The following is a 461,373-nucleotide window of genomic DNA, read 5'->3' as shown; positions in this document are numbered from 1 at the left end:
TGCATCTACCGTAGTACCTGTTGAAATAATCGTGTCCAGCCTACCAATAACCCTTATTTTATTAGAAGAAACTCCTAATTCCTCTGCAGTTTCTCTTATTGCTGTTTCTTCAAAGTCCGCATCTTTATCCGGGTCAAATTTTCCTCCCGGGAAACAAATCTCTCCGGCTTGCCTTATAGTCGCTGATCTCTTTTGAAAGACAAAATGGTATTCTTCGTTGAGAAACATCATCAATACTATTACAGCAGAATTAAAATATTCATCTTTGCCATCTATTCCAGGTACCAATGGTAGTTTTCTTGTTAAATCTTTCAGCTCAGATTTATCCATATCATCACTTCACTCGTCCTCTCGTATAACTCCTGTTTACTTGATCATAAGCATCTCCGCCGAATAAGTGTGAGTAAGTTACTCTATACTATTATTTAACTAAATAAATTTCTCTATTTTTTTGTAAAAACCTTCTCTATTCAGGAATATAGTAGAGGAAATCGACATTTTAGTGTACAATTTAGTTGCTCAGCTATTAAGCTTGAACAAGGATGTTCCGGTTGGTGCATCGCCAGGGATAAGTAGATGCCGTGATGAGGAAAATGATCCTTCAGGCGAAAAGGAATCGCCTTAGTCGCACTTATACTTAGAAAGTATAACGATGAGTTTATGCTTTCTTATTCTACGAACTACTTAGATATACTTAGATATACTTAGATTAAGCAAGGGAGTAATATTAATGAATGAGATTGCCCAAAACTTAAATCATCAGATACAACAAGAGAATCCCTATGTTTATGAATTATTATCAAAACTCGGAAAAAACCTGTTCTATCCGAAGGGGATCTTAACTCAAACTGCTGAGGCTAAGCAGAAAGCTTATCGTTTTAACGCCACAATAGGAATTGCGACTGAGAAAGAGCAACCGATGTTCTTGCCGGTAATCCAGGATACATTGACCAATTACGATCCTAAAGACCTTTATCCTTACGCCCCCCCTGCGGGGAAACCTGAGCTGATTAAGGTTTGGCGGGAAAAGATGCTGCAGGAAAACCCATCCTTGAACGATAAATCCTTTAGTGATCCCATTGTCACTAATGCTTTAACCCATGGTCTTAGTATTGTCTCCGATTTATTCATTGACGAAAACGACCCTTTGGTTCTGCCTGACAAATTATGGGGTAATTATAACTTTATCTTTGGAGTCCGTAGAGGAGCAAAAAATGTTACCTTCCCTTTCTATACCGAGGAAGGGTCCTTTAACACGAGAGGCATGAAAGAAGCCTTGCTTAGTAAGAAAGACCATGGAAAAGCAGTTTTGCTGCTCAATTTCCCAAATAACCCCACAGGATATACTCCAACAGAACAAGAAGCGGCAGAGATCGTTGAAGCTCTAAGAGAAGTCGCCGAACAAGGAATGAACTTGGCAGTAGTCAGCGATGACGCCTATTTCGGATTATTCTATGAGAACTCTATTAAGGAGTCAATGTTTGGCCGAATCGCTAATATTCATCCGAGAATATTAGCCATTAAAGTGGATGGGGCGACAAAAGAGGAATATATGTGGGGCTTTCGTGTCGGGTTTATTACCTATGGGTCAGACTCTCCCGCTGTATTGGATGCCTTACAACAAAAGACGATGGGCATCCTTCGCGGAACGATTTCCAGTGCTTCTCATCCCTCGCAAACCTTTGTTTTAAATGCTCTGAAATCTACTGCTTTCCAGATCCAAAAACAAGAGAAATTCGAGGTTTTGAAAGCCCGTGCTTGTAAGGTTAAACAAATCCTTGATCATGGGGAGTATAAAGATGCTTGGGACTACTATCCATTTAATTCAGGATACTTCATGTGTCTTAGACTCAAAGAAGTCGATGCAGAAACCTTGCGCCTTCATCTCCTTGAACATTATGGTGTAGGAGTCATCGCACTGGGAGAAAGCGATATTCGAGTAGCCTTCTCCTGCGTTGAGGAACGAGGGATTAAAGACCTTTTTGATCTTATTTATCAAGGCTGTAAAGACTTATCGAAGTAAAGCTCTTTAGATAATGGTAAACGAGTCGTTAAGCCTGACCTTCGAATCCAAATAATAAAATAATCTAAGGATTTTTGCCCTATAGAGTAGACACTAGAAAGTTTATTCTGTAGGGTATTTTTTTATTATGAAGATCAGACGAATTCATCAGTAATTATTGTGTATGTATTTCAATAGGTTATAAAAGAACGAAAGGAGGATTAGATGAGGAAAAAAATGCTTATTATTTTAACTATAATCTCGATTATTACAATACTTGTATTTCTAAGCTTTTCATACAGAGGCTCAGTGAAAACTATAAAACATGGCTATTTCCCAGTACAGAGTGATGAAACTACGATAACTAATTACAAACCTCTGCGATGTGATATAGACGACTATAATATAATGTTAGTAGTTCCGGCTGCTACAGAGATCTATGGTAGTTCTGACAAAGGAAATGAGATGCGATTTAGTATCTATCTGGTAAATAAGGATTTGGCATTTCGAGGATATCTACAAATATGGGAAATTAAGGATCTAGAGCGTTTCCTTAGTTATAGTAAATCCTTAAGTCCCTTTGATTTTAAATCTTATAAGGTTAGTAATATCGAAAAAAGTGAATATCAAGGATTCATAACCGAATGGACCGCCGAATTTGGAGAAGGATTGATCAGCGGAAAAGAGTATTGGTTGAAAATCAACAATACTAAGGAAGTGGTCAGACTATCAATTTTGACAGATACCGCTGATTTCCCAAATATGTTGGAAGAGGTTATACAACAGATATTAGATTCATTACAAATAGACATAAAGTCTTTGATCTGACAGAAAGAGATGATTTCTGTTTATTTAGCCCATAAACTTATAGACTATCTGACCGATTGCTCCATTTTGGGCCACACCGGTTTTTTTCAGCCTAAAGGCTCTTCCCCTCCAAACCCACAATAATGGTCACACAGCTACTTTCGCATTTTCTCTGATTTACCCATGTATACATATTGTTCTCAAGCCGAATTCATGTAAAGCAAAAAAAGGCCCTAAAGCCTTAATATTCATGGAAAGTTAGGTCAAAAAGATGCTACCCGAACATGTTTGGATTTTTGGTTTTTAATAATCAATAGCTTTCGTTGAAAGGCAGAGAATGCCTTTTAAAATTAGCCCCAATCAGGGGACAAGAGAAAGTCGCGGATGTTTCTGTGCTTGATACCGTTGCGGCTCATGTCCAACTCGTCAAGTGATATGACATACTTGGGGAAGTTATCTCGGATGCTATTATATACACCGAACTCACGCTCAATGGTTTCTTCTGATGCAAGCAAATAGGATACCTGAACATACAGTTTTTGTCCTTGCTTCTCGCAGACAAAATCAATCTCTTTTGCAGCGGTTTTTCCTACTGTAACCTTGTACCCGCGTCGCAGTAGCTCCATAAAAACAATGTTTTCGAGGATCAGGTTAATGTCCTTCATATTTCCGCCAAAAACGGCTTCACGTATTCCGTGATCGGCAATGAAATATTTCTCATTTATTGTGAGGATCCTTTTTCCCTGTAAATCCTGCCTCTTGACGCGATAAAACAGGAACGCTTCCTCACATGCCTTCACATAGTTCAAGATTGTCTCCGGCGCAACAGTCCGGCTTTCACTCTTAAGATACTTTGAAATCGACGTTGCGGAGAAGGCAGTTCCTACGTTTGCCGTAATATAGGCAATAATTCGCTCAAGCAGATCAACATCCCTTATATTGTTCCGCTTGACTATATCCTTGAGGACAACGGAATTATAAAGGTCCTGCAAGTATTGTTGGCTCGGCTGATCTGCATACCGGAGATTGCTCAGATACGGCATACCGCCGATAGTAAGATATTTTGAAAAAATGTCGTTTCGAGAAGTCTTCGGAAAGATTGTTTGGTACAACTCGATTAATTCGCCAAATGAGAAAGGATAAATGATGAATTCAACATAACGTCCGGCAAGATAGGTGGCAAGCTCCCCCGAAAGCAACTTGGCGTTTGAACCCGTGATATAAATATCGCAGTCAAACTCAACCCGGAAGGAATTAACGCACTTCTCCCACCCGTCAACCTCCTGAATCTCATCAAAGAAGAGATAGGCCTTTCCAGTAATTGCGGATACCTGTTTCTGAATCTCATCACGCAGTGCCTCGGCAGTACACAGTCGAGCGTTTCTCATATTCTCAAAGTTAAGGGATATAAACTGCTTGTCGGAAATACCAGATGCAATCAGCTCTTCGCGGATCAAATCCAGCATGACAGACTTTCCGCTGCGGCGAAGGCCTGTCAAAACCTTAATAAGCTCGCTTCCGATGAAAGGACGGATACGGCTCATGTATAATTCCCGTTTAATCATTAAGGTAATGACCTCCTCTCCATATTAGAATTATACCAAAGATATATCGAAAATTCAACAAATAAAACCGATTTTATAAGTTACAACTTGTTAAATTAAAAACTTCTAAGCGTTTAGCAGGCATAACTAATGTTATAGTAGAAAAATTCAACATCGCACAGCCTATTGAGATGTACTAGGCGCAGGACACACACAGAATTCCATTAGCACAAGATTGTAAGGTCCCTTTGCCGGTTTTATTAGGAAGTAAGTTCATCGACAAATAAATCAAACCCCGACGGGGTCAAAAAAGATGCCATCGTGTGTTTTCGGAGGTATTGACGCCGTTTAGGACAAGATAGCCCTTCAGATACTTTTCAGCGGACTGCTGGCAGTGATAACAGATGATTTCGATGGAACAGGCTTCATGTTGGTTAAGTATTCGGCGCTTCACATATCCATCACCGCAAGGTTATGTCAATGCTTTTTTTATTTAAAAGGGCGCATATTCATGGAACAGCGCCCTTTCTCATGAAGTTTATTGGTAAATCCAGCTTACCTCCAGCCTCCCCCGTTCATTATCCTGACACTGCCCGCTTACCCTTGCGGGGGATCATAAAGGTCATTGGTCTTTGTCTCGATGACCTTTATATCCCTTACACCTGTAAGGGTGCCGTGCGCCGTAAGGAATATCCCGCTGGCGATCAGAGAATCCATGACGTTCATGGCTTCAGCCAACTGAATATCCTCCCGGGGCTGGGGAAAGGTTATCGAAAACGTATTCCCTCCGCTGGTTGTGAAGGATAGCCTTCCTGTTCTGTTCGTAGTTACAGCCAACTTAAGCACATCCCCCTTCCCTTGAATTTACCCGAGTTTACTCCTCGTTGATCAATTCCTCCGTTTTACGGAAATAGACATCGAGAAGAGTATACTCCGACAGGCTGAAGATGGCGTAAGCCGCATCATAAACAGCTTGTTCCGAGGCATTGAAGACAATATTGTTCAGGGTTCTCTGCCTGGTGATCGGAGCACCGGTGTCGCTGATACCGGTCTGATAAACCAATACCAGAGCAGCGCTGTATGGCGTTGCCACAACAGGCATTAAATCACCTCCTTTTGGCCAATGTGACAGGCTAGGCTGTCCTACAACCATCCTATGGCCTTGTCCACCGAAAGGTTCCAAAGTCAGTGAATTACTTTAAGAGGTTTTTTAGGGGGCGGCCACTCCTTAATCGTCTCAGCTATGGTCTCAAGCAGTTTCTGGGTTTCTTTTCTTTTTTCCTCCTTCAGCTTCGCATCAAGATGCGTCAGATTGGTCAGGGCTGTCGTCAGCTCGAAAAAGGCCGTGCTGATGGTCTTACAGCAGGTATTGCAGCGCTCCACATACTTGGCGGCAGCGCCCGGGTCAATTTCCGTTTGGAGGTTGTGCGTCGGTAAAGAAGTATTGCTTGACGGAGGGGCATTGCTGACTGAGGAGCTTGCGCCGGCAGCAGAAGCGTCCCTTGGGACATTTTGCAGATAATCAGGCTGGACCAAAGCTTTGGCTTGTTCCTTTTTTAATTCTGAGATGGTTCTGTGAATCCGTTCCAGTTCTTGTTTGAGGACTTCCTTTTCCTGAAGAGCTTGCGCCTTCTCCTGCTTGGCTTGGTCCCTGTCTTTCAGAGCCTGCTGCAGCTCTTGTTTCGTCATGCCGGCCACATCGTTTTGAGCCAGGAATTCCTCCCTCTCCTCTGCCGGTAAACCCAGCAAGAGGAGGGCTTGGGTGTATGTCAAATTCGACACTGGTGACGAATTTGAACTGCTCTGTCCATCGGGGAAGCTGGACTCATACTCTTCATAGAGCCTCATCAGTCTTTCTGCAGTTCTCTGGGTATAGCTTACGGACTCTTCCAGCCACTTTCCCCATTCCCCGTGCTTGACTAGGCTCTTCGCTTCTTTCAGCCGGCAGCCGATTTCAACGGCACTGGCCAGCAGGATCTTTTTGGTCTGGTGGGTAATCATATTGATTTCAGCCGCAATCACAAGCGGTGTCCGTTCGGCTGCTAAATCATTCACTCCATCTGCCCGCCCTTTCCTTAATTCGTCTAATGCAGAATATGCCGGCAGGTACTGGATAGTGAAGTTCATAGCCAAAGCAGAAGGCTCAATCCCGCTCTAAGATTCTCAAGGCCGGAGCTTACTCCTTGTATCTCAACTCAAGGGCTGCAGCCTTGATAAAATAATAAAAGTGCGGATTATGAAGACAAAGACAAAAACCAAAGTCCTAATCATACTAGTATTGGGATTATATTTCTTTACACGAACAGGCTAGAAATTATTATTTAGGTTGCTCTCTCATCTTGCCAATGATTCTTCTGAGTATCGTTAGGCCTTTTAAGCTTATTGTTACTTGAAAGAGTAAGGTAACATAATCCATAACCTAAAACGGAGAAACAAATGGATGTTACCAAAAAATCCAGCCCTTCCATATGGACTCCTCCCCTCAATTTAATTTCTACCTGAAAAACACCCTGAAAAAGAACGTAAACAATTATAAACGAGTTCATTACACAACTACATTTCGATATTTATTATTATATAATATTTATTATAAATTGCAAGAGATTGTGAAACTTGTTTTATGAATGCCTGTTACTGTTTCATGACCTTGATATTTTAAAATAGATTCAAAGCCAAAGATGAGCGCCTTCTCCTGGTTTTGTACCAATGATTAACTGAAAAACCGACTGCCGGCAGCTAAGACGCTGCCGGCAGTTCCCTCTTCACTATAAAGGGTCCCGATGCTGATAATTTATAGTTACTTCTTTGTCCTCAACACATACCCTCATCCTCAGCAATTTTTAGTATATCTCACCTGCGCCTTTTAAGCAGCTCCCTGCTAACCTCTGCAATCCCAACCCCGCGATCTTCAAGCATCACTAAGACATGATAGAACAAGTCCGAAACTTCACACCTTATCTCTTCCGGATCGGCATTCTTAGCAGCGATAATCACTTCCGCGCTTTCTTCCCCAACCTTTTTGAGAATCTTGTCAATGCCCTTCTCGAAAAGATAAGTCGTATAAGCTCCTTCAGGCCGTTCCAGGTTCCTGGAATGGATCACCTCTGTCAATAGCTCCAGGGTCCTTCCCAGGGTAGGCTCAGGTCTTAGGTTTGCTTCTCCAATCCCCTTGAAGCCTTGGCTGGTCAGATCATAGTGAAAACATGAGAAATAGTTTTCATGGCAAGCCATACCGGTCTGCTTCACAGTCAGGAGCAAAGCGTCCTGATCACAGTCAAACTTGATATCAACCATCTCCTGGAAATGTCCTGAGGTTTCCCCTTTCAACCAAAGGGATTGCCGGCTTCGGCTAAAATAACAAGCCTTCCCTTCAAGTAAAGTCCGCCGTAAAGACTCTTCATTCATATAGGCCAGCATTAAAACTTCCTTAGTCTCTACATCCTGGACAATTGCGGGAATAAGCCCTTGCGTATCCCAGCGGATCTTTGATAAGTCTAAGGCTTGTAGTTCATTTGCATCCATATGTATCTCTACCTTTCTTTACCATCATCTAGCGTTCATCTAAAGCGTAATTCGAAGGGAGCTTTGAAAGGTTAGTTTGCTCTGCCTCATAGAACTGAGAGCTGTGTCACACAAGTCCCCGTACTAGTATTCCCCTCTGCGCTAAATACCGTTTAGCTTCCTCAATGCTATACTCCTTATAATGAAAGATCGAAGCGGCCAGGACAGCGTCTGCTTCCCCAACAGTTAGCCCTTCCGCGAGATGTTCTAAGGTTCCTACCCCACCGCTCGCTATGACGGGCAGGGATACGGCTCGACTCACAGCCCTGGTCAATTCTAATTCGTAGCCAATCTTGGTCCCGTCGCGATCCATGGAAGTTAAAAGAATCTCTCCCGCGCCGAGAGCTTCCACTTCCGCGGCCCATTCTAAAACATCCTTGCCGGTCGCCGTTCTTCCACCATGAATATACACTTCCCATTGACCCGCTGCCGTACTTCGCGCATCAATAGCTACTACAATACATTGACTTCCAAAGGCATGTGCTCCTTCCTGAATAAGCCTGGGAGTCTGAACCGCCGACGTGTTCAGCGCAATTTTATCCGCTCCCGCTCTGAGCATGCGGCGGATATCCTCAATAGTCCGCAATCCGCCTCCGATTGTGAAAGGAATAAAAACCTGCTCAGCGGTTCGGCGCACTACGTCAACCATAGTTTCCCGGTTATCAGATGAAGCGGTTATATCCAGGAAAATTAACTCATCCGCGCCTTCTTGGTCGTAGAGGGCCGCGAGTTCCACTGGGTCTCCCGCGTCACGTAACTGCACAAAATTGGTTCCCTTGACCACACGCCCATCATGGACATCTAAACAGGGAATGATCCGCTTACTTAACATGTCTCATTCCCTCCTTAACCTTCTTTTGCTTCTGAGATTAACGCTTTTCCACGAGCAGCCTCCAAGGCTTCCCCCAGGGTAAAGGCCCCGCTATAGAGCGCTTTTCCGGTAATAGCGCCTTCAATAGCAACTCCTTTAAGCACTTCGGCCTGCAGGTTTCTCAGATCAGCTAACGTAGAAATCCCGCCTGAGGCGATCACAGACAGGCCGGTTTCCTGAGCCATCTGTACGGTACTCTCCAGATTAGGTCCCTGGAGCATTCCGTCGCGTGAGATATCTGTGAAGACCACACTTTGAATTCCCACGGCTTTCATAGCCTTTCCTAAATCGACAGCCCGCATTTCTGTCGTTTCAGCCCATCCTTGAACGGCGACCAAGCCGTCCTTGGCATCAATCCCCACGATGACTCGTTTCCCATATCGGCGTGCCGCCTCGGCAACCAATTCCGGATTTTTAACGGCGATCGTGCCTAGAATAACCCGTTCAACCCCTAACTCTAATAACTCTGTAATCTGCTCCATCGTGCGGATTCCACCGCCTACCTGAATTTTCAGCGAAACACTGCCGACAATCCTCCGTATGGCTTCATCGTTCATAGGCTTTCCGGAAAAGGCGCCATTCAGATCAACCATATGTAAATACTCGGCTCCTTGTTTCTCAAAGTCTTGAGCAACTTCAACAGGGTTATCTGCGTAAACCGTAGAATCCTCCATCCTCCCCTGTAAAAGGCGCACCGCTTTCCCCTCTTTTAGATCAATGGCCGGAAAGAGCAGCATTTTCATTCACCCACTTTCCAAAATTCGTCAGAAGTTTGAGACCCCAGGGACTTGATTTTTCCGGATGAAATTGCGCCCCCCAGACATTGTCCTTGCTTACAACCGCGGGGAAAACAACCCCATAGTCACTGGTCGCGGCGACATCCCTCTTCTCGCCAGGCTCCGCATAATAGGAATGAACAAAATAAAAGTAGGACTCATTAGGAATCCCTTCCAATAAATACGAAGGCTGCTCCAGCTGCAAACTATTCCAGCCCATATGCGGAACCTTTCTGCCCGGTGGAAATTTGACCACCCGACCGGCTAACAGTCCTAATCCGGCGTGCTCGCCGTGTTCTTCTCCAACTTCAAAGAGAATCTGCATCCCTAAACAGATTCCCAAAAAGGGCCGCCCTGAGCGAGCGAAACGGATGAGCGGCTCAATCCATCCCCCTTGTCTTAAGGCCTGCATCGCATCGGCAAACGCCCCAACTCCTGGGAGTATAAGTCCATTCACTAAGTTCAGTTCCGTTGGGGATGCCATAATCGTTGCTTCAAAACCGACCTTTTCCAAAGCCTTTTCCACACTTCTCAAGTTTCCCCGTCCATAATCGACAATTCCTATCATTTATAAAACTCCTTTGGTTGAAAGGATGCCACTATACCGAGTGTTCCGGCGCAGAGCCAGACCAAGGGCTCTCCCCACTCCTTTAAAGGCAGCTTCCAGAATATGATGTCGGTTTTTTCCTGAAAATTTTCTCACATGCAGGGTAAGCCCGCTCTGTACTGCTAACGCCCTGAAAAACTCCTCCGCCATCTCCACTGGAAACCCGCCAACCATACCATCCGGACACTCCACATCCCAAACCAGATAAGGACGATTTGATATATCCAGAGCCACTTGCACTAGAGCCTCGTCCATAGGAACCAGAGCCTCCCCAATTCGTTCAATCCCTGCTTTATCCCCGCAAGCTTCCCGCACTGCTTGCCCCATTACGATCCCACAATCCTCAATCGTATGGTGGGCATCCACCTCCAGATCCCCACTGGCCTCAAGGATGAGATCAAGATAGGCAAAGCGGGCAAACGCTGTCAGCATATGATCAAAGAACCCAAGCCCGGTCTTAACTTGAGCCTCTCCTGTTCCATCCAGGTTCAAGCGTACACGGATTTCTGTTTCCTTAGTTTTCCGTTCAATATAGGCTTCTCTCATAATTTTCTCCTCTCGACTTCCTCATAGGCTAAGTGCAGCTGCGCTAATCTCTCGAACGGCTCGAATAAACCCTTCATTTTCCTCCGGCAGCCCCGCACTGATACGCAGGCATTTGCCAAGCGCAGGAAGCACGCCCATGTTCCGAACCAGAAAACCCCGCCTTAACAATTCCGACGCCCACCGGTCGGGGTCTTCCGGTTTAAAGAGGATAAAATTCGCCCGCGTCGGGTAAACCCTTAGATTTGGCACCCCATTTAAGGCAGCCTGCAGCTTTTGGGTTTCTGCCTTAATCTGCTGAATTTGCTCTTGGTATTCATTTAAATAATCCAAGGCCAGGATTCCCGCTCTCTGGCTGAACGAGTTGACATTGAAGGGGGGCCGTACTCGATTGATTAAGGAGATAGTTCCCGGTTGCCCCAGCAAATACCCTACGCGAAGGCCGGCCATTCCAAAGGCCTTAGAAAATGTCCGCATAATCACCAGGTTAGGATAATTTTTGATCTCAGGAATCAGCGTTTCTCCTGAAAATTCAGCATAGGCCTCATCTACCACGACAATTTTGCCGCTTTCCCCCACGAGCCGGAGAATCTCCTCCCTCGGAAACAGCGATCCGGTGGGATTGTTGGGATTGCAAATAATGACCAGCTGAGCCTCCGGAGCTTGAGATGCCCTTAACATTTGCTCCGTGTCCAGGTCAAGGCCATTTAACAAGGGCACCTCCACAACTGTAGTTTCCGTCAATTGAGCATAGATCTGATACATGCCAAATGTCGGAGGATGGATAATCAAGGATTTTCCCGCACCGCCGAACGTAAGTAAGATCATTTGGATCAACTCATCCGATCCGTTGCCGATCAGAATTCCTTCCGGAGAGGTTGCCGTATACTTAGCAATCCGCGTCTTAAGGTCCTGTCCCATTCCATCCGGATAGCGGTTAAATGCCAGTTTTTCGGCAACCAGGGTTTCCCTCATTTTTGCGGGCCACGGAAAAGGGTTTTCATTGGCATCCAGCTTAATGCACTCAGGCATATATTTTGTTTCGTAAGGAACCAGCTGACGGACTGCAGGACGAACCAATCCTTCAGGATTAGCCGATTTTCTTTCCATAATAACTACATCTCCCTTGTGTGACCTTGGATTAAATCTTCTTTGCCTCTTCTCTGCCCCTAAACCGTACTTCCACAGCGCGGGCATGTGCTTCTAAACCCTCACTGCGGGCGAGTAAAGCGATCTGCCGGGCATCTCTTTTCAGAGCTGCTTCCGAATAACCGATGACACTAACCTTTTTCATGAACATATCCACATTAAGGGGGGAATAAAAACGTGCCGATCCTCCGGTAGGTAAGACATGATTCGGCCCGGCAAAATAATCTCCGACCGGTTCGGGAGAATACCGCCCCAGAAAGACTGCACCGACATTGCGGACTTGCCCCAACCAGGAATACGGGTCTTGCACGACGAGTTCAAAATGCTCCGGGGCAATTTGGTTGGCCAAATCCATTCCCTCTTGGAGATCTGAGACAAGGATCGCTGCCCCATAGGTTTCCCAGGACGCTCTGGCAATCTCGGCACGGGGCAAATCCGCAAGCTGCCTCTCCACAGCAACCATGGTCTGTTCAAGGAGTTCCTGAGAGGGTGAGACCAGGATCGCTGAGGCTAAACGATCGTGCTCGGCCTGAGAGAGTAAATCCGCCGCCAACTCTTCCGGATCTCCGCTCTCATCCACTAAGATTAGAATTTCACTCGGTCCGGCCAGCATATCAATATCTACCGTTCCAAAAACTTGCTTTTTGGCTAAGGTCACGTAAATATTTCCCGGTCCGGTTATCTTATCCACCTGGACGATAGTTTCCGTCCCATAGGCTAAGGCCGCAATCCCCTGAGCCCCTCCTACTTTATACACTTCACTCACCCCGGCTTCAGCCGCCGCCACCAAAACCTCCGGCAGAAGCGTGCCATCCATTCCAGGGGGACTGACCATCACGATTTCTTTGACTCCGGCTACAACCGCAGGTAAGGCGTTCATCAATACCGAGGATGGATACGATGCTGTTCCGCCAGGAACATAAATCCCCACGCGCTTGAGCGGAAGCAGCAGTTGTCCCAGCAGGCTCCCATCCGCATCCGGTTCCAGCCATGAGGTTCGTTTCTGCTTCTCATGATACCTTAAAATATTTGCTTTAGCAGTCCGCAAAGCCTGCAAGAAATCCTCACTTACCTCTTGATAGGCCTCTTGAATCTCCTCATCTGTGACACGCAAGCCGCTTTGACGCAGGTTAACGTGATCAAATTCCTCGGTTAATTGATAGATTGCTTCTTCTCCATCCTCCTGAACACGCTTGAGTATTTCCGTAACACGTTGTTCTAAAATTTGATCGTCTCCATAGGATTTCCGGGTAAGACGTTTTAAATCAAGCTCTTTTAGCTTCTCAACCTTCATAAATCCTTCATCCTCCAATTTGTTCCTCAATATCCGGGGGTAATCGTACTAATTTGCCGAAGCCTCTGCTCGTGAATGTTCGCGCAGGCCTTCAACTAAATCCCGTATCCGTTCGTATTTCATGCGGTAGGCTACACGATTTGCAATTAAACGGGTAGTGGCTTCGAGAATGGGAGCTACCTCGACCAAATGGTTTTCTCTCAGCGTTTTTCCGGTAGAAACAATATCGACAATCATTTCTGCCAGGTTGACACAGGGAGCCAGCTCCATATTTCCATGCAGCTTAATAGGTGTAACCTGCATTCCAATTCCGCTAAAAAAGCGCTCAGTCACCCGGGGAAACTTCGTAGCTACCCGTTGATGGTTCAGCCCGCTTAAGTCGTACTCTCCACTGGGAAGTTTAGGAGGAACACTCGCTTCCAACATCGCCACCACAAAACGGCAATACCCAAATTTGAGGTCCAGCAATTCAGCCACATCCTTGTTTTCTTCCAGCAAGGTGTCCTTCCCCACAAATCCCAGATCTGCAGCCCCATATTCTACATAAGTCGGAATATCTGTCGGCCGGCAAATAATAATTTTTGCCTTACTATTCGGAAGATCATAGAAGAGCTTCCGCGAATCTTCATTAACATGACTGCATTCTATCCCCACTCGGCCCAACAATTGAATCGAGTCAGTCAACAACTTTCCCTTAGGCAACGCAATCGTTAAAAAATCTTTATCCACCCGGGCATCCCCTCTCTACTATCCCAAGAACTAAGAACTAAGAACTCAATCGTTTATTTATTTAGTACTTTAGTTAATTAAAGTGCTAATATATTAATTATATCAATGTCCTTTTACTCTGGCAACCCTTTAAGGCAAATTAAAATTAGTTTTAATCCTCAGACTTTTCAAATAACCATTTATCTTAGTTTCCCCATAAAAAAAACTGCTGCCGAACTTAGAAAAATTCGCAGCAGCTCTTTATTATTTTCTACCCTACACATTCCAGGCAATTTTCATTAAATTATAGATGCGCTCCATAATGTTGATTCATCACTGTCGATGAATACTTCTGGAGCTTCCATTCCGGAACCTTACATATGGGACAGACACTTATAAACCATTTATTCCTCATCCAGCGGGCAGCTCGGCCGTGCCTCGAATTATAGATAATAAAACGCCGGTTGCAGTGGGTTACAATCTCCGCCATATCCCCTCTTCGAGTCAAAGACTTGATTCCATGCAATTTGCCGCTGCGAGAGGGCCATAGTTTAATTTTCTCTACTAAATTACAGAAATCTACATTTTTGCGATAATACCGCTTCTTTTCTTTAAGGGCTGCTTGAGACACTTGATCCCCACCTCCTTAAAATACTATATAGAATTCGATAAGTTCCTTTTAGCCTCTATTCGATTTAAAAGCTCATAAAGCATAGTCGCTACTCCCAATTGAAGCGGATCATGAATCAAACGTGAGGAGATTTGGTCTAGGGCATCGGAATGGACACCTAAGGGTACTCCCGGGGCTGAAATAAAAGTATCAGAATAAAGATAGTCCCGGGTTATAAACTCCGCTTCGGGGCATGCATCCACGATTGCCCGATGACTTTTTATAGCCGAATCAAAGTCCTTCTCAAGGTGAACATATTGTCCGCTCTGACTTAAAATGTCCTGAGCCAGTTTTTCACTGACTTTTGAGTCCTTGTCATAAACAGCGATTTTTCCTCCGAAGCCGAGAACAGAAACGGCTGCAGAGCGTCCCACCGGACCCGCGCCCAATATCAGCACACTCCGGTCCTTAAGCCCTCCTGTCAAGTAATCGAGAGCTGCTGCATATCCCTTCCCGGTTGCCCGGCTATTATCTGAGCAATACCCTGTCTTCAGGTGCGCTGCGATAAAGCGGTCATCATCAGCCATAAAGACGATTTCTGCCTTACGCTCCAAGGTTTCAGCAAAACCTTTAACATCCGGGAAGGCAGGAACAAAGGTACTCATTCCAAGGAAACTTAATATCCCTGCGACAGTTTCAGAAAACCCGCCGATCACTCCCTGTCCGCAGGTCATGGGCAACACCGCAACAGGCCCTGGATTAGGAACGTCTGTATAGTGCATACCAATAGCATGCGCGGCGATTTCGGAAAGTGTATGACCGGTCTTTCTCACCAACTCTTCGTTGTACTCTTTTATTTGCTGTGCGATTAAATCGATGTCCCTCTCCTTTAGGCGAGTCATAGCAATTCAGCTCCTTATGTAAGCTCTGAGGATAGGGATTTCTTTCTCCGGAGGAATACTGTGGGTTTTACGGACGTTCACCCAGGCTTGATATTCTTCAGTTGTTGCAGCTTCTAACCTGTTGGCCTTCAGAACAGGGAGCACCTTCTCGATCGACCGGTTTCCGTCATCGATATCCAGAGTACTTTGAGATACTCCGGCCATACCTGCTGAAGGTGGAATAATTGATGTGATGACGTTGGCTCCGGAATTCAGCCGCTGTTCCAACCCCTTTAAACCATCCACATCCAGAGACGCGGGAATCAAACGCTCGGGCATGACCAAACGCATGACAGCAATGATCAACAACTCCCGAAAGTGAGAATTGGTTTTCCAATTTGCCAGGGGTGTATTTTCCTGAGGAACAAAGCTCATGACCCGAACTTGGTCCGCTCCGATGCTTGCCATAGTCAGAATAGAGTCTGCGATATCTTCATTGGTATCACCGACTCCGGTTAGCAATCCTTCTTCGATTAAGTATCCCATTTCTTTTGCCAGGATCTTCCGATTCATCCGTTCCTCATAACTCTGCTCGATGCGTAATTGATTATAAAGCGTCTTATTGTGGGTTTCCTGGTAACATGCATACCAGTCGGCACCGGCTTCTTTGAATTTCCAAAGAACTTCCGGAGAAACGATCCCAGGTGAAATCATTATCGGGGTTTGGGTTTCTCCTTTTAGCACTTTAACCATTTTTAAAAGATCATTGAATCCATGGATTGAATGATAATACAGGGGGTCCTCGCCCATGGTCAGGTCTAAAAGATGCACTCCGGAATTCACCAAACAGTGAGCGGTCGTCATAATTTCTTCACTGTTTTTTCTATAACGAGGATAATTTCGGTTGGATTTTCGGTAGAGACAAAAGGTGCAATCGTTACGACAGTATGTCGAAAAATATACGAAGCCATAAAGAAATACTTTATTCTGAAAATATCGTCCGCGAAGCTCCCTTGCAGCTTGTGAAACTTCCCCTAATTCCTTTTCTGAGGTTATATCTAATAATCTCAGAATTTCCTCACGGCTAAGGGAATTTTCTTGTCTCGCCTTGTCGAGAATCCCGTCTATTTTAAGATCCTGCATATAGCTGCCCCCTTGCTTCGTCTGATGGATTATACTCATTATGTTTTTGTCTCATTTACTTTCGAGATCGGTGACGACTTTTTGTTTAATTCTAATATGAACCAACAAAGGAACGATCAACGTTCCTTTGTTGGTTTTCTAGGGTTTTACTCATCTCAGCCTTTTGGGCTTGAGTGAACTGTTTGTCTTTTTAGAATTCAAACAATTGTGAACGGTAGGCGTTAAGATAGTTCATACAGAAGTTGTCACGTCCAAATAAGGTTTCGGCCGTGACGAGACCTGCCAGCATTCTTTTATCTAACGGATTGATAATTAATCCATCCAGACCTTTAGCAATGGCCATAATTGCAAAGGCTTGATTGATAAATTTACGGTTCGGTAATCCATAGGAAATGTTTGATAATCCGCACATAGTGTGAACACCCTTGAATTGCTTGGAAATGGCCTCAATGGCATTGAGAAATTCTATGCCAAAATCCTTATTGGTCGCGACAGGCTGCACCAGAGGATCGACGTAAATATTATCGATTGGGACATTGTTTTGCACTAATCCATTGATCAGACGATCAGCAATTTTGAGTCGTTGGTCGGTGGTCTCGGGCATCCCTTCATCACTCATGCAAAGGGCAATAACCTTGAGATCAGTCCCGGCTACGACAGGAACCAAGGAATCAAACCGGCTCTTTTCCAAAGATATGGAGTTAATCATGGCCGTCCCTTTATGTACCGATAGCGCCGCATGGATCGCATTTGGATCCGGACTATCGATGCAACAAGGCGCGTCCGTAGCCTCTTGAACCGTTTTTACCAGCCACTGGAGGTATTCCGCTTCTTTCCCCACGAAGATTCCAGCATTCACATCAATAAAGTTGGCACCTGCTTCTCGTTGGTCAACTGCGACTTTTTTAACTGCCTCTGCATCTTGTGCCCGAATAGCTTCACCAATTGCCTTTCTGCTCGCATTAATGAGTTCTCCTACAATTATCATCTCATTCGCCCCCTAAATATTTATCCCCACTGTCCCACTTCCCATATCCTCTACAAGATCGACTTTCTTCTTTTTTCTTTTCGACTTGTGCAATCTTTTACCATTAATCAAATTTCGACGTAAATATTGAGTATTCTCCTCCTTTTCATTTAACTTTAATCATTTATTGAAATAACTGGCAAAAGAGTCGAAACTACGCTGAATAATCGGAATATTTAGTCTTGTTCAAATGTCGAAATCAATATATAATTTAATAAGCAAGTTTTATGCCAATTTATAGAATGACATTAAAAACTATACTAGACTAGAGATTTCAATATCGTTTTAATATGAACAAAACAAATTTAACCCATAACTGTAACAGTTTATTTACAATTGGTTAATATTTACCTCTACAGTAGATGTAATCTAATTTTTCTATGAAAAAAATAATTACAGTTCAGATCTGCCAGACTCCGCCTCTGCGAGAAAAGCGGCCATCTCAAAACTTTTGCTTTGGAGGATTTTTCAATGAATAAGACAGTTGATATCATGATCGAAGAACTTCAAAAGGAAAATGAAGAATTAAAGAAAGAGAACGAATTGCTCAAAACTGTTATTGATAGGATTCATGAATCTGTCTATGTAGTTAATGAAAAAGATGAAATCATTCTGTATAATACCGAATCAGAAAAAATGGAGGGTCTTGATAGAAAAGATCTTTTAGGGAGAAAGGAAGAGGATGTCTTTGCACAGCCCTACTACTTTTCGGAGGAAGTAACCAAGAAAATTCTAAAAACGGGGAAACCTTTGATTGACCAACCTTATTGGTATAACTTAAATGATGGAAGAAAAACCAATATGATTTTTAGTGCATATCCCTTTTATTACAAGGGGCAAATCACAGCAGTTTACGTTATCTTTCGCAATATGAATCAGATCGGTGACTTTATCGCAATTACTTTAGAGATGCAGAAAAAATTCATCAAAGAAGAACTTAGTCATCACGATGGAGCAATGTATCTGCTCGACGATATAATAGGCATAAACAGCAAGATGAAACGGATTACGGCAGACGCACGCAGGATAGCTTGCCGCAACTCCCCAGTATTAATCGTGGGGGAAACCGGCACGGGCAAAGAACTATTTGCTCAGGGGATTCATAATGCCAGTTTGTATTCGGAAGGTCCCTTTATCCCTGTAAATTGTGCGGCTATTCCAGATACACTTTTAGAAAGCCTGCTCTTCGGAACGGTTAAAGGCGCTTTTACTGGTGCTACAGATACGCCCGGCCTATTTGAACAAGCAGAAGAAGGAACTATTTTCTTAGATGAAATTAATTCCATGTCCTTTTCCCTGCAGTCCAAACTGCTAAGAGTACTCCAGGAAAAATCAGTACGGAGGCTCGGAAGCAAAGTCCAGATGCCACTTCATTGCAGAGTCATAAGTGCTACAAATATAGACCCGGTTGAGGCCGTTAAAGAGCAAATTATTCGATCCGACTTATACTTCCGTTTGGCTACCATTACTCTGAATATTCCTCCCCTGAGGGAAAGAAAAGAAGATATTGAGGTTTTGGCCAGGCATTTTATCAGAAAATGCAATCATGAATTCGGGCTGTTTGTTAATGATATTTCTGAGGAATTGATTCGTTTCTTTGAACAATATGACTGGCCAGGTAATGTTCGGGAATTAGAAAACTTTGTTGAAGGTGCTATGAATTTTGTTCATAACAAAGAGAAGATGTTAAAGCTGCACCATGTACCTGAATATTTTGGCGAAAGACTTTTTCTTCTTAATAAAGATCTTCAAAACACGGATAACTTTCAAGGTCAACATACGGCAATTCATAATGGAACACTTCAGGATGCTTTGTTGGAAACCGAAAAAAATATCATCAAAAGCACCCTTATGCGTAATAAAGGGAATATAAGCAGATCAGCCAAAGTATTGGGTATATCCAGGCAAAACTTACACTATAAACTTAAAGCCCTGGGAATTACGAACAAATAATTACAGTCCTGGACTGTATTCCTTTTTATTTCCCGTATTGGACTTTTCTTTATGTTCTTCGGCAAGTTTGATGGCTTGGGGGACTGATAACTTATCAGCTATAAAAATGCCCATAATCCCCCCACATAATTGCCCGGTGAAAACAGGCACGATTAAGGTTGGCTGGAAATTAGCGGTGAAGGACAAATAATCTCCCAAAAGATAACCTGCACAAACGCTGTAGGCAATGCACTTAACCTTATCCTGGGGAGGCATATCTTTAATTGTGGCAAACATCGCTAAAACGTTGGCAGAGGCAGCTAAGAGTCCGGCACTGCCGGAGAAAGTCAGCCCTAATTTTGTCCCTATTTTTGTTAAAGGCGTCTGCAAATACTTTTTCAGCAGATAGACCATGGGAAATGCTCCCGCCAGCATAATTCCGATAATACCCGTGATTTCCAAGGCCCTGAAGGTTTCTTCCTCATCCGCAATAAATGGATCAAAACCCCATCCGCCTAAAACCTTGGAAAATACTCCGGTGAAATATTCTATGATCGCAAAAGCTACTACCAGTTTTAAGGCTGACATTAGTATCTTTCCATAGATCATAAAGCCTTTAATCATCTTTTTAGGTATCAGCTTCAGCCCCAAAGCGAATAAGACACAGATGATAATTAAAGGCAGAAGGTTAATAAAAATAGTAACTAATCCAAAGGTCAATACATACGTAGCATCTGCATTCGTGGAAATAGCTTCCCGAACCGGAGTATGGGAAAAAAAGAGGATCATACAAGTGACAAGAACCCCAAAAGGAACTGCCAGCATTCCGGACATCATACCTAAAGCTAAATATTGGTGATCCTCTTTTTCTAACATGGCTAAGCCAATGGGAATATTATACAAAATTGTTGGCGCGGCCATAATGCCTACCACCATGGCCATGATCCAAGTTTCAGGTGATTGGGCGAGAACCTCGGCCAAAACATATCCCCCTATATCACTGGGGATAAAAGTCGTTGCCGCTATAGCCAGATCCGCACCGATAAAACTATAGATCGAACCAAAAACCTTCTCAATAAAGATGGTTAAATAGGGAATCGAGATCATAATTCCCGCAATAGGCAGAAAAATAGTCCCTATGGTTTCTAGGCCATTGATAAATGACTGCCCTAATTCAGAATCCTCTTTGACAGCTGACGCAACAGCTCCCGCTAAACAACAGGCCATGATAATAAAAATCATTACTTTACCGAATATAACCATTAAATATCTCCTCCTGACAAACGTTTTTAGAAACCCATCTGACAACAGACCATTAAAAGACGATTAAAACGGAGGAAATGCACCTACATCTCCTCCGTTTTCTCTGGCAGTGTTTTATTACTAAACAAGATGGCACCTACCACTTATCCAGTAAACCAATCACTGTTTCTCTTTCGAAAATGCCTCACATTGGGGTTTTATGAGGTTTTAATAACGATTATTTTTCTAGCTCTTCGATGATATTTCTGAGTTTTTGCTGTACTTCCTTATCCAACGGTTCGGGTTTGTATTCGTTCAGAATTTCCCGTGCCCTTTCAGCGGCGCGCTCTCCGGCATCTTTGCCCCCGGTCTCTGCTTCCCAAATTTGGCGCATTTTCCGGTCAAACAGATTTGCTCTGGATTGCTCTTTCTTAACATACTCCATAGTATGTTTTTCCAACAAGTAGTGTTTACCACTACCTCCGCCTACTCGCTTGATCAGATCAACCGCCAAGGTTTCATCGTTAATTTCCACACCACGAACCACTCGTTTTACCATCTCTGCTATTTCGTTATCGATGAGTAGTTGGGCATAGCTGAAGGTTACCCCTAACTCCAGCATTCCCATTCCATAAATCAGGTTAACTCCTGCCAAGGCCGGCAACAGAGCCGTCATGGTTTTTTCATATCCTGCCTGGGCATCGGATAATTTGCTGTCTGCCTATGTCCCCGCTGTGAAGCTGGGAAGTAAGTAGAACTGAGCCAGAGCCGCCACACCCGCGCTGCACATTCCAAGCTCCGGCGAACCCACTGGAGCTGTAGCATATTGCAGGTCAAAGGTCGTAGTAGAACTACCATACATTACCGGCGCACCCTTGCAGGCGAGCTGGGATAAGGTAATCCCTGCGAGAACTTCGGCATTGTGCACAACCAGGGTACCGGCAATGGTTACCGGTGTGGTAGCTCCGGACATAGCCATTGACAATATATTGCACGGTACACCTGCCCGGGCAAATTCCATGATAATGTCACAGCACTCTTTATGAAGCTGGAGCGGACTTTGCGGGCAGGTTAGAGCTGATAAAACAGGCCGCTTCCTGAGATTATCCCAACCGCCGGCAATAATTGCACCCATTTCAAGATATTTTTTGGCATGATCGCCTGAGGTAAGGTCAATGTGCATAGCATGTTTACTTGTATTGCTCAAAAAAGCTTCTGCTTCATGTAAATCGACGGATACTTTAGGGCAGTCTCTGGCTGAAACCGCATGTGAATAAACGTCGACTCCATCCAGATAATCGGCAACTAAGGCTGTTCCGGCAACGTCAGCCTTGGTTGTGTTTCTTAAAACGCCTGTTACGGGGTCAACAATTTTTACTCCGGCACCAAAGGTGGTGAAGCTTACCCGGCTGCCCTCCAATACACAATCGTTCTTTGGATTACGACCGGCAAGGGTAATGGTGCTCGGAGCAGACCTGATGGCATCTTCTACCAGGTGTGCAGGAATACGTACAACAGATTCACTGCGGTCTACCATAGCTCCGGCATCCTGGAAAAGATCCAGGGCCTCTTTAGAAGTGATATGCACCCCTTCCTGCCAGAGGACTTCCAGCGTTGAATAGTGAATTTGTCTTAATTCATTATCTGTGAACATACTTAGACTAAAGCCATGCTTTTGAGGATTATTAGACCAAGGATTTCTTATGGTCACCGTTTACTCCACCTTTCTTAGATTATTTATTTTTACACCAAGTCCTGATTGAATAGATAATTACTTAGCAAGCAGGCCTTTAGCAAGATCGCAGGCAGTAGCGGCATCAGGTGCAAAACCATCGGCACCAATTTCATCCGCATATTCCTGAGAAATCGGAGCTCCCCCAATAATAATGCGCACCTTATCCCTTATACCCTCTTCTTTAAATAGTTCTATGGTGTCTCTCATTGATACCATAGTAGTGGTCAGCAGTGCGGACATAGCGATCATATCAGCTTTTTGTTCCTTTGCGGCTTCTACAAACTGTTCCGGTGAAATATCGACGCCTAAATTAACGACTGTAAAGCCGGCACCCTCCATCATCATAGCTAACAGGTTCTTTCCGATATCATGAAGGTCACCTTTAACTGTGCCAACCAGCACTTTACCTATTGTAGGGATATCCGTTTCAGCCATAAGGGGTTTAACTAAATTAATACCTTCTGACATCGCTCTAGCTGCCATGAGTACTTCGGGAACGAACATTTCCCCCTTTTTAAAGCGTGCTCCAACTATGTCCATCCCAGCAATCAGACCCTGATTGATAATTTCCAAAAGATCGTTTCCGCTATCAATTAAACTTTTAGTTAGAGATTTTACCTGATCATCATCACCCTTTAATACTGCTTTCGATAAATCTTCATAGCCGGCCATAAACTATTACCTCCTTGTCGTTTGCTTTTAACCCTGTAGTTTTTCTGACTTAATAGAAAGTGCTTTTATTCCTCCTTCTTCTTTTACACTTTGATCACACTGTTAAGAATGTGCAAGTTTAATGCCAAGTTCATAAAAATTCAGAAAAACCAGATATCTGAAGGGATTTCTATGTTTAGCTGCGATTAAAATAAGAGGCCATCCCCTGAACTGTAAATTCATGGTGACAGTTCGGGGGATAGCCTCTTATAAAATAGGTGTAACTGTTTTTTTCACAGAAAAAAACAGTTACACCGTAAATTTACATAATTAACAAAGCTATGACTTTCACTGATGTAGTCATAGCTTTCGTTTTAATCATATGAAACTAACTTAGGATTTTCCCGCAGTTATTTTATATTTAACCTAACCCCATCCAGATAGGTTAAGCTTCTGGCCATGCTCTGAACATTCTGTGTACCTTCCCGAATCATAAGAAGCCTTTCCAGTCCAAAACCTATGCCGACCCAAGGATCAAAAATCCCCCACTTCTCGTCCAAAAAATGAGGCCCCATAGCACCTGATCCCAGCTCGAGCTCACCTTTCATTACATCTACAGTATCTCCATAGACCACAGAGGATTCGGTAAGAAGCCCATACCCTTCAATTCCTGCTGCCTCCATAACCCAGCGGGCCATTTCTTCCAGCCGTTGATGCCGCTCTTCAAGGGGAGTACCTAGTTCTGTCAGGTTAAGCATCGTAAATTCATTCAGATGCTGCGCACCCTGTGACTCTTTCCGATAGCAGGTTCCGATTTCAAATATACGAATCGGTTTATCCCAAAGGCGTGCGAGATCTCTCCACAGAGTATAAAGATTCGGTGCCAGCATCGGCCGCAGGCAGCGTTTGGCATCTAACCAAAAGACTTGTGAGAATAGCGGGTGATCGTCTGAAATCGTCATTTTCGCTAATGAAGTCTTGGAAATAATTGTCGGTGTAACCACCTGAACGAATCCTTGCCGGCGTAATGCCTCCGCCAATCCGTCTTCAAGCTCAAGTAAGGCCGGCCGGCGCTTCTCATCACGTAATTTTTTAAGCTGTGATTTCCCATGCTTAACTAAGCTATGTTCGACATCTTGGAATGCGCGGTCGCGGCTTGATGTTTCAGTAAAGTTCATATCCAGTTGTTCAGAAGATGCGTTAAGTTCTTTTAAGCGTTGCAATTGAACCGTCGACCATGAAATACTCAAGAGATGAACCTCCTGTCAAAACACTTAGACATAAAAATGGCGAGGAGTACGGGAGTTTCACCCGTCTGCACGAATTTAGAGTCCGTGTGATCTATTCGATCTACCCCCCATGTCGTTTTTAGATTACCACTAATTCCAATTTTGTGCAAGCTTGTGTTATGAAACCAGCTTGATCAGCAGTTCTCCATAGTTTTAGAAGCCTAAGTGATCATCCGTCAACACCAATTCTTCAAAACGCTTGATTAATTCTGCCAGATCTGCATTAGTAATGTACATTTCGCCTGTTTCTGAGGTCTTATTAAAATCAATAGTTTTTAAGACTCCCAGGCAACCCCGATTCTTATCGTCAATCTCTGCAAAAGCCTTCGTTAAGTAAGCCCTTAAATCTTGATTTTCCTGTTTTATTATGTCCCACCGTGCCATCTTCGGTACAAACAAACGATAAGATTCTCTTTTTTCCAAATCCTCTTCTATTTCATTTTGAGATAAGCCCTTGGCCATAAGTTTATTGCGCCGAACCTCTCGTTCCATATTAAATCGGTCGTTCAAACGTTTTAAAAAAACGATGGCTATCACATACTCCTTAAATCCCACAGCCTCCCGGTCTCCACGTAAAGCGTCGCAAGTCTCATCAAGGAAACTCTCAAACTCCGCTGCAGATAATTTGCCCTCCATCGTTCAAGCCTCCCTATCCTTTTTAGAACTAATCGCCAAACTCCATGCCAAGAGTGCGCGCCGCTAACAACAACGGATCATTCAAGGGCACAAGTTTAATTTGATCAACCGCTTCACGAAGAGGGACCCGTACAATCTCTCTGCCCTGAAGAGCGACCATGATTCCGAATTCCTCCTCAAGTGCAGCGTCAACTGCCGACGTTCCGTAACGTGTAGAAAGTACACGATCATAGGCATTGGGGGAACCACCCCGTTGAAGATGTCCGAGCACCGTCACCCGAGTTTCCATCCCATGATGTTCTTCAAGATCACGACCTATTTTGGCGCCAATCCCCCCCAGTTTAATCGGGTCAACTCGCCCCTCCATCATGCGCTCGACAACCATTTCCCCGCCCAGTGGTTTCGCTCCCTCTGCCGCGACAATAATGCTGAATTTCTTTCCTTGTCTGGCCCGTTGTTGAATGCACAGCGCAACCCGGTTTAGATTATAAGGAATTTCGGGAATCAGGATAACATCCGCTCCTCCTGCTACCCCGGCATACAAAGCAATCCAGCCCGCATAGCGCCCCATGACTTCAAGAATCATAACCCGGTGATGGGATTCCGCGGTGGTATGTAAACGGTCTAAGGCTTCTTGGGCCGTAGCTACCGCCGTTTGGAAACCAAAGGTTTGATCCGTAGCCATTAAATCATTGTCAATCGTCTTGGGAATTCCGATCACTTTAAGCCCTTTATTGGCAAACTCAAGGGCGATCTTCAGACTTCCGTCTCCCCCAATTGCCAGCAAGGCATCCACACCCTGCTCTTGTAAATTCCGGATGACATCATCTGAGCGATCCACCGGTTGAGTTACCCCATTTAGTTTTGTTTGATAAGCAAAAGGGTTATCTCGATTCGTTGTTCCTAAAATCGTGCCGCCACGTGGTAAAATACCCGAAACCTCCCGCAGAGAAAGGGGCACAAAATCCCCTTCTACCGCTCCACGAAAACCATCTCTGATTCCAAGCACTTCGAGTCCATATCCATGTGCACTCTTAGCAATTGCCCGAATCACCGCATTGAGCCCCGGACAATCTCCCCCGCCTGTAAGTACCGCAAGTTTACGCAATTTTTACACCCCTTATCCAGATGTATCTCCAATATGTCATTATATAATATTCCAGCCTAAAAAAGTGCTGAACTCATCCAATTATTTCAAATTATTTGTCTTCACAAACTTTCTCCATCAACACATAAAACCTGAGCAATATTCTTTTGCCGCGCTATTTTCCCTGCCTCATCATTGCCTAAAACTCCGAGAGACATCTCTACCCGTTTCCCCAAGGCCCTCAAAGCCTGGCTCCGGCGAATGACCTGCTTCGCATCGGATCCATAAACTAAGACATCTGCTCCCTCGACATTTGGCAGCGGAAATTGTTCCAAGAGATTGCCTAAATGTATCGCAAACCCGGTTGCCGGCTGAGGGATACCAAAGTCGGCATATAAGGCATCATAACGTCCGCCCTCAACGACCGGAAAACCTATTCCCGGAACATACCCTTCAAAAATCACCCCAGTATAATATGAAAAACCCCGAAGTATTCCCAGATCTAAGGACACATTCTCCTGAACACCAAAATCATTTAAATACTGATAAATTCTCCTTAGACTTTCGACTGCTGCCCGAATTGCGGGTCTCTCACTCCAACCGAGGACTTCATCCAGAATTTCCTCTCCCCCGTGAAAATGGGGTAACCGAAGCAGTAGCTCCTGAACCCGTCCCGGTAATCCACTTTGTCTGACACAGCTTTCCACGCCCACCATGTCCTTACGAGCTAATACTTCTTCTAATTTGGCCTGTATCCCCTCATCCACTCCGGCTTCCAGCATGAGTCCCGAAAAAATCCCCATATGTCCCAGATTAAATTGATAATTTTCCAGGCCCAAACCTGCGATAGCTTCTACAGCAAGGGCAATCACTTCAGCGTCTGCCAGTTCCTGGTCAGAACCCACCAGTTCTACACCCAATTGTCGGAACTCTCTGTGCCTGACATTGGTATTTCGATAGACATCTGCACCATAACATAAGCGCAGGGGAAATTCTCCCCCCCTCATACGTGTACCGACAAGACGGGCGATCGGTATCGTCAGTTCGGGGCGTAAGGTTAATATATGCCCTTCACGGTCAAAAAACTTGTACAGCAAATCGTCCTGGTCAACATCCGGCTGAACACAAGCCGAATATTCCAAGGTTGGAGTCAATACTTTCTGATAAGACCACTGCCGGAAAAGGGCCAGAACTTTTTCCTCTAACTCCTCTTGAACAGCGATTTCCTCAGGTAATAGATCCCGCATGCCCTTTGGTATACGCAACCCTAAATTCGTTCTCAACATTTATGCTTCTCCTTCATGACCGTCATTTTTCTGTGCGTTCTGCTCCTTTAAACGCCGTAAGATAAGCTGATAACCATCTGCTCCGAAATTCAAGCAGCGCTTCACACGACTGATCGTTGCAGTACTTACTCCGGTTCTTTCCGTAATTGCGGTATAGGTCTCGTTCCTTTGCAGCATCTTAGCGACTTCCAAACGCTGAGCCAAAGCCTTGATTTCAGCAACTGTCGCGATATCTTCAAAGAACCGATAACACTCTTCTTTGCTCTTAAGCAATAAAACGGCTTCTACTAGGGCATCATTTAAGGGATTTTGTAAACGCTCATCGCTTGACATGGCTTTCCCCTCCCAAATAATTGAACAAGGTCACTGTCTCCCTTTAATCTATTAAAGTGTTGTGTTATTGTCAAGCTTTTTTAGTTCAAGTATAAATTAAACCCGTATAAATTTTATCTCTTGCCAACCCTATCTTCCCTATGCTAAACTATGGATAGCTTTAGTAATTCTTAGACACAGTAAAACCTCATAGTAGACTCTTATTCAGAGTAGGTGGAGGGACTGGCCCGATGAAGCCCGGCAACCGGCATTTTTGCACGGTGCTAACTCCTGCAGAGAAATCTGGGAGATAAGAGGAAAACCGAATGGTACTCCGCGGGTTTTCTTCGCGGAGTTTTGTTGTGTATAAAACCGCTGGGCATAAATTAATTATGCAAAGGAGCAATAACCTTTGATTCAGATTAAACAATTAGTAAAGCAATATTCTTCTCGTCAAGGGAACGTCATTGCCCTTGATAATGTATCCTTGAACATTTCGCAGGGGTCCATCTACGGGATTATTGGATTGAGCGGTGCAGGAAAAAGCACATTAGTGCGCTGCTTAAACCTTCTCGAGAAACCAACGAGTGGTCACATCATTGTCGCCGGCCAAGACCTGACACAGCTTTCCGGCAAGGAACTGCGTCATGCGCGTCAGAATATTGGCATGATCTTTCAACATTTTTATCTTCTTCTATCACGGACCGTAGAGGAAAACATTGCCTTCCCCCTGGAAATCGCCGGAGTGTCTAAGAAGGAAATCTCGGTACGGGTCAAAGAATTACTCCATTTAGTTGGTCTCGAAGATAAAGCGTCTGTTTATCCTGCGCAATTAAGCGGCGGCCAAAAACAACGGGTTGGAATTGCCCGGGCACTCGCCACCAAGCCACAAGTCCTCTTATGTGACGAAGCCACCTCAGCCTTAGATCCGCAGACCACCCTTTCTATTCTCAATCTTTTGCGGGATATCAACCAGAAACTTGGTTTAACGATTGTGATGATTACCCATGAAATGAAAGTAGTCAAAGAAATCTGCACGGATGTTGCGGTTATTCATGCCGCACACATTGTTGAAAACGGTCCTGTCGAATCTGTTTTTATTAAACCTCAGTCAGATATCGCCCGCCAGTTTATCTCAACTGTTTTTCCGAACGAACTTCCAGCCGACCTTTTACAGGAGCTTGCAACTCACAAAGATTCGGAAATTGTTCGCATACAATTTCTCGGTTCACGGGCCTCAGATCCAATCATCACTGACTTACTGCGTTCTTGCGATGTCCGGGCCAATATTCTCTATGGAAGCATCGACCACTTGAGGTCCACATTATTTGGTACACTTACCATCGAACTTCTCGGAAACCCCGAACAAATCAAAACAGCCCATCGCTACTTGGAATCTCGCAAATTAAATGTGGAGGTGATTCATCGTGGGCTTTGATTCATCCCTGCTTTTTCAGGCGACTTTTTGGATTGATTCATTCCGGCTTGTCATACCGGCAACCGGCGAAACCCTCTATATGGTACTCGCTTCCACGGTACTGGCTTACCTGCTGGGACTTCCTTTAGGCATTATTTTGGTCATTACTTCTCCCGGGCACATCATGCCCAATCCATGGGTCGAGCGGACTTTAGGCACCGTCATCAACATCTTGCGTTCCGCTCCGTTCATCATCCTATTGGTAGCCTTAATCCCATTCACTAAATCCATTATTGGCTCATCGATCGGTACAACTGCAGCTATTGTTCCTCTCGTCATCTCAGCTGCTCCCTTTGTGGCCAGAGTCGTGGAAAGTTCTCTCAAAGAAGTTCCTTACGGCGTCATTGAAGCGGCTTTATCAATGGGAGCTTCCCCCCAACAAATCATCCAAAAAGTTCTTCTTCCTGAAGCAAAAGCTTCACTGATTCTAGGCGTTGCCATCACGACAATCAGTGTCATCGGCTACACCGCTATGGCCGGTGCTGTTGGCGGGGGTGGGTTAGGAGACTTGGCCATCCAATATGGTTACAACCGTTTCCGAACCGATATTATGATCATCACCGTCGTCATTCTTGTCGTGATTGTTCAGATCATACAATCTCTGGGAACCACACTGGCACGCAAGCTTACTCATTAAATCCTCAGTTATGAACCCGTCCCACGCTTTACCTGCATCCTAGAAAAGGCAACCCTGTCCAAAAGAAATGAAACAAATAGGAGGAAGAAATTATGTCAAGAATCAAGAATCATCGCTGTTTTGCCCTTTTGCTCACTGTTTTCGTCTCTCTTTCCCTCGTGCTTTCCGGCTGTGGCTCCGACAAGTCCTCTGGCACCGTACTTAAAGTTGGGGCAACCCCAATCCCTCATGCTGAAATCCTGGAACACATTAAACCTGCTCTTCTCAAAGAAGGCGTTGACCTTCAAATCGTGAATTACACTGATTACGTCCGCCCAAACTTGGACTTGGATACAGGTGATATCGACGCTAACTTCTTCCAACATACTCCTTACCTGGACTCCTTTAACCAAGATCACTCCCTGAAGAATGTTTCCATTGCTAATGTCCACATCGAACCAATGGGGGTTTACTCTAAAAAAATCACGAAACTGGAAGACCTCAAAAATGGAGATACCATAGTCATTCCCAATGATCCTTCTAACAGCGGCCGCGCCCTTGCCCTCCTGGCCAAAGCCGGCGTCATTCAATTAAACGATGGAGTAGGCATCAAAGGAACCGTTAATGATATTAAGACTAACCTCAAGCAACTTAAAATTACTCCCCTCGACGCTCCTCAGCTTCCAAGAGTGCTTGAAGATCCTAAAGTTAATGCCGCAGTAATCAATACAAATTTCGCCATTGAAGGCGGACTTAACCCAATCAATGATTCCATTATTATGGAAGACAAAGACTCTCCTTATGCTAATATTCTAGTTGTCAAGGACACTCGTAAAGACGATCCCGCTCTACAAAAGCTAGCTAAAGCTCTAACTTCACCAGAGGTTAAAACGTTCATCGAAGAAAAATATCAAGGCTCGATTGTTCCGGCATTCTAAAAATAAATTAGAACGTGACAAAAGGACGGGGTTCATGATAGCATTGAAATGCTATCATGAACCCCGTTCCCTTGTCATCCTGGCCATGCTGGACTGGCCTTCAACCATAAAGTCCTCGAAAGCCGTGCAATTGCTGGATTTTTCACAAGGAACCCCAATGCAGTGCGTCTATTAAATAAAACCAAAGGGTAAATTATCATGCAAATTATAGATTCTCACTCGACGGAAACCTAACTGTAACTGTTGTCCCTGTATGATCTGAGTCAAAACTAATTGACGCTTTATGGCGTGCAACAATACTCTGGCATATTGCGATCCCTAATCCGGTCCCTCGTTCTTTGGTTGTTAGAAACGGAGTCCCTAGATTTTCGAGTATATCCGGATCAACTCCTCTGCCTTGATCACAGACTTCAAGAATTATATCGTTTCTCAAGGCATAAGTTCGAATGGTTAAAGCCGCACCCGCTTGCATCGCTTCAAATCCATTTCTCGCCAAGTTCAAAATCAACTGTCGAAGCTCATTTCCATTCCCACGTATATCAGCAACTTCATCAAACTCAAACGCTATTTTTTTATCTTGATTGATTGCATCAGCCGTTAAAAGCGGAGTTAACGATGTGACTATTCTTGTAATATTGATCAATTTAAAATCAATGGATTTATCTTTCGCTAAACTCAGGAAGTCTGATAGGATCAGATTAGCTCGATCTAATTCATCCGTCATCAATTGATAAAAGTCATGATAAGCCACAGTCTCGACCTTGGATTGGAGCAATTGAAGAAACCCCCGAACTGCCGTCAGTGGATTCCTTACCTCGTGAGCGATACCCGCCGCCATTTCGCCTATCATATTAAGTCTCTCTAAACGCGCCAATTCGCGATCAGCACGCCTTCTGTCAGTAATATCAATAAGTACCTTGAAAACTAACTTTGATCCATCGGCATCAATGAAAGGCTGAGAATATACCTCATAAATACGATTGTCAAAAACCATCTCTTTCCATACGGCTGTAAGACTCCTAAGAACCATTGAAGACATGCAATCAGGGCACGGCATTGGTAACCCTGCTATCACTTCATGGCAGAGTTGATCTATACATGGACCAAACTTTGCTTGAAAGCTATTGTTCGCGAAACGTATTCTATTGTTTTCTTCTTGGAGATAGATTAGACCAGGAAAGCTATTAAATAACGAATATAAACGATGATGCTCTTCCTCCACCGCCTTTTCGATTTTCTTCCTTTCCTCGATATTTCGAAGAAAAATCGAAATTCCGCTCTCTGTTGGATAAATACTGACTTCCACCCACTGCTCCATAATTAGGGCGTAGGTCTCGAACCGCACCGGCACACCATCATGCATAACTTTAAGACAAGCATCATTAATCGTCTTACTCCCTAGTTTATAAGTCTCCCGATAATCAGACCCTACTATATTTCCATCCAAACCATTTGCTTCGAGCGCCTTGACCATGGCCCTATTGGCATACGTTATAATCCATTGGGTATTTACAGCTTCAAAGCAATCCCCCATACCTTCAAGGGTATCAATCATTTCTTGATTTGCTTTGGCTAATTCGTTTTCGATAGATTCCTTTTGGAGGATCTCACTTCGTAGCCGCTCATTTGTTTTTTCCAGCTCATCCGTGCGAAATTTAACCAATTGCTCTAAACTCTCCCGATACTGGGTCAATTCCTTTTCTTTAAGTTCAACCTCTGTAATATCCCATGTAGAGACAATACGCAGGCGCCGTTCCTTCACAGTTATTTCATGATTATTAATACGTACAGGAAAACGACTTCCATCTTTTCTTACATGCACTGAATTATATTCATAACGATCATTCCGTATTTTAGGACTATTTTTGCAGCAATCGTTCCGATGTCCCGAAGCACAAAGCACATCATACATTGATTTTCCTATCAGCTCGTACGGTTCATAACCGTGCATTTTTGCATAGTAGGGATTGACTTTCAGCAATTTACCGCTCATCGCATCAGCAACTGCCATACCCCAACTATTTTCAAGAAAAATCGTTTCCCATATTTCGTTATCCTCGCGAACATCTGCTAAAGTTGCTTCCAGAAAAGCAACTCTATGTTTTAATTCCATGATTTCTGTTTTCGACATTTTTCATACCACTCTTCTATTTTATTCAGGGCATGTCCATGGAACTGATCTATTATATATATTGTAACACAATTCACTAACTCATGATACGCTTACATTCGACAAATATCTCTTTTATTCCTTCCTAAAGTTAATAATTATAAATAATAAATTGGATTAGCTTCATCTATTAAGCTATATTCTCAAAATCTTTGATTAATACCCGGATTTTTTACCTGTCATGGTATTTATTTTCAACTTGAAGAGAGTTACCTCCTCTAGTGCTGCGTCATTAGGAAAGGTTATATTATCTGAATATTGCTGTAGGATATGTTTCATTCCCTCACGTTTTTCTGCCAAGCCATTGATGAATTCAACCTCTCCAAAACCAACTACACTCTGATAGCGCATTGTCCAATTACATCCCTGCTCACTGGGAACCAATTGTGTATCAATCTCAACTTCAAAACTTGCCTGAGGATTTTCTCGAAGGATCAAGAGTTTAAGGCCCTCTTGGGCAGAATGAAAATACAATACCCGATCGGCGTAACCAAAATTCATAGGAATAATATAGGGCATATCTCTATAGGAAACAGCCAATCGGCACACCTGAGCCTTCTTTAGGATCTCCTCCATCAAATTCTGATCAGTGATCTCTTTATCCACTCTGCGCATACGTTTACCTCTTTTCATTAAAATTTCTTAACCTTAAATCATAATTCAGTTATCCTTGGATAATAGCACCAAGTCAACGGGCTCTCTTTATACATTCTTAAGAAATATATCAACAAGACAATCAATATCTCGAAAATAACCAAGGCCTTAAGCTAAAATTATCTACCTATAGTTCCTTTTAAATAAAAGGGTTAGCATTCGCTAACCCTTTATATTTACTGGGGTGTCCAAACTGTTTTGGCTGTTGCAAGTTCATGATGAAAACTATTATCTTCCAGTATAGCATGTCTACATACTGAAGTCTTTACCCTTTGATTAGGAAAAACGCATTTTGATAAAATACTTGATCCATACGTAACCGCTTTCTTGTAGGTAATTTCTAAGGCGGCAAGGTGATAATTAAGGTAGATATCCTCAGGAACGACTTCTAACATCCACTGCAGATAGTTGGCATTATTGACATGCCCGTTGGTATCAATGTCGCTGCGCCTGACTGTAAATAGTTGTTCATTCTCTCCTTTTTGGTCTCCTTCTTCCAGCTGGCATTTACTCAAAGGTTCATTGAGCGCCCGTCTCAGATCTATTCCATACACTTCCAGAAAATCCGCTGGAATTCTTGAAGGACGTTTACGTTCCGTATTATAAAAGATCCAGACAGAGGTTGCTCGGCCGATAACCTTGTCATTCTTGTCTATAATTAAGAAATCCCTAGTGCCATAAAACCGATCAAACCCGGCAGACCAGGTTTCGATCATGACCTTTTCCCCCAATACAGGGTAACGGTCCATCTGCAGGTTCCACTCATTCAGAATCCAGGCTTGCTTTTGCGCTTTTAATCGTTCAATCCCTTGTCCCACTGACTCCGAATGAGAAATTGCGGCATCCTCTAAGTAATGAAGTATGGTCAAGGGCGTAGCTCTCTCAGAGGGGTCTACTTCATGATAATGAACTTCAAATCCTATTTTGTACTTCCGATTTTCCATGTTTAAATCCACCTTCTTTACTTCCCTTTGAACTGTGTATCATAGATTTGTCGATAAAGGCCCTCTTTCTTGAGCAATTCCTTATGGGTCCCGGATTCGGCTACTGTTCCATTTTTAATAACAAAAATTCGATCCGCAGCTAAAACGGTTGCCAATCTGTGGGCTATGACAAAACTTGTCCTACCTTTTAACAACGGTACCATCGCCTTTTGAATATACATTTCCGATACGGAATCTAAAGAGGATGTGGCCTCATCCAGAATAATAATTCTCGGACCTTTCAAGATGACCCGGGCAATCGACACTCTTTGTTTTTCTCCGCCTGATAACTTGATACCTCTATTTCCTACGATGGTTTTATAGTTATCAGGCAGTGTCATAATGAAATCATGGATATAGGCTGCTTTACAAGCCTCAATCATCTCTTGTTCTGTTGCATGTTTCTTTCCGTATTTTAGGTTTTCTTCGATGGTATCATTAAAAAGATAAGGTTCTTGCATAACGATTCCAATTTGATTCCTCAGTGAGGCCAAGGTTACATCCCTAATATCTCTATCATCGATTTTGATGCTCCCTTTGTTCACCTCATACAATCTTGGAATCAGATTGGTAATCGTCGTCTTTCCTACGCCGCTCGATCCAACCAAGGCGACCATCATACCTGGGTTCACAGAAAAACTTATATCTTCTAAGACTTTAACCTTGCTGTTATATGAGAAATACACCTTTTCAAAAGAAACTTTACCCTTGATTACTTCCAAACTGGTAGCGTCAGGTGTATCTTTTATCTCCTGCTTCTGATCTAAGTACTCAAAAATTCTCTGAAATAAAGCCAAGGATCTAATGACATCTATATGGATATTGGATAGTTGTGAAACAGGTAAATAAAGCCTTCCCAACAAGGCTACAAAGGCAATTATGCTCCCAATGGATATTTCACCCTTGATGAATAAATACCCTCCATAAAAGTAAATAAGCATCGGACCAATAGCAATAAATGTGGTTATCGTCATTCTAAACCATCGGCCGACAAGGGATTCCTTAATTTGCAGACTAATAACCTCATGATTGGTTTGTTCAAATTTAGCCAATTCATCCTTTTCCTTAGTGAATATCTTGGTGAGCAGCACTCCGCTAATGCTAAAGCTTTCTTGGATAATCTGGTTAAGGTCGCTGATTTTCTCTTGACTCCGGGTTGCGATTTTCCATCTTAGCTTGCCTACTTTTCTGGTAGGGATAATAAAGGTTGGGAGTATAATCATGCCGACAATAGCCAGCTTCCAGTTCATTGATATTAATACAATGGCAGTGGAGATAAGCACAACAACACTTGTTAAGGCATTCACTAATGTGGTATTGAATATATCTTGAATTCCATCGATATCACTCGTTATTCTGGTGATGATTTCGCCAGGCTTAGCGGCAGTATAGAAATTCAAGGACATATTCTGTAAATGAGCATACATCTGATTTTTCATGTTCAAAATGATATGCTTAGAAATCCAAATACTAAGATAGGACTGTGCCACCTGCAAAAGCCCTAATATCACCGTGGTTCCAATGGAAACTAAGATCAACCAGCTTAAAAGAACCATATCCTTTTGTGGTAAAGCATTGTCGATAATATTTTTGATAAGTATCGGGGGTACAAGCCCCAAGATCGCGATGACAACAATTATCCCCATGACCAAAAGCATTTTCATCCGCTCGGGCCAAAAATAGCTCATGATTCTTGCAAGCATCTTTTTGGTCACTTTAGGCATCTGAATCTCTTCATTTGCGAATCTCAACCGGCCGATCCCTTGCCTGCTGATCCCTTGTTTCATAGTATCAACTCCTAAGCTTTGCCCAGCTAACCCCTTTATTATATCATAGTTACTTTCATCAGGAATTAAGGCCCCAAGATGCAAGGGACGTCCCTTGCATCTTGGGGCTTTTAAAAAGTACGAGCCTGATGGGAACAAAAAAAACTCCTCTACATAATCTATTCAAAATAAACTTTCACTAAAAGTTAGCCGCGGCTAACCTATGGAATTAGAAAACAGTTAGCCTGCAACGAAAAGGGGGTACATAATTTGAGGGGTGCAGAAAGAATCGATTCTTTAACCGACTTATCTCCGGGTTCTGTCTGTCAGATAGTTTCCTTGGAATTAAGCGGACTTTTACGGCGCCGAATTCTCGACTTGGGAATCGTCCCTGGAACATTAATTCGATGTATTCGACGAGGTCCTTCCGGTGATCCGACCGCTTATCTGGTTAGGGAAACACTTATTGCCTTGAGAAATGAAGATGCTACCCAAATTCTCGTGAGAAAGATATCGAATGGAGAGGAATGTGTATGATTCTGTCTGCAGAGAAAAAAAGTATATTGTGGCAAAACTATTTTGGCATTTCTTTGGCAAACGATCAATTAAGTATAGCTTTGGCCGGGAATCCAAATGTAGGAAAAAGCACAATATTTAATGCTCTAACCGGGCTACATCAACATACTGGCAATTGGCCCGGCAAAACGGTTGATAACGCCCAAGGGAGCTTTCGATATCAACAAAAATCCTTTTTAATAGTTGACTTGCCGGGTACTTATTCACTATTAGCAAAAAGTGTAGAGGAACAAATCGCCAGAGATTTTCTGTGTTTTGCCAACCCTGATGTAACTGTCGTTGTCTTAGATGCAACTTGTTTAGAAAGAAATCTTAACTTGGCTTTACAAGTTTTTGAAATAACCCCGAAAGTCGTTGTCTGCCTGAATCTCATGGATGAAGCCGGCAAAAAAAACTTAGTGATTGATATTCCCTCATTAGAGCGGGAGTTAGGTGTACCGGTTATCGCCGCTGCCGCCCGTCAAGGCGAAGGGCTTACTGAACTTCGCAGGAAAATATTTGAAGTTGCAACCGGGTCCTTAAAAACTAATCCCCGTCAAATCATCTACTCCAAGGATGTCGAAACTGCCATAAACGAACTGCTGCCTTTAGTAGAAGACATCGCCATAAACAATGCCTTACCTCCCCGCTGGATTGCCCTAAGGCTGTTGGATGGAGATGGCAGCTTTTTAAAGAGTTTAAACGGTTTTCTAGCGAATGACCAACCTTCAGTCCATAGTTGGGAGGAATCTAAATGTGCTCTATGATTCCGCCGAGAAGTTTAAGTGACATTTGCGGTGAGGCTGAATGCGTAAAGGGTTCCACTCTCAACTCCTTAAGTGATCAAATCGTCGCCGATATCTTTGGTAACGCAGAGCAGATTACTAAACAAGTCATTTTAAAGAAAGCGAACAACCGCATAAACTTCGATCAAAAACTTGACGACCTTGTCACTTCACAGTGGTTTGGCTATCCGCTCATGTTACTTTTATTAGCGGTCATCTTTTGGATAACGATAGAAGGGGCTAATATACCTTCCCAATTCCTGGCCTCACAGCTTTTTATCTTCCAAGATCAATTGACTCTCTGGTTCCAATGGTCCGGTGCACCGGATTGGGTCCACGGAGTTCTTGTCCTTGGGGTTTATCGTACATTAGCTTGGGTTGTCTCAGTAATGTTACCTCCTATGGCTATCTTCTTTCCTTTATTTACTCTCTTAGAAGACTCAGGATTTCTTCCCCGTATTGCCTTTAATATGGATCATATTTTCAAAAGGGCTAAAGCTTGCGGCAAACAGAGTTTAACAATGTGTATGGGATTTGGGTGTAATGCAGCAGGCGTAACTTCCTGCCGCATTATCGACTCTCCCCGCGAACGCTTAATTGCAATTTTAACCAATAATTTTGTTCCCTGCAACGGCCGCTTTCCAACGTTAATTATTGTGACATCGATTTTTATCGGTGGAGCCATAGCTTCTTATTCAGGATTAATCAACGCCTTGGTCATCACCGGGCTAATTCTGCTGGGGATCACAGTCACCTTGCTTATTTCTTTTCTTTTGTCAAACACCCTGTTAAAAGGCGAACCTTCCTCTATGGTTTTAGAATTGCCCTCTTATCGCCGCCCTCAGATTGGAGCAGTTATTTATCGGTCTATCATTGACCGGACCATCTTTGTTCTGAGACGGGCAATTATAATGGCCGCCCCGGCCGGCGCCGTGATCTGGATTCTCGCTAACGTCCCTATTGGAGATCAAAACATTCTGACCACTGTAGCTCAGACCCTGAATCCCTTTGCGCAGTTAATTGGCCTGGATGGGTTTATCTTGATGGCTTTCATTCTGGGTCTGCCAGCCAACGAAATTGTCTTACCGATTCTCATAATGAGTTATCTCGCTACAGGCAATCTGCAAGACTTTGCTAGTGTAGAAGAGTTGAGAACTATTTTGGTAAATAACGGCTGGACTTGGCTGACCGCGATCAACGTTATGCTGTTTTCTCTGCTTCATTGGCCCTGCGCTACCACCTTACTTACCACTTATAAAGAAACGGGCAGCAAGAAATGGACCTTTCTCTCTTTCCTGATTCCGACTCTGGTTGGATTTAGCGCTTGTTTTATTCTCACTCAAGCAGTTCGCCTCTTAGGCCTGGTTTAATCTATAAGCAGATTACACATCGGTTTTGCTGGAAGACGCAATGTGTTCCAGTAAAACCTTATGCCATTCCGGGTTTTGGTTGAGGAATGTGACAATAGCTTGGATCGAGCGGATAGTAGCTTCCGAAAGGTAATGTTCCATCGCCTCAGCCTCGGCTGCAATATCACAGTCGGTATTAATAAGCATCAGAAATTCCTGTAATAGCTGGTTGCGTTTAACCAGGAAATCCCCAAGCTTCTTCCCTTTGTCTGTGAGAGTAATCTCCCCATAGCGTTGATAGTAAATATACTGACCGCTTTTTAGTTTGCGCAGAGCTTTCGTTACCGATGGCAAAGAGACCCCAAGTTTAATACTGAGGTCAGTTACCCGCACGGTATCTGCGGATAGAGAAAAACGATATAGCTCTTCCAGATAATCTTCTAAACTGGGGGTGAGTATTCCCATCGCTACTCCTTTTCAACGCTTTGTCTTATATTTATGCGACAGGTCTCAGAACTTTCCAACTTAATCACCAAGTTTAGGGAAACGGGGAGACAGTGTACCTGTAAATTTAGAGGATAGAACCAAATAAATAACATAAACTAACAAGACAGACAGAATTAAGGATTTAAGCTGCGGAGGAGGCACCTTCGATGAGTCACTCAGATAAAAAAAATGCGTCAATTGCAATCCACCCCGGACTGCGACACATCTTACTTGCTAATCCAACTCAGGAGTCAGTGAGCAAAATTATTGAATACCAACTTTTTGAGCAACCCAATCCGCCCCTGGCAGACGACATCCTTTATTTATTACCCTCTTGGGAACAACAAGCTTTAGAAGGTAATGAGGCACTCGGTTCCCTCATCCAATATATTTCCCAGCATTCCCTTTTTATGAAAAACGAAAAAATAATTCACTCTAACCTCTTGCGCATCCGTATTTTGGCCTCAACCCCTGGAATTGTCTCTTTTCCGGCTCTTGAAATTCAAGAACACCTCGTACGATTCCTGCAAACATCTGATAGTTTGGCAGATCTTCCCGAATTAGAGGTGGTCTCCTTTTCCGAGAGCGAAATTAAGCCCCTCTCCTTTGATTTGACTCGTTTTCGCCTAACTCCACACAGCCGCCGCTATATCCAAAACTTGTTTCGCCCCGAACGGCGAGAAGCCATCCTATCTGTTCTTGCCTATATCACTAAAAATTATCCTCTAATTTCGACTTGCCGCCAAGCCTATGCCCTTATGTTGTCTCTCGATAACCCGGACATTTGGGGAAACCATCCCTTTTGTGTTCGACTAGTCGCTAATCGTTTTTGGGATAGTAAATTAAAGAAGACGTTATAATCATGAGGAAATTACACATGGAAATAAACCATTCCGGGAATATTGAACACCACCCACTTACAAAAGTGGGTGGTTTAATGATCCTGGGAAAAACCGGAGGTTAATATGGAATTAATTAAGGAACTTCTCATTGTCACTGGCAGAATCTTCACGATTATACCCTTATTATTGGTAGTCACCTTATACATGGGAAAGCGTGCCATAGGCGAGCTTCCTGTTTTCGACTTTTTGATCATAATTACCTTAGGAGCAATAACAGGAGCAGATCTTGCTGATCCAAAAATTTCTCACATACATACCGGAGTTGCAATCATTATCATCGGATTGTTTCAAAAAGTTATTACTAAATTGATGCTTAAGCACCGTAAATTCGGACATTTAATTACCTTCGATCCGACTATTGTTATTCAGGATGGACAATTTATCGTTAATAATCTTAAGAGAATTCGTTATTCCATTGACAATGTTCTTCACATGTTACGAGAAAAGGATATCTTTGACATTAAAGAAGTACGGCTAGGAATAGTTGAGGCGAATGGCAGACTATCTGTCTTAAGGCAGGATAGTAAAACCTCCGTTACTCTAGAGGATATGAATTTAATCAAAAAAAGTACTTCCTTATCTTATCCTGTCATAGTCGATGGGGAGATCTATGGAAATGTGCTAATGAAACTCGATCTATCAAAGGATTGGCTCTTGCAGCAGTTATCAAATCATAATATTAAAACTGTCGAAGATGTTTTCTTTGCCTCCATAAATGCCAAGCAGGAACTCCATATTTCTTTAAAGAGTTATATGGAAAATAAACAAACTATTATTCCTCTTTCAAACTGAGAATTCTATTCCCCCAATCCCTTGCAACCAAAATCAGAAATGTTAGAATAAGGTTAAATGTGTAACGTTGAGGAGGTGAATCCACCGTTGGAGCCAAACCTTGAAAAAATGATGACTATGAATATAAACATTACACAGAAGGCAATGAACTTCCTCCAGAAAGCCAAAAAAAATAAGCTTTACATAAAACGCGTGGTAGTCACACAATGCTGTATCCCTCTCTCTACTCCACCGGCTGTGCGCAAAGGAAGCCCACGTAAACTTGAAAATTTTTATGAATTTAATGTTGAAGGAATAACGGTCTATTATGATCGTGATTTGATCCGGAAATCCGAATTAACTATTGATACTCAAAAGCAAGGTTTTTCCGAACGCTTAATGATTTCTGATTGGATAATTCGATACTAAAGTCGGCCATTTCGGCCGACTTTTTTTAATACTACCAGAAAGTATAAAATTTCGTTATTATACTGCAAGAAGGTTTAACCCGTGCGAAGACAGTGTCTTCGGGCGCCAGCCAAGTTTTCTTTATATCAATAAATTTTTCGAAACAAGGTTCAGCGACTGCTTATGCATAATTACTTTAATACCTGCAAACTCATTTTATAGTCGTAAATTAACTCATTAAATTCCTCAGGTGAACCATTTTCACGAATTAGCCTCTGGGCCTTTTTCAACAAGCGTTTATGTACTTCTCCCCTATTAATCAGAAACTTAATCATTTTCTTCATGTTTAGGTCATTGGTCATTTCTAAATGCTTCTGGTACAAACGGCCTACTCTGGTTTCCGCTTGAATATCAACCTGGAGCATATTAATAACGTCAAGACTCTGGTCAATATGATTGATACTCCATGGAGTACCTTGCCCATTGTCAAGGGTTAGCGGTGGCCCCCCCAGTTTTTTGATCGCTACTGAAATTAATTCCATGTGCCCTAATTCTTCCGCAGCGATTATCCCCAGTAATTCCCGAACATGCCGATTTGAGATATTTGACCGCTGGTTAAGGTACTGTATTGCTGAGAATAACTCACTGTCGGTCCCGGTATAATGGTCTATCAACACGTGGGCGAACGCTGGATCTTGACGTTCAACATGGATTGGATAAAACAAACGCTTGTGGTAGTTAAACACTATTCATCCCACCCTCTATTTAAAGAATCCTGCCTTTATTATATGGCGGCAGAATCCATGAGGTCACAACCTTAATTAAACTAAAGTCAGGAGATACTTCACCGAAACGCTGCACGGGTGTTGTAACACTTCTCTCCTATTGTTCATAGACTACCTCTGGAGGAAGTGAAAGAATAGTGTTATTGTGTTGTCCCAACTGCCAGAGCATGGATCACTTAAGCAAGTGGATTCAGTACACAGCTCAAACCTTAAAGCTCAATATAATCCCGGCTGCTAAGAGTCCTGTTTATGTCTGTCCCAGATGTCTGAATACCGCTCCCAGCAAAATACTACCCCGTGTTGACCATTAGGGATTGACTCCTAAAAGCAAGAACGAGGGGCATAGCGAAACTAACGTTCGTTATGCCCCTCGTTCTTTATCCTATAAATTTTCAAAAACTCGCGGTTCAGAGGGATTTCCGTAAGAAACGATGGGACAAAAAATCCCCTCCCTATACAAGGAGGGGCAAAGAGAAGGGGAAGAAAAATAAGAAGAAGTATTTATATTAACCGCTAAAATAACGGGTAATTATTTATTAAACTCATTATAGAGTATCTCTGTTACATTCCCATGAACTTTGTGTGAAGAATATGTTAAACCTTATAGTGGTAATTTTGGCTCCTCAAGTCCTTTTATTCCAATATCCCGGCGAAAATGGGCCTTAGGAAAATCGATTTTATTGACGAGAGCATAAGCCCTTTCCCTAGCTTCTTGAAGAGAGCGTCCTTCAGCGGTTATCCCTAATACCCGACCGCCGGTGCTGAGAAGCTGCCCCTCGCTAAATCCCGTTCCGGCATGGAAGATGACCGCATTATTATCCGTCTCCACTGGCAATCGGATCGGGACCCCTTTTGTGTAAGCCGATGGATAACCTTGAGCAGCCATCACAACACAAACTGCGACCTCCTCTTTCCAATCCAAATGGCTCTGATCCAGACTTCCCTCAGTGCAGGCCCAAAGAATTGGCAAGAGATCCGATTTCAGCCGTTTCATCACTACTTGTGTTTCGGGATCGCCAAACCGAACATTGTATTCCAGAAGTTTAGGACCCCGTTCGGTTAACATTAAGCCCAGAAAAAGCACTCCTACAAAGGGAGTTCCTCTTGCTTTCATAACCTGCAAGGTTGGACTGACGAAGTCACGCATGACGGTTGCTTCAAGTTCAGTCGTCCAAATCGGAGGCGGGCTATAAGTACCCATTCCTCCAGTGTTGAGCCCCTGGTCCCCATCTAAGGCCCGTTTATGGTCCTGAACCGGAACCATCGGCAAAGCTGTTTCTCCATCCGAAAAACACAGCAAACTAACTTCTTGACCTTCCAGAAATTCTTCAATAAGCAGCTTTTTACCCGCGGAACCAAAACCACCTTCCATGATTTCATCGACTGCCTGGAGGGCGGTTTCCAAGTCCATCGCCACGATAACACCCTTACCCGCGGCTAGACCATCAGCCTTTAAAACACAGGGTGCTCCAATGGTATTAATATACTCTTTCGCCTGATTCGGATTCTCAAAGACTTGGCACTCTGCTGTTGGAATCCTTGCACTTTCCATAATCGTTTTAGCAAAGGATTTACTTCCTTCCAATTGAGCTGCCGCCTGAGCAGGCCCGAAGATCCGCAGACCGGCCTCCTGAAAAACATCGACAATTCCTAAACTCAAGGGGTCTTCCGGCCCGACAAGAGTCAGATCGATTTTTTCTTTGAGCGCAAACTCCACTAATCCAGCGATGTCCCGACCAGGAATCGGGACATTCCACAGCGCAGTCCCTGCATTCCCGGGGGCCACAAATAAACGTTCAAGTTCCGGGCTTTGGGCCAGCTTCCAGGCCAAAGCGTGTTCCCGCCCGCCGCTGCCTACGATTAACACCCGATGTTTACCCACTGTCTCACCTCATCTCTCAATTATATAGACCTCCACACACCCAATGACACTCCAATTCAAGCTCTTAATGCTGGAAGTGCCGGCGATGCGTAAAGACCATAATAATATTTAAGCGATTAGCTGCTTCGATGACCGCAGGATCTTTGAGAGATCCTCCCGGCTGAACGATGGCTCGAATTCCCGCCTTTGCAGCTTCTTCAATTGAATCTGGGAAGGGAAAGAAAGCATCTGAAGCTAAATATGCCCCTTTAGCATGATCGCCGGCCTGATCCAGGGCTATCTTTACGGAACCTACCCGATTCATTTGCCCTGCTCCGACACCCAGTGTACGTCTATGATCTGTTACCACGATAGCGTTTGATTTAACATGCTTCACAATTCGCCAAGCAAAATCAAGGGCAGCCAGATCCTCTTCCGTAGGTTTTTGTTCGGTCACAACCTCCCATGCGCTGACAGGGGTTGTCCCTTGATCCACCTCTTGAACAAGATATCCGCCTTCAACACTCCTGGTGACATACCCGAGTTTTGTTTTTCCGGCATCCCCTCTGCCAACCACAAAAAGCCGGAGATTAGCTTTAGCACTAAGAATCTCCCGAGCCTCGGGACTAAATTCCGGTGCAGCAATAACCTCATAAAAGCGATCTTTAAGGGCTTCGGCACATGCCGTATCTACTACACGGTTAAAAGCAATAATTCCCCCGAAAGCAGAAACGGGATCTGCATTGAAGGCAGTTTCATAGGCCTCAAGCGGAGTCGTACCTTTAGCCACTCCACAAGGATTGGTATGCTTGATGATCACCGCTGCACAGGATTCAAACTCACGCACAAGCTTCCAAGCCGCATTCATATCAATCCAATTATTGTACGATAATTCCTTCCCTTGGAGTTGCTTGCCATTAGCAAGAGTTCCTGCTCCAGCGTCGGCATTGATATAGAAGGCTGCCTTCTGTTGTGGATTCTCACCATAACGCAGCTCTTGGACTTTGCGGGCCGAAATACGAAGTGTCTCCGGGAATTCATCGGACGGTCCAATCTGCCGTTCTAAATAACCCGCAATCAGGCGGTCATATTCTGCAGTATGAGCAAAGGCTTCAGCTGCCAGCCGCTTACGCATACCCGCAGGAACATTACCCATTTCGCGCAGCACGCTTAATACTTCTTCATAGGATTCCGGGTTCACCAATACCGTAACCCGCCCGTGATTTTTGGCTGCGGCGCGAACCATTGTGGGGCCGCCAACGTCAATATTTTCTATGGCTTCTTCAAAGCTCACTCCAGGCTTGGCTATGGTCTCCCGGAACGGATAAAGGTTGACCACAACCAAGTCAATATAGAGAATTCCGTTTTGCTCCATTTGCTGCAAATGATCCACACTGTCCCTCGCTAAAATTCCGCCATGAATTAATGGGTGAAGCGTTTTCACCCGGCCATCTAAAACCTCGGGAAATCCCGTAACCTCACTTACATATTTCACTGAAATATTGGCTTCATCCAGTACTTTGTATGTGCCCCCGGTGGAAATTAATTCAAAGCCCAAATCAACCAGCTCACGAGCAAAAGCAACAATTCCCGTTTTGTCTGAAACGCTTATTATAGCTCTTCGTTTCATCCTAATTCCTCCTATTGCAAAATCTGTACTCGACGCCCAATACGGTTTACCTTCCCTAAAGCTACCAGGCGTACGGCCTCTGTATAAAGACGATGTTCCACCGCTAAAATTCTTTGAGACAAACCCTCTTCCGTATCCTCCGCTAAAACAGGTACCGCTTCCTGTAAAATAATCGGGCCGCTATCCAAGCCTTCATCAACAAAATGGACCGTGCATCCACTTATTTTGACCCCATACTCAAGGGCCTGACGCTGAGCATGGAGACCGGGAAAAGCAGGCAGCAGTGAGGGATGGATATTGAGAATCGGAAACCAAGCTTGACGCATAAACTGGGAACCTAAAACCCTCATATACCCTGCTAAGAGTAACAGCTCTACTTGATTCTCTCTCATCCAAATCAAGATATCTTGCTCCTGGGCCTGGCGATCCGGATAATCGCTGATATGAAAAACCCGGGTTGGAATTCCTGCCTCCTTCGCCCGCTTGAGTGCACCGGCACCGAACTGATCCGATCCTGCAGCCACGATTTCAATTGGGAGCTTGGCACTTCGCTGAGCTTCTATCAAGGCTTGAAGATTACTTCCACGACCCGATGCCAGAATTGCCGTCCTCATAAGCCACCCCTTCTCCCGTTACAACACTCCCCATAATATAGCTTCGCTCACCCAAATCATCGAGTTTTTGGCACACAGAATCCTTATCCTCCGGGTGAACAATAAGGACAAATCCAATTCCCATGTTAAAGGTTCGATACATTTCTGACCAGGCCACATCTCCCAGACGTTGGAGCAAAGCGAAAATTGGAGGGCGTTCCCAGCTGGATGTATCAATCCGTATTCCCAAACCCTTGGGTAATACCCGGGGGATGTTATCGGTTAATCCTCCCCCGGTGATATGGGCCATCCCGAGAATCTCCCCTCCGGGAAGAAGCGACAGGATCGGCTTGACATAAATGCGCGTCGGGCGAAGCAATGCCTCCCCGAGCGGTTCACCTAATTCCGGGAACTGCTCATCCAAGGAATAGGTTTCAAAGACTTTGCGGGCTAAGGAATATCCATTACTATGGAGTCCCGATGAGGGCAAGCCAATCAGGATATCTCCAGCTTGAATCTTTGAGCCATCAATCAGCCGATCTTCATTGACAACTCCCACCGAAAATCCTGCAATATCGTACTCATCTTCTGCATAAAATCCCGGCATCTCTGCTGTCTCGCCTCCGATGAGAGCACAGCCTGCCATTTCACACCCTCTGGCAACCCCACCTACGACCTCCGCCAGCCGTTTTGGCTCTACCTTGCCAACCGCCAGGTAATCGAGAAAATACAAAGGTTCCGCCCCTTGTACTAAGATATCATTGACACACATAGCTACGGCATCCTGTCCGATGCTATCGTGACGATTCATTTGAAAAGCCAGGCGCAGCTTAGTTCCAACCCCATCTGTTCCGGAAACAAGAACAGGGTTTGGATATTTGCTCAAATCCAATTTAAATAGTCCGCCAAACCCTCCAAGTCCGCCGAGCACCTCTGGCCGAAGAGTCCGAGCTACAGCCGGCTTGATACGTTCCACCACTTCATTCCCTGCTTGAATGTCAACACCCGCATCCCGGTATGAGTATCCCAACGTTGTTTTCCTCCTCACAGTTCTATCCATCCGGATTATTCTTGAAAATCCGCTCTACCTTCTCAATAAATAACTGCCCCAAAACCTATCCGCAAGAATTATGAGATTCAAAATTATTCTTACCCCGGTTTAAGTCTGAAACTGAGATAGGGTAAGCCCCATTAAAGCAAGCCAGGCAAACCTCTTCGGTACCCAGTGCCCGAAGCAATCCCTCTTCAGAGATATAGTGCAATGAGTCTGCCCCCACATACTCCCGAATTCCCTCGGCATCCAATTGATTAGCAATAAGTTTCTCCCGTTCAGCGGTATCAATTCCATAGAAACATGGATAGGCGACGGGAGGAGAACTAATTAAGAAATGTACTTCCTTGGCGCCTGCTTTCTTGACCATATCAACCAGCTTGGAACTCGTCGTTCCTCGAACGATCGAATCATCAATCATCACGACCCGTTTACCTTTCAGAACACTGGCATTGGCATTGAGCTTAAGACGAACCGCGACTTCTCTCATGGCTTGAGTGGGTTGAATAAAGGTTCTTCCAACATAACGATTTTTAATAAGCCCTTCTCCAAAGGGTATTCCCAAGGTAGTCGCATATCCTAAGGCCGAAGCAGTCCCGGAGTCAGGGACTGCAATTACAAGATCGGCATCAATCGGACATTCATGGGCCAGTTCAACCCCCATCTTGCGCCGGCTCTCAGCTATATTCAGCTGATCCATGGTACTATCCGGGCGCGCAAAATAGATATATTCAAAGGCACAGGCGGCACGCTTAGTTTTGCTTAATCCCCGTCGGGAATGCAGTCCTTCTTCATCGATGACCACAATTTCGCCCGGTTCCACATCTCTTACGAACTCTGCTCCGATAGTATCCAAAGCACAACTTTCTGAAGCCAGACAATAATAACGACCTATCTTGCCAATACATAAGGGACGGACACCATGGGGATCCCTTATTCCAAAAAGCTTATCCTCCGCCAAGATAACCAAGGCATACGCACCACGAAGATCCATCATAGTTTTAACCAAAGCATCTTCGAAGGAATCCCGGCGATACCGGGAAATCAGGTTAATAATTGCTTCGGTATCAACCGTTGTTTGAAAGACAGCTCCTTTTTTCCCCAATTCCTCTCGAAGGTCAGCAGCATTTGTCAAGTTTCCATTATGAGCTAAGGCCATCATGCCTGTTTGATAGTGTACCACCAAAGGCTGGGCATTTGCGAGCAGGCTTGATCCGGTTGTAGAATAACGAACATGCCCAATGGCCATTTTCCCCTTCAACCCTTGCATAATACTATCTGAAAATACTTCTGATACTAATCCCATTCCTTTATGCAAGGTAATGCTTCGACCATCCGATGCCGCGATCCCGGCACTTTCCTGCCCACGGTGCTGTAAAGCGTAAAGTCCGTAGTAAGTTAGACGGGCGACCTCCTGATCGGGAGCATAAATTCCAAAGACGCCGCATTCCTCTTTTGGTTTGTCATCTCCGTATTCGAACATATTCGGTCCCTCTTTCTCCCTTAGTTCCGAGCTTGCGGCAATGTACATTCGCGTGCGTTCAGGCAAGTAACGGTACTTCACCGCAATGTTTAAGCTGAGTGAATAAACTATTTTCTATGGTGACTGAAATCACTTGCTTAGGCCTGGGATAAGACTGCCTTTACTCTGCGATAGACTTCTTGATAAGCTTCTTCAACCCCGCCTAGATCCCGGCGAAAGCGATCTTTGTCCAGCTTTTCGCGAGTTTCAATATCCCAATAGCGGCAAGTATCCGGAGAAATTTCATCTCCTAAATAAACCTTTCCGTCAAGTATTCCAAACTCTAATTTGAAGTCAATTAACTCAATACCAGCCTTTACCAAGATGGTTTGTAATACTGAATTAACTTTTAAGCCTAAGGCTTGTATTTCACGGACAGCATCCATATTCGCCCAGCCCATTGCCTCAACATGAGATTCATTAACCAACGGGTCGCCCAGGGCATCGTCTTTGTAATACAATTCCACTACCGGCCGGGGGAGCACAAAGCCTTCTTCCACTCCCAGTCGTTTGGACAGACTTCCAGCTACAATGTTGCGCACAACCACTTCAAGGGGAATCATGTCCAGACGGTGCACAAGCATATCCCGATCACTTAACAGTCGGACAAAGTGAGTCGGGATACCCGTTTTTTCCAGTTCCTCAAAGAAAAGTGCCGACAGCTGGTTATTGACCTGTCCCTTATCCACAATTTGTCCCTTTTTCTCGCCATTAAAGGCGGTAGCATCATCTTTATAAGCTACCCAGAAATACTCTTTTTGATCAGTGTCATATACTCTCTTAGCTTTTCCCTCATAGCGTAACTCTAATTTTTCCATCAGTTTTTTCCCCTTTCAATTCAGTCTAAATTCATTACTATCACAAAACTCATTTCTGCCTTTAATTGATTTTTAGAGTAGCCCTCCATGCTGCTGCCACGGCACCATCAAAGGATGAAAATGTGAGTGCTTCCGGGTCGGGCAGCTTCGTCCACATCCGTTCACCGCAGCATTCCGAGGCTCGCCCACTCGCCGGTGCGGGACTCCGCCAAACCTCAGGGTAATACCTGATGTGAACCCGTGGCTCCGTCTCCCCGCACCGGCTTGTGGGCTTTTATCGCCTCTCCATGCAATGGGTTCGCTTCTGTGGACGAAGCTGCCCTGCTTACGGGTCTGGGGATTCTTCTGCATGTCTTTAGGGTCTTTAATTTTTCAGGGTAGCCTGCCATGCCGCTGTCGCAGCACCAGCAGATGATGAAAACAGGAGTGCGTTTGGGTCGGGCAGGTCTACAGATTCTTTGAATGTTTTCGAGGTGTTTTTCAGACTAGTCCTAAACGCTTAAAAATATCTTCTACGTGCTTCGTATGATAAGCATAATCAAAGAGATCACTGATTTCTTTTTCATCTAAATGGTCTCGAATACTGGAATCTCTGGTTATCAGGTTCTGAAATTGCTCTTTTGTATTCCAAGCCTCCATGGCATTGCGCTGCACTAAGGCATAAGCAGTTTCTCGGCTGACACCTTTATCGACAAGAGCCAGCATAACGCGCTGAGAAAAAATCAAACCGAATCCCTTGTCGATGTTCAGCTTCATTTGCTCCGGGAACACTTCCAGACGGTCTATGAGCTGAATCATCTTATGTAGTATGTAATCTAAAGCTATGGTACTATCCGGCAAGATCATTCGTTCCGCAGAAGAATGTGAGATATCCCGCTCGTGCCATAAAACAACATTTTCCAGTGCTACTTGAGCATTCGCTCGAATCACCCGGGCCATTCCACAAATACGTTCCGGTGTAATAGGGTTCTTCTTATGCGGCATTGCTGAAGATCCCTTCTGACCCTTAGCAAAGGCCTCTTCCACCTCATGCACATCCGTTCGCTGTAAGTTGCGAAGCTCAGTTGCCATTTTATCCAGCGAACTGGCAATCCCCGCCAGAGTCGTCATAAAGAAGGCATGGCGGTCTCGTTGAAGTATCTGAGTTGAAATCAGAGCCGGCTGTAAGTCAAGCACTTGGCAAACATGGGCTTCAACTTGGGGGTCTACATTGGCAAAGGTCCCCACTGCACCGGAAATTTTTCCAACCCTTATCTCCTCACGAGCGAAGTCTAAGCGCTTCTTCTGGCGTCTGATTTCATCGAACCACAAAGCAAACTTGAGCCCTAAGGTGATTGGTTCAGCGTGAATCCCATGGGTTCGCCCCATCATCAGGGTATCCTTATGTTCAAGTGCTCTGCGGCCCAGGACCGCTGCCAATCCCTCCAATTTAGTCAGCAGGATATCAGAGGCTTCAACCAACTGCAGGGATAGGGCTGTATCAAGAATATCGGACGAAGTAAGGCCAAGATGAATATGCTTTGCTTCATCTCCCACATTCTCTGCAACATTGGTTAAGAAAGCTAATACATCATGTTGAGTCACTTGTTCGATCTCTTGTACCCTTTCCCATGAAAAAGAAGCCTTCTTCCGAATGACATCAACAGCCTCATTCGGAATCTTTCCGAGCTTGGCCCATCCCTCGCAAGCCGCAATTTCAATTTTCAGCCATAAGGCAAGGCGATGTTCATCGGTCCAAATTCCTCCCATTTCGGGAAGGGTATAGCGTTCAATCATGTCCGGGTCCCCTCTTCTCTTATTCTTACTTGCAATGCTTCATCCTTGGCTTCGAGATCTTTCAGCATTTGGGCACGATAGTTTTTAACCTTATCACTTAAAGCTTGATCCTGAATGGCCAGAATCTGGACCGCAAGCAAAGCTGCATTACGGGCCGCTCCAATGCCTACGGTCGCTACTGGGATTCCCGGGGGCATTTGCACGATGGAGTAAAGAGCGTCAACCCCTTCTAAAGCCCCACTATGCATCGGTACGCCAATTACTGGTAACGTTGTAGCACCTGCCACTACACCTGGCAAGTGGGCCGCCAACCCTGCTGCAGCAATAATGAGCTTACCACCTTGGGCCTCAAATCCCTTTACCCAGTCTACAGTTCGTTCCAATGCTCTATGAGCGGAAGAAATTTTCACGTCGTAATCAAGGTCAAATTGACGAAGGATCTTGATTGCGTCCTCCATAACCTTTAAATCCGAATCACTACCCATAATAACTCCAATTTGGCTCAAAAATATTCGCCTCTCTTTCATATTAACTCAGCGGGAAAGCTGCAGGCGCAGGCGGCCTCTTTAGTTTCACCTATACTTAGATGAAGACACTGTCTTCGCACGGGTTAAAGCTTCTTGCAGCATATAACGCAAGCTTATACGTTCGACAGTATAAGAAAACCCAGGCCTGGGCAGAATTCACTCCCCTTAAAAAACAGAGTGAAACCTACCCGCCTGGGCTTTTATCCCTTCGGTGTAATTTGATCTCGCAATCAAACCTGTACCACTCGGACAAAGAAAACTTGGCCGGAGCCAAGCCGTAGGCGGCCGCCTTAACTGTACTTGTGCTTAGAAAGTATAACGCAAATTTATACTTTCTAAGCACAAGTGCCAAGAAACTTAGCCGGCACCGGTCTTCTGCCAACGGCCATAGACGGCCGGGTGTCCCTGTCAGCCAAGGACGGCGAGAGAAGGGACCGGCGGCGATTCGCCTTAGTTGCCCTAGGTACACTTTCGCTCATAGTCAGACCATTTACGGCAGTCTGGTAGAAACTCGCGGACCATATCTCCGCAGTTATATGAACTCCTTATGAATTTATCCGATAGCTTATTTTACAAGAAGGTGCTTTCCAGGTCAATAGAAAATCGAACATTAATAAATATTATTATAAAAACGTTCGACTATAAACAAGCTATCAGGAGTTCACTGCGAGGCGGGCTATATTCTTATAACAAAATACTGTCTATCTCTTTTTCATTGCTTTTAAGCAAAGTCTCTATTTGTTCTTCCGTAAACCTTCCCCCAACTTCCAACATCTCTAAAGTACTCTCAAATAGGTTGACCAACAAACCATTGATCGTTGCATATCGTTCCTGAGCATTTTCAGGTTCCGGAACCTTCCCACCCCATATCCCATTCATCCGGTCGAAAAGGAAGTTCGTAATTCTCCTCATGATCAGGGCTAAAACCTCAACTTTAGGATCCGTCAAAGCGACGGTGCTTTCATAAGCCGAGCCTTGAACCTTCAGACGCCCAGCCTCCTGGAGATCCCGGTGAGCTTTCGTTCCCTTTAAAACAATCAGGTGATGATAGAGCAGGTTAGCAGTAATCGCCAGATTCTTCAGCAAGTCATTGCGCTTCAGAAATTCAAAATTGACCCGAATATCCTCTAACGATGAGTCCGGCTCAAACATAATAAACCCAACATTAGGTTCGATCCCGTATTGCCGAAGGGTCCGGATAGCCCTCTCATTCTGAGCAACCGTCGTCATCTTATTGATCCGCTTCAAGGAACGGTCACTGCCGCTCTCCAGCCCTATGAGAATATGGCGCAGCCCTGCTGCAACAAGCGCACTTATGGTTTCGTCATGAATATCGTTAACCCGGGCCTCGATGCCAAACCTAAGGTTCCTGGATTTAAGAAGAGCAGCCAAGCGCATGGCTCGTTGCTGACCTCTTTCACCCGGACCGAAAAAGTTCGGATCAGTAAAATAGAAATCCTTTATTCTATGTTTAGCCATTAAGTCATCGATCTCCGCGATGATATTTTCCGGACTTCGCCCACGCCATTTAGACCCTTGACCGTAAAACGGATTAATGTAGCAAAAAGTACATCCTCCATAGCATCCCCTACTCCCCTGCAGGTTTACCTCGGGCAATCGGAACAATGCTTCCGTTCGCACAGGAAACGGAAGCGCGTCCAGATCAGCCACCAGTTCGCTGCGTTGGAAAACGATCTCTCCCCACTTATCCCTCCGGGCGAGACCGGGAAGATTTTCAAGGCTGGCTTGGTTCGTTACAGCGTTGGCAACCTTAGCAAAGGTGAGCTCCGGTTCGCCCAGGATCACTGAATCAATATCCTGACACTGCTTTAAGATCTCTGCAAAGTCGGTGGTCGGATAATATCCGTAAGCCGTAATATAGGAGGATAGTTGCTCAACTTTAACCATGTGCAGAAAATCGTACAAGGCCGTGTCCGTCTGCCAATGGTAGACCATATGAACTCCCAGGATGTCCGGTTTCTGAGCTTTCACCCTGCGTTCTATTGCTTGGTAATCCAGCCCATCCAGGAAACCTTCAATAATTTCAACGTTATGCCCTTCACTTCTGAGCATACCGGCGGCATATCCTGAATGAAGACAAGAGGCCAGGGGAGTGTTGGCGATATCATTACATCGCTCCTGACAAACCTTTCGTGGATGCTCTAATAATAGAATCTTCATTTTACCTTCACCTCCTGCCACATAAATACATTTCTGCACTGCTGAAGTGTTTCCAACTTATATCTTAAGGTATTAAACGGCTTCGGGTTGTAATAGGTCGGATAGAGCAGATCCGTTTCAGCGTCAATGACCCCTTGTGTCCTGGCCATCCTTTCGATCGCTGTGCCTGGCAGAATACGAATATTATTTAAAATGATGGTTCCCAAATTCCTTTTCCGGCTGTGCAATTCGTAAAGCCGTTCGACAAACCGCAGACTTTTTTCACAGGTCTTTTCCGTCTCCCCAGGCACATTGACCATAAAATGATAGACGCTTACCGTGTCTGTTTGGGCAACAAGGCTTGCCGCTTTCAAAATCTGAGCCTCACTAAGGTTTTTATTTAGACTATCCAAGGATTCCTGACATAAACCGTCGGGGGAAAAGGAAAAACATTCACACCCAGCCCGTTCAAACAAAGCGACATTTTTTTCATTAAGCTGGTCTTCCCGCATAAATCCGTCCCAGCGAATCCTGAGTTTTCTGCGCAGTATCTCCTCACAGATTCCCTCCAGGTGACCCTGGGGAATGTTCAGGACAGGATCGGTAAAATGGAAGCTTTTTATCCCATAATCCTTGTGCAGAACTTCTATTTCATCCACGACAGCCCCGGCCGGCCGGCACCGCAATCTCCTCCCTTGAAGCCGGGGATAGACACAATAAGCACAGTTAAGCGCACATCCTCGTTTGGCTTCTATTCCAATTGTGGGAACGTAATTATTAATCCCTTGGTAGAGCACAGGATCCAGTAACAGCCTATTCGCGGGAACATAGTCCGACATATCAAAATCAGCCCCAGGCGGTGAAACATGCACCTTCAGGCCCTCTCGCCGGCATAGCCCGGGCAAAGACGGCGGATTGTCCAGTGAGCGGAGAAGCGCAGGAAATGTCATCTCTGCTTCTCCCACGATTCCGTAATCTAACTCAGGTATCTCCATCATCAGCCGTTCCGGAAAGAGAGAAAAGCCGGTTCCGCCCGCAATCAACCACGCTTGAGGCAGAACGGCAGCAATCAACTGAACCGTAACAATAAAGGGCGAAACAAGTGAGCTGGTTTTATTGCCCAAAGGGTCAATATTACGTAGGGATAAACCAATCCCCTCCGGTTGAAATGTCAGCAGCTTCTCCTTCAGCGCTCCATAAGGATCTCTCTCCAGGTTCATATCCAAGATACTGACTTCATGATCATACCCTTGAAGGCGACTGGCCAGAAGGACAATCCCGATCGGATAGACTCTTTCCTGAGAAAAATCTTCGACGGAAGGGGTTTGGATCATCAAGATACGCACATTAATTCACTCCAATAGCAACAGGGCAAAATACCTGACAAACTGGCCCTTGTCGCGCAAAATCCGAAGTTCAAGTCCCGCCCGCCGGACGGTCTCATAGACATCGATGCCCGCTCCCTCCATAGAGGGCCTGGCATCCCGTGTATTGCGGCATTCCCCATCAGCAGCACTTACAGCGCAAGAGACACATAGAGCGCACGGCCCCGCCCAATAGGCAAAGGCTTTGTGATATCCCGCCAAAAACGCCTCTCTTTCAGCTTCCAAAACCTTTCTCTGAAACCTTTCACCTAAAGGTTCTCCCTCTAATAACAGTGCATAAGAAAAACCCTTGAGAACCTCCCTGGTTTTTTGTGGAGTAGGACTATTGGGCGGGCAATGTCCCTGTCCATATCTCTCGCAGCCATACTGACAGCGTAAATCCGTCCAGTCTGCCACATGAATAGTTTCTGTATTTATAGGACGAACCCGGGCAAATCCCATTGCTTTAATGCCGGCCATTAAACGAGTTAATCCATCCAGTCGGAGACTGGCCAGCGTCTTCTCCTCTTTCGCTGCGAAGATAAGAGCCGTATCAGATTCCAGAGGAATCAGCTCGGTTGTGTACAGTTTTGACATGGACAATTGTTGCCTGACCCAAGTCTCGGAAAAGGTTCTGCCATTGTAGGTATTGATAAACATATTCAAATCAAGCAATGCAGCTTTAGCCGAAAAGTGTTCGGGAAAGAAATCATGAACAACCAAAACCCCTCCTGGTTTAAGACAATTTGCTGCCCGGTCGAGGAGCAGCGGAATTTCCTCTTCTGAGTAAGCGTGAATAATATTTGAGAGAATAACTAAGTCAAACCCTTCCCGGACGACAGTCCAGGGTTCCAAAATATTAGCGGGTATGTAGGAAACCCGTCCCTCAAGCCCCTTCCCGGCCATCAGTTCCCGGGTATAGTCGAGCACTTGCTTAAGATCCATTAAAGTGGCTGTCAGAGATGGAAAACGCTCCAGAAAGCCGCCGGCAATCGACCCGGAACCTGTTCCTACATCAAGTATTTTTCCCTGCAGATCAAGTCCCTCAAAAAAAGGCAGAATCTCCTCTACTTTCGTTCTTGCCACATTATCCATAGCCTTAATGTAGCGGCGAATCCGCTGTGCTGATCGCTCCGGACTCTCGTCCTCAAGGGGGAAATCAACTCTGCCGCCCGCCTTCAGACATTTGCTAAGGTCCTGCCACCCTGACCTCAGTCTTTTGCGCCAAAGAATAGATTCGCCTTGGTAGCCGCCCTTACCAGCTACAAGATAGTCACTGGCAAGTCTGGTATTAAAATAATAGTCCGCATCCCTAACCACTAGCCCCAGGGCCCCGAGGGCCTGAAGAAAACGGTCCAGACCGGAATGATCCATATCCAGGGCTTCAGCGATTTCAAGAGCTGTCCTGCCTTCAGAATCAATCAGATTAAAAACCTTCAGCTCAACCGCCGCAAACAACACCTCAGAAAACCAGTACCCAGTCGCCATATTTTCCAAATACTGAGGCCCTGCCTCCTGAGGATTATACTGAAATAACTGTGAACAAGTCATTGGGCTCTCACCACAAAAGAACCTTTGCAATTCCATCTTGTTCCTCTCCCTACAGACTATTTAGATGACTGGTCAGGCACAATCCCCTTCACTTAACTGCTTTTGCAGCGCTTCGTCTTTCGCCTCAATATCCTGCAGCATTGTCGTCCGATAGTCTTTCAGCCTGAAACTCAAAGCACTATCCTGACTCATCAGAATCTGTACTGCAAGCAAGGCTGCATTTCTGGCGGCACCGATGCCAACGGTCGCTACAGGAATTCCCGGGGGCATTTGAACGATGGAGTAAAGGGCGTCGATTCCTTCCAAGGCACCGCTCTTCATCGGAACACCAATCACAGGTAAAATCGTGGCCCCTGCTACAACTCCCGGCAGATGAGCAGCTAAACCGGCTGCCGCGATAATGAGTTTTCCGCCCTGGGTTTCAAACCCTTTCACCCAATCGACCGTTCGTTTCAGTGCCCTTTGGGGGGAAGAAATGATAACTTCAAAAGAAACTTCATATTGACTAAGAACTTCCAAGGCTTCCTCCATCACGTCATAATCAGAATCACTTCCCATGATAACCCCAACTTGGTTCACATGCCTCAACCTCCTTGAAAAGAGCCGGCTCGGCCCGCGAATGTCTTATTAACCTCCTGACCCGGCCGGCATTACGTTTATTTGTAAACAAAAGCTTTGATTTTATATTGCTAGCAGCATCCACCCGTTTTTCCAAGGTGTTCTCCGACCAATTTCATGGCACAAAAACCACCACACATAGAACAGGCTTCTGCCCCCTCCTCGTTACGCTCTCCTCGAATTCTCCGGGCTGTTGGAGGGTCGATTGACAGCTCAATCTGTTTATCCCAATCTAAGGCTTTACGGGCCTTAGCCATGGCTAAATCCCATTCCCGGGCACCCTTAACACCTTTAACTATATCTGCCGCATGGGTGGCCAGGCGCGTAGCAATGACTCCCGCGTGCACATCTTCAGCCGTTGGCAGTCTAAGATGTTCAGCAGGTGTGACATAGCATATGAAGTCTGCCCCTGCAATGGCCGCGGCATTAGCCCCGATAGCTCCTGTAATATGGTCATATCCCGGCGCGATATCCGTGACCAAATTTCCGAGGATATAATAAGGGACATGATGACAGAGTTGTTTTTGGAGTAAGATGGTTGCCGGGATTTGATCCACCGGCACATGCCCCGGACCTTCGACCATCACCTGAACCCCTGCATCCAGGGCCCGTTTCACTAGTTCCCCAGCCACAACCACTCCTTGAACTTGGGCGCGGTCCAGAGAATCTTCGATACAACCAGGGCGAATAGCATCGCCAATACTAAGGGTTACATCATATTTTTTGCAAATCTCAAGTACACGATCAAATTGAGCATAGAGGGGATTTTCTTGCCCATGGTGGAACATCCAGCCCGTTAAAAAAGCTCCGCCGCGACTTACAATATCTGTGATTCGTCCTTGATTTTTTAATCGTTCAACAATGGACATATTTAAGGCAGCATGAATCGCCATAAAATCAATGCCGCGCTCGGCCTGACGTTCAATCATCTCGAACATATCCTCTACCTTCATATCCACGACGCTTCCGTATTTAGCAATGCTTTCCATTCCTGTTTGGTAGGTTGGCACGGAGCCAATCGGTAATGTGAAGGTATTCAGCACCTGACGGTGAAAGGCATCCACATCCCCGCCAATGCTTAATTCCATGATGGCATCCGCACCAGCCGCTATAGCAACCTTTATTTTATGAAGCTCATCTGAAAAGTCCACACAATCAGGCGACGTTCCGACGTTAGCATTTACTTTGGTGCGAAGTCCTTCTCCGATCGCGATTGCAACCGAGTTCTTTCGTTGCTTGTTCTTTAAAATCACGACTCGGCCTTGAGCGACCTTCTCACCTAACTCATCCGCCCTAAGCCCTTCAACCTTTGCTAATCTCTCCACCTCAGGGGTAATAATTCCTTGTCTCGCTTTAATAAGTTGGGTCATTTCAATCTCTCCATTCTTAATTAAATTTTATCGCGTTAAGATTCCACGTCTCTCCATGGCTGTTCCCTATGTCTGCTTCGCCGAAACCCCTTTCCAAGCAGAGAATACTTAGCGGCGAAGGAATAGACTTCCCTAAGACACGAGTCCGGCTTCAACTGAACGAATTCGCTTGGGCACGATGCATCCTGCCCCTATATCGAACTTCGAACCTCGCGCTAACACTCCCACGGCAGTTCTTGAAAGAACTCGCCGGCCACAGCCATAGCACAGTCCTTTTCACATTTATGGCAGAAAGGTTTTTCACTTGAGTGGAAATCTGTAAGCCTTTCCTGATCTAAAGCTAAGGTTTTCTGGGCCTCTACATTCTGATCCCGCCGTGCTTGACTCATTTTAAGGTCCCAATCTTCAGCTCCCGGGTACCCTTTAGCGAGATCAGCGACGTGAGCAGCAATACGTGAAGCCACCACCCCCCGGTAGACATCCTGAGCATCCGGATAACCTATATGTTCTGCAGGTGTGACATAGCAGAGAATGTCCGCTCCGGCAGCTCCAGCCATAGCCCCCCCAATAGCTGCGGTAATTTCGTCATATCCTGGAGCAATATCTGTCGATACCGGACCGAACACAAAATACGGAGCACCTTGACAAACTTGTTTTTCTAATTTAACGGTTGCCGCAATTTGATTCGGTGGAGTGTGACCGGGCCCCTTAATCATGATTTGCACCCCTGCCTCCCTGCTGCGCTTTACCAACTCACCTAAAATGACGAGTTCTTCGGCTTGGGAACGGCATAATGAATCGGCACCTGCACCCGGTCTCATGGCATCTGCTAAACTTAAGGTCACTTCGTACTTTTTAGCAATTTCCAGTATGCGGTCGAACATCGTATACAAAAAATTTTCCTGATCATGATAAAGCATCCAGCCCATCAGCAAGGACCCTCCCCGGCTCACCAGATTAAGGACTCTCTGATCATTCTTAGCCGTTTTCAATAAACCGGAATGAAGAGCACTATGCAAAGCCATAAAATCTACTCCATCAGCCGCTTGGCGTTCCATAACCCTGAAAAAATCCTCCGGCACAAGCGCTAAGGCTGAACCCTTAGCCTGAACCGCTTCAGCAAAGGCCTGATAAACCGGCAGTGTGCCTAAAGGCAATGGTACTCTTTTGATAATTTCCCGCCTTGCCTTGTCCATATCTCCGGCTGTACTTAAATCCATAATCGCATTCGTTCCCGCCCTGATGGCCTCATCCACTTTAATTAGTTCTTCCTCCAGACTATCCTCGTCAGAAGCCAGGCCGATGCTGGCACTAACCTTAGTACTTAATCCATGTCCGAACCCTTGAGGATGTGCGGGCTCGTGATGACGGTTATAAGGAATAACAATCTGTCCCTTAGCAACCCGTTCCATCAATAGTTGCACATTCATTCGTTCATTTTGAGCTATCAAGAAAAACAGTGGAATTTCTTCACCCCTTTGGGCCATTTCCATTAACGTCACTTCATTAACTTCTCCTTTCTTATTTGGTTTTTGTTACCTTGCCAAGTCATTCTGAAAAATTGATAAAATAAAAAAGCCTCTAATCACACAGTGACTAGAGACTTTTCCATAATCTCATCCACGCTACTCTTGGTTCTTCGACAAGGTAGACTCAGCTTAACTACAGGCAGGTCTCCTGGCTTACGGATCAACACGATAAAGCACCTTCCGGGAATTACCCCGTGGTTATACTTACTTCTTGCTCCCCGTTTACAGTGGCGGGACCGCATCGGACTTACACCGACTTCCCTATTCTCCTCATAATGAGGCACCTGCAGTTATCAAATTTTTAAAACTTTCTAAGTATAGTATAAAGAATCGACGTTTATTTGACAAGGATTATTTTGTCAAAATTAACATTAACGAAGGTTGTTATAAAAATTCTTTAATATGAGATTTTATGAATCGACTGCAGTTTCGGCTTTATATATAGAATTCTTCGATACAATCGAATACTCTCCATTAGTGTTAGTAATCCTCGACATATGTCGTATAGGAAGGTTACAACTGTCACAGTATCCCTGCGCAAAATATTTTTTTACCTTAGTAACTTCCTTCGTTTTTTGTAAAACTCTGCCGCATTGCGGACATGTGATATTCACTTTATCTAATAAGGCTTTCAGCTCTTTAACCTTTTCTTCGCTTTCCATCTGTAACTTTTCCCAATTGATGATCACCTGCTCAGAAAAATCATAGATTTTCTTGAAGATTTCCGCTGTATAAAAGGCATCACTTAAGGCATGGTGAAAGGGCAATGTTTTTTCGATTTCCAGGGCTTCCACTGCGCTTTCTAAACTCGGTTGTTTGTTTAGACCCCTAAATTTCATATAAATTTGCTGAATATTAATAAACTTATTAAAGGATAATGACTGCATACCAAAAAACCGGCTATTGTCCCTTAAACCTAAAATATCATCATGTCCCCAAGAGCATAATACAGAGTCCTCTCCTACCCATGAATTGAAGCTCTCGATTGTTTGAACGAAAGGGGTTCCTTGTTTGACCTGCTTAGTATTAATTGTCGTTTTCTTCTTAACATAGGGATTAATCCTCTTATAAATTACGGGCTTAATAAGGGCATTGAACTCGCCAATGCTCTCTAAACGCTCGTTTAGTTTGACAGCACCAATCTGAATAATTTCGCTTTTCAGGGCGGGATTAGCATAATCCCATTCATTGAATTTAAAAAACATATTAAATTCCAAATCAAATACTATATAAGTCATTGCATCCTCCTCTGCCACTCGTTTATTATAATCCTTCCGAACAATAAACGCACTTATTTGCTTGATATTCTTTTGTATGACGATCATAGTATTTTGCAGGAATCAGGTCATATAATATGATAAAGGATCTAAGTAACAAGGGATTTCGGTGAATGTCGCGCAAATCCTTAATTAAATAGGTCTTTTTTTTTATTTTCTGCGAATACTTAATCAAGAGGTGATATTAATGTGGTTCAATCAAAGTACCGAAGATGTCCTAAAAGAATTGGAAGTGAATTCAAGCACCGGTTTGTCCGAGAATGACGTCATAAAGAGACGAGAAACCTACGGTTTAAACGAGTTAGTAACTAAAAAGCCTAAAACCTTAATTCGAATTTTTCTTTCCCAATTAAACAATATCATGATTTACATTCTAATCGGTGCTGCCCTCATCTCGGGATTTATCGGAGAAATAAGCGATGCTGTAATTATTGGAATTGTGATTCTTATAAATGCTATCGTCGGAGTCATCCAAGAATCTAAGGCGGAAAAAGCTCTCGATGCCTTGAAAAAACTCTCAACACCAAAGGCTTTAATCAAAAGGGATGGAATCTCCAAAGAAATTCCATCTCAAGAAGTCGTTCCTGGAGATGTGGTGATCATCGATGCCGGAAGATATATCCCCTGTGACCTTCGTCTTATTGAAACGGCTAATCTGCAAATTGAGGAATCCGCACTGACCGGGGAATCAGTTCCCGCAGACAAACAAGCCGATCTCGTCATTGACGCTGAAGATACCCCTCTGGGGGATCAGAAAAATATGGCCTTTAAATCTACCTTAGCAACTTATGGTCGCGGAATTGGTATTGCCGTAGCCACAGGCATGGATACTCAGATTGGAAAAATTGCCACCATGCTTGAGGAGTCTGCCGATGAGCAAACTCCTCTGCAGAAGAAGATTGAGGAATTAGGTAAGATCTTAGGCTTTGCTGCCATAGGGATTTGTGTCCTTATGTTCTTAGTAGGGGTTTTACAAGATCGGGATCTTTACGAAATGTTTTTAATAGCTCTTAGTTTAGCTGTTGCAGCAATTCCCGAAGGATTACCCGCTATTGTTACGATTGTCCTTGCTATGGGTGTGCAGCGCTTAATCAAAGAGCATGCCATCGTTAGAAAACTGCCTGCCGTAGAAACCTTAGGTTCTGTTTCAATTATTTGTTCTGACAAAACCGGAACTTTAACCCAAAATAAAATGACCGTCACGAACTTCTGGGCTGACAATGGATCAGGAGAGATCGCCTCCTTAGATCTGACCCAAAATGCTCATAGACTCCTTCTTGAGAATTTGGTCTTATGTAACGATTCTACCTACTCGGAATCCACTAAAACAGGAGATCCGACGGAAATAGCCCTTTTAGACGCAGGTCATAAACTTAAGATCACTAAAGAGACTTTAGAAAAAACTTATCCTAGGGTTTACGAAATTCCCTTCGATTCGGATCGAAAATTAATGACCACTGTCCATGAACATGACAATCGGTTCATAGCCATGACCAAAGGTGCCTTAGACAGTTTGCTGAAAATCTCAACGACTGCTTACTTAAAGGGAGAAACGGTTCCCTTAACCGAAGAACTTAAAAACAAAATTATGGAAGCCTCCAACTCCATGTCCGATGGTGCCTTAAGAGTCTTAGGCGCTGCCTATAAGCCGCTGGATGCTATCCCTTCAAATAATGATTCTGTTGAAGAGAATCTAACCTTTATTGGTTTGGTAGGAATGATTGATCCGCCTAGACTAGAAGTTAAAGACTCCATAGCCCTTTGTAAAAAAGCCGGTATAAAAACTGTGATGATCACAGGAGATCATAAAAACACTGCTTTTGCCATAGCTAAAGAACTAGGTATCGCTAAAAACATCGAAGAAGTTATCTCAGGCGCAGAATTAGATAAACTGACTCAAGATCAATTAAATGATAAAATCCAGGATTTATCGGTCTTTGCCCGGGTTTCTCCGGAGCACAAGGTAACTATTGTAAAAGCGATCCGATCTAAGGGTAACATAGTTTCTATGACAGGAGACGGGGTAAACGACGCACCCTCTTTAAAAGCTGCGGATATAGGCGTGGCCATGGGAATCACGGGAACCGATGTCGCTAAGGGCGCCGCCGACATTGTTTTAACGGATGATAACTTTTCAACCATTGTTTCTGCGATTAAAGAAGGCCGTAACATCTTCAACAATATTAAAAAATCAATCATCTTTTTATTATCTTGTAATTTAGGTGAAGTTATCGCCCTCTTCCTGGCAATCTTGTTAGGCTGGGCTGCACCTTTAAGACCGATTCATATTCTATGGGTCAATTTAGTGACAGATACCCTCCCTGCCCTTTCCTTAGGTGTCGATTCCGGTGATCCCACAGTCATGGAGAAAAAACCCCGCGATCCAAAAGCAACCCTTTTTGCTGAAGGTGCCGGTATAAGGCTGATATTAAACGGTGCTTTAATTGGAATTTTAACCTTAGCCGCCTTTGCCATAGGCAATAGGATATACCCTGATTCCTTAATGCATGCCCAAACAATGGCCTTCGTAGTCTTGAGCATCTCACAGCTATTTCATTCTTTGAATATGAGACACCCTGATAAGTCGATTTTTCAACTAGGGTTGTTTACCAATAAAAAGTTGATTTATTCCATCTTACTAGGGATCTTACTCCAAGTCATTGTCATTACGATACCTGCCTTAGCTTCCGTCTTTAAAGTTTATCCATTAACTCTAAACGATTGGGTCTTCGTTTTAGCTCTTTCTGTTATGCCTTTATTGATTAATGAAATTGTCAAAGCAATCCGCAGAACTTCACACAAGGCCTAAATTTTAAACCCTGCTTGGCTGGTGCCAATGTACAAAAAATAGAGACACCTAACAAGAAATCCTTCTTGAGGTATCTCTATTACATATTTCGCAAATTACCAAAAGCTTAACTGCTGATGGCTGCTGATCTTTTGATATTGGTTAAGTAACTTGTCTAATTGCTGACTTACTTCAACAACTTCGCTATCAACAAGGCTACGATTTGAGGCAAATTTATTCAATCTCCTGCGTAGTACCTCAATTCTTTTCAAAAGTTTCTTTTCCAATTGGATTCCTCCTGAAATGTCATTCTCTAGGAGAATTTTATTGCTTTCATGATGAAATGGCAAGAATAAATTATCCATTATTAGGTAATCATTTGTCGCAATATGGAATATTTAACATTTGTAATTATACCCGCAGCGAATAAAGCGAGAACGTCTTCTTAAAGTATAAATTCTTGGCCCTTTTGGGAAAGTATGAGAATTTCACCGGGGTATTCTTTTACCTTTTCTTTAAACTGCTTAGTGATTTCGAGGCTATCTGCAAAATGCATCGGAACGAAAACCCGGGGATTAAGCTCCTGAATGAAGTACTCTGCTCCTGCACCATAATTCTGCTCTAGTCTAGGATCGACAGGAAAGAAAGCAATATCAATACTTTCCCCTTTGATCTTTTGAACTTCGTCCTTAAAGTCCTTTTCGGCCATCGCCATTCCTTCCGGTGTATCATTATTCCAGTACCACCAGTTTAAATCCCCGGCATGAAATAGTCTGATTCCTTCATCTTCGACTAGAAATGATACACCCAAGTCTGTTGAATTATAGGCCTTTATTTTCAAGTTGCTTATTCTAAGGCTCTCGTATGGAGACAGATAGTTGATGTTTTCAACCGTTTGTGGAACACTAATATCACGGCTAAAGATGTATTGAATATCAGCCCTATCCTTTTGCCATTCCAGGATTATTGGATTAAAATGATCCGCATGACTGTGCGAACAAAAGATAAAAATATTTTTGGGACTCTCTTTAACTAAGCGTTCTATCGTGCCTTGATAATAATCAAAAAGGAGCAGGTTTTTACCGGTTTCTACCACAAACCCACTGTGATACAAATATCTTAGTTTGATGTTTGGATTTCTCATGGTTGTTATCACCTCATTATGATTATACAATATTTTCAGGCAACTTCGGATAAAAATAATTGCGGCATAATGAAAGGAGCACGAGAGCTTATGAAATTTCGATTTGACCATAACAATATCAATGTCTTAAACCTTCAGAAGAGCCTTGAATTCTATAAGGAAGCTCTGGGATTAGTTGAGGTTAAAAGAACTGAACGGCCAGAATTTACCCTCGTTTATCTTGGAGACGGTTCTACTCAACACAGCTTGGAACTGACTTGGCTGAATGGGCGAACTGAGCCTTATGACTTAGGAGAAAACGAATTCCATGTTGCGTTTAGAGTTGACAATTTTGAAGCCGCTTATGAGCATCACAAACAAATGGGGTGTGTCTGTTACGAGAATAAAGAAATGGGCATATATTTCATTAATGATCCGGATAACTATTGGTTAGAAATTATCCCAAGGGGACTTTAAATCACGCTCTCACGAAGGCCCCAGCTGAGGCCGACATAAAACGCATCCGAGTGCACTGCCTCCCTCAATATTAGAACAGGTGGCCGATGACCTAAGGAGATATGCCATGGCCACTACCGAAAAAGATAAAAGAGAAGGCCCCCCGATACAAAAAGCCTAGAAGCCGCATGAACAGCTTCTAGGCTTTTTCGCTTTATTCCCACTCAATGGTTCCGGGGGGCTTGGAGGTAATATCATAAACCACACGATTGACGCCCTTGACTTCGTTGACGACCCTGGAGGAAATGTTATGCAGAAGGTCATAAGGGAGTCTGGCCCAATCTGCCGTCATAGCATCTTCGCTGGTGACCGCTCTTAAAATAATGGGATACTCATAGGTCCGACCATCTCCCATGACACCAACACTCTTAATGCTGGGAAGTACAGCAAAACTTTGCCACAATTCACGATACATTCCTGAACGACGAATTTCATCTATAATAATGGCATCGGCTTCCCGCAGGATATCTAACTTCTCACGGGTTATTTCGCCCAGAATGCGGATGGCCAGACCGGGTCCAGGGAATGGTTGACGCCAGACAATCTCTTCACTCATGCCCAGTTCAGTTCCCAATTCACGGACTTCGTCTTTAAACAGCATACGCAACGGCTCAACAAGTTCAAATTGCATGTCCTCCGGCAAGCCCCCGACATTATGATGACTCTTAATGGTTTCTGCAGTTTCTGTGCCGCTTTCCACAATATCAGGATAAAGTGTTCCTTGAACCAGGAAATCAACTTGCCCTAACTTTGAGGCCTCTGTTTCAAAGACACGAATAAACTCGTTACCGATGGCTTTGCGCTTGGTTTCAGGGTCAGAGACCCCTTCAATCTTTTTCATGAAACGCTCACGAGCGTCTACAAATACCAAATTGAGCTGAAACTGTTCTGTAAATACTTTTTTGACTTGTTCTGCTTCATTTTTACGCATAAAGCCATGATCAACAAAGACACAGGTCAATTGATCCCCAACGGCTTTGTGTACTAAAGCTGCAGCTACGGAAGAATCTACTCCGCCGCTCAAGGCACAGAGGACACGCCCACTTCCAACCTTAGACCGTATCTCAGCAACCTGTAACTCAATAAAGGACTCCATCGTCCAGTCTCCAACACAATGACAAATATCATAAAGAAACTTCTCTAACATCTTCTGCCCATCTGGAGTGTGCTTTACTTCCGGATGAAACTGGACACCATAAAAATGCCGTTTTTCATCCATCATTGCGGCAACAGGGGTATGTCCTGTATGGGCCGCTACTGCAAAGCCCTCTGGCAACCTCTGAACTGAATCGCCATGACTCATCCAACATGGGCGCTCTCCCCCCAAGTCCTTCCAGAGATCAGTTGCTTTATCGACCGTGAGCATCGCTTTTCCATACTCACTGGCCTCGGGATGTTCGACACTCCCGCCTAACTGGACTGTCATCAACTGCATTCCATAGCATATCCCCAAAATCGGAATCCCTAAGTTATAGATTTCAGGGTCTACTTTAGGAGCATTAGCCTGATTAACACTTGCCGGACCACCTGAGAAGATAATTCCCTTAGGGTTGCGGGCCTTAATTTCCTCAACTGAAGTCTTATAGGAAATCATTTCAGAATACACATGTGCCTCACGTACACGTCGAGCGATAAGTTGATTATACTGTCCCCCAAAATCCAAAACCAAAACGACTTCCTGTGTCACTTTAATTCACCATCATTCCATATAAAATTAAATAGATTTATAAGCTTCCGGTTTTAATACACCTATATAAGGCAAATTGCGGTATTCCTCATTAAAGTCCAGCCCATACCCAACCACAAATTCATCCGGAATTGAAAAGCAATTATAATCCGGAGAGACTTCAACCTTTCTTCGTCCAGCTTTGTCGAGAAGCGTAGCGACCTTTACACTAAGAGGGTTGCGAGCCTTTAGGTTTGCTATTAGATAGTTTAATGTTAATCCGGTATCCACAATATCCTCAGTAATCAAAATGTGAACATCTTCGACGCTCCGCTCTAAATCTTTAAGTATCCTGACTACTCCGGAAGACTGAGTTGACGCTCCATAGCTGGATAAGGCCATAAAGTCATAAGCCAGAGGCAGTCTAATCTCTCGAATGAGGTCCGACATAAAAGGTACTGCTCCTTTTAAAATCCCAAGAACTAAAAGATTCTTTCCAGCATAATCTCTGGTTATTTCTGCCCCTAATTCAGCCACGCGTTTTGCCAGTTCTTCTCGTGATATTAATACTTTTGCAATATATTCTTCCATTAAGGACACCTCCGCTATACTATGTAATTCTGGAAAACTCATGCCAAAACTATACCAGAGGCTAGTCCATTGTGCAAACCCTTTTAAGATATAAATAAATATTATTCGAAAAAAAAGTATCAGTATACCTTATTAGGTATACTGATTCCTCAAACCTGATGGAACTCCGTGGTCAAATGTCAGGTGCTTGAATATCGATTTTTTTCCCAATATCTTTAAACTCGAGTGTCATTGTCATGGGGTCGGACTTAGCTTTATTTTTCGCTTCTATAGCCGCTTTAACAAGTGTTTTATCCGACTTTCGAATATAAAGTGTATACTCGAAATCTGTCCAGAATACCTCCATCATTTGATTCTGTACACTAGGTTTTAATTGGCATACCCAGGCTTTTTCTCCGTTTACTTTCTCTTGACCGCTAAGCATCACCTCTCCAAGCTCTTTCATTTGAAGCGAAGATAGGGGATTGAGCTCCGCCAGAAAGACTTCCTGGGTTGCAGGAGCGTTAGCAAACCGAATCCACTTTTTACTAAACGGATCTTTACTATACGTAGAATCACCAATTTTGATCATCTCTACTTCGCTCCCGACTAGCTGGCCCACGACTCGAGTATTCCCACCGTCCTTTTCTCCTAGAATCTGAGTGAGTACGCGATCTTTTCCCTCAACCCATTGATGCTGGGTTAAACTGTAGCGAAAAGAGGTCGCAGCGTTCAGTCGTTCTAAGCCGTGCGTGACTAAATCAGTGGGCTCTGGCTGCCAAAAAAAGCGTCCTAGAAATACCCCTATCAGCACGATGCTGATTCCGATGAGTAACCATACTCCTCTTTTCTTCATCTCATGCCCCCCTGGCGGAGTTCCTACCCTACTTATATGTGTACTTAGCTTGCCCTATTCCACCAGAAATTCGGGAGGCCTGGCGTTAATATTAAGTTTCGAATTCTTTTCCTAAAGTTTGAATTTGACAGCAGCATTCAACAGACGATCTCCAAGTTGAGCCAAAGCTTCAGCAGATTTACTTACTGATACCATTGTGGCAGCTTGTTCCTCTGAAGCGGCGGCAACCTCTTGCGTACTGGCAGCAGACTGCTGAGCGATTACACCAATATTTTCGGCAGAAGTAACCGCCGAAGATGTTCCAATAGCCATTTGTTGTGTAGCTTCGGTAATCTGTTTAATTTGCTTAACGACATTATTAACCTCTTCTACAATGGTTTTGAAGGAATTTCCTGCTAGATTAACCGCTTCGACTCCGGCGACTACTTCAATCTTTCCATTCTCCATTACTCCGACAGCGCGTTCCGCCTCTTGCTGAATATTTCCAATTAAAGCCGCGATCTGAACTGTAGCAGTAGATGACTGTTCAGCAAGCTTACGTACCTCTTCTGCGACAACTGCAAATCCCCGGCCTTGATCGCCTGCTCTTGCGGCCTCAATCGCTGCATTTAGAGCTAATAAATTAGTTTGGTCGGCAATCCCTTTGATCACATCAACAATTTGTCCAATCTGTTTAGATTGATCCCCTAACCGGGAAATAACTTCAGCTGATTGGGCTGAATTTTCCCGAACTACTTCAATTTTATTTATAGCATTTTCTGCCTGAAGAGCCCCTGAATTAGCGGCCTGTGCTGCTTTTTCACTGCTTTGCCCAACAAGCTCAGCATTTGCTGCCACCATTTGGGCATTTGCGGACAACTGTTCAATGACACTAACCGTATCTCCTATCAATATTGCTGAATTCGAAGAACCATCGGCAATTTGACCCATAGTCTCGGAAATCTGCTCACTTGATGCAGTTGCTTGCTCTGAAGCCGCGGATAATTCCTGACTGGTTGCTGCCACACTTTCGGACTGAGTTAATACTTCACCAATGACTATCCGAAGTGAATTCAGCATCTCGCTGACTGCTTGAGATAGAACACCAATTTCATCTCGATTTTTAATATCCGGCATTTTAACAGATAAGTCCCCATTTGCTATAGCCTGAGCCACCTTAGTCACTGAGGAAAGCGGCCGGCTAATATGCAGCGCTAATAGAGTTGCCAAAGCTATCCCTATAATCATTGAAAGGGTAACAAAAATTATAAGAAGTCTTATTACAGAAATCTCCATATCATTAGCATGGTTAGTTGCTTCGGCTCCGCCTTCGGCCATAAACTCCATCTGAACTTCCATATCCTTAAGCAACTGGTCAAAACTCTCTTTGCTTTTTTCTGTTAATATAGGCCTAGCCTCAACATCCTTGCCTTCTTCTGTTAATTTCCAGACTTGTTCGGCATCTTCTATATACATATAAAAGGATTCCTTCATCATCTCATAATTTGCTTTTCCCTCAGCAGAGGTTGCATATTGACCATACTCGGCAAAATCTTGCTCCCATTTAACTTTTATACTGTCGAACTGAGCTTTATGCTCTTGAAAAGCTTGCCTATCTGAACGCATCAGAAATCCCGCCAATAGATAACGTCGGGTATCTTCTGTATCCTCAACCACTTTTGACAGGGAATTTGTCGCTTTCAACCAGTGTCCGCCAATGTCTTCCGCCTCCAGATTGATCTTATAAACTCCGTAATAACCCACTCCCCCGACGAGCAAGGTTAGGAGCAGGAGCACCAAAAATCCTAACAGTAGTTTAATCCGAATTCCATAGTTGATAGCAGAATCTGATATTTTAGGCGTATTCTCCATGAATTGCACTCCCTCTTATTCTGTATTTCAACTAGAATTCAACAAAAAAATATACTATCCTCTTTTTCGCAAATAAAAAATAGCAGGAGATTCTGAAAAAGCAAAAAGCCCCCTCCAATCAAGGAGAGGGCCTCGTCATATCTAGGATTGTATTGTTTGCGCTGCAGGATCACTATCAGCCTGCATGCATATAGCTACATTGCAACACGAGTTCCGCTTATATCAGGGCTTTACACGGCTGACTTACATCATGCCGCCCATTCCGCCCATGCCACCCATTCCGCCTGGCATAGCACCTGCTCCGCCATCTTTAGCCGGCAAGTCAGAAACCAAGCATTCCGTGGTGAGGAGCATAGCAGCAATGGAGCCTGCATTTTGCAGAGCAGAACGAGTAACTTTTGCTGGGTCAACAATACCGGCAGCAATCATGTCTTCATAGACTTCGGTTACGGCATTAAAGCCAATCCCTCTTGTACCGGATTCACGAACCTTTCCAACGACTACGGAACCTTCATATCCGGCATTGTTGGCGATTTGACGAAGTGGTTCTTCGAGAGCACGACGAACAATATTGACACCCGTTGCCTCGTCACCTGTCAAATCCAGCTTATCTAAAGCCTGAATGGCATCAATCAGAGTAGCACCTCCGCCAGACACGATTCCTTCTTCAACAGCGGCACGAGTAGCAGCTAAAGCATCTTCAATGCGAAGCTTTTTCTCTTTCATTTCAGTTTCGGTAGCTGCACCAACTTGAATGACCGCAACTCCGCCCGCTAATTTCGCTAAACGCTCTTGGAGTTTTTCACGATCAAAGTCAGAGGTGGTTTCATCTATTTGACGTTTAATGGCTTCAACGCGCTGTTTAATATCTTCGTTGTTGCCAGATCCTTCGACAATAGTGGTTTCTTCTTTGGTGACGCGAACTTGACGTGAACGACCGAGCATTTCAAGAGTCGTGTTTTCTAACTTGAGTCCCAAGTCTTCAGTGATAACTGTTCCACCTGTTAGAACTGCAATGTCTTCCAGCATTGCCTTGCGGCGATCTCCAAAGCCAGGGGCTTTAACACCAACGCAAGTAAAGGTTCCACGTAATTTGTTGAGAACGAGCGTAGGAAGAGCTTCCCCGTCGACATCTTCAGCAATGATTAAAAGTTGGCGACCAGCTTGCACTACTTTTTCTAAGACTGGTAAAACATCTTGAATCGCACTGATCTTTTTATCAGTAATTAAAATGAAAGGATCATTGAGTACCGCTTCCATTTTCTCAGTATCCGTAATCATATAAGCGGAAATATAGCCGCGATCAAATTGCATTCCTTCAACCACTTGAAGTTCGGTTGTCATGCCTTTTGCTTCTTCAACAGTAATGACACCGTCTTTTCCGACTTTTTCCATCGCTTGCGCAATCAGATCACCAATGTTTTTGTCGCTGGCAGAGATAGTAGCAACTTGAGCGATAGCTTCGCTGGTCTCTACGAGTTTGGCATTCGCTTTAATGTCTGCAACCACAACTTCCACAGCCTGCTCAATTCCACGTTTAATGCCCATTGGATTAGCACCGGCAGCAACATTCTTGAGGCCTTCACGAATAATGGCTTGTGCTAAAACGGTAGCCGTCGTTGTACCGTCACCAGCTACATCATTGGTTTTAGTAGCAACCTCTTTAACAAGCTGGGCACCCATATTTTCGAAAGGATCTTCCAATTCGATATCACGAGCAATCGTAACACCATCGTTTGTAATTAGCGGAGATCCAAATTTCTTGTCGAGAACGACATTACGTCCTTTAGGTCCTAAGGTTACGCGTACAGCCTCAGCCAGAGCATTAACACCGCGTTCTAATGCATGACGAGCGTCTTGATTAAAAATAATTTGCTTTGCCAACGTATATTCACTCCTCAAAAGTTAGTCTTATCAATTAGCCAACAATTGCTAAAATATCGGTTTCTTTCAGAATTAAGTATTCTTGACCGTCATACTTGACTTCAGTTCCTGCATATTTGGAATACATTACACGGTCACCCACTTTTACTTCAAGAGCAATGCGTTCACCTTTTTCCACTTTTCCAGGACCTGCGGCGACGATTTCACCTTCTTGTGGTTTTTCTTTTGCGGTATCCGGCATAATAATACCGCTCTTTGTTTTTTCTTCCATCGGGAGTGGTTTGATGATTACCCGATCAGCGAGAGGTTTAATGTTCATGAAGAAAAGTCCCTCCTATTGTTTATGTTTTTATTTAATATTGTTAGCACTCGACTCTATTGAGTGCTAACAATATATCTATAATATATTGCAAGGGGCTGCAGGAAAGCAACCCCCCTAATTAAGCGAAATCCGGGGTTTATTCATCATTTACTTTTTAAATCTTTAATTTTCTCCCAATTTCATGCGCTCTTTAATTTAAAAACTCTATACCCCTCTCCCCATGCGCATCTCCCTATTGTCTACCCACTATAATTGCCAGATTATGATCCCTCTATTCATGATTTTAGTCCAAAATTAATTTAATTTGCCGCTGTAATACTTCTTCATAAAGGCTTCCTAAAGCATCTTGAACCTTAGTATTCTTTAGATTAAGAAGGTATATTTTAGTCTTGCCAATCTTCAGATTTGGATCGGGATGCTCCTTTTCAGTAAGAATATTTTCTTTTAACAAGTAGCGAATAAACTCTTTTACTTGTAAGATCGAACGCCCTAGAAATTCTGTTAATGTGGCTCTGGCTTTTGTTGATGCAACATAAGGCAATCGAATTTGGAGTGTTCCGAGAATCTGAATTCCTCGTTCCAAATCATGCTCTGGATAATACTCTATCTCATGTTTTTGATTGAGGATCCACTGTAAAAGATTGTCTTCCTCACAAAAAGGCTGCAAAGTATGATGAACACTTCCTGCGACCCCGATCACTTTAACAACCTTCCCCCAGGCTCGTATTTTTCTTAATAAGGAAAGAAAATCTCCATCCCCTGTCAGCAATAAAAACATATCAAATGTGGATGCTCTTGTCAGCAATATCTCTTGGGCCTCAAGCATTAACTCCAGATCGGCAGCATTGCGGCGAAGTTGCGTACTAGCATAATTGTTTTTTCCAAATACATGACGAGTAAAAACATTCGTGCTTTCAAACGTCGTTTGCGTTCGCCAAAACTCTTCCCGGTCAAAATTGGCGTAGAGATAGATGGCTAATAATTCTACATTAGTGCGCTCGGCATATTGATGCAAAAATGTTACCAATTGTTTCGGCGTCAATTCACAACTGCGCTCTAATAAACTGGCCCAAATATTTTCATAATCGACAAATGCTATGGCTTTCAAATTATTCACCTCACAAGCCACTAATCTACCATATTCTACGTGTCATTTTGGACAAACGTGACAAGCTTCAGCTCTTAACTTATTGATTAAGCAGCAATTTTGAACATAATTATTACAACCTGCAGGAGAATCGGCATAACCAACTATTAGAAGTTTACCTTATAATGACATGATGTTTGGAAAAAGAGTTTTATAAAGCACATAATCCTTCCTGAGCATCCTGTGTGCAAAATGCTCTTTTGCGAGGCACGTTAAATTTTAGTGCTTGAACCATCCCATCTAAGGACTTTCATACATTAAATTCCGAAAGATAAGCTGGGCTAATTGGCCAAGTTTTGACCAGGTAAAAGATTAACGACTTTTACTTGATATTATTTATGAAGAAACAGGGGGACAGGTGCGTTGTTTTAGTTTTAAAACAACGCACCTGTCCCCCTGTTTCCAAAGAACTGTTAATCTCGTTTAAATTAAAAACTATTAATAGTTAAATTAGGATTAAAAAGTTTTGATGTATTTCATCCCATTACTGCTGAATTGTTGACCCACATTCACTTGCTTCTCCTTTGAGAATCTGAATTCCATGGGGAATTGCAGGCGCAATCGCTGCGAAGCATTCGCGAACTGCTTTAACACTGCCTGGCATATTAATAATCAGGGTTCGCTTTCTAAGAACTGCAATTGCTCTGCTTAACATTGCCTTTGGAGTCACTTTAAGACTCTCCATCCGCATGACTTCGGCAATACCCGGGACCATTCGATCTGCGACAGCCAGAGTCGCCTCTGGTGTGACATCCCGCATTGAAAACCCCGTACCCCCGGTCGTTAAGATCAAATCCAGGCCAAGTTCATCTGCCCAATGGCGCATGGTTTTCTCCAGCAACACCTGGTCATCAGGAAGCACTACATACTCCACAACCTCTCCATCGATTTCCTGAACAAGCTTAGCAAGGGCAGGTCCGGAAAGGTCTTCCCTTTCCCCACGTGACCCCTTGTCACTAGCCGTTATAACTCCCACGCGAAGCATCAATTGATCACCTCAATGCTATCTCCGACTCGAACAACTCCGCCCTCCAATAACCGAATAAAAATTCCTTCTTTCGGCATCACACAATCTCCAGCTTGATGGTAGATGGCGCATTTTGTGTGGCATTCCTTACCAATTTGTGTTACCTCTCCAATGCTTGTATCTCCAATTTTTATTTTTGTTCCAATCGGCAGAGTAAATAATTCAATACCTTCTGTTGTTAAATTCTCTGCGAAATCCCCTGGGCCTACCTTCAACCCTTTATCTTGCATGGACTTAATACTCTCCATCGCCAGTAAACTGACCATCCGGTGCCAGTCTCCGCCATGAGCATCGCCTTCAAGCCCAAAGCCCACTTTTAAGATGCCTTCACCCACATTCTTTTTGCGCATCCCTTTTCGTTCACTTGTACAAACAGCTACTATTTTTCCCATAATAATATGCCTCTCCTTCATGCTCAATTATTAGTCCATACGGCAGTTAGTCAAACTTATGCAAGACTTAGTGCCACTTACTTTCTGCTTATAATGTTTAGTGGCAGTTAGTCTCGTATATAGGAGACTACATTTCTGAAGCCCCGCTTCAGAAATGTCTAGTCGAACTTATGCAGGGACTTACTGCCACTTACTTTCCGCCTAAAATGTTTAGTGGCAGTTAGTCCCGTACAAAATGCCCGCTTTTTCCCCCCAGCTTTTCTGCCAGAAAAATTCCCTGGATCGTCATCGTCTTATCGATTGCTTTGCACATGTCATAAATGGTCAAGGCAGCAATACTAACTGCTGTTAATGCTTCCATTTCCACACCGGTTTTTCCGTGGACTTTCACGCTAGCTTCGATATCTATCTCACCAGGTTCCACCAGTTTAAAACTTAATTTAGCACCGGTAATCGCTAAGGGATGGCACATTGGAATCAGTTGTGAGGTCTGCTTTGCCGCCATAATCCCCGCAACTTGGGCCACTGCTAAGACGTCTCCTTTAGCAATCTGCCCTGAGCGAATTCTTTCCAGGGTTTCTGGTTTCATCAGTATCTTACCTTGGGCAACAGCAACCCTAGCAGTTTCTGCCTTGTCACTGACATCCACCATCCGTGCGCGTCCTTCTTCATCAAAATGTGTTAATTCCATTGCTTACCCTCCGATCTGAGACATTACACGTGTATCTTGCCAAGCTTCATTGTTCATATGATGTTCTGCTGGTTTATGCCAAACCGCCTGTGCAAATACCTTCAGAATATCCTGATCCGAACTGCCCGAACGCAGGACCTCTCTTAAATCAACTTCATGTTTACTATGCAAACACGGTCTTAATTTACCGTCTGCCGTCAAACGCACACGATTGCACGTGCTGCAAAAATGACGACTCAGGGCGCTGATAAAGCCGATACTTCCTTTATAACCGCTTGGCTGAAAATATTCAGCAGGGCCTCCGCCGGCAATCACTTTAGTTGGAGCATCTTCATTGAGCCCTAGTAGTTCTTTCATTTCTTTAATTGAGACAAAATCACTCCGATGCTCCGAGCTGACACCAATCGGCATGAGTTCAATAAATCGAACATGAAGCGGATATTGTTTAGCCAGCTTTAGAAAGCTGGGCAGTTCTTCCGTATTAAATCCGCGCACAACGACAACATTAACTTTGACCGGATTAAGGCCGGCCTCCAGCGAACGAAAGATTCCCTGAATCACTTTTGAGACATCCCCTCCGCGAGTATTCTCAAAAAAGCGGGTTTTATCCATCGTATCCAAGCTAATATTAACTCGGTGAACTCCTGCAGCCTTTAAATCAAAAGCCATTTCCGGAAGTAATAATCCGTTCGTTGTGAGCATGAGATCTTCAACTCCAGGAAGTTGAGCCCCCTCGCGCAGGAATTCCAAAATGTCCTTGCGCACAAGAGGTTCTCCGCCTGTAATACGAAATCTCCGAAAACCTAATTGCGTGCTTATCCTCATCAATCTAAGTATTTCTTCGAAAGTAAGAATCAAATCATGCGGCATCCATTGTATCCCTTCTTCAGGCATACAATATTTGCAACGCAGATTACAACGATCCGTCACTGAAATTCTGAGATAATCAATTCGCCTAAGAAATTGATCTTGCATTATGTCTCCTCTTTCTGGATTAGATTTTAAAACAAAAAACCCCACGGTCTGTAAACAACCGGGGGAATATAATCCACCTGTCAACAGACTCCTTTCCAGCAGGAGATATCACAGTTTCCCATAATACCCGAGTGCCTAAGACACTAGTCTGGTCACCATAGCATTGCTTTAGGCAATCCAGCTTCGGAGCGAAACGATTCAATTTAACCTTCACTTTAACCTTTAAGAAATAATTCGTGATAAAGTCGAAAATTCCTTTTATTAATATATTACATTTTGTCTTTTTAATAGAAACTGATTCAGATTCTTGAAAAATTAGTGTACACTATAAAAAAAAGGTCCAAGGAGGTTAAAATGCCAAACGAAACGGTTACCCTTTCCATTCTTAAAGCCGATGGAGCATTAATAGAAGGAAGAGAAGATACAGTTGTCCGAGAGGTTCCATTAACTATTCACTATAATCGAGATGAGATCGCCACCCTATTGTGTTCACCTTCCCAGACTGTGGAACTTACTCTTGGGTTTTTATTCAACGAAGGGTTCATCCGGGTTCCTGAGGACGTGTACGAAATTCGCCAAGATTCTTCAGACCACATGGTTTGGGTTGAGGGTAAACCTTGTGTTTTACAGAAAGAACTTATGAGCAAACGATTTGTATCTGCCTGCTGCGGTAAAAGCAGAGCTTCGTTTTGTTTTGCCAATGATGCACTTATGGTTAAACCTCTTGTCTCAACTTATAGCATCCCACTTCAGGAAGCTTATAATTATGCTAAATTTTTACAATCCTATCTTCCTCTCTTTCAGGAGACGGGTGGGGTACACAGCGGCGGAGTTGGCAATAAAGGCGATATACTCCTAACCAGCTATGATATTGGCAGGCACAATGTCTTTGATAAGCTCAGCGGTGAAGCCTTTCGCACTAAGTTGAGCCTTGAAAACCATGTTATCTTCTTTAGCGGCAGAGTTTCCTCCGAAATCCTGCTTAAGGTTGCCAAAATGAATGTTCCCATCCTCATTGCCCGTGGCGCGCCGACAGATATGGCCCTTTCTCAAGCAACTGCTTTGAACATTACGATTGTGGGGTTTGCAAGGGAACAACGCTTAAATATTTACACCTGCCCGGAACGAATTATTTTCTGAACATTAAAAATAAGATTTTAGCTCAGTTTTCGAAGAGTAGATTTATCATTTATGGATAGCTGCCCAGTCTTCGGGTGTATTCACGTTGCAAAAGACGTTTATCGAATCCGAAACCCCCTCCAGTTCCTGTTCTTCCACATACTTCACGGAACAGGCAGGATAGAGATCTATGATCTTGAGGCACCCTGCCTCAAGATTCTTTTTTATTATGGGAAGGCAACAGCGATGATAATAGGCGTGTAACGGATGGAGGCCTGACTTAAGCTTTGGAACGACAACATCATAGTCTGAAATCCATTTTGCCAAGCTGCGGATAATGTCTGCTTTTAAAAATGGCATATCACAGGCGACAAAAAAAACCTCATCATATGCGGCCGCTGTTAAACCCTGATATAGCCCTTCCAGCGGGCCTCGGCCGAGAACTTCATCCTGAATAATAGGTACCCCAAAGTGGGCAAAACGTTCTGGAGTGTTGCTGCTAATGATTACTTCCGAAAATACGTTTCGCAAAACCTCTAAACTCCGTTCTGCCAGAGACCTTCCGTCTATTTCGAGAAAAGCCTTTTCTTTTTTCATACGCGAGCTTTTTCCGCCTGCTAATAAAACTCCAGTCGCCTTCAATTTCGGAAGTTGTTTTTCGAAGTCTCGTAGTAGTTTAGTAATTTCTGAAGACCTCCTCATATTCAGTAGACGAAAAGCGGGTTAGAATCCGTTTCCCTACAATGGTTACCGGAACTCCGATGGCATCAGTTACTTTTCTTAATTCTTTGAAATTCTTAGGAATGAAAATATTTTTCTCTGTAAACATAATCCCTCTCCCCGAAAGGAATCGCTTAGCGCGTGCGCAGTAAGGGCAAAGAGGTAGAGTATACATAATTACTTCTTGATTCACAATTTTTCACTCCTCAACTCGTTTGAAGTTGATAGTTCTATCTTCAATGTACCATATTTATTCTTCTATGTCACGGCGAGGACTGGATGATCGCGTGTAACGGGAACAGTCCTTTGGACACACCGTTAAGTGTGCCAAAAGGACCGTCTCTACCCAGCAGAAAAAGGGACCCTTTTAAAGGGTCCCTTCGATCTTTAGTCTCAACTGATCTTTGAGATCTTCACGCCGCAAACTTTATACTCATAGGTTTTAGTGACTTTATCATACGCCCCATTGGTTAAGACATTGGTGGGGGAATCAAAGTAGTGGAGGGTCATGAAGACCACGCCTTCAGGCACTCGATTTGTAACCTTGATTTTAGTTTTCAGTTCACCCCGACGGGATGCCACCTTGACTTGTTCACCGTCTTCGATTCCAAGCCGTTCAGCATCTGACGGATTGACCTCTGCCAATTCTTCAGGAGAATGTTCTTCCAAAGATGGCGAGTGTTGTGTGAAGACATTATAATGAGAAAGTTTACGCCCGGTACTGAGTAAGAGCGGATACTCCTCATCCGGTAATTCAGCAGGCAGTTGATTCTCGATCGCCACAAACTGTCCTTTGCCCCGAGTGAACTTGCCTTCGTGCAAGAACTTGGTGCCTGGGTGTTCTGCATGAGGTACCGGCCATTGCAACCCTTGGGTCCCTAGTCGCTCATGGGTGATCCCAGCAAAAGAAGGAGCAAGGCTGGCGACTTCCTGCATAACTTCAGCGGAAGATTTATATTCGAAAGGATATCCCATACGAGTAGCTAGTTCACAAATAATCTGTCCATCTGTCTTAGCATTACCGATAGGCTTAATGGCTTGATTCACCATTTGCACCCGACGCTCAGTATTCGTGAATGTACCTGTTTTCTCGGCAAAACTGGCCCCAGGTAAGACAACGTCTGCTAACTTAGCGGTTTCGGACAAGAAGATTTCTTGGACTATGAGGAAATCAAGGGACTGCAGGCCTTTGCGTACATGATTGGCATCCGCATCCGTAATCACCGGATCTTCACCTAAAACATACAAAGCCCGCAAATTTTTACTAACCGCCGCTTCGAACATGTCTGGGATCATAAAGCCCGGATTGGGGTCTAGCGGTACTCCCCAAGCCGCCTCGAATTTCGCTTGTACTTCCGGATTCGCAACCTGTTGGTAACCAGGGTAAACATTAGGCAGTGCACCCATATCGCAAGCACCCTGAACATTATTTTGCCCGCGCATTGGGTTAACCCCTGTGCTTTCTCTGCCGATATTGCCTGTAAGCATTGCCAGGTTTGCTAAACTCATGACATTATCCGTACCATAGGTGTGCTCAGTAATTCCCAAGGTATAGAAGATCTGGGCCTTTTCCGCAGTAGCATAGATTTTAGCGGCTTCTTCCAATTTCTCAACCGGAACTCCCGTTACCTTACTCACTACCTCAGGAGTATAGGCTTTAACAGCTTCACGCAGTTTTTCGAAACCTTCCGTACGTTCTTCAATAAACGCTTTGTCTTCCCATCCGTTAGCCAGAATAATGTTCATGATCCCATTGATCAAGGCAATATCTGTTCCCGGTTGGAGTCTCAGCCAAACATCTGAATGTTCGGCAAGATCGATGCAGCGAGGATCTGCTACAATCAATTTTGCACCCTTAGCGAGTGCTTGCTTCATTTTCGTCCCAATGACTGGGTGAGCTTCTGTTGCGTTTGACCCAATGACAAACATGACATTGGTATCTGGAATTTCATTGATGGAGTTGGTCATCGCTCCGGATCCAAATGAGGTGGCCAGACCGGCCACAGTGGGAGCGTGTCAAGTCCTGGCGCAGTGATCGACATTGTTTGTACCGATCACCGCGCGCATAAATTTTTGCATTAAATAATTTTCTTCATTGGTGCAATGAGCTGAGCTTAAGGCAGCAATAGAGTTCGGGCCATAGGTCTTTTTGATCTCGCCTAACTTGCTGGCGACTAAATCTAAAGCCTCATCCCAATCCGCTGGAACCAGTTCCCCATTTTTTCTGATCAGAGGAGTTGTCAGACGATTATCACTATAAATCATGTCCATCCCAAAGCGGCCTTTGACACACAAAGCTTTGCCATTAACCGGTGCATTCTCATTCGAGGTCACCCCAATGACTTTTCCATCTTTGACATTTAAGTCAAAGTTACATCCAGTGCCGCAAAATGGGCATGTCGTTTGAACTTTGGATACTTCCCAAGGACGTGCTTTACCAGCCATTTGTTTTTCGGTCAGGGCTCCTACCGGACAGACTGAAAGGCAGGAACCGCAGAAATCACAATCCGACTCGTGATAAGGTAAATTGAAAGCCGGACCTACCTGAGTATCAAATCCTCTAAAGGAAAAGTCCAGAATACTTTTTCCCTGGATCTCAGAGCAAGCCCTAATGCATTTACCACATAGAATACATTTGTTAGGATCTCTTAAGATAAACGGATTACCATTGTCAATCGGGAGATCGCGTTTTTCACCTTGATAAACTTCACCGGTTACACCATATTCATAGGCATACTCTGCCAAGGAACAATCCCCCATTTTCTGACAGGTCATGCAGTCTAGGGGATGATTTGCCACCAAAAGTTCTAAGATCGTTTTACGAGCATTGCGGACTTTGGGATTTTGCGTCTCCACTTTCATGCCTTGTGCTACTTGTGTGACGCATGAGGGCGGAAGATTGCGCATTCCCTCGATTTGAACAACGCACAAGCGACACGCACCCGCAGAGGTAAGCTCCGGAGCATGACACAAGGTAGGAATCGGAATATCATTCATACGACAGGCATCAAGTACGGTCGTTCCCTTGGGAACGCTGACTTCACGTCCATCAATTGTTAGCGTGTACCATTCCAAGATGTTACTCTCCTCTCACTTTAGATTTATATCTCTTCTCAGACAACTAATCGGCTCAAGCAAGCGAGACTACAATAAAGAAAGCGGTCCTTCCCAATATTATCGATAGAAGGACTCGCTATTAATTATTTGCTTGTTACTGCCCTTCTAGCATGTTAATTTTATCCACAATGTTGCCAAGTCCTAAAAATTCTGACCAAGTCACTTGGACAAACTCTCCATTTTGATTAACAAAGGGCTTTTCCAGGCGCTCAGGGTTATACTTGAAATCAGACCCAAGACGCCCTTTAAGGCAAAGTGGTCGCCCGCTAGCGGCGGATTTCGCTGTAACTCCCACAATTTTACCTTTCTTGTAGTTAATATTAAACTTACACCCTGCTTCACAAAACGTACAAGTAACTTCTTCTTTCGTAAACTCCCAAGCTCGTCCTTTGCCCAACGTATTTTTGTCGACTAAGGCTCCAACTGGACAGATTGCCACACAGCGGTTGCAATAGACACAACTCGAATCTTTTAGGTCAGTGTCCATAAACGTGGATACTTTAGTCTTAAATCCCCGAAAAGCGAAACCAATGACACTACGTTCCGGTACTGCCTCACATGTGGCAATACATTTGCCGCATAAAATACACTTATTGAGGTCCCTTAAAATATAAGGATTATCGTTGTCGATAGGATAATCACGTTTTTCCCCTTGATACATTTTACCGGTAACGCCGTATTCATAGGCATAGTCCGCTAGAGAACAATCTCCAAATTTTTGACAGGTCATACAATCTAAGGGATGGTTAGCTACCAACAATTCCAAAATTGTTTTACGTGCATTTCGGACTTTAGCGTTCTGTGTTTCAACTTTCATGCCCTGGGCTGCTTGAGTAACGCAAGACGGCGGCAGATTCCTCATTCCTTCAATTTGGACGACGCATAAACGACAGGCACCCGACGATGTAAGCTCAGGGGCATGACATAACGTCGGAATAGGAATATCATTCATCCGACAGGCATCAAGCACAGTCGTTCCTTTGGGAACGCTGACTTCACACCCATCAATTGTTAGTGTGAGCCACTCCAAAGTGTTCACTCCTCTCAGTTTGTCAATCCTGGGTAAGCCGGTTACTCAGTTAAGCTCGACTAACTGCACCAAATTTACATTTGTCCATACAAGTTCCGCATTTGATGCACTTCTCTTCATCAATGACATACGGAGTATTGGTCTTTTTATCTCCTGAAATGCAATTTGTCGGACAGTTTTTAGCACAGAGACTGCACATTTTGCATTTCTCCGTATCAATGGTATAGCTCAGTAAAGCCGAGCAATTATGGGCTGGACACTTATGGTCACGGATATGCGCCTCATACTCATGCCTGAAATATTTAATGGTTGCGAGAATCGGGCTTGGCGCGAATTGACCTAATCCACAAAGAGAGGTTTCCTTAATGGTTAAGGCAAGATTCTCTAAGGTATCGATATCTTCCTCTTTTCCTTCTCCTTTGGTGATTCTATCCAGAATTTCGTACATTCGGGTAGTTCCCTCACGACAGGGAGTACATTTCCCACAAGACTCTTTCTTAGAAAAGTTCAAGAAATAACGGGCGATGTCAACCATACAAGTAGTCTCATCCATGATGACAAGTCCACCTGAGCCAACCATTGCTCCAGCTTGCGTCAAAGTATCATAATCCACAGCAAGATCCAGCATGTCCTCAGGCAAGCACCCTCCGGAGGGACCGCCAATTTGAACCGCTTTAAATTTCTTACCGCCCTGAATACCTCCGCCAATTTCAAAGATGATCTCCCTTAGAGTTGTGCCCATAGGAACTTCTACTAGGCCGGTATTGTTTACCTTACCGGTCAAAGCAAAGATCTTTGTACCTTTACTTTTTTCAGTCCCGAATTGGGAATACCATTCAGCTCCGTTACGCAAAATATGGGGAATATTGGACCAGGTTTCAACGTTATTGATATTGGTTGGTTTACCCCAAAGCCCACTAACAGCAGGAAAAGGCGGGCGAACTCTCGGCATTCCGCGCTTCCCTTCGATAGAAGCCATCAATGCGGTTTCTTCTCCGCATACAAAGGCTCCAGCCCCTTCAAACACTTTCAGATGAAAATTAAAGCCTGAGCCTAGAATGTTATCTCCCAGGTAACCTGCTTCCTCCGCTTGCTTGATCGCAATTCCCAAGTGCTTAATGGCTAATGGGTATTCTGCACGACAGTAAACATATCCTTCATCTGCTCCGATGGCATAAGCCCCAATAAGCATTCCTTCGATGACAGAATGCGGATCTCCTTCAAGCACGCTGCGGTCCATGAAGGCACCCGGATCACCTTCGTCCGCGTTACAAATAATATATTTTTTATCACTTGGAGTTGAACGACAGAAACCCCATTTTACCCCTGTAGGGAACCCCGCGCCGCCTCGGCCGCGAAGTCCGGATTGCTTAACTTCTTCCATGACCTCTTCGGGCGACATCCCTTTTAAGGCTTTTTCAATGCCCTTATAACCATCCCGTGCCGTGTAATCTTCAATCTTCTTCGGATCAATCACACCGCAGTTATGAAGAACAATTCGATGCTGCTTCGAAAAAAACGTGATGTCTTCCATTGAACTTACCGGTTTTTGAGTCGTTTGATCGACAAGAAGGAGTCGTTCAACTCGTTCCCCTTTGATAAGCTCCTGCTCGATAATTTCCGCCACATCTTCCCCTGTAACCCGAGTATACAAGATCTGCTGCGGTTCAATGACGAGGGTTGGACCCTTTTCACAAAACCCCTGACATCCTGTCCCAACGACGCTTACGGTTTCTTCAAGTCCTCGTCGTTTGATCTCATCATTTAAAATATCGATGATCGGCAGTGCTCCCGAAGAGGCACATCCCGTCCCTGCACAAACTAGAATCCGTTGGTTCTCAGCCATCCCTTTATCCTCCTACTCGTATTTAGCCAATATCCCGGCAATTTTGTCCGGTGATAATCGTCCATGCACCTCATTATTAATAGATATCACCGGCGCCAGACCACACGCTCCAATACATGCCACGACTTCCAAGGTAAAACGGCCATCTTCGGTCGTAGCACCATCTTTAATCTTTAACTCTTTCTCGATCGTTTCAACGACTTTGGCGCCTCCACGAACATGGCAAGCAGTTCCTAAACAGATATTAATGAGATTTCGACCTACTGGCGTCAGACGAAACTGAGCATAAAACGTTACCACTCCATAAATCCTTGCCACTGGAATACGAATTCCTTTGCTGATGTGTTTAATGACATGAGCGGGTAAATACCCATACACCTCTTGGGCTCCTTGCAAAATGGGAATGAGAGGCCCATTCTCATTTTTATGCTTGTTAATAATTTCATCCAACTTAATTTGCTTAGGATCTACTAAATCCTTACATGCAGTGCTCAAAAAAATCCCCCCCTATTAGATCGCTACTGATTAAAATCGTAAACTGTTTTTTCCGTGATTAATTTAGTCATTTTAGCGTCGTGCTTGTCCACGGGTACTTCTTTAATAATCTGACATTCAAAAGCAAGGGCAACTCTTGGTGTTGAGGGTTTCAGCCGCATAAAAAAGCGATCATAGAAGCCGCCCCCATAACCTAAACGATTCCCTTGCAGATCAAAACCGGCCCCAGGTACAACGACTAAATCAATCTCTAAAGGATTTACTTCTTCTTTTGTCAGTTTAGGTTCACGAATTCCCCAAGCTCCCGGCTCAAGATCTGCTGCCAGATCGCTGACTTCAAGCGGCAGAAGTATGCCTTTAGGTGCACAACGAGGTAATACCAGCTTTTTCTTACACGCTATCGTCGCCTCCGCCAAGTCCGTCGTTTCTACTTCATCACGAAAGTTAAGAAATAACATCACAGTATCAGCCTTTTGGAAATCTGGTAAATCCTTAAGTTTTTGCTGAATAATTAAACTTTTGGTCTTTCTCTCTTCCTCTCTTAACGCGGCTCGCTGAGTCAAACACGATTTGCGCACTTCAGCCTTTATAGTTATCTTTTCCTCATTCATGTGGAGTATCCTTTCGGTAAAATCTCGTGCATTTAAAAATATTCGATTAATATAGGCAAAATCCTTCTATAGATTAATGAAAAATTTGCTAATATTCTCAATATCCAAACATACTGTCTCCTATTCATATTATTTAATAAGTCAGTCTTTATTTCAACCCACAAAGTTATCCACTTATGGAATTAAAGTATTTGGCCTTGTATCTAGGTTATCCACATTATCCACAGGACTTGTGGATAATACTTTCCCAAATTCATAATTTTTGCGCAGAACTCCAAAACCGCTATAATAACTTATCTACAGACTTATCCACATTGTCCACAGCTCACCTTATCCACAGAACATATGATTCTCATCCGTTCCTCAGCTTTTGCATAGGACGAAGTGGGACACAAGTACGACATCTTTTACGTAAGCAAACTAATAAACTAACCGTTTAAGCTCCTCTTAACAAGAGCTTAAACGGTTAGTTTTCCTGGCTTCGTAAGATCGTGCCTGTATCACGCAAATCCCAATCCCGGAACCGCGTTAAGTGTCCAGGGGGCGAAGTCCCCTTCTAAGTAATGGTAATACCCGGCCGCCGCAATCATGGCTCCGTTGTCTGTGCAGAAAATCGGTGAAGGGTAAACCAAACGGACACCCCGCTCTGCCAATGTCCGGTCTAAGGTTTCACGCAGTAACTTATTGGCCGCAACTCCGCCTGCCAAGAGCAAGGTCTTGACTCTGGTTCTATTAATAGCCATCAATGTTTTGTGAACCAAAACATCCACCACCGCTTGCTGAAAAGAAGCGGCAATATCTGGAACACTAAGCGTTTCTCCACGCATTCGGGCAGAATTCAGGGTGTTCAAGACCGCGGATTTCATACCACTGAAACTGAAATCCAAACTATCCGCTTCTAACATAGCGCGCGGGAACTTAAATGCTTGTGCATCTCCCTCCTGAGCCACTCTTTGAATTTGGGGGCCGCCCGGATAAGCTAAACCAAGAGTTCTAGCCACTTTATCCAGAGCTTCTCCGGCCGCATCATCCCGAGTATGACCTAAAACCTTATACCTCCCATGAGCTTCAAACAAAATGAGATGAGTGTGTCCACCTGAAACTAACAAAGCCAAAAGTGGAAATTCTAAATCCTGATGCTCAAGAAAGTTCGCATAAACGTGTGCTTCCAAGTGATTAATACCAATCAGTGGGACCCCGGCCGCATACGCCATTGCTTTTGCACCGGAAACCCCAACCAATAATGATCCGACCAACCCCGGTCCATAGGTCACCGCAATAGCCGACAAATCCTTGAACGTCAGCTCAGCTTCATCTAAAGCCTGTTGTACAACCGGCTGAAAGTGGAGGCTGTGTTCACGTGAGGCAATTTCCGGCACAACTCCTCCATACTTTTGATGCGTCTTTATTTGTGACGAAATAATATGACTGCGTAAATCCGATCCGTTCAGCAATACCGCAGCTGAAGTCTCATCACAACTTGTTTCTATCCCTAAAATTACAATCTTGCTCTCTTGGCTCTCTGTCATGACTTATTCACTTCCATTCCTAATTCCACCCACATAATTAAAGCATCCTCTCCAGTATCCGCATAATATCCTTTGCGAACGCCGGCTGTAACAAAACCTAACCGGCTATATAAGGATTGGGCGGGACTATTCGATGCCCGAACTTCGAGGGTCATCCGCTCCATACCCTCATTCGACATTTTCGACATGACGGATCGCATAAGAAACTCCCCCCATTTTTGCCCCCGATAGTTTGGAGCAATAGCCACATTCGTAATATGGCCCTCATCCAGGATAAACCATAACCCCATGTAGCCGATGACCTTACCCTCCAGCTCTAGGCAAACATAACGTGCATACTCATTATCTTTAAGCTCCGCTTTAAAAGCCTGCATAGACCAAGGGGTAGAAAAAGAGGCCATCTCGATATCTAAGATCGCCTCGAGATCATCCAAGCGCATGGGACGTACAATCCCGTTATTCATTCCCGCTGCTCCTCCGCGCTTTCTCTTTCTTTGCCCAATTGACTTCCGCCTCAGAAAAGCGAATGTAGTAGGGTTCAACCTGTTCCCCCCGGCCTGTTTCCTGCCATTTCTGCCAAACTGCCCTTACCGCATAAGCACCACGGGGTAAACTTATATACTCTGGTAAAATCACTGCCCTTTCACCCAGAACTTCCTCTATACGCTTCTTAGCTTTAACTGCCGCATCTCCGACAAAACAAATGGAACGGTCTAACCCCCACAAATATTCCAACCATTGACCTGTGGACATAGCTTGCGGCATGGTCAAACACTCGGGCTTCTCCATCCCCGGCATCCAGTGATAACGCGCCGTGTACCATTCATTTTTACGTGCATCCAAAATAGGAACAACATCTTCCATTCTTTCCTTACCCGCCCATGCCAAGGCATCTAATGATACTACAGAAATAAGCGGAATATTCAAAACCTGTGCCAATCCCTGCGCTGTCGCGATTCCGATCCGAATTCCAGTGAATGAACCCGGTCCGCACACCACGCCTATCATATCTAATTCCTGAAGTGTCCAAGCCGCCGCTGTGATCAGTTGCTCAAGCATTGGAATAATACGCTCTGAATGCGTCTTTGTGGTATGTAAAAAGCCCTCGCCGATCAATTTTCCGTCTTCCGCTAAGGCTACGGCTGTCACTTTTGTTGTTGTATCTATAGTTAAGTATTTCATTAGATCCTCCGAGTCTGCTCATTTTTACGTGTCACTGGCGTGTCACGGGAACGATCCTTTTGACACGCCGAAGTCTCAATATCATTTTTAAGCAAATTGATTTAGGATAGAAAGGTTAATCGTTGCTTCCAACTTGAATCTAACGCCCTAAAGATAATCTCACGGGGCATGTCTCCACTTCCTTGAATCTCAACACTTAAACGATCATCCGGCAGATAATCCTTTGCAATTTCCGGCCATTCAATTAAACAAACCGCATCATCCACAAAAGCATCTTCGATCCCAATGATTTCCGCTTCTTCCGGATGTCGTAATCTATAAAGATCCATATGAATTAAACGGATTTGAGACTCATCAGCATAACCTTTATACTCATGGATCAATGTGAAGGTAGGACTGGTCATAGGGCCAGCGACACCTAATCCCTCACCAATCCCTTGAGCAAAGGCTGTTTTCCCGGCACCTAAATCCCCTATCAGGGCGACGACATCTCCGCCACGTAAACACTCACCCAACCGTTTCCCCAGTTCTCGGGTTTGTTCGACCGTTAAACTTGTAACTTCATAGTCCATTCTTTGTTCCTCCTAAGGATGGCGGGAAAAGGCCCTCCAATCATTCGTAAATTCCGCCTTCTCTGGATTCAGGTTTTACAATCCTTCCATCAATGATCACGTAGAGCGGCCTAGCCGTAATTGTCAATGGATCTTCCGACCAAATGACAATATCTGCATCTTTTCCGACTTCTAGTGACCCTATACGATCAGACACACCTAAAATTTCTGCGGAATTGATGGTGATGGCCCGTAAAGCATCCTCTTTGTCCATCCCGGCTTTGCAGGCTAAGGCCGCACAAAGCGGAAGTTGTTCAATTGGAGTAACTGAATGGTCGGTCATGATCGCCACTTTTACTCCTGCATTGGCTAAAACACCAGGAGTTTTAAAGGATTTATCTTTAAGCTCCACCTTAGCCCGGTTTGTCAACAATGGCCCTACCACAGCTGGATATCCCAGCTCTGCGAGTTCCTCTGCGATTTTATGTCCTTCGGTACAATGTTCAATAACTAAATCCACATCAAATTCCCGGGCAATACGAATTGCGGTCATAATATCATCTGCACGATGCGCATGAGCCCTAAGAGGAATTTCACGATTGATTACTCTTACAAGGACTTCTAACCCTAAATCCCGCTCCGGGAGTTTATCGGGATCAGTTTTACCCTGTTCTAATTTATCTTTATACGTCTGAGCATCCACTAAGGTTTGACGAAGAAGTGCGGCAGTTCCCATCCGAGTCATAGGCATTTTCTTTTGTTCACCGTAAACCATCTTGGGATTTTCCCCGAACGCTACTTTCACACCGGCCGGATCGCGTACAATCATTTTATCCACGATCTTTCCGGCGGTCTTCATCACGACTCCAGTTCCTCCAATTACATTGGCACTCCCTGGAACAGTGAACACAGCAGTCACCCCACCCAGACGGGCATCACGGAATCCTTCGTCTTCCGGGTTAATTCCATCAATTGCCCGCATATCCGGCGTAACAGGATCCGTCATTTCGTTAAAGTCTTCTCCTTCCCAGCGATAGATCTCTTCTCCAATTCCGACATGACAATGGGCATCAATAAATCCCGGCAGTACAAGACACCCAAGGGCATCGATCACCTCAGCATCTGCCGGCAGGTCATCCAGTGTTTCAAAGAGTGCGGTTATTTTAGTCCCCTCTATCATAATATTTCCCAAGAATTCACGTCCGGCCATCGTTTTAATCTGACCGTTCTTTATCACAAGCTTTTTCATTCCTTTGCTCACAGTCCTGCCTCCATTAATAGAATTAGATTTCTCCCCAACCTGAACTTTTCTACAACCAATCGATCATCATGATCGCCATTGGATTATTATAACACATGTCATTATCTCAGTACGAGGTTGAAAACCCGACTTTTACAGTTTGAAGAATGCAAAAAGCCCGTAGTTGTTGAAACTGTGGGCTTTTTCTTGATATGAGTGTATCTAAATTTTGTTATGCTAAGGCAATAGTTTTCAAAAACTTATTAAACGCCTCTTGCCGAAAATAGATGTTGTAGCAATCTGTACCATAGGTATCCTGAATTAACTTGTAATCTAGCGCGATTTCATCTTCGTCTGAAAAGGCCAGCGCATCCACAAGGTTGCCTTTCTTGTTACGGATCGTTTGAAACGCGATCGCACCGCCGACATCGTCAAGGTGAATGATGCCGCCCTTCAAAACCCGACATGTTGCGGCATCCAGCGCTCTTGCTATGCGCTCGGCTGACAATGCCTTTTCTCCCATACGGTGCTGAATGATTCGGAGGACGAGGAGTGCGACGAAACAGATCAGGAAATGGGCACGGATATGCTCATTCTTACGGACGAACACAGGTCTGGCATCAAAATCCGTTTTCATCATCCTAAACGACTGCTCTATCCGCCAAAGACCGCCATACACCTGACGCATTTTTCGCTCATCATAGTCAAGTTCGCTGGTAATGATACAAAAATAGCCGTCATATCTCGCATCGTTCTCCGCCTTTTCCAAATCCACGCTGCGCAGCTTTTTCGTAGTTTCCAGAACCTCACCGGTCTTCTTGTCAACGAGGGTTTCTTTGGTATATTCGTCGACGCCCTTTTTAATGCCATAGGCATTGTTCTTGACGGAGCGCGCGGCCTTTTCAAGCTTTTCCTCCCGCTTGCGCCTCGCCCTGTCAGCTTCGGCCTTGCGCCAATACAGAAGCACGTTCCTCGTCCGGCGTTCTTTTTTTCCGTCCTTGTCTTTTCCCTCATAGTCTTCCGTGAACAGCTTATATCGGTAGGTACCGCTCTCGTTCGACGTCCACCCGTTTTTATCAAACAGTTTTTCATTGTAGCGCTGTCCCTTTTTCCCTTTTAGTATCTGTGAGAAAACGAAACCGTCGCCCTGGTTTAGGATCACGTCAATATTCTTCGACGAATTGAGCCCTTTGTCGGCGACCACAACCAGCCTGCCAAGCCCGTAGGATTCCTTGACGTCCTTCATGGTCGGCTGAAGCGTGAGGGAATCGCTTGTGTTGCCAGGGAAAATCGACATGCTGACCGGAAGTCCGTTCGAATCCATGAAAAGACCCATCGCGACAATCGGGTCGGTGCGGTGCTCTTTCGATACACCCCTTTTCCGCAGGTCGTCCTCGCCATCGGGACAGTCTATTTCGAAGAAATAGTTGGTCACGTCATAGAATGCGTAGGAAAGGTCACGACCAATGGTTTCCTTGACACGCTTATTCAAATGTCGCTGCAACTCTACCCCGAACTCTTCGAAATAGTCAAGCGATCGGTAGACATCCGGCAGCGTGAAGTCCGTACGCATTCCATAGAAACCGTTCTTCATCTGGCAGGAGGCGCGCTTGGAATCCGGGCGGAGAATTCTTAACAACACCAGAAATTTAAAAATGTCGCTGGGCGAATACTCCCCTCGGAACTTGTGGGATGCCTCATAGCCCTTGATAAATGACTTGATTTCAAGCAGATCATAGACGGCCTCCAGAAATTTATATCCGTAGTTCTGCCGTCGGTTTTCCTCGCAGTACATCCTTGCAGTTCCAGGTGCCTCTATTCGAAGCGGAACGTTTTCTGCTCTGTAATTGGCGTTAAATTCCTTGACTTTGGCCATGAAAACTTCGGGGTCACTTTGGTCTTCAAGGTAACCGAAGTCTCGGATCGTTCGTTGTTTGGTTGGCATTCCTGGGCCGGGACGATACCCCTCGACCACTCGCACCTGTGTCCGAGGTGTTCCATCCGCCGTCGTTCTTTTGTCTATTTTGACCATGTTACAATCACCCTACACATATAGTAGCACATCGTTAGCATAACATCAATTATGTCTGCAAAAAAACGCGGAAATCTGCGTCAATGGGGAACTTTTTTAGTTGTTCCTTACTAATTTACTATGTTAACTGTAAAAGTCGGGTTATAACACATGTCATTATCTCAGTACGAGGTTGAAAAATCCAGTTATAGGCAGCCTGTATATTATTGCATATCGGGGAAAATTGCTAATGGGTTTTGTGAAACATATTAACTGAATTCTTTAATTATATTGCCAATTCAAGTGTAATTGTTCACCAAACGTGAACTAAATCTTGTGAAATGTATTTTTTTTATGTAATATATTGAATTATTTTAAAATATGCATTAATATGAATCCAACGCCACCCGTTGTTCGGTTTATTAGCTGACTATAACAGTAATCTTAGTTGTGAAAACTTTAATGGGGCAATCAATAATGAAACAACATGGTTACTGAAACAATGAAAATAATGAAACAATGCCCAGCTTAAACAGACAGTAAGTATTCTTAACAAGTTACAATCTGTCTTTGTTTAAATCTTTCCAAGGAAATCTGAGGACGTAAAGGGGGGGATGCCCGGAAGTTATAAATGGTTTAGCTCATGGTCTTATTATTTTTTTAAAGCCCTAATCTTGGAAGGAGGCCTATTAATTTGACGTACTTGCAAAATTATAATCCAACAGGCAACTTTTGGTTTTCCGTCTTCCTTGCATCGGTACCTATTTTAACCCTGCTTTATTTCTTAGCACTTCACCCTCATAAAGCCAAAAATGGCGAGAAAATCTTAGGTATTTATGCTCCGTATGCTGCAGCTATTGCAGTCGCCGTGACCTTTGTAATTTGTATCTTTGTTATGGGGATGCCCGCATCTTCGGCTGCGGCAGCCTTTGGATATGGTGTCATAAGCGGTTTATTCCCAATCGGCTGGATTGTCTTCGGTGCAATTTTCCTTTACACGATGACAGTTGTTACCGGTAGGTTCGAAATTGTTAAAGACTCGATCGCCGGAATCACCGCGGATCGACGCTTGCAAGCCCTGCTCGTTTCCTTCAGCTTTGGAGCCTTTATCGAAGGGGCATCAGGTTTTGGTACTCCTGTCGCCGTGGCCGGTGCAATCATGGTCGGTCTGGGTTTCCGTCCCTTAACCGCTGCTGTCGTTTGCTTGATCGCTAATACAGCACCTGTTGCCTGGGGAGCAATCGGAACTCCGGTTCTGACCCTTGCCAAAGTCACTGGTATTCCAGATGGCATGATCACTATGATGGCTGGCAGACAATTGCCATTCTTCTCGATCCTCATCCCCTTTTGGTTGGTCGCTACTATGACCGTAATGGAAAAAGGGAAATTGAAGGAAATCTTTGAAGTATGGCCGGCAATCCTTGTTACAGGTGCCTCCTTCGCTGTTACCCAGTTCTTAATGGCTGAAGCTCAAATGACGATGCTCGTCGATATCGGATCAGGTATCATGAGTATTGTTATCACCGCAATCTTCTTGAAACTATGGAAACCTAAAAATATCATTACGAACGAAATGGTTTATGCTAAATTAGAAGGAAGAGATCCCGGGAAACCAAAAGCTATTCCCAAACATCCTCTTCCGGTTCTCTTACAAGCATGGATGCCTTGGGTCTTCTTGGCAATCTTTGTTGGACTATGGGGAGTTCCAAGCATCAAGGCCTGGTTGAATTCTCTCTTTAATCCGAGTTTCCAAGTTCCCTTCCTCCATGGTTTAGTTTTCAAAACAGCACCTGTAACGGCTGAAGCTGTTGCAAAAACAGGAGAAGCAGCTATATTCAGCTTCAATCTTCTTACTATGGCAGGAACCGGGATCCTTATTGCTGCGTTCATCACCGGTATTCTGTTCCTCAGAGTTACTGCTGCCCAGTGGAAAGAAATTCTCGTTACTACAATCGTTCGTCTGAAAATTCCTCTTTCCGTTATCTCTTTAGTTATCGGTTTAAGCTACATGACAAAATATGCTGGAACTGACGTTGTCATGGCATTAGCCTTCGCTAAAACCGGTGCACTCTATCCCTTCTTTGCAGTTATGATTGGATGGTTGGGTGTATTCCTGACAGGTAGTGACACCGCTTCAAACTCACTGTTTGGTAACCTTCAGTTAGTAACCGCTCAACAGCTGAATCTAGACCCGCTCTTAATGGTTACTGCCAACAGTACCGGTGGGGTTATGGGTAAAATGATTGACGCTCAGAGTATTACAGTTGCGACAGCCGCGTGTTATGCAGATGCCGACGAAGGGGTCAGAAATATCGGAGTTATCTTCCGTAAGGTCTTCTGGCACAGCGTTGTGCTGGCCATGCTGATGGGTATCCTCGTCTGGCTGCAAGCTTATGTCTTCCCCTGGATGATTCCTACTATGAAATAATCCTTTTCTTAGCTGACCTAATGATTAAATTAGGTCAGCTATTTCTTTAGATAGTTTTTTACTATAAAGCGAAAGAGAAAACAGTCTAAAAAAGAGGCATGCCCTTCTTTAGACTGTTTTCTTTGTACCTATATTAAGCGAACTAAAAATAGTATCTAACTCAAGGTTATAAACTGTCAATTTTACATCTAAATACTCTTTTAGCCTAAAGCTCTAATGTCAAGATCTTATATTATACAGCGGAAGCGTTCGGCGTAAGATCCCGCATAGATAGACTGACCCGCTCTCTCGCTTTATCAATTCCAATCACTCGTATTTTGACAATATCCCCCACAGCCACCGCTTCCATGGGATGTTTGATGAATTTATCGCTTAACTGAGAAATATGAACCAGACCATCATGTTTAACCCCGATATCTACAAAGGCTCCAAAATCCACAACATTACGCACAGTACCTTCCAGGATCATTCCTTCGCTAAGATCCTCCAAATGAGTGACATCTCTGCGGAGTAATGGCCGCGGCAAATCTTCCCGGGGATCCCGGCCTGGTCTTTGCAAAGCATCTAAGATATCGCGGACTGTCGGAACGCCTGCGCCAAACTCGTCCGCAAGCTCTTTAGGATCCAGCACGACCAGTTTATTGCGGATTTCGGTGATGCGGTCCCGCAAATCCCCGGTGGTATGCCCAATCCCTTTCAAGATGTTTTCAGCAAGCTGATAAGATTCCGGGTGAACGGGCGTATTTTCCAGGGGATTAGCCCCATCAGGCAAACGGATAAACCCGGCACACTGTACATAGGTTTGGGCACCGAGACGGGGTATTTTCTTAAGCTGGTCACGATTACTAAATTTCCCATGTTCATCCCGCCAAGCAACGATATTCTTAGCTACCGCCGGCTTCAAACCTGCCACGTATTGAAGCAGAGAGGCAGAAGCGGTATTTAGATCAACTCCTACCACATTAACACAAGACTCTACTACTCCATGCAGGGATTCTTCCAACCGTTTAGGCTGCACATCATGCTGATATTGTCCTACCCCAACCGCTTTTGGTTCAATCTTTACCAGTTCTGCCAAGGGATCTTGCAGCCTTCTGGCGATAGATACTGCGCTCCGCAAGGAAAGATCAAAATCCGGGAATTCCTCGCCTGCTAACTTCGAAGCCGAATACACGGAAGCCCCTGCCTCACTTACCAGGGTAAATTCGACGGGAATTCCATCTTCCTGAATCAGTTCCGCTACGACCTCCTCTGTTTCCCTGGAGGCCGTACCATTGCCAATCGCAATAATATTGACATCATACTCCCGGATCGCTTTCCGTAAAATTGCTTTAGCTTCTTCTCGTTTGCCCTTTCCGGTATGCGGATAGATTACACCTACTTGATGCAGCTTTCCTGTCTCATCTACAATCGCCCACTTACATCCTGTTCGGAATCCCGGATCAAGCCCCAGAACCATTTTCCCACGAACTGGAGGCTGTAATAAAAGTTGACGAAGATTAGCTGCAAAGACTTTAATGGCTTGTTCTTCCGCTTGAGCTGAAAGTTCTGCCCGTACTTCCCGTTCTATGGAAGGCTCAATCAATCGCTTATACCCATCATGTGCTGCTTTTTGTACCAGCGGAGCACACGGTCCCGCTTTGACATAGCGCATTTCAATGATTCTCTGCAAATTTTCCAGCGGTACATCAATCTTTACAGATAAAAATTCTTCCTTCTCCCCGCGATTCAGGGCCAGTACCCTGTGAGGCGGGATCTTTCGTACAGGTTCACGGTAATCATAGTACATCTCAAAGGGGGATCGTTCTGTGGCCTTCTTAGCTGCGGCGACCGCTACAACATCTGCAGTTCTTATGGTTTGTTCCCTAATCCGTTTACGGAGGGCTGCATCATCCGCTATGGTTTCCGCTATAATATCCATCGCCCCAGCTAACGCTTCCTCTGTTGAATTCACCTCAAACTCTGCATTTAAGTACTTTTCTGCCTCTGCTTGAGGGTCTCCTCTGGTATATTGAACCAATAACCAGTCCGCTAAAGGTTCAAGCCCCTTCTCCTTGGCAATCGTTGCCCGCGTACGACGTTTTTGCTTATAAGGCCTGTAGAGATCTTCGACGTCTTGAAGCACCGCAGCTGCCGCGATTTGAGATGACAGTTCTTCCGTAAGCTTTCCTTGTTCGTCTATTAGGCGCAGGACCTCGGTTTTCCGCTGTTCTAAACGCCGCAGGTAATCCAAACGTTCTACAATATCACGTAATACATTTTCATCGAGTTCCCCGGTTACTTCTTTACGATAGCGGGCAATAAAAGGAATCGTGTTTCCCCCATCCAGCAAATTAACAGCCTCTTTAACCTGGTTTAACTTAAGACCAAGTTCCCTGGCAATAACCTCATTGAAATCCAATGATTAATCCTCCCTAAAACCGATTGTATAACTTGATAAACGTATACATCTAATTATAACATTCTTCGCTAAGCGAAGGAAACTCCGCCAACTTCAGACGTGAGGCTTCTAAATTAAATGAAAAGCTATGAGAAGGTCTTAGGTACCTTTCCATAGCTTTCCTGATCAGCAAATTAACGTTGAATACTTACCCCGCTATAGTTTAAACATCGTCACACTGCCTTGGAAATCTGCTGCCATTTGGGCAAGGGAGGCTGCCGACCTGCGAATTTCCTCCATAGAAGCACTCTGTTCTTCTGTCCCGGCAACCACATTTTCAAGACTGCCGGCAATATCCTTCGGAATGCAAGCTACCTCCATGATTGAGGAAACGATTGTCTCAGTACTTGCTCCAACCTTCCCGACTACCTCAGCAACAGCTTGTGCCTGCTTTGAAAAGTCGTTAACACCCTGCAAGATATCCCGGAACGCTTCACCTGCCGAATTAACCATGGTAATCCCGTCTTGGACCGCAACAGTTCCATCGTTCATAGTCTTAACCGCTTTCGTGGTTTCTTTTTGAATCTCACCAACTAACCCACTGATTTTTCCAGCTGCATCACTGGACTGTTCGGCAAGTTTACGAACTTCATCTGCAACAACTGCAAACCCTCTTCCCTGCTCTCCCGCCCTTGCAGCTTCGATCGCTGCATTTAGAGCAAGGAGATTGGTTTGAGCTGCAATGTTGGTTATTAATGCCACTATTTCACCAATTTCCCCTGATTTTACCCCTAGGCTATTTACAACATCTGCCGCCTCTGTGACCTTACTGCTAATCGCTTGCATCTCGTCAACAGCTTTTCTGACAACACTATTCCCTATAGCGGCTTTTTCTGATGTGGAAAGCGAGCCAGCCGTAACCAAATGAATATCTTGAGTTATCGAATTCATATGCTCAGAAACTAATTGGGCGGATTGTGCCGTAGCATCAACCCCCGTGAGTTTTTGACTAACCCCTTCAGATACTTCCTGAATGGAGTAAACAATTTGTTCCGTTGTTCTGCTGCCTTCGTCTGCACTGGCCGTCAATTCTTCTGCTGAGGCCGCTAATTGCTGAGAACTGTTAACGATCCCTTCAATAATGCCCTTAAAATTCTTGATCATCAGGTTAAGATTGTCTGTCATTTGTCCGAACTCATCTTTTGAACGAACCACAATAGTTTGGCTCAGATCTCCTTGAACAATAGCTGCTGCAAATTGGTTGACCTGTTTTATATTTTTAACAATATATCGGCTATACAAGATGAGTACTGTGCCGGTTATGGCAACGGCCAGCACAATCAGGATTAACATCCGATTTAATAAATCCTTTAAAGGAGCCAGCAAATCAGTCTCCTCAACATCAATGGCTAAAATCCAGCCAAACTGAGGAACTTCCGCATAGTAAACTTGCCTTGCAGCACTCTTGTCATTGTAGGGAAACGTACCGGTTTTTTCAGTCAGCATCTTTTCTGCCGCTTCCTTTAAACTGGAATTTTCTTCTTCGGTAATCTTGATATTCATGATCTTGTCCGGGTTTGGATTCGCCAGGTACTTCCCTTCCTTATTCAAAAGATATATATCTGCTTTAATATCTAATTGGATATTACTAATTAAGGTTTGCAGAGTTATGAAATCAATTCCACCTGTAATTGTACCCTTGAAATTTCCGCTCTTATCATAAAACGGGACGTTATCCGTTAATATGGTAGCGTTCGTGCCCTCATCATAATAGGGATCCGTCCATATTGATTTTTCTGAGATGCCTTTGCTTATTGTATACCAGCCTTGGCTGGGATAATCATATTTAGGGTCAGCAAATTCATTGGTAAATACTACGTTGCCTTCTTTATCCTTGTAGACATAGGGGCCAAAGTATTGGGTGTCACTGTTATAGGCATATGGCTCATACCACACACCTGCTCCGAATGTAACACTATTAGCTGTAATGATTTCTGTTAGTAAACCCGCATACTCCTCAGCATTTACGCCATTTCCGACAGATTCTACAGTACGTGCTAAGCCTTGAAGCAACGTATCATGGGCCGTTAATTGTTTCTCAATATCTTTGATCGTCCCATTCAGTTGAGCGGTCATTTTATTTTGGATCTCGCTTTTTAGTACAGTTTCCGAATATTTGTAGCTAACCAGGGACATTGCCGCCAGGGTTAATAATACTAAGGGTAATATAGTTGCCATTGTCTTACCACTGATACTAGAACCATTAAATAATCTCTTAAACATAATTTCAGCTCCATTCATATGTCAACGATCAGTTACGTGCTGATACGGCTTAGCAGCCTATAGGTCAAACTTGATTTCAGTTAAACTATCCCCCCTATTCGTCTAAAAACAAAAAAGCCTAACTACCGAACTTTCAGCAGATAGACATTTTGAATGTACACTTCCGCAGCCCGGCTATCCTGATTGTAGTAGTACTATCCTTAGACCCGTGGCTTTGCGTCCTTACCATGTGACATGTTTGCAAATAAATAAGTTCAGAAAAATCAGTGTTACCGTTTATTCGACAAAAAATTCTATTTTCCTCCTGCCTTAGGTTTTCTTATTTTTATACCCCCTATAATTAAAACCTGATCCCTCTCCAAAAAGAAAACCTACGAAACACAAATAAGTGTTCCGTAGGTCTCACTAAATCATTGCCCGGCGTTTTCATTGGTTCATTTCTTCATTAAATGAGTTGTGACATCTCTCTTTATAAGAACTGCTGAATTCGCTGCACCGCTTCCCGCAGCACGCTTTCATTCTGAACCATAGCTATCCTGACGAATCCCTCTCCATACTCTCCAAAGGCCATCCCCGGCACTACGATGACACCTGCCTCACGAGCCAAGTCCATCGCAAAGGATACTGAGTCCTGCTCATTCGGAACAGGCGCCCAAATAAACATGGAACCCTGGGGAATCGGCATTTTCCAACCGGCTTTAGCACACCCCTCGATCAAGATGTCCCGTCGCCTCTGATAAGCGCTCTTATTCTCTTCAATTGAATCTTGTGCATTGCGAAGTGCGTAAGCTCCGGCGGCTAAGACTGGAGCGAAGACACCATAATCGATATTTGATTTAAGTTGAGAAAGAGTTCCAATGACATCAGCGTTCCCGACGACAAAGCCTAATCTCGCTCCGGCTAAATTGTAGGTCTTGGATACGGAATGGAATTCAATTCCGACCTCTTTTGCCCCTCGTGCCTGCAAGAAACTCACAGGTCTGAAGCCCTCAAAGGCCAGTTCGGAATAAGCAGCATCATGACAGATAAGAAGATCATATTCTTTAGCGAACTCGACAACCTCGTCAAAAAAGGAGAGGCTGGCAACTGCTGCAGTGGGGTTGTTGGGATAATTTAAAAACATAAGCTTTGCCTTGCGGGCGATATCAGGCTCAATTTGTTTCAGGTCAGGCAGAAACTCATTCTCTTTCAACAAAGGCATCGCAATTTTTTCTCCGCCGGCAAGCATTAAACCAGCCGAATAGATGGGGTATCCCGGGTCGGGAATTAAAGCCAGATCACCAGAATCAATGTAGGCCAGAAAAATATGAGCCAGCCCATCCTGGGAACCCATTAATGGCAGAACCTCAGTTTCCGGATTTAAAGTGACTCCAAACCGTTCCTGGTACCATTTTGCACAAACCCTGCGAAATTCTTCTGTTCCCCGGGTTAGGGTATAACCATATTGGTTATCATCCAGAACTCCTTGACTAAGAACCTTACGAATTTCAAGATCCGGAGCACGGTCAGGACTTCCAATACTAAGATTAATAAGGCTCTTTCCCGCCCTTTCCAATTCCCTCTTCAAATTATCCATTTCTGTAAAAACGGACGCTCCTAACCCTTCCAAACGTATCGATGGTATTTGCATTGTTTACACTCCAATTCTGTCCTGTGGGTGTCAAGGGGCTGTCAAAGGGATTGTCCATTGATATCCCCTTTTGACACACCTTTAATTCTTATTTTACCACGCAAATTATGCAGTTATAAAGCAAAATTAATATTTTAACTCAACCCAATTGCAGAAAAACGGTCTATAAAGTAAAATGTGCTATAATTATAGAAATTGTTTAATAAGAGAATACTTAATTTAGGCAATGGAGTTAAGAAGGGGGACTCATAAATTTATGGCACTGATGAATGAGAATTATCTAAGGTTACCTGGGAGTTATCTGTTTTCAGAAATTGCCCGCAGGGTTAGTCAATTTAAAAATGAGAACCCCGCTGCGGATATTATTCGCTTAGGAATAGGGGATGTAACCCGTCCGCTTCCTCCTGCGGTTATTGAAGCAATGAAAACAGCCGTCGATGAAATGGGGAGAGCTGAAACCTTTAGAGGGTATGGCCCTGAGCAAGGGTATGACTTCCTAATCGAAAAAATCATTGAAAATGATTACAAACCCCGAGGAGTCGAACTTGATTTAGACGAAGTCTATATCAGCGACGGAGCGAAGAGTGATACAGCCAACTTTCAAGAAATCTTTGGTGTCAATAATATCATGGCAGTCACCGACCCCGTCTATCCGGTTTACGTGGATAGTAACGTGATGGCAGGACGTACCGGAAACTTCGATGCGGAGAAAGGTCAGTATGAGAGTATTGTTTATCTTCCGTGTACTGAAGAAAACGGAATGAAACCCAGCTTTCCTGCAACTCATGTAGATATGATCTATCTTTGTTTCCCGAACAATCCGACCGGAATGACCTTAACCAAAGCAGAGCTTAAGCAATGGGTGGACTACGCAAGGGAAAACAAATCGATTATCCTATACGATTCTGCTTATGAAGCATACATACGCGAAGAAGAAGTCCCTCGCACAATCTATGAGGTTGAAGGTGCTCGTGAGGTTGCTGTAGAGTTCCGCAGCTTTTCTAAGACAGCAGGCTTTACCGGAACGCGTTGCGCCTATACGGTTGTCCCAAAGGAAGTTATGGTCTATGATTCTGAGGGCAATGCTCATAACCTAAATAAGCTTTGGCTGAGAAGACAGACCACAAAGTTTAATGGTGTCTCTTATCCGGTGCAAGCTGCTGCAGCAGCGATTTACACTGAAGAAGGAAAAAAGCAGGTTAAAGAAACTATCGACTACTATATGGGAAATGCCCGTATCATCCGGGAAGGTCTGACGAAGGCAGGCTATGAAGTATTTGGTGGAATTAATGCCCCCTATATCTGGATGAAAACTCCCAATAATATGGGATCTTGGGAGTTTTTCGATAAACTCATGAAAGAAGCCAATGTTGTTGGTACCCCAGGAGCAGGCTTTGGTGCTAATGGCGAAGGGTACTTCCGCTTAACAGCCTTTGGAACCCGGGAGAATACGGAAAAAGCCATCGAGCGAATTAAAACAAAAATGGGTAGTTAACTATGTAAAACCTGTCGTTAGGGTCTGCCTAACGACAGGTTTTTATCTTTGGTAATAAATTTACTTTCATACCTTATTTTTTTATTACCTCCGGTTCAGAATACTCTTCCCCTAAGGTGTCAACGGTTACACTTTTCATGACCTGATCTTGATTGGGTTTATCCTCATCATCTCTCGGACTATTTACAATTTTGTCTACAGTCTCCATACCACTGATAACTTTACCAAAGGCAGCATAATCTTTATCCAAGTTTGGGACATTACTTACCATGATGAAAAATTGGGAGCCGGCAGAATTAAGATCATATGGAGTTCTGCCCATGGAGATCACACCACGTTCATGCTTTAAATTATTTACAAAGCCATTGTTCGTAAACTCTCCTTTAATGCTATAACCGGGACCACCAGTGCCATTTCCGTTGGGATCCCCGCCTTGAATCATAAATCCCGGAATCACTCTGTGAAAGATCAACCCGTTATAGAACCCCTTTTTAGCCAAGGCCACAAAGCTTTTTACTGTATTGGGAGCTATATTAGGGTAAAGCTCCACTTTAATCTGTTCCCCACTGGCCATGGTAATTGTGACAATCGGATTATTTTTGACGGTGGATGTCAGGTTGTTTTTTGGTTGTGTATTGTCCGCAGCCGGTTGTGGGCTGGCCGAATTAGGGGCCTGGGATCCGCAGCCTATGCTTGCCAGGATCACGGCTAACGTCAAGAATAAGAGACCTAGTTTAAATCTCTTCATGATTTACTCCTTCCATAATCCTTTAACTGCAATAGTCAATACATTTGACCGAGTAACGATTATTCTTATAATCTACTGATAATTAGCCCAATAATAAACTACATATACCCAACTCATTAAACCATGGATAATAGCCCAGGGAATTGACTTCCATGCAGTATATGAAATAATCATAGCTAAACAAGAACCAAACGATATTCCCTTTTTGATTGATGATTTAATAGCATCATTATTATTTTTGCCTTTTTGTTCGGTACCATAAACTTCTTCATTCAAGTTGCTTTCACCTCCTCTTTCAATCAATCTCCCCCATTCTATAATTATCTCACGCGATATTCGTTAAAGTCCATCAAAATTCCGCCCCGAGTGGGGCGGAACAACATCACACCCCTAATCCAAGTTCTTCTTAAACTTCTTAGCTGCGATTCCGACCAAGACAATAGCAAAAGCACAGAGGATGAGGGTATCCTGCCAAAGATACTCCATCCCTACCCCTTTAAGAAAGATTCCCCGTACAATTTCCAGAAAATATGTCAAGGGAAATAGCCCACCGAGAATTTTTAAGAACGTCGGCATGGTTTCCCGGGGAAAGATAAAGCCTGACAATAGGATTGAAGGCAATATCAAAATGAACGTCATTTGCATTGCTTGGAGCTGTGTCTTTGCGACGCTGGAAATTAAAAGTCCAATGGCTAGAATCGTAAACAAAAAGATGGTGGATAAGAGCACCAAAAGGGGAATACTTCCTGCCGGCATGACTCCAAACCAAAAAATCCCGGTAGCTAGAATTAAGGACAGGGAGACAAAACCAATAAATACAAAGGGCAGAAGCTTTCCCAACAGCAACTCAAGAGAGCGGATCGGGGTTACGACGACTTGTTCCATGGTGCCGCGTTCTTTTTCGCGCACAATCGAGAAGGAGGTTAACATGGCTATCACGTTCTGTAAGATCAGACCGATTAAGGCCGGAATGTTAAAGACCATCGACTTCATGTCCGGGTTGTACCAAACTCTGGTCTCAATATTCAGAGGCATGTTTGTACCCGCCGATGCGCCTTTAGCTGCTAAGCGAACCCCTTGAATTTCTAAGGATTTATTAAGACCAAGCATCTGAACCGCGGACATAGCTGCCCGGGCAACCGTGGGATCGGATCCATCAACTAAAACCTGTATGTCAGCCTGCCCATTATCCCTCTGCAACTCCTTGCCAAACTCAGGCGGGATAATGACTGCTGCCCGGGCCTTACCGCTGTCCAGATAGCTTTCGATCTGATGATATCCTTGGACATAATCATCAGGATCTAAATATTGGGTATTACGTATTGAGGTAATAAACTCCCGGCTATCAGAAGTCTGAGATTGATCCCAAACCACAGTAGGCAGGTGGTCTACATCCGTATTGACGGCATAACCAAACAAAAGGAGCATACCGATCGGCATGACAATAGCCATAATTAAACTGGCACGGTCTCGTCTTATATGGAGGAATTCCTTTCTCAAGACGGCTAAAAAGCGCACCCAGGAAAACTTCCCCATCAGCCCCGCCCCCCTTTCTTCAGGGCAAGATTACGCGGATCATCCGGGGCTTCATGTTCAACATAATGGATGAAGAGATCATCTAAACTATCTTTAGCCTCTCTTTTTTTCATATCGTCCGGAGAACCAAAGGCGATTAAGCGCCCATAGAATACAAAACCCAAATAATCACAGGTTGCCGCTTCATCCATGTAATGAGTACTGACAAGAATCGTCATTCCTTCTTTAGCTAACTGATGGATCAACTCTAAAAAAACCCGTCGTGAAACCGGATCTACACCAGCTGTCGGTTCATCAAGAATGAGCAAGCGGGGGCTATGCAGCAAAGCACAGGCTAAAGCCACTCTTTGCTTCCAGCCGCCTGAAAGGGAAGAAACTAACTGAGTAGTTCGTTCAGCCAAGCCAATTCGTTCTATGACCCGAGCTTTCTGCTCTTGGGCCATTTTCCCATGCAAACTATAAACCCCTGCATAAAAGTCCAGATTCTCCTTGACCGTCAGGTCTTCATAAAGACTAAACTTTTGGGACATATAGCCAATACGCTGTTTGATTTCCTCCGGCTGAGTTGAAACATCGTAGCCAAGCACAGTGGCCTGTCCTTCCGTCGGCACCAGAACACCGCAGAGCATGCGGATCAGCGTTGTCTTGCCCGCGCCGTTCGGTCCCACGAAACCCATAATTGCCCCGGCAGGCAGTTGGAAGCTTACCCCGCGAACCGCTGTATACATGCCAAAGCGTTTAACTAAACCCTGGCAATCAATTGCTAAATTCATTTCAGCCCACTCCTTTACTCCAGGGTCACATCTGCTGGCATACCGGCTTTTAACTGATCTTTACCTTCTGTAATACTTATTTTAACAGCGTAAACCGTTTTAGTTCGTTCTTCCTTAGTTTGAACGTTCTTCGGAGTAAATTCCGCTTGAGTACTGATATATTGAATCTGTCCTTTAAATGACTTATCCGGGTATGCATCCGCCGCAATAGAAACTTCTCCCCCCATTTTCACCTGACCCAGCTTAGCACCCGGAATATAGATTTTGATCCATAAATCATCGGGATTCAGAATCGTTGCCAGGGTTGTACCGGGATTAACAACTTGACCTGACTCAACATTTTGATAGAGCACTTGGCCACTGGCAGGGCTCTTTATGGTATGTTTGCTCAAACCTAACTCTGCCGTTTTGACAGACTGAACGGCAATATCGACTGCCGCTTTCTGAGCCTGAATAGTCGGCTGAGTAAAGCCGGCCTGAGCCTGATCCAAACTGGCCTGTGCCGCATCTGCGCTCGCTTGAGCACCCTGATACTGGGCTTTTAATGTATCAAGTTTATTTTGCTGAGCATCTAAAGCTTGTTTACTAAGGGCACCACTCTCATAGAGTTTCTGATTAGCGGCTAAAGTTTCTTCCTCGAACTTAAGGGTTGGCTCCAGTGCCGATAGATTGGCCTTGGCCTGATTGACTAAGTGCTCGAGCCGTCGAAGTTCTTCCGCCCGCACTCCGCCTAAAAGGTCGTTAAGTTTGGCCTGAGCCTGGATTTGCTGGCTTTTAGCAATATCCAAGGAAATTTTAGCCTGGCTGTCGTCTAATTTTGCTATAATATCCCCCGTTTTTATCATCTGACCTTCTTGAATTAGCAACTCAACAACTCTGCCGCCCAGTTCCGGCTGGACGGGAAGCTCAGTTCCTTCGATGGTTCCGGAATATAGGTTTGTTTCTGCAGAGCGATTCAAATACCGATCTCCTAAGACCGTTAAGGCAATGAACATCAGGACAATGACAAGGACTCCGGCTTTTTTTCTCATGGTTTCTCCTCCCGCTCATAAACTTAGGCTATTGGTGCTCCTCTTACCTTACCATCAACCCATGCAGAAAAAGCTCTAGCATTTGATCAGCCGCCTCCTCAATGGTTTTTTCCGGAGACAGCTCCGGTATAACGTGGTTGAATATCCCATAAAACAAAGCCATCCCCATAAAACTGCGCATGACAAATAGAAATGGAACAGGTTTGAAAACTCCCTGTTCGACACCCTTTTCAAACCAAGGCTTCACGATCCTTATGCCCTGCCCTAAAATCCCATTAAACAAGGCCTCTCTGACTTCAGCATGAAACTGCGCTTCGGCAAACATAAAGCGGACAAGACCATCATTTTCGTTAATGATCTCCAGGCGGTTCCTAAAAAAACACCGGAAAAATTCTACGGGATCATTGTGCTCCTTATCGAGGGAAATGATTCCGTCAAGAATTTTCGGTTCCAAGATTGCGATCAGTAATTCCTTTTTGGTTGCAAAATGACGAAAAATCGTTCCTTCGGCGACACCCGCTGCCCGGGCAATTTCCGCCGTCGTTGAGCCATTATAGCCTTTTTGAATAAAAATGTTTAAGGCCGCTTCAAGAATATCCCGGCGCCGCTCTTCCGCTGTTTTCTTTTTACGGGTTTCCCGTTGTTCGCTTTCATTCAAGTTCATGGGCTCCTCCTAACAAAGCACCTTTTGGGCGTTGTAATCAAATGAGTGATTACTCACTTACAATTATTTTATCAAGACTTAGACGTTTGTCAATTAAATTTTAAATTAAATCATGTTTCCTACCCTCTTAAACTTTTTCCCCCATACGTACTTATTATGTGAGTTTGAAGTATCTTACATTACGATAGGGGACGTTTCAAGTCATAAAGGAGGTAACACAATTGAGGGAACAAAAATTCAGAGTATGGGACAGAATTCAGGAAAAAATGCTAAAACCTCAGGCCTTAAGTTTTGATATGCAAAGTTCAGCTCCTTTTGCGGTGAGTGTACCTGGCCGATCATGGGAACCCATCGGAAAATACATATTGATGCAATGGACCGGCTTTTCTGATTCAAATGGAATCGAAGTGTATGAAGGAGATTTAGTCAGAATCTCCTCAATCATTTACAAAGTCGTATGGAATAAAACGCTGGCAACCTTCGAGCTTCTTGAATTGGGAAGCTTTTCAAAATGCGAAATCAGTACTGTTGAATGCAGTGTTGTTATCGGTAATGAATTTCAAAAATCTAATCTTTCACAAGAGAAACTTCGATATACATTATTTTAAGGCCAATATTTGGAATTCAGCTTCCATTAAGACCCTGTTCCGTCATATAGTAGGTTTCTTATATCAAATAATGGCGCACGTTCAAGTATTGAACATGCGCCATTATCTTTTTCAAAAATTGTTCCGGCAAGTTCCATTTCGATTATTGTAGCTCATATGACTTACTTATGTTAAACTATTAACAAGCAAATATAGTTTAAGTTTAAACTCAATAATAAAGGATTGTGATTATTATGTTTCGCTCAAAGATGTTATTCCTTCTTATTTTAGTAACCTTTACTCTCATTGGCTGCACACCTTCCCAACCGTCCAATCAACCCCTGCCGGAAAAGCCTGAAACTATAAATGCTTCTTACGTTTCCCGGCCTATTAACGTCCCTTCAATTGTCGCTCAGGAAAAAAAGATGTTCGAAAACGAGTTTCAGAAGGATGGTATCGCCTTTAAGTGGCATGATATCCCGGTTCCCAGCAACCAACTTGAAGCATTAGCTGCAAAATCCCTGGATATTTCCAATAGTCTTAATTACGTTTCAGCTATCTTAGCTAAAGCCAATGGCAATGACATCAAAATCGTATCCTCCTATTCCCGCTTTCCTAAAGGAATAAGTCTGGTTGTTAAAACTGACGGATCAGTAAACACAGTCGCTGACCTCAAAGGAAAGAAGATCGCCTTGCAAAAAGGAACCATGCTGCATGAGATGTTAATCCGTGCTTTAGCGGAGGTTAATCTGACCACTCAAGACCTTGAACTGATTAATATGGACTCAACCGCCGCGACCGCCGCTATTTCTGCAGGACATGTTGATGCCACAATTCTGCCGGAACCTTTGCTTTCTAAAGCAGTTGCAACCGGCAAGATAAAACCTTTGCGTTCAGCGGACGGCTTAATACCCGGCTTATCCGTGATTGCTGTTCGCAGTGACTTTGCACAGACTCATCCCGAATTAGTAAAACGCTACTTAGACATACATAGGACTTCTATCGAGTGGAGCGAAGCAAACCTGGAGGAAGCCTTAACTATGACCGCACAAAAAAATCAAATGGACATAAACGGGGTTAAAGCCCTTTATCCCATATTTAACTTTGAAATGAGCCTTGATGAGGTTAAGAGTGATTTACTCAAATCCGCCTCCTTTTTGCAAAAAGAAGGCATGATCCGTCCTGATGTTGACATCAATAACGTCGTGGAAGAGTTAGTCGATCCCAGTTACCTGCCCACAACCTAATTTAGGGAGGATTTTATGAAGGCTTTCGCGAGCGAACGAAAGAAGCCGCTGACGTTAAAGGAGAAATCTTATCAACCAACTAAGCCATTGATGATCCTAAGATTATTGCAAGGATTAGCTCTCCCTGTTTTTATTCTTGTTCTATGGGAGGTCTTAAGTGGCTTGGGCTGGTTAAATGACTATCTTCTTCCTCCTCCCTCGCAGATTTGGGAACGTTTTTCGACGATTGCCGGTAACGGACAACTAACAAGACATATTGGAGCCAGTCTGTACCGCGTAGTTTTCGGGTTCGGCCTGGCTCTGTGTCTGGCTCTTCCTTTGGGTTTCTTACTCGGTTTATTACCGGGTATCCGTAATTATTTGTCTCCCAGCTTGAGCTTTCTGCAGCAAATTCCCGCCATTGCCTGGATTCCTATGTTCATTCTCTGGTTGGGTATTGACGAAGCATCCAAGATTGCTATCATTGTTTATTCTGCCTTTTTCCCCCTCTTTCTTAACACATTACATGGCATCGCCAGCACGGACCCTCAGCTGAAAGAAGTAGCCTACACTTATGGTCTTTCCCGCTGGGGTCTGATGAGCCGGGTCTATCTTCCATCGGCTGCTCCCTCTGTCTTTGTCGGTATGAGACTCGGTCTAAGCTTTAGTTGGCGCTCCTTAGTGGCGGCAGAATTACTCGGGGCTTCCAAGGGGATCGGCTACCTCATTCAGGAGGGCCGTGAAATGGCACAGCCTGATTTGATGCTTGTAGGGGTGTTCGTTATTGGCCTCGTCGGCCTTATCTTAGATTTTATTTTCAGCCGTCTGGAAAAGAAGTTATTACCCTGGCAAACAAAGGTTGATACTAAAGAGGTGCCAAAGTGGCAGATTTCTTAGAAATTAATAACATTACAAAATCCTTTAACCTCGGCAAGGGTCAGGTTCTCGCTCTCGATAATCTTCACTTTAAGGTTGCCTCAGGCGAGTTAATTTGCTTACTCGGTCCGAGCGGGTGCGGAAAGACAACCTTACTTAGGATTATCGCTGGTTTGGAAAAGCAGACATCCGGGCAAATCCTGTTTAAGGGCCGGCTCATTGAATCTACAGGTCGGGAAAGAGGGATGGTTTTTCAAGAACCCCGCCTTTTTCCGTGGTTGACAGTGGCAGAGAATATCGCCTTCGGAATAAAGGGACGAGTGGAAAAAAACCTTCTGCGCAAGATCGTCCACGACTTATTAAAAATGGTCGGGTTAAGCGATTTTGCCAAGGCCATGCCTAACCAACTATCCGGCGGCATGGCGCAAAGAGCCGCTATCGCCCGTGCTCTGGCAGCGGATCCCCAAATCTTGTTGCTGGACGAGCCGTTTGCTGCTCTTGACACCCAAACACGAACCAAATTACAATCCGATTTATTAAACTTATGGCAGTCTACGCACAAAACTTGCATCCATGTCACTCATGACATGGATGAGGCCTTAATTCTTGGTCAGAGAATCATTGTCATGCACCCTTCACCAGGAAGCATTCGAAAAATCATTCAAGTCCCGTTTTCATATCCCCGTTGCCCGGATCACCCTGATTTTATGGCATTGAAGAAAGATCTCCAAAACTTGTTTTAAAGGATTAGAAAAGAATAGGGACAGTAACTTATACGTTCGCCGGGCAGAACGAAGACCGCCTTTTTGTAATTGATGAACAAAAAGGCGGTCTTCAAACTATTTAGGAACAATGACTTATACCAATCGGCGTATAAGCGATGGATTTGGCTGATAAAACCCGTCCATACGTTAGATCCAAATCAGGATTAGATCTTCTTACGCGGCACATAGCTGGTATGCAGCAGCTTATGGGCTCTTTCTCCATAGGGTTCGCCCAGATAATCCTTATAAAGACCTATAATGGCCGGATTTTCGTGCGACTTCCGCAAAGGCTTAGCGCGGTCTTCGCGGTATAAGGCTCCCGCTCGATCTGCAAGAATATCCAGGTTTCCATGATGATAGGGCTGTCCGCCTCCACCGATACAACCTCCGGGGCAAGCCATAATCTCGATTACGTCATAATTGCTTTCCCCTGCTTGTATTTTCTCAAGAACCTTACGAGCATTACCTAAACCATGGATAACCGCAGCTCGATAATCTTGTCCAGCGATTGGGATTACAGCTTCTTTAAGCCCATCCATTCCCCGGAGGGCTTCAAACTCCACTTTTTCTAAGGTTTCGCCAGTGATCACCTCATAAGCTGTCCGCAAGGCGGCTTCGAGCACTCCACCGGTTGCTCCAAAAATAACGGAAGCACCGGTTGATTCCCCTAAGGGGTGATCAAATTCCTGGTCTTTGAGGTGATCAAAATGAATGCTGGCTTCCCGAATCATGCGAGCAAGTTCACGAGTAGTGATGACGATGTCCACATCCGCAGTTTCCGCGCCTTGCGAAAGTTCAGGACGAGCTGCTTCGTATTTTTTAGCAACACAAGGCATGACGGAAACAACCGTAATAGTTTTGGGGTCAATCCCCAGCGTTCTCGCATAGTAACTTTTGATTAAAACCCCTAACATTTCATGAGGAGATTTGCAGGTTGAAGGAATGTCTAAGAGATCTGGAAATTGATGTTCAAAGAATTTAACCCAGGCAGGACAACAACTTGTGAGAAGAGGCAAACGTCCACCATGTTTTATGCGGTGCACAAGCTCTGTTGCTTCCTCCATAATTGTCAGGTCAGCAGCAAAATCCGTATCAAAGACTCGGTCAAAACCAAGTCGTCGAAGAGCGGCGACCATCTTACCGGTCACAATCGTCCCAGGTTCTAAGTCGAATTCCTCCCCTAGCGCGACCCGTACGGCTGGCGCGGTTTGGACAACGACAAATTGATTAGGATCGTTGAGAGCTTTCCAAACTTTATCGACCTGATCCAGTTCGGTCAATGCACCAGTTGGACATACTGCGATACATTGTCCGCAAAACGTGCAAGCGGTTTGACTAAGGGGCAGGTCAAAGGCTGTTTTAATTACCGTCTCAAAACCACGTCCTACAGCGGAGTAAACGCCAACCGTCTGTACCTCGTTGCACATGGTTTCGCAACGACGGCAACGAATACATTTGTTAGGATCCCGAACAATGGAAGAACTTGACCGGTCGATTTCAAACTCGGATTCTTCCCCTTCATAAGAGATATGGCGTACCCCTAATTCCGAGGCTAAGGATTGAAGGTCACAATCTTGGTTTTTTGCACAGGTCAGACAAGATTTAGGGTGGTCAGAGAGGAGAAGTTCAACCATAGCTCGTCTGGCCTGAATAGCACGCAGCGAATCCGTTCTGACCACCATGCCATTTGCTACGGGAGTTGAGCAGGAGGAAGCCAGATTGCGGCGGCCCTCTATTTCGACAACACAAACTCGACAGGAAGCGATGTTATTATTGTAGTGCATTTCATTAAGCTTTAAGTAGCATAAGGTTGGAATATCTATGTTTACGGTCCGGGCGGCGTCTAAAATGGACGTTCCTTCTGGTACTTTAAGCACTATATCGTTAATCGTTAGTTGAATATCCATATGGAGTCCTCCTTCAGGGATACCTTAATGGCAGATGATGGCGCCAACGACGCGGCATTGTTCCATACATGCCCCACATTTCAGGCAGCGTTCTTGGTCGATGATGTGGCGCTTCTTGGTGGTGCCGGTGATGCAATGCATAGGACATTTCTTTACGCACAGGCCGCACCCTACGCACTTTTCTGTGATTTCGTATTTTAGCAAGCTCTTACAAACGCCGGCCGGACAGGTTTTATCGACGACATGCGCAATGTATTCTTCGCGGAAATATTTTAAAGTAGACAGGATCGGATTGGGCGCACTCTGCCCTAATCCGCACAGTGCTGTGTCCTTAATGATATGACACAATTTCTCCAAATTATCTAAATCCTCCAGAGTCCCTTTGCCTTCCGTAATCTTAGTCAAGATTTCATAAAGGCGTTTGGTTCCCACCCGACAGGCCGTGCATCGGCCACAGGACTCATCCATCGTAAACTCCTGGAAGAACTTGGCTATATTGACCATGCAATCATCTTCATCCATGACAATGAGTCCTCCGGAACCCATCATCGAGCCAATTGCTGCTAAGGATTCATAATCAATGGGGGAATCTAAATACCTGGTTGGAATACATCCGCCGGAGGGCCCTCCGGTTTGTGCCGCCTTAAAGGTCTTGCGCTGCTTAATTCCTCCGCCAATGTCGAAAATAATTTGCCGGAGGGTTGTTCCCATTGGAACTTCCACCAGTCCGACATTATTTACTTTGCCAGCTAAAGCAAACACTTTTGTGCCTTTACTCTTTTCCGTGCCAATTGCCGAAAACCAACCTGCTCCCTTTAAAATAATTGGGGGGATATTGGCTAAGGTTTCCACATTGTTGACACTGGTTGGTTTTCCCCACAATCCTTGTTGGGCGGGAAAAGGCGGTTTGACGGAAGGTTCTCCTCTGGCGCCTTCAATGGAATGGATCAGTGCCGTTTCCTCACCGCAGACAAAGGCGCCGGCTCCGAGTTTAAGCTCAATATCAAAGCAAAAATCGCTGCCTAAAATATCTTTGCCAAGTAAACCGTATTCTCTTGCCTGGGCAATGGCAACTTGTAAACTGTGAATCGCAGCAGGATATTCAGCCCGGACATAAATATAACCTTCAGAAGCTCCAATGGCTACACCCGCGATCATCATAGCCTCTAAAACGCTATGAGGATCGCCTTCCAGGACGGAGCGGTCCATGAAAGCACCTGGGTCCCCCTCATCAGCGTTGCATATGATATAACGCTGATCAGCCGGGCTTTTACGAGTCAGTTCCCATTTCAGGCCGGTAGGAAAACCTGCGCCGCCCCGTCCCCGCAGTCCACTGTCTTTCAGGACGCCAATGACCTCCAAAGGAGTCATCTGAAAAAGAACTTTGCCTAAAGCCTGATAACCGTCAGCGGCAATATACTCAAGAATATTTTCCGGGGCAATGTAACCAACGTTGCGCAGCGCTATGCGAAGCTGTCCTTTGTAAAAAGGAATATCAGCGGCAAACCGTTCTTTGGTGTTTGGGTCCGTAAAAAGAAGGTGTTCTACAATATTACCTTTTACAAAGTGCTCTTCGATGATGGTCGTTACGTCATCTGCCGAAACCTCACAATAAGTGACATTATCGGGGAAAATCTGAATCATCGGGCCCTTTTCACAAAAACCAAAACATCCTGGTTGAAAGACTTTAATCTGTTCAGACAGCCCAAATCCCTTGAGCTCCTCTTCCAGCCGTTTGGCTATATTGGGACTGCCCGAGGAGTGACAACCAGGACCTCCACAGACCATAACATGCCTTACTAAAGCTTGGGTGTTTTCTGTGCTAATCGAATCGACAGCCTGCCGGGATTCAAGAAGTTTGAGATTGTCGGCTCGTAATGCATTTAATGCATCGATATTTAAGAGTTTCATATGGCTTTTCCCTTCCTTCGGTGACCTTCTTTGGTCGTGACTCCTGTGTCAAGGGGACGGTCCCCTTGACACTCTTGGCACGCTTCTTAACTCTCTGGGCGATATTTTGCCAGAACCTCATTAATGTCTTGGGGATTTTGCATGCGTCCATGCACTTCACCGTCGACGATCATGACTGGAGCGAGGCCGCAGGCTCCAACGCAGCGCAAAGTTTCTAAAGTAAAGAGATTATCCGGAGTGGTTTCTCCAGCTTTAATCTTAAGCTGATTTTCGAGCTCATTTTTTAATTTTTCGGCCCCTCGTACAAAACAAGCGGTCCCTGTACATACGTTAACAACGTGTTCCCCTCTCGGTACCATCGTAAAAAACGAGTAGAAGCTCACAACACCATAGACTGTCGCGGAGGGTATATCAAGCTTCTGGGCAATATGCCACTGTACATTATCAGGTAAGTATCCGTATATTTCTTGAGCATAATGCAGGACCCCAATAAGATTCTCCTTTTTGTGGGTCAAACTGTCGATATAGTCATCTAGCTTTTTGACAAATGGATTCGGCGAAGCCGCGTCACACATAAGAATCCTCCTTTATTACGAACATACTTCTATTTAGTTACACCTCTCTTCTATATAATGTCTTCTATTAAGGTAATGGAATCAAGAATAATGTCTATGCCATAAGTTTAACGTTCTTCTCTCTGCCTGTCGTGTTTATGTACTTTAAATAAGCGTTTTGTGAGTAAAGAAAATTTTATTAATTATGAAAAAGTGAATTTGTTGCCTAATCAGTCAATTTAGACAACAATTCTCATCATAATAAAAAACGGCCCTCATCGAGGGCCGTTTTTTACAACGGTATAAATAGCTTAACAGGCCGGCCAACTGTGCCGTATTTCTGTTCAGATCTTAATGCCCCGCTATGTTCTAAAAACTCGAGGTAACGACGTACAGTTACCCTTGTCAGCTTAACTCCTTCGGCAACTTCCTCAGCAGAGAGAGGACGCCGGTTGGCTTGCAAAAATTGAGTTATTTGCCCTAAAGTGGCTTGATGCAAACCCTTAGGCAACCCCGCTTCTCCGATTCTTCCAACAATATTTGGGATGGGTATTGGCGGACATTCCGCAGTCAGCAAATTTTTGGTTTCTATTGGTTCATTCTCCGGGCTGTTGCAGGTCATACGGCTAATTTCCTCTGTCAGAGATTGAATCTGCTCCACCATTTGGTTGAAGGCATCCTCAAGCTCTCCAATTTCCTTGGCTCCGGAAACCTTTACTTTCTCGGTAATGTGACCGGTTGCTACGTCCCGGGTTGCTAACATGATATTGTGCAGAGGATAAACGATAGCTCTCTGAAGGAAAAACCACGTAAGAAGAGCTACCAAACAGGTTAAGACTAACCCAATCCCAGCCGTTTTAATTAAGGATTGAGTGAAAATCTCCTGCTCATAGGCGTGCGAAATGCCGACGTAAAAAATCCCGATGATGTTCCCGTTTTCTGTGCGCAATGGAATGTAACCCGTTTGGTACCATTCGCCTACGACATTAGCCTCTCCTACATATGTCTGACCATCCTGAAGTACTGTCTGGGCCACATTGGGAGCAACCTTAGTCCCAATCGCCCGTTCCCCGTTTGAGCCGCGGACCGTGGTAGCGATTCGCGTGTCTCCTAGAAATATGGTTACTGTGTCCCCTGTAAGATTTGCCAAATGGTCTACTATATCATTATTAAGGCTAATTTTTATGGAGCCTTTATACAGATTTCCGGCTTGCTCCGACCATGGGCCGGGATATGTCTTATCCAGGATTTCCTCACAGGTTGCCAAATCTGTTTTAACTTTGATGATAGCCGTGGCTACAGCCCGGTCTTTCATATAGAACCCCATGACAACAAGAAAGCTGGATGCCAATAGTATAAGCGACCCCAACAAAAATATAAGAATTTGATGTTTTAGCGAACGCACATAGTTCACCTCTTTCGGCTTAATATCTATTAATTCAAACAAAATATTTAGAGTAACTTCGATAATAATATTAATAAAACCTCTATTTAGACAATATTTATTGAAAAAAATAAATATTTATGATTTCATCCATTCTTTCAACCATGCTTTTTAGACTAATTATAACACAACCTGACACAAACTATTTTCCATAAATTTCATGCAAATTCTGTTTATATATAAGCATTAACCGTTTAATTTCTAAGCAAACTAAGAGCACAATGAAAGCAAATGTTTAAAGCTTTGGTCAACACAATATCATATCACCTAATGGATAGATTAAAGGAGGAACGACTCAATGAACTGGAAAAAGCCTTTCTTAGCCTCAATTATCTCCCTTACATTCTTGACGGCATTGGCTATGGGATGTAACAAGGCAGATGAAACCCCAACTCCTCAGCCGACTGGGCCTCAACTAACTGAAACACCAAAGGTATCTTATGTAGGGGAGGATTCATGTAAAGCCTGTCACAGCGAGACCTATGAAAGTGTCACTCATACGAAACATCACGTAGCCTTTAAGCCTCTTGCTGATTTTCCTCTGGATAAACCTTTAGAGCCAATTACCATCTTTGATTCAGCTAATAAAGACAAACCAACCTCCACAACTCTTGACTTATCTAAAGCAAAAGTTTACGGAGTCATGATGGACCATTATATTGTTGCTGAAATACCTAAAGAAGCCGGATTTAAAGAGCAATATTATCGTGTGGGATCTCTTACGAAAACAAATGATAAATGGACGGTCGAATCCCCAAAGCAAGCCGATGTCGATAAGGATGGCAAAAATGATTGGACTGCTGAAAGTTATACCTGCGGAAAATGCCATTCTCCTGGTGTCGAAACCGGATCTCCCAGCTATGGCATATCTTGCGAGTCCTGTCACGGCCCTGGTGAAAATCACGTAAGTGCTACCGATAAGAAGGGAACAATGAGTCCTGATATGGCAAGAAAATCATGCAATACCTGTCATGAAAGCAATCCATCCAAAGATGCCCAAGGCAACTTTATCGCTAATACCCACTATGGTACCCGCAATTACTTTGCAAGCAAACATGCTCAGAGTTTACAACTGAATCAATGCCAGACTTGCCATACCACTCATAAAGCGAATGCTAATGGTTCTCTCCTTCCATCGGACAAACCAACCGATAACTGCGCTAAATGTCACGCTGGAAAAACCTTCGATCTGGATAAACTAATGTGGAAAAACCCAACGGATGAACGCGGACACTTCACAAGAGATCATAGTTTCGGGGCAATGAAATATGAAGATCTTCAGGATGATCCGGCAACAAAGCCGATTGAGATAAAAAATCCTACATTAATCGAACTGATTAAGAAACAGCTGCCTGCACTGGCTAAGTAGTCTCACCTTTCAAATAAGGCAAGGGTAGTTGATGCATTGACAATGCACCAACTACCCTACTTTTATAGTATAAACCATTAATTTTCAATTGATGAAACGCTTTGGTTTCAAAGTTGCTTATCAGTAATATTACAGAGATTTAATTAATCTAAGACCAACAGGGCAAACTTTTCTTAGACTGCTTTCCACTTTGTAATTTCTTTAAAATATTTCTCTCGTAATGCAGGATTATTGTTCAGGAACGTAGAAATTGATTATTTTAAGGAGAGGAACCTGGCCAGGGGGAATAATACCTATGACGATCCGTTCCCTATCTAAATTAACACGCGCCTATGTTACCGCTTTAAGTTTGATTGCCTTATTGACCCTTGCAACGTTCATAACCATGTATTTAAGTATCTTGACACAAAGGGATAGTGCGCTGCTCGTGAATTTAAGCGGCAGTCAGCGCTGGTTGTCTCAGAAAGCAGCTCTTCTGAGTGTTGAGCTGGTTTACATTGCAGATTCAACCGAGCGTGATCGAACTCGAAAGCAACTGCGGAGTATTATCGATCAGGTAAAGACAAATCACCTGGCATTAGTCAAAGGTAATCCTAATCTGACCGCATCCCACAACTTATCTCCTCAGATGCAGGAAGTGTATTTCAGCCCGCCTATAAATATGAACTCACAAATAAATCAATATCTATCTGAGGCTCTGGCTTTAGCTGATGAACCTGAACACTTACTTAATTCTGATAATCCCCACCTTGCTTATCTGCTTCATAACAGTGAAAACCTCTTGGAATCTCTCGATCAAATTGTATCCATGTATCAGCGGGAAAGTGAGGCCAAGGTTCAGCATCTTCGGATGGTTGAGATCAGCAGCGGCTTGACCATTCTTCTCACCCTTGTGTTTCTGGGTTTGTATATTTTCCGGCCATTAGCAAACACTTTATTCAGAGAAAGGTCTCAATTAGAGAAAGCAAATCAGGAACTAAGTCTTCTTTCCTCAGTCGATGGTTTAACAGGTATCGCCAACCGCCGTCATTTTAACCAGTTTTTTGAACAGCTATGGCTGCAGGCGACCTATACTCGCGAGCCTATCGCACTCATATTATGCGATATTGATTTTTTTAAAGCCTATAATGATACTTATGGTCACTTGCAAGGGGATGAATGCCTTAAGAAAGTGGCGGCTTCTTTAAAGAGCTCTCTCAAACGGCAAGGGGATTTTGTGGCTCGTTATGGCGGGGAAGAATTTATAGCCGTCCTCTCCAACACGGACGTCGAAGGTGCCTTGAAAATTGCTGAAACTCTGCGTGTTAATGTGGAAGGCCTTGAAATACCTCATCTCCTTTCCTCGATTACTCCAAAGGTTACGATTAGTCTGGGAGTGGCAATTGGGTATGCTGATCCCGCAAAGCAACCGGAGACATTAATTGAAGCTGCGGATAATGCTCTTTATCAGGCAAAACAGGGGGGGCGCAACCGTTATAAATTAGCTGACTTATCCGGTTAACAGTTCTCTAAGGTAGTCCAAGTGAACTTGTTCAACTGACGTTGAAGATTAGGTTTCGAAATAGACCCTCAGGCCGCTGTCGCGGCACCAGCAGAGGATGAAAACGGGAGTGCTCTCGGGTCGGTCAGCTTCTCGCACATCCGTTCACTCAGTACTCCGAGGCTCGCCCACTCGCCGGTGCGGGACTACCTTCAGCGGATAAGTATTCTTTGGAGATAGCCGCTTCGGCGAAACTGTCCACCGGACACTTTCGTGCCAAACCTCAGGGTAATACCTGATGTGAACCCGTGGCTCCGTATCCCCGCACCGTCTTGTGGGCTTTTACCGCCTCTCCATGCAATGGGTTCGCTTCTGTGGACGAAGCTGCCCTGCTTGCGGGCCAAGGGATTCTTCTGCATGTCTTTAGGTTCTTCTTTCAGGGTAGGGCGCGTTAGGACTTAAAGATGAACAAGACCCTGCTCCCAACTGGGAAAGCGGGGTCCTGCGCTTAAATAAACTTTAGGAGGTTGTATTATGAGTTTTGAAATTAACAAATGTGTAAAATGGGTTGGCAAAATAGACTGGGAACTGCAAAAGTTCCATGGTGACGAATACTCCACACATCGGGGTTCCAGCTATAACTCATACCTTGTCCGTGATGAAAAAACAGCTCTTATCGATACTGTTTGGACTCCTTTTGCCAAGGAATTCGTCTCTAAACTAAAGCAGGAAATTGATCTGAATTCGATTGATTACATTATTGCCAATCATGGCGAACCTGATCATAGTGGGGCTTTACCTGAGTTGATGAGGGAAATTCCAGATACTCCTATCTACTGTACCGCTAATGCCATTAAATCCTTAAAAGGCCAGTATCACCAGGATTGGAATTTCATCCCCGTTAAAACAGGCGATAAACTCAGCCTTGGCTCAAAGGAGTTTATTTTTGTGGAGGCCAGAATGCTTCATTGGCCTGACACGATGTTTACTTATATGACCGGGGATAATATTCTTTTCAGCAATGACGGATTTGGTCAGCATTTAGCGTCAGAGCATATGTTTAATGACTTAGTTGACCAAGCCGAGTTATATCAGGAAGCCCTTAAATACTATGCTAATATCCTGACTCCCTTCAGTAAAATGGTGGAGAATAAAATCAACGAGATCTTAAGCTTTAACCTGCCCGTCGATTTGATTTGTCCGAGTCATGGTGTTATCTGGCGTAATAATCCCCTGCAAATTGTTAATAAATATATGGACTGGGCGAAGGATTACCAGGAAAATCAAATTACGATTATCTACGATACAATGTGGAACAGCACCAAGCAAATGGCTGAAAAGATTGCTGCCGGGATCAAGCAAAGTGACAGCTCGGTCACCGTCAAGCTGTTTAATTGCAATTCCACTCATACGGATAAAAATGATATTATTTCCGAAGTCTTTAAATCAAAAGCTATTCTGGTAGGTTCGCCTACTATCAATAAAGGTATCCTTTTCTCAGTTGCCGGGATTCTGGAAATGATTAAAGGCTTAGGGTTTAAAAATAAAAAAGCGGCCGCCTTCGGCAGTTATGGCTGGAGCGGTGAAAATACTAAACTTATATCGTCTGAGTTAAGCAAAGGCGGATTTGAACTTATTAATGAAGGCTTGCGAGTAACTTGGAATCCGGATAGTGATGCGGAAGCCAGTTGTCTGGAACTTGGCCGGAGTATCGGGGAAGCACTTAAGTAAGTTGTCTACCCTGTAACTATCAAGAATGAATGGGAGCGTTATACAACGCTCCCATTCATTCTTGGTTCCCTATAGACGCCCTTATTTTGAGATCCCAGCCATCCGGCCCGCCATTTTTTCAACAGTTTTTCAGTGGCTTCCACGGCCAAAGGGTCGAATTGTATACCTTTGTTCAGGAGTATTTCGTCCCAGCATTCCTCCCAGGATAAAGCCTTGCGATACGGCCGGGCCGAAGTGATTGCGTCGATAGAATCGGCAACCCCAATAATTCTTGAACCCAGTGGTATTTCATTCTCTCGCAAGCCACTAGGATATCCTTTTCCGTCCCATCTTTCATGATGGTGAAGCACGATTTCAGCGATTTCTTTGAGCCCTTTTGATTTAGCTAGAATTTTATAGCCAATCTCCGGATGGGTTTGGATTTGAGCCCATTCATGAGGCAGAAGTCTATCTCTTTTGTTTAAAATGGTTTCTGAAATACCCATCTTGCCAATATCATGAAGATGTGCAGCTATATGAATGTTTTCCAGTTCCAAACCTTTAAGCCCCATGGCACGTCCCAAGTCATAGGACATATCTCCGACCCTGGAAGAATGACCGCTTGTATACAAATCCTTCGCTTCCAGAGCAGTTGCTAAACACTCAATGATATCGTGGAAGTGTTGCTGTCGTAAAAATCGTTGTATGAATTGAAACATTGATGTTTCCTCCGCCTGATCGTCGATAACAGCTTATGCCCCTTGATTCTACACGATCTTATCTTCAAGTTCGTCCAGCAGTCTATCCAAGGAAGCACCACTGCTGCTATGACTTCTGAATACCGGTATTTTCTTCCTCTTCGCTTCTTTAACTGCCGTGTGAATCATTTTATGGGAGACCGTCGAAGTGAATAAAACAATTCCATCAGGCGATCCGATTACCTTATCAAACTTAGTAGGCATCTGGGTATAGACTTTTACATTATGTCCGCGCTTAGAGCAAATTCCCATGTATTCGCTATGCATTCTGTCGTGACCACCAACTAATACGATACTCATTATCTTACCGCCTCCTACGATTTTTTTACTACCTGCCTGCATTCACTTTGATCGTTTATTGAATAGTAATAATACTTGCTTTGCTTGCAAATTTCTTTGACGCTGGCCAGGATGCTCTTATTATGTATTTCCGAAAGCTATGATGGGCTTCTCCATCGCAGCCGCTGTTTAAGCACCCTTTATGCACCTTTTTGTTGATAACCATTCTCATCTTTAATTTTAAAAAAAATTCCTTCAGAATCCCTATCTTCGGAAAATAACCTCTAAAAAATAGTTCAGCATAAAGTGATACGTATTATGCTTCAAAGTATTGTGGTTCAAAGTATTATGTTAGGTTTGTATTATTCCTATCCGTAAGGTTTATGTTGGTATTGATAATCATTATCAATCTTCTTTAGGGTTATAATATCATCAATGTCCCCTTCCGTCAACCATAAGTTTTCGTCTAAAATCAACACGCTTTGCCTCCTCAAGCCTCAAAACAAAACTAAAAATTCTTCCTAATTAGAAGGAGTACACCGATAAAAACAAGAATAACTTAGATTATGACAGGTATATTATGGAGGTGGCCGGCAATGACCAATAATCATTTCGAAGGCGGGTATGCTCCTGCATTTATGAAAAGCAGAGAAAATCTGTGCAGATTGATGCCGCAGACTATTATGGAACGTTCCCTTTGTGATTTTTCAAACGAATGCTTCAGTATCGAGAGCTTCGGTCAGACGATCTTAATATCCTATCCGGAAGGGCAAATTATTTCAGAAACCTCCCATTCACTGGACAAACGATTACTCCTGCTTAATTATTTATCCTACGCTAAAACGATCCCTCTTTCCGGTCAATGGATATCCTACCGTGATTTACCCAGTGGAAATGTCTTCTATCCACATATTAAAAAGTATGCAATCGAAGCCTTAGGGGATTTTTTCTCCGGTTGTGACAAAGCTATATTGCGCCGCAGTTTAAGAGAAGGGGGGTTTGAATTGATAAACGGCAAGGCTGATCTAAGCGCCAAAGGTTTCTTTGCTCCCAGAATTCCGATTCTTCTGCACTTCTGGGAAGGAGAAGAGGATATACCTTCAGCCAGTCAAATTCTCTTTGATAGTACAATATCAGAACAAATGCATATCGAAGACAGTGCTGCGCTATGCACCATTATCAAAAACCAGGTTGTAAATTCATATAGGCTTGCCTTAAAAGAAGCTAAAACGGACTATGTATTGTAAATAGCCCGTGAGCGGTATGACAAACGTCTAGGGAATCCCTAGACGTTTGTTGCGGTATTCGATTACATAGTTTTTGCCAAATACAAATGATCTTTTCGTACAAGTTTAGATTCCTCAGAGAGGTCGGCGCAAAAATGATCGATAAACTCTTGAGGCAGTTTCTTGATTAACAGCACTGGTATATGGGACTTGTTCAGAACGCTATGAGCCAGACTGCCATACATTAGCCCTTTCAAACTACTTGGTCCTCGCGTACCCATGATGATTAATTCAAAATTCTTTTTAGTGGCGTATTCGATGATGGCCTCAACGGTATCAGGGATCGTTGGATTAGCGAAGATAACCTCTTGAGTAATGCTCAATCCCTTCCCCCAAAAAACTTCGTTAAGTTTAGTAAATAGTTTAGAACACAAGTCTAATTGATCCGATTCTTCCTTTTCTAATAAAGCATTTTTCCATTCCAAGTTAGGGCCGGCCGACCATAGTTCCATCAAATTATAATCCTCTGGCCTGGCCCCTTTGATAGTTTCTTGAACATGCAAAATCGTTAAACTCATGTTAGATAGCCTATTGAACAGGTTGGCCGTATACACGGCCGCAGACAATGAATACCGTGAGCCATCAAAATACAACAGCACCTTATATAAATCCTCATTCATCCTAAATAATCACCTCATATTTTATTAAATAAGTTTAGTGCCTTACTTAGCTGAACTTTGTTTTAGGGTACTTTGTGCCGAACATTGAATATCTGTCTTCTTATCCTTCTTAAACCGGATAATATAGCGAATGATCATTAATACTCCGAGAATAGCACCACCATACAGTGTAACCGTAGCTGCAAAATCAAGAACCGTGGCAACTCCTTGAGAAAAATTCGCTATTTTGAGATCCACCAAATAGCTCGGAATTGCAAAGGCTCTGCTGAGAGCAGACATACCGATAACTACCGCCATTACTAGTTTTATTTGAAATTCAGAAACCATTTTAGTGGCATTTGCACCGATGTGTAAGCCCAACAGCGAACCTAAATAAAGCAGTAAAACCAAACGAATATCCACAAAACCGCTCAGCGCATACTGAAAGGCACCAGAGGCCCCGGAGAATATCGCCAAAAATAACTCAGTACCTGCCGCCACCATCGTCGGAATACCTAGGACGTAAATCATTGCCGGAACTCCAATAAACCCACCAACGCCAACAGTACCCGCCAACCACCCCGTTGCCAGGGCAATTAAGGCGACGAACCATAGGGATACACGAACATCCGCAACTTTAAAATAAATCATCGGGGGAATGTTGATTTGACTCAGTTTTTCAGCTAATCCTTTAGGTTTATCACCCTTTTTATGGTCAGGATTTAAAATATCCCTGAGAATAAATACCGAAAGAGCGGATAAAAGAATAACGAATACCATACTGATATACAAGTTTGAACCTGCTTTACCCATGCTGTTAAAGATAAATTCATTGAGGTAAACTGCTAAATTAACCCCTAGCAATAGGAAAATAACCATGCAAATCCCCAGCTTAACATCCACATTTCCCATTTTGGAATGTTTTCTTGCCCCAACGATTGCCTTGCCAAATTTGTGGGCAAGGTTTGAGCTTACTGCAGCAATGCCTGGCACTCCCAGGGCCATCATACCCGGAGTCATAACAAAGGCGCCCCCACTCCCAATAAAACCACTTAACATACCACCTAAAAATCCCAATCCTGCCATGGAAAATGCTGTTTTTGGTGTAATATCAATAAATCTCATAACTTCTCCGACTAGACTTACTGCTTCGCCTGCCATTGTTTAACCCCCTTTCTAATGAGTGCTTTCTAAGCCGAGTTTGCTTAAAACATGAGATACCGCTGTCCCATAGAGAAAAGCGATGCCAATGACTGTACCCAATAGACAAAGCGCGGGAATCACTGACTTACTTAGAAAGAAATGATTCAGGTGATCGATATTCATGAAAATCAAAAGGTAAGCACAAACAGATAAAACCAAGAAAATGATAGTCTCTAAAGAGCTCGATTCAGATGCCTTACTCATATCCATCTCTCCTTTATTTCTGATTGCCCAAGGTATTTATAAAGAAATATCCCCCCTTATCAAATTTGTGATATAATTCTCTATATAGCAATTGCCGTGCCAATACGAATAGCCCAGTATTCTCTGCATTTATTGTCACCATTAAAAAAAGAAGTGTAGCATATGCTATACTTCTACTGCTTAAACCCTGAAATTGACATCCCTATAATTTAGGCACTTTATTATCCCTTTTAGGTTTTGACTTGTTTTCCTGAGAATAACGGATATGTATCTTTTGCTACACTCAAATGCATTATATGATTCAAATTCATGAATCCCCCGATAGTAGGAGGCGGATATGATTTGAAGGTCCATAAAAAATTGCTATTATCTTTCAAAGAAAAGAGTCTTGCCAATCAGTTAGTTACTATCTTCGCCATTATTATGCTTGTGCCTTTGTTGGCCTTGATGTACGATATTTTCTTCGCTTCGCAGACAGATCAGGTTATCTTCTTCGATAAAGAACAGAGATTAGCAGCCCTGGTTAATAGTACAAATCAAGAGCTGACGCTAAAGCTGGAGTCTTTGGGAATTGAGCCGGAAGATACCTCATCGACGCTTCTGCACAACGAATTTACAAAGGTTGTGGAACCTTACATCCCGTCAAATTCAGGTATTCGTTTCGGATTATACGTTCCCCAGGCAGAAAAGATTACTGTATTAGGATTCTTACATAATTATCGGAACCTCTCCCCGGCAGAAGAAACTCAAAGGGAGAAGGACATATTTGCCAATACTAAATCAAGCCTTGTGGCAGCTGAGATGGGTAATGAGCCCCTCGTTCGAATTTCCGGGTCTTTAAACGACCAAGTCGTTGAATACATTTCTCCTGTGGTTTTAAAAGGCAAGGTTGTTGCTGTGATGTGGGCGGGGGAGCGGCTCAACCCCTTCTTTTATGAAAGCAGTTTCTACCGGAAATTGCTTCGTTATTTCACCTTAGGCGTACTGGCATTGGTTATGTTTGCTGCTCTGCGGACCATTCGTACGATCACAACCGGAGTAGACCGCTTAAAGCGCGGCTTGCATCGTATGGAGTATGATATGCATCACCTTTTGCCGGAAATGTCGGGTGAACTGGGTCAAGTCGCCCAGGCGGTTAACCGGATGGCGGAAAGCCTGTCCGAAAAGGAACGGCTGGAAGATCAGCTGAGACAATCTGAACACCTTATTGCACTTGGGCGTTTAGCTACCGGAGTAGCCCATGAATTACGTAATCCCATTGGGATTATTAAGACCTTAGTCGATCTTATGAAGCAGGAGTATTCCCAAATGAGCGGCATTGAGGAATACACACGAGCCATTGATGAGCAAGTGGACAGACAGGATATGGTGATTCAAGAACTGCTTGACTTCGGACGTCCCACCAAAGTGGCTATTAAAGAGTGTTCTATCAATGACCTAATAATGGGAGTTTTATCATTTTCAGCAGCGATGTTGAGAAAGCAAAAAGTAAAGGTTCAATTGGAGTTGGATGATAATCTTCCCAAGATCCTTGCCGATACCGAAAAGCTAAAACAGGTATTTGTAAATATTATTGTAAACGCTGCTGAAGCCATGCCCTTTGGTGGTAATTTAGATATTAAAACAAGTCAATCCGATGATTTAATGATTGTTAGTTTAACTGATACCGGGGAGGGAATATCAGAAGAGGAACTACACAGAATATTTGACCCTTTCTACACTACTAAAGACGCTGGAACCGGTCTTGGACTATCAATCTCTTATCAAAGTATTAAATTACATGGTGGCATGATCGAAGTGGACAGCGCCCCCAATAGTGGCACAACCTTTATCATTAAGCTTCCTATCTCGCCATAATGTTCGAAGGAGAGTGATCTTCTTGATACCTAGAATTCTGGTCATTGACGATGAAGAGAGAATGTGTTGGGCATTAGAAAGAGCTCTAAGTAATGAAGGATACCAGGTAGTAACAGCAACAAAAGGTTTGCAGGGCATTGAAATGGCTCTTGAAACTGAACCTTCTACCGTGATATTGGATTTGAAGATGCCTGATATTGATGGTATTGAGGTGTTAAAAAGGCTAAAAGGTATTAATCCAAAAATCCCTGTCATTATGATTACCGCTCACGGGACCATTGAAACTGCGATTGAAGCCATGAAAATCGGAGCAAGCGATTATATTACCAAGCCCTTTAAACTTGATGAATTAAAAGTACAAGTAAAACAGGCCCTTCATTTAGGTAATTTAGAGAATGAAGTTAATTATTTGCGTCTGGAATTAGGTAAAAAATATGGAAAAATGATTGGTCAGAGTGAGGCTATGAAAGAGGTTGCCCTTCTAATTCAGCAGGTTGCCAAAACAAATGCCACTGTTTTGATCACGGGGGAAAGCGGAACTGGTAAAGAAGTCGCAGCTGTAGAAATACATAAGGCCAGTAACCGTGCTCACATGCCCTTTGTAGCGGTCAACTGTGCGGCACTGCCTGAACAACTGTTAGAAAGTGAACTGTTCGGCCACGAAAAGGGAGCCTTCACCGGTGCAACCAACAAGAAAAAGGGCCGCTTTGAGTTAGCTGATAAAGGGACTATTTTATTAGACGAAATTGGTGATATGCCAATTAATATGCAGGTAAAATTACTGCGTGTTTTGCAGGAAAGGTGCTTTGAGAGAGTTGGAGGCACTGAAACCATTCAGATAGATGTCAGGGTCATTGCCACCACTAATACAGAGCTTTCTACAGCCATCTCCAAGGGAACCTTCCGGGAGGACCTGTATTATCGCTTAAATGTTATGCAGATCAATATGCCCCCGCTCAGATTACGAAAGGACGATATTCCTCTGCTGGTTAATCATTTCCTGGGAAAATTTGATCCTTCCCGCACTAAGAAAATTTCCCCTGAAGCTATGAAGATTTTGACTTGTTATGACTGGCCCGGCAACATAAGAGAGCTGCAAAACGCCATTGAAAGACCTCTTATTGTTTGCCAGAGCAATGAGATTCAGCCGGTACACCTGCCCAAGGAGTTATTGGAAAGTACAAAGCAGACTTCAGATCTGATCATCAATCTCCCCGAGGCTGGTTTCTCGTTGGAGGAGTTGGAAAAACGTCTTATCATTAAAGCCTTAGAAAAGCATAACTATAACCAGACGAAGACCGCGAAATATCTGGGGATTTCCCGTCCAACCCTTCTATACCGCATAAATAAACATGGCCTGAAGCTGTAGTTTACCGGTTCTTTCTGGAGAAGCGCTCACGGGCAAGCAGATAAAAAAGACTAGCCCATCCTTAAACAAGAGCGGGCTAGTCATTTTATATAAATTCTTTGATATAATCTCCAGCTATTTAATAGAGACCATGTGCCTTATTGATATCAATAACAAAGAGTATCCCATTTCCAGGATCATCAATTTTCATAGTAGTTCTAATTGAAGAAACAATAGCTTCAGTAATGGTTTTTTCAGACAATATCATAACGATTTCCTTTTCCGGCTCGATAGCCATTGCCAATAACTTACTGTATTCATGAATACCGGCACCTCGGGCATTGATAATCGTGCCGCCTTTGGAACCGCCCAAAACTGCTGCATCAATAACCGATTCTGCCATACCCTTATCTACAATTGTGAAGATAGCATTATACATAATATCTTCTACACCTCTGCTTTCAGTATCTTTAGAATAGCTGCAATTTCTAGCTCCCAATAAGTTCGCAATAGAAGTAGAAAAGACTATGCCGTGATTTGGTTTTTCAAACTTAAATTTTTTATTAAGTTCTGTGAACGCACGATCAGAACAATCCGCCTCGCATATCAACAAAATTATTTCTTTTTTAACTTCATTGAGACCCAGCAAGTCTAACAGATGATTCTGTACGGTTCCTTTTCCCAGCAAAGCTGTAAATCCGGTTATTCCAAGTTCTTTCGAAGCTTTAATGACCTTTTTGCCTGCCCCATAATTTACAACAACACAAAGCAAATCAAATTGTTTTATATCACAAATGGTTTCCACCCGCATCTAATCCTCCCTTTTTAGTCTTAATTTGAAAGATTAAACCTAAAACTTGCAAAGCAATCAGCGGAGTTAAAGCTACCAGAGCAATTACTCCAAATCCATCAATTAAGACATTGGCACCTTCAATGGCTTCTGCCGCACCATGTGCAAAAGCTAAGATAAACGTTGCCGTCATAGGACCAGAAGCAACACCTCCAGAGTCAAACGCTATGCCAACGAATAGGTTCGGCACAAAGTAGGTCAATAGAACGGATATTAAATAGCCCGGTAAAAGATAATGCCACAATTGAATCTCCGGTATAACAATTCTTAGCATTGACAAAGCCACAGCAAAGGCAACTCCAATGGAGAGTGCAAGCATTACTATACCTTTTTTGATATGCCCACTTGTTACAGTTTCTATTTGATTGGTAAGAATATATACAGCAGGCTCAGCTAAAATTACAACCAGCCCAAGTATAAAACCAATAAGGACAAGAATCCAATCATTATCAAGAGAAGCAACCCTGTAGCCTACAACCGAGCCAATCTCCATAAAGCCGGCATTGACTCCTGTTAAAAAGACCACCAAGCCAATATATGAATATAATAGCCCTTTGAGTATTTTTGAAAATGCTTTTTTTAATAGTTTAAATGAAACCTTGTTAAAAATCAGAAATAGTATCAACAAGGGTAATAAGGCAAAAAAAACCTCAAACATCATGGTGGGCAACTTTTCAACAAATGGTCCTATAACAGAGGTCGATTCTAACTTAGCAGAGTCTATCCCTCCAGTAATCTTATCCGTTTTAGAAATAATACTCATGATCATGACGGCTATAATCGCACCTGCCGATGCTATTGCAACCAGACCAAAACTATCCTCTTCTGAGGCTTTACCCCCTTTTTTCAACGAAGATACCCCTAAGGAAAGAGCTAATATAAAGGGTACCGTCATTGCCCCGGTCGTAGCTCCTGATGCGTCAAATGATATTGCTAAAAATTCAGACGATGTAAATAATGCTAAGCCAAAGATGAGCAAATATAGTACAGTTAACACTTTACGTAATAACTGATTGTAAACGATTCTCAATAAACCCAGCGATACCATCACTGCAATTCCGATGGAGACAACAACGACAATAGAAACTTTAGATATCATACCTGATGTTACATTACTAACCTGACCGGCAAGAATATGCAGATCGGGCTCTGCAATTGAAATAAAAAAGCCCAGCAATAAACCAGCAATTCCGATAACCCACATTTTATTGCTCTTAACAAGAGATCTTCCCATTAAAGTACCTATCGGTGTTACACCAAGCTCTACACCCATTAAAAAAATTGAAAGGCCGATAATGATTAAGGAAGCGCCGAGTAAAAACCTGAAGATTACATGGGATTCAAGGGGAGTAATTGTGAAATTTAGTAGTAATACTATGAGGGTAATTGGAACAACTGCAATAATGACCTCTTTAAACTTTTCACTTAGAACACTCAAATATTAGTCCCTTCCTTTCCTTAAGTCAATATAAAACTAGCTGACGTTTATAATTGACTATAGCTTTATTCTATGGTTAGTTTTCGCTTTCTTTTACTACGCAGAAAGTCAATGAAATCGCGTACCTCTTCGATCTCTTGATCGGTTAAATCGTCAATATCTGTTATGCGTGATGTAACTGGGCAAGGAGGACTACTCTCCATATATCCTGAGGCATGCATTATCTCCTCAAACGTCACTCCAAGGGGAATTGCAATGGCCTTTAGCACAAGAGGGGAGGGCTTTTTTCGTTCTCCATGTTCAAGGCGATGTATCTCTGTATGGCTTATATTTGCTAGCTCAGCTAGTTTACGGCTGGAAAGGTTTTTTGCGGTTCGATGTTCTAAGATAAATTTTCCCAGATCACTCATGATCATCCTTCTTCCTCGAGAAAGTTGAGTTTTCCTTATTACAATAAGTATACCACAGTTGTAACCTAAAGGGGACGTTTTTTCAAATTTAATTGACAATAGGTTCCGCTAGTCAAGGACCTCTCGGCTGTTTCTAGCCGAGAGGTCTCTCATCGTTTAAAGCTATTGTAACAATTATCCTGACTTTTCATGCACGGGAAAAACAAGGGGACAGGTACACTGTCTGATACTAAATCAGGCATGAAAAATTAGATGTTAATGGGTATAAGATCCAGCAGCGATTTATCACTTTGCAGCAAACATGTAATAAGTTATTGGCATCTTAGTATCAGATACTCAGAAGAAACAAGGCGGAACATAAGATAAGACCTCTCGCGCATTTGCCCGGAGGTCTATGTCCCTTACATTTTTTATTGCTTTCTTTAGACTATAATCAATCGCCCCTGTTATCATCTTTCATGAAATCTCTGCCGCATCTAAGTCCGCGGCAACCGCCGCAACCGCAGGATTTTTCATGTCCTTCACACAGCTTGTAATCTCCGCCTTCTATTCTCAGCACTTTCCCATTGACCAGAGACTGAGCAAGTTTTTTTCGAGCATCCGTATAAATACGCTGAACAGTTGTTCGGGCAATATTCATATGGTCGGCACACTCTTCCTGCGTAAACTCCTCTAAATCAATGAGTCGAATTGTCTCGTACTCATCTACAGTCATAACAATATATTGCTCGGGTTTTATTGTAACATTAAGCGGCCCAAATCGGTTACTTTCCGGCAAACAACATACTTTCCTGCATTTTCTGGGTCTCGGCATAATTTATTCACCTCAATCTTACGATATCTAAACTTGTGTGGCACCGACTCTGACGCTTTCAGACAGGCGAACTAACACTAATATACCAAAATTTATAAGTTTATTCAAAAAGGCTTTTTCATTTTTTCTTATACCCAATCGTTTATAATTGATAAATACTATAATCAGTATTACTATGTTTAACAGGGGCTGTCTCATTGAGATAGCCTCTTGTCCGCATCTGATTCGGAGCTTACTTTTTATGCTGCAGTGATAAAAAACGAAACAATGCTACTAAGTCAGCAAAGGCTTAATTTATATTTGCCAAAGAATTTCCACAGGTATAACATATATCATGTAAACTACAAGGAGGGTGGATTTATGTCCTATTTACTTAAACCGTTACAAGCCGGACCATTAACACTGACTAATCGTTTGGTAATGCCGCCGATGGCTACCGCAAAAGCAGATCCTGATGGGAAAGTAAACCAGTCTATTCTCGACTACTATGCAGAAAAATCTGAAGGCGGCTACCTTTCGCTCATTATAATAGAGCACAGTTTCATCCAGTTGGATGGAAAAGCAAGTGATCTGCAGCTTTCCGTTTCCGACGACAGCGTGGTGGAAGGCCTAAACAAATTGGCGGAGGTCATTCACCGTAATGGCTCAAAAACCGTGATGCAAATAAATCACGCCGGAAGCAATACGACTTCAGAGGTTACCGGAAGCACTCCTTTAGCCCCTTCAGTTGTCCCCCATCCCCGCAGAAAGGTTTTACCGGATGAACTTACCCGGGAGGACATGGCGACGATTATTCAAGCCTTTCAAAATGCGGCCAGACGTACTAAGGAAGCTGGTTTTGATGGGGTTGAAATTCATGCCGCCCATGGCTATCTTCTCCATCAATTCTTCTCTCCTCTAACCAACAAACGTACCGATGAATACGGTGGAAATGTCCATAATCGTATTCGCCTTCACCTGCAAGTTATAGAAGGAATACGTGCCGCAGTTGGCGACGATTTCCCTATTCTTTTAAGATTGGGAACCTCAGATTATCAGGAAGGGGGACTTACTATTGATGATAGTATAGTCGCCGCCCAAGAATTTGAAAAGGCCGGCGTGAACATTCTCGACATTTCCGGCGGTTTCTGTGGATATATTGTGCCAGGCCTCAGCGGACAAGGCTTTTTCGCGCCACTCAGCGAAGCTATTAAAAAGGTGGTATCCATACCAGTGATTCTCACCGGTGGGATTACCGAAATCCTGGCTGCTGAACAATTGCTGGCTGAAGATAAAGCAGACCTCATAGGAGTAGGAAGAGCGGTACTTAATAATTCCAAATGGGCGGAGCACGCTGTCAAAAGCCTTCGTTAAACAAAGGTTTATGAAAAATGTCAATAAGACGAGGGGGTATAGGCTTATTAATTTAGCTTATACCCCCTTTGTCTTATTGACATTTTTGATGAATGACGGGATTCATGATTTGTATGGTTTCGGCATGAATTTGCTAAAAAGAGAAACTATAGTTATTGGAGGGTTTCTTTTTTAACGTTTCATTCAAATCAGGCAAAGGAGAACACGGTTATGCGTGAACTATTCAAATTAAGCTTATTGGAAACTATAGTCTTTGTTGGTTTATCCATTTTTACGTATCTTCTGGTTTTTGTTAACATAGTTCAGCTAAACCAATTTTTCTTAAGTAAAACCGTAATTTCTACTCTCTGTCTTCTGTGCACTGTGATTGGAATCGCCTTTGTGTACGAAGCAGCCATATCTCATGTCTTAAGTATTTTTGGTTTGAATAGCGATAATAAAGGAGATGTGAATTAATGGAATCCGAAACCGCGACTGTCGTTGGTGAGGTTATGAGCCTGATAGCTATTTCCCCTAAAATTGCCTTTTCAATTGCCGGACTTGGATTTTTAGGCGGTATGTTAAGTGGTTTTATTGGCAGCGGGGGCGCCTTTATTATGACACCAGGTATGATGGCTCTGGGAGTTCCAGGCCTCGTCGCAGTAAGCTCAAACCTTGCCCATAAATTAGGCAAGGCAATCGTTGGAGCTAGGAAACACTCTAAAATGGGCAATGTTGATTTCAGATTAGGCATTTGCATAAGTATTTTTCTTTTACTGGGGGTTAATTTAGCCGTCTTCTTGAATGAGCATATCTTCAATTATATGGGCAAGGCAGGTTCAGACCTGTATATTAATTTAACCTTTGTCGTTCTTTTATCCGGCGTTTCACTCATTATTTTCAAAGATTGTTTCAGATCTAAGCCGGCAAACAAAACAGATAAGACCATAGGATTGGCTGAAAAGATCGCTAAAATCAACATTCCGCCAATGATTAATTTTAATATTGCCAAGGTTCGCGTATCCCTTTGGTTCGTAGCAATAATAGGATTATCAACCGGATGGCTCGCAGGTACTGTCGGTGTCGGGGGGTTTATTGGGGTTCCTGCCATGATCTATGTCTTGGGAGTCCCGGCAATGGTGGCTGCGGGTACAGAATTATTCCTGGCGATTTTCTCCGGCGGTTTTGGCTCCTTTCAGTATGGCTTAAGAGGTTTTGTGGATATTCGTCTGGTTTTGCTCCTATACCTGGGTTCAATCCTGGGCTTATCCATAGGAGCTATCGCAACAAAAATGGTTTCGGAATTAGAAATCAAACGGGTAATGGCTATGGTTATTGGTATGTCTGCTTTAAGCAGAGCCATGGCCATCCCTAAAAATTTAGTGGACCTCCATTTTAAAACGTTTCCTGCCGCAATGGTTAGTGGGTTAGATATAGTATCTACACTTACTCTATATGGGGGTGCTATCATCGGAGTGGTGATGATTATTCGCTATATTATTCGCTTTAAACAGGCTTCAGGCTAGATACTCAATACGCCGCAGCGGCGTATCCCTGGCTATTTCAGGTTTGCGTGCCGGCTAACTGCACTCATTTGAAAATCAAAGAAACGAATACCTAATTACTTGGGCATTCGTTTCTACGTTGCTATTTTAACATTCTTTCTGATTGGTTTTAGACTCATATTCATTGTCTCCGACGTATAACGGTTCCAACCCAACGTCAGCCAGAATGGTCTCAATAATATTCTTTTCCTGAGCTGTCATACTTCATCCCTCCGAACTAATTAACTTTTCTGAATATTCCATATTTAAGTTGATTATTCTATTGTACCCTAAAGAGGGTTACAGATAAAGCGAAAAGATTGTCGTAATTTATATAAAAATGTTGAATTCGCGGACGATGAGCAAACTTTCTGAATTAGGCTATAGGACAACATGCACAATATCGCTATGTAGATTATGACACGGCTGAATATTGCAGTGATTTTCCTTCTAGTATATTCTTCTAATCTGGTATTGCTACTATGAAAAATTAAAGGCCCGAAAGACATGCAGAAAAGTCCCCAGACCCGTAAGCAGGGCAGCTTCGTCCACAGGATGTGGCGAAGCTGCCCGACCCAAGCGACCCCAAAAGCATTACCCAAAAACCAAATCGCCAGAGGTGAAACCTCAGAGAGCTTATCACAATGACAAACTTCGCCATCCGGGCTGATCTGGTAAGTCACTCCTTCTGAATAAGGTCATATTATATACAATAGTAATTCCTATGCTAAGTCTTAGTGGACATTTCGCATAACTATCTGACCATTTATGAAGGAGGATTTAATATAATATGGAACGAATCAAGGAAATTGTTTATACCTTTGCTTTTAAGAGAGGGTTGCTTTATGCCGAAAAAAATAACCTTCAGGGACTGAATGCCATATTAAATTTACTCGGTAAAGTTGCCCGTGATAAAGATCATATTACTGCTATAAACTATTTACAAACCTATTTAGCAGATTCTTCAAGCAGTTTTAATAAACTATTTCAAAACGTATTTACGCAGCTTGCTCCTAATGTCCGCAATACCTTCCTGACCAACTTCTTTGTGAAAGCTACTCTGCTGGGGCGGCAAAAAGCACTCAAAACTGCCGAAAATCAGAATTGTAATGTGCCCTGGACTATTTTGATGGATCCTACTTCGTCATGTAATCTGAACTGTACCGGATGTTGGGCAAGTGAATATGATCACCAAACCTCATTATCCTTTGCTGAACTGGACAATATCATTAAGCAAGGTAAAAAATTAGGCATATTTATGTATATCTACTCTGGCGGAGAACCTCTGATGAGGAAACATGATTTAATTGCTTTAGCCGAGAAACATCAAGACTGTGCTTTCTTGGCTTTTACAAATGGCACTTTGGTTGATAGGAATTTTGCTCAAGAGTTAGTTCGGGTTGGAAATTTTGTACTAGCTTTTAGCATTGAAGGCATAGGAGCAGCCACTGATAACCGCCGGGGCACCGGCACTTATGATAAAGTCATTAAGTCCATGGACTTAATGAGGGAAGCAGGTGCAGGCTTTGGCTATTCCTCCTGTTATCACAGCCAAAATATTGATGCTGTTGCTTCTGATGAGTTCGTGGACTTAATGATTGAAAAAGGATGCCTTTTCGCTTGGTATTTTACCTATGTACCAGTTGGAAAAAAGGCTGCGCTTGAATTAATTGCCCTGCCTCATCAACGAGAGCATATGTATCATAGAATCAGAGAGATAAGGAACACCAAGCCGATCTTTGCTTTAGATTTTTGGAATGACGGGGAATCCATTCAAGGCTGCATAGCTGGAGGACGCAACTATTTTCATATTAATGCCCATGGAGATGTTGAACCTTGTGCCTTCATTCATTATTCAAATGTCAACATTAGAGACTGCACTCTATTAGACGCTTTAAAATCCCCTTTATTTGCTCAATATCGTGAAAATCAGCCTTTTAATCATAATCATTTACGCCCCTGTCCTCTTATGGACAATCCAGATAAATTAAGAATGATGGTCAATAAATCCGGCGCTCATTCCACTCAAGTTCTTGATATGGAAACTGTGGAGGAATTAACCGAAAAACTTCAGGATGTTTCATCAGCCTGGGGGAAAGTAGCCGATAATATCTGGGAGCAAGCTCATACCTCAAAGCAAGAATGCGGGGATGATTAACTATAACGGAAGCGGCCTCAGTCTTAAAGTGTCTCGCAAAACAGGCGAAGAACTATCCTCTGACGAGGCAGTTCTTCGCCTGTTTACCTGGTGCAAGGTCACAATTTAGATGGCACTTTGCATAAAGAAATATATGGCTACAATAATTCCTAATCCAATTCTATACCAACCGAAGGCTTTGAAATCGTTGGTTTTGATATATCCCACTAAAAACTTTATTGCCAGTAACGATACTACAAAAGCGACAACCATTCCTATTATTAAAATGATTAGCTCTGAACTAGTGAAGACAAGGCCAAATTTCAAGATTTTTATAAGGCTTGCCCCAAACATAACCGGAATTGCTAAGAAAAACGTGAATTCCGCTGCAACAGTTCTTGATGTACCTATTAAAATAGCACCAAGGATGGTTGCTCCTGAGCGGGATGTCCCGGGAATCAATGATAAAACCTGAAATAATCCTATGATCATTGCCGTTTTATAAGTAATTTGTGATAGATTATTAATCCTGGGCCTTAAATTTCTATTTCGGTTTTCAATAATGATAAACAGTACACCATACAAAATTAAAGTAACTGCTACGGTCTGATAATTATAAAACTGTGCATCAATTTGATCATCAAACGCCAGGCCAATGATTGCCGCTGGGACACAGGCTGTTAAGATTTTAAACCAAAGTGACATTGTCTCGTTATTGATTGCCAACTTCCCTTTGGAAGACAGTGGCAATAACTTCTCCCAGTACAACACGACAACTGCAGCGATTGCACCAAGCTGAATAACGACAAAAAACATTTCTTTAAACGCTTCACTCATATTGAGTTTTATAAATTCATCAACTAAAATCATATGCCCCGTACTGCTAATTGGCAGCCATTCGGTAATGCCTTCGACAATGCCAAGAATAATTGCCTTGATTATTTCGATCACTAACATTTTCTCTAATCTCTCCTTATTAAACTCCTGATTCTAAAAATCAGGTATTTTACGCTTCCGGATACCATGGTTCAGACTGAAAAACCAGTTTTTATCAACCCCTTTAGCAGAAACCCACTATGGAACCTTCAAAGATCTCTCCCTATATTCTAGCCTAATATTATTAATTATCTCTAAACAGTTTATTAACAAATAGCTTAACTATTCCAAAGGAAGAACCCGGGCCCCTCACTATACTACTCCATATCAGATTTGTAATGCAACTTAATGATTAAGAAATATTGAACTCAGCAAGGAAACCTGCTTTGGCCTGCCGTACCCTGCTGCATCATAAACATTTTGTGATAAAGCCCTTCTTTAACCAAAAGCTCTGCATGAGTGCCCCGTTCTACGATCATTCCATTGTGCAGGACCAAAATAAGGTCGGCATCTTGAATGGTCGAAAGCCGATGAGCAATCGCTATGGTCGTACGGCCTTTGCGCATTTTTTCTAACGCTGTTTGAATCCCCTCTTCAGTTTCCGTATCGACACTGGCTGTGGCTTCATCCAAAACGAGAATTTTGGGATTGCCTGCCATTGTTCGGGCAAAGCATAGAAGTTGACGCTGACCACTCGATAAAGTAGCCCCCCGCTCCCCGATCGGTTCTGCGAAACCTTGGGGGAGTTTGCGCAGAAATCCATCAGCTTGAACAAATGAAGCAGCATCCTCCACATCCTGTTTAGAGACAGTTGGCCTGGAAAGGGCAATATTTTGGGTTATATCACCGACAAATAGGAATGGATCTTGGGCCACTAATCCGACTCTCGATCGTAACTCATCCTCGGAAAACTCGGATAGAGATACCCCATCAATCAGGATTTCTCCGCTTGTCACCGGGTAGAAGCGCATAAGGAGATTGGCGACAGTGCTTTTTCCACTTCCGGTGTGCCCTACCAAAGCCACGGTCTGTCCTGGATAAGCGATAAAACTAATCTTTTTCAGGACATCTGATCCTCCATCCGCTGAACCGTCGTATGAAAAAGTTACCTCTTTGAATTCAATCCGCCCTTCGACAATCGAAGGTGACGGAGCAGCACTGACCGTCACCGGCGTGGTGCGGTCATCATCCAAAATCTCAAAAACCCGTTCAGCTGCAACTAAGGATTGCTGAATTTGAGAGAGCTTTTGCATCATCATATTGACAGGTTCGAAGAAGCGATCCAGATAATTTATAAAAGCATAGAGTACTCCAATTTGAATCGGACCTTTTAGCGACTGAAAGCCAAAGAAATCTAAAACAAGAATTAAAGCAAAGGTGTAAATCAAATCAACTGCCGGCCGAACAAACAAACTTTCTAAACGGATGTTGTTGATGGCCGCCCGATAATAGGCGGTATTAATAACATTGAACTCTTTACGGAAGCGCTCTTCTTGGCGCATGGCCTGTACAAGATTCATTCCTTGAATGGATTCATTCAGTTTGGCATTAAGAAGACTCAGCTCTTTGCGCATAACCCGATAAACCTTTGTGCTCAACCTGCGGTACATATACATCAGGCCGAGAAGGACCGGAAGCAAGACCAGGCAAAACCCAGCCAATCGAGCATCCATACTAAACATAGCTATAAAAATGCCGATAAGAAAGACAACATTCTGCACTAACGTCGCCAAAACACTCACGAATAACTCTTTTATGGCTTCCGTATCATTCGTAATTCGGGAAACCAAAGCGCCAGCCGGGGTTTTGTCAAAAACCACCAGTCTGAGACGCTGCACATGGCTAAAGATGTCAACTCGTAATTGTTGAATCACTTTCAGGGCAATCTGATTGAAGCTTACGAGCTGATAATAGTTTAGTCCCACTGAAAGCAGATGAAGTCCTAAATATCCGCTTCCCAAGAGTAATAAATCCTGAGAATTGAAGGAACGAGGCATTAAATGACGATCGAGAAAGACTTTAACCAGGATTGGCCCGACGACATCGGCAAAGGTGGCCAGAAATAAAACCACTAAGGCGACACCTAACGCCTTGTAGTGCGGTCTTAAATAGTTAAGCAACCGCCGGATCACCATCTCATGCACCCCCTCCCTCAATCAGTGACTCTAATTGCTGACTTCGGTAAGTAGCAGCATACCATCCTTCGCTAGCCATGAGTTCGGCATGAGAACCACGTTCGGTAATTTGTCCGTCTTTAAACACAATGATTAGGTCCGCGTGTTCAATGGCACTCAAACGATGTGAGGAAATCAACGTTGTCTTTTGGGCCCTTTTTTCCTTTAAGGCCTGTAAAATGGCCTTTTCTGTTTTAGCGTCCACCGCTGATAAAGAGTCATCCAAAATGAGGATTTCCGGTTGAAGCAAGAGAGCTCGCGCAATCGATATTCGCTGTTTTTGTCCTCCCGAAAGGGTTACACCCCGGTCCCCAACCAAAGTGCCATAGTTATGGGGAAATTGCAGGATATCCTCATGAATGGCGGCAATCTCTGCCACCCCTTGGATTTCCTCCAAGGTTGCTTCCGGTTTGCCAAAGGCAATATTTTCCGCTATGGTCGTTGAAAATAGAAAATGATCCTGGGGAACATAGCCCATCGCCTTTCGCAAAGCTCCGAGCTTTAAATGATAAATTGAGATCCCATCGATCATAATGTCACCCTCAGAAAGGTCAAACTCCCGCAACAGAAGACGGAAAAAGGTCGTCTTCCCACTTCCCGTTTTTCCGACGATTCCCAAGGTTTGCCCCTGAGCGATCTCAACATCAATCTTTTTAAGAACCGGGGTCTGTGTCCCCGGATAAACAAATGAGGCCTTCTTGTACGCCACGTGTCCGCTGAGGACCCGGTCTATTGCCCTCTCTTGTTCCCGGATTTCCTGTTCTACCTTAAGTAACGCGCTTACCCGGTCATAGGAGGCACGCCCGCGTTCAAGGATGTTAAAGAGCCAGCCGAAGGCTAACATCGGCCAAATAAACTGTCCCAGATAAATCGTAAACTGGGTCAGTTGTCCAAAACTCAGTCTCCCATCCACAACATCTTTCGCGCCAAAGGCAATCGCCAGGAAAAATGAAATTCCAATAATCAATTGGATGGTGGGATCAAAGAGCGCATCGACTTTCGCTACGGCAATATTCTTCTCTGCAACATCAGCCGATAAGGTTCGAAAAGCCTCTTTTTCCGTTTCTTCTCTCCCGAACGCTTTAACCACTCTGACCCCGGAAATGTTCTCCAGAACCTTATTATTAAGATCTGAAAAAGCTGCCTGAGCCTTATGGAACCTCTTATGCAGCATGGTGCCATAAGCGCTGGTCGCCCAAGCCATAAACGGCATTGGCAGTAAGGTAATGAGAGTAAGTTTCCAACTGATAAAAAAAGCCATCGAGAAAACGACCAAGCTCCCCGTCGTCAGAGAATCAACAAATGTCAAAACCCCCATCCCGGCCGTCATTTCGATCGCCTGAACGTCATTGGTAGCATGGGCCATTAAATCCCCGGTTCGGTGCTTCTGATAAAACTGAGGCGACAAGCGGGTAAAATGGTCGAAAAGTTGCTTCCTGAGCAACCGGCCAAGTCGGCTCGCTGCTCCAAAAATCAGCAAACGCCAGATATATCTTAAACCGTAAGCCAACAACCCTACACCTAAAAGAAGCAAAGACCACTTAATTAAATCCTCTTGGTTCAGATTTCCTTGACTGGCACCGTCCACGATTACCCGAACTGCATAAGGAGGAAACAGATTGATCAAGGCTACCCCGACTAAAACGAATATGCCGGTACCGTAGCTCTTCTTTTCTTGCTTAAAGAACCACATCAACTCTTTAAAAAGTAACATACACTTTCCCCTCAAATCTGCTGAAACAAAACACCTCTATTATAACACCTCACTCAGGCAAATTGTCACTTTACTTGCTACCACAAACCAATAAGTTTCCAGTACCCTAAACCGATTGTAAGATAGAGGACAGTTGCCAGTGCAGTTACTGTAAAGCCTATCTTCCACCAAATTATCTTTTCAACATAACCTGTTCCCATCAGCAAAGGCCCCAATCCATTCCCATAATGGGTAAGTGTTGATGAAATTACCATCAGAAAGGCAACTAAAAACGCCGCGGGATACTTTGGAGCCCCGGTGACTGCAACAAAGCTGAAGATCACCGGGGCAAAGGCAGCGACATAACCAAGGAGCGACGGAAAAACATAGTGTGGAATGATTGCCAACAGGGCAATGATTACAAACGTGGTAAAGGTTCCGATCCCTTGTGGCAGAGCCTCTTTCATTACGGCAGTTAACCACCTGAAGAATCCAAGTTTGTCGAGGGCTGATGACAAGCCAATAATTCCTCCAAACCAGATCAGAATTCCCCAGGTCTCCTTCGAATCAGCAATATCCTGCCATTGGATTATGTTGGTTAGAAGCATAATTGTGACCCCGAGGAACGCAACAAGTGTGGTATCAATTTGGGTTAGGCTGCTGGTTGCCCAAAGAATCAAACATAACAAAAAGATTACCCCGCCAATAATTTCTTGTCTCGTGACTGAACCTAAGGTTTCAAGCTGTTTACGAGCCATTTCCCGAACCTCGTTAACCGATGTTAATTCAGGTGGATACATTCGATAAACGATATAAGGGATAAGTATAAACAGAAGAAAGCCAGGGACAGCTGCAATGACCCACAAATCCCAGCTTACTCTGACTCCCAGAATCTGCGAAGCGAATTTCATGGAAAGGAGGTTAGGACCCATACCCGTCATAAACAAACTTCCCGCAACCATATCCGTCATATATAGGAGAACCGTCAGATAGGCACCTAACCGGCGAGGATTCTCGTATGGCCTGGAACCGACAGCCTCAAACATTCCTTGAGCTAAGGGGTATACCAAACCTCCCCCACGGGCCGGAGCTCCCGGGATAGTCGTCGCCAGCATCAGATCGGTAACCCCAAGAACATAACCCAGTCTGAGACTGCTTTTGCCAAATGCCTTGATTAGTATAAGACCAATCCGCCTAGCCAGGCCACTTTTTCTGAATCCCAGACTCATCATGATAGCAACTACGATCAGCCATACAGTAGTATCTGTATAGCCCACTAAAACATCCTTAATAGGGACGACCAAGAGACCGGCAGCCGATACACCTACAAAAATAGCGCTTGCTTCCGGAAGTCCTTGAAGCATGAGCATAAGAATAGTACCGGCAAAGATTCCAAATAACTTCCAAGCCTCTGCTTCTAAGCCCTTTGGTGCCGGAATCATAAAACAGAGCGCGGCAAAGAAAATCGGGATGAGGATTCTAAGTGTCCGCCCATTCAGTAGGCCTTGAGTTATCGAAGCCTTGACAATCTGAATCATCTAATCACTCACCCTTTTAATCATTTTCCATGGCTGTAACCATATTATCAAAATATTCTCTATAGTTTCACTCATACCTGCAACAATTCATTTTCATATCAAAAAAGGTACTGGGCCTGACTCCATTAATGATGTTCCCGCCCTAGGAGCCTGATAAGCTCTTTCTTTAGGTTGTCTAAGGTAATAGGATATGGTTCGATTGGGACTTGTGTAAATTCATAAAATTCCAGTATGTCCATATCGTCAACAGGCCTACCCAAATCAAGCAGAAGTATCTTATCGTAAAATCCAAAATTTTGCCTTCCGTCAATACTGTCCCAACCAAGTCCGGTAATAAAAATCTCCTTCCATTTTTCTAACCACCCCACAGTGGTATAGAAAATATTTGCCTCTCTGTTTAATTTATTCATCGTTTCTTTGCCGAGAAGTAACTCTAAGCAATTACTGCTTGCAGAGATTTGTCCGTCGTATTCTTTTACTATGTTATCGATATTAGGATGACATCTATTGCCCACTAAAACGATTGGCTTTCCTACCCGATTAACTTCATCAAGCTTTTTACGTAAGGTTTGTTCTAATCGATCTAAATTAACGTGCGACCCTGCATCTATGAAAACTATCTTGTTTTGCAAGCCTAATTCATCCAGTGCTTGTTTAATTTCAGTCTCAAGCACTGAGCAACCAATAAATATACAGCGTTTCAACCTAATCCCCCCTCTATAAAGGATAACCATAAACCTCTACTGAAATTAATGAGTCAAGTATCATTCTCAATTTATTGAGGTCAGCCGATCCATCCTCCCACAAAACAGGGGGGCAGGTCCTTGTTTCGTAAAAAGCAAGGAACCTGTCCCCCTGTTTTACATCGACGAAAATCCTAATGCGTGGATCGAACAGGTGGAACACCGATCTTATACCGCATTGCAAAATCGGGTAGGAGACTACCCGTTATTTAAGTAGCCGGCCTCCCACAGCCCGTACGTACCGTTCAGTATACGGCGCTTCCAAAGTTTACACGTTACCTCGCCGAATATCTTTGACTAAAGCTGAGATATCCGACCCTTTTAAAGCGCTTGTTGGATAAGACTTGATTCAAGAGGATAATCACCTGGGGGGTTCAAATTCGGAATCGATTCCGAATTTGAGCCGTTCTGGACAGCGGTCAGCTTGTCCCCATACTCTGCAAAGAGGCGCGTCAGCTTGTTGGCCGTGCCTTGGAAATAACTCGCCGAGTTCTCCAGCCACTTTCCCCATTCTCCATAATCGACCATGATTTGCCCTCCGTCAGGTGCCGTTCAATCCCGACTGAGCTGTAAAGCAGCCTTCTGGCGGTCTGATCTTTAATATTATTAATTTCGACCGCGATAATCTGCGGCGTCCGCTCAGTTATTCCGTTCGCCATGATTTTTGAGTTCCTCTTCTTATTCATAAGCTTTTCCGGAGGAAAAGCTCCCATAAGGCAAGACGGATTTGAGCAACCTTACTCATAGCCTATGTGTTCAAGCCCTCATTTGTGACAAAAATAAGGACAAGACCGTAAAGGAGCCTATCATATCACACTTTGCGGTCTTGCCCTTATTTTGTCTCCAAGTATCCCTAGACAAGGGTAACCCCTGCCGGACAAGATGCATAAGATAACAAGACCGACCAAAGCTTGGTCAGTCAACATCCAAAACAAGAGGAAATTTTTAATGGCTATCATTTCGTCAGGGGCGGAAACCGGGATGGTTGTCCGTTATCAGATTGGTATGGTCAACGGTACCCAGCTATCCCGGCGAAAAAGCGTTTCCGTACTGAAGATGGACGTGTCTGATCAGGATCTTTATAAAGCAGCAGCCACGCTATTCGATTTGCCGGAATATCCGTTGGTATCCGTGACCCGAAATAAAACCCGGCCCGGCTCAACCATGGCAGTTCAAATTCGGAATCGATTCCGAATTTGAACAGAAACCAGACGGCGATCCTCCCTCCTGAGATAATGCTTAAACTGCTCTGATGCTTCTGTCCAGGTGGATATCAATTGACAGCTAACCAATTCCATTTTCTGTAGGGTACTATCATTGAACACAAAAAGACCATCTCATTAGAGATGATCTTTCGCTTGTTACCTGGCGATGACCTGCTTTCCCAGGAGCTATGCTCCAAGTATCCTTGGCCCTGGAGGTCTTAACTTCCGTGTTCGGTATGGGAACGGGTGGAACCCCTCCGGCATAATCACCAGATCTCTGAGATAGTCGCTTTCTTTCGAACGCTGTTCTCTCAAAACTGCACAGAGTCGTTTATCTAGTATCGTCTTAGAATTTGAGCCACTCACCTAGCGTCCTCGATTTAGGTCAAGCCCTCGACCGATTAGTACCAGTCAGCTCCACACGTCACCGTGCTTCCACACCTGGCCTATCTACCTGATCTTCCTTCAGGGGTCTTACCAGCTTTTGCTGTGGGAAATCTCATCTTGAGGCCGGTTTCGCGCTTAGATGCTTTCAGCGCTTATCCGCTCCGAATATAGCTACCCAGCTGTGCCTCTGGCGAGACAACTGGTACACCAGGGATTCGTCCATCCCGGTCCTCTCGTACTAGGGACAGATCCTCTCAAATTTCCTGCGCCTGCGACGGATAGGGACCGAACTGTCTCACGACGTTCTGAACCCAGCTCACGTACCGCTTTAATGGGCGAACAGCCCAACCCTTGGGACCTACTACAGCCCCAGGATGCGATGAGCCGACATCGAGGTGCCAAACCTCCCCGTCGATATGGACTCTTGGGGGAGATAAGCCTGTTATCCCCAGGGTAGCTTTTATCCGTTGAGCGATGGCCCTTCCACTCGGTACCACCGGATCACTAAGCCCTACTTTCGTACCTGCCCGACTTGTTGGTCTCGCAGTCAAGCTCCCTTTTGCCTTTACACTCTTCGCGCGATTTCCAACCGCGCTGAGGGAACCTTTGGGCGCCTCCGTTACTCTTTAGGAGGCGACCGCCCCAGTCAAACTGCCCACCTGATACTGTCCCCAACCCCGCTTCAGGGGCCCAGGTTAGAACTTCAGTACAAAAAGAGTGGTATCCCACCGTTGACTCCACCAAGGCTGGCGCCCTAGCTTCTCCGTCTCCCACCTATCCTGTACATTTTATACCAAAATCCAATGTCAAGCTGCAGTAAAGCTCCATGGGGTCTTTCTGTCCTGTCGCAGGTAACCCGCATCTTCACGGGTATTACAATTTCGCCGAGTCCCTCGTTGAGACAGTGTCCAGATCGTTACACCTTTCGTGCGGGTCAGAACTTACCTGACAAGGAATTTCGCTACCTTAGGACCGTTATAGTTACGGCCGCCGTTTACTGGGGCTTCAATTCAAAGCTTCGGGTTGCCCCTAACCTCTCCTCTTAACCTTCCAGCACCGGGCAGGTGTCAGCCCCTATACTTCTCCTTTCGGATTCGCAGGGACCTGTGTTTTTGTTAAACAGTCGCCTGGACCATTTCTCTGCGGCTCACTCTTCAGTGAGCGCCCCTTCTCCCGAAGTTACGGGGCTATTTTGCCGAGTTCCTTAACGAGGGTTTTCTCGCGCGCCTTAGGATTCTCACCCCATCTACCTGTGTCGGTTTACGGTACGGGCACCTGGTCACTCACTAGAGGTTTTTCTTGACAGCCTGGAGTCGGTTACTTCGCTACTTATGTTCGCTCCCCATCACGTCTCAGAGTCTCGCAGGGCGGATTTGCCTACCCTACCTCCTACTCGCTTGGGCGTGCTCGACCAACGGCACGCTTAACCTATCCTTCTGTGTCACCCCATTGCTCAACCATTTCCAGGTGGTACTGGAATTTCAGCCAGTTGTCCATCACCTACGCCTTTCGGCCTCGGCTTAGGTCCCGACTTACCCTGGGCGGACGAGCCTTCCCCAGGAAACCTTAGATTTTCGGCGGGAAGGATTCTCACCTTCCTTTTCGCATACTCATACCGGCATTCTCACTTCTATCCACTCCACCAAACCTTACAGTTTGACTTCTCTGCTGATAGAACGCTCCCCTACCCCTGCGCATCAAGCGCAAGCCATAGCTTCGGTGATACACTTGAGCCCCGTTACATTTTCGGCGCAGAACCACTCGACCAGTGAGCTATTACGCACTCTTTAAATGGTGGCTGCTTCTGAGCCAACATCCTGGTTGTCTGTGCAATTCCACATCCTTTCCCACTTAGTGTATACTTGGGGACCTTAGCTGATGGTCTGGGCTGTTTCCCTTTCGACTATGAAGCTTATCCCCCACAGTCTGACTCCCAATCTAAATCCAATGGCATTCGGAGTTTGATAAGGTTCGGTAACCTGGTAAGGCCCCTAGCCTATTCAGTGCTCTACCGCCATCGCTCATCGATTGAGGCTAGCCCTAAAGCTATTTCGGGGAGAACCAGCTATCTCCGTGTTCGATTGGCATTTCACCCCTACCCACAGCTCATCCCCTGCCTTTTCAACGACAGTGAGTTCGGGCCTCCAGTGGGTTTTACCCCACCTTCACCCTGGCCATGGGTAGATCACACGGTTTCGGGTCTACAGCATGCAACTTTCGCCCTCTTCAGACTCGCTTTCGCTTCGGCTCCGGCTTCCCGCCTTAACCTCGCTGCATACCGTAACTCGCCGGTTCATTCTACAAAAGGCACGCCACTACACCATAACGGTGCTGTGACTGCTTGTAAGCGCACGGTTTCAGGTTCTTTTTCACTCCTCTTCCGAGGTGCTTTTCACCTTTCCCTCACGGTACTGGTTCGCTATCGGTCGCTAAGTAGTATTTAGCCTTGGGAGGTGGTCCTCCCTGCTTCCCACGGGGTTTCACGTGTCCCGCGGTACTCAGGATTCCCTCACAGTTTGGTTTCTTTCGTCTACAGGGGTGTTACCTTCTCTGCCCGGACGTTCCAGTCCTGTTCAGCTAAGGAACCATTCCTAAAAGAGGGTCCTACAACCCCGAATCCCGAAGGATTCGGTTTGGGCTCTTCCCGTTTCGCTCGCCGCTACGTCAGGGAATCGATGATTCTTTCTTTTCCTCCGGGTACTTAGATGTTTCAGTTCCCCGGGTTGTCTTCTTTAACCTATGGATTCAGCTAAAGATAACCGGACATGACTCCGGTTGGGTTGCCCCATTCGGGTATCCACGGATCAAGACCTGCTTACGATTCCCCGTGGCATTTCGCTGTTAACCGCGCCCTTCTTCGACTCTTAGCGCCTAGGCATCCACCGTACGCCCTTAGTAGCTTGACCTATTGATCATCTACGTCTAGGTTTACTCAAAACTTGCGTTTTGATGTGAATTCTTTGACTTTACTAGTTTTCTTCTCTATGCAGTTTTCAAAGAACAGTCTGGTTTAGGCTGCGTTAGAACTAAGTTCCGCAGTGCTTCACCAGTCAAAAATATTAGGACCGTCAGTCAAGCATGTCTGCTTTTCCTACTCAATCCTTTGTGAGTGAGTTTCCATATAACCAACTTCGTTTACCCGGTTTCCCCTATCCTTTCGGACGTCGGGCATCGGATTTCAGACCTCGATTACCTGGTCTCTCAAAACTAAACAACAGCTCTCTCCAATGAGTTGCCGATCCCTCGGCTTGAGTCTTGCGACTCGTATTGATCTCTCGTCAAACTTAGTTTCTCAACCTTGCTCTCCGAAAGAACCGACCAATAGGATGTTCGTCTAAAGCCTTAGCTCTAAACCGTTCTCCTTAGAAAGGAGGTGATCCAGCCGCACCTTCCGATACGGCTACCTTGTTACGACTTCACCCCAATTATCGGCCCCACCTTCGACGGCTAGCTCCCTTTCGGGTTACCTCACCGGCTTCGGGTGTTGCAGACTTTCGTGGTGTGACGGGCGGTGTGTACAAGGCCCGGGAACGTATTCACCGCAGTATGCTGACCTGCGATTACTAGCGATTCCGACTTCATGCAGGCGAGTTGCAGCCTGCAATCCGAACTGAGACCGGCTTTCTCGGATTGGCTTCACCTCGCGGCTTCGCTTCCGTCTGTACCGGCCATTGTAGCACGTGTGTAGCCCAAGACATAAGGGGCATGATGATTTGACGTCATCCCCACCTTCCTCCGGTTTATCACCGGCAGTCTATCTAGAGTGCTCAACTTCACTTGTTAGCAACTAAATACAGGGGTTGCGCTCGTTGCGGGACTTAACCCAACATCTCACGACACGAGCTGACGACAACCATGCACCACCTGTCTCTCTGCTCCCCGAAGGGCACCCCCATGTTTCCACAGGGTTCAGAGGATGTCAAGCCTTGGTAAGGTTCTTCGCGTTGCGTCGAATTAAACCACATGCTCCACCGCTTGTGCGGGCCCCCGTCAATTCCTTTGAGTTTCAACCTTGCGGCCGTACTCCCCAGGCGGAGTGCTTATTGTGTTAACTGCGGCACAGAAGGGGTCGATACCCTCTACACCTAGCACTCATCGTTTACGGCGTGGACTACCAGGGTATCTAATCCTGTTTGCTCCCCACGCTTTCGCGCCTCAGCGTCAGTTACAGTCCAGAAAGTCGCCTTCGCCACTGGTGTTCCTCCACATATCTACGCATTTCACCGCTACACGTGGAATTCCACTTTCCTCTCCTGTCCTCAAGATCTCCAGTTTCCGATGCACTCTCAGGGTTGAGCCCTGATCTTTCACACCAGACTTAAAAATCCGCCTACGCGCCCTTTACGCCCAATAATTCCGGACAACGCTTGCCCCCTACGTATTACCGCGGCTGCTGGCACGTAGTTAGCCGGGGCTTCCTCCTTGGGTACCGTCATGTGAAATCAATCTTTTCAACCTCACCGTTCTTCCCCAAAGACAGTACTTTACAATCCGAAGACCTTCATCATACACGCGGCGTTGCTCCGTCAGACTTTCGTCCATTGCGGAAGATTCCCCACTGCTGCCTCCCGTAGGAGTCTGGGCCGTGTCTCAGTCCCAGTGTGGCCGTTCACCCTCTCAGGCCGGCTACTGATCGTCGCCTTGGTAGGCCTTTACCCCACCAACCAGCTAATCAGACGCGGGTCCATCCATAATCGATAGCATATAAAGAGGCCATCTTTCCTTAAGTCGTGATGCCACGTCTTAAGATTATCCGGTATTAGCCCTCGTTTCCAAGGGTTGTCCCGGCTTTATGGGTAGGTTACCCACGCGTTACTCACCCGTCCGCCACTATCTAATACTTAACACTCAACATTCAGCTTCCTATATGTGCGTTGACACTTATTAAATGCCCGGAGCGCTCATTCTTTGCGCTCTCGCTGTCCTCAACGCTACTGAACACTCAGTGTTAAGCATTAGACCGTTCGACTTGCATGTGTTAGGCACGCCGCCAGCGTTCGTCCTGAGCCAGGATCAAACTCTCCAAAAAAAGTTATTCAAACTTCTCACTTGAAGAAGATGATTGACTCATGATTTCTTTTGAAACTCTTGCGAGTCTCTCTCATTGGCTGTCCTTGTTGTTTAGTTTTCAAAGACCATTTATTTTCCTTGCCCCCAGGGCCGGAATTACATATTAGCATTTTCAACTATCGTTGTCAATAGCTAATTTGTTTTTCCTAAATCGATAAGCTACGGTACTGACTAACCTCTCGCTTATTCGATCTGCGCTCATTTGGGGCGCTCAGTTATAATACCTCTTTTATCATGTGCAGTCAATGGTATTTATATACATATTGCAAAAATAAACCCCAAACTCTTAAATTATCCTCAATAAATATCTCTTTACACACCTTGTTATTCTAGAAAGCGGTCTGAAAATCCAATCTTTCTTGATAGATCGTATCTTAAATGAACAAACTAACAACATACTGCCACAACTGATACTCCAAACAATATTTTTAAAAGGAAGGATGCCTAACTATGGACATTTCTCTAGATGACGTTATGAAAGCAAAAACAACACTCCAAGGAGTTTCCTATAAAACGGCATTGCTCTACAATCCCACTATAAGTGATCTGAGTAGTAATCAAGTTTATGTAAAGATGGAAAATCTCCAGCGCACCGGCTCTTTTAAACTAAGAGGAGCTTACAATAAAATCTCTCATTTAACTGACAAGGAAAAGCAATGCGGCGTGATTGCGTCCTCCGCCGGTAACCACGCCCAAGGTGTCGCTGTGGCGGCTAGCATCTATGGTATCAAGTCAACAATTGTTATGCCTATGCATGCCCCCCTTTCTAAGGTAACGGCAACACGCAAATATGGCGCGGAGGTTGTCCTTTATGGGGAAGTGTACGATGACGCTTACAATGAAGCTCAGCGCATACAATTAGAAACCAAAGCGACCTTTATTCATCCCTTTAATGACCCCATGGTAATTGCGGGTCAGGGAACCATTGCTCTGGAAATTCTTGACGATCTGCCGGACGTGGAAGTCGTCGTATTACCCATCGGCGGAGGCGGATTAATTTCAGGTGTTGCCTTAGCACTAAAGGCCTTAAATCCCAAAATAAAAGTGATCGGTGTGCAAAGTAAAAACAACCCATCAATGCAGGATTCAATATCACAGCAACACATAATAACCATTAATGGAGCACCTAGCATTGCCGATGGAATAGCAGTCAAAACACCCGGTGACCTGACGTTTAAACTTGTAAACAACTATGTCGACGAAATCGTAACCGTAGACGAGGATGAAATAGCCAGTACAATGCTTTTTTTCTTAGAAAATGCTAAAGTTGTTGCCGAAGGTGCGGGAGCGACAGCCGCGGCTGCTATTCTACATAGTTTGCCACATTATAAAAACCGCAAGATGGTTGCAGTGATCAGCGGCGGAAATGTTGATGTCAACATACTTGCCCGGACGATCGACAAGGGACTTGTTAAAAATGGGCGCAAGTGTTTCCTGACTACAATTATAAGCGATCGTCCGGGAGCTCTTGCACAACTCTTACAGTTGATTGCAAGCAAGGGTGCAAACGTACTTGCAGTTACCCATCGTCGGGAAACCTTAGATATAGCAATTAGTTATGCCAAAGTAGAGCTCGAGTTAGAGACTATCGATACAGTCCAAGTACAAACACTCAAAAATCTCCTCGAAGAAAATTATTACCGAGTTATAATTCAGTAATCGTTTATTTCAAGTTAAAACAGAGATAACCACGGGATCTACTCACAACTGTCTTTACTGCGATAACATAACAATTGACAGGCTGCCCTATCGTCTGTGGCGACAATAATAACAAGATTGCCAACGATCTCTTCCTCGATATTTTCTCATAGAACGTGCCCCAGTTTCATGGTGTTAAGCTATAGCGATATTAATTTAAGCCTAAAACCTTGACTCTTACCTTAGAGGAGAGCTTATGATGATCTTCGAGGTGAAGAATTTATGCTATACACGGTCAAAGAAGTTGCAGAATTAGCGGGAGTTACTATCAAAACACTTCATCATTATCACAAAAAAGGTCTTCTGCAACCCAGTAAGATAACTAATTCCGGCTATCGACTCTATGGGAGAACGGAACTCGAACGTTTGCAACAGATATTGTTCTACCGAGAGCTTGATTTTTCCCTCAACGATATCAAAAAGGCATTGGAGGATGAGCCAAGTCGATTAGCATGTTTATCTAAACAACAAGAACTGCTTATTGCGCGCAAGCAGCGATTAGATTGTTTGCTGAACACAATAAACGAGTCGGTTGTCCTTAGTAGGAAAGGAGCAGTTATGGACAAATCATCAATGTTTCAGGGGCTTAACAAGGAAGAGTGGAAGGATGCACTTTCGGAACAACGTCAATATCTTGAGGATAAATACGGATATAACATTCCGGAGGTTGAAGAAGATCAAGTGTATAGTATGAACGAACAAGCGATGGAAGCGCAGCAGTTTATTGGTTGTCTGAAAGACGCACTAAATAGTGGGCGTAAGGCTAATGACGTGAGTATTCAAGAGCTATTGAAAAATCATATCGCATTTCTAAATAGCCACGGCCATAATATCGATGCCAAGTCCTTTGCATCCCAAACAAGGTTTTTTATAGATGATGATTTTCATCGGAGTATTTTTGAAAATCAACAGATTGGACTCAGCTATTACCTTTGTATAGCTGCAGATATGTATGCAGCTTCAAATCAGTAAAAGTTTACTAACTTATCGGGTAATGTGATTCAATTGACTTTTTTCCAGCAGATAAATAATAAATTACTTGGTGCCGCCTTTCATGGCGGCCTTTGAATTCGTCCCTTCCCGGGAGACCACTTTATAAGTCTTTCAAAAATTGATTTGTTCTCCCCATTTTATAAGCAAGTTTAATCATCTCTTGTTCTTCTTCAGTTATTTTTCGGGCATACATTTTTTCGAATTGCTGAAGAAGTTTAGCAATGTCTATCACTCTTTTTTGGTGTTTTGGTCTCATTGTCCTGCAGGATGGCTCGTAAACTTCTGGTCGAATCGATGAGTTATATACCTTTTTAAATATTTCGGCCGTATAAAAAGCATCTTGAAGTGCGTTGTGAAATGGATAGGTTATCGGGATATGGAGTAACTCAACCGCATGCTGAAGACGTAATAAGTTTTTTTGAGAAAGATTGAACTGCCTGGAAACATAGGGTTGTAAGTTAATAACCCTTTTCGATAAAAACCGGTGGCTTAATTGATGGTCTTCGATATTTCTTAATAGTTCTGTTATATCAGACATGCCCCAAGTACAAAATATAGAATCGGTCTCGGCGATAAACATTGTATACGCCTTATAAATCTCAGGAAAGGGTTCTTCTGTTAGAAGCTGCTCTGTCGTAATACCCGTCAATTCTGTGACAAATGGATTAATTCTAGTGTAGAAGGTTGGCTTAACATAACGGTTAAAAGTGCCTACAGTGTTAAATTCCAAATCTAATTTGACGGCACCAATTTGAATGATTTCAAAAGGACAGGGAGATCGTTCTCTATCAAAATTCTGTAAAGAAGAAATGTCTTGATTAAATTCTAAATCAAATATAATGAAGGACATAGTAAACTCCTTAAACCACCCGATTTCTTTTAGTTTGAGCTGGAAATAAGGATGCTATCCGCACCCGTTTACAAGGTCTTCCGGAAAGTGATCAAATGAAAAAACCAGTGTCATCTCCCGTTTCATCCCATGAACTACTGGTTATGTTTTATAATTAATTGCATAATACCTTATCTGAAACTATAGACGATAAAATTTAAAAAATCATATAATTTATATGTAGGAAAATACTTAATAAATGAAGAATGCCGATTCCCCTGAATGGAAATCAGCATTCTTCATTTTAACGCTTTGTCAGACTAGTACTTTTAGCTCTTACAGTCGAATATCTATTCGTTCTTTTTTATGTTCTTTGATATAGGATGATAGCGGTTATCCCCTACCTCCGTAAAGACTTTTTAATTCTTCTTCCTTCATCGTGAAACTGTGCCGGTCTTCAGGAAAAAGTCCATCTCTCACTTCGTTTGCATACGCCTGTAGGCCATCAATAATTTGCTTATTTACATTGGCATATGGTTTAACGAACTTCGAGACGCGTTCTACTCCGTAAGTGAGAATGTCATGGTATACAAGCACTTGCCCATCCGTATGGACACCTGCTCCAATCCCTATCGTAGGAATAGAAAGTACCGATGAAATTTCCTCAGCAAGCTGTTTGGGAACACATTCAAGTACAATTGCAAATGCTCCAACTTCCTGGCATCGTTTTGCATCCTCGACTATTTTCCTGGCAGCTTCAGCATCTTTCCCCTGAACTTTGAACCCGCCAAGAACTCCCGCTGATTGCGGTGTCAGACCTAGATGAGATACGACAGGGATACCTGCTTTTACAAGCGCTTCAATATGGGAGAGCACTCCATCAGCCCCTTCCACTTTTACGGCATGAGCACCAGTTTCCTGAATAAGCCTTGCTCCGTTTAAAAGTGTATCCCTAACTGACAGATGGCAGCTCATAAATGGCATATCTACTACTATGAAAGTGTTGCAAGCCCCACGTTTAACCGCCTTGGCGTGATGAATCATATCTTCCATCGTCACATAAATGGTTGAATCATAGCCAAGTACAACATTACCAAGAGAATCACCAACAAGAATGATGTCCACATCAGCTTGCTCAGCTTGCTTGGCCGACGGATAATCGTAGGCCGTTACCATAACAATTTTTTTTCTGTGACTTTTCATTTCTAAGAAGTCTTTTGTTGATTTCATAACTTTCTCCTCCTCTTTTCAGGAGAGGTGAACAAAACAATTAGTATTAAAAAAAGTTCCTTTAGTCAGAAGGAACTTTTCAAACATAACTGTTTTATCCCTCTGTCCCGGTCCATAACGGATACAGGCAGTACCATTTAAATTCCTGGAATGAAAGGTGCAGTTCTAATGATACTGCCCATACTGAGTATATCAGGTAAGCATTCGTATGTAAATTCCCTGTGTTCTAACGTGAATTTGGTTTTACAGTTTTACACCGTAGATTGTCAATCTATAAAACGGGTGAAACCCCAGACCCCAGTGCTTTCATTATGCAATACCACTATCACTAAACACAAAGAGACCATCTCGTTTGAGATAGTCTCTCGCTTATTACCTGGCGATGACCTGCTTTCCCAGGAGCTATGCTCCAAGTATCCTTGGCCCTGGAGGTCTTAACTTCCGTGTTCGGTATGGGAACGGGTGGAACCCCTCCGGCATAATCACCAGATCTCTGAGATATCCGCTTTCTTTCGAACGCTGTTCTCTCAAAACTGCACAGAGTCGTTTATCTAGTATTGTCTTAGAATTTGAGCCACTCACCTAGTTGTTCGCAATCTCAGAGTCCTCCATCGTTGCCGTCCGTCATTTCTGACCTCTGGCTTCCGACCTCCGACCTCTGTGACCTTAGGTCAAGCCCTCGACCGATTAGTACCAGTCAGCTCCACACGTCACCGTGCTTCCACACCTGGCCTATCTACCTGATCTTCCTTCAGGGGTCTTACCAGCTTTTGCTGTGGGAAATCTCATCTTGAGGCCGGTTTCGCGCTTAGATGCTTTCAGCGCTTATCCGCTCCGAATATAGCTACCCAGCTGTGCCTCTGGCGAGACAACTGGTACACCAGGGATTCGTCCATCCCGGTCCTCTCGTACTAGGGACAGATCCTCTCAAATTTCCTGCGCCTGCGACGGATAGGGACCGAACTGTCTCACGACGTTCTGAACCCAGCTCACGTACCGCTTTAATGGGCGAACAGCCCAACCCTTGGGACCTACTACAGCCCCAGGATGCGATGAGCCGACATCGAGGTGCCAAACCTCCCCGTCGATATGGACTCTTGGGGGAGATAAGCCTGTTATCCCCAGGGTAGCTTTTATCCGTTGAGCGATGGCCCTTCCACTCGGTACCACCGGATCACTAAGCCCTACTTTCGTACCTGCCCGACTTGTTGGTCTCGCAGTCAAGCTCCCTTTGCCTTACACTCTTCGCGCGATTTCCAACCGCGCTGAGGGAACCTTTGGGCGCCTCCGTTACTCTTTAGGAGGCGACCGCCCCAGTCAAACTGCCCACCTGATACTGTCCCCAACCCCGCTTCAGGGGCCCAGGTTAGAACTTCAGTACAAAAAGAGTGGTATCCCACCGTTGACTCCACCAAGGCTGGCGCCCTAGCTTCTCCGTCTCCCACCTATCCTGTACATTTTATACCAAAATCCAATGTCAAGCTGCAGTAAAGCTCCATGGGGTCTTTCTGTCCTGTCGCAGGTAACCCGCATCTTCACGGGTATTACAATTTCGCCGAGTCCCTCGTTGAGACAGTGTCCAGATCGTTACACCTTTCGTGCGGGTCAGAACTTACCTGACAAGGAATTTCGCTACCTTAGGACCGTTATAGTTACGGCCGCCGTTTACTGGGGCTTCAATTCAAAGCTTCGGGTTGCCCCTAACCTCTCCTCTTAACCTTCCAGCACCGGGCAGGTGTCAGCCCCTATACTTCTCCTTTCGGATTCGCAGGGACCTGTGTTTTGTTAAACAGTCGCCTGGACCATTTCTCTGCGGCTCACTCTTCAGTGAGCGCCCCTTCTCCCGAAGTTACGGGGCTATTTTGCCGAGTTCCTTAACGAGGGTTTTCTCGCGCGCCTTAGGATTCTCACCCCATCTACCTGTGTCGGTTTACGGTACGGGCACCTGGTCACTCACTAGAGGTTTTTCTTGACAGCCTGGAGTCGGTTACTTCGCTACTTATGTTCGCTCCCCATCACGTCTCAGAGTCTCGCAGGGCGGATTTGCCTACCCTACCTCCTACTCGCTTGGGCGTGCTCGACCAACGGCACGCTTAACCTATCCTTCTGTGTCACCCCATTGCTCAACCATTTCCAGGTGGTACTGGAATTTCAGCCAGTTGTCCATCACCTACGCCTTTCGGCCTCGGCTTAGGTCCCGACTTACCCTGGGCGGACGAGCCTTCCCCAGGAAACCTTAGATTTTCGGCGGGAAGGATTCTCACCTTCCTTTTCGCATACTCATACCGGCATTCTCACTTCTATCCACTCCACCAAACCTTACAGTTTGACTTCTCTGCTGATAGAACGCTCCCCTACCCCTGCGCATGAAGCGCAAGCCATAGCTTCGGTGATACACTTGAGCCCCGTTACATTTTCGGCGCAGAACCACTCGACCAGTGAGCTATTACGCACTCTTTAAATGGTGGCTGCTTCTGAGCCAACATCCTGGTTGTCTGTGCAATTCCACATCCTTTCCCACTTAGTGTATACTTGGGGACCTTAGCTGATGGTCTGGGCTGTTTCCCTTTCGACTATGAAGCTTATCCCCCACAGTCTGACTCCCAATCTAAATCCAATGGCATTCGGAGTTTGATAAGGTTCGGTAACCTGGTAAGGCCCCTAGCCTATTCAGTGCTCTACCGCCATCGCTCATCGATTGAGGCTAGCCCTAAAGCTATTTCGGGGAGAACCAGCTATCTCCGTGTTCGATTGGCATTTCACCCCTACCCACAGCTCATCCCCTGCCTTTTCAACGACAGTGAGTTCGGGCCTCCAGTGGGTTTTACCCCACCTTCACCCTGGCCATGGGTAGATCACACGGTTTCGGGTCTACAGCATGCAACTTTCGCCCTCTTCAGACTCGCTTTCGCTTCGGCTCCGGCTTCCCGCCTTAACCTCGCTGCATACCGTAACTCGCCGGTTCATTCTACAAAAGGCACGCCACTACACCATAAAGGTGCTGTGACTGCTTGTAAGCGCACGGTTTCAGGTTCTTTTTCACTCCTCTTCCGAGGTGCTTTTCACCTTTCCCTCACGGTACTGGTTCGCTATCGGTCGCTAAGTAGTATTTAGCCTTGGGAGGTGGTCCTCCCTGCTTCCCACGGGGTTTCACGTGTCCCGCGGTACTCAGGATTCCCTCACAGTTTGGTTTTCTTTCGTCTACAGGAGTGTTACCTTCTTTGCTCGACCTTTCCAGATCGGTTCGACTAGAAATCCATTCTTAAAAGAGGGTCCTACAACCCCCGAATCCCGAAGGATTCGGTTTGGGCTCTTCCCGTTTCGCTCGCCGCTACTCAGGGAATCGATGATTCTTCTTTCCTCCGGGTACTTAGATGTTTCAGTTCCCCGGGTTGTCTTCTTTAACCTATGGATTCAGCTAAAGATAACCGGACATGACTCCGGTTGGGTTGCCCCATTCGGGTATCCACGGATCAAGACCTGCTTACGATTCCCCGTGGCATTTCGCTGTTAACCGCGCCCTTCTTCGACTCTTAGCGCCTAGGCATCCACCGTACGCCCTTAGTAGCTTGACCTATTGATCATCTACGTCTAGGTTTACTCAAAACTTGCGTCTTGATGTGAATTCTTTGACTTTACTAGTTTTCTTCTCTATGCAGTTTTCAAAGAACAGTCTGGTTTAGGCTGCGTTAGAACTAGGTTCCGCAGTGCTTCACCAGTCAAAAATATTAGGACCGTCAGTCAAGCATGTCTGCTTTTCCTACTCAATCCTTTGTGAGTGAGTTTCCATATAACCAACTTCGTTTACCCGGTTTCCCCTATCCTTTCGGACGTCGGGCATCGGATTTCAGACCTCGATTACCTGGTCTCTCAAAACTAAACAACAGCTCTCTCCAATGAGTTGCCGATCCCTCGGCTTGAGTCTTGCGACTCGTATTGATCTCTCGTCAAACTTAGTTTCTCAACCTTGCTCTCCGAAAGAACCGACCAATAGGATGTTCGTCTAAAGCCTTAGCTCTAAACCGTTCTCCTTAGAAAGGAGGTGATCCAGCCGCACCTTCCGATACGGCTACCTTGTTACGACTTCACCCCAATTATCGGCCCCACCTTCGACGGCTAGCTCCCTTTCGGGTTACCTCACCGGCTTCGGGTGTTGCAGACTTTCGTGGTGTGACGGGCGGTGTGTACAAGGCCCGGGAACGTATTCACCGCAGTATGCTGACCTGCGATTACTAGCGATTCCGACTTCATGCAGGCGAGTTGCAGCCTGCAATCCGAACTGAGACCGGCTTTCTCGGATTGGCTTCACCTCGCGGCTTCGCTTCCGTCTGTACCGGCCATTGTAGCACGTGTGTAGCCCAAGACATAAGGGGCATGATGATTTGACGTCATCCCCACCTTCCTCCGGTTTATCACCGGCAGTCTATCTAGAGTGCTCAACTTCACTTGTTAGCAACTAAATACAGGGGTTGCGCTCGTTGCGGGACTTAACCCAACATCTCACGACACGAGCTGACGACAACCATGCACCACCTGTCTCTCTGCTCCCCGAAGGGCACCCCCATGTTTCCACAGGGTTCAGAGGATGTCCAAGCCTTGGTAAGGTTCTTCGCGTTGCGTCGAATTAAACCACATGCTCCACCGCCTGTGCGGGCCCCCGTCAATTCCTTTGAGTTTCAACCTTGCGGCCGTACTCCCCAGGCGGAGTGCTTATTGTGTTAACTGCGGCACAGAAGGGGTCGATACCCTCTACACCTAGCACTCATCGTTTACGGCGTGGACTACCAGGGTATCTAATCCTGTTTGCTCCCCACGCTTTCGCGCCTCAGCGTCAGTTACAGTCCAGAAAGTCGCCTTCGCCACTGGTGTTCCTCCACATATCTACGCATTTCACCGCTACACGTGGAATTCCACTTTCCTCTCCTGTCCTCAAGATCTCCAGTTTCCGATGCACTCTCAGGGTTGAGCCCTGATCTTTCACACCAGACTTAAAAATCCGCCTACGCGCCCTTTACGCCCAATAATTCCGGACAACGCTTGCCCCCTACGTATTACCGCGGCTGCTGGCACGTAGTTAGCCGGGGCTTCCTCCTTGGGTACCGTCATGTGAAATCAATCTTTTCAACCTCACCGTTCTTCCCCAAAGACAGTACTTTACAATCCGAAGACCTTCATCATACACGCGGCGTTGCTCCGTCAGACTTTCGTCCATTGCGGAAGATTCCCCACTGCTGCCTCCCGTAGGAGTCTGGGCCGTGTCTCAGTCCCAGTGTGGCCGTTCACCCTCTCAGGCCGGCTACTGATCGTCGCCTTGGTAGGCCTTTACCCCACCAACCAGCTAATCAGACGCGGGTCCATCCATAATCGATAGCATTTTCAGAGGCCATCTTTCCTTAAGTCGTGATGCCACATCTTAAGATTATCCGGTATTAGCCCTCGTTTCCAAGGGTTGTCCCGGCTTTATGGGTAGGTTACCCACGCGTTACTCACCCGTCCGCCACTATCTAATACTTAACACTCAACATTCAGCTTCCTCTACCTGTGTTGGCACTTATGAAGTGCGCGGAGCGCTCATTCTTTGCGCTCTCGCTGTCCCCAACTCTACTGAACACTCAGTGTTAAGCATTAGACCGTTCGACTTGCATGTGTTAGGCACGCCGCCAGCGTTCGTCCTGAGCCAGGATCAAACTCTCCAAAAAAAGTTATTTCACTTCTTCTAGAAGAAGATGATTGACTCATGATTTATTTTGAAACTCTTGCGAGTCTCTCTCATTGGCTGTCCTTGTTGTTTAGTTTTCAAAGACCATTTATTTTCCTTGCCTCCAGGGCCGGAATTACATATTAGCATTTTCAACTTTCGTTGTCAATACCCCTTTTGCCTCCGGCTTGGAAGCTAACTCCTTGTATCTTTTCTGATCAAGGCGATTCTCTTCGCTTTGGCCGGAACCACATCTTAGCATCTTCAACTCACATTGTCAATGACTAATTTGCTTTCGCCCTACCTAAAAGGTTTTAGGTTAACACCTTTAGCTTTTTAGTAAGCTGACCGGATTTTTGGCGCTCAATTAGAATACATCATTTAACCCCTTTTGTCTAGTTATTTTTATCCAGTTCGGAATACTCTATGGACCTTTATAAATCAATCACCTGCGTTTAGGTTTCGGCCTTTTCTAGTGGTGATATCCAGTATTAGCGAGTTATGAACCTTCAAACAAAATAGACTTCTCTTTGACCTTCAGTTGACTATTTGAGACAAACTTTTTCAATGCAAATTAGTTCAGGCGGATTATTGACCTGATTTGCGAAGCTAATTCTAACAACATTGTATTCTTTTTGGCTAAGCGTTGACGTAAATGTTTCTAAAACCTCTTTTTCCAATCTGCCATTCTCATGCCCCGGATAGATAATCAGCAAGATAATACCATTGTGCTCTAATATACCTAAACATTTCTCTACAGCCTTAATGGTAGTTTCTTTTTTTGTCGTAATATTATGGTCCCCTTTAGGCAGATACCCGAGATTAAATATGATTAACCTGACATTTTCTTTAATATACTTATCGATATTTTCATGCCCGTCAAGAATTAGTTGCGCCCGTTCATGAAACTTTAATTCTTGAAGTCTTTTACGGGTATTCCGTATAGCGTCATCTTGGATATCAAAAGCGTAAACTCTCCCATTATCTCCAACTAAATCGCATAAAAATGCTGTATCATTGCCATTTCCCATAGTACAATCTACAGCTGTATCCCCATGGTTTAATTTCGATTTACATATTCCTTTTGATATTTCAACAGCATTAATAAAGATATTCTTTTCACGAAACACCACTCTTTTAAACCCCATTCATATTATTTCTAACTATTAGACCCTAAAGGGCATCCTCGCGCAAATCGGTCAGGATGAAATGGACTTACGTCCATCCACTTGGTTCCGCCCTTTAGAACCAAGTCAGCCATGATTCGTCCAGCCGCGGGAGCATGCATAAAGCCGTTGCCGCTGAACCCATTAGCAAAAAATAATCCTTTTAATCCTGATGCCTCTCCGATAATCGGGTGAAAGTCAGGCGTTTGTTCACAAATCCCTGTATATGTGCGCAGCCATTTAATATCGATGGCAGAGGGAATTGTCTCCATTGCCGCCTCAAAGAAACCCTCAGCTACAGATTTATCCACCACTTCTTCCAAGCCGGGCCATGTGTCTTGATCCGTCCCCCCCAACAAGACCGTCTTGCCGCTTGCCTCCTGATGTAAATAAAACCCGGAGGCCAGATCGATGATCGAAGGACTATTTTTCGGCACATCTTTAGGATTAGTGCAGACATAAACCTGACGTCGGAAGGGTTGTACAGGCAGTGTCACCCCTCCCATTGCTGCGAATCGAGCTGCATATGGACCAGCTGCATTGACTATGAGAGGACTCCAAATGGTCCCTTGCGTGGTTTCAACACCTTTAATAGTATCTCCCTTAATGATGATTTTGAGTGCTTCCCGGTCAAAATGGATATCAACCCCTTGGCGGCGTACCGCTGCATAAAGCGCAGCCAAAACGGCATAGGGGTCTGCGTAGGCATCCCATGGGCAAAATGTTCCTCCCCGGAAACGATCTTTATTGAGAAATGGGTAATTTCGCAATAGCTCATCCTGGTTCAAGAGTCTCATAGGTATGCCCTCTGCCTCGGCTTGGCCATTTGTCACTTGTAGCTGGTTCCACAAAGCTTCATTTGAAGCCAGCATTAAATAACCCTTTTCCCGATACCAAATTGGAACATCAAAAACTGATTCGAAATTATGAAAAAACTCTCTACTTAGAAAACTCAGACGCCGAAGCAGAGGACTGCTCAATTGGTAGCGAATACCTCCGGTGCACTTGCCAGTGGAGCCAAGACCCAGTATTTTCTCCTTTTCCAATACGGTGATCGATAATTTAGGCTCGATCTCCAAAAGATGATAAGCAATACTTAATCCAATAATACCTGCCCCAATAATTATGATATCTGATTTAGCTTGTTGTTCAATACTTACATTCATCAACTTCTACCTGCCTTTAGTGAAGCTATAAAGAGTTTGACCTGACAAGAAATCCTCTGTGATCCGCAGCTCAGAAAGCTTATCTTTACACTTCAACATGTTTCCTGATTATTCCTTCTTAATGTTAAAGCAAGGTTTCTATATTCTCCTCAACGTGAACGAAGTTATAACAAACTCGCCACAAATCCAGTATCCGAACAAGTTACTGTTAATGAATTTAAGGTTACTGGCTTAAAAGATAGGAATCTCAAGCACTTCATAATAATCTTCGGAGTAGGCCATCCTTTGGACATCCATCACTAAATCATTCCCCGTGCCTAAAAAACGCAGCGTTCTAGTATGAATGATGCTGCCATCCTGGAGCTTATCGTAATTGTTTTCAATGGTTTCTTCCAGAGAAACTTTCTTTCCATCAATTATCAAATACACCTGACTTAAGATAAGGGTTTCTGCGCTGCTAATGGTAATATGCGTTTCTCCCTGAAAGGTTTCAATTTTGTTGATCTCTACTATTTGCCCTAGAATATCTAACCCCTGTTTTTTATCATCGTCAGCTTTGTTTAACCTATACCGTTGATTTACATCGTGATCAGCTCCAAATCTCACCAGTTCGAGTTGGAGTTGCTTTAAATCCGGAGGTAAAGGATCATAATCACTGTGAAACGTAATCCCATTTAAGTCTGTACTCATACCGCTTCCTTGTACCGGAACTTCCTTTCCATTAGCAATAAGCTTTAATGTAAAATCCTTTGGCCGAATCCTCTCTCCACTAAGCTGATCTTTCACTAACTCGAAAAGGCTCTGGATGGACCCTTCGATCACAGTTTTTGTAGGAGATGCAAGAATCGACTCAATCTTTATTTGAGCTTTACCAACTTCAATCTTTGCATTCAGACTCTTTTTCAAAGTGTGTCCCATGGCTGTCGTTCTATTTAAAGTAAAGTTAATCTCTGCAGGCACCTCTCTTCCTTGATCTGTCTGCGAAAAGTTTAAGGTTAAGCTTTTCTCAAAAGGCTTTGGCGGCTCAAAACTGGAGAGATATTTAATTTCCGTTTTTTCCTCATTAATAATTCCTTGGGAATTCTGATGATGGTACTCTCCCCAAAAGGCTGTTAAGTACATAAAAGGAGAAATTTTGTTCTCATCAACGTGTCCTGAGGGATCTTTAATGCTATAAAACAACAAAAGCTGGTTATCATCTAACATTACGTAATCCACTGTCACTGTGACGCCATTATCAAATGTAAAGCTCTGACCTACGGGTTGTCCTTTGCCAAGTTCACTTAATTGCCTTAGTGAACCATTCATGACCTGATCATACCCTAATAGTTGTTTACTATAATAGGCAATCACCTCATAGTTAAACGATAATAGCATGGCAACTATGGCAGCGGCAGCTCCATATACTCTGAATCTTCTTCCCCTTGTAACGTGTTTTTTCTTGTTTAAAGCATTGCGAAGCCGTCCTTCCAACTCTTCCGGAACTTCAATTTGATCAATTCGTGTTTTTTTCACTCTTAGAATATCCTCTATATCGTTCATCCGTTACTCACTCCCATGCTTTGCTTTAATTTTTGCAGCCCAGCGTGAATTCGTGATTTTACGGTACCTAAGGGGATCTTTAAGATTGCAGCTATAGATGCATAATCCATATCAAGGTAATATCTCAATTTTAGGACTTCCTGGTATTTTTGATTGAGGCTTCCCCAGTGTTTTTCAATATATAACTGTTCATCCGTTATATGAAATATATCTTCATAAGAGCCTTCAGGAATATTCCTCATTAAGATGACCCTCTTTCTCCTCTTTAAGTTATTCCTGCAACAATTTACTAGGATCGACTTGCTCCAGCTATAAAAAGCGTTATCATCTTTCAGCTTTTTAAGATTCTCATAGACTTTAAGAATCATATCTTCCATGACATCTAATGCATCATCATTATCCTTCATGAAAATATAAGCGAGACGATAATAATCTTGTTTCTCACGCATAATGAGTTCAATTAATGCCTCTTTGTCCCCCAGTTTTGCTCGTTTTATCAACTGAATAGATTCGTTTTCCAAAGCTCTTCACCCCCCTTACTATGATTCTTATCCTAGCTAATAAGTTCATTTTTTAGCTATTTTTAATCGTAATTGACACTAGTCTATTTCTAATAGTTAAAACAAGAGCACTCCTTCAATTGAGTGCTCTTATCTCACCTTTAATGTTTAGTTGCTAATAGTTCAAAACGGTACGCTGTTATGTAATCATCTCCAAAAGGATAGCCTGTCTTACTCTCTGCGGATAAATTGTTGAGGATTTGAACGATCACTTCTCTATTATGCAGGTCAGTCCCCATTCTGTCATACCACTCTGGTAATTCATACTGATCTTTTATCAGGGAAGCCTGATCTATGGTCAAGGGCAGTTCCTTTAACAGCTGCTGCCATAAACGTGGCGAATAAGAATACTGGTGTGAACTATCTCTCAGTAACTCAATACGATTGATTTCCCTCTCCGGCTCCTCCCCATCAAGAACTGAACAATCCAGAATATAAAGCTTCCCTCCAGGCTTTAATACCCTGCACATTTCTTGAAGAGCAATTTTTACATCGTCAAAATGATGAATAGCAAATCTTGAGGCAACGATATCAAATTGATGATCTGCAAAGGTTAAATTATGTACATTTTCCGCCTTAAAGGTTAGGTTGCTAAGCCCTTCCTGATCTGACGCTATCTTCGCCTCCGCTAACATTTCCGGAGTAACATCAATGGCCGCCACCTGTTTCACGGATTTAGCCAAGGCAATAGCCGTATGCCCTCCTCCTGTGGCAACATCTAAGGCAATATTGTCTGCCGAAGGCTTTAGCAATTTAATCATTCTATCCAGATCCGATGGATTTGAGTGAGTGGAACTTAATCTATAATCCAAAGCTCTTTGTCCAAAGTTCTTTCTGATTTCCTTCACATTGCTCATTAACTTCCCTCCTATAAATCAAGCATTAAAAACCTCATACCCCCACTACATCATGATTCGGCCCGGATCAGCTCATGTCCTTCAAACACATCAAGTAATTCGTTCACAATTAACAAGCAGGTAATTTATCTAAACAAAACACCAAACTCTTGACGTTCTCTAAGTTATTATTGTTATCCAAGAAATATTGTTATTAAATAATATTGTATAAGAGATATCATCCAATCATAAGGCCTCAGCGCATATATTCACAGTAATCCCTAAATTTTGATATAATGTCCCCATAACTAACTAAAAGAGGAGAGTCATTATGATAAGAACAATTCTGTGGTTTACATACTTTTGGCTATACCTTATAGCCATTCAGCCGAAACTCATACGAGTTAAACGATTAGAAAAGATGGGCAAAACCAGCGAACACGACGAACTCACTAACCAAACGGCCAAGAAATGGGCCCGGTCTCTTGTTAAGCTTGCCGGAGTTAAGGTTGTGACTAAAGGGGAAGAGCATATCCCTGCCGGACCAATTCTTTTTGTAAGCAACCACCAGGGAAATTTTGATATCCCTATTCTTATCGGTTATATCGACAAGCCAAAGGCCTTTATTGCCAAAATTGAGCTGCAAAAATTACCGATCATTCAAACTTGGATGACTCATTTGAAATGTGTTTTTATGGACCGTTCTGATATTCGCCAATCTCTTAAAGTCATTAACCAAGCAGCGGATCATCTGAAGAATGGTTATTCCATGGTCATTTTCCCTGAGGGTACCCGAAGCAAAGGTAAGGCTCTGGGGGAATTTAAACCTGGAAGCCTGAAGTTGGCATTAAAGGCCGGAGTCCCGATTGTTCCGGTTGCAATTCAAGGTTCTTACAGGATAATGGAAGAAAACGGTTTTAGGATTAAGCCAGCTCATGTCGAGATTTCAATTTTTGACCCCATCCCAACTGCCGGGTTATCTAAGGAACAAGCGGCGGAATTACCCGAACGAGTGAGAAGAATTATTGAACAGGGTTTATCGGGGTGAAGCTGGCATATATTTCCCGAAAATAATTAGAGGAGATTTGCATATTATGTCGAATACTTTATGTCGATATAATAACAACGGCTTAATCTAGTCAACTAGAGCGGGGGAGCTTTTTATTGGGGTGAATCGCATTCTAAGCGTAGGGCTTACACCTTTTTGCCCGAATCCGTCAACTAACCTCGTAAGCTGAGAAAGGTGATAATAAGAATATGCAGTTGTCTCCAATCCTGTCCAATCTCAACCAGTCCTTTCGTAGCACTCTTCAGAAAGTTTCATGGAAGTCTCCCCGAGTTATCGCGGGCTTATCTATAACCATTATCTTAACTGGAGGATTGACCCATTATTTTACGACAACAACTTCTGCGGCGGAAGTTATCGTTAACGGTCAGCAAATTGGTTTAGTTCAAAATGTTAATTCAGGCAAAAACCTTGTGGAAACCATTTTAAAGGAGCAAGGTGAACCCTTTGGACTTACAGCCGAAACCCATGACGAAATCACGTACAAACGTATCCGGGTAAAAGACGATGTCTATCTTGAATCCAGTTTGAACGAAGACGAGCTAAAAGGCAAATTAACCTTTTATTTTGAAGGTTATAAGGTAGAGGCCGATGGCTCGATTATTGCGTATTTACCCAGCAAAGAAGATTCCGATAAGCTTCTTAAAGACTACGAAGAGTATTTCGTAAAACCCAGTGATGAAAACAAGGTGACTTCCGTTAATTTTGCCGAAAAGGTCAATGTTGAATTGGCAGAAGTCCCGCCGGAACAAATGAAAAAACCGGATGAAGCCTATAAAATGTTAATAGATGGTAAAATAACCACCAAGGATTATACCGTCCAAGCTAATGATTCATGGTGGCTTATTGCCCGTAAAAATGATATGTTGACAGACGAAGTATTAGCCGGCAATCCAGGAACAAATAAAGATACAAAATTGCAGCCAGACCAAATAATTAAGCTTGTCTCGACGACACCCTATCTTACAGTTGTGAGTGAGGGTACCTATTCGGGTACTGAAACCATTCCTTATGATGTGGTCACAAAAACTGATACCAGTCTGAAGGCCGGGCAAACAAAGGTTGTTGAACAAGGCAGCAACGGTTCAAAACTGGTTACCTATTCCTATGTACAAAAGAATGGAATCGACGTTACTAAGCAGGTACTAGATGAAAAAGTCGTTCAAGCTCCTGTCAATCAAGTCATTGCTAAAGGCCCCAATAACAAGCCGGTCACTGTAGCTTCAGCCGTCTCCCGCGGAAGCAGCGGCACGTCTTCTTCAGGCCTCGTCAATCGAGCACTCAGCCTACAGGGCACGTCCTATGTTTTTGGCGGAACATCTCAAAAAGGCTTTGACTGTTCAGGGTTTACCAAGTATGTTTATGCGAGTTCAGGGATATCCCTTCCCCGTACATCCTATGCACAATTCGCCTCCGGTAGCGCAGTCAGTAAAAACAACCTCCAATCCGGTGATTTAGTCTTTTTCTCAACCTATGCTAAGGGGGCATCCCATGTAGGAATTTATATTGGCGGAGGACGTTTTGTTCACGCTAGTAATCCCAGCAGTGGTGTTAAAACCTCCAGCCTCAGTGATAGTTTTTATTCCTCCCGCTATCTCGGAGCACGCAGATATTAATAAGAGAATAGATCTTGTTAGAGCAACAGCAGATGCTGTTGCTCTTTGCTTTTCAACTAACCGATAACTTTACCGGAAATATTAGCGGGACCAGTAATGGTTATCGTCCCCTGCTCAGGCTGAGTGTTACGAGCAAATAATTGATAAACATGATGACCAACAGGTACATCGGTAAGAACAGCTTGGAACGTAGTTACCATCTCCAGATCTTCATCGGCTCCATCTTCGATAGATTCTTGGTTGGCTGTTGCGACAACTGCACCATCTTGCAGAATCGAGATGGCGATCGTAGGTTGATCTGGTTCCACTATACTAACGCCCGTCACTTCCCAACCAATCGTTGACAGCAATTCAATAAAGTTTACTCCTTGGGGAACAAACAACCCAAATTGTAAAATTAGTTGATCATCACCAGTGAGCACAATCCCAAAACTATCCGCTACGTTTGTCACAATACTTCTGTTATAGTTTAAAAGTGCCAATTTCCTTCCTCCTCTAAATTTTAAATTTTAATGTGGGTTTACTGAGGCTTGCCTCTATTTATTCTATGTAAGAGAAATAGAATGGGACAGGATTTAGGGCTTAATGACTATATTTCATTATTTAATTTTTACATAACTAAAAGACAGCCTCATGCATTAATGAGACTGTCTTTTGGTTATGTAGCCCTTTTTCATTCCTCGTTGGTTTTCACCGTTTCATTGTCCACTCCTGTGAGTTGTATTTGCCAACTAACTGCTCTGCTCTAAGGTTCTCTTTCTCGGTCAGAACAGACCTAACCAGGTCTATACCCATAATTTCTTTAAATCCTGAACATATTTCTCCTTCCAGTTCGTCTATTGTCACTGGTCTTGTCCACACTTCATCCAGGGCACAGGCCTTAGCCTTAAAGTTCTTTAACAGCCTCCGGCGGACTTCTTCGTTTGGAAGTTTTAAGAGTTTGAAGAGAAGTTCCGAATCAAAATGTAGAATAATCGAACCGTGCTGCAAGATCATTCCCTCTCTGCGCATCTGAGCACTTCCCACAAGCTTCTTTCCTTCTACAACAAGTTCATACCACGAAGGAGCATCAAAACAGGCTGCTGTTCCGGGGTGCAGGGAATTTGCCTGGGCAACGATTTCGGCCGGTACTCCCACCGCATTCAGTCCTTTTAACAGGGCCTGACTTATTGTTAGATAGGATTCAATGATTGTTCCCTTAACATGCTCTTCAGACTCCGGCACAATGACACTATAGGTTAGTTCATACTGATGCAACACAGCTCTGCCGCCCGTAGGCCTCCGTACAACATCAATATTGGCTTGAAGGCAGGCCTCCGCATCCACTTCTTTGGCATAACTTTGAGCATAACCCAGGGACAGAGCGGCAGGCTGCCAACCATAAAAACGCAGAACTGGTTCACTATTTTTGGTTTCTTTCATAATCTCCATAATAGCTTCATCGATCGCCATATTCTCAGCGCCGGTAAAAACTGAATAAGGTAAATACCTCCATGTTTTCATTTCTTTCACCTACTTATCTAAGCTAGCAACGAGTTCCTGCCAGCATCGTTTTACTTCTTCAGGGGTAAGCGGTCTCGGGTAGTTATAGAGTTCCTCCCGGGGAGATTCATTATAATAGGGCCGGTTGCATCCTGAACAACCTGAGGTTTGGAACGCCTCACCCTTTGAGAGATAATCCCAAAGCTGATCGAAAGGCAGGCCAAAGCTCACAAGTTTGCCTGTACGAAAAACGAACTCATCTGATCGTGCATAGTTTTGGCGGATCAGGTAATGAGCAGCCTGTACGCGGCGATAATGGTCCAAATCCGGTTTCTTTGCTTTTTCCATACGAGTCCCTTTGACAGGTGTAAATGCAAACAAGGCTACAGTGATTCCTTTGTCATACATATCTTGTATGATTTTGACCATGTCTTCTTCCGTTTCTCCCAGCCCAACGATCAGATGGGTGCCGATATGCCCGGGGAACTTACCCGCGGCTTCTAATAGCAATCGATAGCGACTTTCCCATGATCCATCTTTAGCCTGGGCAAAAACCTGGGGAGTAGCAGCGTCAAGTGCTAAACTTACACGGTCAACGCCATGCTTAAGCAAATCTTCAATCTCAGCGAGGCTTCGCGGCCCTGCAGAAACACAAATCGGCATATCAGGGCTCTCATTCTTGATCGTTTTAACGAAGCTTTTAGCCTCCTCTAAGGCCTTGCCGTCCTGGACAACCTGAAAGCAAACCCTCTGCAAGCCCCTTTGGGCTTCAGGTATCTGCAAACCCTGCAGAACCTCATGTTCATGGAATTCCGGCCAAACCACTCTGGAAAGCAAGTCAGTCCTCGACTTGCTCTGGCGGGCTTGTGCACAAAAAGCACAATTGAACTTACAATGTTCTCCCACCATCAGGTAGGCCGTTGTTGGCAAAGCATCCGTTTTTATGTTATTTAGACCCAATACTTTAGCGGTTCCTGCTGAACAACGAATCATAGAGCACAACATTCCTCTCCTCGTTTGATAGTCAATCCTTTTTCTTCGACTAATTGCCGGGCTCTGGGAGTAGGTATCACAATTCTGTTAATTCCCAACGCTACCGCAGCCTCATCAAGCTTTTGGCGGTAACTCCCTTTAGGGCGCATACAGCCCAATGCCAGAGGAGTTTTTGGCAAGCGCACCCTCGCTTTGGCAAGAAAGAGGATGACCTCTTCTAAATCCGGGGGGGTCCGGTCAGAGTAACGAGTGCCTGGGGTTGGAATAAACACATTAAATACCAGCCCATCCAAGCCAATAGTCTCAAGCATAGCCAAGGCCTTTTCCTCTCCGCTCCAAATTCCTCCCTTTAACCCAATCGTTAAATGGGGAATAAGCTTCACATGCTTACGCAAATCCCGGTAAACTCGAATATAATCCTCTAATGTATGTTTGAGACCGTATACTTCACGAATCGTATCTTCATCTCCAATAAAATCAAACGAAACCACATCTGCCAGCCCTTTTAGAAGTTGAGACTCCTGCTCGTCAATAAGCCCTACGTGAAAATTTAACCGCACCTTCCTATTCTTCAGTTCATGTAAAAGGTCTAAGCGGTTCCAAAAAGGAACCTTGCCATCCACTGTACATCCGCCGCTGATTAAAGCGCTGGAAAAGGCAAGCTCCGTATCTGATTGGGGGTTCAGCTCTTTTATATCGGTCATTCCTTTAAGATAATGACCGCCGCAATGGGCGCAATTAAGAGAACAAGACGTACCAGTCAAACTTACGCTTTCTGTTTTGGTCGGATAATCAAAGTATATCTCAGGCGGGAAATTATTTGTGCGTATTTCCCAGCCCCTTTTAATCCAGTCATTTGTCTCCAATGAATAAGCATTCTGCTCCAAATCAACCATCCTTTACATTTATAGACTTAATTTTAATCAGTATGCCCCTTTATGAAAATTGCGATAATATACAATCACAACGATGAGACCCTCTAGACGATGTTGACGAGGGCATTTAAAAATAAGATAATCGAGCCTGCTAACATAGCATGCCCGATTTGAACGTGCTTCTGAATTTTATGGATTAAGAAGCTGATTTCTGATAAAAATCATATTACTCACTATAAACCTAATATTTAATTTTTTCAAATTTATTTTTTCACTTACCCTATAACATATTCTGTCATAAATTAGCCTAAAGAATTTGCTATAGGGGCTGTCTTATCTTTTATAGCCAAATTCCCCCAAAACTTAGCTTAATGCAATCGTAACTCCCACGCTCAAGGGTTTTTAAACCAAAGGCAGCAGAATTTTCACCTGAACCCCTCTCTCGCTGCCATTCATGATGGATATCTTTCCCCCGTGCAGATCAATGATGCGGTGTACAACGGATAACCCTAACCCAGTCCCCCTTTCCTTCGTCGTAAAAAACGGGTCATAAATGTAGGGCATGGCCTCCGGCGGAATACCGGGTCCCTCATCACTTACAGCGAAGCCTGCAAAGCCATCTTGCTGAATTCCCTTAAGCCTAATCACACCGCCTTGTCCTTGGGCATCGATAGCATTCAATAAGATATTAAGTATAACCTGCTTAAGTTTGTCCGGGTCCACGTCAACTTCTTGCAAGTCAGCCTGGCTTGGCACTTGCTCTAACTTAATCTGATTTTGAAGCAGGGCAGGCTGAATTAAAGAAACTCCTTCAGCCAAGAGTTTTCCCAACTCAATCCGTTCCGGCATCAGTTCTTTTGGCCGGGCAAAGGAAAGAAACTCACTCAATAACCGGTTTAATCGTTCACATTCTTCCAGAAGTACCCGGCAATATTCCGAAACGACTCCATCATCACATTTCTCCTGGGCCAGCATTTGGATACTCACTTTCATTATTCCCAAGGGATTGCGTATTTCATGAGCCAAACCGGCACTCATATGCCCTAGTGCGGTTATCCGTTCGGTTTGCCGAATCTCCCCTTCTAATCGTTCACGTTCCTGTCCTTCTCTCTTTAACTTCTCCACTAATTCCTTTTGTACCGTTAAAGCGAGCAGGTATTTGCGTTTCGCCTTCCGCTCCTCTTCTGTTAAAAATCCTGTTAACCAGCCGATTACGTTAATTAAGCCGACTTCTACCCACTGTGTGTATTTAGCCGCCGGTGTCAAAGCCTCCTGAAAATGCGTCATGAGCGGTATGAAAAGCAGCGTGATCACAAAGCTCGAAAGGATTCCTCCTGCAGGTCCAAAACGCATGGCGGCATAAATCACCGGGAGATAATAGGCGAATTGCAGGAGAATATGATAATCCACACTATAATGATAATTCGTATAGTGTATGATCGTCAAACCCGCCACAGCCAGCCCAATTACCATAAGATCAAAGAGAGCCCTGGCATGATTTTGCGCCGGGGATTCATTATTCAGCAATTCAAATCACCCTATCCTATCCCCCAGTGAGGGTCAATTCCGTACTTTTCCAAACGATATAAAAAGGCATGCCTGGAAAGCCCTAATCGTTTTGCCGCCTGACTTTGGTTCCCTCCCGTTTGTTCCATGGCCTGCTGAAGAAAGGATTTCTCGACTTCTTCGAGGGAAATCCCCTCCGAAGGCAGCACAAAGGGTAAGGGACTCTTCTCCTCTTTGGAAGAGGGGTTAAAAATAGGCAAGCCATCCAAGCCAATCACTGTCCCTTGGGAAATAATAACCATACGTTCCACCACATTTTCTAGTTCACGCACGTTTCCCGGCCAGTCATAAGCCATGAGCTGAGTAAGAGCTCCCGGGCTTATAGTCTTGTTGGGTCCATAATTTCTAAGTTTCTTTAAAAAATGGCCGGTCAGGTTAGGGATATCCTCCTGACGTTCCCGTAAAGGAGGTATCGCTATCGGAAAGACACTCAGCCGGTAATATAGATCCTCACGAAAACGCCCTTCCTGGGACTCTTTCAGTAAATCCCGGTTCGTCGCCGCAATAATCCGCACGTCCACTTTAATGGTTTTCTCACCGCCGACTCGCTCAAACGTCCGCTCTTGAAGAACCCTTAACAACTTAGCCTGAACATTAAAGGAAAGTTCGCCGATCTCATCGAGAAAGAGCGTACCGCCATCGGCTAACTCGAAACGACCGGATTTCCGGGCATGTGCCCCTGTAAACGCTCCTTTTTCATGTCCGAATAATTCGCTTTCCAGCAAGGTCTCCGTCAAGGCAGCACAATTTACACGAATAAACGGCCCGTCAACACGGGGGCTCAAGGTATGTATAGCGTGGGCCACCAATTCTTTTCCGGTACCCGATTCTCCTTGGATAAGCACCGTAGCAGGGGTCAGGGCAACTCTCTCAACTAAGTGTTTAACCCTTTGCATTGCTTCACTATCCCCCACCAGCTGCCATCCGCCGCTTTGGACCTCTCCCTTTAAATAATCCACCTGTTCACGCAGACTTTCAACTTCAAAAGCCTTAGCGACTGTAATAAGAAGTTCTTCAATATCAAAGGGTTTCATCAAATAATCATGAGCTCCGGCCTTCATAGCCTCGACCGCTGTAGCAGTACTTCCGTGAGCAGTCATGATGACAATCATTAAATCCGGATAATGCTCTTTCAGTATCCTTAAAACACTTAACCCATCCAGCTTCGGCATTTTCAAATCCGCCAGGACAAGATCCGGACGTTCAGCCAGGGCTCGATCTAAGGCGAGTTGTCCGTCCTCCACTGTCTCAACATCATAACCCGCTTTGCTTAAGGCCCGTTCTAAAACCCAGCGCATATTTGCTTCATCATCCGCGATTAATACCCTTCGCAAGTTTTGCCCTCCTTACCTGCGGGATTTCCCACACTATAGTGTAGGAAATCCCGCAATATTTTAGCCCTAAAGTATCAGAACCTTTAACCTTACCTCCCCAAACAAGGGGAATGGAACCAAGACATTCATATCATTAGCACCTAAATCACCGTAAAATAGTAACTTTCCTAAGTTTAAACCTCTTAAGAAGTTTTTGCAAAGTTCGCTGAGACTTGGCACGGAAATTGCTATTTGATAGTGAATGACCGAATTAAAAGGAGTGAGAAAAACGTATGCCTAATAGGATCTCATTAAAAAAAGGATTATCCATTGGAATCATAGGTATCAGCCTATTATTAAGCTCTGTCAGCATTGGCTTGGCCGGCGAAGGCGATAGTTCAGGCGGGCATGGAGGAATGAACATGGGGGGGAGTGCGGCAACCCATGTTGAACCTAAATCAAATGAAACCCCTCAAGAAATGACAAATCTGCACCCTGAACCCGATCATTCCGGCTCGGAGCCAGGGCATGAAGCAACACCAGACATGGACCCTAACCAGCCTGGACATGACGCAGTAAATGGTGAAGCCGAACAAAGCAGCAGTGGCAGCCATGGTGAAACCAGCGGTGGGCACGGTGAAGGAGCTTCTGACCCGGAAGGGGTTAATCGGCCGGTAGTTTGGGGATTCGCAGGAATCAACGCCTTAGTGGTGGGGATAGCCGGGATTCTTAAATTTATGAATAACAATAAGCCATCAACAGTAGAGGAGTGAAACTATAGATGTCAGCAGCAAAGAAGATAAATCCTGATACGCCCAAAGAATCTCAAACGAAAAACTTACTCGAAAATAAAGCTATAAAAGGCATTCTTAAAAGCCGTTGGTTTCCAGGAATCATTCAGTTACCGGTTTTAGCTATTTTTGCACTTATTGTTTTCGAATTGATGGCTGGGCCCGGTTCAGCTCATGATAATTTCGGAACGGCTGGAACCTGGGTTTTATGGTGGCCTCTTATTCCTATCATTTTCCTATTGCTTGGCCGTTTCTGGTGTGCGATTTGTCCTTTTGCAACCGTAAGTGACTGGATTCAGAAAGTCGTAGGAAACAATCGTCCCGTTCCCAGGTTTTTAAAGAAATATGGCATATGGCTGATCGATGCCTTTTTTATCTTAATCACCTGGGCTGATCATACCTTTGGTATCATTGAAAGCCCAAGGGGTTCGGGTATTTTACTCTTAATCATTACAACAGGAGTCATTATTAGCGGGTCCTTCTTTGAGCGCAGAACATGGTGCCGTTATTTGTGCTTCCTGGGCGGGTTATCAGGGAATTACGCCAGGTCCGGTTCTCTGGAGTTAAGAGCTACTCCTGAAACCTGTGCAAAATGCAAAACCCAGTCTTGTTATAAAGGTAACCAAAGCACACCAGGCTGTCCGATGTTTGAATTCCCACGAACGATGGAAAGTATGGCGAGTTGTAATCTGTGCGCCAATTGTATTAAGACCTGTCCCAATGACTCGATTCAATTAACAACCCGGATTCCATCCAAAGGCTTGTGGTCTATCAGAAAACCAAAATTCGAGGAATCCTTCCTAGCCATTATCATCATGGGGATCGTCTTTGTACAGAACATTACCATGCTTGAAGTATGGCAGGAAATGCTTGCGAAGCTTGAAGTTTTTGTAGGTACAACGAATTACTTTGTAACCTTTACCATTACCTTCATTATTGCTATGGCAATTCCAGTCTTAGCTTTGTTCGCCAGCAGCTACTTTGCAAAATTAGCTAATAAAAAGAGCACTATACAGAATTTTGCCATCTTCGGATATGCTTTAATTCCTTTAGACTTAGCAGGTCACATCGCTCACAATCTGTTCCACTTATTAGCTGAGGGCAAATCTGTCATTTACACCTTTGCGGCATTATTCGGGGTTGATACCCATGGTGCATCCGCTGCTATTCTAAGCAATTCTACCATTCAACTGCTTCAGTTTGGTCTTATTGCCCTGGGAACCTTTGGTTCTATCTATACAGCTTATAGAATCTCGAAGAATAACTTCGGCGCTGAAGGAAAAACACTATCCAGCTTTATGCCCTTTGCAGTTTTAAGCTTGATATTAGGGATTATTAACATCTATCTATTTATTCTCCCAATGGCTATGCGCATGTAGGTCCAAAATTTTCATCTTTATAAATATGCCGAAAAATTCTATAATGGCTTATTGCTTTCTTTTGTGAATTTTGACTTAACCAAACCATTCAAGGAGGATATACAATGACTAATGACCGTGCCGGGAAAAACCAGAAATTCACCCAACCCTCGAAAAATAATGCCTTACTATACAGTATCGTAGGTATAATAACCGTTGTAATTATGATTGGCACCTATTTCGTAGTTGCCGGCAGAAATAAACCTGACGCTTCTGTCGCCGCGGCTGCCCATATCGGACAAACAATAACTTATAGTCCTACCGAAAAATTAGAACAAACGAAGGTGGAAAGCAAACTTGAAAATGGGAAGGTCGTCGTTGCAACTCTTAGTACTGTGAAAGAAAAAAAGTTTATCTGGACAGAGTATAAAGCAAACGGTCAACGGATTCCTTTAACAGCCTTTGCCCAGCCCGATGGAAAGGTCATGGTGGCTGTCAGCTTTTGTGAACCCTGTAGGGGCGAAACCTTTCACATCATTGCTGACCAAATAGTCTGCAACGTTTGCGGAACCACCTGGGACCTGCAGACATTCAATGGCCTTAGCGGCGGTTGCCAGGCCTATCCGCCCGAAGCCCTCACCTACTCTTTAAATGGCGATAACCTTGAGATTCCACAATCTGTACTTGACGCCTGGGAACCCAGAGTTTAGTACTGGAAAGACACTTCTATTCATTAAATTGTTTGGCAGGCGCACTCGTTCTTACGGGTGCGTTCACTCTAACCAAGACTAAAAGTAACTTCAAGCATTTTAGGAGGAAACGGCTAAATGTCTTTGATAAACGTGAGCGACGTCAGTAAGTCCTATGAAGGCGGAGACGGGGTTGTTGAAGCCTTAACAGCGATTAATCTGGAGATTGCTGAAGGAGAGTTTTTGGCTTTAATGGGCCCTTCCGGTTCCGGTAAAAGCACTTTACTTAGCATTCTGGGAGGACTAAACCCGCCTACCTCCGGCAAACTCATAGTCGATGGTATTGATGTCTATTCTCTAACATCCGAACGATTAGCGGATTTTCGTCATGAATACGTGGGATTTGTTTTTCAGCAATATCAACTGATTTCCTATCTCACCGCCTTGGAAAATGTCATGCTCCCTCTGACCATAACCTCACGTCCGGGAAAAGAACAACGGGATATGGCTCAGACCGTTCTGGACAAGGTCGGTCTGGGTTCGAAATCACTTCGCCTCCCCAATCAATTATCCGGCGGGGAACAAAACCGGGTGGCCATTGCTCGGGCCATCGTTAACCGCCCTTCTATAATTTTCGCGGATGAACCTACTGGAAGCCTGGATTCAAAAACGGCAAAGGAACTGTTAGAATTGTTCCAAGCCCTTAACCAGGATGGTTTAACAATTATTATGGTGACACATAATGAAGAAAATCTGGCCTGGGTCACCCGTGCTGTTTACATCCGGGATGGAGTTCTATCCCAAATTCCTTGAGATCTCTAAGGGGGACATTAAATGCGTCTGACAACTATCGCATTGCAAAACATACGCCGCCGCCAAATGCGCTCTGCACTATTAATGCTTAGCGTTATGATCGGAGTAGCTTCAATCATCTTCCTCTATACCACAACCCAAGCCATGGAAGAAGATGTCGCTAATAAGCTCGATCAATTCGGTTCAAATATTCTCATCCTTCCTGACACAGGGCAATCATTAACCTTTGGCGGTATAACGGTTGAGGCTCCGACTCAGATCAAAGAACTGGATATCTCCCTCATACCACTGATGCAAACCATCAAGAATAAAGAAAGTCTGGCTGTTATTGCTCCTAAACTTTTAACAAACACTACCCTCAAGGGTCGGGAAGTGTTGTTGCTGGGCGTGGATTTCCCTCAGGAATTTAACTTAAAAAAATGGTGGAAAGTCGATGGTCTTGCCAAAAACCAACTTCCCCAGGCGGGGGAAGTCATCCTGGGGAGTGAAATTGCCCTTTCCCTTGGCCTTCTTCCTCATCAAACTGTCAGTATCAAAGGACAGAACTTCCTGATTGCCGGAGTCATTCAGCCTACAGGTTCTGCGGAGAATGATCAGGCTGTGTTTATGAATTTGGCCGTACTGCAGAAATTAGCCAATCGGCCCGGCGCCATTAGCCTTATCGAGACCGCTGCATTGTGTTATACCTGTCCGATCGAAGAGATCACCCAACAATTAAGTGACAAACTGCCTGGCACTAAGGTTACCGCCCTAATGTCTACCTTAGAATCCCGGGATGATACCGTCAATAAATTCAACTTGCTTGCCCGGAGCATATCCCTGATTCTCTTGCTGGCCAGCGGTTTGGTGATCACGCTGACTATGAAATCGTCTGTTGAAGAACGCACCCGGGAAATTGGTATCTTTCGAGCGATTGGTTTTCGGAAACGTCATATTATTCAAATCATCCTAACGGAAGCAGGCTCCTTAAGTCTGCTAGGCGGGTTTTTAGGTTACATTTTTGGCATGAGCATGGCCGTAAGCTTTGGATCAGAGCTAATGAAGGCCCAAGTGCAGATTCCCTGGCACCCTGATTTGCTGATCTATGCCGTAACGGCCTCTCTGCTAATCGGGCTGACAGCAAGTCTATATCCCGCGTGGAAAGCAGCAAGGCTCGACCCGTCTGAATCCTTGCGCTATTTGTGATGCCGCTGTCTCAGTTCCCACACCGCCATTTTCCTGTTTTCAAAATCATGCTGAAACTTAAACATCAAATATATTCTAATCAGTATTTTCATATACCCACTTAAAATTATGTTAAAAGAAAAAAGGGGACACTAAACCTGTCCCCCCGTCCCACAAGGAGGGAAACATGACACTGACAGACATTGCTATCCAAAATTTGCGCCGGCGAAAAGGGAGGACTCTCTTTTTACTGCTTACATTTATATTAGTGGTAGGAATAACTGTTGCCTTAAATTCATTGGCTAAAGGCATGCAAGATGATTTACAAAAAAGTTTAGCCCAATATGGAGCCAACCTTGTGATTACTCCCAAGTCTGAACATTTTACGCTCAGCTATGGAGGTCTTTCCGTTCCCGGAGTTAATTATGAACTTAACCATTTAGATTATGACAGTGTCGCTAAACTGAACAATAACCCTGAGCTTATGCTCAACGGAATTGCCCCCAAACTTATTGGATCCGCCGCAGGAACGACTGATCCTTATCTGATCATCGGAGTGGATTTCACCAGTGAACTTAAAATGAAACCTTGGTGGCATATAGATGGCAATCTGCCTGGTGAGAACGAAGTCATTATCGGTTCGGGCCTCGCCCGAAAAGAAAACTTAGTGATTGGGAATACTCTGGAACTCAATTACCGGAGTTATTCTATTGTTGGGGTCATGCAAGAAACCGGGGGCTCAGAGGACAATGGCGTATTTACTAAATTTGAGACTGCCCGATCAATTACGGGAATAGATTCCTGGTCCATGATCGAACTCAATACGGCTCAACCCACTAAAGCCGCGGCCCTCTTGACTGAACTCCTGCCCGGGGCCAAAGTTTCCGAACTATCCCAGCTTGTTCAAGGTTCTAAAGAGAGTGTGGATCGCTTTTCAAACGTTTCCTTAATAACCTCTATTTTGTTGGGACTAATCGGTGCTTTGATCGTCTTTGTTACAATGACAGGCAGCATTAATGATCGGACTACGGAAATTGGCATCTTTCGAGCCATCGGTTTTCGCCGTCAGCATATCCTTTCTATTTTGATTCGCGAGGCCTTTTTCGTAAGCCTCTGCGGGGGATTTTTCGGATATCTTCTGGGGGGCTTAGCTCCCGCTTTCCTTGCTCCAATCACTTTCCAGAAATCAATGAGCTTTGAATTCCACCCTTTGATTGCTTTGACCGTAATCAGTGCTTCTGTCATAATAGGAGTTGTCTCCACTCTTCTTCCGGCTCGGCGTGCTATACATTTAGATCCTTTAGAAGCACTTTCTTCTATCTAAAATTAATCCCCAACCCACACTGCGAAACGTGTTAGTTGAGGTTTTCTTGCCAATGTTAAAACCAATCAGCCAATGACTGCTTTCCAAGAAGCTCAGAAATCCGGCAAACCAATTTTCTTAGAGTTTTATGCTGAATGGTGACCCAGCTGTAGGAGCATGGAGCCCGTGGAGACCATTCCTCAGGCTGCCCTTGATTCTTGCAGGCACCTTTACTGCGGTATTAAAAAGTCTGCCTCACTTGCAAAAATGGGGTCACTATATTACATTTCTTAGCGGTATCTTACTTATTGTGTTGGGTTTATACTTCTTCACACAAACAGGTTAGTCATTATTAAACGCTGCATTCTCATCTCTCCAATGATTCTTTTGGGTTATCGTTATGCCTTTTGAGTTGATGATTACTTGAAAGAGTAATGTAGCATAATGCGTAACCCAGAATAGAAAAGCAAATGGAGGTTATCAATAAATCTAGCCCTTCCATTACAGACTCCCCCTCAAATTAATTTTCACCTCTAAGAACCTTTTAGATATTAAAACTATCCATCGGTTAGAATATTCTTTCAATTCTTTGTTTTAAATTATACTAAACTTTTATCTAATTTATCGTGACTTGGATCACATTAGCCAATCCAGATTTTGCTTATCCGAGAGGAGGAGTCTTCCATAAGGATCTTACTAGTTGATGATGAGAAAAAGATAACGAACGTGCTTAAAGCTTACTTACAACAGGAAGGTTTTCAAGTCAGCACCGCTGTTAACGGTCTTATCGCTCTAACCATGTTTAAAGAAAACCCTTTTGACTTAATCATCCTGGATTTAATGCTCCCCGGCATGACAGGGACGGAGATTTGCCGCGAGATTCGCAAACTATCCTCCGTACCTATTATCATGCTCACTGCTAAAGTCGAAGAAGAGGACCGCATCCAAGGATTAAGTATGGGTGCCGATGATTATATAACCAAACCCTTCAGCCCTCGTGAAGTGGTCGCCCGTGTCCGGGCTGTATTACGACGGGCTAACAATGAAGCTGCACCCCTTGCGGACATCATTTCCTATGACAACGGTCTCACCATTGATAATATACAGCATGAAATTCGCCTTCATGATCGGGAAATCTTATTAACCCCTACCGAATTTAAGATTCTCGGTGCCTTGGCCAAACACCCCGGACGAGTGCTGTCCCGAAGTCAATTAGTTGAAATTGTCCAAGGGCACGATTTTGGCGGAGATGACCGTGTGATTGATGCCCATATTAAGAAAATCCGCCAAAAGATAGAAGCAACCCCCGGCGACCCTCAACTTATCCTGACAGTTTACGGTATTGGCTACAAGTTTAATCCGAATGCGAGGGGATAAGAATGCGTACTAAATTATTTCTTTCCACCCTGATCATCGCGTTAACAACCTTAGCTTTTAGTATGCTGTCCGTGAACTTTGTCTTTAAACAACAATTTAGTGATTACTTAACTGAGGTGAACGAAGCGACCTTGGAACAGTTACCCTCTCGTCTGAGTTCGCTTTATCAAACCAGAGGCACTTGGGATCCTGTGTCTCTGAATGAATTGAGCCATTCCCTTCCGATGGGTACCGTTGTTACTCTGCAGGATCCCAGCGGCAAGCTCATTGCCACATTAAGTAACCCAATGGACAATATGATGCACGGTAAAGGCGAAATGGGTATGGGTATGAATATGGGGATGCCGTCCTACTCCCCTGCAAGCTGGAAAACAAAGACGTTCACAGTGTCAGGACCCCTTGGCACTTTAGCCACCGCAGAGGTCCGCTACCCTGCAACCTCAAAGATTCTCAATCCCCAAGATATCCGCTTTCAATCAGCAGTCTTTCGCTCTCTGCTTTTCGCCGGGGGATTAGCACTGGTTTTTGGGATTCTTCTCAGTTATTTCACAAGCCGCCAACTCGTGGCTCCGCTCAGACGATTGACGCAAGCTGCCGATCGTATTGGTCATGGCCACCTTGACGAACGTGTTTCCATTCGTTCTCAAGATGAGGTAGGACAACTAGCAAACGCTTTTAACGCCATGGCTGATAATTTAGATCGGCAGGAAACTCTGCGCAAACAGTTTACCGCGGATATCGCCCACGAACTGCGGACTCCCTTGACCTCGATTAAAAGCTATATCGAAGCCTTCCAAGACAACGTTCTGCCGGCTAATCAAGAAAATCTCGCATCCATTCATGAGGAAATTGACCGTTTAGTTGACTTGTCCAGCGATCTTAAAGACCTAAATGTGGCTGAAATAGGCGGATTATGCCTGAGCCTTAACTATGTCGATTTAAAGCTTCTGCTTGAAAAAATCATTCACAGTCTTAATCCCCTTATCCAGGAAAAAGAATTAACTCTAAATTGGAACGTTCCCCAAGAACCTGTGATTACCTCCGGGGACGAGCACCTTCTGACCCGGCTCTTCTACAATTTGCTCCATAATGCCTATCGATACTCAAACACAGGCGGTAAGATAACAGTTACTCTTACCCAAACCCTGGATTCTACCGAGGTAAAAATCTGGAACACTGGTCCGGGCATTTCAGAAGAAGAGCTCCCCTTAATATTCGAGCGTTTTTACCGTGCCGATAAATCACGGACCCGTGAATCAGGGGGAACCGGAATTGGTCTGGCACTAGTGCGCCAGATTGCGACTCTTCATCAAGGCACCATCACCGTACAGAGTAAAGTCGGGCTTGAGACCGAATTTATGGTTCACCTTCCTAAAGAAGTAAACGTATCACCGAAATAATCAATGGCCTACAATTAGTTAATAACTCGTAGGGAAGTTAATGAAACCCGGCTCTCAGTACTTAATTGAGAGCCGGGTCGATCTTTCTTAATGTCTAAATTTGCAGCGGAGTAATTATTGACTCTCCAGATCCCGTTTCCGGACTTGATATTCCTCTGAATCCATCTCCCCGCGTGCATATCGTTCGCGCAGGATATCCATGGCGGGATTCTTCCCTGGTACCGTGTTATGAATATGCGAGGTATTGCGGCGAAATAAATAGATTCCCAGTAAAATGACCGCAATTCCCAAAATGAGATTCATTCCAATTCCCGCCATACCCATCATTCCATAGCCGCCATATCCCCAGCCACCCATCATATTCCCCCAACCGCCCATCATATAAAATCCTCCTTCGACCCATTTCTGCTAAATTACATCGTTAGATAACCTTTTCATCCAAAAATTAAGGCCGGTTATCCTTTTATCACTGATATAAGCTGCTTTTGTCCTGACAACTCTTGTTTCCGTTTGAGATATTCCTCTCTATCAATCTCACTACGTGCATAACGTTCATTTAATATATCCAGTGGAGTGTTGGTCTGAGCTTGATAGTCCAGGCATGACTCTTTGCAGCTAGATGAATTAAACATGTAACAAGCGATAAAGGCTAAAAGTATTAAACCAAACATCATAGGCTCTCTCCCTTTTAATTATTAAATTGAGATCCCATCGCATTTCTGATTCCATGCGAACCTCCCCTGCCGCCACTGTTGGACATCATGCTCCCTCCGAAATTACTCATTAATTCGTTCATTCTATCTAAGTTGTCCTGCCCCATTTGAGCTTTAACCGCCGGATCTGAATTCATGAGTTCTTGCATCTTTTTGACATCCCCTGTTTGCATTGCCTTTTGCATTTCCTGAGAATTATGAAGATCTTGCATTTCTCTCGAATTCATAAGCGCTTGGTGTTGTTCCGGTGAAAAGTTTTTCTGCATGTATCCATGCATTTCGCTAAACCATGCGCTCCCTTGCCGGGTTGTTTCGGCTATGGCCGGCAAAGCCATAATCCCCACCGCTAAGGCTGCTGTTCCTAGGATTGCCATAATTCTCTTGCTGGATCGTTTCATGATATATTCCTCCTTCATTCACTAAAACTTTTAATCTTGCCGGTTCTTCATGTCCTTAGTCTAACTCTCTGATACGATTAACTCATGAAAAAGTTGTGAATTTCTCATGAATAAGGGACCCTGATTACTTCAAATCAGGATCCCTTTAAACAAAACTTTTTCTAGTTCATTTCTAAGTGTCAGGAAGTATTTCTGTTATTAATCAATATTATAAGAATCCTTGGAATCGCCAGGTTCTACTGGCTTTCCAAGGATTCTTGGCCGCTATATCTAATTGATAATTTGCGACTTCTGTTGCGGGTCTATTTATTGTAAGTCCTGACCAGAAACTTATCGACCTTACCATCGATATCAATGCAGGTCCACTCAATTTCCTTTTCTCTTACCTGGGGAATAAGTCTGGCTGGATAGTACCCCAATTGATAAGGAATTCGGGTTTCAAGGGCCCCGAACCGGCAGGCTTTTACGCACGCCATACAGTCCCAACAATCTCTTTTCGCCCGGCAAAACGCTTTCTTATCCTCATTTAATTCCATTAAATCCCCCGGACATATCTCTTCACATTTTCCGCACCCTTGGCATTTATCTTGATAGACTACTGGTGGCATCTCTTCAACCTCCTATCTTAAGCTTTTAAACGGTCACCTGGAATAATCTGTTCATAGGGTCGGGTAAACATTTCTACCTCTCTGGTTTCCGGGTTATAACGAGAGTTTACAAAACAATCAAATTGCTGATCGTTCTTTTCCGGGAAATCAACACGGGTTTGCCAGCCCGCCCATCTGGTTTCTTCACGGTACATCAAATGGTGCACCAGCACCTCAGCAACGTCTAAGCGATCAATGACTTCATGAGCATCCATCAACTCATGCAGATCGGTGGCGATTAGGTATTTGACCTGATCCTTCAAAATCTTGATGTTGCGCAGGGCATATTCCAAACCTTCTTTGTTCATTCTGAAAAACTGGTGCACTCCCCCGGCATATTCATCCATCAGCCGTTGCAGCCTTTCTTCCATTTCCCGGGGTGTAACACCGTCACCCACGACACTATGGCGGAAACCGGGTGCAAAAATTCTATCTTTCTCCCGGGAAATTTGCTCCTCGTTAAGGTTACCCTGCTTTGCACCGGCCACATAGTCAACGGCGGCCCTGGCAGACAAGAGCCCTTCAGCAGCACAACCGCCCACAAATTTATTAGGTGTGCCGCCCGCCACATCACCACAGGCATACAATCCGGGTAAGGTGGTCGCTCTTTTTACATCCACCCAGTAACCGCTCGCGGTGTGACCACCCACAATGTAAGGGTCAGAGCCATAAATTTCGATAGGTTCCTTACTTAAATTCTGCGCACGGCTGGCTAAAAATAAGACGTAGCTGGGGCGCTCATTCAGATAATCGTATTTCATGTCATGGATTTGGTCGGGGGTCATGTGGGTAGTATCCACATAGCAGGGACCACGGCCCTCACGCCATTCATCCATGGGCGCGTTAGCCCGGATATAACGGGGAGCGGCATCCCCTCCTAAGTGGGCGTAACGGGTTTTTAGAATTTGCTCGCCCTTACAGTTAATCATGGGGGTTTTATAACCCACTGAAATAGTATCGATAGGGCCATTAAAATCTTTTGTCCGAGTCGCACACCAGCGCATTTCAAAGGTTGTCATTTCAGCACCCTGACGGATTCCGATCGCAAAACCGGTACCTACGTTAAAAGGAGCATACCAAAGCTGATGATGGCTGTCGTTACCATCGTTCTGATAGGGTTTATACAAACCGGCTGCACCGCCGGTAGCAATGATGGTAGCCTTGGCCCGGATAATATACACTTTGCCGTCCCTCACCCCAAAACCAATAGCACCAATGACTTTATTGCCCTCCATCAAGTAGTTGGTTGCAACTACCCGGTTAATAATCTCGCAGCCCGTTTCGCGGGTTTTTTCCGCCAAAATGACTTTCATTTCCGAGCCGCTGATTGTGATATCCCATTTACCTCTGGTTTTATATTCATCCCCATCTTCTTCATATTTAATAGGCATACCCCACTCTTCCCATTCTTCAATAGGCTTGTTTAAAACCTCCGCCATTGAAATGGTCAAATCTTCACGAAGCAGACCGCCGGCCTGAGAACGGCTCCACCGCACGAAATCTTCTATGGTACGACCCTTTTTAATATAAGTGTTAATCGCATCCATCCCGCCGGCCAGACATCCGCTCCGGTCGATGTGCGCTTTCTCCATTAAGGTTACGTTCAAATCAGGGTTGAGCCGCTTGGCTTCGATGGCCGCAAAACAACCGGCATTTCCTGCTCCGATAATCAGAATATCCGTATCAATACGCACCTCTTCAATTTTAGCAACGGATTGCGGCAAACATGCTCTTGCCATTTAAATCTTCCTCCTTTAGTGGTTAATGAGTGGGCACCCAGATGGGATAACCGGTGAAAGCATACCAAGGTAACATGATAATGACCATATAGATAATCACCATTAAGGTGAAAGGAGCACCTACTTTAACAAATTCTCCGAAGGTAAATTCCTCGGTCCCATAAGCAATTAAACAAGCCGTTACCGAGATAGGCAGCACAAAGGCGTAACTATCCACATTTAAAACCATCATCGTAAAGGCCACAGTGTTCAGCTCAAGCATGGGGGCCATGGCCGCTATTATAGGAGCCAATAAGGTTACAGCAGCAACATTGCTCACAATACCTAAGCGGCTAATCTGGATAACGATGCAGATAAAAATACTAACACCCATCCAGCCCCAAGCCGGTGCTATACCGACTAAGTGAGAAGCAATCCACTTATCCACTCCTGTCTTCTCAAAGGCGGATACCAGGGACAGAGAACCGCAGAGCAGCAGCCAGGTACCAAAGATCGTATTCGACTGCACCTTTTTCCAGGAAAAGTTTGTAAGTCCCGGGATAAAAAGCACCATCACGGCTATCAGGGCAACCAGGGCCATTTTATAACCATGAATTTGTTCGGTCGCCCATAAAGAAATGGCAATGCCAAAGGTGATCAGGACGATCCATTCAGTAGCCGTCATTTTACCCATGGCATCTTTTTGGCGCTTGATTTCAGTGATACCGCCGGGGACTTCAATATTCTTGGATTTCATGATCCAATTGACCCAGTAATACATGATTACTAAAATACCGAGCAGTGGCCAATTCATCCAAGCCCAAGTGCCCCAAGTGATTATGTCCTTTTTCATTGCCTGATTAATGGTTTGGGCCACAATGACATTGGACATATGGCTGTGCATCAAAATAGTCCCGCTGGCCAGGGAGGCAAAACCAATACCGACCATAGTAAAGACCTTTCTCGCTCTGGCGCCTTCGCCGGCCTTATCAAACAAATTGTTCAGGCCTTGGATAATAGGCAGGAAAAGTGCTCCTCTGGCATTCGTCGCAGGAACGAGTACTGCAGTCACCAGGTGAGCCCCGATAATGCCTTTTAGTACACTCCCCACTGTGGGCTTAACTCTTGAAACAATACTAAGGGCAATCCTCTTGTCCAAGCCAGTCGTCTGCATGACAGCAGCCAGAATAAAACAGCCCAGAATAAGGAACGTGACATTACTGGTAAAACCGCTAAAAGCGTCAGGCAGCTTTTCAGCTGCGCCGGTTAAGGACAATAAAACGGGTATCATTAAACCGGAAACCGCTAAAGGCAATCCATTGCTTAACCAAATTATTGTGGCCCAGCCCATCACAGCCAAGGCTGCCCGGCCACCCCCGGTAAGACTCTCCGAAGTAGGAACCAGGGTTAGGATTGCCGCAAAAACTACCCATGCAAGAATAAATCCAGAGAACTCTTTTTTAAGATTCTTAATATCTGTACTTAGTGTTTTTGCTTGAAAAGCAGGTGCTGACATTTATCCCCCTCATTTCTTTGATGATCTTCCTTGATTCAATTGTTCAGCTTTGGGCCGCTGAGTTTTGCCCGTATACCTGTTATCTCTCCCTTCTGCCCTTCATTCTTATGTGAAGATATTAACAATAACAATAGTTGCTTAAAACCAGCCAGGAGACATTTATTTGTCGTATTTATGACAAAAGAAATGCAGCCGACAAAATTAAGGAATCTTAGGCGACCTTAATTTTGTCGGCTGCATTACAATAGTTTAATGTTTTTATTAAATTATTACTCTTCAATCCATTTCTTCATTTTTTTGGGGTTTACACCAACTATCTCTCTGCCTTCATATTGGATACTCCCGTCTTCTTTAAACAGGTTAAGCAGTGACGAAATAGTCTGGCGTGCCGAACCTATAACACAAGCAAGTTCCTCTTGAGTAACCCGCAAACGCACATGAATCATGCCGTCTTCGCCCTTAGTCCCTGCACGTTCCGCCATATTTAACAGAAAAATAGCCAGCCTCCCTTGAGTGGGATTCATAATAAAATCATAGATTGTATTTTGCGCTTCCCTTAAACGATCACTCATCAGCTTGATTAACCTCTCAGAAAACTCAGGCATCTCAACAAGCATCTTTTTAAAGCTATCCTTCCAGATAATCAAAATCGAGACATTATCCATAGCCTCGGCACTATACTCTCTCTCATTAATATTGCTGAGTACTTCCGCCAAACCAATGAAATCACCCGGATATCGGAGCGCAACCGACACCTGCCGGCCATCTGAGGTTGTACGATAAATTTTAACTAAACCACTGATAATATAATAGACCTCATTGGTTTTCTGACTGGCAGAAAAAATAATCTGTCCTTTGGGATAGTTTATTTCTGAAGCTATTTCGTTTAAATACGCCCGTTCTTTGTCGGTGATCTGAAACATTATCTTCCCCCTCATAACATGTTCGCTTAAGCGTATTATACCATTTTCCACTCTCCATAATCACATCGAACCACCTTTGTAAGCTGGCTTCAATCGGGTGCAAAGTTTACCGCACCTGTTGCATGAACCAAGGTTGTATCAAATAACGGCACAGTTGAGACGCTTCACCGCCAGCTTTAGATTTCGTCGTTATGATCAAGATTCCTTCCTTATCTGTCATACATTAATACTATTACCTTTTTTATTACTATCCATTTTACGACTATAACGGTTAACACCCACAAAAAGGCGACCCCATTCGGGTCGCCTTAAACCATTATACGCTAGCGTCAGACTGACTACTCCATTAATTATTGTCAATAGTCAAAAACTCTGATGCACCATTTTAAATTGTTGTCGGCGGGCAATAATTGAAAGGGAATAATTCAATACGAAATACGTTGAAGCGATCATTCCAAAAATCGCAAAGAACTGACTCGTTGAGCCGTATTGTCCTAAGATAATCATACCTTTACCCGTTAGATCTTCCACACCCACAACCCATACAAAGGATGTGTCCTTAATAACCGTTATAAATTGAGATACTAACGGCGGAATCATCTTATGCATAGCTTGAGGAAGAATAATATGCCTCAAGGTTTGACGATAGGAAAAGCCCTGTGATTTAGCGGCTTCCCACTGTCCATTATCAATAGAGGTTAACCCCCCTCGGACAATTTCAGCAATAATGGCCGAAGTGAAAACTGCAATTGCGACAATTCCGGAATTAATCGGTTTCATAGTAGTCATAAAACGAAAAACTAAAATAAATAGGAGCATGGGAATGTTACGAACACATTCAATATAGATTGCGGCGATTCTGCCCAAAATAGGTTGTTTGGAGTAACGGGCAATGCCCAGGACCGTTCCAAAGACAAAACTAAGCAGAATAGCCATGACTGCAATATACAGCGTCGTCATAAGCCCCTGACCCAGAAAGCGAATCAGTTCAGGTTTGAAGACCTCTTGAATCATGCAGACACCCCCGTTTTACCTTCTAAGCGGCGTGTCAAAGTCGCTAACGGTAAACAAAGGAGAAGATAGAGCAGACCGACAGCAACATACGCCGGTCCGTAGTAGATATTCTCGCTTGACCAGGAGTCCGCACGATACATTAGATCACCGCCGGCGACCATCGCCAGGACGGATGTGTTTTTTATCAGGTTAACCGCTTGATTAGTGAGGGGCGGCAAAACGACTCGGGATGCCTGCGGCAGGATAACATGCCGCATAGCTCCCCAAAAACTAAATCCTTGAGATAAAGCCGCTTCCATTTGTCCCTTGTGTATCGAGTCGATTCCGGCTCTGACTACTTCAGCAATATAAGCGCCATGATATACGCCGACACCTAAAACCCCAACCGTGAAGACCGGCAGCATAATGCCCATATGCGGCATCCCATGATATAGGAAGTATACTTGAATTACCAGTGGTGTGTTTTGGATGAATTCGACATAGATGCGACTCACTAGCCTGGCTAGTGTCCACTGAGAAGTCCCTAGCACCCCAAACACTATTCCAAGGATAAGGGCTAATGTAAGGGAAAGGACGGCTACCATGATTGTCGTTTTAAACCCCTCAGCAAATACCGTCCAATCACTGAAAAGTGCTTCCCATTTAAACCAAGCAAAGGGACTAACCACTATTTAAGCCCCCACTTTTGAATCATTTTATCGTGTTCTCCGGATGTTTTCAGCTTAGCAACCGTTTCATTAACTAATTTAGCTAATCCCTCATTTCCTTTTTTAGAGGCGACTCCATAATCCTGAGGAGCAAAACTATCATCTAAGATGATCGTTGAATCATCTAAATATCCAAATAGGATAGATCCATCCACTGAAAAACAATCAACCCGACCAGAAACTAAGGCTGCCTTAATTTCCGGATAGGTACTGTACTCCAGGAAGCTGACTTTTGCTCCAAGCTTATCTGCAGCCTCTTGAATGGCCTTCTTACTGGTCGCACTTTGAGCTACGCCAATCTTTTTGCCGTCTAAATCTTTCAGACTTTTTATACCGGCATCCTTCTTAACCATTAATTTTACCCCATCGGTGAAATATGAATCTGAGAAGTTGTAACTCAGTTTACGCTCTTCTGTAACAGTAAATGTTGCGATAACCAGATCTACGTCCCCGCTATCTAACAAAGGTCCGCGGGTTTTTGCTGTGACGGCCGTGGTTTCGATTTTCTCTTCTCCCAAGATCTCTTTGGCGATAACTTTGGCTAAATCGATTTCAAATCCGTCGACTACCTCGGTCTTAGGATCCTTATACCCAAACTTAGGTACATCCACTTTAACGCCTACTTTCAGAACACCCCGGTCTTTGATAGCCTGGATATCTGTAGGCACTCCGCTGCTGCTTTTGTCCGGGGTCGCCGGAGTGGACCCGCATCCGGTTACCAAACCGGCTACTAACAATAGACTTGTCAAAATCATCCCGATCTTCTTCATAATTAATCCCCCTCTTCGAATCCTTTAGTCGCAGACTACCTGCGCTTTCCATATGGAATTACCGGAATAAGTACCGCATATGAGCAGACCGAATTCAAAGATTAGCGCAAAATTCGGCTTAAGAATGACTTGGTACGTTCATGTGCAGGGTTTTCAAAAAATAGTTTGGGAGAATTCTCTTCCACGATTTGTCCATCATCCATGAAGATAACGCGATCAGCGACTGTTTTGGCAAAACCCATTTCATGGGTGACAACAACCATGGTAATTCCTTCATGAGCTAAATCGACCATAACATCAAGAACTTCCTGGATCATCTCCGGATCTAAAGCGGATGTTGGCTCATCAAAGAGCATGATTTTGGGGCGCATTGCCAAGGCCCGGGCAATGGCCACACGTTGTTGCTGCCCACCGGAGAGCTGCGACGGATAGACTTCCGCTTTTTCTTTTAATCCTACACGTTCCAGAAAAGCCATACCATCTTTCGCGGCTTCCGCCTGAGATACTCCTTTAATCAGCGTAGGTGCAAGTGTTAAATTTTCCAGTACCGTTTTATGGGGATAGAGGTTAAATTGTTGGAAGACCATAGCAACGGATTGACGAACTTTAGCGACTGATGCTTTATGAGCAGTAATTTCTACCCCATCCACTGTTACCTTTCCGGAACTCGGCTTTTCTAAAAGATTCATACACCGAATTAATGTACTCTTGCCTGATCCACTAGGGCCAATGACTACCAATTTTTCTCCTGACTTAACCGTTAGATTAATATCTTTCAAGACATGCAAATGACCAAAATGTTTATTTACCCCTTCTAATTGAATCAAGCGGCTTCTCCTTCCATAACTTCTGTTTTCTCCCAAAAATATTCCCTAGAGTCTGCCAGTTATGTATTATTTATTCTCTCTTTTCTGAAAAATTCCTCTATTTTGATAATAAAAAATACCCTATAGATTAGCGAGGGTTGACAAAATCCTGAACTTGTTCTACACTAAATGGCGAGCTGACATTGAGATCGCGCATTGGCGCGACACCAAATCGGAGACATCATCTGCTATGGAACTCACGTTTGTAAACGTTGATCGTTAGCGGGCGTGTGTGCAGATGAATCCGTAAAAGAGAGAGACTACAATCGTTGTCTCTCTCTTTTTTGACCAAATAAAGAAAACCCGGCTTCGCCGAGCCTTAAACGCATGCTCTCGATTGAGGCGAACCGTTGGTTGCCCTTATGCTTAGACGAAGACACTGTCTTCGCACGGGTTAAACCTTCTTGCAGTATATAACGCAAGTTTATACTTTCAGATAGTACAAAAAAACAGCGTCGGCTATCCTCTTCCGCTACGCTGCCTCTCCGAAACTATATAGTAAATTAGATATCCGCAAGCCCTAGGCTGATTTCGATGGCTTGATCCACCCTCAACATGACTTCTTCATCCAAAACAGCTACTTTTTCCTTAAGCCGACTTTTATCAATCGTCCGAATCTGCTCCGTAAGGATGACTGAATCCCGTTCCAACCCGCTTCGTTTGGCTCTTACTTCTACATGAGTCGGTAATTTCGCCTTCGCAATCTGTGAAGTGATCGCGGCAATAATCGTCGTCGGGCTAAACTGATTCCCTATGTCGTTTTGAATGACGAGGACGGGACGAGTCCCTCCCTGTTCTGAGCCGACGACGGGGTTAAGCTCTGCATAATAGATTTCCCCGCGTTTTATCATCATCTCTGATATGCCACCATCGTTTCTTCATAATACTCTAATACCTCTTGTTCCGTTGAAAACAACTCCCTGGCTATGGATAAATTCAGTTGCGCCATCTCCAGGTATCCCTTACGCATCTGCTCATGGATTCCTTTTTTCCGGCGCTCGTGAAGGATGCTATTCAATGCTTCTCGAATAAATTCGCTGCGATTACGCTTTTCAACTGTAACGATCCCATCTACCTCCGCAAGCAAACTTTCAGGCAAACTAATCATAATTCGCTTACTTTCTGCCACATTAGCACCCCCAAGTCATTTAGCTAAAGCTATACTCTATTATAGACAGTAATCCAAAAAAGTGTCAACGAATTCAATAGGTAAATAAACCTAAACCCCCTGAAAACAAGGTCATTTCATCATGTAAATTATGGCAAGAAGTTATTGTGACGACAAATTCAATGAAAGCATCCTTCATTAATGATAGTATATCAGTATATCACTCATGATATACTGATTTTTATTCCAGCATAATTATCGCCTAGATTTTAGGCTTGCTTTAATAATCGTTTGACCATGGCCTTATGGGCTGCTTCTTCCAAGTGATCGTCAAGTTTCAGCAAACAAGTATCTGCGCCGCGTCGTTGCATAGCTAATTCTAATAATAAATCGGCAAAATGCGGATTCTTAGGCAGCAGCGGTCCGTGCAAATAGGTTCCGAAGACGTTAAGATAACGCACCCCTTCTCCGCCGTCCCCGCCATTGTTGCCATGACCGAATAAGACGTTACCCAAAGGGCTGACCCCTTCACCCAAATGAGTTTGGCCCGAATGATTCTCAAAACCAACCAATGTCTTGAACTTACTGGAATCAATACCTGATAATCTCTCATCAAGCTGCACAACCACATTGCCAATCAGACGCTCAACTCCGGCAATCGTCCAAACATCTAAAATTCCTAACCCATTAATTCTTTCTCCATTAGCCATTTGATAATATTTCCCTAACATTTGATAACCGCCGCAAATCAAAAGCACGACAAGCCCATTCTCAATGGCCGTCCTAAGTTCATTTTCCCGGCGCATCAGATCCTGAACCAGCAGACCTTGCTCCCGGTCAGAACCACCGCCGATAAATAGAATATCCATACCCATAAAATCCAAGTCTTCACCCAAGGAGGCTTGTTTAATCACCGGTTCAATTCCCCGCCACCGGCAGCGGGCTGCCAGGGCTATAATATTGCCTCTATCTCCATAAAGGTCGAGTAAATCCGGATACAAATGGCAAATAGTCAGTTTCATGCCCTTGCCTCCTCTCCACGATCCCTTGCTGCCCTAGTTGACAACCCCGCACTCCTTTGCCGGTCTTCCAGGATCTCTCGAAACGGGAAAAGTAAAGTATAAGTCGGCAACATAAACCAAACCTCATCCTCTGCCTTATTGGCTTGCAAACGATCAACAGCCCCGGCCAAACTATGCTCTAAAACAAGCTTCTCAACCGGAACTCCGGCATACTTAAGCCTTAAAGCCATGTCCTCTGCCCGCAAACCTGTGCAAACCACTTTCTGTATTTGGGCCTCACAGGCCCCTAATCGTTCAAAATTTACATCCCAAAGCCAGGAGATGTCCCTTCCATCCGCGGCCAGATCATTAATTCCGATTAAAATTCCTAAGGGCTTATCAAGGCCAATCATGGTCTGAATGACTTGATTAAACCCTGTGGGATTTTTGACTAAGGTTAAGGTAATTTCCCCTTCCCGCAAACGAAAACGTTCCATGCGGCCGGCTTGGGGGATAAACATCCGGAGTCCTTTGCCAATGACCTCTTCATTCACATCCAGGGCGCGGGCTGCTGTGAAAGCTGCCAGGGCATTATACAGATTATAGTATCCTTGCAGAGCTATGCTAAAGGGACCCCCGTCAACCTGAAACAGAAGCAATCCTTCGCTGGGCCGGACATCTGTCGCCAATAGTTTAGGCTCAGGGCGATGAAACCCACACCCCGGACACTTGAAAATCCCCAATTGACCATAATGAAACAAGGAATAATCCAGAGCCGTACCACATTCAGGGCAAAATCTGGCTTCCCGTGTTTCCTGACTCTCCTCCCGGCTGTCCGGAGTACGCTCGACCCCATAATAAATGGTTTGCATATGATTGGTGCCGAATTGAGCAACCAAAGGATCATCCGCATTTAACACGAGGACGGTTTCCGGCGGAAGGGATTCTTTAACCATCCGAACGGTTGTATCTAATTCTCCATACCGGTCAAGCTGATCACGAAAAAAATTAGTGACAATGGCTAAACCGGGAGATACTTGTTCGCAAAACTTGGGAACTGTCGCTTCATCCACTTCCAGCAAAGCTAACCTCGCCCGCGCTAAACCGTTCCAGCCCGTATTCTGAATCAAGGCTCCTGTAATTCCAGTCACCAGATTCGCCCCGGCCTGATTAAAGGCAAAGTTTTTCCCGGCTTGACGTAAAATACTTGCCAGTAAATTTGCGGTTGTCGTCTTCCCATTAGTCCCGGTGACCATAATAATTCCTTCATTATAAGCCCTGCTCAAGCGGCGCATGATCTGGGGATCAATCCACTGAGCAATCTTTCCCGGTAAGGTCGTCCCTTTTTTCCCGGTCACTAACAGCCCCACAGTTATTATCTTACTCACCCATAAGGCTAGCCAAAAACGCCATGTTCGCTTCATATTTACTCCTTTAATCGTTGTCTCATCCATTGTAGCATTCTTATATGTATTATCAACCAAAAATCCTATAAAACAAACTTATCTTAATAAAAACCCTCCGGAAACCGAAGAAAACTTATCATCAAATCAGAAAAGCCTTTACGAGACAAACTACCCGTAAAGGCTTTTTCTATTTGATTTATAGTCTATCAAAACGCCTTGAAGCCATTAATGCTTTTATTAACCACCAAATCAAGGATTGGCCCAATCACAAAACTTAAGAAAAGACGAAATCCCTCGGCTAATACCAGCGTAACACCTATTCGGAGCAGCAAACGTCCCCAACGGGATGTGGAACGATGCAGAATACCCTCATAATCAAGGGCTCCGGCAGCACCCCAACCAAGCACCAAGCACAGTATAAAAAAAGCATAACTTATCCAAGTGGTCAGATCAAACATAGCCATGGCACTCCCCCCTTGCCACTATTTATGTGGCAGCCGGGGGTTTTATGCCTCCTTGGCCTCAATATAGACACGAGGAACTCTATTGGAAATCCCACAAACCACTTCATAGTTAATGGTTCCCAGCCAATCAGCCATTTCACTCGCCGTCAACCGTTCCCCTCCATCTTTTCCCAAAATGGTTACAACATCCCCAACCTTTACTCCGGGGATCTTGGTCACTTCAAGCATGGTCTGGTCCATACAGATCCGGCCGATGATCGTCGAACGTCTTCCGCGGATCAGCATTTCACCCTGATTGGACAGAATTCTGCGCAGTCCATCCGCATAACCCACCGGAACAGTGGCGACTTGGGTAGGGTAGGCCGCTTGAAACGTCCGTCCATAACTTACGGTTTCCCCTGTACCGATCGTTTTCACATGGGACACTTTCGCTTTCCAGGACATAACCGGCTCTAAACCCACATTCCCGCCAACTTGGGAAGACGGAGTAAGTCCATAGAGACTGATTCCCAGACGAACCAGCTCAAAATGAGATTCCGGAAATTGGAGGATCGCAGCACTGTTAGCCACATGGCGAATCGGAATAGTCAGCCCCATCATCTTCAGCTTTTCGTAGATATCTTCAAAACACTTCAGCTGCTTTCGGGCAAAGGCCAGATCTCTCTGGTCCGCCGTGGCGAAGTGTGTAAAAATACCTTCAATATACAGATTTGGCAACTGGGAAATTCGGAGAATTTCGGAAATGTCAGTTTCACGATATCCGATTCGTCCCATCCCTGTATCCACTTTTATATGAATTTTTGCTGTCCGGTTGAGTCTCACAGCCGTCTCGGAGAGCGCCTGAGCCTGAGCTAATTGGAAAACCGCGGGAATAATTTCTTCATTAACTAAGGTATCGGAATCTTCCGTCCCGGTAGCCCCAATAACCATGACTGTAACCTCAGGAAATACTGCTTTAATTTCCAGAGCTTCCTGCAAGAGAGCAACACCAAAGCGCTGAGCACCACAGGCAATGAGGGTTCTTACCACTGGAATCACCCCATGACCGTAAGCATCGGCTTTAACGATCGGCATTATTTCGCTTTGGGTATAAGTCTGATGCTTGAAGAAATTCTCTCTTAGGGTTTGAAGATTTACTTCAGCCCAAACCTGTCTCATCCCCATAGTCTCCCCCTCCTTTATCTCTAACCTCTTACTTCTATGGTACGCCGAACCTTAGGCAGCTGATCGGCGACTTCTGCAGCCGTAAATCCGGACCACCCAAACTCAGCCGCCAACTCATCCGCAGCTTTCCCATGCAGGTATACACCTAAACACGCCGCTTCAAGGGGCGGGACTCCTTGAGCCAGCCAAGCAAGAATACTTCCCGTAAGAACATCCCCTGTTCCCCCTGTACCCAGTCCGGGATTTCCGGTTGGGTTAAAAAAGGCCCGGCCGTCCGGTGACGCAATAATGGTTACCGCGCCCTTTAAAACAACCACTGCTTCCCACTCCACTGCTTTTGCCACAGCCATGTCCAACCGATTACCTTCGATAGTCTCGACACTGCATTGACAAAGCCGGGCCATTTCACCCGGATGGGGAGTAAGAATGAGCGGACCCCGGCCATTTCTTAAGCTTAGCAAACTTGGTTCCGATCCTGCTAAATTCAGGGCATCCGCATCCAAAACCACCGGGCAGCTGAGATTTTTTAGTATCTCTGCTAAGACAGCCCTGAATTGTGAATTCTGGGATAAGCCCGGACCCACGGCAACCGCTTGAGCCTTCTCAGCTTGCCTTAAAATCACAGGCCAAGCTTCTTCATTCAGGCTATCCTCTCCTGGAGCGGACCAAACAGTCGCCTCAATGACGCTTTTATCAACCCCTTCAGCGATCCCCTCAGGAGTAACAATTTGTAAAAGTCCAATCCCGCTTCGCAATGCTCCCCGGCCCGCCAATGCTGCTGCCCCGCTCATCCCTTTAGATCCTGCCACAAGAATTCCTTTGCCATGGGTTCCCTTATGCCCTTTAAGATGACGAACAGGAAGCAGCCCGCGCACATCATCATCCATTAATACAAACGTGGAAATTCCTTCATCCATTAAGTAAGATTCCGGAATCGAAATCGGGTCCACGACGACCCGTCCGCAATATTCCGGTCCTTCACCAAGAAAAAGACCCCATTTAGGAAGACCGAAAGTTACTGTTGTCTGAGCGCAAACGGCGGTTCGGTAAACTTTCCCGGTATTCGCCTCAACACCACTAGGTATATCAATGGCCACCACCCAGCCCGGAGTACGGTTGACTTCATCTACATACTCTTCAACCAAACCCGGCAAAGCACCCCGCATCCCTATTCCAAAAAGTGCATCGACAACAACGTCTGCCTGAGCTAAGGCCAGACGGGTTAAACGCCGTTGTTTTTCCCCTTTAATGACAAACAATTTACCCATAGTTCCTTGAAACAGCCGTAAATTTAAAGCTGCGTCACCTTTTAACTCCTCAAGGGGAGCAAATACTAAGACCGTAACATCCATCCCTTGAAATACTAAATGCCGGGCAACAGCCAGGCCATCTCCGCCGTTATTTCCTTTTCCAACCAGGATTACTGCTTTACGGCCGCTTAACCCTTCCTTCCCTATCTTGGGGAGACAACGCCGGATTTCTTCGACAACTGCCCAGGCTGCATTTTCCATAAGGAGCAAACTGGGAATACCATAATCATGAATGGCTTTTTCTTCAATCTGCCGCATCTGTTCTGCGTTGACCACACGCATTTTCCCCACCTCGATTTATCCACAAAATTCAACTTAAAATTGCAAAGGCCATCGCTTGAGTCCGATTGTGGGATAAACTTACTCGAACATGAGATCCGCCTCTGGCCTGGACTTGTTCCATAGCTCTGGAGCTAAGATAAACAAGCGGCTCACCCTTTGGATTACTTAGGATTTCTATATCATGCCAGGCTAACCCCTGTAAACCTACCCCCAAGGTTTTTAGAACGGCCTCTTTAGCGGCGAACCGTGCTGCATAACTTTGGATACCCTTGCCAATCAGAGCTTCCCGTTCCCGTATCGTGAAAAGACGCTCAAATAATTTAGGCTGACGTTTGAAGGCCTGCTCCACTCGTTCTATTTCAATAATATCAATCCCAGGATACATTTTGCTTACCCCATCTAAATCACAGAATAGACCTTAACTTCTCTTGGCCCTCCGCAGAGCCGGCCACCAGGAGGACATCTTCCCCGCGCAGGACCAGGCTTGCGTCCGGAGAAAACTGTTCAAAACCGTCTCTAACCACTGCAACAATCGTTGTTCCTGTGCGCTCACGAACTTTTAACTCCCTCAACGTCTTGCCAATAGCAGGAGAGGTTTTTCCTATTTCAATCTCCCCCACATCCATCCATCGGGACATCAAGCGCTCAGTATAACCAAGGAATTTATTAAGATGGCTCTCAATCTTTAAATCCGTTTCGCGCCTTTGATCCATGAGCTTTTTCAGATCTTCAACGAAGACCTGAATTTCTCCTTTTTGATCAAAGGATTTAACAAATTTCTCGGCCATAGCCTTTGAGGTTACGGTAATACCTACGCCCTGACTTACTACAACCACACCGACATTCTGCAGAACTGCAATGGCCCGGCGAATAGTTTCCGGAGAAACATTATACCGCCCTGCTAACGTCGAACGACCATGAATTTTAACCCCCTCGTGATACTCTCCCATCATGATAGCGTGAGCAATATCAATGGCAATTTCCTGATACCGAGCTTTTTCCAATGTGTTCAACCCCTAATCTATATTCGCTAGTATTAATAAACCTTCTTGATCGTAAAAAATCTATTCTATTATAACATAGCCAAATCCCTGTGACATCATGCTCTTGACAAGTAACAACCCTGGTGGTATTATAAGGTTGTCAGTCGTAAGTGATTATTATGCTTAGCTGAATTTCCTAAAGGAAAACGGGGGAACCACTTTGGGGGTGAATCGCCAACTGGCGTAGAGCAGTTTTCAGCTCGAATCCGACAGCTAACCTCGTAAGCGTTGAAACACGTTAGCGTGATATTTTACGTTTATTCTTTAGGAACCGATTCATTTGTTTTGATAGGTTCTTTTTGTTTTCAAAAATTATTCAACATACTTTACAATTCAAGAGAAGAACAGCCATCAAGCGGAATTCTCTTTGAAAACAAAGGAGGAGGATATATGGCAGTAGAAATCCAAGAACGTGCGGATACCTTCCGGCAATATGCCTTGAAGCGAGCAGTTGATCTTAAAAAACTGGTTGCCCCATATTTACAAGCCTCTAAAACAATTCCGACAGGATTGTCACTCTCGGAGGTCTACCGATCCCGTCGTACAAGTATTCTAAACTATTTTAATGCAACACTTGAAGACTGGGAAAATTGGCATTGGCAAATGACCCATAGAATCACAGACCCTCATGTCTTAATTGATCTGCTCCCCGGATTAACCCCCGATCAATGTGAAGAAATTAATCGTGTCGGCAAAACCTTTCGTTGGGCTGTATCCCCTTATTATCTAAGTTTAATGAGTGATACGGATTCTCTGGACCCAATTCGGCTGCAAGGCTTGCCAACACTGGCTGAACTGGCCGATGACTTTGGAGAAGATGACCCAATGGGAGAAAAAATCACGTCCCCTGCTCCCGGCATTACCCGCAGATATCCGGACCGCCTGATCATCAACGTCACCAACATGTGCGCTATGTACTGCCGGCACTGCCAGCGAAGACGCAATATTGGTGAAACCGATACCCACTCGCCGCGAACTCAGCTTAAAGCTGCACTGGATTATATTCGGGCAAACCCTGAAATTCGTGACGTTTTAATAACCGGAGGAGACGCCTTACTGCTCAGCGATCTAACCTTAGATTGGCTGCTGAGTGAACTTCATGCTATTCCTCACGTAGAAATTAAGCGGCTTGGCACCAGAGCTCCTGTGACTCTGCCCATGCGCGTGACAGATGAATTATGTTCAGTACTGGCCAAATATCCGCCCATTTATATTAACACCCAGTTCAACCACCCCAAAGAGGTCACTGAAGACGCTAAAAAAGCGGCTGATAAACTTATTTCAGCCGGGGTAGTCTTAGGCAATCAAGCGGTTCTGCTCAAAGGAATAAATCATCAGCCTGAGGTTATGAAGAAACTTAATCAGGAACTTCTTAAAATCAGGGTTCGCCCTTACTATATTTTTCATGCTAAGAACGTCAAAGGAACACGCCATTTTGTTCCCCGGGTCCAAGAAGGACTTGCCGTTATGGAACAGTTACGCGGGCATACTTCCGGACTTGCGGTGCCTACCTATATTATAAATGCCCCTAAAGGCGGAGGCAAGACACCCATTTTACCTCAATACCTTATGTCCCTGGATGAAAACAAAGCCATTTTGCGTACTTGGGAAGGAAAGCTTGTCCAGTACGAGACTCCCTGACAGAAGTTCTTAAAAAGGAGGAGAGTGTAACATGCAGGAACGCCTTAATAACGAACAAATAGCACAAAGGATTATTCAAACAAATTCAGATATTAAGCGTTACTTGGATTTATCACCCGGCCTTAAACTTCCGGCGGCTCAGCCAAAACCTAAAACCAACTATTATTCATCCATGTCTCACACACTGTCCCCACGGCCTATTTTTAGGCCATAACTACTTCTCCTTCTCCATTTTGCGATCCTTCGGGGTCGCTATTTTTTTACCCTTTTTCCTTGCCAGGTATCCCGGCTTTCTAACTCAGCGTCAATGGCATTGAGAACCTCCCACTTTTTGCGGCTCCAAAGGGGGCCAATAAGATCTTCCGGCGGGCCATCTCCAGTCAAACGATGAATCACCACCTCTGGTGGTAAAATCTCCAGAATATCGGCAACAAGGGCAACATAGTCTTCCTTCGTCATAAGCTCAAAGGGTTCCTGCCTGTAAATTTCCTCCAAAGGAGTTCCCCTTAACACATGCAGCAAGTGAAGTTTAATCCCTTGAATCGGCAAATCAGCGACTGCCTGCGCAGTTTCCATCATCTCTGCTCTTGATTCTCCCGGCAGCCCTAAAATTATATGAACGCAAACTTGTATTCCTCTGGAGCGCAATTGCTTAAGACCCTGAAGAAACCTGGCATAATCATGCCCTCGTCCGATCCATTCCATCGTTCGGTCATGGCTGCTTTGCAAGCCCAGCTCTACCCATAAATAGGTTCGCTGATTCAATTCCTCAAGGTAATCCAGCACATCTTCGGGCAAGCAATCCGGCCTGGTTGAAATGGACAATCCAATAACATTCTCCTCTGCCAGAGCTTCTTCATAAACCTCACGCAGCCTTTCCACTGAGGCATAAGTATTAGTATAGGCTTGGAAATAAGCAAGATACTTTGCGCTGGGCCATTTTTTCTTCATCCGTTCCGCCACTTCAACAAACTGATCATGAAGGGATAACTTCTGGTCTCCGGCGAAATCACCAGATCCCCGCTCGCTGCAATAAACGCAACCGCTCCGGCCGAGAGTCCCATCCCGGTTTGGGCAGGTAAAACCGGCGTCCAAGGAGACTTTAAAGACTTTCTCCCCAAACTGATTACGCAAGTGTTCATTAAAGGTATGATATCGTTTTTTTGACATAGTTTGCTTCCATTCTTTAAGACATTACAGGATAATATTACCACACAGGTCAGGAATTGCAAGGCTGATTCCATTTTTGACAATCCCTGGTTCACCCTTGATATAGCTCAAGTTTTTCTCCGTTCGGACCTCTGAAAAAGAAATTATACCGTCCCTCCCCTAATGACATGGGCTCAGACGCCGTCAATTCTACATGATGATTTTTTAAGTGCTCAATCGCTTTGAAAATATCGGACACCCGGATCGCCAAGTGATTGACAACCCCATCCTCAAAGGTTTGACCATCGGCTACTTCCACCAGCTCAACGACGGTTCCCTCTAATTCCAGGAAAACCAATTCTACCTCTCCCGGTTTAATTCGATGTAAAAACTTAAAGCCAAGAACCTCTGTATAAAACTGAACAGCCTTTTCCATTTCCAAGGCTTTAATACCAATATGCTCTACTCCTGTAAAAAGGGATTTCGTTTCCATTTATATCGCTCACTTTCGTTCATAATTTATCAAACTTTCCCCGAATTAAGCCATTATACCATATGCAAATCCTAACTATGCAAATATCCAGACCACATTCAGTGATCTGGATTCAGAAATAACTGAGAGAAAGAATTTTTACTGACTGTTTTCCTTTAAGCCCAAACCTTCCAACTCTAAAAGTCTCTGTTTTATATCCAAACCGCCGGCATACCCTGTCAAACTGCCGCTTTTGCCAATGACCCGATGACAAGGAACCACAATCCCAATGGGATTGCGATTGTTGGCCATGCCTACTGCTCTCTGTCCCTTCGGATTGCCCACACTCATGGCAATATCCCCATAACTGCGTGTCTGCCCATAAGGTATGCGCAGCAGTTCCTCCCATACTTTAAGCTGAAAAGGGGTTCCGATCTGATGGAGGGGGAGCGTGAACTCCTGGCGTTTGCCGTTGACATACTCCTGCAGCTGGCGAATAACCTCTTGATTGGGCTCGCGCTTGCGAATTAAAAAAGATTTAGGAAATTGACGTGACACCCAGGTCTGCAAAGCTTGCTCTTCCTCAGCTGACGGACCAAGCCCCAACCAACACAGCCCTGCCGAAGTTGAGGCGACCGTAACCTCAACCTCTAGGTCTTTGATCATAATAGGTTCTGTCCAAAAGCTTAGGCTTTGTGCTGTCCAAAGTTCACCAACAGAATACCTGACCAGGTCTCCCGCCTGGTACACTTCGATTATCTCATGATCATTTTTAAGTCGCTGATCAAGCTCAATTGAGACACTCCATTTCGGACCATTTTCCCGATAGAGCGGAAACTCATCCTCAGAAATCCGCATCAGTGCATAGATCAGAGCTGCTAAACCACGAGCAAAGGGCTCCTCTGACTCCAGGAAAGGCCTGATCCGTTCTTCAAGGGGGTCCACTAATTGAGGAGCTTTTTGGGCGAGCTGAGCTAATCCCCACAATGCACCATCCCTTAAGCTTTCATCAATTAACAATCCGGAGAGCATCCAATTAAAATGTCCGCATGTTTTTGGACAATAAGCCAGAAGACTTCCAATAGCCTGAGAGGCATTCCACGCCGTCCCTCCTGATTCGTCGTTAAGCATCCAAAAATAGCGGCGCACCAAATTCACAGCAAAATTCTTATCATACTGGTCCATTTCCCGGGCAAAGACCCCCAAGGCTTCCACGGATCTCCAGAATTCAAGGCCGTCGTTAACATATATTCTTGTCATAAATTGGCGATAGACATTCTTATGTTCTTTTTCTTTAGCCCAGGTGCCCAGTTTTCCCCAATCCCGTTTCTCTAAAACCGTTTTTACCTCTTTTTTCGCAGGCATTGGACCCACCTTCTCTCCTCTTTTACTCTTCATCATAGTTTCTGGTATCAGAGTCTTTATCTAATTTTTATTTGTTCTTTATTAGGAATTATCTTATCACAATTTTATACAAATTTGTATACTAAAAAGCGACCCTGTAAAGGTCGCCTAAGTAACATTATAGTAAATAACCTGATCCTTAATCTCTCTCTTTATACTTCTCCCAATAAGCCGTTTCAGTTAAGACTTCCCCGCCGATACCCATATTGCTATATTCGTGCTCGTCTAAGGTTACGGTAAAGGCGGCCATAGGAATTCCTAAAGCTTGAGAAGCAGCCTGACTCATTCCATGAATCAAACTTCTTTTTTGATCGATTGTTAAGACAGGTCCATCAAAGTTAATGGTTGGCATACAAAGCACCTCCGCAAAATTCATTTGTAAAATTCTCTTATATAAATTCCCCCTTAAACAAAAAAACATGTAACCAGTCAAATAATTTCTTTTACCTGATTTTCAAGAAATCTCCTTAAAAAGCACGGATACCATTTTTCCTCCAGGGCAAAGTTAAACACCCCAAAAGAAATTGAGTATTTCTATCCCCTATCCAACATAGTCATATTAAGGATGGGGGTGGGCAGGTGCCGTTTAATCTATACCAGTTGTTCTTTTTCACCTTTGTAATTCATATGATAGATACATTTGCTTACTCTGTACGGCTTAACTTCATTAAAAGCAAGCAATTCGCCTTATCGATGACACTTTTTAACCTATTCTACTTAATATCTCTGATTGCACATACCTTGCAGGCACCTTTAATTGGCGGTTTGATGGATAGTTCAATTAGTCAGAGCCTGGATCCTCTGCTTAGCATCCGTAAAGTCATTTTGGCAGCAACCGCAGGGACATTTTTCGGCATAATACTAACGCCTACTTTTTTAAGAAGCTTCAGCAGAGCAGTCAATAAACTTGAACGGACAGGATCAGTGCCATCCGTTGTGATCTATGCTTTGAAATTCCGCAGCTTCCGGAGCTTTAAAGAAAGTCTTACCTTGCCTTCAAGAAAAATGGTAAATCATCTGCCCTATACTAAAATTCCTACGAATTTGATACTTCTCAATACTCTTGTCACTGGGATTTATACCATTGGGGTAATGTCCGCCTATTATGCCACTTTGTTTGTTCCTCCCCAGCACCACCTGGCAACTTCAGCCTCAGCAGGAATCATCACCACTGTTGCCAACATTATCTTTATGCTTTTTATCGATCCCAAATCATCGATTATTACAGACCAGGCTTTGAGGGGACATCGCCCTTATGAAGATGTCAAAGCTCTTGTGGTTATGCTGATGAGTGCTAAGCTGATAGGAACTCTTATGGGACAAGTGCTCCTCATCCCCCTTGCTAAAGTCATTGCCGATATTTATAAGTAAGGCCAAGGGGCATTTCAACTATTATTTTTTGCTCCCGCAGACAGGACAGTTCTGCAAGGCCAAGGGCACTTCCAGGCCGCAGGCATCCATTAGTTCCGCATTCACCAGGATTTCTGACGTAACCCCATCCGCCGCAATTTCCCCTTTTTTAATGACAATGGTCCTGTCACACATCTCATAAATCATATCTAAATCATGACTGGTGACAATTTTTGTATGACTAAAACTCCTAAGCAACTCCATAACTCTGCGTCTGGATTTTGGATCAAGAGCCGCGGTAGGTTCATCCATTATCAATATGTCCGGCTGCATCGAAAGTACTGAGGCAATTGCTGCGGCTCGCTTTTCTCCGCCTGATAACTTGAAAGGGGCGCGATCTTTTAAATGAGGGATTCCAACCACCTCCAAAGCATGAAGAACGCGCTTTTCCACTTCTTTTTCGTCTAATTTATAGTTCCGCGGCCCAAAGGCTACATCATCATAGACCGTATTCATAAATAACTGATCATCCGGATCCTGAAAAACCATTCCTAACCTTTGACGAATCATCGGAAGTGTCTTTTTAGTGACATGGATATCTCCCACACAAACTTCTCCCTGGCTTGGAAAAAGTACTCCCATCAACAACATTAACAGCGTGGATTTTCCTGCTCCGTTCGCTCCAATGATACCTACAGACTCTCCATGATGGATACAAAAGGACATCCCTTTAACCGCCTCATGATTGTCCGGGTAACTAAAACGCAGATCCTTAACCTCTAATTTATGATGACTCATTTTATCACTCCCGTTAGCAATGAACCGATTAACATAGGGATATTGTAAATCCTCGCGATAGCGAAGAAAAGCACCCACCCTGCTAAATAAGCCAAATCCCAAACTTTAAGTTCTTTGAAGCTTCCCGTATTGTACTCCCCTGCGAAGCCCCTTAAGCACATTGCTTCATAAATACGCTGGGCTCTGTCAAACGTCCTGAGGATCAACTGCCCTGCTAATGATCCCCAAGCGCTGCGGTGAACCCCTTTTTGTTCCGGCGCCCTCAGGGAATACGCCCTTAAAGTCCGTGCTACCTCCTCCATTAATACGGAAATATACCGGTAGGTTAAGAGGAGTTGAACCACAAAGATACGGGGAATTTTCAACATTCTTAACGCTCCGCCCAGCCGGTCCATTCCCGTGGTAGCAATCAGCAGCAGGGCGGCGGTTACGGTCAGCCCGCCTTTTAACATAATAGCCAAAAACGTGATCCACCCTCTGGAGATTTCCCGTCCAGCCAACCTAAATATTTGATCGTCAAAGAAAGGGTTTAATATTCCTATGCCAATTATGAACGGAGAAACAAGCAAGATCCTTAAAAGGATTGGCTTGATTGGAAGTTCCGCCAAACTAAAGACCATCACCGGGTATAAGAACAAAGGAAGCAAGCCGCCAATATCATATCTATTAAAGGAGACAACCACAGTCAAAAAACCAACTGTGGTTAATAGTTTTATGAGTGGATGCAGTCTGTGTATCACGGTTTCCTGCCGGGCCAGATCATCAAGAAGCCGCATATTATACATTGAATTCATGATGTTTGACATATCAACCATCCAATCCAAATCTTAATGTTATAGGCAATCGCCTTATTTCTTTCGTTTCTTTAACATATTGATACCCAACCCCACGATAACAGCCAGGACAAGGGTCATTCCACCGCCAACTAATCCGGCTGTCGTCGTACCTCCACTTACGGCCGGCCATGCTTCCCCGCCTTCTCCAGCCTCTTGCTCTATTTCATTTTCAGATGCCTTAAAGGAATAATCCGGCAAAAAGGAGGTTTTAGTCTGTATGTCCGATAATTGCTGGTGCAGAGTACCTGTCGCCTCCAATTCGGCTGTACCGGCTGTCTTGATCATGGCCCATTCCAAACCATCCGGATTAGAAGAGGCAAACCAAGATAACCCTGCCCCTGTGATCAACGCAAGGACGACCATTCCAGCAGCAACCTTTTTTATCGAGACATTACCAATAGCTTCTCCTGTGGCAGCCTTTTCGATAATTTCCGGCCTTGAGTTCCAAATATAAGTTACTACCGCGGCTGTGACAAGCCCTTCTACTGCACCAATTGCCAGATGAATTGGCTGCATTAATAAAACAAAGGTCCCAAAGGGCAGCTCGGTCTTACCAGAAAAGAGGGTTTCCAGCACAACCCCGAAGGCACCCATCTGAAGACCGATCACCGCCGTGAGTACAGAAGCAAAGACAATCCGCCTCGTGGAATAGCCCTTTTTCATGAGCACTTTATAGATCAATGGGTAGGCAATAAAACAGGTGAAAAAGCCCATGTTGAAAATATTACTTCCTAAGGCCAGCAGACCTCCATCGGCAAAAAACAGGGCTTGTATCGTAAGGACCGATGCCATGGTCAAGAAGCCGGCATACGGTCCAAGCAATACGGCAAGAATTAATCCGCCGCCCAGATGGCCGCTGGAGCCTGTTCCCGGTATGGTGAAATTGATCATCTGGGATGCAAAGATAAAAGCTCCCATCACACCCATCAAAGGAATCTTCTTTTCATCCATCTCTGTTTGTATTTTCTTAATTGAATACGCCGCAATACCTGAGGTTGCAACCCACATGGTTCCCCCCACTACAGGCGAAATCAAAGCATCTGCCATATGCATAAGTATCTCCTCCTATTATAGCATTTCATAACATTATCTATTTTGGAGCTGTCATTTCTCTAAAAATAGGTTACTCACTCCCTTCCTCACAACAAAAAAAACCACAAAGTTGACCCTCATGAGTCAAACCTCCATGGTTTATGCAAATACCTTCATGGTCTTGCTTTATAATATACGTATTATTCCAACTATAATTAACTATTCTATAGGCGTTGATTATTTTCCTGCAAACCTAAGAAATTTATTTAGATAAATTAGTCACAAACTACCTGCCTTCCTTTCTAAACAATTGAGAAATTTTTTTAATTTAGAGAAGGAATATTCAGCTTTATGTAGAATACTTAATTTAACTATAAATGATCTTAAAGATAAAGACCATGGAGGTCTTGACCTGACAATGTTGGGGCATTACTTCCATGGTCCTTTTATTTACAAAAGGAGGTGCGTAACGGTATCTTTGCCTGTCGGATGATTTAATTTGAACGTACTGAATTCGGCGTTCAAAAATCCCTTCAAAATCACTTTCAGACCCAATGATGTTCTGATCTGACCGTCAGGATATCATTGGGTCTGTCCGATTAAAATGAGTTTATCTTATTTGTCTCAAAGGTACCTCTATCACTGTTCCGTTACTCCTTCGGCGCGGAAAGCACATTGAATCGTTCCTTAACTTCGTTCACCAGGGCCTCAATCTGATGGGGCAGAGGGATACGCGGGACTCCCACAAGATGAATGTTTCCACGCTGTATCGGAATAAGTATTTTTTCTGCTTTACTGGCGGAAACAGCCGTTGCTATTGCTGAAGTTATTTCCCCCAGCAATCCATAGACCATCATAACAGAAATCGCTCCAACAATAATATCTACCCGATTTACATTATGACAAATCGCCGACTCCCCCGAGGCACCTTCTGTCGCCCCGGCACGCATCATTGCTCCGGTAGCGAGCGCATTGGTTCCCAGTGCCAGGATATCTAATTCAGGTATTTGTTTGCGTAACTGCTCTACAATATGTTTGCCAATGCCGCCGCCCTGTCCATCTATAACTGCTATCCGCATCAATACCTCCTCATTCCTTTGTAAATTAACCTGCCTGGACAACTATGTCCGCGAAACTCTATAAACCCTCCCAGTTCATTTAAACTTGTTTCTCCATCTTTACACCCGCTCCCTCAATCTCATTAAAAAAAAGAGACCACGAAGCTGGCTTCGTATTGAAGCCAGACCTCCATGGTCTAATCTTTACATTATTTCTTAATTTGCTACTTCTACATGAACTTTATAATTCCTTCTTTTTCTGCTTCGTTTAAATACAGTTTGCATTTTTAATATTCTTTGGCTTAAATCTATGGGAAGGTCTGACAGATGGGTGTACAATTCTTACCCTTTCTTAAAATCATTGCAGGGATTATATAGTTTATGTAGAATATACACCATAATCTATTATTTCATAATGTAAAAAGGACCATGGAGGTCTTGACGTGACATTTAAGTCGGGTCAGGTTTTTCATGATCTTTTTCATTTTAAGAGGAGGATTCGTATAATGTGTGAGTCTAATGTTTACCTCAAAGATGGTGAAAATGAAGTAATGATCATGGAATCCGTTGATACTATCGTGCCCTGTGAAAACGGCCTGAATCTTATGGATATAATGGGCAGGCAACTGTTCGTCCCAGCCAAAATTAAAGGTATGACTTTGCTCAATCATCGTATTATTCTTGAGAAACTGACTTAGAATCTCCATGAGAGGATGAAAAGGGGGTCGCTCTGGTCGGGCAGCTTCGCCACATCCGTGCAAGATTAGTTAATTCGTGCGAAGACAGTGTCTTCGCACCGCAGCATTCCGAGGCTCGCCCACTCGCCGGTGCGGGAGCTACCTTCAGCGGATAAGTCTTCTTTAGAGATAGCCGCTTCGGCGAAACTGTCCACCGGACACTTTCGTGCCAAACCTCCGGGTAATACCTGATGTGAACCCGTGGCTCCGTTTCCCCGCACCGGCTTGTGGGCTTTTACCGCCTCTCCATGCAATGGGTTCGCTTCTGTGGCCGAAGCTGCCCTGCTTGCGGGTCTGGGGATTCTTCTGCATGTCTTTTAGGGTCTTTAATCTTTCAGAGAAGCCGCCCATGCCGTTGCCGCGGCACCAGCAGAGGATGAAAAAGGAGGCACCCTTACATCATTGATCCTGTAGTCAGCAACGCGAACACTAAAAAACCTTCTCCAATGATTAACTCATCGGAGAAGGTTTTGGGCTGTTATTGCTGGTGATTATCGGAGCATCCAGAGCATCCGCTGCATCCGGTGCACTTTACGCCCCTTTTTTTATCCTTGACGATTTTATATACAGCAAGGGCAACCAGCCCGGCTACTACACCAATAACTATAAAATCGACTGTACTCATGCTTTCACCGACTGCATTCCGGCAGATATTTGTCTGCCTTTACTGCCCTTTCTCATCAGATAACCGATATAAGTTACTATTAGAGCTACGGCAATTAATCCCCCTATAAATCCTGAACCTAATGAACCGGTCGTTATTAGCGTACCTATCTGATAGACAAAGAACGCCAATGTATAACCCATACCTAACTGAAAACTTACAGCTCCGAAAAGCCATTTGCGTGATTCCATTTCAGAGTTCATGGCACCTATTGCCGCAAAGCATGGTGGTGTAAAAAGGTTGAATACCAGATACGAAAGTCCGGCTACTGCAGTAATACCAAAGATCGTACTTACTTCTGCACCGCCGCCGACAAGTGATAATTCTTCGACATCGATAAAGTTCGTGATACTAAAGCAAACAGCTAGGGTTCCGACGACATTTTCCTTGGCAATAAATCCTGTTACGGCTGCTGCTGCGAACTGCCACAGACCAAAACCAAGTGGGATAAATAATACCGCTAAGGGTGAAGCAATGCTGGCTAAGATACTTGTCTCCGGCGCATTCTCCGCAACAACTTGGAATTGCCAGTTGAAGGTTTGTAAGATTTGTACTGCGGCGTTACAAAGGAGAATAATTGTACCAGCTTTAATAATGAATGCTTTTGCTCTCATTAACATGGAGATGGCTGCTCTCTTGATACTCGGAATTCTGTATTCAGGAAGTTCCATGATGAAATAGGATCTGGAAAAGTCTCCTGTGATTTGCCTGATAATCAAGGCGCTTATAATGATTACAATAATTCCCAGAAAATACATTGATGTTCCGACCCAGGCATTGTCACCGAAGAAAACACCCGCGAAAAGGGCAATGATGGGAAGCTTTGCACCGCAAGGCATAAATGGGGTTAGCATCGCTGTGGTACGTCTTTGTCGTTCATTTTTAATAGTTCTTGTTGACATAATCCCGGGGATCCCACAACCGGTACCAACAATCATCGGTATAATCGATTTGCCGGATAAGCCGACTTTCTTAAAGAATCTGTCCATAACAACAGCAACACGAGCCATATATCCGCAGTCTTCCAATAGTGCCAGGCAGAAAAACAGTACCATGATCAGTGGCAGGAATCCAATGACTGCACCCACACCGCCGATGATGCCATCAAGAAGCAAGGTACCAATAACCGGATTCACGTCTTCGCCTAACAGTGAGGCTACATTTTCATAAAACAAGTCTATCCATCCGACGAAGGTATCTGCCAGCCACGGTCCAACCCAGGACTGGGAGATTGAAAACACCAGCCAGATTATTAGCGCGAAAATCGGAATCCCCAGCCATTTGTGAGCTATTACCCTATCAACCTTGTCCTGCAGGGTTTGCTTTTCCGAGCTTATTTTTCTTCTCTCAACTTCCGTAACAACATTATTTACAAAGGCATATCGTTTCTTATCCGCTTTTTCAAATTCTTCCTTGGTTGAGGCTTTCTTGGCACCGCTAATATTCGGAGGGATTTGCTTTTTGTTTGACTTACCAAGGGTTATTACAGCATCTATCAGCTGAAGCAGGCCGTTACCTGATGATTTTGTCGCTGCAGTCAGAACAACAGGGCACTTAAGTGCATCACTCAACGCCGGAACATCAATAATGTTTCCCTTTTTGTCCGTCAAATCACTCTTATTGAGGGCGACAACAACAGGTATACCCAGTTCTAATAATTGTGTAGTAAAGAACAAGCTTCTGCTTAAATTGGTCGAGTCGACAATATTGATGATAACATCAGGATTTTCGTTTTGCACGAAGTCTCTGGTTATGGACTCTTCACTGGTGTACGGCGACATGGAGTACGCGCCGGGTAAGTCTACTACAACCAGATCTTCGTTCCTTGGGTTAAGGTTCTGTCTAACACTACCTTCCTTTTTCTCCACGGTAACCCCGGCCCAGTTTCCTACATGTTCGGTTTTACCTGTGATAGCATTAAACAATGTTGTTTTCCCACTATTGGGGTTTCCCGCTAATGCAATTTTCATATGCTCCTCCTTTAAAAAAGTTAGCTTGGCCTAACTTTTTGATTAACGTTTCTCTCTATAAGTAGTGCCAGTGAACTTTGTCAACTAACACTAACATCAAGTCTCCAGCAACACCTATCGCTGGAGCCATGATTTTTAAGTAGTCTTATGAACTCCCACTCCCGGTTGCAGAAGTGGGAGCCTCACGCTTAAGTTTATACCATAATTGCGTTTGCTAAATCCTCGTCTATACTGTACCTTGCATCTTTGATGTTAACAATATAGTTAGAGGCCAATTTTGAAATAATCGTTATCTTTTCCCCAGGATAACATCCAAGCGTAAACAAGAATTCACGAATATCATCATAATCAGTCTTAACACTATTCACAGTATAGGTGGTATTTAACCGTGCTTTTGATAATGCCATCATATTGACCTCCTTATGTTATATTTAGAGCAATTCTGATGTTCACCAAACTGGAATTAACTTAATGTCTTAATCAGCAAATTGTCCGATTTTAATAATCGTTATCAGTTATTCTTTTTAAACGACCCCCGGTTTAGATCTACGATCTCTTTGTCAAACTCTTTCCACCCTATAGTTTATTATCCTTGTTAAGCAAGTCCTTTTTGATTAAAGATATCCTCAATCCTATAACACATCGTCAATACCACTCTTTTGATGATCTGCTTTAATTCTAACCTTATTGATAATGAATGTCAATACGATTTAACAGTTTCGTACATAGTTTTTGGAATCATTTTTTGGAGTCAATGGCTTCCTGAGTCTTAACAATAAATTCTGCCATTCTTTTCATGGTAACCGGACTTACCACATGTTCCATCAAACATGCATCTTTATCCGCTGTCTGATAATCAACTCCCAGCACTTCTACTAAGAACTTTCTAAGTACCCGGTGACGATTTTTCACGTCTACAGCACATAGCTTACCGGCCCGGGTCAGTAGGATGGGCCCATAGCTCTCCTGAGTAACCAGCCCTAAACCCTTTAATTTATTAAGTGTGATAGTAACCGTCGATTTAGCAATATTCAACTTTTCAGCAACATCGGTTACCCTGATTTCATTTTCGGTTTCATCTAACTCCAAGATCACTTCAAGATAATCTTCTAAGGCAGGCGTTAATATTATTGTATCTTTCGTCACCGGTTTCACCTTTCTATAAAAACAGACTATAGTTTACCATTCTAACTTATATGTAAAATATACTCAGATGAGCTATATGTCAATACTCAGCTTTTCATCCGAAACCATGACAAACAAAAAACCATGAAGTTGACCCTCCGAATCAACCTCATGGTTTTTAAGAACCGCACGAAAAATTTAAGCTGGAATCACCTTATTAACATCTCTGTTTCTTTTTAAAAAAGTACTTTTCTCGTCTTCTTCTAAGTTGTCTGACCCAATTGCCATTATCTTCATACATATCGCCTCCAAGGGTTCTGATCATACGTGAACCATTCACCGTCATAGCCTCGGGAACCCCGAAGAACGAATTTGTGATCTGAGTGAGAATCGTAACTACACGATTTTTTCTGACGATCAGTACGACTTGATTACCCTCTTGTGCCGGATCCGGTGCTAAGTAATACTTGGTGGCTCGTTTCTTTTTGTTTAATATACAAGCTATTTCATTAGCTTCTTCGAAAGAGACCTCGTGGGCAGTCAGCAACCACTGATCCATAAAACAACTTACCTTAAGCGGGTCTAACCCCAGTCTGGAAACAACACTTTCTAAGCTATGAGCAGTGGCAGTAATCATGACGATCCCTCCTACACTAATTTATTCAAGCTGCATTTAAAAACAACTCCCCTGACACCTCAAAGTGACATTATGTCCGGGCGGTCACTATGGAGCGGCGGATAGCTGCTCCCAATCCCGGCAGGCTGGTCATTGCCCGAAACCCCAAAGCCTCGCAAAGATAACATCGAATTTCTGTTAAAGCATAGAGTTAATCTTCTGAAATTCTGCTTATTCTTCGCTGCTTTTCTAAGTTCCGTGCTTCTGCAACTCTGCACAACATAATTAGAAGCAATCTCAAAATCCGAGATAATACTGGATATATCCTCCACCTCTAGTTCAGGGCAAAGTGTTGTTCTGAATTCATAAGCAAGTCCGCTATGTTTAATGATTTCCACACTTTCTATAATTGACGATAACTTAAGCCCTTTTGTCCTTGTAATTCTTTCATAGTTGCTAAGGGGAGCCTTTAAGTCCAGAGCGATAAAATCCAGCAGATTATCCGCCAGCAGCCTTCTCAAACTATCCGGATTCGTTCCGTTCGTATCAAGCTTGACAAGCAAATCCATTGCTTTCAAGCCTTCGATAAAACCATAAAGATCCTTTTGCAGCGTCGGCTCCCCGCCACTTACAACCACTGCATCAATCATTCCTATTCGTTTAGAAAGCCATTGGAATAGTTCTTCGGTCGGAATGCCCTTGGCAGTGTAATCCGTATCAAGCAGACTAAGGTTGTGACAATAACCACATCTTAAATTACAGCCCTGAGTAAACACCACAGATGCTATCTTCCCTGGATAGTCAACGAATGACGTCTTCACAAATCCTGCAATATTCATCACACCGCCTCCGAAATCACAAATTGTTTCCTCTGCGTGTACTCCTCCTGCTTGCCAAGATTATAGTTCTTAACCGGTCTAAGATATCCTGTCACCCTGGACCAGACTTCAGTTTCGGCGCTACATTCGGGGCAGCTGAAATGTTCCCCGCTGATGTATCCGTGAGATTCGCAAATACTGAAGGTCGGAGTAATTGAGATGTAGGGGATTTTAAATTGGGTGAATGTCTTTTGAATGAGCCGCTTACAAACATTAATGTCCTCAACTGCCTCTCCCAGATAAAGGTGTTGAACTGTTCCCCCGGTGTATAGAGACTGCAGTTCATCCTGGAGTTCCAAAACTTCGAAAATATCTTCCGTATAACCCACCGGGAGTTGGGTAGAGTTGGAATAATACGGAACCTTATCACCCGCTGTAATGATTGAGTCGTATTTTTTGGTATCCAGCATAGCCAGACGGTAGGAGGTTCCCTCTGCCGGTGTCGCCTCTAAATTGTAGACGTTTCCCGTCTCCTGTTGAAAATTAAGCAGCAGCTCTCTTAAATAATTCATGACACTCAGCGAAAACTCCCGGCCTTCTTCAGTTTCAATTCCTTTTCCCATGAAATTCAGTAATGCCTCATTCATTCCGACGATCCCGATCGTACTGAAATGATTATGCCAATACCTCCCGGTCCGCTCCTTGGCATGCCTCAGATAATGGCATGAATAAGGATACAAGCCCTTATCTGACTGCTGCTCAATAATTTTTCGTTTGATTTCCAAGGCTGTGCGCCCGATTTCTGCCATGTGCTTGAGACGTTCCTTGAATTCCTGTTTTGTTTTAGACAGATAGCCTAATCTGGGGAGGTTTATGGTAAATACACCAATCGATCCGGTCAGAGGATTGCTCCCAAACAAGCCCCCGCCTCTTTTCCTAAGCTCGCCGGTATCCAGCCTTAAGCGGCAGCACATGGATACGGCATCTTCGGGCGACAAATCCGAGTTGACATAATTCGCGAAATACGGAATGCCATACTTGCACGTAATTTTCATAAAGGCATCTGTTACAGGACTTCCCCACTCAAAGTCTTCGGTGACATTAAGGGTTGGGATTGGGAAGGTAAACACTCTTCCCTTAGAATCTCCTTCCAGCATCACTTCACAGAACGCCAAGTTAAACATATCCAGCTCTTCCTGAAAATCTCCATATTTATCCTCTGTATAGTTCCCGCCGATAATAACATTTTCATCTTTCAAGGTTGAAGGCACCCGGATGTCAAAGGTAAGGTTGGAAAAGGGGCACTGAAACCCGACTCGCGTGGGAACATTGATGTTAAACACAAATTCCTGCAAACACTGTTTGACTTGGGTAAAGGTCAGCCTGTCCTTCCGTATAAATGGCGCACAGAAGGTGTCAAAGCTTGACCAAGCCTGGGCCCCGGCGGTTTCCCCTTGGGTTGTAAAGGTAGAATTGACGATTTGTCCAAGAAAGGATCGCAAATGCCTGGCCGGCCCGCTTTCCACCTTGCCCGGCACTCCTCCGAATCCATCCAGCAGGAGCTGTCTCAAATCCCAGCCTGCACAATAAGGTCCGAAAAAACCCAGGTCATGGATGTGACAATCCCCGCTTTCATGCGCCTCCCGGACTTCCTGAGGATAGATTTCGTAAAGCCAATACTTTTTCGTGAAAATTTCCCGTATATAATTGTTTAAACCATTAATACTCTTTTGCGCATTGGCATTCTCACTTATTTGCCAGTCCCTGTCTCCTAAGTAGTCGGAAAACATGCCGATGGTCGCTCCAATCAGAGCATCCATCTCACGGGAGTTTTTCCTTTTCTGACGATAAAGGATGAAGGCTTTCGCCGTTTTGGCATGTCCGTTTTCGATAAGCACCTTTTCAACAAGGTCTTGGATTGACTCTACATCCGGTTGCTTGTCCCCATAACTTCTTTGTAAAGCCTCGACAACCTGTCTGCCTATTTCCTCAGCACGCTCATAATCCGATCCTCCGCAAGCCGTGGCAGCTTTAAAAATGGCATGCACTATCTTCTCAGAATTAAACCGTTCAAGCCTTCCGTCTCTTTTAATAATTTCCGTGATCATCCGTTACGGCCTCCCTTTTTGCCAATTAAAAAACCCCTTGACGATGAGCGCCAAGAGGTCGTGTATATCCCTGAATACAACTTAGTAATGAACCCCCCTATCGCTCGTAGAGTTATTGGTTCCCCGAATAAAGGCAGGTCTTCTGACTTTGGTTCACTAATGCTTCACGCCTTCCCGGTATGGACCAGTGGCCTGATATGAAACATCTCCCCATTACAGTGGCGGGACCGTGCAGGACTTTTACCTGCTTCCCTTTTAAGCTGTACCGTAGTACTCGCACCTTTATCCCATTATTTAGTTAGTTTAATGTTATCGTATCTTATCTTAGCCAAGTATGTCAACCATAAAGTTTTGCGCGTGTCTTACCTCAATCTTAATTTCATGATAAAGGTCAGCGCGAAAAATCCTGATGTAACCAATACGATCGTTGCCCCGGTGGCTGTTCCCCAAAAGTAGGATAAGATTAAGCCTGACAGCCCGGAAATAAGGGCTATTAAGACTGAGTAAACATGATATTGCCTCATATTTTTAGCGATATTCCGCGAAGCGGCGGCAGGTATGATCAGCAGCGAACTAATAATCAATATTCCTACCCATTGTATGGAAATTGTTACGATGACCGCCATCATTAACGTAAATAGATATTCATACAGTTTAACCTTGATCCCTCTGCTGCGAGCCAAAGACGGGTTCATACTGGACAGCAAAAGCTTATTGAACATTACGACCCATAATAAGATAACCAGTATGAATACTATGCCAAGTGTCAGTAAATCCGTCGAACTAATACTTAACAAATCCCCGATCAGATACCCTGAGTATTTATTAAAACCGCCATTATGGGAAAGTATGACCAGGCCCAGGGCCACAGCGGTTGAAGAAAAGACGCCAATGATCGTATCCGTCGAAGCCGTGTTGGCCTCTTTAACCACTAAAATGGCAATAGTAATCAAGACAGAGAAGAAAAGTATGGACCAGACGGGATTTTTAATACCTAAGATAACCCCGATGGCGATTCCGGTCAAAGCTGAGTGACCTAATGAATCAGAAAAGAAAGCCATCTTGTTATTGACAATCATGGTTCCCAGCAAGCCGAAAATCGGAGTTACCAACAAAACGCCCAATAAGGCATTCTTCATAAAGCCATGCTGTAACCAGCCAAAAGGAAGCAATATATCGACCAAGCTATACCATAAGTGCATTATCCACCCTATCCTTTTCATCCCGCCGGAAACGATTAGACCAATCTAAACCGAATGTTTGAATTACTTTGGTATTGGTAAAGACCTCCTGCGGAGTCCCGCAGCATTCGATTGTCTTATTATTGACAAAGGCTATCCGGTCTGCATACTCCGCAACTAAACTGAGATCATGGGAAACTAAGATAATCGACAAATCATAGTTCTTTCGCAAGGTCGAAACTGTTTCATAGAACAATTCCAATCCTTTCTGATCAATGCCCGATACGGGTTCATCCAGCAGCAAAAGATGGGGAATTGGATCCAGGGCAAGTGCTAATAATACTCTCTGTAACTCACCGCCCGATAATTCCCCCAGCCGTTTATTGATCAGATGCTCCCCTTGAGTGCGCGCCAGGCTTTCCCGGACACGTTCGCGCATCTTTTGAGGGTAGGAAAACCAGATTGGCATATTGGTATGTGCCGCAGCGAATAAATCCAGGACACTCGTAGGGGAACTGGAATCCAAATCGAGCTTTTGGGGAACATATCCTATGGACGGTCTTGTTGTCCCATTATTTTGGGCATCAAGAAATTGGAGTTCACCTGTATGGGAGATTTCCCCTAAAATAGCCTTAAGAAGCGTGCTTTTCCCCGCTCCGTTAGGTCCGATAATAGCCGTCAAATCTCCACAATGAATGTGGAGATTGACATTTTTTAATATATCTATGCCGCTGCGTTTTACCCCGAAATTATTGATTTTTGTACAACATAAACCGCATTCGCAGGTTTTGCATTCAGAATTGGCGCATTTATGATGTTTTCTCATCTTAAAGCCTCTTGCAGGGTTAGGAGATTACTTTCCATAAGATTAAGATAGGCGTCTGCCTCCATTGGCCCCGTTACGATTGGATCAAGAGTATATACTTTCGCCCCCGTCTCGCCGGCAATCGTCTCAGCAGCTTTAACAGGATATTGTGGTTCTGCAAAAAGAGCTGTAATTTTCAAGTCCTTAATCTTCTCGATAGTTTCTCCCAATTCTTTAGCATTGGGGGCAGAGCCCGGTTCACGTTCAATAACTCCTGCAATGTTCAAGTTGAATTCTTTAGCGAAATAGGGGAAGGCCTCATGGAAAGTAACGATATTACGCTGTTGAACGCCATCTAGCGTCTGATGCATTTTTGTTCTTAAGGCCGCGAGTTTTTCAATATAGGTTTGGGTATTTTCCTGATATTTGAGGGCATTATCCGGATCAAGGACCGCGAGTTGATCTCCGATGGTCTGTACTTGAGTAATGGCATCCGTTATACTCAACCAAACATGAGGGTTATCTCCTTCATCCCCGTCTCCTTTGATTAACTCTATTCCTTTGCTGGACTCAAGGATTTTCAGATCCGGCATTTGACTCGTAATTTTATCCATAAAGGATTCCATTCCCGCGCCATTAATAACCAGGATTTGAGCACCCTCTAAATTCTTCATATCGTCAGGTGTAGGGGCATAGTCATGCAGGCATCCGGTGGTTGGCTTTGTCAAGTTCACAACATTAACGTTAGGGATATCCTTGGCAATATTTAAGGTGAAAATATACATCGGGTAGAAGGAAGTGGCTATATTGACGGTCCGTCCGGTCTGGGAATCTGCGGCCTGACTAACAGTGGTCTTAGACTCGTTGTTTGCTCCGCAGCCGGTTAATATCAGCAAACTAAATAACATCAAGCAAAGAACCTTTAATGACTTTGAACGCATAGAACTATCCCCTTTTCTAATTGCAACTGCCTTGCATTTGCATCTTATGTAAATTATACTCGTTTATTACTAATTGTAAACCATTAATTTACTTCTTAATCCCTCAAAAAAGGCTTGCTTTAGATACCTTTTTTGAGAGAAAGCACAACAAATAAGCACCCTGAAATATTGCTAAAATATTAAAAAGGATTAAAATGAACATAATCAGGATATTAAAGAATTAAGGAATGATCTTGTTGGAAAAAACTATAAACTATAAAGAACTGCTTAAAAGAGAAGGTATAAAGAATACTAAGCACAGGACCGCTATTCTCGAAATCCTCGAAGAGTCCGACTCACCAAAAACAGCGGAACAAATATTTATGTCCTTAAAAGATAAAACTTCTTCAATAGATATGTCTACTGTCTATCGGACTCTTGATACCTTTGCCTCAAAGAACTTAGTCATTAAATCCAATCGAGTCGATGATGGCAAAGCTCTATATGAATTCAACCACCACGAGCATAAGCACCATCTTTTATGCGTAGGCTGCCACAAGTTAATATTGATTGAAGACTGTCCTATTGGCGAGCTGCAGCAAATGCTTAAACGAAAAATAGATTTTGATATTACAGGACATAAGCTTGAGATCTATGGTTATTGCCATGATTGCAAAAACTTTAAAATGGCATCTGCTCATGATGGTGAAGATGTCTAATGTTTTTTTCAACTATGCAGGAAAACTTTTTCGGGTGTCGAATAACTAACTATCCTATCTATAGATTTAGGGTTAGCAGTGATTTTTCCAAAATAATAGTGCATAAAAAGGCCATGGAGGTCTACCCCGAAAAAATAAGGGTATCTCTATGGCCTTTTTCAGTACAATAAAGAAGGAGCAAACTATATGTGTGAAGCAAATGCCTATCTAAGAGAGGGAGAAACCGAAGAAATGTTCATGGAGTCAGTTGATATCATTGAACCTTATGAAAACGGCCTGAAGCTCATTGATATTTTTGGAATGCAGAAATTTATTCAAGCTAAGATCAAAGACATGACTCTTCTCAATCACCGTATTGTCTTGGAAAAAATCCATAAGTAACTGTACGAAGGGGGCTATTATATGTCTATTACGTTTCAATCAATCGGAACAATCCACACACCCTATTTTGACTTAAATACCCCTCATCAACCGATACCTAATGCGCCTGGTGACTTTTGGATTACATTGGATTCTGAGTATGCAGGTGCTCTGGAAACCTTAAACACCTTCAACTATATTTATGTCCTTTATCATTTGAGTGAAGTGACCCAGCCAATAGAACTTCTTACAAGATCTCCCTGGGCTCCTGAAAAGGAAATCGGGCTCTTTGCCAGCCGTTCTTCTAAAAGGCCCAACCCCATTGGCCTTAGTATTGTTCAGATTAAAGAAATCCGCGGCAATGAACTTGTCATTTCAGGAATTGATGCCTATAATGGGACTCCCTTACTTGACATAAAGCCCTATATGCATTTCCTCGACAGCAAAGAGGACGCTAATAATGGCTGGTTAGACGCTCTTCCTGAAAGTAAACATATAGTGGCCCATGCCCTTGGGCTTCCCCACGACCACGACCATGGCCACAACCATCACCACCATACTTCTCATGATGATAATCAGACCAGCCATGATCATGATCATGCCCATAGACATACCAGGCACTTGCATAGTCATAACGATTAGATTAGATTCCTTCATGACCGCTCGATGCACATTAACAAATTGCTTAAGCTGAACATCAGGACTTCGGTGACGGAGGTCTAAAGCGGGGTCCGCTCTCACTCGAAGGAGTGAGTATCAGACAAATGGATCATGTAATTACAATAAACCCTCTACTAATAAAGAGATAGAGACTGATGCGATATTATTTACGCAGCAGTCTCTATCTCTTTATTATAAACCTTTGGCAATTAGTTAGTGTTGGTTGGGAGTAGAACCTGGCGTTGGTTGTGGCTGCGGCTGTGAATACTGTGGATTGTTTCGTGTATGGTCATTATATCCTGGTTGTACCTCCCTGGCACCTGCGGGTTGAGGATCTTTGCCATACTGTGCAGGCCCGCCATACTTTTCGTTGGGGTTTTCCTCATAGGTGAACCCATTTCCCTGGTTCCAAGGCCCCCTGCTATCTCCCTGACCTGTGGACATATTCATGTATTTCTTAGAGAAGTCCGAATCACGGAAGTCTTTATTGACTCCGCTGCCCTGGAGAGTATTAATGGCTTGCATAAAGGAGAAGTTATGTGATTCTTCACGACTGAGGAGGAAACGAATCATGTCTTTGACCCCGGCATCATCCGTTTGTTGGAGAAGCCGCTCATAAATCAGCTTAGCCCGAAGTTCTGCTCCGGCATTGGAGGAAAGATCCGTATATAAGTCTCCGGTTGAATTTACGTAGTTGGCAGTCCAAGGCTCTCCACCAGAATTAATTAAAAGTGGTCCGCCCCCGAGCAGAGCCATATGATTGGCAGCGAAGTCTTTAGGAATGCTATCGACCGGACCAATCAGCATACCGAGACACTCTCCCACCATTTCTAAATGGCTTAACTCTTCGGCTGCAATGTCTTGCAATAAATCTCTAATCCTCGGATCATTACATCCTAAACTTTGAGAGAAATATTGCATGGCTGCTTTAAGTTCACCATTACCGCCGCCAAATTGTTCCAGTAAGAGAACAGCAAATCGGGGATCCGGCTGATCAACATGAACAGTATATTCCATATCTTTAATATGTTTAAACACTCTAAAACCTCCTATTATTTATATAGTAGTAAAATGAGTTTAAAACACACTTTCAAACGCTATTATCTGATTAATAATTACTTTTTATCCACCATAATAAGTTTTTTTAATTAAGAAAATTTTGTTATCGTAACAATTTCATTAAATACTATCAATTATACTTGACGATTTTACCCCTAATTGATATACTACCAATGATTTCGAGTGAGTTTTCTAATTGAGTAAGAATTTAAATAACTCAAGTTCGGTTGGTGTAAACTTTGTAAAAGCAAAGGGCGCTAAAGTCATGGGTCTAAGGCTATTGGAAGCTGTCAACGCACTTCGAATTTGCTATGATCGCCAGGCTACAAGCAAAGAACTTCTCAGGGGAGAGCAGTCTTTTTAGGTTACTCTCTTTTTGTTTTGGGAAGGATATTAAAATTAAATTGTCGGAGGTGTATTAATACAAATCTGGTTTTCTATCGGCATCTTTCTAATTAACTTAGTTATTTCTTCATATTAGGGAGAAATTTTCCCGCGCATTGATTACAGTTTACGGCACATCACTATTACTTATCTTAGAAGTTCTTGATCAAGAAACTGCCATTCATCAAATTAGAACACTCTTGGACATCTTGATCAGGCTGATGGTCACCGTGGATCTAAAACTGACCTGCGGACTTATTCTTACATTGCGTAGTAGCTGCTCTTGCGGAGCAGGATTGTTGTCTTTACTGGTGGTTACTCATTAGGAACCATCAATCGACACTTTTAGTTTTAATCCAAACAAGTTTTTCCGGCTACGCTCGCCTGGAGCGTACGCAGGTTTAAGTAACAGTACTTGAATACAACAATGGCAACGCGGCAGAATGCTACAGTAAGCGACTGACCTGTGACTATTCACAATGTTGTTAAGCAACAATAAAATTTCTCATTCTGGAGGGGTGTTTATGAAACAGACGGGTACCGGACAAGTGAAACAGATAGGCATCGGACAGGCATTCAGAGCAAATTTTTTGGGCCAGGCTCCCAACTGGTACAAAACAACCATTCTTGCTTTTCTGGTGTTGAACCCTATTTTGATGTTGACTCTCGGTAAGTACGTTACCGGGTGGGTTCTGATTGTCGAATTTATTTTTACCCTGGCCATGGCGCTGAAATGTTATCCGCTCCCTGCAGGCGGACTTTTGGCGATCGAAGCCGTTGTGATCGGGCTTACTAACCCGCATTCGATCTATCACGAAGTTGAACTGAACCTGCCGGTTATTCTGCTTCTGATGTTCATGGTTGCCGGGATTTATTTTATGAAAGAAGGTCTTGTGTACCTGTTTACCAAGATCCTTACCAAAGTACGCTCTAAAGTCGCCCTTGCCTTCCTGTTCTCTATACTGGGGGCGGTTCTCTCCGCTTTTCTGGATGCGCTGACCGTAACGGCAGTGATTATTGCCGTGGCCTATGGATTCTATAACATTTTCCACAAATTTGCTTCCAGCGAAAAAGTATACGAAACCTATGACATCAATCACGACCATATTGTTGATGACATATATCAGGAAGATCTCAATCAGTTTCGTGGCTTTCTGCGCAATCTTATGATGCATGGTGCCGTGGGTACCGCCCTGGGCGGAGCAACAACACTGGTTGGTGAGCCTCAGAACCTGCTGATCGGCTCTATTATGAAATGGGACTTCGTTGATTTCTTTTTAAACAGCGCACCTGTGTCTATCCCGGTGCTGATCGCCGGTCTTCTGACCGCCATCACCCTTGAAGTCACCAAGTTTTGGGGGTACGGCTATCAGCTTCCTGATTCTGTTCGAAAGGTCATGGAAGACGACACCAAAGCCAAAGATGCCGCGCTGGATACTCGCGGACGTATACGCCTGATTATTATGGCTGTATGCGGCGTTCTGCTGATCTTTTCCCTGGCGTTGCACCTGGCGGAAGTCGGTATTATTGGTCTGATGATTATCATCCTGCTTACCTCTTTCAACGGGGTTATTGAAGAAGGGCGCATCGGTCATGCCTTTGAAGAAGCAATGCCGTTTACCGCACTGCTTATCGTATTTTTCTCCATCGTTGCGGTTATTCATGACCAGCATCTGTTCACTCCGATTGTTCATTGGGTATTACAGCTGGAAGGACAGGATCAGCTTGTGGCTTTTTTTGCGGCAAACGGTGTCCTTTCCGCAATCAGTGACAACGTATTTGTGGCTACCGTATATATGACCGAAACCCAGAAAGCCTTTGAAGCCGGAGGCATTGCGCTGGAGCATTACAACAAGATGGCAGTTGCAATCAACATGGGTACAAACATCCCTTCCGTTGCTACACCAAACGGTCAGGCAGCATTCCTGTTCCTGCTGACCTCCGCGCTTGCTCCGCTGATTCGCCTGTCTTACCTGGAAATGGTGAAACTGGCTCTGCCTTATACCATCGTTATGTCTCTTACAGGTGTGCTGGCTACAATGTACCTGTTGTAAGCCTGAATAGTATTGTACAACTAAATACTCTTAAAATCGGTTGGGGTAAACTTCGCGAAAGCGAAGGACGCTAAAATCATGGGTCTAAGGCTGCTAATTCATATTGGAATTAGGCTAGGATCGCCAGATTACAAGCAGGAACTTCTCAGGGAGAGTAGTCATCTTAAGACTGCTCTCCCTTTATTTTGGGAATGTTAAACTATCATATGGAGGTGTATTAAATGCTTATTGTCTTAGCCGTTATCTTTTCATTCAGCTATTTTCTTTTATCATCACAGAGAAAATCCCTAGGTCAATCATTGCAGTCTTGGTAACGTCACGACCGTTTTATTAATTGTTCCTATAATCATCCCCATTGCCGGTCAACTGGCAACCCGGCAGAATGCTACAGTAAGCGACTGACCTGTGACTATTCGCAATGTTGTTAAGCAACAATAAAATTTCTAATTTGGAGGAGTGTCATATGAAACAGACGGGTACCGGACAAGTGAAACAGATGGGCATCGGACAGGCATTCAGAGCAAATTTCCTGGGCCACGCTCCCAACTGGTACAAAACAACCATTCTTGCCTTCCTGGTGTTGAACCCTATTTTGATGTTGACTCTCGGTAAGTACGTTACCGGGTGGGTTCTGATTGTCGAATTTATTTTTACCCTGGCCATGGCGCTGAAATGTTATCCGCTCCCTGCAGGCGGACTTTTGGCGATCGAAGCCGTTGTGATCGGGCTTACTAACCCGCATTCGATCTATCACGAAGTTGAACTGAACCTGCCGGTTATTCTGCTTCTGATGTTCATGGTTGCCGGGATTTATTTTATGAAAGAAGGTCTTGTGTACCTGTTTACCAAGATCCTTACCAAAGTACGCTCTAAAGTCGCCCTTGCCTTCCTGTTCTCTATACTGGGGGCGGTTCTCTCCGCTTTTCTGGATGCGCTGACCGTAACGGCAGTGATTATTGCCGTGGCCTATGGATTCTATAACATTTTCCACAAATTTGCTTCCAGCGAAAAAGTATACGAAACCTATGACATCAATCACGACCATATTGTTGATGACATATATCAGGAGGATTTAAATCAGTTTCGTGGCTTTCTGCGCAATCTTATGATGCATGGTGCCGTGGGTACCGCCCTGGGCGGAGCAACAACACTGGTTGGTGAGCCTCAGAACCTGCTGATCGGCTCTATTATGAAATGGGACTTCGTTGATTTCTTTTTAAACAGCGCACCTGTGTCTATCCCGGTACTGATCGCCGGTCTTCTGACCGCCATCACCCTTGAAGTCACCAAGTTTTGGGGATACGGCTATCAGCTTCCTGATTCTGTTCGAAAAGTCATGGAAGACGACACCAAAGCCAAAGATGCTGCGCTGGATACTCGCGGGCGTGTACGCCTGATTATTATGGCTGTATGCGGCGTTCTGCTGATCTTCTCCCTGGCGTTGCACCTGGCGGAAGTCGGTATTATTGGTCTGATGATTATCATCCTGCTTACCTCTTTCAACGGGGTTATTGAAGAAGGGCGCATCGGTCATGCCTTTGAAGAGGCACTGCCGTTTACTGCACTGCTTATCGTATTTTTCGCCATCGTCGCGGTTATTCATGACCAGCACCTGTTCACGCCGATCATTCAATGGGTACTGCGCCTGGAAGGCCAGAATCAGCTTGTGGCTTTCTTTGCGGCAAACGGTGTCCTTTCTGCAATCAGTGACAATGTATTTGTGGCTACCGTATATATGTCCGAAACCCAGAAAGCCTTTGAAGCCGGAGGCATTGCGCTGGAGCATTACAACAAGATGGCAGTTGCAATCAACATGGGGACAAACGCTCCTTCCGTTGCTACACCAAACGGTCAGGCGGCGTTCCTGTTCCTGCTGACCTCCGCGCTTGCTCCGCTGATTCGCCTGTCTTACCTGGAAATGGTGAAACTGGCTCTGCCTTATACCATTGTTATGTCTCTTACAGGTGTGCTGGCTACAATGTACTTGTTGTAATCTTTCTCATCCCAACACCGAAAATACCCTCTCCGCATTTAGGGCAGCACCCTTGGTCCAGGCGGTTAACCAGGACAGGTTCACGTTCAATCACCGCTGCACCGCACTGAGGACAAAAGGTTGTACTTCCACCCCTGACATTCCCTAAATACACGTAGGGCAAATACTCTTTGGCTATATCCCAAGCCCGTTCCAACGTCTTTCGCTCCGTAGGCGGAACGGCAAGCCGATAAGCCGGATGATAGGCACTCAAATGCCAGGCCAGCGGAACATTAAGCTGCCGTAACCAGCGCGCCAGCTCCGTAATCTCTTGGGGATCATCATTAACCCCTTGAATAACAAGGGTCGTCACTTCCAGATGAACCCGCCCTGCCAAACGCTCCACACTATCTAAAACCCAAGCCAGTTTGCTTCCGCAGTAGTGTTGATAAAATTCCTCCGAGAAGGCTTTAATATCAATATTGACCGCATCCAGCCACGGAATCAGCTCCTCAAGAAAGTGGGGTGAAATCGTTCCGTTACTCACTAAAACCACCTGCCCCCCTTGAGCTCGCACAAGAGGAGCAGTATCTCGGATCATCTCAAACCACACACTCGGCTCTGAATAGGTAAAACACAGCCCAATGGATTCCTGCTCACGCCCGGCAAGCTTTCCAAGCTCGGCGGGCGTGACTTTTCTTCCGACTTGATGTTGCTGGGATATCTCATAATTTTGACAAAAAGAACAGCTAAGATTGCAGCCAAAGCCTCCCACGGAGAATATCCAAGAGCCGGGATAGAAATGATACAAAGGCTTCTTCTCGATTGGGTCTATATTCCAAGCCGCCGCTTCACCATAGGTTCGGGATACAACCTCTCCCTCACGGTTTTCCCGGGCCTGACACCGACCTGCCTGCCCATGCCGCAATTGACAATGTTGGGGACAAAGTAAACAACTGGCCATATAGGACTTTTCAGACAAAAGAACCGTCCCCCATCTATTCATAGTGTCTCTTAACCTCAAAACGCCAAAGTTCTGTTTCGCCCTCGAAGATACCTGCCTTTTGTTTTGCGATGCTGATTTGTTCCGCTACGGTATCCACCCCTTCCAGATGAGGGAGTAAAAGTCCGCTTCTTCCCCTTTGCCGAACCACAACCCCATACCGCCAAGGATCCAGCTCTTCAGGTCCGGAAATCTTCTCGAGTTCCCCAAGGACATCCACCGTGAAGCTTATAGAATCTAATTCCTCGGCACGAACCGGGCGAAAACGTGGATCCTGTGTTCCTGCCGCAATCGCATTATGCCGGATTTCCAAGGCTAAATTATCCTGCCAGGGTTCGGTTGTTCCTATACACCCGCGTAAATTCCCATCTTGTTTTAGGGTGACAAAACATCCCCTCCGCACGGCGAATTCAGAGGCAGACATGGCAGGCAGATCCAGCAAACCCCGCTCTCCCTTTTCTAAATAGGTTGTCAGGCATCGCCGCGCCCACTGGGGCAAGGGTGAGGAATGGTATAAATCCGCTACCAGGTAGCCTACGCCAAATGGCCCTTCATAGGAAAGCACTTCAGGTGCTCCCTCTTTAGCCGCCAGCGCCAGGCGAAGACTTCGGTACCCGCATTCCCCTGCTTTTTCGACAAGGTCAGCCGGCAAATCCGAGATTCTTTTTGTATCCCTCTGCAGGGTTTTCACCACAAATTGATCAAATTCCGGTCCTGCAGAATCGAAGCCATACGGTCCGTCCTCCTTCAGGCGATGGGAGAGATCTCCGCTGGCCACAAGGGCATAGCGTCCAGGTAAATCTTCAAGAATCTGTCCTAAACTCTCTCCATAATCCTCAGGACGCTCCAGGGGCATCCCTAATAGAACAACCTTGCCTTTCCACCCTGCTTTTTGCAAAAAATAGAGGGGTACAAAGGCACCATGATCGATAGAGCCCTGTATCGTAACAATCCCCGAGAGATTTTGAAATTGTGCGATAACCACAGGATCACTTTCAAAGGACAAATTAACCTGAGGCGCTCTAAACTGAGCAAAGTTTCCTTGAAGAGTGTTATCCACTGCAAGAGTCATGCCCTTCTTGATGAGAGGCGCATGAGGCGAAACCAAGATGACCGTTTCAACCTGTGCTTGAGCTATTCTCCGTGCAACTTCCCCATAAGCATCTGCACTCGCTTGACATTTCCGCTCCTCTCCCCTGCCTACCTCCGGAATTAGCAGGGGCGGATGGGGAACAAATATGGAATAAACCAAACCCATGATATACACTTCCTTTTGGCCTGATTAAGTCTTATATGATAATTGATTATTGCTTAATATGCTAAAATAGCACCTCTTAACTTATCCCAATATAATTATAAACCAAACGGGTCCGATATAAAGATAGTGACCTCATAAAAACCCCCCGGGTCTTTGACACTTGCCTTTAATATAGAAAATTCTACAAGCCTTGAAAACAGGGCTTTTTTCATTGAAAAAATGTCAAATTCCCCCCAATAGGTAGTGAGTAATTTATCGTAATGTGTTATAATATAAGGGATTGGAGGAGATCGTACTATGCGACTTAGTATATCCAAGTCTAAAAATGCTACTTCATTTTATGTCATACAATCTGTTTTCGAGAATGGCAGGCGTTCCACAAAAGTTGTTGAAAAGTTAGGAACGCTTGCTGAATTACAACAAAAATTAAATGGGCGTGACCCTATTGAATGGGCTAAATCATACATAGAAGAACTTAACCAAAAAGAGAAAGAGCAATCACGTGAAGTCATCCTTAAATATTCGCCATCCAAAGTCATTTCCAAAGATCAACAACGTTTCTTTAACGGCGGTTATCTTTTTCTTCAGCAAATCTATCACGATCTTAACCTTCATAAGGTTTCCGCTGATATATCGAAAAAATATAAGTTCTCTTTTGACCTGAATGCTATACTGTCTCGGCTCCTTTACGGACGGATCCTTTTTCCTTCCTCCAAACTCGCTACCTACAAGCATTCTTCAAAGTTCATTGAACAAACTGACTTTGAATTGCAGCATGTGTACAGAGCACTAGAAGTTATTTCCAAAGAAATGGACTTCATCCAGTCTTCTCTTTATACTAACAGCCTCAAAATTTCAAAGAGAAACACGGGTATTCTTTATTATGACTGCACCAATTATTTCTTTGAAATCGAACAAGAAGACGGCCTTAAACAGTATGGCGCTTCAAAAGAGCATCGACCGAACCCTATCATCCAAATGGGGCTGTTCATGGATGGAGACGGCATTCCTCTTGCTTTTAACCTCAACAGTGGCAACACGAATGAACAGATTACACTTAAACCCTTAGAGCAAAAAATACTTTCCGATTTTAAACTTTCCAAGTTTGTTGTCTGTACAGATGCCGGTCTGGCTTCTGAAAAGAACAGAAAGTTTAACAACGAAGGTGAACGCGCATTTATCACGACCCAATCGATTAAAAAACTAAAAAAGCATTTAAAAGAATGGTCTCTTGACTCAAAAGGCTGGCATCTTGCAGATCATGATAAAACTTATGATATCACCAAGCTTGACGAGGAAACTTATAAAGACAAATGCTTCTTCAAAGAACGCTGGATTAAAGAAAACGGCCTGGAACAAAAACTTATTGTCACTTACTCCATCAAGTACAAAAATTATCAACGCCAAATTCGTCATTCACAAATCGAACGTGCTCAGAAATTACTCGATTCGAATCCGACGAAACTTTCAAAAAGCCATCAGAACGACTATAAACGTTTTATTAAGAAAACCAGCTGTACGTCTGATGGCGAAATAGCTGAAAATGAACTCTATGCCTTAAATAACGAAACCATCGTTGCCGAACAAGCCTATGACGGATTTTATGCCGTTTGTACGAACCTCGAAGGTAGTGCTCAGGAAATCATCCGGATTAACCAGCGGCGCTGGGAGATTGAAGAATGTTTCCGGATCATGAAAAGTGAGTTTAAAGCGCGACCGGTATATTTAAGTCGCGAGGATAGAATTAAAGCACATTTTACTACCTGCTTTATGTCCCTTATCATTTATCGATTATTGGAAAAGAAACTAGGGAATAAGTTTACATGCAGTGAAGTCATCAACGGATTGAGAGAAATGAATTTCTATGAGATCAAGGGTGAGGGATATATACCGACCTACACAAGAACTGATTTTACAGATGCGCTGCATGAGACTTTTGGTTTTCGAACAGATTACGAGATTATTAAGAGAACACAAATGAAAAAAATTTTTAACATGACTAAGAAATAAAAGATTACTCACTTTTTTAGAATGCCAAAAAGCTTGAACACCTTGCAAATACAGGACTTTCAAGCTTTTTATATTTTTCAACTGTCAAAAAGGAGATTATAAACCAAACGGGTCCGATATAAAGATAGTGACCTCATAAAAACCCCCGCAAAATCCTCTCAAATCTTTGAGTCAAGAATTAGGATTCACCTTTTATAGACCTAAAATACTGGTAAAATCCTTAAGCAATTGATAAAAACTGCTTAATCAGAGCAGAATAATCTTGTACGCTCGTACGCCGAATTCCAATATCTTGCTTGGTTTATTTAAGCTAAATCAGGTATACTTAAGTTTAGTTTTGTCATGGCAGCGTAATACCAGCGCCAATGCATAACAATTCGAGGAGGTAATCTCATGAGTAAACAAACGATCAGTACCCAAAATGCACCTGCGGCCATTGGACCTTATTCCCAAGGGGTTAAAGTAGGAAACCTAATTTTCACGTCAGGACAGCTTCCCATCAACACTCAAAGTGGAGAATTAGCTGCCGACATCGAAGGAGCTACCAAGCAATCCTTGGATAACGTTAAAGCAATCCTGGAATCTGCGGGTTCTTCTATAGACAAAGTCGTTAAAACCGTGGTTTTTCTGAGAGACATGAATGACTTTGCGGCAATGAATGCGGTCTACGCCACATATTTCTCAAGTAATCCGCCAGCCCGTTCGGCTGTACAAGTTGCGCGTTTGCCTAAAGATGCTATTATCGAAATTGAAGCAATTGCTCTCGCCGAATAATCGAACATACTCTTAAGACATCAATAAAAGGTTCTTAAAATCGCCAAGATTTTAAGAACCTTTTATTTGAATTAGAGGATCTACACTATGTACTCTGCTTTTTTAACCATAAAACTCAAAAAGTTAATTATATCCATTATCTTAAGAGGGATTTCAATTTGCACGCCGAATAGACATTATATTACAATATTTCTGAGATAACCCCCAAGCAGAGCGGGCAATTTGTTTATCGTTGGAGAAAGGTCGCGAATGAGATGACTTTAACAGAACGCTTAGAAACATTACCGGTATCCAAATTCCATTATCTATTGCTGATGTCAGCCGGATTAGGTTGGATGTTTGACTCCATGGACACTGGTATTATTTCCTTTGTTCTTCCTGTATTAATGAAGGCTTGGAACCTCAGTCCGGAACAAGTCGGCACCATAGGAAGTATCGGGCTTGTCGGCATGGCGCTGGGAGCCATTCTCTCAGGGACTATCGCGGACCTTATCGGCCGCAAAAAGGTTTTTGCCTCGACACTCATTATTTATAGTTTGTCCACCGGGTTGTGTGGCCTGTCTTGGAGCTTTGAATCTCTCTTAGTCTTTCGTTTTTTAGTTGGCTTCGGTTTAGGCGGTCAGCTTCCTGTTGCCGTAACGCTGGTAAGTGAGTTTTCTCCGGCCAAACACCGCGGCAAATTTCTCGTTCTTTTGGAAAGCTTTTGGGCTATTGGCTGGCTATTGGCTGCTCTGGTCTCGTATCTCGTCATTCCCTGGTTAGGATGGCAATCTGCCTTCTACATAGGTGCTCTTCCTGCCCTCTATGTATTTTATCTATGGAAAGCTATTCCGGAATCACCTCGTTATTTAGCCTCAAAAGGCCAATCAGCTCAAGCAGAAGCGATTGTCCGTAATATTGAACTTCAGTCAGGTGTCCAACCTGCCGCTGACAAGCAAGGCTCGCAGCCGGCTTTGGAATCTCCGTCTAAAATAGCGGTAACGGAACTCTTTTCAAGCAAATTTATCAAAAGAACGGTTTTTCTCTGGCTCCTCTGGTTCGGTATAGTTTTCTCCTATTATGGAATCTTCACTTGGCTTCCTTCTCTATTAGCTCTGAAGGGATTTACTTTAACTAAGAGCTTTCAGTATGTTATGACCATGACGCTAGCTCAAATCCCCGGATATTTTAGTGCGGCATATTTAGTTGACAAGATTGGCCGAAAGCCGACGCTGGCTGTCTATCTTATGGGCACAGCAATTTCCGCGTATTTCTTCGGACAAAGCACGGATGTTCAGAGCATCTTAGTATTAGGTTCTCTAATGTCTTTCTTTAACCTTGGTGCTTGGGGTCTTGTCTATACTTATACCCCTGAACTTTATCCAACACATGCCCGGGCCACCGGATCCGGTTGGGCTGCCGGATTTGGAAGGATCGGCGGTATTCTGGCCCCAGTCGTTGTCGGGGTGATGATAGGGACTTATCAGTTATCCTCTCAAGCTGTTTTCCTTATGTTTGCATCTGTATTAGTCCTGACAAGCCTAAATGTGATCATCCTTGGCGAAGAAACAAAAGGCAGACCAATGGATTAATGTTATTTATATCCTTATGTGGAACATTAATCCATATGGTGCATACCGTGTATTATGAACCAATGATACTCACATTTATATAAGGGGGCTTGCCCATGAAATCGTTGATGGGACAACGGGGTTACTCCCCGACTCAATATAACAGGTTCTCGCCAATTCAGCGCCAGGAAACTAAACCTGTACGGCAACAGCAACATTCCGGACCGGCTTCTCAATCAATGCCTAAGCCGGTAGTTCAGCCTATAGCTCAACCTATAGCCCAACCGGTAAATCAGCCCGCATCGTCTAATCAGCAGCAAACTGCTTTACCTCAACTTCCACCCTCTTCTGTAAAGACAGTGCCTCCTAATCCCTGGCAGCAACAAGCTGAACTTCTCATAAAACAATACGGTCCTTCTCTCATGAATCAATTTGGACCTCTCCTGGCCCGCAAAGTAGGGCTTCCTATTGCGCAACAAGTTGGCCCTCCTTTGGCCCGCAAAGTAGGAATTCCTCTCGCCCGGCGTGTTGGTCTGCCGCTGGCACGCAAAGTACTTCTTCCTCTCGCGAAACGAGCAGGGTTTGCCCTGATTCGAAGAATAGGCCTTCCGTTTTAGCGCTGGTACAGCACCAGCAGAGGATGAAAACGGAGCCGTTCGGGTCGGACAGCTTCGCCACATCCGTGCAAGATTAGTTAATTCGTGCGAAGACAGTGTCTGCGAGAAGGGTAATCCGTGCGAAGACAGTGTCTTCGTGTACCGCAGCATTCCGAGCCTCGCCCACTCGCCGGTGCGGGAGCTACCTTCAGCGGATAAGTCTTCTTTGGAGATGGCCGCTTCGGCGAAACTGTCCACCGGACACTTTCGTGCCAAACCTCCGGGTAATACCTGATGTGAACCCGTGGCTCCGTTTCCCCGCACCGTCTTGTGGGCTTTTACCGCCTCTCCATGCAATGGGTTCGCTTCTGTGGACGAAGCTGCCCTGCTTGCGGGTCTTTTTTCAGGGTAGCCGCCCATGCCGCTGACGCAGCACCATCAGAAGATGAAAAAGATTCCACGAAGCCTTACCAGCCCCCCCCCAAAGTTCTGCTTACATTCCCAACAAACTGGCTGAAGGAGCGCTTGTCTGCTAAGCGGATGCGTCAGTGGAGCCGCGCTAAGGCGAGCGCAGACGGTTCGCGTCCCCGTAGCGCGCCGCAGGTTCACATGCAGAAATACCCAGAGGTTCGGACGCGCTCGCGAACCGTCCAGCGAGCCAGCGGCGGAACTCGCAGACGCGTGCAGACAAGCGCTCCGCCCCAGAGCCAGGCAGTAGAACCGACCTCCTGTCTAACCCAGAAGGCTTTTTCATAGTAGAGTAGCCTTTCATGCCGCTGCCGCAGCACCAGCAGAGGATGAAACGGAAGTCTTCTTTTTCAGGGTGGCAATACAACGAAATGGCTGTTGAACATTTTGTTCAACAGCCATTTCTGCGTTTAGCTAAATTATTTTGCTCACTTCACGATAAGCACGGGGCACTTTGCTTTGCGAAGGACTCGCTGGCTCACACTGCCCAACACTGCTCCAGCTATTGGCCCGTAGCCATGACTTCCCATGACCACTAAATCAATATTCTCATTAATAATTTCTTCTAAAATTACGGTCGATGGGTGTCCCTGCATGATTTTTCTCTCTAAGGGGACATCTTTAACATCGATTCCTTTTAGGGTTTGTTCTAACGTAAGCTGCCCTCTTTCTTCAATTTGTTCTAAGGTAACTTCTATTGTATAAGCTGAGTTATAGCCCCAATACGCATCCGGAGTATATGCAACAAACAAAAGTTCAATTTTAGCTTGAAACTTCCGGGCCAGGTCTAAAGCAGTTTCTAACGCTCGACGTGAGTACTCCGAAGCATCCGTTGCCACTAATATCTTTTTAAACATGCTTCACCCTCCTCTACTTTTTCAGATCATTGGACTCCTATAGTCTGTCTGCCGGTGAGTTTCGCTGCCTTAGAAAATCCGCCGGCGAATGATTGTAAAAATTGGTTATAACTGCCTATGGCTGAAGATTAGCATTTTACCTTTATGAAGTCAATTCATATCTAAATTGTTACTATTAATTTTATCTATTCAAGGTCTATTTCACTTCACGATAAGAACAGGGCACTTCGCCCGCTGAACGACGCGCTGACTCACACTTCCCAGCACTGAACCGGCGATAGGCCCGTAACCATGGCTCCCCATGACAACTAAATCTATGTTTTCCTTATCAATTACTTCTAAAATCACACTTGCAGGATATCCCTGTTCCTTTTTCTTGGTCAAGGAAATACCACTTAAATCGATTCCCTCAAGTGTCGCTTCTAAGGCGAGTTCTCCGGCTTCATCAATTTGTTCCTGAGGAACTAAAATACCATACACAGCATTATAGCCCCAATATGCTTCCCTTAAATACGTAACGAATAGAAGTTCCACCTCAGCATTAAATGTCCGTGCTATTTCTAAAGCGGTTCTTAGTGCTCGACGAGAATACTCCGAGGCGTCTGTTGCTACCAAAATTTTTTTAAACATAAACTCAACTCCCATCAGATTACTTCTCAATCTATAATTTCATATATTCTCCGCCCTCTTATTTGAATCCTTCTTTATTTATAAATACTTTTTAAAAGTTCTTATTAAACTCTTTTAATAATTCTGAAGCCATGGCTTCGTGGAGCCAAACCTTATCTCAATAGGCAGTTTAGTCTCCTGTATTCAACTCCTCCCTTTGCAATATCCATCTCGTTGAGCCTGCTATATAAAGAACGGCTCCACAAGAGAGTGGGGCCGTCATCTAATACAGGACAAACCATGGCGACCGCCTCCTTTTCAAAAGGTGAAGGCGTGCCATTTCCGGACATACTTTGAGGCATTTAAAGGCCTTGGCCAATCAACTGTGAATTGCTCCGGCAGTATACCAAAGCTGTCGTATGAGCTTCGTTGGACATCATTTAAAAGGCGGAATTCGGTTGATCCAAAATCCACCTTTGAAATTTTTCGGCTCATAGGAGACAACAAAAGCCTTTGGACAAAGCTTATTAAGGATGTCATTTAACTTACGTTCATTACTCCTCTTAGCCAAAACCTGCATCATTAGGCGCGGCCCATCTTTACCATCGGCTAACCAGGAAGTGACACCATACCCATAACCACGTAGTTTGGAAGGCAATTCTTTTTCGACACAATCCACAGTCACTTGAACCGTTACATAACCTAAAGCTAAATATTCCTCAATTCGACTACCGATATACACCCCTAAGCCATAACCGATGCAATATGCTGCGACATTCCAGGGGTTATCGAGATTTTTCAAAACAATTCCCAATCCTATAATGTAAATAAGCACTTCACCTAAAGAAAGGATCGCTGCCAAAATTCTCTGGCCTTTTATGACCAGAATCATACGCAAAGTATACAGAGACACATAGACTACATTGATTCCGATGATGATAAGAATAAGCTCCATGACTTCCTCCAGTTCTGCTAGCTTGAATTGCTCCCTATATTCTACCTCTTTAATTCCATATTGTCACCGAATTACCAAGATTTCTAAATAATCATTTTTTGGCTTTAGGCTTTTCAGTCATTACAATGCATATAAATGACTCCCGTCCCTTTTCGGGAATTCCCAGGAAGATAATCACCTGGGTGTAGCTCAAATTCGGAATCGATTCCGAATTTGAACCGCCCTGGGCGACGGTCAGCTTGTCCAGCCGCTTTCCCCATTCTCCATGATTGACCATGGATTTAGCCTCCGTCAGACTCCGTCCCGTCTCGACTGAGCTGTAAAGCAGCCTTCCGCCGGTCTGATCTTTAATACTGTTAATTTGGCCTCGATAATCTGCGGCCTCCGCTCAGTTAATCCGTTGGCCATGATTTTCGAGCTCCTCTGTTTATTCATAAGCTTTTCCGGAGGAAAAGCTCCCATAAAACAAGACGGATTTGAACAATCTTACTCATAGCCTATGTGTTCAAGCCCTCACTTGTGACAAAATAAGGGTAAGACCGTAAAGAGCATCAGACAGAGCATAGGCACTTCGCAGCCTTGCCCTTATTTTGTCACAAGTATCCCGAATAAGGGTAACCCCTGCCGGACAAGATGCATAAGATACAAAGACCGGCCAAGGCTTGGCCAGTCAAAATCCAGCCAAAATCCAAACCAAGGGAAAATTATGAATGGCTATCATTTCGTCAGGGGACGGTGAATTGATCGGATTCAACAACCACCGATTTATATGATCCGCGCCCTGTATTAAAGCCCGCCGGACGGGAAATGCCCCGCCCGCCGATGGCCGTTGATTTTTTGCGGCCCGGCCCCAACCACGGCAGTTCAAATTCGGAATCGATTCCGAATTTGAACAGAAACCAGACGGCGGCCTCCCCTCCTGAGATAATGCTTAAACTATTCTTATCCTTTTCTCCGGGCAGGCAGAGACAGCAAACTACAATTCCCGGCCACGGACCAGGAATTATACCCGCTAAAATCTCTGTTTCGCAATAAATGATGGACGGCTACACATACACAGCCAACAGTGATATGATTTCTCATATACAAATCACATAATTTAAGGAGGAACTCGCAGTGATTCAAGCCGCTATTCCAGGCCGCGGAATTATGAACCTTGAAGTGCTGGTCCTAGATTACAACGGAACCTTAGCCTTAGACGGGCAACTGCTTGAACCTGTTAAGGATCATATCAAGCGTTTATCTCCTTTTCTGGAAATCCATATTCTTACTGCCGATACTTACGGCAGCGTGGTAAAGCAATGTGAAGGCTTACCCGTTAAGGTACATGTATTAGAAAGCACAGACCATGTTAAGGAAAAAACAGATTATATTTTACAGTTCGGAACTCAAGACGTTGCAGCTATAGGAAACGGAGCAAATGATCAATTAATGCTTCAGCATGCGCGCTTAGGCATTGCAGTCATCGGCTCCGAGGGTGCCTCCACCCAAGCTCTTCTATCCGCTGATCTAGTTGTTCATAAGATAGAAGATGCCTTCGGTTTACTCCTGGAGACCAAACGTCTCCAGGCCACCTTAAGACTCTGAAGGTCAGATGAATACATAAAGAGCCGCGCCAGATACTAGATAGCGCGGCTCTTTATGTCTCTCGTTCTAGCCTGAAATAGATCGCCATTGCCTATGATAACCAATGACTTAGTCTACGCAATACATATCCTTAAAATAACGGTAAATTATATAAATAGTCATTAGTAAACCCAAAGGGAGGTCTTTTATGAAATCCGATCATAAAACGGATACTTTAGCCAATATGGATCCATCTATGCAAAGAGTAGCTGTTGGCATCCACGGTATACCTGAATTAAAGCGCGACGAAAAAATCAACTATCTTGGAGAATTCCGCGAACGCATAATCCGGCGTTTAACCAAAAAACAAGTTGCTGAGAAATCCATCTATCCCGAAATAGAAAAAGCCTTAAGTCATAGGGAAAGCTCAAGAATGCTTATAAATGGCAGCTTAAGCCCTCAGTTTACCGATAAGTACCTTAAACTCGCCCGAAAAATGAAAAAATCCTACACGGTAATTCATGATCCTGAGCTCACAGGGGAGACGGGATTAGTGGTAATAAGTAATGATGCTGTTGATATACAAGATATTGATGTTTAAATAATTCTAGTGGGGATCATGGATAAACTGTTATTCCTCTTCCCCACAAACAGTCTCCCTTTCACAAGACAAGTTACAACGGTTGGTTAACTCCAGCTACTAAATTGCGATTCCCTTTTTGCTCAGCTTTCTCCATGTAGCAGACTCCAAGGTTAAGAGTTGTTCCGTAAAAACTTCCCTGGCCTCGGACGTTTCCTGGTTTTTCGGTCCTATTAAGTAAAAAGAACGCGTAAGGGGATTTCCCTTAATTCTGATCGTCTTAAATTCTTTCGCATTGAGCTCCTTTCGTACAATCCAACGTGAGACAAGGGCAATTCCTAACCCAGCCGTAACAGCCTGCTTAATGGCTTGGCCACTTCCAAAGATATAAGACTTTCTGACATGAATACCCCATTCTTTGAAAAGCTTGTCACTAAACGCACGAGTTCCGGAACCGCTTTCTCTGAGAATCCATACTTGGTCTTGAAGGTGCTCAGACGTAACAATCGGAAGTCTTGCTAAAGGATGTTGATTTGGTACTAATAAAATAATTTCATCCTCCATTAAAGGGCGGACAAGGATGTCCGAATGATCAACTTCTCCTTCCACAAGGGCAATGTCTAAGTGATTAGCCTGTACCCCTCGAATTATCTCTCTCGTATTAGCAATCGAGGTTTCAATTTCCACTTTCGGATATTGAGCAGCAAATTCGGCCACTACAAAGGGCAAAATGTATTCTCCAATTGTATAGCTGGCCCCCACTCTCAAATTTCCTGTGACCACATTTGAGATTCTCTTAATTTCCTGTTTAGCCTTATCTTGCAATTGCAAAATTTGCTTAGCGTATTCATAATATATCTCACCCGATTGGGTGAGCTCCAAATGGTTTGACGAGTTATCAATCAACTTTGTGCCAAGTTCTTCTTCTAAGCCTTGGATTTGTAAACTGACATCAGGATGGGATAGGTAAAGTTCCTCTGCAGCATCAGAAGAATTCTTATTTTCAACAATGGTAACAAAGATTTTTAAAGGATCATTTATAATCACAGATTACACCTCATTTAGGATCTCTTAACAAACATAGTTTGTATAATGATACTGCTTTTCCTGGGATTCTACAACGTCCTATTCCTTACAATCTTCCCCATTTTTCCAGACAATATCCTTATCAGCATCATTGTAGGGTTTTCCTGGGGTATATTCAGCTCATTTACTCTAAATTTCGCCCCCTGTCACACCCAGAATTTAGCAGGAATTTCACGTTGACATCGATAGAAATTTGTTTTATAGTAAGCTATATTCCAAGTAAAACAATAGAATATCAAATTTTCTCTTATCAAGAGCGGCGGAGGGACTGGCCCTATGATGCCCGGCAACCGATAGCGTAAGCTATGAGGTGCTAATTCCAGCAGAACCCCAGGTTCTGAGAGATGAGAGTAGCGCGTTAAATAACATGACGACTGCTTCTCTTGAAGCAGTCGTTTTTATTTAAACCTTTTTCATCCTTGATCCGGCTCATCGGTTTTCCCAAGCAGTATCTCAACTAAAAAAAACTAGGAGGATTTATCATGACTAACACACGACAACCAGGTATCGAAACTATTTCCCTGCATGGAGGGCAAAGCCCGGATCTCGCCACAAATTCACGCGCCGTTCCCATCTACCAGACATCCTCCTTCGTCTTCAACGACACAGATCATGCTGCCAATTTATTCGGCTTAAAAGAACCAGGCAATATCTACACCCGGATCATGAATCCTACCCAAGACGTTTTTGAGCAGCGTATCGCCCTGCTCGAAGGGGGGATCGGAGCACTTGCCACTGCCTCCGGCCAAGCCGCCATAACCTATGCTCTTTTAAACATCGCCCAAGCCGGGGATGAAATTGTGGCTTCCAGCTCTCTTTACGGCGGCACTTTCACATTATTCGCCTATACATTCGCTAAGCTTGGCATCAAAGTCCACTTCGTTGATGTTGATAAACCGGAAGAATTCCGTTCTAAAATCACGGAAAATACCAAAGCTTTATACACAGAAACCATCGGAAATCCACTCATCAATGTTGCCGACCTGGAGGAAATTGCCCGTATTGCTCACGAAAACGGTCTTCCGCTTATTGTTGACAATACTTTCGCTTCCCCCTATTTATGCCGGCCTATTGAGTTCGGAGCGGACATCGTAGTGCATTCTGCTACTAAATTCATTGGCGGACACGGTACTTCCATTGGAGGAGTAATTGTTGACTCAGGAAAATTCGACTGGAACAACGGCAAGTTCCCCGGACTCAGTCAGCCGGACCCCAGCTACCATGGTATTGTCTTTACAGAAGCCTGTGGTAATGCTGCCTATATCACCAAAGCCAGAGTCTCTCTTCTCCGCGACACCGGGGCTTGCCTTTCCCCGTTTAACTCGTTCTTGCTCTTGCAAGGATTGGAAACCCTCCCCTTACGCATGGAACGCCATGTTGAAAACGCCAAAAAGGTGGCAGAGTTTCTCGATCAGCATGACTTAGTCACTTGGGTTAACTACCCGGGTCTTGAAAAAAACCCGTATCATGCACTGGCTCAGAAATACCTGCCTAAAGGGCCTGGCGCAATCTTCACCTTTGGCCTTAAAGGCGGTCTGAATGAGGGAAAACGATTTATTAACAGCCTTAAGCTATTTTCTCATTTAGCCAACGTCGGGGATGCCAAATCCTTGGTTATTCATCCAGCAAGCACCACCCATCAACAGCTTGATGAAGAAGCCCAACGCGGCGCAGGAGTCTCCCCGGATATGATCCGCGTATCCATCGGAATCGAAACCATTGACGACCTGCTCTATGATTTAGACCAAGCTTTAGCGGCAAGCCAGCAAGCATAATCTCAAGCTCAAACGAGACTTAATTCATCTGTCCTGCATCGAGCCTCACACCTGGAAAGGAGTTTTGCCAGTGCCCATTAAAATACCTGAAAATCTGCCCGCTCTGGATATACTGCATCAAGAAAACATTTTTGTGATGGGGGAAGAACGCGCCTTTCACCAGGACATTCGTCCTTTAAAAATCGTTATTCTCAATCTCATGCCCGTCAAAGAAACCACGGAAACACAGCTTTTAAGACTGCTCGGCAATTCCCCCTTGCAAGTTGATATTGTGCTTTTGCGCATAGACACACATACATCTAAAAATACAACCCAAGAACACCTAGATTCCTTTTATAAAAGGTTCAGTGATATCGAAAACCAAAAGTTTGACGGTATGATTATAACCGGAGCACCGGTTGAACACTTGGAATTTGAGGAAGTCACCTATTGGGAAGAGTTTAAAAGCATCTTAGCTTGGACAAAAACCCACGTAACCTCCACACTTCACATTTGCTGGGGAGCACAAGCAGGTCTTTATCATCATTATGGGATTCCTAAATACCCTCTCCCTGAGAAAATGTTTGGTATCTTCAAACACAATGTTAATAAGAGCGGTTTAAATGGGATGCAGCTTCTCAGAGGGTTTGACGATGAATTTTATGTTCCCCATTCCCGCCACACGGAAATTAAGCACTCCGACCTTGAAAAACACCCTGAATTAGAGATTTTATCAGAGTCGGACGAAGCCGGCATTTACATTGTCGTATCCAAGGATGGACGACAAGTCTTTGTAACAGGACATTCTGAATACGATACATTAACCTTGAAAGAAGAATATGACCGGGACATCTCTAAAGGGCTTTCCATTGCTCTTCCCAAAAGCTATTTCCCAAATGATGATCCAACCCGAAGACCCATTCACAACTGGCGCTCCCATACTAATCTTCTTTTTCAAAACTGGCTGAATTACTACGTCTATCAAGAAACTCCCTATGACCTGGGTGCCCGCTGAATAACAAGTTTATCAAGCTTTAAAAACAAAGTTGTCCGGACATCGGACAACTTTGTTTCTTTTTATGCACCTTTTCGCAGTTCTGCTTAGAACAATCCCGTGATTCTTCCTTCTGCATCAATATCCATTCTCGTTGCTGCAGGCCGTTTCGGCAGTCCCGGCATGGTCATAATTGCACCGGTAATTGCAACCAGGAATCCCGCTCCGGCCGAAAGACGAACTTCCCGGACGGTGATCGTGAAATCCGTCGGCCGCCCTAATCGAGCGGCATCGTCTGTGAGAGAGTATTGTGTTTTGGCCATGCAGATTGGCAAATTGCCATACCCCAACTCGACATATTTCTTTATGGAAGCTTGAGCCGTTTTATCAAAGTTAACTCCGTCCGCCCCATAAATTTCTTTAGCTATTCTGCCGATTTTCTCCTCAATGGACAGCTCTAATTCATAAAGAACCCTGAAGTTGGATACTTTGCGTTCCAGTGTGGAAAGTACGGTTTCAGCAAGCTCCACGCCGCCTTCTCCGCCCCGCGTAAATACTTCGGAAAGCGCTACCTCCGCGCCTAATTGCTGACACCTGTCCCGCACCAGGTTCAACTCCGCTTCTGTATCCGTTGGGAACCGGTTAATCGCGACAACTGCCGGAACCCCAAATTTGGCCATGTTTTCGATATGTTTCTCCAGGTTGACCACACCCCGTGCCAAAGCCTCTAAGTCTTCATTTCCCAATTGATCTTTGGCTACCCCGCCGTTCATTTTTAAGGCCCGAACCGTTGCCACAATCACCACAGCCTCCGGTTTCAAGCCACCGAAGCGGCACTTCAGATCAAAGAATTTTTCTGCTCCAAGGTCGGCGCCAAAGCCGGCTTCTGTAACTAAATAATCCGCTAGCTTGAGGCCCAGTTTCGTTGCCATAATGCTGTTGCAGCCATGGGCAATATTCGCAAATGGGCCGCCATGAATAAATACCGGCGTATTTTCCAAGGTTTGAACCAGATTTGGTTTAATGGCGTCTTTCATTAGAAGTGCCATTGCCCCTTCAGCTTCTAAATCATGGGCGGTTACAGGCTTTCCTTCATAAGTATAAGCTACCACAATCCTGCCAAAACGTTCTTTGAGATCCATTAGATCACTGGCCAAACACAGGATTGCCATGACTTCAGAGGCTACAGTAATATCATAGCCATTTTGGCGGGGAACTCCTTCCATCTTGCCGCCCAAACCTATAACAATATTGCGCAGGGCCCGATCATTCATATCTACCACGCGACGGAAAACAACTTGACGGGGATCGATATTCAGAGGGTTTCCCTGCTGAATACTATTATCCAACATCGCGGCTAAAAGACTATGAGCTGACGTAATTGCATGGAAATCCCCGGTAAAGTGAAGATTAATATCTTCCATGGGCACAACTTGAGCATACCCGCCTCCGGCCGCTCCGCCCTTAACTCCGAAACAAGGTCCAAGGGATGGTTCGCGTACCGCAATCATAGCCTTTTTGCCCATTTTGGAAAGCGCTTGCCCTAATCCCACCGTTGTTGTGGTTTTACCTTCTCCTGCAGGAGTCGGATTGATAGCCGTTACTAAAATCAGCTTGCCATTAGGCTTATCCTTTAAGCGGTTCCAAACACTCAAATTCACCTTGGCTTTGTACTTGCCATATAACTCCACTTCATCTTCTTGCAAATCAAGGGTTTTAGCAATCTCTAAGATTGGCTTCATAACTGCTGCCTGGGCGATTTCGATATCAGTTTTCATGCTCTTAACTTCCCTTCTGGTTTCTTTTTTGCAGGTAACTCCTAACTGCTGTTAAAGTCTCTTTCATAGTTTGTGTACTTTTTGCACCAATAATCCTTACTTTAGCCTCTAGTTCAGATAGAGAAATAACTGAACTTGGAAAGCATAGATGACGACGAACTAAGAGAGATGAGCTAATCATCTCCCTTAGTTCGATATTCTTGTTCACCTTGCTGCTTGGTTCGTGCTTAGACCGAGCCCTTTTCGTTTAGCCATAATATGGGCTTCAATATTATTGGCTACTTCAACGGGATCATCTCCCAGAGCGACCTTCCCTCCGGTCAGCCCTTCGACATCTTGAGTCAATAACTTGACCAGTTGAGGTGCACCCGTTACGAAGGGAGTCGGAGATAAGTGTGTATATGCTCCATAGGCCACGGCAAACACACCGTCAATCGTCGCTTTCTGCTCCATCCATTCCGGAGCAGTTACTGCAATCGGTAATTGAGGCACATCAACGTCCAGATGGTCGGCAAGTGCTGTCACAAGCATGGATATTCTTCCGGTATCAGTACACGTTCCAAAGCTTAAGACCGGAGGAATTTTCAAAGCGCCGCATATTTCACTTAGCCCTTTGCCCGCCATTTTAACGGCATCCATGTTGCACATTCCCGCAACTTCCAAGGCATGATTTCCGCAGCCCGCGGAAACCACCAAAATATCTCTTTTAATAAGTTCTTTGGCCAGATTTACCGTGTTCCAATCCTGCGGGCCATTCCTAATAGTTGAGCAGCTCACTAAGGCGACGACCCCTTGAATCTTTCCTGCGGAGATGACATCGACGAGTGGGTCCAGCTTGTTGCCAAGAGCCTCCAGAACTGCTTCAGTGGAGAATCCTGCCATTGCCTTTTGGGTAATTTGAGGGACCTTTGGAGTTATCTTCCCTTTTCTCTTCTTAAAGTTTTCAATACCCAGCTCAATAAGCCGGTCTGCCATAGCATCCGTTTCAGCCGGATGATAGGGAATCTTATGCTGAAGTCCCGGCAGACCAATGATTGTGCTGACTGCAACCAGAGTTATTTGGTATTGCTCAGCGTACATATCGATAGCGGGCGGCGAACAGTTCTCATCCATAGCCAGGACATCCACCGCTCCGGTCGCCAGCAAAGGCTCAATGGTCAGCCAGTTCCCCATTAAACCTACAAAAACATCATCAACGGGAAATCTCTGAACCAATTCTTGTCCCGTTTCAATAGAACCGACAATTCTCAGCCCTTTCGCCCCAGCCGCTTTGGCCCGCTCTTGGACTTCAGCGATTTTAGCTTTTTGAATGGTTGCAACGCCAGGCCAGGGTTGGTGACCATTAAACACGATATTAATATAATCCGGGTCCAAGATCCCCAGATCCACATTGACTTCATGTGGCTTAGGCGTGCCAAATAAAATATCCTGAGTCATTTCCAAGCCAATTTGGGCATTATAGATGGTAGACAGTCCTAAGCGCAAGGCTTTAAGAGCCAAGGAGACATAATCTCCATCCACATTGGTTAAGCAGCTCGCTACAGCGTTTTGCTCTTCATGAACAGCTCCTGCCGGATAAATATGTAGATCCTTCCAGACCTTTTTTCGTTTCTTCGGAGCAAAGGCTTCTACCATGAGGTTCGGTTCTTCTACGCCAATGTTCATTTGAGCATTCAGCAGATCCGCTAATTGTATGGCCATCTGGTTAGTATCCTGATTCGTATCGAGTCCAAGTTTTTCACACATCCATTTAAGTTTATTGACATCCGTAATTTTAAATGGAGTTTTTCCTTCTCCAGTCGCTTTAAGGGTTCTGAAGGCTTCATAAGCATGATGGCTATAGGTTCCTGCTCCCATAATATTTTGCAGAAGCAGCTTTCTCATAGCCATAGCATCAGGTCCGATTCCGCAAACCCCTTTATCCTGCCCGCTCTTCTCACTAATTCGGCAAGGACCTTGAGCACACTGTTGACAAGTTAACCCTTGAAGACAAAACTTACAGCGAATCTTCTCCTGCTCAGTCCAACGGTCAAAGGAATTGGACATCCCGTCTTCCCTGATTCTTCCTAACATTTCTTCTACAGAGTCATGATAACTTACTCGACCTTCTGTCTTTTCCAGTATGGTTTCAGACATTTCCATCCCCCTTTAGTAATTACTATAAGAAAGTTTGCTCATCTGCAATGAGAAATATGTACATACCGTTCCGGCTTCACTCTAAGGTTTTAGACTAAATCACCTATGAAAAATCTCCCGCCGAATATCCGATGTTCGGCACTAATTTTGGGAAGGATTAATCGGAAACCAACTTATGATCGACTTAAGCTGTAATAGTTCGTTATGAAATTTGGAAAGATAACTTAAAATTCAGTTATGGAGGGATTTCAATGAACGAAATTACGGATCCAAAAACTCACCAGCAAACGTTGAAAGCAAAGAATATTGTTTACTATATTTTGGGTGTTTTAGAAGTATTATTGGCCTTCCGTCTTGTGTTCAAACTTCTGGGCGCCAATCCTCAAAGCCCCTTTGTGTCCTTCATCTATTCTGTCTCACAAGCATTTTTAGCTCCTTTTAACGGCATTTTTCGAGCGGCTGTCACAAAAGGGATTGAAGCCCAGTCAGTTTTAGAGCCGACAACCATTATTGCTATGATTGTATATGCCGTTCTGGCTTGGGGTATCGTTAAGTTAATTGAAATCAGCAGGCCCCATCAGACAACAGGAATTCATTAGACCATAGGATTTTGCCTCTTTGAACCGTACCTTATGAGACTGAATATTGCTTAAAGAAGCCCGTGACGGAAGACCTGTTACGGGCTTCAACCTTACACATGTTTCTCAGCTTTTAGCTCTGGAAAAATACGTTGATAATTTTTAGTTTGTATAAAAATCGCATAATCTAAAGGAATTACAGATCTTATATCGAAATAATAAATAAAACTAAATATTCTATGTTTTATTTTCGAATACTATTACATTTAACTACAAATTGAGGAGACCACTATGTCTAAAGAAACTATTGAAAAATTCCTCGATCCTAAATACTTGGAAGAAATACTCGCTAGTTTCTCTAAGGCTACAGGCTTACGGATTGAAGCCGTCAATAGAAAGGGAGAAACACTGACCATATTGGGTAACCAAAGCAGAAGCGATTTTTGTCAGTTCATCCGCAGTAATAGCAAAGAGGAAAAGAAGTGTATCGAATCTTATAAAGAAGCAACCTTAGAAGCCGCCAAATGGAATGAACCCTATTTCTTCCGTTGCCATGCCGGAGTTGTGATCTGGGCTGTTCCTATTATTATAGATAATGTATTTTTAGGGAGTATTATTTGCGGGCAAGTGTTATTATGGAAACCGGATGAGTTTTTTCTTCGCCAGTTAAAAAAGAGCCATTCTAATCTGGATTTTGATACATTAAAGCAAAAAGTGAACAGCCTTTCCATCACCTCTCCTGAACAATCTCAAGCTGCGGCAGATATGCTCTTTGTTGTTGTAAATCATCTGGTAAAAAGAAACCTTCATATTATGGAGGAGGAAAATGCCTATCATTTACAACGTCTGCAAATAAAAGCTGATCTCGAAAACAGAAAAAAGAAAAACCTCACCGAGTTTACAGACTATGCAACCTATCTTAAGAATGAACGGCGTTTTTTAAGCTATATACGGCTTGGTGATAAAACCAGGGCCGAGAGTACTTTGAAAAACCTACTGACTGACCTCTTAACTAAAACTGCCGGGGATAAAACTACTATAAAAAGCCGCGTGCTTGAATTAGCTGCACTCTCATCGAGAGCGGCCGTCGAAGGGGGAGCTGATGCCGAACAGGCTATGGTTAAACTTCAGGATTTTAACAATGAGGTTAACCGCATCGAACGCATAGAAGAATTCTTTTTTAAAGTCCATAAACTCATAGAAGAGTTCCTCGATGGAATTTTCAAACTCGCTGACAAAAAGCATCTTAGTTTGGTCAATAACGCCCGAAACTTCATTATGGAAAATTACCACAAACCGCTGACACTAAAAGCAACCGCCGATCATCTGTTTATTAGTCCCTCCCACCTGTCCCGTCTATTCCGATTGGAATTAGATTGCACCTTTAACGACTACCTAACCAGAGTTCGTGTTGAAAAAGCGGTAGAACTGATGAAAAAGCCGGAATTTAGCGTCGAACAAGTATCTAAAGCAGTAGGCTTTAAAAACCAAAGTTATTTCGCTGAAATCTTCCGAAAATATATCGGTGTAACTCCTTTGGTCTACAAAAATAGCTTATTTTAGGGGCGATTCAATTGATATTTGACGATATTATCCAATCCATAGCTGAAGGTGAATCTGAGGATACAATCGATTTATGTAAACAAGCTTTAGCTCAAGGATATTCTGCGACTTCCATTCTTGAAAAAGGACTGATTACCGGTATAAATTTCATTGCTGATAAATACCGCTCCGAAAAAGTTAATGTTCCGGAGGTTCTGATGGCAACTCATTCAATGCATGCAGGCCTTTCTGTCATTGAGCCAATTCTAACTGCACCGGCCAAAAAAGGGCTGGGCAAAATAGTGTTGGGGACAGTTGCCGGGGACTTACACGATATTGGACTGGGTATTGTCAAAACCATGGCCATGTCGACGGGGGCCAAAGTTATTGATCTTGGGGTAAATGTTACCCCTAAGAAATTTGCCAGTGCCGTCCGCAAGGAAAAACCTAATATTTTAATGATCTCGGCCTTATTAACCACAACCATGTCGGTTATGAAAGATGTGATTGCCGAATTGGAAGCTCAAGGATTGCGCAGCGGGATTAAAATAATCGTCGGCGGAGCGCCGATAACGGATGCTTTTGCCAAGGAAATTGGAGCAGACTATACCTTTGAAGATGCTTTTGAATTTTACGGATTTTTAAAGGAGAACTTAACCAAATTATTGGGGTCAAAACGGATCGGCTCATAAATAAGCTTTTTTCGGAGTAGACACCCATGCCACTGCCGCAGCACCAGTAGAGGATGAAAATGGGGTCGCTCGGGTCGGTCAGCTTCGCCCACATCCGCTTACCGCAGCACTCCGAGGCTCGCCTACTCGCCGGTGCGGGACTTCGCCAAACCTCCGGGTAATACCTGATGTGAACCCGTGGCTCCGTCTCCCCGCACCGTCTTGTGGGCTTTTACCGCCTCTCCATGCAATGGGTTCGCTTCTGTGGACGAATCTGCCCTGCTTGCGGGTTTGGGGATTTTTCTGCATGTCTTTGAGGTTTTTCAGGGTAGCCGCCTATGCTGCTGCCGCAGCACCATCAGAAGATGAAAAAGATTCCACGAAGCCTTACCAGCCTCCCCCCAAAGTTCTGCTTACATTCCCAACAAACTGGCTGAAGGAGCGCTTGTCTGCTAAGCGGATGCGTCAGTGGAGCCGCGCTAAGGCGAGCGCAGACGGTTCGCGTCCCCGTAGCGCGCCGCAGGTTCACATGCGACGGAACACGATGTTCCTAGTGCCGCATGCGCCATGGATGGCATAGCATGCGGCCAGAAATACCCAGGAGGTTCGGACGCGCTCGCGAACCGTCCAGCGAGCCAGCGGCGGAACTCGCAGACGCGTGCAGACCGAAGACACCGTCTTCGCACGGGTTAACACATCTGAAAAGCGCTCCGCCCCAGAGCCAGGCAGTAGAACCGACCTCCTGTCTAACCCAGGAGGCTTTTTTCAGAGTAAGCCTGCCATGCCGCTACTGCGGCACCAGCAGAGGATAAAAATGAGAGTCTTCTTCTTCAAAATAGATATAAGATTGTATTCTTATTAACCAAAAAGAACTACTCTTCCCGCGAGAGTAGTTCTTTCTATACTCTTTAATCCCTTTTTTAATCTTTCTTTGTCAGGGAATTCAAATAGCTTTGAGCTGCATCCTTAATACTTGTTCCTTTATTTATTTCCCATAATGCCTTATTTACGGCCGTCATATCCAGTTTGAAATCCTTAATCAGCTGATATAATTCCATGTTTTCTTCTTTTAACCCTTGTTTAACTAAGGTAGCACAATGATCTTCACTGCCAAATACCTTTTTGGGGTCTTGAAGATATTTCAAATCATATACACTAAACATATAATGGGGCTGCCAGCCTGTAATTATAATCCATTCTTTCTTCGCTATAGCTTTATGCAAGGCTTCCAACATGATATTTTCCTCATCATATTCTATGGTATAGCCATATATTTCGTAAGATTCCAGGGCCTCTCCGGCCATTCGCCCCAGATTTGTACGCCTTTGAAGGGAATATATCTTGTTTTTGAATCTAGGCGCACTGCCTTTCATTTCGCTTATACTATTAATCTCAACATATGATGGAACGATTAAACCCAATTTACACCCATCCAAGTTAGAACCTAAGTTCTCCAACCGGCCCCTATACTCTATTTCTAAGCCCTCACAGGAAGGCAGCATTGGTGCAGTGGAAAAATCCGCTTTGCCTTCAGCCACCATTCTGAATATTTCCTGGTTATTCACCAGTATCCCTTCGGCGGCTAAGCCAAGTTTTTGTTTTATCATTTCTTTTAGCACTTCTAGTTGGAAGTTTGATTCCAAGTACTCATTGTAAGCGATCTTAACATATTTGTATTTTTCTAGTTGATCAGAAATCACCTCTATTTTCTTTGTTAATTCACTGAATCTTTCCGTTATATTACCCATGGAATTAGCATTATCAAGCATAGTTGCACTAATCTCTTCCGAACTGGCGGCCGATTCTTCACATACTGACGATATGCTTTCTATATCTGTACTTACACTTTCTGTAAAGACAGTAAGTTCGTTGATTTTAGCAAATATTTCATGTATCTCTCCCTCAACAGTATTCATGGCTGTATTAATATTCTCAAAGGCACTTTCCGTATTTTTTAAATGTATTTCTTGCTCTGTTACGGCAATATTATTGATATTTATCACTTCTACGGATTTATCAATGCCAATGGTTACATTTTGAATTAACCCTCTTACTTTTGTGGCAGCGCTATTAGATTCTTCGGCCAGTTTTTTTACTTCACTTGCAACTACAGTAAAGCCTCTGCCAGCTTCACCTGCACGTGCTGCTTCAATAGCGGCATTTAACGCAAGCAGGTTTATCTGGCTTGATATATTGGAAATAGTATCAACAATTGAATTGATCTCAAAGGCCATCTTTTTCAGGTCGCTGATAACACTGCCAGCCTTCTTAAAGGATTCGATAGTTTCAATTAAGGTTTGGCCTTGTATTTTTAAAGCATTATTCCCCTCGTCAACTGTATGCATTGTCGTCTTTGAGCTTTCGTTTATTAAGTCTATCTGATCTTTCAGGCCTGCCACATAGTGATATATCTTTGTCATGTTTTCGGAGGCCTTCACTACTGAATTTGCAACTTCAGAATTCCCCTGTGCCATATAATTTACGGTACTCGCAATATTATCGGTAGCTTGGGATATATTATTAATATCTTTGGTTAAGTAAATTCCTGTACTACTGGCAATTCTTGCAACACCATATATTTCTGATATCACACGTCTTATATCACTCAGGTATTCAGCCAGTTTCCTTTCAAGTTCACCCTCATTGATAGTCCGTTCAGCATTTGCAAGATTTCCGTTTATCAAATCATCGATAACTTTTAGGCCGTTATCGGTTTTATTATGCCTAAATGATGTTCCATATCCAACAACTATTGTAATCACAATCAGAAGTTGTGTAACTACAAATATTAGAAGGCTAAGATCCTGATACGTTCTTATTAAGGAAAAGAATATCAAGTTTAGTATGATGCATACCAGCGAAATAAATGTTAATCTTCTTGCCTTCATAATTCTCACTCCCCGAAGCATCGCCCCTCATGGGCTAAATTTCCTACTGTCTTAATTTTTTCTGATCAATATCAGGAACCAGCCTATTTTTAAGCTACTATGGGCTTTCAGCTTAGGAAGCAAAGATCTCCGCCCGCCTTCACCTTTTAACAACTCGATTTGGGTTAATCGTTGTTTTTCTGCCGTCCTCCGGCTAATAGTTCTAAAGTAATTACTTGCCCTGCCTCGATATAGATGGATTCCGGTACCTTAATTCCTCTGACAACTGAGCTGAGAAGACTTATATCCCCCTCGATTTCTCCAACCTCCCAGCCAAAGAAATCCGCAATTTCCCGAACTTTCTTTTGATATCGTTCAGGGTCGTTAATGCCAGGTGTTTTTATAAAGACAGCCTTTTGATATCTTCCATACAACATCTTGATCAGTTTACGCGCTTTCTTCTCCCCAAACTGTGTCTCATATTCGTAGTACTCTGCCAAAGGAGTACGCCCATAGTCCAACCATCCCTGGCTGAAATAATAGGTAAGAGAATTCTCCTTAAATAATTCCATATGCCTGGTTGTCGAACCTAACATAAGGCCTATACAGTCGTGTGTCGCCGGAAATAAGAGCGGCACATGGGGAGAGAGCAAACCAACCATGGAATTGGAACACCGTCCGTAGGTCAGAATGATTAAATCATAAGCTTGACTTTCATTGATTATCTCCTGGAGTTTAGCATGTAACTTCTCAGGCTGAGCATGAAAACTGTAATCTAAGAATTCACAATCAATCCCTTGACCGGACACTTGAGCACGGACTTCATTCATGGTCGAATGGCAGCCAATTAACTTAATCTTCATCTGTATCATCCTCCATAACACTTGAAAACCCTATGATTTTTAAGTCTCCGGAAAAAAGGCCTTTCTGCTTTGGTAGGTCTCTTTAAGATCATCGCTTTGGGAGTTCTGAAGTACAGTCACCATGTTGCACTGTCTGTTAAGAATTGCCTCTACAAATTTAAGATCCCCTTTTTCCTCGGAATATATTTTACCGTATTTTTCACATGCTTCATGCACATGCAGACGATATTTGTCAAGTTCGTAGCAGCCATTATCAATCAAGGTAAAATGAGTATAGTTTTTATACATCAGCTTAGAAACCTTCCAGCCCTTCTTCTCTCCATACATTTCAATGTATTTCTTACTGGAATTCAAAGGATCTTCCCCGGCATCAATCCAGTTTTTGTTGAGATAAAACGTTCCTATTCTTTCCGCCTGAATGGCCTTATACCTTTCCATAGATCCTAAAATCACCGGGATGCAATCATCGACATTGGGATAGATAAGCGTCAGGGTTTGAGAAGAGATCCCTTTTAGAGCCCCTCCACAGTTCCCCAGGAATAAGAGGACCATATCCCCAGGATTCAAATAGGTCTCGGCATCCTGAATCTTTTCCAGAACTTTTTCATGCAGCGTATCCGGGAGGTTATGCAAAGCTTGCTCAATCCATAAAATATCGACTGTAATGGAATCTTTAAAGGCTTCCAGCTCACCTTTGAAGGCCTCACAAGCAATAATAAGTTTTATATCTTTATCCACCAAATCCTACCTCCCCGGCACTGTTTATTCAAATTGTATGAAAGAACACCCAAGTCTTTTTAACTTGGGCGTTCTTTTTTAGGTCTTAGTGTTGTCTTAGTATTGATTATTCGTGAAGTAGATCCCATGCCACTGTTGCAGCACCAGCAGAGGGTGAAAACGAGAGTGCTCTCGGGTCAGGCAGCTTCACCACATCCGCTCACGCAGCATTCCGAGGCTCGCCCACTCGCCGGTGCGGGAGCTGCCTTCAGCGGATAAGCATTCTTTGGAGATAGCCGCTTCGGCGAAACTGTCCACCGGACACTTTCGTGCCAAACCTCCGGGTAGTACATGATGTGAACCCGTGGCTCCGTCTCCCCGCACCGTCTTGTGGGCTTTTACCGCCTCTCCATGCCATGGGTTCGCTTCTGTGGACGAAGCTGCCCTGCTTACGGGTCTTTTTTCAGAGTAACCGTCCATGCCGCTGCCGCGGCACCAGTAGAGGATAAAAACAGGAGTCTTCTTTTTCAGAGTGACCACCCATGTCCTGGATGTTTCAGCTTTTAGTTGAACAAGTTTACTTTAGCCTAAAGGCTTTTCCTGTACAAGTGCTTTATAAATGCTGAAGCACATGGCTATCATGATCAGCATGAAGGGGAAGGCCGCGACAATCGAAACTGTCTGCAAGACGGCTAATGCTGCTGTACCTCCGCCGACCAGAATCAGAATGATGGTGAAAGCACCTTGGATAACACCCCAGAAACTACGCAGTTTCTTGCCGGGGTCCATGTCGCCGTTGGAAGTCAGCATGGCCAGAACATAGGTTGCGGAATTGGCTGCACCTACGAAGCAGGCAACGATGAGAAGAATTGCTAAAGGAGCGGTGATTGAATATAAGGGTAACTGTTGCAGCATCGCGAATAAAGCAGTTGTATAGTCCGTTTTAACGGCTTCTTGGATGGCCCCATTAGAAAGCTTATCCAGGTTGAAAGCCGCGCTGCCGTATATTGATAGCCAAACCATGGAAAATCCCGATGGCAGCAAGGTTACTGCCAAAACAAATTCCCGGATGGAACGGCCCTTAGAAACACGGGCAACGAATTGTCCGACGAAGGGAGCCCAGGCGATCCACCATGCCCAGTAGAAGACAGTCCAGCCATTGAGCCATTCAATATTGCCCATCCAGAAGGTCTGTCCGACAAAGTTCTGCAAGTAGGCACCTAAAGTATCTGTGAAGTTGTTCAGAATTAAAACCGTGCCGCCAAACAAGAAGATAAATACCATGAAACCGATGGAAAGCCATATCTTGATATCAGCGGCGATCTGCATAGCCTTATGCAGACCGGAGATCGTAGCAAGAGTGAAGAGCAGAGTCATTACGGCGATAACAATTGAGACGGTTGTGGGCGTCGCCGGAATCCCCCAGATATATTGCAGCCCTGTGGCGATTTGATTAGAGCCCAGACCCAAGCTGGTGGCTACACCAAACACTGTAGCAAATACGGCCAAGATGTCAATGGCTTTACCAATCGGGCCGTAAATCCGATCCCCTATCAGCGGATAGAAAGCAGAACTGACCAGGAAGGGCAGATCTTTGCGGAATTGGAAGTAAGCCAGAGCTAAGCCGCCGATGGCGAAAATTACCCAAGGGTGAATACCCCAGTGAAAAAACATAATACGCATGGCTGTACGCATGGCCTCAGGAGTACCCGCCTCGCTCATCGGCGGGGTAAGGTAATGCATCATGGGTTCGGCGACCGACCAGAATACAAGCCCGATACCCATACCTCCTCCGAATAACATAGAAAACCACTGAAAGTTAGTAAACTCAGGCTTGTCGCCCTCTTTTCCCAACTTGATCAAACCAAAGCGGCTAAAGGCGATCCCGTAAACAAAAACCGTGAAAAAGGCCACCGCTAATAAATATAGCCATCCAAAGTCCGTGGTTAAAAATGCGAAGCTGGCATTAGCTACTTTTCCCATTTCTTTAGGTAAGAACATTCCGAAAATTACGAACAAAACTATGATGGCAGAGGAAATATACATAACGCTACGGTTCTGAGTAGATCCCTTAGGATTTGACATGAATAGCATTCTCCTCTCATAACAAATTTAATGGGTTCTTAAAACACTCCCTACTACCCTCCTTTGAAAAGCTCATTTAATGATGGTGCATTGAAGGATGAGCATCCGACTAGGTATAAAGAACTTCTAGGGACTTTAAGCATTGCATATTATAAGGTCCCTAGAAGTTAATTCCGCCGTTAAAATTTCATTCAATCCTGAGACTTCTAATCATTTAATCAGGAGAAACCTCAGAAACTTATTTAGCCAGCAAACGGTCCGCCAGTTCGACTGCCTGATCTGCCGATTCAGCCCAGCCATCAGCACCGATTTCATCCGCAAAAACCTGGCTGGTAGGGCCGCCGCCGATGAATACTTTAAACTGATCTCTGAGATTATGCTCTTTCAAATAATCAATAATTTCTTTTTGGGCATTCATCGTCGTAGTCAACAGAGCACTGGCTCCAATAATGTCCGCTCCAACTTCTTGAGCTTTTGCGACAAAATCTGCTGCTTTAATATCTGTGCCGACATCAAACACTTTATAGCCTGCTGCTGTAAACATAGCGCCTGTGATATTTTTTCCGATATCATGAATATCACCTTCGACGGTTCCTAACACGATCTTGCCTTTAGCTTCACCTTGGCTCATACCTAATTTAGCAATTTCAGGTTCGAGAAGACCCAGCCCTACTTTCATTGCCTCAGCCGACATCATGACATCCGGCAAAAAGACTTCTCCGGCTTTCCATAACTCTCCGACAACTTCAATTCCTTTGATCAGCCCCAGCTGCACAGCGTCAACAGGGTTAATGGATTCCTCAAGTACCTGGTTGGAAAGTTCTTCAACGATATCCTCGTCACCATCGATAACGGCTTGCTTTAATCCTGCAAAAACTGCTTCACTCATTTTCTATTCCTCCAATTTTAATTAAGATGGGTAGCCATTTCTATTACAATAGAAAGCATTCACGTCTAACCACGTTTGGCGATGAATTCTAATAGTTTTTGATCAATACTTTCATCAAGAGCTGGGGGTACATAATTAGCCAATACTTCTTGCCATTGTTTATGGGCTCTTTGATTTGTATCCAGGCCTTCTCTGGACCAAGCCTCGTAAGCAGAGCGATCACTCAATTGAGGAGTACGGAACTCTTTCTTATGATTCTTGCGAGTATGCTTTTGGGTGAGGAAGTGTCCGCCCGGTCCTACATTAGCAATGGCATCATAAGCCAAACCGTCCTCATCAAAGTTGAAGCCCTTCATATAATGCAAGAGCATGCCGGCCATTTCATCGTCCATCATAAACTTTTCATAAGAAATTGCCATGAAATATTGCAAAATCCCTGCCGTATGCAGAACAAAATTGATTCCGGTGACACTGGCTGCCATCAATGTCATCATTGACTCATAACCGGCTTGAGCATCGACAATCTTGGCATCGTTCAAGCCGCCGCCGGACCGGCTGGGAATCCCATAGTAGCGGGCAATTTGAGCGCTGGCCGAAATAAACAGAGCACACTCCGGGCTGCCGATGGAGAGGCTGCCATTACGCATATCGCTGAGAGCAGAGGTCGAGCCGTAAACAACGGGTGTCCCGGGATTAATACTTTGGGCCAGAGCAATCCCTGCTAAAACTTCGGCATTCTGCAGGGCTAAGGTACCGACTAAGGCCGCAGGTCCGGTAGAACCGGCCATGACCAACGAAGCAATAACCACGGCTTGTCCTGCTTCAGCATAAGCCATCAGGGCTCCCAGCATTCTCTCGTCATATTTCAAAGGAGTCAGGGAGTTAATCAGGGAAATGAGAACCGGCTTTTCCTTAATAACATCTCTGCCGCCGAAAAGGAGTGACACCATTTCGATTGAGTCTTCTGCCCGTTCCCGGCCTTCAGCACTGCCCATAAAACACTTATCCGAGTTTTTAATGGAGCTGTAAATCATTTTCAGATGCCGGATTTCATCCGGGATATCCTGAGGTTCTGCTACCGTTCCGCCGGTCATATGCAAGTTTTTGCTGGCTCCGGCTAATTTAACGATATTATCATAGTCCTGCATGGTGCTTTTACGGCGGGACCCGTCAGCTAATTGGATAAAGGGTGCCCCGTAACCAGGCATATAAATAATGTTTTCACCGCCGCAGACCAGATTGTGTTCCGGATTGCGCGCATGCAAGGTGAATTCCGAAGGTGCCAGCTTGACTTTTCCCTCAATAAATTCTCTCGTAAAATGCACCCGGTTTCCCTCTACCTTAAGTCCTTGTGCCCTAAAAACTTCCAGAGCTGGTTCATATTCAAAGTCCATACCGATTTCTTCAAGGATTTTGATGGATTCATTATGAATAATCTCTACTTGTTCTTGGGTCAGAACATTATACTTTGGCAACATGACTTGACACCCCTTTAACATTTTTTAGTAGTCCCTTTTAGAGTAGCTCTTATGCCGCTGAGGCGGCACCAGCTGATGATGAAAATGAGGTCGCTCTGGTCGGGCAGCTTCGCCCACATCCGCTTACCGCAGCATTCCGAGGCTCACCCACTCGCCGATGCGGGACTTCGCCAAACCTCCGGGTAATACCTGATGTGAACCCGTGGCTCCGTCTTCCCGCACCGTCTTGTGGGCTTTTACCGCCTCTTCATGCAATGGGTTCGCTTCTGTGGACGAAGCTGCCCTGCTTGCGGGATCTGGGGATTGTTCTGCAGGTCTTTATGGTCTTTTTTCAGTGTAGATCCGACTGAAGTCTCCATGTTCAAGACTTTGCTGAACCGTTCTTAGAAGATCTTTACTAGCGGATAATCAGGTGTTCCTGACTTGACGCCGGTAAGTTTATTATTATAAGCCATCATGGCGTCTGTGGTGGCAACTGCCCTATATACCCAAGGAGCATTTACCATAGGACCGTAGAGAATGAAGGCTGCACCCTGAGTTATGGGATAAGTGAATACGGAAGCCCCAGCCACTTCGAAGAACGGAGTTCCTTTCGAACGCATCTTCTTCCAAAGATAAACGGCATTTGAGGGAGCGCATCCTCCTGGATAACCAAATTCTTCATTGACCACATTGATAGCTTCACTTGTCCAGCTGGCACTAGGTACATCCAAGACACCCGGGTCAACCAGGAACTGTTCAATGCCTGCCCGCTTAGCGGCGTCGATTAATCCCTCTTTCTCCCCGTCTCCTTTCAAGAGCTTAATTCTGGCCTTGGGTTTTAACGCTTTGTTGCTAAAGGCCAATATAACCGCTGTTTTAATTCCGCTTTCTTTAATTGTTTCTAACTCTTCTTCAGAATAATGCTCCTCAATGGAATTATAGATCAGTCTTTTACGTACTTCAGGATCTTTGCCAAGTTCTTTTAAAGCACCTATGCGTACAGCAGGGCTAATGCTGTCCAGTAAAAAAGGAGCCTTCGAGTTTTTCATGACGAATTCTACATAACGAGTTAAGGCCTCTACGGATTCACCTAAGACATCCAGAATAAATGGATTGCCTGTTTCCGCACTCAATTCAGCTTCTTGATCCAGAAGAGCTTTCGCGGCAGCTTCATCGAAAATACCCTTCATTCCATCTTGAACAATTTTGTGACCACGATAGAAGATGCTTCCGATAAGCACAGTAGGGTATTGTCCGGGCTGTCCGCCTACCTTAACTCCGTTGATATCATAAACTTGTTGTTCTGTCGTATACTTTAGCATTATAAACTCCCCCATTTATATTATTTGGAACCCCTTCAAGGTTTTGCCTGCAATTATTAATATCTTGGCCAAGAATTCCCTTCGCTATCAAACCTTTTTACATAGGGAACATTACTCATTTACCAATACGCTGCCGCAATACTAAGCAGTTCACCCCCTAAATACTGATGACGGATACAATTTCTTAACGGCTTTTCCATGTATCCATCATAACACCATAGTTCTTGGGTATTAACACTACAGTTATGCTCGTTTTGCTACATTCGGAGCCAAAAATGAAAATTCCGATTATTCCTTTTTTGATATTATTTTCACATTTTCTCAACTACTTTTCAAAAAATGACCGAATTAAACAAATAAAGACCTCATACTACAAAGTATGAGGTCTCCTGTGAAATCGGGTAATTTTACTTAAATTCCCCCCTGAATGCCTTAATAATCGATACAGTCATAGCAAACATGACGATCATAAATGGAAATGCCGAAGCAATTGAGGCGGTCTGCAAAGCACTTAGCCCTCCGGCGATCAACAAGGCAATAGCTACAGCACCCTCGATCACTCCCCAGGTAATCTTCAGCCCTGCATTAGGGTTTAGATCACCGCCCGAAGTAAACATTGCCATAACAAACGTTGCAGAATCAGCCGATGTAATAAAGAAAACCGCTATGATCAAGGTCGTCAGAACTGTCAGGATGCCATTGAGCGGATAGTACTGGAACATAGCGAAAACAGCGGTACTTATATCTTTAGCTACTTGAGCGGCAATTCCTCCATTTTGTAAAACATCAATATACAGCGCACTGTTGCCCATAACTCCCATCCACAAAAAACTCATTAAAGTAGGAGCAATAAGCACGCCCACAACAAACTCTCTTACTGACCGGCCCCTGGATATACGGGCAATAAACGAACCAACAAAAGGACCCCAGGCAACCCACCATGCCCAGTAGAAAATGGTCCACCCCCCTACCCAACCAGGATTCATATTAAACGTATCTGCCCAAAAGCTCATTTGAACAAGGTTTTGCAAATAAACCCCTATGGTTTCAGTAACCCCATTAAGGATAAACCTGGTCGGACCAATAATTAGCATGAAAGCTAGAATAGAGAAGAGCAGCAGCATATTGGCGTTGCTTAAGAACTTAATTCCCCGTTCAATTCCAGTTACTGCGGAGGTTACAAATAATGCCGTAATCACAACGATAATAATAACCGTCGTCGTTGTACCGGTGGGAAGTCCATAGGCGTAATTCAAGCCGGTACTGATCTGCAAAGCACCTAATCCCAGGGAAGTAGCAACTCCAAATATGGTTGCAAATACAGCTAAGATATCAACTGCCTTGCCAATCCAGCCGCTTATGCCCTTTTCCCCCAACAACGGATAAAGAGTGGAGCTTACTAAGGCCGGCAGACCTTTGCGGAACTGAAAATAAGCCATAGACAGCCCTACAATGCTATAAACGCCCCAAGGATGTAGGCCCCAATGAAAAAAGGTATAGCGCATAGCCGTTTGGGCAGATTCTATGGTCGAGGGCTGACCGAAGGGAGGATTAGCATAATGCGTCATCGGTTCAGCGACTCCCCAGAAGACAAGTCCAATGCCCATACCAGCCGCAAAAAGCATGGCAAACCAGCTCCAAGTGCTGTACTCCGGCTTATCCCCATCTTTACCCAAGGTAATATTGCCATATTTGCTTAAGGCCACAAAAAAAGCAAAAAACAAAAAGAAACTAACACCAATTAAGTAACTCCAGCCAAAATTGTCCGTAATAAATTTCTGTACTGCGCTGAATGTGTTGCCTGCCTCTTTAGGCTGGAGAAGTGTCCAGAAGACAAACAGCAGCATAATCAACGCAGATATTGAGAAGATGGGACGATCAATTTTGCCGAAAAAACTGCGTTTTTCAGTCATTCTTAGTTCCCCCTCCTAAATTAAATGTTGGTTCGAAGTAAAATACCTTGACTAAGGATTGATACCGTCCTTTGATTTACTTCTAATACACCGTATTTATGACATATCATATCATCTTCTTAATTTTCTAAAATACCATAATCATGCTCATTTTGCTACATTTATGATTTATTCCAAAGACTTTCGCTAAATATTCTCAATCTTCTATATTCATCCCCAGGATAGTAATTCTCATTTGATCAGAACTCAAAAGGGCCTCCCGCATGATTTCAAGCCCCTTGATTAACAACAATGTTACTTTTGCCGTATTATGGAGTCTAACTTTGCCTCAACCTCAAGGCCGTTCTCATGACCTGTGTCTCTATGACAGTTATTACAGCCAACGCCGTTCTTGATTAATCCCGCATGGCCCTTAGGCAATAAGGGGGCATTAGTTTCCGGTTTAAAAATACCCAAGTGGCAATTAATACAATTAGTATCGTAAACTACAGCTCGCATTGGAAAAGAGTACCGCCCTTTTAAATGGATTACAATATCTCTTACTCCACGAACAGTCGTATCAAGTCTGCTAAACGGCCCTCTGGTTTCGTGACAGTCCCGGCAGTCTATATTACTGTGAGGGGATTTTTCCCAGGATGCAGCATACGGTTCAATTTCATGGCATCTTATACACGCAGAGGAATGAGTAAACCAAGCATAGGAAAATCTATGTGCACCATATATAACTAAAAAAATTAATCCCAATATAATGAAGCCCTTCTTATAAAATTGCATTTAAATCACCTATTTTCTAAAACCTTTCATATTATAGAATTCTCAGTTCTCTTTTAATAATTCATGAAACCCAATAAGAAACAAAACAAGGGGACAGGTTCACTGTTTTAAAAACAGTGAACCTGTCCCCTTGTTTCGGGAGACTATTTGTGCGACTTAAACCGTACGAAAAAGGTTGTGCCGGATTCTCCCGTGTCAATCTCTATATTTGCGTTATGCCTGGCAGCAATGCTGTGACAAGTAGCCAGCCCCAGACCGGTACCATCCTCTTTAGTGGTGAAAAAAGGGGTCCCAACCTTCTCGATGATCCCGGCCTTGATGCCGGTCCCCTCGTCTTGTACAGACAGAACGACCTCCCCGCCATCCGAAAATGTTCTTATGGTCAGCGTTCCGCTGCCTGGCATTGCCTCCATTCCATTTCGGACTAAATTTAAGATCAGCTGGCGAATCTCTTTTTCATCCAGGTACAAGACTTCAATATCCTGTAGCTCTATGATAATGTTTTTGTCACTGAGCATTGCCCCCGCTTGAATCAGTGGGAACAAGTTTTCAATCAGACTGTTCAGACTCAAGGGTTTCAAATCGACGGTCTTGTTTTTGGCCAGGCTCAGGAATTCTGAGATAATAGAATTTGCTCTATCAAGCTCCTCAATCATCAGTTCAAAATAACCCTTACACTGTTTTAATTCTTCTTTTGCCCCTAATAGCTGAAGGAACCCTCGAATGGTCGTCATTGGATTTCTGACTTCGTGACCTATTCCCGCCGCCATTTGTCCTACAAGGTTAAGGCGATCCAAGCGTGCCATTTCCTTTTCAAACATCCTGCGTTCGGAAATATCCTGGCAATAGACAGACAAGCCTTCCTCAGACGGATAGACATGCACTTCATAGGGTGCATTAGAATGTTGTGCCTTAAACTCAAAATGTACGGCTTCTCTCGTGTTCATGGACCTTTGCAGAAAAGGTTGGAACTTGGGGATCAGCTCAGGGAAAACCTCCCAAATAATTCGTCCGATCAACTCTTTCCGGTCCTTCTGCCAATATTTCTCCGCCACTTTGTTAACAATAATAAACCGCCACTCAAAATCCAAGGCAAAGAAGATATCTGTTATGCTTTCAAGAATATTAGTAATCCTCAGGTTTGTCTCAATTAGTTTTTTCCCTACTTTGTTGCGTTGTAATATCTCTTCCCGAAGCTTTTCATTCGTCTGGAAGAGTTCACAAGTGCGTTCCTGAACAAGCCTTTCAAGGGTTTTACAGCGGTCTCCGCGCTCCTTTTCCAATTGTTTCCGCTCAGTGATGTCCCTAATGGACCAGACAATAATCTGCTGCCCTTCAATACTCGACCTTCCGATCTGAATCTCTACAGGAAACGTCATCCCATTTTTGTGTATTGCTACAGCGTCTTGGATTTTTCTGCGTTTACTCATAACAAGAGCATTCTCATTCAGAAAGTCAACGTAATCTTTCGGAAAAAGAATTGAAACATGCTGTCCCTGTAATTCCTCTTGTTCATATCCGAACATCGCAGTTATTGCAGGATTAGATCTTATAACACTACCTGAAGCATCCATGGTGATCACAGAATCTATAGATGTTTCTCCAATCACGCGGGCAAGGGCCTCAGCCTTACGCAGATCCGAAGTGGTCTGCTCTAAGCTTTCATTTAACGCTTCCAGTTTAATGGCATGCTGCTGAAGGAGTTCATTCTGAAGCTTGATTTGCTTCTTATTAAAATGCAGCTTTACAAAGGCTTCGATCTTAAATTTTAACATCTCGGGATTAAACGGTTTAAACAAATAGTCGATTGCGCCTAGGGAATACCCTTGCTTAATATTTTCTGCGGATTGATAAATTGCTGTAATAAAAATAATGGGCGTGCCTTCATGCCGTTTCCTTGCTCTAATCAGTCTGGCAGTTTCAAAGCCATCCATGCCCGGCATCTGAACATCCAGTATAATCACAGCAAAATCGTCTTTCAATAAGCACCTTAAAGCCTCCTCTCCAGAACTGGCAAACATCAATTGATAATCTGGTGATGTAAGAACAGCTTCTAAGGCCAGTAAATTTTCCTTGCGGTCATCCACAATCAATATTTTCATTTTTTCCTCTCTCCCGGTACCCTCAGATCCTTTATTTCTGTCATAATGATTAAACTTCCATGGTATTTAGCTACTTTATCTTCCGATAGATTTTTTGTTCCGAGTTAAATGATTCATAATAATGAGAATAATTGTTAAAGGCGATGTCCTCTTTTCCGCCCAACCCCAAAAATCCCGGCTCGCAAAGGCTCTCATAGAACAACCTATGTACACGGTTTTGCAAGACCTTATCAAAATAGATCATGACATTCCTGCAGATTATTACGTGAAATTCATTAAAGGAATAGTCTGTAGCTAAGTTATGTTGGGCGAACACCAAGTTTCGGCTTATAAAAGGATGGAAAATTGCTTTATCCGGGCAGACCAAAAAATACTCTGTAAATTCGTTTATTCCCCCGGCTTTCAGGTAATTGTCTTTGTATGTCTGGATTTTATCTAAAGGATAAATCCCTTCTTTGGCCGTTCTTAACAAATCCTCATTCATATCTGTAGCGTAAATCTTTGTTTTATGGTATAAACCTTCCTCATGCAGAATAATGGCCATGGAGTAAACTTCTTCCCCTGTGGAACATCCGGCGTGCCAAATCCGCACAAAGGGAAGTTCTTTAAGAATCGGTACAACATCCGTTCGAAACGACTTAAAAAAATTAGGATCCCTAAACATCTCAGATACGTGAATTGAAAAATCCGAGAGCAGCCTTGCCATGGCGCTGCAGTCATGAAGCACCTTTTCCTGCAGCCTGGATACACTTTTTAACCCTTCAGACCGGATGCGGTACCAAATTCTTCGCCTAATAGAAGCAAACACATAATTTCTAAAGTCAAAGCCATAGTAGCGATAAATACCTTCCAAGAGCAATTGTATTTCAATTTTTTCTAATTCGTCCCGGCTTTCCGCTTCCGAACACTTTTCAATATTATCTGAACTCACCCTATCTATCATCCCTATCTAAATAACCAGATCTTGATTAATGTAAACAGCTGTTCAAGATTAACTGGTTTACTAATGTAATCCGATGCACCCGCTTCGATACATTTTTCCCTGTCTTGTTTCATAGCCTTGGCAGTCAGCGCAATAATTGGCAAGTTCACATACTCAGGCATTTGGCGAATGCATTGTAAAGCTTCATATCCATCCATCTCAGGCATCATGATGTCCATAAGTACTAAGTCAATATCCGAGTTTTTCTGCAAAACCTCAATGCCCTCTCTGCCATTTTCAGCAAACACGGTTTGGATATTTCGATTTTCAAGAGCTGTCGTAAGTGCAAACACATTCCGCATATCGTCGTCCACAACCAGGATCTTTTTACCTTCTAAGCGCCCATTCCCATTCTCTAATATTTGCAGGTTGTCCGCTTCCCAGTTCTCGTCTGAAACGCTTGTGATTGAATCAACGTCTTGAGCTGAAAAGCTTTCTGCGCTTGCAGCGATTTCTTCGCAGGAACTATCTGAAACTTCTTTGCCCGGAAGATAAAGGGTAAAAGTACTCCCCTTTCCTTCGACACTGTCGATATCTATAAACCCGCCTAACAAGTTAGCGAGCTTCTGACTAATGGTTAAGCCCAGACCTGTACCCCCGTACTTCCTGGAGGTTGTGCCATTGGCTTGCTGAAAGGCCTCAAAGACCATACTCTGCTTAAATTTCGGAATTCCAATACCGGTATCCGTCACGGAAAAGGCCAGAACCCACTCCGACTCCTTAAAAACGTCATTATTTTCGATCACTTGATCTTCTGCCCTTCTAACCTTCAGGGATATACTGCCTCTTTCCGTAAATTTAAAGGCATTTGATAATAAATTCTTCAGGATTTGTAAAAGCCTATATTCATCGACATGAGCAGTATCAGGCAGATCTTCATCTATTTCAATTATGAAATCTAATTCTTTTTGCCGAGCGACAGGAGCAAAAAACTCTTTAAGATAGTCCATCATATCAGCTAATCTCAAAACCTCGGGATGTATTGTTACCTTCCCCGCTTCAATCTTAGAAAGGTCTAATATATCATTAATCAAAGTCAATAGTTCATTACCGGAGGAAAAAATAGTTTTCACATACTCAATTTGATCGGGAGTCAAGTTCCCTTCCTTGTTTTCGGTCAACATTTGAGAAAGGATCAATAAGCTATTCAGCGGCGTCCGTAACTCATGAGACATGTTGGACAAAAACTCCGTTTTATAATTGGAACTCTCTTCAAGTTCCCTGGCCTTCTCTTCAAGAGCAGCCTTTAAGGCTTCGAGTTCAGTTGCCCTCCTTTCTGAATTCTTATACTGCTCCTCAAGATTTTCGTTAAAGATTTTGAGTTCCTCCTGCTGCACCTGTAGTTCTTCTGATTGAGACTGAAGCTCTTCAGTCAGGACCTGCGATTCCTTCAAGAGGCTTCCAATTTTCATATGAGCTTGAACCCGGTTAATGGTAATTCCAATATTTTTAGAGATCTGTTCCAGCAGCTCCTGTTGAAGATCTGTGAAAGGCCGAAGAGATGCCATCTCAATAACAGCCACTACCTGACCCTCAAAGGCCACCGGAAGTATAATAATAGTTTGAGGTAACGTCTCACCTAAGCCGGAGGAAATCTTTATATAATCCTCTGGGACCCTATCCATCAGAATCGTTTTATTTTCTAAGGCACATTGCCCAACCAAGCCTTCCCCCAGAAGAAAAATCTCTCGCGCTGAGGCCAGCGAATAAGGTGCATAAACAGCATACCGTTTGATGCACTGTTTTTTTCCAAACTCCTCCAGTATATAAAATATGCCATAACTGGCTTCGACCATGGGAATTATCCTGGTGATCAAAAGATTAGCCAGAGTTTGAAGGTCCTCTACCCCCTGACACAAGGCAGTAATTTCTGCCGTCCCGGACTTTAACCAGTTTTGAGCTTCTATTTTATTGATAAATTCTTTCTCATTCATGGCGTGTTCTTCCAAGGAACGTGCCATTTCATTAAAAGACTCCCCAATTTCTCCAATCTCATCATTTGTATGGACTTCAATACGCGGTAAATCAGAATGATCCCGAATCCACGAAAAACGGTTCATTACGTTAGTGATGTTGCGTATATCCCCTGTAATCCTTCGTGTAATCAAGAGAGTTATTCCTACTCCTGCAAGCAATGTTAACATTAGAGAAATGAAGAAGAACAAGATTGCCCGATTATAGGCCGCAGAAGAGGATTTCATCAAATCGTTCATAGCCTCATCTTCCAAAGCATTTAATTCCTCAACGTACTTGAATATCTGACCTCGTTCCACTGCTCCCTCTTTTATTGCCCGCTCGTAGTCCTCTTTATTCTCTAAAGAAGCTAAGGCGATACAATTCTCTTGCAGTTCTATGTAAATAAGATTTTCGGCTCTTATCTGACGAAGCAAGGTTTTTACAGAATCGCGAATCGCCGTAATCTGAAGGGCATGCAGCGCCGACTCTACCTCCGCCCTGGAATCACGGATCAAACCAATGGTCACTTCGAAATCATAACCGCTGTCCATAAAAGCCAGGTCCCTTAGGTATCTGCTGATATTATTAAGTTCATTTTCAACGGTTTTAGAATATTTGATTTTTTGATAGCGTTCCTGTTGATTTTTTTCTACGCTTTTATTGGCCCGATCCAAAGAATAGATTGAGATTCCAAAGAATACAGCCATCATAAACAAAAGTGTTGTAAATCCTAGGAATAACCTCGCTTTAAGCCTCATGTTGCACTTCCTTTCTGCAAGATGTGAACGTTAACACTTTAATGTCTTGTAGTGATTCAATATTTGATTAACAATCTCCTTTGGCAAATATGTCGATGCATGTCATATGCTTAGGCTTTATAACAAATGCTGAAAAAAAGCACCAAACAATTTTAATGCTTGGTGCTTTTCAAAGATACTTAAATAATTAATAACATTTTTGTCTTAAAGAAGCCGGTAAAAGCCATTTAAAGAGCAATAGCCCCTTTTTATTTGGAGCTTATTGCTCTTTTTGTTTCACATATCCCGGATTTAGCAATCATCCTTCCTTTTCTGCCCCTCCTGACAAGGGCATCTCTTTATAGCGCTCTCGTACTGCCGACAGCTCCTTTCTGCGGGATATAAACTCTTGTACTTTACCGTTTAACCACTCCTGAAAATGATGTTTCAACGGTTCTTTGCCAAACATATTACTCCGCTCATTATAAACCCATTTAATCTCATTTTCGCCTGATGCCAGGTAAGCTGTCTGACCACAGATAGAACAAACCGCAGTTCCGGCCTGGGGGAATTTCCAAATATCCGACCAGCAAGTTGGACACTCGCCGTTTCCAGGCTGACGAGCCTGCCCGAATAATGCTTGCCCCATCTCTCTTGCTCTATGTAAGGCTCCCTCTCCTGATATCCCTTCTCCAGGTAAAGCTCCCATAAACATATGGCTGTCTTTAAGATCAAAGCCCATAAACCGAGCTACAGTATTCATAGCAGATGAAGTATACCCTTCCCAGCCTTTGATGCCTGCAGTAGTAATAACTACACAGGGCTTCCCCCAAAAATCGTCGATCATTTGGGCAAGTGCAATAATTCGATCACCCAATACTTTAGCCACGGCGGCAGGGCCCAGAGCATAACAAGGAGCAGAAAGAATAATTCCATCTGCAGCTTTAATTTTTTCGACCAGAAGATAAAGATCGTCATCTAGGGGGCATTGCTTACCTGGTTTCAAGCAGGCATAACAGCCACGGCACAGCTCTAACTTTAAATCGGCCAATCTTAATAATTCCAGCTCGCAATCCTTTCCCGCCGCAGCAGCCACTTCTTTTGTAAGAATCTCACCATTGGCCAGTTTACGCTGAGAAGCTGCCAACCCTAAAATTCTCTTCATTATTAACTCCTCCTCCACTAACTTTCAGGAAATGAATCCTTCTTATTTAATTTAAAATCAACTGCCATGATACACCTATTTTATTACGTCGTTTCTTACCCATTTTATCTTATCATATTTTTCCATTACACATCCCCTCTCATTTAGGTCTATGTCCTAAAGACCGATCCGCATAAAAAACACAGGCTGGTTTACCTGTGCTTTGATAAAGGGTAATGCCAAACAAAAAAAGATGAGTAAACAAAATATGAGGGTATCCCCAAAGTGTAATAAAATTACCTTTCGGGATACCCTCTAGTTAGACTACCTAAATCAAACTTAATTTCTTAGGTTAGATTCTTAGATGTCCTTTTTATTCTCATAAGCTTCTTTGAGTGCTCCGATGAAATCCCCATGATCATCTTTCAAGCTGATCGAAGCGCCGGAAGTTACATCAGCAAGCGCTTCCTTTTCTGCATCTGAAAGCTTGGCAAACTTCGCTTTATCTGCATCACTGGTTGCTTCCTCTGTTAAAGGTTTTCCGTTGGCATCTGACGTATTTTTAGCGTACCATGCTTCTATTTCCGCAACCGTCTTACCTTTAAAGAACTCTTGGTAAAGGTCAACTTGCTCTGACCAATTCATTCCATAGGCAGCATCACCGCGCTCACGCTTTGTCTGCCAGTTCGCAACATCTTTTTTCACGTTGTCGCTAACGATCGTTCCGCCAGGCCATCCCGGGAATACAGTCGAACCCTCTTTTTTGGCTTCCGGAACAATCTCTAAAGTATCAAATAAAACACTGACAACCTTGCCGTCTTGATCAAAAACTGCGCTTGCAGTTACTGTACTCGTACTGTATGATTCTTTTTTCGTTGCCGCATCTACTTTTACACGGAAAACTGAAGTTTGACCCATTCCTTGGGATAATTTAACGTCTGCTCCGGAAGCCTTATCATTTGCCGCAGGAGTACTGGCACCGCATCCTCCTAAAACGAGCAACGCTGCTGTCAGAGTTAAGCCAACTGTGATTGTTTTAATGTTTTTCATATGAATAGTCTCCTTTTTAATTATATTTTTTTACTATAAGTTCAAGTTCAGGAAACTTTAAGTTTTATTTCTGACCCTAACCCTCCTTTTCATTTAGTGGGTTATTTACTCCTGATTCTGATATCTTGAAATCAGTAAGTACCTAGTTTTTTAACATCTTTCGACTTGATAGCCAGCCACTTTTAGGAGCATGAATTCGCTTGCTATAGAAGTCAATAATTAGCCAAGTTCTTGTACTTCTCTTAACAATCTTCAGCTCCCTATGAGAATAGCAAATACTATATCATTTTGTCAATAAACAGTGTATAAATAATAATTATGTCGAATAGTGTAGTTTAGATAATTATTTGTAATATTTTGTGCGAAATTTGTGGTAGTTTGGACCATAGAATCCACAAAGTAGCAGGGTGATAATAACTACCCCTAGCCAGAACGAATTTTAAAGCAAAATCACGGATACAAAAAACCCCCGGGCTTTGGATCTTAATGATTCCAGGCAACGGGAGTTTTAAAGTATTTAATATTCAAATGGACACTTACCCCTTTTCAATCATCAAAACTACCGCTGTCAGCGCAATAAAGCTTAGTACTCCAATCAGATCGTTTTTAGATAGTTTAAACCTGTAATTATATAAATCCTCCGGATTGACCTTTTCAACCAAGTGCTCTATCTTATCCAATTTATCAAAGGAATTAACAATCAAAGAAACGATAATTTGGGATATCCCCTTGATATTTATTTTAAACCTTTTCTTGCCCTCCCCCGTGACTGAACGCATACGTTCTCCTAAACCCTTGGTCACTTCAGCTCCCGTCTCTTTGAGTTCTAAAACAATACACATAACTACGTTTAAATAGTCTTTAACTGGAATACCCACTAACTTCAACGGGGTAAAAAGTTTATCCACCAACCCAAGCACCGTTTTCATCGGGGTTGTATGAAAATACAGGATACTGACATACCAGATGACTAACAATCTAAACAGTCTTATTAATATTTCGTACGACCCTTGATCTGAGAATTGAATATCAGCGAAGGTGTATAAAAGGCTGTTCATTAATAGTCCAAAAAGGTAAGGAATCAAAACAATAATTCCATATGAGGCAGCACTGATAATTAAGATTCGTAATTTAATTTTAGAGACTAAGGTCACTATCAATAAATAGACTGCCAGAATTCCAAAACTCATCCGCTCATGAACTATAAACGGCATAATAGAAAGAACCATAGCTAAGATAAACTTAATAAGCCCATCCATGTCCCAGGATTCAGCGTCTTTTTGAGGTTTTGAACTGCTTAACGTTGAATTGTTCAACATAGCTCACATAACTCTCTCCGCGAATTATCCATCCTCGAAAACCCCTTTTTTTCTGACTTCATTGATCGATAGTTCAGCAATGCTTCCCGTGATTAAACCCGTTACTACGGAGGAGACTAAGAGAATAGGCAAATAAAGCAAAACGACAGTCTGCCCTAAGATCATCGCTGCAACCACGACTTGTGCCGTACTATGAACGATTGCTCCGGCAATGCTTATACCCTTGATACTAAAGAAGCTTGAGAACTTTTTATAGAGCAGCCACATGATCACAGCGCTCAAAATGCCGCCTGTTAAACTAAAGGCCAGCATCATAACTCCCCTCGTCAGGACCGCTACAACAAAACTGCGCACAATCACAATAAAAAGGACATCTTTAAAACCGAGAAAAGCAATCCCAATCATGGTGATTATATTTCCTAATCCCAGCTTAACACCTGGTATAGGAATCGGTATAGGAATAAAGGATTCCAAAAATGAGATTATAATGGCATTGGTGACTAGAATTATGATCAAGGCATACTTTCTATTTTTATTCATTACTCAGTACCTTCGCCTTCAATTGTCACGATTGTTTTACTAGGCAGGCAAACCGCTTTATCGCCCCGCTTAGTCAATAATCCGGTTTTGATACATATTTTATCGGGACAATCAGCTTCTAAAAACTTTATCTGTCCCTTTTCCGCTAAAATAGTAACCTTAAGACCGTCTTCGAACTTAATATATTGAGGCTCCTCTACCTTATTGAGGTCAATTTCCTTCACACGCTTTCCGTCCCGGCTGATCACTGCTATCAGCTCATCGCCTGGCTTGCCTCCGTCAGCGAGAAAGGTCGATAACAGAGGGATTAAGGCTATAATTCCAATGAATAACACCAGAACTATGTCACCCTTTTTGAATCCACGTTTTGCCTTCATCTTAGGAATCCTGCCTCCTTTTTTCTGTTATAGCTCTACTCAATATACTCAAATTGCTTGCTTTCATCATGAAACTCAAAGTTCCCTTTCAACCCTTCAGTAACATAGATCTTTTTATCCGTCGTAATAAAAACAGCCTCAACACCCCCATACTGACGGAGAAGTTCCTTACCTTTCTCCAACCCTAAGATAAAGACCGCTGTATCAAGAGCATCTGCCTCCAACGAAGAATCTGTGACCAAAGTAACGCTCATCAAATCCGATTTGGCCGGATACCCTGTCTTTGGGTCAAGAATATGATGATAGCGTTGACCATCTTTTTCAAAGTATCTTTGTTCATCCCCTGCAGTTACCACCGCTTTATCAGTTACCTTAACAATCCCCACGACTTGTCCGCTCTGTTGCCCTACAGGCCGCGGATTACGAATGCCTGCCTTCCAAGGACTTCCATCGGGCTTATTTCCTACGGTTACGACATTCCCGCCCAGGTTAATATACGCGGAATGGATACCTTTCTCTTTATAAATCTCCTTAGCAACATCTCCTGCATAGCCTTTGGCAATACCCCCAAGATCAACCATTTGCCCGGCCCTTTTCAGTCCGACGGATGATTCATTTATATAAATATCCTGGTAATTAACTAAGGAGAGTAATTTTTGCAATTCTTCATTGCCCGGAATATGTTCTTGCTCGGTTCCTATTCCCCAGCTTTTAACCACCGGCCCTATGGTGACATCAAAAGCCCCGTTGCTCAGTTCAGATACTTGTTGAGCCTTTTTTATTATCTTGACAGTTTCAGGATTCAATTCCACATTCTTTATTCCTGCATTTTGGTTCAGATTGAATATGTCCCCTTCCGGGGCATTAAAGGTTAAGAGTCCGTCCAGATAGTTTATCTTTTCCATAACCTCATCCATTACAGCTTGTCCTTTTACTCCATAAACCTTTTGGGAAATGACCGTCCCCATAGCAAAGCCGTCAGCTTCAAACGATTCATTCTTGTCCGAGTTGCAAGCTGTTAATATTCCTGCCGCCAGGATCACCAGCACTATAGCAGCCCAACCTTTTCTATTCCGGTTTTTAAACTTCAACAACATTTCATTCCCTTCTCAATAATTAGCATTTATATACTGAAGCTCACGCAGTTAGCGTAAGCTCTTCGATTGCTTCACCCTGTCATCTTTAAAATATAGCACACAATTAGATATAATAAAACGATTATTGTCGAAATATGTAAGACGATACACTCCAACTGGCGAAACACAGGGACAGGTTCACAACTCCAATTTTTAGTTCCGACTACAGTCAATATAGTCAGTCGGACTGTATATGTCAACACAAAAACCGGTCAAGGTGATATCAATTCACCTCAACCGGTTTCGTTAAATGCAGCCAACTAAACTATAATTTCTTGATAACCTTAAGTTAAGCCTCCAATGCTTCTTTTGCCATTTGCTTATATTCATACTAGGCAATATTGATGATATCGTTCATAATCGGCTTCCTTGCACTCCATAGAAATCAATACCCCATTGCTTTCATACACGGTTGATTTAATCGTGGCATTATCATTAAAATAGGATACAACCTTTCCTTTGTCATAGGGAATCAGCATTTCGCAGCAAACATAATGTGCGAAAGCCTTTTCCCTGATTGCCCCGACTAAATCATCAATCCCCGTTTTTCTCTTAGCTGAAAGGTATACATTATCTTCAGCACCCTTTGGAATTTCAACCTCTGCTAAATCAGTTTTGTTATAAGCATAAATCACAGGGATATTATCTGCTCCAAGCTCCTTTAAGGTCTCCTTCGTAACCTCAATCTGTTCCTTATAAAAAGGATTTGAGTAATCAACGACATGAATCAGAAGATCAGCTTCCGCAACTTCTTCTAACGTTGAGCGAAAGGCCTTTACCAGATGGTGAGGCAATTTACTAATAAACCCTACGGTATCAGTTAACAAAAAGGTCTTATTATCCGGTAATTCAATACTCCTCACCGAGGTTTCTAAGGTGGCAAACAACATATTTTTTTCAAACACCTGCTTTTCGCTTGTTGGATTAAACAGATCCAGCATGACATTCATAATCGTTGACTTGCCTGTATTCGTATATCCTACTAAGGCAATCACAGGTATTTCTTTCTTCTTACGTCGTTTCCGTTGGTTTTGACGTTGAGCTACAAGTATCTCTAATTCTTTGTTCAAGCTGCTGATTCTTTCTTCAATCTTTCTGCGATCAAGCTCTAGTTTAGTCTCTCCTGAGCCTCTGTTTTTAAGGCCGGCTCCTCCCCCCTGACGGCCCAACGATTCTCCGGAGCCAATCAGCCGCGGAAGCATATATTGAAGTTTGGCTACCTCTACCTGTAGTTGAGCTTCTCTGGTTCTAGCCCTCTGAGCAAAAATGTCCAAAATCAGTACCGTACGGTCTATTACCTTACATTTTAGCGTGGCCTCCAGGTTGCGGATTTGTGAAGGAGACAGTTCATCATTGAAAATCACCATATCAGCCTTCTTCTCTTGGATTAGCGCCAATACTTCTTGTAGTTTTCCTTTACCTATATAATAAGCTTTTATCACACTATTCAAGTTTTGGCTCTTTTCGCCAACTACCTCTATCTCACAAGCCTCAGCCAGGTTAGATAATTCCTTCATTGAGTTTGTAAAGTCCTGCTGGTTGTTAAGGTTAACTCCCACGAGAATCGCTTTTTGCTTTTGTCGCATATCTATACCCCCATTTGTGATAACAAAAATACACAGGCTGATTACCTGTGCATTGAGTAAACGGGAGATGCCGAATAAAAGACGAAAGAACCCCTTAGTAATATAGAAAAACAAGCATTTTTACCAATTATATAGATCTTCTCAGAAAGATGTTGCGGAACGTTTCAAGAACCAGACTCTTTAAGAAGATTATATTCATTAGCAAGATACACAAAAAGAGGGTATATTTATCCCTCCCTCTTTAACGAACTTCCATATATCGTTAATAAGGCGTCTTAAAAATAGGCATACCAATCCCGATTACCCTACACATAGGCAGAGCCTTTAAGCACTATTCAATTAGTTGCATAAAGTAGCAAATCGAAATCTAATATACCAAATACCCATTTTAAGACAACCCTCCATTCAATAACATTACTTTAAGTATAACACGCCAAACTTCATTTTGATACCCATATCAGCTGCTATCCCTTAATTTAACCGTCGCAGCAAACTAGTGGTTCAATTGATCACGCATAAATTGAGGTAGTGAAAAGCATCTCTCAATGATCTGTTTATTGACATAATGTGTATCATTTTCATTTAGCTTTTCCGGATTTGGAGCGGCAGAACGCTTTAATCCCAGGGTAAAACTCCATAATCCGCCGGGATAAGTAGGGACAACGGCCGTATATAATTTTACGTCAGCAAAAAGACTCCTGATCCGTTGGAACGTTTGCTTCATGACTTCAGCATGGAAAATCGGAGACTGGCTTTGACAAACCATTAAGCCGTCCTTTTTTAAAGCCTTGTGTAAGCTTTGATAGAAACTTTTTTCAAAAAGACTCTTTGCCGGTCCGATAGGGTCGGATGAATCAACGATAATTACATCGTATTCATTTACTTTGTTCAAGACAAATTTTACCCCATCATCAAAAATGAACTGAACTCGTGGATCAGACAAACGCCCTGATACTTCCGGCAAATGTTTCAGGCAGGCTTCAACCACCAGTTTATCAATTTCAGCCATATCAATCCGTTCAACAGAACGATACTTACATACTTCTCTGGCCACCCCACAATCTCCGCCACCTATAATTAGCACTCGTCTTGGATCAGGATGGATGGATAGGGGTATATGAGAAATCATCTCGTTATAGATGTACCCATCTAAAGAAGTGGTCTGGACAATACCATCTAAAACGAGCATACGTCCAAAGCTATAGGAATCCAGGATCATAACATGTTGAAACTCAGATTGTTCTTCATAAAGAATTTCTTTAATTCGGTAACTTATTTTCAAATCCTCACGTTCGTCTTCAGTTAACCATAAGTCATGACCTTTCTTGGAAAAATAGGCCGGTAATTTGATATTCATTATTAACACCTTTCATTACATGATAATCCTTGCCGATTTGTTATTTTATTCCCAAGCGATCTGTTTTATTTCTAACCTATCTGTCTTCTTATGCTCTATCTTCTTATGTTGTCAACGCCCAAGAATATCGATCAAACAACTTTATTATAACACCAAAGTTGTTTGTCGCAAAACTTCTGGTCTAAATTTAGTCCTTTTAAGATTGCCGGGACTTCATGTCTTATGATATGCTATTCTTAGCAAGATACAACTTCAGCTTGGGTCCGTCTCATTTACTTTCCTTGCTAAAGGAGGCAACGAAATTGGAGACAACAGCTCTAATCTTATCGATCATTCTATTTATAGCCGGTCTGCTGGGGACTATACTCCCTATTCTGCCTGGTGCCGTTCTAATTTACGGCGGAATGCTTCTGTACGGCTTCATGACTAAGTTCGCATCACTCGATGTCAATTTCTTTCTCTTGCAAGCACTCGTGCTGATCTTAATTTTTTCCATAGATTTTCTGGCCTCTGCTGCCGGCACACGGCGTTCCAATGGCAGTAAACAGGCAGCCTGGGGGGCAGTCATCGGCACAATCTTTGGTATAATTTCCTTCGGTCCTTTAGGTATCGTCATTGGTCCCTTCTTAGGTGCTGTTATAGCTGAATTAGTGCGAGGAATAGAACTCAATCAAGCAATCCGGGTTGGATTTGGCACTCTTATTGGTATCCTCGGTGGAACGGTCTTAAAACTATGTGCTGAAATCTTAATGATTGTCTATTTCTTTATGCGCATTTAACACAGTAAGATTCTTGATTTATGGGATGCTTTTAAATATCACTAAAACTATTTACTCCTGTTGCTGATTACAAACCTTAATCCGCAACAGGAGTTTTCTTGCTTTTTGTTCAGTTCGTTGGTTCCCATTTGCATCTTACAGGAGAAGTAATTGAATTGTCCTTTTTTAATTCTTTAAATGCTTTATCAATTTCTTTTCGGTCAAGTCCCGTTAATTTCTCAATTTCTCCCGCGCTTACCGGTTTTCCTGCATCTCTCATTGCATTTAACACATCTTCTTTAAGACTCATATTAATCATCCCTTTCAAGGTATTTAGTTTATTCTTCCCGTTATTGTACCAAAAATCAGCAAGAATTTCATTTCATAGATTGTTCTTTTGGCGGGCAATATAAATAGTGAACTTCAAAGGGATAAAACAAGGAGGTATTAATATAATTATGGGAATCTTAAATGATATTTTTGGAAATGGAAATGCTGACGAAATACAAGGAGAGACTCGGGAAGAGATTAAAGATCAAACGAATACTGCTGTTGATGATGCAAAACTGCTTCTCCGCAAAGAGGAACTCAATATCGAAAAAGACAGAGTACAAACAGGTGAAGTAGAACTTAGTAAGGAAATCATTGAGGAACAAAGAACGGTTGATATTCCTGTAATGCGTGAAGAAATCGTTATTGAAAGAAGAGTTTTAAATAACGAAGCGACGGATTCACCTATTACTAACGAAGAAACCATACGGATTCCCGTTAGTCAGGAAACGGTTACTGTGGATAAATATACCGTTGTAACAGGAGAGGTTTTAGCTCACAAGAATATTGTAGAAGATACTAAGCATATCGATGAAACTCTTAGACATGAAGAGGCCAGGGTTAATAAATATGGTAATCCCGATGTAATCGAGAATGTAACAGATCAGCAATTACAATAACAACTAAAACCACCTCACCCATCGTACCCATGATTGGTGAGGTGGTTCTCTAAATGGGGGGACAAAAGTGGAAGACAAGTCATCATTGGAAACGGACTCACCATTTCAAGGCAGTTGCTCGAATGAAGATGCAGCCCTTCAGATTAAAGCAGAACAGCTCAAGATAATCAAAAAGTGGCTACAAACGGGAGAGGTGAAAATTTATAGAGAAACTTACACTCAGGAAAAGAATTTCACTGTGCCGGTTAAGCGCGAAGAACTCGTAATCGAAAAAAAAGACCTTTTTTCTGCAGCCCCTGCCAACCTGGCTGCACCAGAGATTATTCGCATACTTTTAGGGGAAGAACAGGTAGCATTTACCAAACACTGGGTTGATTTAGAAGATGTTTCCGTCTATAAACGTCAGATAGAGGATATAAACCATATCGAATTGACATTAAAGCATGAAGTACCAACTATTAAATTCACTGACATTTAATGACTTTAGACGAACCACCTGATTTGAATCGGCCAACTAAATTTCCTTCTAGGCAAAAATTCCTTACCCAAAATAATTTACATTCCCTTAAATGACAAATTTCTCAATTAGCCTTTGTAGATTTCCGGCCAGACTTTTTAACTCTGTTGAATATCTAGTAATTTGTTCAATAGCAGCCGCTTGTTCGTCCATAGAGGCGGAAACTTCCTCAGTGCTGGCGGCGGTTTCTTCAGATACGGCCGAAATGTTATCTATGGAACTAATAAGCATATCCTTTTTTTCTTCCATCTGCCTATTTTGTTCCTTTACTTCTGCGACTTTTATATCTAATACTCCTATTCCGTTTTCGGTTTCACGGAAAATCTCTTCAGTCTCATTGACGGAGTTCTCTTGTTCATTGGTGAAGTTAATCAATTTCTTCGTTGCCAAAACAACATCTTTCGTTTGATTCTGAAGGTTTCCGATTAGCTTATTAATATCCTTTGTAGCATTTCCGGATTCCTCAGCAAGCTTCCTTACTTCTTCAGCTACAACTGCAAATCCCCTTCCATGCTCTCCGGCACGAGCCGCTTCGATAGCCGCATTTAGAGCCAGGAGATTAGTTTGCTCGGCAATTTGACGAATAGTTTCCGTTATGGCACTGATTTCCCCCGACATCTTATCCATTCCAAGTACTAAATCATTCACTTGTTGAGCCGACTCTTTTGTAGCCACTGATTTATCGATCAGTGATTTCATAATATTTAAACCCTTTAAATTCAGCCCGCTTGTTTGTGAGGATATTTTCCCCATTTCCTCAACAGATTTACTAACGATTTCTATGCGCTCAGCTAATTCATTGGTTTTTGAGGAACTAATCTCCAACTCCCTGGCCTGTTCAGCAGCTGCAAGGGCTATCTGTCGGACGGCCCCTACAACTTCCTTGGTAGCGTCGTCTGTATGCGTAGTCATGTCTGTCAGAAAATTTGAGGTATTCCTTACCATACCTGAAGAATCTTTAACTTGTTTTATCAAATTTCCTATGTCATGACACATATCCTTTACAGCCTTTCCCAAAACTCCTATTTCATCCTTCCTGCGCAAGAGATTTTCAGGAAATTCCTTGCTGAAATCACCCGTTTTCATCGTATCCAAATATGAAGCCGTTACAGCTATAGGTTTGGCAATTTTTTTAGAAATAATAAACGCAGCCAACAAACCTGCAGCAACAAAAATAAGGGCCAAAATGACAATCGTTTTCTGAATCTGACTGGCACTTGCCATCGCTTCCACTTCCGGGATTATCGCAACAAATTTCCAATTTGTTTCAGGAGACGTATATACATTGACAATATTCCTTTGCTTATCAATATTGGCATAGAAGTAATCGGAATTAATTTCTGTAATTTTATTTAATTCATGGATGTCTAACTCCGAAATCTTCTTAAAATTGTACTCAGGTTTATTAGGATTGGCAATAATTGTCCCATCACTATCCACTAACATTAGATAACCGGTTTTTCCAACTTTAATAGTTTTAATCTCTTCTGTGATCCTATTTAAGCTTATACTAAGTACTTGGACCCCCATAATTTCTCCTGAATTATTGGAAATAGTCTTTACGGTATCAACATACGTTGAATTATCCGTCTCATAGTAATAAGGAGCAGTCCTGACTACCTTGCCTTTATTATTCATAGCGGTTTTATACCAGAGCCGTTCTCTTGGGTCATAATTATCCGCAACTTTACTTTCAGGCCATTGAATATATCCTCCATGGGTTGTCCCCATGTATAAATAAGCGGTATTAGGGTGCGTTTGTGCATACCTTAAAAAACTATTATATATTTCTTGTTCAATGCCTCCGTTTTGGGACGGTGTCATTTTAGTTCCGTCACCTTTTTTATTTATATATGTGGTAATCGTTTGATCTGCCTTTTCAACAGCAGCATCATTGGCCAGCAAATCACAGTTATCGCTTACTGAGGCAAAAAAGGTATTAATCATATTGTTTACCTGAGTAATTTCTTTGGTTGTTGAAATGACAAAGTTATCCAGAACCTGATTTTTAACATAACTATTTACTCCATAGCTGATAAAAGCGATCGGCACAATAACTAAGATTAAAAAAATCATCATTAATTTAGTCCTCATGCCTGAAAAACCTAGATCACTTGTCTTCATAAGGATCCCCCTCTATAGCTTCGCGTCCCCGTCTTTCGGCGGATTTGCCATTATCGATCGTTTAATTCTCTATGTGCACCCTTTTCCGGAAATTCGAAAAAACTATTCCGATCAACACGAATAAGCCACCCAGTGTTTGGTTCCAGGTTGGCAGTTCCCCTAACAAAATTCCGCTTAATATATACGCCAAAGGCAACTCTAAGGTGCTAAGAATAGATGCTTTACTAGAACCAATTCTTGCAATACCATACAAGATCAAATAAAACGGCAAAATGGAACAAATAAAAGCCATTGCTGCCCCTATAAGCCATAGACTGGGATTACCCCAAGGTATTTTAGTAACCTCTTTTCCCAGATATCCCAAAAGTCCCAGTGCTGAAAACCATTGGGTATAAAACATCACCGCCAGAGGAGAGATTTTGCCGAGAAATACTTCGCCCAAAATATTGTAGATGGTATAGCAGAAAGCCGCTCCTAAAGCTATAAAAACACCTATGAGTGACATAGACTCTGCATTAAACATAATTCCGCTTGCTAAGAAGGCACCCATCAAAACTATTAATGAAGCTATTCCCTCCACAAGGTTCGTCTTCTTTTTAAGAAAAATTATCCTTGAAGCTATGACAAAAACCACATAGAGGTAGAGTAGCAAAGTAGCTAAGGATGCTGGCAAATACTGAAGAGAGGAAGCGAATAAAATGTTCGTACCAAGCTTTCCTAATAATCCGGCAATGGCCATAGCCCCAAGTATACTCCAATTCAAACGCAGGATATTACGCTGAAATAAGATTACATATACTGTAAGTAATCCCGAAGCAATCCATGTGTGGGCAGCAAGAACCTGAGCAGGGGTTAGTTCAGCACGAAAGGCTATTTTATATAAAATTGATGACAAGGCAAAGCTGGCAGCTGATAATAAAACAGCTGCAGCACCTTTCCATCGCTTGTTTAACATAATAGAATCGTTCAAGTCTGTTGCTTCCTTCATAATAGAATCATTGTTATAACTATATCTTCAGCCTGATGGTACGCACAGTGCGGGAGGTCGGCCAATCAACTAAAGGCTGCCCTTCCTCCCCGCTCACTTTTTCTTAAACAATTCCTTGTGCCAACATGGCTTCGGCAACTTTCAGGAAGCCAGCGATATTGGCACCGGCAACGAGATTTCCTTCATATCCGAATTCTTTAGCAGCTTCATTCGAGTTTTTAAAGATATTGGCCATAATAGTTTGAAGTTTAGTATCGACTTCTTCAAAGGTCCAGGAATAGCGCATGCTGTTTTGAGACATTTCCAGAGCAGATACGGCGACACCGCCTGCGTTAGCTGCTTTACTGGGTGCAAACAGGACATTTTTGCTTTGAATATATTCAATGGCTTCGAGAGTCGAGGACATATTCGAGCCTTCACCGACAGCATAGCAGCCGCCGGCAATAAGGCTTCTGGCAGCCTCCTCAGTCACTTCATTTTGGGTAGCGCAAGGGAGGGCAATGTCACAAGCAATCGTCCATATACCTGAACATCCTTCATGGAACTCGGCGGTTGGGTGAATATTGGCATATTCACTGATGCGTTTCCGTTCAACTTCTTTGAGTTGTTTAATGGTGCCGATATTGATACCCTTCGGATCATAAATGTATCCGTCAGAGTCGCTCATAGCAACGACTTTGGCGCCTAATTGCTGAGCTTTCTCTACAGCGTAGATAGCGACATTTCCGGAACCCGATACGACCGTGGTTGCACCGGCAAAGGATTTGCCTTGGGCCTTTAAGGCTTGATCCATAAAATAGATGACTCCATAACCCGTTGCTTCCGTTCTCGTTAAACTTCCGCCAAAGGTGAGACCTTTTCCGGTAAGTACACCCGTAAATTTATTGGCAAGTTTTTTATACTGACCGAACATATAGCCAACTTCCCGGCCACCTACTCCGATATCTCCGGCAGGCACGTCAGTGTCTGCATCAATATGACGATAAATTTCATTCATGAAGCTTTGGCAAAATACCATGACTTCCCGCTCTGACTTACCTTTAGGGTCAAAGTCGCTGCCGCCTTTACCCCCGCCAATAGGAAGACCGGTTAAGGAGTTTTTAAAGATTTGTTCAAAGCCAAGGAATTTCATGATGCCTAAATTAACGGATGGATGAAAGCGCAGTCCCCCTTTGTAAGGTCCGATTGCACTATTGAATTGTACTCTGAAACCACGGTTAACTTGTAAATTGCCCTGATCGTCAACCCAGGGAACTCGGAAAATGATTTGCCTTTCCGGTTCAACTAACCTTTCAAGTATTCCGGTTTTTACGTATTGGGGACGCTTTGAAAAAACTGGTTCGAGAGAAGTAAGTACTTCCTTAAGTGTTTGATGAAATTCAACTTCATTTGGATTGCGTTTGATTGCTTCTTCAAGGACACCTTGAACGTAGGACATTAATAGTTCCTCCCTCAATTTCACTGAAATGTTCATTATCGTAGAAATTAGCATCTTAAATTATTACTAAAACACAAGGCCGTACTAAATTTGCCTCAGCAACTAGGTAAGAAAATAAGACTATCAAATAAGGCCCCTTGGATAGGGGGAAATACTTGATAATACCCTATCGGGGCCGGATCGGATAAGCAGATCGGGATATCCTTACCCCGATCTGCTTAATAATTTTTGTTAAACCATTTTAATTCGCATAATATTTTGATTCCGCCGTTTCAAGAGCTCCATAAAACTCGTCCAGAACATTTTCGTCCGTTGGTTTCGTTACTAAGCTGATTCCGACAAAAAGGACCAGTGAAATCAGCATACCAAAGACTCCATACCAGCTATCCCCATATCCAAACTTATACGTAAGCAATACACCGATAACCCCAACGGCCGAAGCAATAGTGGCTGCGGGGGCTGTTGCTCTTCTCCAGTAGAGTGCCCCGACAAGGACGGGAAACATCGGCATAACCACTGCAATAGCAAACATAATCAAGGTCCAAATTAATTCGGGCGGCTTGAGTGCGAGCCCTAGAGCGGCTAAGCCCAGAAGTGCTACGGAACAACGCGCAATCGTCGTATGAACACTCGGCTTAACTTTCAACTTGAATGTGTTCGCTAAAATATCTTCAGAAATGATCGAGCCTGCCACGAGAAGGTGAGATGTTGCCGCTGATAACCCTTTTGCTAAAGCACCCCATACGAAAATTCCCATTAAAAGTGCGGCACCGCCAATCGTATGTGGAGAGATGACTTTTTCAATCAATAAAGGAATTACGAGTTCTGTCTCACTGCCTTTTAACCCCGGGAGTAAAGCAATAGCTACAAATCCGATAAACATGGTTCCCGACCAAACGATAATCTGAAGAATCGGTTGATAGGCCATCAGTTTTCTTTGGGCTCCAAGATCTTTACCCATGTAGCCCGCTCGAATAAAGACATCCGGCAACATAATCGTCCAACCGATTGCACAAGCTAACGGATAGCCAAACCGGGCGGAATACGGAACCCAATTGTCCGGGCCGGGATAAGAAAACCATGAACTCACATTATTCCATACGTTCGAAATAGCAGCTGGAAGATTGCCGCCATACCCATATTTCAATCCTGCTATGCCGATTACCCACAACGCAACCATGAAAATCCAACCTTGAACTGTCGCTGCAAAGGCTACAGATTTTACGCCGCCGAAAGGAATAAATAACAACGCCGTCAATCCGACAAATATAACCACTGCATTATAGGAAACCGCTCCACCACTGGCGATTTGTGCAGCCTGACCACAGGCAATATAAATTGCCGCAGCATACGGTAAGGATACGCTAAAGAATACTAGAGCTAAAATCAACCTTAAAACAGGACTCCGAAAACGATCATAGTAAATATCCGCCGGAGTTGTATAGTTTCTTTGAGTGTTTAACAGCCATACCTTGTTCATGACAAAATACGTCAGAACGGGGAACAAAGGCATATAACTGAGCTCTGACATAAAATACCCGAACCCGCCCCGATAGTAACCTCCTGGCCCTGAGAAAAATACCCAGGTACTCATTAGTGCAGCAATATAGGTCATACAAAGAACGAACCAATGAATCTGGTTGTTTGCTGTATAATACTCATTGGCGGATGCATTTCGATTACGCCACCACATATAAATTCCGAAGCCAACGAGGGCACCCATATAAATAACATATAATGCCCAGGTAGTTACAACGCTTAGCATGCTGCACCCTCCTTATTTTTAGCCGAGTTATCATCACTTTTAGCCCCAACGGCTTCGGTCGTATTTTTCAGCTTTCTTTGCTTATTGACGACAACCAATCCAACATAAGTAACAATCCAAAGCGGTATAATTGTCAGTGCCCCGTGAATAAGTGCGGCCTTTGGATCATGATAATTGGGAACCCCAGGTAAATTGTATAGGGCATAGAAAAAGATTACTGAGCCTAACCACCATTTTTCGGTTCTTTTATAAGCTTCCTGCTTTTTAGCCATCGTGTATCCTCCCTTACATCTTAAACATCTTCATTTACAGAAGCCTTACTAAAGGGTTTTTACGGATGTTTTGTGTCGCTCACTCCTTTATGATCATCTTCTTAAATCATTCCTTAAATTTCCCTTGCATAGAATACTGATAATTTAAGGTATTTATAGTATTTGCAATTTTCATGCCAATTTGTATCGAATATTTCGATAATAATCCTGCATTTTCTAGGCTTTTTGGGCTCAGTATAACAATTTTTTTACCCACTCAACAGGATTATAGTTCACAAATGAAATGATTTGAGAATATCCTGGGTTTTAGAGGGTTCCATTTAAGATGTTTATTTCATATTTGAAATAAACATCTTAAATATGAAAAGGATTAAGGTATTCCTTTTTCTTTAATCTTGTTTCCGCTAAGTACAATGTCCTAACCCAGGAATACCAACACTCTGGCCCTAAATCCCGTCCTGAATTTTTTAGCAAAAAAGAGGAATGCCCTTCCTGTACGAGAATTGGTAGGTAACTAAACACGCCAATCGAAAGGAAGGGATCCCTCCAAAATGATGGTAACACAAGTCCTACAAAGCTTTCGACAAAGCCAAGTTAATCTAATATATATTTTGACTCCAATTGACGTATTTCTGCTAAGCCAATAAATTGATTAAATTCCTCAAATGGAATCATTTGACCCACTAGATCCTTAGTTGTTCCCTTGTCCCTGATTTCCTCCATCAAGTTTTTCATTGCCTGGGCTGTAATATAGGTGGAAGCCGTCGGGAAAATCACCAGGTTAAAACCCAGCTCCTCAAGCTCTTTGGACGAAAGAAGCGGGGTCCGCCCACCCTCAACCATATTGGCAAGTACAGGTATATCAAAACTTGATGTTATTGCTTTCATTTCTTCAACCGATTCCGGCGACTCAATGAACAAGACATCAGCACCGGCTTCTTGATAAGCTTTCCCTCTTTGAATGGCTTCTTCAATTCCATGAACGGTTCGGGAGTCTGTACGGGCAATAATAACGAAGTCCGGATTCTCACGTGCCTCAACTGCAGCCTTGATTTTACCCACCATTTCCTCCTTGGAAATAACCTGCCGCCCTATCATATGTCCACATCGTTTCGGTGCTACCTGATCTTCCAATTGAATTGCTGCTGCACCGGCCATTTCATATTGTCTGACCGTACGCATCACATTAACAGCGTTGCCAAACCCTGTATCTCCATCAGCAATAACGGGTATCTTTACCGCACTGGCAAAGTTATTAGCTCTGGAAAGCATTTCTGTCATGCTCAATAAGCCAACATCGGGCATTCCTAAGTGACTGGCAGCCTGACCATAACCGGTCATATAAACGGCATTAAAACCGCTCTTTTCAATAATTTTCGCAGTCAAGGCATCATGTGCTCCCGGTGCAACGAGGATCTCCTTTGCTGCGATCAGTTCTCTTAATACTTTCCCTTTACTCATTTCAAACTCCCCTTAATTCTCTTATTAGTTAAAAAAATCCAGCGCTAACGCTAAAGCATCGTTGGCGTGGTCCTGGGCGATAGCCCCTACCGTGTAAAGAAGATAGTTCTTATCGACGATAATCGCGGGATCATGGGGCAATAACGAAATTCCCGGATTGGCGAGAGCCTTTTTGACGATTTCCCGGCTTTGTTCTTCCGAAGCATGGGCGAAAATTCCGCCCACAATAATCACTCGTTCAACCCTTCGCAAATCCCGCCCGACCGGGGAGCCCGGAATAATGCCCATTACCGGATCAAAACCCTGGGCCAAATACCCTGCATGCCGTTTTAAAGCCAGTTCAATCGCCGTAATTGCCAGTGCCTTATCAAAAATGTGCTCCTGATCGCCGCTGCTTAGATGCTCAGGTTCACTTTCTAAAAAATGTACATAATTTATTAGTTCTTTGCTTAACTCTTCACCCTCTAAGCCAACTTTAGCTAAAACCCCGCTCGCGCCGGCAGTTTCGACGATTCCCGTCGCACTCACTCTTAAACCTAAGTTTCCTTCGACCGTACGATAAGAAACCTGCTTTTCATTGGAAATCACAAGGCCCTTTTCTTCATTGCTTAATTTCGCTAAGCTCGGAAGTACGGAGTGAACATCCGTGGTAGCCCCCCCAAGGTCAATAACTAAGAGCCCGTCTAAACCATCCTGCTCCGGAGTGCCCATCGCCAAAAGTTCCGCGGCCATCAAAACCGCGCCAGGGGTAGGAATTACTTTGCGGTTGGATACCTTCTCTAAGAGCGCCCCTAACCCTTTTGCCCGGGTAATTTGACGGATAAACTCCTGATGAATCGCCTCACGGGCGGGTTTGACCTTTAGTTCATGAATGGTGGGCATGACATTAGGGACACGTTGCGTCCGAATGCCGCCGGACTCAAGGATTTCCTCAACCTTTGCCTGAGCTTCATTATTCCCCGCGATGATCACGACCCCGGAGGATTCCGCTTGAACAATCACTTTTGCATTCTCAAAAAGGGATTCCTGGTCCCCTCCATCGGTGCCGCCTGCCAGCAAAATAATATCGGGTTTGATTTCTTTGAGAATTTGTAAGCGAAAATCAACCGGCGTTTCAAAAGAAATTATCTCTAAAACTCTGGCTCCGGCACTCATTGCGACTTCTTTGGCCGCCTTCGCAGTCACACGCGGCATGTATCCCATCGCCACCATTCGCAGGCCCCCTGCTGCCGAACTTGTGGCCAGAGTAAACCGGGCCGAAATTGGACCTGAGCCCAAAACCTTCTCGAGATTACTTCTTGCGTTATTTAAGCCGATTTCTATATTTTGTACAGTCGTCGGTGCTTGAGAACGCCCAACAAACTCTAACAAATTTCCATTTCGATTAAAGGCGGATAGTTTGGTATAGGTGCTCCCAACATCATAAACAAGAAAGCTTACCTCGATCATGTTGTTCTCTCCTATTCTAAGATGTAGACATATCCATCCATAATGCGCCGCGCCGTCCGACCGAAAGCAGCTCTTTTGACCTGTAGTTCAGCGGCCTTCGCTTCAACTTCGACCTCGATCTCAATGACTCCCGCAGGGTGACCGATACGAACTTCCGAGGATTTTGCCTGACAGACTTCATAGGCAATTGTCCCCGGAATTTTCGCCGCTGCACCGGTACAGGTCGTTCCTGTCCCTGCGTAGGTCTTGTGCATGACTTGCATATACATCAGCCGGGATACGAAATCGACTTGATCCGCACGAATCATCCTTCCCGTCGTAAAATCGGCGTAATCCTGAGGTTCACTCACGAAAGCAATCATCGGGAAAGCGGGACTGTGCTTCAAGGCATCCGCTTCATCTTTAGCCATACCAATCATGGTTGCCGCCTTGCCGCGAATTTTCTCTAAGAGACCCAACATTTCTTGGTTGCCATTAATTTCTGCAGGTGTTTCAATTCCCGTTAATCCCAGATCTTTCGCTCTGACAAAAACCATTGGGTTGGCAACATCTACGATCGAGGCCTCTAATTGCCCGAACCCTTCAATATTCAAGGTATCTCTGGCTTTACCCGTGGGTAATACCTTATCGGTGGCCGAGCCCGCTGTGCCGGCAAAGTCCAACATGATTTTAGCCCCGCTGCCCGGAACCCCGGCAATTTGATAATCTCCCGCTACTTGAGCCTTTCCATTTCTCACAGGGACCTCAGCAACTAAAATCTTTCCCGTATTTGTATTGTGAATGCGCACGGTCGTAATTGGTTCTACTGCCCAGATCAGGCCTTCATCAATAGCAAAGGGACCCACCCCGGAAGAAATATTGCCGCAGTTCCCGGAATAATCCACGAAGGTATCCGTGAAACTCACTTGACCGAACGTATAGTTGACGTCGGCATCGGGGCGTGTGGAGGGAGCAATAATGGCAAGCTTGCTTGTTAAAGGATCCGCTCCTCCTAATCCATTGATTTGTCTTACGTCAGGGCTTCCGAAAATCGCGAGAATTTCTTGATCCCGTTTTTGAGAATCCGTTGCCAAATCATTCTCCATGAGAAAAATCCCTTTACTTGTGCCACAGCGCAAAATTGTGCAGCGGATCCGACGTTGTTCACTCATTTTATTTTCGTCTCCCTTCCACTCTTTCCTGAACCCAAATAATAGCTTCCCGGGGATCAGTACCCGGTCCGAAGAATCCGTCTACACCGAGGAAACGGGTGCCTTCGTTTTTAATCTTCTCTTGGACCTGAGCATGTTCTTCTTCTTTCTCCGCGATTCGGCCACCACCCATTAAAATGACCTCATCCCGGATCCCCAGTTCTTTAAGTCGTTGTTCCACGCGATTAAAGAGGATTTGCCCCAAGCCCAACAGGTTGCTGACTCCCACGACATCAACTTTTGCCTCTGCAGCGACCTCAGCTACGGTCTCCGGCAAATTCATTCCGCGCAGATAGATCACTTCATATCCTGCTTGTTCAAATGCCTCACGAATCATGTTAATCCCTACAACGTGAGCATCAGCTCCCACTGTCGCTAAAAGAACCTTTTCTTTTTGAGTTATTACCGGTTTCCCCTTGACTCTTATCGACTCTTGGGTAAACGCTAATTTATCCTGAGGGATTCCAACGGGTCCATAACCAGGCACATACCGCTTGATGCCATCTTTATCCCGATGGGTCTTTACGCCTCGTTTTAAATCCCATCCCCCGGCATTAGGAGCATCAAGGATTCCCTTTTTACCGGCCGCTACAATGAGATCGACCAGCTCCATATCCCCATACTTTAACCAGAACTCCGGCCTGATCTCTTCAGGATGAAGCTCCTTAAGTCCGAAAACCCTTGCTAATACAGCCATTGCCTCATCAAGTATCTCAGCTTCACGGCGATCGATTTCCGGATCATTAATCGTAATAGAGGCCGTGTTTTCAAATACGTTTTGAGTTGCCCAGATGGCCTTGGCCATTGATGCACCGGTCGGAATCCCCACATTTTCTGCTGCTTTAGGCCGGTAGAAGTTCGCACCGCCAAGTTTGGCGCTTAAGGCCATGCGGGCAAAGTGGGCCTGCTCAGCAATAAGATCAGCCGGCGGGTTTTGGAAGGTTTCTGGTACAACAATTAGGAATTCACTCCACATCACCTTTTTAAAGGCCCTCATCACCGCTAAATCGGCCAGAAGATTAATCCCGCCGACATTCATTTGAATTGCGCTTAGCCCCCTGGGCAGACCCGCATGAATAGCCAATCCTTCGGCAAGTAAACACATTGCTAAAGCCATGCCATCGGTTCCGCCAATATTATTAAGGTGCTTATGGGAGTCTGTTTGCACAAAAATATTGTTTTCAGCGCAAATCTGTAAGGCTTTATAGCCATTAATAACTTTTGTCTTATAATCGTGAATCCCGCGACCTCCGAAGTGGACATGGATAACCGGGCCGATGTCCGTCCCATCAAATCCTGCCATTAAAGAATTGATAATCGATAAATGAGGCGTATCTCCCGTGGCATTGATGCGCAAGGGGTGTTTCGATCCGCCGCCCGCAGCCACAAATTCACGTTCCCCAAGCGGAGTAATTCCGCCCTTACCCCTTGATTGCTCAATCAGCTCCGCCCCATTTAAGGGATCAATATGTCGTGTTGCCTCGGAATGCACAAATTGAAATAGGGTTATCCCCAACTCCTCAGCAACCTTGTACATTTCCAAGGACTCTTTATAGGTTTCTTCCGCAGTGTTTCTGCCTAGAATCGGGTTTTGGACGGGTATCCCCGACTGAGCGGCAAGCCGCCCTAATTCAGCGATGCGGTAACCACTTCGTTCAACCCCATTGACAACCCGGGGAAAGGGCTCCGGCAAACCACTAATAGAACCATCCTCGAGAACCTTGGGCATTTCTACTCCGAAAACCCGTTCATAAGCTTGTACCCGTTCATAGTCTTCGCGGATAATTTGCTTTGTCCGCTCCTGCATTTAGTACGCCTCCTCTTAACCAAATCAATCGACAAGAACAATCCCCAGACGTTGGGCAGCTTTGTAAGCCTCTTCCAAAGAAGGGGTTGCTTTTTTAAGTGCGAGGCGCGCCCCCCCACGATTAAGGGCTTCAACCATGGACCCCTGTTTTGTCGCTTCGATTGTTACGCGCTGTAATTGAGATTCATTCACTTGGTTAATTTCAACCTTAATCTTTTTCTCACGCACCTGGCGTATAATATCTTTATAAGCCTTGCCATTATCCGTGCTTGCTCCTAAGACAGCTCCCATGAGAATACCGGGGACATTGATCCCCCGGCGGGCAAAAAGTTCGGGATACAAGTCGATCTTAACGCCCTTAATCTCACCTTTTGTCAAAGCATGAGCAATCCGTGCCGTATTAGTCGGTGAACCCACCGCTTGACTGCTTCCGCCAACGACGGCTTCGCCAAAGGGCTTAATAATAGAATTCGCTTTCGCCGCTAAAGCTTGGGCCTCATTTAAAGCAAGGGTCATGGTTTCCTGAATCACGTTCCGCTCTTCGTCCTTAATACCCTCATCGACAAAATATTCCACATCCAGATTGGTTTTAAAAAAGGGCTGCATATACTTAATCACAACAGGCACAATTTGTTTCGCTGATACAGGATGAACGGCAGCCGCCATAGCAATCATAACATCCACCGGTACATTGACGGGAATATTGGTCTTAAGGGCCAGATTGGCCGCGAGATTCCCGATAACTACTCCCCCGCCGATATGAGTTGCACAGAGTCCCGCAACCATCACCCGTGGCGTACAGGGATTCCCTATGGTTGGTGACAAGGCCAGTACAACAGCCTTGGCCATTGCTTCCGGAGTGCCTTGATAAAACTCGACAAGCGTAGCTGCTGTCGCAGCGGCGCCGGCTCCGAACCCTTCCATATTGCATCCGGTTGAAGTTTTGCCCGCGCGGAAGATGGTTCCTACTTTAAGCATCACGGCGACTATCCTGGCTAATTCTTCTTTATCCTCAATAACGTCTTTAAGAGCCCGATAGAGTCCCGTATAAGTACAAGAATCACCCGTCCCTGCACAAGGCTGCAACCCGCAGGTATGATTTCCCACTTGCGCACCTAAGGTATAAACAACTATTTTATTAACCAAATCATCATCGGTTAACCGCTTGGCAAAATCACGTTCCGCCAGTTCCTGCGGAACTTCACCAAGTAGGAAACTCGATCCGGTCGTAATGCCCGAGTTTAAAGCGTAAAGATTATGGGCGAAGGAATTTAAGACCGCATCCATGACCTCTTCCTTTGTCATATAATTCTCAAACATGGCTTCGGCTATTACGACATCACTTACCCGGAGTCCGGACTCTGCAGCAATCTCGACCGTCTGGCCCAAGGACAAACTGCCGAATTGAAATCCTTTCGCTTTTACCATTTCTTGAATCTTCTCCATAAAAATCCCCCAGCTCATGTTTAGTCCTTATAGGCCTTAATCTAGGCTTTAACTTCAATATCCAACATTTCTTCCAATAATTTAATGACGGCCGAAATATCCTCACGGCCTAAACCTTTAGCCCTTGCTTGTTCAAAAACTTGTTGAGCAATGTTGGTCAGCATTAAAGGGACGTTTAGTTCTTTGGCCGTTTGGGTGGCCAGTTCCAAATCCTTATACTGTAAATCAACGGCAAACCCCGGTGCAAAATTCCTCTTGAATACAAAGTTCGGCATTTTAGCCGTTAGCGCATAACTGTTTCCCGAGCTCACACTGATAACATCGAGTAAAACCTGTGGGGCAATCCCTAGTTTTGTGCCCAAAGCAAACGCCTCGGCCGCCGCTGTCATATTAATCCCCAATAATAAGTTATTGACGATCTTAACAGAATCCCCGGCACCTACTTCACCAACATGATATAGTTTCTTGCCCATAACCTCGAGTAAAGGACGATACTTGGCAACCAGTTCCGCATTCCCTCCAAGCATAATTGTCAGAGTGCCTTCTGCGGCTCCTTTAACACCACCGCTCACAGGCGCATCTAAGTAGCCTATCTCTCTTTCTTCAGCAAGCTTAGCCATCTTGCGGGTAAAACCCGGCGAAACGCTGGACATATCAATAATGGCAAATCCCGGCTTAGCTCCGGCAAAAACTCCCTGTGCCCCTAATAGAATCTGTTCCACAATCCCTCCATTCGGCAGCATCGTAATCACCACATCCACCGACCGGGCTAATTCTTGCGGAGTCGCTGCACTGTCGGCACCGAGGGAGACTAATTCTTTCACGGCTTCGGCATTAACATCATTGACAACTAATCCATAGCCAGCCTTTAAAATATTGGCCGCCATAGGCTTCCCCATCGCACCAATACCGATAAATCCTACACGCACATTATTTTCCTCCAATTATCTTAGTCCATCTTCCCCTTTGATCTCTTCACGCTGTAACCCACCAATGCGTGGATGCGGGCGACCGGAATCTGTTACAACCAGTGCTACCAAAATCTCATCTGCATGGGGAGCATCGGGTACCCTGACTTCCATCGCGTCATAGTGAGTCCGGACGAAAGCGGCATCCTTATAGTGAACCGGTACATCTAAAGCGGTGCCTATACCACCCATCTTTTTAGCGGAAGGGATAATAGCTTTACCTCCGCCGAGCTGCTCCCGGAAAGGCTTGCCTAAGCGGGGATGAAGGATTGCCGCGGCATGCTCCAATTCGCCCTGTTCCCCAACAATAGCCCCCTTGCCATAGCTGTGTGCTTCTCCACCGGATAGTCCCAAAGCTTGGACCGCCCGTGCCGCCAACAACTCGCCCAATTGTTCTCCGACTTCCATTAACTCCGTTAAATCTTCCGCATATTGGCCGGCAAATGGATTTTTGATCACAGCCACTGCCGCAGCTTTACGGGTTGCTTTATCAAGGGCTTTAACACCATCTTTATGAGTTTCCTCGACAACCGTAACAATCTTACGAATTTCCACTTTTATCCCTCCATAACGTTCTTTTTAGTCCCATTTCTATTTAAATCCAACTTATATTGCTTGACACAATCCTTCAGGATGCATTGCAACAAGTGACCCAATACAGATAACTGCCCCTTGAATAATTCCTTTATTATAAAGTTCGCGTACTTTTAACAGCCCGCTATTCATAGCCAGGGACGGAGTCTCCGGTCTTAGTTCTTCAATGCCTACCGTTACAGGGAGACCAGGAATATCGGTGTTGGGATCTAAGGTTTCTGCGGATACACGGATTATACCCGGATCTTCAACAAAACAATGATTGCCGATTAAGGTCGCACAAGCATCGGCCACCCGGGATGTCCTCGCCAGGACTGTTACCGAACTGGCAATTCCTTGTGTAAAACTTCGTCCACCGAACCCGCTCGTCGCAACTCCGCCGATTTTATGGGATGCCTCTAAACTAAGGACATGGGTAAATGATGGAGCCTCAATACTCGGGGTGAGTCCGATTTTTGTTCGTTCCTTTTCCAGCAAACGAACCGCGATATCCCCTCCGTTATTGATCAAAACTTTGGTAGCCCCTTTAGCAACTAACCAATCAGCGAGAAGATCGGAAAATGTCCCGGCCACTGCAGCCATCGGTGTTAGGGTCTGATCCTTTGTAACCGACACAGCCTCAAGCATCAAACGGAGGGGCAACGGAAGATTCTCTGGATGCGGATAGCCTAACGTCCGCTTATCCTTCGCCAGGGGAAGAACCCCTGCCAATTCTTTCAGCATCTCAATTCCATAGGTTGCCGCTTCTTGCAACTCCGTTGTCATGCCTTGTCCGAAGCGGTCCGCCTTAAGATGGATCTGCATCGGCCCATAATCAAGAAATACCCTGTCCTCAGCTAAAACCTCAATCATTGCCTGTTCTCAGCTCTTTAAGTTTTTTAATATATTCAATATGTCCGCCTATTTCTTCATATTTTGCGCGGGACATAGTATATTCGACTGGTGCAATCGTCGCAGGTGTCGGAACCCATGTGAACGCTTGGGGTACCATTTTTTCAACATCAACCATAAAATTAATGCCGCCACCAGGTAAGACATAGGTCTCAGCGCCGCCAATGGTTAATTTAGCATCCCCACTATGAACAGCCTGGGTTATTTTAATAGGATTTACAGTTACCCCGGCCCGGGCGCTGCCCCCAGTACCTCCCACATAAATTCCTGAAACTCTTGAACTCTCGCAGTTACTCGAAATGAAATCAACCGCATTTTGAACCTCAGGGATCATCGGAATTTCTTTAGGCGAGCCATCAGCTTGTACTTCAAATAAGGCAGCTTGCCGGCCGGTTGTTTCAGTCACGAGAATTTTCATACCTGCTTTGGCATGAGTCATATCAATGGATTGAATCGCATCACTCGGTTTTTCGATGGTAGTTCCACCCCAGCCGTGTCCGAGTTCTCCAAAATAACGCCCTCGTGTGCTCTTTCTCGCATTTGGAACAACTCCGCTCCAGGTCATCCCTACGTCTTCCCCGGCTAAATGCTCAGAAAGCAAGCCGACCACATGGTAATCCAAAACAATCGCCTCATCGACAACGTCTTTTAACTGATTTGCGAACATACCGACGGTTGCACTTCCACAACCAACCCGCATTTTATTGTCTTCTAAACCATTAATGATCGGAGGATGCCCGACTTGAAGTTCTAACGTTGTGTTATCCCCTTCAACCTTCAGGGTAACCCGCTCACCGTTTGCGATTTCGACGATGGTCCGGGCGACGATGAAACCATCCTTACCCGTGAGCAAATTCGCACCGCCAATCGAAAGCATTTTCGAACCGTATTCTTCCGTATCAACCATCCCGATAACTTTACCGTTACGTTTTACTTTAGCCCCTTCTTCACCAATGTGCCTATTCGTATCAATCTTGACCTTGATCCCGCTATAGCTTAAAGGAGCTTCTGTAACAACCGTCACCATTTCAATTCCATCCACCGTATCCTGAACAATGTGAGGGGCCGGACGGCAGCAAGGATAGTTCGTTCCGGCACCGACTGCGGTAAGGAGCGGACCCTTTTTCCCAATTTCCGTCACCAGTTTTCGGTTACGTACAAGCTTACCTGCTTCATTGCGATAACGCTGACAGGCCCCTAAAAAACCCTCGATAATCTCACACTGAACGGGACAAGAAGCGCATTTAACCGCGCTTTGTCTTATTTCTGACGTTCTACGTGCGGCCTTAAACGTACAAACCCGGGTGCAAATCCCGCAGCTTGAACAGTTTTCCTGAATCACTGCTTTTTTATTTTCTATGAGGATTGCTTTGTTCGGACACTCTTTAGCGCATATCCCACAACCCTTACAAACCTCAAGATCTATAACGATCACTTAATCGCCCCCAGTTCAAAATCTATTTTATTTTGCAGCTGCGACTTGAGGGTGGTGTATTGCGGCTTTTATTGACTCGGATTGTGCCATCAACCAATACCATGACAACTGCCGGCAGATCACCCGCCGCTAAAGCCTCTAGGGCATCTTCACCGACTGAGCCCATAGGAGCATCCATTACCACTAAATCAGCTTCTTTTCCTTCAGCAATTATCCCGGTATTTAAGCCAAACGTACTTGCTGTATTGCCGCTGGCCATAGCGATCGCTTTTTCCGGTGCCACATCCGACATGGAGGAGATAGAGCAAACCGTTCTTAATATACCTAAAGGAATAATTCCGGTACCAGAAGGGGAATCATTTCCGATAATTACCCGGTTTAATTGATCCTTCTCGGTTAGCTTGCGGACCGTAAAATCGGCGATTTTGGGATTTCCGCATTGAACAATCTCTAACGCCAGATCCGTCTCATTGATCAGTTTTTCTACTTCGGAAGGGGCGATCGCTGTCGGGCCGCCGTTAATATGGGACACAACCGTGGGTTGAACGGCGGCTACATCGGCTGCAGAGACTGTTGAACTGCCGGGGATAGAGGTTCCTCCGGTATGCATAGCGATTTTCATCCCGTTTTCTTTTGCCCATTTCACCATGGGGATGGCGTCTTCTGGTTTTTTTACACTTCCCAAACCGATTTCGCCAACCAGCCAGACCCCTTCTTTAGCCATTTCAGCAAAATCCCCCTCAGTCAGTCCCTTTTCCAGAATGACGGCTCCGCCATGAACTTTCAGTCCGGTTGAACGTAAGTTAGCATAGGCTTTATGAGCAAGGATAGCTAATGCTTTCGTACCGGCAGGATCTTTTGGACGGCCCGGCGTATGGCATTCTCCGGCTGAGATAAATGTGGTTACACCACCATGAACCGAGCCATCGAGATAGTCCTGAGTTTTTTGCCGCGGTGAATAATCACCGAGGGTAGTGTGTACATGTGAGTCGATCAGACCCGGAGTTACTGTCATACCGTTAACATCGATTACTTTTTCGACGGTGTAATCTTGAAGAATATCTGAATTACCCATCTTAGCGATTAATCCGTCCTGAAGGACAATCGTAGTTTCCTCACCCAGAGGTTTTTGAATATTGCCGGTGACGAGCTTTCCGATATTTGTAAGTGCAATTACAGACATTCGTCTAACCTCCTCTAAGTTTCATAGCAATGACTACTTCTGAGCCGCCTTGATCGTGGCTACGACCCGCTCAGGCGTCATTGGCAGATCGTAGATGCGAACACCTAAAGCATCGCTGACCGCATTGGCAATAGCCGCGGCCGTCGGTACTAAGGCTGGTTCCCCTACCCCCTTTGCGCCATAAGGGCCGCTTGCTTCTAATTCTTCAATAATGATCGGATAGATTTCCGGAACATCCATTGACGTAGGGACAAGGTAAGTAGACATCTCGGGGTTTTTAATGACTCCGTCTTTTAGGATGACTTCCTCTACTAAGGCATAACCCAAGCCCATGGCACAACCGCCTTCAATTTGCCCTTCCACACTTTGGGGGTTTATGGCTCTTCCCACATCGTGGGCCGCTACGATTTTGGTAACCTCGACTACCCCTGTTTCCGTATCGACGATGACTTCCGCAACCTGAGTCGCAAAAGCATACGTAGCAAAGGGTTTCCCGTGTCCGGTTTCCGGATCGAGTTTCGTCGTTGCAGGGTTAAAGTAACCATGACCAAGGGTCAATACTCCTTCACCGCGGCACTGAGCAAGCATTTCTTTGACGGTTAAGCTCGTTTGTTCCTCTCCATTCCATACTCGACCGCTCTTCAGGCTCACCGAATCGATCGTTGTATTTAACATCTGAGCCGCTTTAGCTATGATTTGCTCACGTGCCTTTTCGGCTGCCAAACGGACCGCATTTCCCGAAATGTAAGTCTGCCGCGAGGCAGATGAGGCCCCTGCGTCCGGGGAAACTCCCGTATCCCCTGAAACAACCACAACATCTTCAACCCTTACCCCAACAGTCTCAGCGGCTATCTGGGCTAAAGCCGTCGTTGAGCCCTGGCCCATATCGGCACACCCCGTTAAAACAATCACTGTGCCATCATCTAAAATATCAACAAAGGCACCGGATGGATTATTGGCCGCCGTATTTCCTATTCCATACCACATGTTAGCCATACCGTAACCGCGCTTTTTCATTACTTTCGTCCCTCCAGGCCAGGCATAACCTGGAGAGCCTTATCCCAGGCAGCCTCTAACGTCTTACTGATTCCGATACTTCCTTCGAGCTTCTGTCCTGTTGCCGTAATCGAACCTTCATGGACTATATTGCGGCGGCGGATTTCAATCGGACTTATATTTAAAGCACGGGCAACAATGTCTAACTGACTTTCGCTTGCAAAAGCCAATTGGGGAGTACCAAAACCCCTCATTGCCCCACTGAACGGATTATTGGTGTACACACAAGCCCCTTCAATATCCACATTAGGCACTTCATAAGGCCCTGTCGCATGGACGGCTGCCCGAATTAACGTAGCAGGTCCATAGGAAGCATAGGCACCGGTATCCCCCACAATTCTGACTTTGACTGCCAGGAGTTTTCCTTCTTTATCTGCCGCCGTCGTGTAATCAATAAAAAACGGATGACGTTTACCGCTGGCGATGAAGGACTCATGACGGTCATAGGTCATTCTTACGGGACGTCTCAGTTTCAGGGCAGCCAAGCCCAGAAAACACTGGATCGTAATATCAAGTTTCCCCCCGAAGCCGCCCCCGGTAGCCGTTTGGATGACCCTGACCTTGTTCATTGGAATACCTAACACACGAGCGACATCACGCCGGTCATAATGGGGATTCTGTGTACAAACTTTTATGACGAGACTATCTCCGTCCATATAAGCGACACCGGCTTCGGTTTCGATGTAGCAATGTTCTATCCTCTGAGTTGTATAGTTTCTCGAAATAATAACTGCAGCCTGATTAAGGGCGGATTCCACATCTCCCTTTTTAATCTTACTTACTGTAAGAATGTTGCCGTTTTCGTGAATCGCCGGCGCTGCATCATTCATGGCGCTCCAAACGTCATAAACCGCCGGCAGCTCTTCTAATTCCACTTTTATCAGTCTAAGAGCTTCTTTAGCGCTTGCTTCATTTTCAGCTGCTACTAAGGCCAGAGCATCCCCTTTAAAACGAACTTTATTTGTTAAGGCGGGCTGATCTTTAACAATAATCCCGTAACTGTTAATTCCGTCAATATCCTTATGGGTGAATATTCCGACAACTCCAGGTACTTGGAGAGCCTCATCCACATCGATCGTCTTAATATGAGCATGGGCAACGTTACTCCGCAGTACTTTAAGACAAAGTGCTCCCGGAAGATCAAGGTCCGCCGCAAACTGAGTTGCTCCGGTCACCTTTTCCTGACCATCAAGTCGTTGCACCGATTTACCGATAACACTGAATTCAGGCACGGGCAGCACCCTCCTTCGCCTCTTTACTCGCTGCGGCTAATTCAACTCCTTGCACCATCTTGGTATAACCTGTACAGCGGCAAATATTACCCGATATAGCCTTCAAAATTTCCTGACGCGTAGGATGGGGATTACGGTCAAGTAAAACTTTTGCAGCAAGAATCATTCCCGGGGTGCAATATCCACATTGGACAGCGCCCGCATCTAAAAAAGCTTGTTGCAGATAATCTAATTCCCCATTCCGCGCCACCCCTTCAATGGTTATAACTTCCCGGCCTGAGGCCTGAGGAGCAAAAACTAAACAGGAGTCCACTAATTCACCATCCAGAATAACAGAACAAGCGCCACATTCGCCTTCACTGCAGCCTTCTTTAGTCCCCGTTAAATGTAAGCAATCACGTAAAACATCCAGCAAACGAAGTCCCGGATCGATATCGAGAGCGACTGAATTTCCATTGACCGTCATTTCGAGATGATACTGTGCCATATTAAATCACCACCTGCTCATTACCTAAGAACAATCGGCTGGATAAATCCCGAACAATACCCTTAACCGCCTCACATTTATAAGCGGCTGATGCCCGTGAACCGAGCATTCGCGAAACTTCTTCACCTGCAAACCGCGCAAAACTATCGATTAGTGACTCTGAAGGCTTTTGCCCAATCAGAAATTCCTCCAGACTGGTATTCCGACTCGGATTAGGGCCGACTGCACCTAAACTTACACGGGCAAAATCAATAAGCCCGTCATGTTCTGTTATAATTATGGCTAGATTCATCCGGGCAATCGCTAAAGCTTTCCGACGCCCTAACTTAATAAAGCCTGATTGACTATTTTCGGAAGGTATTTGAAACCTTATTTCTGCGATTATTTCATCTCGGGAAATATTGGTTTTGCCAACCCCACATAATAACTCACTGACAGGAACACTTCGCGTTCCCCGCGTTGACTCCAGCCTTGCCTTGGCATCTAAAGCCACAAATGCTGTAACCGTATCAGCCGCAGGCGAAGCATTGGCAATATTTCCGCCAATGGTCCCCAAACTACGTATTTGCGGTGAACCGACTGCACCTGCGGCCTGCGCTAGAAGCGGCACCTGGGTTTGAATCAAAAGGGATTTTTCAATCTGCGCAAACGTGCACAAACTTCCTAGTTTAAGTTCATTATCATCTATATTAATTTCTCGAAGGCCTGGAATCTTTGATAAGTCAACTAATCCATCGACGTTCATTTCGCCCTTTCGCATAGCTGGGACAATATCTGTTCCGCCTGCTAAGGGTTTTAACCTTTTATCAGCGCTTGCCAAATACTTCACGGCATCTGAGATAGATTCTGGTTGGTAATATACACTGCATTCTGGCATAGTAACCCACCCTATAAAGTAGTGACTCTTAATGTGTTCCATAGCCTATTTTTAAGTTTTTAGGAAGAACACATTAAGAGCCTTGTATGGTTAATACTTACTTACGACCAAGTTCGCGGTCAGCGCGTGCGACAATAGCATCCAAAGCATCGGCTACTTCTTTCGTCAGTGTAACGGGCTCATAGTTTTCTTTGATGATCTGATATTGTTCTTTGGCCCGTGCAGCAAGATCCTTGCAGCCCTTTTCAGCCCAGGTCGTTCTGGAATCACGAGTAAAGGTTTTTGCCCGATAGCCATCCCTGAAATGATTAAAGGTATGCATCTTATCCACAAAGCTATCTTGGTAGGTCATGGCTTGAATGTCATCCCAGGCAATCGTTTCTTCATTCACTTCAAGACCGGCTTTAAGTTGTTTAACCATGCCAAAGACATCATTATCGATAATTAATTGAAGCGGGCTAATTGTTTTAGCTGTCTCGACTTGTCCGGCTCCGCCAAGAACAGAACCACCGGACAAAGCCACCATATGACTTAAGGAAGCTGCCTCAAATCCCGCCTGGGCGTCTAATGTAGAACTATCCGTTCCTGTAGCATAGGTGTGAACAGGGATACCATATCCTTCTTTAAAGAGCTGCATAGCTATCATGCGGCCCATTGTCGTGGACATGGTGGCTTGAGTCGTATTGGTTGTCAGCATATCCATTTCAAAGAGTAATGGGGTTGCAACACAAGGATGTCCGGGAGCAATAATCTGAGCCATAACGATCATCGCCACAACATCTGCGGCGGCCATCAAAGCTAAACCTGATGGAGTAATCGGTACATTAGCCCCTGCAGCAGGCAATGCACAAGGTTGGAGAGGAACGCCGGCCTTACAGCACTCATAAATAATGTTCATATCCATATATTTGTAGGTCAAACGGGGTACTGAACAGCAGATCGCACTGATGATAGGACGTTTGCGAAGTTCTTCCTTTCCCCCAACGACCGCGGCTGCCATTTCAATCAAATATTTGATGTTTTCGGCTTCATAAGGTTGCACCCATCCGTGTTTTGTGGTATTCCTTAAGACTGTATTCAGGGTATGAATGTCAATCGTCTCAGCCGGGAAATCGACAGGATCCGTTGATGGCAACGACCAATAGTTAACATTGGGCAATGCATTAGCGAGCCGGGTAAATTCCGCAACATCATCAAGAACGATGTTGCGATACTCGCCCTCTTCAGTTAGATAATACATACCACCGGTGTTGGTTCTGACATAAAACGATCCTTCCGGATGAGGGAATTTCATATCATTTTTCGGATCGATACCGGCAAGCGTAAACTCACGCGGCGCTGCTTTTAATGCTTCTTCATAAAGAGCCTTAGGGAATTTTACAGAACCTGTTTCTTCCGATACAATAGCTCCTGCTTTTTTCAATATCTCCATGACCTCAGGATGCTCAATATGAATGCCTTTAGTTTCAAGCAAGACCTGGATTTTCTCTTTTAGAAATTCAACTTCTTCAGCACTTAGAATTCGAGCGCTTAAATTGCGAGCCATTTTTTTACCCCCATCAACTTCTATTTTGTTTCGTATAGACCGTTACGGTGAGCGACTAAATATTCCATGCAGTAAGCGTCTTTGCCGAGCAATGCCTTTGATGCATGTACAAAACCCATCATGGTCTTATCGAGCGGATCAAGAATATATCCATCCATTCCCATAGTCATGGTTTGGATCATGAAAGCATGATTAAGAACCTTGCGATTCGGTAATCCATAGGAGACATTACTCAAGCCACAAATCCCATGGACCTTTGGATATTTTTGTTTAACTCCATAAATCGTTTCGAGGACTTCCATTCCCGCAGTATCCCCAGTACTTACAGGCTTTACTAAGGGGTCAATATAAATATCGTCTTCAGGTACCCCGGCTGCTGCCAAATCACCAATTAATTTAAAAGCGATCTTTAAGCGCTGCTCAGCAGTCTCTGGCATACCGGTATCATCCATACAAAGTGCTACGACTTTAGGTTTATACTTAAGTATCAAAGGAAGAATAGTCTCATAGCGTTCCTTTTCACCCGTAATTGAATTAATCATTGGCTGTCCATTTTTGGCTAAGGAAAGCCCAGCTTCAAGTGCCTTTGGATTCGGACTGTCAATACATAAGGGGGCCGTCACTTTTTGCTGAATCGTTTCCACTAACCAGGCCATAGTCTCCTCTTCGTTATAAACCATGGTCCCGCAATTAACATCAACATAGTTCGCTCCCGCGTCTACTTGTTGCTGAGCAATACTCTGAATATAGGCGGCGTCCCGACTCTCAACAGCAGGCTTAATCGCCTTTCGACTGGTATTAATCAATTCTCCAACAATAAGCATTTTTTTATCTCCTATTTCGCAATTAATTCTTTGCACAGATCAGCAGCAGAAGCAGCATCAGGGGCAAAGCCATCAGCACCAATGGAATCCGCAAATTCCTTAGAAACAGGAGCTCCGCCAACGATAATCTTAATTTTGTCTCTTAATCCATTTTCCGTTAATACCTCAATCGTATCCTTCATATTTGCCATGGTCGTTGTCAATAAGGCAGAGAGTGCAACCACATCAGGGTTATGTTCTTTAACCGCCGCTACAAATGTGTCTGCTGAAATATCCACTCCCAGATTAACGACCTCCAAACCGCTGCTTTCAACCATCATTCCTACAAGATTCTTGCCAATATCATGTAAGTCGCCTTTAACAGTGCCAATAATTACTTTACCCTGACTTTTCATGTCTCCATCAGCAATTAACGGTTTTACAATCTCAACCCCTGCAGCCATACTCCGTGCCGACATGAGAACTTCCGGAACAAACATATCTCCCGCTTTAAAGCGAGGACCCACAATATTCATCCCCGCAATTAATCCTTCGTTGATAATTTCCATAGGGTTATTGCCCGCTGCCACGAGGGCATTAACTTGTTCTTTTACTTGACCTTCATTGCCTTTTACTACGCTTTGCGCTAATTCTGAATAACTTGCCATCTTCTTTACCTCCACTATTTTCTACTTAGATAAAATCCACGTAAACTTATGCCGCCGACATCTAACTATATAAGCAATTATCATGCCAATATAAACTAAGCATCAAACCTATAATAACCATGTTTAAACTGCTAAATTCGACTCAATTTCCTATAATATGGTTATTTACTCCAGTCGTTCACATTATGCATATTTCAATGTCGAAACGTTCATAAAATTCATTGTAATTTCAAGGGCGTTTAGTCCTTCAAATAAGAAATAAACCATTTCATTGGTGAAAGGTTTATTTCTTGCCCCTTTCTGGGATACCACGTATCCGCGAAAAAAACACGAATTTTATTTACTTGATTCCAAAAAATTTGACCATTTCATTCGTGAGCAGGTCAATCTTGGAAAATACAGTTTGATTACTCCTTATCAAGACCGTATTCAGTCATTTTTCTCCATAAAGTAGGGGTACTTATTCCTAACAAACCAGCCGCCTTTGTTCGTTTATACCTAGCCATTTCCAATGCCTTCCGGATAATGGCTTTTTCTGTTTCAGCCAATGCTTCTTTTAAATTCACCCCGCTTGACCCGATCTCAACAACCACAGACTCCTTAACATTCTTAGGACTATGCCTTAGATACATTGGCAAATGTTTGGGCATAAGCCGAAACTCTTCCTGTTCGACCATGTTCATAGCCGATTCAATACAATTTTGGAGTTCACGAACATTTCCCGGCCATGTGTGTTGTTGAAGAATCTTTAATGTTTCTAAATCAATTTCTTCAATATATTTGCCTAACAAGGTATTATATCTCTGCAGAAAATATCTGCTCAATAACTCCACATCTGATGACCGCTCACGAAGAGCCGGTACTTTAATCTGAACGACATTCAGGCGATAGAAAAGATCCTGGCGAAACTTTCCATTGGCGATTAACGTGTTTAGGTCTTTATTCGTCGAAGATATGACCCTGACGTTAACTTTAATCGGCTTGAATCCGCCAATGCGAACAACTTCACGTTCCTGTAATACCCGCAAAAGCTTCGTTTGCAACCCGATTTCCATTTCGCTAATCTCGTCAAGAAAAATAGTTCCATTATTAGCTTGTTCAAAGGCGCCCGGACTTCCCCCTTTTTTAGCACCAGTGAAAGCCCCCTCCTCATATCCAAACAAATTACTTTCAATGAGTGAACCAGGCAGTGCTCCGCAGTTCAAAGCTACAAAAGGCTTCTTATAACGTTCACTTGCATTGTGAATGGATTGGGCAAATAATTCTTTACCCGTGCCCGTTTCACCGCTTATAAGGATCGTCGACACACCATTAGCTACGAACTTTGCCATACTCTTTATTTTCATCAATTCCTGACTACCGCCAATGATATCGTCAAACGTATAATTCGTATGTTGAAGCCTTTTAATCTCTTCATAAAGAACTTGCTGCTGCCGGGTTATATCCTGATTATTAAAACCAAATCCGAATTCTTTAGTCATCGGAATACGTACAGCAGTTGCCCCGTTAATTGAAAAGGACTTCCCAACTACCGGTTCTTGCTTCTCAATCGCAATTTTCGCCGGACCGCTGACTTTGCCTTTATATTGTTTTCTTTCAGTCCCATCGCTATTAAAACTGATGATCCGTTCTCCAGCACCATTAAACAAAACGGCTTCTCCACCGGCTACTTGTGCAATCATTGGTAAAGCTCTGAGCAAGGATTCTTTCAAATGATGTTCTCGTTTTACTCTTTCAGCGTTACTAGAAATTAAGACATATTTACCTATGGGCAAGGCCCAAGCGTTAGCCCCTTCACATGACTTCGGGGCTCCAATTTGCGAATAACCTAACTCTCCTGCTTTTCTGGCTAATTCAAGTATATCTCCTTCTAATTCCGATACAGCTTTACCATTACAGTCCAATGCCATCGCCAGCGATCCATTTAAATCCGCAATAGCGGCATAACCACCGGTGGTCTTCGCTAAAATTGGGAGAATATGAACAAGATTTTCAAACTCTGGATCCCACACAAGCATCCACCTCTCAAAGCGATCAAATATAAAGGAGATTCGGGTAATATATTGTCTATTCATAATACGGAATTTTCAACGTTTTTTAAACAACTATATAATGCCAATCCTACATACTTTTCCCACACCAAGTGAATCGGCCATAATTAGGGTTTGCTAACTAAACCTCTTTTTTCTCTTAGGCCACCAGAATCTTAGGATTTTTTCACACCAATATCCAACTCAGACATTGGGCGATCCCGATAGCGGGAGGCTTGCCCTAGGCTTGTACCAAGAATCTTACGCGCGTAAGATTCTTGGTACAAGCCTGGTCGAGTCTGACGTTAACATTTGTTTACACTATATCGATTTTAACTCCACGTGCACGGTTTTTGACGCCAAAAGCTGTTTTTCCATGCACATAGATTACGCAAAACCACCCTTAAACCCTTGGAGAATCTAGAGTTTTTGATAAATTAGCAAGCCCTAATTATAGGTTCCAATTGATTTCACAAGAAAGAAAAATTTACCCATTAGGATAATTTACCCATTAAAAGTAAGCGGCCTAGCTCCGATTGATTTCGGAACCAAGCCGTTAAATGTTGCTTAAGGCTTTTGCTTACGCGATAAATAATAGGTTAATACATTAATAGTTTTTATCCGCGTAACCTACCCAGCCGCCTTCTTTAACAAGCGTCTTGTCAAACTCGCCGACGTTGAAATCAATCTCTTCTGATTGGTCTGTAGAAACGACGATAATCTTATCGTTTTCAATGTCAATAGTTAGCGAAGTATCTTTCCCCGCGTAGTTCTCAAAAAGATAGTCGATCTTTTCTGTTGGCAATTCTATGGCGAACATACCGCAATTGTACATATTCTGTCTGAATATTCTCGCGAAGCTTTCAGCTATCACTACGTTGATTCCATTGACTTCTAACGCCCAGGGAGCATGCTCTCTGGAAGAACCACAACCAAAATTAGCTCTTGTCACAAGCACAGCTTTATCCTTTATATCGTCTTTATTGTTAAATCCGGTCAGAGACAAATCCTCCAATAAATAAGGTTTCAAAGCTTCTTTGGTGATTTCAGTAAGATACTTTGCCGGAATGATTTCATCGGTATTAATATCACTTCTATCTAAGAATAAGACTTTTCCGCTAAATTCTTTCATTTTTACCTCCGATACTTACACTTTATACAATTCTGAATTGGCTATTTTTCCTTCAATCGCTGAAGCTGCTGCAGTAGCCGGACTCATCAGATGAACGGTACCGCCCTTTCCCATTCTGCCATTAAAATTGCGGTTTGTCGTAGAAGCACAGGTTTCACCATCAGCAAGAACCCCATTACTCATGCCGAGACAAGCTCCGCAGGTAGGGTTGGTAACGCAAAAACCAGCGTTCTGAAAGACCTCAATGAGTCCTTCTTTTAAGGCCATGGAATAGATATCCGGGGTTGCAGGACTGACAATAGCACGCAGGTCATCACTTATTTTTTTGTCCTTAAGGATGCTTGCAGCAATTCTCAAATCTTCTATGCGGCCATTGGTACAGCTTCCAATATAAACCTGATCAATTTTTGTACCCGACATTTCATGGACGGTTTTAACCTGGTCAGGTTTGAACCCGAACGTAACCATTGGTTCTAAATTCGTAACATCATATTCATAGACTTTTTCATAGGAAGCATCCGCATCCGAAACCCATTTTGAGTATTCTTTCAAAGCGTCTTCTTTTGTGTTAAATTCGTCTTTAATGAATTCCCACAGGTATTCCACGGTTGTCATATCCGGGTAGCATATTCCACAAGTCCCTCCGGCTTCAATGGCCATATTGCACAAAGTCATACGGGATTCCATGGACATGGCATCGACCACCGGTCCGGTAAATTCTATAACCATGTTTGTGGCACCGTTTACAGTCAGTTCTTTAATAATAAAAAGGATCAGGTCTTTGGCATAAACGCCCGGTTTTAAGGTGCCATTAAGCACCATTTTAATGGTTTTCGGGAAGTGGAAGGCACATACACCCTTAAGTATCCCTACTTCAAGGTCAGTGGTTCCAACCCCTGCAGCAAACGCTCCAAACGCTCCATGGGTACATGTATGGGAATCCCCCATGATCACTGTATAACCCGGTCTTACGAATCCTTTTTCCGGGAAAATCGCATGACAAACACCATTTCTTCCAACGTCAAAAAAATCCTTAATACCATGTCTTTTAGCCCAATCCCGCAGTATCTTTCCCTGTTCGGCAGTTTTAGAATCTTTGGCAGGTGTTACATGGTCTATGACAGCTTTGATTTTCGTAGGATCAAAGACTCTGTCCATGTCTCTAGCTATAAGATCCGTGATGGCAATCGGAGTGGTAATTTCATGACAGAAAACCCTATCCAATTTTAAAACATGCGTATCAGGAAACGGCATATTTACCCTGTGTGCATCAAATAATTTCTCAGCTATTGTTTTTCCCATTGTATTCTCCTTTATATTGTTATCGAAATCTCTAAAGTGGTTCTGCAACAATAACAGGAACTGCTAACCTGTTGCCAACCTGTGCCAGTTGCACAGCCCAAGTAGGATACATTTCTGGAGAGTAAGTATAATTACACCCCATTCACCTGTCTTAAAGAAGGACATTAAACAACCTTGCTAAAATAATAAGCAAGATTTGTGCCAAACCCCATTACTCTACCTCAAAGATAATAAGGCTTCCAATCTCTTCTAGAAAAAGCATTAATCTATATCCTTAATCCCAATTGAAAATTCGTTTCAGAGAAACCATTCAATACTGAAATAGTTTCTCTACGTTGTTCTCTGTGCTTAAGCTAAGATAACAACTTAAGTGAAACGAACCATTTCATGATTGAAATGGTTCTATTTCCGAATTCAATTCGAGCCATATTTTAAATAGTTTTCTCGTTAAAGTTATCACAAATCTTATCTCTTCATAGACTAAATCACTTTGTCCCAATTGTCAATTGATAACCGGTGTAGTTCCAGACGAAATGCCGTATGTACCATTCTATATTTCTCACAACCTCTTTTGGGATATCCCGATCAGCTACAATTCACACAGAATTCAAGGCGCAAGGCGATGGAACCCTTGCTCTCGATTAATGGTTAGCAACTACAAGTCCCTTAGTGGATTTTCGCCATCAAGTAAATCGCCATGCGTGGCGCACTAAAACAAAAGAGATGTAAAACATATTTGACATCCCCTTCGGCTTATATTAGCCTAAAGGTGTCAAGAGTCTTTTAAACCTTGCAATGTGGAGGCATATGGAATGGAAAATAAAATTAAGGAGTATAGAGAAAAAAACAGTCTTTCCCAAGTTAAGTTAGCAGAATTATGCAATGTAAGCAGACAAACGATTAATGCCATCGAAAATAATAAATACGACCCAAGTTTACAGTTGGCATTTGATATTGCAAGGGTATTAGGGACTGCTATGGAGGATTTATTTATTAATTCAAAGAATGGTGTGAAAAGAAATGGGTAAGCCGAAAATCATAGGTGTTTTTGTCTTTATTGTTTTTATGATTGTCGCAGGTTTTTCCTTATACAAGTGGATAAGATTTGGAGCTATAGATGGAGGCTCTATATTTTTTAGTTTTCTTTCCTTATCCTACTTTTTCAACTGGATTACTTGGGGCCAACATGAAGGAGGGGGAGAAAAAGACGAATTAGACAGGCATATTGAAACTCGAAGTGCTAAGATTGGTTATTTTGTTTTAATGGTTCTATCAGCGTTAATTTTGTTTATTTCTGAAGGTGTGTCTAATTTAAATGACATTAAAAATTATCCTTTACTTATTGTAGTTGGTCTTACATTTATTACACTACCAATTACCGAATTTATATATTCAAGGAAGTTTAAGTGAAATTACACATAAAGGAAGTGTAAACTTCTAACCAATGATGTTTTAATAGATTGTGAGATTATCAAAAAACGCTCTGAGCATTTTGCACAGAGCGTTTTTTCCCTTTCCATAATAGCAATAGCGTTATTTTCACACTAACCACAACTGTCCGGGTTATTCCCACCTACTCCACCGTAACACTCTTAGCCAAATTCCTTGGCTTATCAACGTCACACCCTCTGGCAACCGATACATAGTACGATAGAAGTTGCAGCGGTATAACCGTCAGAATCGGCGAAAGCTCATCCAATGTCTCCGGGATATAAATCACATGATCAACTGACTTAGCCATGCTGGTATTCCCCTCATAGGTCAATCCGATCACTTTGGCATCCCGGGCTTTTACCTCTTTGACATTAGAAATCGTCTTTTCATAGACATCTCTCTGGGTTGCTAACGCAACGACAGGCGTAGCTTCTGTGATCAAAGCCAAGGTGCCGTGTTTCAACTCGCCTGCTGCATAAGCTTCAGCATGAATATAGGAAATCTCTTTCAGTTTCAGAGACCCTTCCATGGCAACCGCCCAATCTAAGGAACGGCCGATAAAGAAGGTATTCTCAACCTTAGCAAACGACTCTGCAACCTCTTTAATTAGACCGGACTGGTCTAAAAGCTCCTGGACTTGAGCCGGAATCTGTTTCAAGGCAGTAATAATCTCCCCTATTTTTTCAGAGGGCAATGTCCCCTTGACCTGTGCGAGATAGAGTCCCAGCAGAACCATTCCTTCCAGCTGAGTTGTATAAGCTTTTGTCGAAGCTACGGCGATCTCGGGGCCGGCCCAGGTAAAGATCACATCATGAGCTTCCCGGGATACCGTGCTCCCAACGACATTCGTAACCGCAACCACACGTGCACCTCGTTTTTTAGCTTCGCGCAGAGCAGCTAACGTATCCGCTGTTTCGCCGGACTGGCTTACTACTACAACCAAAGTATGCTCATCCACAAGGGGAGAGCGATAGCGGAATTCCGAGGCAATATCTACTTCAACAGGTAGATGTGCCCATCGTTCAATCAGGGTCTTACCGACCAATCCGGCATGCCAGGCTGTACCACAAGCGACAATATAGACCTTATGAATTTGCGCTAATTCTTCAAGAGTTAAGTCCACTTCCTGAAGGACAACCTTCGTTTCCTCCAAGCGTCCCAACATCGTATCTTTCAGCGCCTTAGGCTGTTCGTTGATTTCCTTGAGCATAAAATGCTCATATCCGCCCTTCTCCGCAGCCACCGCATCCCACTTGACGTCATAAACTTCTTTCGTACGGGGATTGCCTCCGAAGTCTGAGACCTTAACTCCATCTTCGGTAATAACGACCATTTCACCATCATCTAAAATATAGACTCTGCGAGTATAGTTTAAAATTGCGGTGATATCGCTAGCCACAAAAAACTCCCCGTCTCCAAGACCAACCACCATCGGACTGTCTTTACGGGCCGCAACAATCTTGTCAGGGTCCTGACGTCTTAAGACAACAATGGCATAGGAACCGCGAATCCTCTTTAGAACATTTCGTACAGCTCCCTCGAGATCTCCCTCATAGTAATCCTCGAGCAAGTGAGCCAAAACCTCTGTATCCGTTTCCGAAACAAATCTGTGCCCTTTTTCAAGGAGCATATCCTTTAATTCCAGATAGTTTTCGATGATTCCATTATGCACCACAACAAAATCATGGTTGCAGTCGCAATGCGGATGAGCATTAACCTCGGAAGGTCGTCCATGGGTCGCCCATCGGGTGTGTCCAATCCCGATGCAAGACTGTGAATAGCCCTGGCCAAGTTCTTCTTCCAAAGCAATTAACTTACCCACGCTTTTCGAAACCACGATTTTCTCATTATCCAAGACAGCGACGCCTGCGGAATCATACCCTCTATACTCTAATTTTTTTAAGCCATCTACCAAAATGGGAATAGCTGCACGTTTTCCGATATATCCGACGATACCACACATACATGTATCTCCTTTCAAATTAAACGGGTTGGGGTCATTCCAACCAAGATTTTTAATAATTAATTTTTCTTAATCCTATGTGCGTACTAAACGATTTTCGGGAAATAATAAAGCCGCCCTAATATGGACGACTTTGTTGATTCAAATTAAAGGCAACACAAGCAAGGAGGATCAAAATAAACATAGTTTCCCCTTGTCTTGTCAGCTTCACCTTTGTCCCGAAAATTACTCTTCGGTTTTAAGTAAGCTTTACGGTGACAAGCCACCGAGAGGGACCCGCCGAATCCTTCGATAACCCTCTTCCTCGTCGACCTCAGAGATTAACTGCTAAGGTCCTGGCGCTTTATATGATTGCCTAACTGATTCAACCGTCCATCAAATATATTTTACATTACGATTTACGTATAAGCATCACCTCTTTCGATATGGTTCTAAATATGACTTAGATTTAGTTTCCGAATTAGGTTCATGTGCCCTTTTCCACAAAATACTTAGTACTTAAGGCACATGAACCATTATAACCAAATCTAAAGAGTTATCAATAGTATTTTATTCATCACATTGAATAATTGTGTCAATAACTTCTTGGGCCAGCTCTTTTAATGTTTGCTGATCCGGCCCCTCAACCATAACTCGGATCAACGATTCTGTCCCGGATGGACGTACCAGCACTCTGCCTTTGCCATTAAGGATTTCTTCAGCTTCATGTACTTTTGCGAGTACTCTGGCATCCGTCATCAATCGTTCCTTATGTTGAACCTTGGCATTAAGGAGAACTTGAGGTAGGCGCCGCATTTGAGAAGCGAGCTTTGACAGCGGAACTTGTCGTTCCTTAACCACGGATAACAACTGAAGGGCCGTCAATAGTCCATCCCCTGTTGTGTTGCTGTCGAGGAAAATAATATGTCCGGACTGCTCTCCGCCAAGCTGAGCCCTCGTTCGGATTAATTCTTCCATGACATAGCGATCCCCAACTTGTGTCTCGTAAATCTTGATTCCAGCCTCTTTTAGGGCCAGGTGTAACCCTAAATTACTCATGACGGTTACAACAACAGCGTCTTGAGCTAATTTTCCCTTAGCTTTTTGAGCTAAGGCACAAATAAGTATGATGAAGTCCCCATCCAAGATAGTTCCTTGTTCATCGACTACAATAAGGCGGTCAGCATCTCCATCCATAGCTAGTCCCAGATCTGCACCGTGTTCTAAAACTGCGCTCCGTAATCTTTCCGGATGGGTTGACCCACAGTCAGCATTAATATTTACACCATCCGGCGTATTACAGATAGAGATTACCTCAACCCCTGCCTCCTGCAATACTTTAGGTCCCACAAAGGATGCTGCTCCATTGGCACAATCTAAAACAACTTTAATCCCATCCAAGCGTCCAACCGTCATCTTAAGAAAATCTTTATAACGAGACTCGGCATCAGGTACGTCAATCACCCGTCCCACTTCCCCGCCAATCGGGACATCCCAAGGTTTTTCTTTACTTACTACGATTCTTTCAATCTCATCTTCAATAGCATCCGGCAATTTATAGCCTGTTGAACTAAAAAACTTAATTCCGTTATCTTGAATAGGGTTATGTGAGGCGGAAATTACAACACCAGCACTGACATCAAGGGTTCGTGTTAAAAAAGCGATTCCAGGCGTCGGTAAAACTCCAACCCTTAATACATCCGCTCCAACAGAACAAATCCCAGCGATCAGTGCCGATTCAAGCATATCTCCAGAAATTCGGGTATCTTTACCGATGACGATTCGGGGATGTGGATGCTCCTTGCTAAGTATATAAGCACCTGCTTGCCCAAGGCAAAAAGCGAGATCAGGGGTTAGCTGGCTGTTAGCCACACCACGCACCCCATCTGTTCCAAAGAGTCGACCCAAATCGATCCCTCCCTTCCTATCTAGTGTATTACGTCTTTAGCTAAATGTTCTTAATCTTCAGTATTGTTATTTTTAATGATACTAGTTAACTTACACTAGTTTACTCTATAGGAGCAAATTGCGCCATAAGAAATTCAGCAATTCTTATCCCATCGACAGCAGCACTGGTAATTCCTCCGGCATATCCCGCTCCTTCACCGGCCGGATAAAGCCCTGTTAAGTCTAAAGATTCTCCCTGAGTATTTCGTACAATGCGAATTGGAGAGCTTGTCCGTGTCTCAATCCCTGTCAGAGTTGCCTTCTCCCCGGCAAATCCTTTGATTTTCCTATCGAAATCTCGAAGTGCCCGTTCTAAAACCTCTCCTACCGCAGCCGGAAGCACCTCATGTAATTCATAAGGCACAATCCCCGGCGAGTAGGTAGGCGACAAGTCAAAACGATTCGTTACACGTCTCTCTAAAAAGTCAACAACACGTTGAGCCGGAGCTCTATAATTTGACCCGCCTGCTCTAAACGCCTTATGTTCCCATTCCCTTTGGAACTCCAAGCCAGCAAGGGGGTGCACCGTCGGAAAATCGTCCGCTCCAACGGTCACAACAATTGCACTGTTAGCGATCTTCGTATCCCGAGCATATTCGCTCATTCCGTTCGTGGCAACTCCTCCCTCTTCCGAAGCCGCTGCCACAACCTTACCTCCTGGACACATACAAAAAGCATAGGCCCCGCGTCCAGTTCGTGCATCTTTATACGTCAACTGATAATCCGCTGGTCCAACGTGAGGGTGTTCCTCGACTCCATACTGGGATTTATTAATAAGCGCCTGCGGGTGTTCGACTCGCAGACCAATGGCAAATGATTTCTTTTCAAGGGTCAGATTCATGTCAAATAGGTATCTATAGACATCCCGGGCACTATGCCCAACAGCGAGTATCGCTGCATCGGCAGGGATTTCCTCTTCACCGTTGACGATAACCTTTTTCAGACGGTCACCAGAAGCCTTCAATCCCGTTACTTTAGCCCGGAAACGAACTTCGCCGCCTAAAGACTCAATTTCCTGACGAATTCTTTTCACGACATCTTTAAGTATGTCTGTTCCTATATGGGGTTTTGCCAGATATTGAATCTCAGCAGGAGCTCCATGTTTGACAAACGTCTCCAAGACATCCGAAATCCGTCGATCTTGAATTCGAGTCGTTAGCTTGCCATCCGAAAATGTCCCAGCCCCACCTTCCCCAAATTGTACATTACTCTCCGTGTCTAACTTGCCTGTATCCCAAAATTCCCGAACCTTTTGGGTGCGGTCCTCAACAGAGTCACCCCGCTCAAGTACAAGCGGAGTATACCCTCTTCTGGCTAAGGCTAACGCAGCAAAATACCCTGACGGTCCCGCACCAATTACTACGGGACGATGGGTCAGGGTTTTGCTTGGTTTAGGCCATAAGATGGGAATCTCTAACGGCACTTCCTTAAGCCCGGGAACTCGAGCCAGAAGACGATTCCCCTCAGTTCTAGGCACATCAAGGGAGAATTGGAGCGAATAAACGAAGGCAAGATGAGGTTTTTTACGGGCATCCAAAGAACGCCGCAGAAAACGGAGATTGTTTATACTTTGCTCAGGTACTTTTAACTTGTGAGCCATCGTAGTCGTTAAGAAAACATCCTCTTCAACAGGAATTCTCAAATTTGACCATAGTAAGTCCACGTATTACTCTGCTCCTTTATCCACTTGAGCTTTAAGACTATAGTTCACTTGCGGTGTCGTAATCATGGTTACTCCCGGCGGGAGCTGCCAATAAACTTTTACATTAGTATAATTTCCAGCCTCTTGACCGGTGGCATCAACCCAAAGTTGGATTTGTTCAGCTATTACATTTTTCATGACGTCAGAGAGACCTTCAAGAACAATATCAACCGGCGGAATTGGCTGATCTATCTCTAGATCTTTCCCGATATTCCTGATTTGAATCGGTACCTTCGAAAGATTCTTTTGAATCGGTCCAGGACCAATCTGGGCAATAACACTCAAGGTTGTCCCATTCAGAAAGGAAACCCCTGACGGCAATGATACTTGCTCGATAGGAATCTGAAAGGTTTTGTTCTCTGTCAAGTTCGAAATATCAACCGGACCTAGGTTCACGAAGTCAAAACCTTTTAAAGCCTCAAGAGGACCTTGAACCTGCGCACTGGCCGGAGAAGGAACTAATGAGCGAAGTTCCATTCCTGGGGCGGGTACCCCTTTGCTGGTGACTCTCAAAGGGACCATCTTCGACGCAAGATCCTTCGCTATGACTGGAGCGATGGCATCCACACTGCTTGGGTAAGCACTTAGAATACTCAAAGTTGGGTCAGGTCCAAAAATGGGCTTGCCTTCTTTGTCACGAAAGCTTACAGGTCTGGAAACCTGAATTGTTTCATTAGCTCCTGTTACACTTACCTCTACAATCACTTTGTCTAGGTCATCTAGCGTGGAACTGGGACCTCGTACATTCACAGCTGAAGGTTTAATAATAAGACTTCCTACTTGATAACCATTCGCCGGGCTTCCCGAGATAACTGCCTGCACGGGAACCATCTTTTCTTCAACTGTATCTAAAGTTAATTTGATGCTAGCAGGTTGACGATCTAATACATTGGTTCCAGGGGGTGTATTTATTTTAATGCTATAGGTGTTTTCCCCTGGCATTCCAGAGGAGAGATCTACTACTGCATAAATATCTTTAATATTGCCACTGGGATTAATCGATTGAAAACGAACAAGAACTGAAGGCAGTTGGGTCATAACGACCATATTTGGATTTAATCCACTGGCTACCAGAGGAATGGTTAATGTCTGCTCACGAACCAACTTATCAGATGTCCCTTGATTCAGAACAAAAAGCCAAAAGAGAATAGCAAATAAGAACGAAACCACCTTAACTCCTAAGTTTCGCCGAAACATCTCAATCATGGCTACCACCTCCAAAAGGGAATGACTGATGAGGAGACACTTTTAACATCAAGTTCCTTCAGTAATAATTCCCGTAACGTTTTCTCATCTGTAAAGCGAGTCAATACTCCATCGATTCCAATTGATATAGCCCCGGTTTCCTCCGAGACAACAAGGACCAAGGCATCCGTAATTTCAGTTAATCCGATAGCTGCTCTGTGGCGTGTTCCCAATTCCTTTTTTATCGTAGGATTCTCGGATAACGGGAGAAAACACCCTGCAGCTGCCACACGATCCTGCCGGATAATCACCGCTCCGTCATGAAGCGGCGTATTCGGAATAAAAATATTTACTAAAAATTCGGAGGACACCATTCCATCAATCTTAATTCCTGTTTCTACAAAATCTTGAACCCCTGTTTTTCGTTCGATTACAATCAGTGCTCCAATCCGATTCTTGGAAAGAACTTGAGTACAACGCACTAATTCTTCTATGACCTGTTCTAAAGTATCTAAAGCAGGTGCTGACGGGTGACGAGTGAAAAAACGCCCTCTGCCCAGTTGCTCCAGAGCCTTTCTGAGTTCAGGCTGAAAAACAACAGGTATAGCGATTACAAACATCTCCAGAAGCTTGCTCAATAACCAACTGATGCTTGTTAATTGAAAAAAATTGGCAAGAAGAGAGACCGCTAAAAGAACCATGACTCCCTTAACTAATTGTACTGCACGGGTACGTTTAATAAGCATATAGAACTGGTAGAAGACCACTGCCACCACAATAATATCAATAGCGCTCCGCAGTCCAAAATTTTGAAATTGTGATAAAAATTCGGTCATGGTCCCCCCCCGTTTCTGACACACTCTAATCTAATTCAAAAGAGTTAAAATCACTCTGTTTAAATTCTCCATTTATGTAAAAAATCCTTGCCATTCTAAATATTTTTTACCCCTCTATCTGATACCCATACCCGCTAATATTCCGAAACATCCTGTTAACATCATATCTCCATAGGGAGCTGCTTCATACCAGTTAAGAGATTTTACCATACTTCTTCGGGGTCCGGTAACTACGACAAAATCCCAGCCTGGACGCATTTCTGGGTGTAGGGTTGCGCCATGCCCCCCTTGCTCGTAGATTTCAGCATTGATTAATTCGGCGTTCTGAAATCGTCGAATAAGATTGGCCAGGGAATCTACATTCACCATACTGGTGTGGTGCTCGAATAGTCCATAGACCCGCTCACCTCGTATAGCTGCAACAAGTGTATGTGAATTTCCGATATTGACGGCCAGAATTCCTTCATTCAAGCGGGGCTTAACATAGTGATCCGCCATGATTCCTAGGAGTGCCGCTGTCCCGGTATCTGTCAGGACTGCATCTGGTATTATCTCACGGACTGCACGCATTCTTGTGTACACTTCTGGAATATCCTGTTTGAACACGAGACTTCGCAGGTCTCCTCCCTGCAAGACAAACTCTTCCCAGAGCCGAAAGCGAAGTGTTCGATTGCTTTCAGTAACACTGAATCCATGATCCTGAACCGCAACGGCTGTTTTTAAAGGGTAATCAAGGCTAAACGCTTCAAACGCTTGTTTCAGTGAAAACGTATCCACATCTCCCATCCAAATAGGGATCGCTGATTCTGGTGCTTCTTCACACAACATGATTCCCATTCCCTCTACTTGAGAAAGGTTGTCATTGAACGTTACAGCAGCTTGAGACGTTGCATAGGCTCTGAGACCTGTACCAATATGCTTTTTGAGTGCTGCGGCACACGCCCCACCGCCCATCAAATGACCATGCAGAAAGATTTCCTTTCCCTGAACTGTGGCTTTTCGAATCTGTGCCGCTACAATCTGAGTCCGACTAGGAACAATGAACTTGGGACAGTTCTCCAGATTCCTCTCTGGCTGATAGAGAAGAATATCTTGGGTGCCAGACCCAACGTCAATCACTATTACACTTTCTGCCATAGATAACACCCGCTTTCTCGAAACAGCAATCCAATTACCCCTTACGAGCAATTCATGAATTACCTCTACTTATAATTGCCCTACTTTATAAATTTTCTCCCTAACCAAGGCTTACAGAGCTTCACTGCGTGATGCGGACAAAGCTCCTGGCAGCAAAAACAGCGAATACAAGCCTGCAAATCGACAAGCGGCCGTTGATTCTCATTCATCGCCACTGCTTTTGGCGGACAATTATTGACACAGTCACTGCACCCTACACACATCTCGTGCTCAAACTTTGGATAAGGACGTACACGATTTAGCACAAAATTCTTTACGCTCTCCGGCAGAGGAACCATGTCTAAGAAATTCGTAGATACTGCTTTTGGAATTATGTAATTTTGAATCCTCCAAAGAGAACGTGCGTCCCCTTTCAATTCTATTTCATTAAGGTGGCTTGTCAGACCTCGGGCACGCGCCGCCATTATGGTTGGGACCTTTTTAGGTATTAAACCAATTAAATCTGTGGCAACCACATCTAGAGCGAAAGGATCCGTACTCATAATAAGCGCTCCAATATTTCGTGGTTTACCTGCTGACGGTCCGTCCCCCTCCATCCCCACGACCCCATCCATAATACTCAGGGCTGGTTTTACCCAAGCAGCAATATCCACCAAAAGATCTGCAAAATCCGAGATTTTAAACATCTTTAAATGATACTCTGCTTTTAAGAGACCCGGGATAACCCCGAACAAAATCTTGACCGCCCCCGTGAAGGTCATCATGCCATGGGTTTTTAGCTTTGAGATAGGGATCACGACATCTGCATTTAATACACAATTCGTGACGGTTAAGCTCTTAATGATTTTCCCTTCGGGATATTGTAATGTAGTTTGTCCGACATCTTCGTTTAGAATTGCTCCAGTCCGCTCCGCAACTTCTCGTAGGCCCGACTTTGAATAGATCGCCTGAAGGGCTCCCACTGTATAGGGACCACCTGGGCTGTCGCCAATGATGGGTATCCCTCCGGCTTCCTGAACAAGCCGGACAACGGCCTCAACAACGCTAGGGTGAGTCGTAACTGCTTCCTCTGGCCGCTTTTTCATGAGAAGATTTACTTTAAGCAAAACCTTCTGTCCAGGCTTCACGAATGTGGGCATGCCGCCCCATTCAGCTAAACCTTCCCTTAAACTCTTTTCCACATCCGCTGTATAGTCCGGGCAAAATTTCAGTACTACTTTGGCCTGCACCAGAATCCACCCTCTCTAAATCCGCAAAAAGATCAGTACCTCGCTCAGGAAAGACACTTAACTCAGCATCAAATTGAAATACTCTTCACCAAATTAATATCTGTTTTATTATAGCGCTTTTTATTGCTTGAGGGAAATTTATAACTCATTAAAGGGTACCAACTAATCCTTCTATAATATACCAGTTTCAGGAGACAACTTGTCATGGTATACTGCAGTTGTCTCGAGAATACAATCTAGGAGGACTTTACAAGTGAAAAAAGTAGCAAAGTTATTAATGGGCATTCAAATGGGCGTTTTATTGACAGGAATCGCCTTGCCGGTTCAAGCAGGCATGCTTGTAGGCGCTCCTCTTAAGTTATCAGGTTCTGTTGTTACTCTGCGGTCTTCCGCTCCTGCAACAACTCCGGTAACTTCTACTCCTGCTCCTATTCAAGGAAATCCAACGACTGTCTCCACACCAAACACTTCATATGTAAATATTGGATCGTCACCATCTAATCAGAGCGGAAATGTTGTTTCCTTAAAAAACTATAATAAAATTAACACTATCCCTGTTGCTCCAACGCCTGCTCCTGCTCCTGCCCCAACACCTTCACCTGACCAAACAGTCAACTTAATTCCTCCTGTGTCAGCACTAACGGCTGACGAACAACTCATGGTGGACATGATCAATCAGGAACGACTTGCCGCCGGCCTGAATCCGGTAATAGCTGACCTGCGCCTGGCTGCAGTGGGACGCGCCAAGGCTAACGATATGAAAGTAAACAACTACTTCAGTCACACCTCTCCGACTTACGGCAGCCCCTGGGCTATGATGCAGCAAGCAGGCATTACAGTGCGCTGGGCTGGAGAAAACATTTCCGGGAACAAATCCGTCCCGTCCTCAATGGCGGCACTTATGCAAAGCCCAGGACATAGGGCAAACATTTTAGATCCTCGCTTCACACATGTGGGCGTAGGGATAGCTTATGGAAGCACTTATGGAAACCTTTATGTCCAAGAATTCTTGCAACAGTAATTAAGTACGGAACCAGCTTACACTTAAGTTGTATATTTTTATATATGAAATAGTTTACTCCTCGATTACTAGTCTTTTTATTGGAAGGCCGTCTCCTCATAAAATTAATTCTATGAGAAGACGGCTTCATATTCAAGGAAAATGTCATTGATTAATTATTTAGCCGCTCAGAAGAATTTTCAGCACCTTTCCACTTACATTTTGTACCCTATACTCTAAAGGCGGTTCCCAGTCGCATCCTTGACTTATAACCGTTTTCACTGCTCGCGAGATGGCTACAGGTTCACAACCGGCAATTAGATTACTTCCAGCCTCTACTGTTTCCGGTCTTTCTGTCACATCCCTTAATGTTACATTTGGAATTTTATATAGACTGCATTCCTCTTGAACCGTTCCGCTATCACTGAGAACACAGAACGCATTTTGCTCTAAACAAACGAAATCAAAAAGCCCTAAGGGGGGTACGATCTGAATGCCAGCCCCTGCAAAAGTCTTGCTTTGTTTCTCCAATTGAGAGCGAGTGCGGGGATGCAGGCTGCAAATAAGTGGTATTTCGTATTCAGCATATAATCTATGCAAAGCAGTTATAAATTTGCTCAGACGTTCCTCATCATCGACGTTTTCAGCCCGGTGTAAGGTTACGAGGAAATAGCCTTTAGATTCTACCTCCATCGTTTGCAGAATTTTGCTTTGTTCAATTTCCGCTGAATAATAGCTTAGAACTTCCCCTATGGGATTACCAGTAACATAAATGCGATTTCCGTCAATCCCTTCCTTCAGCAAATTAGCTCGGCTTCGTTCCGTATAGGGCATTAAAATATCACTACAATGATCAATTACTCGACGGTTGATTTCCTCTGGAACCCGGTCATCATAACAGCGATTACCCGCCTCCATATGGTAAACGGGAATACCCAGCCGTTTGGCTGCCATCGCCGCTAATGCGCTGTTTGTATCACCTAAAATAAGCAGGCGGTCAGGTTTTTGTTGGAGCATTACCTGTTCGCACTTATGAAGTATTTCTCCAATTTGCCCCATCAGGCTTAACGCCTGGCAGTCTAGGGTGTAATCCGGAGATCGTAATTTTAAGTCATTAAAAAATAGTTCGTTTAACCTATAATCGAAATTCTGACCGGTATGCACAAAGATATGCTCACAAAGTTCATCTAAACGAGGAATAATCCGGCTTAAGCGAATGATTTCCGGACGTGTACCTAAAATAGTCATAATCTTCATCGCAAGATTCCCTTTCAATATAAACAATGCATTACATATACGAGCATTACTGCCCTTCAGCCAATCTATGCTTGAGCTCTTAATTTTAGTTCACTAAATTTACGATAGCTATGACCGAATTAGTGCTTCCGTCGATGACTGAAACATTATTGCTGCTATGATTTGTAATATAGATGAGGTTTGTCGTCGGATTCACATTCACTCCTTCCGGAGATGCATCTACCATGATAGTTGCTATAACAACATGGGTGAATCCATCAATAACTGAAACACTACGACTGCCCCAGTTCGTTACATATATCTTGTTAGTCGTAGGATTAATCCCTAATCCTACTGGATTGGACCCCACAGTAATAGTGGTCACGACCCTATTAGAGCTCCCGTCAATGACTGAGACATTGTTGCTGCCAAAGTTTGCTACATAAATACGGTTCGTTATCTGATTTGCTCCTATGCCAAAGGGTCCCGAACCAACTATTACGTTTCCTATAAAGGTATTGGAAGTTCCGTCGATGACTGAGATATTGTTGCTGCCAGAGTTTAGAACATAAATTCGGTTAAGGGCGTTGGGAATCGTCATTTTCGCTGCTTCTGATGCCGTTCTTTCCATACCGATTGGAGAAAGTTGGGCCGGCATCACATTATAAACGGCAGTCGAGTTTCCAGCATCATCCTTCCCAAAAACTGAGATTTCTATGGCATCTGAGCTGGTAATAAATTGAAATTCAAAAATGTCAAACTGTGCGTAATAGTTATTATTTGAAACTTCTCCAGGTGTCACAGTTAATAAATCTAAAACGTACTCTTTTTTAGTCGTTCCAACCCAATAATATCCGCTTATTCGAATAGTAGCATTTATCAAGTCGGTATTAAGGACTCTTACCATAATCGTCGAACAAGGTCGCAGACCGGAAACTCCGGTATTCTCAATCAATCCGGTTGTTAACGAAGCCATTATATGCCTCCTTACTATTGTTGATAATCCTAGGATATAGTTGTTAAACCGATTATCCTCTTCAATTAAATTGTATAGATTTTAATGCAAATAAGTCTGTAATAAATAGGAATAAGATTCATTACAGACCTATAATAAATCTGAAATGCAATAAGCTTAATTTGACTCCGAAAATATTAACTTAACCACTCGGGAAATGACCTTTTCGCTCTTTCTTGAACAATTGATATACATTCATTAATGGGATTTCTACTCATATTTTTACCGTGCCAGCGGTAAGCCAAAAGAGGCTCTGCCAGAAATCCGCAATTGTAATGCCGAAGAAATCGAAACCACAAATCATAATCATGAGCTTGGGGCAAGCCTTCGTCGAAATTTCCTACTGTCTTTAACGAAGAGCTTCTCATCATCACGGAAGACCCGTTTATAAAACAGCCTTCCATAAGCTTCGTCACCATTTCCTGTTTGTTAGGATAATACGGCGAATTGACATCATATTGCTTTGTGCCATTAGCATCAATAACTATAAAGCTCGTGTAGCTAAAGCCCAAGCTGGGATCGCTTTCCATCAGTCCGACTTGTTTAGAAATCTTGTCTTCTATCAATGCGTCATCAGCACTTAACCAACAAATATACTTGCCTGTTGCCAGCGATAAACCATAATTTAAAGCATTGGGGGTTCCTCCATTGGCCTTATAGATATAGTTAATCCTTGAGAAATAGGGCTTCACTACTTCGGATGTCCCATCTGTGGACCCATCGTCTATTACTATGACCTCAAGATTTGCATAACTCTGATTAAGGACGCTATCCAGCGCATAGAGCAGATAACGAGCGTGATTATATGTGGGGATGACGACACTAACTTTAGGCGTTGGCATTGGCGTACTCCCTCCTTGTAATAATAAAACTTACTTCAGATGGAGTTTCATACTCCATCTGAAGTTTGGCTGAACATTCCCAGCCTAATATCAGTTAGGATATATCGCTTTCATCCACTCTACGGTTTTAGGCAGTCCTTCTTCAAGAAGCACCTTAGGTTCGTGGACCAGATCCTCCTTCGCTTTGCTGATATCCGGCCGTTTACTAACCGTATTGTGCTTATCTTCTGGAAGATATTTGACCAGCTTCGGATTGCCCCCTGTATATTTAAGCACTAAATCACTTAAATCTTTGACACTGCGGTATTCCGTACCCCCAATATTATAGACTTCACCTGGTTTAAAGTTATGAGCTGCGTTAGCTATGGTCGGAATTAGGTCATCTACATACATAAAGACTCGATAGTAACCTTCATAAACTTCGTAAGGAATAGCCTTTAAGGCCCGATAAATAAAGAGGCAAACAACACTGCGATAGGAATGGTAATATTCTCCGGGACCATAAGCATTGAATAGGCGCAATCTAACAATCGGAGATTCGTATTTCTTTTCAAAGTTGATCACTTGCACCTCATTTGCCCACTTAGTTAAAGCATAATCATTATGCTGAATGATCGTCTTTTTCAGGGGCAAATCTTCCGTTAATAAAGGCTCCGTTGCTTCTCCATAGATTTCAGAGGAACTTGTAAAGATTAATTTAAAACCCTTCTTCAACTGCCATTCTAAGATGTTTCTTGTTCCGATCACATTTGTTTTCCAGAGAGTGTCGTAATAATGCTCTCCATTAATGCGACCAAATTCAGCGGCTAAATGAAAGACATAATCATAGTCCTGTTCAAATACCCGTTCTAGCTGACGATATTCAGAGATATCCGCCCTAATATATTTCTCCCCAAGATAATGCTGCAAATCAACTTCCCAAACATCATGTCCTCTATATTTGAGTACTTCTACCAATCGTGTTCCTAACGTGCCTCTACTGCCTGTCACTAAAATCTTAGCCATCATATTGCTCCTTTTCCACTTATTTATTGTCATAAGCATTCCTACTGTCAAAAACTTCCGTCCTTTATTCCCTGTTCAAGACCACCCGTTTCTATATGAGTGGTAGTCCCTTAGCTTCTAAGGCTTTATGCCGATCTAATATTACTCTGGCTGCATCTACTTTAGGGTCTTGAGAATTGAGTTCTTGCTGATCAATTGGATTAAAGCCGGCTTCATTTAGCTCATCCGGAGAAAATAAGGGATCATCCACTTTTACAGTGTTGCCGGCTGCTTCTAAAGCTCTAACCAAATCAACCCCTCTGCTATGATTAAGATCCTTGACTCCTGTTTTATAACTTATACCCCTAACCCAGACTTCTTTGTCTGAACCTACCTGTACCTGGATGCTATCTCTATAGTTCTTATCCGCTAGTTCAGCTCCCTCTAACAAAGCTGAGGAACAAACCGTCCTTAAAAAGTTCATATCCTTCGGCAGACACTCCCCGCCAATTCCCCAATCCGTTGCCAGAAGTTCTACATTGTTTTTACTATTGACAGCCGTTCTTAGTTCTTCATAACTTATGCCCTTCGAGACACAAAATCCATAGATTTCCTGGGCAAAGGCTACATCAACATAGCGTTTTACATTTTCCACAACCTTAGATAATTCCGCCACTCTGACATCCCCAACCTCTACCAAAAGAGGGACTAATGGGTTATAAAACTCACGTCCCTTTTTTAAACATTCTTTCGTAAAGGCCCCCATCACTCTTGGAGTATCACAAACGGTTTTATCCACTCCAAACATAACTCTGTGAGGAACATGAATTAAGAAAAGATCCGTCCCTAATTTGAATCCTCTTTTCTCTAAGAATTCACGAATTCGAACCATTGTGCCTGGAGGTAATGTCGATTCAATGGAGATTAAAGAGCCCGGACAGATAATCATATGCTCTAAGGCTGAAAAAAGATTCTGACCTTGGTTACCGGTAGAAGGTGCCATTAGCCATACATCTATCCCTGTTAACGCTCTATAATCTGCGGTCACTCTATATCCTTGGCGTCGCAGTTCTTTTACTCGGCCCTCATTCACATCGACTCCAATGACCTCTCCAGGGAATTTCTGATCCAGATAAACGAACAGATTAAACCCAATATTCCCCAACCCAACGACACAGATTTTCATTATTGGAACCATCCTCCTCCAATATCATCACTATAGGTTATGGCAGTCCACTCCTTGTTGACACAAACAAAGGAATATATCTGCTAGAAATAATTCCTTCAATAGCGGATTTGCTCTAATATCTTGCAACCTTGTTAATCGATATAACATACACTGAAAAGACAATAACTTTTTGGAGGACAAAACATGAAAATAGTCATTCCTGTTATAAGCCTGGAAACTGGGGGAACACGCTTTATTTATCAACTGGCCAACGAGATGGTGGATAAAGGACACAATGTAGAGATAGTGCTTCCAGAACAAGCTGCAATTGCTTGGCCACTGCGTGCTCAGATAACCAGAGTTCAAGAGCTCACTCCTGATAGAATCCCTTCAGCAGATTTCATACTTCCAAATTTTTATCCCACTGTTTTTCCTGCCTGGGAATCGAAAAAAGGCCAAGTCGTACGACTAAGCCTAGGTTATGAGCCCTTATGGGTTGCAGAAAAAGAAAAAGCACTAGCTTCTTACCAAATCGATGCTCCGATTATTTCCATATCCGAATGGCATCGCCAAGTAATTCTGCAAGAAACCGGGAAGAACAGTACCGTTATTCCCGGAGGGGTAGACACCTCTGTTTTTTTACCCAGTCCTAAAAGATCTCTTTCTACAGGACGATTAACCATTGCCTATATTCTTCGTTCCAGGGAGCATGGCTATACTTGGAAAGGCTCAGAAGATTTTTGGGAAGCTTGTAAGAGTTTAGCACAATTGGTTCCAGATTTTGATATACAAGTTGTAGCTCCGGAAGGAGCAAACTACCAGGCCCCTCTTCCTTATGAGATTGTAAAAGCCCAAGCTGACATTGATATGGCCCGCTTCTATGCACAAGCAGATATTTTTGTTTCAACGTCTTACTTCGAGGCCTTTTCTATGCCTCCCTTAGAGGCCATGGCTTGTGGGACTGCGGTAGTGACTACTGATAATGGCGGTAACCGGGATTATACAAAAAATGGAGGGAACTGTTTTCTCGTTCCCCCCAGTGATATTCATCAGCTAACCCTCATACTAGCTCATCTATTAACTCAGGAAACCGTACGAAATCGAGTTGCCCTTGCTGGTTTGCAGTTTGCTCAGTCTTGGACATGGCGAAACGCTGCCAATAAGTTAGAAGCCTTGCTTTATCAGTTAGCTCAATCCTAGGTTAAAATTTTTTACTTCCAATCTTCACCTTCCGATACCAGACAATTATTCCGACATCTCCTTCCAAGCCAAAAGGGCATCGACAGGTTTAGCATTTTCGCCATAAACCTCCAAAAAAGCCTTATTACTCTGATCATGGAACTGGCTAAAAATTGTAATACTGTACCCAAGCTTTTCAAGATCTTCAACCTCCCATCCTGATCGATGCCGTTGGAAGCTTTCTCCCCCTAAATTATAATGATCGACGTCAAGCTGTCGGAAAAACCCTCTGGGTGTAAAAATAATGACTCTTTTAGCCGCAATTTCCTCTACTTGCTGCAAGACATCCCAAGCGACCTCTTTTTCAAAATGCTCGATAACATCAATCAAGGTCACAGTATCTATCGAATTCGGCAAAAATAATTCTTTAAGGCACTCTGCCCTGAAATTAATCTTTAAAAAATGTTCGCCCGACTTAGCATTCTCTAAATAGGGCCGATGAGCATCGACTCCGATTTTTATCGGACAGCTGAATTTTTCGAGGGTTTCTCCTACTCCACAGCCCACATCTAGGACTGTATCAGAATCTGAAAGTAGTTCATTAATCGAAATGAGGAATTCCTTATGATTTACGACGTTGACTGTCACAGGCTGAACATCCTTCCATCCAAAATTTCGTTTCTTCATTATCCTATTCAAAATTTCTGTTAACGTACCATCTGACACACAAATACCCTATATGAAAGCATAGTATGTAGTACCGGAAAACAAAGGGAGGACAAGTATAACTATGAAGATTGTATTTCCTGTTCTTAGTTTAGAAATGGGCGGGGGAGCCCGTTTTATTTATCATCTTGCCAATGCCCTTTTTGATAAAGGACATGATGTTGAAGTTGTAATGCCGGAAAAAGGACTCCAAGTATGGCCGCTGCGTACCAAATTAAGACGGGTGAAAGAACTAACCCCTGCCTCCATCCCTTCAGCCGATTTTATACTTCCAAACTTCTATTTGACAGTCAAACCTGCCTGGGAATCAAGAAAAGGGCGTGTGGTTCGTTTAAGTCTGGGGTATGAACCCCTTTGGGTTCCCGAGTCGCAAATAGCAAAACAGACTTATCTAATCGGTGCCCCTATCATGTCGATATCTCAGTGGCACCGCCATCTTCTCCTCCAGGAAACTGGTTTGCAAAGCACGGTTATTTCGGGAGGAGTAGACACTTCGACATTCCGCCCTTATCCTAAACTCTCTGCACAAACGGGTCGCAAGAACATTTTTTACATCATGCGCGACCCTACTTCAGGGTATACCTGGAAAGGCGGCTCAGAGTTTTTACAAGCTGTCACTCATTTGAGAGAAAAGATTAATTTTGAGTTAACCGTATCTATCCCAGAAAGTGCCCAATTTGCAAGCCCTGTACCTTGTCGAATCAAGACCTCGACAACAGACCAAGAGCTTGCGCAACTTTATGCGGAAGCAGACCTCTTCGTTTATACCTCTTACTTCGAAGCCTTCGGCTTACCACCTCTTGAAGCAATGGCTTGTGGTACAGCTGTAGTGACCACCGATTGTGGGGGAAATCGCGATTATGTTAGCAACGGTGAAAACTGTTTGTTAGTTCCCCCTAGCGACATTGATCAGCTTAGCTCAGCGATTTATCATCTCTTGACACAGGATACTGAACGTCATCGTTTAGCATCCTCAGGACATCACTTTGCCCAAGCCTGGACATGGCGGCGCACCGCTGACCAAGTAGAAACTTTTTTGCTAAGCCTTAAATAACTTAAAAGAGCAGCAAAAGACTATTAATCTTAAGTCTTCGCTGCTCTTTCAAATTAAAGCCTGGTTCTATTTCTTTTAATCTACATGGGTCAAATGGAATTTTACAAGTTCTTTTTTTACTTTAATAAATAAATGGTCGGGTAAACCTCAATTAACCCCAAAGTTGTTATACAGCAAAACTGTACAAACTAGATTTATCAAAGGCCGTCCAGTAGTGAACTGCAACGGCCCTTGAGTCAGCACTGTTTATCTAGCCGTCAAGATCCCACCTATATACTTATCACTTTATAGTTTTTCTTGCCAAGACAATTGAACCTGACGCTTTCTGCAAATCGTTAAACCAGGTGAAATCGGAATCGTCATCAGCTCATACGCCGATCCAGATTCCTTTAATAACTCTTCTGCCGCCAGATAGGCAGTACCGCACCACTCTGGTTGTATCATTTGCTCATTTCCAGGATGGGTATCATGCAATAATATCAATCCGTGTGGGGCTACAAATGGGAAAAAATCTTTGAAGTCTTGTGCTACTGCCTCTTTTGAATGATCGGCATCAATGAATAACATATCAATTTGAAAGGGATTGCTCTCTACTTCCCTGGCAAACTCCTGAGTTGTTCCCTTGAAAAAGCGTGTTTTCGAAGATTGTTGCATATAGTTGCCGGCTTCCATGCTAATATCCACTCCAACTAATTGTTCAGCGAAAGGAATTATGCGATTGAAAAGCGCACAATGGTATAGGCCAAGTTCCACGTAAACCTTTGGCCGAACAAGGCTTGCCAAGTGTACAATAAAATCTTCATGCCAGTTTAATACCACCACATTACTCAACCTCTTCCTCTTAATTATTGTTCAATACATAGGTTATTGCTTAGCCTTTATCTTTCCTAAAACACCCTCCAAATAAGTTTTGTTGTAGATAACCTGAGTATTTTCAGGGCGATATCTTCTAGCAATTTCATTATGCTCATAGGCCAACTCATGTTTACCTAAACGATCATAGCAAACACATAACTGTAAATGCGGCAACCATGTCCAGCAAGCTTCAATCATTGGTCCCCAGCTATCAATAGGCTTTTCCAATTGAGTAGCCAGTTTATACCAGAAAATCCCTTGTTCATATTGCTTAGCGCTTAAAAAGTGAAAGCCTAAACGACAACAAAACTCTGCTCTTGGGGAGGCATATTCAAATGATTTAAAGATATACTGAAGCTGTTCATCATTCCTCTCTAATTTCTGGTAACAGTCAGCCAATTTTCCGCAAGCAGAAATATTATCCTCGACCCATCCTTGTCCAGTCTTTAAAAATTCCTGGTAAAATTCGATGGCCTGATTATAGAGTCGGTGATCAAGCAGTTCATTTGCATAGTAATATAAATCCCGTGGGGAAAACGCTTCGCCTTTGGCCTTACGCTTCTCATATATTTTGAGGTTGCGGTCAGAATCATTCCCTCCCGTCCCCTTGTGTGTTACACAAATATCAGAATTTAAAACATGCCCATACACTTCTAAATATTCGTGTACTGCCCCAATCCAACGAAAGTTCTTACTTCGTTTAACCAAGCGATTTCTACGCAAGCTAAAAGTAGCTGCGCCAAACTGGTCAAATGCTAAAAGATAGGGCATATTGACAACGTCCACCAGGGGATCAAAATCTCCCTTCAGCTTCAAAAACTTCTCACGGTCACATTCTGTAAAGACATCATCTGCATCTAACCACAGGACATATTCCATGGTTGCCTTGCCAAAAGCAAAATTGCGAGCGGCTGCAAAATCATCAATCCAAATAAAATCAAAAATCTTATCCGTGAACTCTGTGACAATCTCTTTTGTACAATCTGAAGACCCTGTATCAACAATTACAATTTCATCCGGAATGCCTTTAACAGAATCAAGACATCTTGCAATTGTAGCTTCTTCATTGCGAACTATCATACATAGACTAATTCTTATTTTCTGACCCTCCATTTTCCCTCTCCTTCTAAAACCATGATTACTGTATGATATTCAAAATAAATTAATTGTGAAATTCTATCTTGAAAGAAAACAAAATTTTAGTCCCTTGGCGCACCAAGAGACTAAAATTTAAATTAACCGCAGTATAGCCACTCAATTACTTATAAAGTTACGGTTTCTGGTACTCCGGTCTATCTCATTATACTCCTGCGGCTCCTGTAGCTCCTGTCTCACCTGTCGCTCCCGTTGCTCCTGTCTCACCCGTCGCTCCCGTGGCTCCTGTAGCTCCGGCATCGCCTGTCGCTCCCGTAGCTCCTGTAGCTCCGGCATCTCCTGTCGCTCCCGTAGCTCCTGTAGCTCCGGCATCTCCTGTCGCTCCCGTGGCTCCTGTAGCTCCGGCATCGCCCGTCGCTCCCGTGGCTCCTGTAGCTCCGGCATCTCCTGTCGCTCCCGTGGCCCCTGTAGCTCCGGCATCTCCTGTCGCTCCCGTAGCTCCTGTAGCTCCGGCATCTCCTGTCGCTCCCGTGGCCCCTGTAGCTCCGGCATCTCCTGTCGCTCCCGTGGCTCCTGTAGCTCCGGCATCTCCTGTCGCTCCCGTGGCTCCTGTAGCTCCGGCATCTCCTGTAGCTCCCGTGGCCCCTGTAGCTCCTGCATCGCCTGTCGCTCCCGTGGCCCCTGTAGCTCCTGCATCACCTGTCGCTCCCGTGGCCCCTGTAGCTCCGGCATCGCCCGTCGCTCCCGTGGCTCCTGTAGCTCCGGCATCTCCTGTCGCTCCCGTAGCTCCTGTAGCTCCGGCATCTCCTGTCGCTCCCGTGGCCCCTGTCGCTCCTGCATCGCCTGTCGCTCCCGTGGCCCCTGTAGCTCCTGCATCACCTGTCGCTCCCGTGGCCCCTGTAGCTCCGGCATCGCCTGTCGCTCCCGTGGCTCCTGTGGCTCCTGTAGCTCCGGCATCTCCTGTCGCTCCGGCATCTCCTGTCGCTCCCGTGGCTCCTGTAGCTCCTGTCTCACCTGTCGCTCCCGTGGCCCCTGTGGCTCCGGCATCACCCGTCGCTCCGGCATCACCCGTCGCTCCCGTGACTCCTGTAGCTCCGGCATCGCCTGTCGCTCCCGTGGCTCCTGTAGCTCCGGCATCGCCTGTCGCTCCCGTGGCCCCTGTCGCTCCTGCATCGCCCGTCGCTCCCGTGGCCCCTGTCGCTCCTGCATCGCCTGTCGCTCCCGTGGCCCCTGTCGCTCCTGCAGTTCCTGTCGCTCCCGTGGCTCCTGTAGCTCCTGCAGTTCCTGTCGCTCCTGTCGCTCCTGCAGTTCCTGTCGCTCCTGTGGCTCCTGTCACTCCTGCAGTTCCTGTCGCTCCCGTGGCTCCTGTCACTCCTGCAGTCCCTGTCGCTCCTGTGGCTCCTGTTATGCCTATCGAACCAAGTATATCGAGTTCCGCTGGCAATACACGATGAGCCGGTACCAAATTTCCAGTGGCATCTTTTCCCCACGCAGATATTTCCACTCTATCCGAGTTTGTTATGAACTGAAATTCAAAAGCGTCAAACTGTGCAAAATATTCTCTGGTTTCAACATCTCCCACTGCTAAATCAAATAATTCTTGGACATACAATGTCTTTATGGTTCCTGTTACGAAAAAACCTAAAATTTCAAGGTCAGCAGCACTTGTATCATCATTAGTGATTCTTACCGTAAAAGATGAAGTTGGTCTTACACCGCCGACCGGAGTATTTTCGATTAATCCGGTGGTTAATTCTGGCATTCTCTCGTCCCCTTCACATAATTTGTAATATCTTTTTGTCGAACTAATTAATTCCTACCTTGAAGCTGGGCATAGTTCTAAGAACAGTTTAAAAACCTTCCACATTATGGTTTTATATTATTTTATGTACATGATCCATTTCTGTTACTCTATTCAATAATTGTTAGAACAGATCAACCTTCCACTTGGCTACATATATATTCTATTTTGTGATTTTTCCCCTTTACAGCGAAAAACCGCCTGAAACTTAATGTTTCAGACGGTTCTTACCTGCTGTTTTTTTAGCCTAGCCTCTTTTATCAAAATAAATAATTTTAATCTGATGATTTCCAACAAGTCAATGTGTTTATGATATCGCAACACCCGCACTGGCATACCCTGCTACAATATTAATTAGTGACAGACCTGCAGCTTCTGCAGAAAATACCATTAATAATCTCGTCTCAGCCGTTACTGGTATCGCTAATCCAGTTACAATACCATTACTTATATCGCCCACGGAAACTACTCCTGTCAGAGCCGGCGCTAAAGTTACCGCAGTACCCGCAATTGGAGAAAAAATATTATCTGGGGTAGTTGAGCTGTATAACTGAGCTGTAATGGTAACTGTTGAGCCAGCTAAAGCTAATGCTGCCGTAACACTAAAGAAAGCGGCTATCGAAGTTATAGTTCCATCCCGGGGAACCGAATAAGCAAAATTCAGAAGTCCACCAACACCGGTCAAGTCAATAGTTGCCCCAAGAGCAGTAAGACCCTGGACGGAGTTTCCGAACCCAACAAAACTAGGAAGACCTACTAATCCAAGGGCAATCGTGGTTATCGAAATAGGCTCCCCTGATGCATACGGAATGATAGCCCCAACTCCCGCTACTCCTGTAGCACCTGTGGCTCCTGTGGCCCCTGCCCCAGTTGCACCCGTGGCTCCTGTCGCTCCTGCATCTCCTGTCGCTCCCGTGGCTCCTGTTGCTCCTGCATCGCCCGTCGCTCCCGTGGCCCCTGTCACTCCTGCAGTTCCCGTCGCTCCCGTGGCTCCTGTTGCTCCTGCATCGCCCGTCGCTCCCGTGGCCCCTGTCGCTCCTGCAGTTCCCGTCGCTCCCGTGGCTCCTGTTGCTCCTGCATCGCCCGTCGCTCCCGTGGCCCCTGTCGCTCCTGCATCGCCCGTCGCTCCCGTGGCTCCTGTTGCTCCTGCATCGCCCGTCGCTCCCGTGGCCCCTGTCGCTCCTGCATCGCCCGTCGCTCCCGTGGCTCCTGTTGCTCCTGCATCGCCCGTCGCTCCCGTGGCGCCTGTTGCTCCTGCATCGCCCGTCGCTCCCGTGGCGCCTGTCGCTCCTGCATCGCCCGTCGCTCCCGTGGCGCCTGTCGCTCCTGCATCGCCCGTCGCTCCCGTGGCGCCTGTCGCTCCTGCATCGCCCGTCGCTCCCGTGGCGCCTGTCGCTCCTGCATCGCCCGTCGCTCCCGTGGCGCCTGTCGCTCCTGCATCGCCCGTCGCTCCCGTGGCGCCTGTCGCTCCTGCAGCTCCCGTCGCTCCCGTAATACCACTAGGTCCTATCAGATCAAGTTCTGCAGCTACCAAGCGATGAGCTGCGACCAAATTCCCAGCAGCATCTTTTCCCCAAGCAGAGATCTCAACCGCATCCGAACTGGTAAGGAACTGAAATTCGAACTCGTCGAACTGCGCGTAGTAAACTCTTTCTGCTACCTCTCCAGGTGCCATAACAAATAACTCCAACACATACAGAGTTTTCGTAATCCCTGTCACGTAAAACCCTTCAAGAAAAACGGTAGCATCAATCGTATCATCATTGGTGATTTTTACTGTAAACGTTGTCGTTGGTCTTACTTCATTGACGGGGGTATTTTCGATCAATCCCGTAGTTAACTGAGCCATGCTCTCGTCTCCTCACATTATTAATTATTTCTTGTTAAAATGGGTCAACCTCTTGAGCAACCACCCGGTGAGCTGTCGTCAGATTTCCCGCCGCGTCTTTCCCCCAAGCAGTGACTGCAACAGCCTCTGTACTAACCGTGAATTGAAATTCAAAGGCATCAAATTGGGCGTAATAGCTTCTCAGTGCCACACTACCTGCAGTAAGAGTAAACAACTCCTGTACATACATCACCTTTGCTGTTCCACTTTGGAAAAATCCTTCAATTTGAACATCTGCACTAACCGTGTCATCATTCGATATATTCACCGAGAGTGTTGAACTGGGTCTGACACCTCCAACCGGAGTGTTCTCTAACAAACCTGTTGTTAACTTAGGCATATTTTTCCAACCTCCTTATCTAGGGATTTATACATTGTATTGTACTTGTCCGTTTTCTGTTACCTACCAATTTTATTAAATCCGCAACTCATAAAAATTTAGATCTGTCCCTCTGCGACTTCCTGTTCAGCGCTTGCTTCGACCATGACCAAATGAGTGGAAGTAAGCTTTCCTGTAACGTCTTTACTCCATACAGAGATTTCTACAGCCTGCGAGCTAACAAAGAATACAAATTCAAAAGCTTTAAAGGGAACGAAGTAATTTTTTAAGACTACTGTTCCCGCTGTAAGGGTGAAAAACTCTTCTACATATTTCACTTTTGTCGGTCCACTTTGAAAAAATCCCTCAATTTGAATTGCTACTGTAGAGATATCACCATTCAAGATATTTACCGAAAGCGTTGAACTCTGTTCATCACCGCCCAGTGCATTGTCCAATAAACCCGTGGTCAAATAAGGCATATATTTCCCAACCTCCTAAATTATGGGTTTACTCATTGTATGGTTCATGTCCCAAATTTGTTACCTTTCAACTGTAATTGATGCTGGAACAATTCCTTTCGTGGGACATATCCTATTTATATAAAAGGATAACCTTCTTGGATGTTAGGTTTTTGTATAAAGAAATCAGCTTATGCCCTATTTAATATTAGAGAGGAAGAGGAAAATTGTCTCATCAGAAGAATTGCTCTCATCAATGGACTCAACATGCTCCTTTTATCCCTAATTGGGTTCGGGGGACTCCCTCCCCCAAAGTATGCCCTCAGCCTATTCCGCCGGTCTCTCCAAATCCGACGTTTCCAAGTAATGCAATACTGCAAATGTGCACTCCTCTGCAATTTGAGAAATCAGGTCCCAATTCAGTCGTAGTAACGGTATCGATCCCTGCGGAGTCGGTTATCACTTTACCCACAAAGGCTTTAGAAATTAAATTGATTAAAAAAAATCTAAAAATAACTCAGAGTCACTTCCTTAATTGCGTCCCCTCAGAACCTGGAATACCCCACGATACTCCCAAATTGTTTCTCGAAGGTTTTGTACGCAAGGATATTCAATATTCAGAAGCAGTGCATCAAACTTCCACCACGGTATCAGGCGTAATGAAAGATTTCCTTGTGGATATACCCATTTCATGTGTCATTGACCTAGGCAAGCATCTCATATTTCCACCTATCTATTATGATCAACAGAAGGAATACGGTTTTGCTAACTCGATAACGCTTCCTTCAGGGTGTTTATCCAACAACCTTCCAGAGTTTAACCTTTTGAGCCGTCAATTTTATAACCAATCACCCGCCTGCCAACTGCTTTTCAGTCAAATCAACGAAATGGACCATGCACTCGACCGCCTGCCGCTGCAAGGTGGTCCCCTTGAAGAATGTACTTTTACAACCCTGCAAGAGAAGATGATCATTTTGATCCAACTCCGACTCACCTTTCCAACCCAGATCAATTATCCGGACGATCCGTGCAGCTGTCATCCTAAAAAAGATAAATGTAGCGATTTGAACCTATTGTTTAATAAAATAAGTACCATACTAGCGAAGCTTAATCGAATAATAAAAGGGCCACATGTGGCCCTTTTATTATTACAAAACAAGCACTTCTTATAGTTTTCCCCACTCCCTGCCTTCATTTCTGACGATTTGACCAATCCTGGAAAAGAACAGATTTTTATTATAGTCCCATTCCGGAGGACCCCCGCCCTCATAATAGCCGTCTGCTCTGGGATGGTACAAATGTACCGTCATCGCGTCCGTCTGACAGTATTGACAACCGTTTTTCAGTAATCTATCCATAAAATCCCGATCATCATAAGCAATCCCTATAAAATCTTCATCATAACCACCAATCTCCATAAACTGACTGCGATGTAAGGCAATCAGAAAGGGCATTGTTGTCGTTAGATCTACACAATTATTGAACGTAGGCAGATCAAAAATTCCGTTATTCTTATTGATACACTCCAGAAGGGCCCCAGTACGATCATCCTTTCCAATTGGTATACCCATCAATTTAGGGTTATCCAAGATAGGCTTGGTAAGCCTATCTATAGTTTGGTTAACATGGAGCATTTCGGCGCAACACATGACTAAAATATCCCCAGAGGATTGCTTGACTCCAATATTAATAGCAAACCCAGGTACCCGCCAAATCGATTTACCGTTAAGATTTCTTTGCCCGGTAAAAATATACTTCAAGTTGAGTTTTTCCTTAAATTCATTGCAAATCTCTTCTGTTTCATCCGGTAAGCCATCATTAACAACGATTGTTTCAAACTCAAATGGCATGGTCTGCAAGGATAATGAATAAAGTCCCCACCTTAATAAATGAGTTCGCTGAAAGGTTGTTATGATAATGGATACTTTGTGTCGTTTGACCTCTTTTTTATCCTTGAATTTGGCAATCATAAGCTCCTTAAAGGCACTCATCAGCAATCGATGCCATTTTTGTTTAGCTTCCTGATCCGCGCCTGTAGGAATTATCTCAAAATCATACTCCGGATAAGACTGTGCCGTTTGAATAGAATTTGCAACAAGCTTATTGGCCCTACGCAAATTTTCCTCGTGCTGGTTATTTGGCTTGCCCATGGCTCGAAGATTGTCTTGTAAGAACCCAATCGTATAGCGTGATTCGTCGACAGTATTAACATAGGTCGCATGTTGAAGGATTACTTCTACTTCGGGGCAATGTCCTCGGATATAGTTTCGGGCCTTTGTGGCATAGTCTCCCTCAGCCCCGACAATATGCCTATCTATACTCACTGACGCAGGTAAAGATTCCAGATGAAAATTCCGCAATACCTCTTCTCCCATTGATCCTGTGAGAAAATCATTGCATACCGCAACTTTCATTTTCCCCGGTACAGCTGCCAAGGTTTCCGAACTATCAAGTTCACCCCACTGAAAATGATAGGCTAGACTGTCAAACGCCGTTTGATGCTTTATACCTATGGTTTTAAGCTTTAGCATTAAGACGGTATCTCCGGATATACAGGCCTCTCCCCTTTTAGCAATAACCGGATGGTCAAAATCACTTCCTAAGAGAACCTGCCCTTCCGGATAGCCTCCCACTTGTTCAAAATGCTTCTTACGAATTAAGAGAGGCATAAATAAGCCTCCATCCAACAATTTAGGTTCTGCCAAATCGCGAGCAAACTCTTGAAATTCCTTTTCTTGATAGGACGAATAATCCCGGCCGAAGTCCCTTTCCACACCATATTGACCACTGCGCAGCTTCCCAGACTCCACTAATCGAGATGTCACACAGTTTTCTCCATTATAAGCCCGCCACAGGCTATCCATCCAACCTGGCGTAAAGGCCATATCTGAATTAATGAAGATGACAAAATCCCCCTGAGCTTTGCTGACCGCAAAATTGTAAGCACGATAAACATTATTGACATACCATTCCTTTTGCTGTTCAGGAGTATTCTCAAAAACATAATGCGGAATATAATTATCCCTTAAATAACTGAGCACTGCGGGGTTCGCATCATTCGCTACAAAGAAAAACTCTTTATCTGACATATCCGTATATTTAAAGACCTGCTCATAAACAAATTTTAACCACGCCACACTTTTATAGACTAAACAAACAATAGAGAATCTTGGTTTAAACACTTCTGCCCGGTATTCTTCAACATAGGTTAAGGACTCCAAAAAGGTCATTGATTTAGGCTCATCGTCATCAAGCCAGAGACCTTCCGGAAAAAGTTCTCGGGGAACTTTTGCTACAACGAGCTTTTCCTCACTGATTAAACGATCAAGCATATCATAACCGCGTTGCCCGTGAGACTTGTAAACCAGATACTTATAAGCCAAACGCTGCTGCGAGGAAAAACCATAGTGTAATACTTGAACATCAAGAGTCCACATCACATTCCGAATCGTCGACGGAAACAGTGGTTGGTGAAGTCCAGGTTTTGTATCCTTAAAGCAAATGCCGGGAACAACTCGCCAGAGGCGGCAGAACCACCCCTTATCATAGAGGCTGTCTAAGCGCTGCCAAGAATGACTGCGCCAAATGTTTATCTCATGCATGTTCACCGCATCATACTGATCTTCTTCACATTTGGCACACAATTCCTGAAGCTTTTCAGCGGCATTGGCAGTTAAGACCTCATCGGCATCCAACCACAAGATAAAATCCGGATTTAGCTTCAAAGCTTCTTGGAGCATAAGTTGCTTATGGCTTCGCTCGTTGACAAAATCATTTTTAGTTCCCCTGAGTACATGGGGTGTTTGTTTGAGCATATATTCATAGCTGCCATCTGTACTGCCGTCATCATAGACAACCAAATTATCTATAGCTGGCAGAACATATTTTACAAACCGTTCTAGGTTGTCTTTGCACAGTTCATTATAGATTTGGCAAATACAAGTAATACGATATTTTTTTTTCATCTTAAAAATTCACCTGTTTCTCGATTTTCTTGACCTATCAAGAGCCGATGCTTCTGCAATAAAGCTACCGTCTCTTCGAAGGTCATCAGGAAATCACCCGAACTATATTCTTTGGACAATGCCTGCAAGCCGGGTTCCGGCTTCAGCAGTTCTGGAAGCATAGGCTTAATCGCATAATAATCACCACGATCATAGGTCCTCCAACCCTCTTCTTCAGAAATCATAATTTCATGAACTTTTTCGCCCGGACGAATTCCTGTATACTTTATGGCGATCTTTCGATCTCCCATCAAAGCCTTCGCGACATCTTCTATAAGCGCCGCAGGAATTTTAGGGATGAATATTTCCCCGGGCCGAGCGCCCTGCAGAACCGCAAAAATGGTGTCCACCGCACTCTCTAGAGGCAATAAAAACCTAGTCATCTCCTTAGTCGTAATAGTAACCGGGCCGCCATGCTTAATTTGTTCATGGAACAAAGGAATTACAGACCCTCTGGAGGCCAGTACATTACCATAACGCACACAAATAAATCTGGTCTGGGGAAGTGTCACATTCGCTGCTATAAAGATTCGCTCTTGTAAAGCTTTAGATATCCCCATGGCATTCACCGGTTTGCAAGCCTTATCCGTAGAGACTCCAACTACAGTTTCAATTTTAAGATTATTTTCACGAATAGCACGGATGATATTTTCCGGACCAATCACATTAGTTTGCACCGCTTCAAACGGGAAATACTCGCAAGAAGGAACCTGTTTAAGGGCTGCGGCATTGACCACTATATCCGCTTCCCTTAATACAGCGCAGACGGAATGATAATCACGGATATCTCCTATTCTAAACTCTATGAGTCGAGCAAAATTGTCATAGATCACTTCATCAGTAACACTGCACTTATGCTGATATTCAACTCTCATAGCATGTTGTTTAGCCTCATCACGCGAAAAGATGATGATTTTTTTAGGGGAGCCAAGCTCCTTATTTAAAAGCCGGCGAGTTAATACCTTACCCAATGAACCTGTGCCGCCGGTAATGACAATTACTTTGTTATCGAATATCTTCATTTCTATCCCCCTTGGCTTTGCCGGTTTGATAGGGGCCCTGCAAATAATCCTGATGCATTCCGCGTACTAAGTCGGGCCATGAAGGTGGATTATAGCCTGTTAAAGAGCGGAAGCGTGTTGAATCCAATGACCGATCGAGTCTGATACTATCCTCTGGTTCGATTTCAATGTTCTTATCGTACTGAACATTGATAAGTTTCAGCAGCTCATATTTAGAAATTGGATCAGAAGATACGTGGTAAAGTCCCTTCATTTTTGAATTAGGGATCACGTAATCGGCAATAATTCGCGCCAATTCGCTGGTTGGAAGACCGGAATAAATGGCTCGCCGGAACCCACGAACCCTTGCCTTTTGACTTAAAAACCATTCCACTAAACCATAGTTTCCTTTCAATTCATGTCCAATAATCGATGTGCGCAGGGTAATACAATGGGGATAGGCTACTTCACCGAGGAATTTTGTCCTGCCATAAAGATCATGGGCATTAGAAACATCCCCTTCCAGATATCCGCCTTTCTCTCCATCAAAGACACAATCTGTGCTGACATGAATTAAGCGCGAACCTACAGCACGGCAAAGCAAAGCAATTCTGTGAGGCAACAGTGCGTTAGTCGTAATCGTTGCGAGTGGGTCTTGAGCCTTTGGTATTTGCTTAATTACTCCGATACAATTCACTACAAGGTCTGGCGATACATCCGTGAAAACCTTGGTCAGGCTATCTGAATTCAGAGCATCAACATTTTTGAGCACCTTTTTCCGCCAATCCGTTGACAGCCAATCGGAAAGATCCTCAGCGGAGCGGACTGTAGCATAGACATCCAGCCTTATATCCTGCGCCAGATGACGAAACAAGGTATGCCCCAGCATTCCCGACCCTCCCAAAATCAATACCTTTCTCATTCCCTATTCACACCTTTCAGGGAAAGGTTCCCTTGCACGGGAGCTCTAGCTCCCTAAAACCTCTTTCGCCTTTTCGAGATCTGCCGGTGTCCCAATGTCAAACCAAAGGTCATCGCTTTCATAGCTCACTACCTGGGCATGCTGCGAAAGGAGAGTCTGAACGAGATCGGGCATATCATAGCGTTCATTATCAGGAATCAAGGAAAGAATCCGCTTATTAACGACGTAAATGCCCATACTCGCCCAATAGTTAAGAGTTGGTTTTTCCGAATAGGCAGTCACCTGGCCATCTTTAACTTCTAAAACCCCAAACGCTGAATAAACGGCCTTCTTGTGTACCGCCACCGTCATGTCTGCTTTCATCGCAATATGATGCTCATACAGCGCTCGGAAATCTAGGGTCGTCAATTCATCTCCATTGACGACAAGAAAATCCTCTTCCAAATTGTTGACAATTTTCAAGGGACCCGCCGTGCCAAGAGGAACTGTTTCCGTAGAATAGCGAATTTTTAGACCAAAGTCACTGCCATCTTTAAAGTAAAGCTTGATGAAATCTGCGAGATATCCTAAACACATAATTATCTCAGTAAAATCCGCATGCTTTAGTTGATTGACAAGAATATGGGCAATTGGTTTATCCCCAATGGGAAAAAGGGGCTTTGGCAAAATTCGGGTATACGGGTCTAGTCGTGACCCTCTCCCTCCTGCTAAAATGATTGTTTGCATAATATCCCCCTTACCTTTTAAATTTGGTATTTCCCAATTTGAAAACGATTCATATGGCTGGCAATCCATACAACCGTTCTTCTAACTCCTTCTTCCAGTGACACCTGAGGTTCCCACCCAATTGTTTCCTTAGCCAAGCGATTATCGGCTAAAAGTCGATTTACTTCGCTTCTGCTCGGGCGAACTCGCTCCTCATCTACCACAATTTTTGCTTTGCTCTGAATGGTACTTGTGATAACCTGCGCTAGCTGTCCAATCGATATTTCTTTTCCTGAACCAATATTAATGACCTTTCCAAGCCCTGCTGAGCTCTGAGCAGCTTTTATAAATCCCTCAGCTGTATCTGTTACGAAGGTAAAATCACGAAGTGTATCTGTATTTCCAAGACGTATTTCCTGACAAGCAAGTGCTTGAGTAATAAGCGTCGGTATGACGGCCCGGGCGGATTGTCTCGGTCCATAGCAATTGAACGGTCTTACTGTTACGACGGGTAGATCAAAAGAGGCATAAAAACTTTCAGCCAACTTATCCGCGCCAATTTTACTGGCTGAATACGGAGACTGACCCTGGAGAGGATGAGACTCGTCAATCGGGACATATCGTGCTGAACCATATACTTCACTGGTTGAAGTGTGAACAATACGCTCGACACCATGATCCCGGGCCGCAGTTAGAACATTAAAGGTTCCTAAAATATTTGTTTCTACAACTTCACGAGGATTTTTATAGGAATACGGAATTCCCACTAAAGCCCCTAGGTGAAAAACTGCGTCACATCCTTTAACAGATCTCTCGATTACATCTGCATCACGTAGGTCTCCCGCAATCATTTCGATCTGTTCAAGCAACCTTGGCTCTAAATCTTCTAGGTTCCCCCGACCATCTCTGGAATTATATCGAATAAAAACACGAACTTTGGCCCCTGCTTTAACCAAGGCCTCAGTCAAGTGACTGCCAATAAATCCACCAGCTCCTGTAATCAAAACCTGTTTGTGCTCCCAAGTCATACTTCTCCATCCCCTCTTATTCCCGTAATTCATATATCTTATGTCAGTTTTTGTCTATCTGACACCTCTGACACAAGTGTATGAGAAATGTCAGGGGGACGGTTCTTTTTGACATACTTATGTGTCAAAAAGGACCGTCCCTTTAACACGCTTTTGACAAGCTTAACTCTCCAAGAGTGCTAAATAGTTTGGTGCAAGCTTAGACCACTCGAATCTTAAAGCATTCTGACACCCTTTGATTGAGAGTGATTTTTGAAGTAAGGGATTATCCAGTATGCTTGCTAGAGCTTCTGATAACTGTGCAACATTCCCTGCCTCAAAAGTTATAGCGCAGGTATTGGGCACAACTTCTGCTAGCCCCCCAGCATTTGAAGCTATGACCGGTGTTCCGATTGCCATTCCCTCTAAGGCCACTAATCCATAGGCTTCACGGAGACTGGGTATAACAAGGGCAGTGGAGCGCGCCATCCATCGCCATACTTCTGAGCTGGATACTCTGCCCTGAAAATGAACATAAGCTTCTAGTTGCAAAGACTGAACAAGCTGTTTCAAAAACCCCTCATAAGAATCTGTTCCCTTTCCGACAACATTTAAGTGGATTCGCCGACCACTCTGATGTCTAATTGACACTGCGCGGATCAAGTCCTCGATCCCTTTATAATCCAACAATCTTCCCACATACAGAAACTGATTCGTGTTGCCCTGTATCCAACGTTCCGATGGTATGGTGATACCAAGTGGTATAACTTTTGTTTTTGGAAGGTAATCCGGAAAACGGCTTGCTAAATACTGTCTTTCGCTTTGACTTATGAGCTGGATGCGTTGACAACGCATGAGAAGCTCTTCCTGTATCTTGAATTGAGCTTGTAAGTCCGGCTCTGGCCGGTCTCCTAATTCTTTACGTAAGAATGAATAGACAGAGTATACAATTGGAATAACTCCTTGGGACAAGGTATACGCCAAAGGGGTAAAATTAATGGCATGGCAATGAATAACATCCCACCCCTGGCAAATTTCAGGGAACTCCTTACATATAACGTCAGCTTTGATCATCCCGAGATAACCAAAATAGTGACTGTTTCGAGGTATCCCTAAGACTTTGATTTGTTGTCCTCGTAAAATCCAGCTCGGTACATTCCAATCACTACGCGGTACTATTACGGTTTCTTGAACACCCCTGCGATCAAGCATATGCACGATTCCTGTGACAGCTGTTCCCGCACCGCCGAAACTTTCATCTTCAAATTCATTGGTTAATGATAAGATCTTCAGAGAATCACCCCCTATAAATTAACTATCAGACCATTGCCAAGAGTGATTGAACATCTGTAATACTACTTTATGCACAAGCTTTTAAACATGTTAGAAAGACAAGGGGACGGTTCTCCTGTCTAACTAGTTAGACAGGAGAACCGTCCCCTTGTCTGGTCTCCGCGTCTGCCTTTATAGTTTCCAGAGGAGATTGACGATTGCAGCAAAAGCTCCTGCCAGGGTTATCATAAAACCGGACCACCAACGACGGGTGCTTTCCATTCCCTTTTTGAACTCTTCAAAGTCCTGTCTCGTGATATAGTTACCGGCCAGCAACACTCGCATATCGTTTACGACAACTGATACGTCCTTAACAGACTCCTTAATTTCGGCAATATCTTCTTTAAGCGTTCGAGCCTCCTCTTCGCCCATAAACTCACTCCTCCTGCCTGAAAAACAGACATCTCTCTATATTGTATGAGCATATTGAATAAATGGTACTAGCCCTTCCATTCCCCCCTAAACCTTTTCGACATATCCTAATACTATGTACGACAATTATCGGTAAACGGCTAATAAGGAGGTTACAAATGCCTACAATTATCTATCCTCCTTCCATCCCTTGGAGTTGGATGTTTCAACGCCCACAACAGTTACTAGGCCGATTTTCTGCATCCGGCCAAACTGTTCTTTATGAGGACCTCGGCAACTTTTCAAACCCTGGAATCAGCCCGTTGTCTCCCTCTCTTCTTCTCTGCCAAGGAACTTCAGCGCTGACTGTTCCACATCTGCGACCACGTATTCTTTGGTTGACAGTACCCTCTCATATTAATTTAATTGAGAATTATGACCCTGATCTGGTTGTTTATGATGCAGTTGATGAACCTAAAGAGGAGTTTGCCAGTTGGGCCCCCTATTATCCTACAATCCTAGAGAAAGCGGATCTAATCATCTGTAGCAGCGGAAGCATTTACGACTATTTTATTACCCGCCATCCCCATGTTCATCTAATACCGAACGGTGTGGATTACGTTCATTTTTCACCCTCTCCTCCATACCGCCCAACAGACCTTCCTACGGGGAAACCCATCGCAGGATATAGTGGAGCAATTGCCCCCTGGATTGATTGGGAGTTACTCAAAGTTGTCATTCAGGAGAATCCGGGAATTAATTTTGTTTTCCTGGGGGCTCTTTTTCAACTTAATAAGTTCCCCTTGCAATTCAAGAATGCTTTCTATTTAGGACTTAAATCTTATCGAGAACTTCCAACGTATCTTCATCACTTTGATGTTGGTCTGATACCCTTTCTTCAAACAGAAATGACGAAAGGATGCAATCCTATCAAACTTTATGAATATTATGCAGCGGGAATTCGAGTTCTTGGGACACCACTCCCTGAACTGCTTACCATTCCTAAAATTAATCTTGAAATCAACCCTCAATTATTCTCCCTGCGCCTACGCCATTTATTAGAAGAAAAAGATTTGCATAAAGCGGAAAGAATGGCTTACGCTCAGGCAAACGATTGGAGCGAAAGGGCCGGTCGGATACTTCAGCATATTTCTAAGAGGGCTAATACAAATAGGAATAGCGTGTAACACCCTACTCAACGAGCGAATAGTATACGTTGAAAGCTACTAAGTCTACTTGTTTCTTGAATCAAAAAAGGGGGGAATACACACATGCTATTTGAAACCCACGCTTGGGTAACACTCGACAATGCCGTCGCCATATATAATGTTTACAGCGATGTGCTAGTCGCTACCATTCCTGTGGGGATCGCACCAGCTTTCCCAAAACGCACACCGGATGGCACCAAGGTTTTAGTTCCTAATTTCGGCAGCAACACTGTTTCAGTCATCTGCACCGCCGGAAATCTCGTCTTAGCAACGATCCCAGTGGGTCTTGCACCAACCTCAGTCGCGATCGACCCTACTAGTACTACAGCATATGTGACAAACTCTGGAAGTGGAACTGTTTCCGTTATTAGCATTCCAACTCATACCGTCGTAAGTACAATTACAGTTGGAACAGGGCCAACCGATGTTACTATTGCTCGTGATGGCAGCCGTGTCTACGTAAGTAATAGCGACAGCAATACAGTCTCTGTCATCAATCCTGTAACCAATACCGTTATCGCTACAATCCCAGTAGGAACTTCACCCAATGGTTTGGCTGTTAGCTTAGACAACACGAGGCTCTTTGTTGTCAACAGCGGCAGCAACAATGTCAGTGTCATTAACACTGCAACGAATGCTCTTATCAGCCTCATCCCAGTCGGCTCAAACCCACAAAAAATTGCTGCAAACCCTGTTAATCCTGTCTTCATGTATGTAAGCAACTTCGGATCAAACAGCGTAAGCGTAATTTCGACTACGGGACTCAACGTAATAACAACTGTTCCTGTCGGAATAAATCCTCTCGGTCTAGATGTTACTGGCGATGGCACCCAATTATGGGTTGCCAACGAAGGTGACAGCTCAATCAGCATCATTAACACATTGACAAATACCATTGCCGCTGCACTACCAACGTCCTTCCCACCACGTGGGGTTACCGTTGGAAGAGTAGGATCAGCCTTATCACCTAGTGACCCAATCGATTTGACAGACCCTTATCAACTTGAAGAAATAACTGAATCCGTTTGTATTATTGTTGAAAAAGTTTATGCTAGCTGTCTGCAAAGAGAATGCTTCCCAGCCTTTATTGTCACCTTACCCACAGGCGGTGTTCCTCCGTTCACCTTTGTAAGTATGACCTTTTCTACTGGCGTGATTGTTCCTGGCAGTGTTGTCATTACGCCAATACCAGCTCGCCCCAATTTCTCAAGAGTCCAATTCACCATTCAAATCCCTTATACCTTAGTTTTAAGAGATGCAACCGGAGTCTTGTTTACACTCACGGGCAACCTACCTGATATCAATAAAGACATTGTGATGTACTTCCCACCAACACGACCAGAATTCGACTTCAACCTCCGCGTTGAAACAAGAACAGAAGTATTGACAAGCCCAGTATTAACAAGCACTACGATTCAAATTGCTATTGGCAGCTTTGTTATCACAAAAGTTACAGGCCAAGTTCAGCTCCTCGTTCCAGCCTTCGGATTCTGCCCAGAACCTCCGCTCTGTGAAGAATTCCCCGATATTCCAGAAAATCCGTGTATCAATTTCTTTGATACCACTCTCACTCCATTCCCAAGCGATTTCTTCCCGCCACAGCTGGATAGTTGCCAATAACCACTGTCATGTGTTATTCACCCTCTAATTTTTATAAATGTAGTTGCCCTTTTAGAGAAAGGGCCGTCAGCAAACGGCCCTTTCTTGTACTACCGGAAAGTATAAACTTTGCGTTATATATTTTCTAAAGTCCCTTCTCGCCGTCCATAACCAGCGCATAGTGCAACTAAGGCGACAGCCTGCGCCTATGGCTTCTCGGCTGAGTTAAGTACGTGCAAAGACAGTGTCTTCGCACACTAGCCAAGTTTTCTATATACGGATTAAAGATCTTAAATTAACTGAAGAAGGAAGTGATTATATTGGCTTTCCTGAGTCGGAATACTTTAAGTCCTCTCCTTTTAACCTGCCAAAATGAGTCTTCATACTTACATATCGACTCTCAGGGATGTTCGCTGTTTTTTGACAACAGCCATGAACCCTCATATCGAATTCAAGAGCCTCTGCTCTTAGCTCATGGGATTATGACTAATTCTAAAACTGTTCATCTTGTCGTACTTAAATCCAGCGGAGATCTTTGTTACACTCTGATCCCTGGAACTGGCACACCTCAAACAACCTTAATTGCTAAACTGGACGTACGAGGCACACGATACCGCAGACTCTTTTTATTTCCACAAGGTAAGATAATACATATCTTTTATGCTTCTACTCACCAATCCATTCCAGAACTTTGGCGCATTGAACATCGTTTTTGGAACGGAGCTTCGTGGAAAAGTACACACATGGGGGAGGTTGTTCACCCGCGAGAACCCCTTTATCATGTTAACTTAGATAATCAAGGCAACCTTCATCTTTGCACCATAACCTTCCAAGGACGGCACTCACTTCTCTTTACGAACCGTTTTAACGGAACATTTCACCTCTGGGGATCTCCAACCGAAACACTGAAAATACCTGGAGAAGTCGTGGATATGGCTGCACTGATGACGACAGACAATGTTCATCATCTCTTTTGGGTTGTGAAAACTCCAACAGGACAGTTTGAGGTCCGTTCAGCGCAACAAATAGATGCCCATGTATTATCCAGCACTTGGAATCCGTCAATAGCTCCGATCAAAACGTTTAACTCTCCCTGTAAAAAAATTGGAGCTTTAGAAATAGGCGGGGTACTTTGGCTGCTTGTCAATACAGGGGAAGAGGTCCTCATGCAAAATGACGGCAAAGGGTGGAAAATGCTCACCTCACAAACCTCTCTTCATCAGCCTTTAAAATGGATTCACAGAGATAGAAAGTATTTTCATCAGACTTACTGGTTAGCCGATAAAACTGTGAGGCATGCTCCAGCCTATTACCGAGAATTGGGGTTCACCGTTAAAATTCAAACTCCTGTACCTTCATCCCGCCAATCCTTTCTTAACCAGACTAGCGCCTCTATTCCTCCGATTGCTCCTCATACACCCACGCCTCCACCTGTCCCGGCATACTATCCCGAGCAATCCTCTCCTCGTTGCGACCCTCTACCCGTAGTTTCCATCTCGGAAAATATAGGTCCTGAAATCCCAGCCCAAATAAACTTGCGTGAATTAAACTCGCCAGACCTTCTTAATAAAGCCCCTATACCGAACCTAAATGAAAGTGCAGAGGCTGCTGAAAAGACCGAAGTAACTGAAGAACTAAAGGAATCAGAAGTAACTGAACTAACCGTAACCCCTGGAATAGATGATCCACTCAAAAAAACTCTAGTTCCAGAAGACTCTGAAGTCCCTAGCGTCCCTGATGCACTAAAAGTTCCCGAAGTCTCTCGAAGACCTGAAGAGATCAAAGAAACTCAAGGCCCAGAGAACCCTAAAGAGGAGGCCCTTCAGTCTATGTCAATTAAAGAAAACGAGCAACTCCAGTCTCTAATCAAAACAGTGGCTCATCTTGAACAAGAAAACACTCTGCTCAACCATGCGATTCACAACATGCTCTCTAAGTTTGACCAGATATTAGAAGTGATCTCAGAAAATACTCTTCAGGCTAAACAGGGACCAGATCCAGCGCCTATCGATGAACTTGAACCCGTCAAAGAAGCTATGGCAAATCTTGAAAAAGAAACCCAGAGTCTCTCACAAGTTCTCCGAGTCATACTGGACAAACAAGAAGAGAGTGACTCCTCACTTGAAAAACTTGAAACACAGATTTCCCAAATCCAATCAGAAAAAGTTGACGCTAAAGTTAAAGGGGGTTTTTGGAACAAATGGATTACCTAGATTTAAGCACCAATATTGCGGACATTCTATGCAAATACCCTCAGACAGCCAAAACGTTTCGCAAATTCGGGATTCTCACCTCCGGCTGAGGGGCAAAACAATTGCTCGATATGAGCATTGAGCAGGCTGCTCAGAAATACCGAATTAACTCCGCAACCCTAATTAAAACCTTAGAAGTTGCTATTGACCAGTCAAAGCACCAATGGAGACATTATTAAAATGAATGTTCTATTTTTGAATGATTCCTCTTTGTTGCGTTATGGATTAGCTTCAGGTTTTTCCCCCTCAGATGAGATTCGTTATATTCCGGTGCATCAATCCGGTTGGGAAGGCAGTTTAACCGCGCTGCTTCGGACGTGGAAACCCAGTTTTGCTTTAGCAGAGGGTGTTTCGATTTCAACGGTGGCTCGAAAACTATTTCCTCTTTTACGCCGTCATAAACTTCCACTCGTCTATTGGGCTATCGATGATCCCCCAGATTGGCTTCGTATGTCCCGTCCTTTGGCACGCGGAGCCAGTCTGGTCCTTACTCCCGCCCAAGAGTGTCTTTCCCTTTATAAACGGGAAAAAATGCGCGCACGTTATTTTCACTTTGCCTGTAATCCAGCCTTCCACCGTCCAGTCACACCATCAGCAGAGTATTCTTGCGACTTACTTCTCGTTGCTAATTATTACACCTCGTATCCTCAAAGGAAAATAGGACTGGAAACAATCCTTACTCCCTTACGCTCTAAAGAGTTTCAATTAAAAGTTTTCGGTAACGAACACTGGTTAGTAAATACGGACCGTTATACGTTAGAACCCAATGTATATCAAGGATATCTGCCTTACGACCGATTACCCAGCGCTTATTCCTCAGCGAAGATCGTTCTAGGCTTACACTCTGTTATAGACTCTCTTACAATGATGAGCATGAGGACTTTTGAGACCTTAGGTTGTGGAGCCTTTTTCCTAACACACTGGACGCCAGCCCTTGAAAACTATTTTAAAAACCATGTCCATCTCGTCTGGAGCCGTCATCCAGATGAAACCTTAGAACTTGTGCGTTTTTACCTAAACCGCGAAGACCTCCGTCAAAAGATTGCTCGCCAGGGACAGGAAGAAGTGTACCGCAATCATACCTATCAGCACCGAATCCAGTCCGTTTACGAGTATCTTCAAAAGTTATAGCCTAAGTTATTAATTCCGCTGAATAGGCTAGATCCTAACTCCCTTTACCAGTCGGTAAACAAGTTCTCTATGGGGAGGATTTTGTATGAAAATACTTTTCCAGGCTCGTCCGGACTTTATGAAAAACCCTGCCGGAGATACCGTCCAAATAGTTTCGACCGGGCAAGCACTTAAAAACCTTGGCATTGAAGTGCATCTATCCGCCGATCCAAATGTCGAGCTTTCTTCTTATGACCTTGTTCATATTTTCAATATTACTCGTATTAAAGAGAGTTATATGTTTTTTCTAAATGCTCAAAAACAAGCAAAAAAAATTATTATATCTCCTATTTACTGGCCGCCTAACGCTTACCTTAAACGCGAAGGTGCCAATTCTAACGCACTAGCGGTTTGGAAACATATGCAGCCCATGCGATCACGTCTTTTAGGAGAATGTGATCTCCTACTACCAAATAGTCAGATCGAAATGGAGGTTCTTCGACAAGACTTTCTCAGACACGCGCCCTATCAGGTGACACCTAATGGATTTCCAGATTCATTTATGGGGGCCACTCCTGAGTTATTCCGAAAACAATTTCCTGATCTGCCGAAAGAATTTATCCTCTGCGCAGCACGAATATCTCCACGTAAAAATCAGCATTGGTTAGCAAAAATATGTGAGGAATTGGATCTCCCTCTTGTTCTCTTAGGACCCATTAATGACCAAAATTATTACAAGAATGTAAAAGACTTTTCAAACGTCACTCATATCGGTACTCTCCAAGGCGAACTTCTTGCTTCTGCTTATTCGGCAGCTAAAGTTCATGCCTTACCTAGTTGGTTTGAAACCCCAGGCTTATCCAGCTTAGAAGCCAGTGCCTGCGGAACAGTTGTCATCTCTACAGACCAAGGAAGTCCTAAGGAATATTTTCAGGATATGGCCCTTTATGTACGTCCACTCGATGACATGAGTTTACGTACTGCTCTAGAACAATCCTTTAATGCATCTCCAACACCTTTGATGCAGCACGTCCAGAAGCAGTATCCTTGGTCGAGAGTCGCTGAGATAACCTTAGAAGCCTATCATAAAGTCCTTGACCAAGGTCCTTAAATGTAACAGTGGGACTTTCGTGACAGATCTGACAAGGTTGACAAGGGGACGGGGTTATTGACAACATTAAGTTGTCAATAACCCCGTCCCCTTGTCAACCTATTAATTTTCTTTAATATGATTCAATGCCTTTTCTGCTAAGATTCTTAGATCATTTTTCATACGTTCTGCTTTTACACTAACATTTAAGAAATCAAGCACACCAACTACGGATCCACAACTGGTGCATTGTACGAAGAGTACAGCTCGAGTCGTTCCTTCAAGATTATTGGCGTGGACAACTTCAAATCGGTTGTTTCCACATTTTATGCAGCTGGATTGCGCCATATTAGCCCCTCCCTTTTAGATTACCCTTCTAGCATAATATTCTATGTCTATTAAAGGGTAATTGCTTCATCTTCATTTATGGTATCGATGGAGATAGTAATAATCCCCCATTCATTGTTGGGGGGTTACCTCTTGAAAGCAAGGAAGACCAGAATTTCTGGCCTTCCTTGCTTCGCTCTCTACAATTCACCCTGAAAAAAAACGTTTAGTGTAACTGCGCTCGCTGCATTCACTGCACTATAGTATACCCTTGCATACTTAAGAAATATTGAAGATACCAATGTGGTTAAAGAGTTTTGGTTAATAGTAACCGGACCAGCTTCGTCTAACCAATTTGTCCCATCCGGGCTGATCTGCATTGTTACCAGTGCTTGGGCGTTTTCTGCTAATGAGGCGTTGACTACTGCGAATGTCCAGGTTTCAACGCCTAGCACATTGTACGTTGTGTCCCCGCTTCCTGCTGTATCCGTAATATTTGCAAGAGTTGCAGATACATCAGTTGTAGCGCTGATAATGGAAAGTCCTGCGGAGGTAACAAGCAAACCGCCGGTCGGTGGGGTGATCGCCAAACCGGTTGACGTGATCGCTAAACCGTCTGTTGGTGGAGTAATCGCCAAACCACCTGTCGGTGGGGTAATCGCTAGTCCTTCTGCCGCTGCTGTTACTGTCAGGCCATTCGTCGGCGCAGTAATCGCTAACCCTGTTGACGTAATGGCTAGGCCGTCTGTCGGTGGAGTAATCGCCAAACCACCTGTCGGTGGGGTAATCGCCAGTCCTTCTGCCGCTGCCGTTACTGTCAGGCCATTCGTCGGCGCAGTAATCGCTAACCCTGTTGACGTAATGGCTAAGCCATTTGTCGGCGGAGTAATCGCCAAACCACCCGTCGGTGGGGTAATCGCCAGTCCTTCTGCCGCTGCGGTCACCGTCAGGCCATTCGTCGGTGCAGTAATCGCTAACCCTGTTGACGTAATGGCTAGACCGTCTGTCGGTGGAGTAATCGCCAAACCAGTCGAAGTGATCGTTAGGTTACCCGAAGAGTCTGTGTTTAATGCCTGATTATTACCCCCAAATATCTTGACCTTTGCCTGATCGGGGTTGTCTTGGAAAATTTTAAAATTCGCCATCCCTTTACTGTTCCCTTCCTTTCGCTGTAATCCATATTTATCCAGATTACATACTACAGCTTATTCTCTTTCTTGACGTAAAGTTTCAGTTTTTGTATGCATATATTATTAAAACGAGAAAGAGATGTGAGGCAAATAAGATATGGCGAAAAAGATCAGCTTGTGCATGATTGTAAAAAATGAAGGGGCAGCCCTAGGTCGGTGCTTAAATAGCGTATTTGGCATCGTTGATGAGATCATTGTCGTCGATACAGGGTCTACCGATTCTACGTGTAAAATCGCTCGCCAATATGGCGCTGTCATACATCATTTCCTTTGGAACGATAATTTCAGTGATGCTCGAAATGCCTCCTTGGCGCTCGCTCAGGGAGATTGGATTTTATTTTTAGATGCTGATGAAGAGTTATCGTCCGATAGTCGGAAAATCTTAACCCGCTTGATTCAAAACAACACGGCTGAAGGATACTTTGTCAAAATTGTTAATTACCTGGGAAAAGAGGGGTGGATTGAGTCTGTTCCTGACCTTGTGTTTCGGCTCTTCCGCAATAAAAAGGACTATCATTTCCGTGGTGCGATTCACGAACAGATCGCCGATGTCATTTTAGAGAAAAACCCCCGGGCTTGTTATCAGATAGCAGAAGATTTTGTGATCATCCATCACGGTTATTTAGATGAAGTTATAACAGAGAAGGATAAGAAACACCGCAACCTGATGTTAATAGAGAAAGAACTTGAGCAAAATCCTACAAATCGCTTGCTCCAATATCATTATGGCGTTGAACTATTTCGGGCTGAACGATATGCCGAAGCAGCCGGGGTCCTAATCCAGTCTGCAACCGACATTGATCCGAATACAATCTACTTTCCCAAACTCATACGCTATATTGTCATAGCCCAACAGTCTTCCGGTCAACTGCAAGAAGCACTTAATACTGCTAATCTAGGCCTCAAGTTCTTCCCTAACTATGCGGATCTTTACTACTATACCGGACTTATCTTGTTTGACTTAAAGCACTATTCTCAGGCACAAAATGCTTTTCTCCAGGCTCTGTCTATGCCTGAACAACCACCACAATACGCCTCCTTTGGCGGAGTCAGAGGTTTTAGATCCTATTATTATCTGGCCCAAATCGCTGAGATCTTTTTAGATGAAGAGGAGGCTCTTAAGTACTACCTCTATAGCCTTCGTGACAACACACGATTTACTCATGCTTTGGAACATCTTGTTCGTATTCTGAAGCCAGCTAAAGAACCTCTTTATACGATGGAATGCCTAGAAAAAGTCTGCGATTTCTGCACTTCGGAAGCTAATCTCCTTATGGGGGACATCTATTTTAGGTATGGAGCCTATGGGCTAGCCCTCCACTATTTAGATCAAGTTGAAGATGGCTTCCCTGCTTCATCCGATATTAAGCTTAGAAAAGGGATTTGTCTCATTCAGGAACGACGCTTCTTTGAATCCTTAAGACTTCTTGAAGATTTCCCTCTGGAAAGCCCCGAATATCCTATAGCCGCCGTTAATAGACTATTTTGCTTCTGGATTCAAAACAAATCCCAGAAAGTCCGCACCCTATGGCAAGCGCTTCATAACCTTGGCTTAGCACAAGATACGGAAAATGTAATTTCCCTCTTTTTAACTTATTCAGAAGAATCAGCACCTTCTTCAAACTTAGTTTTAGGACCAGAGGGGATGTTGCTATTGCTTGATATTGTCCAGCGTTTGGTCGCTCTGCAAGAAATCAAGCGCGCAATGTATTTCCTACAGGTTCTTCACCCCAATGCGTTAACAGAATATTGCATGAAGGTTGCTGGAATCTTTATAAACTATAGCGAGGAAAGCAGAGCTATTCCATTTTTACAAACAGCTATTGAAGCAAATCCATCCGTTGAAGCTCATTTCCAGCTTGCTGAGATATATTATCACCTGGGAAGGCATTCTGAAGCTGAACAACATTATAAACATGCTCTCCGATTGGACCCAGATACTCCCCGCTGTTATGTTCGTCTTATAGAACTCTACACCGCTTGGCGACAAACCATTTTAAATGAAGCCCTTGAAAAATACCCTGATAATAAGATTTTTAAGGAACTATCAGAGGAGGTTGCATCCAGCCATGAAGCGACGGATTAGCCTCACTATGATCGTAAAAAATGAATCCTTTCATCTGGTCAGCTGTCTGGAAAGTGTCAAAAACGACGTTGACGAAATAGTTATTGTCGATACAGGATCAACGGATGATACCGTCAACATTGCTCAGCGGTATACCTCAAAGGTATACTCCTTTCCTTGGCACAACGATTTCAGTGCCGCTAGAAACTTTGCTATTGAACAAGCTTCGGGGGATTGGATCTTAGCTCTGGATGCCGACGAAGAAGTTGAGTATCAAGATCAGAACAACCTTCATACCTTGCTGCAGAGAGAACAAGATAAAGAGGCATTCTTGCTTCCTCTTCTTAACCCCGTTTCAGATTCTACAGAAGAATATAATACGTTTTACGTGCTCAGGTTGTTTAGAAATAACGAGAGTTATAGGTATGTCGGTAAAATTCATGAACAGGTCTCCCTTCCAAATCAACAAAATGTTGGACTTGCCACAAGTCCTATCTTAAAGCATAAATCTCTGCCTCTGAAAGTACGTCATCAAAAAAGAAACCGGAACCTGGCCCTTCTAAAAAAAGCCGCTTATGAAGACCCCGATAACCTCTTTTTACATTATTATTTAGGGGTCGAGTGGCTCATGCTGGGTAAAGCAGGCTATGCTCTGCCTTTTCTAAAAAAAGCCTACAACAATCTAAGCGATGCTCACCTGCTTTTTCGTACTCCTGCACTAAAATATCTTCTCCTATCTCTTAAAGAGTTAGGTCAGCTCGACGAAGCTCTCTCCCTTTGCCTGGAAACGAGCTTACAATACCCGGACTTTACAGATCTTTTTTATCTGGGCGGACTTCTGTTGGAAGAAAAAGAAGAATACTATATTGCGCTGAAGTGGTTTGATAAAGCAATTACTTGTGGTACTCCCCCGGCATTGCTTAGCCATTCCACAGGCACAGAAAGTTTTTTAGCTTACTATCATTTAGGCTTCTGTTATGACAGAATCGGAAAGATTCCCGAAGCCAGAAATGCTTATGAGACTGCCCTTAAGCTCAACCCGAAATATCATTTCCCTCTCTATTCACTCTTTTTAAATTTGCTTAATGAAAAAGGTCCCACTTTTTGTTATCAACACTTAGACGCTCTTGGATTGCTAGAAATTCCCCTTAACTGCCTTACCTCGGCTGAGCTTTTTTTCCGCTCCAACCATGCAGATAAGGCCTTTTGCTGTTTAGAAACCTACAAAAATATTTTTCTAGATGATGAGGATTTCCCATTTTTTTATGGAAAGTACTGTATATATTCCGGCAGGCTTCAGACCGGCTTTAACTCCTTACTTCAGATTACGAAAAATAGCCCTTATTACAACTCTGCCCAAACCCTCTTAATAGTTTCATTAATTCTGCTCGGTAATTTATCAAAAGCTAAAACCTTAGCGATTAAGCTTTGGAAACATCCTGCGACTCGAGGAGAGGCTCACATTTTTCTATGGTTAATCCGATTTATGCAAAATCAAACTCTTCCCCCATCTCCACTAAAAATTCGCGAGAAGGAACTGCTTCCATGGGTTACTGAACTATTCCTAGATTATAAGCGTTATCAATCTCCGAAATTCTTTTCCAAATCCCTGATTGCCGCTTATGGCCTAGGCCTTGAAGCACTCATAAAAGCTACTGAAAAGGGGTTCCAGTGGCTTCTCAACGATTATGATCAACGTTTACAAGATGTCAAACTCAAATTTACTGCTAAATATGGAGATAGACGGTTGTTGGTCGAGTCATGAAGACTAAAGAAACTGTTAGCTTATGTATGATCGTCAAAAATGAAGAAGATTGTGTTTTAGCTGCAATCCGAAGCGTTCGAAATTTGACGGATGAACTCATCATTGTCGATACGGGAAGTACCGATAATACTAGAGAATTAGTTCTTGCCGCAGGAGTAAAGCTATTTCACCTGGAATGGACAAAAGACTTCTCTGCCGCCAGAAACTTCGCTCTAGAACAAGCTGCTTCGAATTGGATTATTGTCCTTGATGCTGACGAAGTTCTTGAAACAATCGACCCTCAGGCTTTCTATGAACTCTTAACCGACAGCCAAGTTGAAGGATATTTTCTGCGTATCAAAAATTATCTTGATTCGACAATAAGCGAATCCTGTGATCAGGTTGTACGCTTATTTCGAAATAGACTTGATTATCGATTTGAGGGAGCCATTCATGAACAAGTAGCCCCTTCGATTCTTAAAGCTAATAATGGCGGCGGTTTAGCCTCAGTTCCAATCACAATTCATCACTACGGTTATCTTAGAGATTGTTTAAATTCTAAAGAAAAATTTTCTCGAAACAGCGAAATCATTACGCAGGAACTCAAACTGAATCCAGACAATCCTTTCCTGCTCTACTGCCTGGGGCTGGAATATTATCAACAAGACTCTATCCTTGAGGGCTTAAATCACTTAAAAAAGGCCTTAACACGTATGTCAGGGAATGAAGGGTACTTTGAAGACGCTCTTCTGAGTATCGCTCTTGGCTATCTCCGACTTGAAAAAAGCGACCTATTAATTGATTTTTTAGGTAAGGCTTTAAGTATGTACCCAGGTCAAGCGGATTTCTTTTGTCTCCGTGGATTTGCTTACTTTCAACAATCAAACTACTGTCAAGCGGTTGCGGACTTCGAACGGGCACTGGGTATCGGAACCATTCAATTAACGACCGTTTACCAGGTAAATTGTCTCCTTGGCGACGCCTACCAAGCTTCCGGCAATTATCCCCAAGCTCAAGATGCTTACACCAGAGCCCTCGCATACACGCCCTTTTCTGCTTATCCTTTACATCAGTTGATAAGCCTGATTCGAAAAGGCTATCCCATAGAATGTTTATTAGAACGTGCATTGTTTGGCGAGAGCTGGCCGAACTCCGAATCCTGGCAAGAAATGCTTACTAGTTTAAAAAGTATCAACTTAGAACTCTACCTTGTTATACTCGTATTGGCCCTCTATCGAACGTTCAATACCAGTTCTTTTTGTGATCAGGAGCTCCTAGAAACTATCAGCCATTTTCTCAAGGTTTTGGAGAGAAGGATAACGGAATCCGATGATATGACCCAAAACATCGCCTGTCAATGCTTGACACTAGCGCTTAAAGAAATTCGGTTATGTAGTATGGCCTTGATGAAAGACATGGAAAACGCTCATTTCGTTATCAAACATCGAGTTAATCGCACACTTAAAAATACATTTTCTATTCTTTGTCACTTAGTAGATCAGAGTGAACTTGTTCAAATAAAGTTGAATATCTAGTCCTTGGTGTGGGAGCCTACCTCTTCGCCGCTAAGGGTCCAATTAGGAAAGACAGCTTCAGCAAAGCTCTCCACAGGAGAATTTGGTACCAGAGACTATCGTCACTGAAGCAAGAAGGCCGGGTATTACTTGAGTCAAATTAATTTTCATGGAAGGGGCTAACAAATCATGAGTTGTCGTGTTCTCTTGGCCAGTCCTGTCAAACAACATGAAAGAATCCTTGCTGAATTCCTGGATTCACTTATTCGCTTAGAAACAAACCAAGTGAAGCTTGATTTTAGCTTTATAGATGATCATAATGACCATACTCTGCTCTCTCGCTTTGCCCTTGAGCATCCTAATGTCCGAGTTTTTTCAGGTGAGGGTAAGGCAGATTACCTTTGTGACGAGACAACCCACTATTGGCGAGAGGATCTAATCTGGAAAGTAGCTCGTTATAAGGATGATTTTATTAAACTGGCCCTCGATGAAGGGTACGATTATCTTTTTCTCGTGGACTCAGATCTCTACCTAGATCCTAAAACTCTGATCCATCTACTTTCACTTAAAAAAGATATCGTATCTGAAGTCTTTTGGACGCAATGGAAACCTGAGCTTATTCCACTACCCCAAGTGTGGATGGAGGATCAATATACTCTTTATAAATCGAGAAGAGAGCTCCTGGATGAAACCGAAATAACTAAAAAAACCCAAGAATTTCTTCAAATGCTCTCTCAACCAGGGACCTATAAAGTCGGCGGATTAGGGGCCTGTACCCTTATTAGTCGGCAATCTCTAAGACGAGGAGTATCTTTTGAAGAAATATATAACCTGGGATTTACTGGAGAAGACCGCCATTTCTGTATACGAGCTGCGGCATTGGGGCTAGAGCTTTATGCCGATACTCATTACCCACCTTTTCATATCTATCGAGAATCGGAGCTTGATAAACTGCGAGAGTACAAAGAAAACCTGACTTATACCAAAGGAAACATTTCACTTGAACAATCTGACTTACCCCTTTTTGATCGATCTCAAATACACTCTAAACCGAGCCTGATTCCAGGCAGAATTACCCTTGCGATGTTAGTCCATAATGAATCCGGCCGCTACCTGGAGCGGGTTTTAACACAGGCCGTTGAGTATATTGACGAAGCTGTTATATTAGACGATGCCAGCGAGGACAATACTATAGAGTTATGCCAAGAAATCCTAAAAGGACTCCCCTTAACACTCCACGCCAACCATGAACCCCAGTTTCATAACGAAATACTCCTTCGTAAACATCTCTGGGAAATGGCCACAAATACCTCTTCGGAATGGATTATAATTTTAGACGCTGATGAGATGTTCGAAGACGATGGTCCTAAACAACTACGTGAGTTATTTACTCACGCTTCAGATATTGATTACATTAGTTTTCGTCTTTTTGATTTATGGACAGAAAGGCTCTACCGAGAGGATTCCTATTGGCAAGCCCACAAATGGTATCGTCCCTTTATCGTCCGCAATATTCCTGGCTTTCAAGCTAAATGGCAAGAAACCCCCCAACACTGCGGGAGGTTTCCTAAAAATATTACTGACCTGCGCGGAGGGACCAGTCCTCTTAGAATCAAACATCTTGGCTGGCTCAGCCCCCAAGACCGCTTGGAGAAGTATTACCGATATAAACGGCTTGATCCCAACGGCATCTATGGCAGTTTGGAACAATATCACTCGATCTTGGACCCTAGCCCGAACTTAATGGAATGGGAATGACTATAAAGCGCCTATGCTAGACCCGTGGTCCTGAAAAAGAGACACTACCCTAACGTCTTTTTACTCTTGCTAAAAGAATGAAAAAAATCATGAGCAAAATTTGCTCCCTTTCCTATTACAAGTCCTGTGATTACTATCCCTATCGAAGGATTGGAAATCTTAACATCCAGAAGTTCTAAGGCATTAATGCCGCTCTGAAATGCGAGGATTATTCCACACGCTAAGCTCAATACTTCTAAAGTAAGTGGCCTAAACTTATCGGGGAAAACCGGAATTGCATACACAATATCTTTAAAGATCTCAACGACCTTCTCAACTACTACTGCTAATAAAAAGATCAAAGCAAGCCCGTCCATGCCAACCTCCCCTTTGCAGATCAAACTTTTCCTTTATTATTCCAATATATTCCATACGCAAGGGGACGGTTCTCTTGTTTCCTTTAAGCCCAGGTAACTAGGAACTTTTTTTGTCACTCGCATAGTTCCTACCCCTGACCTTGAAACCAAACAATGAGAGAGTTAGGCGATTGTGATCGATATATCAAGCGTACATAACGTAGAAAGCGATTCGGAGTAAAAACTGCTAGATTTCCGGGGAATATCACACATTCTAAATCATCCGCTGTCCAGATTGCTCCGTCCGGGCTAATTTGTAATTGAACCACGACTTCTTCTGCTCCAGTATTATGAACTGCATAGGAGTAGGCACTTACCTCTGAAACATCTTTAGGAATGGTTGCAACAGCTACATTTGACGAAGTCACTGATTCAACACTTTGCACATACTTTCTTCCTGCCATCTTAACTTGTATTAAACCATCTAAGGTTGACTCAATGGAATTCCCATTACTACCGTAAATTTTTATACCATCACGGGTGGGAGTTAAATCTCGCAAATTTGTTTCAGTTGAAGTTCTTACATCAACAGGTATCGGAATTGGACTAACAAGTCTTACCGAAACTGGTGCTTGTATCTTTCCTATGGAATCGATATGCCGAACATATAGCTGTCCTTTTTCATCAAGCCGTAATTCTCGCCTAGGGTAGAGCCTCCGTCCTTGAATTTCGTGAATAGTTATAACTCCCTCGCCGAGAATCCCAATCTCAACCCGAATTCCAGTTACACCGGTCGGTGTGGAAAAAACCCGAATATATTCCTCTGGTTCTGAGCCTGGTCGCACGGTAAATAAATACTGGCTTACGGCACCTAGATATATTCGAATATAGCAAAGAATCTCCGTTGGTTCCGCTTGAAGGACCACTCGAAATTCCCATCGTTGTCCCTCTCCGGCAGGCACCACAACATCATTTTCAAGAATAATCCCCGCTCTCGGTCCCGATGGATGCATGATTCTAATAGCTCTGGGACCATCCGGCAAGCCGATCCACTCCCACTTCGTTGCTTTATCTCCTCCAACAGTAGCCCATCCATCCGGAAAGTCTGGATTACCTTCCTGCCACAAAAGGAAATGACTATTATAGACTTGATTTATATCAGTCATTTCCAACCCACCTTAAAAACGTTTTTAGTTGTCAATTAAATCTATGCATATGATATATTATGTTAATAGCATCAATTTTGAGCTTGAACCCAAATTCGTAATCTAGTCGAATTCTCTGACCAGAAGCTTAATCTTGTGTAACGTAAAAATTTAGTTGGGGTAATAAGAATTAATTTCCCTAGATTAACATCATGTGTAGTTCCCTCTTCTGCCCAGTGAACGCCATCAGGGCTAAGCTCTGCTTGTGCGTATGCAGGTTGGCTGCCGACATTTAAAACCGCAAAGGAACAACGAGTAAGCCCCGAAATGTCGCGGGTAATCGTTGAGGCTATAGTTTCACTAGCCGTAACATCTTCAAGACTTTCATAAAACCCATGCCCGCTAATTTCCATTTGCACTCGACCACATACTGAAGTCGCTATGGGAACTTGATGACTTCCAAATATCTGTACTTTGTCTCGAATCGGCGTCAGATTTCGAACATCAGCATTTACATTTGCTTGAACGTTTACCGGTATCTTAAGGGGAATTGGGTCAGCAAGCTGAATTGGCTTAATTATTTCTCCAATTGTCTGTATAGAATTAATACGGCAGGGCTTTTGTTTAACCTTTTTCACACGCCTTTTCATACAGTTCGGAAACAATGAATATCCTATTATCTTGTATATATCCAAAGATCCTGGTCCAATAATTCCAGTTTCTAAACGCAAGAAATCCACATCAGATCCGGCACTAATGACCTGCTTTATCTGTTCTCGCTCTAACCCTAGTCCAAAGCAATATTCCCAAGGCTTGGATACTTCTCCTTTTGAAGAAATTGGGTAAATACGTAAATAAGCCTGAATGTTAGCCCTATCACCTCTTAGGGTAGTTTTAATGAGCCATTCCCTGACATTTCCAACGTTGAGAGCCGCCTCAGGCACCTGGATAATTCCCGCTCGTAGGGCAGTTGTATTACTAATCTCCAGAAATGGGCCTTCCCGAGGTTCCTGCTTAAAACTCCAACTAGATTGTTTATTTCCCCCGATTTCGCACCAGGCGTCTGGAAAACTTTCCTGAAAGTTGCTTTTTCTTAGAAAATCGCCGTTAGGTACTCTATTGAATGTGCCCTTTATAGTTTTTTTCATCTTAAGGTCCCTCCCACACTTGGACAGTTAATAAAGTACATTCAACTTATCCTATCTGTCAACACCTAAAAATATCACTAACTAGACAACCTTATAAAGACAAAAATCTTAACCCTCCGACAAATTGGAGATTGAATGGAAAAACAAAGTTCTTCAATAACAATGAGTCTTAAATATTTAGGGAAATGTCATTTCTTTCTTTTTATTTTCTATAAACGGCTATCTTCTTCTTATTTTTAGAATTTATTTAAAAAGGGGAATTATTTCGCTCTAAGTTGAGTGGTATTAATGAATTAACTGCTTTTATTAAAAATTCCTAAAAACTGGGCATTGATTCCTCCCTCAATTCGTGCTAAATTTGTATCATACAAGTTATATAAAAGAAATTTAAGACATTAGCGCAAAAACTTAAACCTCCCGACGGGGAGGTTTCTTTTTTTACTTTTATAAAGGAAAAGGAAGAGACTAAATCTTGATATATCTCTTCCTTTTAAAGCCTATTATTTTATAGGTTAAGCATTATCTTCAAACTTCATATCGTTTTTAAATATTGGTAGACTGCCACATTAATATACTCATTAAGCATTAATCGGCAGTAGTTTCACACTTCCCCAAACCGCTAGTCGGTCGTCCTTGATAACCAGAATCCCTGTGACTCCGTTAATCTGAGAAGCAAATTCAATGGCTCCTTCTAAATCTTCCACTGTCTGAACAAGGTTCCCAGTTGCTGTGGCTACTGCATCCGCTAAGGGGACCGAGGAGGAGAGTATAACTACAGCGTCCGCTTTTCCAAAACTCAAAGAATGACCCACTTTGCCAGAAGAAGTACAAATTCCAAGGGGAGTCTGATTCGGTCTGACCTCAATTGCCACACGATTTGATAGTGGTGATTCTCCTGCAAAAATCCCAACCTTGCGAATCCGAGTTGTACGCACAAAGATATCCCCACCGTTTTCCACGATTACATCTCGCGAACGCTTGGCGACAGATTTTCCAACCCACTCTGCTACCGCCCCAGCAACCGCTGCCATTGGCCCAACTCCAGCCAGACGCCCAGCTTCCGCCATAGTCTGGACAATTCCAGGAGCATCTGGTAACACGGGGTAGGGGGTTAAAGCGGTTAAAAAAGCCTGATCCTTTTGAATATAGTCTTCCAGGGGTTTACGACAGGCCTGAATCGTCTCGGCTACCCACTCAACCAATTCAGGGGAGAATCGTTCTTTCCGAACCCCAATATCCAGATCTGTTTCCTTCACAACAAGCTGAAAATGAACTAAATCCTCTTGGCGATGATTCTGCCGATAACTCCGTTCTATATAATCCAATTACAGACGAACCTCCATAGCCCACATTGGGCAGACCTTCACACAAAGCTGGCAAAATACACACTGGTCTCCATCAAAACCTACTTCCATAGATGGGCGTTTCATATATAAAGCACCGGTTGGGCAAGCCCCTGTGCACGCTCCACACATGACACATTTATCTTCATTGCGAACGATTTCTTGATTAAGGGCCTGAACTGATACTCCTAGATCTCGCAAATAGTTTAGCCCATTTTCACTTTGATCTCCGGTAACCTCTAAGATCATTGTACCTTCTTTTTGAGGGTTGACGTCCGCTTTCACGATATTAACCACTAGATCGTAATCTTTAACCAAGCGATAAACTATAGGCTTAACCGAGATGTCTGTCCCAAAACGCAAAACAATTCTTTTCGGCGACACTTTAATCAATCCTCCTTTATACTGTGAGCGATAAAACCATCAGCAGGTGAAGGAAGAGTTTTAACCGGTTCTGTCAACTGAAACTCTCCTTTTTGAATCCACCCTTTTAAGGTAGCGGCAACCTCCCGGGCCCGCGGCAAACTCGACAATGGAGCCGTGGGCACTTCCTTACCATTGACGGCAATCTTCCCGCTCCTGAGATCTGCATAACTGACATATCCCAGATTCCCCGGTGTAAACGAAGGATATGCTTCGCCATAGTCGACGATAGGGGCAAACAGCTCTTCATCCTTCTTAGCAGCATAGCGAGCGATTTCCTCATTTAGAATGGGGATAGGTATGCCAATTCCAACACTGAGCGTTGCACCATATCCCAGATAGCTGGTACCAACAAGCCAGCGAGGGCTCATTTGTTTTAAGTCCCCTGTGAGGGCAAGTGTCCCCCCTGCACTGCCGAGTTCTTTGCCCTCTACATCAATCATAGATGGGAAATGCTGGGTTCCGTTCCAGGCAACATAGCCAATCCCACCGCCAAGGAATATTTTGGTTCCCACTCCGATTGTTTTAAAGTGCGGATCTTTTAAAAGCGGGCTCAGCTGCCCTGCCGTGGAAAAATTGGCATTTCCTAAATGAGGTTTAATCATTCCCATATACGTATATATCGTGCGATTGGTCAGATTTACGGCACAATTGTAATTTTGATAGGCATTGCGAGGATTAAAGAGAATTGCCTCATTGATCTCATCTAACGTAATGGTCGTTTCAAGGCTTCGACGGGGATAACAGTCTGTACCATAGCCTAACGCTTTGAGTTTAACCGGTTTGCGTGCGACGAGGTCAGAAATGACATGCCCGCCCCCATATCTGAATTCACCCGGATAATTGCTGTTTAACGGATCATCTTCATGCATCTCAGTCGCACCGATATAGGCATCAACTGCTGCTATTCCTGTATAAGCAGCGACCCCGTTCAGCCAAACTTTCTGCATTTTCATCCGCGGCTTTGTATGACCAAAACTCAAAAAGGCACCTGAAGAACACATTGGCGCGAACGTGCCTGTCGTAACCACATCAACCTCTTGGGCTGCTTTGGAGAGACCTTTTTCCTCCACAATAGCAATAAGCTCTTCGGCTGTCACAACAACTGCTTTACCAGCTTTGATCTTAGAATTAATTTCCGCATACGTCTTTTCTACACTCATGACTCCACCTCCAGATTTGTTACACCTTCTGCACCTAAATTCCGCCAAGAATTAACCTGTCTCATATCCAAGGTCCAATATGAACTTTGATTAGCTTCAACTAGACTTCAGAGGTAAAATAAAAAAATAATAAATAGAAAAGACCCCTTCTATGATAGAAGAGGCCAAAATCTCATTATTCGACACTCCTCTTATCTGCCAGGAAAATCTCTCCTGCAAGAATTAGCACCATGCTTCGTCCACACCATGGACATGTCGTAGTTTAAAAGCTGGTTGCCGGGCTTCATAGGGCTAGTCCCTCCACCACTCCGGATAAGAGCCTATTAATTCAATTTATTATGCTGAGTCTAACATCTAGCTTATGTTATGTCAATATGGTTTTTTAGATGTTTTTAGAAGTTAATGGTATAGTCTAATTTAATAGATGTAAAAAATTTCATATATAAAACATAATATAATCGACATATTCCTCCATATAATAGTGGTAAGTTTTTTTCATTTTCTTCATGTAGTTAGTCCTCTTCTTTGATCTCCTTAAACTCTAAGGAGATCCTTTTTTATGTCTTTGATAACGCACTTTGTCCTACTTTAACCTTACTCTAACGTGTCATAACTCCTTTGTCCGGGGGTACCCGCATACTGGCAGCCTGGAATGACTGGAATCTTAAAGGATTTTAAATTTGCGGGTAAAGGTCTAATTTAAACATAATTAAGCAACTATTGGGTATTCTAAACGTATTCCAATGTAAAGGGAGGATTACTATGAATCAGCCCAAGCAAGCTAAAAAACCATTTCCTAAGCGCGAAGACCTACCCTTTAACCACCAAGCCGATCAGGACGGGCGCACGGATTATGGCCGGGATGGACAAATAACGTACAATCCTAGCTAATTACAGGGGAGGTATCTAGATGTCAAATAAAGCAACAGATAAAGCTCAAACTGGAAAACCAGATCGAGGTAAAAATTCTCCATTTAAGAAAAAAACTCCTCAAAGCCGGGCATAAGCCCGGCTCTTCACATGAAAAGACTATTGCTCCCCCAAAGACGTCTTAACATGAACATACAAATAAAGATAAGGCATTCTCATGAAAAATGCCTTACCCACAGGAACAACTTGGCAGAAAAAATCATGCTCTCAACTGAAATCAACGGTCAACTTAGCTCTATGACATCCGTAACAGAATCAGCGAGATGTTATTTGCCTTTATAGTAATCGGATATAAGTTCATAGACCTTCCTCAAAATGGACATTTCACTATCGTTATCGGATACCACTTCTTTGTCCATCAGATTATAAATTCTGACTACATCCTCGCCATACCCTTTCCCCGGAACTGCCCAATGTCCATTTAAATCTTCCCAGTTCGGACAACTTCCTCTCTTAATCAAATCAAAACGGGGGTCTACCTTTGGAACTCCTGCCGGCAAAGGATCCGCTGTTGCATAGGCAAATAAGTGCTCTAAGTGAGCCAACACTCCTTCCTCCTTTGTAGAAAATGTCGCGCCTTGAGCTCCGCCTCCTGTAGCCCCAATTCCAGCAAAATTGTTTTGCTCAGCTTTGACGGCCCCATTGAATTTGAGGAAACCGGTTTCCTTTATCATTTGGGCCACCGCATACCCCCATCTAATGTCTAACATTTCCCCATTCTTCTTGTATAGGGGGATAATATCTGGTGCATTAGGATTATACTTCAATAGATACTGCTTACACTGCTCAATAGTGACCGTTTCTTTACCCATTATAGGAGTTTTTAAGACTATTTGGTTTGTCAAATACTCGAAAATATTCACACCGTCTGACGTCCGCTGTACAATCCCCTTTGATGCCTGGCCGCTATCAATGGCTTTTTTCACCTCAGTGATCGCATGGTCCCGAGAACTTAAAGCCATGATCTGCTTACCATCTAATATGACTCGATACATACTATTAGGGTTGGGCAGTGAAGATGTTGATTCTTTGTATTGAATGCCAAAATAATCACAGATCCCTTTAGCGTGAGCTACAGCAAGTGCTTGACGAAAATTAGGTTCCCTTAACTTTTCTGCATCTGCTGTCTTATCGATAAACCCATTCTCAGTCAAAATTGCAGGCATGCTTGTTTCCCTAAGCACCATAATATTCTGGGTTTTTATTCCGCGATTTGTCCATCCTCCAGTTTGAACGAGAAACGGCAATACCTTTTTAGCAGCGATTTCGGCCTTTCCTCCGAGTCCTATGATCAGCACCTCTACCCCTGTACCCCCACCGGCATTTATATGGACAGAAACAAACAGGTCTGCTTTCGCTGATTCTGCTCTCTCGACTCGAGCCCGTAATTCTCCATTTAGGTCATTTTCAAGATGCCCAACAGCGTGATCTCCTTCACGAGTCAGTATTACACTTATCCCATTGAACTCAAGCAATGGCTTGAGCCTGAAGCAAATATCCAGGGTTAGGTCCTTCTCTTTTAATCCATTCCCAACAGCCCCCGGATCATAACCACCATGCCCTGGATCAACACATACTTTCACGTCAAACCCTCCCTTTTCATTCTATTCAAGGAGCTTGGAATGCGTTCAGTCTTAAACACCTTTCAATTTTGAGAATAAATTCTTGCCTGGAGTTGCAAATCTCAAGTACCGCTATCCGCCAAAAAATAGATTGTTACCTCTTAGTCCGCCATCAATTGTTCTGTGATATATATGTTTTACCATTTAGAATAAACAAAGCTTTTTTAAAAATATACATAAGCTCAAATCCGATTCACTTTCCTGCAGATTCTAATGTATGGAAAAAAACTGCTGAATAGGTATAACAGTCTTACGCCTCTTGACTTCGTTTATCACCTTTACTATTTGATTATATATGTAATCTGACATAAGCTTATATCCTTTGTCATTGGGATGAAGCCCATCCAGCAAATATTCAACCAAGTCAACTTGATTTTGTGGAAATGTACTCCACACGTCTAACAAGTTTGATCCGGTATTCGCAGACACATCGATAATAGCTGTTCTGATGCCTAAAAATAACGATTCGTCTGAAGAAATCATAGGCGGTTCTACGATACAAAATATATCCGCGTTAGGTGCTCTGCTTTTAATATCATTGATTAATTGAGCATATTTTTTTCCGAACTGATCTGGTGTGTCGAAATTTCTATCGATTCTTCCTGAGCAAATAAATACAGCATCCGTAGTACTAACTATCTCTGTTGCTCTCTGTAAGGAATAATCAATAAGATGTCCTGCTGAAGCTTTGTTATCCCACACTATATTATTAGCATACTTGTTGAATAAAGATGTTTTAAGTTCCGAATTCCATCCCGTTGTTAAGGGATCTGAAGCACCTTGACTAACGGCAATTGAGTCCCCGAGGATTACAGCGTTAACTGTTCCGTTTCTTAGTTTAGTGATACCCGTTAGATTCTGGTCCTTGGCAAATGTTGCCACGACCATAGCTGATCCCAGTAATACTATCAATAAAACTATAATAATCTTCTTCATTGTTCCTACTCTCTTTCTGATAGGGATACTTTTACTACTTTGTTTTTAAGCTTCCCACATAACAATATTCGAATTCTTATTACCTAATTATGGGCTAATTGTTTTTTAATATAGTATAATCTATTCTCTTGATCATCTTTATTTTTTTAAAATGAATTTGGTCAGTACAGAGATAGACATAGTGATAACTATTGTTAGCTAATCGCTAATAATGGAAATAATCAAATAGGGCATATTAAGCTTTGATTTTATACGAAGATTTCAACATCCTCTTTAAATATGCTTTAGTAACAGGTTTTTTTCCTTTTGTGTCGAATTTAGTAAGTCGTTTGATAAACTAATTCTTTGTATTTTAAGGAGATGATAGTTAATGAGTTATCTAATTGAAGGTGCCGTGGTTAAGGAGCAGGGTATTACTTTTGCGATTGTTGTAGTTAAGCATACCATTACTAAAAATAGTAAAGAAAATCTAGAAGCTACAAATGCTTATAGGCATGTTTTCCCAAATATGCCTATAATCCTAATGGGCAAAGACTCACAAGGAAAATCTACTTACTTTGGGCAACAAGATATAGTGAAGTTCCTGGCGAAAATAGATCCTCATAGAATTCCTTGGAGACGTTATATCATTAAATAAATTAATCGTAAAAGGATAGTAATGCTGTTCTATAGGATCTGGTCAAAGATTTAATACTAATAAGGACGCTTAGGATTTTAAGCGTCCTTATTAGTATTACCCCAAAATGTTAATCTCCAATTCGACAGTCTGTAGGCACGTGAAGTGCCTTAAATCCTTGATTGCAGATTTTTATTGGTAAATTATCAATTCATTTAGGCAAAAGAAAAGACTATTCCTAGTCCTTACTTTGCCATCTATAATTCGTCTGCTCTATCCAAAAAGTGGATTAATACTATTGTAGTATTTCTCTTCCATATTCGTCATAATGTCTTTCTTCTACTGGTGTATGTGGCCGTTCAATAATTTGTCTTTTCGGCATCTGAGGAAACACTCTAATGCCCATTTTATGTTTGTTTTTTGTTTTCATAACTTCTCCAGTGGACAACTCAATATGTCTTAATTGAGATCGACGAATTGGAAAACCCCTTTGATCTACCTGATCTGATTCAGCTAGCACGGGATCGACAATTCCCATATCTATGTCACTATTTTCTTCAGGTATTCCACCTTTTCTAAAAGCTTTATCCTAGGTAACTGAAACCCGTAACGGAACTGCCTGATACTATTATTTTCCCTTTTCTTGACACTTGAGCGATTCGTCTTGTTTTATCTCTAAAATCCTGATAGCTATGAAACCCTCTTGGATAATCTACGCCTTCCCGATGAATTGGTACTATTGGTTTCGGTACTATGAGTTGTTGCTCTATTGGCTTCGGTACTATTGGCCGTTGCTCTGTTGGTTCCAGTTTATCACTTGGAGTTGCAAATCTTTCGCCCCACTTTAACACATAGTCATCATCAACTGTTTTCCGTTGTCCCGTTCTTTGTTCAATAACATATTTGACCATTTGTATTGGTAGGTTATTATTTCAAATAATTGGTTCTAAAACCTTATCATTGCACAAGGATATTCTGTCATTTTCCTGTTGGTTAGGCGTATAGTTAAGGTAAGTACCACTTTTTAACTTTTCACCCATAATATCAGCTTCATGTTCAAAGGCTTCAGTCTCGTTTACACCTAAGCCCTTCATATGCATCGTCGGTCTTACTCTACCCTGTGCTTGTTGTACGACATGCCATGCCTCATGGGGTAAATGTTTTTCCTGTCCCGGCCCCACATGTATATCAGTACCCTTAGCATACGCCCACGCACCTACCTGCGATGGTTTATCTGAGTTATAATGCACCCTAACATTATCCATTGATAAACCCGAAATATTTTCTACTGCGGTCCTAAGTTTATCAGGCATTCCTGTAGCATTATCATGCCGTTCCACTTCCGGGGCATTCATTTTCTGTATTTGGCTACGAAACTGACCCGGTATTCTAAACCGTTCAGCCATATCATTCAATGATGTATTTCCAATCTCTTTCCGTTGCATGGGCAACCCATCTGGCCGCTGGGTGAACTGAGATTGTAAGATCTGCAGAACTTTACCATTCCCAATCATATGCCCAAATTGCATTAGGTTTTGTGGAGATGCTGAAAAGCTAGGAGTACTTAGAATTCCTTGTTCTTTTTCCGAATTTACAGATACAGCTCTTTTTCCGTTAGAATCTATTTTTTTCGATGACTGAGTAAACATATATACCCCCATCTATTAACGATAATCCAAATTTTCATTTGAGATAAAATGATAAGCTAATTATCTCATAACTTCTTCGCAAAAATAGGAGAAACTTGTCTCCTGGATATGAAATATCCCCCATTTTTTACAGAAACAGTATTGAACATACATTAAAACGAATAAAAATATGAAAGCTTAACACAAAAGCCTTCCCTCGAAACTAAGCGAGAGAGGGCTAAATAAGTGGGGCAATTTTAGCGATACAATTGTAAGCTTGTATCCTATAAAGAACCGGTTAAACTCGCATTATCACTAAGATTTATTTAAACTGGCCATAATAATGGTATCATATCCAAATAAAATGAGGTGCTAGCCTTGGCGAAAAGAAAGAGGTCGAATGAAGAAATCGAGAACTATAGAATGTTACTCCGCATCACCCAATCCCGAACATTTTATGGACATGCCGAATAGTATAAATCAAGAAACCTCTCAATCTTATAGGAATCTAAGATAAAGGGGTGAAAGTATATGATTTGTGTAGCGCTAATAATAATTATTATTTTACTGCTTATAATTATTGGGCAATTACGAAGGCTTCAGAGACCGATCTTACCACCACCACCACAACCTTGTCGCTGCAGATTATTATTTTAACAAGTTTAGCCTAGGTGTTTGCCTAGGCCTTTTTCTTTGTAACTATTACATTGTGCCCCATATCCCCTTATTCGTCCGCATCATCCGATCAAACGCTTTAAACCTCAGACTCTCCTCATACAGCTCTTGTATCACCTCATTTTTACACCTTAGTCAACTACATTCACCAACCTCATTAACCACAATTTTTCTATACACCCTAAAATTTTCAAATACAAACGTATGAGGTTATAAGAGAAACTATACTATTATAGGCTTAAAGGCATTGTGCATACCTTCGGACGCGGAGGTTCCTTTTTATTAGCGCAACTATAATCGGTAGGAGGCCACCCATTATTTGAGTGGCCGAAAGGATTCCTAGTGATTTAAGTATTTTAAACTTTGTCCTCACTAATTGCGATAAGTAGGGGATTAATCTTACATCCAACGAAAAGGCCGATTAGTTAGGAAGTTTATCGCTCTCACACCCTCTCCTCCCGCTATCAACCTGCCAGCTGCTCGAAGAAAACTAAAAGAAAATCCGCTTCAAAAATTGATAGTCACTTGAGGAAAAAGAAACTTGCTAAAGTGAATAAAAATCGGGTTGCAACGATTCAGGCAAAATGGTCTATCTTCACAAAAACAAAAACACCGCAATCGCTTGCGGTGTCTACGTTTCCAGTGGAGCCAATGGTCGGAATCGAACCGACGACCTGCTCATTACGAGTGAGCTGCTCTACCCCTGAGCCACATTGGCACAATAAAAGCCTTGATCTGACTTATTCAAATAACAACAGTACATGCCCTGTTAAATAGGCCAGTTCATTCGACTTAGACAGTATAACATAAGTCGATTAGTTTGTTAAGAAAAATTTAATAAAAATTACAAGAAACTATTAGAAAAACTGGTGTTTATTTTCGTCTTTTTGGAAATAATACCCTCCCAAGGGGGATTAACCATGCTAAGCCGACGTGACTTTTTGAAATTAGTCGTCAAAGGAGCCGTTTTAGGCAATCTTTCTCAACTTATCTCCCCTCCTCTGGCAGAAGCAGTATCAGCAGGTGAGGTTAGGAAACTTCCTGTGATCATGATTGAGACTGGTACTTGTACTGGTGACAGCATTTCCTTGGATAATATTTGGACACCAACCTTTTCTGATATTTTTACTAACATCGTCGATTGGCGCTATGACTGGATCATGAATCAAGCTCAAGGCGATGCTCTCTATGGCATTCTTCGCGAGACCTATGAAAAGCTGCCCAACGAATATATTCTTATTGTCCAAGGAGCTATGGTTCAACGTGATGAGGGCAATTATAACCATGTGGCTTATGATTATGATAATAATAAGTTAATTACGGGAATTGATTTTGTCCGCCATATGGGGCTCAAAGCAAAATACGTTGTTGCTATAGGCAGCTGTGCAGCTTATGGAGGACCGGCCGCCGGTTATCCTAATCCTTCCCAAGCAACCGGAGTCCAAAACATCCTGCCTGAACGCAGAGTTATTAATGTTTCCGGCTGTCCCGCTCATCCTGATTGGATCATGGGCACTTTACTCCATCTGGCCTTATATGGCGAACCTGAACTTGAAAAATTCGGACGGCCAAAGCTATTTTATGGTGAAACTGTGCATAACCGCTGCCCTCGCAGACGTGATTATGACCAAGGAATTTTTGCTACAGATATCGGACAAAAAGAATGCCTATTTCGTGTAGGCTGTAAAGGACCCGTGACCTATGCCGACTGCCCGATTCGCCGTTGGAATGACCGCTTCAATTGGCCGATTGGCTGTAATACACCATGTATCGGGTGTACGGAACCCGGATATCCTGATTTGATGTCCCCATTTACGGTTCATTTGCCCGACATTCCCTTCCCCGGTGGGACCAAAGTTAACACAGACTCGATTGGGCTCGGGGTTTTAGGATTAACCTCCGTAGCTATTACCGGACATATTGTGACATCGCTCTATAAGGGACGCCTCCAAAAGAATTTACTGAGATCCTCTGTCAAGTCTCAACATCGACCAGCTATAAAAAAGGTCAAGGCATTTCATCAGTATCGACTCAAGAAAAATAAGAATCAGGAGTGACCAAACTGGAGAAAAAAACCATCTTTCCTTTGACTCGAATCCATAATCCTATGTTATTGGAGGCCTACCTTGATAACGGAGAAATCAAGGATGCCTATATTTCTGATACACTTTATCGCGGATTCGAACAAATCCTAATTGGACGCTCTGCAATGGATATGCCGTATTACACTCAACGCATCTGTGGCATTTGTTCGTCTGCCCATGCCATTACTGCGGCACTGGCGGTAGAACAGGCTTTAGGCATGCAAGTCCCCCCTAATGGATTGTTACTGCGCAATCTTATTCTGGCCAGCGATTTTATCCAGAACCATATCCGTCATCTTTACCTATATACCATGCCCGATTATTTTCGCGGCCCAGATCTTGCTCCCTTTATTCCCCATTCAGAATCGGACTTGCGTTTATCAAGCAAAGAATCTATAAGTATGACTGAACACTATTTTAAGGCTATAGAAATTTCTCGAGAAGCCCACGCTGCCTTTGCTGTATTCGGAGGCAAGGCCCCCCATGGCCATGGGATTGTTCCTGGAGGCGCTAGTATGGAAGTTGATGCAGATAAAGTAAACCGTTATCGTGGGTATATGATGATGATTCTCGGCTTTATCGACGACATACTTCTTCCAGATGTTAAGTTGATAATTGAGCGGTATCCTGAGTACGCTGACCTTGGAAAAGGGGTTGGAAACTATATGTCGGTGGGCGGTTTCCCCAGTCCGGAGGGAAGCACACTTTTCCCGGAAGGAGTCATTCTTCAGGGTAAACTAGAAAGCTTTAATGAAAAATATGTTACGGAAGATGTCACGAACGCTTGGTATAAACCTCACGGTCCCCTCCATCCAATGGATGAGGTCACGGTTCCTGACCGGGGTCAAGCCAAAGGATATACTTGGGTCAAATCTCCTCGTTACCGCGGTCAGCCCGTAGAAACCGGTCCCCTGGCACGTGCCATTATCAATAAGGAAGAGGTCATCGGTACTGGTTGTCTCGGCCGGACCTGGGCACGAACACTTGAACTTAAGAAAATCGCGAAAACGGCTCTGAAGTGGCTAAATCGTCTTGAACCCGGAGCCGAAACCTTGGACCGAAAAATAGGGCAGGATTCCGGAGTAGGGATCGGGCTTCATGAAGCTATGCGCGGCACCTTAGGGCATTGGATAGCTGTTGAAAACATACGGGTAAAACACTATCAAATCGTGACCCCTTCAGCACTAAACTTTGGTGCCCGTGATGGGGCCGGAACACGCAGTGTTGGGGAAACATCCTTACTCGGGTTAAAAATCCAATCCGAAGATCTAAAGGAGGCAGGTCGTGTCATTCGCTCTTTCGATCCTTGCTTTTCCTGCAGCGTACATATCATAGATAGAGAGAATGTCCGCGCCCTAGAAATTCAAGTCTGACACAAAGTTTTCGGAGACATTGGATATACAGTATTGAAAACTTCATGTCTCCTAACATTAAATCTCATCGGGAGTTTATTTAAATGCTAAAGTGCTATATAAAGGCAAGGAGCAACATGAAACATCATGTCAAACTAAGAAAACCTCTCATGAAACAACTTAAGAAGGGAAACGTGAAGGGAATATTTGTACACTCTCAGCCGATTTGGGTCAGGATTTTTCATTGGGGATTCGCTTTAAGTCTAACTGGAGTAATATTTTCCGGCCTTCAATTACATAAACCTGCAAGCTTTTTGGCTCTTAATTTCAGCAAAGTTTTAACCACTCATTTAGTCTTTTGCTGGTTAGCTATGGGTTTTTTGGCGATACGCATCACAGACGCTCTTCTTCGAAGAGACGATTCTTTGATTCCTAGAATTCAGGATCTTAAACATTTCCCACAGCTTATGGCCTATTATTTCTTTCTACGTTCTTCTCCCCCTCCGAGTAGAAAATATAATAGCGGGCAATTAATAATTTATACCTCTTGGCTCCTCCTTTTTCTGGTATCAAGTCTTCTCGGGCTAGCCTCCTACTGGCAAGGTGAACATCTTATTTGGGTGTGGAAGGCAGTGGGAGGTTTTCAAGTTATTCGCTGGATCAAGTTTATCGCCAGTATTTATTTTTTAACGACAATTCCTCTCCATATCTATCTGAGTGTAACTGAGGATATTAGTCGTCTTCAGGCCATGGTCACTGGATATGAACGAAAACCCTCTCCAAACAATCGTTAGTAAAAATTTTCCTTGAATAATATGATACTTTTTGCTTCAAGTTTGGGTATAATGAGGGGTAGAGTTTTATACATGAAAGGGACGATTCGCTTTGGCATTACATATTCATTTTGTGGGAATCAAAGGTACTGGAATGAGCGCTTTAGCCCAGATTAGCGCGCAAATTGAAGGGGCTACTATATCCGGATCTGATGTTGAGGAGAGCTTTTATACAGACAGTGTCTTAAAACGTGCCAATATTCCCGTTCTGAACTTTTCTCCAAGCAACGTAGAAAACGCAGATTTAGTGGTTACCTCTGCTGCCTATACTAATCAGCATCCGGAAATCGCCCGAGCCCTAGAGTTAAATATCCCCGTATTAAGCTACCCTCAATATCTCGGACGTTTGCTTGCTAAAAAAAGGGGCATTTGCGTAACTGGAACTCATGGTAAAACTACGACAACCGCTATGATGGGCCTCGTCCTGCTCGAAGCTGGATTAGATCCTACTATCGTTGTTGGCAGCGATGTCCCTAGCATCGGGGGAAATGCACATTCGGGAACAGGAAATTTCTTCTTAGCAGAATCATGTGAATATCGACGTCATTTCCTTAATTACACACCAGAACACCTGATTATTACCAACATAGAATTTGATCATCCCGATTATTTTAAGGACCTGGATGATGTTATCTCTGCATTCGCTGAACTAGCTCAAAAAGTACCTGCGAACGGTCACATTTACGTCTGGGATGAAGATCCAAATCGGAAATCTCTTAAATCAGTTGCACCCATCACAACCTTTGGACTCTCAGAATCCGCGGATATTCGAGCAACAGAAATTCTTTTTAAAGATGAGAAGAGTTCCATGAAAATCATGGTCAAAGGACAGTATGTCGGGGATCTAAATCTGCATGTCACAGGAAAACATAATATTATAAATGCCTTAGCAACGATTTCTTTATGTCATGAAATCGGTATTCCTATTGAAGAAATTTTATCTAGTCTTGGCAAGTTCAATGGGACAAAACGTCGTTTTGAACATATTGGCAGTAACCCAAATGGAGCCTTAATTGTTGACGACTATGCCCATCATCCGACAGAGATCCGCACGACATTAGAAGGAGCTCGTCTTTCTTTCCCTGATCGCCGCATTCGAGCCATTTTTCAGCCCCATACCTTTAGCCGAACTGAAAAACTCTTACTTGAATTTTCACAAGCTTTTCAAGGAGCTGACGAAGTCGTTATCGCCGACATCTTCGCCTCAGCCCGGGAGCTTGAGCATCACACCGTTTCTGCGCCAAATTTAGCCGAGATGATCCTGCAGCAAGGCATACAAGCGCGCTACATTGGAACATTGGACGATATTAAAATTTATCTTAACCAAACTCTCGCACCTGAAGATCTTGTACTTACTTTAGGAGCCGGAGATATCTATAAGGTTGGGCTAGAAATTGTTAGTTAATTCTAATCTGAAATCTTAAAATCCTTAATCATAAACAAGAGCCTTTCATACTCTGATATGCTCCTCTGTAGGTACAAAGGTTAAATCATTTAAAACCTACCTACCGGAAGGGACGCATATCTTTGTGTGAAAGGCTCTTAATTACTACCTTGGTTTGTCATTTTACCGGGTCCATATTGATTTATTAAGTATTGACTTATTGACTGACTACGGGTTTACGTTTATTAACTAATTCTTAGGGTTTATTATGGCAAATCGCCTGTATACCTGTTATTATCTCATCCCAACTGTGGCATCGAATAATACCCGGGGGGAGTTCTTCTTGGTTATAACTTGCATTGAGCAGAAAAACGGGCACCCCGCATTCCGCTATTAACTTAGCATTAACTTGGTAATCTTCAATAAACGCCTCAATTCCCCACTCTTTAACAACATCTGCCTTGCTGCCAAACCCAGTACACAGCACATGTTCATGATGAATCTCTCTTAACGAAAACCATCGCACAGTGAGATCTTTTTGCTCAGGTGTTCGTGCTGTAACATAGATTATTTCATGTCCATCCTGCAGAAGGGTTTCAATTCCTTCCTTTGCACCAGGTATTGGCTCAGGCATCATTAACAAACGTTCGACATTCGTCTCAAAAAATTCGTTCATATCGTCACTCGTAACCCCAAAAGCCACATGCATATTGTAATCGACGATATCGGGTATATTTTTACCGTAGTGCCGATTTAACTCCTGTAACCAAAGGGGATAGCTATCGGAAATGACTCCGTCAATATCTACTCCAATTCGCACGTTAATCTAACCCCTCAAGTTTAGGAAGCTCAAGACTTGGGGGCATTTGGCGTTTATGTTCACTCTGACGGTGGAGGGACTCAATACGTTCTTTTACCTCTGGAGGAACTTCTTCCCCAAGTAAGTACCGATCTATTTGATCATACGTAACTCCCAGATCCGCCTCATCTGTCTGACCTGGCCACAGTCCTGCGGTCGGAACACGGGTAGCAATTCTCATGGGAAGCCCAAATATCCTCGCCCATTCGCGTACTTCTGCTTTTGTAAGTGAACTAATCGGTAAAAGATCAACACCACCGTCACCATATTTCGTGAAATATCCGGTATAGCTTTCAGGAGCATTATCCGTCCCTACGACCAGATAGTTCAAAGCATTTGCCACAGCATAGAGTGTCGACATGCGCAAACGAGCCTTCAAATTTCCTTGACTCATTTTTTCTCCGACTAAATTGCACCCTATACTTTCTAAGTTTTTCTTAACTTGTCCCATGACCTGTGTGTGGGCACCACTTAGGTTTACCTCTATTGTTTTTATTTCGAAGCCCTCTGCAATCCATAAGGCATCCTCAACATCTTCCGGATCAGAATGGCTAGGCATAATTAAGCCAATGCAATTCTCCGGAAATGCTCGGCTACAAAGCCCCGCGACCACTGCTGAGTCGACTCCTCCGGAGATTCCTACCACGACACCCTTTGCGTTAGCTTCCGTGACTTTTGTGCGCAACCAGTTTATGGTTTGATCAATACGAGCCGCCAGTTGTTCATTTGTCCACATTCTTACTCCACTCCTTGTTTAGCTTTTATATCATTGTGAATCGTCAAAAGTAATTGTTGTTTTAGGCCAAAGAGATTATTCGATAAATCGACGATATACCGGTGCGGATTTGTCAATCGCTTCACTTCATCCCAGAAAGTGTCTAGTTCCTTTTGTGCGTAGGTTTGGATTTCTTTAAGCTTCGGTAAGTCATACACTCGTTTTCCGCCCCTAAACACAGGAGTTAAGAGTTCCCTCGTCTTGAAATTCGTTAAGGTCTTTCTTTTCCAAGTTTGAATCGGATCAAAAATAGTCAGAGGTTTACTCTCATCAAAGACCTCATCGTCCAGAGCAATGAGATCCGCCATAGCTTTCCCCGCTCTGTCGTAAAAACGCACAACTTTTTTAATTCCAGGATTCGTGATCTTGGAAATGTTTTCTGAGACCTTCAATTTAGGATGAAAAATTCCCTGCTCACCTTCAGCCGCCAGCTTATAAACCCCTCCCAGAGATGGATTATCCTTAGATGTAATAAGATGGGTGCCGACACCCCAGGTATCAATCCTTGCCCCTTGAGCTCGAATGGCAAAGATAGTTTCCTCATCTAAATCGTTGGAAGCCACGATGATGGCCTCCTTAAGACCTGCTTCATCCAACATACGGCGGGCTTCCTTTGACAAATACGTTAAGTCACCACTATCCAGCCGAATTCCTAAGAAATGATGTCCCTCTGCTTCCAGCTCAAGCCCAACTTTAATCGCGTTAGGCACTCCTGATTCGAGGACATTATAAGTATCTACCAGCAGCAAGCAGAGATCCGGAAACGTATGGGCATAGGCCCGAAAGGCTTCCAGTTCTGTTGGAAAGCATTGAATCCAACTATGTGCCTGAGTTCCTGACACGGGGATGCCGTAACGCTTTCCCGCTAAAACGTTGGAGGTTGATCGACATCCTCCTATAAAGGCTGCCCGGGCTCCTAAGATCCCGGCGTCCGGTCCTTGCGCTCTTCGTAATCCAAACTCCATGACCGGGCCCCCGTTGGCGGCTGTAACGACACGAGACGCTTTAGTTGCTATAAGAGTCTCAAAATTAACCAAGTTAAGTATCGTCGTCTCCAGAAGCTGTGTTTCAAAAATACGTCCTTTTACTCGGATCAAAGGTTCATACGGAAAGACTGCTGTCCCTTCCGGAATCGCATCAATGTCTCCCGTGAAATGGAAGTTACTTAATTCCTCAATGAACTCGTCATTAAATAGGTTAAGGCTTCGCAAATACGTCAAATCCTCTTCCTCAAAGGTAAGGTTTTCAATGTATTCGACAACTTGTTCAAGCCCTGCCGCCAGAGCATATCCTCCCTCAAATGGTAACGATCGAAAGTAAACATCGAATACCGCTTCCTTATTTTGATAACCGTTTACTAAATAACCCTGCATCATGGTTAGCTGATATAGATCCGTTAGCATTGTTCGATTTTCCATTAATTATGCCTCGCTTTAGTATGATCACTGCGCAGTTCCATTTTGAATGTAACTATAGGATGTTATATCTTTTATAAAATCATGCGTGAGAATTTCGACCCCTATGCAGGATTTTCCTGCTTTAGACTCAAAATAAAAAACCTAAAGGCATTCCTTTAGGCTTTTTGAGTGATAATGTTAAATTTTCACGACAAAGAAAGAAAAATTATCCACAGGTTTGTTATGATTGTCCACCATTCAGCCTAAGCTTATCCACCTTACAATACGACCTATTTAGACTTTATCCACAGATTTATCCACACTATGCACAGCTCTTGTTCACATTCTGTTGCAAACTAAGGTCATACACCCTTAATGAGACAGGGTACAACCTTTCCTAGAAACTTGTGTACAGGTATCAATACCCTTTTTAAATACACAATTCCAAGTTAAACTCCCTTTTCCATTCATATCCTCTAAAGACGACATCCACGCACATTTATTCGACAAAATCAAATCAATGAGAGTATTTTATCCTCCACTTTCTAGTTCTACCAAAGTATCTTTTTCAGAGCGTTACGGCTAAGCTTGATTGCCGCAGCAACCGTTTCCGGAGAGGGACCTCCTGTTATCTTTCGCGCTTGAACACAGTATTGAATCCCAATCGATTTAAACAGGTCATCTCCAAATATTGGGGAAACTTCCTGATACTCAACTAAACTCATATCTTCTAATCCAATGCCTTTTTTGCTGCACTGTAAAACGATACGTCCCACTAATTCATGCGCCTCTCTGAAGGGGACCCCTTTCTTGGCCAAGTAATCCGCCAAATCTGTAGCATTGGTAAATCCACCTTTTGCCCCAAACGCCATGACATCCCGATGCACCTGCATAGTTCTTAACATTGGTTCTACAACCAACAAACACTTTTGAATCGTATCCACTGCATCAAAGACCTGTTCTTTATCCTCTTGCATATCTTTGTTATAAGCGAGAGGAAGTCCTTTCATGACGGTTAATAGACCCACCAAGTCACCATACACGCGCCCGGTTTTTCCCCTTACTAATTCTGCCACATCAGGGTTCTTCTTTTGAGGCATAATACTGGAACCAGTTGAATACCCATCATCCATTGAGATAAACTGAAATTCACCGCTGGACCAAAGAACGAGTTCCTCGCATAATCGGCTTAAATGCATCATGAGAATGGATGCGTTTGCTAAGAATTCCAGGGCAAAATCCCGATCACTTACCCCATCTAAGCTGTTTAAGGTAACTCCATCTAAGCCGAGTTCCCTAGCCACTTGCTCCCGGTCAAGGGGAAATGTCGTTCCGGCCATAGCTCCAGAACCAAGGGGAGAAATATTTAATCGTTTTCGTGTATCCTTAAGCCGGCCAAGATCACGTAAAAACATTTGCACGTAGGCCATTAGATGATGGGCCAGCGTAATTGGCTGTGCCTTTTGCAAATGCGTATAGCCTGGCATCCATGTTTCCAGATGCCCTTCGGCCAAATGTAGAAGGGTTTGAATAAGCTGGTCCACTAAGGACTTGGTTTGGTCAATCTCATTTTTCAAAAAGAGTCTTAGATCTAAGGCGACCTGGTCATTTCGGCTGCGTCCAGTATGCAGTTTTTTCCCCACAGGTCCGATCCGCTCAGTTAAAAGCTTCTCAATATTCATGTGAATGTCTTCTGCACCGATCTCAAATTCTATCTTTCCTGCTTGAATATCTCCAAGGATCTCAGATAATCCCTGAATCAAATGGCTGGCTTCCGACTCAGAGATCACTCCAACACTACCGAGCATTCTAGCATGAGCAATACTCCCTTGAATATCCTGTTTATACAGGCGTTGATCAAATCGGATTGAGGAATGGAAATCTTCGACCAACCCCTCGGTACTTTTTTCAAAACGTCCGCCCCAAAGCTTCACGTTACATCTCCCTTTCATTAATTAAGAAAGCGCCGGGTTGCCGGCGCCACTCTTTACTCTTATTTACGCAGCCCTGATTCTTTCTCCATTAAAGCTCTTACTTTGAGAGGCAAACCGAAAAGATTAATAAATCCACTGGCATCCTTTTGATTATACACACCATCGTCACCAAAGGTGGCATATGCTTCATTATAGAGAGAATACGGGGATTTTACGCCTGCTAAAGTACAATTTCCTTTATACAATTTCACCCGAACCGTACCGGTAGCGTTTTTCTGAGTCACATTAACAAAGGCATCTAAGGCTTCCCGCAACGGAGTATACCATGTTCCATCATAGACAATTTCAGCATACTTTAAAGCAATTTGTTCTTTGTAATGTAAGGTTAAGCGGTCAAGGGTAAGACGATCTAAGGCTTGGTGAGCTATATAGAGAATTGTTCCCCCAGGTGTCTCATAGACCCCACGTGATTTCATCCCTACAAGTCGGTTTTCAACCATATCCACAATCCCGACCCCGTTTTTTCCACCTAATTCATTGAGCGTTTCCAATAAAGCGACAGGAGGAATTTTCTGACCATTCAACGATGTAGGAACCCCTTGTTCAAATCCAAGTTCGATGTAGGTTGCTTCATCTGGTGCATCCTCGGGAGAAACACCGAGTAAATATAAATCATTTTTTGGTTCGTTCCAGGGATTTTCCAGGTCTCCGCCTTCATGACTTAAGTGCCAAAGGTTACGGTCCATGCTGTAAGGACGATCCTTGGTGACAGGTACAGGAATTCCACGAGCTTGAGCATAGTCAATACAATCTTCTCGGGACTTAAGATCCCAAATCCGCCAAGGTGCTATGATCTCCAAGTCTGGATTTAATGCTTTGACACTTAGCTCAAATCGGACTTGGTCATTTCCTTTACCAGTTGCGCCGTGTGCGACCGCAACCGCACCTTCCTTCTCCGCAATTTCCACTAGACGACGAGCAATCAATGGACGAGCAAAGGAGGTGCCCAAAAGGTAGCTACCTTCATAAACTGCCCCAGCCTTAAGGGTTGGAAAAATAAATTCTGTGAGGAATTCTTCTCTCAGATCCTCAATATACAGTTTGCTCGCACCACTTTTAATTGCTTTTTCCTGAAGAGGAGCCAACTCTTCCCCTTGACCGAGATCTGCCGCCATAGCAATAACTTCGTACCCATAAGTCTCTTTAAGCCAAGGTATAATAATGGAGGTGTCTAACCCACCAGAATAAGCTAATACAACTTTTTTCATGTCTAATCTCCCTCTTAATTAGTTTTCTGGTCTCTCACTTCTATTACGGAAAAATAGATTCTTGTAATCTTTAGCTTCAATAATAGATTCCTCATGAGTTTCTAAAATGAGTATTTAATTTGGTATAGTATACTACTATAGTTTTAAATTTACACGCAAGGTCAGCATCGAATTACCGGCTAATTAATGATTATATAACTAAAGCCATAATCGCTTTCTGAGCGTGAAGACGGTTTTCTGACTCATCAAAAACCACGGACTGAGGCCCTTCGATCACATCTTCTGTGATTTCTTCTCCACGGTGAGCGGGCAGACAATGCAGGACAATAGCTGATTGATTCGCCAATTTAAGCGAGTTAGAATTTATCTGATACCCCTTAAAAGCTGCCATGCGCTCGTTTGCCTCTGCTTCTTGACCCATACTTGCCCAAACATCTGTGTAAAGCACATCGGCACCTTTGACCGCTTCTGAGGGGTCATCTACGATTTCTACTAAGCCGCCATTTTGCTTGGCGTCGGCTTGAGCTGCAGCGACAATCAATGGATCTGGTTTATAACCCTGCGGAGAAGCAATGACGACATGTAATCCCATCTTTGCACCCCCATACATCAAAGAATGCGCCATATTATTTCCATCTCCTACGTAAGCAAGCTTTAAGCCCTCTAAGCGTCCTTTATGCTCTTGAATCGTCATCAGGTCGGCAAGAACTTGGCAGGGATGAAGTAAGTCTGTCAGGCCATTAATAATTGGAATCGTAGCGAACTCAGCCAGCTCTAAAACTTCTTGATGGCTGAACGTTCTAATCATGATTCCGTCAACCATCCGGGATAGAACTCGTGCGGTATCAGAAATGGGCTCTCCCCTACCCAATTGGATATCTCGTCCGCTTAAAAATAGCGCATGTCCCCCAAGTTGATACATCCCTACCTCAAAAGAAACTCGAGTTCGGGTAGATGACTTTGTAAAAACCATTCCTAACGTCTTTCCCTGAAGAATAGGATGCGGACGTCCAGCTTTTTGCTCCGCTTTAAGATCTTTAGCAACATCTAAGATGTAACTTAATTCATCTTGGTTATAATCATGAAGAGAAATGAAATCCCGTCCTTTAAATAATGAATTATCAATTGTTTTCATTCGTACTCACTCCTTCGATATGAATTATTATACACATAATTGCATAATAATTCAATAGTAAACCTTTATTTTCCCTTGTCCTATGTAATTAGTAAAACTCCTACTGAGAGTGAACTCCAGCAGGAGCTTTTAACAATAAACCCATTATACTATAGTATTTGTAGCTTTTGCATACTTATAACTACTTCTTCGGGAATAAAGAGTGAAGATATAGAGAATGACAGCCAAAATTTTCATTATCATAAAGCCGCTTTATGGTATAATCATCCATATTTTAGTTAGTTTGATATGTTAAAGCTTGACTGGAGCACAAGAAATTTTATAGTCTACTACTGGCGATAATGGATTAATACTTATATAATAAAACGATAGTGATAGTAAGCGACCTAAATCCGAAAACAACCTCTTTTATACTTTTATAAATAACACTTTCTCTTTTTTTAAGGAACTTTATTATATTGTTGCGCCTTGCGCACAGCGAAAGGAATGAATTTTAAAATGAAACAGATAAAAGAAACAGATTTACCAGGTATTGGCAAAAAATTTCAACTCCAAGCCCGCAGCGGTGAAAAGATAGTCATAGTGGTACATGATGACGGGCGAAGAGAAATTTATCATTTTTATCGTGAGGACCCTGATGATTCTATCTCCATGGTTACTTTGGATGACGAAGAATCTCGTTGTATAGCTGCTATACTCGGAGGGATGACTTATCGTCCCAAGGCACTAGAGACCGTGGATGTTGCCTTAGGTGATATGCTCATAGAATGGTATAAAATCGAACCTGATGCGTATGCCATCGGCAAATCCATTAAGGATCTATGTATTCGGCAAGTTACGGGAGGTACCATTATTGCGATAGTAGAACAGGATCAGAGTAAAACCGTCAATCCTGGTCCCGAGGCGACATTCCGAAATGGCGCTACCGTTGTAATTCTTGGTGAAAAGAAACAAGTTAAGGCCTGTAAACACCTATTATTCCATGGGAGTGTACAATAATGGAGCACTTAATACTGGAGATAGGGCTTGCGTTAGCTTTAATTGCCGGGGCAGGACTTCTGTCCGGCAAACTCCGGATTTCTATTGTGCCGATTCTAATTGTAACAGGAATGATCGTCGGTCCGCAGGCACCTCACTTAGGTCCCTTAGACTTTAGATTTATTCAGAGTGCTCCCTTAATCGAGTTTATGGGACGTTTGGGGGTTCTGTTTCTCTTGTTTTCCCTAGGGTTGGAATTTTCAATAAAACGTCTTTTAACGGCAGGTCCATCGATCATCAGAAGCGGAACAATTTATATGGTTATTAACCTGTCCATAGCTATTATATTTCCTTTGCTTCTAGGTTGGCCAATTAAGGAAATACTTGTTGTAGCAGGTATTATGACAATATCGTCCAGTGCAATCGTAGCAAAAGTTATTGTTGATTTAAAGAGGGCAGCTAATGATGAAACGGAAATCATTTTAGGATTAATGATGTTTCAAGATGTCTTTGTGGCTATTTATTTTTCTGTTGTTTCCGGCCTGGTTCTTGCTGGTTCCACTTCCATCACAGATATAATACTTAGTGCAGTTATGGTCCTTACATTTATTGGTGGTTTCTTGTTTTTAGGGCACAAGCTGGTTCCAAAGCTTGACCATTGGTTAGACATTCCTTCAGACGAAACATTTATGCTCGTAGTTTTCTCCATCTTACTTTTGGTAGCCGGTTTTTCTGAGACTCTGCACATTGCTGAAGCCATAGGGGCTTTACTAATTGGTCTGGTGCTGGCAGAAACAGAACATTCCGAACGCATAGAGCATTTAATTGTTTCTTTTCGCGATTTCTTTGGAGCCCTATTCTTCTTTAGTTTTGGTCTAAGTATCGACCCCTTTGCCTTGGGCGGAGCTGTTTGGTCAGCCATAATTGCTGTTATCTTAACCATTTTAGGCAATGTTGTATCGGGCGTTTGGGCTGGCAGGAAAGCTAGTCTCTCCCATAGGGCGTCACTGAATATTGGTTTGTCGATTATTTCCCGAGGTGAATTTTCCATCATTTTAGCCACCCTTGCAAAAACGGGTGGATTATTGGCTATATTGCAACCATTTTCCGCACTATATGTTCTCATTCTCGCCATTCTAGGACCCTTGTTGACGAAGGAATCACGTTGGGTCTATAATCGGTTAAGACCATTACTGAAATGGCCACAAATTCCAGAAAGAAGAAAAAAGTTAAGAAATATAGAAAACCTGGCTAGCAGTAAGCCTTAGACGACAACTATGGATAGCCAACCTTACCTATAACCATGGATAGATGGAAAGTAATACTTCCCAAATAGTAAAAATAAAGATCCCTGAGTAAATAACTCAGGGACTTTTATTTTTGCTGAAACATATCAATCCTATGCTCAACAATATCGTCAATACATTGAATCCAGACAAGGGGAGATGCTTTGCGGCTGTTAACCCTTTTAAGCGGAAAGCCGCTTGATAATCTCTCGCTTATATCCGATAAATGCATCGGATACTAAGAATTCATCTCCCCGGGGGCGAGGCGTATCGATAACAATCTCATGGGCAATCACCCCTGGGGGTCCTGTCATGACGTAGACCCTATCCGAAAGCAAAATTGCTTCATCTATATCATGGGTGATGAATAGCGCAGACATGTTAATGCGCTCCATTAAGGCAAGATACCATCGGTGCATGGCAGTTTTCGTAATGGCGTCCAGAGCTGAAAATGGCTCATCGAAAAGCGCAACATCCTGAGAAAATAAATACGTTCTCAAAAGGGCCGCTCGTTGCCGCATCCCTCCTGAAAGCTGGATGGGATACTTCTTTTGGGTGCCCTCCAGCCCAAACTCCCGGAAATGGCTTAATGCCTGGGCTCTTGCCTGCCGCTTGTTCACTCCGCGTATGAAAAGCGGCAAGGAAATATTATCCAGAACAGTCATGTGGGGCTGCATCAAATCTTTTTGCTGCATATAACTTACTTTGCCTGCCTGTCCGGTGATATCCTCACCATTTAGGAACACCTGACCTGTATCAGGAGCAAGCACACCTGCAATCACATTGAAAAGTGTACTTTTACCGATACCGCTTACACCCAGTAAGCTTACCAACTCGTTTTCTCCAAGTCTTATATTGATATCCTTTATAACTAATTCACCCGCAAAACGTTTGGAGATATTCTGAGCCTCAAGTTTAATTAATTTCATCGTTACTCCTATAGATCTTTTGTCTCTGATTTACAAGACCTCACTTCTATAAAGTGGGGTTAGTTCTCAGCCAACTTAATTCACTTAGGCAGATAAACGTTTGTAAAGCCTGTCTGAGAATCAAGTTTCCTGGAAATCAGCTTATTTTCATACATCCATGTATAGAAATTGTCCCATCGTTTTTCGTCGATATATCCCCATTGCTTGGCTTCAGCCTTATATTGATCTGCTAGATACTTTTGACTGGCCGTTGCAATATCCAGATCAACCTCAGGTGCATTCTTCACAAGAATTTTCGCTGCTTCTTCAGGATTTGCAATGGCATATTCATACCCTTTTGCCACTGCTGCCAAAAACTTTTTGGCCGTATCTCCGTTTTGATTTAGGTATGTCTGACTGGCCGCAATAACCGGGGTATAAAAATCCAGTACTGGATCAATGTCTTTAAAGGCAAAAAAGTTTGTATCCAGCCCCTTTACTTTGGTGGCCACTCCATCCCAACCGTAGAAAATCCAAACAGCATCAACATTACTTTGCAGCGCTGAAATGATATCTGTTACGGTATTCGGAATCATTTTTACGTTATCGTAGTTCCCACCATCTTTGGTGATAACTTGCTTTAAAATAGCTTTTTCAACAGGAGTATCCCAAGTAGCATATACTTTGTTTTCCATGTCCTTAGGACTTAGAATATCATCCTTCTTTAAGGAAATAATTCCGGATGTATTGTGTTGCAAAATCGTGCCCACGGCAATGACATCCAACGGATTATTCGATGTAATAGCAGCCGCAATTTCCTCCTGGAAGCTCACTGTAAACTCTGCCTTTCCTGCCGCTACCAGGGGCAAAGCTCCGCCTTCCGGCGGTTGAATGATATCAACCTCCAGACCTGCATCCTGAAAATATCCCAGTTCCTTTGCTGCATATACTCCCGTATGGTTGGTATTGGGAGTCCAATCCAGCACAAAGGTGATCTTTTCAACTGCCTGATCTGTCGGTTTATCAGTACCCGTTTGGGCACAACCGGTTAACCCCAGTATCATTAAAATGCCAACCACCATCACGATAAACTTTTTCTTCATGTGCCTTCTCTACCCCTCTACTAATTCTTTAACCTTTTATGATTCTCCCACTTGATTAGAATTGTAATCCCGATCAGTTCTTAACTTCCTTTTCCTCCTCGGCATGTCTCCAGGGCATTGCTCTTCGTTCTATCACTCCAACGCATTTCATAAGCAGCAAACTCAAAATGATGATCAGAAAAATGACTGCGAACATCTTATCAAAAGCGAAAGATTTCCGCACACGCGTCATATATACTCCTAGTCCACTGTTTCCTCCCAGCCATTCCGCTATGACAGCACCAACAATAGCATAGGATACTGATATTTTGAGACCTGAAAAGAAACCTGGCAAGGCGTTAGGAAGCTTTATGTACCGATATATTTGCCACCTTCTGGCACCTATCGCGCGCATTAAATTCATGGCATCATCATCGGAAGATTTGAAGCCCCCTAAAAGCGCAATAGTCATCGGGAAAAAGCAGGTTAATACGACCAGCATAATCTTAGGTGCCATATCATACCCTAACCACAATACCAATAAGGGAGCAAGCGCAACGGTCGGTATCGTCTGCGTAACGACCAGAAGGGGATGCACTGCCTTATATAAAACTTCAAACCGGTCCATCAGAAGCGCTATGCAAAAAGCCAAAATAATACTGATACCCAGGCCCGCAAATGCTTCTGTCAGAGAAACTGCAGCATGCTGCATCAGTTCGGAAAACGAACTGATAAAGGCTCGAATCACATCGATAGGCGAAGGCAGCATAAACTTAGGCACAAGTCCGGATTCAGTCACCATCTGCCATATCAGCAGCAAAAATAGCAACAGGGCTGTCGGGTAAAGCTTATTGGTGATGTTTTGTAACTTTTTCATCAATCGTCCAAATTCCACCACCTGGTTTATAGCTTATTTTTACGTAGGACATCACACTAGGCGCACCTTCCTCAATACAAATCAGCTGACAGCGTTTTACAATATCCATAAGCTGTTCAAACTCTCCTTCAATAGTGGTTTCAAACGGGCCCACAAACATATTAAGTCCGGTAGATTTCAAGTACGCAATAACTTTGTCCACCACGCGCAGGATTTCTTCACCCTCCACAGCCGGTAATACTTGGATTGCAACGCTCGCATTAATCATTTGCTTCTTCTCTCCTTCAATATAATCATAAAAATAAAAAACCTCCAAAAGTAGAAGGTTTTTGCTCATGCAATACACGGGCACACGATGCATGCACTTTATTCCCTCCGCTAGCATTACCTAGTTCAGGTCAAAGGGTCGGAACTCATATTTCCCTCTCAGCCGACAGCTCAGCTCCCCTAGTATTCTATTGTCATTATCATAGCATTCCACTTGTGCTTGTGTCAACCAACTTATGATACCACTGACTTATAATCCCAGCCTATCTCTGATTATCCAATGACCCCGATAGCACCAAACTAATACTAAAATGCAGAGCAAATTTGCCAAAACTTTGCTATACATCAGGTGCGCAACACAATTTGTCACGCCTCTGATGTACATTATTTATCCGCGTCTTAGGCCTGCATTACCAAATACTCCTGCAACGAGAGTACCTGTGGCGTAGTATGACTTCGTATCTCCTGAAACGCCCGGACAACTGCTTTCGCTGTATCCATGGATGTGAAACAAGGTACCCCATGTTCCGCTGCTAATCTTCTTAACAGATATCCTGTTCTCTCAGAGGTCCCTTGGTTGGAAGTGCTGAGGAGAAAGGAAAATTCTTGTTGCCGAATAGCTTCTTTAAGGGTCTCACTCGATTCACTCACTTCCTCAACCTCTACCCCGCATAGGGCTAATGCCTTGGCAGTATCTCCGGTTCCTTTGACCCCAAACCCTAACTGAGCCAATTGCCGAGCCAAAGTGATAGCTTCCGGACGATCTTTCTCTGCTACAGACACTAAAATATTCCCATCCTCAGGCAGCGGAATCCGGGAGGCCGCAAAGGCCTTCGCTAGCGCATGCCCAAATTGGGTGTCCATCCCTAAGACCTCACCTGTCGATTTCATTTCAGGTCCCAGAGAAGTTTCAACTTTAGTCAGCTTCTCGAAGGAAAAGACGGGGGCCTTAACCACAACGAACGGTACCTCAGGAGCAAGACCATGGGCATAGCCCATCTCCTTTAAGGCTTTACCTAGAGAAACCTGAACCGCCAGGTTTACTAAGGGAATTCCTGTGACTTTAGAAAGAATCGGTACCGTACGGCTTGCTCTAGGGTTCACTTCCAAAACATACACCTTGCCTCGCACGACAACGAATTGAATATTAATAAGTCCTCTTATTCCGATTCCTTCGGCTAAACGACAGGTGAAATCTTCGATTTGTTCAATTTCAGAGGGGGTTAAGCTCTGAGGCGGATAAACGGCCAGACTATCTCCAGAATGGACCCCGGCTCGTTCGATATGCTCCATGATACCTGCCACTACAGTTATCTCCCCATCTGAAACCGCGTCAACTTCAACTTCTTTCCCATCCAAATACCTATCCACTAAAATGGGATGTTCTGGAGAAAGGTGAATTGCCCGTCTTAAATAATTTTTAAGTTCATCTAGGTTCTCTACCACTTGCATAGCACGCCCCCCAATGACATAAGAAGGACGAACGATCACTGGAAATTCCAGTTCCTCAGCAATTCTTTGGGCCTGATCGATCGAAGTAACACTTCGTCCTTCAGATTGTGGGATTCCTAACTTACTGAGCAGCTCAGCAAACCGCTCCCGATCCTCAGCCATATCAATCGCATCAACTGGGGTACCTAAAATTTTAACTCCGGCAAGTTTCAGACGGCCAGCCAAATTTATGGCCGTCTGTCCTCCAAACTGGACTAAAACTCCATCCGCTTTTTCTTTATTTAAGACATGAAGCACATCTTCAATGGTCAATGGCTCAAAGTACAATTTATCTGCTATATCAAAATCTGTCGATACTGTTTCAGGATTATTATTGATCATAATGGCTTCTACGCCAGCTTCCTGCAAAGCTGTAAGAGCGTGAACGGAGCAATAATCAAACTCAATCCCTTGCCCAATTCGAATAGGTCCCGAACCTAAAACTACAACTTTAGGGCCGGTGCTCACCTTTCCCTCATCCTCTTCCTCATAGCTGGAGTAGTAATAAGGAGTTGCCGAAGCAAACTCTGCGGCACAGGTGTCAACCGTCTTATAAACCGGAATAATCCCAAACTCTGTGCGCAAAGCGCGAACCGTTTCTTCTGAGCTGCCCGTAAGTTTAGCGATCGCTAAATCAGAAAACCCCAGGACTTTTGCCAAGCGCAGCAACTCAGTCGTTAACGGCTCATTTTGCAAACGCTGTTCGAGTAAAACCAATTCCTTAATCTTATACAAATAGAACGGATCAATCTGCGTAAGCATTTGAACCTCCAGGATGGTCCAATCCCGGCGAAAGGCTTCAGGAATGGCAAAGAAACGTTCGTGATCCGCAGAATTGAGTTTGTCTTCAATCTCCATTTCTGTCCAGCCCCCGGAATCCTTAATCCGAAGACCAACCGTACCAACTTCTAAAGAGCGGGTCGCTTTTAAAAGAGCCGCTTCCAACGTCCGCTCCATCGCCATTACCTCTCCGGTCGCTTTCATTTGCGTACCCAACCGATGATCCGCTGCCGGGAATTTATCAAAAGGCCAACGAGGGAATTTGACAACCACATAGTCAAGAGCCGGCTCAAAGCAGGCACTGGTATGCCCAGTTACTGGGTTTGTCAATTCTGGAAGGGTAAATCCAACTGACAAAAGAGCCGCCATTTTGGCAATCGGATATCCGGTCGCTTTAGAGGCAAGAGCACTTGAGCGACTGACCCGAGGATTTACTTCAATCACAACATACTCCCGACTAACCGGATTCAAGGCAAATTGAACATTACACCCGCCGTTTACACCAAGGGCTCGGATAATCTTTAAAGATGATGCCCTCAGCATCTGATATTCGACATCACTCAAGGTCTGCGAGGGGGCAACCACAATACTATCTCCCGTATGTATTCCTACCGGGTCGATATTTTCCATATTGCAAATTGTTATACAGTTGTCCGCCGCATCTCGCATGACTTCATACTCAATTTCCTTCCAGCCCGCCACACTCCGCTCGACAAGACATTGCCCAATGGGACTGGCTTGGAGGCCTTTATTTAAGATTTCCTCTAATTGTTTAGCGTTTTTGACAATCCCGCCGCCCGTCCCGCCAAGGGTATATGCCGGGCGAACAATCAGCGGAAACCCATGTCGTTTGGCGAACTCCTCTCCTTCTTCCAAAGAGGTTACAATCACACTCTCAGCCACCGGTTCTCCCAGCGAGAGCATAGTTTCCTTAAAGGCATCACGATCTTCTGCTTTATAGATCGTCTCTGAGTTACAGCCAATGAGGTCCACGCCATAACATTTTAGAAGCCCGCCCCGCTCCAATTCCATTGCCAGGTTAAGCCCAGTTTGCCCGCCTAATGTAGGCAGAAGCGCATCAGGGCATTCTTTGCCAATAATCCGTTCTAATACTTCAGGCAACAGAGGTTCGATATAGGTGATATCTGCCGTTTGCACATCCGTCATGATGGTTGCTGGATTGCTGTTAACCAATACGACTTCCAATCCCACTTCACGGAGAGCTCTGCACGCTTGGGTCCCGGCATAATCAAATTCTGCGGCTTGCCCGATCACTATCGGCCCGGACCCTATGACAAGGACCTTCTTCCACGCCGGGTTAAGAGGCATAACCAGCCCTCCATTCCTGCATTAATTGCGCAAACTCATCAAAAAGATACAGAGATTCACTCGGTCCCGGCCCTGCTTCCGGATGATATTGAACTGAAAAAACAGGTAAATCCCGATGCTTTACTCCCTCGATACTTTGATCATTAAGATTGCGATGGGTTACGTAAAGAGGAGTCTGCTCCAGACTTTTCTCTGAAATGGCATAGCCATGGTTTTGTGAAGTAATCGTCACTCGTTTGGTCTCTAGATCTTGTACGGGCTGATTACCTCCCCGATGCCCAAACTTCATCTTATAGGTATCCCCTCCTAAGGCAAGGGATAATAGTTGATGTCCTAAGCAAATTCCAAAAATAGGACGTTTCCCCATTAACCTTTTAATCGTTTCTATCCCAACCGCTACCTCTTTAGGGTCTCCCGGTCCATTGGATAGAAAGACCCCATCAGGTTGCAGATTCAGTATCTTTTCTGCAGATGTAGTATGAGGAACGACTGTCAAGCTAAACCCATTTTCTTGCATAGCCTGTAAAATATTTTTCTTAATTCCGAAATCCAAGACCACGACATGGAAAGAATCTCTTTCAGATTGAACAGCGGGCAAGGTGTAGAGCTTCGGAGTACTGACCTGAGCCACAACATCGGCTGGAACAGACCTTGTTTTCACTCGGGTAACCCATTCTTCCAAATTCTCTGCTTCGGTGGTGATCACGCCCCGCAGTACACCATGTTCCCTAATAATCCGGGTTAAGGAGCGGGTATCAATCCCCTTTATTCCTACAACTCCGGATTGTGCCAAGGTCCTGGAAAGGTTTTTTTCCATCTGCCAATGACTAGGATTACGTGCGGCTTCTTTCACAATAAACCCCTGGACCTGAGGCTTCTCCGATTGGTCATCTACTCTGTTGATCCCGTAGTTCCCAATGAGAGGATAGGTCATACACACCATTTGTCCAGCATACGACGGATCGGTCAACACTTCCTGATAACCAGTCATTCCCGTGTTAAAGACAACTTCTCCAAAAGCCTCTCCCGTCGCCCCAAAAGATTCCCCTAATAGAATTTTCCCGGTCTCAAGTATGAGTGCTGCTTTCATTCCCATCCTCCTCGGAACAATCTCTCATCTATTATTATTTAAATCCTCTGCCTGGATATCAGTATCCTATTTCTGCTTCAGCCCCCAGACTCCCCATATCCTCTTTAACCGGCGGACTCCGGCTTTCATTCCCTTCCTCCTGAATTACCTCCAGATTCTTGAGAGAACTTCATCTAAAATTCCCAAGGCTTTATCTATTTCTGTCTTCTCAACCGTAAGCGGGGGGAGGAAGCGTAAAATCTTGCCTCCAACACAGTTAATCAGAAGCCCATTTTGCAGGCAAGCCTCAACTATTTCAGGACCTAGTTTAGAAACGGGCCATCCTACTATAAATCCTTTTCCCCGGACAGACTCACCTGTCCGGTATTTCTGGACCAACGTTTCTAGTCCCTGTTGAAAATAGGCTGCGCGCTCTTGGACCCCTTCTAAGAATCCCTCTTCAAGCATAATGTCTAAAACCGCACATCCTGCCGCAGTGGCTAATGGATTTCCTCCAAAAGTTGAAGCATGATCTCCGGGCTGAAAAGCTCCAGCCACTTCATCCGTGGCGAGCATGGCTCCAATCGGTACACCACCGCCTAAGGCTTTCGCTAAAGTCATAATATCCGGAACTACACCGCTCCACTCATAGGCAAAGAGCTTCCCTGTCCGACCAACACCGCACTGCACTTCATCAAAAATCAACAGGGCCCCGTACTGGTCACAAAGCGCTCGTGCTTCCCTGAGAAACTCTATCGAGGCAGGAATTACCCCGCCCTCTCCTTGAATAGGCTCAATAAAGACTGCCGCAGTATCATTGCTGACCTTCGCTCTTAGAGCATCGATATCATTCAAAGCAGCATACGTGAAGCCCAAAGGAAGCGGATCAAAGCCCTGCTGGTATTTTGTCTGTCCAGTGAGAGTAAGGGTAGCTAAGGTTCGTCCATGAAAGGAATTCTCAAGGGAGACCACTTCATATTTGTGCACCCCAAACTTTTTCTTAGCATACTTGCGAGCAAGCTTAAAAGCCGCTTCATTAGCCTCCGCTCCGCTGTTGCAAAAGAATACTTTATCGGCGAAAGAATGCTTCACCAAGCGCTCTGCTAAAGCCACTTGATTCGGTATCCAGTAAATATTTGAGGTGTGCAGAATTTCCTTGGCCTGTTCTTGAATCGCACGAACAATCGCAGGATGGCCATGCCCCAGAGAATTCACTGCAAGCCCAGTTACGAAATCTAAATATTGCCTTCCGTCTGAATCCCAAACCCATGCCCCGTCCCCTTTGACCATGGTCATTCCTAAGCGGCCATAGGTATTCATTACTACATTTTTTCCCCGTTCAATAATTGCTCCGGTTGTTAAGCCTTCTAACATTTCAATCAACCCCTTAACTCGATATTCGGCGTTCGTTATCGTTCAATCTATTAAAATAACAATTCTATCTTCAGCTCAGGTCAGCGTCTTTTGCGAATAGGTGATCAGCTATCCCCTTTAAACATAGTGCCAATACCACCATCTGTGAACAACTCCAATAGGATTGCATGGCTTAGCCGACCATCAAGGATATGTACACTGCCAACACCACTGTCTAAAGCAGAGACCGCACACTCTACTTTGGGAAGCATTCCGCCGGTTAATATCCCTTGTTTCTTGAGGACCTCCACTTCCCCTCTGGAAATCGTGGAGATAAGCGATCCTTGATCCGCAACATCTCTCAATATTCCGCGTACATCCGTCAATAGCAGCAACTTATCCGCTTTCAGTGCCTCGGCTATTTTCCCCGCGGCAGTATCAGCATTGACATTAAACGTTTCTCCTTCTTCTCCACTGGCAACTGGAGAAATAACAGGTATATATCCTTGATCCAACAACGTATTCAAAATGTCTGGAGTAACACTTTGGATTTCGCCCACAAGCCCTAAATCAACATCTTCCATTTTGCCCAGACTATTGGGCAACTGCATCGGTTTCTTCATTGCCATTAGGAGCTTAGCATCCTTCCCGGATAATCCGACACTCTTACCTCCAAAGCGATTGAGAAGAGATACCATCTCTGTGTTCAACTTGCCTAATAAAACCATTTGGGCAATCTCCATGGTTTGCGCATCCGTAACTCTTAAACCTTGCACAAAATGACTTTCAATTCCAACCTTCTTGAGCATGGCATTAATCTCGGGCCCTCCACCGTGAACGAGCACCGGACGAATTCCCACAGAATGCAAAAGCAGAATATCTAACATTACCGATTCCTTTAAAACTGGATCAACCATGGCGTGCCCTCCATACTTAATCACCACAGTTTTACCTGAAAACTTTTGAATATACGGTAGGGCTTCTACTAAAACCCGAGCTTTCCCTAATCCCTCTTCCATAGGGGTCATCTCAAACACCTCCAACTTCAGCCGTAAACATCTTTACGTTTCAACTCACTTCTACTTTACAAAATTCTCAAATGATAAGTTCTTAACCTTGCCTGCCAATTACGTCAATGATCTCAATAGTACGCAGCTCTCAGCTTAAAACTTAAGTTCTGTAACTTCCATTGATCGTGACGTACTCATGGGTTAAATCACAGCCCCAAGCAGTCGCGTTTTCTTCCCCGTCGTGCAGGTTCAAGAGAATATGGACCTCCTTAAATCCGAGGATTTCTTTAGCCCTCTCTTCCGAAAACATCACTCCTCTTCCCGCCTGGGCAACCATCAGCTCTCCTAAAAAGACATCGACCTTATCAGGATTAAACTCCGCTCCCGAATATCCTGCTGCCGTCAAAATACGACCCCAATTAGCATCCTCTCCAAAGAGTGCAGCCTTGACTAAACTAGAGCCACAAATGCTCCTGGCGATTTTACGGGCGTCTTCCATTGTTTTTGCTCCGGAAACTGACACTTCCATTAACTTACTGGCGCCCTCACCATCCCGAGCAATCTCTTTAGCCAGCTCAATACACATGGACTTAACCATTCTTTCAAAGTTTATCCTGTCTTCCCCTTCCGGAGTGATCCCCGAGGACCCATTTGCCAGTAAGAGAGCCATGTCATTCGTACTCATATCACCATCAACGGTAACCATATTGAAGCTTTCTTCGACTGCCTCACTCAGAATACGCTGCAAGTCTGCCGAAGGTATGTCCGCATCGGTTGTTAAAAACCCCAGCATGGTACCCATATTGGGGTGAATCATCCCGGATCCCTTAGCAATCGCTCCAATATGAATAACACCTCCCTGAGAACAGGGCAGTTCATAGGCATATTCTTTTACCGTAGTATCTGTCGTCATAATTGCCAGGGCCGCCCGATGTGCACCTTCATCAGCCATTTCCTTATGCCCTCGAATTCCTTTGACCACATCATCAAGGAGTTCCGAACTTGCTACCCGAATACCATTCAAAACTCGGTCAAGGGGCATTTCGACACCAATTACACCTGTTGAAGCCACTAAAACGTCCTGAGGTTCTATTCCCAAATACATGCCAGCTACTTCGGCCATGGCAAAAGCAGCCTGGTCACCAAATTCTCCAACACAAGCATTGGCATTCCCGCTATTCACGACAATAGCTCTGGCCAATCCGTTCTTCAAATGACGCTGTGTTAAATGGAGAGGGTGAGCCTTGACTATATTACGAGTGTATACTCCCGCTGCCTGAGCTTGAACATCTGAAAAAATCAGTGCCACATCATACTTATCCTTGTATTTAATACCTGCTTGGACACCAGCAGCATAAAACCCCTTAGGAGCAGCTATGCCTCCGCCAATTGCCTTCCAAGCCTTTTCAGTGTTATTCACTTATTTACACACTCCTTCACATTCGCCCTAATGAATTAAAGATGCAAGTCGAGAACCGCCCCAGCTCGTACGATGGTTTATGGCCAAAGAGCTGTCCCCTTAAGCCCTCGAGCTTCGGGCCACCCCATAGCAAGATTCATATTCTGGATAGCCTGGCCAGCTGCACCTTTCAGCAAATTATCTATGGTAGAGATGACGATTGCATTACCAGTTCTTTCATCCAATGTTAATTGCAAAAAGGCATGATTGCTTCCACTCGAGAATTTTGTCTGTGGCCAGGTTCCTGGCGGTAAAAGATGAATAAATTCCTCTTTCTCATATTGGTCTAACCAACAGCTTCTCAAGTCTTCTTCACTAATCCCTTCAGAAACCTTAGCATAAATCGTCGCCAGCATTCCCCGGGTCATAGGAACTAAATGTGGTGTAAAGTTTACGGTTAGAGGTATCCCTGCTGCCCGAGAGAGTTCTTGTTCTATTTCCGGGGTATGACGATGGCTTGCCACCCCATAGGCCTTAAAGTTTTCGTTTATCTCGCTGTAGTGTGTATTTAATGAAGCCCCTCGGCCTGCTCCGGATACACCCGATTTGGCATCAATCACTAAATAGTTCGTTTGGAGCAATCGTTTACGAAGCAAGGGAACCAGTGCCAGCAAGGTTGCCGTTGGATAGCAACCTGGGTTAGCGATTAAAGATTTGCCCCGAATTTGCTCACGGTAAAGCTCCGGCAACCCATAAACCGCGTCTTTGAGCAAATCCGTTGCGGGATGTTTAATTTTGTACCATTCTTCGTAAATCTCCCCTGAATTCAAGCGAAAATCGGCCCCTAAATCAATAACCTTCATCTTACGAGCTAAGAAACCGCCCGTTCTTTCTGCCGTCAACCCATGAGGGAGAGCGCAAAAAAGAACATCCACATCTGGTATGTCTTCATCTTGCAAGATCCCCACGTTTTGCCCTTCCCAATGGGGATAAACCGTTTCATAATTCTCTCCGGCAACACTGGATGATGAGAGATACAACTCTTTCACCTCTTCATGACGATGTAACAGCCGTACTAATTCTTGCCCTGCGTATCCTGTCGCTCCAAGAACACCAACCTTCATATCTTAAACCTTCTCTCTAAGCATTCATTTTTAATAATTATACATATAGTTGCATAAACATTCAACCGTTATCGCAAAAAAGAAAGGGTTTCCCCCTTCCTTAATGTGCAGAGTTCGTGTCCAATATTTGAACTTGACTTATAATTCCACAATCTTAAGCTATTTATGCTTTCACCGTTACTTTATTGATTGAAACTCCTGCTTTATTTTCTTCAAAAGCTTTTTATCACTTAAGATATCCCAACCTGTTAAGGCAAGCGCCTGCATAGCTAACAAAACCAGGCTTTCTCCCTTACGTGAAACGCACACCTGAGTAAATTCCAGAGTATGAGGGATTTCTGTACCCGTTCCCAACATTAAATAGGGATGAATTGCGGGTACAACTCGACTCACATTTCCCATATCTACCGAGCCCATAGCCGTTTGGGGAGGAGCTATATGAATGATACCCAGCTCCTCAAGATTTTTACTAAAGCAATCTGCCAAGGCTAGATTAGTACGCATCTCATCGTAGGAATACTCAAAGTTATGCCATGTCATTCTCGCAGAAACCATGGCGGCTGCTCCCTCGGCGCAACGTATTACTTGCTCGCGTAACTCATCTAAGTCTTTACGTTTCCGGGCCCGCAAATAAAACCGTGCTACAGCACGTTCTGGGATAACATTAGGAGCGTTGCCTCCCTCTGTAATAATCCCATTAATTTTCAGTTCCCGTGAAATCTGCTTTTTTAGCGCATTGATTCCCACAAAAAAATTAATTACGGCATCTAAGGCATTAACCCCGAAAGAAGCCGCTGCCACAGAATGGGCGGCACGCCCATGAAATGTAAATTCTATAGCATCCAAAGCAAGGCTCGAAATAATGGGAACATTTTGGCTGCCTGGATGAAACATCATCGCTGCATCTATGTCCTTAAAGATCCCCTTCTCAACTAACGTCACTTTCCCTCCGCTGGTCTCTTCTGCTGGAGTACCAACAACTATGATCTCACCGGCAAGTTCCAGACTCTTACTCAAAATTACAGCCGCACCCGCGCTTGCTGCTCCAATTAAATTGTGTCCGCAAGCATGCCCAATAACAGGCAGGGCATCATATTCTGCTAAAAAAGCGATTTTAGGTCCTGGACGTCTGCCCGGAAATCTTGCCAAAAAGGCTGTTTCCATCCCTGCTATTCCAAGTTCCACTTTGAATCCATGCTTCTTCAGAAAGTCGCTTAAGCAATTCGACGCAAAGTATTCCTCGTAACCTAACTCAGGATGTTCCCCTATCAGGCGAGCAACTTCCCACACTTCTTCGCGTAAATACTGTGCTTGAACTCTGAAAAACGCCTTAATTCCATCCATGGGTATCCCATCTCTCTTCTCATATTATTTATCTACCCTACCCTAAAAAAACCATCCTGAAAACTTAAAGACCTCAAAAAGCAAGGCAGCTTTTCGCACAGGAGTGAACTCATTGTACGTAGAGGCGGTAAGGCGCACAAAACTTTCGTGGGAAACCCAGCCACGGGTTCACAAGGTACTACCCGGAGGTTTGGCGGAGCTCCCACGAAAGCGCGTGGACAAGAAGCACTCAATTTATTTTAACCCATAATCCATTTTGGCTCAATAAAAATTCCGAAAACATTGTATATTACGACATATCAATCATTGATTAATCCTAATTTAGAAAATTCGTTCTCCAAAAGCGGAGGAGATTAACCCAACAGCTAATTTAGCGGTTTTATTATGAGTATCCAAGATCGGGTTCACCTCTACGACATCCATACTTGTAATAAGTCCTGAATCTGCTAAAAGTTCCATCGCTAAATGTGCCTCACGATATGTAATTCCTCCCGGGACCGGAGTTCCAACCCCTGGAGCTTCTTCGGGGTCAATCACATCCAAATCAAAACTAACATGGATTCCATCCGTCCCCTGGGAAGCGATTTTAATTCCTTGGTTGACCACTTCCGTCATTCCCATTTGATCGATATCTCGCATTGTAAAAACCTTAATTTTAGATTTGCGCAGCATTTCCTTCTCTTCAGTATCCATTTCACGTGCCCCAATGATTACGGTATTTTCTTCTCGCAATTTCTTCTGTACTCCACCGATAGAGGTTAATTCCTGAGCACCTATACCATTTGCAACGGCCAAGGGCATACCGTGAATGTTGCCGCTTGAGGTCGTATCGAGAGAATTATAATCTCCATGTGTATCAAACCAGATTAATCCAAATGAACGTTCATTTAAAGCTAACCCTGCTAGAGTTCCGATTCCTAAACTGTGATCTCCGCCAAGAATTAAGGGAATTACCCCTTCCTTGATTGCCTCTGATACTATGAGATGAAGATGCTCATTAATCGCAACAATTTCTTCCAAATACTTAAGCCTCTTATCCTTAATCACACGTGTCTCAGGAACCGGAACCTCCAAATTTCCATAATCCTCCACATCCCAACCTATACGCTTTAATCTTGCATTTAACCCTGCATAGCGAATAGCACTTGGCCCCATGTCTACTCCACGACGGTCAGCACCTAAATCAATGGGTACTCCAATAATCCTAATAACTTTTTTCCGCATAGTCACACTCTCCTAATCTACTACTATCAGTAGTTATACTCAAATTCTTTAGCCTCTAAGGCGACTATTCATATGTCAATTTCTCGATACATATTAATGTGCCCTCAAAATAAAAAAGCTTGCAGATAATTTGCAAGCATAGATTTAAAGTCCAGATCATACCTGTTCACTCCTGAGACGAGTGTCACACAAGTCCCCTACTTCAACAACCGATGAATTAATTCTTCCTCGGTAAGACCTAATGACAAACTAAACGTTCCTGCTCTAAATTGTCTTTCTGCCCTCATTTGATGAGTTAACTGCAAAAAGGCTGCTTTATCCTTAATAAAGCCTTGATCAAACAATAGTTCCGCTATCCGTTCCGCGCTGGCTCCTTTTGGCACAACAAAATCCAGAATAACTTGGGTAGGGGTTTGCTCCTCAGTCGGCAAATTCTCTTTTAAAGCTGGTTCGTTTGCTTGAACTGGTGAAGGAACATCAGCCTGATTCACCTGCTCAGTCATCGAGATCTCTGATTGTGAATTATCCATGGATTGGACATCTGAGATTTTCTGCTGAGGAGCGAAGACTAGAGTCAACATGGCACTTAAAATAAGTCCCGAACCTAACCCAAACCAATAGGAACGGGTTACTTTCATCGCTTGTTCCCCCCATCGGGCTGCATTCGTAATATCATCCTAACCGCATCTTGGCTTAGAAGTAAGCGATGAGCAATTTCTGGAATATGTTGACCATTTGCAGCTAGTTCTAATACCTCTTTGTATTTAGGGGAGAGAGGGGAATAGGGGTCGACACTTTGAGGAGGCTCGATTTGCTTGAATTCAGGTTCCACTTTATCCATTTCTTTCAATTTATTTTCTTTAGACTTAGTTAAGCTTTGTTTATTTAATTGTAAATCTGATTCCTTATATTCCAATAGTTTACTTTCCACTTCATGAATCTGGTCTTGAACCCGAATAATTTCCCTTTTTAAATATGCAAGTCCTTTCAAGGCAGTCAATGCTTCTTCATTAGGTGGATTCTGCCCACGCCAGCCTATAAATATGAAGGCAATTCCAAGAATAAATAACAAGATCGGCAATAAATCCACAATGCTTCCTCATTTCCTAGACGTCTTTAATTATGTCTTTAACTATAATATTCATTCGCGAAAGAAAATAGTTTCCCTGCAAACTTTAACAATATTCAACAAAGTTTCCGGTGATTTCAACATTTAAATTTCTTAGATTCTAGATTCTGTCCATGTTCTTAATGGATGCATAGTGTAATATTATCTCCTATTTTCGACTTGTTTACTTAAATAAACACTTAACCCTTGGAAAATAGCAATTGCTAACATTTGTTGATATTCAGGGGTAGTCAATAGCTGTTCTTCTTCTTGATTGGAAAGAAAGCCAAGTTCTATCGTCACAGCCGCCTGATTTGCCTTTTTTAGCACGTAAATATCTTGGTTACCCTTAGCCACACGTTTTCCATTTGTCATATTATTGAGTTCTTGCTGAATTGATTGAGCCAATAACTTTCCTTCAGGCGAATCTGCATGATAAAAGGTTTGTGCCCCGGTCAGTTTTGGATCTGGAAAACTATTTGCGTGAATGCTTAGATATACTTCAGCTTGCGAATCCATAGCCAGTTGAATGCGTTGTGCCAGGTCTTCTCTTTTCCGCTTCAAAAGACCCTGTGAGGCTCCTAAGTCCCGGTCATCCTCACGAACCATGATTGCCCTTGCTCCACTTTGCTGAACCAGAACCTGCAAACGTTTGGATACACCCAAAGTAATGTCTTTTTCTAACACCTGACTGACACCCACAGCCCCAGGGTCCACACCACCATGACCAGCATCGATCACCACAACCCGATTCCCCAGGGTCCAACTCCATATTTCTCTATCCCGTCCATTAATAACCGCAACCAGAGCTAACGTCAAGAATAACGTAAATACAATTCCCCAAAATACCTTACGCCGTTTTATACTTACAATCCAAATCGGTTTCATACCTATCCCTCCCCTAGTCTATTCCGTCTTACCTTATGGGAGAGATTATCAGAATATGCGTTTGGCTTGGCTCAAAACATCCAAAATATCCCGCAATGCCAGAGTGGAGTGACAGGGTGGTTGCTTACTCTGCTCAAACTCTAGATATGAAAACAGTCGGGACGTTGACAGCTGTCTGACGGCGGGTAACGTCAGCATAAATCGAGTTCCTGAGATACTGTTTCCTCCGCCAGTTCTCTATGATTTATGGTTTTACAAAGGCCAATCATAAGTTATAATTAACTATCAAATTGTAAAAAGGAATGGATACCATGAGATGGATAAACGATAATATTGGATTTTTTATAAATAAGAAGCCCAATATTAGTTATAGAGATTTCGAAGACTATAATAATCTATTAATGCTGAATAGAATAAGAATTATCTCCATAGCTGTCATTTCTATGGCTCCGTTTTTCTTATATTTTGATTTATTAATAATAAGAGACGGAGTAGATAAGATCTTTAAGTTAACTATAATCTCTATTCATTTAACAGGCGTATTCTTATCAATTATATATTTAATTTTCTATAAAAAGATTGTAGCAAAGAGCAGTTCGAATAGATATAATTTAATATCAATGATCCCCAAAATATACATTTTCCTTTATGTTTTTGTTGGCGCACTTTCTTCTATAAACAGTCAAAGGTTTACCGGAAACATTTATGCTTATATAGTTATGATACTTGTCGCTGCTGTGGCACTTACTATAAAACCTACCTACATGTTTTTTGCATTGGGAATAAATCATATAATTTTTTTGATAGGTATATCCATTTTAAATAATGATAAATATGTGCTTATAGCCAAACAGATAAATTCTACATCTGTGTTTGTAATAGCCTTGCTGCTCTCCTTCTCATTTTATAAATTTGGCATGAATGATTTCGTTAATAAGAAAATGCTGCAAGAAAGTGAAGAGAACTTCAAACGACTCTTTCATATAAACCCGTTTCCGGTGTTTATTACTAAGGTGAAGGATGGCAACATTATCGGAGCAAGTGAAAAAGCTTGCAGCTTTATGGGACTTAATGAAGAAGATTTACATAATTTTAATGTTAACGATGTATACGTAAGAAAAGAAAACAGAGTTTCTCTTATTAAGGAGCTAGAAGCGAAAAGCAGTGCCTATAACCGCATTGTTGAGTACAAGATAAAGGGAGAAAATAGATGGGTATTGGGAAATTATGAATTAATTGATTATCAAGGAGAAAAATGCATATTAACTGGAGTAATGGACATCACGGAAATAAGAAAAGTAGAAGAAGAGCTTTCAAAACATGCCTCTACAGATATGCTTACAGGCATACTTAATAGAAGAATGGGTTTGAAAATTATACAAGAGCTGATAGATGAATCAAAAACTATCTATAGGGAATTCGTTCTATGTTTCCTTGATATAAATGGTTTGAAAAATGTTAACGATACCTATGGTCACGGAGAAGGAGACAACTATATCAGAACCTTTTGCAACATAATAAAGCGGGAAATACAACAGAACGATATGTTTTTTCGAATGGGGGGAGACGAATTTATACTAATATTCATGAACAAAACTGTGTCTGAAGTTGAAACTCTTTGGGAAAAGCTTTTACAAAGCTTTAGCCGAATAAATGAGCTAAGCAGCAAACCTTACTCTATAACAGCGAGTCATGGCTTGTTTCACTTTCAATCAGGTATGGAGTTTGATTTGGAACAAATTATTGGACATGCCGATAAACAGATGTATAAAGAGAAGCTTTTGTATAAAGAAAAGAACCGATAATTAGGTCTCCACATTCCGCGGGTGCGCCAACACTATTTGTTTTTATTGTTCCAGTGAATAATATGTCAAGTTTCAAGTTTTAAAGATACAGAAAAGGAAGGGATATATCCCTTCCTTTGATTTAGATAATTCGTATAATATAACCAAACACAAATTAACGCTTGGAAAATTGTGGTGCCTTACGAGCTTTCTTCAAGCCGTATTTACGACGTTCTTTCATACGTGGGTCGCGTGTCAAGAAACCAGCTCTCTTGAGACTTGGACGCAGGCTAGCATCCGCCTTCAGCAAGGCACGAGCAATACCTAAGCGAATCGCGCCGGCTTGGCCGGTAGTGCCACCTCCATGAGCAAGAGCAATAACATCATACTTAGCAAGTGTATCTGTAATGGTAAATGGTTGTTGTACAATCATTTCCAGTGTTTTTTTGCCAAAATACTCCGCTAACTCCCGTTTGTTGATGATGAATTTCCCTTCACCTGGAATAAGACGAACACGGGCAATTGCATTTTTGCGCCGTCCGGTCCCTGCATATTGTAATTGAGTTGCCATGTTTTACTTCCTCCTTCCTACTGAATTGTCCAAATTTCAGGTTGTTGAGCTTGATGAGGATGTGTATCCCCTTTGTACACTTTCAGCTTCGTGTACATTTGAGCGCCCAACTTGTTATGAGGAAGCATTCCCTTCACGGCATGTTCCATAGCTCGTTCAGGCATAGTTTGCATTAACTTTTTGTAAGGAACCTCTTTCAACCCGCCAGGATATCCAGAGTGACGACGATACATTTTATCGTTTAGTTTGTTACCTGTTAAGACCAATTTTGCAGCATTAATAATAATGACATGATCTCCTGTATCAACATTAGGTGTGTATGTCGGTTTATGTTTACCTCTCAGGAGGCGTGCTGCTTCGGTAGCAATACGACCTAAGGAGATTCCTTCTGCGTCGATAATATACCATTTACGTTCCTGGTCCTGTGCCTTCGCAAAAAACGTGGACATGACTTTCCCTCCAAATTTGAAGATTACTGTTTTTTCTCACTCGCATGGGGCTCAATCATGCTTGCGGTATGCCAGGGGCATGGGGCTCAATCACATCCAAGGCATAAAAACTCATGTTTATATTGTATTTAAATACTACCTTGATGTCAAGTTATTTTTTAAATTGTAATTCTTGACAGTGAGTAGTTGCCAGCTGTATTTGCTAAAGATCTTTAAAAACCTCAAATGGACTTTCATCCGAGTAATTCACATGAACAAGTGTTAAGCCCTGCGCAGGCGCAATCACGCGAGCACGTTTCCGCTCTTGACTAGCTATGATTTCAGGAATCTCTCCTGGAAGAATACGACCCTTACCAACATCCATAAGCGTTCCAACGATAATACGGACCATATGATACAAAAATCCGTCCCCCACGCAGGATACTCTGATCAGTTGATTTTCCAACTCACTAACTTGGCATCTATATATAGTGCGCTCAAACCTTTTACTATCTCCTCCAGAAGCAGCGAACGTTTTAAAGTTATGCCGTCCTTCTAAAAACCGGGCTGCCTGCTGCATTAGCGTAATATTTAACGGAATGGGCTCATGGGCCGCATAAAGACGCTTAAATAGATCTGGTATGGGCTTATTGTCCAATAAGTAATCATACCGTTTCCATTTTGCTGACCAACGGGCATTAAAATCGTCAGACACACATTCTGCCTGATGGATGCGAATATCCCTTGGGAGCAAACTGTTAAATGCCTTAGGAATTTTATCTTCGGGAATTCTGGCCGAGGTCATGAAATTGACGATTTGGCCCAAGGCATGCACACCAGCATCCGTCCGGCCTGCCATTGCTAGGGTTACCTCTTCGTCAACCAGCTTTGCCCATACGGATTCCAAGGTACCCTGAATCGTAGGGCCAACAGATTCAACCTGTCGTTGAAACCCATGATAGTTTGTTCCATCATAGGCTAGTTTTAGCCGAATATTTCGCATAATACGCTTTGCCCCTCCGCAGCTTACTAAGAGCACAAAGGCCAGGTATGCTTATCAATGGTAAGCAACCCGGCCTTTAAGTACCGCATTATACGAGCTCGATGATTACCATTGTGGCAGCATCTCCCCGACGTAAGCCGAGTCTCATGATTCGAGTATAGCCGCCTTGACGGTCAGCATATTTCGGCGCGATAGTATCAAATAATTTCTTTACAACATCTTCATCCATGAGATAAGCCATTGTTGAACGACGTGCAGCCAGATCTCCTTGCTTGCCAAGTGTTATCATCTTTTCAGCAATAGCACTTAGTTCCTTAGCGCGTGCTTCTGTCGTTTCAATACGCTCATGTTTTAACAGGGAAGTGACAATGTTACGCAACATTGCCCCGCGATGCCCAGAGTTTTTTCCTAACTTGCGGTAAGCCAATTACATTCCCCTCCTTTTGCACCGAATTAGTCTTCAGCAGGTCGGAACGATAAACCTAAGTCTTTCAGTTTAAATTCCACTTCTTCCAAAGACTTGCGACCAAGGTTACGTACTTTAATCATGTCTTCTTCCGTTTTTTGGGTCAACTCTTCGACAGAGTTAATCCCTGCCCGCTTCAGGCAGTTGTAAGAACGAACAGACAGATCTAATTCCTCAATCGTCATTTCGAGGATTTTATCTTTGGCTTCCTCTTCTTTTTCCACTAACACCTCAACACTGTTGAGTTTATCAGTGAGTCCCATGAAAAGGCGCAGGTGATCACTTAAGATTTTGGCTGCCGAACTGGTAGCCTCTTCCGGTGAGATACTGCCATTAGACCATGCTTCAAGGGTTAACTTGTCATAGTCTGTGATTTGACCAACCCGGGTATCCTCTACCGTGTAGTTGACCTTGTAAATTGGGGCAAAAATGGAGTCAATAGGGATAACTCCGATGACATGATCCGGCTTTTTATTTTTGTCGGCAGGTACGTAGCCACGACCACGTTCTACTGTCATTTCCATAAACAGCCGGCCATCCTTGTCTAATGTAGCAATCTTCAAATCACTGTTCAAAATCTCAATATCTGGGTCAGTAATTATATCCCCAGCTGTGACGACTCCTTCGCCCTGTGCCTCAATACGAATAACTCTAGGTTCATCCGTATAGCCCTTAAGAGCCAGAGACTTCAAATTGAGAATAATGTCTGTAACGTCTTCCAAAACACCCGGAATCGTTGAGAACTCATGTAGTACTCCTTCGATTTTGACTGATGTTACCGCTGATCCCTCGAGTGAGGACAGGAGAATTCGCCTCAATGAATTGCCTAAGGTGATCCCATATCCTCGCTCAAGAGGTTCAACAATGAATTTTGCATAGGAGTTATCTTCAGAACGCTCGATACACTCGATTCTGGGCTTCTCGATTTCTAACATCGGAATGCACCTTCTTTCTCGAGAACTTGATATACAAACCATCCGACCCAAACGGGTTGAACGTCAACATTAACGGGAGTATTTCTCCACGATGAGGTGTTCTTGGATGGGCAGTTGAATATCTTCACGAGTAGGTAGTGCGACAACAGTTCCAGCAGCAGCATTGGCATCCAAGCTCAACCAACTGGGAACTGAACGCGAACCCAGGTTTTCGAGGAGTTGTTTGATACGTGGTGAACTCTTACTGCCTTCTTTAACAGCAATAACTTCACCAGTACGAACCGAGTAGGATGGAATATTTACTTTTTTACCATTAACGGCGAAATGTCCGTGACTAACAAGTTGACGGGCTTCTGGGCGCGATGAGGCAAAACCTAATTGGAAAACGACATTATCCAATCTGCGCTCTAAAAGAGATAGCAGGTTCTCACCAGTAACCCCTTTGCGGCGAGCAGCTTCGTCAAAATAACTACGGAATTGTTTTTCCATGACACCGTATAAGCGGCGTGCTTTTTGTTTTTCACGCAACTGAAGACCAAAATCCGTAGGCTTCTTAGCTCGGGCTTGACCGTGTTGTCCAGGAGCGTAAGCACGACGGTCAATCGCACACTTACCTGTATAACAACGTTCTCCTTTAAGGAATAATTTCATTCCTTCACGTCGACATAAGCGACAGACTGGTCCAGTATATCTAGCCATGATTACACACCTCCTATACCCTTCTGCGTTTCGGTGGCCGACAGCCATTGTGTGGAATCGGTGTCACGTCTTTGATTAAATTAACTTCTAAACCTGCTGCTTGCAGGGCGCGAATAGCAGCTTCACGTCCAGCCCCAGGTCCTTTTACATAGCATTCAACATCTTTTAAACCATGTTCCATAGCGACTTTAGCACAAGTTTCTGCAGCCATCTGCGCTGCAAAAGGCGTGCTTTTACGAGACCCTTTAAAGCCAAGCGAACCTGCACTAGACCAGGAGAGTGCGTTCCCGCTGGTATCCGTAATGGTCACCATGGTATTGTTGAAAGTAGATTTAATGTGGGCAATTCCACTTTCAATATTCTTACGTTCCCGGCGTTTTGTCCGGACAACTTTACGTGCCATCTCGGTTATCCCCCCTTATTACTTTTTACGTTTTGCTCCAACAGTCTTAGCCGGCCCTTTACGGGTTCGGGCATTGGTTTTCGTGCGCTGACCTCGTACTGGAAGTCCACGACGATGTCGCAGGCCACGATAGGAACCAATTTCCATAAGACGCTTGATATTGAGGGAAACTTCGCGACGCAAGTCGCCTTCAATTTTATACTCTTTATCAATAACTTCCCGAAGCTTGCTGACTTCATCTTCTGATAAGTCACGCACTCGGACATCTGGGCTTACACCCGTTTTGGCGAGAATCTTATGTGAAGTCGGCAGCCCTATCCCATAGATATAGGTTAGAGCTATCTCTAAGCGTTTCTCGCGCGGTAAGTCAACTCCAGCGATACGTGCCATCTAAAATTTACACCTCCAACTATTTCAGTTCTGGAAACAATATAAAATCGGTGCATTGGAGAGTTACTCCAATCAGCCGCGCAACCGAAACTTGACTAGCCTTGTCTTTGCTTGTGTTTCGGATTTTCACAAATGATCATGACTTTACCATGGCGACGAATAATTTTACATTTTTCACAGATCTTTTTAACAGAAGGCTTTACTTTCACTGTAATCCCTCCCTTTGGTCATTACTTGAACCTGTATGTGATTCGTCCTCGGGAAAGGTCATAAGGAGAAAGCTCCACTGTGACCCGATCTCCCGGAAGAATCCTAATGAAATTCATGCGTATCTTTCCAGAGACGTGCGCCAAAACCTTGTGTCCATTTGCTAATTCAACTTGGAACATGGCATTCGGCAACGGCTCCAGGACTTTACCTTCTACTTCAATAACGTCTTCTTTTGACATGCTAATTCCCCCCTCCTCGGCATTCCATACGCCTTGCACCTAACATCGAGTTAGAATCTCTAGGCCATTTTCCGTAATTGCAACCGTGTGTTCGAAATGGGCCGATGGCCGGTTATCTTTCGTAACCACTGTCCAGCGATCCTTTAGCGTCTTCACTTCATACGTACCCATGTTCACCATGGGCTCAATAGCCAAGGCCATACCAATCTCGAGTCGTGGCCCCCGGCCGGGTTTGCCAAAATTAGGGATCTGGGGATCCTCATGCATGGCTTTTCCAATCCCGTGCCCAACATAATCGCGCACTACTGAAAACCCATTTGCTTCAACGTGCGTCTGAACCGCGTTTGAGACGTCATAAAGGCGATTGCCTACTTTCGCTTGTGCTATACCCAGCATAAGGGATTCTTCAGTCACTCTTAGAAGCTTCTGGACATCTTCACTGACTTCTCCAATCGGTAAAGTTACAGCGGCATCTCCAAAATATCCTTCTTTGAGCGCTCCGCAGTCTATACTGATAATATCCCCAGATTCTAGACTCCTTAAACCGGGTATCCCATGAACTACTTGTTCATTTACAGAGGTACACAACGTTGCAGGGAATCCATTATATCCTTTAAACGCCGGTATGGCACCCTGTGCACGAATATATTTTTCAGCTATGCGGTCGAGTTCAAGGGTCGTAACACCGGGCTTAGCGTGTTCACGAAGAAGAGCAAGCGTTTCTGCCACGATTCGCCCCGCATTACGCATCCGAACTAACTGGCTCGCATTTTTCAGCACAATCATGCTGATTAGCCCAAAGCTTTCAGAATATCCTGAAATACTTGGTCAATTGGTTGGTCTCCGTTAATTCGCTTCAAGAGACCTTTTTCTTCGTAGAACGCAATCAAAGGCTCTGTTTGCGAATTATAGACATTCAGGCGATTTTTAGCTGTTTCAACAGTGTCATCCGATCGCTGATATAGCTCTCCCCCACATTGACCACAAACCTCCTCTTGCTGCGGCGGGTTAAAGATCATGTGATAGGAAGATCCGCACTTCCGGCAGACACGTCGCCCGGTAAGTCTAGGAATCAACACCTCTTCGTCAACTTCAATGTTGATAACACCATCGAGTTTCATTCCAAGTCTGTCTAAAATATCGGCTAAAGCACTACCTTGGGCTAGTGTCCGTGGAAATCCATCAAGAAGAAATCCATCCGCACAATCAGGCAGTGCTAAGCGTTCCTCAACAATCCCAATCGTCACTTCGTCGGGGACTAAGCCGCCGGCATCCATATAGGATTTAGCCTTTAGACCTAAGGCCGTACCTTCTTTAATAGCTGCTCTAAACATGTCACCCGTCGAAATGTGTGGAAACTTGAATTTCTCAACTAAGGGATTTGCCTGTGTTCCTTTACCAGCACCTGGTCCACCCATTAATATTATCTTCATTTTTCCTCTTCCTCCTCTATTTCATAAACCCTTGATAATGCCTCGACATAAGTTGGGATTCAATCTGTTTCATCGTATCCAGCGCGACCCCAACTACGATCAGAAGGGATGTTCCGCCAAAATAGATGTTCTTGAGTCCGGTAAGACCAATAACTAGTGTCGGAAGGACTGCAATCAAAGCTAGAAATAAACCACCTGCGAGAGTTATACGGTTCAATACTTTTGATAAATATTCTGCCGTTGGTCGCCCAGGTCGGAGTCCAGGGATAAATCCCCCATACTTCTTCAAATTGTCCGCTACATCAACCGGGTTAAATGTAATCGACGTATAGAAGTAGGTAAAGAATAATATGAGCGCACCGTAAAGCAACAAATAAGGGATTGAGGTAATGCTTCCATTCATGCTGAACCAGGTATTAACAAATCTAGCGAAACCGGATGTTGGCGTCCAAGAGGCAATAGTCTGCGGGAAAGCGAGCAGGGACATTGCGAAAATAACTGGTATAACCCCTGCTTGGTTTACTTTCAGGGGAATATGGCTGCTTTGCCCTCCATATACCCGTCGCCCCACGACTCTCTTTGCATATTGAACTGTTACACGGCGCTGCCCTTCCTGAACGTATATAACACCTGCTGTGATAAAGGCAACGATGAGTATCAACCCAATAATTGAGAGAATATTGATCTCCCCTACTCTTAGCATATCCCATAAGGATCTGATGGCTGATGGAACCCTGGAAACAATTCCTGCAAAAATGATAAGAGATATTCCATTTCCAATCCCTTTTTCGGTGATTGCCTCCCCGATCCACATTAGAAAGGCTGTACCAGCTGTTAAGACAAGTGCTATCAGCAGGTATGTCGGCCATTGCATTGCTGGGCTGGAGATATTAACAGCAGCTCTTATCCCATAGGTCAATCCCAGAGCTTGGATGAAGCCAAGACCTACTGTACTATATCGCGTATATTGTGTAATCTTCTTACGCCCATAATCACCCTCTTTAGACAATCGTTCAAGCGTAGGAATGACAATCGTCAGAAGCTGAAGAATAATGGAAGCTGTAATATAGGGAGTAATACTCAACGCAAAAACAGATAGGCTTTTGAATGAACCTCCGGAAATCGTGTCCATGAAATTCATCATGGCTCCCGATCCAAACATTTGATTCAAGGTGTCACGATCAATAAAAGGGGTTGGAATATGCGCTCCGATACGAAAAATCAGGAACATCAGCAGAGTGTAACCGATTTTCTTCCTGAGATCTGATACGTTCCAGGCATTCTTCAGGGAATCGACAGCCATCCTATTCCACCTCTACTTTTCCACCCGCTGCAACTATCTTCTTTGCCGCTGCTGGGCTGACTTTGTCAATTTTGACGGTCAGTGCTTTGGTCAAGTCCCCTGTTGCTAGAATCTTAACGCCATCTTTAACAGCTTTAATTAAACCGATTTCGAATAGGCTTTCAATGGTGACTTCAGCCCCATCCTCAAAACGTTCGAGGTCCCGAACATTTATGGCCACGATTTCTTTTCTGGAAATATTATTAAAACCGCGTTTTGGCGTTCTGCGAAACAGTGGATTTTGCCCGCCTTCAAAGCCAGGACGTACTCCACCACCAGCTCGCGAATTTTGACCTTTGTGTCCCTTACCGGAAGTTTTTCCATGTCCGGAACCAATGCCGCGACCCAATCGCTTAGGTGCATGTGTTGATCCTTCAGCAGGCTTTAGTTCATGCAGTTTCATGCTCGCCCACACCTCCTTCTATTGAGATAGTGTTTCTACTGTAACCAAGTGCATGCATTTATGAACCATTCCCAGAATTCCAGGACTGTCTTCATGAATTGCACTTGATCCAACTTTTCCTAAGCCAAGTGCTTGTAACACTTTGTGCTGGGATTTTGAATATCCGATCGGGCTCTTTGTCAGTGTCACTTTAATTTTCATGACCGACCCTCCTTAACCTAGAACTTCTGCTACTGTCTTGCCTCGGAGTTTGGCAATCTCTTCCGGACGCTTGAGAGATTTTAAGGCAGCCATCGTTGCATTAACCATATTATGCGCGTTTGCCGAGCCTAATGACTTCGTTAGAATATCATGGACTCCTGCCACTTCGAGAACCGCACGTACTGCGCCGCCGGCAATAACCCCAGTCCCTTTAGAGGCTGGCTTTAACAATACTTGACCTGCGCCAAAGATTCCGATAATGGGATGAGTAATTGTGGTTCCGTGCATAGGAACACTTACAAGGTTCTTCTTGGCATCTTCGATGCCTTTACGAATTGCCTCAGGCACTTCTCCAGCTTTTCCAAGGCCAGCGCCAACACGACCGTTGCCGTCACCGACCACAACGAGCGCGCTAAAGCTAAAGCGGCGTCCACCTTTTACAACCTTGGCCACACGGGCAATATGAACAACTTTTTCAATCATGTCCGATTTAGTAGCTTCGTACTTCGCCAATTTGAAATTTCCTCCTTTACCCGAGTTTAGAAGCTGAGTCCAGCTTCACGCGCTGACTCTGCCAATGCTGAGATTCGGCCGTGATAGACATTTCCCCCACGATCGAATACTACTTGCGTAATTCCTTTTTCGAGGGCTTTCTTCGCAACCAGTTCGCCTACTTTTTGAGCGCCAGCGGTGTTTCCGCCTGACAGTTCTGCGGCTTTGAACTCTGGATCAAGAGAAGAAGCAGCTACAAGTGTTACGCCAAGTTCATCATTGATGACTTGAGCGTAAATATGATTTAAGCTTCGAAACACTGCTAAGCGAGGGCGCTCCGCAACTCCAACAACTCTCTTGCGGATACTCTTATGCTTATTCGTGCGAATAGCTTTTCGATCAATGCGCTTAATCAAAGGGAACACACTCCTTTCATTAATGGCAAGAGATTTTGCCCTTGCCTAATTTTGTATTACTTCTTGCCGCCTTTTTTACCACCGGTCTTACCTACTTTACGACGGATGACTTCTCCTTCGTATTTGATTCCTTTGCCTTTATAAGGTTCAGGCAGACGCTCTGACCGAACAACAGCTGCAAAGTCTCCAACAAGTTCCTTATCCATCCCTTTAATTAAAATCTTGTTTGGTGCCGGAACATCAAATTCAACTCCGTCAAAAGGGATAAGTTCAACAGGATGGGACTTACCCACAGTTAAAACCAGCTTATTTCCTTGTTTGGCGGCACGGTAGCCTACCCCGACCATATCCAGTCCTTTGGTAAATCCGTTCGTAACACCTTCCACCATGTTGGCAATCAGTGTACGGGTCAAGCCATGTAAGGAGCGGCTCAGTGGTTCATCATTTGGCCGAGTGACGATAATTTGAGCATTATCTACCGTAATGTTCATCAATGAATGCAATTGTTTCGTTAAGGTTCCTTTCGGCCCCTTAACAGTAACGAAATTATTCTCTATTTTGAAGTCCACACCACTGGGGATACCAATGGGGCGCTTGCCAATTCTGGACATTCACTGCACCTCCGTTGAAATTACCAAATGTAGGAGATTACTTCTCCACCAAGACCCTCTTTTCGGGCTTTTCGATCCGTCATTATCCCCTTAGATGTTGAAATCACTGCGATTCCTAATCCACCAAGAACCTTCGGAATTTCATCCTTCTTCGCGTAAACACGTAGTCCCGGACGGCTTATCCGCTTTAGCCCGGTAATAACACGCTCACGGTTTGGACCGTATTTCAAATACATCCGAATTACGCCTTGTTTATCGTCGGCAATATATTCTACATCCTTAATGTAACCTTCTGCTTTAAGAAGTTCCGCAAGCTCTCTTTTGATACGAGATGCCGGAACCTCAACTTTATCATGGTAAACCATTCCGGCGTTGCGGATACGAGTTAAAAAATCTGCTATCGGATCTGACATTGACACTTCAGTCGTCCCCCTTCCTTACAATGTTTTACCAACTGGCCTTCGTGATTCCAGGAAGTTCCCCTTTGTGAGCCAACTCCCGGAAGCAAATCCGGCATATTCCAAATTTCCGCATGTAAGCATGGGGACGTCCACAAAGCTTGCATCGGTTATGCGAACGCACTGCGAATTTTTGTCCGCGATTTTGTCGGACAATCATTGATGTCTTAGCCACGTTCTTGGACCTCCTTTTCTCTAATCACGGTACGGCATTCCGAAGCCACGAAGCAACTCTCGTGCTTCTTCGTCGGATTTTGCCGTTGTTACAAAGACTACATCCATTCCGCGGAGCTTGTCGATCTTATCGTACTCAATTTCAGGGAAGATCAGTTGCTCCTTGATTCCCAACGTGTAATTTCCACGTCCGTCAAACGCCTTTGCTGAAATACCGCGGAAGTCACGAACACGAGGCAGCGCCACGTTTAAGAGACGATCCATAAATTCATACATACGTTGACCACGTAAAGTTACTTTGCATCCAATAGGCATTCCTGCGCGAAGCTTGAAAGCCGCAATGGATTTTTTAGCTCGCGTGACAATCGGCTTTTGACCGGAGATTTTCATAAGATCTCCGACAGCGGAATCAATCGCTTTAGAATTTTGTACCGCTTCGCCGATGCCCATGTTGATAACAATTTTATCAACCTTTGGAATTTGCATTACGTTTTTATAAGCAAACTTCTGCTGTAAGGCAGGAGCGATTTCGTTTAGATATCTATCATGCAGACGAGCCACTAAGGTCCCTCCTTTCGCGATTAGTGTTTATCCGGTAGATTTACACCGCACTTTTTACAAACGCGGAACTTACCATCTTCCGTTACCTTAAAACTGACACGAGTCACGGATTTACACTCTTGGCAATATAACATTACATTCGAGCTGGCCATTGGGGCCTCTTTTTGAACAATGCCGCCTTGAGGCATGCTTTGAGAAGGTTTCGTATGACGCTTTATCATGTTGGCCTTCTCAACCACAACACGGCCCTTCTTACGAATCACATCGATGACTTTGCCCTTTTTACCAGCATCTTTGCCGCTGATGACCATGACGTAGTCGCCTTTTTTTACGTGTATCTTATTAGGTTGTACCTTATGCTTAGTAGCAGCCACTTTCTTCACCTCCACCCATCATGGGTCTTAGATAACTTCCGGTGCTAAGGAAATAATTTTCATGTAGTTATCACGCAGCTCGCGAGCAACTGGTCCGAAGATACGAGTACCGCGTGGACTTTTGTCGTCTTTAATCAGGACTGCTGCGTTTTCGCTAAACCGTATATAGGATCCGTCAGACCGGCGAATTTCTTTCTTGGTCCGCACAACTACAGCCTTCACGACGTCTCCCTTTTTAACAACGCCCCCTGGCGTTGCTTGTTTAACAGAAGCAATAATAATATCTCCAATTGTTGCATATCGACGCATTGAACCGCCCATGACGCGAATACACATCAACTCTTTAGCGCCTGAATTGTCACCAACTCTAAGCCTAGTTTGTACTTGGATCATTCCATTGACCCCCTTCCGAACTAAATATCAAAGATTAGAGAGCAATTGATCTCTCAGTTATCTCAACTAAGCGCCAGCACTTATCCTTACTCAAGTGACGAGTTTCCATGATTGTAACCGTATCCCCGATGCGGGCATCATTGTTCTCGTCATGAGCCTTATAATTTTTCGTGCGAGTAATCGACTTTTTATAGATCGGGTGACTCTCCGTGATCTCAACTGCTACAACGACCGTTTTATTCATCTTGTCGCTGATAACTTTGCCGGACCGAATTTTTCGTTGGGCTCTTTCCACGTTAAAATGCCTCCTTTCTCATCTTAGGCACGTTCAATCTTTAGCTCACGTTCACGAAGAATTGTTTTACCGCGCGCAATTCCTTTACGGACTTCACGAATTCGCATCGGGTTATCTAGTTGTCCCGTTGCCAACTGGAAACGCAAATTAAACAGTTCTGTTTTGAACTCGTCGATTTCCTTTAGCACTTCTTCATCTGTCAGGTCTCGGAAATCTTTAGTTTTCATTTGCGTCACCTCCTTCTTGATCTGCACGGGAAACGAACTTGCACTTTACAGGAAGCTTATGCATGGCAAGACGTAAAGCCTCACGAGCTTGTTCCTCCGTTACGCCGTTTAATTCAAACATTACACGGCCTGGTTTTACCACTGCTACCCAATATTCCGGAGAACCTTTACCACTACCCATACGTGTTTCAGCAGGTTTAGCCGTAATAGGCTTATCCGGGAAAATCTTAATCCAAACTTGACCACCACGTTTAATATAACGGGTCATAGCAATACGAGCTGCCTCAATTTGACGATTTGTAATCCAGCCTGCTTCTAATGCCATAAGACCAAATTCACCAAACGTAATTTTATTTCCACGTGTAGCCTTACCTGTTAAGCGGCCACGATGTTGTTTACGATGTTTCACTCTGGCTGGGACTAACATCTAGTTTCCTCCTTCCACCTGAGCGACGGCCTTTTTGGCGGGAAGAACCTCACCTTTATAGATCCAAACCTTAATACCAATTTTTCCGTACGTGGTATTGGCTTCGGCAAATCCGTACTCAATATCTGCACGCAAGGTGTGAAGGGGTACTTTTCCTTCATGATACCATTCGGTTCGGGCAATTTCGGCTCCAGCCAAACGACCGCTGCATTGTATTTTGATACCTAGAGCGCCTTGTCTCATTGTCCTGCCCACGGTTTGCTTCATGGCCCGACGGAAGGAGACACGCTTTTCGAGTTGTAGTGCAATATTTTCTGAGACTAATTGAGCGTCGAGTTCAGGTTTTTTAATTTCTACGATATTTACAGCTACTTGCTTGCCGGTTATGGCTTCAAGTTGTTTGCGTAAGTTTTCAACTTCTGCCCCACCACGTCCGATAACAATGCCGGGTTTCGCAGCATAAACAGATACTTTAACACGACTAGCCGCCCGCTCGATTTCAACTTTCGGACATCCAGCTTGTTTTAGTTTATTTTTAACGAACTCACGAATCTTCAAATCCTCGTGAAGAAGTTCCATGTAGTTCTTGTCTGCATACCAACGGCTTTCCCAGTCCCGGATGATTCCGACGCGGAGGCCTTTGGGATTAACCTTTTGACCCACAGTTTAGCCCTCCTTCTTCTCGCCTACAACTACAGTAATGTGACTTGTCCGTTTCCGGATTTGGTCAGCACGTCCCATAGCCCGAGGCTTGATGCGTTTTAAAGTCGGTCCTTGATCCACACATATTTCAGTAATATACAGCTCGTCAGCATTCATATCATAATTATGCCCTGCATTTGCGACCGCAGACTTCAGCACCTTGGTCACATCATCAGTGGAACCATTAGGTGTAAACTGAAGGATTGCGAAAGCATCACTGACCTTTTTACCTCGGATCAAGTTGACAACTTGGCGCACCTTACGAGGAGAGATACGTACATATTTTGCCACTGCTTTTGCTTGCATGTGCCTTAACCTCCTCTCGAATTATCGTAAGCCGCTGGATTTTTCGCTGCCAGCATGGCCCTTATAGGTGCGAGTAGGCGAAAACTCTCCAAGTTTATGCCCAACCATGTCTTCTGTAACATAAATCGGAACATGTTTTCGTCCATCGTGAACTGCAATGGTTAGTCCGACCATTTGCGGGAAAATTGTTGAGCGTCTGGACCAAGTCTTAATGACACGTTTGTCACCAGTTTCGTTCATCGCTTCTACACGTTTGAGTAAACGAGATTCGACGAAAGGTCCTTTTTTCAGAGATCTGCTCATTCATGGGCCTCCTTTCGACTACTTACTGCGCCGCTTCACAATAAAGCGATTCGACGGATTTTTCTTCTTGCGGGTTTTTGCTCCCAGTGCAGGTTTTCCCCAAGGAGTAACTGGGTTACGACCGATTGAGTTACGACCTTCACCACCACCGTGTGGATGGTCACAAGGGTTCATTACCGAACCACGAACAGTAGGACGAACACCCATCCAGCGCGATCTTCCAGCCTTACCGATGTTAATATTCTCATGATCAAGATTTCCCACTTCACCGATGGTTGCACGGCACTCAATACGGATCATGCGCATTTCGCCCGAGGGAAGTCTTAGAGTTGCATAGGAACCCTCTTTAGCCATCAATTGAGCTGATCCACCGGCTGAGCGAACCATCTGAGCTCCCTTGCCAGGTTTCATCTCAATATTGTGTAACAAAGTACCGACCGGAATATTCTGGAGCGGCAATGCGTTACCGACTTTGATATCAGCATCCGGACCGGAAACCACCATTTGATCAACCTTTAATCCATTTGGGGCTAAGATATAGGTTTTCAGACCATCTTGGTAGTATAGTAACGCGATATTTGCAGAGCGGTTAGGATCGTACTCAATACTCGCTACACGAGCAGGAATTCCATCCTTATTACGCTTGAAGTCAATGACGCGATACTTTCGTTTATGACCGCCACCTTTATGGCGCACACTCAACCGACCGTCGTTATTACGGCCTGCTTTTTTAGTTAATGATTTAACTAAAGAGCGTTCAGGTTCAGTTCTCGTAATCTCTTCAAATGCCGAAACTGTCATATTCCGACGACTTGGAGAGGTTGGTTTAAACGTCTTTATTGCCATAGGTCTTCTTTATCCTCCTTTGCTTCAAGCTGCTTACAGGCCTGCGAAGTTTTCAATCTTATCTCCAGCTTTAAGCGTAGCGATCGCTTTTTTGCGGTTCGGTGTCTTACCAAGGTATTTTCCAACCCGTTTCATTTTTCCTCTAACGGATAATGTACGGATTTCAACCACTGATACTTTAAACATCTTTTCTACCGCAGCTTTAATTTCAATTTTGTTCGCAGCAGGATCTACCCAGAAGGTGTATTTATTTTCTTCAACAAGTCCTACGGATTTCTCTGAGATCACCGGACTTTTGAGGACATCACGTGCGTCGCGCATTACGCTAACACCTCCTCTGTTTTTGTTACGGCATCTTTGGTCATCACAAGAATATCGTGATGCAATAAGTCGTAAACATTCATTCCAGCAACATCTATTGCCTTTACACCCTCGATATTACGCGCGGAACGAAGCACTGCCTCATCTGCATTATCCATCACAATCATGGCCTTCTTGTCAATATTAAGAGCTTTGAGAACTTTTACGATCTCCCGAGTTTTTGCCTCACTAATACTTAAAGCATCAAGGACAATCAGTTGTTGCTCCATAACTTTCGAAGAGAGTGCCGAGTACAACGCCAATCGACGGACTTTCTTGGGTAATTTAAAACCATATTTACGTGGCTTAGGTGCAAAGATTATACCGCCGCCCCTCCACAATGGAGAGCGCGTGCTACCAGAACGTGCACGACCTGTTCCTTTTTGACGCCAGGGTTTGCGTCCACCTCCGCGCACTTCACCGCGCAACAAAGCAGACTGAGTTCCTCGTCTTTCTCCCGCTAATTGCGAGACAACTGCTGAGTGAAGAACGTGGACATTCGGAGTAATTCCAAACACATTTTCACTGAGTTCAATTTCTCCGACAGCTGCGCCTTGCATATTTAATACTTGAACCTTCGGCATTGCTTATTCCTCCTTTCTCAGTGTTACTTCGCCTTGACAGAAGGCTTCAGAATGAGCAACGACTTTTTCGCTCCAGGGACAGCACCTTTAATCAAGATCAAGTTTTTATCCGCATCAACCCGGATCACTTCCAGGTTTTGTACAGTAATTCGGTCACCGCCCATACGTCCCGGCAGGACACGCCCTTTGAAAACTCGAGCCGGGCCTTTCGCGCCAAGGGAACCCGAACGACGATGATACTTGGAACCATGTGCCATCGGTCCACGACTTGCGTTATGAAGTTTAATCATACCCGCAAACCCTTTCCCTTTAGAAGTACCTACAACATCAACCTTGTCTCCAGCTGCGAACAAATCCGCCTTAACTTCTTGTCCAATTTCATAGCTATCGACATCGTCAACCCGAAACTCACGAACATATCGCATTGGCTTAAGGGAAGCCTTTTGGAAATGCCCCTTTCGCGGCTTATTACTCAAGCCATCTCGAAGGATAGAAAAGCCCACTTGGATAGCGTTGTAGCCATCTGTTGCAATCGTTTTCTTCTGTACTACCGGGCAAGGACCCGCTTCGACGACAGTAACCGGAACCACACGTCCTTCAGCTGTAAAAACCTGAGTCATACCAATTTTTTTACCTAAAATTCCTTTTGACACGAATGCCACCTCCTGAACGCTTTGAAGTGCACTAGATTTCTCTAGAGCACGAGAGCGTTATTTTATTTACAATGTTGGGGTCCGCTCGGAAGCAACTCCACGCTCCCGGGTGTTTCGCCCAACAAACATAACGATAGTATATCACAAAACAAAACGTTTTGCTACCCCAATTATAGCTAATTACAACTTAATTTCGATATCCACACCCGCTGGTAAATCTAACCGCATAAGTGCATCCACTGTTTTAGGGGTTGGTTCGAGAATGTCAATCAGTCGTTTATGAGTTCGCATCTCAAATTGTTCCCGTGAATCTTTATTGACATGGGGAGAACGCAAAATGGTGTAAATGCTTTTCTCAGTAGGCAGGGGGATTGGTCCACTGACCTGAGCGCCCGTTCTTTTAGCTGTTTCAACGATACGTTCTGCTGATTGGTCAAGTGTCTTGTGATCAAATGCTTTAAGCCGAATTCTAATCTTTTGGCTCATTTAATATTGCCTCCTTATATTCCCGTTCTACGGGTTTCGGTCGCAAAAATTCCCTGGCCAAGCGGAGTCACTTGCCCAGCAACCTTTTACGCCATTCCGGAAATTAGATAGCATGACCCTAGAAACCATGTGCCTATAAACTAATTAAGTCCATAATCTGGTTGCTGCCAGCCACCCATTAATGACGAGAGGAAGATCTTCCTCTCGTCATAATTAAGTCAATAAGCCTAAATTATTTTGCGATTTTTGCAACGATACCTGAACCAACGGTACGGCCACCCTCACGAATAGCAAAACGGAGTCCTTCTTCCATAGCGATTGGAGTAATAAGTTCAACTTCAATCGTTACACGGTCTCCAGGCATAACCATTTCAGTGCCTTCCGGAAGAGTGATAACACCAGTTACGTCCGTTGTACGGAAGTAGAATTGTGGGCGATAGTTATGGAAGAAAGGAGTATGGCGGCCACCTTCTTCTTTAGTTAGAACATATACTTCCCCAGTAAACTTGGTAAACGGTTTAATCGAGCCAGCCTTAGCTAAAACTTGTCCGCGTTCAATGTCTTTACGCTCAACACCACGTAAAAGTGCGCCAATGTTGTCCCCTGCTTGAGCTTGGTCAAGAAGTTTGCGGAACATTTCGACGCCGGTTACGACGGTTTTGCGAGCAGTATCGGACAAACCAACGATTTCAACTTCATCTCCAACTTTAACGACTCCACGCTCAACACGACCTGTAGCAACAGTACCACGACCGGTAATTGTGAAAACGTCCTCGACGGGCATTAAGAAAGGCTTGTCAGTATCACGCGCTGGGGTAGGAATATAAGCATCTACAGCATCCATGAGGTTCCAAATCTTACCGCACCACTCACAGTCACGGCTGCCGCACCCACATTGAAGTGCCTTTAATCCGGAACCAGGAATGATAGGAGTATTGTCACCATCATACTCTTGAGCAGTCAAAAGCTCACGAAGTTCCATCTCAACAAGTTCGATTAACTCAGCGTCATCAACCATATCTACTTTGTTAAGCCAGACAACGATACTTGGAACACCTACTTGACGAGCCAAAAGAATGTGTTCACGGGTTTGCGGCATGGGGCCGTCAGCTGCTGAAACACAGAGAATCGCACCGTCCATTTGAGCTGCACCAGTGATCATGTTTTTAACATAGTCAGCGTGTCCCGGGCAGTCCACGTGAGCATAGTGACGATTTTCGGTCTCATACTCCACGTGTGCTGTGGAAATGGTAATTCCACGCTCACGCTCTTCAGGAGCCTTGTCGATTTGGTCAAACGCTGTAGCAACAGCGCCACCAACTTTAGAAAGGACACTAGTGATTGCTGCTGTGGTAGTGGTTTTACCATGGTCAACGTGACCAATGGTTCCTACGTTAACATGAGGTTTTGTACGTTCGTATTTAGCTTTTCCCATTTTTTTCACTCCTTTAATATACTTTAAAACTGATATAATTCAGGGAGGTTACGAAGCAAGGATTTCCAAAATTCGTGCCTCGCGCCTCGAACCTCTCCTATGACCCTTGGCGCTTGGCAATAATGCCATCCGCAATGGCTTTGGGAACCTCTTCATAGTGGTCGAACTGCATCACATAGACTCCACGTCCTTGAGTTGCTGAACGCAGGTCAGTTGCATAGCCGAACATTTCGGACAGCGGAACATATCCGCGCACAACCTGAGTATTGCCTCGTGCTTCCATTCCTTCAATTCGTCCGCGGCGTGAGCTAATATCTCCAATGACGTCACCCATATATTCCTCAGGAACAGTTACTTCAATTTTCTCAATCGGCTCGATGATCGCAGGATCAGCTTTTAGCGCTCCTGCTTTAAAGGCCATCGATCCGGCAATCTTAAAGGCCATTTCTGAAGAGTCTACATCATGGTATGAGCCATCATAGACCGTTGCACGCATATCGAGAACCGGATATCCAGCCAGAATACCATTTTGCATGGCCTCTTCAATGCCGGCACCAATCGGATTAATGTATTCTTTCGGAATAACACCTCCGACCACTTTGTTGACGAACTCAAAACCGCTGCCGGCTTCAAGAGGTTCCAACTCAACCCAGCAATGACCGTATTGACCACGGCCACCAGATTGACGTACGAACTTTCCTTCTGCTTTAACCGAGCGCCGAATGGTTTCTTTATAAGCAACCTGCGGACGTCCTACATCACATTGCACTTTGAATTCGCGCTGCAAGCGGTCAACGATAATCTCGAGGTGAAGTTCACCCATTCCTTCGATGATTGTCTGACCAGTTTCAGTGTCCGTGTGCATTCTAAAGGTCGGATCTTCTTCAGCCAAACGACCGAGAGCTCCACCCATTTTTTCTTGGTCTGCTTTCGTCTTAGGTTCAATCGATACCGAGATAACAGGTTCTGGGAACACCATCTTTTCCAGGATGATTGGAGACTTCTCGTCACACAGTGTATCTCCTGTGGAGGTATCCTTCAGTCCGACTGCAGCAGCGATATCACCCGAACGCACCTCTGTGATTTCCTCACGATGGTTAGCGTGCATCTGAAGTATACGTCCAATGCGCTCCCGTTTGCCTTTAGTTGAGTTGAAGACATACGAACCTGCACTTAATACTCCAGAATAGACCCGGAAAAAAGCGAGTTTTCCTACGAAGGGGTCTGCCATAATTTTAAAGGCTAATGCGGAGAACGGCTCTCCATCTGATGCTGTCCGGTGATCTTCTGCTCCGCTATCCGGATGTACTCCATTAATCGGCGGTACATCCAAGGGCGACGGCATATAATCAACAACAGCGTCAAGTAACGGCTGTACTCCTTTGTTCTTGAATGAAGAACCACAAATAACCGGAATAAATTTGTTCCCGATAACCCCACGGCGTATACCGTCGCGGATTTCTTGTTCTGTGGGTTCTTCCCCTTCCAGATACTTCATCATGAGTTCTTCGCTGGTTTCAGCCACTGCTTCAATCAGTTTCTCACGATACTCGTTAGCTAGTTCGACTAAGTCTTCAGGGATCGCATTGTGTTCTGCTGTAGTGCCTAAATCATCTGTATAAACCACAGCTGACATAGTCACCAAATCAACAATTCCCTTAAAGCTATCCTCAACCCCAATCGGTATTTGGAGCGGAACTGGGTTCGCACCCAACCGATCAGAGATCATAGAAACTCCACGGAAGAAATCGGCGCCCAGTCGGTCCATTTTGTTAATAAATGCGATCCTCGGGACTTTGTATTTATCCGCTTGACGCCAAACAGTCTCTGATTGGGGCTCAACGCCACCGACCGAACAAAATACAGCTACAGCACCGTCAAGTACACGCAGAGAACGTTCCACTTCTACAGTAAAGTCCACGTGCCCTGGTGTGTCAATGATATTGATACGATTGTTTCTCCACTGACAGGTGGTAGCAGCAGACGTAATGGTTATACCACGCTCTTGCTCCTGAACCATCCAGTCCATTGTCGCAGCGCCATCATGAACTTCACCAATTTTGTGCACACGTCCGGTATAAAAAAGGATACGCTCTGTAGTTGTTGTTTTACCTGCGTCAATATGAGCCATGATTCCAATATTACGTGTATTCTCTAGTGAAAATTGTCTTGCCATTGAGAATCCCCCTTTCTGTCAAAATCAGTGTGTCTCAAATTACCATTTGTAATGCGCAAAAGCTTTATTCGCTTCAGCCATTTTATGCATATCGTCTTTTTTCTTGACAGAACCTCCAGTATTGTTAGAGGCATCAAGTAATTCTCCGGCAATTCTCTCTTCCATGGTCTTTTCGCCGCGCTTACGCGCCATGGCAACAAGCCAGCGCAGAGCTAGGGTTGTACGGCGTTCTGCACGTACTTCAATAGGAACTTGATAATTCGCTCCACCAACACGGCGAGCCTTTACTTCCAATACCGGCATAACATTCTTTAGCGCAGTACTGAAAACTTCAAGAGGGTCTTTACCAGACTTTTCCTGAATCATATTAAATGCGCCGTAGCAAATAGCTTCTGCCGTTCCCTTTTTACCATCCAACATAATTTGATTGATGAACTTAGTCAGAGTTTGATTCTTGTAAATCGGATCTGGCAGAACATCGCGTTTCGCAACATATCCTTTACGTGGCATTTGGCAACCTCCTTTGTGTCATATTTTAAAAATCCGAAGGCCTGTCTTAGGCTTTCTTGGGACGTTTTGCACCATATTTTGAACGCCCTTGCGCGCGTTTTTGTACTGCGGTAGTATCTAATGCGCCACGAATAACGTGATAACGCACACCCGGGATGTCTTTAACACGACCTCCACGGATGAGAACCACAGAGTGTTCTTGCAAGTTGTGTCCGATTCCGGGGATATAGGTGGTTACCTCAAGTCCATTAGTCAAACGCACACGAGCAACTTTTCGAAGTGCCGAGTTAGGCTTCTTCGGTGTTGTTGTATATACCCTAGTACAAACTCCTCGTTTTTGCGGAGAACCTCCTGAGGGATATTGCTTACGTTTAAGTGAGTTGTATCCCCACTGCAAAGCCGGAGCTGTAGATTTTTGTTCTAGTGTCGCACGTCCCTTACGGATCAGTTGATTAATTGTCGGCATGTCTCTGCCTCCTTTCTAATGAAATCAATATACAAGGAATTGCTTGCTGCAGCATCTAACAAGCAATTCCAAAACCTGCCATATGAGTATCCAGCCTGTCAACGGTTTATTCGTTTAAGAGGGCCGCTACTGCTGTGCCAACTTCAATCCCGCACGCTTTCCCCAGTTCCTTCATGGTCGGAACTTCAATGCACTCCACATTATGGCTGTCACACCATTCAAGAACGGGGCGGCGAACATGTATTTCAGCATCTTTGGCTATAAAAACGCGCCGAACGCGCCCTTTTTCAAGGGCTCGTTGGGTCTGCTTCAACCCAACTGTTTTTTGTTTGGCGTGTTTGAAGGTTTCATCAAGCACCAAAATGCTTTCCCCCTTAATCACACTATAGTAGTTTAGCATTTGAGTTCTATCGTGTCAATAATTCGGTCTCATTTGTCTCCAAAGATTTTACATTTTGATACCTTAACATTCCCGTTCCAGCTGGAATTAATTTTCCGATAATGACATTCTCTTTTAAGCCAAGCAAAGGATCTACCTTTCCTTTAATAGCTGCTTCCGTAAGAACACGAGTGGTTTCTTGGAAAGAAGCGGCTGATAAGAAAGAGTCTGTAGCCAATGAAGCCTTTGTAATTCCCAAAAGTACCGGGTGAGCTACAGCAGGTTCTCCACCTTGAGCAATAGCTTTTGCGTTCTCGTCTTGGAAATCAAAAATGTCTATGAGACCGCCAGGCAGCAGGCTTGTATCCCCGGCATCGTCAATTTTTACCTTGCGTAACATTTGCCGAACCATCACTTCGATGTGCTTATCATTAATGTCTACCCCCTGCAGTCGGTAAACCCGTTGAACTTCACCTAATAGATAGACCTGAACCCCGCGCTGACCTTTTACTTTCAGCATATCATGAGGGTTAATGCTTCCTTCAGTTAATTCATCCCCTGCTTCAACCATTTGTCCTTCTTTAACACAGAGACGGGAACCATAGGGAATTGAATAAACTATGTGTTCATCAGCTTCGGTTAAAAGATCAACTTCACGTCGTCCTTTAACTTCACTGATTGACACTTTTCCTACTGCTTCAGAGATGATTGCCTGCCCTTTTGGTTTACGTGCTTCGAATAACTCCTCTACCCTCGGAAGACCTTGGGTAATGTCATCACCTGCGACACCCCCAGTATGGAACGTACGCATGGTTAGCTGAGTTCCAGGCTCTCCGATGGATTGAGCCGCAATAATTCCTACTGCCTCTCCCATTTCTACCGGCCGACCTGTTGCAAGGTTTCGACCATAGCATCGTTTGCAGACACCGAAACGAGATCTGCAGGTAAGAACTGAACGGATAATGGCGGAATCAAAGTGTTTCGCAATTTCTGCAGCCTGTTCTTCCGTCATTTCAGTATCAGGTGAAGCAAGAACTTCTCCCGTCTCAGGATGGTGTATTTCCTCTAACACGAATCGTCCGACAAGACGTTCTACCAAAGGTTCAATAATCTCCGGTCCGTCTTTAATGTCTTCAACCATGATACCATTTTGGGTTCCACAGTCTTCTTCGCGTACAATCACATCTTGAGAGACATCGACTAATCGACGGGTTAGATAACCAGAGTCAGCCGTTCTCAGAGCAGTATCCGCTAAGCCTTTACGCGCACCATGAGATGAAATGAAGTACTCTAAAACAGTGAGTCCTTCCCGGAAATTAGCCTTAATAGGCAACTCGATGGTCCGCCCGGATGGGTCTGCCATGAGTCCCCTCATCCCAGCTAATTGTCTCAGCTGTTGAATATTACCCCGAGCACCTGACGTTGCCATCATGTACACCGGATTAAATACATCAAGCGAATCCATTAAAGCTTGTGTTACAGTTTTAGTTGCTTTGGCCCATGTATCAATAACCAGGTTATAACGTTCTTCATTCGTAATCAAACCACGCCGATACTGTAACTCAGTTTTTGCAACTGAGGCATCTGCATTGGAGAGAATCTCTGTTTTCTCTTTAGGAACAGTGATATCGGTCAAACCAACCGTCATTCCTGCTCGAGTTGAAAACTTAAATCCTTGGCTCTTGAGTCCATCCAACAAGCTGGCAGTTGCTTCATAACCTGCCTTACGATAGGTTTTAGCAACAATCTCCGCCAGTCCCTTTTTGCCGACGACTTCATTGAAATAACCAATTTTCGAAGGAATAACAGAATTGAAAATCAAACGTCCCACGGTCGTTTGCAAGAGTTCCCCATTGCGACGGACTTTAATGCTGGCCTGCAAGTGAACTTCTTTAGATTCATAAGCCAAAACAGCTTCGTCATAGTCCTTAAATATCTTTCCTTCTCCAAAGGCACCCGGGCGCTCCATCGTCAAGTAATAGGATCCTAATACCATATCCTGAGTAGGAGTAGCTACTGGGCGTCCGTCTTTGGGGTTGAGAATATTATGCGCTGATAGCATAAGCAATCTTGCTTCAGCCTGGGCCTCTGCCGATAGAGGAACGTGTACCGCCATTTGGTCGCCATCGAAGTCAGCATTATACGCTGTACATACCAAGGGATGGATCTGTAAAGCCCGACCTTCGACAAGGATTGGCTCAAAAGCCTGAATTCCCAGACGGTGAAGGGTTGGAGCACGGTTAAGGAGGACCGGGTGATCTGTGATAACTTCTTCGAGGACATCCCAAACCTCGGGGCGTACTCGTTCAACCATGCGTTTAGCACTTTTAATATTATGGGCATGACCCTCATTGACAAGTTTCTTCATTACAAATGGCTTGAAAAGCTCCAAAGCCATTTCTTTAGGAAGGCCACACTGATGAAGTTTAAGGTTTGGACCAACAACGATAACCGAACGTCCGGAATAGTCAACCCGTTTTCCTAATAGATTTTGACGGAAACGGCCTTGCTTTCCTTTTAACATATCACTAAGAGATTTAAGCGGTCGATTTCCCGGCCCCGTCACCGGACGCCCACGACGGCCATTGTCAATCAAGGCGTCGACCGCTTCCTGGAGCATCCGTTTCTCGTTTCTCACGATAATATCTGGTGCCCCGAGATCCAGGAGACGCTTTAAACGATTGTTTCTATTAATGACTCTTCGATAAAGATCATTAAGATCAGACGTTGCAAATCGTCCCCCATCCAATTGGACCATCGGTCTCAATTCGGGTGGAATCACAGGCACAACATCCATGATCATCCAATCAGGGTTATTTCCCGAAGATTTAAAGGCCTCAACAACTTCAAGGCGACGAATCGCTCGAATTTTACGCTGTCCAGATACCTCTTTTAATTCTAAGCGCAGTTCCTCATTTAATTTGTCTAAATCCATCTCAGCGAGCAGCTCTTTAACCGCTTCTGCTCCCATGCTGGCTTTGAAGCGATCGCCGTACTTATCGCGGTATTCTCTATACTCCGTTTCTGTAAGAAGCTGTTTCTTCATTAACGATGTATCGCCAGCATCTGTCACAATGTAAGAAACGAAGTATAGAACCTTTTCCAAAGCACGAGGAGACATATCTAAGAGCAATCCCATACGGCTCGGAATTCCTTTAAAGTACCAGATATGGGATACCGGAGCGGCCAATACAATGTGTCCCATCCGCTCACGGCGAACTTTAGAACGGGTTACTTCGACACCGCATCGATCACAGACAATCCCTTTATAACGGACCCGTTTGTACTTTCCGCAGTGACACTCCCAGTCTCGAGTAGGACCAAAAATCTTTTCACAAAACAAACCTTCACGTTCCGGCTTTAAGGTCCGATAGTTAATAGTTTCAGGCTTCTTTACTTCCCCAAAAGACCACTCACGAATCATATCCGGGGAAGCTAAACCGATACGCATACGGTCGAAGTTATTGACGTCTAGCAATCCTTATCGCTCCTTTCGTCCGGGGACTATTTGAGATCGCCAAGATCTATATCTTCTTCCTCTAGGACTTCAACATTCAATTCATCGAGAGGATCTTCCTCGTCGCTCATGTTGTCTTCCTCATCATCGTTCTCACTCGCTGCCCGAGTCGTTGGAAGCGGAAGTTCTTCATGTAAATCAATGCCAAGTTCCTTTGCGGTTTCCGTTATATCCTCATCGGTATCATGAATCTCAATTTCCCTATCATCTGATGCTAAGACTCTAACGTCAAGTCCTAAACTCTGCATCTCTTTAATTAAAACTTTAAAGGATTCTGGGATTCCAGGTTCAGGAATATTCTCTCCTTTAACGATCGCTTCGTAGGTCTTCACACGACCGACGACATCATCTGACTTAACCGTTAAAATTTCTTGTAGAGTATACGATGCTCCATAAGCTTCCAGCGCCCACACTTCCATTTCTCCAAAGCGTTGCCCACCAAACTGAGCTTTACCACCTAAAGGCTGCTGGGTTACGAGGGAGTATGGACCTGTCGAGCGGGCATGAATCTTATCGTCAACTAAATGGTGAAGTTTAAGAACATACATATAGCCTACCGTGATTTTACTATCAAAAGGATCTCCGGTACGTCCATCATATAAGATAGTCTTTCCATCACTCGAAAGCCCCGCTTTCTCTAATGTCTCAAAAATATCATCCTCAGTAGCTCCATCAAAGACAGGGGTCGCGATCCGAATTCCCAAAGCTTTAGCCGCCCTGCCTAAGTGAGTTTCAAGAACCTGCCCGATATTCATACGGGAAGGAACACCTAATGGGTTAAGCACTACTTCAATCGGCGTACCATCCGGCATAAAGGGCATATCTTCTTGACGCATGATGCGCGAAATAACCCCTTTATTTCCATGACGGCCGGCTACTTTGTCACCAACTGAAATCTTCCGCTTTTGAGCGATGTAAACTCGAACAAGTTGATTAACCCCTGGAGATAATTCATCCCCGTTTTCACGGGTAAATACCTTAACATCAACAATTTTCCCTGCTTCTCCGTGAGGCACACGCAAGGACGTATCTCGAACCTCACGGGCCTTTTCTCCAAAAATAGCGCGAAGCAAGCGTTCTTCTGCTGTAAGTTCCGTCTCTCCCTTAGGAGTTACTTTTCCGACTAAGATATCCCCAGGGCGAACCTCAGCCCCAATACGAATAATTCCACGTTCATCAAGATCCTTCAGAACATCTTCTCCAACGTTCGGAATATCGCGGGTAATCTCTTCCGGCCCAAGCTTCGTATCCCGAGCATCGGATTCGTATTCTTCGATATGAATCGATGTATAATAATCTTCCCTAACAAGTTTTTCGCTTATCAGGATCGCATCCTCGTAGTTATACCCTTCCCAGGTCATGAAGGCCACTAACACGTTTCGGCCTAAGGCCAGTTCTCCATGATCCGTTGATGGGCCATCAGCAATGATTTGATCCGCTTCTACGATTTCACCCTTTTTAACAATAGGACGTTGGTTAATGCAAGTTCCTTGGTTGGAACGAGAATATTTAAGCAGTTTATGCTTTTCTGTAGTCCCGTCATCTCCCAGGATAATAATCTCATCGGCTGTCGACCGCTGTACAACTCCAGCTCGTTTGGTGATTGCACAAACACCCGAGTCTTTAGCAGTCTTGTATTCCATTCCCGTTCCAACATAAGGTGAATCTGTACGCAAAAGAGGTACAGCCTGACGTTGCATGTTTGAACCCATCAACGCTCTGTTTGCATCATCATGCTCCAAGAAGGGAATAAGCGCCGTAGCAATAGATACCATTTGCTTAGGAGAAACATCCATGTAATCAACCTGATTTGGTGAGACATGAACAAAGTCCGGACCGTGCCGGCCATCAATCTTCTCTCCTAAAAACTTACCATTCTCATCGAGGGGTGCATTTGCCTGTGCCACGACATATTTTTCTTCTTCGTCAGCCGTTAGATAGTGGATCTCATCAGTAACCCTGCCGTTCTCCTTATCTGCTTTACGGTAAGGAGCTTCAATAAAGCCGTAAGGATTAATACGTCCAAAGGTACTTAATGATCCAATCAAGCCAATGTTCGGGCCTTCCGGCGTCTCTACCGGACACATTCTTCCATAGTGGGAATGATGAACGTCACGCACTTCAAATCCGGCACGTTCCCTGCTCAACCCCCCGGGGCCTAAAGCACTTAAGCGTCTCTTATGGGTTAACTCAGCCAACGGATTTGTTTGATCCATAAACTGAGACAACTGGCTGCTGCCAAAGAATTCCTTAATTGCCGCTACGACCGGTCGAATATTAATTAATACCTGCGGAGTAATGACTTCTACATCTTGAATCGTCATTCTTTCACGAACGACACGTTCCATTCTGGATAGTCCAATTCGGAATTGATTTTGCAGAAGTTCACCGACTGAGCGCAGTCTGCGATTTCCTAGATGGTCAATATCATCTTTATGTCCTTCTCCATTCATCAAATCCAACATGCGCTGAACGCTGGCCACAATATCCCCGCGGGTTAAATGCCGTACATCCATCGGGATATCTAACCCGAGTTTCTTATTAAGCTTATACCGGCCAACCTTGGCCAAATCATAGCGTTTGGCGTCAAAGAACAACGCCTCTAATAATGAACGCGCACTATCAACGGTTGGCGGTTCACCTGGTCTTAACCTCTTATAGATTTCAACCAATGCCTCTTCTGTCGACTCAGAGTTATCTCTCTCCAAGGTGGCTCGGATATATTCATTATCGTTAAATAGCTCCAAAATTTGACCGTTGCTTGCATATCCTAAAGCACGAATAAGCACAGTGCCGGGCAGCTTCCGCGTTCGGTCAACCCTTACAAAAATATTATCATTAACATCCGTTTCGAATTCTAACCAGGCTCCACGATTTGGAATAACTGTAGCCCCATAGAGCTTTTTCCCACTCGGATCAATCTGTTCAGCGTAGTAGACTCCTGGCGAACGAACAAGTTGACTGACGATAACACGTTCGGCACCATTAATAATAAAGGTCCCTTTGTCCGTCATTAACGGGAAATCCCCCATAAAGACTTCCTGTTCTTTCACTTCCCCAGTTTCCTTGTTAATCAGGCGGACTTTTACCCGGAGAGGCGCGGCATATGTAACATCGCGTTCCTTGCACTCCTCCACCTGATATTTAGCATCTCCCAGGCTGTAGTCTACAAATTCCAGAACGAGATTGCCTGTGAAATCTTGAATGGGCGAAATATCGCGAAACATATCGCGCAACCCTTCATCAAGAAACCAACGATAGGAGTTCTGCTGAATTTCAATTAAATTTGGCATGTCGAGAACTTCACGGATTCTGGAGTAGCTCCAGCGTTCCCGTGTCCCAACCTTAACAGGATAGAACATTTACGTTTCACCCCTCAGTGTGGTTTACTCTCATTGAGGCATAAGAATATATTGACATATACAGCCAAAAGCAAGGCCTTTAAAAAGAACCTCGCTTAACTGTTTATGATGTTCCGCTATCATCCGACAATTTCAAAGATAATATCTCCTTATTATCTAATGCTTTTAAGTTATTACCATAGTATAAATAAATTAAGTAATAAATTCCATTTACTTATGGTAACATTTATAGAGTATAACAAAATGTAGGTCCACTGTCAAGTTTTTTTTCGTATTTGTAGTTGATCTATGATATTATCGCCGAACCATTCTAAGCCGGCTCTAAGCTGAGTAGGTTATTATACTCGCCTGTAACCATTTCCCAAATTCTCAAACATAAAGAAGGTACCCTCTAGAAGAGAGTACCTTCCGCCTAAGAAGTTCTTACTTAACTTCGACAGTAGCGCCAGCTTCAGTTAATTTAGCTTTAATAGCCTCAGCTTCGTCTTTTGAGACTTTCTCTTTAATCGGTTTTGGTGCATTGTCAACGAGATCTTTCGCTTCCTTAAGACCTAGTCCGGTAGCTTCACGAACAACTTTGATAACCCCGATTTTAGAAGCTCCACAGTTCATAAGAATAACATCAAACTCTGTTTTTTCTTCAGCTGCTTCAGCTGCCGGAGCTGATGCTGCTGCGCCTGCAACTGCTACTGGAGCTGCAGCACTTACACCAAATTCTTCTTCAAAAGCTTTTACGAGTTCTGATAATTCGAGGACGGTTAAGCCTTTAACGGCTTCGAGAATTTCATTAATTTTGGACATTTTAAATTTCCCCCTTAATATTATAAAACATTTTTATTATCTCGGTAATCGTACTATTGAGCAGCCTTAAGTTTACGAACTTCTTCCAAAGCATATCCCATTTTACGGATCGGTCCTTGAAGAACATTAGCCATACCAGCAAGAGGTGCTTGCATACCTCGCAGAACCATAGCGAGTAAGACTTCACGTGAAGGTAGATCCGCAAGAGCTTTAACTCCCTCTGCTTCAATGACCTTTCCCTCAAGTACTCCGGCTTTAATTTTAAATGTCTTTATTTTATTTACTTTGGCAAAGTTTATTAATATCTTGGCCGGAGCGACAGGATCTGCACTAAAGGCAAGTGCGGTCGGTCCTTCAAGATAAGAATCAAGCCCTTTTACCCCTAACTCATCAGCTGCACGACGTACGAGAGTGTTTTTCAAAACCCGGTACTCGACTCCAGCTTTACGTAATTCAGCACGCAATTGCGTTACTTGGGCAACTGTCAAACCGCGGTAGTCAGCTAAAACTACGCCAGAAGACTTTTCAAATTTTTCCTTAATCTCAGAGACTATTTTACTTTTTTCTTCAATATTAGGCATTCTGTTACCTCCTTCCCTTAGATAAACTCAGCAAAAAACCTCCGCGCATGCAGAGGTTAAGAATGCCAAATAGATATCAATCGGCGTAATCTTCCAACCTCGGCAGGACATTAAGCCTTGTGGCACCTGCTTTCTACAGCGGACGTATTTAATTCCTGATAAGTTTATCCCATTTGTAGAACACTGTCAAGCATATCTTTATTTAGATTGCTTTTGCAGGGTTAATGCGCACTCCAGGTCCCATCGTTGAGGACACTGTAACACTCCGCATATATTGACCCTTAGCAGCAGCAGGCTTCGCTTTAAGCAAAGTCTCACCTAGTACACGATAGTTTTCGAATAGTTGTTCAACACTGAATGAGGCTTTGCCAATTGGCGCATGTATAATGCCAGCCTTATCCGCACGGTATTCAATCTTACCAGCCTTGATCTCTTTGATCGCACGAGTTACATCAAGAGTAACTGTCCCAGTTTTCGGGTTAGGCATAAGTCCTTTAGGCCCAAGAACCCTACCCAGTTTACCAACCATACCCATCATGTCTGGTGTAGCAACAACCACTTCAAAACCAAACCAGCCTTGCTCGATCTTGGCGATCATGTCTTCTGCTCCAACAAAGTCTGCTCCCGCTAACTCTGCTTCTTTAGCTTTCTCCCCTTTAGCAAAAACCAATACAGACCGGGTTTTGCCCGTCCCATTCGGGAGCACAATAGCACCACGGATTTGTTGGTCCGCATGACGGGTGTCAATGCCTAATTTAAAAGCAACTTCCACAGTTTCATCAAACTTAGCTTTAGCATTGTTTTTTACAATAGTCAAAGCTTCTGTCGGTTCATAGAGTGCAATACGATCAAATGATTTTACAGCCTCTTGATACTTCTTACCTACTTTAGCCATTCCTTTAACCTCCTTGTGGTAATACGGGCTTAGCCCTCCCACAAAATTTTGTTTCTTAACCCTCGACGACGTCGATTCCCATACTCCGCGCAGTTCCTTCGATCATACGCATTGCTGCTTCGATGCTCGCTGCATTTAGGTCCTTCATCTTGGTATCTGCGATTTCGCGAATCTTTGATTTAGGAACAGCCGCAACCTTCTTACGATTCGGTTCAGATGATCCCGAATTAATATTGGCAGCTTTCTTGAGCAGCACTGCTGCCGGTGGAGTTTTGGTGATAAAGGTAAATGAACGATCTTCATAAACAGTGATCTCAACCGGAATGATCAGCCCTGCTTGATCCTTTGTACGCTCATTGTACTCTTTGCAAAAACCCATAATATTAACCCCGTGCTGACCCAGAGCCGGACCAACCGGAGGTGCCGGTGTTGCCTTCCCTGCATTGATCGCTAATTTTACCAAGCCAATTACTTTCTTTGCCATTGTCATTACACCTCCTTATTAAGATAAACCTTTTATCAATCTAGTTTTTGAACCTGTGCGAACTCAAGTTCAACGGGAGTCTCTCTTCCAAACATGGATACCTCGACCCGTAACTTGCCTTTATCGGCTAGTATTTCCCGGACAACTCCAACGAAATCCTTGAAAGGACCGGCAATTACTTGTACGCTTTGATTTATCTCAAAATCAATTCGAGTTTGTATTTCGTCCAATCCCATTTGTTTCAGGATCGTGACAACTTCGTCGTCGAGTAACGGAATGGGCTTAGTACCAGTGCCAACAAACCCAGTTACTCCAGGTGTATTGCGCACAACATACCATGAATTATCCGTCATTTCCATTTCAACGAGCACATAACCTGGATAGACCTTGCGCTTGGTAATTTTTTGTTTTCCGTTTTTGAACTCAATTTCGTCTTCCATGGGAACAAGCACCCGAAAAATCTTCTCTTCCATATTCATGGATTCGACACGTTTTTCGAGGTTCATCTTTACTTTGTTCTCATAGCCAGAATAGGTATGAATTACAAACCAATCTTTTGCCATTTCTCAGGGACCTCCTCAGACACTGCCATTGAAAGTCATATGTTAGGGCAGTAGCTTGGTCAAGGCCATGCTTAAACCGCTATCAACGATCCACATCAGAATGGATACAATCGCCACTGCAACGAACACAACTCCTGTGTAGGCCAGCAACTGTCTCCGGGTTGGCCAATGGACTTTTTTGAGTTCGCCCAAAACCCCGCGAAAATACTCCATCGCCTTTTCTTTCTGCCGCTGAGTATTGGCCGGTTTTTTCAACTCGCCCATCACTTCACATCCTTACAGACATCCACTTTATCGACTCTGTGACAACGCCCCCTGGCGTACGTCTAAACCTTTACAAAAAAAAAAAAAATTACTTTGTTTCCTTATGCAGAGTGTGGCTCTTGCAGAACTTGCAAAACTTTTGAGTTTCCAAGCGATCTGGGTTATTTTTTTTATTCTTCATCGTTGCGTAGTTACGGTGCTTACACTCCGTACACGCTAAAATAATGCCAACACGCATTCATGAACACCTCCCGGCCAACGGTAGGACGCCGTATTTTTCCATTACTCAAAATACTTTATCACAAGATAATTTCACTGTCAAGAAAAACCTCTTGATAGAAAACTTGGCTGACGCTGAAAGCGACAGCCAAGTTGCACTACGCGCTGCAGCTCACGCAGGGCAAGAAGAGATCCCATCCGAAATCAATATTATTCATCAGTTTAATAAAAAAGACAGCAGAGCTGTCTAATCTTACTTGGTTGCGGGGGCCGGATTTGAACCGACGACCTTCGGGTTATGAGCCCGACGAGCTACCACTGCTCCACCCCGCGATGTCATTTGTTCAGTTGTCCTAATGATCGGCCAAGCACTTATCCACCTGCTAATTCGAGGTATACCATGCAACGCCCAAACATTTAGTTTTAGAACTAATTCTGCGATCGTTAGTAAAATGGAGCCGACGATGGGACTCGAACCCGCAACCTGCTGATTACAAATCAGCTGCTCTGCCAATTGAGCTACGTCGGCTTATTCTCGTGTGCTATACTCATTTCCCTGAGGCACTTACGTAGTTTACCACTTCTTTTTTTAAAATGCAAGCCTTTTCATAAAAGAATTCTATGTAAAATTATCCATCCCGTCGTTCGAGATATCGTTCAAGTTTTCTTTTAACTCGTTGCAACGCGTTATCGATAGATTTCACATGTCTTCTCAAGTCTATGGCAATTTCCTGGTAAGACTTCCCTTCTAGATAGGACATTAGCACTTTCCATTCTAAGGAACTAAGAATTTCACCCATTTTTTCTTCGATATCGTCAAATTCTTCCCGGCAAATGATTAGTTCCTCTGGATCCGTTATTCGGGTTCCTGATATTACATCAAGAAGTGTTCTATCAGAGTCTTCATCATAAATAGGCTTATTCAAAGAAACATATGAGTTTAGCGGAATGTGTTTCTGTCTAGTGGCAGTTTTAATCGCTGTGATAATCTGACGTGTAATACACAATTCAGCAAATGCTCTAAAGGAAGAGAGTTTGTCTCCACGAAAATCTCGAATTGCCTTATAGAGTCCAATCATGCCCTCCTGGATAATATCTTCACGATCAGCGCCAATAAGAAAGTATGAACGTGCTTTAGCTCTAACAAAGTTTTTATATTTGTTGATTAAATACTCCAGTGCTGCAGCGTCGCCTTCCTTGGCAAGCTCAACCACCTCTTCATCCACGATAACGTCGATGATTTCGCACTCTGGTAGTTCTGGTTGGGCTTGAAGAGTCAAGTTGATCCCCCCTACAATGTCGTCACGAAGAAGACGCAATCTCGGCTAGCCCTCGTCCACGAGAACATCCTCATTATACTCGACCCTAAAGAAAAGCGTCAAGGCGAAGTTTTGGTTGTTCTGTCGCTTACGCGAGGCAATTGCGATGTTCTATGCTCTATATGCGAAGTTCGAGTCCTAGAGCTGTCCAAAAACAGAGTTTTTAGACAAGTCCAAGATGAGTTGTTTGAATGCTAACGTTATCAAGACAGTGCACTTTCGTATTATCGCATGATCTACTGCCTATCAATCGCTCATCACATGTCATGCATCGTTCTCTGTCTGAGAACTTCATAAAGCATGACCGATCCTGCTACACTTGCGTTTAAGGACGTTACCTTCCCCTTCATTGGCAAACTTACAATCTCGTCACAATTCTCTCTGAGTAAACGACTGATTCCTTTTCCTTCACTGCCAATTACGATGACCCGTGAGCCAGTGAGATCTGCTTCAAAAGCATTTTTTCCTCCTGCTTCCGCCCCAGATACCCAACACCCTTTATTCTTCAGCTCCTTTAAAGTTTGAACCAAATTACTTACTCGCGCAACCAGCACATGCTCAGCAGCCCCCGCTGACGTTTTGACTACTGTCCCTGTCAGCGCTACACTTCGCCTTTTAGGGATAATGACCCCATGGGCTCCAACAGCGTCTACAGTCCTCAATAAGGCACCTAAGTTATGGGGGTCTTCAATCTCATCCAGCATCAAAATAAAGAGGGCCTCCTGCCGCTCCTCAGCTAAGGCAAGAATATCCTCTATACTAGCATATTCCCTCGCTGCAACATAAGCAAGCATTCCCTGGTGTCGCTCGCGATTAGTTAAGCGGTCAAGAGTTTGACGATCCACAAATTGGTAGGGTATGTTTCGTGCATGCAATAGCAAAATGATCTCTTGATTTCGAACCCCTTGTCCTTCCGAGATAAGAAGAACTTTATTAACCGGCTTTCCGCTTTTCAGAAGCTCCAAAACCGGATTTTTTCCATAGACCATTTCATCGTTCAAGTAGTTCACTTCTTTCCTCCGAGGGTTTTCAATCTTCCGCAACTATAGCCACCTTGACGGCAGACTCCCTGAGTTATACAGGTTGGACCCGCGCCAATGAATAGATTAGGAGCTACGTCCCGTACTAATTCCAACATTTTCTCAGCTAAATATCTAATCTCCCACTGTGCTCTAAAGCAGGTACGATGTTCAAAGAAATTTAATAATGACCGAGCATTAAACGTCGCCATCAAAGAGGTTGTACAGGCATTTGGCAAGACATAACGAGCATCCTCTGCCGGCACACAATCTAAAAGTTCCTTATAGGCATCCTGCAAGCGAGCCATAATCGTTTCAAACCTCTCTAATGTCTCCTGGTTCCGCATAATACTTGGCGGGATGACAAACTCGAACCCTTCCTCTTTGACATAGCGCTGAGAACGCTGAGAATAGCTTGCAATTCGGTGACGGACAAGTTGATGGGACAAAGCCCTTGAAACACCATCGATCGAAAACTGAAAACTCACATGTTCAAAGGGGGAAAGATGGCCCATCTCCCGAAGTTTTTGAACGAAGCTTGCAACCTTCTTATCATCTAATCGCTCGCACAAATCCGGCACTGAGTCCGGTGAATAGCATAGACGCGCAGCTGCAGCCACTACCTTTTCCGGATCCGGCGTGTGCTGAATAAGTTCCACTCTCATTACAAAAACTCCCTTTTCCAATTTTCCCCTCTTAGCCCCTATTATTTAGTCACTTAGGCGATTCGATCCTTCATGTAATAGCATTTCATCCACTTTATCGAACGCCCACTTCATGCGATCCGTTTGTCCACTTAATTGCCAATAACCCACTAGACTCTCAAACCCTGTCGCATGTCGGTATGTCACAACATCAATATTTTTTGGATGCCCCCCCTTAGTATTCCGCCCGCGCATGACAATCTGTTGCTCAGTCTCATCAAGCTCTGGTAAAAGCGCATGTAAAACCTGGGCTTGGGTACTGGCCCGAACATAGCTAACCGCTTGTTTATGGAGTTCTTTAACCTTCTCATGTCCCAGTTCAAGCAGATGCGTACGAACCCACAGCTCATACACAGCATCGCCCAAATACGCCAGGGTTAAGGCATTCATTTCCTGCCAATTTCGCATATGGTCACCTTTACTTTTTTATTTGCCACCTTGCGCCTTGCGGAGTATCCTCGATAATAATCCCTTTCTCTTTAAGCATATCTCGGATAAAGTCTGCCATTTCCCAATCTTTTTTCTGACGTGATTTGGAACGAATCTGCAAGACAACTTCCATAACCTGATTCAGTATTTCGTCATTTTCAACGTGAACTTGAGCCGGATGAAGCAGGTCAAAGCCTAAAACATCTCCAAGCTCTACTAAAGTCCTTTGGGCTTCGGCCAACCCTTCAGAAGACAGCGGATTCTCTTGAACATAACCATTCATGGTTTTAGCTAGTTCGAAAAGTGCGGCATAAGCTAATGCCGAATTAAAATCGTCATCCATAGCCCTTTCAAAGGCTTCACGTGCTTCTTTAGACGCCTTAAATAACTCCGTGCCCCTTTGCCCGTTTTGAGAGGACTCGCTTCTTTCTAATGCCTCCTGAGCCAAACGGACACTTGTCTGCAGCCTTTCTAATCCCTTTTGGGCCATAATCAAATTCTGATCATTAAAATCCAAAGGACTGCGATAATGAGTTCCAAGCAAATAAAAACGAATAACTTCACCTGGGCTATTTACCAGCAATTCACGAATTGTAAAAAAGTTCCCCAAGGATTTAGACATCTTTTCTTGATTAATGGTTAGAAACGCATTGTGCATCCAATAATGAGCAAACGTCCGCCCTTTCAGGTATCCTTCTGTTTGAGCTATCTCATTTTCATGGTGAGGGAACGCGAGGTCTTCTCCTCCACCATGAATATCAAATCCCGCTCCCAAATATTTCAGCGACATAGCCGTACACTCAATATGCCAGCCCGGACGCCCCTCACCCCAGGGACTCTGCCAAGCTGGTTCTCCGGGCTTAGCTTTTTTCCAGAGCGCAAAGTCCATAGGATGTCGTTTGCGCTCATCCACTTCCACCCTTGCTCCGGCCTTCATATCTTCAAGGGTTCTGCCGGATAATTTCCCGTAATCAGGAAACCTGTCCACCGCAAAGTAAACATCCCCCTCTACCTCATACCCTAATCCCGAGTCGATAAGACCTTGAATAATCTCAATCATTTCAGGAATATGCTCCGTAGCCTTCGGATGAATCGTCGCTGGTAATAAGTTTAAGGCTTTGGCGTCTTTAAAATATTCCTCGATGTATTTTTGACCTAAAGCCAAAGGGTCCATCCCTTCAACATGCCCTCGTTGAATGATTTTGTCATCGACATCCGTAAAATTTTGAACGTATCGGACATCAAGTCCTTTATAGATAAAATAACGCCGAATCATATCAAAAACAACAAACATTCGAGCATTTCCTGCGTGAAAGTAATTATAAGTCGTCGGACCGCATACGTACATCGCAACTTTCCCGTTCTCTCTTGGGTGAAACTCTTCTTTTTGACGTGTCATGGTGTTGAATAATTTCAAAGACATTGTATCGACTCTCCTCTTCCTTTAATCGTTCTTCCAAATATTCCACACGCTGCATTAGACATTTTAACATTTCGTTCACCGGATCCGGAAGGTCATCGTGTCTCAAATCAGGATCTTTAATCGGCACACCATGATGAAGCACAATCCGCCCTGGCACGCCTACCACCGTCGTGTCACTAGGGACAGGCTTATTAACAACTGACCCTGCCCCTATTTTTACATTATCCCCAACTTTAAATGAACCTAATACTCTTGCCCCTGCCCCAATAACCACATTGTTCCCAATGGTCGGATGCCTCTTGCCCTTTTCTTTGCCTGTTCCGCCTAAGGTAACCCCTTGGTATAGGGTAACATTGTCTCCGACCTCCGTAGTCTCACCAATGACTACACCTGTACCATGGTCAATGAAAAGACCTTGCCCAATCTTCGCACCCGGATGAATTTCAATCCCCGTCAGAAAGCGTGAGAGCTGAGAGATCATGCGCGGTAAGAGGACTAGATCATGAAGGTACAACCAATGAGCCATACGATGAAAAATCACTGCATGAAATCCCGGATAACAGAATATGACCTCCCAGATACTTTTTGCTGCAGGATCTCGTTCGAAAATAACTTGGATATCACGCTTCATCTGTCCGAACATCTTAGCTTCACCCTTTCTCACTTCAGACGTTTTATAGTTATATTATTAAACAAACTTTAAGCAACAAAAAGCGGAACTATCGTCCAGAGACGAAAAGTTCCGCGGTCCCACTCTGTTTGAACGGCTATACCGTTCCAGCTTAAAACTTTAACGCAGTCAATACGGATTGGAATACTTCTGAATTCTTCCAATCAACTCCGAGACGCACTTCCAAAAACTCCTTGCAAATGGCTTCCACTATCCCATTTTCGCTGGTCGCAAACCCTCTTTGTACTCTTTCTCATCATCGCCTTAGATTATATTACGTTTTTTCGTATGGGAAAACAATAGTATTTCTTTATTATAGGGTAGCCATGAATCCCTGTCAATCAGCTCGTTCGCATCATTTTAGACTAACGTAAATAACGGGCTTCCGTAACCGCAATCCGCCCTAAAACATTCTCAAGCCCCAACAGCGGGATAATATCATAAAGCTCCGGTCCATGCATCTGCCCAGTCAAGGCCACTCGAACCGGCATGTATACAAATTTGCCTCCGAGCTTTAGTTCCTTCGTCATTTGTTTTAAAAGGGCTTTCACAGTTTCACCAGAAAGAATCTCTGCGCCCTGTACTTTCTCCTTAAATAATGCCAAAACCCCTGGCACCTGTTCTCCCTTCAGCACCTCCAGGGCTTCTCCTTCCGGCTCAAGCGGAACATTACCATGAAAATAATGGACGTAGTCCTTCACCTCAGCCATATAAGATATTTTCTCTGAGATGGCCTTGATAAAGCTAATTAGCCATTGTTGTTGCTCGTCCGACCGCTCCCCAGCTTGACGAATGCTCAATTCCTCCAGATGAGGTAACGCCAGTTCTACTAACCGTTCTGCAGAAGATTTCTTAATGTAATGTGTGTTAATATAATCCAATTTATGTCGATCAAATACCGCAGGACTTTTGGAAACCCGGTCTAAAGAAAAGGCATCTGCCAATTCATCTAAAGTATAAAACTCTTCTTCACCTGATGGCGACCAGCCAAGAAGAGCAATAAAGTTAACAATGGCTTCCGGGAGATACCCTTTCTTCTGATAGTCGATGACTGCAGTATCCCCATCCCGTTTACTCATCTTTCCTCCTTCTGTATTAAGAATAAGAGAAATATGCGCAAATTCAGGCACCGGAGCCCCCAGAGCTTGATAGATCAGAACTTGACGGGGAGTGTTCGATAAATGTTCTTCCCCCCGGATCACATGAGTAATTGACATGGAAATATCATCGATGACAACCGCAAAATTATAGGTGGGAATCCCATCCGATTTCACTATAACGTAATCCCCAATCCCATCACTTTCGAACACAACATCTCCACGAACTCGATCGGAAATATGGATTGCCTGTCCTTCCGGTACACGGAAACGCACTACGGGCCTTCGACCTTCACGTTCGTAAGCTAACCGTTGTTCTCGAGTCAAGTGACGGCACTTCCCTAAATACCGCGGTGTTTCCCCTTTGGCAAGCAGAGCCTCTCTTTCTTGTTCTAGTTCTTCCTCCGAACAGTAACAATAGTAAGCATGTCCGCCGGTAATTAGCTTCTCGGTATACTCCTCGTAAAGCCCTAAGCGATCTGTCTGTCGATAAGGCCCATTCTCCCCACCAACCTCGATGCCCTCATTCCATTGAATATTCAGCCACCGAAGGGCTTCCAAAATATTATGTTCGGATTCTCTGCTGGAACGTTCTAAGTCAGTGTCTTCGCTCCGGACAATAAACGTCCCCTTATTTTTGCGGGCCCATAAATAATTAAACAAAGCCGATCTTGCCCCTCCGATGTGAAGCGGACCTGTAGGACTGGGTGCAAATCGAACACGAATTTCCATCATTCATCCTCCAACCTTTTTAAGCTAACAATCGCCTGAGCACCAATGCCTTCTTCTCTTCCCACAAACCCCAGCCGCTCTGTTGTTGTCGCTTTTACTGATACACATGACTCTTTCACATTCATAGCCTGCGAAAGATTTGAACGCATTTTTGCAATAAATGGAGCAAGCTTTGGACGTTCTGCCATAATAACGCTATCCAAATTCCCTACGCGATACCCTTTTGATTCGATGAGTCCCATGATATGCTTCAATAAAGAAAGACTTGAAATACCGCGATATCTTGGATCATGATCCGGAAAATGCCCTCCGATATCCCCTAAAGCCAAAGCACCTAAAAGCGCGTCCATAATCGCATGAACTAGCACATCCGCATCCGAATGCCCTAGTAAACCACGTTCATGCGGAATTTTTACTCCTCCAAGAATCAACGACCGTTCCGCCACCAGCGCATGTACATCATAACCAATTCCTACTTTAATTTTCAACCCCCCTGTCTGCCGGACTTCAAGACTCACGCATCGCCAGTATCCGTTCAGCTAACCACAAATCTTCCGGTGTGGTCACCTTGATATTCTCCTGCATTCCCTCTACCATTTGCACAGGATACCCCATCCATTCTAACAAAGAGGCATCATCTGTGCCATAGTATCCTGCAGAAACTGCTTGATAATGTGCTACCTCTAGTATCCCACGGTCAAAAACCTGGGGGGTTTGGACAGACCGCAAATCTTCACGAGGTAGAGTCTCAAGCACGTTTCCAGCCAGGTTGACTCTCTTTACAGTATCCTTTATAGACACTCCCATAATTGCAGCAGGATACTCTTGGGTTTCTTCAAGAAATTGATTAAATGCTTGCAACGTCAAAAGGGGCCTCGCCCCATCATGCACCACTATCCGTTGGATAGCGGGACTTAGAGCTCGAACCCCAGCACGAACGGAATCTTGACGCAGCACGCCACCTTTGCAGACTGCTGCAACTTTCTGAAAGCCCTGATGATAAACCAGTTCTTTTATGACAGAGATATCACCTTCCGCCCCTACAATAACTATTTCAGAAACAAAGTTCGATTCTTCAAACACTCTTATCGTATGAGCCAAAATTGGTTGCCCCATCAATACTAAGAATTGCTTGTTACATCCGGCCCTCATCCGCTTGCCTTGACCTGCTGCCGGAATAACGATCCCGATATTAGCCAATCGCATTCACCTCATCCGTCGGATGAAGGCCCATCGGCTTTTTTTCCAGGGAAGATTTCGGCTTGGCAAAAATCATACGCCCGGCTGCCGTTTGAAGAACACTTGTCACTAAAACAACAATATTTTGTCCCATGTACCTTCGTCCCATATCTACAACAATCATGGTTCCATCATCGAGATAAGCAACACCTTGCCCCGGCTCTTTTCCCTCTTTCATAACCTGAACCAACATTTCTTCTCCAGGCAAAACAATGGGCTTCAGAGCATTAGCTAATTCGTTGATATTTAAAACCTTTACTCCTTGAAGTTCAGCGACTTTGTTGAGATTATAATCATTCGTCAATAAGGGTGCCCCCAAAATTTGTCCTAACCGCACCAATTTACTGTCAACTTCATTAATATCCTCAAAATCTTGTTCATGAATATGAACTTGAATGACTGTTTCCTTAGAAATTTGATTCAAGATATCAAGCCCTCTGCGCCCGCGATTTCGTTTAAGCAAGTCCGAAGAATCCGCAATGTGTCGCAACTCCTCCAGAACAAAACTAGGTATAAGCAGTGTTCCTTCTAAAAATCCGGTCTTAACGATATCTGCAATCCGGCCATCGATAATCACACTCGTATCGAGAATTTTATAACTCACTGAATCGCGAGGACGATTGGCTTTGCCCTCCTTAGCCTCTTTGTTTTTATCCGTCTTATCTGCTTTGTCTCCACGATCGCGAAATTTGGGAAAGAAGTTAAGAAAGCCCAGGACATCCTCTTTACGTTTCATTCCAATTGTCAGTCCCAAATAACCTAAAAAGAGACTTATCATGACTGCTAAAAGCGGGCCGAAGAAATTAACACTAACAAACGAATTACTGAATAAACTTGCAATAATAAGTCCAATGATTCCTCCGATGGCCCCACCCATAAGATCGTTTGTGGGAACTCTGGTTAATCGCGAATCCATCCAACGCATTAAAGCAATAAAAGAGCGAATACTAAACGGAGCAACTAAAAATCCTATAATGCCAAATAAAATACTCATTATAGCGTATGTCCAGATAGGTGACCCATTCCATCCAAGGGTTTTCAAAAAGTCAAGACTTATAAGGATATAATTAAGATAAAATCCAACAGCCCCCATTAATAGGGTGATGATCCCGCGTATTAAATTGCGAATCATCGTTTCACCTCCTTTTTAACCTATTTTGACTAAAAGTCTTTCCAATTATACTGTGGATTTCATTATTTTTCAACCAAAGGTAATTTAATCCTTTTTGAGGTTTTTTTATTATTATAACCCTCAGCAATATATTGTCCTGCTAATACTTGCGGAGGTTTCAAACCTCAACCGTCTGTTTGAGTCATGGCAATTTTCATTACAAAATATCCTTGTATTCATTGGTTTCCCAGACTCGAACCTTCCAGTTCGGGTTGTTTTCAGCGCTAAATGAGATGGGATTTTGTCAGCCATGACCTCAATATAAGACGATGTAATCAAACACAAAGAATTCTAAGCTAACTTCAAAGCGGATGAAAGCCATTGCCTGACTGCTTCTTCTTCAGATCCCTCAGTCAAAACAAGTTCACTAATCAAAATCTGGCAGGCATTTTCGTACATCTTCTTCTCACCCGTAGAAAGGCCTTTTTCATTGTCCCTTTGAGCAAGGCTCCGAACGACATTTGCAACTTCGAAAATATTACCGCTTTTGATTTTCTCTAAGTTCGCGCGATAACGCCGATTCCAAGCTAAGGTAGCTGCCGTATCTTTAGTTTTCAGCACCTCTAAAACATCTTTAACCATGGTGGGAGAAATCACTTGTCTCAAGCCAAGGTTTTCAACGTTGTTCAAGGGAATAAATAATTTCATATTCCCAACTGGTAAATGCATGACATAATATTGGCTCTTTTCTCCAAGAACTTCGCGTTCTTCGATTGACTCAATAATTCCTGCACCGTGCATTGGATAGACAACTTTGTCACCAACCTTAAACATTCGGCCACCCCCTTATCTATATATTATAGCAAGGAACACAGCCCGGGTCAAAATTTTAAAATTATATCATACATGTCTTTAGCCTGTCAATTTGACTTTTTCAACCTTAAAACTGTTGAAAATTGACAACTGCCTAACCTCCTCGGTATAATAGAGATGGCAGAAAGGAGTGAGGATAGCACACATGGAGCAACTCACTGACCAATTCCAAGACACGGTAAAATCTCTGTTAATCCGACATCAAAGCATTTTGGATATCTTGTCCAAAGGGCAAGAAACTTCAGCGCGTGTTAACCGAGCCGTCGTCAAATCTGTGACTAGTTGTGGTTGCCACGCGGTGAATGCGCACAAGAAACCTATTCCCCCTGATTCAAGCGTCGCTGATTTGAAAGAACTCTTGGACAGCCAACTTGAAGGATATGTTTGCGATAACTGCCGTGACATCATAGAGGCGGAGTTGGGCAAGCAACTCTTTTATATAGCCGCTCTGTCCAACGCCTTGGACATCTCCTTAAGCGATGTCCTCCACCAAGAACTCACAAAACTCCAGACGCTGACGATTTTCAACTTGACCTAGACCTTAGCCAGATTTACGTAATTTCAGTTTTAGTAATTTAGCTCCTGCATTGCAGGAGCTTTTATATTTTTTAAAAAGACCATGATCGTCCTTACTCTATTATGGAGAAAATAGCCTTTTGTCATCTACCCAGACGATCTACAGGATGATACTTGGTTGATATTTGGTTTAAAGATTATAGCAGGCCCCCGAATTCTCGGCGTTACTTAAAAAGTTGATTATAGAGGGGGACCTGAAGCTCGCCCGCGCAAGCAGATCGTTTTCTGACGATAACACAGTAGTCGCCAAGGAACTTGGACAGGTTCCTTAGCGACTATTTGACGGTATCTCTAATTCGCCTCTACTTTAATCAAGTGTATTATAGCCTTGAATAAATCTCCATCAATTTCAATATTAAACGTTCCTTTTTGAATTTCTATCAAACTTTTAGCAATGGATAATCCCAAGCCACTGCCTTGACTGCTTCTGGATTCATCGCCCCTTTTGAAACGCTCCATTAACTCATCTGAAGAAATATTCAATTCATAGGCAGAGATGTTTTTAAAGACCAACGTCAGCCCACTGTCTGACTCTAAGATGTCAATATATACTCTTGACCCTTCAAGGGCATATTTGAATATATTTGATAACAAATTCTCAATAGCTCTCCATAGTAGTCTTCCGTCGGCTTTAATATAGACTTTATCGTTCGAATGGCTGATCTTGAATTCTAACTTACGTTCTTGTATTTTGTCATCAAGTTCGCCCAACCCCTGAGTTATTAACGATATAATATCTATCGTTTCATAGTTTACCGGAATATTGCCGCTAGAAGCTTTAGCTGCTTCAAACAAATCGTCCGTTAGTATTTTTAAGCGCTGAGACTTCTGGTCGATTATTTCTAAGTATTCTTTTACCTTTACCTGATTCGTTTCATTTTTCAGTAAATCAACATAGGTGATAATCGAAGTTAAGGGTGTTCTGATGTCGTGAGATACATTGGTGATCAATTCAGCTTTCAACCGCTCACTTTTGATCTCATTTTCGACAGCTTTATTTAAACCATCCGTAATACTATTTAAGTCGGAAGCCAGTCTGCTGAATTCCCCTTTTCCTGATACATTGATGGTATGGTGGAAATCTCCTCCTTTTACCTTCTTTACCCCTTCTTTTATGGCATCAAACTCCCTTACCTTCTTCAAAGCTATCCACGCTGCGCCTCCTAAGGTTATCGGGAACATAAAGAATGTTAACGCCACTGCAATCGGATAGCCTATTACGATTAAGACAACCCTTACTCCAACACTTCCGCTGTCATAGATATCCTTAAAAAATTTAAAGAATTTATAAAACAAGGTATAAGTCAAAGTATGCTTTACGAATGATTTATTTTTGAGATGTTTTACTAACGAAAGAACAACTATTAATCCAATCGCAGCGATTAACAGCGTCATTAGAACTATAAGTCCATTGGCCTTAAACTGCTGCATATAAGCTATGACTGCAATCCATAGGACTATCAAAAAAAAGCAGATTACAATCTTAAAATCATTATAAATTCTATCGATAACGTTTAATGGGCTTGCAGGGGTCTCCTTGGTCCTTCTGCCGATGACCAGGAGTAAATAAATAAACGCTAAAGCCAATCCTGCTGAAAAACCTGCTATTTGATATAAACTCTTCGTAACGGTTACCTTATTTTCGTTCCATTCTTCAATTCTAGGATTTAAAAATTCTTTGCTAAAGGCAATATACATCACGTCTTGGTAACCTAATTGATTAGTGTCCGCGGTAAGCCAATGATAACGATGGTTTTGTTGAATTTCCTCGGGAAAAACGTTTAGCTCCGATCCATCAAATACCATATAGGAGGGTAAGGATTTGAAATAATCCTTTGTTTTCTCAGGGCTATTCGTAAATTCGGTTTCACCATCTTTAGCATAGTAAATAAGACCAGGATATTTGTCTAATCTTCTTAACACAGAATAATAGTTTTGAAGTTCTTCTGTGATTAATTTATCTCTCAACTTTGCTAGTTCTGCAGCATAGACTTCTTCGAAAATCGGATAATTTTCTTCCATCGTTAAATTAGGATTATAACTTTTTGATTTGTTGGCAAAATCCCAAAACAGGTTTTCCTCTCTCCATTTATTATCTGCTTCCGTCAGAGTACCACCCTGGATAATGTGATCCTCACTTTTATATTTACCTGTTATATCTCTTAAGCTGGTAAAGATATCACTACTGTCTCTCATAAAATCTGACCCAAGATAATAGCTCTCTTCAAAAGCAATATCAAAATCGGCATGCTTAAAAACTACTACATCCGCAATTATTGTTAGGGCACCAGTAAAACAAACTATGGTAATCATGAATCCGATAATCTTGGCTATCATGGAATGGCTATAATCTCTCCACTTTGTATCCAATCCCCCACACCACCTTCAAATATTTTGGTTCTTTAGGATTTATTTCAATTTTTTCTCTAATCTTTCTGATATGAACTGCGACTGTATTTTCTGCACTAAACGCTGTTTCCTGCCATACTTTTTCATATATTTCATCAATGGAATAGACTCTCCCCGCATTGGCAATCAAAAGCTTGAGGATTTTATATTGTACAGGCGTAAGTTTTACTTCATCGCCGTCAACCGTTACAATTTTACACTCATCATCAATAATAAGTCCGCCTGTTTTATAGACATTACATTTGGTTTCCAGGCTTCCTAGTGATGTATACCTTCTTAACTGGGACTTTACTCTTGCAATTAATTCCAACGGATTAAAAGGTTTTGTTATATAATCGTCCGCTCCCATATTTAAGCCCATGATTTTGTCTGTGTCCTCAGATTTTGCCGAAAGCATAATAACCGGTATATTTTTATCCTCTCTAATCTTCATAGTTGCTCTTATGCCATCCATTTGAGGCATCATAATATCCATAATAACCAGGTGAATTAAAGTTTCTTCAACAATTTTAAGAGCCTCTATTCCATTGGCAGCTTTAAATACCTTATAGCCTTCGTTTTCCAAATAGATTCTAATAGCGTCTAATATTTCTTTATCATCATCACAAACCAATATATTCATGATGTATCACTCCCCCATCTCGATTTATACAATCATATCACACCCTCTATTGTTTACTTTAAGGTAATGATATCAGTCAAATCTTACGATAATCTCAACCAAATTCTTAAGAACTTCTTAAATCTTCTAATCTTAGAAGCTATCGACCTTCATTGAAAAAGCAGCCGGCTTCTGCCGACTGCTTTGGTTATAACGTTTTCTCTCTTAAACCGGTTTGAACATCTTCTTACCGGCACCACATAACGGACATCTCCAATCATCCGGCAACTCTTCAAAAGGAACATCTTTAGGTATTTTACTTTTCTTACACCCTTTTTCTGAATTATAAATATATCCACAACTTTGCATTTGGCACTGCCACATTTTACTTCCTTCACTCATCTCTACACTCTCCTTCTATAGTTATAGTTTATCATTAAGTTGCATTGTTTGCTATGCTTACTTAATTCATATAACTCTTATCTGATGATGACAATGGATTGTGCATAGCACTTATTTCCTTCAATAAATACCTCAAGAACCTTTGCCTTGACAAATTATCATTATAAGAGACAACTACCACTGCAAGATTGAGTGGTAGTTGTCTCTTATAATGATAACGATTTCTAAAAGCCTGTTAGAAATACTATTTCCATGAGTCGGTATTGCATGTTCACTATATAATACCGACTCAGTATTTTATATGGTGAGATTAACTTTCAGCTTTCGATTAGCAACTTCCACCGCAACCTCCGCAGCAACCACTGTCACATCCACCACTACTAGGCATCTTGGCCATACGTATTTCAAAACCGCCGCCGTTATCTGACTCAATATAATCAATCACGGCTCCTTCTAAATACATCGATAGTTTTGTTTCAACAACAATTGAAACACCGTGTTCTTGATCAAGAACATCGTCCTCTGTTTTTGATTCATCTAGAGTCATGCCGAAATTCGGACCGCCGCAACCCATTCCTACAAGATAGAGACGAAGAAGTGCATTTTCCTTATTCTGAGCTTTTAACACTTCTTTCACTTTTTGGGCTGCGAGTTCGGTAATCTTTACCATTAAATCTTCACTCCTTTTAAATTTAAGATATATTTTTGGGATTGTTAATGAAGTATTTTTGCTGACTCTTCATAGTGCGACCTCGTTGTACACACTATCATGCAAATTTTTCGAAACTTGATAAACAGCAGACACAACTATGTTGTTCTCCTTCAAAAGTGTATTTGACGCAATATAATCGACTACCCGAAGCGCGATACCACATCCGGCTTTGATGCCGGAAGGCAATGGCATCACCCCTGCCGGATATCCTGCCTGCAACAGCGCTTTTTCGGCAAGAATAGCCGCATGTGTGTTGGCAAACGTAAGAACGTAAGACACAAAAACCTCCTAAATATTGATAAGCCGCTTGGCACCCGCCATAACTGTAACAATACCGTACATATTGGCGACCTCACCAACTCCCAGCTTCTCCGTAATTTCATAATAATTGGTACAGGTGCCACAAGTCATGATAACGGTTCCCGCCGCTTCCAGAGCGCGCAGGTCTTCCAAGCTGTTAGAATCACTACTGGTAAGATATGCCCCCGAATTGAAAAACAAGATATGCGAGGGGGGCGGCGCGAGCTCCCTCAGGGCATAGATGAAACCTTTGATCAGTATTTGGCCCAGCTCTTGACTACCTTCACCCATGGTATCCCTACCGATGGCGACAACGAGTCCCGAATCTTCACTTGTCGCGCAGTTGTCAACAACACAGCCTTCGCCTGCAACGATGGTCACCTCAACGATGCCGTTTTCTTTTTGCACATATTCGCTCTGATAACCCAGTCCGGTCGCCATCTTTTGAAGATTTTGACGCGCAATGTCATTGTCTACTAAAACAGCAACTACGCCACCCGCTTCTCCCATCTCTTCCAACGCTTTTTTGGCTTTTATGACGGGTATGGGGCAGACCTGCCCTGTGGCATCAATTTGTGTCATATTTATGTTCCTCCTTATCGTAATAGTATCGGTAAATTTTGCGGCAGGAGCACTTCTCCTACTATTCTAGCCTGGGATTCCACTTCCTGAATGGCACTTAACAGCTCTTGCGCACAGGATTTCGGAACACTTAGAAACAACCCTCCTGAGGTCTGCGGATCCAGCATCAGTTCCTGCAAGGCAAACGGCGTATCGCCAAACTCCACGAAGCCCTGCATGTGATTTCGGTTGCGCTGTGCAGCCGCAGTTACTAAATAATCTCCGGCATACGTATATGCCTGAGGGATATACGGCAACTCCGAACGATATAATACCAATGACGCAGCTTCCCCTGCCATCTCCTTTGCATGGGCTAACAGTCCGAAACCAGTGATATCTGTACAGGCACTGATCGGAAAGCCGTGCATTCTCTCCGCCGCGTATTTGTTAAGCCGCTGCATGGAAGAAAGCGCCATGTGCACCGCCTGTTCATCCGCTATTTCCCCGCGCATCGCCGCCATGACAATGCCAATGCCAAGCGGCTTTGTGAGAATCAGCTGATCCCCCGGTAGCGGTGTATTATTGCGCCAGATTCGATTCGGGTCCAGACGCCCGGTGACCGCCAGTCCGTATTTTGGCTCTTTGTCATAGATGGAATGGCCGCCGCAAAGTACTGCCCCCGCCTCTTGGATCTTTTCCGCTCCGCCTGCTAATATTTCGCCCAAGGCGTCTAATTCCATGCTCTCAGGATAACAAACAAGATTCAGGGCAAAAAGTGGCGTACCACCCATGGCGTATACATCGCTTAATGCATTAGCCGCTGCGATGCGACCAAACGAGCGGGCATCATTCACCATCGGCGAAAAAAAATCCACAGTAGAAACAATGGCAGTGTCCGGATCTATCTGATAAACGGCAGCATCATCCGATGCATCAAAGCCAACCAGCAACTTAGGGTCACCAAAAACGGGCATCCGGGATAATACCTTGGATAACTCGCCCGGTCCAATTTTGGCTCCGCAGCCGCCCGACGTACAGTTTGACAATAAACTCATCATGGGAATCACTTCCTTAACACAGATATTTGCATTA

At 43.9% G+C, this 461,373-nt stretch carries 427 protein-coding genes, 3 tRNA genes, 6 rRNA genes, 3 pseudogenes, 13 riboswitches and 2 other annotated features (1 of these 454 running past the window's edge); of the genes and pseudogenes, 94 read left to right on the top strand and 345 right to left on the bottom strand.

The window, feature by feature from the left end; all coding sequences use genetic code 11:
* A protein-coding gene (locus tag DESYODRAFT_RS03305; RefSeq protein ID WP_007779382.1) for an NUDIX hydrolase crosses the window boundary here: on the bottom strand, positions 1-330 show its 5' portion. It extends 330 nt beyond the left edge of the window; 330 of the gene's 660 nt are visible here — the first part of the coding sequence; its start codon is at positions 328-330; its stop codon lies off the left edge, out of view.
* A 400-nt stretch (positions 331-730) separates the two neighbouring features.
* Here DESYODRAFT_RS03305 and DESYODRAFT_RS03300 point away from each other — a divergent pair, with 400 nt between their 5' ends.
* Positions 731-2,023: an aminotransferase class I/II-fold pyridoxal phosphate-dependent enzyme gene (locus DESYODRAFT_RS03300; protein ID WP_007779378.1), complete on the top strand. Its 1,293-nt coding sequence runs from the start codon at positions 731-733 to the stop codon at positions 2,021-2,023.
* Between the two features lie 204 nt (positions 2,024-2,227).
* Positions 2,228-2,830: a hypothetical protein gene (locus DESYODRAFT_RS03295; RefSeq protein ID WP_007779375.1), complete on the top strand. Its 603-nt coding sequence runs from the start codon at positions 2,228-2,230 to the stop codon at positions 2,828-2,830.
* 329 nt (positions 2,831-3,159) lie between these two features.
* Here DESYODRAFT_RS03295 and DESYODRAFT_RS03290 read toward each other — a convergent pair whose 3' ends face one another.
* From DESYODRAFT_RS03290 to DESYODRAFT_RS03215, 17 genes are all read right to left on the bottom strand, one after another.
* On the bottom strand, positions 3,160-4,374 hold the full coding sequence (locus DESYODRAFT_RS03290; RefSeq protein ID WP_007779373.1) for an ATP-binding protein: 1,215 nt from the start codon (positions 4,372-4,374) through the stop codon (positions 3,160-3,162).
* Positions 4,375-4,657: 283 nt separating this feature from the next.
* Positions 4,658-4,807, bottom strand: coding sequence for a HEPN domain-containing protein (locus DESYODRAFT_RS26905; RefSeq protein ID WP_242833528.1), 150 nt, complete (start codon positions 4,805-4,807; stop codon positions 4,658-4,660).
* Positions 4,808-4,950: 143 nt separating this feature from the next.
* On the bottom strand, positions 4,951-5,190 hold the full coding sequence (locus DESYODRAFT_RS03285; protein ID WP_007779370.1) for a DUF2922 domain-containing protein: 240 nt from the start codon (positions 5,188-5,190) through the stop codon (positions 4,951-4,953).
* A 37-nt stretch (positions 5,191-5,227) separates the two neighbouring features.
* Positions 5,228-5,455, bottom strand: coding sequence for a DUF1659 domain-containing protein (locus DESYODRAFT_RS03280; protein ID WP_007779368.1), 228 nt, complete (start codon positions 5,453-5,455; stop codon positions 5,228-5,230).
* An 83-nt stretch (positions 5,456-5,538) separates the two neighbouring features.
* Complete coding sequence (locus tag DESYODRAFT_RS03275; RefSeq protein WP_007779364.1) at positions 5,539-6,408, bottom strand: DUF3102 domain-containing protein; 870 nt, start codon at positions 6,406-6,408, stop codon at positions 5,539-5,541.
* Between the two features lie 795 nt (positions 6,409-7,203).
* A complete protein-coding gene (gene hisIE / locus DESYODRAFT_RS03270; protein WP_007779356.1) occupies positions 7,204-7,875 on the bottom strand; it encodes a bifunctional phosphoribosyl-AMP cyclohydrolase/phosphoribosyl-ATP diphosphatase HisIE in 672 nt (223 codons plus the stop codon).
* A 106-nt stretch (positions 7,876-7,981) separates the two neighbouring features.
* Entirely contained in the window at positions 7,982-8,746 is a 765-nt protein-coding gene (hisF, locus tag DESYODRAFT_RS03265; RefSeq protein ID WP_007779353.1) for an imidazole glycerol phosphate synthase subunit HisF, read from the bottom strand.
* A 14-nt stretch (positions 8,747-8,760) separates the two neighbouring features.
* On the bottom strand, positions 8,761-9,522 hold the full coding sequence (gene hisA / locus DESYODRAFT_RS03260; RefSeq protein ID WP_042339281.1) for a 1-(5-phosphoribosyl)-5-[(5-phosphoribosylamino)methylideneamino]imidazole-4-carboxamide isomerase: 762 nt from the start codon (positions 9,520-9,522) through the stop codon (positions 8,761-8,763).
* Complete coding sequence (gene hisH / locus DESYODRAFT_RS03255; RefSeq protein ID WP_007779349.1) at positions 9,500-10,129, bottom strand: imidazole glycerol phosphate synthase subunit HisH; 630 nt, start codon at positions 10,127-10,129, stop codon at positions 9,500-9,502. The genes hisA and hisH overlap by 23 nt, the downstream gene beginning before the upstream one ends.
* Positions 10,130-10,714, bottom strand: coding sequence for an imidazoleglycerol-phosphate dehydratase HisB (gene hisB / locus DESYODRAFT_RS03250; RefSeq protein ID WP_007779347.1), 585 nt, complete (start codon positions 10,712-10,714; stop codon positions 10,130-10,132).
* 21 nt (positions 10,715-10,735) lie between these two features.
* Positions 10,736-11,821 carry a histidinol-phosphate transaminase gene (gene hisC, locus DESYODRAFT_RS03245; protein WP_007779345.1) on the bottom strand — a complete coding sequence of 362 codons (1,086 nt, stop codon included), beginning with the start codon at positions 11,819-11,821 and terminating at the stop codon, positions 10,736-10,738.
* A 31-nt stretch (positions 11,822-11,852) separates the two neighbouring features.
* Positions 11,853-13,154 (bottom strand): histidinol dehydrogenase, encoded by a 1,302-nt coding sequence (gene hisD / locus DESYODRAFT_RS03240; protein WP_007779344.1) that lies wholly within the window; start codon positions 13,152-13,154, stop codon positions 11,853-11,855.
* Positions 13,155-13,202: 48 nt separating this feature from the next.
* Positions 13,203-13,883 (bottom strand): ATP phosphoribosyltransferase, encoded by a 681-nt coding sequence (gene hisG / locus DESYODRAFT_RS03235; protein WP_007779342.1) that lies wholly within the window; start codon positions 13,881-13,883, stop codon positions 13,203-13,205.
* Positions 13,884-14,166: 283 nt separating this feature from the next.
* Entirely contained in the window at positions 14,167-14,493 is a 327-nt protein-coding gene (pylSn, locus tag DESYODRAFT_RS03230; protein WP_007779340.1) for a pyrrolysine--tRNA(Pyl) ligase small subunit, read from the bottom strand.
* A gap of 23 nt (positions 14,494-14,516) precedes the next feature.
* Complete coding sequence (gene pylD, locus DESYODRAFT_RS03225) at positions 14,517-15,374, bottom strand: 3-methylornithyl-N6-L-lysine dehydrogenase PylD (protein ID WP_007779338.1); 858 nt, start codon at positions 15,372-15,374, stop codon at positions 14,517-14,519.
* A 6-nt stretch (positions 15,375-15,380) separates the two neighbouring features.
* The gene (pylB, locus tag DESYODRAFT_RS03220; RefSeq protein ID WP_007779337.1) at positions 15,381-16,496 is read right to left on the bottom strand and encodes a methylornithine synthase PylB; all 1,116 of its coding nucleotides are present in this window, start codon (positions 16,494-16,496) and stop codon (positions 15,381-15,383) included.
* 190 nt (positions 16,497-16,686) lie between these two features.
* Positions 16,687-17,484, bottom strand: coding sequence for a methyltetrahydrofolate cobalamin methyltransferase (locus tag DESYODRAFT_RS03215; protein ID WP_007779335.1), 798 nt, complete (start codon positions 17,482-17,484; stop codon positions 16,687-16,689).
* A gap of 510 nt (positions 17,485-17,994) precedes the next feature.
* Between DESYODRAFT_RS03215 and DESYODRAFT_RS03210 the strand changes: the two genes are divergently transcribed.
* Positions 17,995-19,476, top strand: a complete 1,482-nt coding sequence (locus tag DESYODRAFT_RS03210) for a sigma-54 interaction domain-containing protein (protein ID WP_007779334.1) — start codon at positions 17,995-17,997, stop codon at positions 19,474-19,476.
* On the opposite strand, the gene eutH is transcribed toward DESYODRAFT_RS03210, so the two are convergent.
* From eutH to DESYODRAFT_RS03165, 8 genes and pseudogenes are all read right to left on the bottom strand, one after another.
* Positions 19,477-20,718, bottom strand: a complete 1,242-nt coding sequence (gene eutH, locus DESYODRAFT_RS03205; protein WP_007779331.1) for an ethanolamine utilization protein EutH — start codon at positions 20,716-20,718, stop codon at positions 19,477-19,479.
* Between the two features lie 217 nt (positions 20,719-20,935).
* Positions 20,936-22,351, bottom strand: a pseudogene (gene mttB / locus DESYODRAFT_RS28990) ([trimethylamine--corrinoid protein] Co-methyltransferase).
* A gap of 117 nt (positions 22,352-22,468) precedes the next feature.
* Positions 22,469-23,104 (bottom strand): cobalamin B12-binding domain-containing protein, encoded by a 636-nt coding sequence (locus DESYODRAFT_RS03190; RefSeq protein WP_007779328.1) that lies wholly within the window; start codon positions 23,102-23,104, stop codon positions 22,469-22,471.
* Between the two features lie 389 nt (positions 23,105-23,493).
* Positions 23,494-24,333, bottom strand: coding sequence for a pyrrolysine--tRNA(Pyl) ligase large subunit (pylSc, locus tag DESYODRAFT_RS03185; protein WP_007779325.1), 840 nt, complete (start codon positions 24,331-24,333; stop codon positions 23,494-23,496).
* Between the two features lie 192 nt (positions 24,334-24,525).
* The gene (locus tag DESYODRAFT_RS03180) at positions 24,526-25,008 is read right to left on the bottom strand and encodes a type I restriction-modification system subunit M N-terminal domain-containing protein (RefSeq protein ID WP_042338164.1); all 483 of its coding nucleotides are present in this window, start codon (positions 25,006-25,008) and stop codon (positions 24,526-24,528) included.
* Positions 25,009-25,036: 28 nt separating this feature from the next.
* Positions 25,037-26,116 carry a 6-phosphofructokinase gene (locus tag DESYODRAFT_RS03175; protein ID WP_007779323.1) on the bottom strand — a complete coding sequence of 360 codons (1,080 nt, stop codon included), beginning with the start codon at positions 26,114-26,116 and terminating at the stop codon, positions 25,037-25,039.
* A gap of 101 nt (positions 26,117-26,217) precedes the next feature.
* Positions 26,218-27,381 (bottom strand): ATP phosphoribosyltransferase regulatory subunit, encoded by a 1,164-nt coding sequence (gene hisZ, locus DESYODRAFT_RS03170; protein ID WP_007779321.1) that lies wholly within the window; start codon positions 27,379-27,381, stop codon positions 26,218-26,220.
* Positions 27,382-27,714, bottom strand: a complete 333-nt coding sequence (locus DESYODRAFT_RS03165) for a YerC/YecD family TrpR-related protein (protein ID WP_007779319.1) — start codon at positions 27,712-27,714, stop codon at positions 27,382-27,384.
* A 197-nt stretch (positions 27,715-27,911) separates the two neighbouring features.
* A riboswitch (SAM riboswitch) is annotated at positions 27,912-28,010 on the top strand.
* 95 nt (positions 28,011-28,105) lie between these two features.
* On the opposite strand from DESYODRAFT_RS03165, the gene DESYODRAFT_RS03160 reads away from it, so the two are divergent.
* From DESYODRAFT_RS03160 to DESYODRAFT_RS27890, 4 genes are all read left to right on the top strand, one after another.
* Positions 28,106-29,131, top strand: coding sequence for a methionine ABC transporter ATP-binding protein (locus DESYODRAFT_RS03160; RefSeq protein WP_007779316.1), 1,026 nt, complete (start codon positions 28,106-28,108; stop codon positions 29,129-29,131).
* Positions 29,121-29,807: a methionine ABC transporter permease gene (locus DESYODRAFT_RS03155; protein ID WP_007779313.1), complete on the top strand. Its 687-nt coding sequence runs from the start codon at positions 29,121-29,123 to the stop codon at positions 29,805-29,807. Before DESYODRAFT_RS03160 ends, DESYODRAFT_RS03155 begins: the two co-directional genes overlap by 11 nt.
* A 92-nt stretch (positions 29,808-29,899) precedes the next feature.
* Entirely contained in the window at positions 29,900-30,724 is an 825-nt protein-coding gene (locus DESYODRAFT_RS03150) for a MetQ/NlpA family ABC transporter substrate-binding protein (RefSeq protein ID WP_007779311.1), read from the top strand.
* A gap of 34 nt (positions 30,725-30,758) precedes the next feature.
* Positions 30,759-30,899, top strand: a complete 141-nt coding sequence (locus tag DESYODRAFT_RS27890; protein ID WP_007779309.1) for a hypothetical protein — start codon at positions 30,759-30,761, stop codon at positions 30,897-30,899.
* A gap of 30 nt (positions 30,900-30,929) precedes the next feature.
* Here DESYODRAFT_RS27890 and DESYODRAFT_RS03145 read toward each other — a convergent pair whose 3' ends face one another.
* From DESYODRAFT_RS03145 to DESYODRAFT_RS03130, 4 genes are all read right to left on the bottom strand, one after another.
* The gene (locus DESYODRAFT_RS03145; RefSeq protein WP_007779307.1) at positions 30,930-32,855 is read right to left on the bottom strand and encodes a PAS domain S-box protein; all 1,926 of its coding nucleotides are present in this window, start codon (positions 32,853-32,855) and stop codon (positions 30,930-30,932) included.
* Between the two features lie 195 nt (positions 32,856-33,050).
* Positions 33,051-33,509 carry a pyridoxamine 5'-phosphate oxidase family protein gene (locus DESYODRAFT_RS03140; RefSeq protein WP_007779305.1) on the bottom strand — a complete coding sequence of 153 codons (459 nt, stop codon included), beginning with the start codon at positions 33,507-33,509 and terminating at the stop codon, positions 33,051-33,053.
* Between the two features lie 215 nt (positions 33,510-33,724).
* Positions 33,725-34,492, bottom strand: coding sequence for an acyl-[acyl-carrier-protein] thioesterase (locus tag DESYODRAFT_RS03135; RefSeq protein WP_007779303.1), 768 nt, complete (start codon positions 34,490-34,492; stop codon positions 33,725-33,727).
* 17 nt (positions 34,493-34,509) lie between these two features.
* A complete protein-coding gene (locus DESYODRAFT_RS03130) occupies positions 34,510-36,318 on the bottom strand; it encodes an ABC transporter ATP-binding protein (RefSeq protein ID WP_042339270.1) in 1,809 nt (602 codons plus the stop codon).
* Positions 36,319-36,567: 249 nt separating this feature from the next.
* Here DESYODRAFT_RS03130 and DESYODRAFT_RS03125 point away from each other — a divergent pair, with 249 nt between their 5' ends.
* Genes DESYODRAFT_RS03125 through DESYODRAFT_RS03115 form a run of 3 tightly spaced genes read left to right on the top strand, consistent with a single transcriptional unit; the run spans position 36,568 to position 39,007 of the window.
* A complete protein-coding gene (locus DESYODRAFT_RS03125) occupies positions 36,568-36,834 on the top strand; it encodes a FeoA family protein (RefSeq protein ID WP_007779299.1) in 267 nt (88 codons plus the stop codon).
* Positions 36,831-37,619 carry a FeoB small GTPase domain-containing protein gene (locus DESYODRAFT_RS03120; protein ID WP_007779297.1) on the top strand — a complete coding sequence of 263 codons (789 nt, stop codon included), beginning with the start codon at positions 36,831-36,833 and terminating at the stop codon, positions 37,617-37,619. Before DESYODRAFT_RS03125 ends, DESYODRAFT_RS03120 begins: the two co-directional genes overlap by 4 nt.
* Positions 37,607-39,007: a nucleoside recognition domain-containing protein gene (locus DESYODRAFT_RS03115; RefSeq protein ID WP_007779296.1), complete on the top strand. Its 1,401-nt coding sequence runs from the start codon at positions 37,607-37,609 to the stop codon at positions 39,005-39,007. Before DESYODRAFT_RS03120 ends, DESYODRAFT_RS03115 begins: the two co-directional genes overlap by 13 nt.
* A 12-nt stretch (positions 39,008-39,019) precedes the next feature.
* On the opposite strand, the gene DESYODRAFT_RS03110 is transcribed toward DESYODRAFT_RS03115, so the two are convergent.
* The gene (locus DESYODRAFT_RS03110; protein ID WP_007779294.1) at positions 39,020-39,451 is read right to left on the bottom strand and encodes a metal-dependent transcriptional regulator; all 432 of its coding nucleotides are present in this window, start codon (positions 39,449-39,451) and stop codon (positions 39,020-39,022) included.
* Between the two features lie 188 nt (positions 39,452-39,639).
* On the opposite strand from DESYODRAFT_RS03110, the gene DESYODRAFT_RS03105 reads away from it, so the two are divergent.
* The 3 genes from DESYODRAFT_RS03105 (at position 39,640) to DESYODRAFT_RS03095 (ending at position 41,574) form a co-directional block, all read left to right on the top strand.
* A complete protein-coding gene (locus tag DESYODRAFT_RS03105) occupies positions 39,640-40,332 on the top strand; it encodes a hypothetical protein (RefSeq protein WP_007779292.1) in 693 nt (230 codons plus the stop codon).
* 105 nt (positions 40,333-40,437) lie between these two features.
* Positions 40,438-41,166 (top strand): DUF421 domain-containing protein, encoded by a 729-nt coding sequence (locus tag DESYODRAFT_RS03100; protein ID WP_007779289.1) that lies wholly within the window; start codon positions 40,438-40,440, stop codon positions 41,164-41,166.
* An 87-nt stretch (positions 41,167-41,253) separates the two neighbouring features.
* Positions 41,254-41,574, top strand: coding sequence for a CC/Se motif family (seleno)protein (locus tag DESYODRAFT_RS03095; protein WP_007779287.1), 321 nt, complete (start codon positions 41,254-41,256; stop codon positions 41,572-41,574).
* 170 nt (positions 41,575-41,744) lie between these two features.
* Here DESYODRAFT_RS03095 and DESYODRAFT_RS03090 read toward each other — a convergent pair whose 3' ends face one another.
* The 16 genes from DESYODRAFT_RS03090 to DESYODRAFT_RS03015 form a co-directional block, all read right to left on the bottom strand.
* Positions 41,745-42,299, bottom strand: coding sequence for a manganese catalase family protein (locus DESYODRAFT_RS03090; protein ID WP_007779285.1), 555 nt, complete (start codon positions 42,297-42,299; stop codon positions 41,745-41,747).
* Positions 42,300-42,939: 640 nt separating this feature from the next.
* Positions 42,940-44,220: a phosphoribosylamine--glycine ligase gene (purD, locus tag DESYODRAFT_RS03085; RefSeq protein ID WP_007779282.1), complete on the bottom strand. Its 1,281-nt coding sequence runs from the start codon at positions 44,218-44,220 to the stop codon at positions 42,940-42,942.
* Between the two features lie 64 nt (positions 44,221-44,284).
* Positions 44,285-45,829 carry a bifunctional phosphoribosylaminoimidazolecarboxamide formyltransferase/IMP cyclohydrolase gene (purH, locus tag DESYODRAFT_RS03080; RefSeq protein ID WP_007779280.1) on the bottom strand — a complete coding sequence of 515 codons (1,545 nt, stop codon included), beginning with the start codon at positions 45,827-45,829 and terminating at the stop codon, positions 44,285-44,287.
* A gap of 11 nt (positions 45,830-45,840) precedes the next feature.
* Positions 45,841-46,443 (bottom strand): phosphoribosylglycinamide formyltransferase, encoded by a 603-nt coding sequence (gene purN / locus DESYODRAFT_RS03075; protein ID WP_007779277.1) that lies wholly within the window; start codon positions 46,441-46,443, stop codon positions 45,841-45,843.
* On the bottom strand, positions 46,406-47,452 hold the full coding sequence (gene purM / locus DESYODRAFT_RS03070) for a phosphoribosylformylglycinamidine cyclo-ligase (protein WP_007779275.1): 1,047 nt from the start codon (positions 47,450-47,452) through the stop codon (positions 46,406-46,408). Before purM ends, purN begins: the two co-directional genes overlap by 38 nt.
* An 85-nt stretch (positions 47,453-47,537) precedes the next feature.
* On the bottom strand, positions 47,538-48,956 hold the full coding sequence (purF, locus tag DESYODRAFT_RS03065; protein ID WP_007779272.1) for an amidophosphoribosyltransferase: 1,419 nt from the start codon (positions 48,954-48,956) through the stop codon (positions 47,538-47,540).
* 137 nt (positions 48,957-49,093) lie between these two features.
* Entirely contained in the window at positions 49,094-49,813 is a 720-nt protein-coding gene (purC, locus tag DESYODRAFT_RS03060; RefSeq protein WP_007779270.1) for a phosphoribosylaminoimidazolesuccinocarboxamide synthase, read from the bottom strand.
* Between the two features lie 480 nt (positions 49,814-50,293).
* Positions 50,294-51,589 (bottom strand): adenylosuccinate lyase, encoded by a 1,296-nt coding sequence (gene purB, locus DESYODRAFT_RS03055; protein WP_007779268.1) that lies wholly within the window; start codon positions 51,587-51,589, stop codon positions 50,294-50,296.
* Positions 51,586-52,095 (bottom strand): 5-(carboxyamino)imidazole ribonucleotide mutase, encoded by a 510-nt coding sequence (gene purE / locus DESYODRAFT_RS03050; RefSeq protein WP_007779267.1) that lies wholly within the window; start codon positions 52,093-52,095, stop codon positions 51,586-51,588. The genes purB and purE (DESYODRAFT_RS03050) overlap by 4 nt, the downstream gene beginning before the upstream one ends.
* Before the next feature lie 479 nt (positions 52,096-52,574).
* A riboswitch (purine riboswitch) is annotated at positions 52,575-52,676 on the bottom strand.
* A 124-nt stretch (positions 52,677-52,800) separates the two neighbouring features.
* On the bottom strand, positions 52,801-54,297 hold the full coding sequence (locus DESYODRAFT_RS03045; protein ID WP_007779266.1) for a B12-binding domain-containing radical SAM protein: 1,497 nt from the start codon (positions 54,295-54,297) through the stop codon (positions 52,801-52,803).
* Entirely contained in the window at positions 54,294-55,622 is a 1,329-nt protein-coding gene (bzaD, locus tag DESYODRAFT_RS03040) for a B12 lower ligand biosynthesis radical SAM protein BzaD (RefSeq protein WP_007779264.1), read from the bottom strand. The genes DESYODRAFT_RS03045 and bzaD overlap by 4 nt, the downstream gene beginning before the upstream one ends.
* Before the next feature lie 6 nt (positions 55,623-55,628).
* A complete protein-coding gene (locus tag DESYODRAFT_RS03035; protein ID WP_007779263.1) occupies positions 55,629-57,227 on the bottom strand; it encodes a DUF2284 domain-containing protein in 1,599 nt (532 codons plus the stop codon).
* A 36-nt stretch (positions 57,228-57,263) separates the two neighbouring features.
* On the bottom strand, positions 57,264-57,770 hold the full coding sequence (purE, locus tag DESYODRAFT_RS03030; protein ID WP_007779261.1) for a 5-(carboxyamino)imidazole ribonucleotide mutase: 507 nt from the start codon (positions 57,768-57,770) through the stop codon (positions 57,264-57,266).
* Positions 57,771-57,880: 110 nt separating this feature from the next.
* On the bottom strand, positions 57,881-59,179 hold the full coding sequence (gene bzaB / locus DESYODRAFT_RS03025) for a B12 lower ligand biosynthesis ThiC-like protein BzaB (RefSeq protein ID WP_007779259.1): 1,299 nt from the start codon (positions 59,177-59,179) through the stop codon (positions 57,881-57,883).
* A gap of 215 nt (positions 59,180-59,394) precedes the next feature.
* On the bottom strand, positions 59,395-60,681 hold the full coding sequence (gene thiC, locus DESYODRAFT_RS03020; RefSeq protein ID WP_007779256.1) for a phosphomethylpyrimidine synthase ThiC: 1,287 nt from the start codon (positions 60,679-60,681) through the stop codon (positions 59,395-59,397).
* 148 nt (positions 60,682-60,829) lie between these two features.
* Positions 60,830-61,011, bottom strand: a riboswitch (cobalamin riboswitch).
* A 107-nt stretch (positions 61,012-61,118) separates the two neighbouring features.
* On the bottom strand, positions 61,119-61,946 hold the full coding sequence (locus DESYODRAFT_RS03015; protein ID WP_007779255.1) for a 3'-5' exonuclease: 828 nt from the start codon (positions 61,944-61,946) through the stop codon (positions 61,119-61,121).
* 226 nt (positions 61,947-62,172) lie between these two features.
* Here DESYODRAFT_RS03015 and DESYODRAFT_RS03010 point away from each other — a divergent pair, with 226 nt between their 5' ends.
* On the top strand, positions 62,173-64,794 hold the full coding sequence (locus tag DESYODRAFT_RS03010; RefSeq protein WP_007779252.1) for a calcium-translocating P-type ATPase, PMCA-type: 2,622 nt from the start codon (positions 62,173-62,175) through the stop codon (positions 64,792-64,794).
* Between the two features lie 95 nt (positions 64,795-64,889).
* Here DESYODRAFT_RS03010 and DESYODRAFT_RS03005 read toward each other — a convergent pair whose 3' ends face one another.
* Both DESYODRAFT_RS03005 and DESYODRAFT_RS03000 read right to left on the bottom strand, forming a co-directional pair.
* Positions 64,890-65,060 carry an aspartyl-phosphate phosphatase Spo0E family protein gene (locus tag DESYODRAFT_RS03005; RefSeq protein ID WP_007779249.1) on the bottom strand — a complete coding sequence of 57 codons (171 nt, stop codon included), beginning with the start codon at positions 65,058-65,060 and terminating at the stop codon, positions 64,890-64,892.
* Positions 65,061-65,218: 158 nt separating this feature from the next.
* Complete coding sequence (locus DESYODRAFT_RS03000; protein ID WP_007779248.1) at positions 65,219-65,917, bottom strand: MBL fold metallo-hydrolase; 699 nt, start codon at positions 65,915-65,917, stop codon at positions 65,219-65,221.
* Between the two features lie 90 nt (positions 65,918-66,007).
* Between DESYODRAFT_RS03000 and DESYODRAFT_RS02995 the strand changes: the two genes are divergently transcribed.
* Positions 66,008-66,373, top strand: coding sequence for a VOC family protein (locus DESYODRAFT_RS02995; RefSeq protein WP_007779245.1), 366 nt, complete (start codon positions 66,008-66,010; stop codon positions 66,371-66,373).
* 193 nt (positions 66,374-66,566) lie between these two features.
* Here DESYODRAFT_RS02995 and guaA read toward each other — a convergent pair whose 3' ends face one another.
* The 11 genes from guaA to moaA form a co-directional block, all read right to left on the bottom strand.
* On the bottom strand, positions 66,567-68,099 hold the full coding sequence (gene guaA, locus DESYODRAFT_RS02990; RefSeq protein ID WP_042338157.1) for a glutamine-hydrolyzing GMP synthase: 1,533 nt from the start codon (positions 68,097-68,099) through the stop codon (positions 66,567-66,569).
* Positions 68,100-68,126: 27 nt separating this feature from the next.
* Complete coding sequence (gene hpt, locus DESYODRAFT_RS02985; protein WP_007779240.1) at positions 68,127-68,669, bottom strand: hypoxanthine phosphoribosyltransferase; 543 nt, start codon at positions 68,667-68,669, stop codon at positions 68,127-68,129.
* A gap of 172 nt (positions 68,670-68,841) precedes the next feature.
* The gene (locus DESYODRAFT_RS02980) at positions 68,842-69,504 is read right to left on the bottom strand and encodes a LolA-like protein (protein WP_007779238.1); all 663 of its coding nucleotides are present in this window, start codon (positions 69,502-69,504) and stop codon (positions 68,842-68,844) included.
* Positions 69,505-69,615: 111 nt separating this feature from the next.
* Complete coding sequence (locus DESYODRAFT_RS02975) at positions 69,616-71,355, bottom strand: methyl-accepting chemotaxis protein (RefSeq protein WP_007779235.1); 1,740 nt, start codon at positions 71,353-71,355, stop codon at positions 69,616-69,618.
* A 243-nt stretch (positions 71,356-71,598) separates the two neighbouring features.
* Positions 71,599-73,239, bottom strand: a complete 1,641-nt coding sequence (groL, locus tag DESYODRAFT_RS02970) for a chaperonin GroEL (RefSeq protein WP_007779232.1) — start codon at positions 73,237-73,239, stop codon at positions 71,599-71,601.
* Between the two features lie 34 nt (positions 73,240-73,273).
* Positions 73,274-73,558: a co-chaperone GroES gene (gene groES, locus DESYODRAFT_RS02965; RefSeq protein WP_007779230.1), complete on the bottom strand. Its 285-nt coding sequence runs from the start codon at positions 73,556-73,558 to the stop codon at positions 73,274-73,276.
* 286 nt (positions 73,559-73,844) lie between these two features.
* On the bottom strand, positions 73,845-74,669 hold the full coding sequence (locus DESYODRAFT_RS02960; protein ID WP_007779228.1) for an NYN domain-containing protein: 825 nt from the start codon (positions 74,667-74,669) through the stop codon (positions 73,845-73,847).
* Positions 74,670-75,192: 523 nt separating this feature from the next.
* Complete coding sequence (locus DESYODRAFT_RS02955) at positions 75,193-75,693, bottom strand: MogA/MoaB family molybdenum cofactor biosynthesis protein (protein ID WP_007779227.1); 501 nt, start codon at positions 75,691-75,693, stop codon at positions 75,193-75,195.
* Positions 75,693-76,127, bottom strand: coding sequence for an MOSC domain-containing protein (locus DESYODRAFT_RS02950; protein ID WP_007779223.1), 435 nt, complete (start codon positions 76,125-76,127; stop codon positions 75,693-75,695). The genes DESYODRAFT_RS02955 and DESYODRAFT_RS02950 overlap by 1 nt, the downstream gene beginning before the upstream one ends.
* A 220-nt stretch (positions 76,128-76,347) precedes the next feature.
* Positions 76,348-76,818 carry a cyclic pyranopterin monophosphate synthase MoaC gene (moaC, locus tag DESYODRAFT_RS02945; protein ID WP_007779222.1) on the bottom strand — a complete coding sequence of 157 codons (471 nt, stop codon included), beginning with the start codon at positions 76,816-76,818 and terminating at the stop codon, positions 76,348-76,350.
* Between the two features lie 3 nt (positions 76,819-76,821).
* Positions 76,822-77,793: a GTP 3',8-cyclase MoaA gene (moaA, locus tag DESYODRAFT_RS02940; RefSeq protein WP_007779219.1), complete on the bottom strand. Its 972-nt coding sequence runs from the start codon at positions 77,791-77,793 to the stop codon at positions 76,822-76,824.
* A gap of 72 nt (positions 77,794-77,865) precedes the next feature.
* Positions 77,866-77,994: riboswitch (molybdenum cofactor riboswitch) on the bottom strand.
* Between the two features lie 153 nt (positions 77,995-78,147).
* Between moaA and fdhD the strand changes: the two genes are divergently transcribed.
* Positions 78,148-78,933, top strand: a complete 786-nt coding sequence (fdhD, locus tag DESYODRAFT_RS02935) for a formate dehydrogenase accessory sulfurtransferase FdhD (protein WP_007779217.1) — start codon at positions 78,148-78,150, stop codon at positions 78,931-78,933.
* A 45-nt stretch (positions 78,934-78,978) separates the two neighbouring features.
* Here fdhD and mobA read toward each other — a convergent pair whose 3' ends face one another.
* The 13 genes from mobA to DESYODRAFT_RS02865 form a co-directional block, all read right to left on the bottom strand.
* Positions 78,979-79,614, bottom strand: a complete 636-nt coding sequence (gene mobA / locus DESYODRAFT_RS02930) for a molybdenum cofactor guanylyltransferase (protein ID WP_042338154.1) — start codon at positions 79,612-79,614, stop codon at positions 78,979-78,981.
* Positions 79,589-79,807: a glutaredoxin family protein gene (locus DESYODRAFT_RS02925; RefSeq protein ID WP_242833651.1), complete on the bottom strand. Its 219-nt coding sequence runs from the start codon at positions 79,805-79,807 to the stop codon at positions 79,589-79,591. Before DESYODRAFT_RS02925 ends, mobA begins: the two co-directional genes overlap by 26 nt.
* A 218-nt stretch (positions 79,808-80,025) precedes the next feature.
* Positions 80,026-82,707, bottom strand: coding sequence for a formate dehydrogenase subunit alpha (fdhF, locus tag DESYODRAFT_RS26895; RefSeq protein ID WP_007779205.1), 2,682 nt, complete (start codon positions 82,705-82,707; stop codon positions 80,026-80,028).
* Between the two features lie 136 nt (positions 82,708-82,843).
* A complete protein-coding gene (locus DESYODRAFT_RS02910) occupies positions 82,844-83,779 on the bottom strand; it encodes an NADH-quinone oxidoreductase subunit G (RefSeq protein ID WP_042338148.1) in 936 nt (311 codons plus the stop codon).
* A gap of 49 nt (positions 83,780-83,828) precedes the next feature.
* Positions 83,829-85,625 carry an NADH-quinone oxidoreductase subunit NuoF gene (gene nuoF, locus DESYODRAFT_RS02905; protein WP_007779200.1) on the bottom strand — a complete coding sequence of 599 codons (1,797 nt, stop codon included), beginning with the start codon at positions 85,623-85,625 and terminating at the stop codon, positions 83,829-83,831.
* A gap of 12 nt (positions 85,626-85,637) precedes the next feature.
* Positions 85,638-86,120 (bottom strand): NADH-quinone oxidoreductase subunit NuoE, encoded by a 483-nt coding sequence (gene nuoE / locus DESYODRAFT_RS02900; RefSeq protein ID WP_007779197.1) that lies wholly within the window; start codon positions 86,118-86,120, stop codon positions 85,638-85,640.
* Positions 86,121-86,143: 23 nt separating this feature from the next.
* Positions 86,144-86,731 carry a 5-formyltetrahydrofolate cyclo-ligase gene (locus DESYODRAFT_RS02895; RefSeq protein WP_007779195.1) on the bottom strand — a complete coding sequence of 196 codons (588 nt, stop codon included), beginning with the start codon at positions 86,729-86,731 and terminating at the stop codon, positions 86,144-86,146.
* Positions 86,732-87,231: 500 nt separating this feature from the next.
* Complete coding sequence (gene tsaD, locus DESYODRAFT_RS02890; RefSeq protein ID WP_007779190.1) at positions 87,232-88,260, bottom strand: tRNA (adenosine(37)-N6)-threonylcarbamoyltransferase complex transferase subunit TsaD; 1,029 nt, start codon at positions 88,258-88,260, stop codon at positions 87,232-87,234.
* Entirely contained in the window at positions 88,257-88,724 is a 468-nt protein-coding gene (gene rimI, locus DESYODRAFT_RS02885; RefSeq protein WP_007779186.1) for a ribosomal protein S18-alanine N-acetyltransferase, read from the bottom strand. Before rimI ends, tsaD begins: the two co-directional genes overlap by 4 nt.
* Entirely contained in the window at positions 88,717-89,442 is a 726-nt protein-coding gene (tsaB, locus tag DESYODRAFT_RS02880; protein WP_007779182.1) for a tRNA (adenosine(37)-N6)-threonylcarbamoyltransferase complex dimerization subunit type 1 TsaB, read from the bottom strand. The genes rimI and tsaB overlap by 8 nt, the downstream gene beginning before the upstream one ends.
* A 101-nt stretch (positions 89,443-89,543) precedes the next feature.
* A complete protein-coding gene (gene tsaE / locus DESYODRAFT_RS02875; RefSeq protein WP_007779178.1) occupies positions 89,544-90,014 on the bottom strand; it encodes a tRNA (adenosine(37)-N6)-threonylcarbamoyltransferase complex ATPase subunit type 1 TsaE in 471 nt (156 codons plus the stop codon).
* A 40-nt stretch (positions 90,015-90,054) separates the two neighbouring features.
* Positions 90,055-91,242 (bottom strand): amidohydrolase, encoded by a 1,188-nt coding sequence (locus tag DESYODRAFT_RS02870; RefSeq protein WP_042339265.1) that lies wholly within the window; start codon positions 91,240-91,242, stop codon positions 90,055-90,057.
* 223 nt (positions 91,243-91,465) lie between these two features.
* Complete coding sequence (locus DESYODRAFT_RS02865; RefSeq protein ID WP_007779173.1) at positions 91,466-93,265, bottom strand: IS1634 family transposase; 1,800 nt, start codon at positions 93,263-93,265, stop codon at positions 91,466-91,468.
* A gap of 673 nt (positions 93,266-93,938) precedes the next feature.
* On the opposite strand from DESYODRAFT_RS02865, the gene DESYODRAFT_RS02860 reads away from it, so the two are divergent.
* Entirely contained in the window at positions 93,939-95,672 is a 1,734-nt protein-coding gene (locus tag DESYODRAFT_RS02860; RefSeq protein WP_007779170.1) for an L-lactate permease, read from the top strand.
* A gap of 232 nt (positions 95,673-95,904) precedes the next feature.
* Here DESYODRAFT_RS02860 and DESYODRAFT_RS02855 read toward each other — a convergent pair whose 3' ends face one another.
* The 3 genes from DESYODRAFT_RS02855 to DESYODRAFT_RS02845 form a co-directional block, all read right to left on the bottom strand.
* Entirely contained in the window at positions 95,905-98,073 is a 2,169-nt protein-coding gene (locus DESYODRAFT_RS02855) for a Tex family protein (protein ID WP_007779168.1), read from the bottom strand.
* Positions 98,074-98,268: 195 nt separating this feature from the next.
* The gene (locus DESYODRAFT_RS02850; RefSeq protein ID WP_007779166.1) at positions 98,269-100,335 is read right to left on the bottom strand and encodes a methyl-accepting chemotaxis protein; all 2,067 of its coding nucleotides are present in this window, start codon (positions 100,333-100,335) and stop codon (positions 98,269-98,271) included.
* A 161-nt stretch (positions 100,336-100,496) separates the two neighbouring features.
* A riboswitch (cyclic di-GMP riboswitch) is annotated at positions 100,497-100,588 on the bottom strand.
* Positions 100,589-100,804: 216 nt separating this feature from the next.
* The gene (locus tag DESYODRAFT_RS02845; protein WP_007779163.1) at positions 100,805-101,965 is read right to left on the bottom strand and encodes an aminotransferase class I/II-fold pyridoxal phosphate-dependent enzyme; all 1,161 of its coding nucleotides are present in this window, start codon (positions 101,963-101,965) and stop codon (positions 100,805-100,807) included.
* 256 nt (positions 101,966-102,221) lie between these two features.
* Between DESYODRAFT_RS02845 and DESYODRAFT_RS02840 the strand changes: the two genes are divergently transcribed.
* Positions 102,222-103,460, top strand: coding sequence for an LL-diaminopimelate aminotransferase (locus DESYODRAFT_RS02840; RefSeq protein WP_007779160.1), 1,239 nt, complete (start codon positions 102,222-102,224; stop codon positions 103,458-103,460).
* A 73-nt stretch (positions 103,461-103,533) separates the two neighbouring features.
* Here the strand turns inward: DESYODRAFT_RS02840 and DESYODRAFT_RS02835 are convergent, their stop codons facing one another.
* The 6 genes from DESYODRAFT_RS02835 to DESYODRAFT_RS02810 all read right to left on the bottom strand — a co-directional run bounded on the left by DESYODRAFT_RS02835 (position 103,534) and on the right by DESYODRAFT_RS02810 (position 108,212).
* On the bottom strand, positions 103,534-104,034 hold the full coding sequence (locus DESYODRAFT_RS02835) for a peptidylprolyl isomerase (RefSeq protein ID WP_345788217.1): 501 nt from the start codon (positions 104,032-104,034) through the stop codon (positions 103,534-103,536).
* A 246-nt stretch (positions 104,035-104,280) separates the two neighbouring features.
* Positions 104,281-104,484 carry a hypothetical protein gene (locus DESYODRAFT_RS02830; protein ID WP_007779156.1) on the bottom strand — a complete coding sequence of 68 codons (204 nt, stop codon included), beginning with the start codon at positions 104,482-104,484 and terminating at the stop codon, positions 104,281-104,283.
* Between the two features lie 114 nt (positions 104,485-104,598).
* Positions 104,599-105,744: an ABC transporter permease gene (locus DESYODRAFT_RS02825; RefSeq protein ID WP_007779153.1), complete on the bottom strand. Its 1,146-nt coding sequence runs from the start codon at positions 105,742-105,744 to the stop codon at positions 104,599-104,601.
* On the bottom strand, positions 105,744-106,517 hold the full coding sequence (locus tag DESYODRAFT_RS02820; protein WP_007779150.1) for an ABC transporter ATP-binding protein: 774 nt from the start codon (positions 106,515-106,517) through the stop codon (positions 105,744-105,746). The genes DESYODRAFT_RS02825 and DESYODRAFT_RS02820 overlap by 1 nt, the downstream gene beginning before the upstream one ends.
* Before the next feature lie 14 nt (positions 106,518-106,531).
* On the bottom strand, positions 106,532-107,548 hold the full coding sequence (locus tag DESYODRAFT_RS02815; RefSeq protein ID WP_007779146.1) for an HlyD family secretion protein: 1,017 nt from the start codon (positions 107,546-107,548) through the stop codon (positions 106,532-106,534).
* Positions 107,549-107,591: 43 nt separating this feature from the next.
* Positions 107,592-108,212 carry a TetR/AcrR family transcriptional regulator gene (locus DESYODRAFT_RS02810; protein ID WP_007779145.1) on the bottom strand — a complete coding sequence of 207 codons (621 nt, stop codon included), beginning with the start codon at positions 108,210-108,212 and terminating at the stop codon, positions 107,592-107,594.
* Positions 108,213-108,433: 221 nt separating this feature from the next.
* Between DESYODRAFT_RS02810 and DESYODRAFT_RS02805 the strand changes: the two genes are divergently transcribed.
* The 4 genes from DESYODRAFT_RS02805 to DESYODRAFT_RS02790 all read left to right on the top strand — a co-directional run bounded on the left by DESYODRAFT_RS02805 (position 108,434) and on the right by DESYODRAFT_RS02790 (position 111,644).
* Positions 108,434-108,820: a YopX family protein gene (locus DESYODRAFT_RS02805; protein ID WP_007779143.1), complete on the top strand. Its 387-nt coding sequence runs from the start codon at positions 108,434-108,436 to the stop codon at positions 108,818-108,820.
* Between the two features lie 233 nt (positions 108,821-109,053).
* Positions 109,054-110,046, top strand: coding sequence for an ABC transporter substrate-binding protein (locus DESYODRAFT_RS02800; protein ID WP_007779141.1), 993 nt, complete (start codon positions 109,054-109,056; stop codon positions 110,044-110,046).
* Positions 110,047-110,061: 15 nt separating this feature from the next.
* The gene (locus DESYODRAFT_RS02795; protein WP_007779138.1) at positions 110,062-110,922 is read left to right on the top strand and encodes an ABC transporter permease; all 861 of its coding nucleotides are present in this window, start codon (positions 110,062-110,064) and stop codon (positions 110,920-110,922) included.
* Entirely contained in the window at positions 110,907-111,644 is a 738-nt protein-coding gene (locus DESYODRAFT_RS02790) for an ABC transporter ATP-binding protein (RefSeq protein WP_007779135.1), read from the top strand. Before DESYODRAFT_RS02795 ends, DESYODRAFT_RS02790 begins: the two co-directional genes overlap by 16 nt.
* A 185-nt stretch (positions 111,645-111,829) precedes the next feature.
* Here DESYODRAFT_RS02790 and DESYODRAFT_RS02785 read toward each other — a convergent pair whose 3' ends face one another.
* From DESYODRAFT_RS02785 to DESYODRAFT_RS02770, 4 genes are all read right to left on the bottom strand, one after another.
* Positions 111,830-113,572 carry an NADH-dependent [FeFe] hydrogenase, group A6 gene (locus tag DESYODRAFT_RS02785; RefSeq protein WP_007779133.1) on the bottom strand — a complete coding sequence of 581 codons (1,743 nt, stop codon included), beginning with the start codon at positions 113,570-113,572 and terminating at the stop codon, positions 111,830-111,832.
* A 24-nt stretch (positions 113,573-113,596) separates the two neighbouring features.
* Complete coding sequence (locus DESYODRAFT_RS02780) at positions 113,597-115,483, bottom strand: NADH-quinone oxidoreductase subunit NuoF (protein WP_007779130.1); 1,887 nt, start codon at positions 115,481-115,483, stop codon at positions 113,597-113,599.
* Between the two features lie 86 nt (positions 115,484-115,569).
* Positions 115,570-116,058 (bottom strand): NADH-quinone oxidoreductase subunit NuoE family protein, encoded by a 489-nt coding sequence (locus DESYODRAFT_RS02775; RefSeq protein WP_007779127.1) that lies wholly within the window; start codon positions 116,056-116,058, stop codon positions 115,570-115,572.
* Positions 116,059-116,329: 271 nt separating this feature from the next.
* Positions 116,330-117,442: a cache domain-containing protein gene (locus tag DESYODRAFT_RS02770; protein ID WP_007779125.1), complete on the bottom strand. Its 1,113-nt coding sequence runs from the start codon at positions 117,440-117,442 to the stop codon at positions 116,330-116,332.
* Between the two features lie 337 nt (positions 117,443-117,779).
* Here DESYODRAFT_RS02770 and DESYODRAFT_RS02765 point away from each other — a divergent pair, with 337 nt between their 5' ends.
* The 3 genes from DESYODRAFT_RS02765 to DESYODRAFT_RS02755 all read left to right on the top strand — a co-directional run bounded on the left by DESYODRAFT_RS02765 (position 117,780) and on the right by DESYODRAFT_RS02755 (position 122,061).
* The gene (locus DESYODRAFT_RS02765; RefSeq protein ID WP_007779122.1) at positions 117,780-118,850 is read left to right on the top strand and encodes a cytochrome c3 family protein; all 1,071 of its coding nucleotides are present in this window, start codon (positions 117,780-117,782) and stop codon (positions 118,848-118,850) included.
* 295 nt (positions 118,851-119,145) lie between these two features.
* Positions 119,146-120,351: a GGDEF domain-containing protein gene (locus tag DESYODRAFT_RS02760; RefSeq protein ID WP_007779119.1), complete on the top strand. Its 1,206-nt coding sequence runs from the start codon at positions 119,146-119,148 to the stop codon at positions 120,349-120,351.
* A gap of 513 nt (positions 120,352-120,864) precedes the next feature.
* Positions 120,865-122,061 carry an anaerobic nitric oxide reductase flavorubredoxin gene (locus tag DESYODRAFT_RS02755; RefSeq protein ID WP_007779115.1) on the top strand — a complete coding sequence of 399 codons (1,197 nt, stop codon included), beginning with the start codon at positions 120,865-120,867 and terminating at the stop codon, positions 122,059-122,061.
* 38 nt (positions 122,062-122,099) lie between these two features.
* Here DESYODRAFT_RS02755 and DESYODRAFT_RS02750 read toward each other — a convergent pair whose 3' ends face one another.
* Both DESYODRAFT_RS02750 and DESYODRAFT_RS02745 read right to left on the bottom strand, forming a co-directional pair.
* The gene (locus DESYODRAFT_RS02750) at positions 122,100-122,759 is read right to left on the bottom strand and encodes an HD-GYP domain-containing protein (RefSeq protein WP_007779114.1); all 660 of its coding nucleotides are present in this window, start codon (positions 122,757-122,759) and stop codon (positions 122,100-122,102) included.
* A gap of 48 nt (positions 122,760-122,807) precedes the next feature.
* Positions 122,808-123,098 carry a DUF2325 domain-containing protein gene (locus DESYODRAFT_RS02745; RefSeq protein WP_007779110.1) on the bottom strand — a complete coding sequence of 97 codons (291 nt, stop codon included), beginning with the start codon at positions 123,096-123,098 and terminating at the stop codon, positions 122,808-122,810.
* Between the two features lie 575 nt (positions 123,099-123,673).
* Here DESYODRAFT_RS02745 and DESYODRAFT_RS02740 point away from each other — a divergent pair.
* Entirely contained in the window at positions 123,674-124,324 is a 651-nt protein-coding gene (locus tag DESYODRAFT_RS02740) for a DUF3786 domain-containing protein (protein WP_007779106.1), read from the top strand.
* Between the two features lie 62 nt (positions 124,325-124,386).
* On the opposite strand, the gene DESYODRAFT_RS02735 is transcribed toward DESYODRAFT_RS02740, so the two are convergent.
* From DESYODRAFT_RS02735 to DESYODRAFT_RS02725, 3 genes are read right to left on the bottom strand one after another with little or no spacing between them, the layout of a single operon-like run.
* Entirely contained in the window at positions 124,387-124,983 is a 597-nt protein-coding gene (locus DESYODRAFT_RS02735) for a universal stress protein (RefSeq protein WP_007779104.1), read from the bottom strand.
* A 42-nt stretch (positions 124,984-125,025) separates the two neighbouring features.
* Positions 125,026-126,123, bottom strand: a complete 1,098-nt coding sequence (locus tag DESYODRAFT_RS02730) for a sulfite exporter TauE/SafE family protein (RefSeq protein WP_007779102.1) — start codon at positions 126,121-126,123, stop codon at positions 125,026-125,028.
* A 15-nt stretch (positions 126,124-126,138) separates the two neighbouring features.
* A complete protein-coding gene (locus DESYODRAFT_RS02725; protein ID WP_007779100.1) occupies positions 126,139-126,369 on the bottom strand; it encodes a hypothetical protein in 231 nt (76 codons plus the stop codon).
* Positions 126,370-126,678: 309 nt separating this feature from the next.
* Between DESYODRAFT_RS02725 and DESYODRAFT_RS02720 the strand changes: the two genes are divergently transcribed.
* Complete coding sequence (locus DESYODRAFT_RS02720; RefSeq protein WP_042338145.1) at positions 126,679-128,226, top strand: ATP-binding protein; 1,548 nt, start codon at positions 126,679-126,681, stop codon at positions 128,224-128,226.
* Between the two features lie 22 nt (positions 128,227-128,248).
* Positions 128,249-129,595, top strand: a complete 1,347-nt coding sequence (locus DESYODRAFT_RS02715; protein WP_007779096.1) for a sigma-54-dependent transcriptional regulator — start codon at positions 128,249-128,251, stop codon at positions 129,593-129,595.
* A 118-nt stretch (positions 129,596-129,713) separates the two neighbouring features.
* Here DESYODRAFT_RS02715 and DESYODRAFT_RS02710 read toward each other — a convergent pair whose 3' ends face one another.
* From DESYODRAFT_RS02710 to DESYODRAFT_RS02695, 4 genes are all read right to left on the bottom strand, one after another.
* Positions 129,714-130,385: a P-II family nitrogen regulator gene (locus DESYODRAFT_RS02710; protein WP_007779093.1), complete on the bottom strand. Its 672-nt coding sequence runs from the start codon at positions 130,383-130,385 to the stop codon at positions 129,714-129,716.
* Positions 130,363-131,862, bottom strand: coding sequence for a DUF1538 domain-containing protein (locus tag DESYODRAFT_RS02705; RefSeq protein WP_007779089.1), 1,500 nt, complete (start codon positions 131,860-131,862; stop codon positions 130,363-130,365). Before DESYODRAFT_RS02705 ends, DESYODRAFT_RS02710 begins: the two co-directional genes overlap by 23 nt.
* A 65-nt stretch (positions 131,863-131,927) precedes the next feature.
* On the bottom strand, positions 131,928-132,272 hold the full coding sequence (locus DESYODRAFT_RS02700; RefSeq protein WP_007779086.1) for a helix-turn-helix domain-containing protein: 345 nt from the start codon (positions 132,270-132,272) through the stop codon (positions 131,928-131,930).
* Positions 132,273-132,705: 433 nt separating this feature from the next.
* Entirely contained in the window at positions 132,706-133,086 is a 381-nt protein-coding gene (locus DESYODRAFT_RS02695) for a DUF134 domain-containing protein (RefSeq protein ID WP_007779084.1), read from the bottom strand.
* A gap of 360 nt (positions 133,087-133,446) precedes the next feature.
* On the opposite strand from DESYODRAFT_RS02695, the gene DESYODRAFT_RS02690 reads away from it, so the two are divergent.
* From DESYODRAFT_RS02690 to DESYODRAFT_RS02675, 4 genes are all read left to right on the top strand, one after another.
* Complete coding sequence (locus DESYODRAFT_RS02690; protein WP_007779078.1) at positions 133,447-134,439, top strand: NADH:flavin oxidoreductase; 993 nt, start codon at positions 133,447-133,449, stop codon at positions 134,437-134,439.
* 210 nt (positions 134,440-134,649) lie between these two features.
* The gene (locus DESYODRAFT_RS02685) at positions 134,650-134,895 is read left to right on the top strand and encodes a hypothetical protein (protein ID WP_007779074.1); all 246 of its coding nucleotides are present in this window, start codon (positions 134,650-134,652) and stop codon (positions 134,893-134,895) included.
* Positions 134,895-135,944: a sulfite exporter TauE/SafE family protein gene (locus DESYODRAFT_RS02680; protein ID WP_007779071.1), complete on the top strand. Its 1,050-nt coding sequence runs from the start codon at positions 134,895-134,897 to the stop codon at positions 135,942-135,944. The genes DESYODRAFT_RS02685 and DESYODRAFT_RS02680 overlap by 1 nt, the downstream gene beginning before the upstream one ends.
* A gap of 808 nt (positions 135,945-136,752) precedes the next feature.
* On the top strand, positions 136,753-138,120 hold the full coding sequence (locus DESYODRAFT_RS02675; RefSeq protein ID WP_007779067.1) for a radical SAM/SPASM domain-containing protein: 1,368 nt from the start codon (positions 136,753-136,755) through the stop codon (positions 138,118-138,120).
* A 105-nt stretch (positions 138,121-138,225) separates the two neighbouring features.
* On the opposite strand, the gene DESYODRAFT_RS02670 is transcribed toward DESYODRAFT_RS02675, so the two are convergent.
* The 6 genes and pseudogenes from DESYODRAFT_RS02670 to DESYODRAFT_RS27885 form a co-directional block, all read right to left on the bottom strand.
* Positions 138,226-139,056, bottom strand: a complete 831-nt coding sequence (locus DESYODRAFT_RS02670; RefSeq protein ID WP_007779065.1) for an undecaprenyl-diphosphate phosphatase — start codon at positions 139,054-139,056, stop codon at positions 138,226-138,228.
* Positions 139,057-139,343: 287 nt separating this feature from the next.
* Positions 139,344-141,110 carry an ABC transporter ATP-binding protein gene (locus DESYODRAFT_RS02665; protein WP_007779064.1) on the bottom strand — a complete coding sequence of 589 codons (1,767 nt, stop codon included), beginning with the start codon at positions 141,108-141,110 and terminating at the stop codon, positions 139,344-139,346.
* 1 nt (position 141,111) lies between these two features.
* Complete coding sequence (locus tag DESYODRAFT_RS02660) at positions 141,112-142,863, bottom strand: ABC transporter ATP-binding protein (protein WP_007779062.1); 1,752 nt, start codon at positions 142,861-142,863, stop codon at positions 141,112-141,114.
* Positions 142,864-142,940: 77 nt separating this feature from the next.
* Complete coding sequence (locus DESYODRAFT_RS02655; protein WP_007779060.1) at positions 142,941-144,380, bottom strand: DASS family sodium-coupled anion symporter; 1,440 nt, start codon at positions 144,378-144,380, stop codon at positions 142,941-142,943.
* Between the two features lie 125 nt (positions 144,381-144,505).
* Entirely contained in the window at positions 144,506-145,084 is a 579-nt protein-coding gene (locus DESYODRAFT_RS02650) for a DUF1638 domain-containing protein (RefSeq protein ID WP_007779058.1), read from the bottom strand.
* 360 nt (positions 145,085-145,444) lie between these two features.
* A pseudogene (locus tag DESYODRAFT_RS27885) lies at positions 145,445-145,782 on the bottom strand (DUF3102 domain-containing protein).
* A 289-nt stretch (positions 145,783-146,071) separates the two neighbouring features.
* On the opposite strand from DESYODRAFT_RS27885, the gene DESYODRAFT_RS02640 reads away from it, so the two are divergent.
* On the top strand, positions 146,072-146,323 hold the full coding sequence (locus DESYODRAFT_RS02640; protein ID WP_007779057.1) for a DUF1659 domain-containing protein: 252 nt from the start codon (positions 146,072-146,074) through the stop codon (positions 146,321-146,323).
* Between the two features lie 163 nt (positions 146,324-146,486).
* Here DESYODRAFT_RS02640 and rrf (DESYODRAFT_RS02635) read toward each other — a convergent pair.
* The 3 genes from rrf (DESYODRAFT_RS02635) to DESYODRAFT_RS02625 all read right to left on the bottom strand — a co-directional run bounded on the left by rrf (DESYODRAFT_RS02635) (position 146,487) and on the right by DESYODRAFT_RS02625 (position 151,744).
* Positions 146,487-146,602, bottom strand: a 5S ribosomal RNA gene (rrf, locus tag DESYODRAFT_RS02635).
* 107 nt (positions 146,603-146,709) lie between these two features.
* A 23S ribosomal RNA gene (locus DESYODRAFT_RS02630) occupies positions 146,710-149,621 on the bottom strand.
* Positions 149,622-150,081: 460 nt separating this feature from the next.
* Positions 150,082-151,744: ribosomal RNA gene (locus DESYODRAFT_RS02625) — 16S ribosomal RNA — on the bottom strand.
* Together the 16S, 23S and 5S rRNA genes form the textbook arrangement of a ribosomal RNA operon.
* A 491-nt stretch (positions 151,745-152,235) precedes the next feature.
* Between DESYODRAFT_RS02625 and ilvA the strand changes: the two genes are divergently transcribed.
* Both ilvA and DESYODRAFT_RS02615 read left to right on the top strand, forming a co-directional pair.
* Entirely contained in the window at positions 152,236-153,444 is a 1,209-nt protein-coding gene (ilvA, locus tag DESYODRAFT_RS02620; protein WP_007779055.1) for a threonine ammonia-lyase, read from the top strand.
* A gap of 261 nt (positions 153,445-153,705) precedes the next feature.
* Positions 153,706-154,455 (top strand): MerR family transcriptional regulator, encoded by a 750-nt coding sequence (locus tag DESYODRAFT_RS02615; RefSeq protein WP_007779053.1) that lies wholly within the window; start codon positions 153,706-153,708, stop codon positions 154,453-154,455.
* Between the two features lie 121 nt (positions 154,456-154,576).
* On the opposite strand, the gene DESYODRAFT_RS02610 is transcribed toward DESYODRAFT_RS02615, so the two are convergent.
* From DESYODRAFT_RS02610 to DESYODRAFT_RS02565, 10 genes are all read right to left on the bottom strand, one after another.
* On the bottom strand, positions 154,577-155,326 hold the full coding sequence (locus DESYODRAFT_RS02610) for a 3'-5' exonuclease (protein WP_007779050.1): 750 nt from the start codon (positions 155,324-155,326) through the stop codon (positions 154,577-154,579).
* A gap of 372 nt (positions 155,327-155,698) precedes the next feature.
* Entirely contained in the window at positions 155,699-156,535 is an 837-nt protein-coding gene (panB, locus tag DESYODRAFT_RS02605) for a 3-methyl-2-oxobutanoate hydroxymethyltransferase (protein ID WP_007779047.1), read from the bottom strand.
* 374 nt (positions 156,536-156,909) lie between these two features.
* A 5S ribosomal RNA gene (rrf, locus tag DESYODRAFT_RS02600) occupies positions 156,910-157,025 on the bottom strand.
* A gap of 177 nt (positions 157,026-157,202) precedes the next feature.
* Positions 157,203-160,110 (bottom strand): 23S ribosomal RNA (locus DESYODRAFT_RS02595).
* 460 nt (positions 160,111-160,570) lie between these two features.
* Positions 160,571-162,234 (bottom strand): 16S ribosomal RNA (locus DESYODRAFT_RS02590).
* A 544-nt stretch (positions 162,235-162,778) separates the two neighbouring features.
* A complete protein-coding gene (mnmM, locus tag DESYODRAFT_RS02585) occupies positions 162,779-163,381 on the bottom strand; it encodes a tRNA 5-(aminomethyl)-2-thiouridylate-methyltransferase MnmM (RefSeq protein ID WP_007779044.1) in 603 nt (200 codons plus the stop codon).
* Between the two features lie 11 nt (positions 163,382-163,392).
* Complete coding sequence (locus DESYODRAFT_RS02580; RefSeq protein WP_007779041.1) at positions 163,393-164,565, bottom strand: NAD(P)/FAD-dependent oxidoreductase; 1,173 nt, start codon at positions 164,563-164,565, stop codon at positions 163,393-163,395.
* Between the two features lie 231 nt (positions 164,566-164,796).
* Positions 164,797-166,107, bottom strand: a complete 1,311-nt coding sequence (locus DESYODRAFT_RS02575; RefSeq protein WP_007779039.1) for a DUF4179 domain-containing protein — start codon at positions 166,105-166,107, stop codon at positions 164,797-164,799.
* A complete protein-coding gene (locus DESYODRAFT_RS02570; RefSeq protein ID WP_007779037.1) occupies positions 166,104-166,628 on the bottom strand; it encodes an RNA polymerase sigma factor in 525 nt (174 codons plus the stop codon). The genes DESYODRAFT_RS02575 and DESYODRAFT_RS02570 overlap by 4 nt, the downstream gene beginning before the upstream one ends.
* Before the next feature lie 140 nt (positions 166,629-166,768).
* Complete coding sequence (locus DESYODRAFT_RS02565) at positions 166,769-167,524, bottom strand: class I SAM-dependent methyltransferase (protein ID WP_007779034.1); 756 nt, start codon at positions 167,522-167,524, stop codon at positions 166,769-166,771.
* A 310-nt stretch (positions 167,525-167,834) separates the two neighbouring features.
* Between DESYODRAFT_RS02565 and DESYODRAFT_RS02560 the strand changes: the two genes are divergently transcribed.
* Together DESYODRAFT_RS02560 and DESYODRAFT_RS02555 are read left to right on the top strand one after the other, a co-directional pair.
* On the top strand, positions 167,835-168,551 hold the full coding sequence (locus DESYODRAFT_RS02560; RefSeq protein WP_007779033.1) for a lysophospholipid acyltransferase family protein: 717 nt from the start codon (positions 167,835-167,837) through the stop codon (positions 168,549-168,551).
* Between the two features lie 69 nt (positions 168,552-168,620).
* A riboswitch (cyclic di-AMP (ydaO/yuaA leader) is annotated at positions 168,621-168,754 on the top strand.
* A gap of 6 nt (positions 168,755-168,760) precedes the next feature.
* Positions 168,761-170,185: a C40 family peptidase gene (locus DESYODRAFT_RS02555; RefSeq protein ID WP_007779031.1), complete on the top strand. Its 1,425-nt coding sequence runs from the start codon at positions 168,761-168,763 to the stop codon at positions 170,183-170,185.
* Between the two features lie 56 nt (positions 170,186-170,241).
* On the opposite strand, the gene DESYODRAFT_RS02550 is transcribed toward DESYODRAFT_RS02555, so the two are convergent.
* The 6 genes from DESYODRAFT_RS02550 to DESYODRAFT_RS02525 form a co-directional block, all read right to left on the bottom strand.
* Positions 170,242-170,667: a hypothetical protein gene (locus DESYODRAFT_RS02550; protein ID WP_007779029.1), complete on the bottom strand. Its 426-nt coding sequence runs from the start codon at positions 170,665-170,667 to the stop codon at positions 170,242-170,244.
* Between the two features lie 208 nt (positions 170,668-170,875).
* Positions 170,876-171,688 (bottom strand): lipoate--protein ligase family protein, encoded by an 813-nt coding sequence (locus tag DESYODRAFT_RS02545; RefSeq protein WP_007779027.1) that lies wholly within the window; start codon positions 171,686-171,688, stop codon positions 170,876-170,878.
* A gap of 9 nt (positions 171,689-171,697) precedes the next feature.
* Entirely contained in the window at positions 171,698-172,660 is a 963-nt protein-coding gene (lipS2, locus tag DESYODRAFT_RS02540) for a LipS2 family lipoyl synthase (RefSeq protein WP_052315236.1), read from the bottom strand.
* The gene (gene lipS1 / locus DESYODRAFT_RS02535; protein WP_042338139.1) at positions 172,657-173,556 is read right to left on the bottom strand and encodes a LipS1 family lipoyl synthase; all 900 of its coding nucleotides are present in this window, start codon (positions 173,554-173,556) and stop codon (positions 172,657-172,659) included. The genes lipS2 and lipS1 overlap by 4 nt, the downstream gene beginning before the upstream one ends.
* Positions 173,557-173,937: 381 nt before the next feature.
* A complete protein-coding gene (locus DESYODRAFT_RS02530) occupies positions 173,938-175,062 on the bottom strand; it encodes a two-component system sensor histidine kinase NtrB (protein ID WP_007779019.1) in 1,125 nt (374 codons plus the stop codon).
* Between the two features lie 11 nt (positions 175,063-175,073).
* Positions 175,074-176,435 carry a sigma-54-dependent transcriptional regulator gene (locus tag DESYODRAFT_RS02525; RefSeq protein WP_007779016.1) on the bottom strand — a complete coding sequence of 454 codons (1,362 nt, stop codon included), beginning with the start codon at positions 176,433-176,435 and terminating at the stop codon, positions 175,074-175,076.
* Between the two features lie 272 nt (positions 176,436-176,707).
* Between DESYODRAFT_RS02525 and DESYODRAFT_RS02520 the strand changes: the two genes are divergently transcribed.
* From DESYODRAFT_RS02520 to DESYODRAFT_RS02485, 9 genes and pseudogenes are all read left to right on the top strand, one after another.
* Positions 176,708-177,187, top strand: a complete 480-nt coding sequence (locus DESYODRAFT_RS02520) for a hypothetical protein (RefSeq protein ID WP_007779014.1) — start codon at positions 176,708-176,710, stop codon at positions 177,185-177,187.
* Between the two features lie 8 nt (positions 177,188-177,195).
* The gene (locus tag DESYODRAFT_RS02515) at positions 177,196-178,584 is read left to right on the top strand and encodes a 4Fe-4S binding protein (protein ID WP_007779012.1); all 1,389 of its coding nucleotides are present in this window, start codon (positions 177,196-177,198) and stop codon (positions 178,582-178,584) included.
* 104 nt (positions 178,585-178,688) lie between these two features.
* Positions 178,689-179,273, top strand: coding sequence for a DUF2318 domain-containing protein (locus tag DESYODRAFT_RS02510; RefSeq protein WP_007779011.1), 585 nt, complete (start codon positions 178,689-178,691; stop codon positions 179,271-179,273).
* Positions 179,274-179,390: 117 nt separating this feature from the next.
* A complete protein-coding gene (locus tag DESYODRAFT_RS02505) occupies positions 179,391-180,065 on the top strand; it encodes an ABC transporter ATP-binding protein (protein ID WP_007779009.1) in 675 nt (224 codons plus the stop codon).
* A gap of 21 nt (positions 180,066-180,086) precedes the next feature.
* On the top strand, positions 180,087-181,250 hold the full coding sequence (locus DESYODRAFT_RS02500) for an ABC transporter permease (protein ID WP_007779006.1): 1,164 nt from the start codon (positions 180,087-180,089) through the stop codon (positions 181,248-181,250).
* 166 nt (positions 181,251-181,416) lie between these two features.
* Positions 181,417-182,553, top strand: a complete 1,137-nt coding sequence (locus tag DESYODRAFT_RS02495; protein WP_007779004.1) for an ABC transporter permease — start codon at positions 181,417-181,419, stop codon at positions 182,551-182,553.
* Positions 182,554-182,737: 184 nt separating this feature from the next.
* Positions 182,738-182,878 (top strand): annotated as a pseudogene (locus DESYODRAFT_RS28985) (cytochrome C biogenesis protein); the annotation flags it as partial.
* A 338-nt stretch (positions 182,879-183,216) separates the two neighbouring features.
* Positions 183,217-183,909, top strand: coding sequence for a response regulator transcription factor (locus tag DESYODRAFT_RS02490; RefSeq protein WP_007779000.1), 693 nt, complete (start codon positions 183,217-183,219; stop codon positions 183,907-183,909).
* Between the two features lie 2 nt (positions 183,910-183,911).
* Positions 183,912-185,309 (top strand): sensor histidine kinase, encoded by a 1,398-nt coding sequence (locus DESYODRAFT_RS02485; RefSeq protein WP_007778997.1) that lies wholly within the window; start codon positions 183,912-183,914, stop codon positions 185,307-185,309.
* A 114-nt stretch (positions 185,310-185,423) separates the two neighbouring features.
* Here the strand turns inward: DESYODRAFT_RS02485 and DESYODRAFT_RS02480 are convergent, their stop codons facing one another.
* The 20 genes from DESYODRAFT_RS02480 to DESYODRAFT_RS02385 form a co-directional block, all read right to left on the bottom strand.
* Entirely contained in the window at positions 185,424-185,687 is a 264-nt protein-coding gene (locus DESYODRAFT_RS02480; RefSeq protein WP_007778992.1) for an SHOCT domain-containing protein, read from the bottom strand.
* A gap of 77 nt (positions 185,688-185,764) precedes the next feature.
* Positions 185,765-185,983, bottom strand: coding sequence for an SHOCT domain-containing protein (locus DESYODRAFT_RS02475; protein ID WP_007778990.1), 219 nt, complete (start codon positions 185,981-185,983; stop codon positions 185,765-185,767).
* Between the two features lie 14 nt (positions 185,984-185,997).
* Positions 185,998-186,420 carry a hypothetical protein gene (locus DESYODRAFT_RS02470; RefSeq protein WP_007778987.1) on the bottom strand — a complete coding sequence of 141 codons (423 nt, stop codon included), beginning with the start codon at positions 186,418-186,420 and terminating at the stop codon, positions 185,998-186,000.
* A 302-nt stretch (positions 186,421-186,722) separates the two neighbouring features.
* A complete protein-coding gene (locus DESYODRAFT_RS02465) occupies positions 186,723-187,028 on the bottom strand; it encodes a 4Fe-4S binding protein (protein ID WP_007778985.1) in 306 nt (101 codons plus the stop codon).
* Positions 187,029-187,045: 17 nt separating this feature from the next.
* Positions 187,046-188,806, bottom strand: coding sequence for an adenylyl-sulfate reductase subunit alpha (locus DESYODRAFT_RS02460; protein WP_007778983.1), 1,761 nt, complete (start codon positions 188,804-188,806; stop codon positions 187,046-187,048).
* Positions 188,807-188,828: 22 nt separating this feature from the next.
* Positions 188,829-190,301, bottom strand: a complete 1,473-nt coding sequence (locus DESYODRAFT_RS02455; protein WP_007778981.1) for an SLC13 family permease — start codon at positions 190,299-190,301, stop codon at positions 188,829-188,831.
* 269 nt (positions 190,302-190,570) lie between these two features.
* A complete protein-coding gene (locus DESYODRAFT_RS02450; RefSeq protein ID WP_007778979.1) occupies positions 190,571-191,224 on the bottom strand; it encodes a Crp/Fnr family transcriptional regulator in 654 nt (217 codons plus the stop codon).
* 363 nt (positions 191,225-191,587) lie between these two features.
* Positions 191,588-192,238 carry an amino acid ABC transporter permease gene (locus DESYODRAFT_RS02445; protein WP_007778976.1) on the bottom strand — a complete coding sequence of 217 codons (651 nt, stop codon included), beginning with the start codon at positions 192,236-192,238 and terminating at the stop codon, positions 191,588-191,590.
* Positions 192,235-192,906: an amino acid ABC transporter permease gene (locus DESYODRAFT_RS02440; RefSeq protein WP_007778974.1), complete on the bottom strand. Its 672-nt coding sequence runs from the start codon at positions 192,904-192,906 to the stop codon at positions 192,235-192,237. Before DESYODRAFT_RS02440 ends, DESYODRAFT_RS02445 begins: the two co-directional genes overlap by 4 nt.
* A complete protein-coding gene (locus tag DESYODRAFT_RS02435; RefSeq protein ID WP_007778972.1) occupies positions 192,906-193,715 on the bottom strand; it encodes a transporter substrate-binding domain-containing protein in 810 nt (269 codons plus the stop codon). The genes DESYODRAFT_RS02440 and DESYODRAFT_RS02435 overlap by 1 nt, the downstream gene beginning before the upstream one ends.
* Before the next feature lie 101 nt (positions 193,716-193,816).
* Positions 193,817-194,542 (bottom strand): amino acid ABC transporter ATP-binding protein, encoded by a 726-nt coding sequence (locus tag DESYODRAFT_RS02430; protein WP_007778970.1) that lies wholly within the window; start codon positions 194,540-194,542, stop codon positions 193,817-193,819.
* Between the two features lie 542 nt (positions 194,543-195,084).
* Positions 195,085-195,435, bottom strand: a complete 351-nt coding sequence (locus DESYODRAFT_RS02425; protein ID WP_007778968.1) for a type II toxin-antitoxin system PemK/MazF family toxin — start codon at positions 195,433-195,435, stop codon at positions 195,085-195,087.
* Entirely contained in the window at positions 195,432-195,710 is a 279-nt protein-coding gene (locus tag DESYODRAFT_RS02420; protein WP_007778956.1) for a CopG family ribbon-helix-helix protein, read from the bottom strand. The genes DESYODRAFT_RS02425 and DESYODRAFT_RS02420 overlap by 4 nt, the downstream gene beginning before the upstream one ends.
* Positions 195,711-195,958: 248 nt before the next feature.
* Entirely contained in the window at positions 195,959-196,711 is a 753-nt protein-coding gene (locus DESYODRAFT_RS02415) for a type 1 glutamine amidotransferase (protein WP_007778953.1), read from the bottom strand.
* Positions 196,708-198,114, bottom strand: a complete 1,407-nt coding sequence (locus DESYODRAFT_RS02410; RefSeq protein WP_007778950.1) for a Mur ligase family protein — start codon at positions 198,112-198,114, stop codon at positions 196,708-196,710. The genes DESYODRAFT_RS02415 and DESYODRAFT_RS02410 overlap by 4 nt, the downstream gene beginning before the upstream one ends.
* A gap of 188 nt (positions 198,115-198,302) precedes the next feature.
* Positions 198,303-198,560 carry a hypothetical protein gene (locus DESYODRAFT_RS02405; RefSeq protein ID WP_007778947.1) on the bottom strand — a complete coding sequence of 86 codons (258 nt, stop codon included), beginning with the start codon at positions 198,558-198,560 and terminating at the stop codon, positions 198,303-198,305.
* Positions 198,561-198,602: 42 nt separating this feature from the next.
* A complete protein-coding gene (alr, locus tag DESYODRAFT_RS02400; RefSeq protein WP_007778944.1) occupies positions 198,603-199,724 on the bottom strand; it encodes an alanine racemase in 1,122 nt (373 codons plus the stop codon).
* Positions 199,725-199,744: 20 nt separating this feature from the next.
* The gene (locus DESYODRAFT_RS02395) at positions 199,745-201,316 is read right to left on the bottom strand and encodes a bifunctional ADP-dependent NAD(P)H-hydrate dehydratase/NAD(P)H-hydrate epimerase (RefSeq protein WP_007778942.1); all 1,572 of its coding nucleotides are present in this window, start codon (positions 201,314-201,316) and stop codon (positions 199,745-199,747) included.
* Between the two features lie 28 nt (positions 201,317-201,344).
* The gene (locus DESYODRAFT_RS02390) at positions 201,345-201,701 is read right to left on the bottom strand and encodes a holo-ACP synthase (protein WP_007778939.1); all 357 of its coding nucleotides are present in this window, start codon (positions 201,699-201,701) and stop codon (positions 201,345-201,347) included.
* 19 nt (positions 201,702-201,720) lie between these two features.
* The gene (locus DESYODRAFT_RS02385) at positions 201,721-202,320 is read right to left on the bottom strand and encodes a GntR family transcriptional regulator (protein WP_007778936.1); all 600 of its coding nucleotides are present in this window, start codon (positions 202,318-202,320) and stop codon (positions 201,721-201,723) included.
* 154 nt (positions 202,321-202,474) lie between these two features.
* Positions 202,475-202,602: riboswitch (cyclic di-AMP (ydaO/yuaA leader) on the top strand.
* 147 nt (positions 202,603-202,749) lie between these two features.
* On the opposite strand from DESYODRAFT_RS02385, the gene eam reads away from it, so the two are divergent.
* Positions 202,750-204,000 carry a glutamate 2,3-aminomutase gene (gene eam / locus DESYODRAFT_RS02380; protein WP_007778934.1) on the top strand — a complete coding sequence of 417 codons (1,251 nt, stop codon included), beginning with the start codon at positions 202,750-202,752 and terminating at the stop codon, positions 203,998-204,000.
* A gap of 252 nt (positions 204,001-204,252) precedes the next feature.
* Here the strand turns inward: eam and mnmL are convergent, their stop codons facing one another.
* The 4 genes from mnmL to DESYODRAFT_RS02355 all read right to left on the bottom strand — a co-directional run bounded on the left by mnmL (position 204,253) and on the right by DESYODRAFT_RS02355 (position 207,377).
* Positions 204,253-205,170 carry a tRNA modification radical SAM protein MnmL/YtqA gene (gene mnmL, locus DESYODRAFT_RS02370; RefSeq protein ID WP_007778929.1) on the bottom strand — a complete coding sequence of 306 codons (918 nt, stop codon included), beginning with the start codon at positions 205,168-205,170 and terminating at the stop codon, positions 204,253-204,255.
* A 91-nt stretch (positions 205,171-205,261) separates the two neighbouring features.
* A complete protein-coding gene (locus tag DESYODRAFT_RS02365) occupies positions 205,262-205,642 on the bottom strand; it encodes a VOC family protein (RefSeq protein WP_007778927.1) in 381 nt (126 codons plus the stop codon).
* Positions 205,643-205,780: 138 nt separating this feature from the next.
* The gene (locus DESYODRAFT_RS29470) at positions 205,781-206,986 is read right to left on the bottom strand and encodes a DVU0298 family protein (RefSeq protein WP_007778925.1); all 1,206 of its coding nucleotides are present in this window, start codon (positions 206,984-206,986) and stop codon (positions 205,781-205,783) included.
* 178 nt (positions 206,987-207,164) lie between these two features.
* Positions 207,165-207,377 (bottom strand): tautomerase family protein, encoded by a 213-nt coding sequence (locus DESYODRAFT_RS02355; protein ID WP_007778922.1) that lies wholly within the window; start codon positions 207,375-207,377, stop codon positions 207,165-207,167.
* A gap of 227 nt (positions 207,378-207,604) precedes the next feature.
* Between DESYODRAFT_RS02355 and DESYODRAFT_RS02350 the strand changes: the two genes are divergently transcribed.
* The gene (locus tag DESYODRAFT_RS02350) at positions 207,605-208,396 is read left to right on the top strand and encodes a lipid II flippase Amj family protein (RefSeq protein WP_007778918.1); all 792 of its coding nucleotides are present in this window, start codon (positions 207,605-207,607) and stop codon (positions 208,394-208,396) included.
* Between the two features lie 21 nt (positions 208,397-208,417).
* On the opposite strand, the gene DESYODRAFT_RS02345 is transcribed toward DESYODRAFT_RS02350, so the two are convergent.
* The 4 genes from DESYODRAFT_RS02345 to DESYODRAFT_RS02330 all read right to left on the bottom strand — a co-directional run bounded on the left by DESYODRAFT_RS02345 (position 208,418) and on the right by DESYODRAFT_RS02330 (position 212,120).
* The gene (locus DESYODRAFT_RS02345; RefSeq protein WP_007778916.1) at positions 208,418-209,173 is read right to left on the bottom strand and encodes an energy-coupling factor ABC transporter ATP-binding protein; all 756 of its coding nucleotides are present in this window, start codon (positions 209,171-209,173) and stop codon (positions 208,418-208,420) included.
* Positions 209,170-209,979, bottom strand: a complete 810-nt coding sequence (cbiQ, locus tag DESYODRAFT_RS02340; protein ID WP_007778915.1) for a cobalt ECF transporter T component CbiQ — start codon at positions 209,977-209,979, stop codon at positions 209,170-209,172. Before cbiQ ends, DESYODRAFT_RS02345 begins: the two co-directional genes overlap by 4 nt.
* 42 nt (positions 209,980-210,021) lie before the next feature.
* Entirely contained in the window at positions 210,022-211,062 is a 1,041-nt protein-coding gene (locus DESYODRAFT_RS02335; RefSeq protein WP_007778913.1) for an energy-coupling factor ABC transporter permease, read from the bottom strand.
* Positions 211,063-211,691: 629 nt separating this feature from the next.
* The gene (locus tag DESYODRAFT_RS02330; protein WP_007778911.1) at positions 211,692-212,120 is read right to left on the bottom strand and encodes a DUF3842 family protein; all 429 of its coding nucleotides are present in this window, start codon (positions 212,118-212,120) and stop codon (positions 211,692-211,694) included.
* 485 nt (positions 212,121-212,605) lie between these two features.
* Between DESYODRAFT_RS02330 and DESYODRAFT_RS02325 the strand changes: the two genes are divergently transcribed.
* On the top strand, positions 212,606-212,797 hold the full coding sequence (locus DESYODRAFT_RS02325) for a CooT family nickel-binding protein (RefSeq protein WP_007778909.1): 192 nt from the start codon (positions 212,606-212,608) through the stop codon (positions 212,795-212,797).
* Between the two features lie 65 nt (positions 212,798-212,862).
* Here DESYODRAFT_RS02325 and DESYODRAFT_RS02320 read toward each other — a convergent pair whose 3' ends face one another.
* The 11 genes from DESYODRAFT_RS02320 to DESYODRAFT_RS02275 all read right to left on the bottom strand — a co-directional run bounded on the left by DESYODRAFT_RS02320 (position 212,863) and on the right by DESYODRAFT_RS02275 (position 223,064).
* Positions 212,863-213,090, bottom strand: a complete 228-nt coding sequence (locus DESYODRAFT_RS02320) for a hypothetical protein (RefSeq protein WP_042338125.1) — start codon at positions 213,088-213,090, stop codon at positions 212,863-212,865.
* Between the two features lie 224 nt (positions 213,091-213,314).
* A complete protein-coding gene (locus tag DESYODRAFT_RS26875) occupies positions 213,315-213,461 on the bottom strand; it encodes a FeoB-associated Cys-rich membrane protein (protein ID WP_007778907.1) in 147 nt (48 codons plus the stop codon).
* Positions 213,458-215,470: a ferrous iron transport protein B gene (feoB, locus tag DESYODRAFT_RS02315; RefSeq protein ID WP_007778904.1), complete on the bottom strand. Its 2,013-nt coding sequence runs from the start codon at positions 215,468-215,470 to the stop codon at positions 213,458-213,460. Before feoB ends, DESYODRAFT_RS26875 begins: the two co-directional genes overlap by 4 nt.
* 194 nt (positions 215,471-215,664) lie before the next feature.
* Positions 215,665-215,880, bottom strand: coding sequence for a FeoA family protein (locus DESYODRAFT_RS02310; protein ID WP_007778902.1), 216 nt, complete (start codon positions 215,878-215,880; stop codon positions 215,665-215,667).
* 328 nt (positions 215,881-216,208) lie between these two features.
* Positions 216,209-216,616 carry a metal-dependent transcriptional regulator gene (locus DESYODRAFT_RS02305; RefSeq protein ID WP_007778901.1) on the bottom strand — a complete coding sequence of 136 codons (408 nt, stop codon included), beginning with the start codon at positions 216,614-216,616 and terminating at the stop codon, positions 216,209-216,211.
* A gap of 196 nt (positions 216,617-216,812) precedes the next feature.
* Complete coding sequence (locus tag DESYODRAFT_RS02300; protein WP_007778899.1) at positions 216,813-217,232, bottom strand: hypothetical protein; 420 nt, start codon at positions 217,230-217,232, stop codon at positions 216,813-216,815.
* A 59-nt stretch (positions 217,233-217,291) separates the two neighbouring features.
* On the bottom strand, positions 217,292-218,050 hold the full coding sequence (locus DESYODRAFT_RS02295) for an anaerobic ribonucleoside-triphosphate reductase activating protein (protein WP_007778897.1): 759 nt from the start codon (positions 218,048-218,050) through the stop codon (positions 217,292-217,294).
* Positions 218,050-220,137, bottom strand: coding sequence for a ribonucleoside triphosphate reductase (locus tag DESYODRAFT_RS02290; RefSeq protein ID WP_007778894.1), 2,088 nt, complete (start codon positions 220,135-220,137; stop codon positions 218,050-218,052). Before DESYODRAFT_RS02290 ends, DESYODRAFT_RS02295 begins: the two co-directional genes overlap by 1 nt.
* Before the next feature lie 115 nt (positions 220,138-220,252).
* Positions 220,253-220,436: riboswitch (cobalamin riboswitch) on the bottom strand.
* 63 nt (positions 220,437-220,499) lie between these two features.
* Entirely contained in the window at positions 220,500-221,339 is an 840-nt protein-coding gene (locus tag DESYODRAFT_RS02285; protein ID WP_007778891.1) for a metal ABC transporter permease, read from the bottom strand.
* On the bottom strand, positions 221,323-222,144 hold the full coding sequence (locus DESYODRAFT_RS02280; RefSeq protein ID WP_007778889.1) for a metal ABC transporter ATP-binding protein: 822 nt from the start codon (positions 222,142-222,144) through the stop codon (positions 221,323-221,325). Before DESYODRAFT_RS02280 ends, DESYODRAFT_RS02285 begins: the two co-directional genes overlap by 17 nt.
* On the bottom strand, positions 222,141-223,064 hold the full coding sequence (locus DESYODRAFT_RS02275) for a metal ABC transporter substrate-binding protein (RefSeq protein ID WP_007778886.1): 924 nt from the start codon (positions 223,062-223,064) through the stop codon (positions 222,141-222,143). The genes DESYODRAFT_RS02280 and DESYODRAFT_RS02275 overlap by 4 nt, the downstream gene beginning before the upstream one ends.
* A 227-nt stretch (positions 223,065-223,291) precedes the next feature.
* Here DESYODRAFT_RS02275 and DESYODRAFT_RS02270 point away from each other — a divergent pair, with 227 nt between their 5' ends.
* The 3 genes from DESYODRAFT_RS02270 to tsaA all read left to right on the top strand — a co-directional run bounded on the left by DESYODRAFT_RS02270 (position 223,292) and on the right by tsaA (position 224,764).
* Complete coding sequence (locus DESYODRAFT_RS02270; protein ID WP_052315235.1) at positions 223,292-223,762, top strand: Fur family transcriptional regulator; 471 nt, start codon at positions 223,292-223,294, stop codon at positions 223,760-223,762.
* A 186-nt stretch (positions 223,763-223,948) separates the two neighbouring features.
* Positions 223,949-224,143: a CooT family nickel-binding protein gene (locus DESYODRAFT_RS02265; RefSeq protein WP_007778882.1), complete on the top strand. Its 195-nt coding sequence runs from the start codon at positions 223,949-223,951 to the stop codon at positions 224,141-224,143.
* A 21-nt stretch (positions 224,144-224,164) separates the two neighbouring features.
* Positions 224,165-224,764 carry a tRNA (N6-threonylcarbamoyladenosine(37)-N6)-methyltransferase TrmO gene (tsaA, locus tag DESYODRAFT_RS02260; protein WP_007778880.1) on the top strand — a complete coding sequence of 200 codons (600 nt, stop codon included), beginning with the start codon at positions 224,165-224,167 and terminating at the stop codon, positions 224,762-224,764.
* A 231-nt stretch (positions 224,765-224,995) separates the two neighbouring features.
* Here the strand turns inward: tsaA and DESYODRAFT_RS02255 are convergent, their stop codons facing one another.
* Positions 224,996-225,820: a manganese catalase family protein gene (locus tag DESYODRAFT_RS02255; protein ID WP_007778878.1), complete on the bottom strand. Its 825-nt coding sequence runs from the start codon at positions 225,818-225,820 to the stop codon at positions 224,996-224,998.
* A 242-nt stretch (positions 225,821-226,062) separates the two neighbouring features.
* Positions 226,063-226,172, top strand: a riboswitch (cyclic di-GMP riboswitch).
* 577 nt (positions 226,173-226,749) lie between these two features.
* Between DESYODRAFT_RS02255 and nhaB (DESYODRAFT_RS02250) the strand changes: the two genes are divergently transcribed.
* The gene (gene nhaB / locus DESYODRAFT_RS02250; RefSeq protein ID WP_007778876.1) at positions 226,750-228,279 is read left to right on the top strand and encodes a sodium/proton antiporter NhaB; all 1,530 of its coding nucleotides are present in this window, start codon (positions 226,750-226,752) and stop codon (positions 228,277-228,279) included.
* A 34-nt stretch (positions 228,280-228,313) separates the two neighbouring features.
* Positions 228,314-228,415, top strand: a riboswitch (cyclic di-GMP riboswitch).
* A 327-nt stretch (positions 228,416-228,742) separates the two neighbouring features.
* Positions 228,743-230,272, top strand: coding sequence for a sodium/proton antiporter NhaB (nhaB, locus tag DESYODRAFT_RS02245; RefSeq protein ID WP_007778874.1), 1,530 nt, complete (start codon positions 228,743-228,745; stop codon positions 230,270-230,272).
* Here nhaB (DESYODRAFT_RS02245) and amrS read toward each other — a convergent pair.
* A complete protein-coding gene (gene amrS, locus DESYODRAFT_RS02240) occupies positions 230,253-231,257 on the bottom strand; it encodes an AmmeMemoRadiSam system radical SAM enzyme (RefSeq protein ID WP_042338118.1) in 1,005 nt (334 codons plus the stop codon). The two genes, nhaB (DESYODRAFT_RS02245) and amrS, sit on opposite strands and share 20 nt — an antisense overlap.
* Positions 231,250-232,512, bottom strand: a complete 1,263-nt coding sequence (amrA, locus tag DESYODRAFT_RS02235; protein WP_007778869.1) for an AmmeMemoRadiSam system protein A — start codon at positions 232,510-232,512, stop codon at positions 231,250-231,252. The genes amrS and amrA overlap by 8 nt, the downstream gene beginning before the upstream one ends.
* A 297-nt stretch (positions 232,513-232,809) precedes the next feature.
* Between amrA and DESYODRAFT_RS02230 the strand changes: the two genes are divergently transcribed.
* The 4 genes from DESYODRAFT_RS02230 to DESYODRAFT_RS02215 all read left to right on the top strand — a co-directional run bounded on the left by DESYODRAFT_RS02230 (position 232,810) and on the right by DESYODRAFT_RS02215 (position 237,463).
* Entirely contained in the window at positions 232,810-234,522 is a 1,713-nt protein-coding gene (locus DESYODRAFT_RS02230; protein ID WP_007778865.1) for an IS1634 family transposase, read from the top strand.
* A gap of 393 nt (positions 234,523-234,915) precedes the next feature.
* Positions 234,916-235,296: a RidA family protein gene (locus DESYODRAFT_RS02225; protein WP_007778862.1), complete on the top strand. Its 381-nt coding sequence runs from the start codon at positions 234,916-234,918 to the stop codon at positions 235,294-235,296.
* Between the two features lie 254 nt (positions 235,297-235,550).
* Positions 235,551-236,867 (top strand): MFS transporter, encoded by a 1,317-nt coding sequence (locus tag DESYODRAFT_RS02220; protein WP_007778860.1) that lies wholly within the window; start codon positions 235,551-235,553, stop codon positions 236,865-236,867.
* A gap of 95 nt (positions 236,868-236,962) precedes the next feature.
* Positions 236,963-237,463, top strand: a complete 501-nt coding sequence (locus DESYODRAFT_RS02215; protein WP_007778858.1) for a hypothetical protein — start codon at positions 236,963-236,965, stop codon at positions 237,461-237,463.
* Positions 237,464-238,338: 875 nt separating this feature from the next.
* On the opposite strand, the gene DESYODRAFT_RS02210 is transcribed toward DESYODRAFT_RS02215, so the two are convergent.
* From DESYODRAFT_RS02210 to DESYODRAFT_RS26870, 4 genes are all read right to left on the bottom strand, one after another.
* Positions 238,339-238,767 (bottom strand): universal stress protein, encoded by a 429-nt coding sequence (locus DESYODRAFT_RS02210; RefSeq protein ID WP_007778856.1) that lies wholly within the window; start codon positions 238,765-238,767, stop codon positions 238,339-238,341.
* 201 nt (positions 238,768-238,968) lie between these two features.
* On the bottom strand, positions 238,969-239,397 hold the full coding sequence (locus tag DESYODRAFT_RS02205) for a universal stress protein (protein ID WP_007778854.1): 429 nt from the start codon (positions 239,395-239,397) through the stop codon (positions 238,969-238,971).
* A 415-nt stretch (positions 239,398-239,812) separates the two neighbouring features.
* Positions 239,813-240,343 carry a DUF2179 domain-containing protein gene (locus DESYODRAFT_RS02200; RefSeq protein WP_207636375.1) on the bottom strand — a complete coding sequence of 177 codons (531 nt, stop codon included), beginning with the start codon at positions 240,341-240,343 and terminating at the stop codon, positions 239,813-239,815.
* Positions 240,344-240,422: 79 nt separating this feature from the next.
* Positions 240,423-240,659 carry a DUF3102 domain-containing protein gene (locus tag DESYODRAFT_RS26870; RefSeq protein WP_242833649.1) on the bottom strand — a complete coding sequence of 79 codons (237 nt, stop codon included), beginning with the start codon at positions 240,657-240,659 and terminating at the stop codon, positions 240,423-240,425.
* A gap of 788 nt (positions 240,660-241,447) precedes the next feature.
* Between DESYODRAFT_RS26870 and DESYODRAFT_RS02190 the strand changes: the two genes are divergently transcribed.
* Both DESYODRAFT_RS02190 and DESYODRAFT_RS02185 read left to right on the top strand, forming a co-directional pair.
* Positions 241,448-241,918, top strand: a complete 471-nt coding sequence (locus tag DESYODRAFT_RS02190) for an HAD family hydrolase (protein ID WP_007778850.1) — start codon at positions 241,448-241,450, stop codon at positions 241,916-241,918.
* Between the two features lie 187 nt (positions 241,919-242,105).
* Positions 242,106-242,498 carry a YueI family protein gene (locus DESYODRAFT_RS02185; protein WP_007778847.1) on the top strand — a complete coding sequence of 131 codons (393 nt, stop codon included), beginning with the start codon at positions 242,106-242,108 and terminating at the stop codon, positions 242,496-242,498.
* A 99-nt stretch (positions 242,499-242,597) separates the two neighbouring features.
* Here DESYODRAFT_RS02185 and DESYODRAFT_RS02180 read toward each other — a convergent pair whose 3' ends face one another.
* Entirely contained in the window at positions 242,598-243,521 is a 924-nt protein-coding gene (locus tag DESYODRAFT_RS02180; RefSeq protein ID WP_042339247.1) for a LysR family transcriptional regulator, read from the bottom strand.
* A 286-nt stretch (positions 243,522-243,807) separates the two neighbouring features.
* Positions 243,808-243,914, top strand: a riboswitch (SAM riboswitch).
* Positions 243,915-244,045: 131 nt separating this feature from the next.
* On the opposite strand from DESYODRAFT_RS02180, the gene DESYODRAFT_RS02175 reads away from it, so the two are divergent.
* Both DESYODRAFT_RS02175 and metA read left to right on the top strand, forming a co-directional pair.
* Positions 244,046-245,338, top strand: coding sequence for a homocysteine synthase (locus tag DESYODRAFT_RS02175; protein WP_007778842.1), 1,293 nt, complete (start codon positions 244,046-244,048; stop codon positions 245,336-245,338).
* A gap of 70 nt (positions 245,339-245,408) precedes the next feature.
* Complete coding sequence (gene metA, locus DESYODRAFT_RS02170; protein WP_007778840.1) at positions 245,409-246,332, top strand: homoserine O-acetyltransferase MetA; 924 nt, start codon at positions 245,409-245,411, stop codon at positions 246,330-246,332.
* Between the two features lie 86 nt (positions 246,333-246,418).
* Here the strand turns inward: metA and DESYODRAFT_RS02165 are convergent, their stop codons facing one another.
* Positions 246,419-248,089 (bottom strand): formate--tetrahydrofolate ligase, encoded by a 1,671-nt coding sequence (locus tag DESYODRAFT_RS02165; RefSeq protein WP_007778837.1) that lies wholly within the window; start codon positions 248,087-248,089, stop codon positions 246,419-246,421.
* 204 nt (positions 248,090-248,293) lie between these two features.
* Positions 248,294-250,225, bottom strand: coding sequence for an anaerobic carbon-monoxide dehydrogenase catalytic subunit (gene cooS / locus DESYODRAFT_RS02160; protein WP_007778835.1), 1,932 nt, complete (start codon positions 250,223-250,225; stop codon positions 248,294-248,296).
* Between the two features lie 251 nt (positions 250,226-250,476).
* On the opposite strand from cooS, the gene DESYODRAFT_RS02155 reads away from it, so the two are divergent.
* From DESYODRAFT_RS02155 to DESYODRAFT_RS02145, 3 genes are all read left to right on the top strand, one after another.
* Positions 250,477-250,824: a YggT family protein gene (locus DESYODRAFT_RS02155; RefSeq protein WP_007778832.1), complete on the top strand. Its 348-nt coding sequence runs from the start codon at positions 250,477-250,479 to the stop codon at positions 250,822-250,824.
* A 270-nt stretch (positions 250,825-251,094) separates the two neighbouring features.
* Positions 251,095-252,366 carry a PocR ligand-binding domain-containing protein gene (locus DESYODRAFT_RS02150; protein WP_007778829.1) on the top strand — a complete coding sequence of 424 codons (1,272 nt, stop codon included), beginning with the start codon at positions 251,095-251,097 and terminating at the stop codon, positions 252,364-252,366.
* An 11-nt stretch (positions 252,367-252,377) separates the two neighbouring features.
* Positions 252,378-253,037, top strand: coding sequence for a corrinoid protein (locus tag DESYODRAFT_RS02145; RefSeq protein ID WP_007778827.1), 660 nt, complete (start codon positions 252,378-252,380; stop codon positions 253,035-253,037).
* A gap of 899 nt (positions 253,038-253,936) precedes the next feature.
* Here the strand turns inward: DESYODRAFT_RS02145 and DESYODRAFT_RS02135 are convergent.
* From DESYODRAFT_RS02135 to speE, 22 genes are all read right to left on the bottom strand, one after another.
* A complete protein-coding gene (locus DESYODRAFT_RS02135; protein WP_157137098.1) occupies positions 253,937-255,904 on the bottom strand; it encodes a glycine betaine ABC transporter substrate-binding protein in 1,968 nt (655 codons plus the stop codon).
* Positions 255,905-256,068: 164 nt separating this feature from the next.
* On the bottom strand, positions 256,069-256,746 hold the full coding sequence (locus DESYODRAFT_RS02130; RefSeq protein ID WP_007778821.1) for a DUF1638 domain-containing protein: 678 nt from the start codon (positions 256,744-256,746) through the stop codon (positions 256,069-256,071).
* Positions 256,747-256,785: 39 nt separating this feature from the next.
* Positions 256,786-257,484, bottom strand: a complete 699-nt coding sequence (locus DESYODRAFT_RS02125) for a DUF1638 domain-containing protein (RefSeq protein ID WP_007778818.1) — start codon at positions 257,482-257,484, stop codon at positions 256,786-256,788.
* A gap of 186 nt (positions 257,485-257,670) precedes the next feature.
* Positions 257,671-258,003: a hypothetical protein gene (locus DESYODRAFT_RS28975; protein ID WP_007778815.1), complete on the bottom strand. Its 333-nt coding sequence runs from the start codon at positions 258,001-258,003 to the stop codon at positions 257,671-257,673.
* Positions 258,004-258,045: 42 nt separating this feature from the next.
* A complete protein-coding gene (locus tag DESYODRAFT_RS02115) occupies positions 258,046-259,548 on the bottom strand; it encodes a glycine betaine uptake BCCT transporter (RefSeq protein ID WP_007778813.1) in 1,503 nt (500 codons plus the stop codon).
* Between the two features lie 238 nt (positions 259,549-259,786).
* The gene (gene mtgC, locus DESYODRAFT_RS02110) at positions 259,787-260,437 is read right to left on the bottom strand and encodes a glycine betaine-specific corrinoid protein MtgC (RefSeq protein ID WP_007778810.1); all 651 of its coding nucleotides are present in this window, start codon (positions 260,435-260,437) and stop codon (positions 259,787-259,789) included.
* A 65-nt stretch (positions 260,438-260,502) separates the two neighbouring features.
* A complete protein-coding gene (mtgB, locus tag DESYODRAFT_RS02105; protein ID WP_007778807.1) occupies positions 260,503-261,915 on the bottom strand; it encodes a glycine betaine--corrinoid protein methyltransferase in 1,413 nt (470 codons plus the stop codon).
* A 123-nt stretch (positions 261,916-262,038) separates the two neighbouring features.
* Positions 262,039-262,170, bottom strand: coding sequence for a hypothetical protein (locus DESYODRAFT_RS29465; protein WP_282433045.1), 132 nt, complete (start codon positions 262,168-262,170; stop codon positions 262,039-262,041).
* A 128-nt stretch (positions 262,171-262,298) separates the two neighbouring features.
* Positions 262,299-263,219, bottom strand: coding sequence for a [methyl-Co(III) glycine betaine-specific corrinoid protein]--tetrahydrofolate methyltransferase MtgA (gene mtgA, locus DESYODRAFT_RS02100; protein WP_007778805.1), 921 nt, complete (start codon positions 263,217-263,219; stop codon positions 262,299-262,301).
* A 407-nt stretch (positions 263,220-263,626) separates the two neighbouring features.
* On the bottom strand, positions 263,627-265,132 hold the full coding sequence (locus DESYODRAFT_RS02095) for a glycine betaine uptake BCCT transporter (RefSeq protein WP_007778799.1): 1,506 nt from the start codon (positions 265,130-265,132) through the stop codon (positions 263,627-263,629).
* Between the two features lie 294 nt (positions 265,133-265,426).
* On the bottom strand, positions 265,427-265,906 hold the full coding sequence (locus DESYODRAFT_RS02090; protein WP_007778796.1) for a NapC/NirT family cytochrome c: 480 nt from the start codon (positions 265,904-265,906) through the stop codon (positions 265,427-265,429).
* Between the two features lie 143 nt (positions 265,907-266,049).
* Complete coding sequence (locus tag DESYODRAFT_RS02085; RefSeq protein WP_007778794.1) at positions 266,050-268,008, bottom strand: PAS domain S-box protein; 1,959 nt, start codon at positions 268,006-268,008, stop codon at positions 266,050-266,052.
* A 70-nt stretch (positions 268,009-268,078) separates the two neighbouring features.
* Entirely contained in the window at positions 268,079-268,939 is an 861-nt protein-coding gene (locus DESYODRAFT_RS02080; RefSeq protein WP_007778792.1) for a CheR family methyltransferase, read from the bottom strand.
* Between the two features lie 14 nt (positions 268,940-268,953).
* The gene (locus tag DESYODRAFT_RS02075) at positions 268,954-271,704 is read right to left on the bottom strand and encodes a response regulator (protein WP_007778790.1); all 2,751 of its coding nucleotides are present in this window, start codon (positions 271,702-271,704) and stop codon (positions 268,954-268,956) included.
* 298 nt (positions 271,705-272,002) lie between these two features.
* Positions 272,003-272,848, bottom strand: coding sequence for a flavodoxin family protein (locus tag DESYODRAFT_RS02070; protein WP_007778789.1), 846 nt, complete (start codon positions 272,846-272,848; stop codon positions 272,003-272,005).
* Positions 272,849-273,187: 339 nt separating this feature from the next.
* Positions 273,188-273,877, bottom strand: a complete 690-nt coding sequence (locus tag DESYODRAFT_RS02065; RefSeq protein ID WP_007778786.1) for a hypothetical protein — start codon at positions 273,875-273,877, stop codon at positions 273,188-273,190.
* A 536-nt stretch (positions 273,878-274,413) separates the two neighbouring features.
* Positions 274,414-275,196, bottom strand: a complete 783-nt coding sequence (locus DESYODRAFT_RS02060) for an energy-coupling factor transporter transmembrane component T family protein (RefSeq protein WP_007778785.1) — start codon at positions 275,194-275,196, stop codon at positions 274,414-274,416.
* A 24-nt stretch (positions 275,197-275,220) separates the two neighbouring features.
* A complete protein-coding gene (locus DESYODRAFT_RS02055; RefSeq protein WP_007778783.1) occupies positions 275,221-275,736 on the bottom strand; it encodes a Gx transporter family protein in 516 nt (171 codons plus the stop codon).
* Entirely contained in the window at positions 275,736-276,113 is a 378-nt protein-coding gene (locus DESYODRAFT_RS02050) for a NusG domain II-containing protein (RefSeq protein WP_007778781.1), read from the bottom strand. Before DESYODRAFT_RS02050 ends, DESYODRAFT_RS02055 begins: the two co-directional genes overlap by 1 nt.
* A 35-nt stretch (positions 276,114-276,148) precedes the next feature.
* Positions 276,149-277,210 (bottom strand): FAD:protein FMN transferase, encoded by a 1,062-nt coding sequence (locus DESYODRAFT_RS02045; RefSeq protein ID WP_007778780.1) that lies wholly within the window; start codon positions 277,208-277,210, stop codon positions 276,149-276,151.
* A gap of 365 nt (positions 277,211-277,575) precedes the next feature.
* On the bottom strand, positions 277,576-278,835 hold the full coding sequence (gene hflX / locus DESYODRAFT_RS02040) for a GTPase HflX (RefSeq protein WP_007778778.1): 1,260 nt from the start codon (positions 278,833-278,835) through the stop codon (positions 277,576-277,578).
* Between the two features lie 493 nt (positions 278,836-279,328).
* A complete protein-coding gene (gene speE, locus DESYODRAFT_RS02035) occupies positions 279,329-280,192 on the bottom strand; it encodes a polyamine aminopropyltransferase (RefSeq protein WP_007778776.1) in 864 nt (287 codons plus the stop codon).
* Positions 280,193-280,494: 302 nt separating this feature from the next.
* On the opposite strand from speE, the gene DESYODRAFT_RS02030 reads away from it, so the two are divergent.
* Positions 280,495-280,971, top strand: a complete 477-nt coding sequence (locus DESYODRAFT_RS02030; protein WP_007778774.1) for a DUF456 domain-containing protein — start codon at positions 280,495-280,497, stop codon at positions 280,969-280,971.
* Positions 280,972-281,080: 109 nt separating this feature from the next.
* On the opposite strand, the gene DESYODRAFT_RS02025 is transcribed toward DESYODRAFT_RS02030, so the two are convergent.
* Complete coding sequence (locus tag DESYODRAFT_RS02025) at positions 281,081-281,260, bottom strand: hypothetical protein (RefSeq protein WP_007778772.1); 180 nt, start codon at positions 281,258-281,260, stop codon at positions 281,081-281,083.
* Positions 281,261-281,408: 148 nt separating this feature from the next.
* On the opposite strand from DESYODRAFT_RS02025, the gene DESYODRAFT_RS02020 reads away from it, so the two are divergent.
* Complete coding sequence (locus tag DESYODRAFT_RS02020; protein ID WP_007778769.1) at positions 281,409-281,900, top strand: YsnF/AvaK domain-containing protein; 492 nt, start codon at positions 281,409-281,411, stop codon at positions 281,898-281,900.
* A gap of 67 nt (positions 281,901-281,967) precedes the next feature.
* Entirely contained in the window at positions 281,968-282,378 is a 411-nt protein-coding gene (locus tag DESYODRAFT_RS02015; RefSeq protein WP_007778767.1) for a YsnF/AvaK domain-containing protein, read from the top strand.
* An 87-nt stretch (positions 282,379-282,465) separates the two neighbouring features.
* On the opposite strand, the gene DESYODRAFT_RS02010 is transcribed toward DESYODRAFT_RS02015, so the two are convergent.
* From DESYODRAFT_RS02010 to DESYODRAFT_RS01890, 25 genes are all read right to left on the bottom strand, one after another.
* On the bottom strand, positions 282,466-284,541 hold the full coding sequence (locus tag DESYODRAFT_RS02010; RefSeq protein WP_007778765.1) for a methyl-accepting chemotaxis protein: 2,076 nt from the start codon (positions 284,539-284,541) through the stop codon (positions 282,466-282,468).
* A 61-nt stretch (positions 284,542-284,602) separates the two neighbouring features.
* A complete protein-coding gene (locus tag DESYODRAFT_RS02005; RefSeq protein WP_007778763.1) occupies positions 284,603-285,511 on the bottom strand; it encodes a DMT family transporter in 909 nt (302 codons plus the stop codon).
* A 121-nt stretch (positions 285,512-285,632) separates the two neighbouring features.
* Complete coding sequence (gene gdhA, locus DESYODRAFT_RS02000) at positions 285,633-286,967, bottom strand: NADP-specific glutamate dehydrogenase (protein ID WP_007778761.1); 1,335 nt, start codon at positions 286,965-286,967, stop codon at positions 285,633-285,635.
* Between the two features lie 241 nt (positions 286,968-287,208).
* Positions 287,209-288,732: a sodium:solute symporter family protein gene (locus DESYODRAFT_RS01995; RefSeq protein ID WP_007778756.1), complete on the bottom strand. Its 1,524-nt coding sequence runs from the start codon at positions 288,730-288,732 to the stop codon at positions 287,209-287,211.
* On the bottom strand, positions 288,726-289,004 hold the full coding sequence (locus DESYODRAFT_RS01990; protein WP_007778754.1) for a hypothetical protein: 279 nt from the start codon (positions 289,002-289,004) through the stop codon (positions 288,726-288,728). The genes DESYODRAFT_RS01995 and DESYODRAFT_RS01990 overlap by 7 nt, the downstream gene beginning before the upstream one ends.
* 594 nt (positions 289,005-289,598) lie before the next feature.
* The gene (locus DESYODRAFT_RS01985) at positions 289,599-290,465 is read right to left on the bottom strand and encodes an isocitrate lyase/PEP mutase family protein (RefSeq protein WP_007778751.1); all 867 of its coding nucleotides are present in this window, start codon (positions 290,463-290,465) and stop codon (positions 289,599-289,601) included.
* Between the two features lie 24 nt (positions 290,466-290,489).
* Positions 290,490-291,914, bottom strand: coding sequence for a glutamate mutase L (locus DESYODRAFT_RS01980; protein ID WP_007778750.1), 1,425 nt, complete (start codon positions 291,912-291,914; stop codon positions 290,490-290,492).
* A gap of 11 nt (positions 291,915-291,925) precedes the next feature.
* Positions 291,926-293,065 carry a 2-methylaconitate cis-trans isomerase PrpF family protein gene (locus tag DESYODRAFT_RS01975; RefSeq protein ID WP_007778748.1) on the bottom strand — a complete coding sequence of 380 codons (1,140 nt, stop codon included), beginning with the start codon at positions 293,063-293,065 and terminating at the stop codon, positions 291,926-291,928.
* Between the two features lies 1 nt (position 293,066).
* Positions 293,067-294,911 carry a cobalamin-dependent protein gene (locus tag DESYODRAFT_RS01970; RefSeq protein ID WP_007778746.1) on the bottom strand — a complete coding sequence of 615 codons (1,845 nt, stop codon included), beginning with the start codon at positions 294,909-294,911 and terminating at the stop codon, positions 293,067-293,069.
* A gap of 24 nt (positions 294,912-294,935) precedes the next feature.
* Positions 294,936-296,357 (bottom strand): L-serine ammonia-lyase, iron-sulfur-dependent, subunit alpha, encoded by a 1,422-nt coding sequence (locus DESYODRAFT_RS01965; protein WP_007778744.1) that lies wholly within the window; start codon positions 296,355-296,357, stop codon positions 294,936-294,938.
* Positions 296,358-296,398: 41 nt separating this feature from the next.
* Positions 296,399-297,286, bottom strand: coding sequence for an NAD(P)-dependent oxidoreductase (locus DESYODRAFT_RS01960; protein WP_007778741.1), 888 nt, complete (start codon positions 297,284-297,286; stop codon positions 296,399-296,401).
* A gap of 15 nt (positions 297,287-297,301) precedes the next feature.
* Entirely contained in the window at positions 297,302-297,880 is a 579-nt protein-coding gene (locus DESYODRAFT_RS01955) for an amino acid synthesis family protein (protein WP_007778738.1), read from the bottom strand.
* Positions 297,881-297,931: 51 nt separating this feature from the next.
* Positions 297,932-298,771 carry a UPF0280 family protein gene (locus DESYODRAFT_RS01950; RefSeq protein ID WP_007778734.1) on the bottom strand — a complete coding sequence of 280 codons (840 nt, stop codon included), beginning with the start codon at positions 298,769-298,771 and terminating at the stop codon, positions 297,932-297,934.
* A complete protein-coding gene (locus DESYODRAFT_RS01945; RefSeq protein WP_007778732.1) occupies positions 298,764-300,245 on the bottom strand; it encodes a 4Fe-4S binding protein in 1,482 nt (493 codons plus the stop codon). Before DESYODRAFT_RS01945 ends, DESYODRAFT_RS01950 begins: the two co-directional genes overlap by 8 nt.
* Positions 300,246-300,267: 22 nt before the next feature.
* Positions 300,268-301,428, bottom strand: coding sequence for an amidohydrolase family protein (locus DESYODRAFT_RS01940; protein WP_007778729.1), 1,161 nt, complete (start codon positions 301,426-301,428; stop codon positions 300,268-300,270).
* A gap of 33 nt (positions 301,429-301,461) precedes the next feature.
* The gene (locus DESYODRAFT_RS29460; protein ID WP_007778725.1) at positions 301,462-302,445 is read right to left on the bottom strand and encodes a xanthine dehydrogenase family protein molybdopterin-binding subunit; all 984 of its coding nucleotides are present in this window, start codon (positions 302,443-302,445) and stop codon (positions 301,462-301,464) included.
* Complete coding sequence (locus tag DESYODRAFT_RS29455) at positions 302,445-303,716, bottom strand: xanthine dehydrogenase family protein molybdopterin-binding subunit (protein ID WP_007778723.1); 1,272 nt, start codon at positions 303,714-303,716, stop codon at positions 302,445-302,447. The genes DESYODRAFT_RS29460 and DESYODRAFT_RS29455 overlap by 1 nt, the downstream gene beginning before the upstream one ends.
* Positions 303,709-304,203, bottom strand: coding sequence for a (2Fe-2S)-binding protein (locus tag DESYODRAFT_RS28570; protein WP_007778720.1), 495 nt, complete (start codon positions 304,201-304,203; stop codon positions 303,709-303,711). The genes DESYODRAFT_RS29455 and DESYODRAFT_RS28570 overlap by 8 nt, the downstream gene beginning before the upstream one ends.
* A gap of 1 nt (position 304,204) precedes the next feature.
* Positions 304,205-305,080, bottom strand: coding sequence for an FAD binding domain-containing protein (locus DESYODRAFT_RS01920; protein WP_007778718.1), 876 nt, complete (start codon positions 305,078-305,080; stop codon positions 304,205-304,207).
* A 97-nt stretch (positions 305,081-305,177) separates the two neighbouring features.
* Positions 305,178-306,626 carry a trimethylamine methyltransferase family protein gene (locus tag DESYODRAFT_RS01915; RefSeq protein ID WP_007778714.1) on the bottom strand — a complete coding sequence of 483 codons (1,449 nt, stop codon included), beginning with the start codon at positions 306,624-306,626 and terminating at the stop codon, positions 305,178-305,180.
* Positions 306,627-306,646: 20 nt separating this feature from the next.
* A complete protein-coding gene (locus tag DESYODRAFT_RS01910; RefSeq protein ID WP_007778712.1) occupies positions 306,647-307,450 on the bottom strand; it encodes a methyltetrahydrofolate cobalamin methyltransferase in 804 nt (267 codons plus the stop codon).
* Positions 307,451-307,461: 11 nt separating this feature from the next.
* Positions 307,462-308,097 (bottom strand): cobalamin B12-binding domain-containing protein, encoded by a 636-nt coding sequence (locus DESYODRAFT_RS01905; protein WP_007778711.1) that lies wholly within the window; start codon positions 308,095-308,097, stop codon positions 307,462-307,464.
* 407 nt (positions 308,098-308,504) lie between these two features.
* Complete coding sequence (locus DESYODRAFT_RS01900; protein ID WP_042338102.1) at positions 308,505-310,115, bottom strand: sigma-54 interaction domain-containing protein; 1,611 nt, start codon at positions 310,113-310,115, stop codon at positions 308,505-308,507.
* Positions 310,116-310,734: 619 nt separating this feature from the next.
* Positions 310,735-311,259 (bottom strand): 3-isopropylmalate dehydratase small subunit, encoded by a 525-nt coding sequence (leuD, locus tag DESYODRAFT_RS01895; RefSeq protein ID WP_007778707.1) that lies wholly within the window; start codon positions 311,257-311,259, stop codon positions 310,735-310,737.
* A 15-nt stretch (positions 311,260-311,274) separates the two neighbouring features.
* Entirely contained in the window at positions 311,275-312,561 is a 1,287-nt protein-coding gene (locus tag DESYODRAFT_RS01890) for a 3-isopropylmalate dehydratase large subunit (protein WP_007778704.1), read from the bottom strand.
* 812 nt (positions 312,562-313,373) lie between these two features.
* Between DESYODRAFT_RS01890 and DESYODRAFT_RS01885 the strand changes: the two genes are divergently transcribed.
* Positions 313,374-313,589, top strand: coding sequence for a helix-turn-helix transcriptional regulator (locus DESYODRAFT_RS01885; RefSeq protein WP_007778702.1), 216 nt, complete (start codon positions 313,374-313,376; stop codon positions 313,587-313,589).
* Complete coding sequence (locus tag DESYODRAFT_RS01880; RefSeq protein ID WP_007778701.1) at positions 313,582-313,971, top strand: DUF2178 domain-containing protein; 390 nt, start codon at positions 313,582-313,584, stop codon at positions 313,969-313,971. Before DESYODRAFT_RS01885 ends, DESYODRAFT_RS01880 begins: the two co-directional genes overlap by 8 nt.
* Positions 313,972-314,134: 163 nt before the next feature.
* On the opposite strand, the gene glmS is transcribed toward DESYODRAFT_RS01880, so the two are convergent.
* The 7 genes from glmS to DESYODRAFT_RS01845 form a co-directional block, all read right to left on the bottom strand.
* Positions 314,135-315,958, bottom strand: a complete 1,824-nt coding sequence (gene glmS / locus DESYODRAFT_RS01875; RefSeq protein ID WP_007778700.1) for a glutamine--fructose-6-phosphate transaminase (isomerizing) — start codon at positions 315,956-315,958, stop codon at positions 314,135-314,137.
* Between the two features lie 549 nt (positions 315,959-316,507).
* Positions 316,508-317,845: a phosphoglucosamine mutase gene (gene glmM / locus DESYODRAFT_RS01870; protein ID WP_007778698.1), complete on the bottom strand. Its 1,338-nt coding sequence runs from the start codon at positions 317,843-317,845 to the stop codon at positions 316,508-316,510.
* Between the two features lie 100 nt (positions 317,846-317,945).
* On the bottom strand, positions 317,946-319,547 hold the full coding sequence (locus DESYODRAFT_RS01865; protein ID WP_007778695.1) for an NAD(P)/FAD-dependent oxidoreductase: 1,602 nt from the start codon (positions 319,545-319,547) through the stop codon (positions 317,946-317,948).
* Between the two features lie 3 nt (positions 319,548-319,550).
* Positions 319,551-320,792: a CdaR family protein gene (locus tag DESYODRAFT_RS01860; RefSeq protein WP_007778693.1), complete on the bottom strand. Its 1,242-nt coding sequence runs from the start codon at positions 320,790-320,792 to the stop codon at positions 319,551-319,553.
* A 2-nt stretch (positions 320,793-320,794) separates the two neighbouring features.
* Complete coding sequence (gene cdaA / locus DESYODRAFT_RS01855; RefSeq protein WP_007778689.1) at positions 320,795-321,607, bottom strand: diadenylate cyclase CdaA; 813 nt, start codon at positions 321,605-321,607, stop codon at positions 320,795-320,797.
* A gap of 114 nt (positions 321,608-321,721) precedes the next feature.
* The gene (locus DESYODRAFT_RS01850) at positions 321,722-322,744 is read right to left on the bottom strand and encodes a DUF1786 domain-containing protein (protein ID WP_042338099.1); all 1,023 of its coding nucleotides are present in this window, start codon (positions 322,742-322,744) and stop codon (positions 321,722-321,724) included.
* A gap of 80 nt (positions 322,745-322,824) precedes the next feature.
* Positions 322,825-323,973, bottom strand: coding sequence for a DUF362 domain-containing protein (locus DESYODRAFT_RS01845; RefSeq protein WP_007778685.1), 1,149 nt, complete (start codon positions 323,971-323,973; stop codon positions 322,825-322,827).
* Between the two features lie 253 nt (positions 323,974-324,226).
* Here DESYODRAFT_RS01845 and DESYODRAFT_RS01840 point away from each other — a divergent pair, with 253 nt between their 5' ends.
* Positions 324,227-324,994, top strand: a complete 768-nt coding sequence (locus DESYODRAFT_RS01840; RefSeq protein WP_007778684.1) for a CAP domain-containing protein — start codon at positions 324,227-324,229, stop codon at positions 324,992-324,994.
* A 159-nt stretch (positions 324,995-325,153) separates the two neighbouring features.
* On the opposite strand, the gene wecB is transcribed toward DESYODRAFT_RS01840, so the two are convergent.
* The 5 genes from wecB to DESYODRAFT_RS01815 all read right to left on the bottom strand — a co-directional run bounded on the left by wecB (position 325,154) and on the right by DESYODRAFT_RS01815 (position 330,236).
* Positions 325,154-326,230: a non-hydrolyzing UDP-N-acetylglucosamine 2-epimerase gene (gene wecB, locus DESYODRAFT_RS01835; RefSeq protein WP_007778681.1), complete on the bottom strand. Its 1,077-nt coding sequence runs from the start codon at positions 326,228-326,230 to the stop codon at positions 325,154-325,156.
* A gap of 85 nt (positions 326,231-326,315) precedes the next feature.
* Positions 326,316-327,185: a YncE family protein gene (locus DESYODRAFT_RS01830; RefSeq protein ID WP_007778680.1), complete on the bottom strand. Its 870-nt coding sequence runs from the start codon at positions 327,183-327,185 to the stop codon at positions 326,316-326,318.
* Positions 327,186-327,361: 176 nt separating this feature from the next.
* Entirely contained in the window at positions 327,362-328,066 is a 705-nt protein-coding gene (locus DESYODRAFT_RS01825) for a glycosyltransferase (RefSeq protein WP_007778678.1), read from the bottom strand.
* Between the two features lie 90 nt (positions 328,067-328,156).
* Positions 328,157-329,071 carry an NAD-dependent epimerase/dehydratase family protein gene (locus DESYODRAFT_RS01820; RefSeq protein ID WP_007778676.1) on the bottom strand — a complete coding sequence of 305 codons (915 nt, stop codon included), beginning with the start codon at positions 329,069-329,071 and terminating at the stop codon, positions 328,157-328,159.
* Positions 329,072-329,162: 91 nt separating this feature from the next.
* Entirely contained in the window at positions 329,163-330,236 is a 1,074-nt protein-coding gene (locus DESYODRAFT_RS01815) for a nucleotide sugar dehydrogenase (protein WP_007778674.1), read from the bottom strand.
* 186 nt (positions 330,237-330,422) lie between these two features.
* Between DESYODRAFT_RS01815 and DESYODRAFT_RS01810 the strand changes: the two genes are divergently transcribed.
* The gene (locus DESYODRAFT_RS01810) at positions 330,423-331,418 is read left to right on the top strand and encodes a glycosyltransferase family 4 protein (RefSeq protein ID WP_007778672.1); all 996 of its coding nucleotides are present in this window, start codon (positions 330,423-330,425) and stop codon (positions 331,416-331,418) included.
* Between the two features lie 45 nt (positions 331,419-331,463).
* On the opposite strand, the gene DESYODRAFT_RS01805 is transcribed toward DESYODRAFT_RS01810, so the two are convergent.
* The gene (locus DESYODRAFT_RS01805; protein ID WP_242833522.1) at positions 331,464-332,084 is read right to left on the bottom strand and encodes a class I SAM-dependent methyltransferase; all 621 of its coding nucleotides are present in this window, start codon (positions 332,082-332,084) and stop codon (positions 331,464-331,466) included.
* Between the two features lie 103 nt (positions 332,085-332,187).
* Here DESYODRAFT_RS01805 and DESYODRAFT_RS01800 point away from each other — a divergent pair, with 103 nt between their 5' ends.
* Positions 332,188-333,177 carry a glycosyltransferase family 4 protein gene (locus DESYODRAFT_RS01800; protein WP_007778670.1) on the top strand — a complete coding sequence of 330 codons (990 nt, stop codon included), beginning with the start codon at positions 332,188-332,190 and terminating at the stop codon, positions 333,175-333,177.
* A 285-nt stretch (positions 333,178-333,462) separates the two neighbouring features.
* Here the strand turns inward: DESYODRAFT_RS01800 and DESYODRAFT_RS01795 are convergent, their stop codons facing one another.
* The 6 genes from DESYODRAFT_RS01795 to DESYODRAFT_RS01770 form a co-directional block, all read right to left on the bottom strand.
* Complete coding sequence (locus tag DESYODRAFT_RS01795) at positions 333,463-333,999, bottom strand: class I SAM-dependent methyltransferase (protein ID WP_007778668.1); 537 nt, start codon at positions 333,997-333,999, stop codon at positions 333,463-333,465.
* 42 nt (positions 334,000-334,041) lie between these two features.
* Positions 334,042-335,145: a tetratricopeptide repeat-containing glycosyltransferase family 2 protein gene (locus tag DESYODRAFT_RS01790; protein ID WP_007778666.1), complete on the bottom strand. Its 1,104-nt coding sequence runs from the start codon at positions 335,143-335,145 to the stop codon at positions 334,042-334,044.
* A gap of 187 nt (positions 335,146-335,332) precedes the next feature.
* Complete coding sequence (locus DESYODRAFT_RS01785) at positions 335,333-336,889, bottom strand: hypothetical protein (RefSeq protein ID WP_007778664.1); 1,557 nt, start codon at positions 336,887-336,889, stop codon at positions 335,333-335,335.
* A 346-nt stretch (positions 336,890-337,235) separates the two neighbouring features.
* The gene (locus DESYODRAFT_RS01780) at positions 337,236-338,777 is read right to left on the bottom strand and encodes an exosporium glycoprotein BclB-related protein (protein ID WP_007778663.1); all 1,542 of its coding nucleotides are present in this window, start codon (positions 338,775-338,777) and stop codon (positions 337,236-337,238) included.
* Positions 338,778-338,811: 34 nt separating this feature from the next.
* Positions 338,812-339,156, bottom strand: a complete 345-nt coding sequence (locus DESYODRAFT_RS01775; RefSeq protein ID WP_007778661.1) for a hypothetical protein — start codon at positions 339,154-339,156, stop codon at positions 338,812-338,814.
* A 98-nt stretch (positions 339,157-339,254) separates the two neighbouring features.
* On the bottom strand, positions 339,255-339,617 hold the full coding sequence (locus DESYODRAFT_RS01770; protein WP_007778659.1) for a hypothetical protein: 363 nt from the start codon (positions 339,615-339,617) through the stop codon (positions 339,255-339,257).
* Between the two features lie 206 nt (positions 339,618-339,823).
* Between DESYODRAFT_RS01770 and DESYODRAFT_RS01765 the strand changes: the two genes are divergently transcribed.
* Entirely contained in the window at positions 339,824-340,768 is a 945-nt protein-coding gene (locus tag DESYODRAFT_RS01765; protein WP_007778658.1) for a CsxC family protein, read from the top strand.
* On the opposite strand, the gene DESYODRAFT_RS01760 is transcribed toward DESYODRAFT_RS01765, so the two are convergent.
* The 7 genes from DESYODRAFT_RS01760 to DESYODRAFT_RS01730 form a co-directional block, all read right to left on the bottom strand.
* On the bottom strand, positions 340,763-343,561 hold the full coding sequence (locus tag DESYODRAFT_RS01760) for a glycosyltransferase family 2 protein (protein ID WP_007778656.1): 2,799 nt from the start codon (positions 343,559-343,561) through the stop codon (positions 340,763-340,765). The genes DESYODRAFT_RS01765 and DESYODRAFT_RS01760 overlap by 6 nt on opposite strands.
* The gene (locus tag DESYODRAFT_RS01755; protein ID WP_007778654.1) at positions 343,558-344,622 is read right to left on the bottom strand and encodes a polysaccharide biosynthesis protein; all 1,065 of its coding nucleotides are present in this window, start codon (positions 344,620-344,622) and stop codon (positions 343,558-343,560) included. Before DESYODRAFT_RS01755 ends, DESYODRAFT_RS01760 begins: the two co-directional genes overlap by 4 nt.
* Positions 344,606-345,523: a dTDP-4-dehydrorhamnose reductase family protein gene (locus DESYODRAFT_RS01750; protein ID WP_007778651.1), complete on the bottom strand. Its 918-nt coding sequence runs from the start codon at positions 345,521-345,523 to the stop codon at positions 344,606-344,608. The genes DESYODRAFT_RS01755 and DESYODRAFT_RS01750 overlap by 17 nt, the downstream gene beginning before the upstream one ends.
* 45 nt (positions 345,524-345,568) lie before the next feature.
* Positions 345,569-346,249 carry a sugar phosphate nucleotidyltransferase gene (locus DESYODRAFT_RS01745; protein WP_007778649.1) on the bottom strand — a complete coding sequence of 227 codons (681 nt, stop codon included), beginning with the start codon at positions 346,247-346,249 and terminating at the stop codon, positions 345,569-345,571.
* A gap of 17 nt (positions 346,250-346,266) precedes the next feature.
* Positions 346,267-347,256 carry an SDR family NAD(P)-dependent oxidoreductase gene (locus DESYODRAFT_RS01740; protein ID WP_007778647.1) on the bottom strand — a complete coding sequence of 330 codons (990 nt, stop codon included), beginning with the start codon at positions 347,254-347,256 and terminating at the stop codon, positions 346,267-346,269.
* Positions 347,257-347,418: 162 nt separating this feature from the next.
* Entirely contained in the window at positions 347,419-348,522 is a 1,104-nt protein-coding gene (locus DESYODRAFT_RS01735) for a glycosyltransferase family 4 protein (RefSeq protein ID WP_282433059.1), read from the bottom strand.
* Between the two features lie 177 nt (positions 348,523-348,699).
* Positions 348,700-348,939, bottom strand: a complete 240-nt coding sequence (locus DESYODRAFT_RS01730) for a Rossmann-fold NAD(P)-binding domain-containing protein (RefSeq protein WP_007778644.1) — start codon at positions 348,937-348,939, stop codon at positions 348,700-348,702.
* Between the two features lie 158 nt (positions 348,940-349,097).
* Between DESYODRAFT_RS01730 and DESYODRAFT_RS28970 the strand changes: the two genes are divergently transcribed.
* From DESYODRAFT_RS28970 to DESYODRAFT_RS01705, 5 genes are all read left to right on the top strand, one after another.
* Entirely contained in the window at positions 349,098-350,105 is a 1,008-nt protein-coding gene (locus DESYODRAFT_RS28970) for a glycosyltransferase family protein (protein ID WP_007778641.1), read from the top strand.
* Between the two features lie 84 nt (positions 350,106-350,189).
* Positions 350,190-351,746 (top strand): YncE family protein, encoded by a 1,557-nt coding sequence (locus tag DESYODRAFT_RS01720; protein WP_007778639.1) that lies wholly within the window; start codon positions 350,190-350,192, stop codon positions 351,744-351,746.
* Positions 351,747-352,045: 299 nt separating this feature from the next.
* On the top strand, positions 352,046-353,938 hold the full coding sequence (locus DESYODRAFT_RS01715; RefSeq protein ID WP_007778637.1) for a hypothetical protein: 1,893 nt from the start codon (positions 352,046-352,048) through the stop codon (positions 353,936-353,938).
* A gap of 219 nt (positions 353,939-354,157) precedes the next feature.
* Positions 354,158-355,108 carry a CgeB family protein gene (locus DESYODRAFT_RS01710; RefSeq protein WP_007778631.1) on the top strand — a complete coding sequence of 317 codons (951 nt, stop codon included), beginning with the start codon at positions 354,158-354,160 and terminating at the stop codon, positions 355,106-355,108.
* An 85-nt stretch (positions 355,109-355,193) separates the two neighbouring features.
* Positions 355,194-356,198: a glycosyltransferase family 4 protein gene (locus DESYODRAFT_RS01705; RefSeq protein ID WP_007778629.1), complete on the top strand. Its 1,005-nt coding sequence runs from the start codon at positions 355,194-355,196 to the stop codon at positions 356,196-356,198.
* Between the two features lie 102 nt (positions 356,199-356,300).
* Here DESYODRAFT_RS01705 and DESYODRAFT_RS01700 read toward each other — a convergent pair whose 3' ends face one another.
* Together DESYODRAFT_RS01700 and DESYODRAFT_RS01695 are read right to left on the bottom strand one after the other, a co-directional pair.
* Positions 356,301-356,525, bottom strand: a complete 225-nt coding sequence (locus DESYODRAFT_RS01700) for a hypothetical protein (RefSeq protein WP_007778625.1) — start codon at positions 356,523-356,525, stop codon at positions 356,301-356,303.
* Between the two features lie 179 nt (positions 356,526-356,704).
* Positions 356,705-357,649: a DUF6385 domain-containing protein gene (locus DESYODRAFT_RS01695; RefSeq protein ID WP_007778622.1), complete on the bottom strand. Its 945-nt coding sequence runs from the start codon at positions 357,647-357,649 to the stop codon at positions 356,705-356,707.
* A gap of 142 nt (positions 357,650-357,791) precedes the next feature.
* Here DESYODRAFT_RS01695 and DESYODRAFT_RS01690 point away from each other — a divergent pair, with 142 nt between their 5' ends.
* The 4 genes from DESYODRAFT_RS01690 (at position 357,792) to DESYODRAFT_RS01675 (ending at position 364,775) form a co-directional block, all read left to right on the top strand.
* Entirely contained in the window at positions 357,792-359,780 is a 1,989-nt protein-coding gene (locus tag DESYODRAFT_RS01690) for a TPR domain-containing glycosyltransferase (protein WP_007778617.1), read from the top strand.
* Complete coding sequence (locus tag DESYODRAFT_RS01685) at positions 359,764-361,524, top strand: glycosyltransferase (RefSeq protein WP_007778614.1); 1,761 nt, start codon at positions 359,764-359,766, stop codon at positions 361,522-361,524. Before DESYODRAFT_RS01690 ends, DESYODRAFT_RS01685 begins: the two co-directional genes overlap by 17 nt.
* Positions 361,521-363,038 (top strand): glycosyltransferase, encoded by a 1,518-nt coding sequence (locus DESYODRAFT_RS01680; protein WP_007778611.1) that lies wholly within the window; start codon positions 361,521-361,523, stop codon positions 363,036-363,038. The genes DESYODRAFT_RS01685 and DESYODRAFT_RS01680 overlap by 4 nt, the downstream gene beginning before the upstream one ends.
* Positions 363,039-363,206: 168 nt before the next feature.
* Positions 363,207-364,775 (top strand): glycosyltransferase, encoded by a 1,569-nt coding sequence (locus tag DESYODRAFT_RS01675; RefSeq protein ID WP_007778609.1) that lies wholly within the window; start codon positions 363,207-363,209, stop codon positions 364,773-364,775.
* 44 nt (positions 364,776-364,819) lie between these two features.
* On the opposite strand, the gene DESYODRAFT_RS01670 is transcribed toward DESYODRAFT_RS01675, so the two are convergent.
* The 6 genes from DESYODRAFT_RS01670 to DESYODRAFT_RS01645 all read right to left on the bottom strand — a co-directional run bounded on the left by DESYODRAFT_RS01670 (position 364,820) and on the right by DESYODRAFT_RS01645 (position 370,332).
* Positions 364,820-365,131, bottom strand: a complete 312-nt coding sequence (locus DESYODRAFT_RS01670; RefSeq protein WP_007778607.1) for a hypothetical protein — start codon at positions 365,129-365,131, stop codon at positions 364,820-364,822.
* A 128-nt stretch (positions 365,132-365,259) separates the two neighbouring features.
* The gene (locus DESYODRAFT_RS01665; RefSeq protein WP_007778602.1) at positions 365,260-366,276 is read right to left on the bottom strand and encodes a DUF6385 domain-containing protein; all 1,017 of its coding nucleotides are present in this window, start codon (positions 366,274-366,276) and stop codon (positions 365,260-365,262) included.
* A 71-nt stretch (positions 366,277-366,347) separates the two neighbouring features.
* On the bottom strand, positions 366,348-367,403 hold the full coding sequence (locus DESYODRAFT_RS01660) for a DUF6385 domain-containing protein (protein WP_007778600.1): 1,056 nt from the start codon (positions 367,401-367,403) through the stop codon (positions 366,348-366,350).
* Positions 367,404-367,981: 578 nt separating this feature from the next.
* Positions 367,982-368,728, bottom strand: a complete 747-nt coding sequence (locus DESYODRAFT_RS01655; RefSeq protein WP_007778598.1) for a UPF0280 family protein — start codon at positions 368,726-368,728, stop codon at positions 367,982-367,984.
* Positions 368,729-369,130: an NIL domain-containing protein gene (locus DESYODRAFT_RS01650; RefSeq protein WP_007778596.1), complete on the bottom strand. Its 402-nt coding sequence runs from the start codon at positions 369,128-369,130 to the stop codon at positions 368,729-368,731.
* 5 nt (positions 369,131-369,135) lie between these two features.
* The gene (locus tag DESYODRAFT_RS01645) at positions 369,136-370,332 is read right to left on the bottom strand and encodes a homocysteine biosynthesis protein (RefSeq protein WP_007778593.1); all 1,197 of its coding nucleotides are present in this window, start codon (positions 370,330-370,332) and stop codon (positions 369,136-369,138) included.
* A gap of 188 nt (positions 370,333-370,520) precedes the next feature.
* A riboswitch (SAM riboswitch) is annotated at positions 370,521-370,651 on the bottom strand.
* A 443-nt stretch (positions 370,652-371,094) separates the two neighbouring features.
* Between DESYODRAFT_RS01645 and DESYODRAFT_RS29450 the strand changes: the two genes are divergently transcribed.
* On the top strand, positions 371,095-371,223 hold the full coding sequence (locus DESYODRAFT_RS29450; RefSeq protein WP_007778590.1) for a hypothetical protein: 129 nt from the start codon (positions 371,095-371,097) through the stop codon (positions 371,221-371,223).
* 305 nt (positions 371,224-371,528) lie between these two features.
* Here the strand turns inward: DESYODRAFT_RS29450 and DESYODRAFT_RS01640 are convergent, their stop codons facing one another.
* Together DESYODRAFT_RS01640 and DESYODRAFT_RS01635 are read right to left on the bottom strand one after the other, a co-directional pair.
* The gene (locus tag DESYODRAFT_RS01640; protein WP_007778588.1) at positions 371,529-372,845 is read right to left on the bottom strand and encodes an N-acetylmuramoyl-L-alanine amidase; all 1,317 of its coding nucleotides are present in this window, start codon (positions 372,843-372,845) and stop codon (positions 371,529-371,531) included.
* 249 nt (positions 372,846-373,094) lie between these two features.
* Entirely contained in the window at positions 373,095-373,820 is a 726-nt protein-coding gene (locus DESYODRAFT_RS01635; RefSeq protein ID WP_007778586.1) for an SGNH/GDSL hydrolase family protein, read from the bottom strand.
* Between the two features lie 370 nt (positions 373,821-374,190).
* Between DESYODRAFT_RS01635 and DESYODRAFT_RS01630 the strand changes: the two genes are divergently transcribed.
* Positions 374,191-374,457 (top strand): hypothetical protein, encoded by a 267-nt coding sequence (locus tag DESYODRAFT_RS01630; protein ID WP_007778584.1) that lies wholly within the window; start codon positions 374,191-374,193, stop codon positions 374,455-374,457.
* 274 nt (positions 374,458-374,731) lie between these two features.
* Here the strand turns inward: DESYODRAFT_RS01630 and DESYODRAFT_RS01625 are convergent, their stop codons facing one another.
* The 3 genes from DESYODRAFT_RS01625 to DESYODRAFT_RS01615 all read right to left on the bottom strand — a co-directional run bounded on the left by DESYODRAFT_RS01625 (position 374,732) and on the right by DESYODRAFT_RS01615 (position 377,457).
* Positions 374,732-374,974 (bottom strand): hypothetical protein, encoded by a 243-nt coding sequence (locus DESYODRAFT_RS01625; RefSeq protein WP_042338093.1) that lies wholly within the window; start codon positions 374,972-374,974, stop codon positions 374,732-374,734.
* Between the two features lie 394 nt (positions 374,975-375,368).
* The gene (locus DESYODRAFT_RS28965; RefSeq protein WP_007778583.1) at positions 375,369-376,085 is read right to left on the bottom strand and encodes an eCIS core domain-containing protein; all 717 of its coding nucleotides are present in this window, start codon (positions 376,083-376,085) and stop codon (positions 375,369-375,371) included.
* Positions 376,086-377,382: 1,297 nt separating this feature from the next.
* Positions 377,383-377,457: transfer RNA gene (locus tag DESYODRAFT_RS01615), tRNA-Thr, on the bottom strand.
* A 202-nt stretch (positions 377,458-377,659) separates the two neighbouring features.
* On the opposite strand from DESYODRAFT_RS01615, the gene DESYODRAFT_RS01610 reads away from it, so the two are divergent.
* The 4 genes from DESYODRAFT_RS01610 to murC all read left to right on the top strand — a co-directional run bounded on the left by DESYODRAFT_RS01610 (position 377,660) and on the right by murC (position 382,413).
* Positions 377,660-378,796 carry a hydrogenase small subunit gene (locus DESYODRAFT_RS01610; RefSeq protein WP_007778582.1) on the top strand — a complete coding sequence of 379 codons (1,137 nt, stop codon included), beginning with the start codon at positions 377,660-377,662 and terminating at the stop codon, positions 378,794-378,796.
* Positions 378,793-380,196 (top strand): nickel-dependent hydrogenase large subunit, encoded by a 1,404-nt coding sequence (locus DESYODRAFT_RS01605; protein WP_007778579.1) that lies wholly within the window; start codon positions 378,793-378,795, stop codon positions 380,194-380,196. The genes DESYODRAFT_RS01610 and DESYODRAFT_RS01605 overlap by 4 nt, the downstream gene beginning before the upstream one ends.
* Before the next feature lie 83 nt (positions 380,197-380,279).
* Positions 380,280-380,969 (top strand): cytochrome b/b6 domain-containing protein, encoded by a 690-nt coding sequence (locus DESYODRAFT_RS01600; protein ID WP_345788204.1) that lies wholly within the window; start codon positions 380,280-380,282, stop codon positions 380,967-380,969.
* A 91-nt stretch (positions 380,970-381,060) separates the two neighbouring features.
* Positions 381,061-382,413: a UDP-N-acetylmuramate--L-alanine ligase gene (gene murC, locus DESYODRAFT_RS01595; RefSeq protein ID WP_007778574.1), complete on the top strand. Its 1,353-nt coding sequence runs from the start codon at positions 381,061-381,063 to the stop codon at positions 382,411-382,413.
* Between the two features lie 235 nt (positions 382,414-382,648).
* On the opposite strand, the gene DESYODRAFT_RS01590 is transcribed toward murC, so the two are convergent.
* The 6 genes from DESYODRAFT_RS01590 to argF form a co-directional block, all read right to left on the bottom strand.
* Entirely contained in the window at positions 382,649-383,212 is a 564-nt protein-coding gene (locus tag DESYODRAFT_RS01590; RefSeq protein ID WP_007778571.1) for a 5' nucleotidase, NT5C type, read from the bottom strand.
* A gap of 1 nt (position 383,213) precedes the next feature.
* Positions 383,214-383,987, bottom strand: coding sequence for an NAD(+) synthase (nadE, locus tag DESYODRAFT_RS01585; protein WP_007778566.1), 774 nt, complete (start codon positions 383,985-383,987; stop codon positions 383,214-383,216).
* Between the two features lie 2 nt (positions 383,988-383,989).
* Positions 383,990-385,444 (bottom strand): nicotinate phosphoribosyltransferase, encoded by a 1,455-nt coding sequence (locus DESYODRAFT_RS01580; protein ID WP_007778565.1) that lies wholly within the window; start codon positions 385,442-385,444, stop codon positions 383,990-383,992.
* A 530-nt stretch (positions 385,445-385,974) separates the two neighbouring features.
* On the bottom strand, positions 385,975-387,357 hold the full coding sequence (gene argH, locus DESYODRAFT_RS01575) for an argininosuccinate lyase (protein ID WP_007778562.1): 1,383 nt from the start codon (positions 387,355-387,357) through the stop codon (positions 385,975-385,977).
* 59 nt (positions 387,358-387,416) lie between these two features.
* Positions 387,417-388,625: an argininosuccinate synthase gene (locus tag DESYODRAFT_RS01570; protein ID WP_007778559.1), complete on the bottom strand. Its 1,209-nt coding sequence runs from the start codon at positions 388,623-388,625 to the stop codon at positions 387,417-387,419.
* Between the two features lie 190 nt (positions 388,626-388,815).
* Positions 388,816-389,760 (bottom strand): ornithine carbamoyltransferase, encoded by a 945-nt coding sequence (gene argF, locus DESYODRAFT_RS01565; RefSeq protein ID WP_007778557.1) that lies wholly within the window; start codon positions 389,758-389,760, stop codon positions 388,816-388,818.
* A 498-nt stretch (positions 389,761-390,258) separates the two neighbouring features.
* Between argF and DESYODRAFT_RS01560 the strand changes: the two genes are divergently transcribed.
* Positions 390,259-390,759 carry a cation:proton antiporter regulatory subunit gene (locus DESYODRAFT_RS01560; protein ID WP_007778554.1) on the top strand — a complete coding sequence of 167 codons (501 nt, stop codon included), beginning with the start codon at positions 390,259-390,261 and terminating at the stop codon, positions 390,757-390,759.
* Complete coding sequence (locus DESYODRAFT_RS01555) at positions 390,759-392,006, top strand: cation:proton antiporter (RefSeq protein WP_007778551.1); 1,248 nt, start codon at positions 390,759-390,761, stop codon at positions 392,004-392,006. The genes DESYODRAFT_RS01560 and DESYODRAFT_RS01555 overlap by 1 nt, the downstream gene beginning before the upstream one ends.
* A gap of 200 nt (positions 392,007-392,206) precedes the next feature.
* On the opposite strand, the gene DESYODRAFT_RS01550 is transcribed toward DESYODRAFT_RS01555, so the two are convergent.
* From DESYODRAFT_RS01550 to DESYODRAFT_RS01480, 15 genes are all read right to left on the bottom strand, one after another.
* Positions 392,207-392,953, bottom strand: coding sequence for an ABC transporter ATP-binding protein (locus DESYODRAFT_RS01550; RefSeq protein ID WP_007778548.1), 747 nt, complete (start codon positions 392,951-392,953; stop codon positions 392,207-392,209).
* Positions 392,954-393,033: 80 nt separating this feature from the next.
* Positions 393,034-394,035 carry an ABC transporter substrate-binding protein gene (locus DESYODRAFT_RS01545; RefSeq protein ID WP_007778545.1) on the bottom strand — a complete coding sequence of 334 codons (1,002 nt, stop codon included), beginning with the start codon at positions 394,033-394,035 and terminating at the stop codon, positions 393,034-393,036.
* A gap of 73 nt (positions 394,036-394,108) precedes the next feature.
* Positions 394,109-394,891, bottom strand: a complete 783-nt coding sequence (locus DESYODRAFT_RS01540) for an ABC transporter permease (RefSeq protein ID WP_007778542.1) — start codon at positions 394,889-394,891, stop codon at positions 394,109-394,111.
* Positions 394,863-395,159 (bottom strand): thiamine-binding protein, encoded by a 297-nt coding sequence (locus tag DESYODRAFT_RS01535; protein ID WP_042339229.1) that lies wholly within the window; start codon positions 395,157-395,159, stop codon positions 394,863-394,865. Before DESYODRAFT_RS01535 ends, DESYODRAFT_RS01540 begins: the two co-directional genes overlap by 29 nt.
* Positions 395,160-395,244: 85 nt before the next feature.
* Positions 395,245-395,350: riboswitch (TPP riboswitch) on the bottom strand.
* Between the two features lie 207 nt (positions 395,351-395,557).
* Positions 395,558-398,758: a carbamoyl-phosphate synthase large subunit gene (gene carB / locus DESYODRAFT_RS01530; RefSeq protein WP_007778535.1), complete on the bottom strand. Its 3,201-nt coding sequence runs from the start codon at positions 398,756-398,758 to the stop codon at positions 395,558-395,560.
* Positions 398,748-399,848, bottom strand: a complete 1,101-nt coding sequence (gene carA / locus DESYODRAFT_RS01525) for a glutamine-hydrolyzing carbamoyl-phosphate synthase small subunit (RefSeq protein ID WP_007778533.1) — start codon at positions 399,846-399,848, stop codon at positions 398,748-398,750. The genes carB and carA overlap by 11 nt, the downstream gene beginning before the upstream one ends.
* A 144-nt stretch (positions 399,849-399,992) precedes the next feature.
* Positions 399,993-401,201, bottom strand: a complete 1,209-nt coding sequence (locus tag DESYODRAFT_RS01520) for an acetylornithine transaminase (protein ID WP_007778531.1) — start codon at positions 401,199-401,201, stop codon at positions 399,993-399,995.
* 104 nt (positions 401,202-401,305) lie between these two features.
* Entirely contained in the window at positions 401,306-402,208 is a 903-nt protein-coding gene (gene argB, locus DESYODRAFT_RS01515) for an acetylglutamate kinase (RefSeq protein WP_007778528.1), read from the bottom strand.
* 142 nt (positions 402,209-402,350) lie between these two features.
* On the bottom strand, positions 402,351-403,610 hold the full coding sequence (gene argJ / locus DESYODRAFT_RS01510; protein ID WP_007778526.1) for a bifunctional glutamate N-acetyltransferase/amino-acid acetyltransferase ArgJ: 1,260 nt from the start codon (positions 403,608-403,610) through the stop codon (positions 402,351-402,353).
* Between the two features lie 77 nt (positions 403,611-403,687).
* The gene (argC, locus tag DESYODRAFT_RS01505; protein ID WP_007778523.1) at positions 403,688-404,713 is read right to left on the bottom strand and encodes an N-acetyl-gamma-glutamyl-phosphate reductase; all 1,026 of its coding nucleotides are present in this window, start codon (positions 404,711-404,713) and stop codon (positions 403,688-403,690) included.
* A 177-nt stretch (positions 404,714-404,890) separates the two neighbouring features.
* Positions 404,891-406,057 (bottom strand): M20 family metallopeptidase, encoded by a 1,167-nt coding sequence (locus DESYODRAFT_RS01500; RefSeq protein WP_007778520.1) that lies wholly within the window; start codon positions 406,055-406,057, stop codon positions 404,891-404,893.
* 321 nt (positions 406,058-406,378) lie between these two features.
* A complete protein-coding gene (gene rocF / locus DESYODRAFT_RS01495; protein ID WP_007778518.1) occupies positions 406,379-407,281 on the bottom strand; it encodes an arginase in 903 nt (300 codons plus the stop codon).
* A gap of 197 nt (positions 407,282-407,478) precedes the next feature.
* Positions 407,479-407,919, bottom strand: a complete 441-nt coding sequence (locus tag DESYODRAFT_RS01490; RefSeq protein ID WP_007778515.1) for a hypothetical protein — start codon at positions 407,917-407,919, stop codon at positions 407,479-407,481.
* Positions 407,916-408,371, bottom strand: a complete 456-nt coding sequence (locus tag DESYODRAFT_RS01485; RefSeq protein ID WP_007778514.1) for a helix-turn-helix domain-containing protein — start codon at positions 408,369-408,371, stop codon at positions 407,916-407,918. The genes DESYODRAFT_RS01490 and DESYODRAFT_RS01485 overlap by 4 nt, the downstream gene beginning before the upstream one ends.
* A 180-nt stretch (positions 408,372-408,551) precedes the next feature.
* Entirely contained in the window at positions 408,552-409,277 is a 726-nt protein-coding gene (locus tag DESYODRAFT_RS01480) for an N-acetylmuramoyl-L-alanine amidase (RefSeq protein ID WP_007778511.1), read from the bottom strand.
* 311 nt (positions 409,278-409,588) lie between these two features.
* On the opposite strand from DESYODRAFT_RS01480, the gene DESYODRAFT_RS01475 reads away from it, so the two are divergent.
* Complete coding sequence (locus DESYODRAFT_RS01475) at positions 409,589-411,082, top strand: sensor domain-containing diguanylate cyclase (protein ID WP_007778506.1); 1,494 nt, start codon at positions 409,589-409,591, stop codon at positions 411,080-411,082.
* A 154-nt stretch (positions 411,083-411,236) separates the two neighbouring features.
* On the opposite strand, the gene rpsI is transcribed toward DESYODRAFT_RS01475, so the two are convergent.
* The 48 genes from rpsI to rpmG form a co-directional block, all read right to left on the bottom strand.
* On the bottom strand, positions 411,237-411,632 hold the full coding sequence (rpsI, locus tag DESYODRAFT_RS01470) for a 30S ribosomal protein S9 (protein WP_007778503.1): 396 nt from the start codon (positions 411,630-411,632) through the stop codon (positions 411,237-411,239).
* Positions 411,633-411,649: 17 nt separating this feature from the next.
* A complete protein-coding gene (rplM, locus tag DESYODRAFT_RS01465; RefSeq protein ID WP_007778500.1) occupies positions 411,650-412,081 on the bottom strand; it encodes a 50S ribosomal protein L13 in 432 nt (143 codons plus the stop codon).
* 202 nt (positions 412,082-412,283) lie between these two features.
* Positions 412,284-413,063 (bottom strand): tRNA pseudouridine(38-40) synthase TruA, encoded by a 780-nt coding sequence (truA, locus tag DESYODRAFT_RS01460; protein WP_007778497.1) that lies wholly within the window; start codon positions 413,061-413,063, stop codon positions 412,284-412,286.
* Positions 413,064-413,151: 88 nt separating this feature from the next.
* Entirely contained in the window at positions 413,152-413,490 is a 339-nt protein-coding gene (gene rplQ / locus DESYODRAFT_RS01455) for a 50S ribosomal protein L17 (RefSeq protein ID WP_007778494.1), read from the bottom strand.
* 26 nt (positions 413,491-413,516) lie between these two features.
* A complete protein-coding gene (locus DESYODRAFT_RS01450; RefSeq protein WP_007778491.1) occupies positions 413,517-414,464 on the bottom strand; it encodes a DNA-directed RNA polymerase subunit alpha in 948 nt (315 codons plus the stop codon).
* A 69-nt stretch (positions 414,465-414,533) separates the two neighbouring features.
* Positions 414,534-415,163, bottom strand: a complete 630-nt coding sequence (gene rpsD, locus DESYODRAFT_RS01445; protein ID WP_007778488.1) for a 30S ribosomal protein S4 — start codon at positions 415,161-415,163, stop codon at positions 414,534-414,536.
* Between the two features lie 13 nt (positions 415,164-415,176).
* On the bottom strand, positions 415,177-415,566 hold the full coding sequence (gene rpsK / locus DESYODRAFT_RS01440; RefSeq protein WP_007778485.1) for a 30S ribosomal protein S11: 390 nt from the start codon (positions 415,564-415,566) through the stop codon (positions 415,177-415,179).
* 18 nt (positions 415,567-415,584) lie between these two features.
* Complete coding sequence (gene rpsM, locus DESYODRAFT_RS01435; protein ID WP_007778482.1) at positions 415,585-415,956, bottom strand: 30S ribosomal protein S13; 372 nt, start codon at positions 415,954-415,956, stop codon at positions 415,585-415,587.
* 95 nt (positions 415,957-416,051) lie between these two features.
* Entirely contained in the window at positions 416,052-416,165 is a 114-nt protein-coding gene (rpmJ, locus tag DESYODRAFT_RS01430; RefSeq protein WP_007778480.1) for a 50S ribosomal protein L36, read from the bottom strand.
* Positions 416,166-416,186: 21 nt separating this feature from the next.
* Complete coding sequence (infA, locus tag DESYODRAFT_RS01425) at positions 416,187-416,405, bottom strand: translation initiation factor IF-1 (protein WP_007778476.1); 219 nt, start codon at positions 416,403-416,405, stop codon at positions 416,187-416,189.
* A 39-nt stretch (positions 416,406-416,444) separates the two neighbouring features.
* Positions 416,445-417,191 carry a type I methionyl aminopeptidase gene (gene map, locus DESYODRAFT_RS01420; protein WP_007778466.1) on the bottom strand — a complete coding sequence of 249 codons (747 nt, stop codon included), beginning with the start codon at positions 417,189-417,191 and terminating at the stop codon, positions 416,445-416,447.
* A gap of 5 nt (positions 417,192-417,196) precedes the next feature.
* Complete coding sequence (locus DESYODRAFT_RS01415; protein WP_007778463.1) at positions 417,197-417,838, bottom strand: adenylate kinase; 642 nt, start codon at positions 417,836-417,838, stop codon at positions 417,197-417,199.
* 16 nt (positions 417,839-417,854) lie between these two features.
* Positions 417,855-419,141, bottom strand: coding sequence for a preprotein translocase subunit SecY (secY, locus tag DESYODRAFT_RS01410; RefSeq protein ID WP_007778459.1), 1,287 nt, complete (start codon positions 419,139-419,141; stop codon positions 417,855-417,857).
* Position 419,142: 1 nt separating this feature from the next.
* Positions 419,143-419,583 carry a 50S ribosomal protein L15 gene (gene rplO, locus DESYODRAFT_RS01405; protein ID WP_007778458.1) on the bottom strand — a complete coding sequence of 147 codons (441 nt, stop codon included), beginning with the start codon at positions 419,581-419,583 and terminating at the stop codon, positions 419,143-419,145.
* An 18-nt stretch (positions 419,584-419,601) separates the two neighbouring features.
* Positions 419,602-419,784 carry a 50S ribosomal protein L30 gene (rpmD, locus tag DESYODRAFT_RS01400; RefSeq protein ID WP_007778455.1) on the bottom strand — a complete coding sequence of 61 codons (183 nt, stop codon included), beginning with the start codon at positions 419,782-419,784 and terminating at the stop codon, positions 419,602-419,604.
* Positions 419,785-419,796: 12 nt separating this feature from the next.
* On the bottom strand, positions 419,797-420,267 hold the full coding sequence (rpsE, locus tag DESYODRAFT_RS01395) for a 30S ribosomal protein S5 (protein WP_427854317.1): 471 nt from the start codon (positions 420,265-420,267) through the stop codon (positions 419,797-419,799).
* Positions 420,268-420,323: 56 nt separating this feature from the next.
* Positions 420,324-420,692: a 50S ribosomal protein L18 gene (gene rplR / locus DESYODRAFT_RS01390; protein ID WP_007778451.1), complete on the bottom strand. Its 369-nt coding sequence runs from the start codon at positions 420,690-420,692 to the stop codon at positions 420,324-420,326.
* A 56-nt stretch (positions 420,693-420,748) separates the two neighbouring features.
* A complete protein-coding gene (gene rplF, locus DESYODRAFT_RS01385; protein ID WP_007778450.1) occupies positions 420,749-421,303 on the bottom strand; it encodes a 50S ribosomal protein L6 in 555 nt (184 codons plus the stop codon).
* A gap of 20 nt (positions 421,304-421,323) precedes the next feature.
* Positions 421,324-421,722 (bottom strand): 30S ribosomal protein S8, encoded by a 399-nt coding sequence (rpsH, locus tag DESYODRAFT_RS01380; RefSeq protein WP_007778447.1) that lies wholly within the window; start codon positions 421,720-421,722, stop codon positions 421,324-421,326.
* Positions 421,723-421,750: 28 nt separating this feature from the next.
* Complete coding sequence (locus DESYODRAFT_RS26860; protein WP_007778444.1) at positions 421,751-421,936, bottom strand: type Z 30S ribosomal protein S14; 186 nt, start codon at positions 421,934-421,936, stop codon at positions 421,751-421,753.
* A 20-nt stretch (positions 421,937-421,956) separates the two neighbouring features.
* Entirely contained in the window at positions 421,957-422,496 is a 540-nt protein-coding gene (gene rplE, locus DESYODRAFT_RS01375) for a 50S ribosomal protein L5 (RefSeq protein WP_007778443.1), read from the bottom strand.
* Between the two features lie 20 nt (positions 422,497-422,516).
* The gene (gene rplX, locus DESYODRAFT_RS01370; RefSeq protein WP_007778441.1) at positions 422,517-422,870 is read right to left on the bottom strand and encodes a 50S ribosomal protein L24; all 354 of its coding nucleotides are present in this window, start codon (positions 422,868-422,870) and stop codon (positions 422,517-422,519) included.
* Positions 422,871-422,897: 27 nt separating this feature from the next.
* A complete protein-coding gene (gene rplN, locus DESYODRAFT_RS01365; RefSeq protein ID WP_007778439.1) occupies positions 422,898-423,263 on the bottom strand; it encodes a 50S ribosomal protein L14 in 366 nt (121 codons plus the stop codon).
* A 34-nt stretch (positions 423,264-423,297) separates the two neighbouring features.
* Positions 423,298-423,558 (bottom strand): 30S ribosomal protein S17, encoded by a 261-nt coding sequence (gene rpsQ / locus DESYODRAFT_RS01360; RefSeq protein ID WP_007778437.1) that lies wholly within the window; start codon positions 423,556-423,558, stop codon positions 423,298-423,300.
* A 23-nt stretch (positions 423,559-423,581) separates the two neighbouring features.
* Complete coding sequence (gene rpmC, locus DESYODRAFT_RS01355) at positions 423,582-423,785, bottom strand: 50S ribosomal protein L29 (RefSeq protein WP_007778436.1); 204 nt, start codon at positions 423,783-423,785, stop codon at positions 423,582-423,584.
* Positions 423,775-424,212: a 50S ribosomal protein L16 gene (gene rplP, locus DESYODRAFT_RS01350; RefSeq protein ID WP_007778432.1), complete on the bottom strand. Its 438-nt coding sequence runs from the start codon at positions 424,210-424,212 to the stop codon at positions 423,775-423,777. Before rplP ends, rpmC begins: the two co-directional genes overlap by 11 nt.
* Positions 424,213-424,875, bottom strand: coding sequence for a 30S ribosomal protein S3 (gene rpsC / locus DESYODRAFT_RS01345; protein ID WP_007778430.1), 663 nt, complete (start codon positions 424,873-424,875; stop codon positions 424,213-424,215). It abuts the gene before it with no gap.
* 3 nt (positions 424,876-424,878) lie between these two features.
* Positions 424,879-425,220 carry a 50S ribosomal protein L22 gene (gene rplV, locus DESYODRAFT_RS01340; RefSeq protein WP_007778428.1) on the bottom strand — a complete coding sequence of 114 codons (342 nt, stop codon included), beginning with the start codon at positions 425,218-425,220 and terminating at the stop codon, positions 424,879-424,881.
* 21 nt (positions 425,221-425,241) lie between these two features.
* Positions 425,242-425,523 (bottom strand): 30S ribosomal protein S19, encoded by a 282-nt coding sequence (gene rpsS, locus DESYODRAFT_RS01335; RefSeq protein WP_007778426.1) that lies wholly within the window; start codon positions 425,521-425,523, stop codon positions 425,242-425,244.
* Between the two features lie 18 nt (positions 425,524-425,541).
* The gene (rplB, locus tag DESYODRAFT_RS01330; RefSeq protein ID WP_007778424.1) at positions 425,542-426,369 is read right to left on the bottom strand and encodes a 50S ribosomal protein L2; all 828 of its coding nucleotides are present in this window, start codon (positions 426,367-426,369) and stop codon (positions 425,542-425,544) included.
* A gap of 33 nt (positions 426,370-426,402) precedes the next feature.
* Positions 426,403-426,690 carry a 50S ribosomal protein L23 gene (locus DESYODRAFT_RS01325; RefSeq protein WP_007778422.1) on the bottom strand — a complete coding sequence of 96 codons (288 nt, stop codon included), beginning with the start codon at positions 426,688-426,690 and terminating at the stop codon, positions 426,403-426,405.
* On the bottom strand, positions 426,690-427,313 hold the full coding sequence (gene rplD, locus DESYODRAFT_RS01320; RefSeq protein ID WP_007778420.1) for a 50S ribosomal protein L4: 624 nt from the start codon (positions 427,311-427,313) through the stop codon (positions 426,690-426,692). Before rplD ends, DESYODRAFT_RS01325 begins: the two co-directional genes overlap by 1 nt.
* A 23-nt stretch (positions 427,314-427,336) precedes the next feature.
* Complete coding sequence (gene rplC, locus DESYODRAFT_RS01315) at positions 427,337-427,966, bottom strand: 50S ribosomal protein L3 (RefSeq protein WP_007778417.1); 630 nt, start codon at positions 427,964-427,966, stop codon at positions 427,337-427,339.
* A 180-nt stretch (positions 427,967-428,146) separates the two neighbouring features.
* Entirely contained in the window at positions 428,147-428,452 is a 306-nt protein-coding gene (rpsJ, locus tag DESYODRAFT_RS01310; RefSeq protein WP_007778414.1) for a 30S ribosomal protein S10, read from the bottom strand.
* Between the two features lie 232 nt (positions 428,453-428,684).
* Positions 428,685-429,887, bottom strand: coding sequence for an elongation factor Tu (gene tuf, locus DESYODRAFT_RS01305; protein ID WP_007778406.1), 1,203 nt, complete (start codon positions 429,885-429,887; stop codon positions 428,685-428,687).
* 97 nt (positions 429,888-429,984) lie between these two features.
* Complete coding sequence (fusA, locus tag DESYODRAFT_RS01300; RefSeq protein ID WP_007778403.1) at positions 429,985-432,063, bottom strand: elongation factor G; 2,079 nt, start codon at positions 432,061-432,063, stop codon at positions 429,985-429,987.
* A 39-nt stretch (positions 432,064-432,102) separates the two neighbouring features.
* On the bottom strand, positions 432,103-432,573 hold the full coding sequence (rpsG, locus tag DESYODRAFT_RS01295; protein ID WP_007778399.1) for a 30S ribosomal protein S7: 471 nt from the start codon (positions 432,571-432,573) through the stop codon (positions 432,103-432,105).
* Between the two features lie 46 nt (positions 432,574-432,619).
* Entirely contained in the window at positions 432,620-433,039 is a 420-nt protein-coding gene (rpsL, locus tag DESYODRAFT_RS01290) for a 30S ribosomal protein S12 (RefSeq protein ID WP_007778396.1), read from the bottom strand.
* A gap of 106 nt (positions 433,040-433,145) precedes the next feature.
* Positions 433,146-433,397, bottom strand: a complete 252-nt coding sequence (locus DESYODRAFT_RS01285) for a L7Ae/L30e/S12e/Gadd45 family ribosomal protein (protein ID WP_042339222.1) — start codon at positions 433,395-433,397, stop codon at positions 433,146-433,148.
* 49 nt (positions 433,398-433,446) lie between these two features.
* On the bottom strand, positions 433,447-436,896 hold the full coding sequence (gene rpoC / locus DESYODRAFT_RS01280; RefSeq protein WP_007778393.1) for a DNA-directed RNA polymerase subunit beta': 3,450 nt from the start codon (positions 436,894-436,896) through the stop codon (positions 433,447-433,449).
* 26 nt (positions 436,897-436,922) lie between these two features.
* Complete coding sequence (rpoB, locus tag DESYODRAFT_RS01275; RefSeq protein WP_007778391.1) at positions 436,923-440,297, bottom strand: DNA-directed RNA polymerase subunit beta; 3,375 nt, start codon at positions 440,295-440,297, stop codon at positions 436,923-436,925.
* 423 nt (positions 440,298-440,720) lie between these two features.
* Positions 440,721-441,098 carry a 50S ribosomal protein L7/L12 gene (gene rplL, locus DESYODRAFT_RS01270; RefSeq protein ID WP_007778388.1) on the bottom strand — a complete coding sequence of 126 codons (378 nt, stop codon included), beginning with the start codon at positions 441,096-441,098 and terminating at the stop codon, positions 440,721-440,723.
* Between the two features lie 53 nt (positions 441,099-441,151).
* Complete coding sequence (gene rplJ / locus DESYODRAFT_RS01265) at positions 441,152-441,679, bottom strand: 50S ribosomal protein L10 (protein WP_007778386.1); 528 nt, start codon at positions 441,677-441,679, stop codon at positions 441,152-441,154.
* 23 nt (positions 441,680-441,702) lie between these two features.
* Positions 441,703-441,836, bottom strand: a sequence feature (ribosomal protein L10 leader region).
* A gap of 45 nt (positions 441,837-441,881) precedes the next feature.
* Positions 441,882-442,574, bottom strand: a complete 693-nt coding sequence (gene rplA, locus DESYODRAFT_RS01260; protein WP_007778383.1) for a 50S ribosomal protein L1 — start codon at positions 442,572-442,574, stop codon at positions 441,882-441,884.
* A gap of 55 nt (positions 442,575-442,629) precedes the next feature.
* A complete protein-coding gene (gene rplK / locus DESYODRAFT_RS01255; protein ID WP_007778381.1) occupies positions 442,630-443,058 on the bottom strand; it encodes a 50S ribosomal protein L11 in 429 nt (142 codons plus the stop codon).
* A gap of 35 nt (positions 443,059-443,093) precedes the next feature.
* Positions 443,094-443,621: a transcription termination/antitermination protein NusG gene (gene nusG / locus DESYODRAFT_RS01250; RefSeq protein WP_007778378.1), complete on the bottom strand. Its 528-nt coding sequence runs from the start codon at positions 443,619-443,621 to the stop codon at positions 443,094-443,096.
* Positions 443,622-443,663: 42 nt separating this feature from the next.
* Positions 443,664-443,885, bottom strand: coding sequence for a preprotein translocase subunit SecE (secE, locus tag DESYODRAFT_RS01245; RefSeq protein WP_007778376.1), 222 nt, complete (start codon positions 443,883-443,885; stop codon positions 443,664-443,666).
* Positions 443,886-443,973: 88 nt separating this feature from the next.
* Positions 443,974-444,123, bottom strand: coding sequence for a 50S ribosomal protein L33 (gene rpmG, locus DESYODRAFT_RS01240; RefSeq protein ID WP_007778373.1), 150 nt, complete (start codon positions 444,121-444,123; stop codon positions 443,974-443,976).
* On the opposite strand from rpmG, the gene DESYODRAFT_RS27865 reads away from it, so the two are divergent.
* Positions 444,110-444,355, top strand: a complete 246-nt coding sequence (locus tag DESYODRAFT_RS27865; protein WP_157137096.1) for a hypothetical protein — start codon at positions 444,110-444,112, stop codon at positions 444,353-444,355. The two genes, rpmG and DESYODRAFT_RS27865, sit on opposite strands and share 14 nt — an antisense overlap.
* A gap of 7 nt (positions 444,356-444,362) precedes the next feature.
* Here the strand turns inward: DESYODRAFT_RS27865 and DESYODRAFT_RS01235 are convergent.
* The 13 genes from DESYODRAFT_RS01235 to DESYODRAFT_RS01175 all read right to left on the bottom strand — a co-directional run bounded on the left by DESYODRAFT_RS01235 (position 444,363) and on the right by DESYODRAFT_RS01175 (position 454,681).
* Positions 444,363-444,437, bottom strand: a tRNA-Met gene (locus DESYODRAFT_RS01235).
* A gap of 120 nt (positions 444,438-444,557) precedes the next feature.
* Positions 444,558-444,633 (bottom strand) — tRNA-Thr (locus tag DESYODRAFT_RS01230).
* A gap of 100 nt (positions 444,634-444,733) precedes the next feature.
* A complete protein-coding gene (gene sigH, locus DESYODRAFT_RS01225; RefSeq protein ID WP_042338081.1) occupies positions 444,734-445,384 on the bottom strand; it encodes an RNA polymerase sporulation sigma factor SigH in 651 nt (216 codons plus the stop codon).
* A gap of 296 nt (positions 445,385-445,680) precedes the next feature.
* The gene (gene rlmB, locus DESYODRAFT_RS01220) at positions 445,681-446,433 is read right to left on the bottom strand and encodes a 23S rRNA (guanosine(2251)-2'-O)-methyltransferase RlmB (RefSeq protein WP_007778367.1); all 753 of its coding nucleotides are present in this window, start codon (positions 446,431-446,433) and stop codon (positions 445,681-445,683) included.
* Positions 446,430-447,107 carry an FAD-dependent thymidylate synthase gene (gene thyX / locus DESYODRAFT_RS01215; RefSeq protein ID WP_007778364.1) on the bottom strand — a complete coding sequence of 226 codons (678 nt, stop codon included), beginning with the start codon at positions 447,105-447,107 and terminating at the stop codon, positions 446,430-446,432. The genes rlmB and thyX overlap by 4 nt, the downstream gene beginning before the upstream one ends.
* A gap of 45 nt (positions 447,108-447,152) precedes the next feature.
* A complete protein-coding gene (locus DESYODRAFT_RS01210) occupies positions 447,153-447,554 on the bottom strand; it encodes a Mini-ribonuclease 3 (RefSeq protein ID WP_007778361.1) in 402 nt (133 codons plus the stop codon).
* A 10-nt stretch (positions 447,555-447,564) separates the two neighbouring features.
* Positions 447,565-448,998, bottom strand: coding sequence for a cysteine--tRNA ligase (gene cysS / locus DESYODRAFT_RS01205; protein WP_042338080.1), 1,434 nt, complete (start codon positions 448,996-448,998; stop codon positions 447,565-447,567).
* A complete protein-coding gene (gene cysE / locus DESYODRAFT_RS01200) occupies positions 448,895-449,662 on the bottom strand; it encodes a serine O-acetyltransferase (RefSeq protein ID WP_345788202.1) in 768 nt (255 codons plus the stop codon). Before cysE ends, cysS begins: the two co-directional genes overlap by 104 nt.
* Positions 449,663-449,723: 61 nt before the next feature.
* Positions 449,724-449,937, bottom strand: a binding site (T-box leader).
* A 96-nt stretch (positions 449,938-450,033) separates the two neighbouring features.
* Complete coding sequence (gene gltX, locus DESYODRAFT_RS01195) at positions 450,034-451,497, bottom strand: glutamate--tRNA ligase (protein WP_007778354.1); 1,464 nt, start codon at positions 451,495-451,497, stop codon at positions 450,034-450,036.
* Positions 451,497-451,985: a 2-C-methyl-D-erythritol 2,4-cyclodiphosphate synthase gene (gene ispF / locus DESYODRAFT_RS01190; protein ID WP_042338079.1), complete on the bottom strand. Its 489-nt coding sequence runs from the start codon at positions 451,983-451,985 to the stop codon at positions 451,497-451,499. The genes gltX and ispF overlap by 1 nt, the downstream gene beginning before the upstream one ends.
* Positions 451,986-452,004: 19 nt before the next feature.
* Positions 452,005-452,697 carry a 2-C-methyl-D-erythritol 4-phosphate cytidylyltransferase gene (gene ispD / locus DESYODRAFT_RS01185; protein ID WP_007778348.1) on the bottom strand — a complete coding sequence of 231 codons (693 nt, stop codon included), beginning with the start codon at positions 452,695-452,697 and terminating at the stop codon, positions 452,005-452,007.
* Positions 452,690-453,868, bottom strand: a complete 1,179-nt coding sequence (locus DESYODRAFT_RS01180) for a PIN/TRAM domain-containing protein (protein WP_007778347.1) — start codon at positions 453,866-453,868, stop codon at positions 452,690-452,692. The genes ispD and DESYODRAFT_RS01180 overlap by 8 nt, the downstream gene beginning before the upstream one ends.
* 330 nt (positions 453,869-454,198) lie before the next feature.
* The gene (locus DESYODRAFT_RS01175) at positions 454,199-454,681 is read right to left on the bottom strand and encodes a CarD family transcriptional regulator (RefSeq protein WP_007778345.1); all 483 of its coding nucleotides are present in this window, start codon (positions 454,679-454,681) and stop codon (positions 454,199-454,201) included.
* Between the two features lie 184 nt (positions 454,682-454,865).
* Here DESYODRAFT_RS01175 and DESYODRAFT_RS01170 point away from each other — a divergent pair, with 184 nt between their 5' ends.
* Positions 454,866-455,258: a nucleoside triphosphate pyrophosphohydrolase family protein gene (locus DESYODRAFT_RS01170; protein ID WP_007778341.1), complete on the top strand. Its 393-nt coding sequence runs from the start codon at positions 454,866-454,868 to the stop codon at positions 455,256-455,258.
* A 329-nt stretch (positions 455,259-455,587) separates the two neighbouring features.
* Here the strand turns inward: DESYODRAFT_RS01170 and DESYODRAFT_RS01165 are convergent, their stop codons facing one another.
* From DESYODRAFT_RS01165 to selD, 7 genes are all read right to left on the bottom strand, one after another.
* Complete coding sequence (locus DESYODRAFT_RS01165; RefSeq protein WP_007778339.1) at positions 455,588-457,666, bottom strand: HAMP domain-containing sensor histidine kinase; 2,079 nt, start codon at positions 457,664-457,666, stop codon at positions 455,588-455,590.
* Positions 457,641-458,327 carry a response regulator transcription factor gene (locus tag DESYODRAFT_RS01160; RefSeq protein WP_007778337.1) on the bottom strand — a complete coding sequence of 229 codons (687 nt, stop codon included), beginning with the start codon at positions 458,325-458,327 and terminating at the stop codon, positions 457,641-457,643. Before DESYODRAFT_RS01160 ends, DESYODRAFT_RS01165 begins: the two co-directional genes overlap by 26 nt.
* Positions 458,328-458,531: 204 nt before the next feature.
* Positions 458,532-458,708, bottom strand: a complete 177-nt coding sequence (locus DESYODRAFT_RS01155) for a rubredoxin (RefSeq protein WP_007778334.1) — start codon at positions 458,706-458,708, stop codon at positions 458,532-458,534.
* 328 nt (positions 458,709-459,036) lie between these two features.
* A complete protein-coding gene (locus tag DESYODRAFT_RS01150; RefSeq protein ID WP_007778333.1) occupies positions 459,037-459,378 on the bottom strand; it encodes a HesB/IscA family protein in 342 nt (113 codons plus the stop codon).
* A gap of 69 nt (positions 459,379-459,447) precedes the next feature.
* On the bottom strand, positions 459,448-459,699 hold the full coding sequence (locus DESYODRAFT_RS01145) for a putative Se/S carrier protein (RefSeq protein WP_007778330.1): 252 nt from the start codon (positions 459,697-459,699) through the stop codon (positions 459,448-459,450).
* 9 nt (positions 459,700-459,708) lie between these two features.
* Positions 459,709-460,302, bottom strand: coding sequence for a sulfurtransferase-like selenium metabolism protein YedF (gene yedF / locus DESYODRAFT_RS01140; protein WP_007778328.1), 594 nt, complete (start codon positions 460,300-460,302; stop codon positions 459,709-459,711).
* A 14-nt stretch (positions 460,303-460,316) separates the two neighbouring features.
* Entirely contained in the window at positions 460,317-461,339 is a 1,023-nt protein-coding gene (gene selD, locus DESYODRAFT_RS01135; RefSeq protein ID WP_007778325.1) for a selenide, water dikinase SelD, read from the bottom strand.
* Positions 461,340-461,373 lie beyond the last annotated feature (34 nt).

This window comes from Desulfosporosinus youngiae DSM 17734 (assembly GCF_000244895.1).
Taxonomy (GTDB): Bacteria; Bacillota; Desulfitobacteriia; order Desulfitobacteriales; family Desulfitobacteriaceae; genus Desulfosporosinus; species Desulfosporosinus youngiae.
Note: the sequence above shows the minus strand (reverse complement) of the source record. Positions and strands in the feature narration are given on the sequence as shown.

Coding starts and splice junctions, on each gene's coding strand:
- DESYODRAFT_RS03300 (WP_007779378.1), top strand. CDS start 731: ATGAATGAGATTGCCCAAAACTTAAATCATCAGATACAACAAGAGAAT.
- DESYODRAFT_RS03295 (WP_007779375.1), top strand. CDS start 2,228: ATGAGGAAAAAAATGCTTATTATTTTAACTATAATCTCGATTATTACA.
- DESYODRAFT_RS03290 (WP_007779373.1), bottom strand. CDS start 4,374: ATGATTAAACGGGAATTATACATGAGCCGTATCCGTCCTTTCATCGGA.
- DESYODRAFT_RS03280 (WP_007779368.1), bottom strand. CDS start 5,455: ATGCCTGTTGTGGCAACGCCATACAGCGCTGCTCTGGTATTGGTTTAT.
- hisIE (WP_007779356.1), bottom strand. CDS start 7,875: ATGGATGCAAATGAACTACAAGCCTTAGACTTATCAAAGATCCGCTGG.
- hisF (WP_007779353.1), bottom strand. CDS start 8,746: ATGTTAAGTAAGCGGATCATTCCCTGTTTAGATGTCCATGATGGGCGT.
- hisA (WP_042339281.1), bottom strand. CDS start 9,522: ATGCTGCTCTTTCCGGCCATTGATCTAAAAGAGGGGAAAGCGGTGCGC.
- hisH (WP_007779349.1), bottom strand. CDS start 10,129: ATGATAGGAATTGTCGATTATGGACGGGGAAACTTGAGAAGTGTGGAA.
- hisB (WP_007779347.1), bottom strand. CDS start 10,714: ATGAGAGAAGCCTATATTGAACGGAAAACTAAGGAAACAGAAATCCGT.
- hisC (WP_007779345.1), bottom strand. CDS start 11,821: ATGGAAAGAAAATCGGCTAATCCTGAAGGATTGGTTCGTCCTGCAGTC.
- hisD (WP_007779344.1), bottom strand. CDS start 13,154: ATGAAGGTTGAGAAGCTAAAAGAGCTTGATTTAAAACGTCTTACCCGG.
- pylD (WP_007779338.1), bottom strand. CDS start 15,374: ATGACTCGCCTAAAGGAGAGGGACATCGATTTAATCGCACAGCAAATA.
- pylB (WP_007779337.1), bottom strand. CDS start 16,496: ATGCAGGATCTTAAAATAGACGGGATTCTCGACAAGGCGAGACAAGAA.
- DESYODRAFT_RS03215 (WP_007779335.1), bottom strand. CDS start 17,484: ATGATAATTGTAGGAGAACTCATTAATGCGAGCAGAAAGGCAATTGGT.
- DESYODRAFT_RS03210 (WP_007779334.1), top strand. CDS start 17,995: ATGAATAAGACAGTTGATATCATGATCGAAGAACTTCAAAAGGAAAAT.
- eutH (WP_007779331.1), bottom strand. CDS start 20,718: ATGGTTATATTCGGTAAAGTAATGATTTTTATTATCATGGCCTGTTGT.
- DESYODRAFT_RS03190 (WP_007779328.1), bottom strand. CDS start 23,104: ATGGCCGGCTATGAAGATTTATCGAAAGCAGTATTAAAGGGTGATGAT.
- DESYODRAFT_RS03180 (WP_042338164.1), bottom strand. CDS start 25,008: ATGGAGGGCAAATTATCTGCAGCGGAGTTTGAGAGTTTCCTTGATGAG.
- hisZ (WP_007779321.1), bottom strand. CDS start 27,381: ATGTTGAGAACGAATTTAGGGTTGCGTATACCAAAGGGCATGCGGGAT.
- DESYODRAFT_RS03165 (WP_007779319.1), bottom strand. CDS start 27,714: ATGTCAAGCGATGAGCGTTTACAAAATCCCTTAAATGATGCCCTAGTA.
- DESYODRAFT_RS03150 (WP_007779311.1), top strand. CDS start 29,900: ATGTCAAGAATCAAGAATCATCGCTGTTTTGCCCTTTTGCTCACTGTT.
- DESYODRAFT_RS27890 (WP_007779309.1), top strand. CDS start 30,759: ATGATAGCATTGAAATGCTATCATGAACCCCGTTCCCTTGTCATCCTG.
- DESYODRAFT_RS03145 (WP_007779307.1), bottom strand. CDS start 32,855: ATGTCGAAAACAGAAATCATGGAATTAAAACATAGAGTTGCTTTTCTG.
- DESYODRAFT_RS03140 (WP_007779305.1), bottom strand. CDS start 33,509: ATGCGCAGAGTGGATAAAGAGATCACTGATCAGAATTTGATGGAGGAG.
- DESYODRAFT_RS03135 (WP_007779303.1), bottom strand. CDS start 34,492: ATGGAAAATCGGAAGTACAAAATAGGATTTGAAGTTCATTATCATGAA.
- DESYODRAFT_RS03130 (WP_042339270.1), bottom strand. CDS start 36,318: ATGAAACAAGGGATCAGCAGGCAAGGGATCGGCCGGTTGAGATTCGCA.
- DESYODRAFT_RS03120 (WP_007779297.1), top strand. CDS start 36,831: ATGATTCTGTCTGCAGAGAAAAAAAGTATATTGTGGCAAAACTATTTT.
- DESYODRAFT_RS03115 (WP_007779296.1), top strand. CDS start 37,607: ATGTGCTCTATGATTCCGCCGAGAAGTTTAAGTGACATTTGCGGTGAG.
- DESYODRAFT_RS03110 (WP_007779294.1), bottom strand. CDS start 39,451: ATGGGAATACTCACCCCCAGTTTAGAAGATTATCTGGAAGAGCTATAT.
- DESYODRAFT_RS03105 (WP_007779292.1), top strand. CDS start 39,640: ATGAGTCACTCAGATAAAAAAAATGCGTCAATTGCAATCCACCCCGGA.
- DESYODRAFT_RS03100 (WP_007779289.1), top strand. CDS start 40,438: ATGGAATTAATTAAGGAACTTCTCATTGTCACTGGCAGAATCTTCACG.
- purH (WP_007779280.1), bottom strand. CDS start 45,829: ATGAAACGAAGAGCTATAATAAGCGTTTCAGACAAAACGGGAATTGTT.
- purN (WP_007779277.1), bottom strand. CDS start 46,443: ATGAGGACGGCAATTCTGGCATCGGGTCGTGGAAGTAATCTTCAAGCC.
- purF (WP_007779272.1), bottom strand. CDS start 48,956: ATGTTCGAATACGGAGATGACAAACCAAAAGAGGAATGCGGCGTCTTT.
- purC (WP_007779270.1), bottom strand. CDS start 49,813: ATGGAAAAATTAGAGTTACGCTATGAGGGAAAAGCTAAGAGAGTATAT.
- purB (WP_007779268.1), bottom strand. CDS start 51,589: ATGATTGAACGCTATACCCTTCCCGAAATGGGAGGAATTTGGACCGAT.
- DESYODRAFT_RS03045 (WP_007779266.1), bottom strand. CDS start 54,297: ATGAAGATTCTATTATTAGAGCATCCACGAAAGGTTTGTCAGGAGCGA.
- DESYODRAFT_RS03035 (WP_007779263.1), bottom strand. CDS start 57,227: ATGGAATTGCAAAGGTTCTTTTGTGGTGAGAGCCCAATGACTTGTTCA.
- bzaB (WP_007779259.1), bottom strand. CDS start 59,179: ATGACCCAACTTATTAAAGCGAGACAAGGAATTATTACCCCTGAGGTG.
- DESYODRAFT_RS03015 (WP_007779255.1), bottom strand. CDS start 61,946: ATGACTTATATAGTATTTGATTTGGAATTTAATATGTTTTTTAAATTC.
- DESYODRAFT_RS03010 (WP_007779252.1), top strand. CDS start 62,173: ATGTGGTTCAATCAAAGTACCGAAGATGTCCTAAAAGAATTGGAAGTG.
- DESYODRAFT_RS03000 (WP_007779248.1), bottom strand. CDS start 65,917: ATGAGAAATCCAAACATCAAACTAAGATATTTGTATCACAGTGGGTTT.
- DESYODRAFT_RS02995 (WP_007779245.1), top strand. CDS start 66,008: ATGAAATTTCGATTTGACCATAACAATATCAATGTCTTAAACCTTCAG.
- hpt (WP_007779240.1), bottom strand. CDS start 68,669: ATGGAAGAATATATTGCAAAAGTATTAATATCACGAGAAGAACTGGCA.
- DESYODRAFT_RS02980 (WP_007779238.1), bottom strand. CDS start 69,504: ATGAAGAAAAGAGGAGTATGGTTACTCATCGGAATCAGCATCGTGCTG.
- DESYODRAFT_RS02975 (WP_007779235.1), bottom strand. CDS start 71,355: ATGGAGAATACGCCTAAAATATCAGATTCTGCTATCAACTATGGAATT.
- groES (WP_007779230.1), bottom strand. CDS start 73,558: ATGAACATTAAACCTCTCGCTGATCGGGTAATCATCAAACCACTCCCG.
- DESYODRAFT_RS02955 (WP_007779227.1), bottom strand. CDS start 75,693: ATGCTTCGCGTGGGAGTTATAACGGCTAGTGACAAGGGGTCACGTGGG.
- DESYODRAFT_RS02950 (WP_007779223.1), bottom strand. CDS start 76,127: ATGGGAAAAATAGTAGCTGTTTGTACAAGTGAACGAAAAGGGATGCGC.
- moaC (WP_007779222.1), bottom strand. CDS start 76,818: ATGGAATTAACACATTTTGATGAAGAAGGACGCGCACGGATGGTGGAT.
- moaA (WP_007779219.1), bottom strand. CDS start 77,793: ATGCAAGATCAATTTCTTAGGCGAATTGATTATCTCAGAATTTCAGTG.
- fdhD (WP_007779217.1), top strand. CDS start 78,148: ATGCCAAACGAAACGGTTACCCTTTCCATTCTTAAAGCCGATGGAGCA.
- mobA (WP_042338154.1), bottom strand. CDS start 79,614: ATGAGGAGGTCTTCAGAAATTACTAAACTACTACGAGACTTCGAAAAA.
- DESYODRAFT_RS02925 (WP_242833651.1), bottom strand. CDS start 79,807: ATGTATACTCTACCTCTTTGCCCTTACTGCGCACGCGCTAAGCGATTC.
- nuoF (WP_007779200.1), bottom strand. CDS start 85,625: ATGGCTGAGAACCAACGGATTCTAGTTTGTGCAGGGACGGGATGTGCC.
- DESYODRAFT_RS02895 (WP_007779195.1), bottom strand. CDS start 86,731: ATGAATGAGGAAAAGATAACTATAAAGGCTGAAGTGCGCAAATCGTGT.
- tsaD (WP_007779190.1), bottom strand. CDS start 88,260: ATGACAGAGAGCCAAGAGAGCAAGATTGTAATTTTAGGGATAGAAACA.
- rimI (WP_007779186.1), bottom strand. CDS start 88,724: ATGAATAACGGGATTGTACGTCCCATGCGCTTGGATGATCTCGAGGCG.
- tsaB (WP_007779182.1), bottom strand. CDS start 89,442: ATGAAATACTTAACTATAGATACAACAACAAAAGTGACAGCCGTAGCC.
- tsaE (WP_007779178.1), bottom strand. CDS start 90,014: ATGGACTATGAAGTTACAAGTTTAACGGTCGAACAAACCCGAGAACTG.
- DESYODRAFT_RS02870 (WP_042339265.1), bottom strand. CDS start 91,242: ATGAAAAAGCTTGTGATAAAGAACGGTCAGATTAAAACGATGGCCGGA.
- DESYODRAFT_RS02865 (WP_007779173.1), bottom strand. CDS start 93,265: ATGGTCAAAATAGACAAAAGAACGACGGCGGATGGAACACCTCGGACA.
- DESYODRAFT_RS02850 (WP_007779166.1), bottom strand. CDS start 100,335: ATGTTTAAGAGATTATTTAATGGTTCTAGTATCAGTGGTAAGACAATG.
- DESYODRAFT_RS02845 (WP_007779163.1), bottom strand. CDS start 101,965: ATGCAAATACCATCGATACGTTTGGAAGGGTTAGGAGCGTCCGTTTTT.
- DESYODRAFT_RS02840 (WP_007779160.1), top strand. CDS start 102,222: ATGGCACTGATGAATGAGAATTATCTAAGGTTACCTGGGAGTTATCTG.
- DESYODRAFT_RS02835 (WP_345788217.1), bottom strand. CDS start 104,034: ATGGCCAGTGGGGAACAGATTAAAGTGGAGCTTTACCCTAATATAGCT.
- DESYODRAFT_RS02825 (WP_007779153.1), bottom strand. CDS start 105,744: ATGGGGAAGTTTTCCTGGGTGCGCTTTTTAGCCGTCTTGAGAAAGGAA.
- DESYODRAFT_RS02820 (WP_007779150.1), bottom strand. CDS start 106,517: ATGAATTTAGCAATTGATTGCCAGGGTTTAGTTAAACGCTTTGGCATG.
- DESYODRAFT_RS02815 (WP_007779146.1), bottom strand. CDS start 107,548: ATGAGAAAAAAAGCCGGAGTCCTTGTCATTGTCCTGATGTTCATTGCC.
- DESYODRAFT_RS02810 (WP_007779145.1), bottom strand. CDS start 108,212: ATGAACTTGAATGAAAGCGAACAACGGGAAACCCGTAAAAAGAAAACA.
- DESYODRAFT_RS02800 (WP_007779141.1), top strand. CDS start 109,054: ATGTTTCGCTCAAAGATGTTATTCCTTCTTATTTTAGTAACCTTTACT.
- DESYODRAFT_RS02795 (WP_007779138.1), top strand. CDS start 110,062: ATGAAGGCTTTCGCGAGCGAACGAAAGAAGCCGCTGACGTTAAAGGAG.
- DESYODRAFT_RS02785 (WP_007779133.1), bottom strand. CDS start 113,572: ATGGATATTCAACTAACGATTAACGATATAGTGCTTAAAGTACCAGAA.
- DESYODRAFT_RS02780 (WP_007779130.1), bottom strand. CDS start 115,483: ATGAAACTCTTAAATATCGATGCATTAAATGCATTACGAGCCGACAAT.
- DESYODRAFT_RS02775 (WP_007779127.1), bottom strand. CDS start 116,058: ATGTGTGACGCGGCTTCGCCGAATCCATTTGTCAAAAAGCTAGATGAC.
- DESYODRAFT_RS02765 (WP_007779122.1), top strand. CDS start 117,780: ATGAACTGGAAAAAGCCTTTCTTAGCCTCAATTATCTCCCTTACATTC.
- DESYODRAFT_RS02760 (WP_007779119.1), top strand. CDS start 119,146: ATGACGATCCGTTCCCTATCTAAATTAACACGCGCCTATGTTACCGCT.
- DESYODRAFT_RS02755 (WP_007779115.1), top strand. CDS start 120,865: ATGAGTTTTGAAATTAACAAATGTGTAAAATGGGTTGGCAAAATAGAC.
- DESYODRAFT_RS02750 (WP_007779114.1), bottom strand. CDS start 122,759: ATGTTTCAATTCATACAACGATTTTTACGACAGCAACACTTCCACGAT.
- DESYODRAFT_RS02745 (WP_007779110.1), bottom strand. CDS start 123,098: ATGAGTATCGTATTAGTTGGTGGTCACGACAGAATGCATAGCGAATAC.
- DESYODRAFT_RS02740 (WP_007779106.1), top strand. CDS start 123,674: ATGACCAATAATCATTTCGAAGGCGGGTATGCTCCTGCATTTATGAAA.
- DESYODRAFT_RS02735 (WP_007779104.1), bottom strand. CDS start 124,983: ATGAATGAGGATTTATATAAGGTGCTGTTGTATTTTGATGGCTCACGG.
- DESYODRAFT_RS02730 (WP_007779102.1), bottom strand. CDS start 126,123: ATGGCAGGCGAAGCAGTAAGTCTAGTCGGAGAAGTTATGAGATTTATT.
- DESYODRAFT_RS02725 (WP_007779100.1), bottom strand. CDS start 126,369: ATGAGTAAGGCATCTGAATCGAGCTCTTTAGAGACTATCATTTTCTTG.
- DESYODRAFT_RS02720 (WP_042338145.1), top strand. CDS start 126,679: ATGAATCCCCCGATAGTAGGAGGCGGATATGATTTGAAGGTCCATAAA.
- DESYODRAFT_RS02710 (WP_007779093.1), bottom strand. CDS start 130,385: ATGCGGGTGGAAACCATTTGTGATATAAAACAATTTGATTTGCTTTGT.
- DESYODRAFT_RS02700 (WP_007779086.1), bottom strand. CDS start 132,272: ATGAGTGATCTGGGAAAATTTATCTTAGAACATCGAACCGCAAAAAAC.
- DESYODRAFT_RS02695 (WP_007779084.1), bottom strand. CDS start 133,086: ATGCCGAGACCCAGAAAATGCAGGAAAGTATGTTGTTTGCCGGAAAGT.
- DESYODRAFT_RS02690 (WP_007779078.1), top strand. CDS start 133,447: ATGTCCTATTTACTTAAACCGTTACAAGCCGGACCATTAACACTGACT.
- DESYODRAFT_RS02685 (WP_007779074.1), top strand. CDS start 134,650: ATGCGTGAACTATTCAAATTAAGCTTATTGGAAACTATAGTCTTTGTT.
- DESYODRAFT_RS02680 (WP_007779071.1), top strand. CDS start 134,895: ATGGAATCCGAAACCGCGACTGTCGTTGGTGAGGTTATGAGCCTGATA.
- DESYODRAFT_RS02675 (WP_007779067.1), top strand. CDS start 136,753: ATGGAACGAATCAAGGAAATTGTTTATACCTTTGCTTTTAAGAGAGGG.
- DESYODRAFT_RS02670 (WP_007779065.1), bottom strand. CDS start 139,056: ATGTTAGTGATCGAAATAATCAAGGCAATTATTCTTGGCATTGTCGAA.
- DESYODRAFT_RS02665 (WP_007779064.1), bottom strand. CDS start 141,110: ATGGTGATCCGGCGGTTGCTTAACTATTTAAGACCGCACTACAAGGCG.
- DESYODRAFT_RS02660 (WP_007779062.1), bottom strand. CDS start 142,863: ATGTTACTTTTTAAAGAGTTGATGTGGTTCTTTAAGCAAGAAAAGAAG.
- DESYODRAFT_RS02655 (WP_007779060.1), bottom strand. CDS start 144,380: ATGATTCAGATTGTCAAGGCTTCGATAACTCAAGGCCTACTGAATGGG.
- DESYODRAFT_RS02640 (WP_007779057.1), top strand. CDS start 146,072: ATGGCTATCATTTCGTCAGGGGCGGAAACCGGGATGGTTGTCCGTTAT.
- ilvA (WP_007779055.1), top strand. CDS start 152,236: ATGGACATTTCTCTAGATGACGTTATGAAAGCAAAAACAACACTCCAA.
- DESYODRAFT_RS02615 (WP_007779053.1), top strand. CDS start 153,706: ATGCTATACACGGTCAAAGAAGTTGCAGAATTAGCGGGAGTTACTATC.
- DESYODRAFT_RS02610 (WP_007779050.1), bottom strand. CDS start 155,326: ATGTCCTTCATTATATTTGATTTAGAATTTAATCAAGACATTTCTTCT.
- panB (WP_007779047.1), bottom strand. CDS start 156,535: ATGAAATCAACAAAAGACTTCTTAGAAATGAAAAGTCACAGAAAAAAA.
- mnmM (WP_007779044.1), bottom strand. CDS start 163,381: ATGGGGTTTAAAAGAGTGGTGTTTCGTGAAAAGAATATCTTTATTAAT.
- DESYODRAFT_RS02580 (WP_007779041.1), bottom strand. CDS start 164,565: ATGAATGTAAGTATTGAACAACAAGCTAAATCAGATATCATAATTATT.
- DESYODRAFT_RS02575 (WP_007779039.1), bottom strand. CDS start 166,107: ATGAACGATATAGAGGATATTCTAAGAGTGAAAAAAACACGAATTGAT.
- DESYODRAFT_RS02565 (WP_007779034.1), bottom strand. CDS start 167,524: ATGAGCAATGTGAAGGAAATCAGAAAGAACTTTGGACAAAGAGCTTTG.
- DESYODRAFT_RS02560 (WP_007779033.1), top strand. CDS start 167,835: ATGATAAGAACAATTCTGTGGTTTACATACTTTTGGCTATACCTTATA.
- DESYODRAFT_RS02555 (WP_007779031.1), top strand. CDS start 168,761: ATGCAGTTGTCTCCAATCCTGTCCAATCTCAACCAGTCCTTTCGTAGC.
- DESYODRAFT_RS02545 (WP_007779027.1), bottom strand. CDS start 171,688: ATGAAAACATGGAGGTATTTACCTTATTCAGTTTTTACCGGCGCTGAG.
- lipS2 (WP_052315236.1), bottom strand. CDS start 172,660: ATGATTCGTTGTTCAGCAGGAACCGCTAAAGTATTGGGTCTAAATAAC.
- lipS1 (WP_042338139.1), bottom strand. CDS start 173,556: ATGGTTGATTTGGAGCAGAATGCTTATTCATTGGAGACAAATGACTGG.
- DESYODRAFT_RS02520 (WP_007779014.1), top strand. CDS start 176,708: ATGCCTAATAGGATCTCATTAAAAAAAGGATTATCCATTGGAATCATA.
- DESYODRAFT_RS02515 (WP_007779012.1), top strand. CDS start 177,196: ATGTCAGCAGCAAAGAAGATAAATCCTGATACGCCCAAAGAATCTCAA.
- DESYODRAFT_RS02510 (WP_007779011.1), top strand. CDS start 178,689: ATGACTAATGACCGTGCCGGGAAAAACCAGAAATTCACCCAACCCTCG.
- DESYODRAFT_RS02505 (WP_007779009.1), top strand. CDS start 179,391: ATGTCTTTGATAAACGTGAGCGACGTCAGTAAGTCCTATGAAGGCGGA.
- DESYODRAFT_RS02500 (WP_007779006.1), top strand. CDS start 180,087: ATGCGTCTGACAACTATCGCATTGCAAAACATACGCCGCCGCCAAATG.
- DESYODRAFT_RS02495 (WP_007779004.1), top strand. CDS start 181,417: ATGACACTGACAGACATTGCTATCCAAAATTTGCGCCGGCGAAAAGGG.
- DESYODRAFT_RS02485 (WP_007778997.1), top strand. CDS start 183,912: ATGCGTACTAAATTATTTCTTTCCACCCTGATCATCGCGTTAACAACC.
- DESYODRAFT_RS02480 (WP_007778992.1), bottom strand. CDS start 185,687: ATGGGCGGTTGGGGGAATATGATGGGTGGCTGGGGATATGGCGGCTAT.
- DESYODRAFT_RS02475 (WP_007778990.1), bottom strand. CDS start 185,983: ATGATGTTTGGTTTAATACTTTTAGCCTTTATCGCTTGTTACATGTTT.
- DESYODRAFT_RS02470 (WP_007778987.1), bottom strand. CDS start 186,420: ATGAAACGATCCAGCAAGAGAATTATGGCAATCCTAGGAACAGCAGCC.
- DESYODRAFT_RS02465 (WP_007778985.1), bottom strand. CDS start 187,028: ATGCCACCAGTAGTCTATCAAGATAAATGCCAAGGGTGCGGAAAATGT.
- DESYODRAFT_RS02460 (WP_007778983.1), bottom strand. CDS start 188,806: ATGGCAAGAGCATGTTTGCCGCAATCCGTTGCTAAAATTGAAGAGGTG.
- DESYODRAFT_RS02455 (WP_007778981.1), bottom strand. CDS start 190,301: ATGTCAGCACCTGCTTTTCAAGCAAAAACACTAAGTACAGATATTAAG.
- DESYODRAFT_RS02450 (WP_007778979.1), bottom strand. CDS start 191,224: ATGTTTCAGATCACCGACAAAGAACGGGCGTATTTAAACGAAATAGCT.
- DESYODRAFT_RS02445 (WP_007778976.1), bottom strand. CDS start 192,238: ATGATTCAAGAGGTCTTCAAACCTGAACTGATTCGCTTTCTGGGTCAG.
- DESYODRAFT_RS02435 (WP_007778972.1), bottom strand. CDS start 193,715: ATGAAGAAGATCGGGATGATTTTGACAAGTCTATTGTTAGTAGCCGGT.
- DESYODRAFT_RS02425 (WP_007778968.1), bottom strand. CDS start 195,435: ATGATGATAAAACGCGGGGAAATCTATTATGCAGAGCTTAACCCCGTC.
- DESYODRAFT_RS02415 (WP_007778953.1), bottom strand. CDS start 196,711: ATGAAACTGACTATTTGCCATTTGTATCCGGATTTACTCGACCTTTAT.
- DESYODRAFT_RS02410 (WP_007778950.1), bottom strand. CDS start 198,114: ATGAAGCGAACATGGCGTTTTTGGCTAGCCTTATGGGTGAGTAAGATA.
- DESYODRAFT_RS02405 (WP_007778947.1), bottom strand. CDS start 198,560: ATGGCTATGTTTGATCTGACCACTTGGATAAGTTATGCTTTTTTTATA.
- alr (WP_007778944.1), bottom strand. CDS start 199,724: ATGGGGATGAGACAGGTTTGGGCTGAAGTAAATCTTCAAACCCTAAGA.
- DESYODRAFT_RS02395 (WP_007778942.1), bottom strand. CDS start 201,316: ATGCGTGTGGTCAACGCAGAACAGATGCGGCAGATTGAAGAAAAAGCC.
- DESYODRAFT_RS02390 (WP_007778939.1), bottom strand. CDS start 201,701: ATGTATCCTGGGATTGATATTATTGAAATAGAACGAGTGGAGCAGGCC.
- eam (WP_007778934.1), top strand. CDS start 202,750: ATGGCAGTAGAAATCCAAGAACGTGCGGATACCTTCCGGCAATATGCC.
- mnmL (WP_007778929.1), bottom strand. CDS start 205,170: ATGTCAAAAAAACGATATCATACCTTTAATGAACACTTGCGTAATCAG.
- DESYODRAFT_RS02365 (WP_007778927.1), bottom strand. CDS start 205,642: ATGGAAACGAAATCCCTTTTTACAGGAGTAGAGCATATTGGTATTAAA.
- DESYODRAFT_RS29470 (WP_007778925.1), bottom strand. CDS start 206,986: ATGCCTGCGAAAAAAGAGGTAAAAACGGTTTTAGAGAAACGGGATTGG.
- DESYODRAFT_RS02355 (WP_007778922.1), bottom strand. CDS start 207,377: ATGCCAACCATTAACTTTGATGGACCTGTCTTAACAATCGATCAAAAA.
- DESYODRAFT_RS02345 (WP_007778916.1), bottom strand. CDS start 209,173: ATGAGTCATCATAAATTAGAGGTTAAGGATCTGCGTTTTAGTTACCCG.
- cbiQ (WP_007778915.1), bottom strand. CDS start 209,979: ATGTCAAACATCATGAATTCAATGTATAATATGCGGCTTCTTGATGAT.
- DESYODRAFT_RS02335 (WP_007778913.1), bottom strand. CDS start 211,062: ATGCATATGGCAGATGCTTTGATTTCGCCTGTAGTGGGGGGAACCATG.
- DESYODRAFT_RS02330 (WP_007778911.1), bottom strand. CDS start 212,120: ATGCGGATAGCAGTTATAGATGGACAGGGCGGCGGCATTGGCAAACAT.
- DESYODRAFT_RS02325 (WP_007778909.1), top strand. CDS start 212,606: ATGTGTGAGTCTAATGTTTACCTCAAAGATGGTGAAAATGAAGTAATG.
- DESYODRAFT_RS26875 (WP_007778907.1), bottom strand. CDS start 213,461: ATGAGTACAGTCGATTTTATAGTTATTGGTGTAGTAGCCGGGCTGGTT.
- feoB (WP_007778904.1), bottom strand. CDS start 215,470: ATGAAAATTGCATTAGCGGGAAACCCCAATAGTGGGAAAACAACATTG.
- DESYODRAFT_RS02310 (WP_007778902.1), bottom strand. CDS start 215,880: ATGATGGCATTATCAAAAGCACGGTTAAATACCACCTATACTGTGAAT.
- DESYODRAFT_RS02300 (WP_007778899.1), bottom strand. CDS start 217,232: ATGATTACTGCCACTGCTCATAGCTTAGAAAGTGTTGTTTCCAGACTG.
- DESYODRAFT_RS02295 (WP_007778897.1), bottom strand. CDS start 218,050: ATGAATATTGCAGGATTTGTGAAGACGTCATTCGTTGACTATCCAGGG.
- DESYODRAFT_RS02290 (WP_007778894.1), bottom strand. CDS start 220,137: ATGATCACGGAAATTATTAAAAGAGACGGAAGGCTTGAACGGTTTAAT.
- DESYODRAFT_RS02285 (WP_007778891.1), bottom strand. CDS start 221,339: ATGCACTTATGGTATAGCTTGGTCGATATATTGCTTCCTTTTGGCTGG.
- DESYODRAFT_RS02280 (WP_007778889.1), bottom strand. CDS start 222,144: ATGAGAAAACATCATAAATGCGCCAATTCTGAATGCAAAACCTGCGAA.
- DESYODRAFT_RS02275 (WP_007778886.1), bottom strand. CDS start 223,064: ATGCGTTCAAAGTCATTAAAGGTTCTTTGCTTGATGTTATTTAGTTTG.
- DESYODRAFT_RS02270 (WP_052315235.1), top strand. CDS start 223,292: ATGATCTTGTTGGAAAAAACTATAAACTATAAAGAACTGCTTAAAAGA.
- DESYODRAFT_RS02265 (WP_007778882.1), top strand. CDS start 223,949: ATGTGTGAAGCAAATGCCTATCTAAGAGAGGGAGAAACCGAAGAAATG.
- tsaA (WP_007778880.1), top strand. CDS start 224,165: ATGTCTATTACGTTTCAATCAATCGGAACAATCCACACACCCTATTTT.
- nhaB (WP_007778876.1), top strand. CDS start 226,750: ATGAAACAGACGGGTACCGGACAAGTGAAACAGATAGGCATCGGACAG.
- nhaB (WP_007778874.1), top strand. CDS start 228,743: ATGAAACAGACGGGTACCGGACAAGTGAAACAGATGGGCATCGGACAG.
- amrS (WP_042338118.1), bottom strand. CDS start 231,257: ATGAATAGATGGGGGACGGTTCTTTTGTCTGAAAAGTCCTATATGGCC.
- amrA (WP_007778869.1), bottom strand. CDS start 232,512: ATGGGTTTGGTTTATTCCATATTTGTTCCCCATCCGCCCCTGCTAATT.
- DESYODRAFT_RS02230 (WP_007778865.1), top strand. CDS start 232,810: ATGCGACTTAGTATATCCAAGTCTAAAAATGCTACTTCATTTTATGTC.
- DESYODRAFT_RS02225 (WP_007778862.1), top strand. CDS start 234,916: ATGAGTAAACAAACGATCAGTACCCAAAATGCACCTGCGGCCATTGGA.
- DESYODRAFT_RS02220 (WP_007778860.1), top strand. CDS start 235,551: ATGACTTTAACAGAACGCTTAGAAACATTACCGGTATCCAAATTCCAT.
- DESYODRAFT_RS02215 (WP_007778858.1), top strand. CDS start 236,963: ATGAAATCGTTGATGGGACAACGGGGTTACTCCCCGACTCAATATAAC.
- DESYODRAFT_RS02210 (WP_007778856.1), bottom strand. CDS start 238,767: ATGTTTAAAAAGATATTAGTGGCAACGGATGCTTCGGAGTACTCACGT.
- DESYODRAFT_RS02205 (WP_007778854.1), bottom strand. CDS start 239,397: ATGTTTAAAAAAATTTTGGTAGCAACAGACGCCTCGGAGTATTCTCGT.
- DESYODRAFT_RS02185 (WP_007778847.1), top strand. CDS start 242,106: ATGAAATCCGATCATAAAACGGATACTTTAGCCAATATGGATCCATCT.
- DESYODRAFT_RS02175 (WP_007778842.1), top strand. CDS start 244,046: ATGACTAACACACGACAACCAGGTATCGAAACTATTTCCCTGCATGGA.
- DESYODRAFT_RS02165 (WP_007778837.1), bottom strand. CDS start 248,089: ATGAAAACTGATATCGAAATCGCCCAGGCAGCAGTTATGAAGCCAATC.
- cooS (WP_007778835.1), bottom strand. CDS start 250,225: ATGTCTGAAACCATACTGGAAAAGACAGAAGGTCGAGTAAGTTATCAT.
- DESYODRAFT_RS02155 (WP_007778832.1), top strand. CDS start 250,477: ATGAACGAAATTACGGATCCAAAAACTCACCAGCAAACGTTGAAAGCA.
- DESYODRAFT_RS02150 (WP_007778829.1), top strand. CDS start 251,095: ATGTCTAAAGAAACTATTGAAAAATTCCTCGATCCTAAATACTTGGAA.
- DESYODRAFT_RS02135 (WP_157137098.1), bottom strand. CDS start 255,904: ATGAAGGCAAGAAGATTAACATTTATTTCGCTGGTATGCATCATACTA.
- DESYODRAFT_RS02130 (WP_007778821.1), bottom strand. CDS start 256,746: ATGAAGATTAAGTTAATTGGCTGCCATTCGACCATGAATGAAGTCCGT.
- DESYODRAFT_RS02115 (WP_007778813.1), bottom strand. CDS start 259,548: ATGTCAAATCCTAAGGGATCTACTCAGAACCGTAGCGTTATGTATATT.
- mtgC (WP_007778810.1), bottom strand. CDS start 260,437: ATGAGTGAAGCAGTTTTTGCAGGATTAAAGCAAGCCGTTATCGATGGT.
- mtgB (WP_007778807.1), bottom strand. CDS start 261,915: ATGTTGCCAAAGTATAATGTTCTGACCCAAGAACAAGTAGAGATTATT.
- mtgA (WP_007778805.1), bottom strand. CDS start 263,219: ATGCTAAAGTATACGACAGAACAACAAGTTTATGATATCAACGGAGTT.
- DESYODRAFT_RS02095 (WP_007778799.1), bottom strand. CDS start 265,132: ATGACTGAAAAACGCAGTTTTTTCGGCAAAATTGATCGTCCCATCTTC.
- DESYODRAFT_RS02090 (WP_007778796.1), bottom strand. CDS start 265,906: ATGCAATTTTATAAGAAGGGCTTCATTATATTGGGATTAATTTTTTTA.
- DESYODRAFT_RS02085 (WP_007778794.1), bottom strand. CDS start 268,008: ATGAAAATATTGATTGTGGATGACCGCAAGGAAAATTTACTGGCCTTA.
- DESYODRAFT_RS02075 (WP_007778790.1), bottom strand. CDS start 271,704: ATGAGGCTTAAAGCGAGGTTATTCCTAGGATTTACAACACTTTTGTTT.
- DESYODRAFT_RS02070 (WP_007778789.1), bottom strand. CDS start 272,848: ATGAAGAGAATTTTAGGGTTGGCAGCTTCTCAGCGTAAACTGGCCAAT.
- DESYODRAFT_RS02065 (WP_007778786.1), bottom strand. CDS start 273,877: ATGAAAAACATTAAAACAATCACAGTTGGCTTAACTCTGACAGCAGCG.
- DESYODRAFT_RS02060 (WP_007778785.1), bottom strand. CDS start 275,196: ATGTTGAACAATTCAACGTTAAGCAGTTCAAAACCTCAAAAAGACGCT.
- DESYODRAFT_RS02055 (WP_007778783.1), bottom strand. CDS start 275,736: ATGAATAAAAATAGAAAGTATGCCTTGATCATAATTCTAGTCACCAAT.
- DESYODRAFT_RS02050 (WP_007778781.1), bottom strand. CDS start 276,113: ATGAAGGCAAAACGTGGATTCAAAAAGGGTGACATAGTTCTGGTGTTA.
- DESYODRAFT_RS02045 (WP_007778780.1), bottom strand. CDS start 277,210: ATGTTGTTGAAGTTTAAAAACCGGAATAGAAAAGGTTGGGCTGCTATA.
- hflX (WP_007778778.1), bottom strand. CDS start 278,835: ATGCGACAAAAGCAAAAAGCGATTCTCGTGGGAGTTAACCTTAACAAC.
- speE (WP_007778776.1), bottom strand. CDS start 280,192: ATGAATATCAAATTACCGGCCTATTTTTCCAAGAAAGGTCATGACTTA.
- DESYODRAFT_RS02025 (WP_007778772.1), bottom strand. CDS start 281,260: ATGAGTCTTAAAGAAGATGTGTTAAATGCAATGAGAGATGCAGGAAAA.
- DESYODRAFT_RS02020 (WP_007778769.1), top strand. CDS start 281,409: ATGGGAATCTTAAATGATATTTTTGGAAATGGAAATGCTGACGAAATA.
- DESYODRAFT_RS02010 (WP_007778765.1), bottom strand. CDS start 284,541: ATGAAGACAAGTGATCTAGGTTTTTCAGGCATGAGGACTAAATTAATG.
- gdhA (WP_007778761.1), bottom strand. CDS start 286,967: ATGTCCTACGTTCAAGGTGTCCTTGAAGAAGCAATCAAACGCAATCCA.
- DESYODRAFT_RS01995 (WP_007778756.1), bottom strand. CDS start 288,732: ATGCTAAGCGTTGTAACTACCTGGGCATTATATGTTATTTATATGGGT.
- DESYODRAFT_RS01990 (WP_007778754.1), bottom strand. CDS start 289,004: ATGGCTAAAAAGCAGGAAGCTTATAAAAGAACCGAAAAATGGTGGTTA.
- DESYODRAFT_RS01985 (WP_007778751.1), bottom strand. CDS start 290,465: ATGAGTAAAGGGAAAGTATTAAGAGAACTGATCGCAGCAAAGGAGATC.
- DESYODRAFT_RS01980 (WP_007778750.1), bottom strand. CDS start 291,914: ATGATCGAGGTAAGCTTTCTTGTTTATGATGTTGGGAGCACCTATACC.
- DESYODRAFT_RS01975 (WP_007778748.1), bottom strand. CDS start 293,065: ATGAGTGAACAACGTCGGATCCGCTGCACAATTTTGCGCTGTGGCACA.
- DESYODRAFT_RS01970 (WP_007778746.1), bottom strand. CDS start 294,911: ATGCAGGAGCGGACAAAGCAAATTATCCGCGAAGACTATGAACGGGTA.
- DESYODRAFT_RS01965 (WP_007778744.1), bottom strand. CDS start 296,357: ATGGAGAAGATTCAAGAAATGGTAAAAGCGAAAGGATTTCAATTCGGC.
- DESYODRAFT_RS01950 (WP_007778734.1), bottom strand. CDS start 298,771: ATGATTGAGGTTTTAGCTGAGGACAGGGTATTTCTTGATTATGGGCCG.
- DESYODRAFT_RS01940 (WP_007778729.1), bottom strand. CDS start 301,428: ATGTCTGTAATTGCACTTACAAATATCGGAAAGCTCGTCACCGGCAAT.
- DESYODRAFT_RS29460 (WP_007778725.1), bottom strand. CDS start 302,445: ATGAAAAAGCGCGGTTACGGTATGGCTAACATGTGGTATGGAATAGGA.
- DESYODRAFT_RS28570 (WP_007778720.1), bottom strand. CDS start 304,203: ATGGCACAGTATCATCTCGAAATGACGGTCAATGGAAATTCAGTCGCT.
- DESYODRAFT_RS01920 (WP_007778718.1), bottom strand. CDS start 305,080: ATGCCAGAATGCAGTGTATATTACCAACCAGAATCTATCTCAGATGCC.
- DESYODRAFT_RS01915 (WP_007778714.1), bottom strand. CDS start 306,626: ATGGCTCGCAATTTAAGCGCTCGAATTCTAAGTGCTGAAGAAGTTGAA.
- DESYODRAFT_RS01910 (WP_007778712.1), bottom strand. CDS start 307,450: ATGCTTATTGTTGGAGAATTGATTAATACCAGTCGAAAGGCGATTAAG.
- DESYODRAFT_RS01905 (WP_007778711.1), bottom strand. CDS start 308,097: ATGGCAAGTTATTCAGAATTAGCGCAAAGCGTAGTAAAAGGCAATGAA.
- DESYODRAFT_RS01900 (WP_042338102.1), bottom strand. CDS start 310,115: ATGCTTGTGTGGGATCCAGAGTTTGAAAATCTTGTTCATATTCTCCCA.
- leuD (WP_007778707.1), bottom strand. CDS start 311,259: ATGAAAGAATTTAGCGGAAAAGTCTTATTCTTAGATAGAAGTGATATT.
- DESYODRAFT_RS01890 (WP_007778704.1), bottom strand. CDS start 312,561: ATGGGAAAAACAATAGCTGAGAAATTATTTGATGCACACAGGGTAAAT.
- DESYODRAFT_RS01885 (WP_007778702.1), top strand. CDS start 313,374: ATGGAAAATAAAATTAAGGAGTATAGAGAAAAAAACAGTCTTTCCCAA.
- DESYODRAFT_RS01880 (WP_007778701.1), top strand. CDS start 313,582: ATGGGTAAGCCGAAAATCATAGGTGTTTTTGTCTTTATTGTTTTTATG.
- glmS (WP_007778700.1), bottom strand. CDS start 315,958: ATGTGTGGTATCGTCGGATATATCGGAAAACGTGCAGCTATTCCCATT.
- DESYODRAFT_RS01860 (WP_007778693.1), bottom strand. CDS start 320,792: ATGATTGAGATGTTTCGGCGAAACTTAGGAGTTAAGGTGGTTTCGTTC.
- cdaA (WP_007778689.1), bottom strand. CDS start 321,607: ATGACCGAATTTTTATCACAATTTCAAAATTTTGGACTGCGGAGCGCT.
- DESYODRAFT_RS01850 (WP_042338099.1), bottom strand. CDS start 322,744: ATGGCAGAAAGTGTAATAGTGATTGACGTTGGGTCTGGCACCCAAGAT.
- wecB (WP_007778681.1), bottom strand. CDS start 326,230: ATGAAGATTATGACTATTTTAGGTACACGTCCGGAAATCATTCGCTTA.
- DESYODRAFT_RS01830 (WP_007778680.1), bottom strand. CDS start 327,185: ATGGCTTCGTTAACAACCGGATTGATTGAGAATACCGGAGTTTCCGGT.
- DESYODRAFT_RS01825 (WP_007778678.1), bottom strand. CDS start 328,066: ATGCCAACGCCTAAAGTTAGTGTCGTCATCCCCACATATAATCACGCT.
- DESYODRAFT_RS01820 (WP_007778676.1), bottom strand. CDS start 329,071: ATGGCTAAGATTTTAGTGACAGGCAGTAGAGGCACGTTAGGAACACGA.
- DESYODRAFT_RS01815 (WP_007778674.1), bottom strand. CDS start 330,236: ATGAAAATCTGTGTCGTTGGGTTGGGGAATATTGGGTTTAATCTGTTC.
- DESYODRAFT_RS01810 (WP_007778672.1), top strand. CDS start 330,423: ATGAAAATAGTCATTCCTGTTATAAGCCTGGAAACTGGGGGAACACGC.
- DESYODRAFT_RS01805 (WP_242833522.1), bottom strand. CDS start 332,084: ATGAAGAAACGAAATTTTGGATGGAAGGATGTTCAGCCTGTGACAGTC.
- DESYODRAFT_RS01800 (WP_007778670.1), top strand. CDS start 332,188: ATGAAGATTGTATTTCCTGTTCTTAGTTTAGAAATGGGCGGGGGAGCC.
- DESYODRAFT_RS01790 (WP_007778666.1), bottom strand. CDS start 335,145: ATGGAGGGTCAGAAAATAAGAATTAGTCTATGTATGATAGTTCGCAAT.
- DESYODRAFT_RS01785 (WP_007778664.1), bottom strand. CDS start 336,889: ATGCCAGAATTAACCACCGGATTAATCGAAAATACTCCGGTCGGCGGT.
- DESYODRAFT_RS01780 (WP_007778663.1), bottom strand. CDS start 338,777: ATGGCTCAGTTAACTACGGGATTGATCGAAAATACCCCCGTCAATGAA.
- DESYODRAFT_RS01775 (WP_007778661.1), bottom strand. CDS start 339,156: ATGCCTAAGTTAACAACAGGTTTGTTAGAGAACACTCCGGTTGGAGGT.
- DESYODRAFT_RS01770 (WP_007778659.1), bottom strand. CDS start 339,617: ATGCCTTATTTGACCACGGGTTTATTGGACAATGCACTGGGCGGTGAT.
- DESYODRAFT_RS01760 (WP_007778656.1), bottom strand. CDS start 343,561: ATGAAAAAAAAATATCGTATTACTTGTATTTGCCAAATCTATAATGAA.
- DESYODRAFT_RS01755 (WP_007778654.1), bottom strand. CDS start 344,622: ATGAAGATATTCGATAACAAAGTAATTGTCATTACCGGCGGCACAGGT.
- DESYODRAFT_RS01750 (WP_007778651.1), bottom strand. CDS start 345,523: ATGAGAAAGGTATTGATTTTGGGAGGGTCGGGAATGCTGGGGCATACC.
- DESYODRAFT_RS01745 (WP_007778649.1), bottom strand. CDS start 346,249: ATGCAAACAATCATTTTAGCAGGAGGGAGAGGGTCACGACTAGACCCG.
- DESYODRAFT_RS01740 (WP_007778647.1), bottom strand. CDS start 347,256: ATGACTTGGGAGCACAAACAGGTTTTGATTACAGGAGCTGGTGGATTT.
- DESYODRAFT_RS01730 (WP_007778644.1), bottom strand. CDS start 348,939: ATGGGCGAAGAGGAGGCTCGAACGCTTAAAGAAGATATTGCCGAAATT.
- DESYODRAFT_RS28970 (WP_007778641.1), top strand. CDS start 349,098: ATGCCTACAATTATCTATCCTCCTTCCATCCCTTGGAGTTGGATGTTT.
- DESYODRAFT_RS01720 (WP_007778639.1), top strand. CDS start 350,190: ATGCTATTTGAAACCCACGCTTGGGTAACACTCGACAATGCCGTCGCC.
- DESYODRAFT_RS01710 (WP_007778631.1), top strand. CDS start 354,158: ATGAATGTTCTATTTTTGAATGATTCCTCTTTGTTGCGTTATGGATTA.
- DESYODRAFT_RS01705 (WP_007778629.1), top strand. CDS start 355,194: ATGAAAATACTTTTCCAGGCTCGTCCGGACTTTATGAAAAACCCTGCC.
- DESYODRAFT_RS01700 (WP_007778625.1), bottom strand. CDS start 356,525: ATGGCGCAATCCAGCTGCATAAAATGTGGAAACAACCGATTTGAAGTT.
- DESYODRAFT_RS01695 (WP_007778622.1), bottom strand. CDS start 357,649: ATGGCGAATTTTAAAATTTTCCAAGACAACCCCGATCAGGCAAAGGTC.
- DESYODRAFT_RS01690 (WP_007778617.1), top strand. CDS start 357,792: ATGGCGAAAAAGATCAGCTTGTGCATGATTGTAAAAAATGAAGGGGCA.
- DESYODRAFT_RS01685 (WP_007778614.1), top strand. CDS start 359,764: ATGAAGCGACGGATTAGCCTCACTATGATCGTAAAAAATGAATCCTTT.
- DESYODRAFT_RS01680 (WP_007778611.1), top strand. CDS start 361,521: ATGAAGACTAAAGAAACTGTTAGCTTATGTATGATCGTCAAAAATGAA.
- DESYODRAFT_RS01675 (WP_007778609.1), top strand. CDS start 363,207: ATGAGTTGTCGTGTTCTCTTGGCCAGTCCTGTCAAACAACATGAAAGA.
- DESYODRAFT_RS01670 (WP_007778607.1), bottom strand. CDS start 365,131: ATGGACGGGCTTGCTTTGATCTTTTTATTAGCAGTAGTAGTTGAGAAG.
- DESYODRAFT_RS01665 (WP_007778602.1), bottom strand. CDS start 366,276: ATGACTGATATAAATCAAGTCTATAATAGTCATTTCCTTTTGTGGCAG.
- DESYODRAFT_RS01660 (WP_007778600.1), bottom strand. CDS start 367,403: ATGAAAAAAACTATAAAGGGCACATTCAATAGAGTACCTAACGGCGAT.
- DESYODRAFT_RS01645 (WP_007778593.1), bottom strand. CDS start 370,332: ATGAGTGTAGAAAAGACGTATGCGGAAATTAATTCTAAGATCAAAGCT.
- DESYODRAFT_RS29450 (WP_007778590.1), top strand. CDS start 371,095: ATGAATCAGCCCAAGCAAGCTAAAAAACCATTTCCTAAGCGCGAAGAC.
- DESYODRAFT_RS01635 (WP_007778586.1), bottom strand. CDS start 373,820: ATGAAGAAGATTATTATAGTTTTATTGATAGTATTACTGGGATCAGCT.
- DESYODRAFT_RS01630 (WP_007778584.1), top strand. CDS start 374,191: ATGAGTTATCTAATTGAAGGTGCCGTGGTTAAGGAGCAGGGTATTACT.
- DESYODRAFT_RS01625 (WP_042338093.1), bottom strand. CDS start 374,974: ATGGGAATTGTCGATCCCGTGCTAGCTGAATCAGATCAGGTAGATCAA.
- DESYODRAFT_RS28965 (WP_007778583.1), bottom strand. CDS start 376,085: ATGTTTACTCAGTCATCGAAAAAAATAGATTCTAACGGAAAAAGAGCT.
- DESYODRAFT_RS01610 (WP_007778582.1), top strand. CDS start 377,660: ATGCTAAGCCGACGTGACTTTTTGAAATTAGTCGTCAAAGGAGCCGTT.
- DESYODRAFT_RS01600 (WP_345788204.1), top strand. CDS start 380,280: ATGCTAAAGTGCTATATAAAGGCAAGGAGCAACATGAAACATCATGTC.
- nadE (WP_007778566.1), bottom strand. CDS start 383,987: ATGTGGACAAATGAACAACTGGCGGCTCGTATTGATCAAACCATAAAC.
- DESYODRAFT_RS01580 (WP_007778565.1), bottom strand. CDS start 385,444: ATGGAAAATCGAACAATGCTAACGGATCTATATCAGCTAACCATGATG.
- DESYODRAFT_RS01570 (WP_007778559.1), bottom strand. CDS start 388,625: ATGAAAAAAGTTGTATTAGCTTATTCTGGTGGGTTAGACACCTCCATT.
- argF (WP_007778557.1), bottom strand. CDS start 389,760: ATGAAAACAATTGATAATTCATTATTTAAAGGACGGGATTTCATTTCT.
- DESYODRAFT_RS01560 (WP_007778554.1), top strand. CDS start 390,259: ATGAAACAGATAAAAGAAACAGATTTACCAGGTATTGGCAAAAAATTT.
- DESYODRAFT_RS01555 (WP_007778551.1), top strand. CDS start 390,759: ATGGAGCACTTAATACTGGAGATAGGGCTTGCGTTAGCTTTAATTGCC.
- DESYODRAFT_RS01550 (WP_007778548.1), bottom strand. CDS start 392,953: ATGAAATTAATTAAACTTGAGGCTCAGAATATCTCCAAACGTTTTGCG.
- DESYODRAFT_RS01545 (WP_007778545.1), bottom strand. CDS start 394,035: ATGAAGAAAAAGTTTATCGTGATGGTGGTTGGCATTTTAATGATACTG.
- DESYODRAFT_RS01540 (WP_007778542.1), bottom strand. CDS start 394,891: ATGAAAAAGTTACAAAACATCACCAATAAGCTTTACCCGACAGCCCTG.
- DESYODRAFT_RS01535 (WP_042339229.1), bottom strand. CDS start 395,159: ATGATTAATGCGAGCGTTGCAATCCAAGTATTACCGGCTGTGGAGGGT.
- carB (WP_007778535.1), bottom strand. CDS start 398,758: ATGCCTCTTAACCCGGCGTGGAAGAAGGTCCTTGTCATAGGGTCCGGG.
- carA (WP_007778533.1), bottom strand. CDS start 399,848: ATGAAAGCAGCACTCATACTTGAGACCGGGAAAATTCTATTAGGGGAA.
- DESYODRAFT_RS01520 (WP_007778531.1), bottom strand. CDS start 401,201: ATGTTAGAAGGCTTAACAACCGGAGCAATTATTGAACGGGGAAAAAAT.
- argB (WP_007778528.1), bottom strand. CDS start 402,208: ATGACCCCTATGGAAGAGGGATTAGGGAAAGCTCGGGTTTTAGTAGAA.
- argC (WP_007778523.1), bottom strand. CDS start 404,713: ATGAAGGTTGGTGTTCTTGGAGCGACAGGATACGCAGGGCAAGAATTA.
- DESYODRAFT_RS01500 (WP_007778520.1), bottom strand. CDS start 406,057: ATGGATGGAATTAAGGCGTTTTTCAGAGTTCAAGCACAGTATTTACGC.
- rocF (WP_007778518.1), bottom strand. CDS start 407,281: ATGCGGAAAAAAGTTATTAGGATTATTGGAGTACCCATTGATTTAGGT.
- DESYODRAFT_RS01490 (WP_007778515.1), bottom strand. CDS start 407,919: ATGAAAGTAACCCGTTCCTATTGGTTTGGGTTAGGTTCGGGACTTATT.
- DESYODRAFT_RS01480 (WP_007778511.1), bottom strand. CDS start 409,277: ATGAAACCGATTTGGATTGTAAGTATAAAACGGCGTAAGGTATTTTGG.
- DESYODRAFT_RS01475 (WP_007778506.1), top strand. CDS start 409,589: ATGAGATGGATAAACGATAATATTGGATTTTTTATAAATAAGAAGCCC.
- rpsI (WP_007778503.1), bottom strand. CDS start 411,632: ATGGCAACTCAATTACAATATGCAGGGACCGGACGGCGCAAAAATGCA.
- rplM (WP_007778500.1), bottom strand. CDS start 412,081: ATGTCCACGTTTTTTGCGAAGGCACAGGACCAGGAACGTAAATGGTAT.
- truA (WP_007778497.1), bottom strand. CDS start 413,063: ATGCGAAATATTCGGCTAAAACTAGCCTATGATGGAACAAACTATCAT.
- DESYODRAFT_RS01450 (WP_007778491.1), bottom strand. CDS start 414,464: ATGTTAGAAATCGAGAAGCCCAGAATCGAGTGTATCGAGCGTTCTGAA.
- rpsD (WP_007778488.1), bottom strand. CDS start 415,163: ATGGCTAGATATACTGGACCAGTCTGTCGCTTATGTCGACGTGAAGGA.
- rpsK (WP_007778485.1), bottom strand. CDS start 415,566: ATGGCACGTAAAGTTGTCCGGACAAAACGCCGGGAACGTAAGAATATT.
- rpsM (WP_007778482.1), bottom strand. CDS start 415,956: ATGGCACGTATCGCTGGAGTTGACTTACCGCGCGAGAAACGCTTAGAG.
- infA (WP_007778476.1), bottom strand. CDS start 416,405: ATGTCAAAAGAAGACGTTATTGAAGTAGAAGGTAAAGTCCTGGAGCCG.
- map (WP_007778466.1), bottom strand. CDS start 417,191: ATGATTGTGCTGAAAAATGCGAGCCAGTTAGTTCGGATGCGTAATGCG.
- DESYODRAFT_RS01415 (WP_007778463.1), bottom strand. CDS start 417,838: ATGAAGATAATATTAATGGGTGGACCAGGTGCTGGTAAAGGAACACAG.
- secY (WP_007778459.1), bottom strand. CDS start 419,141: ATGGCTGTCGATTCCCTGAAGAATGCCTGGAACGTATCAGATCTCAGG.
- rplO (WP_007778458.1), bottom strand. CDS start 419,583: ATGAAACTGCATGAACTAAAGCCTGCTGAAGGATCAACACATGCACCT.
- rpmD (WP_007778455.1), bottom strand. CDS start 419,784: ATGAAAATTAAAGTGACACTGACAAAGAGCCCGATCGGATATTCAAAA.
- rpsE (WP_427854317.1), bottom strand. CDS start 420,267: ATGATTGAAAAAGTTGTTCATATTGCCCGTGTGGCCAAGGTTGTAAAA.
- rplF (WP_007778450.1), bottom strand. CDS start 421,303: ATGTCCAGAATTGGCAAGCGCCCCATTGGTATCCCCAGTGGTGTGGAC.
- rplN (WP_007778439.1), bottom strand. CDS start 423,263: ATGATCCAAGTACAAACTAGGCTTAGAGTTGGTGACAATTCAGGCGCT.
- rpmC (WP_007778436.1), bottom strand. CDS start 423,785: ATGAAAACTAAAGATTTCCGAGACCTGACAGATGAAGAAGTGCTAAAG.
- rplP (WP_007778432.1), bottom strand. CDS start 424,212: ATGTTAGTCCCAGCCAGAGTGAAACATCGTAAACAACATCGTGGCCGC.
- rplV (WP_007778428.1), bottom strand. CDS start 425,220: ATGCAAGCAAAAGCAGTGGCAAAATATGTACGTATCTCTCCTCGTAAG.
- rpsS (WP_007778426.1), bottom strand. CDS start 425,523: ATGAGCAGATCTCTGAAAAAAGGACCTTTCGTCGAATCTCGTTTACTC.
- rplB (WP_007778424.1), bottom strand. CDS start 426,369: ATGGCAATAAAGACGTTTAAACCAACCTCTCCAAGTCGTCGGAATATG.
- DESYODRAFT_RS01325 (WP_007778422.1), bottom strand. CDS start 426,690: ATGCGCGACGCACGTGATGTCCTCAAAAGTCCGGTGATCTCAGAGAAA.
- rplD (WP_007778420.1), bottom strand. CDS start 427,313: ATGCCGAAGGTTCAAGTATTAAATATGCAAGGCGCAGCTGTCGGAGAA.
- rpsJ (WP_007778414.1), bottom strand. CDS start 428,452: ATGAGCCAAAAGATTAGAATTCGGCTTAAAGCATTTGATCACAAGACA.
- tuf (WP_007778406.1), bottom strand. CDS start 429,887: ATGGGAAAAGCTAAATACGAACGTACAAAACCTCATGTTAACGTAGGA.
- fusA (WP_007778403.1), bottom strand. CDS start 432,063: ATGGCAAGACAATTTTCACTAGAGAATACACGTAATATTGGAATCATG.
- rpsG (WP_007778399.1), bottom strand. CDS start 432,573: ATGCCACGTAAAGGATATGTTGCGAAACGCGATGTTCTGCCAGATCCG.
- rpsL (WP_007778396.1), bottom strand. CDS start 433,039: ATGCCGACAATTAATCAACTGATCCGTAAGGGACGTGCGACACTAGAA.
- rpoB (WP_007778391.1), bottom strand. CDS start 440,297: ATGTTCTATCCTGTTAAGGTTGGGACACGGGAACGCTGGAGCTACTCC.
- rplL (WP_007778388.1), bottom strand. CDS start 441,098: ATGTCCAAAATTAATGAAATTCTCGAAGCCGTTAAAGGCTTAACCGTC.
- rplJ (WP_007778386.1), bottom strand. CDS start 441,679: ATGCCTAATATTGAAGAAAAAAGTAAAATAGTCTCTGAGATTAAGGAA.
- rplA (WP_007778383.1), bottom strand. CDS start 442,574: ATGGCTAAAGTAGGTAAGAAGTATCAAGAGGCTGTAAAATCATTTGAT.
- rplK (WP_007778381.1), bottom strand. CDS start 443,058: ATGGCAAAGAAAGTAATTGGCTTGGTAAAATTAGCGATCAATGCAGGG.
- nusG (WP_007778378.1), bottom strand. CDS start 443,621: ATGGCAAAAGATTGGTTTGTAATTCATACCTATTCTGGCTATGAGAAC.
- secE (WP_007778376.1), bottom strand. CDS start 443,885: ATGGGCGAGTTGAAAAAACCGGCCAATACTCAGCGGCAGAAAGAAAAG.
- DESYODRAFT_RS27865 (WP_157137096.1), top strand. CDS start 444,110: ATGCCAACACGCATTCATGAACACCTCCCGGCCAACGGTAGGACGCCG.
- rpmG (WP_007778373.1), bottom strand. CDS start 444,123: ATGCGTGTTGGCATTATTTTAGCGTGTACGGAGTGTAAGCACCGTAAC.
- thyX (WP_007778364.1), bottom strand. CDS start 447,107: ATGAGAGTGGAACTTATTCAGCACACGCCGGATCCGGAAAAGGTAGTG.
- DESYODRAFT_RS01210 (WP_007778361.1), bottom strand. CDS start 447,554: ATGCGAAATTGGCAGGAAATGAATGCCTTAACCCTGGCGTATTTGGGC.
- cysS (WP_042338080.1), bottom strand. CDS start 448,998: ATGTCTTTGAAATTATTCAACACCATGACACGTCAAAAAGAAGAGTTT.
- gltX (WP_007778354.1), bottom strand. CDS start 451,497: ATGGAAATTCGTGTTCGATTTGCACCCAGTCCTACAGGTCCGCTTCAC.
- DESYODRAFT_RS01180 (WP_007778347.1), bottom strand. CDS start 453,868: ATGATTCGCAATTTAATACGCGGGATCATCACCCTATTAATGGGGGCT.
- DESYODRAFT_RS01175 (WP_007778345.1), bottom strand. CDS start 454,681: ATGTTTAAGGTTGGTGACAAAGTTGTCTATCCAATGCACGGTGCAGGA.
- DESYODRAFT_RS01170 (WP_007778341.1), top strand. CDS start 454,866: ATGGAGCAACTCACTGACCAATTCCAAGACACGGTAAAATCTCTGTTA.
- DESYODRAFT_RS01160 (WP_007778337.1), bottom strand. CDS start 458,327: ATGAATATATTGGTTTGTGATGATGATAAAGAAATATTAGACGCTATT.
- DESYODRAFT_RS01155 (WP_007778334.1), bottom strand. CDS start 458,708: ATGAGTGAAGGAAGTAAAATGTGGCAGTGCCAAATGCAAAGTTGTGGA.
- DESYODRAFT_RS01150 (WP_007778333.1), bottom strand. CDS start 459,378: ATGGTAAAGATTACCGAACTCGCAGCCCAAAAAGTGAAAGAAGTGTTA.
- yedF (WP_007778328.1), bottom strand. CDS start 460,302: ATGACACAAATTGATGCCACAGGGCAGGTCTGCCCCATACCCGTCATA.
- selD (WP_007778325.1), bottom strand. CDS start 461,339: ATGATGAGTTTATTGTCAAACTGTACGTCGGGCGGCTGCGGAGCCAAA.